This is a genomic window from Mesorhizobium sp. WSM4821, assembly GCF_055901555.1.
Map to the genome: position 1 here is coordinate 1,364,385 of NZ_CM148371.1, position 447,112 is coordinate 1,811,496.

The window sequence follows — 447,112 nt, forward strand, 5'->3', positions numbered from 1 at the left end:
GATGGCTCCCTACGGGCCGGCCGAGAAACAGGCGCTCCTCGAAGCGGCGGACCTGAAGACACGCGCCGAAACGCTGATTGCCATCACCGAAATGGCGCTGGCGCGCGAAAACGAGGATTTTGGTTCGAGTCTGCAATAGGTTGGGCCTGCAAGGCCGAGGGGAATCCGATGGCGGATGGGCGTGACGGAAAGAATGCCAATGTCGACCCAAGGCTGCTGGAATTACTAGCCTGCCCGCTGACCAAGGGCCCGCTTGCCTGGGATCCGGAGCGCGGCGAGCTCATCTCGAGGGTCGCACGGCTTGCCTATCCGGTGCGCGACGGCATCCCGATCATGCTGCCTTCGGAGGCGCGCGCCATCCCCTTCGAAGAAGGATTACCGCCGCCGCGCCTGAGCGGACCGTCCTGAACACGTTGGGGTCGGCGCTGTTCCGCGGCCTCGTTAGGCGGTTGGCTTTCGTTCCGCCCGCACCGTGCCTATTGAAAATTACGCCCCTTCGGCATGACCTTTTCTGCCTTCCCCGATAGCGTCGCGATATCCTGCCGATCGTTTTGCACGACATGTGCGTCCAGCAGCACGGACAACCAAGGTGTCAAATCCTCGATCTTTTCGGCGACGATATGGATGACGTCGGATTCCGACTGCAGTTTGCCGGTGACGCGGACGAACCGCGCGCCCATGACAATGGGCCGGTAGCGGTTGAAGGTTCTTTCCCAGAAAATGACGTTGGCGACAGCCTGCTCGTCCTCCAGCGTCAGGAAAATCGCCTTGCCACTGCCCGGGCGCTGCCGCACGAGCACCAGGCCGGCGACCGAAACGCGCCTGCCATCCCGAACCTGGCCGAGCCGCGCATTCGGCGTGACACCGGAACGATCCAGACGCTGGCGCAGAAAGGCAAGCGGATGCGCCTTTAGCGACAGGCCGAGCGAACGATAGTCGTGGATGACATGCTCGCCGAGCGGCATTGTGGGCAGCTTGGTTTCGGGCTCGAGGTCGCGTAAGCGGATCGCCGGCTGATCGAACAACGGCAGGGTCTCGGCGGCGCTCCTGCCGTCGAGCGCGCGAACCGCCCACAATGCGTCGCGGCGGTCGAGGCCTAGCGAACGGAACGCGTCGGCTTGCGCCAGCTTTTCGATCTCATCGACGTTGAGGCCAGAGCGCAGCCAGACATCGCGAACGGATTCGTAGCCGTCGCCGCGTCTGGCGACAAACGCCTCCATGCGCTCCTTCGACAGACCCTTGACCTGGCGGAAACCCAGCCGGACGGAATGTTTGGTCTCAATGATGCCGCGCATCTGGGAATGTCGTTCGAGGATTCGGGCCGGATCGAAAGGCGTGGCCTCCAGCGCGCAATCCCAACCGGAAAAATTGACGTCGACCTCGCGAATTTCGACGCCATGGTCACGCGCGTCGCGGACAAGCTGAGCCGGCTGATAAAACCCCATCGGCTGTGAATTCAGGATCGCGGCGCAGAACACGTCGGGATAGAAGGTCTTGAACCAGCAGGAGGCATAGACCAGCAGGGCGAAGGAGGCGGCATGGCTTTCGGGAAAGCCGTATTCGCCGAACCCCTCGATCTGCTTGAAACAGCGCTCGGCGAAGTCCTTTTCGTAACCCCGCAAAACCATGCCGTCGACCATCCTCTTGCGATAATTGCCTATCGTGCCGGTGCGCTTGAAAGTGGCCATGGCGCGGCGCAGTTCATCGGCCTCGCCCGGCCTGAAGCCGCCGGCGACGATGGCGATCTTCATCGCCTGTTCCTGGAACAGCGGCACGCCCAGCGTCTTGCCGAGAATTTCTTCCAGTTCCGGCTTGGGGTATTCTGCCTTCTCCTTGCCCTGCCGGCGGCGCAGATAGGGGTGGACCATGTCGCCCTGGATCGGGCCTGGCCGCACGATCGCCACCTCGATGACGAGATCATAGAAGGTGCGCGGCCTGAGCCTGGGCAGCATGGACATCTGGGCGCGGGATTCGATCTGGAAGACGCCGAGCGTGTCGGCGCGGCAGATCATGTCGTAGACATCCTTGTCCTCCGGCGGGAGGGTGGCCAGCACATAGGGCCGGCCATAGTCATCGCGCGCATCAGGATAATGATCTTCGAGGAGGGTGAAGGCGCGCTGCAGGCATGTCAGCATGCCGAGCGCCAACACATCGACCTTGAGGATTTTCACCGCGTCGAGATCGTCCTTGTCCCACTCGACCATCTTGCGCTCGTCCATCGCCGTCTTGACGATGGGCACGATCTCATCGAGCCGATCCCTGGTGATGACGAAGCCGCCGACATGCTGCGACAGATGGCGGGGAAAGCCCATGATCTCGTTGGCGCGTTCGATCACCTGCCTTGCCAGCGGGTCGGTGCGGTCGATGCCGCCCGCGCTTGCCTCCTTTTCGCCGAGCTCGGAGGTCGACCAGCCCCAGATCGAGCTGGACAATGCGCTGCGGACATCATCGGACAGGCCCATCGCCTTGGCCACCTCGCGCAGCGCCGAGCGGCCGCGATAGCTGATGACGGCAGCGGCAAGCGCGGTGCGCTTGGCGCTGTATTTGTCGTAGATATACTGGATGACCACTTCGCGCTTTTCATGCTCGAAATCGACATCGATGTCGGGCGGCTCGTTTCTTTCCTCGGAAATGAAGCGCTCGAAAAGCGCGTCGATCCTGTCGGGTCCGACTTCGGTGATGCAGATGCAGAAGCAAACGATCGAGTTGGCGGCGGAGCCGCGTCCCTGGCAGAGTATGTCCTGGCTGCGGGCGAATTTGACGATATCGTAGACAGTCAGAAAATAGCGTGCGTAGTTCAGGCGCTCGATCAAAGCGAGCTCTTCCTGAATGCGCTTCGCCACATCGGCGGGAACGCCTGAGGGGTACCGTATCGCCGCTCCCTCTCGAGTCAGCCTTTCCAGTTCGGCTTGTGGTCCGAGACCCGATTCGGTCGGTTCGTCGGGATAGTTGTATTGGAGGTCACTGAGAGAGAAGGTCAATTCCCCGGCAAAGCGCAGCGTTTCCGCCAGCGCTTGCGGATGCCTGCGGAAAAGCCGTGCCATTTCCATTGGCGGCTTCAAATGGCGCTCGGCATTGGCCGCCAGTTCCAGCCCTACCTCGGCGACGGGCACGTTGAGGCGGATCGCCGTCAGCACGTCCTGCAGCGGACGCCGCTCGGCTGTGTGATAGAGAACGTCGTTGGTCGCCATCAGCGGAATGCCTGATGCCTCGGCCATGGCGGCTGCCTGCTCGATGCGGAAGCGGTCGTTGCCGTGATAGTCCGGCGAAACGGCAAGCCGAAGGCTCTTACCAAAGCGATCCTTAAGCCGGCTAATCAGCGCAAGATCACCTTCCGCCGGCGCTGACAGATCCGGCAGGACCGCCAGCGACATGAGATCGCCCCATTCGAAAAGGTCGTCGCGATAGAGAAGCGGTGCGCCCTTTTCGCTTTCATCGCGCATATTGGCTTGCGTCAGCATGCGGCACAGATGGCCCCAGCCCTTGCGGTTCTGCGGGTAGGCGAGAATATCCGGTGTGCCGTCGGCAAACACCAGGCGGCAGCCGGGATGATAGGAAAGGCCTTCCACCCTGGCCTGCTGCCAGGCGCGCACGACGCCCGCCACCGTGTTGCGGTCGGCAAGCCCGAGCGACGAAAATCCCAGGAACTTTGCCGCAACCACCAGTTCCTCCGGTTTCGAGGCGCCGCGCAGGAACGAGAAATTCGACTGGATGCCGAATTCGGCATAGGGAACGACCGTCAGCGCGTTCATGCGAAGACCCCATGCATGAACCAGCGCGGCGGGACTTGAGAGGCGCCGTAGAGACCCTGGCGGTAGAGCCAGTAACGGCGGCCGTCGCTATCCTCGATGCGGAAATAATCCCGGGTCGGCGCCTCTTCCTGTCCCGGTGCCTCCCGCCACCATTCCGGGGCGATGCGTTCCGGCCCTTCGGCACGCGCTACCCGGTAGAGCGCGCGCCGCCAGCGGAAGTTCATGGGCGGTCCCTCAGGCATTTCGGTGGCCGGCACCTCGATCGGTTCGGGCGAACGGAACAGCCGGATCGGCCGTTCCGGCCGAAAGACAGGCTTGGCGTCTTGTATCTTGTCCGGCTTCTTCGGCGGAGAGATCCTTTGCGGCGTTTCCGGGAAGGGAAGCATGGCGACTGCGCGCTCGGGCAGATGGCTCTCGACGGCAACCGGCTTCAAAACCGCGCTTTCGCCGAGCCGGGCGCGGATGCGATCGGCGAAAAGGGCGATGTCGGCGCCGTCATCGCTCGTCTCGCCGGCGAGATCCGCCTGCTGCATGTCGAAGGCCGCTGCCGACAGCACCGAGAGGCGCACGAGATCGAAGCCATAGCCGGCATCGATGTCCTGTTCGAGCGCGGCAAGTCTTTCGTGGAACAATTTCTGGATCAGCAACGGCTCGCGAAGGGGTCGCGACGTGCCGACGGCGATGCGGCTGACAGCGCCGTCGACGCGGAAAAGCAGCAGCGCCAGCATCCTTGCGCCCTCGCCGCGGCGCTCGAGGTCCGCCTTCAGCGTCGTCGCCAGCAATCGCACCAGCCGCTCTATGTCGTCGGTCAGCATGATGGGTTCGGAAAGGTGGCGTTCGACCGAAAGCGGCGCAACCGGCAGACGCGGCGACACGGCCTCGTCGAGGCGGCCCAGCGCCTGGTCGAGACGCAGAAGCAGCGATGCGCCGAAGCGGCGGGCGAGCGGCGCGCGGGGTGCCGCCATGACGGCGCCCGCCGTGCGCAGGCCAACGCTTTCCAGGCTGGCGCGGACATCAGGCTCGATGCGCAGCGCCGCCAGCGGCAAGGGTGCGAGAAGCGCCTCCTCCTGGCCACCGGGGACGATGCGGTCACCGGCAAACCGCGCCGCCGCCCAGGCAGCACCCGGTGTGGCGGCAAGGCCGGCGCGGACATCGAAACCCTGATGGAAAAAGCGCGACAGGATGTCGTCCAGCATCGACCGTTCACCGCCGAAAAGATGGGTGCAGCCGGTGACATCGAGGAACAGACCGTCGGTTGCGTCGAGCGCCACCAGCGGGGTGTAACGGTCGCACCAGTCGGCAAGGCTTTCGAGCAGGCGGCGGTCGGCCTCGGGATCGGCTTCCAGTACGTCGATCGAGGAATGCATGGCGCGCGCGTCGGCTATGCCCATGCCGCGCTTCAGGTGAAGCGCCTCAGCCCGCTCGTCGAGGGCGGCGATGCGCTGCGCGTTCCCTTGGCGATGGCTGATCACCAGGGGCAGGTGATGCGAAGGCCGGGAACGCCAGGACCGCCCCAGACGCTGCCGCAGGATCCTTTCCGCGGCGAGGTGCGGAAACCACAGGGACAGGATTCTTTGCCCGTTCTTTCCCGATGCGTCTTTCCTCGAAAACGTGTTCATGGGGATTCCACTCCAGTGTGAATTGTCCTGGCAAGGCCGTGCGGCTCTTGCCGATGTTGACGGTGAAGGCAGGGCGGCCGATCGAGCCGGCGAGCGGCCCGGCGATCGTCTCGCGGGATGCCGACGGCGCCGCCGACAGAACGAGGCGGACGGGTGCCGCCGTTGGCTCGGGCTCGCCGGCATGGCGCAACAGGAACACCGGCCGGCCGGCATTCTGCGCCCGGGCGTGCAGCCGCCGCGTCGCGGTGAGGTCGAGCCGCTGCGGACTGCCGCGGATTTCGAGGATGACGGCGGCGAGCGCCGTCATCCGGGCGGCCTCCTCGGCGGTCCACAGCGCATCGAGAAGCCTTGGCGCCTCGGAAAACAGCAATTGCTCCGGTTCGATGCCGAAAAGGGCGTGAAGCCCTCCGGCATAGGGAAAGCCCGCCTCCTGGAAGACCTCCGTGGTGCCGATCCACAGGACCGGCAGTCGCGGTCCCCGTTTGAGGATCAAGCTGACGAGCGACAGGGCGAAGCCGGCGACGGCCCCGGCATCGCGGGTCGCGGCGCCGTGGATCTCGCTCAGCGCCGCCTTCGGCAGGCCGCCGCTGAGCGCAGTATCTAAACCTTCGGCACCGGTACGCAGAAACGCGTCGGGCGTCGCCACGGCGAGGCCGCGGCGAACGATTGTTAGATTGTGGGGCGTGACATCCGCATCAACGGAGGCTGCGCCGGCCGGCGCCTCCAGGCGCTCGGGCAGTGTCCCTTCGATCTTCGCGATCTGGCGGCGCAGGGCGAAAACAGTCTCCCGCGCCACGGCGCTTGTCGCCATGACGGTCAGCTTCCACTCACAATTGTTCCTGTTATGTTCTAATAGATTCCAGAGGGCGTCCGAAGAGTCAAGCGGGGTCATAGGGAATTTATTCCTCCCCACGCCTGGGCGACAATCCAGCCATTTGCCGACTCCGGCTCGAAAGCCTATATGCCGGGATCAAAGGACAAAGCATGGCCCGCATCTACAAGACCCGCACCTGGCACGACCAGCTTTCGCCGTCGATGGAGGAAATGGAGTTCCTGGCGTTGGAGGCTTACGCCCATCTGCCGGAGGATTTTCGCAAGCTGACCGGCGAGATCGTCATCCAGATCGCCGAATTCCCGACCGACGAGATCATGGATGATCTATCGCTGGAAACGCCCTTCGACCTGCTCGGCCTGTTCGAGGGGCGCGGCATCGCCGAGCGCTGGAATCCGCAGACCGGTGAGGGGCCGAACCGCGTCACGCTCTACCGCCGCGCCATCCTCGACTACTGGGCCGAGAACGAAGAGACGCTGGGCGACATCGTCACCCATGTGCTGATTCACGAAATCGGTCACCATTTCGGCCTGTCGGACGACGATATGGAGCGGATCGAAGAAGCGGCGGAGTAGGCTGTGCTGATATCAGCACACCCTGCGTCGGGAGCTATGCAAGCCCCTACCAATCACTGAGATTAGTGTCGGGTCCGTAGTCCTGGCCCTCGACATCCTTTACCACGGCCTGACCGCAGCGCATGCTCTTGGTCTGCTTGTCGTAGGCATAGGTCGGCGAGCCGAACAGGTGCCAGCCCTTGTTCAACGCCGCCGTCACCTTGTGGCAGAAGCTGGAATCGTCGGGACCGGACAGAAAGCGGTAGAGTTTCATTTTTCATTCCTGTAGTGAGTTTGCCGATCTTGCCCCGATGGCGGCCGCCTTCGCCAGCAGTTTTTCGGCCTGCGCCAGATGCAGCCGCTCGACCATTTTTCCGTTCAGCGCAATGACGCCCTTACCGGCATTTTCGGCAAGCGCGAAAGCATCCTTCACCGAGCGCGCCTCGGCCACCGCTTCGGCAGATGGCGCAAAGGCCCGGTTTGCGGTATCGATCTGAGCCGGGTGGATAAGCGACTTGCCGTCGAACCCCATGGCGGCCGCTTCCAAACATTCGCGCGCAAAGCCATCCAGGTCTCGAAAATCATTGAAGACACCATCGAGCAGGTCGAGGCCGCCGGCGCGCGCGGCGAGCACCATCTGCATCAGCCACGGTGTGAGATAGCGCCTGTCGGGCGTGGCGAGAATGCCGGTCTCCTTGACCAGATCGTTCGTTCCGGCAACGAAACAGATCAGCCGCGAGGCCGGGTCGCGGCCAAGCTCGGCAATCGGTCCGATGTTGAGCAAGGCCTTGGGCGTCTCGATCATCGCCCATAGTTTCACCGCGTCGGGTGCAGAATTGTCGTCGAGGACGTCGCCGGCTTCCAGAATATCGCGCGGACTGACGACCTTAGGCAGCAGGATGGCGTCGGGCTCGCAGCTTGCCGCGGTCAGCAGATCGTCGGCGCCCCATTCGCTGGAAAGCGCGTTGATACGCACGACCATCTCGCGGCACCGGTCGGGGCGATTGGCGAAAACATCAGTCAGCCGTTCCCGCGCGGAAAGCTTGTCGGCCGGAGCGACGGCATCTTCGAGATCGATGATGACAGCGTCGCAGGCCAGCGACGAGATCTTGGCCAGCGCCTTGTGGTTCGAGGCCGGGACGTAGAGCACCGAGCGGCGCGGGCAGCAGGTTTCGGTCATGCCCGATCTATGCCGCCTGGAGGCGGCTGAGGCAAGCCGTCTCGCCCTGCACGAAAACTGCACGGGATTGCGGAAAATCTCCTCGAATCCGCCCTGCCGACGGCATTCCGATCCGCGAAAAGGGCAGTATGCCTGAGCAAACAAGTTCCCGTTTGTCCCTTCCGTACCGGCTCCGTAGCGAAGATTGGTGGCTCGCCGATCCGCCCCGGACGCATCCGTCGGCGACCCTCCTCCCCTTCATCCGCAAGTCTCCACCCCGGTATGCCGGCCGGATCAAAGCCGCTGAGAAAATCCGATCATGACATCGTTCCTTACGGCGGCGCCGAGCTATTGCATGCGATTTGGCGTGGCGGCCCTCCTTGCCGCGCTGGCCGATTTCTTCTTCTACGGCCAGCCCGTCGGCATAACGCTTTTCCTGTTCGGCATAACGCTTGCCGCCGCAGCCGCGGGCATCCAGCCCTTGGCGCTCAGCGCCCGCGGTCTATGGCTCGCACTCGGCGGCTTGCTTGTCGCGCTGTTGCCGCTCATTGAAAATGTCAGTGCGCTGTCCGTCGCGATCGGGTTTGCGGCGATAGCCGCCTTCGCGCTTTTGCTGGCCGGCCGGCTGCAGCACGGACTTCCCCGCATTGTCGGTCAGGTCGCTCTCTTCCTGCTCGCAGCGCCATTTCGGTTCATCCGCGACTTCTTTCGCTGGCGCAAGGCGGCGCGGCGGCTTGGCCGGCGGCGCGTCCGCCTCGCGGCGATCGCCGTCTGGATCATGCCACTGACCCTGGGCGCGGTATTCCTCACGCTGTTCGGCGCCGCCAATCCAGTCATAGAACACTGGTTATCGCTGATCGATCTCTTTGCGTTGCTCGACTTCATCCAGCTGCCGCGGCTGGCCTTCTGGCTGTTCGTGCTGGACGGCGTCTGGGCCTTCCTGCGTCCGCGCCTGCCGCGCTCTTTCCGCACCGCGCGTCGGCCGTCCCCTGTCCCTGTCGCCGGCGACGTGCCAACCACAAAATCCGCCACGGCGATCGAGGACGTCATCTTCGGCAAGGCGGCGATCCTTCGCGCGCTGGTCGTCTTCAACATCCTGTTTGCAGTGCAGACCGCGCTCGACGCCACCTATCTGTGGGGCGGCATCGCCCTTCCCGACGGGCTGACTTACGCCGCCTACGCGCATCGCGGCGCCTACCCATTGATCGTCACGGCGCTGCTCGCGGCCGGCTTCGTCCTGGCGGCGCTGCGGCCGGAAAGTGCTCCCTCCAGCGATCCGCTTATTCGCCGGCTGGTCTATGTCTGGGTGGCGCAGAACATCGTGCTGGTCATCTCGTCGATCCTGCGGCTCGACCTCTATATCGGCGTCTATGCGCTGACCTACTGGCGCGTCGCCGCTTTCGTCTGGATGGGGCTGGTGGCGGCGGGCCTCGCCCTGATCATCACCCGTATCGCGCTTGAAAAGTCCAACGAATGGCTGCTTTCCGCCAATCTTCTGACGTTATCGGTGACCCTCTATGCCTGCTCCTTCATCAACTTCGCCGCGCTGATCGCCAACTACAATGTCGAGCACTCATTCGAAATGACCGGCCAGGGCACCCGCCTCGATTTCTGGTACCTTCGTTCGCTCGGGCCAGATGCCTTCCCGGCTCTGGACCGTTTCCTCGAGCTCCAGAGAAGGACGATTGCCGCCAACGATCCCCCTTGGCGCGAGCTCGCCGGCCTGCACGGGCGGGACAAGGCCGGTTACCATGACGGCCAAGAAAACTGGCGCGCCTGGAGCTTTCGCGATTGGCGGCTCCTTCGCACTCTCGACACACATATCCCGTTCGTGGTTCCTCAGAGCTCCGAACCCTTCGTGCCGGGCCGCTGATCCATGCCGCATAATATCCTGATCGCCGACGATGATCCGCACATCCGCGAAATCATCTGCTTTGCGCTCGAAAAGGCAGGGATGAAGACGGTTGCCGTATCCGATGGTGCCGCCGCATTGCAGGCGGTCGAGCGTCGCGCGCCCGATCTCGTCGTGCTCGATATCGGCATGCCGGAGATGGACGGGCTGGAGGTCTGCCGGCGGCTGCGGCACATATCGGACGTGCCGGTGCTGTTCCTGTCCGCGCGGGATGAAGAGATCGACCGCATCCTAGGGCTCGAAATGGGTGGCGACGACTATGTCACCAAGCCTTTCAGCCCGCGTGAGCTGGTCGCCCGGGTCAATGTCATCCTGCGCCGCGCCCGCCCGACAAAGGCGGAACAGGCCGACGACAGGCAATTCTCGCGTGGCAGACTGGCCTTGGTGCCGGCCAGCCACGCCGCCAGTTTCGACGGCAAGCGGCTGGTGCTGACCTCGATCGAATTCGCGATCCTGAAAGGATTTCTGGCGCGCCCGGCACATGTGCTCGGCCGCGACATGGTGATGGCCAATGCATATGCCGGCAACATCCATGTCGCCGACCGCACTGTCGACAGCCATATCCGCAACATCCGCGCCAAGCTGGCGGCAGCCGGCTGCACGGACGCGATCGAGACCGTGCATGGCGTCGGCTTCAGGCTGGGCCGGTGCGGCGCGTGACTGCGCAGAAATGGCGGCCGCGCCTCGCCACGATCGTTGTTGCCATCCTGATCATGGTGATGGCGCTGCCGCTGGTCGGCCTGTTCTTCTTCCGGCTCTATGAGAACCAGCTGATCCGTCAGACCGAGGCCGAGCTGATCGCGCAAGGCGCCGCCCTTGCCGTGATCTACGCACAAGAGGTCCGCGACGCCGGCATCGCCACCGAAAAGCTCGGGGCGCCCGTGCCTGCCGACAGCGACAATCCGGACTCTCCCTACCGGCCGATCGAGCCGCGCCTCGATCTCGCCTCCGATACCGTTCTCCCGACCCGGCCTGCGCCGACGGCCGCCGCCATCGATCCCGCCTTCGCGGCGATCGGCGCGCGGCTGTCGGGCATTCTTGCCGAGACCCAGAAAACCACGCTTGCCGGCTTCCGGCTCCTCGACCCCAGGGGTGTCGTCATCGCCGGACGTGAAGAGGTCGGGCTGTCGCTCGGCGCTGTAGCAGAGGTTCGCGCAGCACTGGCCGGTCGCTATGCCAGCGCGCTCAGGCTGAGGATCTCGGACGAGCCGCCGCCGTCGCTCTATTCGGTCAGCCGCGGCACAAAAGTCCGCGTCTTCGTCGCCATGCCGGTTGCCGTCGACAGCAAGGTCGCCGGCGCGGTCTATCTGTCGCGGACGCCGAACAACATCGTCAAGCACCTCTATGGCGAGCGCGGCAAGGTGGTGCTGGCGGCGATCGCCATCCTTGGCGGCACGATGCTCATCGCCCTTGTCTTCCTGCGCACCGTCAGCCGGCCGATCTACGCTCTGATGGAACGCACGAAACGCATCGCCGCGGGCGACCGCGAAGCGATCAGGCCGCTCGACCATCACGGCACGCGCGAGATGGCGGCACTTTCCGACGCTTTTCTCGACATGGCCGAAAAGCTGCATGCGCGCTCGGACAGCATCCAGACATTCGCCACCCATGTCTCGCACGAGCTCAAATCGCCGCTGACGGCAATCCAGGGGGCGGCCGAACTGCTGCGCGATTCGGGTAGTGCAATGGACGAGGCCGAGCGGCGGCGCTTTTCGGACAACATCGTCACCGACGCCGGGCGGCTCAATTTGCTGGTGCGCCGCCTGCTCGATCTGGCGCGCGCCGAAAATCTCGCGCCCAGCGGCCAAAGCGCGTCGATCAGCACTGCACTGGCGCTGCTGCCGACCGAGAGCAGGCTGGCGGGGCGCGTCGAGGCCAGCGGCGATATTGGTCTGCCGATGTCGGCCGAAAACGCGGCAATAGTTCTTGCCAATCTCATCGACAATTCGGTGCGGCATGGTGCGACGCTCGTTTCGATCGCGGCGGCGAGCGCGGACGGCAAGGCGACGATCCTGGTGAGCGACAACGGCGCCGGCATTTCGCCCAGCAACCGCGGGCGGGTCTTCGAGCCGTTTTTCACCACGCGCCGAGATTCGGGCGGCACCGGCATGGGCCTCGGCATCGTGCTGGCCCTCCTGAAAGCGCATGATGGCACGATCAGACTGGTTGACTCCGACAGCGGCACGCGCTTCGAGATCATCCTGCCGGCTGCGTGATCGACACGGGCGGTTTGAACCGGAAAGGCGACAGAAAGTGCGCTACGACGTCGTTATCATCGGGGGAGCCATCGTCGGCTCCTCGATTGCCTATTATCTGCGCGAGGAAGGGTTTTCTGGCTCGATCGCGCTGGTCGAGCGCGACCCGCAATTCGCCCATGCGGCAACGACGCTGTCCTGCGCTTCCATCCGCCAGCAGTTTTCTATCCCCGAGAACATCCGCCTGTCGCAGTTCACGCTGAAGCTGTTCCGGCGACTGAAGGAAGAGTTCGGCGCCGACGCCGACCTCGGCTTTCGCGAAGGCGGCTATCTCATCCTGGCCGGTGAGAACGGCCTGCCAATCCTCAAAGCCAATCACGAGGCGCAGATGGCCGAGGGCGCCGACATCGTGCTGGAAGACGCTGACCAGCTTACGCGGCGCTTTCCCTGGCTGTCGGCAGAAGGCATTACCGCCGGCGCATATGGCCGCAGCGGCGAGGGCTGGTTCGACGCGCATGCGATGCTGATGCTGTTTCGCAAGGCCTTGCGCGAGAAGACGATCGATTTCATCACGGCCGATGTCACCGGCATCGTGCGGCAGGGCGACCGGGTCACCAGCGTGAGCCTCGACAATGGCGAGCAGCTCGAAGCCGGCATCGTCGTCAACGCCGCCGGGCCGAATGCCGGCACGGTCTCCGCCATGGCCGGCCTGGCGCTGCCGGTGGAACCGCGCAAGCGAAACGTCTTCATTTTCGAGGCGCGTGAGAAATATGACGACATGCCGCTGCTGGTCGATCCCTCAGGCATCTATGTCCGTCCGGAAGGCTCGGTCTACATCACCGGCGGTGCCGAGCCGGAAGAGGGAGACGGTCCCGCCGACCCCGGCGATTTCGAGCCCGACTGGCCGCTGTTCGAAGAGGTGATCTGGCCGGTGCTGGCGACCCGCATTCCCGCCTTCGAGGCGATCAAGCCGACACGCGCCTGGGCCGGGCATTATGACTACAACACGCTCGACCAGAACGCAGTGATCGGCCCGCATCCGCAGGTCAAGAATTTCGTCTTCGCCAACGGTTTTTCCGGCCACGGCCTGCAGCAGGCGCCGGCGGTAGGCAAGGCGCTTGCCGAGCTGATCGTCCATGGCGGCTACCGCACGGTGGATTGCTCGGCGTTTGGGTACAGCCGCGTTGCCGAAGGGCGGGCGTTCAGGGAATTGAATGTGATTTGAGGCGGGAGGCCGTTCAGAATGAGCCGTTCTGTCGAGTTCCCCCCCACCCCTCTGGCCTGCCGGCCATCTTCCCCGTACGGGGGAGATTGGCAGCTTCACGGGCAGCCGTCAGCGCTCGCGGCCGAACCAGAAGGCGTCGGCCATGCGCGTCATGCCGATCCGTTCGTAGAAGCCGACGGCGTCGGGCACGGAAATCAGTGAGATTGCGACGGACGGCCCGAGCTGCCGCCGCACTTCGTCGAGCAGGCCCTTGCCGATGCCGAGCCCTTGCGCCGATTTGCAAACGGCGAGCTCGGAAATGTAACACACCCACGAAAAGTCGGTGATGCCGCGGGCGAGGCCAATCAGCGGCTTGCCAGGCGCATCGAGGCGCGCCGTCAACATCATATCCGCGCTGGCAAGCATCGTCTTCAAACGGGCTTCGTCATCGATGGGCCGGGTGGCGCCGAGGCCGGATTCCACCAGCACGCGGCGGAACTCGGCCACCTCGAGGGTTGGCTCGCTGGCGTAGAGGATTTTGGATCGCGTGGTCATGCCGGTGAAAGTGCACCATCGGGCGGCGGTTTTGAAGCTGTGTGGTGCCGATCTCGTGTTCCGCGATCACGAGCGAAGACAACCGCCTTTTATTTGCTCGCCTGTTTGTGTAAACCGGGCGCCAGCACATCTCCCGCAGCGAAAAGAAGACGGGCAAGACCATGGAAAAATTCACCAAGCTCACCGGCGTCGCCGCGCCGATGCCGATCGTCAATGTCGACACCGACATGATCATCCCCAAGGACTATCTCAAGACGATCAAGCGCACCGGGCTCGGCAGCGGGCTGTTCGCCGAGATGCGCTACAAGGATGACGGTTCGGAAAACCCGGACTTCGTGCTCAACAAGCCGGCCTATCGCAAGGCGCAGATCCTGGTGGCCGGCGACAATTTCGGCTGCGGCTCCTCGCGCGAACACGCTCCGTGGGCGCTGCTCGATTTCGGCATACGCTGCGTCATCTCGACCTCGTTCGCCGACATTTTCTACAACAATTGCTTCAAGAACGGCATCTTGCCGATCACCGTCAGCCCCGAGGATCTGGAGAAGCTGATGGACGATGCCTCGCGCGGTTCCAACGCGACGCTGTCGATCGATCTCGAAGCCAAGGAGATCCGTGGGCCGGATGGCGGCGTGGTCAAATTCGACCTCGATGACTTCAAGCGGCACTGCCTGCTCAACGGCCTCGACGACATCGGCCTGACCATGGAGAAGGCCGGCGCCATCGCCTCGTTCGAGAAGCGGAACGCCGAGCTGCGCCCCTGGGCCTGAGCGATGCGATGAAACCCGGCCGCGGCAGGCCGGGTTCGTGGCGGAGGACAGCCATGTCTTCCCGGCGTCTGCGCGCTGGCGTCGATGCTGATGCCGGTGGCTGGCGCGCATGCACAGACCGACAGGGTGCTCGTGCCGGCTGACGATCCGTCCGGCGGGGCCGCCGACCAGAGCGCGTCGAGCAATGCGGCCCTGGCCGACAATGACAGCCAGGCGCCGATCCCGTTCGAGGGTGGGCAGCTGACCATCACCCAGCAGGAAGAGTATGGCGAGAAGGTGCTGGCCTTCGACGGCAAGCAGCTGGCGAGCAATTACGACGTGTTCTTCGACAAGGTCGTCAAGGTCGGCGGCGTCGATGTGGCTCTGGTCGATGTCGGCGACGGCGGCAACCAGTGCGGGCCGGCCAAGCTGATCGTGTGGAAGCCGGAAGGCGGCACGATCCAGTCGACGACGGTCGAGCAAGACGAATGCGGCGCCCCGCCCGCGGCGGTGTCCGACTACGCCATCTATTTCGTGCCTTATCTCCTGCCGGGCGATTCGAAGCCGGCGTTGCAATGGTCGCCGACCGGCGGCCTGTCGACCTCTGGCAACCTGACCTACACGCCGGAACCCGGCACCGACTGGAAGGACGTCGACCCGGCGAAATACGACAGCATCGTCGATGCGCATTCCACAATGAGGCCGTCTACGAGGCGGCCGAAAAACTGCTCGGCGATACCATGCCCGAAATGGCGACCAGCCTGCTGGTCGGCGGCGGCACCGAGAAAACGGCGTCCGGCGCCTTCTACGCCACCGGCTGCGTGCCGCATGCTTGCGGCGGCAGCAACGGCTTCATGGCGGTCGACCCGGCCAAGCACACGCTCTATTTCGCCCGGCAAGGTGACAAACCCGAGCCGGATGCGTGGCCGGCGGTCAAGAGCTGGCCGGTCGATGTGAAGGAGGCGCTGGACAAGGCGCTGGCGAATTAACTTGGCGACGGAGCAATCGCACACCTTCGCCACCCTCGGGCTTGACCCAAGATCCAGGTCGCGACCTCGGCCCAAATTAGCGGCACGGCTGCTGGAAAAGCAGTTTGTCGTGATTCTTTCCACCGCCTCTGTCCTGCCGGCCTCAGCCCTTCGCTGCCGCTCCGGGTGTTCGTCGTTCGAAAAGCCAGGCCTTACTTCGCTCCGAGGCTCAATGCCTTCTTGCGGTCGGCGTCGGCACGCTTGTGATTGTCGTTGGCGTCCCACGCTCTGCTTCGCACTTTATAGGCGGCGGCAAAATCCGGTTTGAGCTTTATCGTCTGGGTTAAATCGGCGATGGCACCATTATAGTCCGCCTTGCTGATCCGAATCACGCCCCGGCCCAAATAGGCAAAGGGGTTTTTGCGATCGAGGCTGAGCGCTTTTTCGAAATCGCGCAGTGCTGCGGCGTCCTCATGTCTGCCCATCCTATCCATCTGTTTTGGCCTATGGCGGGATCGGCGTCTTCCCTGCAAAATAGTCACAACCGTCGCGAGGACACCATGCGCAAACTCATCTCCACCGGTTCGCCGTTCGAAAAGACCGCTGGCTATTCACGCGCGGTGGTGCAGGGCGACTGGTGCTTCGTCTCCGGAACGACGGGCTACGACTATGCCACGATGACCATGCCGGAGACGGTCGAGGCGCAGACGCGCAATTGCCTGGCGACGATCGCCAAGGCGCTCGGGGACGGCGGCTTCGAGATGGCCGATGTGGTGCGGGCGCATTACTACATTACCGACGAGGCCTTCGTGGACGTCGTCTTCCCGATCCTTGGCGAGGCATTTGGCGAGATCAGGCCGGCGGCGACGATGATCGTCTGCCAGCTCAACAAGCCCGAGATGAAGATAGAGATCGAAGTCACGGCCCTGCGGCGCACGGTCTGAGCACGGTCATGGAAGTAAAGCGCATCGTAGCCAACATCGAAACGCAGGACATCGCGGCGGCAAGGCGCTTCTACCAGGATGTGCTCGGCCTTGATCTCAAGATGGACCTGGGCTGGATCGCCACCTATGGCTCGCAGGAGACGATGACCGTGCAGGTCAGCTTCATGGCCCAGGGCGGCTCCGGCACGCCGGTGCCGGACCTGTCGATCGAGGTCGATGATGTCGATGTGGCGCTCGAGGCCATGAAGACCGCCGGCTTTGCCGTCGAATACGGACCGGCTGATGAGCCCTGGGGCGTGCGGCGCTTCTATGTGCGCGATCCGTTCGGCCGGCTGGTCAACATTCTCGCGCATCGATGATCACGCTTCCCATACGTAGGCTTGCGCGCCGGGCGCTTGGCGTTTAGCAAGGCCGCGGTTTCTCCAAACAATATTGGGACGGTTCTCCATGGCTTCGAAAAATCTTCTCCTGCTTGCCGGCGACGGCATTGGCCCCGAGGCGATGGCCGAAGTGAAGAAGCTGATATCCGCCATGAACGACAAGCTCGGCAGCGGCTTTGTCACCGACGAGGGCCTGGTCGGCGGCTGCGCCTATGACGCGCATGGCGCGGCGATCTCCGATGCCGACATGGAAAAGGCGATGGCCGCCGATGCGGTGCTGTTCGGTGCCGTCGGCGGGCCGAAATGGGACAAGGTGCCTTACGAGGTGCGCCCGGAAGCCGGGCTGCTGCGGCTGCGCAAGGACATGGAGCTGTTCGCCAATCTCAGGCCGGCGATCTGCTATCCGGCGCTGGCGGCATCCTCCTCGCTGAAGCAGGAGGTGGTCGAGGGGCTCGACATTCTGATCGTGCGCGAGCTCACCGGCGGCGTCTATTTCGGCGAGCCGAAGCAGATCATCGATCTCGGCAATGGCCAGAAGCGCGGCATCGACACGCAGGTCTACGATACGTTCGAGATCGAGCGCATTTCCGGTGTTGCTTTCGAGCTGGCCCGGACCCGCAAGAACCATGTCACCTCGATGGAAAAGCGCAACGTGATGAAGTCGGGCGTGTTGTGGAACGAGGTTGTCAGCCAGACCCACAAGGCGCGCTATTCCGACGTCAAGCTCGACCATATGCTTGCCGATGCCGGCGGCATGCAGCTGGTGCGCTGGCCCAAGCAGTTCGACGTCATCGTCACCGACAATCTGTTCGGCGACATGCTCTCAGACATCGCCGCCATGCTGACCGGCTCGATCGGCATGCTGCCTTCGGCCTCGCTCGGTGCGCCGGATGTGAAGACCAAGAAGCGCAAGGCGCTCTACGAGCCGGTGCATGGCTCGGCGCCCGACATATCAGGCAAAGGCATCGCCAACCCGATCGCCATGATCGCTTCTTTCGCCATGTGCCTGCGCTATTCCTTCGGCATGGTGGCCGAGGCCGACTGGCTCGAAGGCGCGATCGCCGCCGTGCTCGACGATGGGCTGCGGTCCAAGGACATCATGTCCGAAGGGATGACCGAGGTCGGCACGGTCCAGATGGGCGACGCGATCATCGCCAAGTTCCTGGGCTAAACCCATGGCGGTCGACGTCCGCTGGGCGACGACCGGCGATGCGGCGGCACTTGCCGTCATGCTGTGCGAGTTGGCGGTGCATTACCGGCAGCCGCCCCTTGATCATGACCGGGCACTGTCTGCGGCGAGCAAATGGCTTGGCGAGGAAAGCCCGGCCCATCCGCATTTCGCGCTTGCCTTCGTCGGGGACGCGGTGTCGGGCCTGGCCTCGGTGGCCATCGCGCACCCTGGCATCGATCTCGAGCGGCTGCTGTTTTTGAAAGATCTGTTCGTGCGCGACAGCGCCCGCGATGCAGGCGTCGGCCGGGCGCTGATTGGCTTTCTCGCCGGCCATTGCCTCAGCCAAGGTATCGGCCGCATCGACCTGACCACGGAGGACTGGAACGAAGGCGCGCTACGTTTCTACGCCCGGCTCGGCGCCGGGCGTCACGACCAGAAGGTCTTTCTCAGGCTGTCCGGCGAGGCGCTGAAGGCGATCGCTAAATCCTGACGCCGGCCGGCATCGCGCCCCATTGGTTTTGGCCCGTTTCGGATGGGATCAAACCGGAGGCCAGCAACGCCAGGCCGCCGAAAGCCGGAACGTAGCAGAGCGGGGCAAGCCAGCCGGTCAGCCCGACGTCGCGCAGGCGCCGCACAATGAGCGCAAAAGACGGAATGATCGTTACCAGCATGAATACGACGGGAAGAATGTGACCTAGCGCCGAGATATTCAGGTTGCCACTGAAAGTGCCGAGCGCAGTGTCGATGATCAAGGCTAAACCGAAAGTCACCATCAATGCGATAGTCCAGTAAAGGTAACAGCCCCAGAATTCCTTGCGGCGCGCGCGGCCGGCAAAGTTGACATGGTTCTCTCGCAGGGAGCGCCAGAAATAGCTCCACAACCCCGTGGGTCCGACAGGCCCGGCCTCGGCGAGACGGCCAAAGTGCCGCGGCTGACCGGCTCCCGACGCCGTCGTGCCGCCGGCCGGTGAGGCCGCAGCGACAATGTCGTGCGCCGTTCCATCATCCGGCCGGAATTCGACGGGCGTGCCCCCGGATCGGCGCCACGTGCTGGCTTAGGTCCTCACGCGCGAAGATAATAGCGCTTGCCGTCCGCTCCGTTGATGTAACCGAAGTCCTGATCCTCGTCGTAGTGAAACACTGTGCCGCGCATTGCCTTCCCCTAATTGTGTTCGCTGATACTATTCAAAGTTGCATGTAATGGCAGGAACACGCTTTAAGATAAATGACTGATGCCCGCCGGCACCGGGCCCCACTGATTTTCACGGGCCTGCGTCGGGATCAGCGCGAAGACCAGGATAATCAGCCAGCCGATTGTCGGGATGAACACCACCAGAAAAAGCCAGCCGGTCAAACCGATGTCGTGCAGGCGACGCACGTTCAATCCGATCCATGGCGGGATTGTCGCCAGCACAAACACGCCGCAAAGACCGACCGCCACTGCCGGAAATTCGTCAAGATTGCCCATGGCGTCGTCGACGAAGAGGCCGATGCCGACGACCACGATCAGCGCGATCGTCCAGAACAAGCAATAGCCCCAATATTCCTTGCGGCGGGCACGGCCGGCGAAATTGAAGTAATTTTCAGTCAGGCCCTGCCAGAAGTAGCTCCACAGGTCGGTAGCCGCGACGGGACCACTTTCAGCGGACCGACCGAAATGTTGCGGCTGACGTGCTCCGGTCGCATTGCTGGCTTGGGATGGGGCGACGGGTGGACTGGCGGTTTGGGCGCGGATCGGAAAAACGTCGCGTGCCCGTCCGCCAGCCGGCTGGAACTCGACGGTCGCGCCCTTGGTTATCGATGCTTCCCGGCGCAGATTTTCGCGCGCGAACGTATAGCGGTTGCCGTCGGCCCCGGTGATGAAACCGAAGCCCTGGTCCTCGTCGTAGTGAAGCACTTCGCCGCGCATGTCCCACCCCTCTCGCCACGTCCCGGCCAAGGTGTGGCACAGGGGCGAACCCGTGGGCAAGACCGAGCAACGCGGCTACCGTCTTCGCAGCAAATGAAGGATAAGGCATAAGGAGCAACCACGTTCGCCAAACGCAGACAATGACAATCGAGCGATCTGATGCAAGGACCAACGATGGCGAAGTCACAAGGCCCCAGACACTGGCCTCCTCGACACTGGCCTCCCCGATACTGGCCATCGACGCCACCGGTCTTGCGTACTGGCCACCCGGCAGGGGTCTGGCAGGCGTTCCGCGGGTAGAGAGCTTTCTCATCAACGCGGCGTTGGCGGATACCGATCCTTGCGTGGAGGTGGTGGCGTTCAGGTCCGGCCGCTTTCGACCGCTTGCTCCGTTTGAACAGGAGCATGTGGCGATCGATCAAGTTCCACCTCATCGCGCCAAACGATGGCCGGGAAGAAGCATGGCGCTGGCTCAGGCTTTCGAGGCGGTGAGGCAACACCCGTGGGGCAAGCGCGACGCCGACAGCCACCTTGCCAGGACGGTGACCAACGGCAGAGGCGGGTTCAATTTTCATGCGGTCAGGCTGCTGATCCGCGCCTATCGTCTGTCCCAGCGGGTACGGGCTTGGTTGGGCTTGCGCCAGTCTGTTCCGAGCCAAGCCGCTGAGGCTGAACGGAGCCTTGTGCTGATCAGCCAGCGCATCCTCACGCAGAAAGACCGGTCCGCGGTCTCGGGAGTCGCGGGTGATCTCGCCTTCCTCTGCCACGATCTTATCCCGGTATTGCGTCCTGATCTCCTCGGCGCGAACACCGGCGAGGGCCGCTACGGGTCCTATCTCGAGCAGTTCGTGCGCTTGCGCGCGCCAGCGTTTTGCGCCTCCGACGCAGTTGGTGCCACGCTCACCGATCATATGCGTAAGGCCGGCATCGCCCCGCCGGTGGTGTATCGGTTTCCGATGCCCTCCATCCTGCACGAGACCGCTTCCCGTATGGGCACGACCTCTCGCATCGAGGCTGGCGAGCCGTTCGTGCTCTATTGCTCGACTATTGAAGTGCGCAAGAACCATATCCTGCTGGCGCGGATCTGGCAGCAGGCACTCGAAGAAGGCGTCAAGCTGCCGAAACTTGTCTGCGCCGGGCGCTGGGGCTGGATGATCGAGCCGTTGCTCGCTTATTTCAAGGCTCATCCGGGTCTGCTCCAGTCGATCACGTTCACCGGGCTGGTCAGCGATGAGGAGCTCGTCCAATACTATCGCAGCGCTTCCTTCGGCCTCTTCCCGTCGCATATCGAGGGATGGGGATACGGAGCCTCGGAATGTCTCGATTTCGGCATTCCGGTCATCATCTCGACAACGCCATCCCTGATCGAAGCGACCGGAGGTCTGATGCCGGCGATCGATTCCAATGATCAGGCAGGTTGGTACGCCGCCATCCGCAGGATGGCGGAAGATGAGGCGTGGCGTTCCTCGCTGGTGGACCGCATCGCGAAGCAACATCGGCCGACGCCGGCTTCGGCGAGCTGGGCCGCTATCAAGGCCGGCCTGCAGGCCAGCGCGGCGCGCCGCCGCTCCGAAAGTCGAGCGCCTTGATCTCAAGGCTGCGGTGACAGCCCTCGTCCAGATTCTACGAAGGCCGTTTCTTCGACTTCTTGTTCTTGGCGGGGCCGGCCTTGTCGAATTTCGGTTTGCCTGCCTTCCCGGCCCAGGGTTTTGCCTCAGAACGCTGATCGGCTGACGGAGGGCGCTTTTCGAATTTCGGCTTGGGCGCGTTCTGGTCGAACGTCCGCTTGCCACGGTGCGGCTTCTTGTCGGACCGCGCTTCCTGATAGCCGGCCCGCGACAGGTCGGGGGTGCCGTCCAGCCGCTTCACCGCGATGTTGTTCTGTAGCTTGCGGTCCGGCCCGATCGCGGCAAGGAAGCGGTCGGCCCAGTCCGCCGCGATCTGCACGAAGGTTTCCTCCGGCTGCATCTTGATGGCGCCGATCTCGCGCTTGGTGATACCGCCTGTCCGGCACAGCATCGGGATCAGCCAGCGCGGCTCGGCATTCTGCCGGCGTCCGACTGATAGCGAGAACCAGACGCTGTCGCCGAAATCGTCGCGGCGGCCTGGCGCCTCGTCGCGACGGATGGATCTATCGCCAGAGGGCCTGTCGCCTGAGGGCGTGAACGGAGCGGCCTCGAGAAGATCCTCGGGCGCCGAGCGGCTAGAGCGGCAGAGACGCACGAAGGCGGCCGCCACCAGTTCGGCGCCACGTTGATCGAGAAGCGTGCTTACGAAGCCGCGCTCATCGTCCGTTACCGGTTCGCTGAAGACCGGGTCGGCGAGAATACGCTCGTCGTCGCGCCGCAGGACGTCGTCGGCCGAAGGCGGGCTTGCCCATGTCGCCGAAAGACCAGCACTTTGCAGCAGCCGTTCGGTGCGCCTGCCGGCATTGTTGGGCACGATCAACGCGCTGACGCCTTTGCGTCCTGCGCGTCCGGTCCGACCGCTCCGGTGCAGCAGTGTCTCCGGATTGGTCGGCAGGTCGGCATGGATCACCAGTTCGAGGTTGGGCAGGTCGATGCCGCGCGCCGCCACGTCAGTGGCGATGCAGACTTTTGCGCGGCCGTCGCGCATCGCCTGCAGCGCGTGGCTGCGTTCATTCTGGCTGAGCTCGCCGGACAGCGCCACGACGGAAAAGTTGCGGTTGTTGAAGCGCGCGGTCAGGTGATTGACGGCGGCGCGCGTGTTGCAGAACACCAGTGCGTTCTTGGCCTCGTAATAGCGCAGCACGTTGATGATGGCGTTTTCCCGGTCGGCCTGGGCTACGCTCAGCGCCCGGTATTGGATGTCGAGATGCTGCTTCTCCTCGCCGGAGGCCGAGATGCGCACCGCATCGCGCTGGTAGCCTTTGGCCAGCGTGGCGATGGAGCGCGGCACGGTGGCGGAAAACATCAGCGTGCGGCGTTCGGCGGGGGCGGCGTCGAGGATGAATTCCAGATCCTCGCGAAAGCCGAGATCGAGCATCTCGTCGGCTTCGTCGAGTACCACTGCCTTCAATTCAGACATGTCGAGCGAATTGCGGGTGATGTGGTCGCGCAGCCGGCCGGGCGTGCCGACGACGATATGGGCGCCGCGTTCCAGCGCGCGCCGCTCGGTGCGCATGTCCATGCCGCCGACGCAGGACGCTACCGTGGCGCCGGTCAGCTCGTAGAGCCATTCCAGCTCACGCGTCACCTGCAGGGCAAGTTCCCGCGTCGGCGCCACGGCCAGCGCCAGGGGTGCCGCGGCGTGAGAAAAGCGCTCGGAGCCGTCAAGAAGGGTCGGCGCCATGGCAAGGCCGAAGGCGACGGTCTTGCCGGAACCGGTCTGGGCAGAAACCAGCGCATCGGCTTGGCCGAGCTCGGGGGCCAGAACCGCCTTCTGCACCGGCGTCAGATCGACATAGCCGCGTTTTTCCAGCGCCTTTGCCAGCGCAGGAACGATACGTTCGAAGTTGGACATATTACTCTTTCGGAATTCGCAGTCCGCGCTCGTCTTGGAGCACGCGCCAGGGCCGTACAGCGCCGGGCCAAACAATGTTGGGCCGTTCGTACTTCGTGCGGCCGTCGTTGTACAGGGTGCGCGAGGAAGCTTCGCCACGATTGACTCTTCACGCAAAGCGCGTAAAAGCCGGCACCGAACAGGACAGCTTCGATGCGCGGCCTTCCAATGGCGCTTTATGCATTCGACTTCCCCGGCCATGGCAGCATGGTTCCCGGGCGGGCGAAGCGCGCATTCCTGCGTTCGACCAAAATCACGGCCAAAACGACCACTAAAATGGTCTGATCTCCCTTGGCCTGCTCGCCCTCTCCTCGGGTCCGGCCCGGGGCGAGACCCGCACCGGCCGGCGGGTTCTCCAAAACGAGCGGAGAGGGAAGAGGAGATTTTTCGATGAGTTACAAGGTTGCGATCATCGGCGCCACGGGCAATGTGGGCCGGGAAATGCTTAACATATTGGAAGAGCGCGGCTTTCCGGTGAGCGAGGTGGTGGCGCTGGCCTCGCGGCGCAGCCAGGGCACGGAAGTGTCGTTCGGCGACCGCACACTGAAGGTCAGGGCGCTCGACCAATATGATTTTTCCGACACCGACATCTGCATAATGTCGGCCGGCGGCAATGTCTCGAAGGAGTGGTCGCCGAAGATCGGCAAGCAAGGCTGCGTCGTCATCGATAATTCCTCGGCCTTCCGCTACGACCAGGACGTGCCGCTGATCGTGCCGGAGGTGAATCCGGACGCGATTTCGCTGTTCACGCGCAAGAACATCATCGCCAATCCGAACTGCTCGACGGCGCAGCTGGTCGTGGCGCTGAAGCCGCTGCACGACTTCGCCACCATCAAGCGTGTCGTCGTCGCCACCTACCAGTCGGTGTCCGGCGCCGGCAAGGAAGGCATGGACGAGCTGTTCACGCAGACGCGGGCCGTGTTCGTCGCCGACCAGGTCGACGTTAAGAAGTTCACCAAGCGCATCGCCTTCAACGTCATCCCGCATATCGACGTCTTCCTCGACGACGGCTTCACCAAGGAAGAGTGGAAGATGGTGGCCGAGACTAAGAAGATGCTCGACCCCAAGATCAAGCTGACGGCGACCTGCGTGCGCGTGCCTGTGTTCATCGGCCATTCGGAAGCGGTCAATATCGAGTTCGAAAAGCCGATCACCGCCGATGAAGCGCGCGAGATCCTGCGCGAAGCGCCGGGCTGCCAGGTGCTCGACAAGCGCGAGGACGGCGGCTACATCACGCCGCTGGAATCGGCCGGCGAGGACGCCACCTTCATCTCGCGCATCCGCGAGGATTCGACCATCGACAACGGCCTGTCGATGTGGATCGTCTCGGACAATCTGCGCAAGGGCGCGGCGCTCAACGCCATCCAGATCGCGGAACTGCTGATCGAGCGCGGGCTGATCCAGCCGAAGAAGAAGGCGGCTTAGTTTTCGCTCAGCTTACTGTTCGCTCACGGGCCGCACCGCCGCTGTCGCGGCTAGCCCTCTGCGGGGGCGCCGGACGACCGGCGGCCCGCAGTCGCGGGCTTAGAGTATGAGCATTGCCGCCAAAGTCGTGCTGCGTCCGGCCATGAGTTCGGATGCAGGCGCCATTGCGAAGATCATGCGGGCGGCGCTTGCATCGCTCGACTGGGTGCCGGTCATGCACACGCCGCCTGAGGACCTGGCTTTCATCAACGGTGTGGTGTTACTGCGGCACCATGTTACGGTCGCCGAGGCTGGCGGGACCATTGCCGGCTTCATCGCCGTCAGCGGCGAGTGGGTGGAACAGCTCTATCTCGGCCCTGGCTGGACCGGCCGAGGCATCGGCAGCCGGCTGCTGATGGAGGCGACCGTCGGTTTGCCGGTCGTGAAACTGTACTGTTTTCAGTCCAACACCGGCGCCCGGCGCTTCTATGAGCGCCATGGCTTTCGCGTGGAGGCTCTCCGCAGCGGCGTGAACAATGAGGAGGGCCTGCCGGACGTTTTTTATGTCCGAAGGCGCTGACCTTCAGCCTGTGCTCTCCGCCGCGAGTTTCCGCAGCATATCCATCGCCTCCTCCGCCCGGTCGGCGGGGACGAACAGATGGTCGTGATAAAAGGCCGAGACCGGATTGACGCCCATGCCGGCGGCGGCCAGACGCGTGGTGATGGCGGCGAGGAAGCCCACCGCTTCCAGCGACGAATGGATGTTCAGCGTCACCATGCGGCAGCGGAAGACGGTTTCCAGACCAGCGGCCCTGACTTCCTCTTCAAGCGCGATGAGCGTCGTGCCTTCGCGCTCGCGAAACAGCATCACCGGATCGAGAGAGGCAGGCACTGGCGCGTCGGGCGGCAGCGTGACGAAGACATGGACACCGGGACGCATTTCCGGCCTCATCATTGCCAGAAGTTTCTTCAGATCGGTCTCGCCGGCCATTGCTTGCTCCCCGAACGTCTTGCGGATTTGTCGATAGCGCGCCCTGCCCCAGGACGGCAAGACGACATCGCCATGTCGCTGGCAGCTGAGCTTGTGTGTGTATTGCATCGCACAACGGAACCGATCAGGATCATTGCCGGTCCGTGAAAAGGGGTTTCGATGATCGTTCGCCCGCGCCCGGGATTCTTGCATCTGTTCTTCATCATGCGCGGCTCGGTGGTGCCGCGCATCCTGCCGCAGATCTTCGGCTTCGGCGTCTATGGCGCACTGGTGGTGCTGGCGGTCAGGGCGCTGAAGCTCGACTTCGGCAATGCCGGCCCCGCGCCGTTCGCCTTGCTCGGTGTGGCGCTGTCGATCTATCTCGGCTTCCGCAACAATGCCGCCTATGACCGCTGGTGGGAGGCGCGCAAGCTATGGGGCCAGCTTGTCTTCGACATCCGCAATCTGGCGCGCGCCAGCACCGGTCTGATCGAAAACCGGGTCGAATTGCGCGGCCTGTTGATGGAGGCGATCGCCTTCTGCCACTTCTTGCGCGGTCTGCTCAGGCGGGTGGACGCAACATCGGACGCACGCGCGTTCATCGGCGACGAAGCCGAAAGTGCCGTCAAGCTAGCCAACCCACCCGACGCCATGGTGCGACGGATGGGCGAGCGAGCCGCAGCGCTGTACAAGGCCGGCGCGATCGATGTCATGGGCTACCGCATCCTCGATGAGCGCCTGTCGGAAATCGCCGCGGCGCAAGCCGGTTGCGAGCGCATCATGGGAACACCGCTTCCGTTCGCCTACACGCTGCTCCTGCAGCGCACTGCCTACATCTTCTGCCTGCTGCTGCCGTTTGGACTCGCCTCGACCGCCGGCTGGGCGACGCCGCTGTTCACGGCGCTGATCGCCTACACCTTCTTCGGCCTCGACGCGCTTTCGGAAGAACTCGAGGACCCGTTCGGCACCGAGGCCAACGATCTCGCCCTCGACGGCCTGTGCCGCGTCTGCGAAATCTCGGTGTTCGAGGCGCTCGGCGAGGCGCCGCCCAAAATGATTCCTGCCGAAAAGTTCTATTTTTCTTAAGGCGCGTCGCACTTTTCGGCGATATCCACCAGGATGTGCCGCTGTGCGACACTCACCGCAGCACCGTGCATCCAAAAAAATGCAGGCGTGTCGGATCGCCTTCAGGCGCCGCGTCCTTGTTTCAGGTCCTGGCGAAGAGAGCCAGTGCTCGAAACAACCGGAGGCAACACCAATGACCATTTCTCAAGCATCCGTGACGCCGGGCGCGCTGTGGGCAGGCCGCGGGCTGAGCGCCCTCATCGTGCTGTTCATGATCTTCGACGGCGTCATCAAGTTGCCGCCGTTCGATATCGTCACCCAGACCATGGTGCAGCTCGGCTGGCCGGCCGATCCCAACGTCTCACGCATGCTCGGTATCATCGGCGTGGTTTCGACCGCGCTCTATGCTGTGCCGCGCACCTCGGCGCTCGGCGCCATCCTGCTCACCTTCTATCTCGGTGGTGCCATCGCGACCCATGCGCGCCTCGGCAGTCCGCTGTTCTCGCACACACTGTTCGGCGTCTATCTCGGCGTCATTCTGTGGGGTGGCCTTTTCCTGCGCGATCCCAGGGTGCGCGCGCTGATCCCCTTCATCCGATAGGCGATCCGTGCAAGCGGAAAATGGTTGACGGCCGCCATTATTCCTCAAAACGGATCAAATTCCGCATCCGCGCGTTATCGACGCAGCGGGTAGGAGGCGTTTCCCGGTCGGGAGGAACGACAAATGAGAAAGACGATGCTTTTGATGGCCCTGTTGGTGCCGCTCGGTGCTTGCTCGCAGACGGAAAAGGGCGCGGCGGTCGGAGGCCTGGGCGGCGCGGCGGTCGGCGCTGCCGTGGCGGGCGATCCGGTGGAAGGCGCTGTCATTGGCGGCGCTGTCGGCGCCGTGGCTGGCGCGCTGATCGGCCGTGCCAGCGAAAGCGGCCAGTGCCGCTATCGCGATCGCTATGGGCGCGTCTACGTCGCCCGCTGCCCGCAAGGTTACTGATCGGGCCGCGTCATAGGCCGGACGGAACTGCGAAACGGCGGGCAAGGGCGCCCGCCGTTTCGCGTGGGTGATCCAATCAAACAAGAGAGCCGAATTATTCGGCGGTCGCGGCTTCCGCCTCGGCCGGCGCGGCTGCTGCGGCCGCAACAGCGGCGGCTGCATCTTCCTGCGCCTTCTTCAGAAGAGCGGCACGCTCCTGCGCCTTCTTGCCGGGCTCGGCCTTCTTCGGGTTGGAGCGAGCCTCGCGCTTGGCGATGCCGGCCTCGTCGAGGAAGCGCAGCACGCGGTCGGTCGGCTGGGCGCCGTGCGAGAGCCAATGCTTGACGCGGTCGGCGTCGACCTTGACGCGCTCACCGTCCTTGGGCAGCAGCGGGTTCCACGAGCCGAGCGACTCGATGAAACGGCCGTCGCGCGGCGAACGGGCGTCGGCGACCACGACGTGGTAATAGGGACGCTTCTTCGAGCCCGCACGGGCCAGTCGGATTTTCAATGGCATTTCTTTTCTCCTAAAAGCTCTGATTTTCGTTGATCGGGGTTATGGCTGTTGTCTTTGTGCATGTCGTTGTCCCAAAACCGCTCCGCACTTTTGGGCGACATGCACCGGTCCTCAGCCGGTTTTCGTTGCGCCGTTGGATGCGGCGATCTGCTCGTGATGCCGGATCACTTCACGGACGACGAAATTCAGGAATTTCTCCGCGAAATCCGGGTCGAGATGCGCATCCCTCGCCAGTTGGCGAAGGCGGGCGATCTGCTGCTGCTCGCGCGCCGGATCCGCCGGCGGCAGGCCATGCGTCGCCTTCAGCACGCCGACCGCCTTGGTGCAGCGGAAACGTTCGGCCAGCATATGGATGAGCGCTGCGTCGATATTGTCGATCGAGGCGCGGTAGTCGACCAGCGCCGCATAGGCGTCGGCCATGTCCTTTTCTTCGTTCATCGCGCCCTCACTTCTTCTTGCCGAGTCCGGGCAAACTACCGCCAGATCCCGGCAAACCAGGAAGCTTCATGCCGCCGGGCAGCCCAGGCAGGCCGCCACCTCCGGGTAGGCCACCGGGAAGGCCCTTCATGGCGCCGAGACCGGCGGCCTGCGCCTGCTTCTGCAAGGCTTCGAGCTGCTTGGGGTCCATCTTGGACAGGTCCGGCATGCCGCCGCCCATCATGCCGCCCGGACCGCCCATGCCGGGCATCATGCCGCCCAGCCCCATCTTCTGGGCCAGGCCGCCCATCATGCCGCGCATCAGGCCACCGCCTTTGCCCTTGCCGCCCATCGCCTTCATCATGTCAGCCATGCCGCGATGCATCTTCAGGAGCTTGTTGATCTCGGCCGCATCGGTGCCGGAGCCGGCGGCGATACGTTTCTTGCGCGAGTGCTTCAGAATATCGGGGTTGGCGCGCTCGGCCTTGGTCATCGACGAGATGATGGCGAGCTGGCGACCGAACATCTGGTCGTCGAGACCGGCGGCGGCCATCTGGTCCTTCATCTTGCCCATGCCCGGCATCATGCCCATGATGCCGCCCATGCCGCCCATCTTCGACATCTGCTGGAGCTGGCCGGCAAGGTCGTTGAGGTCGAACTTGCCCGACTGCATCTTCTTGGCCATCGCCGCCGCCTGTTCGGCGTCGATGTTTTCGGCGGCTTTTTCGACGAGGCTGATGATGTCGCCCATGCCGAGGATGCGGTCGGCGATGCGCTTGGGATGGAATTCCTCCAGCCCGTCCATCTTCTCGCCCGTACCGATCAGCTTGATCGGTTTGCCGGTGACGGCGCGCATGGAGAGTGCCGCACCGCCACGGCCGTCGCCATCCATGCGGGTCAGCACCAGGCCCGTGATGCCAACGCGCTCATCGAAGCTTTTCGCCAGGTTGACGGCGTCCTGGCCGGTCAGCGAATCGGCGACCAAAAGGATTTCGTGTGGCGACGACACCTTCTTGATGTCGGCCATTTCGACCATTAGCGGCTCGTCGATGTGAGTGCGGCCAGCGGTGTCGAGGATGACAACGTCATGGCCGCCGAGCTTTGCCGCCTGCACGGCACGGCGGGCGATGTCGACCGGCGTCTGGCCGGCGACGATTGGCAGCGTGGCGACCTTGACCTGCTCGCCGAGTTGCCGGAGCTGCTCCTGCGCGGCGGGACGCCGCGTGTCGAGCGAGGCCATCAAGACCTTCTTGTTCTGACGCTCGGTGAGGCGCTTGGCGATCTTGGCGGATGTCGTCGTCTTGCCCGAGCCCTGCAGGCCGACCATCATGACGACCACCGGGGCCGGTGCATTGAGGTCGACGGCGACGCCCTCGGCGCCCAGCATCTCGACCAGTTCGTCATGGACGATCTTGACGACCATCTGGCCGGGCTTGATCGACTTCAGCACGGCGGCGCCAACGGCCTTCTCGCGCACCTTGTCGGTGAAGGAACGCACCACTTCCAGCGCCACGTCTGCCTCTAGCAGCGCACGCCGCACCTCGCGCAGCGCCGCCGAGACATCGGCCTCGGACAGAGCGCCGCGGCCGGTCAGGCCATTCAGGATCGAGCCAAGACGTTCCTGTAGCGATTCAAACATTCTTTTTCCTTTTCCCTGGCACCCGGATGGTGCCCGAGAGGTAATGCGTCCGCGCCCAGTGTCCAAGCAAGAGCCAAAGCCAAAAAGCACCCGGGGGCGCACAGCGCTGCCGGATGTTGGCCTCCAGGATCGATTTACAGCACGTCACCTCAAAGAGGCTTCGGCGTCCTGGTCGGCTTGCTCGGAGGAATACTCGTCGCGGAATTCGCGGCGTGTAGACAGGAAATCGGCCGTGAAGTCAAGGTGCGGGTGGAATACGGTCGCTGAAACACGGCTCAATCGGCCGGCAAGCTCGATCCGTTGGGGTGCGAAGTATCCGGCTCGACCTTCAGCGGCGAGCGCGGATGAAGCAGCAGCAGGATCGTCAACAAGCTGCAGACGATGCCGATCGCCGCGATGAGAACGGCGTCAAGCGTCGTCCAGCCGGGGCCTTCGAGCGGCTTGGCGTTAAACAGGGCGAACGAATTATAGCTTTGCTGATGCGAAATCAGCAGGAAACCGGTCAGGTTGTTTCCGAGATGGACGCCGAAGGCAGCACCCAGATTGCCCGTGGCGTAGACCACAAGCGTCAGCAGCAGCGCAAAGGCGGCGATCGAGGCCAGCACGCAGGCGTTGATGGCAGCCGTCGAGCCGGGGGTCCAATGCATCGAAGTGAACAGAAGCCCTGGCAGCAGCGCCCAGATGAGGGGATTTTGAAACCGATTGGCCAGGCCCCTCAAGAGATAGCCGCGAAACAGCACTTCCTCGGACGAGGTCTGCAGCAGGGTCAGCACAAGGATCGGGATAAGAAACAGCAGCCAGGACGACAGGCTGATCGCACCGCGGGCAATGTCGGGTTGCAAGAAATAGAGCAAGACCTCGGAGAGCAGCGATGTAAGCAGCACCGCAGCCAGTCCCCTAAGGAATCCCGAGCGCGAAACCCGGCGGCTGGTGCCGATCAGCGCCATCAGCGACTCGCGATGGACCCAGCGCATGGCAGCCCACAGGCCGATCCAGATGCCGGCAAAGGAGGCGAGCGCGGCAAGAATCCCGGCGGGCGACGCCATGAAATCCTGCACCGTACCCGATGATGCCTGCCAAAGCGCGAAAAGATGGGAGCCGCCGATCAGCACGACCATGGTCGTCGCGACCCAGAACAGGGTGACGATCGTCGCTCCGAGCAACAGGCGCGGCAAGGTCGTCTTGGCGTTGGGAGAGCGCCGGTAACGCTCGAAGGCATCTGAATCGATCGTCACGCGGGTTCACAGGCTGGTGCTTCGGTATGGATGGTCTATGTGATCGGCATCTTCCGCGCAATCTCCCCTGTCCGAGCAACGATGGCGGACCACTCAGGTTATGACAGACCGCCGGTGGCGCCCGGCGGTCGCCCTGTCGGTTGGCGGTGTCAGCGCTCGACGTACATGATACGTCGGGTGCCCGGATCGACCAGCGCCGGTTGGTCGTTCACATAGACATAGCGGTAGTCGTAGTCCGGAATCTCCCGCAGCTCGACGGTATCGGGCAAGATCGCGCCGGGAACCACTTCGCCCTCGAGATAGACCGGGTCGAGCCGGTTCGTGTCGATGTAGGTGCGGACTTCTGCCGGCGGACGCCTGATGGGCTCGATCGGCTCGGCGGAAACGATCGTTCCGGTATAGGTGTCGGAATACTCGCTGTCGGCGGGCGCTTCAACGATGGAAATGTCGGCGTCGGCCGGGCGCCGGGTCAGGACAACTTCGTTGCCGCCGAAATCGGCCGTCACGTAGTCGGAATAGATCCAGCCCTGGCCATTGGCCTCGGCTATGGTGCACCATTTGCTGTTTTCGATGCAGCCCTCGAGCGTTGCCGACTGGCCGGCGGCGAGCACGCCGATGACCGGGTATTGCGGGCCGGGACCGGCGCGCACGTTGAGATCGGCGACGGCCGAGACGGCGGTTTCGGCCAAGGCTGCACCCGACATGGCGACTAACGCTCCAGCGACGGCAGGAAGCAGTATGCGGTTCATGATTTCGCTCCGTTTTCGTAATCCCTCGCGAACGAAAACGAAACAAGGCATCATGCGTTCCGGCTAAAATGCCTCGGCCGGCTCACGTTTTATTCCAGTTTCTTTCGCTACGCCGTTCAGGAGTTCGTGGACGAAAGCCAGCTTTTGCGCGGTCACCTCCGAGATGACGAAAGGATAGAGGTCGGGCAGGCCCATGCAGCGGTTGATCGAGTTGGAGGCTTCCGACAGCACCAGCCAGCGGGCGAGGATCCTTTCGAACGGCTCCGGAACGGCGACAGTTTCCGACGGCGCCGGCTGCAGCTCGCCGCCGGTGTCGCTGCGCGGCAGGTCGTTGGCCTCCACGGTTTCCAGTCGGCCGAGCGGGAAATTCAGCGCATGGACCATCTCCAGCGTGTCGGTGATGTGCAGATGGTGCGCCCATGTCTCGGCCCAGTCCTCCCAGGGATGGGACGTGGCATAGGCCGAAATGTGGCCCTGCTGCCAGTCGGGTCGTGCCCCATTGGCATGGTAGATCTTGAGCGCCTGCTCGTAATCGGCGCGCTCGTCGCCGAACAATGCGCGGAAAGCGACAAGCCTTTGCGGGTCGTCGCGGATCAGGCGGTCCCAATAGTAGTGTCCGAGCTCGTGGCGGAAATGGCCGAGCAAAGTGCGGTAGTTCTCGCCCATCTCGACGCGCCGCTTTTCGCGCTCTGCCGAGTCCGCCTCGGCGACATTGAGTGTGATCAGGCCGTTGTCATGGCCGGTCAGGATACGCTCGCCGCCTGGGCCGCCGCCGATCGGATCGGCGAGGAAGTCGAAGGCGAGGCCGGCCTCGTCACCGGCGTTCTGTTTGCGTACGACCGGCAATCCAGCGGCGAGCAGCGAATAGATGGCCCGCTTCTTTGCCGCTTCGACGCGGATCCAGCGGCGGCGGTTGCCATCGACCGAAAGGTCCGGGATCAACTGGTTCAGCATGCAGGCGCGGCAGAAGGCATGACCCGGTTCCGCCATCCAGTTGCAGGCGCACTCGTCGGCGTTGGTGCATTGGAAAACGCCGTCGGCGCCGGATAACGCGAAGCGCCCATGCCGGGGATCGTAGAGCACGGAGCTGGCACAGTTCAGGCACTGGGCGTTCTCGAAATAGAGGCGGTGGCCGCAATGCGGGCAATCGAAAAGCTTCATGTCAGTCTCAAATCATCAGGCCCGGATATGGTGCGGAGCGGCACATCGTCCAAACGCCTGTGAGCAATCAGCGTTCCCGCCGATGCTATTTTGCCGCAAGCTGGGCGGCGACGGTTCTCGCCACCGCCTCGCCCGACAGCCTGGCGCCGCCGCAGGTCTGCATCAGCGGACCGGCCAGATGCTCCCCGGCGAAGAAGATCTTTTCCGCCACCGGCTGCATCAGCGCGGCGCGCGCCTCCGAACGGCCGGGGCGGGCCGCCGCATAGGCGCCGCGCACGAACCGCTCGCCGCCCCAATTGGTCATCATGGCGCGTCCGACATGTTTTCGAATGTCGCCGCCGAAGATGCTGCACAGGCGGTCGGCGACGAAGTCGATGCCCGCCGCCTCGCCCGCCGCCGACATCTCCCAAGCGAAATCGCCGCCGACGAAACCGACCATCAGGTCTAGATCGAAGGGAAAGCAAAGGAAGTAGATGTCGTGCCTGGCCAGCCGCTCGATCAGCAGATCGTCGAACGGCTCAAGCCCGAGCCTCGTGCCTCTGATTTCGACCGGCAGCTTGGTCAGCATGCCCATCGGCAGGTCGAAGAAGGCCGAGAAATGCGCGTCGGGCAGCACCGGCGAGAATTCGATCTCCTCGAAGGCGAGAACCGCCGGCGAGGCGGTGACGATGGCTGCCTTGGCGCGAATGGTGCCACGATCGGTTACGCAGGCGACGCCAGGCCCGTCCCAGAGGATTTTCCGCACCGGTGTCGACAGCTCGACTGGCACGTCGGCACCGAAACGGGCGACCAACGCCCCAAATCCCTCCTTGGTGAAATAGTTCGGATCGAGATCGGCGGCGGCCTGAAAATCGCGGATCGATATCTCGTCCTCGTCGGCGCCGAAATCCATCGGCCCGGCGAAGGTGGCGGCGGCGCGCGGTGCATGGCCCCTGGCAAGCAACGCCGAAAGACGGTCGTCGTCGCCGTCCTTCACCTCATGCGCGGCCAGCATTTCGAACAGCCTGATATCAGCCACCTTCATCGCGGCCTCTTCGTCCTCGCTCGCCTTTCGGTTGCGATAATAGAGATGGTCGACATTCATGTCGTGATGGTGGAGCGTCCAGCGGGCGGCTTGCGCCTCGGGAAAGTAGGGATTGCGATCGGCCGCGTGCAGCCAGGCGCAGCCGATGTCGAAAGGAACGTCGAAATGCTGATCGCTGGTCCAGGCGCGGCCGCCGATGCGGTTCATCGCTTCGATCAGCTTGAAGGAAAGGCCGGCTTCGCGGAGGGTCTTGGCGGCGGAAAGTCCCGCCGAGCCGGCGCCAATCACCACGACATCAACGTCTTCCATGAATATTCTGCCCCCGCCACAATAATTACTTGATCGTAAGCAAGTTCTCCGGCATTCGCCAGCGCTGCTGTGGGAACGCGTAAACGACTTCTTAGCGCATCGGCTCGAAAATCGGTTCCGATTTTCGGAAAGCACGATGCAGGTTCTAAACCGTTGGAGCGACGTGCGTCCAAGCGGACGCACGTTGCTCCAACGGTGACAAGCGGGCGTTTCGCTGGCAAATTCGTATTTGGGAACGTGATTGAGGCAACCAGGAGAGCAACATGGCATTTCTTGCCAAGGGAAAGATTTTCGCGGCGGCGGCATCGATGACGCTTGCGGCGGCGACAGGCGCACAGGCCGCCCAGTGCGGCAACACCGGCGCAGGGTTCGAAGAGTGGAAGGCTGAGTTTGCCGCGGAGGCCAAGGCCAACGGTGTGGGCTCGAAGGGTCTGGCCGCTCTGGCTAACGCACGCTACGCAACAAAGACGATCTCCGCCGACCGCGCCATCCATAAGGCTTTCAGCGGCTCGGTGGACGCTTTCATGAAGCGCCGTGGCGCTTCCACGATCATTTCCAAGGGCCGTTCGCTGAAGAAGTCGAACGCGGCGCTGTTCGACAAGATCGAACGGACCTACGGTGTGCCGCCGGGCGTGTTGCTCGCTATCTGGGGTATGGAGACTGGCTTCGGTTCCTACCTGGGCAAACAGAACACGGTCTCTGCCATTTTAACGCTTGCCTATGATTGCCGCCGCCCGGAGTTCTTTTATCCGCATGGCGTTGCGGCCCTGAAACTGGTCGATCATGGAGCGTTGAGCGCCTCGTCGGTCGGCGCCATGCATGGCGAGATTGGCCACACGCAGTTCCTGCCGGGAAATGTTCTGAAGTATGGTGTCGGCAACAGAAATCTGCGCGACAAGAGCACGGCATTGGCTTCCACTGCCAACTTCCTCAAGGGCCACGGTTGGCGGGCCGGCGCGAGTTACGAGGCGAATATGGGCGCAATTGCCGGCTGGAATTCCGCGAGCGTCTATCAACAGGCCATCGCCCGCATGGCCACGGCGATTGATGCCGATTGATGTAAACTCTAGAGCGGTTCACCGTTTCGCGGAAATGCAAAACGCTCTATCTCTTTGTTTTGACGCAATTCCCCCAGGGAAAGCGCAATGCGCTTTTCCTGGGAATGCCGTTCACACTTTTCCTGGAATTGTTCCATTCGACAGAAAGCCCGGCAAAAGCCGGGTTTTAATTGTATACGTCTTACGTTGACTAGCGTTTTCGATTGCGCGCCGCCAACGTCCTCAGCCTGAGCGCATTGAGGCGGATGAAGCCTTCGGCATCCTTCTGGTCGTAGGCGCCGCGGTCGTCCTCGAAGGTGACCAGCGCGTCGGAATAGAGCGTCTTCCTCGACTTCCGGCCGGTGACGATGACGTTACCCTTGTAGAGCTTGAGGCGCACTGTGCCTTCGACATCTTCCTGGCTCTTGTCGATCATCGCCTGCAGCATCAGGCGTTCGGGCGCGAACCAAAAGCCGTTGTAGATCAACTCGGCATAGCGTGGCATGAACTCATCCTTGAGGTGGGCAGCACCTCGGTCGAGGGTGATCGACTCGATCGCCCGATGGGCAGCGATCAGGATGGTGCCGCCGGGGGTTTCATAGACGCCGCGCGACTTCATGCCGACGAAACGGTTCTCGACCAGGTCGAGCCGTCCGATGCCGTTGTCGCGGCCGAGATCGTTGAGCGCGGCCAGCATCGTGGCCGGCGACAGCTTCTTGCCATCGAGCGCGATCGGATCGCCCTTCAGGAACTCGATTTCGATCTCGGTGACCTTGTCCGGTGCGTCCATCGGCGAAATGGTGCGCTGGTGGACGAATTCCGGCGGCTCGCTCCATGGGTCTTCCAGCACTTTGCCCTCGGAAGACGAGTGAAGAAGGTTGGCGTCGACGGAAAACGGCGCGTCGCCCTTCTTGTCCTTTGGCACCGGAATCTGGTGCTGCTCGGCGAAGTTGATCAGATCGGTGCGCGACTTGAAGGACCAATCGCGCCATGGCGCGATGACCTTGATGTCGGGGTTCAGCGCATAGGCCGAAAGCTCGTAACGGACCTGGTCGTTGCCTTTACCGGTGGAGCCATGGGCAACCGCGTCGGCGCCGGTTTCTTTTGCGATATCGACAAGATGCTTCGCGATCAACGGCCGGGCGATCGATGTGCCGAGCAGATAGGTGCCCTCATAGACGGCATTGGCGCGAAACATCGGGAAGACGAAGTCGGAAACGAACTCCTCGCGCACATCGACGATGCGGATGTCCTTGATACCCATCATCTCGGCTTTGCGCCGCGCCGACTCCAGCTCGTCGCCCTGGCCGAGGTCGGCGGTGAAGGTCACAACTTCGGCGCCGAGCTCGGTCTGCAGCCATTTCAGGATGATGGAGGTGTCGAGGCCGCCGGAATAGGCGAGCACGACTTTCTTGACGTCTTTTGGTTTCGACATGCTGGGGGACATCTTGGCGGTTCCGCGACAGGGGTTCTCGCCGGGCGAGGTATCACAGCGTTTCCGGACTGCGCAAGAGACGAAGGGTACGACAGGCACGCTGGATCAGTTATTGCGTGGGGCCAGTCGCTGGCATAGGCACCGTGCCTGCGCTATAGGCTGCGCTATCTTACGCCTCCTTGGGGCCGCCCATGTCCTTCATTCCCGACACCACCACGCTGATCCAGTTCGCCATTGCCACCGTGATCCTGGCGATCACGCCGGGGCCTGACATGACGCTGTTCGTGTCGCGCACGCTGAGCCATGGCCGTGCCACCGGCTTTGCCTCGATGGCGGGCGCGCTGTGCGGCACGCTGATCCACACCACGCTGGTGGTGGTCGGCATCTCGGCGCTGATTGTCGCCTCGCCGGCGGCCTTTTTTGTCCTGAAGATTTTCGGCGCCGCCTACCTCGTCTTCCTGGCGTGGCAAGCGATCACCAGGGGATCGGCCTTTTCACCGGAGAAGAAGACCGGGCCGCGGGAGATCTCGCTGTTTCGCAGCTGGGCGGCGGGACTCGGCGTCAACCTGCTCAATCCGAAGATCGTTCTGTTCTTCATGACCTTCCTGCCGCAGTTCGTCTCGGCGCACGACCCGAGCGCGCCCGGAAAGCTGTTCTTTCTCGGCGCGATGTTCGTCGTGCTTTCGATCCCGGTAACGGCGCCGATGGTGCTGGCGGCGGAAAAATTCTCGGCGGCGATGAAGGCCAGCCCGCGCGCGACGCGCGTCGTCGACTATCTGTTCGCTGGCGTGTTTTCGGCCTTCGCGCTCAAGATCCTGACGGCCCAGGCGAAGTAGGGCTTAGCCGATCTGCCGCCAGGTTCCGGCCCAGCGTCCGGCGCTCAGCCAATAAAAAATTCCGCCGGTCATGCCGCAGCCGACTACGGCGGCAACGGCGCGGGGGTCAGTGACCTCGAAATTGGCATCGGTCGTCTGATAGGCGAAGCTGAGGAAAACCACCGCGACCACCGCGCCCGCCAGCGCGTAGAACAGCCAGTCGCGCCGGCCGAGGATTTCGGAGACGAGGATGACGATGGCTGCCGGCATGAAGGCGAAATAGGCGACGAACAGCGCAACGAATGGAACCGAAAAATACAGGGAAGCAGTCGCCGTAGGATGCGCGTGATCCGGCGTGTAGCCTAGCGACGCCAGGAACATAATGTTGAGGAAGGCGCTGGCCGCCAGCGAGGCGACGCCATAGCCGATCAGGATGACGGCGAAGCGGATGAGATAGGCAACGAGGCGGTTCACGCCTCGCCATGCCCCGCGATCATCATCGCTTCCAGCGCCAGCCGGTCGACCTTGCGCATGCGCTCGGACTCCGACTTGAGCTGGCCGCAGGCGGCCAGGATATCACGGCCGCGCGGCGTGCGGATCGGCGAGGCATAGCCGGCATTGTTGATATAGTCGGCGAATTTCTCGATCGTCTCCCAGTCCGAGCACTGGTAGTTGGTCCCCGGCCACGGGTTGAACGGGATCAGATTGATCTTGGCCGGAATGCCCTTGAGCAGCTTGATCAGGCCCTTGGCGTCCTCGATCGAATCGTTGACGTCCTTCAGCATCACATATTCGAAGGTGATGCGCTTGGCGTTCGACAGGCCGGGATAGGCGCGGCAGGCGGCGATCAACTCCTTCAATGGGTATTTCTTGTTGATCGGCACCAACAGGTCACGCAGATCGTCATTGGTTGCGTGCAGCGAGATCGCCAGCATGACGCCGATCTCCTCGCCGGTGCGGAAGATCTCCGGCACGACGCCGGAGGTCGACAGCGTGATGCGGCGCTTGGACAGGGAAAGCCCGTCGCCGTCGGAAGCGATCAGCAGCGCCTTCTTTACAGCCTCGAAATTGTAGAGCGGCTCGCCCATGCCCATCATGACGATGTTGGACACTTTCCGGCCCTCGGCCGGCACGATGGCACCGTCGGGCGTGTCGCGGTCGGGGAAATCGCCGAGCCGGTCGCGGGCGGTGAGCAATTGCGCCAGGATTTCTTCCGCCGTCAGATTGCGCACCAGTTTCTGCGTGCCGGTGTGGCAGAAGGAACAGGTCAGCGTGCAGCCGACCTGCGACGAGATGCAGAGCGTGCCGCGTCCTTCTTCGGGAATATAGACGGTCTCGATCTCGACCGGCCGGCCGGCGCCGCGCGGCGGAAAGCGGAACAGCCACTTGCGCGTGCCGTCGGAGGAGATCTGCTCCTCGACGATCTCGGGCCTGGCGACGGTGAAATGCTTGTCCAGCTCGGTGCGCAAATCCTTGGAGATGTTGAGCATGCCGGCAAAGTCGGAGATACCGCGCACATACATCCAGTGCCAGAGCTGCTGGGCGCGCATTCGGGCCTGGCGCTCCGGCACGATGCCTGATGCAACGAGGGCAGCGCCAAGTTCGGCGCGCGTCAGACCGATCAGCGACGGTTTTTCGGCCGGCGTGACGCGGGCGCGCAACGCGTCACGGGCGGCCTCAGTGGTGAGATCGAATGAAAGGGTCATTACTGCGCCAATATAAGCGATTTGCGGCCGATTACAGCCTCGTGCCCGAAATGAAGCGCGGCGCATAGCACAGGTTGATGGCGGAGTCATGGGCGGCGGCGGTGCAAGGCTCGCTGCAATGTTCCGGCCGGCGGCGTTTTGAAAAGCAAAAAGCCGGGCTTGCGGCCCGGCCCTCACTCAAACTCCGCTTCGCCTATTTGCACTTGGCGATGGACGACAGCGCCGCTGAGATGCCCTTCAGCGAAAAGACATAGGTGGTGGTGTTGCCGCGGCCGGATTTCGCCTGCACCTTCATGTCGCTGCCGGATTTCATCGCGGCGATCAGCACCGGCTCCTCGGCGGCGTTCTCGACCCAGGCCGACTTGCCACGGGTGAACATTGAAAAGCTTTTGCCGTCGATGGTGACGGTGGCCTTGGAGTTTTCCTGAAAATTATAGCCGGCGATGAATTGCGGCTCATAGGACACCTGCTGTCCCGGCCGCTGGCTGACGAAGAAGAACATGTCGCCGTGGTCAAGCGTTGGCGGCTGCTTGTCGGTCGGCACGGTCAGCACATAGCAAACCTTGCCGCCCGACGCCTGGTAGCTGTAGGTGCCCCAGGCATTATGCTGGCCGATCTTGGTCGCCGACTGCGCCAGTGCCGGCGCCGCCATGGCCACCAGGACCAGGCTCGAAATTGTAGCAATCAATCCGCGCATCGCTTTTCCTGTATTCCAAATGGTGCGGAGGCAGGCCGGCTCGGCGTCCTGCCCGTCGTTTCATTTTGATTTAATCTGGGTTACCAAACGGTGAATTTCCCTTGGGAAAAGGACATCCACCCCAGGAAACCGCCGCCAGCCTTGCGCCCGTCGCTCGAAAGCGGCAGTTGCAAGCGTCCCTCTCGCGACTTGGAGGCCACGAAAGCGGCGAGAGTTTGACTTTTGCGCTTCAGCTCCTATCGGCGAGCGCCTGCTTGGCGGCGAGCCGATGCGCGGGCGTGATATGGGCTTTGACGGCGGTGATCGCGGCGGTCAGCACGGCGATGTCGTCGGTAAAGCCCAGTCCGAAGACGAAGTCTGGAATGACGTCCGTCGGCAGCACAAAATAGCCGAGCGCCGCCACCAAGATGCCCTTGGCGCGCAGCGGCGTATTCTTGTCCATGGCGCAGTAGTAAGAGGCGACCAACTCTTCCATGAACGGAATCTGCCGGGCAGCCTTCTTGGCGGTGCTCCAGAATTTCTCGCGCACGCCGCTCTCGTCGCCCAGCTTGCCGCCAAAGCCGAAGAAATCAAAACCGGATTTTTGCGCCATCAGTCTCTCCTAACGAGGCTGTGTGTATCGTTCCACACGCACCTGCCAGCGGAAAATGTGGTGAAAGCGCCAGTCCACTACAAGAGCTTGGCCATTCTCCGGCTTTGAAAATCGGAATCGGCCTTTGCCGCTCGTCATCCTGGGGTCCCCGCGAGGTCGCTTCGCTCCTGCACCCGCCCCTGGATGAGGAAGCAAGCGGCTGCGGCGGCGACAGACCTTCAACGACCTAGCCGAAATAGCGGTCCATCTCCGTGGCCAGTTCGAAATCGAGCTTGGTCAGGCCACCGGCATCATGGGTGTTGAGCGTCACGTTCACCGTCTTGTAGACATTCGACCAGTCGGGGTGATGGTCTATCTTCTCCGCCGCCAGGGCGACGCGGGTCATGAAGGCGAAGGCTTCGGAGAAGTTCCTGAAGGTGAAGGTGCGCGCGATCGAGCCGCCATCCTTAGCCAGCGACCAGCCGTCGAGGCCGGCCAGCGCTTCAGCAACCGCCTCCTTGTTCAGTTTCTCTCTCGCCATGTTCGTTTCCCGTGCTATCTGGATTCGCAGTCTTCAGCATAGTGCCGGATCGATGAGTGCAAAGCCGATAGAATCCATTCTTTTCGTCTGTCTCGGCAATATCTGCCGCTCGCCGTTGGCAGAGGGCGTGTTGCGCGCCGTCCTGGCAGAGTGCGGCCTCGACCGAGACATCCTGCTCGATTCGGCCGGAACCAGCGACTGGGAAGCCGGCTCGGCACCTGACCCGCGCTCGATGTCGATAGCAGAGCGGCACGGCATCGACATTTCCGGACAGAGGGCGCGCAAGCTGACGACGGACGATTTTTCGCGTTTCGACCTCATTCTCGCCATGGACCGATCGAATCTCCGGGATCTCAGGGCGCTGGCGCCCGCCGCCATGCGCGACCGTGTCCATCTGTTTCTGGAGTTCGCGGTCGGAAGGGTAAGCGACGTGCCGGACCCCTATCACGACGGGCCAGACGCGTTTGCCTCGGTCTACCGCATGATCCGCGAAGCGTCGGAGGCGCTGGCGACGCGGATCGGGGCACGGGCATCTACGCCCGAAAGCGGCCAGGCCTCCTCGACGATGTAGGGTCCGCCACCCACCGAATCGCGCGACGACATCAGGACGAAGCGACCGACACGGAAGGGCAGCGTCGAGAAGTTGCCGCGTGCCGACAGGTATTGGGCGACGTCGGGCGGGCTCGAATTGCGTAAGCGGGCCAGCGTCACATGCGGCATGAACTTGCGCGGGTCGGCAGGGATGCCGAGGCGCTGGCAGATGCGCTCGATCTCGCTTTGCAACGCCGAAAGGTCAGGCGAGGCGGAAACGCCGGCCCATACCGCATGCGGTTTTTTCTGACCGAAGGCACCGACGCCGGATAGCGTCAACGAGAAGGATGGGCGATGGACGCGGTCGAGTGCGTTGGCGATCTCGTCTGCGACATGGCCCTCGACATCGCCGATGAACCGCAGCGTCAGATGGTAGTTCTCGACGTCTATCCAGCGGGCTCCGGGCAGGCCGCCCCGGAGCAGGGACAGCGAAAGGGCGGCATCACGCGGTATTTCGAGGGCGGTAAAAAGACGCGGCATGGCAAGCCTCCTGTCCTCGAATCGAACTCTTGTCCCTAGCGAATCATCGATAATCGAACGGGGCAAGTGGTTTGTTGGTCGCAGCCCCACCTAAATCTTCTCCCAACCCATCAGCCGAAAGAAACCGATTTGCCTGCGCGGATCTTCGGTTTGGGAAGCACGATGCGTCTCCAACGGAACGCTGCTCCAAGTCACCGAACTCTTCCTCCTCAAGAATTGTCTTGCACTGCTGCGATGGCCTTTTCGACGGCCGGCAGGATGCGCTCGACCATAAGGTCGACGCCCCGAGCATTCGGGTGCAGGCCGTCGAGCTGCAAGGCGGGCTCGCCGGCGACGCCGTCGAGAAAAAACGGATAGAGCGGGACTCCGTATTTTTCAGCCAGTTCCGGGAAGATCGCGTCAAAGCCATTCTGGTAGTCGGCGCCCAGATTGGGCGCGGCGCGCATACCGGCCAGCAGCACGGCGATCTTGCGCTGCTTCAGCTTCGCCAGCATGGCGTCCAGATTGTTTCGCGTGATGTCGGGAGAAACGCCACGCAGCATGTCGTTGGCGCCGAGCTCGAGGATGACGAGATGCGTGCCGTCCGGCACCGACCAGTCGAGCCGCGACAGGCCGCCACTCGACGTATCGCCGGAGACGCCTGCGTTGGCGACCGTTGCATCATGGCCCTTGGCGCGAAGCGCCGCCTCAAGTTTCTGGGTGAAGCCCTCGTCCGGTCCGAGGCCAAAGCCCGCCATCAGGCTGTCGCCGAAGCCAACGACCTTGAAGGGTTCGGCGCGCGCCGACGAAATGGCGCCGCAAATTCCGAGACAAAGGATGAAGGCTGCGGCAAGAGTGTGTTTGAAAGCCATGCGGCAGGCCCCATATGAACCAAGGACATTTTGTTGGCGGCAGGCCGAATTCCAGCCTCTCCTCATCCCAATATAGGACGATCTCATTTTGACAGAAGCCGTCATCGCGCTGAAAAACGTATCGCTGACGCTCGGCGAAGGGGCGTCTTCCGTCCATGTGCTGAAAGGCGTCAGCCTTGACGTGGCGAGCGGCGAGGCAACCGGTATCGTCGGGCCCTCGGGCTCGGGAAAGTCGACGCTGCTGATGGTTCTTGCCGGCCTGGAAAGGGTCGATTCGGGTACGGTACGAATTGCCGGCGAATGGCTGAACGCCAAGAGCGAAGACCAGGTCGCATCGTTTCGAGGTCGAAACATCGGCATCGTCTTCCAGTCTTTCCATCTCATCCCCAACATGACGGCGCTTGAAAATGTCGCAGTGCCGCTGGAACTTGCCGGTCATGCCGATCCGTTCGGAGTGGCGGCGCGGGAGCTGGAGGCGGTGGGCTTGAGCGACCGCGTCACCCATTATCCCGGCGAACTGTCCGGCGGCGAACAGCAGCGTGTGGCGATCGCCCGGGCGTTGGCGCCTTCACCGCGTATCCTGATCGCCGACGAGCCGACCGGCAATCTTGATCAGGCGACCGGGGCGCAGGTCGCCGATCTTTTGTTCGCCAAGGCGGCCGAGCGCGGCATGACGCTGGTGCTCGTCACCCACGACCCGGCGCTCGCCGCACGCTGCTCAAGGCAGGTGTCGATGCGGTCGGGCCGGATCGAGGATGCACCAACGCCGGCTCGGAAAGTCGGTAAGGTGCCGGCCTGATGCCGCTGTCGCGCACGTTGAAGCTCGCTTTCCGCTTCTCGCTGCGCGAAATGCGCGGCGGGCTATCCGGCTTCCTGATCTTCCTTGCCTGCATCGCGCTTGGCGTCGCGGCGATCGGCGGCGTCAACTCGGTGGCCCGGGCGATTACCGCCGGTGTAGCCAACGAAGGCCAGTCGCTGCTCGGCGGCGATCTTCGTTTCCAGCTCAATCAGCGCGCCGCGACGGAAGCCGAGTACATCTTTCTCGACCGGTTGGGCAAGGTTTCGCACAGCGCCAATATGCGCTCGATGGCGCGGCTCGAGGACGGATCCGACCAGGCGCTGGTCGAGGCCAAGGCGGTCGACGGTGCTTATCCGCTCTATGGCGCGCTGGAGACCGAGCCAGCGCTGTCGAAGCAGGAATTGTTCGGCGAAGAATCTGGTGTTTTCGGTGCCGTCGCACCTGACCTCTTGTTCGAGCGGCTGAACCTTGGGATTGGCGACCGGCTGAAGCTCGGCAGCGCCACGTTCGAACTGCGTGCCAGGCTCGTCAACGAGCCGGACGCGGTGTCCGACGGTTTCGGCTTTGCGCCGCGGCTGATGATCTCGACGGAAGGGCTTGCCGCTTCCGGCCTGATCCAGCCCGGCAGCCTGGTCGAAAATGCCTACAAGATCGGCCTGCCCAGCGGCGCCAGCGAAGCTGATATCAAGGCGATCCAGGATCAGGCCACAGAGGATTTCCCCGAGGCCGGCTGGTCGATTCGCACGCGCAGCAACGCAGCACCTGCGTTGTCCTCCAACATCGAGCGGTTCTCGCAATTCCTGACGCTGGTCGGGCTGACGGCGCTGGTGGTCGGCGGCGTTGGCGTGGCCAATGCGGTGCGCGCCTATCTCGACGGCAAGCGCGGCGTCATCGCCACCTTCAAGAGTCTGGGCGCTTCGGGCGGTTTCGTCTTTGCCGTCTATCTCGTGCAGATCCTGATGATCGCCGCGCTCGGCATCGCGCTTGGGCTCGTGCTTGGCGCATTGATGCCGTTCGCGGCCAGCGCCGCACTGCAGTCGGTCATTCCGGTGCCGGCGGAAGGTGGTTTCTATCCCGGCGCGCTGGGCATGGCGGCGCTGTTCGGGCTGCTGGTGACGCTGGCTTTCGCCTTGCTGCCGCTCGGCCGGGCGCGCGACGTGCCGGCGACGGCGCTGTTTCGCGAAATGGGTTTTGAGGGCCGCGGTTTTCCGCGTCCGCTCTACATGGCGGCGGCGCTCGGCATCGCGCTGCTCCTGGCGGCGCTGGCCATTCTGTTTTCCGGCGACCGCCGTATCGCCTCGATCTTCGTCGGCGCCACCATTCTTGCCTTCCTGGTGCTGCGGGTCGTCGGTACTCTGGTGCAGTGGGCTGCCAAAAGGGCCCCACGCGTTCGCTCGACGGTGCTCAGGCTGGCCATCGGCAACATCCATCGGCCGGGCGCCTTGACGCCGTCGGTGGTGCTGTCGCTGGGACTGGGGCTGACGCTCCTGGTGACGCTGGCGCTGATCGACGGCAATCTCAGGCGGCAGATTTCCGGCAGCCTGCCGGAGCGGGCGCCGAACTTCTTCTTCGTCGACATCCAGAGCAGCGATGTCGACGCGTTTTCCGCGCTGGTCGGCAAGGAGGCGCCCGCGGGCACGCTGGTCAAGGTGCCGATGCTGCGCGGCCGGGTGATGGCGCTGAACGGCGTCGACGTCGACAAGGTCAAGGTTCCGGCGGAAGGGGCCTGGGTGCTGCGCGGCGATCGCGGGCTGACCTACGAGGCCAGGCTGCCGCAGAATGCGACGCTGACCGAAGGCACATGGTGGCCGGAAGATTATACCGGCGAGCCGCTGGTGTCGTTTTCGGCCGAGGAAGGCGCGGAGATCGGGCTGAAGCTCGGCGACACCGTCACCGTCAACGTGCTTGGCCGCAACGTGACCGCGAAAATCGCCAATTTCCGCCAGGTCGAGTGGGAGACGATGGGCATCAACTTCGTCATGGTGTTCTCGCCCAATACATTTGCTGGCGCGCCGCATAGCTGGCTGGCGACGCTGACCGAAAAGGGCGCGTCGGGGGCGGACGATGCCCGTGTTCTCAATGCCGTCACTCGTGCCTTTCCCGCGGTGACAACGGTCAGGGTCAAGGACGCCCTCGACATCGTCAACCGGCTGGTGGCGCAACTCGGCACCGCGATCAGGGCCGCGGCTGGCGTGGCGCTGATCGCCTCGGTGCTGGTGCTGGCGGGCGCGCTGGCCGCCGGCAACCGCGCCCGCATCCACGACGCGGTGGTGCTGAAGACGCTGGGCGCCACCCGGAAGACGCTGATCGCGGCCTTTTCGCTGGAATATTTGCTGATCGGCCTCGCCACGGCGATCTTCGCGCTGGCGGCAGGCGGCGTCGCGGCATGGTTCGTTGTTGCACGAATCATGACGCTGCCCTCGCATTTCATGCCTGATGTGGCGGTGGCAACAATTGTGTTTGCCTTGGTGGTCACGGTCGGCATTGGCCTCGCCGGCACCTGGCGGGTGCTGGGCCACAAGGCGGCGCCGGTGCTGCGCAACCTCTGATCCGCTGGATTTACGGGGTCCAACGCGACCGCGGCGCCAAGTGTTTCTGGACGTGCAAAGAACGCTAGCGCTTTGATTTCGCGCATGATGACTGCCGAAAATCGGTCGATTCTCGCGCTCATCCGACCGGGGCTTGATTAAATCTGGTTAATGTTGCGGCCTGAAGGGCCAATAAAACCGGATTTCCGGTACTTCACGAAGCATTACGTCCGGTTACGGTCTTGTTCTCGGCGTCAAGAACCATCATATTTCGCCGCAGGCATGCTGGAGCCCCGCCAGCGGCGCCTGGGTTCGAATGGACCTGACACCGGACGGGGCAGAAGCAAGATGAGGATTTCCATGGCTGAACCCCTTCGCAACTACCAGACGCGCGCCGTGCCCGGCGCCGGCGTCGATGCTGCCATCGACCAGGGCCTGCGCGCCTACATGATCAAGGTCTACAATCTGATGGGGCTTGGCCTCCTCATCACCGGCCTTGCGGCTGTCGGCACGGTCATGCTGGGCACCACCACAGATCCGGCTTCGGCGGTCGCCACGCTGCCGAACGGCGATATGCTGACCTCCTTCGGCTACGCGATCTTCGGCTCGCCGCTGAAATGGCTGGTGATCTTTGCCCCGCTGGCAGCGGTGATGTTCCTGTCGTTCCGCGTCCAGTCGATGAGCGTTTCGGCCGCGCAGACGACATTCTGGGTCTATGCCGGCCTCGTCGGCCTGTCGCTGTCGTCGATCTTCCTAGTCTACACCACTGCCAGCATTTCGCAGACCTTCTTCGCCACCGCAGCTGCCTTTGGCGGGCTGTCGCTCTACGGCTACACGACCAAGCGCGACCTTTCTGCATTCGGTTCGTTCCTGGTCATGGGCCTGATCGGTCTGATCATCGCGATGGTGATCAACATCTTCCTGCAGTCGTCGGCGCTTTCCTTCGCCGTTTCGGCGATCGGCGTGCTGATTTTCGCAGGTCTCACTGCCTACGACACGCAGAACATCAAGGAGATGTATTTCGAGGGTGACGAGACTGACGTCGCCGGCCGCAAGGCGATCATGGGTGCTCTGAGGCTCTATCTCGACTTCATCAACCTGTTCATGTTCCTGCTGCAGTTCATGGGCGATCGCCGTTAGGCAATCTCTGAGCCGCTGGACCAGCGATTTTTGAAAGGGCGGCCCAACGGTCGCCCTTTCCTTTTGCACCGGCCTTTGCTGTGATGGAAGGCAGGTGGACGATTTGCATAAATTATGAGCAGCATCACGATACGGGCCGCGAATTCGGCCGATCTCGACCGGATCACGGAGATCTATGCCGACGCGGTGACCCATGGCACGGCGAGCTACGAACTGGAGCCGCCGAGCCGTGCAGAGATGGGCGAGCGCTTCGACAGTTTGATAGCGGGCGGCTTTCCCTATCTGGTGGCGGAAAAGGACGGCATCGTGCTCGGCTATGCCTATGCTGGCGCCTTCCGGCCACGCCCTGCCTACCGCTTTGTCGTCGAAGATTCCGTCTATGTCGCACCCGAGGCCAAGGGCCAGGGCGTTGGGCTCAAGCTGATGCAAGAGTTGATCGAGGCGGCCGAGGCGGCGGGCTTCCGCCAGATCATCGCGGTGATCGGCGACGGCCGGTCGGACAGTGCCTCGGTGCGGCTGCACGAGAAGCTCGGCTTTCGTCATTCGGGCCGGCTGGAAGGCTCCGGCTACAAGCATGGACGCTGGCTGGACACGGTGTTCATGCAACTTTCGATCAATGACGGGTCTCTGGCTCCGCCCGATCCCCGCTCTTTGCCGGAGCGGAAATTCCGTCAATGAGTTTAAAGAATTAGGCTTCGACCAGTTTCAGTTTGCGGTCGAAGACGCCAAGCACGCGGCCAAGTTCCTGGCCGCGCTTGAGAATGCGGCCGCCGGCGGCAATGACGGTGAATACGCCTTGCCGGCGCGCCAGTTTCGGATCCTTGACGATCTGGAACAGCGGCACCTCGCTGGTGCGGCGGAACACGGAAAAGACGGCGCGGTCGGTAAGGTGGTCGATAGCGTAGTCGCGCCATTCATTGGCGGCGACCATGCGTCCGTAAAGCCTCAATATCTGGTCCAGTTCGCGCCGGTCGAACCGCACCGGCTGGTCGAGGCGTTCGCGTCTTGCCTCGTGCAGCGGGATCAGTATTGCGGATGCGTCTCCATCCTCCGTCCCACTGCCGTGATCAGTCATGCCTCGATCCCTTCGAATGAATCTTACGCCGACCAAAATTGGCGCTTTCGCCGGGGAATTGCAAGCCCAAGCGGGCAAAGGCAGCGCTCCATAGTTTCCGCGGTGTCCAGTCACGTTTATGAAACGTCCGTTGAAATTGGTGATCCTTCGCCACAATCCTGCCATCTTTTATCCGCGCTCCTGCCCCAATGTCCGACGATTTTACGGGCGTTGCCTGAGACGGTTCGGTCCGGCACTGGCTCGTAAACCCCAAGCCCCCCGCCCACGGGTCTGCGTCGGATCGAACCAACCTCGGTTTTTCCTTGAAAAATCGGGTGCGACGATCCCAAAAAACCTGAATAACCGGCGTCAGAAGCAAGCTGACGCCGGTTTTTTATGTCTGGATGGAAGTGGACGCCTAAAGCGCGACGTGTCTGAAGGATAAGTTCTTGTTTTCATGCATGTCGGTATCCCAAAACCGCTGCGCACTTTGGGCGACATGCATTAGAGCGAAATGCGCAGCCGGTTATCGCCGGTGGATGAAGGCGGCGCCCAGAATCGGCCCCGGCAAGCCGTCTTCGCCAACCGATTGCAACAGCACGGCGCAGCCGCCCTTCTTGGATTTCTTTGAAATTTCGCTCATCGGCAATTCGTAACGCTGAGCCTTGCCGTGCCACATGCCGGCTGTCTGGATGCCGGTGACGGCGTTCCAGTAGGTCATGCTGCGGCCGGAGTTTTCGCCCTTGGCGATCTTGATCGTCTGCGGCGAGTCGAAATAGACGATGACGAGATGGGCATCGCTAGGCCCGGCCCCGGCATCGCCGGCGTCGATCATGACGCGATCGCTGGTCCGGCTGACCTTGATGCTGACCTGCATGCCCTCGCCTGATCTCTTCATGCGGGCGAGCGAGCCGTCGACTTCCTTGCGGCTGGCGCCGTTGACATGGCTGCGGCCATTGATGACGGCCTGCGGCGTATAGACCGAGCGGCTGCCGAAGGCGCGCATATACTCGTATTGCCGTTCGGTGTTCTCCTTGCGGCTCAGCGTGTCCTTCCAACCGAGATAGTCCCAGTAGTCGACATGATAGGCGAGCGCGACGATGTTCTCCTTGGTGGCAAGCTCGGCGAAGAGTTCATCGGCCGGCACGCAGGAATTGCAGCCCTGGCTGGTGAAGAGTTCGACCACGCCCAAGGGTTGGTCGGATTTGCCAGTCTGGGATTTGTCAGCCTGGAGGCTGTCATCGGCAAGTGCATTGCCGCCAAGTCCAGCGCCGGCAAACACCGAGAGGGCCAGCGCAAATGCCGCAAGCCGCAATGGTCTTGGAGATGTCATAGCCGTTTCGACTCCCGCCGGTGACGCCGGCCTTATTCTGATTGGCGAAATATTTGGCAGAAGCGGCAGTCAACGGGAAGTCACGTTGCGGTGAAACTTTGCCGTTGCAACCAACCGCAAGGGCGCAATAGGAAGGGCTACACTTCACGGTAGAAGCCGATTCGGGCAACAATCACAATGTGGCAAACCCTCCTGACGCCGGTCGACCTTTATTGCGAGCGGCTCGGGCCGGAACTCTGGGCCGAGCCGGTCAACGCACTGACCAATCTGGCTTTTCTTGCCGCGGGCCTGTGGGGTGTCCGGGAGGTGCGTCGGCGCCGCACCGGCATTTTCGCCGAAGTGCTAGCCTGGTGGGTGGTGGCGATCGGCATAGGCTCGACGCTGTTCCACACCTTTGCCACGTGGGGGACGATCTGGGCCGACGTCCTGCCGATCGCCGGGTTCACGCTGGCCTACACGCTGTTCAACCTCCGCCGCTTCCTGGGCATGAAATGGGGCGCGGCGATAGCCATCTTCGTCGCCTTCTATGCCGTTGCCGGGTTGTTGACCTGGGCCGTGCCGGACTGGCTGCGTCAGGCGTCGAACGGCACGACCGGCTATCTGCCACCATTCTTGGCGCTCGCCTTCTTCGGGGCCTGGGCGGCGGCCAGCGGTAATCGCGCCGGCTGGTACAATCTAGCGGGCTCGGCGATCTTCGTCGTGTCGGTCATCTGCCGGGTAATCGATCCGCTGGTCTGCAGCAGCTTTCCGCTCGGCACGCATTTCCTGTGGCACATCCTAAACGGGCTGATGCTCGGCGTGCTGCTGGCGGCGACGGCGCGGTTTGGGAAGGCAGTAGGGCAGTAGGGGAGTTGTACTTGCCTACTGCCGTACTCCCTTACTGCCCTATTTCCCCTAAGCCGCCAGATCGCGCAGCACATACTGCAGGATGCCGCCGTTCTTGAAGTAGTCGAGCTCGTCCAGCGTATCGATGCGGCAGATGATCGGAACGTTCTTCACCGTGCCGTCGCCATAGGTGATCTTCGCGACCATCTTCTGGCGCGGCTTGATGGCGCTCAATCCGTCGATCTCGACCAGTTCGTCGCCCTTGAGGTTGAGCGAGGCCCATGAGGTGCCCTCCTCGAAGACGAAGGGAATGACGCCCATGCCGACCAGGTTCGAGCGGTGGATGCGCTCGAAGGACTGAGCGATGACGGCGCGGACGCCCAGAAGGTTGGTGCCCTTGGCCGCCCAGTCGCGCGACGAGCCGTTGCCGTATTCGACACCGGCGAAGATGACCAGCGGCACGCCTTCCTTCTTGTACTCCATGGCGGCGTCGTAGATCGATGTCTCTTCCTTCGACGGATAGTGGATGGTGTAGCCGCCCTCGCGGCCGTTCTCGCCCAGCATGTGGTTGCGTATGCGGATATTGGCGAAGGTGCCGCGCATCATCACCTCATGGTTGCCGCGCCGCGTGCCGTACTGATTGAAGTCGGCGACGCCGACGCCATGGTCGGTGAGGTATTTGCCGGCCGGCGAGGCCGCCTTGATCGAGCCGGCCGGCGAGATGTGGTCGGTGGTGATCTTGTCGCCGAACAGGCCGAGCACGCGGGCGCCCTTGATGTCGCCGATTGTGCCGAAGCCCGATGTCATGCCGGCAAAATAGGGCGGGTTCTGCACATAGGTCGAATTGTCGTCCCAGGCGTAGGTCTGGCCTTTCGGAGCCTTGACCTTCTGCCAGTATTCGTCGCCCTTAAAGACGTCGGCATATTTGCGGGCGAACAGTTCGCGCGTCACGTTCTTCTCGATGAACTCCTGGATCTCGACCGAGCTCGGCCAGATCTCCCTGAGATAGACCGGGTTGCCGTGACGGTCCTCGCCGAGCGGCTCGGTGGTCAGATCCTTGGTCACGGTCCCCGCCAGCGCGTGGGCGACGACCAGCGGCGGCGAAGCGAGGTAGTTCGCCTGCACGTCGGGCGAGACGCGGCCTTCGAAATTGCGGTTGCCGGAGAGCACCGCGGCAGCAATCAAACCTTTGTCGTTGATGGTCTTGGAAATCGGCGTCGGCAGCGGGCCGGAATTGCCGATGCAGGTGGTGCAGCCGAAGCCGACCAGGTTGAAGCCGATCTGGTCGAGTTCCTTCTGCAGGCCGGATTTCTCCAGATATTCGGCGACGACCTGGCTGCCCGGCGCCAGCGAGGTCTTGACCCATGGCTTCTGCTTGAGCCCGAGCCGGTTGGCGTTGCGTGCCAGCAGCCCGGCGCCGATCAGCACGCTCGGGTTCGAGGTGTTGGTGCAGGAGGTAATGGCGGCGATGACGACGTCGCCATGGCCGAGATCATGATCGGTGCCCTCGACGGCGTAGCGCTTGTCGATTTCGGCGGCCTTCCGGTATTCGGTCTCCATGGCCTTGGCAAAGCCTTCTGGGATGCCTTCGAGGGCTACGCGGCCTTCCGGACGCTTGGGGCCGGCCATCGACGGGACGACATCGCCGAGATCGAGCTCGAGCAGATCGGTAAAGACCGGGTCGGCCGAGCCGGCATCACGCCACATGCCCTGCGCCTTCGCGTATGCCTCGACCAGGGCGATACGGTTTTCCTCGCGGCCGGACATGGTGAGGTAGCGGATGGTTTCACCGTCGACCGGGAAGAAGCCGCAGGTGGCGCCGTATTCGGGCGCCATATTGCCGATGGTGGCACGGTCAGCCAGCGTCAGATTGGACAGACCCGGACCGAAGAATTCGACGAATTTGCCGACGACGCCTTTCTTGCGCAGCATCTGGGTGACGGTGAGCACGAGGTCGGTCGCGGTGACGCCTTCCTTCAGCCGGCCGGTGAGGCGGAAGCCGATGACTTCGGGCAACAGCATGGAGACGGGCTGGCCGAGCATGGCGGCCTCGGCCTCGATGCCGCCGACGCCCCAGCCGAGCACGCCGAGGCCGTTGATCATGGTGGTGTGCGAATCGGTGCCGACACAGGTATCGGGATAGGCGGTGGTTTCGCCGTCCTCGGTGTTGGTCCACACGACCTGGCCGAGATATTCGAGATTGACCTGATGGCAAATGCCGGTGCCGGGCGGCACGACGCGGAAATTGCGGAAGGCCTGCTGGCCCCATTTCAGGAACTTGTAGCGCTCCTCGTTGCGCTCGTACTCGAGCTCGACATTGCGGGCGAAAGCCAGCGGCGTGCCGAACTCATCGACGATGACCGAGTGGTCGATGACCAGATCGACCGGCACCAGCGGATTGATCTTTTGCGGGTCGCCGCCGAGCGAGGCCATGGCGTCGCGCATGGCGGCCAGGTCGACCACGGCCGGAACGCCAGTGAAATCCTGCATCAGAACGCGGGCCGGACGATAGGCAATCTCGACGCCGGCGGTGCCCCTGTCAGTCAGCCAGCCGGCGACCGCCTGGATGCTCTCCCTGGTGACGGAACGACCGTCCTCGTTGCGCAGCAAATTCTCCAGCAACACCTTCATCGAATACGGCAACTGGGCGATGCCGGTGAGGCCGTTCTTCTCGGCTTCGACAAGATCGTAATAGACATAGTCGGCGCCGCCTGCGGTGAGTGTGCGGCTGCAATTGAAACTGTCGAGGGATTTTGACACGTGCGGTCCGTCCTTGTCTGTTCAGCCTGAAAGGGAACGGACGCCGATGGCATGCAATCACGCGCAAAGGTGCGGGTACGGCCATTTCCGCTGTCCGTTCCCAGCCAACCCGAGCCGTTCAAGGCGGCGCGTGCGCTGGTTCGGCGCTAATTTTGTTCCCGTGCCGACCGCTGGCACGGATGACCCGCATATAGAGAATTTCCTGGAATAGTTCTAGACACGGAATCGCCATTTTTGTTGCGGCGCACCGAAGCCGCGCTTGGACTTTCGGCGAAGGGGAACGAATGAGGCTGATCGCCGAAAATCTGGGCGGTGAACGCGGTGGCGAGACGGTTTTTTCCGCCATCGGCTTTGCCCTCGAAAAAGGCCAGGCGCTGATCGTCACCGGGCCGAACGGCGTGGGGAAATCGACGTTGCTCAGGGTCGTCGCCGGGCTGCTGCCCGTGGCGGCAGGCCGTTTGCTTATCGAAGGCGGGCTCGCGGATTTTCCGTCGGTTGCCTCAGCCTGCCATTATCTCGGCCACCAGAACGCGATGAAGACGGCACTGAGCGTGGTGGAAAATCTGCGCTTCTGGCGCGGTTTTGCGGGCGCGGATTTCTTGAGCGCCGAAGAGGCGCTGGAAACGGTTGGGTTGGATGGTATCGGTCATCTGCCGTTCGGTTATCTCTCCACCGGGCAACGCCGCCGCGCGGCGATTGCAAAACTGCTGGTCAGCCGGCGCCCGCTGTGGCTGCTCGACGAGCCGACGGCCGGCCTGGACAAGGCTTCGGAAGGGCGATTCGCCGCCTTGATGGCGCAGCATTGCGGGGAAGGCGGGATCATCATTGCGGCAACGCATTTGCCGCTGGGGATCGAGGGCGCTCAAGAATTGAGGATGACTGGGTAATGTCGGCATCATGCTAGCCCTCTTCCTGCGCGACATCCGCCTTTCCATCCGTGCCGGCGGCGGGGCGCTGACCGGTGTGATCTTCTTTCTCGCGGTGATCGCCACGATCCCCTTCGGCGTCGGGCCGGACCTCAATCTGCTCGCCCGCATCGGCCCGGCAATCCTGTGGATCGGCGCCTTGCTCGCTTGCCTGCTCGGTCTCGACCGATTGTTCCAGGCCGACCGGGAAGACGGCTCGCTCGACCTGCTGGTGCTCGGCGACGACCGGCACATGCTGGCGCTGACCGTGCTGACGAAATGCCTGGCGCACTGGGCGGGAAGCGTGCTGCCGCTGGTGATCGCGGCGCCCTTGCTCGGCCTGTTCATGAACATGGAGCCGATCGGCATCGGCGCCACGGCGCTGACCCTTTTGGTCGGCACGCCGGCGATCACCTTCATCGGCGCTGCCGGTGCGGCAGTGGCAGTCGCGCTGCCGCGCGGCGGGCTGCTGATCTCGGTGCTGGTGCTGCCGCTGACTATTCCCGTGCTGATCTTCGGGGTCTCCGCAAGTTATGGCGCGGTAGCGGACCCCGATCCGTTCCTGCAGCCCTTCCTCATTCTTGCCGCGCTGACCTTGTTTCTTGCCGTGCTGGGGCCGGTCGCCGCGGCGCTGGCGCTGCGCCATGGGGCGGACTAAATTAGACAGCCACTGACGTCAAAGGCTGCGGCGCTGCTGTCGATTGCGAAGCCGATGGCGCAAGGGTAAGGGGAAGGCATGTTCGAACGAAGCGGAACGGTCCGGTTGAAAGGTTTTGCGCCGGCGGAGCGACCCATATGAGCGTACACGCTCTTTATGTCGCCGCTGCCTATGCCATCACGGCCGTAGCTCTGGCCGGGCTGATCGGCTGGATCCTGTTCGACCAACGGGCGCGCAGACGAGATCTTGCCGAGTTGGAAGCGTCCGGCGTGCGACGTCGCTCTGACAAGGCAGGAAAGCCATGAGCATGGAAACGGAAACGCCGGTGCGCGGGCGGCGCCTGATCGTGCTTTTGCCGCTGCTGATTTTCCTCGGGCTGGCGGGACTGTTCCTGACGCAGCTATTGTCCGGTCGCGACACTTCGGAAGTGCCATCGGCGCTGATCGGCCTGCCGGCACCGCAGACCAATCTGCCGGCGCTCGAGGGCATGAATTTGCCGGGGCTCGATTCCAGGCAGTTCGCCGGCAAGGTCACGCTGGTCAACGTCTTCGCGTCGTGGTGCGGGCCATGCCGCGACGAACATCCGGTGCTGCTGGCGCTGTCGCAGGACAAGCGCTTCGTCATCGCCGCGCTCAACTACAAGGACCAGCCGGAAAACGCCCGCCGGTTCCTCGGCGATCTCGGCAATCCGTTCCAGGCGATCGGTGTCGACGCGGCGGGCCGGGCGGCGATCGACTGGGGCGTCTACGGCGTGCCGGAAACCTTCGTCATCGGCAAGGACAGCAAGATCGCCTACAAGCATGTCGGTCCGCTGACGCCAGGTTCCGCACAGACGCTGCTTTTGCCGGAGATCGAGAAAGCACTGGCCGTGCCCGGCTGAGGCTCCGGAAACGCGATGGACGAACGCGACATCCGCGATCATTTTCTGGCGCAGGCGAAAGCCTGCGATGGACTTGGTTCGCCTTTCACCGCGAATTTATGCCGTGCGCTGGCCAAGGTTCTCGACGCCAGCACCAGGACCGGGCAGGCGGTGCTCGGCTGGTCGGGCGACGCGCGCGCCGACGCGCTGGCATTGCGGCTCTGCGGTGCGCTGCATGCGTTGGTCCTGACGGGCGCCGGTGAGCGACTGGCGCGACTCTATCCGCCCAACCAGACTAGCGAATCCGAGATCGCGGCGGAGCTGCCGGAGGCAATTGCGCGATCCGACGAGCGGATCGTCGCTGGCCTCGCCGGCGCACCGCAGACCAATGAAATCGCCCGGTCGGCGATGCTGCTGCCTGGATTTCTGACGGTCGCGCGGGAAACTGGTCTGCCGCTGGACCTGTGCGAGATCGGCGCCAGCGCCGGGCTCAATCTGCTGTTGGACCGCTTTCACTTCCGCTACGGCGATGCCGAGTGGGGCGACCCGGCCTCCCCCGTCCGGTTGGCGCCGGAGGCGCGCGGCCTCGCCGTTCCACTCGATGGAGCGATCGACGTGCGCTATCGCGCCGGCTGCGACATCGCGCCGATCGATCTCGCCGACACCGCCGCGCGGCTACGGCTTCGGTCTTACGTCTGGGCCGATCAGGCGGCGCGGCTGGCTCGGCTCGACGCCGCGCTGTCACTTGCCGAAAAATTTCCACCGCCGCTTGTCAAAGCGGATGCAGCGGAATTTGTTGGGGAGGCACTGGCCGCACGGCAGCCGGGCGGCGCCTTCGTGCTCTATCATTCTATCATGTGGCAATATCTGTCGCGGGCGACCAAGGATACCATCACCGCCATGCTGGAGCAGGCGGGCAGACAGGCCACGGCCGCTGCGCCCATCGCCAGGTTGACGATGGAGCCGGGCGATCCCGCAAACAACTGGGCGGTACTCAGCCTCACGCTATGGCCGGGCGGCGAGACGCGCCGCCTGGCCCATTGCGATTACCACGGCCGCTGGATCGAGTGGATCGGCTAAGCCCGATCGAGCGTACTATTTTACGCATGATCTTGTCCGAAAAGTCTGCAGCCTTTTGCTGCGCTCACCTTCGATTCGGTATCATGCGCCGAACTCAGCCGTAGATCTGCTTGTGGACCTGATAGAGCATTTCGCTGCGGTCGGCGCGCATATCGGCCAGATCGCGGCTGGAGAAACTGTCGATTTCGGCGACGAGGCGGTTGTATTGCCGGCGCTTGTCGATGCTGGCGCGAGCGCGGCTCATGAGGCTGTCGAGGATCATGGCGAGGTTCCTTGTGCGCCGCATTGTTGCGGCAGGTTGTTCCTCCCTTGATCGATACGCAGCATGACATAGTTATGGTGCGTTGCAAAAAGAAGATGTTGCAACGCACCATTGCGCTGGGCGCATAGCCGGTTAACGCGCATGACTTGGTCATTCTTGGCAAGGCGGCGTTTGCCGCGGGGTCGCCTCGATGCCTCAAGATGCGGTGAGAGTGATATCAACGATCTTGCCATATCGTCCGTCGGCTGGCTTGATCGCGTCGGCACCAGCGATTTGCATGACCGGGAGGAAACCATGGCCGCCGAAGACTACTACGAGATTCTCGATCCGCGTTTTGCGCGGCTGTTCAACAGCAACGCGCAGGTGGAAATGCTGTTCACCGGATGCCGGTGGGCGGAAGGGCCGGCCTGGTTCGCGGCCGGCCGCTATGTGATCTGGTCCGACATCCCCAACAACCGCATGCTACGCTACGACGAGACCGACGGCAGCGTCAGCGTGTTCCGGCAGCCGTCCGGCAATTCCAACGGCAACACCGTCGATCGGCAGGGCCGGCTGGTCAGCTGCGAGCATTCGGGCCGCCGCGTCAGCCGCACCGAGCACGACGGCTCGATCACCACCATCGCCGACAGATGGCGCGGCAAGCGGCTGAACTCGCCCAACGACGCGGTGGTGAAGTCCGACGGGTCGATCTGGTTCACCGACCCGACCTACGGCATCGATACGGATTACGAGGGCGACAAGGCCGAAAGCGAGATCGGCGCCTGCCATGTCTACCGGGTCGACCCCGGCACCGGCGAGATCGAAGCGGTGATCACCGACATGGTCAGGCCCAATGGGCTCGCCTTCTCGCTAGACGAGAGCAAGCTCTACGTCGTCGACACCGGCCGCACGCATGGCGCTGAGAATCCGGCGCATATGCGGGTGTTCAATGTCGACGGGGGCGGCAAGGTCTCCGGCGAAAAAGTCTTCGCCGATTGCACGGCCGGCCTGTTCGACGGTTTCAGGCTCGACGACCAGGGGCGCATCTGGACCAGTGCAGCCGACGGCATCCATTGCTACGATCCGGACGGAACGCTGATCGGCAAGATCAAGGTGCCGGAAGTCGTCGCCAATTGCGTGTTCGGCGGCGATAAGCTGAACTGCCTCTACATCGCCGGCACGACCTCGCTCTACATGGTCCGGCTGATGGTCAACGGCGCAAAGACCTACTGAGCGATTGCCAGGCAACATCCTAGGGAGGACGCCATGCCATTCGTTAACATCCGCATCGTCAAGGAGGTGATCGCCGACGACCCAGCCGCCAAGAAAGCCGCCATCGCTGCCCAGGTGACGGCGGCCATTACCGGCGCCACCGGCCTGACCAGCAACGACGTCTGGGTGGTTTTCGAGGAGGTCAATGCGCGCGATTGGTTCGTCGGCGAGACCGATGTCGAGACGCGGCGCGGAAAGAGCTGAAAGAGGCTTCCGTCGCGTCCCTAAAATGGTTGCGGCGCGGCCGCTCGGCGGACACCGATGAACTCGGCGAAAGCCGAGGGATTTCGACGTGCCATGTCCCAAAAAGCTACCACATGGTGTGTTTGTATTCTTCGTCCAGCCAGCGGTCGGTCGCTTCGGCCGAATCGGCGAGCGCCAGCTGGTCGCGCAGGATCTGGCCGAGTGTCGGCAGCGTCGCGCGGTCGTACCAGGTTTCGGGCTTCCACAAATCGGAGCGCATGAAGGCCTTGGCGCAATGCATGTAGGCCGCCTTGACCGTCACCAGGACGACGCTTTGCGGTTCCTTACCGTCGACGGCGAGCCGCTCGCGCAAAGCCGCATCGACGGTGATGCGGGCGTCGCCGTTGACGCGCAGCGTCTCGTTCATGCCTGGAATGAGGAAGAGCAGCCCGATCGATGGGTTGAGGAGGATGTTCTCCAGCGTGTCCAGCCGGTTGTTGCCGGGGCGGTCGGGGATGGCGATGGTCCTTTCGTCGAGCACGACGGCGAAGCCCGGTCTGTCGCCCTTCGGCGTCACATCGGCATTGCCGGCGCCGTCGGAGGAGCCGATCAGCACGAAGGGGCTCTTGCCGATGAAAGAGCGGCAGTGACCGTCCAGCGCCCTTAGCTCCTTGCGGATCGAGCCGTCGGTCGGCCGGGGCGTCTTGTAGATCGTTCTCAGCTCTTCGCGCGTGGTGACGAATTCCATGCCCTCTCCCTCACGGTTACTTGCCGGCCTTCTCTTCTTTTCCGGTCTTGCCTTCCAGCGAATGGCGCATGATCAGCGGCATCTGGCTGAAGGTGAAAAGAAGCGTGATCGGCATGATGCCCCAGACCTTGAAGGTAACCCAAGCGTCGGTGGAAAAATTCCGCCAGACCACCTCGTTGACAAGGGCTAGAAATAGGAAAAACAGACCCCAGCGGAGGGTGAGTTTCTTCCAGCCCTCGGCATCGAGGCTGAACGCCGAATCGAAGACGTAGCCGAGCAGCGACTTGCCGAAGAACAGGCCGCCGAGCAGCACGCCGCCGAACAGCGTGTTGACGATGGTCGGCTTCATCTTGATGAAGATGTCGTCCTGCAGGTAGAGCGTCAGCGCGCCGAAGACGAAGACGACGACGCCCGATACCATCGGCATAATCGGCAAGGTGCGGGTGAGCAGCCAGGAAGCCACCAGCGCGATCGCCGTCGCGGCCATGAACAGGCCGGTGGCGACGAAGATCGGCCCGCCGAATTCGGCCAGCGCCGGAAATTTCTGCGCCAGCCATTCGCCGCGCGCGTTGGCAAAGAAGAACACCAGCAGTGGGCCGAGCTCCAGCATCAGCTTGAGCAGCGGATTGACGCCTTCCCTTTTCTGCTTCTGTGGATCGGACGGGTCGCGTTCGAGGATGGGCGGGTTCATAGGCTTCCTTCTTGCACATGATCCTATTCAAATGAGTTGCAACTCTTGGGGACCACGCTTGTTACGCCACTCCAGCGATTGCCTTGGCGAATTCGCTTGCGGAGAATGGTTCGAGGTCGTCGACCTGCTCGCCGACGCCGATGAAATAGACCGGCAGTTTGTGCTTTGCCGCAATCGCCACCAGAATACCGCCGCGCGCCGTGCCGTCCAGCTTGGTCATCACCAGGCCGTTGACGCCGGCGACGTTGCGGAAGATCTCGACCTGGTTGAGCGCGTTCTGGCCGGTGGTGGCGTCGACCGTCTGCAGCACGGTGTGCGGCGCCTCCGGGTCGAGCTTGCCCAGAACCCGCACGATCTTTTCCAGTTCCGCCATCAGTTCGGTCTTGTTCTGCAGTCGCCCGGCTGTGTCGACGATCAGCACGTCGGAACCGGCCTGTTTGGCCTGTTCGAAGGCGTCGTAGGCGAGGCCTGCCGCATCGGCGCCAAGCTTCGAGGCGACGACTGGCGACTTGGTGCGCTCGCCCCAGATCTTCAACTGCTCTATTGCCGCGGCGCGGAACGTGTCGCCGGCGGCGAGCATCACCGACAGCCCGCCGTCGGTGAGCTTTGCCGCCAGCTTGCCGATGGTCGTGGTCTTGCCGGTGCCGTTGACGCCGACGACCAGGATGACATGCGGCTTGTGGCTGAGGTCGAGCTCCAGCGGCATCGCGACATGGGTCAGCACCTTCTCCACTTCGGTCGCCATGATGGCGCGAACTTCCGTCTCGGAGACATCCTTGCCGTAGCGGCTGGCGGCCAGCGAATCGGTGATGCGCAATGCCGTCTCCATGCCAAGATCGGCACGGATCAGCACGTCCTCCAGATCCTGCAGCGTGTCCTCGTCGAGCTTGCGCTTGGTGAAGACGCCGGCGATGTTGCCGGACAGTTCCCGGGAAGAGCGGGCGAGCCCCTCCTTCATGCGCTGGAACCAGGAGCGTTTCGGTGCCGGTTCCGGCGCCTTCTGCGGCTCGGCTTTCTGCTCGACTTTCTTGGTGACCGTCACCTTGCCGGGGGCGGGAGCAGGTTTTGGCTCCGGTTGCGGTACGGCGTGAGGTTCGGGCGCGATCTCGTCGAGGATCGGCTGCGTTTCGACCGGCGCGGGCTGGCGAATGGGGGGCGCTATTTCGGCCGGCGGCGCTGCAGGCTCCGGTGCTGTCGAGGGAGCCTCGGCGGGCGCGGCGGTATCTCGCAGAGGTTCGCGCTGCTCCTCACCCCGTGGAGAGGGGGGCGCCATTGATGACGGAAGCTCGGCCTGGACGATCTCTGGCTGCGTCGGCTCTGGCTCTGGAGTTTCCGGTTCTGGTGCAGGAACTGGCTCAGGGCTGACGGCAGCGGCGGCCGGGATCTCTTCGATTTCCGGCTCCGGCGGCTGCAGCTCCTCGACCGGAGCAGGCTCTGTCTGGATTTCAGGCTCGGGCTTCGGCTCCTCGACTGGAGCAGGCTCCGGCTGTACCTCCGGCTCGGGCGCAATGGTCGGCGCAGGCTCCTTGACGGGCGCCGGTCGCGGCGCGGCCTCCGGCTCGACAGCCGGTGCGGCTTCCGCCTCCGGCTCCTCGTGCTTCAGCAATTCCGGAACGGCCCGCTCGGCGGCTGGCTTCAGCGCCTCCAGCGCATCCCATTTGATCGGCGGCAGCGGTGCTGACTCGTCGATCCGCTCCTCGACTTCCTTCTTGCCGAACGAAAATATCTTCTTGAAAAAACCAGCCATGTTCTTGCGTCTCAGGCGGCGCGGGCGGCAAGCGGCGCCGCGATCAGGCGGGCGCCGTCATGGCCGGCGATATCAGCCTCGACGATTTCGCCCGGCGCGCCCGCGGAGACCTGGGCAAGCGTGAAGCCTTCGGTGCGGCCGAGCCCTTCGCGCTCGACCAGGATCGACTGGCGCGACCCGGTGAGCGAGGAAAGGTGGCTATGATAGGCGGCGTCGCCGACCGCGCGCAGCCGTGCCGCGCGCTGCTTGACCACCTCGCGGCGAAGCTGCGGCATGCGCGCGGCGGGCGTGCCTTCGCGCGGCGAAAAAGGGAAGACGTGGAGATGCGTCAACCCGCATTCCTCGACGATCTTCAGCGAATTCTCGAACATGGCGTCCGTCTCGGTCGGGAAGCCGGCGATGATGTCGGCGCCGAAGACGATGCCGGAGCGTAATTTGCGCACATCCTTGCAAAAACGGATCGACTGATCCCGGTTGTGCCGGCGCTTCATCCGCTTCAGGATCATGTCGTCGCCCGCCTGCAACGACAGATGCAGATGCGGCATCAGCCTGGGCTCGGTGGCGATGGCCTCGAGCAAGTCGTCATCGGCTTCGATCGAATCGATGGAGGAGAGGCGCAGGCGTTTTACGTCGGGCACCTGCTTCAGGATTGCCTTGACCAATTTGCCTAGTTTCGGGCTGCCAGGCAGGTCGGCGCCGAAACTGGTCATGTCGACGCCGGTCAGCACGATCTCGGCATAGCCATTGCCGCTCAGCCGCTTGACCTGCTCGACCACGGCGCCCATCGGCACCGAGCGCGAATTGCCGCGGCCGTAGGGGATGATGCAGAAGGTGCAGCGATGGTCGCAGCCGTTCTGCACCTGGACGAAGGCCCGCGCCCGGCCCTCGATGGCGTCGACCATATGGCCGGCCGTCTCGCGTACCGAAAAGATATCGTTGACGCGGGCCTTTTCGGTGTCGTTGACGCCGAAATCCGGCAGCGCGCGATAGGAATGTGCTCTCAGCTTCTCCTCATTGCCGAGCACGAGATCGACTTCGTCCATGGCGACGAAATTCTCTGGCTCGATCTGCGCGGCGCAGCCGGTGACGATGATACGGGCAGTCGGGTTCTCGCGGCGAGCCTTCCTGATCGACTGTTTTGCCTGGCGAACCGCCTCGCCGGTGACGGCGCAGGTGTTGAAGATGATGGCGCCGCCTTCCAGCGCGCCAAGGCCGGCGCTTTCCGCCTCGCTGCGCATCACCTCGGATTCGTAGGTGTTCAGCCGGCAGCCGAAGGTGACGACGTCAACCCCCATCTTGGGCGAAGCGGGCATCAGGCGGCGCTTTCGCTGTCGCGGGCCCACATGCCGGTCGACGGATCGAAGCTGCCGGAAAATTCCCATTCCGCGGCACCGGTTAGGATGACGTGGTCGTCGCCGCGCCATTCGACATGCAAGGAGCCGCCGCCGGGCGTCACCAGAGAGACGCTGCGTCCGGTCCGCCTAGTGCGAGCGGCAGCAACGACGGCGGCACAAGCGGCCGAGCCGCAGGCCTTGGTCAGGCCGGCGCCGCGCTCCCAGGTGCGGATGACCATCGTCTCGGGCGAGGTCACCCGCGCAATGGTGATATTGGCGCGTTCGGGGAAGATCGGGTGGTTTTCGAGCAGGGGGCCGAAACGGTCGAGCTCGTAGGACCAGACGTCGCGGTCGACCCAGAAGATGGCATGCGGATTGCCCATCGAGACGGCCGACGGCGAATGCAGCTCCGGCGCGTCGATCGGGCCGACCTGCAGCTCGATCATGCGGGTATCGCGGAATTCCTCGGCCAGCGGAATGTCCTGCCAGCCGAAACGCGGCTTGCCCATGTCGACCGAGATCAGCCCGTCGGCATGTTCTTCGGCGTTTAGGATGCCGGCGACGGTCTCAAAGGCGAACGCCTTCTGGCCGGTCTCGGCGGCAAGCGCCTGCACCACGCAGCGCATGCCGTTGCCGCAGGCCTGCGCGCCGGTTCCGTCGGAATTCAGGATGTCGATGAAAAAGGCCGTGCCCGGCGTCCTGGCGTCGTGGATCGCCATGATCTGATCGAATTTCGTGGCAGCATCGCCATTGAGCGCAATGGCGGCAGCTGGCGTCACTCGATCGGCGCGACCGCGCATGTCGGCAACGATGATCTCGTTGCCGATGCCGTTCATCTTGGCGAAGGGGGCAGTACTTGCCATCGATCGAAAGGTCTCATGCCGGTTTGCCGCCTATATGGCGGATAGCGGCTGAAATTACCAGTGCGGCCGCGTCTACGTCACCGCGAATACACCAAGCACGATTAGCAGGAAGATGATCAGTACGATGCCGATGAGAATACGGGCGCCGGTGGCGGCGGCTCCGGCCAATGCCGGCATGCCGAGCAGGCTGGCCGCGGCCGCGATGATCAGAAGAATGATGATCCATTTGATCATTAGAAAAACCTCGCAGCCGACAAGTTTGGATGCCCCACCAACGCATCCACGATGCCCTGGGTTCCGCCTATGCGTTCCGCTTCCCGGACGTTGGTCGCTTAGACCGCCGGCACGTCCCATACCTCGCCGGGACGCAAGGCGCGAAAGCGTTCGCGCGGAACACCTTGCTCGTCGAGAGCCTCGCCAAGCTTTCTGGCCGGCTCGTCGATCGGCTCATTGGTGAGCCGGAACGTGCCCCAATGGCAGCCGGCGGCGTGGGCGGCGTTGCACAAAAGCATACCCTGCACCGCCTCCTCCGGGTTCTGGTGGTGTGGCGCCATGAACCAGCGCGGCTCGTACGCGCCGATCGGGAGGACGGCGAGACGGAAGCCGCCGTGCCTTTCGGCCATCAGCCGGTAGTTAATGCCGTCGTGGAAGCCGGTGTCGCCGGCGAAGTAGACCTTTCCGCCCGGCGTCTCGACCACAAAACCCGCCCACAGCGCCATGCGCCGGTCGCGGGTGCCGCGCGCCGACCAGTGATGCACCGGCTCGACATGGACGGCGACGCCGCCGCCGAAATCGACCCGGTCGCCCCAGTCATGTACGGAGAGCCGCATGCCGGGAAGGACATCGTCGATGATGGCGTCGTTGCCGAGCGGCGTCAGCACCACCGGGTCGTGCTTGGTCTTCAGCCGCTTCAGCGTGGCGAGATCGAGATGGTCGTAGTGGTTGTGGCTGACCAATACAAGGTCGATCGGCGGCAGGTTGGAAAAGGCGATTCCCGGCGGATTGACCCGTTTCGGCCCGGCAAAGGAGAGCGGAGAAACGCGCCGCGACCAGACCGGGTCGGTGAGGATGCTCAGGCCGGCTGTCTGGATGAGCAGCGAGGAATGGCCGACCATGGTGGGCCTCAATCCCGAGCCGTCGATCCGCTCAGCCGGTTTCGCCTGCGGAAACGGACTTGGATTCGCCGCCGGCCATTTCGCGCGTTCGCCGCCCAACTGCCACTTCAAGAGATCGGAAAAACGGCCAGGCGGCTTGCCGTCGGGATTGAAGAACAAGGTGCCGTCGAAATGATCGCTGGGCGGGCCGCTGTAGTAGCGATTGGCGGCTCTTTTTCTCGCAGCCAAAGTTTCGCCTCCGGCAGGGTTCCGTTTCATCAGAGATAGGGCTTGCGCCGGCCGGCGCAAGCGTTTGGCGACCGGAATGCCAAGGGCACCTGTCCAGGCAAACCGCTGCGCAGGCTCGGGGTCAAGCCCGACTGGCAGGCTTTGGGCGGCATGCAGTTTGTGATAAAGTTGCAACAGATGCTGCTGCAAATAGTATTTTAACCATATCGGGTTGAAATTTCGCCACCTTCTCCATCTTGGTGGGGGAGAGATTGTGTGGCCGCAGCCCCAGCCGGATCCCACGGAGGTTTGAAATGAATTTTTCGAAGACCGGTCTGCTGGCCGTATCGCTTGCCGCGCTCGTTGCGAGCGGCTGCTCAACCTCACGGTTCTCGTCGATGGACCAGGACCAGCCGGCGCCGCTGCAAGCTGCGCCCTCCGGCAAGGTGACGGGAAATCAGTTGCCGCCGCCGGCAGCGCCTGGCACAGCCGACCCGTCGAAATTCCCGACGGCGCCACAAGGCACGCTCGATCCTCAGGTCGCCTCGCTGCCGCCGGACGGGACGGCTCCGGCCGGAGCCCCGGATCTTACCGCAGGCAGCGTCGCCGGCGTGTGGAAGGCCAGCGTGTCCGGCCAGAGCTGCCAGGTGGCGACGCCGCAGACCAAATTCGGTGCCGGCTATAGGGCTGGACCGCTGCATTGCCCGGCGCCGATCGACGGCATCAAATCCTGGAACGTCGCCGGCAAGCAGTTGACCCTGTACGACGAGAATGGCGGTACGCTGGCACGGCTCTATTCCTCGGGCGGAGAGAAATTCGACGGCCAGACTTCCAATGGCCTGCCAATCTCGCTTACAAGGTAGGCTGACCGCCCCTTATTTGTTTTTACGCAATTCCGGACGGAAAACCGCTACACACTTTTCCCGGAATTGCTCTAGAACGACGTGACCGATGCATCTGCGTGACGGCCTTCAGACCCATGCGACCGTCCGGCAGCGCTACGACCATTTGGTCGATACGGGCCTGATTGGCCGCGATCCGGCGCAGGAGCGGATCACTGCTGACCTCGACCGGCTGATCGATGAGATTTCGGCAAAGCGGTTGGCGCACAAATCGAGCGCGCTAGGGTGGCTGTTCGCGCGCAAGCGCGAGGTCAAGGGCCTCTACATCCACGGCGGCGTCGGCCGCGGCAAGACCATGCTGATGGACATGTTCTTCGAGCTGGTGCCGGTCAGGCGCAAGCGCCGTGTGCATTTCAACGACTTCATGGCCGATGTGCAGGATCGCATCCAGAAGCACCGGCAGGCGCGTAAAGAGGGCACCGTCAGGGAAGACGACCCGATCGCGCCAGTGGCGCGCGCGCTGGCTGAGGAAGCCTGGGTACTGTGTTTCGACGAGTTTTCCGTCACCGACATCGCCGACGCGATGATCCTGTCGCGGCTGTTTTCGGCGCTGTTTGCCAACGGCGTCGTGCTGGTCGCCACCTCCAATGTCGCGCCGGAAGATCTCTACCGCGACGGGTTGAACCGCAAGCTTTTCCTACCCTTCATCGGCATCCTGGAGCGGCATGCGCAGGTGCTGGCGCTGGACGCCGACAAGGACTACCGGCTGGACAAGCTCAGCCGCATGCCGGTCTATGTTACCCCCGCAGATGGCGCGGCCGATGCCGCCCTCGACGAGGCGTGGAACGTGATGACGCATGGCAGGCCGACGGCCGAGGCAGCGCTGACGGTAAAGGGTCGACAGGTCGTCGTGCCGCGTGCCGCCGGCGAAGCGGCGCGGTTTTCCTTTGCCGATCTCTGCGAAAAACCGCTCGGCGCCCGCGATTTCCTGGCGATTGCCAACCGCTTCTCGACCATCTTCATCGACCGTGTGCCGGTGCTCGGCGAAGGCAGCCGCAACGAGGCAAAGCGCTTCATCCTGCTGATCGACACGCTCTACGACCATTATGTGCGGCTGGTGATGAGCGCCGCTGCACCGCCGCCGCAGCTTTATACGGCCAGGCGCGGCAACGAGGTCTTCGAGTTCGAGCGCACGGCGTCACGGCTGATCGAGATGCAGAGCCACGAATGGCTGGAGGACTGGGCGGAACGGCAGAGGGCGAGGGCGACGCCGGCGGAAGCGCAGCAGGTTCGGGCTTAGCCACCATGCGTTCGTCATGCTAGGGTCTTCGCGACGTCGCTTCGCTCCTGCTCCGCCCTAGGATGACGAAGGTGGAGTGGTTTCGGCTAACCTCTGAGCTCATAAACATAAATCACAAACTCCTCCGCTTCGCCATGCGGCTCCTTGCCCGCCTCGTAAAGCGCGCGCGCCGCAACATTGCCCGGCTCGGTGCCGACCCAGGCCTCCTTGCAGCCATGCTCGCGGCCGAGCTCAAATATGGCGTCGAGCATTCTCGTCGCGATGCCCTGGCGCCGAAAGGCCGACGCCACGCCGACTTCATCGATGTAGAGTTCGCTCACCTTGTCCGGATGGCGGTGGATGACGGCCGCGCACTGCCCGACGACCATGTCACTGAAAAGCGCCGCGATCGTGAAATGACCTGGCGAGCGAGATAGGCGGAAAGGCGGTCTGGCCTCACCGGTTCGTCGACGCCGCTCGGCGACCGGTCACAAAGGCGTCATCGCCAGGAAATAGCCTTCTTGTTTCCATCTTCATTATGTAACGTCTCTCAAGTGGCGTAATTATTTTGACGTTTACGTAATTCCCTTTGTTTCTAACCGATTGAAATTATTCACTCTAAAATAACCGTTTGAATTTCTTTTGCGCCGGGGCTATTGGGTGCGGCGAAATCTCGCGGCTTTCCCGCAGCATCCGGCTCCTTCCTCGACGCCGTTATCCAAGTCGTTCAAGATTTGGGGCGTCACAGTCTAAAGGGAAAACATCCTGACATGGCACGCAACAAGATAGCGCTCATCGGCTCGGGGATGATCGGCGGCACGCTCGCCCACATGATCGGCCTCAAGGATCTCGGCGACGTCGTGCTGTTCGACATCGCCGAGGGTATCCCGCAAGGCAAGGGGCTTGATATCGCGCAGTCGTCGCCGGTCGACGGGTTCGACTCCAGGCTGACGGGCGTCAACGACTATGCCGGCATCGAGGGGGCCGACGTCTGCATCGTCACCGCCGGCGTGCCGCGCAAGCCCGGCATGAGCCGCGACGACCTTCTCGGCATCAACCTGAAGGTCATGGAGCAGGTTGGCGCGGGTCTCAAGAAATACGCGCCGAAAGCCTTCGTTATCTGCATCACCAACCCGCTCGACGCCATGGTCTGGGCGCTGCAGAAGTTCTCCGGGCTGCCGAAGAGCCATGTCGTCGGCATGGCCGGCGTGCTGGACAGCTCGCGCTTCCGCTATTTCCTGGCCGAGGAATTCAAGGTGTCGGTCGAGGATGTCACCGCCTTCGTGCTCGGCGGCCATGGCGATTCCATGGTGCCGATGATCCGCTATTCGACGGTCGCCGGCATTCCGCTGCCCGACCTCATCAAGATGGGCTGGACCTCGAAGGAAAAGCTCGACCAGATCGTGCAGCGCACCCGCGACGGCGGCGCCGAGATCGTCGGCCTGCTCAAGACCGGCTCGGCCTTCTACGCGCCGGCCGCCTCGGCGATCTCGATGGCCGAGGCCTACCTCAAGGACAAGAAGCGCGTGCTGCCCTGTGCCGCGCATCTCTCCGGCCAGTACGGCGTCAAGAACACCTATGTCGGCGTGCCGGTGGTGATCGGCGCCGGTGGCGTCGAGCGCGTCATCGAGATAGACCTCAGCAAGGCCGAGCAGAAGATGTTCGACAATTCGGTGGCGGCGGTGCAGGGCCTGTGCGAGGCCTGCGTCAACATCGCTCCGCATCTCGCCGCCAAGTGATCCCCCAGCAATTGATCTGGAGACAACGCACATGAACATCCATGAATATCAGGGCAAGGCGCTGCTGAAGGGCTTTGGCGCGCCGGTGGCCGAAGGCGTGCCGGTGTTCGCGGCAAGCGAGGCGGAAGCCGCCGCCAAGGCGCTGCCCGGCCCGCTCTATGTGGTGAAGAGCCAGATCCATGCCGGCGGCCGCGGCAAGGGCAAATTCAAGGAGCTCGGCCCCGACGCCAAGGGCGGCGTGCGGCTGGCGAAGTCGGTGGCCGACGTCGTTGCCAACGCCAACGAGATGCTCGGCCACACGCTGGTCACCAAGCAGACCGGCCCGGCGGGCAAGCAGGTCAACCGCCTCTATATCGAGGACGGCGCCGACATCGAGCGCGAGCTCTATCTGTCGCTGCTGGTCGACCGCTCGGTCGGCCGCATCGCCTTCGTCGTTTCGACGGAGGGCGGCATGGACATCGAGGCGGTCGCCCATGACACGCCGGAAAAGATCATCACCGTCGCCATCGACCCGGAAAAAGGCGTGTCGGCGGATGATCTGAAAGAACTCAACGGCGCGCTGAAGCTCGACGGCGACGCCGCCAAGGACGGCGAGACGCTGTTCCCGATCCTCTACAAGGCCTTCGTCGACAAGGACATGAGCCTGCTCGAGGTCAACCCGCTGATCGTCATGAGAAACGGCCGGCTGCGCGTGCTCGACGCCAAGGTGTCGTTCGACAACAACGCGCTGTTTCGCCATCCCGACGTGATGGAGCTGCGCGACATCACCGAAGAGGACGAGAAGGAGATCGAGGCGTCGAAATACGACCTCGCCTATGTCGCGCTCGACGGCAATATCGGCTGCATGGTCAACGGCGCCGGCCTCGCCATGGCGACTATGGACATCATCAAGCTCTATGGCGCCGAACCCGCCAACTTCCTCGATGTCGGCGGCGGCGCGTCGAAGGAGAAGGTGACGGCGGCGTTCAAGATCATCACCAAGGATCCGGCGGTCAAGGGCATCCTGATCAACATCTTCGGCGGCATCATGAAATGCGACATCATCGCCGAGGGCGTGATCGCGGCGGTGAAGGAAGTCGGCCTGCAAGTGCCGCTGGTGGTGCGACTCGAAGGCACCAATGCCGAACTCGGCAAGAAGATCATCAACGACAGCGGGCTCAACGTCGTCTCGGCCGACGATCTCGACGACGCGGCCAAGAAAATCGTGGCGGCGGTGAAGGGCTGATCTGGTGCCTCCGCACAAGATAAATCTGGTCGAGGCGGCGGATGCGAAGATCAGGAAAGTCTTCGACCCGCATATCGCCGGCGACGTCAACGATTCCCAGGTCAAGATCGCCAAGTTCGGCGACGTCTTCGACTGGCACGCGCATGAAAACGAGGACGAGGCGTTCCTCGTGCTGCGCGGCCGCATCGCCATTGATTTCCGCGACGGCTCGGTGGAGCTAGGCAGCGGCGAGTTCATCGTCGTGCCGCGCGCCGTCGAGCACCGGCCGCGCTCGCTGAGCAAGGAGCCGGTGGTGCTGATGTTCGAGCCGGCGACGACGCTCAACACCGGCAACGCCAAAAGCGACCTCACCGTCGCCGATCTGAAGCGGTTGTAGGAACTTGCGAATGCCACACAGTTACACATATACTGTGTAGAATTTGCAGGAGAAGGAGAAATGAAGAACATCACTCTGGCGGTCGAGGACGAGGTTCTGGAGCAGGTCAAGCTAACCGCCGCCGAGCAACGAACGACCGTCAACGCCATGGTGCGAGAGTTTTTCGCGACAGTGGCCGCGAAGCGTCGTGCCAAGGACGAGGCACGGCAAGCCCTTCTGCAGCTCGCCCGCGAGGCGGCAGGCGACATGGGCGACAAGAAGTGGAACCGGGAAGCTCTCTATGATCGCTGAGTGTTTCCTTGACACCAACGTGCTCGTCTATGCCGCCATCGGACACAAATCCGAGCGTGCGAAGTACGAGCGCGCCGTGGAGTTGATTGCCAAGGAAGACTACTCGACCTCCGCGCAGGTGCTGCAGGAGTTCTATGTGAACGTGACCAAACGAGCCGATGTCACACTGGCGCCAGCGAAGGCGGCTGAGTGGATCGCCGCGATCTCCATGAAGCCCTGCCAGGATTTGGACAGCGCGGTCGTCATGCGGGGCATCGAAAACTCGCAGCGATATCAGATTTCATATTGGGATGGCGCGATCATCGCCGCCGCCGAGCGCCTTGGCGTCAAGACACTTTACACCGAAGACCTCAACCACGGGCAGGCTTACGGCTCCGTGGTCGCCATCAACCCCTTCCGCACTCACTGATCAGGTCGCAAAAAATGTCCATTCTCGTCGACAAGAACACCAAGGTGCTCGTGCAGGGCCTGACCGGCAAGACCGGCACGTTCCATACGGAGCAGGCGCTGGCCTATCACGGGACAAGAATGGTTGGCGGCATCCATCCCAAGAAGGGTGGCGAGACGTGGACCGGCGCCAAGGGCGAGAGCCTGCCGATCTTCGCCACCGTTGCCGAAGGCAAGGCAACGACCGGTGCCAACGCGTCCGTCGTCTATGTGCCGCCGGCGGGCGCTGCCGAGGCGATCCTGGAGGCGATCGAAGCCGAGATCCCGCTGATCATCTGCATCACCGAGGGCATCCCGGTGATCGACATGATCAGGGTCAAGGCGAGGCTCGACCGCTCGACATCGCGGCTCATCGGCCCCAACTGCCCCGGCGTCCTGACCCCCAACGAATGCAAGATCGGCATCATGCCCGGCAACATCTTCCGCAAGGGCTCGGTCGGCGTTGTTTCCCGCTCGGGAACGCTTACCTATGAGGCAGTGTTCCAGACCACCAATGTCGGCCTCGGCCAGACCACCGCCGTCGGCATCGGCGGCGACCCGGTCAAAGGCACTGAGTTCATCGACGTGCTGGAGATGTTCCTCGCCGACGACGAGACCAAGTCGATCATCATGATCGGCGAGATCGGCGGCTCGGCCGAGGAAGACGCCGCGCAGTTCCTCAAGGACGAAGCCAAGCGTGGCCGCAAGAAGCCGATGGCCGGGTTCATCGCCGGGCGCACGGCGCCGGCCGGTCGTACCATGGGCCATGCGGGCGCGGTCATCTCCGGCGGCAAGGGCGGCGCTGAGGACAAGATCGCGGCAATGGAATCGGCCGGGATCAAGGTTTCGCCGTCGCCGGCCCGGCTCGGCACGACACTGGTCGAGGCGATCAAAGGTTAGTGAATAGTGAATTTAGTGAATAGTGAATGGCAAGAACGGGTGAGTAGCGATGCGAAGCGAAGGGAGTTCCCAAACTTCGGCTGACTATTCACCATTCACTATTCACCATTCACCCTGAAAGGAGACGGAGCCAGGCTCCGCGGAAAAAATGGCAAGACAAGATCAGGCCAACGACCAATTTTCGCTTACTTCTTTCCTCTATGGCGGCAATGCCGATTACATCGACGCGCTCTATGCCGCCTATGAGGGGGATCCCTCTTCGGTCGACCCCGAATGGCAGGATTTTTTCGCCGCGCTGAAGGACGATGCCGGCGATGTCCGCAAGAATGCCAAGGGCGCCTCATGGGCCAAGCCGTCCTGGCCGCTGCAGGCCAATGGCGAACTAGTGTCGGCGCTCGACGGCGATTGGGGCATCGTCGAAAAGCACATCGAGAAGAAGGTTCAGGACAAGGCGGTCGTCAACGGCGTCGCCCTTTCCGACGCCGACGTGCATCAGGCCACGCGCGATTCCGTTCGCGCCATCATGATGATCCGCGCCTACCGCATGCGTGGCCACCTGCACGCCAATCTCGACCCGCTCGGCATCGCCAAGCCGCTCGAGGACTATAACGAGCTGTCGCCGGAAAACTACGGCTTCACATCAGCCGATTACGATCGTCCGATCTTCCTCGACAATGTGCTCGGGCTCGAATTCGGCACTATCCGGCAGATGCTGGACATATTGACCCGCACCTATTGCTCGACGCTCGGCGTCGAGTTCATGCATATTTCCGATCCCGAGGAGAAGGCCTGGATCCAGGCGCGCATCGAGGGCACCGACAAGGAGATCTCCTTCACCGCCACCGGCAAGAAGGCAATCCTGCAGAAGCTGATCGAGGCCGAAGGCTTCGAGCAGTTCATCGACGTCAAGTACAAGGGCACCAAGCGCTTCGGCCTCGATGGCGCAGAGGCGCTGATCCCGGCATTGGAGCAGATCGTCAAGCGCGGCGGGCAGCTCGGCATGAAGGAGATCGTGCTCGGTATGGCGCATCGCGGCCGGCTGAACGTTCTCTCCCAGGTGATGGCCAAGCCGCACCGCGCCATCTTCCACGAGTTCAAGGGCGGCTCGGCCGCACCCGACGAGGTCGAGGGCTCGGGCGACGTGAAGTACCATCTCGGTGCTTCCTCGGACCGCGAGTTCGACGGCAACAAGGTGCACCTGTCACTGACGGCCAATCCCTCGCATCTGGAAATCGTCGATCCGGTGGTGATGGGCAAGGCGCGGGCCAAGCAGGACTCGCTGTTCGGCCGCAGCCGTGAGGAGATCGTGCCGCTGGAAGAGCGCGCCAAGGTGCTGCCATTGCTCCTGCATGGCGACGCCGCCTTTGCCGGCCAGGGCGTAATTGCCGAGATCCTCGGCCTCTCGGGCCTGCGCGGCCACCGCGTCGCCGGCACGCTGCATTTCATCATCAACAACCAGATCGGCTTCACCACCAATCCGCGCTTCTCGCGCTCGTCGCCCTATCCGTCGGACGTGGCCAAGATGATCGAGGCGCCGATCTTCCACGTCAATGGCGACGATCCGGAAGCCGTTGTCCATGCCGCCAAGGTGGCGATCGAATTCCGCATGAGGTTCCACAAGCCTGTCGTGGTGGACATGTTCTGCTACCGCCGCTTCGGCCACAATGAGGGCGACGAGCCGGCCTTCACCCAGCCGATCATGTACAGCAGCATCCGCCGCCACAAGACGACGGTGCAGATCTATGCCGAGCGGCTGATCGCCGAGGGCCACATCACCCCAGCCGAATTCGACAAGCTCAAGGCCGACTGGCGGGCGCATCTCGAGCAGGAATTCGAGGTCGGCCAGCATTACAAGCCCAACAAGGCCGACTGGCTGGACGGCGCCTGGTCGGGACTGCGCACGGCCGACAACCAGGACGAACAGCGCCGCGGCAAGACCGCCGTGCCGGTCAAGACGCTGAAGGAGATCGGCAAGAAGCTGACCGAAGTGCCGAAGGATTTCGCGGCGCACAAGACGATCCTGCGGTTTCTCGAGAACCGCCGCCAGGCGATCGAGTCGGGCGAAGGCATCGACTGGTCGACGGCCGAGGCGCTGGCCTTCGGCGCCATTCTGCTCGACGGCAATCCGGTCCGGCTGTCCGGGCAGGATTCGGAGCGCGGCACGTTCTCGCAACGCCACTCCGTGCTCTACGACCAGCGCGACGAGACGCGCTACATCCCGCTCAACAATCTGTCGGCGGCGCAGGCCGGTTTCGAGGTCATCAACTCGATGCTGTCGGAAGAGGCCGTGCTCGGCTTCGAATATGGCTACAGCCTGGCCGAGCCGAAAGCACTGACGCTCTGGGAGGCTCAGTTCGGCGATTTCGCCAACGGCGCCCAGGTGGTATTCGATCAGTTCATCTCGTCGGGCGAGCGCAAGTGGCTCAGGATGTCGGGCCTCGTCTGCCTGTTGCCGCATGGCTATGAAGGCCAGGGGCCGGAGCACTCGTCGGCGAGGCTGGAGCGCTTCCTGCAGCTATGCGCCGAAGACAACATGCAGGTGGCCTATTGCACGACGCCGGCGAACTACTTCCACATCCTGCGCCGGCAGCTGAAGCGGGATTTCCGCAAGCCGCTGATCCTGATGACGCCGAAGTCGCTGCTGCGTCACAAGCGGGCGGTGTCGACGCTGCCGGAAATGTCGGGCGAAAGCGCGTTCCACCGGCTGTTGTGGGACGATGCCCAGCAGCTTCCCGGCCAGGCGATCAAGCTCACCAAGGATTCGAAGATCCGCCGCGTCGTGCTCTGCTCGGGCAAGGTCTATTACGACCTCTACGAGGAGCGCGAAAAGCGCGGCATCAACGACATCTATCTGCTGCGCGTCGAACAGCTCTATCCTTTCCCGGCGAAGGCGCTGATCACCGAGCTGTCACGCTTCCGCAATGCGGAGATGGTGTGGTGCCAGGAGGAGCCCAAGAACATGGGCGCCTGGTCGTTCATCGACCCGTATCTGGAATGGGTGCTGGCGCATATCGACGCCAAGCATCAGCGGGTGCGCTATACCGGCCGGCCGGCAGCCGCCTCGCCGGCGACCGGATTGATGTCGAAGCATCTCGCCCAGCTTGCCGCCTTGCTTGAAGACGCGCTCGGTGAATAGAACAGAGTGCGGCGAATAGAACAGAACCGACAGAAAAAACGGACAGGCACAATGGCTACCGAAATCCGCGTCCCCACCCTTGGCGAATCCGTCACCGAGGCGACCATCGGCAAATGGTTCAAGAAGGTGGGCGACGCGATCGCCACCGACGAGCCGCTGGTCGAGCTCGAAACCGACAAGGTGACTGTGGAAGTGCCGGCCGCGGCCGCAGGAACGCTCAGCGAGATCGCCGTCAAGGAAGGCGAAACGGTCGAGGTCGGCGCTTTGCTCGGCGTGATTTCGGCGGGCGACGGGGCAAAGGCGGCGGCACCTGAACCTGCGAAGCCGTCGCCTTCCGAACCAAAGCAGGACGCGGTGTCGCAGGCCTCTGCGCCGACCGCAGCATCGACCGTCAGGCAAGCCGCGGCCGAGACTGCCAAGATCGCCGGCGACGCCGGCCCCATCGAGGCGCGGGCGATGCCGCCGGCACCGGCGGCGGCGAAGCTGCTGGCCGAAAGTAATCTCGCGGTCGACCAGATCTCGGGGTCAGGCAAGCGCGGCCAGGTGCTGAAGGGAGACGTGCTCGACGCGATTGCCAGGGGCGCGCCGTCGCAGCCGGCCGAGACGCCGAAGGCAGCCCCAGTCGCTGCCCGCGCGCCGTCCTCGGCCGATGACGCATCGCGCGAAGAGCGCGTGCGCATGACCAAGCTGCGACAGACCATCGCGCGCCGCCTCAAGGAAGCGCAGTCGACCGCCGCCATGCTGACCACCTTCAACGAGGTGGACATGAGCGCGGTGATGGCGCTCAGGACCAAATACAAGGATGTGTTCGAGAAGAAGCACGGTGTGAAGCTGGGCTTCATGGGCTTCTTCACCAAGGCCGTCACCCATGCACTGAAGGAGATACCTTCCGTCAACGCCGAGATCGACGGCACCGACATCATCTTCAAGAACTACGCCCATATCGGCGTCGCCGTCGGCACCGAAAAGGGACTCGTCGTGCCGGTGGTGCGCGACGCCGACCAGATGTCGATCGCCGAGATCGAGAAGGATATCGGCCGTCTGGGACTTGCCGCGCGCGACGGCAAGCTTTCCGTGGCGGATATGCAAGGAGGCACGTTTACGATTTCCAACGGCGGCGTTTACGGGTCGCTGATGTCGACGCCGATCCTCAACGCGCCGCAGTCGGGCATTCTGGGCATGCACAAGATTCAGGAGCGGCCGGTGGTGGTCGGCGGCCAGATCGTGATCCGGCCGATGATGTACCTGGCGCTCTCCTACGATCATCGCATCGTCGACGGCAAGGAAGCGGTGACCTTCCTGGTCCGCGTCAAGGAAAGCCTGGAGGATCCGGAGCGGCTGGTGCTCGATCTGTGAGCCGGGCCGGTCGCACCATGGCTGGCTGGCCGGATTCCGTACGCCGATTGTTTCGACGTGGAGTCGTCTGGCTTGGCGTTTTTTCCACTTTGCCATCCATGGCGCTGGCAGCCGACTGGGACGTCTCCAAGGTAAGCAGTAATCTCGGCGTCTTCGTTCTCAGCGACGCCGAGATGGCGGAGCGACGGATCACGGTCCCCCCGATCGGTGATCTTGATTTGCCGACGGGCGCGATCATCGCCTGTGATCCTCTTGTGAGCGACCCAACCTTGAGCCGCAAGGTCGAGCCGGGGCGTTATCCGGTTTCGCTGTTGGAAGCACGAGGCCGTGTAGCGACCGCGGTCCTGCGTTTCAGCCCCGGCGCGCCGGTTCGCTGGGAACTGGCCACTGTGCCTGGCGAGGATGTCGCGGCATTGAAAGGTGACGAGGTATACGGGTATCCCGTCGACGCCGGCCTAGCCTCGTTCATGGACAAGACGGCTATCGTGCTGATGTCCGATGAGCAGGACAAGCTGAAATATGGCGACTATTATGGTGAGGTCCTGGCTGCCGAATTTGCACCGAACCAAGACAGGTTCGTGCTCCATAACGCGGTTGCCGGCAACCCCCTCAACATTGCCATGTTCGGAAGCGGCTGGGGCGATGGATCCTATTCGTCTTTCTGGGGGCTGGATGCGGCTGGCGAACCGCCGCTGCTCATGACCGACTTCGGCGTGCTGGAAAACGCCGATGGGCGCGAGACCAGGTAGACCCGCTGTCATGCAAAGCGCCACGTCGCCCACCATCGGATATGTAGCTGGGTCGCTGGCCGTTTTGTTTACGAGTTCCGCCGCGCTCGCTGCCTGTCCGCTCGAGCTCGCGGTCTATGGCGATGCCGAAAGCGCGGCTGAGATCGATTTCAGGCCGACCATGGAATCGGCCGTTGTCACCAACACATTCAAGATGGTGCTCGACAATAGCGTAGTGCTCGACGGCATCGTCATGTGGACGGAAGGGGTGGCGCGGCCGCACGGCTCGCTGATGTACAAATGCCCGACCGGCGACGTCACCGGCGACGAGCTCACCGCCTGCACCGTGTGGGAGGGCGTCGTCTACAGTTCCGACGACCAGGGCAACATCGCCTTGCTGCCGGCCGAAGGTGTCGATGCGCCGAAGAAACTGATCTTTCCCGACCTCGGACCGTCCCTGCAGATGTCGGCCGCCTATGGCGCCAACGGGTTTTCGAAAGTGCCTTGGGATGTTTTTTCGTTGAAAGGTTGTCAGGAATGAGTGTGCCCAAAAAGGTGCTGCTGGTGACCGGCGGCAGCCGCGGCATCGGCGCCGCGACATCCAGGCTTGCCGCCAAGGCTGGATACCGTGTTGCGCTCAACTATGCCTCGAATGAAGTTGCCGCCACGGCGGTTGTCGAGGCGATCGAGCAGGATGGCGGCGACGCGCTCGCCGTCAGGGGCGACGTCGGCAACGAAGCCGACATTCTGTCGATGTTCGAGAAAGTCGATCGAACCTTCGGGCCGCTCGATGCGCTCGTCAACAATGCCGGCGTGGTCGACCAGAAGGCGCGTGTCGATGAAATGAGCGGGGCAAGGCTGGAGCGCATGATGCGCATCAACGTCATTGGCTCCATGCTTTGTGCCCGCGAAGCGGTGAAGCGCATGTCGACCAGCCATGGCGGCAAGGGCGGCGCCATTGTGAATATTTCCTCGATTGCTGCAAGAATTGGCGGACCGGGCGAGTATGTCGACTACGCCGCTTCGAAGGGCGCGATCGATTCCTTCACTATTGGCCTGGCGCGCGAAGTGGCCGGCGAAGGCATTCGCGTCAATGCGGTCAGTCCAGGCATCATCGACACCGAAATTCACGCCTCCGGCGGACAGCCGGATCGCATCGAGAGGATGCGCCACTTCGTGCCCATGCAAAGGGCGGGGGCCGCCGAAGAGGTCGCCGCGGCAATTCTCTGGCTCCTGTCGGACGAGGCGTCCTATACGACAGGCGCGAATTTGGAAATGGGCGGCGGCCGCTAAATGCCAGCCAAGTGCCAGACCAGAAGGACAGTATCATGGCTTATGACGTGGTTATCATCGGATCGGGACCAGGCGGCTATGTCTGCGCCATCAAGGCGGCACAGCTCGGCCTGAAGACGGCGGTGATCGAGAAGAACCCGACCTTCGGCGGCACCTGCCTCAATATCGGCTGCATCCCGTCCAAGGCGCTGTTGCATGCCTCCGAAATGTTCGCCGAGGCCGGCCATTCCTTCGACACGCTCGGCGTCGAGATCGGCGCGCCGAAGCTCAATCTGAAGAAGATGATGGCGCACAAGGATGCGACCGTGGCGTCCAACGTCAACGGTGTTGCTTTCCTGTTCAAGAAGAACAAGATCGACGCGTTTCGCGGCACCGGCAAGGTCTTGTCCGCCGGCAAGGTCTCGGTGACCGGCGAGGACGGCAAGGTCGAGGAGATCGAGACCAAGAACATCGTCATCGCCACCGGCTCCGATGTGTCAGGCATTCCGGGCGTCATGGTCGACGTGGACGAGAAGGTGATCATGTCCTCGACCGGCGCGTTGTCGCTGGACAAGGTGCCGGGCCATCTGGTGGTGGTCGGCGGCGGCGTCATCGGGCTGGAGCTCGGCTCGGTGTGGGCGCGGCTCGGCGCCAAGGTGACCGTCGTCGAGTTCCTCGATACCATCCTGGGCGGCATGGACGGCGAGGTCGCCAAACAGTTCCAGCGCATGCTGTCCAAGCAGGGGTTCGAATTCAGGCTCGGCGCCAAGGTGACCGGCGTCGCCAAGGCCAAGAAGGGGGCCACCGTCACCTTCGAGCCGGTCAAGGGCGGCGCGGCCGAGACGATCGAGGCGGACGCCGTGCTGATCGCGACCGGCCGTCGTCCCTATGCGGACAGTCTAGGGCTGAAGGAGGCCGGCGTCGAGGTCGACGAGCGCGGTCGGGTCAAGACGGGTGGCCATCTCAAGACCAATGTGCCCGGCATCTACGCCATCGGCGACGTGATCGCCGGGCCGATGCTCGCCCACAAGGCCGAGGACGAGGGCGTGGCGGTGGCCGAGATCATTGCCGCCCAGGCCGGGCATGTGAACTACGAGGTGATCCCGAGCGTCGTCTACACCAGTCCGGAAATCGCCTCGGTCGGCAAGACCGAGGAAGAGCTGAAGAAGGCCGGCGTCAACTACAAGGCCGGCAAGTTTCCGTTCAGCGCCAATGGCCGGGCGCGCGCCATGCTGCATACCGACGGCTTTGTGAAGATCCTGGCGGACAAGCAGAGCGACCGGGTGCTCGGCGTCCACATCGTCGGCTTCGGTGCCGGCGAGATGATCCACGAGGCGGCGGTGCTGATGGAGTTCGGCGGCTCGTCGGAAGATCTTGCCCGCACCTGCCACGCCCACCCGACGATGTCGGAAGCGGTGAAGGAAGCGGCACTGGCGACCTTCTTCAAGCCGATCCATATGTAATTCAGCGGCATATCGGAAATCTTAAAGCAAACGGCCCGCTCTTCAGCGGGCCGTTCGTATCTTTGAAATCAGAAACCGATCACTGCGCCGGGGCTGGTGCGGGCGCTGGTTCTGCGGGCGCTGGAGCAGGCGCAGGCTCTGCAGGCGCCGGCGCGGGCTCGGCAGGTGCCGGAGCAGGTGCAGGCTCTGCCGGTGCCGGGGCTGGCGCAGGCTCCGCCGGTGCAGGCGCCGGTTCAGCGGGCGCTGGCGCCGGGGCCGGAGTGCTGGCGGCCGGCGGTTCGGCAGGCGCTGGCGTTTCACCGCTTCTGCCAAAAATATAGTAAGCGACAATAGCCAGGATAACGACAACCAGGGCAATCAGCCAGCCGCTGCCGCCGCCACTAGACTTGGGAGGGGGGGTCGGAGTGGTATACGGGTCGTTTGGGTTCGCCATAAAAGTGTCCTCCGTGGATGAAAAGTATCAATCAACACAAATCAACGCGCAATCGTTGAACAGGTTTCACGCTAGGAATCGAAAACGCCGAAAACAGGGCAGTTTGCACCGGGAATCGCTTGCCTGCCTGCATTTCCCCCGCAAACTTGTTGGCGATTGGGCCAAAACGAACCTTTTCGACCTTCCTGCACTGAGACGAGGCTGCCGCTGTCGCGTCGTGATTCGGGAAAGAGGCGATCAGAATCGTGTCTTTCATGGGCCGCAACTCAACCGTGCAACTCAGTCGACGCCAGTGACGGTATAGCCGGCCCTGCGAAAATCCTCGACCAGGCCTTCCGCGCCCGGAAGGTGCAGGGCGCCGACCGCCATGAAGGTGTTGCCTTTGGCGAGGATCGGCCCGGCATGATCGATCATCACCTTGTTGCGGCTGGTGATCATGGTTTCCTCGAAGGCGGCATAGTCCGCCAGATCATCCTCGCCGCCGGGAAGGACGGCACGGAACAGCGGCCAGAACATGCCAGTGTCGCCGCGCTTATAAAGCACGATCATGGTTTCGTTGACGTCGTTCATTCTGTCGCCGAGCTTCAGTGTGTCGACGAGGCCTTTCATGTGAAAGGCGAGTGGCAGCGAGGCCATGGCGCGAAGCTGGTCGGCGATGGTCTCCAACCCCTCGACAACCTTGCCGGAGGCCTTGGCATCCTCCGCGAGCTTGATATCGAGCACTGGCGCGCCGCCGGCCCTCCGGGCCAGTTCGCAAGCCGGGAGCGCCACCATGGCCGACAGTATCCACGGCTTCATCTTGGCAACGCTCGCCAGCGGGATGCCACGCGCGTCGAGCGCTTTGTTCACCGCCGCCGCGTCGTCGGACGACAGCAACGAGGACAGCGTCGTGCTGTCGGTGAACATCATCAGCTCCGGCTCTTTGAAAAGCGCCGCCATCATCTTCTGCTGATCGAGCACTTCCGTGGTCTCGATGACGAGGGTGTCGGCAGCGTCAAACGCCTTTTGCGCGGCAGGCGGCAGCGTGGTCACGCGCGGGTCGGTCATGTGCATGGTGCCGAACAGGAAGGATGGTCTTTCGCCGGCCTTTTCCAGTCTCCACAACAGGCCCTTGCCGTTCGGTGTCGCAGCCGCTTCGGTCTCGATCTTGCGATAAGCCGCCAGGTCGTTCTTCTGCAAGGCTGACAGCATGTCGGCGCCAGCGCAGTCCGGGATTTCGGCCCGCGCCTTGCCGGCGGCGAGCAGCGCGATGATGAGGAAAGAGAGGAAAAACAGGACGTTGAGTGCCACGAGCAGCTTCAGCGACACAAGGGTCGCGCGGTCGGCGATGGCAATGACGCGTTTCATGGCTCGCTTTCTAGATACAAAGAACGGTAAAATGGTTAATCGGCGCGGCAAAATTGTCTCAGATGAGGCTTCACTGCGCAGGATACAGTCCGAACGTCCGTTGCCCTCCGGGATCATGCGGCCGGTCATGCTCTCGGGTGCGCCGACTGATAAATTTCAAGCAGCCTTGCAGTGTCGACGCCGGTGTAGATCTGCGTCGTCGACAGGCTGGCGTGGCCCAGCAATTCCTGGATGGTGCGCAGGTCGCCGCCTCGTCCAAGCAGATGCGTGGCGAAGGAATGGCGCAAGGCATGCGGCGTGGCGGTATCGGGCAGGTTGAGCGCCGAACGCAGCTTGGCCATATCGCGCTGGACGATGGCCGGGTTGAGCGGGCCGCCGCGGGCGCCGCGAAACAGCAGGCCTTTCGGATCGAGATGATAGGGGCAGAGCCGGCGGTACTCGGCAATCGCCCGCAGCGCCACTGGCAGTACCGGCACCAGCCGGGTCTTGCCGCCCTTGCCGGCGACGCGCAGCACCGTGTCGGCGGGCGACGACAGGTCGGCGCCAGACAGATCGCCGCAAGACAGGCCGAGCGCCTCGGAAATGCGCAGGCCCGAGCCATAGAGCAGCGTCAGAACGGCGGCGTTGCGGGCGGCGATCCATGGCTCCTCCGCCAGCTGGCCCTCCATGGAGACGACATGTTTGGCATCGCTTGCCGTCAGCGGCTTGGGCAGCGACTTCGGCTGGCGTGGCGCGCGCAGCGCCGCGGCACCCGCCGCATTGACGAGGCCGCGCCGCTCCAGAAAACGCAGCAGCGAGCGGATGCCGGCCAGCCCGCGTCCGAGCGTGCGGGCGCCGGCGCCCCCGGCGCGGCGGGCGGCGAGAAAGCCGCGCAGGTCGGCCGGGCGCAGGTCGGCGATGTCCGAAATGCCGGGCGAACCGCCACGATGGCCGGTCAGGAAGTGCAGGAACTGGCGCGTGTCGCGCTCATAGGCCTCCACGGTTTCAGGCGACAGCCGGCGCTCGCGCGCCAGCATCTTCAGCCAGCTTTCGCGGGCAGCCTGAAGGTCCAGTTTGGCCGGAATGAGGAATTCCTGCATTGGGCTCTTCCGATATTCCGTTTTTCCAACTCTGGGCCATCTTCCGGCAGCCGGGTTAGGAAGCGGTGAAGAGCCGCGTCATTGAAATGACAAGAGGGTGGAGCTAGAGCAAGGCCAAAGGATTTTTCTACCGATGACCAAACCGCAAAACCCCGTCCAGATGGCCGTGATCGGCGCCGCCCACGGCATCAAGGGCGAATTGCGCGTGAAAACCTTCACCGGCGATCCGTTGGCGCTGGCCGACTACGGGCCGCTCTATGCCAGGGATGGCCGCGCTTTCCAGATCGTCGACATCAGGCCGGCCAATACGGTCGTTGTGGTGCGCTTCAAGGGCATCAGCGACCGCAATGCCGCCGAGGCGCTTGCCGGCACGGAATTGTTCGTCGACCGCTCGATGCTGCCCGACGATGGCGAAGAGGACGAATTCTACCATGCCGACCTCGTCGGACTGGCGGTCCGGGACGACACAGGCGCCGAGATCGGCAAGGTCGTCGCCGTCCATAATTTCGGCGGCGGCGACATTCTCGACGTGACGCTTGGCGAGCGTAAAGGCGTGCTGATCCCGTTCACGCAGGCCGCCGTGCCTGACGTATCGATTGCCGAAGGCTTCCTCCGCATTGATCCGGCGGCAGCGGGCTTGATCGACGACGAGGACAGCGAGGCTCCTGGCGGCGACGGTTTCGACCCGAAGGGCAGGCCGCGCGGGCCGAAGGACGCTGGGGGCAACCGGTGAGTTTTTGCGCCTCGGTGCTGACGCTCTATCCGGAGATGTTTCCCGGCGCACTCGGCCTGTCGCTGGCCGGCCGGGCGCTGGTATCAGGCACGTGGTCTCTGGAAGCTATCCAGATCCGCGATTTCGCCACCGATCGCCATCGCACCGTCGACGACACGCCGGCCGGCGGCGGCGCCGGCATGGTGATGCGCGCCGACGTGCTGGCGAGCGCCATCGACCATGCTTCGCCGGCAGGTGATCCGCGCCCGCGCCTGCTTATGAGCCCGCGCGGCAAGCCGCTGACGCAGCGCCGTGTGCGCGAACTGGCCGCTGGTCCTGGCGCGGTGATCGTCTGCGGCCGCTTCGAGGGCATCGACCAGCGGGTCATCGAGGCACGCGGGCTTGAGGAGGTCTCGGTCGGCGACTTCATCCTCTCCGGCGGCGAGCCGGCAGCGCTCGTGCTGCTCGACGCCGTGGTGCGGCTGTTGCCCGGCGTGATGGGCAATGCCGTGTCGGGCGACGAAGAGAGCTTTGAAAACGGCCTGCTCGAACATCCGCACTACACGCGGCCGCAGGAATTCGAGGGCCGGCAAATCCCCGAGGTTCTCACCTCGGGCAATCACAAGAAGATCGCCGCATGGCGGCGCGGCGAAGCTGAAAGGCTGACCAGGGAAAGACGGCCGGAGTTGTTGGCCGCTCAACCCCTGGTGAAATAGTAGAAGGCCAGGAACACGCCGACCCCGACGACGAAGCCGCGCACGGCAATTTGCGGCACGCGCTTGGCGATCCAGACGCCGGCATAGCCGCCCAGCGCGCCGCCCGGTATCATGATGATCGCCTGCGGCCAGGCGATGACGCCGCCGGAAACGAAGACCAGGATGGCGATCGCCGCGATGACCACCGCCAGCATGTTCTTCAGCGCGTTCAGGCGGTGGTAGTCACCGGCCTGGGTGAGGCCGAGCGTCGCCAGCATCATGACGCCCATGCCGGCGCCGAAGAAGCCGCCATAGACAGCGGTGGCAAACTGCGCCAGGGAACCGGCCAGAGAACCCACCGCGGCCTGATGCCCCGGCTTGGGCGCCGGCCTCAACCACGGTCCGGCGGCGAACAGCGCGGTTGCTCCCAGCAGCAGCCATGGCACCAGGACCCGGAACGACGGATTGTCGAGCGCCAAAAGGATGAGCGCACCAGCCAGTGCGCCGAAAGCCGATATGAGGCCGAGCAGCAATGCGCTGCGCCAGAAATGCTTGATGTCGGCCCAGTAGGCGAGCGTCGAGGTGATGTAGCCGGGAAACTGTGTCACCGACGATGTGGCGTTGGCGACGATCGGCGGCAAGCCGACCAGCGACATGGCGCCGAAGGTTATGAATGTCCCGCCGCCGGCTATCGCGTTGACGGCACCTGAAAGAAAGCCCGCGACAAAGAGCAGGGCCGCGTCGAGAACTGACATGTGGATATTTGCCGCCGGACAGAGAACGCTTGTGTCACCCGCCTTAAAAAGCTTGAGCCTTGGGCGCAACCCCTGCGTTGGAAGATTGCAATGAGGCGGCGATGAAAAAAGAGCACGGCAGGCGTGACAAAGCGCCGAAATAGCTGTATGTGCGCGCCGTACTGGCAAGAACAATCTGCCGGACCCGTCAACAATGACGGTGTAGTCGCCCCTGCCCGGTGTTCTCGAACCCAGGTGTTCTCGAACAAAAGGCATAGCCGAGCGGTCAATGGAACTGCAAGGCGAGTGTCGGACGCTCTGACTGTCGGAAGAACAAGAAGTGGATTTTAGGATGGATATCCTCCGTCAGCTCGAGGCCGAACAGGCCGCCAAGATCGAAGCCAAGCGCAAGCTTCCCGAATTCCAGCCCGGCGATACCGTGCGCGTCCAGGTCCGCGTGACCGAAGGCACGCGCACACGTGTCCAGGCCTATGAGGGCGTCGTCATTGCCCGCGCCGGCGCCGGCTTCCAGGAGAATTTCACGGTCCGTAAGATTTCTTACGGCGAAGGCGTGGAGCGCGTGTTCCCGGTCTTTTCGCCGATGGTCGAGGGCGTAGAGATCGTGCGCCGCGGCAAGGTGCGCCGCGCCAAGCTCTACTACCTGCGCGATCGCCGCGGCAAGTCGGCCCGTATTTCGGAAAACACTGGTGTGCGCGCCCGCAAGCTGAACGATGAGGAGCGCAATGCGCTGAACGCCGAGAAGGCCCGCATCGAGGCCGAGAAGGTGGCCGCCGCCCAGGCGCTCGCTGCCGAGAAGGCCGCGCAGGACGCCGCCGAGAAAAAGGCCGCCGACGAGGCCGCCAAGGCCGCGGAAGCGGCGGTCGCCGAATAAGATTTTCCAAAAACCATGCTTCGGAAAGGCGGCTTCGGCCGCCTTTTTCGTTCCCTCGGAAATCTTCCGGGCTTCGATTTGCCGGACCGTGGCTGATCCGCGATAGGCACGGATCGTTCCGTAGTCGCTCGGTTGAGGCATGGGAATTTGTTTTCGGGCGATGCGACGCATGGGATCGGCTTGCAAGGCGCTTGCGGACGGCTAAAGTCGGTGCCGAATTCCGATAGCCTCGGCCGATCGAGGCGGTTCAAATCCTGGGAGCATGTCATGACCAAATCGAAACTGCTGTTGGCCGGCCTGTTCGCGCTTATTCTTGCGCCAGCCGCTGCCCCGGCGCAGACGCTGCCCGATCTCGGCGGCAAGAAGGTGGTGGTGGTGACGGAAAACGCCTATCCGCCGCTGCAGTTCATCGACGCCAAGACCGGCAAGCAGATCGGCTGGGAATATGACGCGATGAACGAGATCGCCAAGCGGCTGAATTTCCAGGTCGAGTACCAGAACACCTCCTGGGACGCGATGATCCAGGCGGTTTCCGACGACCAGTACAACATCGGCATGACCGGCATCACCATCAAGGACGACCGAAAGCAGAAAGTCGATTTCTCCGACCCCTATATGCGTTCGGAACAGTTCATGCTGGTGCGCGGCGACGAAAGCCGCTTTACCGACGCCAAGACCTTCGGCGCCTTCAAGGACGGGTTGGTCGGGGCGCAGGCCGGCACCACGCCCTTCTACACCGCCGTCTACAGCGTGCTCGACGGCAACGAGCAGAACCCGCGCATCAAACTGTTCGAGACGTTCGGCGCGACGGTGCAGGCGCTGAAGGCGGGCGACGTCGATGTCGTGCTGACCGACGGCACCGCCGGCAAAGGCTATGTCGACGCTTCCAATGGCGGGCTGAAGCTGATCGGCGGGCCGCTCGGCACCGAGGATTTCGGCTTCATCTTCCCCAAGGGCTCGGATCTGGTGAAGCCGGTCAACGCGGCGATCGCCGCGCTCAAGGCCGACGGCACGCTGGATGCACTCAACAAGAAGTGGTTCCTTGATTACAAGATGGGGCAGTAGGTCGTTTTGGCGCGAGGGATGCGTGAGGACCGTGTGCTAAACATCGCACGGACGGAGTTTCTTCCCACCCCCCTCTGTCCTGCCGGACATCTCCCCCGCAAGGGGGGAGATTGGAAGCTCCTGCGAAGGCGGACATTCACCAACGTTGGGAATTGGCGAAAGCGGTCACGGCATCTGATCTCCCCCCTTGCGGGGGAGATGTCCGGCAGGACAGAGGGGGGTGGGACGGAACGCTGCCTTCGCGACTTTCTTCCCGCTGGCACCGCCTGATGCCCCCCGCATCTCCCACCTCCAAACCCGACTTCCCCTGGTGGCTTGCGGTGGCGGCGGCGCTCGCCCTAGCAGCCGCCATCTTCATCGTCGCAAGCGACCTCTATGCCCAGGTCTTCGCCACTGTCGCCAACGGTATCGGCATCACCATCTTCGTCACAATGGTCGCCTTCGCGCTGGCCTCGGCGATCGGGCTCGGAATTGCACTGATGGGGCTGTCGGGGTCGCGCTGGCTGCGTCAGATTGCCCGCTTCTATGTCGAGATCATCCGCGGCGTGCCGATCCTGGTGCTGTTGTTCTGGATCGCGTTTGCCGGCGCCCCGGCCTTCGTCGCGGCGTGGAACGCGCTGACCGCGCCGCTGCAAAATGCCGGCCTGTTCGGTGAACTGCTGGTGCGCGACGTATCGTTGCTGTGGCGCGCCATCATGGCGCTGACCATCGGCTACTCGGCCTTCATCTCGGAGGTTTTTCGCGCCGGCATCCAGGCGGTCGAGAAGGGTCAGATCGAGGCGGCGAAGGCGCTGGGGCTGACGCGCACGCAGCGTTTCCGGCTGATCGTGTTTCCGCAGGCGATCCGCACCATCCTGCCGCCGCTCGGCAATGATTTCGTCGCCATGGTCAAGGATTCCTCGCTGGTGTCGGTGCTCGGCGTCGCCGACATCACCCAGATGGGCAAGATCTATGCCGCCGGCTCGTTCCGCTTCTTCGAGACCTACTCAATCGTCGCCTATATCTATCTTATCCTGACAGTCGGCCTGTCGCTGGCCTTGCGGGGGCTGGAGAAGCGGCTGCGCCGCCAGCATGAGGAATAGAAGCTACGATTGGAGGATCTGACCGATGATCAGCGACAAGGCCAATGCGGCGCTGGAGTCCGTCTATACCGCCGATACGCCGGAAGCGCTGGCGCAAGCCTATGCAGCATGGGCTGCGACCTATGACAGCGAGACCGCGTCGCTCGGGTATCTCCTGCCGTTCCTGATCGCCGCCTGGGTGGCGCGCCATGTGCCGGCGGGCGAAGGGCCGCTGCTCGACGCCGGCTGCGGCACTGGCCTGTCGGGGCCTTCGCTGCAAGCACTTGGCTATCCCGACATTGCCGGCCTCGATCTGTCGGACGACATGCTGAAGATCGCCGGCAGCCGGCAGGCGTATAGCGAGCTGAAACAGGCCATGCTCGGCAGCACGCTGCCTTGGCCGGACGGGCATTTCCGCGCCTTCTTCTCGACCGGCGTGTTCACCATCAGCCATGCGCCGGCCTCCGGCCTGCATGAGTTGGTGCGCATCACGAAAAAGGGCGGCCACGCCATCTTCACCGTTCGCGACCAGGTGTTCGAAAGCGGTGGCTTTCGGGATGTCTTTGCCGGAATGGAGCAGGACAAAAAATGGCGGCCGGTCGAGGAAAGCCCGTGGTTCCGCTGCTATGCGATCGCCGAGCCCGAGGCGCTGGTGAAAACCTTCGTGTTCGAGGTGCTTTGAACCCAGGACCTGCGAAGGCAGCCGCCAATTGCCGAAAAGCCAAAACATTGATATGAGCCAGGCCATGGAAGAGCTTTTTGGCGATCCGGCCTACAAGGGTTTCGTGCTGCAGGACAAAAAGCGCCTGCCGTCGCGATTTTCCGCGCGCATTTCCGGCGCTCTGACCAACCGACTTCGTTAGGTCGTTTTCGCCGGGCGATCTGGCGTCTACCTCTTCCCATTTTCATATCGACGGATTTACGCACATGAGCGCACCGCGCACCCTCTACGACAAGATCTTCGACGACCATGTCGTCGACCGCCAGGACGACGGCACCTGCCTGCTCTACATCGACCGCCACCTCGTCCATGAGGTGACCAGTCCGCAAGCCTTCGAAGGCCTGCGCATGAGCGGCCGGAAAGTCCGGCATCCGGAAAAGACGCTGGCCGTAGTCGACCACAATGTGTCGACCTCGCCCGAGCGCAAGTTCGGCATCAAGAACGAGGAAAGCCGCATCCAGGTCGAGGCGCTGGCCAAGAACGCCAAGGATTTCGGCGTCGAATACTATTCCGAGAACGATATCCGCCAGGGCATCGTCCATATCATCGGTCCGGAGCAGGGTTTTACGTTGCCCGGCATGACCATCGTCTGCGGCGACAGTCACACCTCGACGCATGGCGCTTTCGGCGCACTGGCGCACGGCATCGGCACCTCGGAGGTCGAGCATGTGCTGGCCACGCAGACGCTGATCCAGCGCAAGGCCAAGAACATGCTGGTGCGTGTCGACGGCGCGCTGCCGGAAGGCGTCACCGCCAAGGACATCATTCTGGCGATCATCGGCGAGATCGGCACCGCCGGCGGCACCGGCTACGTCATCGAATATGCCGGCGAAGCGATCCGCGCGCTGTCCATGGAAGGCCGCATGACCATCTGCAACATGTCGATCGAGGGCGGCGCCCGGGCCGGCCTGATCGCGCCTGACGAGACGACCTTCGCCTATGTCAAGGACAAGCCGCGCGCCCCGAAGGGCGAGGCGTGGAATGCCGCGCTCGCCTATTGGAAGACGCTGCAGTCCGACGAGGGCGCGCATTTCGACAAGGTGGTCGTGCTCGACGCGGCCAAGCTGCCGCCGATCGTCTCCTGGGGTTCATCGCCCGAGGACGTCGTCTCCGTCCAGGGCATCGTGCCGAACCCGGACGATATCGCCGATGAGAACAAGCGCACGTCCAAGCAGCGCGCGCTGGATTATATGGGATTGAAGCCGGGCACCAAGATCACCGATATAACGCTCGACCGCGTCTTCATCGGCTCCTGCACCAACGGCCGCATCGAGGATCTGCGAGCCGTCGCCAAGGTGGTCGAGGGCAGACGAGTCAGTCCGCATGTCGACGCGATGATCGTACCGGGCTCCGGCCTGGTCAAGGAGCAGGCGGAGGCCGAAGGTCTCGACAAGATCTTTGTCGCGGCCGGCTTCGATTGGCGCGAGCCGGGCTGCTCGATGTGCCTTGCCATGAATGACGATCGGCTGAAGCCGCACGAACGCTGCGCCTCGACCTCGAACCGCAATTTCGAGGGCCGTCAGGGCTTCAAGGGCCGTACCCATCTGGTGTCGCCGGCCATGGCGGCGGCGGCGGCGATCGCCGGTCACTTCGTCGACATTCGTGAGTGGAAATAGGTCAGGCGCGAGTGGAAATAACGCAGGGCTGCCATAGTCCATATCTCAATGCATGCCAAAGCCCGAATCGCGATGCGGTTCGGGCTTTTTCTCACGCCGGGCGCCTTACGAGCTCATGGAATTGCTCACGCCGGCCGGGCTGCTCCGCAGCGACCACCAGCGCCAGCTGACGTTCGTCGAAGAGCTTGAACCACTCGTCCCATTCGACGAGTTCGTAGCCGCCGGCGTTGGCCGGGCGTTCGGCCTGGTCCTGGTCCTGATAGGCGTGCTGGCCGAAGACCAGCCTCAGCAAGGCTTGCGTTCCCGTTTCAGGCGACACGTCGACGATTGCCGGAAATCCAGCACGCGCCGCGGCCCATGAGCGAATTGCCTCGTGATCGGTCAGCATGATCGTATCGGCCATGAAAGCGTCTCCCATCGATTGCTGCTGGAAAACGCCGGTCGCGGTTTCGAGTTCCTTACAGCAGTTTCATATGCGATCTTCCGCTCTTGCTTAACCGCTTGTTTGGTCTTCCGCTCTAAGGTCTTCCCTAAGCGAGGGGAAGTCACAGTCCTTTGGACACTGGTCTGCTGATAGGGTTGCTCAATCCGACGATCGCACTTGCGCTCGGCGCGGTGTTTCTCGTGCTGTGGTTCTATCAACGTCATCGCCCCTATCTGTCCGTGCTGGCCGCCAGCTACTGGCTATCGGCGGCCGGTTTCCTGCTGCAGCACTTCACCCTGCCCGTCGGCATGGCGCCAACAAAACTGATCTCCAACATATGCTTCACCATTGCCGCCTGTGGTCTCGCGAGCGCGATCGTGACGCGCTATGGGCGGCGCGTGCCCTTTGTCGCGATCGGCGTTCTGGCGGCCGGCGGTCTGGCCGCTTTCGGTTGGTTCATGTTCGTCCAGCCCGATCTCACCTGGCGCGTCCTGGTAATGAACTTTGCTTTCGGCGGCATAAGCCTGGTCGTCGCCGCCGAACTGCGCGTCGTGCGCGACAGAGGCCCGACGGAAATGATCCTGTTCGTGCTGTCGCTGCTTTCCGGGCTGAACTTCTTCGTGCGTACGCTCGCCGTCGTCATCGCGCACGGACCTTACCAAGGCTATGATGGGTTCTATGCCTCGTCCTACTGGACGACGGCGCTGCTGTCGCATGCGCTGCTGTCGCTGCTCATCGCGCTTTGCCTGTTCTGCGCGGCTGCGCTCGACGTGATGAAAGCGCTGAAGGCCGAGGCATACACCGACCCTCTGTCGGGCCTGCTCAACCGCCGCGGCTTCGAGGAGCGCGCGACGCTTCTCCTGCAGCACTGCGCTACCGCCAAGCTGCCGGTCGCGCTGGTGCTCGCCGACCTCGATCACTTCAAGGCGCTCAACGATCTGCACGGGCATGCGGCGGGCGATCGCGTGATCGCCGACTTCGCCGCCAAGCTTCGATCGGCTGTCGGCAGCAGCGGCGTCGCAGGGCGCATCGGCGGCGAGGAGTTCGCCGTGCTTTTGCCGCTGAGCGACCTTGGGGCGGCAAGGCTGTTCGCCGAAACCATCCGCATGCTCTATTCGGCGGGCAGCGTCGACGGGCTTCCACACGATGCAAGAGTGACAGCGAGCTTCGGCGTGGCGGCCCGCACCGGCGAGGAGGGGCTGGAGCCGCTGATGCGCCGCGCCGACGAGGCGCTTTACAAGGCCAAGAGAAACGGTCGCGACAGCGTTCACCTGTCCTACGAACGGTCGGAAACGGTGTTCGTTCTGGAACCGCTCAAAGCCGGCTGATCTTCCATGCCTGGGTCACGTTAACGTCTTTTTCGCCCGTCCGTGATTTGCTGTCGCAGGGATTGCGAAAACCACATGGGCGGCGCAGAATTCATCCTGGCAATCAACCTGCTCGTAGCCGGCCTGCTGGCGGCAGCCTTCATGACTGTCTCGTTCTACGATGTGGGACGCGCGTCGGCTCGCTGGCTGGTCTTCGGTTATCTGCTCGGGATGGCCTATTTCGCCATCGAGTTCGCCGTTCCGGTCTTCGACAATCCGCGACCCGCGGTCGTCACGGGCTTCGCCGTTTTCCTCGGCGCCACAATCGCCTTCAATGGCGGGCTTGCGCGTAAATACGGTGTGGCGCCACCCTGGGGGCCGATGCTCGTCTTCCTGTTTGCGGCCACCGCGGCCGTGTATTTCGTGCAGGATCTGCCACGCGAAGCGCTTGCCCGCATGATGGCTTACCAGCTTCCCTATGCCGCCATGCAGTTCGTCGGCGTCGCCATCGTCGGGTCGTCCAGGCAAAGACGCGACCGGCTCGACCATCTGCTGATGGCCGTTCTGGCGGCCAGCGCCCTGCAATTCGTGAGCAAGCCGTTCATCGCCCATGCGTTGGGTGGCTGGGGCGTCAATCCGCAGGCCTACCTGCAGAGCAACTACGCTTTGGTGTCGCAATCGCTCGGCACTGTCTTCGGCATGGCAATCGCGCTTCTTATACTGGTCATTCTGGTCCGTGACGTGCTCGCCGAGGTGACGTTGAAGTCGGAGACGGACACGCTTTCAAGGCTGCTCAACCGAGGCGGCTTCGAGCGTCACGCCGAGATCGCGATGCGTGACGCCGTGCGCAAGGGTATTCCGGTCGCCCTGGTCATCGCCGACCTCGATCATTTCAAGAGCATCAACGACAGTTTCGGACATGCATCCGGCGACCGGGTCATCGAGGCCTTTGCCGGCTTCCTGCGTGATGCGGCCGCCGACCATCACGTCGCCGGCCGCATCGGTGGCGAGGAATTCGCCATCATCCTGCCGGGAACCAACCTCGCCGCCGCGCGACTCTTTGCCGAAGGCGCGCGCAGCGCTTTCGGGGCCTTGCCGATAGACAGTCTGCCGGCGGAGCATCGTTGCACCGCCAGCTTCGGCGTTGCCGAGCTTCACCCGGCCGAAGGTTTCGCCGATCTGATGCGGCGTGCGGACGAGGCGCTGTACCAAGCGAAGGGCAGCGGACGCGATCGCGTGCGCATCTCCATGGGGTCGATCACCGTGCGGCAGGCGGGAGTGGCAATGCCGGGCAGAATCAGCGGCACGGGCTGAGTTCGGGCATCTCGCCGTCGGAAAGGCCGTACATATAGCTGCGGCCCTTTACGAAAACCGGCGGCCTGTAGCAGTCGCGGCTGCCGACATCGTCCGTCCCGTCTTCATAGATGATTTTGGGTTGGTCGGCGCCGACGTAGGCGGACAATTCCTTGGCCAATTTGCCCTCGCCGACGAGGATGCGCTTGTAGCCGGCGGTGCTTTCTATGACGAGATTGCCGAAGGAATCGGCGTAGACACGGTCGCGCGTCGCGGCGCGTACCGGTGCCGCCAAGCCGATGACCGCTGCCACCAGGACGAGCGCCGGGAGGCGCGGTCTGCTTGAATTCGAACGCATGGCGTCCTCCATTGTCGGAGGCGAACCTCCTCGAATCAGAAATTAACCTTTTATTAACCTTTGTTAAGAGGCTAGCCTCGCTGGCTGCTGGATCTCGACAAACATGGTTAATATCCGGCGGCTCGGACGGCCACGGCCATCTTTCGGCCATGCTTGCCCGCACCATCGCGGCCGGGGGCGAGCGCGACGTCGGGTGATCTCGGCCAAGCACCGCAGCCGGGTTGATGCGTAGGGAGACTGAATATGGCGTTACGCCGGACGTTTCGGGTGACGCTTGCCCTTTTGCCATTGCTGACCACTGCAGCCTGTGTGTCGCAGACCAAGGGCGGAAATCCGGCCGCTGCCGCCACCACCGATTCGACGGCACCGCAGCCGCGCACCGCGACCTACAATTGCGCCGATGGCGGCACGATGACCATCGAAAATCTCGGTACGTCGGTACGGGTGCTTGGTCCTGACGGCGTCAGCCAGGATCTGCCGGCTTCGCCCGCAAATCAAAATAGCCGCTTCGGCGAGGCGCATGACGCAATCGTGATCGACGGCCGCGACGCGCTGGTGATGAAGGGTGGCGCCACGCCGCTGACCTGCACCCGCTGATTCGGTCAGCGGACAGGACCCCGTATACCGCACTGCAGCGACGATGTGCCTGGCTAATCGATTGAAGCCGAAATTCCCTTCTTTCTTCAGACTAAATTACGTTTCCAAAACGATTTTCCGGCTTTGACGCGGTGCAAAAAGAGCATTAAAAACCGGCTGTCCGAAGTCGCATCCGGAAGCGGTCATGCCGCATTTCCACCTGGGGCTCCAGAGACGCCGAACTGGGGGAGCCATGAGCAAATCACCAGCAACCCGCGAATTTGCCAGACGCGAACGGCCGCTCTCGCCGCATCTGACCGTTTATCGACCGCAGATCACGATGACGATGTCGATCATCCATCGCATCACCGGCGGGGCGCTCTATTTCGGCACCCTGTTGGTCGCCCTGTGGTTGATGGCGGCGGCGAGCTCGCAATCCGTTTTCGATGCCGTCAACTGGGCCTTCGGCTCGTGGCTGGGGCGGCTGGTGCTGTTCGGCTACACCTGGGCGCTGATGCACCACATGCTGGGCGGTGTGCGCCATCTGATCTGGGACACCGGGACAGGTCTTGAAAAGCAGACTGCCTCGAGGATCGCCTGGGCGACGCTGGCCGGTTCGGTTGTGCTGACGCTGCTGATCTGGATCGCCGGATACATGGCGCGGGGAGCCTGAGATGAGCGCCAACAACACCGACATGCGCACGCCGCTGGCGAAGGTCCGCGGCCTCGGCTCCGCCCGCGAGGGCACGGAGCATTTCTGGCGCCAGCGCCTGACGGCGATCGCCAACATCCCGCTGATCCTGTTCTTCGTCGGCTTTCTGATTGCGCTCAACGGCGCCGGCTATGCGGAGGTGCGCGCCGCACTTGCCAATCCGTTCGTGGCCCTGGTGCTGGCTCTGGTGCTCCTGTCCGGGCTTTATCACATGCGGCTCGGCATGCAGGCGATCATCGAGGACTATGTGCATGGTGAGGGCACGAGGCTGGCATTGCTCGCCCTCAATACATTCTTTCCCATAGTGGTCGGCGTCGCCTCGATCTTCGCCCTGCTCAAACTGGCATTTGGAGGCTGACGTTTTGGCCAAGGACGCGAAAAACGCCGACACGGCTTCCGCCTACACCTATGTCGACCACAAATTCGACGTGGTCGCCATCGGCGCCGGCGGCGCCGGCCTGCGCGCCACGCTCGGCATGGCCGAGCAGGGCCTGCGCACCGCCTGCATCACCAAGGTTTTCCCGACGCGGTCGCACACGGTGGCGGCGCAGGGCGGCATCGCCGCTTCGCTCGCCAACATGGGCCCCGACAACTGGCAGTGGCACCTCTTCGACACGGTCAAGGGTTCGGATTGGCTCGGTGACACCGACGCGCAAGAATACATGGTGCGAGAGGCGCCGGCGGCGGTCTACGAGCTTGAACATTACGGCGTTCCCTTCAGCCGCACCGAGGACGGGAAAATCTATCAACGTCCGTTCGGCGGCATGATGATGAATTTCGGCGAGGGGCCACCGGTGCAGCGCACCTGCGCCGCCGCCGACCGCACCGGCCACGCCATGCTGCACACGCTCTACGGCCAGTCGCTGAAGCACAATGCGCAGTTCTTCATCGAGTATTTCGCGCTCGACCTGATCATGGAGCCGGACGGCACCTGCACCGGCGTCGTCGCCTGGAACCTCGACGACGGCACCATCCACCGTTTTTCGGCCAAGATGGTGGTGCTGGCGACCGGGGGCTATGGTCGCGCCTATTTCTCGGCCACCTCGGCGCACACCTGCACCGGCGACGGCGGCGGCATGGCGGCGCGTGCCGGGCTGGCGCTGCAGGACATGGAATTCGTGCAGTTCCATCCGACCGGCATCTACGGCGCCGGCTGCCTGATCACCGAGGGCGCGCGCGGCGAAGGCGGCTATCTCGTCAATTCCGAGGGCGAACGCTTCATGGAGCGCTACGCGCCGTCGGCCAAGGACCTTGCCTCGCGCGATGTGGTCTCGCGCTGCATGACGCTGGAAATCCGCGAAGGGCGTGGCGTCGGACCGAAGAAGGACCATATTTTTCTCCACCTCGACCACCTTGATCCGGCGGTGCTGCATGAGAGGCTGCCGGGCATTTCGGAATCGGCAAAAATCTTTGCCGGCGTCGACCTGACCAAGGAGCCGATCCCGGTGCTGCCGACGGTCCATTACAATATGGGCGGCGTGCCGACCAATTACTGGGGCGAGGTGCTCAACCCGACCGCCTTGAACCCGGACCAGGTGTCGCCCGGACTTATGGCGGTCGGCGAAGCCGGCTGCGCCTCCGTCCATGGCGCCAACCGGCTGGGCTCGAACTCGCTGATCGATCTGGTGGTGTTCGGTCGCGCGGCGGCGATCAGGGCCGGCCAGGTGATCGACCGCAACGCCGCGATCCCGTCGCCCAACAAAGCCTCGGTCGAAAAGATCATGGATCGCTTCGACCGGCTGCGCCACGCCAACGGCTCAACGCCGACAGCCGTGCTGCGTGAGAAGATGCAGAAGGCGATGCAGGAGGATGCGGCGGTGTTCCGCACGCAGGAATCGCTGGAAAGCGGCTGCAAGCGCGTTTCGCAGATCTGGGGCGAACTCAAGGACGTTAAAGTGTTCGACCGCTCGATGATCTGGAACTCAGACCTGGTCGAGACGCTGGAACTGGAAAACCTGATGGCCAACGCCATCACCACCGTCCATGGCGCCGAGGCGCGCAAGGAGAGCCGTGGCGCGCACGCGCGGGAGGATTTCTCGGCGCGCGACGACGCGAACTGGCGCAAGCATACGCTGGCCCGGCTCAGCGAGGCCGGCGAGGTGACGCTGACCTACCGGCCGGTGCACACCGAAACGCTGATCAAGGAAGCAGACGGCGGCATCAACCCGGCCAAGATCGCGCCGAAGGCCAGGGTGTACTAGCGATGGCGGCTATCATCCGCGCGCAAGCACTGAAGCTCGACCTTGTCGACGCGAGGATCGCGGCCGTGAACGGGATCTGGTCAGGGCTGAAGCTCGTCATCCGAAAGGACCTGAGGTAATGGTCGAACTCACGCTTCCCAAAAATTCGAAGATCATGCAGGGCAAAACCTGGCCGAAGCCGGAGGGTGCGACGAATCTGCGGGAATATCGCATCTACCGCTGGTCGCCGGACGATGACGAGAACCCGCGCATGGACACCTATTTCGTCGACATGGACGATTGCGGGCCGATGGTGCTCGACGCGCTGCTCTGGATCAAGAACAAGATCGACCCGACGCTGACCTTGCGCCGCTCCTGCCGCGAGGGCATTTGCGGCTCCTGCGCCATGAATATCGACGGGTCCAACACGCTCGCCTGCACCAAGGGCTGCGACGACATTTCCGGCGCGATCAAGGTCTATCCGCTGCCGCACATGCCGGTGGTCAAGGACCTGGTTCCCGATCTCACCAATTTCTACGCCCAGCACGCCTCGATCGAGCCGTGGCTGAAGACGGTATCGCCAGAGCCGGCCAAGGAATGGCTGCAGAGCCACGAGGACCGCGAAAAACTCGACGGGCTTTATGAATGCATCTTGTGCGCCTGCTGCTCAACCTCCTGCCCGAGCTACTGGTGGAACGGCGACCGTTATCTCGGCCCGGCGACGCTTCTGCAGGCCTATCGCTGGCTGATCGACTCCAGGGACGAGACCAAGGGCGAACGGCTCGACAATCTCGAAGACCCGTTCCGGCTCTATCGCTGCCACACCATCATGAACTGCGCCCAAACCTGCCCCAAGGGGCTCAACCCGGCCAAGGCGATCGCCGAGATCAAGAAGATGATGGTGGAGCGGCGGGTATAGCGGGAACGGCGAGAATGCCTCGTCTGTTGCGATCCTTCCCACCCCCCTCTGTCCTGCCGGACAGAGGGGGTGCTGTCCCTCCGGCCCCAGAAGGATAGCCAATCAAATGACTGACACCGAATTGCCGTTCCTCTCCGCCATCGAAGCCCGCGTGCTCGGCTGCCTGATCGAGAAGAAGGAGTTGACGCCGGACGTCTATCCTCTGACGCTCAATGGCGCGCATCAAGCCGCGAACCAGAAGACGGCGCGCGAGCCGGTGATGTCGGTCGAGCTTGCCGAGGTAAGACGAGCGCTTGGCCAGCTCGAGCACAAGGGCCTGGTCAGGCAGGTCTTTGCCTCGCGCGTCGAACGGTACGAGCATATCGTCGCGCAGCGCTTTTCGCTGACCTCGGCGCAATTCGTGCTACTTGGCCTGCTGTTGCTGCGCGGCCCGCAGACGGCTCATGAATTGCTGGCGCGAAGCGAACGCATGGCGCGCTTCCCGTCCATCGATGAGCTTCGCGGCAATCTCGACCTGTTGATCGGCCGCAAGCCGCCGCTCGTTCAGCAGATCGATCGCGGTCCCGGCCAGCGTGAGGACCGCTATGCGCATCTGCTGTGCGGGCCTGTGGAGCTGTCCGCGTCCCCGGCGCCATGGCAACCGTCCCAGCCGGCGTCGGGTCTCGAAGAGCGTGTGCGGGCGCTTGAGGAAGAGGTCGCGGCACTGCGTGCCCGCATCGACGCGCTCGCTGGCCAAGGTCGATAACGGGGCGCGGCGGCCAAGTTGCCAATCCCCACTCATGGGGGAGATGCCCGGCAGGGCAGAGGGCGCGAAGGATCGCCCCCTCTCCGACGACCGGCTCTCAGCCGAGCCTGGCGTCGAGCGATACATTTATGGCGCCGAGCGCCTTCGACACCGGGCAGCCGGCCTTGGCCTTTTCGGCCAATTCCTTGAACTTGGCGGCGTCGATGCCCGGCACCTTGCCGACCACCGTCAGAGCGCTGCCGGTGATCCCCGTGCCGGGAACCAGCGTCACCACCGCCTTGACGTCGAGTTCGTCGGCGGGCGTGCCGTTCTCTGCCAGGAAGTGAGAGAATTGCATGGCAAAGCAGCCGGCATGCGCCGCCGCGATCAGTTCCTCGGGGTTGGTGCCGGACTTGCCGCTCTCATCCTCGAAGCGCGCCTTGAACGAATAGGGCGTGCCGTTCAGGGTCCCGCTCTGGGTGTCGAGCGTGCCCTTGCCCCCCTTCAGATCGCCTTTCCAGACGGCGTTTGCGGTGCGGTCCATGAATTCCTCCTTGATTGTCGAGCCGTGATCGGCGTCCGGTTGACTATAGCGCGCGCGAGTCCGAAGGCCACCCGTGCTTTCGCGTTGCCAACATCGCATCGGAATAAATGCGTGTGCAAAAATGTCGACTTCCATCTGCCTCGGCCGTCCTGCGGGCGGCCACGGATTTGTGGCCGGATGGAGGATCATATGAACGATCTGTTTTCTGCTCACTGGGGATACACCGGCAAGAAGGCCGGCGAACAAGAAGCCGACTGGTGGCATCGGCCATCCTCTGGGTTTGGCCGACTGCTTGCGGCCGTCGCCATCATCGGGGTGACGGTGTGCCTTCTCGATCTTGCGGTGGGCAAAGGACCGGCTGATACCACCGTCGCCGCGTCCTACGATTCAACCCAGGAATGGAGATAAAGATGAAATATGTTTGCCTGGTCTATGGCGAAGAAAAAGACCTTTACGCAATGACTTCCGAAAGATTGGCCAAGCTCGATGCGGATTCGTTGGCCTATGACAGGTCGGTGGAGCAAAGCGGCCGGCTGATCATCGCGCAGGCGCTGCAATCTGTGAAGACATCGAAAACCGTGCGCCGGCGCAAGGCAAGCGGCTGATCACCGATGGCCCTTTCGCCGAGACCAAGGAGCAATTGCTCGGCTTCGTGATGATCGAGGCCGGGGATCTCGACGAGGCGCTGGAGATCGCCGGCGGCATTCCACTGGCCGAAATCGGTACGATCGAGGTCAGGGCGATCTATGACGTGCCGGGATCCTAGAGATTGTTCCGTTTTGCGTCCGGCGGAATCAAATTTTCTTCGGCGGGCGCAGCTCTTGCGTGTTGAAGCAAGGCAATTCTTCTCCTATCGTCGCTGCGCGGTTGGGGGATTTTCGGGCGTGCATATACTGATTGCTGCGATTGGCCTGGTGGGAGCGGCGGCGTTCTGGTGGTACCGGCTGAAGATCATGAACGACGCGGCGCGTGAGGTTGCGGACGTCGTTGGCCGTGTCCAGGGCAATGTCCGCCGCAAGAGGCTGCGCAAGCAGGCGGCGCTCTCACCGCTGACGGCGATCGACGATCCGGTCGTGGCGGCCGCGACGCTGATCGTCGCCATTGTTTCCGAGAACGGTCCTGTCCTGCCGCAGCGCGAAGCCGCGATTCGGTTGGTGATTTCAGAGATTGCGGACGAAAAGAAGACCGATGAGGCGGTGGTTTATGCCAAATGGGCGGCGTCACAGATCGACGATGCCGCGATCGTCGTCGACAAGCTGGCGCCGTTCCTGCGCGAACGTCTCGATGTTGCTGAAAGAAACGATTTGCTGCAGATGGTGAACCGCGCAGCGCAGGCTGGTGAGCAACCCCTGAAAATATCCGACCAGCGCATGCTCAGGCTGCGGCAAAAACTCGGCTTCGAGGTCAACTAGGGTGCGCTGACATTCAGGTGATGCCGGCCTGCGAACGGCGACTTCCTGCGCTTCCGGCGCTCACGTCCCCTACAGCATTGGCTCGCCAGCTCAAGGGGTTAGATCGCCTCGCCCTTGAGCAGTTTCGGCGTGTCGCGGGACAGGCCGGAGGCCTGGCGGATGAAGAAATCCTTCAGCCGCGGCATGCGCTCGACAAGGCCGAGACCGACGTCGCGGACGGCGCGCAACGGGCCGATGTCGTTGGAAAACAGCCGGTTCAGGACATCGGTGGTTACGCCCATCTGCAGCGTGTCGAAGCGCCGCCACTGCTGATAGCGCTCGAGCACGTCGAGCGCGCCGACATCCTGGCCAAGCCGGTCGGCTTCGACAACCACTTCGGCCAATGCCGCCACATCCCTGAAGCCGAGATTGAGGCCCTGGCCGGCGATCGGGTGGATGCCGTGGGCGGCGTCACCGGCGAGCGCGATGCGCGGCGCCACAAAGGCGCGGGCCAGCGTCAGGCCGAGCGGCCATGCGCGCGGCCTGTCGACGACACGGATCTCGCCGAGCTTCAGACCAAAGCGCTGTTCCAGCTCATGCTCGAAGACGAGGTCGTCGCCGCCCACCAGTTTTTCGGCGTCGGCCGTCCGCTCTGTCCAGACGATCGAGGAGCGATTGGTCCCGTCCTTGTCCGGTTTGAGCGGCAGCGTGGCGAACGGACCGGCAGGGAGGAAATGTTCTTCGGCGCGGCCATTGTGCGGCCGTTCATGCGCCACGGTGCAGACGATGCCGGACTGGCCATATTCCCATTTCACCGTCTTGATGCCGGCCATGTCGCGCAGCTTCGAGTTGACGCCGTCGGCTGCGACCAGCAGCCGTGCCTTCAGGGCCGCGCCGTCGGTAAGATGCACGGTGATGCCGGCGCCGTTCACGTCGAAGGCGCTGACCGCGACGCCTTCGATGATGTCGATGCCGAGTTTTTCAGCGCGCCGGCGCAAGGCACCGCTCATATCCCTGTTGGCGACCATATGCGCAAAGGCTTCGCCGGGCGCGACCTCGCCATCGAAGGTGAGAAACACCGGGCGCACCGGGTCGGACGTGCGCGAATCGGTGACGATCATCTCGGTGATCGCCTGCGCCTCGGGCGCGATTTCGATCCAGACGCCGAGCTGGTCGAGCATGCGGCAAGCGGCAGCGGCAATGGCCGAGGCGCGGCCGTCCTTTTGCCAGACGCCGGCGGGCGCGGCGTCGACGACAGCGACCGCCAGGCTTGGCCGCGCCTGTTTCAGCGATACCGCGGCGGCAAGCCCGACATAGCCGGCGCCGGCGACCAGAACATCGAGCGAGGTTCGGTTTTTTGCATCCGCCTTACGGTCCACCATGGCAAATTCCTTTCCGGCCTTGACTGCCCGTCTTTCCTGTCGGAAACCGCCATAACATTTCTTCGGTGAGGGCGCGAAACATGACGGCGGCCATGGACGAGCTTCTCGGCATTCTCGACCTCGAGCAGCTGGAACACAACCTGTACCGTGGTCGCAGCCCAAAGCTCGACTGGCAGCGTATCTTCGGCGGCCAGACCATCGCCCAGGCGCTGGTCGCGGCCCAGCGAACGGTCGAGCCCGAACGCCACGTGCATTCGTTGCATGGCTATTTCATGCGGCCCGGCGACACCAAGGTGCCGATCATCTATGAGGTCGACCGCATCCGCGACGGCGGCTCCTTCACCACGCGCCGTGTCGTCGCGATCCAGCACGGCCATGCGATCTTTTCGCTGGAAGCCTCGTTCCAGCAGGATGAAGTCGGTCTCGAACATCAGGTGCCGATGCCGCAGGACGTGCCGGCGCCCGACACGCTGCTGTCGCAGCGCGAATTGATAGGCAAGTTCGGCGAGGCCGTGCCCGAAGGCATCAGGCGCTACTGGGAGCGTGACCGGCCGATCGAGATGAAACCGGTGATGCTGGAACATTATACCAGCCGGGAAAAGCTGGAGCCGAAGCAGAACATCTGGATCCGCACGACCGGCCCGGTTCCGGCCGATCGTGCCACGCAGGCGGCGGTGCTTGCCTATCTTTCCGACATGACGCTGCTCGATACGTCGACCTTTGCGCATGGCCGCGCCATTTTCGATAGCGACATCCAGGCGGCAAGCCTCGATCACGCCATGTGGTTCCACCGCAGCCATCCGCTCGACGATTGGATGCTCTACACGCAAGACAGCCCGTCGACGCAAGGATCGCGGGGGTTCACCCGCGGGTCGCTGTTTGCTCGCGACGGCACGCTGATCGCCTCGGTTGCCCAGGAAGGGCTGATCCGCCTGAAGCGGCTGCCTGCCGAGTAGGCAATTTTTAAAAAATGCCTATTTTTTAATCAAGAGCACTGCCGCGACAGTGAACAGCCGGCTGCTGAACAGCCCTCAACCTCTTTGTTTACAACAGGTTAATGAGCTGCTTCGGCAACTGGCACGGAGCTTGAATCCTAGCTGGCACTCTCCGGCTCTCATGGGGATCGGCGAAGTCGTGCAAACGCGGGGGACCCGCAACAGCAAAGGGTGAAACCTTATGAAAATCGTGATGGCAATCATCAAGCCGTTCAAGCTTGACGAGGTGCGCGAAGCGCTCACCGCAGTCGGCATCCAGGGCCTGACCGTCACCGAAGTCAAAGGCTACGGGCGTCAGAAGGGACACACGGAAATCTATCGCGGGGCGGAATACGCGGTCAGCTTCCTGCCGAAGATCAAGATCGAAGTCGCGGTCGGCCTGGACATGGTCGACAAGGCCGTCGAAGCCATCACTGCGGCGGCCAAGACAGGTCAGATCGGCGATGGCAAGATCTTCGTTTTCGGCATCGACCAGGCGGTGCGCATCCGCACCGGCGAAACAGACACCGACGCGCTTTGAGCTGCGGACACGTATTCCAATGGAGAGTTCAATGAATATTCCTTCTACTTTGAAGTCGGCGGCGCGCACCGCGCTGCTGGGCGCGTTTACGCTTGGAGCCCTGGGCACGATTGCCGCTTTCGCACAGGAAGCGGCGCCGGTCGCCGAAGCGGCAGCGCCAGCGGCGCCGACCTTTACCGTCGACAAGGGCGACACGACGTGGATGATGCTTTCCACCATTCTGGTGCTGTTGATGACCATTCCCGGCCTTGCCCTTTTCTACGGCGGCCTGGTTCGCGCCAAGAATATGCTGTCGGTGCTGATGCAGGTCTTCACCATCACCAGCGTGGTCATGATCGTCTGGGTTTTCTACGGCTACAGCCTTGCCTTCACCCCCGGCAATGCATTCATCGGTGGCCTTTCCAAGATGTTTCTCGCCGGCGTCGACGTGACGACGCTGTCGGAAACCTTCACCAAGGGCGTCGCCATTCCTGAACTGGTGTTCGTCATCTTCCAGATGACCTTCGCCTGCATCACGCCTGCCCTGATCGTCGGCGCCTTCGCCGAACGCATCAAGTTCTCCGCCGTGATCCTTTTCACCATCCTCTGGGTGACGTTCGTCTACTTCCCGATCGCGCACATGGTCTGGTTCTGGGGAGGCCCGAGTGCTTATGGCGACCCGTCCGGGCTCATCTTCGGCTTCGGTGCCGTCGACTTCGCCGGCGGCACGGTCGTTCACATCAATGCGGGCATCGCCGGCATCGTCGGCGCGCTCATGATCGGCAAGCGCATCGGCTACAACAAGGACATCATGGCGCCGCATTCGATGACGCTGACCATGGTCGGCGCTTCGCTGCTGTGGGTCGGCTGGTTCGGCTTCAACGCCGGTTCGAACCTCGAAGCCAATGCCTATGCGGTGCTGGCGATGATCAACACCTTCGTCGCCACAGCGGCGGCGGCAGTGACCTGGATCGTGCTTGAAACGCTGCTGCGCGGCAAAGCGTCCATGCTTGGCGCGGTTTCGGGCGCTGTTACCGGCCTTGTCGCCGTCACGCCCGCTGCCGGCTTTGCCGGACCGATGGGCGCCATCGTGCTCGGCATCGTCGCTACCTGTGGCTGCTACTTCTTCGTCTCAGTCGTGAAGAACAAGTTCGGCTATGACGACAGCCTCGATGTTTTCGGCATTCACTGCATCGGCGGCATCATCGGCGCGCTCGGCACCGGCATCCTGGTCAATCCCGCTCTTGGCGGCGCTGGCATCGTCGATTATTCGACGGCCGACTTCGCCGCCGGCTATGCCGGCACGGCTACCCAGTTGTGGTCGCAGTTCAAGGGTGTCCTGGTAACCGTCCTGTGGTCGGGTATCGGCAGCGCCATCCTCTACAAGATCGTCGATATGATCGTAGGCCTGCGTCCGACAGCCGATGCAGAGCGTGAAGGGCTCGACCTCACCTCGCATGGCGAAGCGGCCTATCATCCGTAGTCGTGTGCGGGGCGGCCTTGGCTGCCCCGCATCGTCCCATCCCGTCGCGACGCTCCCGAAAGGGGCTCGCGCCCTGAGGCCCGGACATGCACCGGGCCTCTTTTTTGTTGTGCGCCGCCGCGCCGCCGGAGGCCGAGTTCCGCGCGAACGTGCAGGCGCTCGGCGGCGCCAACTAGTGCGAAAATGCGTCAATTAAAGTGTTGGAGCGGCTTTGGGCGTCCAAAAGGACGCGCGCTCAAAGGATCTGGCGATCAGCCTGAGGCTTGATCGACCAGCTGACCCAAACGATGGCGGGTCAGCGTGCCCGCCATTTTTGTGGCCGCTTTTCACCCAGACGTGCCGGCATGCACCCATGGTTAATGCGGCCTTAACCTTCCCGCCGATAGTCTGGTGCCCGAATCCGCCGCGTTGCGCGCACGCGTCCGGCCGGGCAACGACAGACGGGGAAGAGCATGCGTTCAGGGGCTTCAGCACCGCTCGCGCTGGCCGATACGGGGCACGGCATCCAGGCGTTCGCGCGGCGTCAGGTCGGCCGACTGGTTGGCGCCGGGCTGTTTGCGCTGGTCGCCTTCGGTGTCGCCAGCCTGGCTACCTGGAACGTCGCCGACCCGAGCTTCTCGCACGCCACCGGCAACATCGTCACCAACGCCATGGGCTATGCGGGCGCTGTCTTTTCCGACCTTGCCATGCAGTTCTTCGGCCTCGCCGCCGTCGCGGCGCTGGTGCCGGCGGTGATCTGGGGATTTCTGCTGTTTTCGGCGCGCGGCGTGGACAGGCTGCCGAAGCGCGGGCTCGCCTGGTTCGGCTACGCGGTGCTTGCCGCGGCCATCGCCGGCTGCGTGGTGCCGCCTCCGACCTGGCCGCTGCCGACCGGACTCGGCGGCGTGTTCGGCGACATGGTGCTCAAGATTCCCGGTCTCGTCGTCGGCGGCTATCCGACCGGTCTCATCGCCAGCGTGCTTGCCGTGCTTCTGGCGGCGCCGGCGCTGTGGCTGTTTGCCCATGGCTCGGCGCTGATTGCACGCAAGAACGGCTTCGCCGTCGCGGAGCAGCCGGCCGAACCCGATCCCCGGGACCAGGACGACCTGCTTTTCGACAATGACGAGGACGAAGGCGACGAGGGCATTCTGGCGCTCGGAGCGATCACGCATTGGTGGCTGTCGTTGCGCGCCTATTTGCGCCGTCGTGCCGCGCGCCGCCAGGAGCGCGACGATTTCGAACCGGAGATGGAACCGCGCGCCAGCGCCTGGCGGCGCGCAGCCGAACGGGTCGAATCGGCCGAATACGCCGAAGCGCGGATGAGTGCCGATGGGCGCGCCCGCGTCGAGCCGGAATTCTTCGCCGCCATGGTCAACGACCGCAGTGCCTCGCTCGATCCCGACGACGCCGATGTCTTCGACGATGACGACGTGGATTTTGCGCCGGAGCCCGCAGGGCAGCATCGCGCCACGCCCAATGCCGCGACGCGCGTCGCGGCGCCGGCGCCCCGGCCCGTTCCGGGCGCCCGCGTCCAGCGCGAGGCGCAGACATCGCTGATCGGCTCCGAAAAATTCGAAATGCCGTCGCTGCATTTCCTGTCCGAACCGAAGAACGTCGTGCGCGACGCCAGCCTGTCCAAGGACGCGCTGGAGCAGAATGCCCGCCTGCTCGAAGGCGTGCTGGAGGATTTCGGCGTCAAGGGCGAGATCATCCATGTGCGCCCCGGCCCGGTCGTCACCCTCTACGAGCTGGAACCGGCGCCCGGCATCAAATCGTCGCGGGTCATCGGCCTGTCCGACGACATCGCGCGCTCGATGAGCGCGATCGCTTGCCGCGTCGCCGTGGTGCCTGGCCGCAACGCGATCGGCATCGAGCTGCCGAACGCCAAGCGCGAGACCGTCTATCTCAGGGAGATCATGGCCAGTCGCGATTTCGAGACCACCAAGGCCAAGCTGGCGCTGGCGCTGGGCAAGACCATCAACGGCGAGGCGGTTATCGTCGACATCGCCAAGATGCCGCACGTGCTGGTCGCCGGCACCACCGGTTCGGGCAAATCGGTCGCCATCAACACCATGATCCTGTCGCTGCTCTACAGGCTGACGCCGCAGGATTGCCGGCTGATCATGATCGACCCGAAAATGCTGGAGCTCTCGGTCTATGACGGCATCCCGCATCTGCTGACGCCTGTCGTCACCGATCCGAAGAAGGCGGTGGTGGCGCTGAAATGGACCGTGCGCGAGATGGAGGATCGCTATCGCAAGATGTCGAAGGTCGGCGTCCGCAACATCGACGGTTTCAACGCGCGCGTGCAGCAGGCGGAGAAGAAAGGCGAGAAAATCTCGCGCACCGTGCAGACCGGTTTCGACCGCCAGACCGGCGAGGCGATCTACGAGACCGAAAACCTCGATCTCGAGCCGATGCCCTACATTGTCGTCATCATCGACGAGATGGCCGACCTGATGATGGTCGCCGGCAAGGACATCGAAGGCGCCGTGCAGCGCCTGGCGCAAATGGCGCGCGCCGCCGGCATCCATGTCATCATGGCGACGCAGCGGCCGTCGGTCGATGTCATCACCGGTACGATCAAAGCCAATTTCCCGACCCGCATCTCCTTCCAGGTGACGTCGAAGATCGACAGCCGCACCATCCTGGGCGAGCAGGGCGCCGAACAGCTGCTCGGCATGGGCGACATGCTCTACATGGCCGGCGGCGGCCGCATCCAGCGCGTGCACGGTCCCTTCGTTTCCGACGACGAGGTCGAGAGGATCGTCGCGCATCTGAAGCTGCAGGGCGTGCCGGAATATCTCGACGCGATCACCGAGGATGAAGGCGAGGACGACGACGAGCCGTCGGGCAAGGGCGGTTCAGGCGGTGGCGGCGGTGGGAATTTCGAGGATTCCGACGATCCCTACGACCAGGCGGTTGCCGTGGTGCTGCGCGACGGCAAGGCCTCGACCAGCTACATCCAGCGCCGGCTCGGCATCGGTTACAACCGCGCCGCTTCGATCATCGAGAAGATGGAGAAGGAAGGCATTGTCGGTCCGGCAAACCACGCCGGAAAACGCGAGATCCTGGTGCCGACGGAGGAGGACAAATTCTGACCCGGCCGGGAAGCACCGCCAGGCCTGCCCGGGGCTGCAACGTCGGTGGGCAACTTTGAACCTTTTGGCGCGTTGCTGCGACTGAGCGCTGTCCGGGCCGCCAAACTTAAGCCCAACTGGGGGGCCAAGGGACTGCGACACTATATGAACCAGATGAGAGTGACCGGTATGAAAAACTCTTCCTTTGACCCGATCAGCGATTTTGCCCCGACCCGCCGCCAGATGCTTGGCCTCGGCGTGGTCCTTGCCGGCGCGGCAGCCATCAATGTCGTTCCCGGCGTCCAGTTGCTGGCGTCGGCGCAAGCAGCGGTGCCGCCAGCGGCGCAGAAGATCGCCGACCATTTCTCCTCGGTCAAATCGATGACCGGCGAGTTCGTGCAGTTTGGACCCAAGGGCGAGCAGACCGGCGGCAAGTTCTTTCTGGAACGGCCGGGCAAGATCCGCTTCAACTATGACGGGGCGTCGAATTTCAGGGTGATTTCCGACGGCAAGTCGGTGGTGATCCTCAACAAGAGGCTGAAAACGTCCGATCTGTATCCGTTGTCGAAGACGCCGCTGAAGCTGCTGCTCGACAACAGGATCGACCTCTCCGGCGGCCGCGTCAGAAGCGTCAAGGAAGAGAACGACCTGACCACCATCCAGCTTGCCGACAAGTCGGTGTTCGGCAATTCGAGGATCACGATGATGTTCGATCCGAAATCCTACGAATTGCGCCAGTGGACCATCACCGACGCGCAAGGCAAGGACACCACGGTGATGATCTTCAACGTCAGGGAAGGCGTGCGTTTCTCCCCCGACACCTTTGCCATCGACTATACGGCCAATCGCGAGCTGAACACCAAATCGCGCTAGTGTCCGCTGTTTTCAGGTGAGGCCAGCCCGCGAATGGCTGATACCTGCGCTTCCGGCCTTCGCCGGCCGAAGCACTCATGAGCGGTCGTGGCAGTTAAGGCTACGGCCGGCGTAGGCCGGTGCTCACATACTTTAAGTTCGTTCCGCTCCGGTTCTCGGAATTCGCCATCCTCGACTCGGCCTGACCTGAACCTCGGCGAACCCTGGTGGCAGCCTGGACAGCGCTTCGAGCGCGGGCCGGCTTGTTTTTGCGGTGCGCGGCTGGCAGTTTCCGGGCCGACTCTTTCAAAAGGCGTCATCACCCGTCAGAGCCAGTCGGCTGTGCGGGTCTGCGCTGCTCTGGACCCGCTGCATGCCCTTTTCCGTCGCCACCTGGAACATCAATTCCGTCCGCCTGCGCATGCCGATCGTCGAACGTCTGCTAGTCGAACAGGCACCGGACGTGCTGTGCCTGCAGGAAACCAAAGTCCCGGACGAGCTGTTTCCGGAAAAGGCCTTCCGCAAGCTCGGTTACGAGCACATCGCCTTCCATGGTCAGAAGGGCTATCACGGCGTGGCGACGGTGGCACGTCGGCCGATCGAGATCGTCGAAAAGCGCCGCTTCTGCGAGATCGAGGACTGCCGGCATCTGTCGGTCACCATCCGCGCCGGCGGCAAGGCGATTCTGCTGCATAATTTCTACGTTCCGGCCGGCGGCGACGAGCCCGACCCCCTCATCAACCGCAAGTTCAAGCACAAGCTGGATTTCGTCGCAGAGATGAACGCCATTCGCGCAGAGCACGACGACGTGTCCGGTTCGATCCTGGTCGGCGACCTCAACATCGCGCCGCTCGAACATGATGTCTGGTCGCACAAGCAGCTCTTGAAGGTGGTCAGCCATACGCCGGTCGAGACGGAGAGTTTCGAGGCGATGCGGCTCGCCGGCGACTGGGTCGACCTGATGCGGCTCAACGTGCCTTATGAGCAGAAGCTCTATACTTGGTGGAGCTACCGCGCACAGGATTGGCAAGCGTCGGATCGCGGCCGGCGGCTCGACCATGTCTGGTCGTCGCCGAACCTGGTGCCGAGCTTTGCCGGCTATGAAATCCTGCAGCCGGCGCGCGGCTGGGAACGTCCGTCGGACCATGTGCCGGTGATCGCGCGGTTCGACCTGGCGTAGGTCGGACTGCAGTCTGTAGCGATCCTTCGCGCCTCCTCTGTCCGGCCGGACATCTCCCCCACTTGTGGGGAGATCGGCCGTCACCTTGGCTTTCGCCAATCTCGAACGCTGCAGAAGTGGGCGGAGCGTCCGAACTGCTAATCTCCCTCCTTGTGGGGGAGATGTCCGGCAGGACAGAGGGGGGCGCTGTCCCTCCGGCGCTTCAGAAGGTTCTGTACCACCTTTGCCCGCTCAGCCGTCGAAACGCGGCGCCAGCTTCTCGATGCGGCGGATCATCGCCTGGAAATCCTCGGAGATGCGCTGGTGCAGATGGACCGCGATATCGGGATATTCCTCCAGGATGCGGCGGAACATCTTGCGGCTGAGCCGCAGCACTTCCGAATCGACCGCGGCTGACGCGCTGGTCAGCCGGTTGGTGTCGGCGATCAGCGCCAGTTCGCTCAACATGGTACCGGGGCCGGCCGTGCCTAGCGGGACGCGGTCGCCATCCTGCTCGCGATAGAGCACGATGCGCCCGCTGACCACGATATAGGCGCAATCGGCCTCGTCGTCCTCGCGGTAAAGCTTGTGGTCGGCCTGCAGTTTGGTGGTTTCCGCGCCGAAGGCCAGCAAACGCAGCTGTTCCTGCGTGAAGCCCTCAAAGAGCCTCACGGTGGACAGGATGCGGATGTCGTCATCCAGCGCCATCTAGCTATGTCCCCGAACGGTCAGTCCAATCCCTCCCTTAGAGCGCCGCGCGTCTGGATGCGCAAAGGACACTCTAGAGCGGCGGACTTTCAAGTTAGCGTACCGCCGCTCTATCTTCTTGTTTGAGCATCGGATTTTCCCAAAACCGGTACCCACTTTCGGGCCCGATGCTCCAACACTTTGCATCGACGCATCGTGCTTTCCAAAAATCGAGTCCGATCTCTGGGCCGATGCGTCAGTTCGATCCAGAACCACCTCCAGTCTCAGGACCGCACCCGGAAGCGGTCCCGCCCCGACCGCTCATTGGATAATGAAAAGTTTAAGGAACCAGCTTGTAGCCGCCGCTTTCTGTCACAAGAATTTCCGCATTGGAAGGATCGCGCTCGATCTTCTGGCGCAGCCGGTAGACGTGGGTTTCCAGCGTGTGCGTGGTGACGCCGGAATTGTAGCCCCACACTTCCTCGAGCAGCACGTCGCGCGTCACTACCTTCTGGTCGGCGCGGTAGAGATATTTGATGATCGAGGCCTCCTTTTCGGTCAGCCGCACCTTGGCGCCGCGCTGGTCGATCAGAAGCTTCTGGCTGGGCTTGAAAGTGTAGGGGCCGACCGAAAAGGTGGCGTCTTCGCTCTGCTCATGCTGGCGAAGCTGCGCACGGATGCGGGCCAAGAGAACCGCGAAGCGGAACGGCTTGGTCACATAGTCGTTGGCGCCGGCTTCGAGGCCGAGAATCGTGTCCGAATCGGTGTCGTGTCCAGTCAGCATGATGATGGGCGACTTGTAGCCGCCCTTGCGCAGTATCTTCACCGCCTCCCGGCCGTCCATGTCGGGCAGGCCGACATCCATAATGAGCAGATCGACGAGGCCGCCGCGTGCCGCGGCGACGCCTTTGGCGGCGTTCGATTCCTGCAAGACGTCGAATTCGTCGTAGAGAGACAATTGTTCGACGAGCGTGCCGCGCAGGTCGTCATCGTCATCGACGATCAGAATGGTGCGTGAAGTCATGGATCAATCCGTTGTTTTGAAAAGAAAATTCAGTTGACCGCTACCTGTTTATGCGGAAGCTGACCGGCACAACAGCCGATCACAGTGATTTGTTCCGTGGCACGATCATACAAGAAAAAACGCGCGCGCAATGAGGCGAGCGCATTTTTGCGAAAAGGGCTTCGTGTGCTCACGGTGCGCGCCAGGCCCGGCCACGCCAGCCAGGGGCTCCTGCAGGTCGGCGGACTGGTGTTTTCATGTGCACTGGGACGCGGCGGCATATCGGCCGGCAAACGCGAAGGCGACGGTGCCACGCCGCTAGGTTCGATGCGGATCCTGTCGGGATATTTCCGGAACGATCATTTTTCCGGCGGCCGCAAAACCCGACTGGCGATGGCGCCGATCAGTCGCGATCTCGGCTGGTGCGAAGTGCCTGACGATCGCAACTACAACCGTCCGGTCAGGATTCCCTATGGCGCCAGCCACGAGCGGATGCGGCGCGCCGACCGGCTCTATGATGCCTGCCTGGTGCTCGACTGGAACATTTCGCCGCGCCGCCGCGGGCGCGGCAGCGCCATCTTCTTTCATCTCGCGCGTCCCGGCTTCACACCGACGCAAGGCTGCGTCGCGGTGACGGCACGCACGATGGCCCGGCTGTTGCCGCTGCTGTCGGATCGGACGGTGGTGAGGGTGGTGAGGTAGGGGAATAGGGGAGTAGGAAAAGCTAAGCGGCGCGTTCGCCCAATCCTACTGATACTTCTTACTTCCTTACCACCCTATTCCCCTACTGCCCTACTGCCTTACTGCCTTACTTTACTCCCCTAACCCGCTGCCAGCCGATGTCGAGCAGACCCAGCCGGCCGAGTTCCCGGTCCGTCGCACGCGCGACATCCTTCCGTTCGGCGCCGATGTCGCGCAATTGGCGATCCGACAGATCCTCGATATTTTTACACGGGAGCTCATGCGGGAGATTGAGCGCGATTTTCGCGTGGCGGAACCACTCGATTGCCTCCTGCAGCCAGACTGGCCCGGTGGTTCGAGACTTCAATACGATCTGAGACATGACGTGACCCCTTCTATCCAGACATCAAATCGGGTTTGATGGTTTGTCGATGATCCCATTATGCCGGATTGAAATTTAAGGGGGAAACGAGTAGTTTTTTCTCGATCATAAAGTTTTATTTGTGGATCGAAAGCGATGATCCTGCCAAGAATCATTCGGCGCTGATGGCCCGCCTGCTGCCCGGAACCCGTGCCTTGAGGACGCTGGAAGCAGCCGCCCGGCACCTCAATTTCACCCGCGCCGCCGATGAGCTCGGCCTGACGCCGGCCGCGGTCAGCCACCAGATCAAGGAAATCGAGGATCAGCTCGGGATCGTGCTGTTCACGCGCACCAGCCGCACCATTCGGCTGACGGAGGCGGGCGCGGTGCTGTTCGAGGCCGCGACCGACGCGCTGGACCTGCTCGGCCGTGCCGTTTCACGGGCGCACAAGACGGCGCGCGGAACGGCGCTGCTGAAAGTGACCCTCGATGCCCAGTTCGCGACAAAATGGCTGATGCGGCGCGTCGACGACTTTCGCAAGCATCAACCCGGTGTCGAGCTCCGCTTCGATATAACCTCCGAATTGCGCGATTTCGACCTGGACGACGTCGATGTCGGTATCCGCTTCGGCGCCGGAAAATATCCGGGCCTTTGCGCCGACCGGCTGTTCGACAACGTCATCATTCCTGTCTGCAGTCCAGCGTTACTGCGAGCGGGGCCGCCGCTGAAGGAGCCGCGCGACCTGTTCCATCACACGCTCGCCCATATCGAGTGGGCGCGACAGGGCGTGACGTGGCCGAACTGGCGGATGTGGATGGCGGCGGCCGGCATCGACGATTTCGACGACAGCCGAACGCTCGTCTTCAGCACATCTTCGGATGTCGTTCAGGCTGCGCTCGACGGCCATGCCGTCGCGCTCGCCGATTTCGCCATGGTGGCAAACGATCTTTCCGAGGGCCGGCTGATACGGCCCTTCGAGCTTGGCATCAAGGTCGCTCCGGAATTCGCCTACTTTCTGGTCTATCCCAAGAACGTCGCCGACGAGCCTCGCATCGTCGCCTTTCGCGAATGGCTTCTCGACGAAGTGGCAAAGACGCCGACGTGACCGCTGTGTCGGAAACTTAAGCCGCCACCGCTCCGAACCAGCCGATCACAGCGCCGATGAGGAGCAGCACGCCAAGCCAGTGGCCGCCGTCTATGACGGTCAGGTCCCAACCGAAACCTTCGTAGCGATGATTGACGGAAAGCGTGGTGGCGACGAATCCGAGCCAGAGTACGAAGCCGAGGACAAGCCCGGCAAGGAGGCTCGGTTCGCCACCGGTCATCGCGCCGATGACCAGCGACATGACGAGCGCCATGACGAGTTCCGCGATGAAGCTGATGACAAAGGGAAGCGGCGATTTATTCATGGTCGCGGGATCAAGCTTGACGGCCTTGAGCCACGGCTTGCTCAAGGTCATGTACCAGGCGGCGCCGAACAACCACGCCACCACGGCGGCGACGATAACCGCCAGCCAGTTCACTGCTGAAAAATCCATGATTTCCCTCCCTCCCCGGAAGCATGTCGCCCAAAAAGTGCCAAGCGATTTTGGGACTACGACATGCGTGTTCTCAAAATCGAACCGTGATGGAACGCCGGTTCGGCGGTGCCGTCAAGCAAAGCGCCAGACGGTGGTGCGCTTGACCTCGGCGTCCTCCAATGCCCGCGTCACCGCCACCTCGTAGACGGCAAGCGGTTCCAGCCCGGTCTTCGGCAGATAGGCGCGGCCGGGATCGCCGACGAGGATCTCGGCGCCGCGCGCTCTCAACATCGCGAACCACGGGATCAGACGATCGGCGAAAGGCTTGTCGTAAAAGACGTCGCCGGCCAGGATCACATCCCAGCCGGCATCGGTGCCGATGCTGTCGGTGTCCAGCAATTCTATCCCGACGCCATTGGCCTCTGCATTGAGGCGGATTGCTGTCGCGCAGAACGGGTCGATGTCGGCGGCAATCACCTTAGTCGCGCCTGCCTTCACTGCTGCGATGGCGACAAGGCCGGACCCGGAGGCGAAGTCGAGCACGCGCTTGCCGCGCACGTCGGACGGGTTGTCGAGGATATAGCGGGCAAGACCCTGACCGCCGGCCCAGGCGAACGCCCAGAAGGGCGGCGGCAGGCCGATTTCGGTCAGCTCGTCCTCGGTCCGCTGCCACAATTCATGCGCCTCGTCGGCGAGATGCAGCAGGATCTCCGGCACATGCGGCGGCGCCATCAGCGCCGTGTTGTCGAGGATGAAGTTTTTCGCGCTGTTTGGCGTCAGCGTCGTCACGGAGCTGGCGTCAGGCCGCCCATGCGGCAGACCTCTTTCCATTCGGCCGGCGTCACCGGCTGCACGGAAAGCCGTCCGAGCCGCACCAGCGCCATCTCGGCAAGCTTGGGATTGGCCTTGACCTGTTCCAGCGTCACCGGCTTCGGCACATCCTTGACGGCGCGGATATCGACGCATTCCCAGCGTGGATCGTCAGTGGTGGTGTCCTGATGGGCCAGCGCGCAGACCTCGGCGATGCCGACCACGTCGAGCCCGTCATTGGAATGGTAGAAGAAGCCGAGATCGCCGATCTGCATCGCCTTCATGTTGTTGCGCGCCGCATAGTTGCGCACGCCGTCCCACTGCGTGCCGGCCTTCCCCTTCGCCTTCAGCGCCTCGAAGGAGAAGACCGAGGGTTCCGATTTGAACAGCCAGTAGTTCATTGTTTTGCTCCTTCTGGCGACTGGAAATCAGGTAGCCGCCGGCTTGTTGAAGGTCCAGTTCCATTGCCGGATTTCGACGCTTTCGAACAGCCCGGCCTTGGCGTAGGGGTCCGCCGCTGACAGGGCTTCTGCCGCGGCCGGATCGGGCGCCTCGACCACGACGAGGCTGCCGTTCGGCTTGCCGTCGGCGTCGAGGAACGGGCCGGCGAAGGCCAGCTTCTGCTCGCCGTTCAGTCCTTCCAGGAAGGCAATATGCTCGGGCCGCGTGTCGAGCCGCACCTGCAGGCTTCCAGGCTTGTCCTTGCAAATCAGTGCAAACAGCATCTTTCCATCTCCGGGTTGGTCGAAATTACACGTCGGCTTCGGTCTTCAGCGGCCTTGTCATCAATGCCGACACAGCCTGGCGGATGGTGATCGTGCCGTCCAGTATGGCGGCGACGGCGGTGATGATTGGCGCGTCGATCCGGCGTTCGGTGACAATGCGGGCGGCGATCGCCGCCGTCGGCACGCCTTCGGCCAGCGGCAGGCCGGCAAGCGGCTTGCCTTGGCCCAGCGCCAGCCCGTAGGCGAAATTGCGCGACTGGGCGGATGAGCAGGTGAGCAGCAGGTCGCCGAGGCCGGAAAGCCCCATCAGTGTGTCCGGCTTTGCGCCAAATGCAGCGCCGACGCGGCGCAATTCGACGAAGCCGCGCGTCACCATCGCGGCCTGGGCACTGGCGCCGAGCCCAGCGCCGGTGATGGCGCCGCCGGCGATGGCGAAGACGTTCTTCAGCGCGCCGCCGATCTCGACGCCGATCAGGTCATCGCTCGAATAGCAGCGCAGATTCTCGGCCGAAAAGCGGGCGGCAAGGTCCGCCGCCAGGCCTTCGCCGCGGGCGGCGACCACCACGGCCGTCGGCAGGCCCCTTGCGACGTCCGTTGCGAAACTCGGGCCGGACAGGGCGGCGACCGGATTTTTGGGCAGGATCTCCCTGGCGATCGCCGACAGCAAAGCCCCGGTGTCGCGCTCGATGCCCTTGGCGCAGAGAACCAGCGGGACGCCCTTCGGCATATGGGTTTTTGCCGCCGTCAGCATGGCGCGAAGCGACTGTGCCGGAACCACCGCCAGCACGCAGTCGGCATCGGCAAGAGCCACTTTGATATCGCTTGTCGCCTCGATGCCAGGCTCGAGCGCGATGCCGGGCAGATAACGCGGATTTTCGCCGCGACCGATCGCCTCAACAGTCTCCCGATCGCGCGCGAACAGCCGGACCGAATGGCCAGCGCGCAGCATGGCCAGCGCCAGCGCCGTGCCCCAGGCGCCGCCGCCAAGAACCGCGACGCGCCAGCCGCTCGTGGCCTTGATTGCTGCGCCGCCGGTCATGCCTTGGCCCCACGCCGACCCGAGCCGACCACCGGGGCGGAGATGCTGTCCAGCGGCCAGCGCGAGCGCGGCACGAAATCGGCGGCATTTTCATCCGCGATGCCGGCGCGCAGTCGTTCGATGCCTGCCCACGCGATCATCGCCGCATTGTCGGTGCAGAGTTTGAGCGGCGGCGCGACGAAGGCAAAGCCGGCCTTCTCGCACAGGGCTTCCAGTGTCGTCTTGATCGTGCGGTTGGCGGCGACACCGCCCGCGACGACCAAGGCCGGATTTTGCGTGTCGGGAAACGTTTCGCGAAAACGCACCAGCGCTCTCGAAACGCGGTCACCCAGAGCATCCGCCACTGCCGCCTGGAACGAGGCGCAGATGTCGGCGACGTCCTGGTCGCTCAACGGGGCGATGGCCGTCGCTGCCTGGCGCACGGCGGTCTTCAGCCCTGAAAACGAGAAATCGGGTTGCGCCGAGCCTTTCATCGGGCGCGGGAAGGCAAAGCGCGCGGCATCGCCGTCTGCTGCCGTCTTCTCGACATTCGGCCCACCGGGATAGGGCAGGCCGAGCATCTTGGCCGTCTTGTCGAAGGCTTCGCCGAGCGCATCGTCGATCGTCGTCGCCCAGCGCTGGTAGTCGCCGACGCCGCGCACCGCGACGATCTGCGTGTGGCCGCCGGAAACCAGCAGCAAGAGGTAGGGAAAGTCGAGCCCATCGGTCAGCCGCGCGGTCAGCGCATGGCCTTCGAGATGGTTGATGGCGATCAGCGGCTTGTTCGCAGCCGCGGCAATGGCTTTCGCCGTCATCAGCCCGACGATCAGCCCACCGACCAGGCCGGGCCCGGCGGTCGCGGCAATCGCGTCGATGTCGGCGAGATCGACGCCCGAATCGACGAGCGCGGCCTCGATGATGCCGTCCAGCGCCTCGACATGGGCGCGCGCCGCGATCTCCGGCACGACGCCGCCGAAGGCGGCATGCTCCTCGATCTGGCTGAGCACGATATCGGACAGGATCCTGGGTGTTGAATCACCGTCCAGCGCCACCACGCTGGCGGCCGTCTCGTCGCAACTCGTCTCAATGCCCAGAACGCGGATCAATTCGGCGCTGCCTCTAGAGATTGTATGTCAGGCCTTTCCCCGCTAGGAGAAAGCCCGGAAAACGGCCTCAATCTGCCGGGGGTTATCACGGACTGCGCGCCATGCAAACAACCTTGAAAATCGGAACACGCGGCAGCCCGCTGGCACTGGCGCAGGCGCATGAAACGCAGGCGCGGCTGATGGCCGCGCACGGCATGCCGGTTGACGCATTCGAAGTGGTCGTCATCTCGACCAGCGGCGACCGCATCCAGGACCGGCCGCTGTCGGAAGCCGGCGGCAAGGGGCTGTTCACCAAGGAGATCGAGGAAGCGCTGCTGGCGCGCCGTATCGACATCGCCGTGCATTCGTCGAAAGACATGCCGACGGTGTTGCCCGACGGGCTGGAACTGTCCGCCTTCCTGCCGCGCGAGGACGCGCGCGACGCTTTCGTCGGCAAGGCGGCGAAAGCAATCGCCGAACTGCCGCAGGGCGCGAAGGTCGGCTCGTCGTCGCTCAGGCGCCAGGCGCTGATCCGGCGCATGCGGCCGGACCTCGATGTGGTGATGTTCCGCGGCAATGTGCAGACGCGGCTGCGCAAGCTGGCCGAGGGCGTCGCCGACTGCACCATCCTCGCTTATGCCGGGCTGAAGCGGCTCGGGCTCGAAGATATCATCACCGACCTGATGCCGCTGGACATCTTTCCGCCGGCGCCGGGGCAAGGCGCGATCTGCATCGAAAGCCGCATCGGCGATCGCGACGTGGGAAGTATGCTGACGGCGATCCACGACGTGCCGACCGGGCAGGCGCTGGCCTGCGAACGCGCCTTCCTGGCGGCGCTCGACGGGTCGTGCCGCACGCCGATCGCTGGGCATGCGACGATATCGGGCGGAACGGTCTTCTTCGCCGGGCTGATCATCTCGCCGGACGGCACGCAATCCCATGAGGTCAAGGCGCAAGGCCCGGCACAGGAGGCCGCCTGCATCGGCGAGGATGCCGCCAGGACCGTGCGAGCCAAGGCCGGCGAAAAATTCTTCGACGGCTGGGCCTGACATGGTTCGCATCCTGGTGACGAGGCCGGAACCGGGCGCCTCGCGCACGGCACAGCGGCTGGAGGACCAAGGTTTTCGGCCGGTCCTGTTGCCGTTGACCGAAACGGTGGCCCTGCCGGTCGATGCCGATGCAGCCGCCGACAATGCCGTGGCCGTCGCGGTCACCAGCGCCAATGCCGTGCGCCATGCGCCGAAGGAGATCATCGCGGCGCTCGCCGCCTTGCCCTGCCATGCCGTCGGCAAAAGGACGGCGGAAGCAGCCCGCGCGGCGGGATTCCTGTCCGTCAGCGAGGGCCCGGGCGATGCCGAGGCGCTAGCGGATGCGCTTGCCGGCAGCTTCGCGGCTGGTACGGTCGTCTATCTATGCGGACGCGTGCGGTTTCCGGCGTTCGAGGAGCGGCTGAAGGCCGCTTGTCTCCACGTCCGCGCCATCGAGACCTACGATACCGTTGCGCCTGGCTATTCGGACGCCGCAATCCTCGCGCGCCTGTCCGGCCAGCCGGTTGAAGCGGTGCTGCTCTATTCGGTCAAGGCGGCGGCAACGATGCAGGCGTTGACCGGGCGGCCGGCGCTGCATGCGCTTTTTGAAAACACATGTTTCTTCGCCCTGTCCGGACGTATCGCCGCAGCCCTGGGCGACGCCCTCGGCAAAAAGATCCACATTGCGCCGGAACCCAGCGAAGACGCGCTGCTGGAACTTTTGCGGGCATGGCGCTGACCAGCATCCGCCGCTGCTCTATCCGGGCAGAAGGTGCCGGCAGGGCTATGAGGGGCTGGGCGATTGCCCTGAGGTATAGCGTATTTGTTCTTGCTTTGTGCCGGCAATTATGTTAGTAATTTCTGTGTGGTGCTGATTGCGCCAACGACCCGCCCGTCGAGGCGGGTTTTTTATTTTCCGGTGTCGACGCTATCCTTCGATAGTCCCCGTGTCATCACGCCGCCCCTTTTCACCGCTTGGTGATGTGCTAGACCCTTTCTGAACCATCCCGAAGCAAATTTGCGGAGCCAAAGCATGGTCAAGACGCCGAAGATGCGGCATTCGAAAAGCCGTCGCGAGCCGGTGACCATCGAGCTCGAACCCGGCGCCGTCTCGCGCGTTGCCGACGAGGATGCCGCCAAGGCATCGACAGAGAAGGCACAGACCGGAGAGACGCGGACTGACGAGGCGAAGGCTGAGGAAGCAGCGAACGCATCGCTGCCGGAGCCTCCGGAAGAGCCTGTGCATGCCGACCAGACCGATCTCGAGCCATGGGAACATGCCGATGCGGCGCCGCAGGCCGGCTCGGAACAGCCGGCAGAGGCCGGTACCAAGCGTCCAGAAGAATCAGAATCCACTTATCCGACAGGCTCGGAGGCATCGGCGAACCGGGGCATCGATTACAGCTTCGACGACGCATCGGCTAAAGCCAGTTGGACGGAGGCCCGTGGGACGGGGGCCAGCGGGACCGAAGAAGCGCCGAAAGCAACCCAGGCGAGGAACGAAGCCATGGCAGCGCAGCCAAGGCGTGGCGGCATCCACGGCATCGCTGCCGGCATCGTTGGCGGCGTCATTGCGCTCGCCGCCGCGGGAGGGCTGCAGTTCGCCGGCCTGCTCGGCGCGCCAGGGTCCAGTGCGGGCGGTGTGTCGCTCGACGGCGTCAGTGGTGAAATCGCCGCGCTGAAGACCGAGATCGCCGGGCTCAAGGACGCGGCCGGAGACGGCGATTCGTCGGCCAGGGTCGATGGGCTGTCGTCGGCGCTGGATCAGGTCAAGACGGATGTCGCGGCGCTGAAATCGGCGGCGGAGCAGGCCGGCGACACCGCCGGGCTTGCGGCACTTGGCGACAAGGTCAGGCAGATCGAGACGGCGGTTGCGGCCCTCGACAAGGCCGGCAATGCAGCGCCGGCCGACCTCGGCCCGCTCAACGAGAAGCTGGCCGAGCTCGACGCGGCGGTGAAATCCGCCGGCGAGGCGACGAAGGCGCAGGAAAGCCGGCTTGCGGCGCTGGAACAGTCGGTGTCGCAGCTTTCCGGCAAGGTCGAGGCACAGGCGGGGCAGCCGAAGATCGCGCTCGCCATCGCCGCGTCGGCGCTGAAGGCGGCACTCGACCGCGGTGCGCCATTCGCGGCCGAACTCGAAACCTTCGCGGCGATTTCGCCGGACGCGCCGGAGATCGCGATCTTGCGTCCCCACGCCGAAAAGGGTGTTGCGACACGCGCGGACATCGCCGCCGAGATGGCTGCCGCGGCCAATGCCATGGTCGCCGCCTCCGAGCCCGTCGACGAGAATGCCGGCTTCCTGCAGAACCTTTTGTCGAGCGCCGAATCGCTGGTCAAAGTCAGGCCGATCGGTGCCGTCGAAGGCGCCGGCGCGCCGGAAACCGTCGCGCGCATGGAAGTGGCGGTCAACCAGGGCGACTACGCCAAGGCGCTCAGCGAATACGATACGCTGCCCGAGGCTGTGAAGGCTGCTGGAGCCGACTTTGCCGGCAAATTGAAGGCACGGATCGAGGTCGAGAAGCAGGTCGACGCACTGATATCAGGCGCGATGAAGGCGTGATGAGGAAAACCCGATGATTCGCATTCTCCTCTTCCTCGCCGTCGTATTCACGCTCGGGCTGGGTTTCGCCTGGCTGGCCGACCGGCCGGGCGAGATGGTCGTCACCTTCAGCGGCTATCAATACCAGGTCAGCCTAATGGTGGCGGCGGTGGCGGTCGTCGCCGTCGTAGCCGCGGTGATGATCGTCTGGTGGCTGATCAAGTCGCTGTGGAACAGCCCCTACACCATCTCGCGCTATTTCCGCGTGCGCCGTCGCGATCGTGGCTATCAGGCGCTGTCGACCGGCATGATCGCCGCCGGCGCCGGTGACGGGGCGCTTGCCCGCAAGAAGACCAAGGAAGCGGCAAAGCTAATCCGCTCCGACCAGGAGCCGCTGATCCAGCTGCTCGAGGCGCAGGCCTCGCTGCTCGAAGGCGATCATGAGGGTGCGCGCGAGAAGTTCGAGGCCATGCTCGACGATTCGGAAATGCGGCTGCTCGGCCTGCGTGGGCTCTATCTCGAGGCCGAGCGCCTCGGCGACCGCAACGCGGCGCGGCACTATGCCGGGCGCGCCGCGGCTATGGCGCCGCAACTGGCCTGGGCCGCCGAATCGACGCTGGAAGATCTGACCGGGCGCGGCGACTGGGACGGGGCGCTGAAACTGGTCGAGGCGCAGAAATCGACGCGGCAGATCGAGCGCGACGCCGCCAACCGGCGCCGCGCCGTGCTGCTCACCGCCAAGGCGCAGGCGCTGGTCGACAGCGATCCCAATGCCGCCAAGACCGCCGCCATCGAGGCCAACCGGCTGCGGCCGGATTTCGCGCCGGCGGCGGTCGCCGCCGCAAAAATGCTGTTTCGGGAGAACGATGTCCGCAAGGGCTCGAAGATCCTGGAAGCGGCGTGGAAGGCCGAGCCGCACCCGGAGATCGCCGAGCTTTACACCCACGCCCGACCTGCGGACGCCGTGCTCGACCGGCTGAACCGGGCCAGGAAACTGCAGGAGATGAAGAAAAACCACGCCGAATCCTCACTGGCGGTGGCGCGCGCCGCGCTTGATGCGCAGGATTTTTCAACCGCCCGCCGGGAAGCCGAGGCAGCCGTTCGCATGGACCGCCGCGAGGGCGCCTATCTGCTGCTGGCCGATATCGAGGAGGCCGAGACCGGCGATCAGGGCACGGTGCGACAACTTTTATCCAAGGCAGTGCGTGCACCGCGCGATCCGGCCTGGGTTGCCGACGGCGTCGTCTCGGAACGCTGGGCGCCGGCGTCGCCGATCACCGGCAAGCTCGACGCCTTCGAATGGCGGGCGCCGATGGAGCGGCTCGGCCAGCTCATCGACAGTGACGAGGATGCGCCGGACGCCGCAGTGGCGACCATTGCGGCGCCGACCAAGCCGGCACAGGAAAATGTGATCGAGCTGAACCCCACCGTTTCGGGCGAAACCGCGGCTGCGGAAGGTGGCGAAGATCATGTCACGCCGGTCACCGCCTCGGCCTTTGCCGCGGTGCCGCCGGATGCCGAAGCTGTCGAACCGGCGGAGGAACTGGCCCGGCTGCCCGACGACCCCGGCGTCGACCCGGACGACGAGAACGAAAAATCACCACGCAGGTTTCGCTTGTTCTGATTTGGCTGAGCTTGGTAGTTTTGGCCCCATGGGAAGTAATCGCATGTTCGAACGCGTTCTGTCGTTTCTAAAGGAGCTGCCGGCAGGTGGCGGCGCCCGCAACGACGCCGATGATCCGCGCGTCGCAGCATCCGCCCTTCTCTACCATGTGATGAGCGCCGACGGCGTGCGTCAGGATGCCGAATGGGAGCGGTTCAAGGTGGTGCTGGCGGAAAGCTATTCGATCAGCGGCGACGAGCTCGACGCGCTGGCCGCCGCTGGCGAGCGGGCTGACAATGAGGCTGTCGACCTCTATGCCTTCACCAGCGTGTTGAAGCGCCAGCTCGACGCGGACGCGCGAAAAGCCTTCATCGGCCTGATGTGGGAGATCGTCTATGCCGATGGCGAGTTGCACGAACTCGAGGATAATATCGTCTGGCGAGTCGCCGAACTGATCGGCGTCGAACGCCGCGACCGGGTAGAGGCGCGCCGCAAGGCGGCGGCCGAGGCGCCGGGCGCCACCGGAACGTCGAGCGACGAATAGACAGGATCCCCATGCCATCCACGCCGAGGCCGAGGCCAAAAATCCTGATCGTGCTGCATCAGGAAAGTTCGAGCCCCGGGCGCGTTGGCCACATGCTCATCGAAGAAGGCTTCGACCTCGATCTCCGCTGCCCGCCGCTAGGCGACGCCTTGCCGGAAACACTGGACGGTCATGCCGGAACCGTGGTGTTCGGCGGTCCGATGAGCGCCAATGACGAGGACGACTTCGTCCGCCGCGAGACCGACTGGCTGAAGGTTCCGCTGAGGGAGAACCGGCCGTTGCTCGGCATCTGCCTCGGCGCGCAGATGCTGGTCAATCATCTTGGCGGCAAGGTCGAGGGTCACGGCGAGGGGCTGGTCGAGATCGGCTGGTATCCGTTGAAGGCGACCGAGGATGGCCGGAAGCTGATGCACTGGCCTGAGATGGTCTACCAGTTTCACCGCGAGGGCTTTTCGCTGCCGAGGGACGCGACGCTGCTGGCGACGGCCGAGACCTATCCCAACCAGGCCTTTCGTTATGGCGACAATGCCTGGGGCATTCAGTTCCATGGCGAATTGACCCGGGTGATGATGCAGCGCTGGGTCGTTCGCGGCGCGCATCGCTTCGAGTTGCCCGGCGCGCAGCCAGGCCGCGATCACCTCGGCGGCCGGCTGATCTGGGACATGCACCTCAAGCGCTGGCTCGGCGAATTCCTGCAGACGATCTTCGGCAAACCGGCGGTGTGAAACACTTTGCATGAGCATGATCTTTTCCGAAAACAGGTTCCCACTTTCGGGATCATGCTCTAGTTTCGCCCATCGAGGTGGCGCACCTTGCGCAGCTGCGGAAACAGCACCGCCCATAGCCCGGCGACAACGACTGCGCCGACGCCGCCAATCACCACGGCGGGAACGGTGCCGATCAACGCCGCCATGGTGCCCGCGCGGAATTCGCCCAGCTCGTTGGAAGCGCCGACGAAGACCTGGTTGACGGCGTTGACGCGGCCGCGCACCTGATCCGGCGTCCATAGCTGGATCAGCGTCTCACGGATGTAAACGCTGAACATGTCGGTGGCGCCGAGCAAGGCGAGTGCCGCGATCGACAGCCAGGTGATGGTCGAGAGGCCGAACAGCACGGTGAAGGCGCCGAACAGCGCGACGAAGCCGACCATGACCACGCCGGCATGGTTGCGGATCGGATGTCCGGCCAGCCAGATGGCAACGCAGATGGCGCCGATGCCCGGCGCCGAGCGCAACAGTCCGAGACCCCATGGGCCGAGTTCGAGGATGTCGCGCGCGTAGACCGGCAGCAGTGCCGTGGCGCCGGACAAAAGCACGGCGAACAGATCGAGCGAAATGGCGCCGAGTACGATCTTCTCGCCCCAGATATAGCCGAAGCCGGCAAACAGGGTCTGCATGGTCGGCTTGTCGGTCTCGTTGCGCTGGGCAGGCTTGGGGATGGTAAAGACCAGCACTGCGGCGACAAACATCAAAACGGCGGCGGTGCCGTATGCCGTTTCCGCCGAAGGCCCGTAGAGCAGGCCGCCGGCGGCCGGCCCGATGATGGTAGCCGTCTGCCAGGCCGACGAATTCCAGGCGATCGCGTTGCCGAAATCCTCTGGTGGCACGAGGTTGGCGAACAGCGATGCCGCGGCCGGCCCGAAGAAGGCGCGCGCGATGCCGAACATGGCGAGCACGAGGAAGATCAACCCCGGCCCGCCAAGGCCACGCAGCGTCAGCAGCAAAAGGGCCAGCGCGCAGATCGCCTCCAACAGCACCGATAGCGCCATGATCAGCCGGCGTCCGAAACGGTCGGCGACCACCCCGGTGACCAGCACCAGCAACAGCGATGGCAGGAACTGGACAATGCCGACAAGGCCAAGGTCGAACGGATCGCGGGTCAGGTCGTACACCTGCCAGCCGACGGCGACGGATACGATCTGGGTGGCGAATGTGGAGAGGAAGCGCGCCGCCCAATAGCTCAGGAAGGGTTTATGCCGGAAGGCGGCATAGCGCTGGTCGGGCAATGTTCGTTCCGCTGTCATGTGTGAATGGCCCCGGCGGCATCGTGTATCGGCCGGCGGGGCTCTACCACGGTGGGCGCTGGTCCGACCACAGCGCTTTTAGCCCAGTTCTGTGCAAGGCGCGCGCAAAAATCGGCTTTGGATCAAGAATTCCCAGGTTGCCATGCTAATTGCAGGCGGCACCACGCATATGGGGGGCCTCATCCGACCGCTTCGCGGCCCTCTTCTCCTCAGGGGAGAAGAGGCTAGCATCAAATACTGATTACCTCCTCTCCCCTCGGTGAGGGGGCACTTGGCATACGCGATAGCCCTGGGGTGCTGTCCGCCAATCTTCGAGGCTTGCGTTTGCCGGGCTTCGAACGACGTGTCAGACCTTGGCTTTGGGCTTCCTCGCCTTCTTGGCGGGCGCCGGCGGGGCGGCCTTGCGGCCAAGGCCAATTGCCTTCGCCAGTTGCGAGCGCGAGGCCGCATAGTTGGGAGCAACCATCGGATAGTCGGCCGGCAAACCCCATTTGGCGCGATAGGCGTCCGGCGTCAGCCCGAAATGAACGCCGATATGGCGCTTCAGGGACTTGAACTTCTTGCCGTCTTCGAGGCAGATGATGAAATCAGGCGTCACTGATTTCTTTGGGTTGACCGCGGGGACCAACGGCGCTGCCGGTGGGACGGCCGGTTGTCCGAGCCCGCTTATCGAAGCGCTGACGCTTGCGATGAGATCGCCGAGGCCGGAAACCGGCAGGCGGTTCTTCTCCACGTAGGCGGACACGATGTGAGCGGTCAGCTCAAGCAGATCGATGTCCTTGCGAGCGTTGTTGCTATCGTCAGTCAATCTATTTTCTCCATCCTGGGGGTAGCAGGATTCCTAGTCGGCAAACCTGCGTAACGCAATGACACCGCACATTATTTTGAACACAATACTAACGGCGGCACCCAGATCAACAGGTCTGACCCCAAACCATCAGAATATCAGACGATCAGTGATTTGTCGCGCCACAGTGGAAATCCGCCTTCTAAGGCACGGGTGTTGTCGCCGCGCCTGCAACCGGTAGGCGGTTCGTCGAGTTTGTCGACATTGCCGCCGGCTCTGGAGGTCATTTCGCCGGATTGATCCAGCCGTTCGGCGGCCCGAACCCGGCCATCGCGTCGGCAGGACCCCATGTGCGTGGCTGATAAAGCGGAGGCGGCGTGGTGTCGCCAAGCACCGGGCCGACAATCCGCCAGGCAAGCTCGCTGGCGTCCTGGCGGGTGAACAGCTGGCGGTTGCCGTTCATGGCATCGCCGATCAACCGCTCATAGGGCGGCATGTCGCCCTTGGAGTCGTCCAGGGCCGTCAGTTCGACCTGCTCGCCGATCATGTCGTCGCCGGGGGCCTTGCGCTGGGCGCCGATCGAGATCGCCACCTGCGGATTGATGCGGAAGCGCACATGGTTGGCGTCATCGGGCTTGATCGGATCGAAGACGTCGAGCGGTGGCCGCTTCAGCCGCACGATCACCTCGGTGGCATGCACGGGCAGGGATTTGCCGGCGCGGATGAAGAAGGGCACATCCTGCCATCGCCAGGTGTCGACGAAAAACCGCACCGCGGCGAAGGTCTCGACCGGCGAGTTCGGCGCTACGCCGGGCTCAGCGAGATAGCCGTCGAATTGGCCGCGCACGACATCGTCCTTGGTCAGCGTCCGGATCGCCCTCAGCACCTGCACCTTCTCGTCGATCAGGTCGTCGGCCGAGCGGCCGACAGGCGGTTCCATGGCGAGCAGCAAGAGGATGTTGAGCAGGTGGTTCTCGATGACGTCGCGAATGCAGCCGACCTCGTCGTAAAAGCGGCCGCGGCCCTCGACGCCGAAGTCCTCGGCCATGGTGATCTGCACGCTCTCGACGAAATTGCGGTTCCAGATCGGCTCGAGAAAGGAATTGGCGAAACGGAAATAGAGCAGGTTCTGGATCGCTTCCTTGCCAAGATAATGGTCGATGCGAAAGATCGACTGCTCGTCGAACACTAGGTGCAAGACCCGGTTCAACCAGCGCGCCGATTGCAGATCGTGACCGAAGGGCTTTTCCACCATCAGGCGCGCGCCCTGGGCCGCGCCCGACTGCTCCAGCCCCTGGATGACCGTCTCGAACATGGTCGGCGGAACCGCCAGATAGTGCAGCGGGTGCTGCGCGGTACCCAGCACGCTCTTCAGCTTCTCAAATGTCGCGGCACTGCGGTAATCGCCGCTGACATAGCGAAGCAGAGAGGCAAGTTTCGCGAAGATCTTTTCGTCGACCTTGCCGATGGTCTTGCCAATGCCGTCGCGGGCGCGTGCCTGCAATTGCTTCAGGTCCCAGGCGTCGAAAGCGACGCCGATCACCGGCTCGGTCAGGGTCCCCTTGGCGACCATGGTATAAAGCGCCGGGAAGATCTTCTTATGGGCGAGATCGCCGGTCGCCCCGAAAAGCACCAGCGTGTCGGACCGTTCCTGGCTCATAAGTGTCTCTCCCCAGTCACGAGCCGGCCTTCGGCTTTTCGACATGGCCGCCGAAAGCATAGCGCATGGCGGACAGGAGCTTGTCGGCGAATTCGGACTCGCCTTGCGAGGAGAACCGGTCGAACAGGGCCGAGGACAAAACCGGCGCCGGCACGCCGGTGTCGATCGCCGCCTTCAGCGTCCAGCGGCCTTCGCCGGAATCCGAAACCCGTCCGCCGAATTGGATCAGCGCCGAGTCGGTCTTCAACACGCCCGCCGTCAGGTCGAGCAGCCAGGAGCCGATGACGCTGCCATGCCGCCAGACTTCGGCTACTTGGGCGATATCGACGTCGAACTGGTAGTATTGCGGGTTTTCCAACGGGCTGGTTTCGGCATCCGCCATCCGCTGCTTCTTGCCCGCATTCGCCGACTTCAGGATGTTCATGCCCTCGGCATAGGCGGCCATGACGCCGTATTCGATGCCGTTGTGGACCATCTTGACGAAATGGCCAGCACCGCTCGGTCCGCAATGGAGGTAGCCGAAAGGAGCCGTTCCTGCATCCTTGCCCGGGGCAGGCGCGCCGGCATCGGCGCCCGGCGCCAGGGTCGCAAAGACCGGGTCGAGATGGCGGACCGCGCCGTCCGGGCCGCCGATCATCAGGCAATAGCCGCGCTCGAGGCCCCAGACACCGCCGCTGGTGCCGACATCGACATAGTTCAGGCCCCTGGAGGCGAGGCGCGCCGCCTGGTCGACGGCGTCGTGGTAGTAGGAATTGCCGCCGTCGACGATGATGTCGCCCGGCTCCATCAGCGCGGCCACTTGCTCGACGACCTTGCCGGTGATCGCCGCCGGCAGCATCAGCCAGGCGCTGCGCGGCTTGATCAGCTTGCCGACGAATTCCTCCATCGAAGCCGCGCCGATCGCGCCGCCGTTGACCAATGCAGCAACGCTAGCCGGGTTGATATCGTAGACGACGCATTCGTGGCCGTCGCGCAGCAGGCGCCGCACCATGTTGGCGCCCATCCGGCCCAGTCCCATCATTCCAATCTGCATGTTCTCGTCCTGGTTCTTGAGGGATCGAAGCGTCAGCCGACGCTCGGCGTCACTGCCACGTAATGTCGGTCTCGCGGTTCAGAGGTAGACCAGGAGCCGAACCCTTTTCAATCATTGCACCGCAAGTTGATCGTCAAACCGTCACTGATCGCTGTTGACAAGTGCGCCCATCTAAATTTGTCTGACAATATTGAAACGAAGGTCATCATAACAGCCATTAGCAGCCAACAATGACCAGCAATCCATGGGAGGATTATGACATGAAGAAGCTACTCGTCCTGAGCGCCCTTGCGACGATGCTCGCCTCAGGCACCGCGCTTGCCGACACCAGTGACAAGAAGATCGCCTTTTCCAACAATTATGCCGGCAATTCGTGGCGGCAGGCGATGCTCGACAGCTACGCCATCGTCACCAAGAAGGCGGTCGCCGACGGGGTGGTCGCGGCCGCGGATATCTTCACGACGGCTGACAAGGAAGTGCCGACCCAGGCGGCCCAGGTGCAGAACCTGATCCTGCAAGGCTATGACGCGATCGTCATCAACGCCGCTTCGCCGGACGCGCTTAACGGCGCCATCAAGCAGGCTTGCGACGCCGGCATCGTCGTCGTCTCCTTCGACGGCATCGTCACCGAACCCTGCGCCTATCGCGTGGTCGTCGACTTCAAGGACATGGGCAAGCAGGAAGTCGAGCAGATGGCCAAGTTCCAGCCCAAGGGCGGCAATCTGCTGGAAATCCGCGGCCTCGCCGGCACGTCGATAGATGACGCCATCCATGCCGGCATCCTGGAGGGTGTCGCCGCCCATCCCGAATTCAAGATCGTCGGTTCGGTGACCGGCGACTGGGATCAGACGACGGCGCAGAAGGCGGTCGCGACGATCCTGCCGTCGCTGCCGGAAATCGTCGGCGTCGTCGATCAGGGCGGCGACGGCTATGGCGCGGCACAGGCCTTCGCCGCCGCCGGCAAGCCGCGTCCGACCATCATCATGGGCAACCGCCAGGACGAATTGCAGTGGTGGAAGGAACAGAAGGACAAGGACGGCTACCAGACGTGGTCGGCGTCGATCGCGCCGGGCGTGTCGTCGCTGGCCTTCTGGGTGGCACAGCAGGTGCTCGATGGCCGCACCGACATCCCACATGATCTGCTGGTGCCATACCTCGCCTTCACCCAGGATGATTTCGAGGCCGCGCTGCCGAAAATCCCCAAAGGTGGCGTGGCCAGCCACGAATACACGCAGGAAGATGCCATCGCGGCCATCAAAGCCAACATCAAGTGAGCGTGACACAATCGTTGCTTCCGGCATTGCTCCCGGCAGCGCCGAACGGATATTGCTGAGGAATGCCGGAAGCTAACGCAGACACCGTCAGGCTGGACGGCGCCGAAAAGCATTTCGGCGCCGCCAATATGGACATTGTCAGACTGGACGGAGCCGAAAAACATTTCGGCGCCGTCAGGGCGCTCGCCGGCGTCGATTTCCACGTCCGCGCCGGCGAATGCGTCGGCCTCGTCGGCCACAATGGCGCGGGAAAGTCGACGCTCATGCACATGGTGGCGGGCACGCTTGTGCCGGACAGCGGGCGGATCGCGGTGCGTGGCGGCATCGAGGACAATTATTCGGTGCCGCGCGCCCAGCAGCTCGGCATACGCTGCGTGTTCCAGGAACTGTCGCTGTGCCCGAACCTCAGCGTTGCCGAGAACACGCGCATCAACCATGCGGCGCTCAGCGGCTTCGGCTGGCGGCGCAAGGCGGCCGATCTCATCGCCGCCAAGCTCGACGAGATTTTCCCGGGTCACAGCATCTCCGCCTCCGATATCGCCAACGACCTTTCCATCGGTAGACGGCAAATGGTCGAGGTGGCGCGTGCCTTCACGGTGACGCAGGATCCCCTTGCATTGGTCATCCTCGACGAGCCGACATCCTCGCTCGACGCGCATACGGCCGGGCAGTTGCTGGCCTTCGTCCGGCGCTTTGTCGCCGCTGGCGGGAGCTGCATCCTGATCTCGCATCTTCTGGGCGAGGTGCTCGGGAATGCAGATCGCATCGTGGTGATGCGCGACGGCAAGGTCGTAGCGTCGGATGTAGCCAAGGCTTTCGATCGCGACAGGCTGGTGACGACAATGGGTGGAGCGGAAGCGCGTGAGAAGATCGCGGCCGAAATCGCGACCCAAAAGCCGGAGACTGGCCCGTTGCGAGTTCGGGCCCGCCCGGCACGGCAAGAGGACGGCAACGAACTTGTGGCGCATGCCGGCGAGATCATCGGCCTTGCCGGGCTTGCCGGCCATGGACAAACCGACCTGTTGCTGGCGATCTTCGCCGCTGCTGCGCGCAGCAAAACCGGCATCGAGGTCACCGCGCCGGTGGCATTGGTGGCCGGCGACCGCCAGTCGGACGGGATTTTCCCGCAATGGTCGATTGCGCAAAACATCGGCATCCGCTCGCTGAAGCGATTGCGCAACGGCCTCTTGATCTCGCCGCAACGCGAAGCCGAACTCGCAGACTTCTGGCAAAAGAAGATCGGCATCCGCACCCCCGATATGAACAACAACATCTTCTCGCTGTCCGGCGGCAACCAGCAGAAGGCCCTGTTCGCCCGGGCGCTCGGTTCCGACGCGAAGATCGTGCTGATGGACGATCCGATGCGCGGCGTCGATATCGGGACCAAGCTCGAGGTTTACGATCTCGTGCGCGAAGAGGCCGGCCGCGGCCGCACCTTCCTCTGGTACACCACGGAAACCGAAGAGCTCGACAATTGCCACCACATCTATGTCTTCAAGAACGGCCGGATCGTCGCCAATCTTCGTCGCGACGAATTGACGGAGCAAAGAATAATCCAGTCCTCGTTCGGCGACGCGGCCTGAGATGACGGCAGCACCCGTCGAGACCGGCCCCAGCGGCTCTTCCGAGCGCGGCAAGCTGGCGCGGGCGCGGCTGTTGCGTGGCTTGCTGCCGGCGCTGTCGCTGGCTCTGGTGCTGCTGGCGATCGCCTGGCTCAACCCGCGCGCCATCAGCTATTTCGGCTTCAGCCTGATGCTGAACCTTGCGATCCCGATCGCGCTGGCGACGATCGCGCAGATGTTCGTCATCGCCGGCAACGAGCTGGACCTGTCGATCGGCACCTTCGTCGGTTTCGTCGGCTGCGTCACGGCGACGTGGCTGAAGGACGCGCCGCTGGTCGGCGTCGTGATCCTGCTCGGGTCGATCGGTGTCTATGCGCTGCTCGGCGCGCTGATTTATCTGCGCAATTTGCCTTCGATCGTGGTGACGCTCGGCATGAGCTTCGTCTGGCAGGGGCTGGCCATCCTCACCCTACCGAAGCCCGGCGGCAAGGCGCCGGACTGGCTGCTGTCGCTGATGGCCTTCAAGCCACCTTTGATTCCTTTCCCGATCATCGCGGCGCTGCTGATCGCGGCGGTCGTCTATTTCGGAGTGATGCGCACCTCCTATGGCGTGATCCTGCGCGGATCGGGCGGCAATGCCGTCGCGCTCGAACGAGCCGGCTGGTCGCTGCTCAGGACCAAGATCGTGCTGTTTGCGTTGGCCGGTCTGTTCGGCGTGCTGTCCGGCATGGCCTTGATCGGCATCACCACCTCGGCCGATGCCAATATCGGCAATGGCTACACGCTGCTGTCGATCGCCGGCGTCATCCTCGGCGGCGGCGAATTCGTCGGCGGCCGGGTGTCGCCGATCGGCGCGGTGATCGGCGCGCTGACGCTGGCGCTCGCCGCGTCGCCGCTTTTGACCTTTATGCACATTCCGCCCGACTGGCAGGTCGCCGCCAATGGCGCGATCCTGATCATCGTGCTGGCGGCCCGGGTGCTGATCAGCCGCAGGGAGAGGTGAGCGATGGCATCGTTGCGCACGCTGCTCGCAAAGCCCTGGATCTGGTCCTTCATCGGCGCGGCTCTGGTGTGGCTGGCGACGGTCGCCTTCACAGGCGGGTATGGCGGAGGCGGCATGATCACCGCGGCGCTTTCGCTCGCCGTCTTCACCGTCATCGTCGGTGTCGGCCAGATGTTCGTGATCACGCTCGGGCCGGGCAATGTCGACCTGTCGCTGCCGGCCAATATCGGCCTCGCCAGCGCCGTCGCCATGAAAGTGATGGACGGCAATGATCAGATGATCGCCGTCGGGCTGCTGGCGGCGCTGGCCTGTGGCATGGCGATCGGCGCCGCCAACTATCTCTTGATCTGGGCGCTGCGCATTCCGCCGATCATCGCCACATTGTCGGCCAGCTTCATCATCCAGTCGATCGACATCAGCTATGGGCGCGGCTTGCAGATCAAGCCGCCGCCGGGCTTCGCCGATTTCACCAATTGGCAGATTCTGGGCATTCCAGTGCTGGCGTTGCTGACGGTGCTGTTCACCATCGGCGCTGCGATCGCGCTGCAGCGCATGATCTATGGCCGTTCCGTGCTGGCGATCGGCCAGAACATCCGCGCGGCGTGGCTGGCCGGCGTCAATGTCGGCCGCATCCGCTTCCTCACCTACACGCTGTCGGGCGCGCTCGGCGGTCTCGACGGGGCGCTGCTCGCCGGCTATTTCCGCGGCGCCAACGTTGACATCGGCAATGAGTACCTGCTGGCCTCGATCGCCGTCGTCGTCATCGGCGGCACGTCGGTGGCGGGGGGCAAGGCCAATGTGCCGGGTGTCTGGGGAGCGGCCCTGTTCCTGGTGCTGCTCCTGACCATGCTCAACACGTTCGGCGTCAGCGCCGGCGTCCGACTGCTGCTGACCGGACTGATCATCGTCGGCGTCATCACCGCCGCCGGCGGCCAGAAAGCGCTGCGCTGACCAAACCTCGCTGCTGCTGCTGCAAGGTCTTCCGAAAAAGCACCCGGTTCCCATCCGGATGCTCGCCCTGTAAATCTCGTCGGCGTTGCCGGCCGTCATCGTTGCGAGAGGTTTTCGTGTCCAATTTCGTGAGCCTTACAAGGGATGGCGGCGTCGCCGTCGTGACCATCGACAATCCGCCGGTCAACGCTTTGAGCTTCCATGTCCGCGAGCCGCTGATGCAGGCGTTCGTTTCCTTGCGGGACGAGTCTGATGTCGCGGCCATCGTCATCGCTTGCGCCGGGCGGACCTTCGTCGCCGGCGCCGACATCACCGAGTTCGGCAAGCCGGTGCAGCAGCCGGATCTGCGCGCCATCATTGCCGTGCTGGAAACCATCGCAAAGCCGACGGTTGCCGCCATCCACGGCACCGCGCTCGGTGGCGGGCTGGAACTGGCGCTCGGCTGCCATTTCCGCGTTGCCGACGCGGCGGCCAGGCTCGGCCTGCCGGAGGTCAAGCTCGGTCTGCTGCCCGGCGGAGGCGGCACGATTCGGCTGCCGCGCCTCGTCGGCGCGGTCAAGGCGCTGACGATGGTCGTTTCGGGAGCGCCGATCGGCGCGGCCGAGGCGCTAGCCGTCGGCCTGGTCGACGCCGTCTTCGATGGCGACCTGACCGCGCAGGCGGTTCGTTTCGCCAGCGAAATGGCTGGCAAGGGTGGGCCGTTCACGCCGGTGCGTGAGCGCAGCGATCGTCTCGACCAGGCTGAATTGCCTGAATTCGACAAGGCGGCGGCGGAGCTTGCCAAAAAGGCGCGCGGCCTCGAAGCGCCGATCGCCTGCGCGCAATCGGTCCGCAATGCCATCACGCTGCCGTTCGACGAGGCGCTGGCGGAGGAGCGCGAACTGTTCGTGAAACTGGTCGGAGGCGACCAATCGCGCGCGCAGCGTCATTTGTTTTTCGCCGAACGTGAGGCGGCAAAGATTCCCGGCAAGGATATCGTCAGGCGCAGGATCGCACGGGTCGGCGTCATCGGCGCCGGCACCATGGGCGGCGGCATTGCCATGGCGTTCGCCAATGGCGGTTTTCCTGTGACCCTGCTGGAAACCAGCCGCGAGGCGCTGGAGCGCGGGCTGGCGACAATCGACAAGAACTATGCCGTTTCCGTCGCGCGCGGTTCCCTGAGCGAAGACGCCAAGCGCCAGCGGCTCAGCCTGTTCAAGGGTGCGACGGATTATGGTGATCTCGGCGATTGCGACCTGATCGTCGAGGCGGTGTTCGAGGAGATGGCGGTCAAGAAGGAGGTGTTCGGCAGGCTCGACGCGGTGGCCAAGCCAGGCGCGATCCTCGCCACCAACACCTCCTATCTCGACGTCAATGAAATCGCCGCCTCGATCTCGCGTCCGCAGGATGTGCTTGGCCTGCATTTCTTTTCGCCGGCAAATGTCATGAAGCTGCTGGAGATTGTCAGCGCCGAGAAGACCGCGCCGGATGCGCTGGCGACGGTCGTCGAGCTGGCGCGGCGGATCGGCAAGGTGCCGGTCGTCGTTGGTGTCTGCCATGGCTTCGTTGGCAACCGCATGCTGGCCGCGCGCGGCGCCGAGTCCGAAGCGCTTTTGCTGGAAGGGGCAACTCCACAGCAGATCGACCGGGTGTTCACCGATTTCGGCTGGCCAATGGGGCCGTTCCAGATGGGCGATCTCGCCGGCCTCGACATAGGCTGGCGCAACCGCAAGGCGCGCGGCCAGACGGCGGCGATTGCCGACACGCTGTGCGAACAGGGGCATTTCGGCCAGAAAACCGGCAGCGGCTTCTACCGCTATGAGAACGGCTCACGCACACCGGCTCCCAATCCCGAGGTCGAAGCGCTGATCCGCGACAAGGCTGCCGAGAAGGGCATCGCGCCGCGGGCGATCGGCACCGAGGAGATCATCGAGCGGACGCTCTATCCCCTGATCAACGAGGGGGCGAAAATCCTCGAGGAGAAGATCGCCGCCCGCGCCTCGGACATCGATGTCGTCTGGGTCAACGGCTACGGCTTTCCGGTCGGCAAGGGGGGGCCGATGTTCTGGGCCGGCCTCGAAAGGGTCGACAAGATCATCGGACGGCTGGACCACTGGCACGAGCGGACCGGCAGGCAAATCTTTCGAGTGGCGCCCCTGCTCAGGCAAATGGCAGCATCCGGCTCATGGGAGGGCGTCGCCAGCTAACCGCCCGAGCGAGTCATTCCGAAATCGTGGACTACCGAATTCGCGCGTCGATGATCTCGACGAAACGCGCGAAGAGACCAGCCTGGGACTTGATCTTGAGCTTGCGGTAGATGTTGCGGCGATGAACCTTCACGGTTCCCGGCACGATGCGCATCGCCCTGGCTATCGATTCCGTGGAATGCCCCTGAAGCACCAGATCGACGACCTGCTTTTCGCGCGGCGTCAGCGAAAGGCTCTCCCAGATATGGGCACGTTCGAACTCGGCAACCGGAGCAATCGCCTCGTCCTGCTTCGTCTCGGCCGGTTCGTCAGCCGGAAGGCCGGGCCAGCGCAGCCTGACGAAGCCGATCACCGCCGGCGCCATGTCGCGCAGCAGTCTGGCATCGGCGGTTCCGAATGGCCCCGAAGCGTGGAGTCGCATCAGCGAGACCACCAGCGCATCCTTGCCCGGCAACGGCACGAAGAAACCGACCTCCTCGGCCAGTCTGGTCTGGCTGTAGTAGGAGCGGTAATATTCGCTGGCATAGAAGCGGTCCGGCGCCAGTTCACGCATGCGCCAGAAACCTTCCTTGCGCTCGACCGCAGCATGGTGGAACGGGTCGAGCAGATAGGGGCCTTCCTGATAAAGCGCGACGAAGACGTGGCTTTCGGCCGGCGAGAACGTCTCGAACAGCAGCGGCGGGCGCGAGGCGCCGCGATAGCCGAAGATCACGCAGTGGTCGAAACTGACATGCTGCCGAAGCCAGCCGACCATCGCCTTGCCGAAAAGTTCGCCGCTCGTCTCCCGTGTCGCGGCGATGAGCGTGGCGAGCTGATTGTATTCGTCGGCGCGCGACACGCTCAACTTATACCCCTCTAAACGATAAAATCGACTGAATATACCACCTGCGAGGTATATACTAGTCGCCGTTGGCTCTGATAGCGTTTCAACATTGCCTTATCGTTGGAGTCCGCACTTTGACCGCAGTGCCAGACATCGAGTTTCGCGGGGTTACCAAACGCTACGGCAGCGTGACCGCGGTCAGCGGCATCGATCTTGCCGTCCCGCCGTCTGCCTTTGTCGCCTTGCTCGGGCCGTCCGGCTGCGGCAAGACGACCTGCCTGCGCATGATCGGGGGCTTCGAACAGCCGAGCGAAGGCGCGGTGTTCATCCGTGGCCGCGACATGGCCGGCACGCCGCCTTATCGGCGGCCGGTCAACATGGTGTTCCAGCAATACGCGCTGTTTCCGCATCTAGACGTCGAGGACAACATCGCCTACGGACTGCGCCAGGCGCGGCCGCGGCTGTCGTCGCGGGAGATCAGCCTGAGGGCAGGCCAGGCGCTCGCCATGGTGCGGCTTGCCGGCTACGGCCGCCGCAAGATCCACGAGCTTTCCGGCGGCCAGCAGCAACGTGTCGCCCTGGCGCGCGCGCTGGTCAACAAGCCGGCGGTGCTGCTGCTAGACGAGCCGCTGGCTGCGCTCGACAAGAAGCTGCGCACCGACATGCAGATAGAGTTGCAGAACCTGCAGCGCGAGATCGGCATCACCTTCGTCCTTGTCACGCACGACCAGGAAGAGGCGCTGTCGATGAGCGATTTCGTCTGCGTCATGAATGGCGGGCGCATCGTCCAGCTCGGGCAGCCGAGCGAAATCTATGACGAACCCGCCGATCTCTTCGTCGCGGACTTCGTCGGCAAGACCAATCTCTTGAGCGGCAAGGTCGCCGGGCACTCGGGCAACCTTGTCGAGGTGGCGCTTGCCGACGGTACCGTCATTGCCGCGCGCAAGCGGACTTCGCTGCAAAAGGGTGAGACCGTTTCGGTCAGCCTGCGCCCTGAATCGCTAAGTCTCGGCGCGCCGGGAAGCGGCCGGCTGAACGGCCTTGTCCGCAACCGGATCTTTCTGGGCTCGACCGCGGAATACGCGATCGAGGTCGGAGGTATCGGAACGCTGCTCGCCAAGGCCGATCACCTGATCGGCCGTGGAAATCTCTTCAAGCCGGGTGAACCCGTCGCCATCGGCTTTACAGCCGGAACTCCGCTTGCGTTTCCGGACTCCAAGAACAACGGGACCAACCAGAGGGAAATCAAAAATGTCGAAATCGTATCGTGACGGACTGCCGATAAACCCGGAGAAGTTTGTTGATCAATTGATGCGGCTCAAGCGCGGTTCCATCGGCCGCCGCGAGTTTCTAGGCCTCACCGGCCTTGGCGTCGCAACGGCGGTGATGGCCCGCGAACTTGGCATCATGCCGTCGCCGGCCTTCGCCCAGGAGGGCCTTGGCGACCGCATGTCGATCGCCACCTGGCCCAACTATCACGACCCGGCGACGTTCGAGAATTTCAAGGCCGAGACGGGCGTCGCCGTCGAGGTCAACGTGTTCGGGTCAAACGAGGAGATGCTGGCCAAGCTGCAGGCTGGCGCCTCGGGCTGGAGCCTTTTCGTTCCGACCAACTACACGATTTCAACCTACAAGAAGCTCGACATCATCGAAGCGCTCGATATGGCCAAACTTGCGAATTTCGACGGCTCGCAGCAGGACCCGCGCTTTACCTCGGAAGGCACGATCGACGGCGTGACCTACGCGGTGCCGAAGAACTGGGGCACCACCGGCTTTGCCGTCAACACCAAGAAGCTCACCAAGCCGATGACGAGCTGGAAGGAATTCTGGGACACGGCCATGGCCGAGGGCGACGGCCGGACCATGGTTCATGACTACCAGCTCACCACGATCGGCAATGCGCTGAAATATTTCGGGTTTTCGTTCAACTCGCTGAAGCCGGACGAACTCGCCAAGGCGGAGGAATTGCTACTGAAGGTCAAGCCGCACCTGTTTGCGGTTTCCAGCGACTATCAGCCGTCGATGCGTGCCGGCGACGCCTGGATGACGATGTGCTGGACCAATGATGGGGCGCAGCTCCACCGTGACATCCCCGAGATCGCCTATGTGCTTGGCAAGGAGGGCGGCGAGATCTGGACCGACTTCTACGCCATCCCGAAGGATGCGCCCAACAAGCCCGCCGGTTATGCCCTGCTCAACTACCTGATGGACCCGAAAGTCGCGGTCAAGGAGCACTTGGCCAACGGTGCGCCTTCCACCGATGCGCGGGTCAACGCGCTGCTGCCCAAGGAGGTGATGAACAATCCGATCCTCTATCCGGCGGCGGATCTGTTGACTCCGCTGGAATTCGGCGCGGCGGCGACGCTGACCGATCCCGGACGCGCCGAACTGATGGCACGTTTCAAGTCGGCTTGATCCGGCCGGGCCGCAGGTCCGATGCAGGGAACTACCGGCGGGCAGATGTCCGCCGGCACCGGGGCGGTTTTCAATGCGCAGCAATGTTCTTCGTCATAATCTCCTGACCGCCTTGCTGCTCGGTCCAGCAACCGCGTGGCTGGTGGTCTTTCTGGTGTTGCCGTTCGTCGCGATCGCTGTCTTCAGCGTCGGCGAGCGGGCGCCGGAAGGGGGCTACCAGGCCGCTTTCACCTTGGCGCAATATGCCAATCTTCCGGCGCGGGCGACTGCCTTCTGGAACACGATGGTGCTGGCGCCGGCGGGCGCCTTGGCCTGTCTCTTCGTCGCCTATCCGGTTGCCTATTACCTTGCCTTGCGCGCGCCGGAGCGGCGGCGGCTGATCCTGCTCGCACTCGTCGTCATCCCGTTCTGGACCAGCCTTCTGATGCGAACCTACGCCTGGATGTACGTCCTTGGCGGGCGCGGCATCCCGACATTGCTGGGCCATGTCGGGTTCGAGGATGTCAGGCTGATCAACACGCCGGGCGCGGTCCTGCTCGGCATCGTCTATGGCTATCTTCCGCTGACGATCCTGCCGATCTATGTCAGCCTCGAGCGGATCGATCGCCGGTTGCTGGAAGCCTCCGCCGATCTCGGTGCGACGCCGATCTCGACATTCCTGGGGGTGACGCTGCGGCTGTCGCTGCCGGGTGTGATGACCGGCTTCTCGCTGGTCATGATCCTGCTGCTTGGCGAATATCTGATCCCGACGCTGCTCGGTGGCGGCAAGGTCTTCTTCATCGGCAACGCGTTGGTCGATCTGTTCCTGCAATCACGCAACTGGCCGTTCGGATCGGCAATCGCGATCACGCTGGTTCTGGTTTCGGTGGTGGTGCTGATCGCCGCCAACCGCATTTCGACCCGGCTTTCGGGCGCCCGCCGGGTGGATCTGATCTGATGCGCGCCTTCGTCGTAGCGGTCTTTGCCTTCCTGTACCTGCCGATCGCGCTGGTGGTGCTGTTTTCCTTCAATGCGGGTCGCCACGCCAGCGAGTTCACCGGCTTCTCGGTGCAGTGGTACGGCAAGGCGCTGTCGAACCCGTTCCTGGTCGAAGCGCTGAAGAACAGCCTGTTCATCGCCACCACCAGCGCCTTGCTCGCGGCGCTGTGCGGCACGGCGGCAGCGCTTGGCCTGGCGCGCGTCGGCGTGCGCACGCGAGCCGTTTTCGATGTGCTTCTCGGTGCTGCGATCGTCGTTCCGGGCGTCGTCATCGGTATCTCGACGCTGGTCGCGCTCGTCCAGTTGTTTGGCGTCGTCAATCCGTTTCTAGCTTCACTGTGGCCGAACGACCAGCCGCCTCGCCTGACGCTCGGGTACGGGTCGATCATCGCCGCGCACGGCCTGTTTTCGATGGCGCTGGTGGCGATGATCGTCGGCACACGCCTCGGCAGCCTCGACCGCAATCTGGTCGAGGCGTCGAGCGATCTTTACGCCACTCCCCTGACGACGTTCCGCTCGATCGTCTTGCCGCAGATCATGCCGGCGGTGATCGCCGGCTTCCTGCTCGCATTCACCTTCTCCTTCGACGATTTCATCGTTGCCTTCTTCGTCGCCGGCGCACAGACGACATTGCCGATCTATGTCTTTGCCTCGATTCGGCGCGGCGTCACGCCGGAAATCAACGCCGTCGCGACGATCGTCCTCGTCGCCTCGGTGCTGCTCGTCGTGCTTGCCCAATGGCAGTTGCGCCAACGCAAACCATCAAGCTGAAAGTCGACACATGATCCTCAGAGACCGCATCGCGGTGGTGACTGGCGCCGGTTCCGGCATCGGGCGTGCCGGCGCAATGATCATGGCCAGGGAAGGGGCGGTGGTGGTGATCGCCGACAGGGATCAGGCTGCCGGCGAAGCAACGGCTTTTGACATCCGTGCCGGCGGCGGCCGCGCCGAGGCGATCGCCACCGATGTCGGCGTCGACGCGGCGGTCGAGCAACTCATTATGGGCACACTGGGCGAACATGGCCGGATCGATATCCTGCACAACCATGCCGGGGTTCAGGTCGGCGGCACGCTGACCGAAGTCGGCGTCGACGGCATGGATGCCTCCTGGCGGATCAATGTGCGGGCGCAGTTCCTCGCGGCCAGGCTCGTCATGCCGTCGATGATCGAACAGGGCGGCGGTGTCATCTTGAACACCGCCTCGAATTCGGGCGTGTTCTACGACCGCGAGATGATCGCCTACGCAACTTCAAAACATGCCGTGGTGGCGATGACCCGGCAGATGTCGCTCGACTATGCCAAGCACAATGTCCGCGTCAACGCGCTCTGCCCGGGCTGGGTCGACACGCCATTCAACGAGCCGTTCATCGCCCAGATGGGCGGGCGGGACGCGATCGAACGCTACGTCCGCACCAAGGTTCCCATGCAGCGCTGGGCCAGCGCGGAAGAAATCGCCGAAGCAATCCTGTTTCTCGTCTCCGATCGCTCGTCCTTCATGACCGGCCAGGCGCTGGTGATCGACGGCGGTGAAAGCATCGGCTGAGCAGCCTATACGTGCTTGCGGCCGCCGGCCTCACGGAACCAGCTGTCGGGATAGGGATACCACCAGACCTGGATCTCCGGTTTGTGGTCGATGATCACCATCTTCGAGCGGCGGAAGGCATCGAGGCCCTGCCGCCCGAGTTCGCGGCCAAGGCCCGACGACTTCCAGCCGCCGAACGGCAGCGCGTCATTGTCGATCAGCGGATTGTTGACCCAGACCATGCCGGCCTCGAGCCGCTCGGCCGCCTCATGCGCCTCGGCAAGATCGGTGGTGAAGACCGAGGCGCCAAGCCCGAATGGGCTGTCATTGGCGAGCCTGATCGCCTCGTCGAAATTTTTCACTCGGCAGATAGCGGCGACCGGACCGAAGCATTCCTCGCGCACGATCGCCATGTCGGGCGTGATGCCGGTCAGGATCGTCGGCTCGAAGAACCAGCCAACATTATGCGCTGGCGGAATGCGCCCGCCAGTGACCGCCTTGGCGCCGCTGCGGATCGCATCGTCGACCAGCCGCATGACCTTCGCCCGTGCCGCCTCGCTGACCAACGGCCCGATCTCGGTCTTGTCGAGGCCGTTGCCGATGCGCAGCGCGCGGGTCTTCTCGGCAAACAGCTCGACGAAGCGGTCGTGAACGGCATCGACCACAAAAAACCGCTCGGCCGAGGTGCAGACCTGGCCGGTGAGGTGGAACGCGGCGGTGACGCTGCCGGCGGCCGCTACGTCCAGCGGGGCGTGTTGGCTGATGATTAGTGGGTCGCTGCCGCCGGCCTCGATGATGCAGGGCTTCATGCGCTCGGCGCAGGCGACGGCGACGGCCTTCCCGGCGGCGACCGAGCCGGTGAAGGCGACCGCGTGGGTGCGCTCCGAAGTGATCAATGCCTGGGCGGTGGCCGCCCCGCCCGGCAGGCAGGAAACCAGGCCCTGCGGCAGAGAGCGGAACACCGCCATGCAATCCAGCGTCGACAGTGTCGTGGCCTCGGCGGGCTTGATTACGCAGGCATTGCCGGCGGCGAGCGACGCGGCGACGGTCCAGCACATCAGCAGGATCGGGAAATTGTAGGGCAAGATGTGCACCGACGTGCCGTACGGCTCGTAGCGCGCATATTGGAACGAACCGGCCTGCGTCGTGCCGGCGATCTTGCCGGCATCGTCGCGCGCCATCTCGGCATAGTAGCGGAAGATCGGCGCGCAATTGGCGATCTCGCCGATCGCTTCCGGATAGGGCTTGCCCATCTCGCGCACCATCAGCTCGGCGCAGCGCGTGAAGTCGGCCGCCTCGATGGCGTTGGCAACTGTGTGCAGATGTCTGGCGCGGCTCTTGGCCTCGAGTTTTTTCCAAGCCGCTTGCGCCTTTGCCGCCGCGGTCAGCACGGCGTCGATCTCGCCATCGGCTGCGGCAGCGATGGCGCCGACGGTTTCGAGCGTCGCCGGATCGATGACCGGCTTCGCCGCGCCGGCCATCGGCCGGTAGTCCGGATTGATGAAGAGCGTCGGCCGGTCTGGTGAAAAATCCATGGAAAAATCCTTCCGGTCCGCTCAACGGATCATGTAGACCTTCTTGATCGTCTCGTGGACAGTGCAGACACCTTTCCAGTCCTGCGGAAAGAACGCCGCGGTGTCCGGCTCGATCTCGATCACCTCGCCGGATTCATGGACATAGGTGCAGCGGCCTTCGAGGAAATGGCAGAACTCGTCGCGGGTAACATGGCAGTGCCACTTGCCCGGCGTGCAGACCCACAGCCCACATTCGGAGCGGCCCTCCAGCCCCTTGTACAACAGCTTGCCCGAGGTGCGGGATTCGCCCTCGATCATGGTGGGGATGACACCCCAGTCGACCAGATCGGTGATGGTGAGCGGCGATTTCATGATGGGTGTCGGCATTTCGTGAGACTCCGGTAGCTCGGCTTCAAGCCAGCATGTAGGTGTTGCGAATGGTTTCGTGGACGGTGCATTCGCCCGCCCAGCCGGCCGGGAACATCACCACGGTGGCGGCGGAAACCTCGATGACCTCGCCGTCGTCCGATCGGTAGGTCGCGTGGCCGGCAACGAAATGGCACAATTCGTCGCGCGGGATCGCCAGCCGCCAGCGACCCGGCGTGCAGACCCAGATGCCGGATTCCGGTTGGTTGTTCGACCCCTTGTGGACGAGCCTGCCGGTGGAGTGCGAAGCGCCTTCCAGCGGAGCCGGCTGGACGCCCCAGTCGACGAGGTCGGTGCGAGACGAAGCCTGATGGAGGTGTGGGGCGGAGGAGGTCACAACAGCTTCTCCAGCAGCCCCGCCGCTTTCTCGGGGCCGTTCTGCGACTGCATCTGCGCTGACGTCTTCGCCAGCTTGGCCTTGATTGCCGGGTCGGTCAGGCAGGCTTCGATCTTGGCGATCAGCTCGGCATCGGTCCAGTCGTAGCGCGGCATGCCGAAGCCATAGCCGGTTTCCTCGACCCGGGTGGCATTGTCGTGGCCGTCCCAGACATAGGGCATGATGATCGCCGGCTTGCCGAAATAGAGGCACTCGGTGAACGAGTTGTTGCCGCCATGGTGGATCACCGCATCGACCTGCGGGATGACCGAGGGCTGCGGAAACCAGCTCTCGACGATGATGTTTTCAGGCACATCCGTGTACTGGTCCTTGTAGCCGCCGACATTGACCAGCGCCCGATAGCGCGTCTTGCCGAGCGTCGCGATGATGCGTTTCAGCAGGTCGACATCGCCGGCGCCGAGGCTGCCGAAGGAGACGTAGAGCAGCGGCCCGTCATTGTTCTTCGCGAAGGTCGGCACGGTGTAGGGCTTCTCCTGCCGCACGCAGCCTTCCAGATACTGGAACTTTGCCGGGTCGAGCGGATGGCGGCGCTTGAACTTTGCCGCCTCGGGATAGAGCAGCAGGTTGAGGTAGGGCGAGGCCTCGAAGAACTGGCCGATCGGATAAGGCGCTTCGCCATAGGCGCTCAAGAATGCGTTGAAGTCGTCATGGATCGGCTTGATCACCGCGTTGAAATGATCGCGATAGCGCTGGTGGCAGGCGTGGTCGTTCTCGCCGCAACCGGAGAGATGCGGCGGGATGTCCTCGTCCTCGATCTCGTTTTCCGAGCAGGAGATGACGCGCACCCACGGCTTGCCATACTGCTTGATCGCCGGAAACAGGATGACGTTGTCGACGCAGATGACATCGGGCTTGATCGCGGCGAGAACGCCGGGCAGGTCCTTCTCAGCCCATTTGGCGCTGTCGACGATCGCCGTCCAGCAATCCTTCACGTAATTGTCGACCTGGTCGTAGGGCGATTTGCGGAAGTTCGGGATGTGGCCGTTGATGAAGTCCTCCCAGAACTTGGCCATCTGTTCCGGCGGCATCGGCTCGGACAGGTTCACCGGATGAGCCTCGAAGCCGTAGCCCCTGTAGACCTCGACGAAGCCTGGGTCCGACAGGAACACCGCCCTGTGGCCGCGCGCCTCTACCGCCTGGGCGATGCCGACCGAATTGAGCGCCGGGCCGTAGGCTGCTTCCGGAAAAAACGCGATCGTCTTCTGCGCCATCAAGCTTCTCCTTCCAATCAATCCGCGAAAATTCTGACGTCGGCGGCGTCCCAGCCGAGCTCGACCGCATCGCCTGACGCGACCGGCCGCCGGTCGGCGGCGTCGGCGGTGACGCGCACCAGGAACGGCTTTGGCGACAGTGCGGTGCGGACGTGCAGTTGCAGGTCGAGGCCCTGATAGGCCAGCGCCTCGACCGTGCCGGCAATGCGGTTGCCCGTCTCTGGCGAGGGGAACAGCCGGATACGTTCGGGCCGCACTGATGCGACCGCCGCAGCGCCGGGCGAAAGCGTTGCGGGAACCGTGCCTGATATCCGCGCACCATTGGCCGCGAGCACGCCGTCAGTAGTCGCCTTGCCCGGGACGAAATTCATGACGCCGATGAAGTCGGCGACGAAGCGGTCCGCCGGATACTCGTATACCGCGTGCGGCGTGTCGCATTGCAGCAGCTTGCCGTCCCTGAGCACCGCCATGCGGTCGGCCATGACCAGCGATTCCTCCTGGTCGTGGGTGACGATGACGAAGGTGATGCCGACCTCGTGCTGCAGGCGCTTCAGCTCCAGCTGCATGGCGCCGCGCAGCTTCTTGTCGAGCGCGCCAAGCGGTTCGTCGAGCAACAGCAGGCGGGGGCGCTTGACCAGCGCCCGGGCAAGCGCGACGCGCTGCTTTTGGCCGCCCGACAATTGCTCCGGCTTGCGGTCGGCGAAGGTGACGAGTTCGGTGGTCGCCAGGATGGCGTCGACGCGGGAGCGGATTTCGTTTGCCGGCAAGCGTTCCATTTCGAGGCCGTAGGAAACATTGGCCCTGACGCTCATATGCGGAAACAGCGCATAGGACTGGAACATCAGATTGACCGGTCGCTTGTTGGGCGGAGTCCTGGCGATGTCGCGGCCGTCGAGCAGGATGCGCCCGTCATTGGGTGTCTCGAAGCCGGCTAGCATGCGCAGCAGCGTGGTCTTGCCGCAGCCCGAAGGTCCGAGCAAGGCGAAGAACTCGTTCTCGCGGATGTCGAGCGAGATGCCGTCGACGGCCGTCACCCGGCCGAAGCACTTCGACACTTTGTCGATCGCCAGCAGCGTGCGCGGTGCGCTCATTGGCCGATGACCCCTCGGTTGAGCCGCTGCGACAGGGTCAGCGCGGTGATTGAGACCGCCATTACGATGGTTGCCAATGCATTGATCTCCGGCGTGATGCCGAATCGGATCATCGCATAGATCTGCATCGGCAGCGTGGTCGAGGCGCGTCCGGCGCCGGCGGTGAAGAAGGCGATGATGAACTCGTCGACCGAAAGGGTGAAGGCGAGCAGCGCGCCGGCCACGACCGCCGGCAGGATGACCGGCAATGTCACCCGCCTGAAGGTGGTGAGCGCGGAGCCACCGAGATCGGCGGAGGCCTCGACGATCGACCAATCAAAACTCTTCAGCCGCGCGCGCACCACCGAACAGACGAAGGCGAGGTTGAAAACGACATGGGCGAGGATGATGGTATGCAGGCCGAGAGTGAAATCGAGCAACGAAAAGAAGCTGAGCAGTGCGATCGCCAGCACGATGTCGGGAATGATCATCGGCGCAAAGATCAGCGCCTCGAGGCCTCTCCCGTACTGCCGGCGCATTTCGACGCCGATCGCCAGCAGCGTGCCGAGCAGCGTGGCGATGGCGGTCGAGACCAGAGCCACGATCAGCGTGTTGAGGGCGGCGGAAAGGATCGCGGCGTTACCGGCGAGCGAGGCATACCATTTCAGCGAAAAGCCCGACCAGACGGTCGGCAGCCCACCCTGGTTGAAGGAAAGCGCCACCAGCACGGCGATCGGAATGTAGAGAAAGGCGAAGACCAGCGAAAGCACAAGCCAGAGCGTGCGCCGCGTGACGGGAGAACGCTCAGCCATCGGCGCCTCCTCTCGCTTCGGCGATACGGCCCGAGGCGCGATCGGCGGCTAGCGCCTGCGCCGTCAGCACCAGCAGCATGATGGTGATCAGCATCATCGCCAGTGCCGCGCCGAAGGGCCAGTCATTGGCGGTCAGGAACTGGTCGTAGACGACATTGCCGATCATCTGGAAGCGGCCGCCGCCAAGCAGCGCCGGCGTGACGAAATTGCCGATCGACAGCACGAAGACGAAGACCGCCCCGGCGGCTATGCCCGGAACGGTCAACGGCAGGATGACCCGGCGAAATGTGGTCAGGGCCGAGGCGCCGAGGTCGCGCGAGGCCTCGGCGAGCTCTGGATTGAGCCGCGACAGCGGCGCGTAGCAGGCCAGGATGACGAAGGGCAGGTAGTTGTAGACCAGACCGGCGATGACGGCGCCTTCGGTGTAGAGCATCGACGGTGGCTCGCCGGTGTAGCCGAACCAGCGCAAGAGCTGGGTGATCAGGCCTTCGCGGTTGAGCAGCACGATCCAGGCATAAGTGCGGATCAGGTAGTTGGACCAGAACGGCAGCACGGCGAAGAACAGGAACACCGACTGCCACCGGCGGGGTGCTGCCGCGATCGCATAGGCTGCGGCATAGCCGATGATGACGGCGATCAGCGTCGCGGTGCCGGCGATGCGCGCCGAATTGAGGAGAATACCGGCATAGAGCGGGTCGAAGACCAGCCCGAAATTCTCCAGCGTGAAAGTGTATTCGACGCCGCCATAGGTGCCGCGCCGGAAGAAGGCGAGCGTCAGCACCAGCGCGCATGGCACCACCATCAGGGCGGTAAGCCAGGCCAGCGCCGGCGCCATCAGCAAAGTGGAGCGAAGTCTGGTTTGGGACACGATTGCAGTACCGCATTCAACAATCGACGGCGGAAGCCCGCCGTCGATTGTGATCTCTGGACTTTGAACCCGCCTACTGCGCGGCCTTGATCTCGCTGACGATCTTCGAATAGTCGCGCTGGGCGTCGCCGACGTCGCGCAACTGCTCGAATTTGACCAACTCGGCCACCGGCATATCCATATTGGGGAACTTGGCGAGGAAATCGGCCGGCAGGCTCTCCATCGCCGGCTTGTTCGGCACCTTGTAGTCGATGTTCTGGGCTGCCCAGGCGTGGTTCTTGGCGTCCAGCATGAAGTTAATGAACTGGAAGGCGGCATCCTTGTTGGCCGATGCCTTCATCACCACCATCGTGTCGACCCACAGGTCCGAGCCTTCCTTGGGGATGACATATTTGATCTGCGGGTTCTCGGCGATGCCGTAGTTGCACCAGCCGTCCCATGCCTGCACCATCAGCGCCTCGCCGGATACCAGCTTGGAGTAGAAGGTGGTGTCGTCATAGGCGAGCAAGGTCTTCTTGGCCAAGATCAGCAGGTCCTTGACCTCGGCGAGCTTGGCCGGATCGGTCTCGTTGACCGAATAGCCCTTGGCGAGCTGGCCTGCGACAAGCAGCCAGCGATCGGTCGCCAGCATGGTGGTCTTGCCCTTGAGTGCATCGGATGGGGCCAGGAGATCGTTCCAGCTCGCCGGCTCTGCCTTTACCAGGTCGGAACGGTAGCAGAGGCCGGTGGTGCCCCAGGTATAAGGCACGGAAAAATTGTTACCGACATCATGCGGCAGCTTCGCCGCTTCTGGATAGAGATTGGCGAGGTTGGGGATCTTGGCGTGGTCGATCGCCTCGATCAGGCCAAGCTTGTTCAGCACCTCGGCGAAGGGCGAGGAGACGAAGACCACGTCATAGCCCTTGCCGCCCGAAGCGACGAGCTTGCCCATGATCTCCTCATTGGTGGCGTGAACCACGAGCTCGCCGGAAACAGCGGTCGCGGCCTTGAAGCCGTCCATGGCATCCGGCGCCATGTAGCCGTCCCAATTGGAGATGACGAGGTCGGCGGCGGCTCCCGGCGCCGACAACGCCAGGGCGAGGCCAAGCGCGATCGAAGATATCTTCAGCGGACGGCGCAGGCAGGTTGAGGCGGTCATGACAGACTCCCATTCTGGTTGATCGTCGAATTCATTCGTCGGACCAGCGTTTGCGAGCATGCCGCCGCTTCGATCCCGTTCCCCGGTCTTTTTTGTTGCCGATTGACCTGACAGTACTATTGTAGAAAAAAGTACGTCAATCCATAATTTGCCAGAAGCCTAAGGAACCTGGCCGATTGCGTCCGCAAGAACGATCGGCCAAACCATATCGGTCAAGTCCGTTCATGATAATCGCCATGCAAGCCGTTGCCAGACGACCGCGCACCAATCATCTCGATCTTGCGCAGCGCATTCTCGACGTGGCCCGGCAGCGCGGCTTCGAAGCCGGCGCCCACCTGCCCGAACAGCAGATCGCTTCGCTCTGCAACGTCTCGCGAACACCGGTGCGCGCCGCGCTGCGCCTGCTCACCGAAAAAGGCGTAGTGCGCTGGGAAGCTGAATCTGGTTATCGGCTGGCCGTGGACCTGGCCAACCAGGCGACTCTTGCGACGGAGTTGCCGAGCGCCGAGGAGGACGAACTTGCAGAGTTGATTCTGCGCGATCGGTCGGCGCGCCGGCTGGACCAGACGGTGACGATCGGCGCGCTGATGCGTCGCTATGGTTCCGAGCGAAAGACGGTACTAAAAGCACTAAAGAAACTGACTGATGAGAATCTTCTGGACCGCGCACCGGGGCAATCCTGGCTTTTCCGCCGGGCGCCGGACGATCCGGAGGCGCAAGGGGAAAGCTACGAGTTCCGCCTGCTGTTGGAGCCCGCCGCCATCCTGGCGCCTGGCTTTCGGCTGGACGGCACGCGCGCGGCAGCCTTGCGCCAGGGCATGGAAACGCTGCTGGCGTTGCCCGACTCGGCATTCGATACCAGAGAGTTCCAGCGGCTGGACATCGAGTTTCACGGCATGATCGCCGATGGCGCCGCCAACCGCTTCGTCACCGATGCGCTGTCCGATCATCTCAGGCTGCGCCGGTTGCCGGGAACCTATGCCGGCGTCAACGTCTTCCGGCTGAAGCAATCGCTGCGCGAACACCTGACCATACTCGACCAACTGGAAAGCCGGCAGTATGACGTTGCAGCCGATCTGCTTCGCGTCCATCTGCGATTGTCCCGCAGCCAGCGACCGCAGGCGGCCAGCCGCGGGGCCCCCGCATTGTTCGGCACCATCAGCCGGCCGGATTGACGAGGACCTCGAGGATTGCAGCGTAAAACCAGCCCCACCATCGCGCTGTTTCCCGAAGCGAGCTTCGGTGCCGCGCTCAATTGCGTCGGCATCGCGCAGGCGTTGCGCGCCCGTGGCGCACGGCCGGTGTTCATCTGCCATGCCGGCTTCTCCGGTGTCTTTGCCGACTATGGTTTCCAAGAATATCAGCTGCCGACGGACGATCCGCTGAGCGACAGCGAACGCCAGAGCTACTGGCAGGCTTTCGTGCGCCGCCATCTGCCGCATTTCAGGTTGAGCCCAATCGACCAGCTCGAAACCTACGTGGCCCCGACCTGGGAGGCGATCGTCGATACGGCGGTCAACGCCGAGGCGCCGCTGCGTCAATTGCTGGCGCGGCTGAAGCCGGATGCCGTCGTGCTCGACAATGTCATCATGTTTCCCGCACTGGCTGCCGCCGGCTGCCCATGGGTGCGCGTCGTCTCCTGCGCCGAGACCGAGCTTCCCGACGCCAATGTGCCACCCTATCTTTCGGGCCTGGCTGCCGACGACCCGACCCGCGCGATCTTCGAGGCGCGTTATCTGGCAGCCGTCTCTCCGGCCCACGACCGGTTCAACCGGCTTCGGGCGGATGCCGGTCTTGCGTCCTTGCCGAAGGGGCTGTTCCTGGAAGCCTCGCCCGACCTCAATTTGCTGCTGACCCCGACGATCGTGCGCAGGGAGCGCGCCGAGCCGCTCGATCCGGCCCGCTTCGTCTATCTCCAAGGTTGCGTCCGCTCCGAAGGGCCATTCGACGTGCCGGTCTTTCCGCGTAATGAGGGGCCGCTGGTCTATCTCAGCTTCGGCAGCCTCGGCGCCATGGATGTCGGCCTGATCGAGCGCATGCTCGCCGTTTTCGACAGACTGCCGGCCCGCTTCGTCGTCAATGCCGGCGGTCTGCGCGACAGCTACCGCGCGGTTCCGGACAATGTCTATCTCGACGCCTGGTTTCCGCAGCCGTCGGTCGTCGCGAAATCCGACCTCTTCATCCATCACGGCGGCAACAACAGCTTTTGCGAAGCGCTGCGTTTCGGCGTGCCGTCCCTGATCATGCCCTATTGTTGGGACGGGCACGACAATGCGCAACGTGCCGAGGAAACCGGCGTCGGCCGCCAGCTCATCCGCGACGGCTGGAGTGACGATGAACTGGAAAACGCCATCCATGGCCTAATGGCCGATGGCGAGATGCGCTTTCGCCTCAAGGAGAATGCGGCCACCATGGCACGGGCACCAGGAACGGACGCCGCCGCCGAAGCCATTCTTGCCCTCGTGACGTGACCTGATGCTCAACACCGCAACAACGGATGCACCGCAGATGACCCCGACGGACGATCCGAAGCAATGGCTGGAGCAGCAGGGGATCAGGGAAGTCGAGTGCCTGGTGCCGGACGTGAATGGCGTGTTGCGCGGCAAGACCTTGCCGACGGCGAAGTTCCTGAAGTCGCTCGAGGATCGCGCGCTTTATCTGCCGAGCAGCGCCTTCCTGGTCTGCATCGACGGCCGCTATTCCGGTTCCAACGACGAGGGCTTCGGCTATCAGGACCCCGACATGCGAATGGTGCCTGAAGTCGCGACGCTCTGCCTGGCGCCTGGCGCCAGAGCGGGCAGAGCCTATGTCTTTGCCGATGCGTTTCATATGGACGACAGGCCGTGGATGGCCTCGCCGCGTCATGTCCTGCGGGCCGTGCTCGATCTCTATCGCCAGCGCGGCTGGCGGGCGGTAGTGGCGCCAGAGCTCGAATTCTACCTGACCGCGCCCAATCCCGATCCCGATCGGCCGTTGACCGCGCCGGTCGGGCGCAATGGCCGCTCCGAAACAGTGCAGCATCCCTACGACATGGCAGCGCTCGAGGAATTCGAGCCGGTGATCCAGCGGCTCTACGACTACGCGGCAAAGGCCGGGCTGCCGCTCGATACGCTGATCCACGAATCAGGCACGGCGCAGCTCGAGATCAATTTCCTGCATGGCGACGCGCTTGCGCTGGCCGACAAGGTGCTGCTGTTCAAGAGGATGACGCGCCAGGCGGCGCAAGAGGGCGGCATGCACGCGACCTTCATGGCCAAGCCGATCGCCGCACAAGCCGGCAGTTCCATGCATCTTCATATGTCTGTCGTCGACGAGACCGGCAACACGCTGTTTGCCGGGCGCGACGATGCCGACACCGAGATGTTCGGGCATTTCATCGGCGGCCTGCAGAAGTACATTCCCGAAATCATGCCGCTGTTTGCGCCGAACGTGAATTCGTTTCGCCGCATCCGGCCGAACCACAGCGCGCCGGCCAACATCGAGTGGTCGCACGACAACCGCTCCTGTGGCTTGCGCGTACCGGCCGGCGGGCGCGCCGCACGGCGGGTGGAAAACCGGCTGCCCGGCGCCGACGCCAATCCCTATCTGGCGATGGCGGGCTCGCTGCTCTGCGGCTATCTCGGCGTCGAGGGAAAGCTCTCGCGTTCGCTCGAGGCATCGGGCAACGCCTATCGCAGCAAGAGCACGCTGCCGAAAACCATGGAGGAGGCGCTCGACCGGTTCGCCGCGTGCAGCCCGGTTCGGGCGCTGCTCGGCGAGGATTTCTTCCAGACGTATCTGCGCGTCAAGAGCGTCGAGCTCGACCTGTTCCAGAGCGTCGTCACTTCCTGGGAACGCGACCATCTGCTGCTCAAGGTGTGACTTATGAGTGTCAATTCTGAGGGCTTCAACTCCGGCCTGGATATAGGCAGATCCTATTATGTCGCGACGGCCAATCCGGCTCCGGATCACCCGGCGCTGCGGGGCGAAGTCGACGCCGATCTGGTGGTGGTCGGCGGCGGCTGCACCGGCCTCTCCGCAGCCCTTCATGCCGCAGAGCGCGGGCTGAAAGTGGTGCTCTTGGAAGGCGGCAAGATCGCCTGGGGGGCGTCCGGGCGCAATGGCGGCCAGATGATCCCCGGCCTGCGCAAGGGCGCCAAGGGTCTGGTAAAGCTCTATGGGCCCGAACGGGCGCGGGCGCTTTTCGATCTCGCCTTCGAAGCGCGAGGACTGGTGCTCGACCTGATCGAGCGCCACGCCATCGATTGCGACCTCAGGCTGACCGGCCACCTCGCCGGTGCGGACAACAGTTCCGACCTGCGCGACTTCGAGGAAGAGGCCGAATGCCTCGCCAGCGTGATGAATTTTCATGATGTCGAGATGCTGTCGGCGGCGCAGGCGCGTGGAATGGTGAACACGCCCTATCACGGCGCGATGTACGAGAAGCTCGGCGGCCATATGCATCCGCTGAACTACACGCTTGGCCTCGCCCGCGCGGCGGCGGCGGCGGGTGTCACCATCCACGAAAACTCGGTGGCGCTGCGGCTGGAGCGCGAGCCTTCCATCCGGGTCTCGACGGCCAAGGGCTCGGTTCGCGCCACGCAAGTCGTGCTGGCCGGCGACGCCCTGCTCCAAGGGCTCGAGCCGCGCGTCAACAGCCGCATCATGCCGGTCGGCAACTACATCATCGCCACCGAGCCGCTGGACGACACGAGCGACGTCATTCCAAGCAACGTGGCCGTCTCCGACACGCGGTTCGTCGTCAACTACTACCGGCTGTCGGCCGACGGACGCCTGCTGTTCGGCGGCGGCGAGCGCTACACGCCGTCACCGCCCGCCGACATCGCCGGCTTCGTGCGGCCGCATATGGAAAAAACCTTTCCGCAATTGCGCGACCGTCGCATCGATCATGCCTGGGGTGGGCTGGTTTCGGTGACGACATCGCGCCTGCCGCATGTCGGACATTATGGCGAGGTGTATTTCGCACATGGCTATTCCGGCAAGGGCGTGATCCTGTCGACGCTGTCGGGAAAGCTGCTCGCCGAGGCGCTCACGGGCGATGCTTCGCGGTTGGATCTGTTTTCGACGCTGAGCCCACTGCCGTTTCCCGGCGGCACGGCGTTGCGCGGGCCGCTTTATGTGCTCGGCATGCTTTGGTACGCCATGCGCGACCGCATCAAGCATTGAGCGCGAGCAAGCGGCGCATGTAGCCGGCGCATGGCCCGCTCGGGTGCACGCATATCAGGCACCGCGGCGCTGGAACTTCGCGAACGCGGCGGCCGCTATGCGCTCGCCACCATGTGCATCGGTGTCGGCCAGGCCATCGCCATGGCGCCGGAAAGGCCGTAAGCAGCATTATCGCGCCGGGATGCATCTGCTTAAGCGGCGCGTTTGCACGAGCTTTCGGCAGCAAGCTCTGCGCCGAAAAATTTGACCATGTGGACAAAGGTCGGACGCCGTTCCATAGTCCCTAAGCTGACATTCCAGAGAACAAAGCCGGCTCGACACGGCGTCAATCAGAGGGGCATGCAATGGAAAATGGGAAGAGCAGAATCCAATCGAAACGCGAACGGCTTTCGCGACGCGATGTGCTGGAACTAGGCGCGCTCGGTCTGGCGGCAGCCATGCTGCCGGGTCGTGCCTTGGCGCAGGACAAGAAGCTGAAGGTGGCGGCGATCTTCGCCACGCCGATCGAGGAGCCATGGGACCACCAGATCCATGTCGCCCTGCAGAGGGCCGAGAAGGAACTCGGCATCGAATACAAATGGTCGGAGAAGGTGCAGACGGCCGATTTCAGCCGTGTCATGCGCGAATATGCGCAAGGCGGCTACGAACTGGTGCTGGGCGATGCTTTCGCCGCCGAACGGGAATCCCGCCGCACGGCCAAGCAGTTTCCGAAGGTCGCCTTCCTGTTCGGCTCCGGCGCCGGGCCGGCCGAGCCGAATTTCGGCGTCTTCGACAACTGGATCCACGAGCCGGCCTATCTCTCCGGCCTGATCGCCGGAAAGATGTCGAAATCAGGCACGATCGGCGCCGTCGCGGCGATGGGCATTCCCGAGGTCAACCGGCTGGTCAACGCCTTCTTCGCGGGTGCCAGGGAGGTCAATCCGGACATCAAGAGGAAGGTCGCCTTCATCGGCTCCTTCTTCGACCCGCCGAAGGCCAAGGAAGCTGCGATCGCCCAGATCGACGCCGGCGTCGACGTGATCTATGCCGAACGCTTCGGCGTCATCGAAGCGGCGGCGGAGAGGAAGATCCTCGCCATCTCCAACATGTCCGACCAGTCGAGCCTCGCCCCCGACACGGTGATCACCGGGCCGGTATGGGACATGTACCCGACGGTCCAGCAGGCGATCAAACTGGTCAAGGCGGGTGTCTTCACCGCTCAGGACTACGGCGATTTCTCGCGCATGGCCAAGGGCGGTTCCTCGCTGGCGCCCTACCACAAATTCGAAGAGACGCTGCCCGCCGACGTCAAGGAGTTGGTCGAGAAGAAAAAGGCCGAGATCCTCGACGGCAATTTCCGCGTCGATGTGGATGAGAACACGCCGGTTTCGGATTAGAGCGACCTACCCCTCCGCCTTGAGGGGAGGGTGGTCCGCAGGGCCGGGTGGGGTCCGCTGCGACGCGCTCCATCTTTCTCAGTCAAACGTCGAGGCGGCTGAGGCGACCCCTCCCGCCTCGCTTCGCTCGGCACCCTCCCCTCGAGGGGAGGGTGTCCGCGCTATCCCCCTCAGGAGTGCCCTTGTCAACGCCCGCCCCTCTCATCGAAATGCGCGGCATCTCCAAGAGCTTCGGCGCCGTCAAGGCGAACGAAGCCGTCGATCTCAGCGTGGCGCCCGGCGAAATCCTCGGGCTGCTCGGCGAGAACGGCGCCGGCAAGACGACGCTGATGAACGTGTTGTTCGGCGCCTATGCACCGGACGCCGGTGATATCCTGATCCAGGGCCGGCCGGTGACGATCAACAGTTCGGCCGATGCGCTCGCCGCCGGCATCGGCATGGTGCACCAGCATTTCCATCTCGCTCCTCGGCTGTCGGTGCTGGAAAACCTGCTGATCGGCATTCCCGGCAAATCGGGCCGCATCGAACGCGCCGGCGGGCTGGCGCGGTTGGGCGAGATCGGCCGGCAGCACGGGCTCACGCTCGATCCGGACCTTCCCGTCTCGGCATTGTCGGTCGGTGAGCAGCAGCGACTCGAAATCGTCAAGGCGCTGTTTCGCGGCGCAAGGCTGCTGATCCTCGACGAGCCAACGGCGGTGCTGGCGCCGACAGAGGTCGACGGGCTGTTTTCGGCGCTGCGGTCGATGGCGGCCCAGGGCCTCGGCATCATCTTCATCTCGCACAAGCTCAACGAGGTGCGGGCGCTGACCCATCGCTGTGTGGTGTTGCGGCATGGCCGCGTGACCGGGCGTGTCGATGCCCCCGCCAGCACCACTTCCGCGGAGATGGCGCGGCTGATGTGCGGCCACGAGATCGTTCCGCCGGCCAGGGGACCATCGACGCCAGGTGCCGCGGTGCTGACCCTGGACGGCATTTCGACGTTGCGCCATTCCGGCATGCCGCTCGCCGATGTCTCGCTCTTCGTCCGCGCGGGCGAGATCCTCGGTATTGCCGGCGTCTCGGGCAATGGCCAGCGGGCGCTGGCCGAGGTGATCTCCGGCGTGCTTTCGCCCGATGCCGGCCAGATGACGATAGCCGGCAAAATTGTCTCGCGATTCTCGCCGCGCGAGGTGCAGGCGCTCGGTCTCGGGCGCATCCCGGAAGACCGGATGACGACCGGGCTCGTCACCAATCTGGCGCTCGCCGATTCTATGGTGCTGCCGCGCATCGGCACGGTGGCGTTCAGTCGCAACGGCCTGCTCAAGCCGGATGCGATCCGTGCCTTCGCTGAAGCGCAGATCAAGGCCTACGACATACGCTGCCCCGGGCCGATGACGCGGGCAGGCGCCCTGTCCGGCGGCAATCTGCAGAAGGCGCTCTTGGCGCGCGAACTCGCCTTCGATCCGAAGGTGCTGATCGTATCGCAGCCGACGCGCGGCCTCGACATCGGCGCTGCGCGCTTCATCCACGAAAAGTTCCTTGCCATGCGGGCCAAGGGCTGCGGCATCATCGTCATCGGTGAGGATCTCGAAGAGCTGCTTATGCTCTGCGACCGCATTGCGGTGATGTATGAGGGGCGCATCGCCGGCACGCTCGACAGCGCCGAGGCTACGATCGCGCGGCTCGGCCTGATGATGACCGGGGCGGAGGGCCACAGCTGATGTTCCGCCTGGAGGCCCGCACCTCAACGCCCGCCTGGTTCAATCTCGCTCTGCCGCTGTTGGCGATCGGTGCGACGCTGGTGCTGTGCAGCGGTCTGATCGCACTGGCCGGCGCCGGCGTGATCGAGGCCTATGCCGTGATGTTTTCGGCATCGCTCGGCGACAGCTACGCGATCACCGAAACGCTGGTGCGCGCAACACCGATGATTTTCACCGGGCTTGCCATCGCCGTCGCCTTCCGCGCCAAGTTCTGGAACATCGGCGCGGAGGGTCAGTTGCTGGCCGGGGCGGTGGCGAGCTGCGCGGTCGGCGCCATCCCGATGCCGGGGCCGCTCGCCATGCTGCTCATGGCGGTGGCTGGCGCTGGCGCCGGCGCGGTGGTCGCCTTGGTGCCGGCGACGCTGCGGGTAAAATTCAGGGTTGATGACGTGGTCAGCTCGCTGTTGCTCAACTCGGTCATCTTCTACGCCCTGATGGCGCTGATCGAGGGCCCGTGGAAGGACAGTTTCAGCGGCTACCCGATCTCGCCGCCGATCGAGGATTCAGCGAATTTCCCGGTGCTGCTCGAGGGCACGCGGCTGCATCTCGGCGTCGTGGCGGCGTTCATTGCCGCGCCGCTGATCTGGTTCCTGATCGTGCGTACAACGCTCGGTTTCCGGATCAGGGTCATCGGCGAGAATCCCGAAGCCGCGCGCTATGGCGGCATCCATGTCGAGCGCGTGCTGATCTCGACCGCGCTGCTGTCCGGCGCGCTGGCCGGACTTGCCGGCGTCGGCGAGGTCGGCGGCGTGCATTTCCAGGTAATGAGCGACATCTCGCCGGGCTATGGCTATTCCGGCATCGTCGTCGCCATGCTGGCGAGGCTCAACCCGCTCGGCGTGGTGCCGGCGGCGCTCTTCCTCGCCGCCGTCATGACCGGCGCCGAGGCGATGTCGCGAGCCACTGGCGTTCCGGCCTTCCTTAGCGACGTCATCCAGGGAACCGCGCTGCTCGCCATGCTGGTGGCGCTGCTGTTCACGGCCTACCGCATCCGCCGCGTGGGGACAGCAAAATGAGCGTGGTGCTCGAACAGATCTTCCAGGTCGGCTTCCTGGCCGCGATCATCCGCATCGCCACGCCTTTGGCCTTTGCGACGCTGGGCGAAATGTTCTCCGAGCGGGCCGGCGTGCTCAATCTCGGCATCGAAGGCATCATGCTGTTGTCGGCGATGACCGGCTTCACGGCGACCAGCCTCAGCGGCAGCCTGTGGCTCGGCGTGCTTGCGGCGGTGCTGACCGGGGCGGTGATGGGTGGCCTGCATGCGCTGTTCACGGTGGCGCTCGGCCTCAGCCAGCATGTCTGCGGCATCGGCGTCACGTTGTTCTCCTCGGGGCTAGCCTATTTCCTCTACCGGCTGATCTTCGGCCAGCAATCGGTGCCGCCGAGCATCAAGAGTTTCGAAACGCTGCCGATCCCTGTTCTCTCCGATATCCCGGTGCTTGGACCGGCGGTGTTCAACCAGTTTTCGCTGGTCTACATGGCGATGCTGGCCGTTCCTCTGGCCGCCTTCGTGCTCTACCGGACGCCGTGGGGCCTGTCCGTGCGCATGGTCGGCGAAAATCCGCGCGCCGCCGATTCGGCGGGCGTCAGCGTGATCGCCACACGCTTCCAGGCGGTGATCCTCGGCGGCGCGCTGATGGGGCTGGCCGGCGCCTTCCTGTCGATGGTGCAGTTCAACGCCTTTACCTTCGGCCTCGTCTCGGGGCGCGGCTGGGTGGCGATCGCGCTCGTCGTCTTCGGCCGCTGGGATCCCTGGCGTTCGGCGGGGGCCGCTTTGCTGTTTGCCTTCGTCGACGCCTTGCAGTTGCGCATGCAGGCGAGCGGGCTCGGCCATATCCCTTACGAGGCGTTCCTGATGCTGCCCTTCATCTTCACCATCGTCGCCATGGCGGTGATGTCGCGCAATGCCGTCGCACCCTCGGCGCTACTCAAGCCGTTCCGACGGGAAGAACGCTGACAGACCGGGCGAAATGTCGATCGCCGCCGCGATGAGCGGCGTCGAGCACCTCCAAATTCAGGCGTTGAGCGCCTCCAGCACCCGCTCCGGCAGGAACGGATAGTGCCGGAGCCGCACGCCACCGGTGAGCCGCGCCACCGCGTTGGCGATCGCGGGACCGATCGGCGGCAGGCCGACCTGGCCGATGCCCCCAATCGGATTTCCGGGCGTTGGAATCACGGTGACCTTGATATCGGGCGCCTCGGACATGCGTATCACTCGATAGGTGTCGAAATTCGATTCCTGCACCTCACCATTGACGATGTTGATCTGCTCGAACAACGCATGGCTGGCACCGCCTGTGATCCCGGTAATCATCAGTGCCTCGATGTTGCGCGGCTGTACCGCTGTTCCCGGATCGACAGCGCACCACACGGTGTGGACGCGGATCTCGCCGGTCTCCCGGTCAAGCGACACCTCGGCGATCTCAGCGCAATGGGAGCCAAAGGCATCGGAATAGGCGACGCCCAGCGCCCGCCCGTCACGTTGGCGGTTCCATTCCGCCATCTGGGCGACGGTCTCGACGACCTTGCGGGCCCGCGGCTGGTCCTTCAGGAGCTCCAGCCGAAGCGCCACGGGGTCGACGCTCTTGGCGGTGGCGATTTCGTCGATGACACATTCGATGCCGAACCTGGTATAGCCAACCCCGACCCCGAACCAGAAGCCTAGGTCCAGGCCGTTGTCCTGGCGGATATACTCGATCTGATGCGCAGGGACGGCATAGTTGAAATGCGCGCCCTCGGTCACTACGCTGTCGTGGCCGCCTTCGCTCTCGAACAGCTGAGGCATCGTGCGGGCAAAAATGGAATCCGCCACGATGCGGTGCCGCCAGCCGACGATGTTGCCGGCGGCATCGAGCCCGACCTGCACATGTTGCGCCTCGAGCGGCCGGTACTTGCCATGCTGGACGTCGTCCTCGCGGCTCCAGATGACCTTGACCGGGCGGCCTTGCACCGCCTTGGCGAGCGACACCGCATCGATGATGAAGTCGGCCTCGGCTTTGCGACCAAAGCCGCCGCCGAGCAAGGTGGTGTTCACCTTGACCTTGTCAGGGCTGGTGCCGGCCACCTCCGCGGCAAAGCCCTGGGTGCCCGTCGGGCCTTGCGTCGGCGCCCAGACTTCAACCCTGTCGGCCGTCACGAGCGCCGTGGCGTTCATCGGCTCCATGGTCGCGTGGTGAACATGGTCGCTCATGTAATCGACCTCGATGACCGTAGCGGCCTTCGAGATCGCGGTCTGTGCATCGCCTTCCGTGGCAGCGCTGACGCCGGTGTGGGCGAGGTCGCGGCCAACGCTGCGATACGTCTCCAACAGACGGTCACTGTTATAATTGCGGATCCGCGATGACGTACTCCACGTAACGTCGAGCAGATCCTTGGCCTGCCTCGTCGCCTCGACCGTTTCGCCGATGATGCCGACGCCGTAGGGCAGCGGGACGATGTGCATGATGCCCGGCACGGCCCTGGCTTCGGCATCGTCGATGTTTTCCGGCTGCTCGCCCTGAACCGGCGCCCGCAGCACCGCTCCGTAGAGCATGTCCGGAAGCTGCACGTCGATGCCGAAGATCGCGGTGCCGTCGACCTTCGAGGGCACGTCGACACGCGGTACCGTCAGATTTCCGATATAGCGCCATTGATCGCTCGGCTTCAGATCGGCATCGGTCGCCTGCGGCAACGGATCGGGAAGCGCGCCGGCCGCGGCGACCTCGCCGTAGTCGAGCGAGCGGCCCGACCGCGCGTGCACGACCCGGTTCGGCTCCGTGGTGAGTTCGCCCACCGAAACGTTGAGCATGGCGGCGGCACTTGCCAGGATCACCTTGCGGGTCTGGGCGCCGACCAGGCGCAGCATAGTGTAGTAACCCCGCGTGGATTCGCTGCCGCCGGTAAGCTGTACGCCGTAAAAGCCTGGGTTGCCGTACTTCTCCGCGTCGGACGGAGCCTGGACGACGCGAACCTTGTCCCAATCGGCGTCCATATCCTCGGCGATCAGCAGCGGTAGCGTCGTCATGATGCCTTGCCCCATCTCGGAGGCGGGTGACATGATCGTTACCGTGCCGTCGGCCGCGATGGTCAGCCAGGCGTTCGGCCGGTAGCTGCCCTCGACCGCCGGCGCCACGCTGGCGCCCGAGGCATCCTGACCGCCGAACGCAACCGCGATGCCGCTGGCGCCGACCGTGATGAGGAAACTACGCCGCGAGAGCGCTCTGGTGTGAAGCTGCAACGTTCCGGTCATGGCTCAGGCCTCCCGTGCGGCGCGCTGAATGGCGCTGATGATTCGCACATAGGTCCCGCAGCGGCAGATGTTGCCGTCCATGTGTTCGACGATCTGGTTGCGGTTGGGGTTGGGGTTGCTGTTGAGGAGCGCCGCCGCCTGCATGATCTGACCGGATTGGCAATAGCCGCATTGCGGAACCTGCTCGGCGATCCAGGCCTGCTGCAGCGGATGGCTGGCATCCGGCGACAGACCTTCGATCGTCGTCACCTCCCTGCCGGCCACGTCCTCAAGCAGGGTTATGCAGGAGCGCGTCGGCTCGCCGTCGACGTGAACGGTGCAGGCTCCACATTGGGCGATGCCGCAGCCGAATTTGGTGCCGGTTAGTTTCAGATGCTCTCGTATCACCCACAAGAGCGGCGTATCCGGCTCGGCGGCGAGATCCACCGCCCGTCCATTGATCCTGAACGCTGTCATGACTCCTGTTCCTTATCTGGCGCAATAACCTGGTATGTCATCCCAGTGGCGGTGACTATTTCTACGTTACCCATAGAGATTTACTCAATTACTCATAGCGATAGCGTCTTAATGTTTAAAATATTCCGATTATTACTTCGCAATTTTCCACATGACGGAGACGTTGTTATTAAATATCCAATTGAGGGAATGCGGTCTATGCTGTAAAGTCCGCAATATCATCGCAATCGTCCGGAACGCCCATGGATCCGCTCTCAGATGTTCTGTCGCTGCTGAAGCCACGCAGTCATGTGTCCGCTGGCTTCGACGCGGGTGGAAACTGGTCGATCCAGTTCTCGGACCAGCACGAACGCATCAAATGCTACGCCGTGGTTTCCGGCGGGTGCTGGCTCTCCGTGGAGGGCGTTCCCGACACGGTGCGCCTGGAGAAAGGGGACTGTTTCGTGCTGCCGAGCGGGCGACCTTTCCGGCTGGCAAGCGACATGGCTTTGACGCCTGTTGACGCCGGCACGATTTTTCCCCCGGCGCGCGCTGGCGGCGTGGTGACGTATAATGGCGGCGGTGATTTCTTTCTTGTCGGCAGCCGCTTCGCCGTCAGCGGCAATCATGCCGGCATCCTGTTGGGAATGCTGCCGCCCATCGTGCATATCCGGAAAGAAACGGATCAGGCGGCGCTGCGCTGGTCGGTGGAGCGGATGATGCAGGAGCTGCGCGAGCCGCAGCCGGGCGGTTTTCTGGTAGCGCAGCACCTCGCCCACATGATGTTGGTTCAGGCCCTGCGCCTGCATCTGGCGGAAGGGCTGGGAGATGGCGTCGGATGGTTTTTCGCCCTCGCGGACAAGCAGATGAGCGCTGCGATCAACGCCATGCACGACGATCCGGCGCATCGCTGGACATTACAGGAACTGGCGGAGCGTGCCGGCATGTCGCGCTCGACCTTTGCCCTGAAATTCAAAGAGATGGTTGGGACGTCACCGATGGAGTACCTGACGAACTGGCGAATGCTGCTGGCGGGCGACAGGCTGGCGAATTCCAGCGATCCAATCTCCGTCATTGCCCTGTCGCTCGGCTACGAATCCGAAAGCGCTTTCCGCACGGCCTTCAAGAGGGTCATGGACTGTACGCCACGGCAATATGGCCGTGGCCGGTATTCCGCTTCCCCTTCAAATGGCGAGGGGAAAGCCGCTCGCCCCGGTCGGCTCGAATCCATCGCAGGCTGATATGCGCGGGTTGCGGCTGTGAAGTCGATCCAGCCCGGTTCAAAGGGAATTCAGCCGCCGCTAAGCGCCCGCATCACATTCGGCAGCGCCGGCAGCGTCAATAAAACCGTGCCGGCAAGCCAGATAGACGAGACGACGATACTCCTGGGCTGCGCCGACCAGCGCTCATAAAGCGCCGCCGGCACGCCGGCGAGCATAATGGTCACCGTCGACAGGATCAGCGCACTTGCCATGTAAACGATCTGACTTAGGGGAGGCGCCCAGCCCGGATACCAGACCGGATAGAGCAGGACCACCATCAGCACCCACGGCGAAAAAATACCGTTGACGATGGCGACCGCCATGACAGGCACAAGAGCGTTTTTGCCCATTGCCTCAACCACCTTGTGAAGCCATCGGCGCAATGCCGAAATTGATCAGCAAGGCAAGATAGCCCACCCGCAAGGCCATAAGCCAGAGCACGCTGAAGACGATCACCACCGGCTGGGTCAGGATCGACGGCGTGATGGTTCGCACGATACGCAGGAACGGATCCGTGACTGCCTTGAAGAAGCGCCAGATGTAGTTGTCCCAGCTTTCGGGCACGAAGAGGCCGAGCAGGAGACGCCCCATCAGCGTGTACATCACGGCGGCAAGGATGAAATTCGGTATGTGGAAATACCAGTAGGACCAGAAATTGTTCATATGGAATTGTCCAAGGGAGCGGCGCCGCCGCGTTATGACAGCGGCGTCCCCGAAATGAAAGCGGGGTCCGTCGCCGGACCCCGCTTCGAGCGCCGGTCCCTATGCGGGATCAGGCGGTCTTTTCTTCCATCATCTGCTTGCCGCGAGGTATGCGCAGTTCCTCGATGAACTCCTGCATTGCCAAAGATGGTTCCCTGGTCAGCCTGGAGACAACGATCATGACCAGGAAGCCGACGGGCAGGCCGAACGCGGCTGCCGACAGGTTCTTGACACCCCACCAGTTGGCGATGGTCTGGGCGTGCTTGTCGAGCGCCACCCATGCAGCGGCTTGCGCGTCCGGAGCCGCAGAAGCCCAAGCCGTCTTCAGCTCGGCATATTTCGCAACGGCGTCAGCCGGTGCCGCGGACAGCCCACTCCACATTTCGTAGAATCCTACCGCGCCGTAGCGGGTACCGAGCAAATAATAGAGGCAGATGCCGAAACCGGCGATCATGCCCGCGACGGCGCCGGCAGAGTTCGTGCGCTTCCACCAAACGCCGAGCACCAGCGCGGGGAACAAGCCCGCGGCGGCGAGCGAGAATGCCCACGACACCATAGCGAGGATGTCGCCCGGCTTGGTCGACGCCACGTAGGCGGCGGCGATGGCCACGAGCACGAGCAATACACGCGATACCACCAGACGGCGGGCGGTCGGGGCATTCTGGTCGATCATCTTGTAGTAGATGTCGTGGCTGAGCGCGTTGGCGATGGCTAGCAGCAGGCCATCCGCCGTCGACAGCGCGGCGGCAAGACCGCCGGCGGCAACGAGGCCCGAGATGACGTAAGGCATGCCGGCCATTTCGGGCGTGGCCAGCACGATCATGTCTGCGTTGAGGTTGATGTCGGCAAAGGAAAGTGCCGTCACACCCTTTTCGGCGCAGGCAGCTGCAATCGCTGCGGCGTCAGTGGCAGCCTTGCCGCAGATCTGTACGAGCGTGCCGTCGGCTGCCGCCCAGCGCATCATCCATCCGGCTTTCTCGCTGATGTTTTCGGGCGTCAGGCCCGATGCCACCAGGTCAAGCATCGTCCATTTGGCGAACGCCGCATAGGCCGGCGCCGTGAAGTAGAGGATGAAAATGAACAGCAGCGACCAGGCGACGGAGACACGCGCTTCACGCACCGACGGAGTGGTGAAATACCGCATGAGGACGTGCGGCAGGGATGCCGTACCGACCATCAGGCAGAGAATAAGCAAGAAGTAGTTGAGCGCATTGTAGCCGCCATGCACGAACGGCGTGATATGATGCGTCGCGATGTTCTGCGCCGTTTCAAGCGCGGTGATGCTCGCGAGTGCCTGGCCCTGCATCAATTGCGGGATCGGCACGCCGGTTTTCACGGTGGACATCCATATGGCGGGGATCAGGTAGGCGATGATGAGCACGATGTACTGTGCGACCTGCGTCCAGGTGACGGCGCGCATGCCGCCCAGCATTGAGCAGACCAGGATGCCCGCAAGGCCGACATAGACTGCGACGTTGAAGTCGAGGCCGAGGAAGCGTGCCGAGATGATGCCGGTCGCATAGATCTGCGCCACCACATAAGTGAAAGAGCAAGAGAAGAGCACGATCACGCCGATGAAGCGCGCCAGATTGCCGCCATAGCGCGCCGACAGGAAGTCTGGAACCGTGTAGGCGCCGAATTTGCGCAGATAGGGCGCAACGAGGATGGCCACGAGCACGTAGCCGCCGGTCCAGCCCAGCACGAAGGCGAGGCCGTCATAGCCGAGCAGATAAAGCGTGCCGGCCATGCCGACGAAGGACGCGCCTGACATCCAGTCGGCGCCGGTCGCCATGCCATTGTAGATCGCCGGGACCCTACGCCCCGCCACGTAGTACTCGCCGACCTGCATGGTGCGGCTGAGAATGCCGATGACGGCATAGATTGTGATCGTGAACGCCACAAACAGATAGCCGATGATTCTGTTGGGGACGCCCATGGCGCTCAAGATAGCCATCAGGATGATGAAGGCTATGAAGCCGCCGGTGTAGATGCCGTAGATGCGACCGAGATTGGAGGTGAAGTCGCCTCCGCCTGCCGTGGTAGCTGTCGTGTTAGCCATTGAAGTTCCCCCCTCAATCTTCAGCGACGTTATGCTCTTCGTCGATGCTGTTTTGCTTACGGGCGAACCAGAACAGCATGACGACGAAGGCGATGAGCGAACCCTGAGCGGCCATGTAGAAGCCGAGCGGAAAGCCAAAAATGACGATGTTGTTGAGTTGCACCGCGAACAGGTGGATGAAGTAACCGAAGAACACCCACAGGCCCAGCATGACGAACATGAGGCCTCTGGTCTTGTTCCAATAGTTTACGCGGTCTGGCGTCGCCATAGCGTTGAACCCTCCCTTGGTTAAGCAGCTTGCGAACCGTCTCGACCGCAAGGCGCCGTTTAAAGCTTGCCTCTTCCGCTAGCGCGGAAGCCCTCCGGCATATGTTGCGACCAGGTATAGAATCAGCCGACCGTAACTTTGTAGAGGTAACACTTCTTATCGCTGCTGTTCATACGACTTTAGAATCGGTGAGAGTTGACTGGCGGCGCGGGGCTGCGACGGCTAAACGGTCGATATCGGTTGAAAACAAAACCGAAGGGAGAGCGCCATGGGCCTGCTAGACGATCTGTTGCCCGAGTTCCTGCGCAAGCCGCAGCCGATCCGCAACGTCGGCGAACTGGCTGACTTCATGGATTCGCGCGCTGCCTTCCTGGCGCAGAAAAGCATCGTCGAGTTCTGCCGCGTCAGGGCAGGGGTCTATTGGCAGAAGCTGTTCAGCGAGAAGGAATTCCAGGCGGCGCTAAACCATTCGCGCTGGCGCGCCTACCCTGCCTGCTACGCCATCGTGGCGGAAATGGTGGAGGGTGCTCTGCGCGAACCCGCCGGCTTGCGCCAGCGAGGCCTGCCAGCGGCGCTGGAAAAGGTGGCCCTGGCGAGCTTCTCCAAATATGCCGTTCCGGAGGGTTCGCCTCCCACCTTCTGGGAGGGCGCCGCCGAGCTGACACGACAGCGCCTCGCCGCCACGCAGGCCGGTCCGTCCCGGCCGGTGCGTGAAATCCCCGAGCCGCTGGCGCGAACGGTTTTCGAGGCGGTCCCGATCCACCCCAATCTCCTGACCAACGACTACGACTACATTTTCAACTTCCTGAGAATGAATCTGCTGCGCGCGCATGAGGATTTTCTTGCGCAGGCTGACCGCAGCGCCCTGGTCGACGAACTGCTTGCCGCCGCGCGCATCTGAGCTTTGTTCCTGCGCGTCGATACCTCTCTCGGCTTTGTTCCCGGTCGAGTGTCGCCGGTTACGCGAACATCAGGTCCCGCACCAGATCGGGTGCTGACTGGAGGCGCTTGATGAGACGCTTGAGCTCTGCCTGCTGCTCGCGCGTAAGGGCATCGATCGCGATGCGGTTGGAGGCAGGAATGCCGGCGTAGATGTCATGCGTCTGCTGACCGAGCAGAAATCCGATCAGCATGGCATGGCCAGCCAGCATTGCCTTCATGTCGCGCTCGCCGCCAATGTCCAACGCGACGAGTTTCTCGAACCGGGCACGTGTGCTCCGCTCGCGGATGCCGTGGCGGATTGCAAGACTACGTGCGGTCGCAACGATCGGAAAAAGGCCATGCTTCTTGATGTCCAGCCGGCCATTTTCAAGTTGAAAGCCACCAAAAAGAGTGAAGGGATTGCCGGCTGTTATCTGCTCGCCGAGAAGCTTGGCGAACACCGGCTCGGCGTGGCCGCGGTCATATGCATGTTCGATGAACTGGTCGGCCAGCGTCATGTCGCCGTGAACCGGCCTCAGGTCGTAGACGATATCGACATTGAGGAGGTCCTCCGGCCGTAGGCGGCGAACCCAATCTTCGACGCGCCCCTTCCAAGTGTCGAGACTTCCGCGGAATGCCGCATTCGCGGCCATTACCCCGCCTTTGCAATACGGCACGCCTGATACGTCGAGCATGTCGGCGAGCTTGGCGCCGAGATTCTTGAACCAGCTGTCTTCCGGCCCGTCCGGCTCGCCATGTGCGAAGACGATTGCGTTGTCCTGGTCTGGTGCCATCAGGCTCTCGCCACGGCCGCCGGAGCCGAGCACGAGCACGGCGTAGGCACAGGGCGGCGGGCCGTGGCCTTCGGTCCGCATGTGTTGTTCCGCAAGTACAGCGGCGCGGCGCGTAAGCGAACAGAGTTCCTCGCTGATGATTTCCGCCACGACGCGCGGGTCGATCTCCTCGCCAACGAGCGAACGCGCGACGCCCGGCAGCATCGACCAGGCGGCCGCCAATTCGGCGACGTCCTTGGCATGCTCGATCGTGTCATCGAGATTGATGGCCGCGGTGGCGCGGAGCCTCAGCAGGTCGCGTGCCGAAAGCATGCCGACCAGCAGGCCCCCATTGTCGCGGACGGCGAGGTGGCGAATTTTCAGCCGATCCATGCGCCCGATCGCTCGATAAGCGAATGCGGCGGCGCGGATGCTTATCAGCGGCCGTGTTGCGATGCTTCCGATCGGCAGGTCAAAAACGCGCTCGGCGTCGGATGATATGCGGCGCATCAGATCACGCTCGGTAACGATGCCATACTCCTCGATCGGTCGATCTGGCGTTCCTCGGTCGGACACGAGGACCGAGCTGATCTTGTGCTTCACCATAAGGTCGATGACCTGCCTTGTCGGCTTGGTCGATTTCACTACGACTGGCGGGTCGCTCATAAGTCCGCCGACACGATGGCGATAGGCATAGGGATCTACCGGCTGAAACGCGGGAACCTGGGGTCGCGACACCGGTTCAACCCAGCCGGCGCGATGGCCGGCTTCGAGAGTGTGCGAAAGGGCGAGGCAGGCGACCTCGGCCTCTCCGAGTGTTCGGATGTTGCGCTTGCGCAATTCCGGAATCAACGCAGCAAAGATGGCTCCCGCGGCGATCGCATCGCCCAGGGCCGAATGGCGGCCAGCTATCTCCAGGCGAAGCCAGGCGGCGATCATTTCCAGCGAATGGTCTGCCAGATCGGGATTTGCTATGGTTGCAAGAAGCCGGACGCAGAGCGACCGAGGCTTTTTCCATGGCAAGTTGGCGCGTCGGCATTCGCGTTTCAACACGGCAAGGTCGAAGCCGATCGAGTGGCCGACGAGGATGCGGTCTCCAGCGAACTCCTGGAATTTCGTCCATGCATCCAAGAAGCTCCCGGCTCCGTCAACATCGGCATCGGTGATGCCGTGGATGAGCGAGGCCTCAGCCGGGATCGCTTCACCAGGATCGATGAGGAGATTGAACTGAGGTTCCCGGACGACCTTGCCATGCGCGATGCCGATCGCGCCAATCTGGACCACGCGTGCCTTTGTGGTGTCGAGCCCAGTTGTTTCGGTGTCGACAGCCGCAGCCGCTATGGCTATCAGTGGTGTCGCGCCGGTCGCCCGCTTCATTCCCGTCCCCTTCGACATTGCCGAAAGCCTCCCTGCCGGATGTCTTGCAGCATAAGGCGCGCCGGCCGGCCGCGTCGACGGCTGAATTTCAGGCTATGGCGTTCGCAACGATGCGCCGGGGTCGGCCGGAACTGCGCCGGCGTGTCCATTCGCCTTAAAGTGACTTGATATGGTCGAAGCATTTACACATTCTTGGCCAGTTTGTTGCCGAGGCAGCCGATGAACGAGATCAGGCGGGTAGCTGTGGAGTGCATCGGGCGCGCCGTAATGTTCGGATCGCTTGCCATCGGCTGTGTCATGATCGGCTTCTCCTTCAACCCGGTATCTGCCTTTAGGTCCGGCGCGTTCCTTACGCTGACCATGGCATTGGCACTGGTGTGGAAAGCAATGACCGCCGGCATCAAGAATCCCAAGCACACCGAAGTCTGGCTCTATCTCGACGAGAAATCGCGCCCGGCCGATGGCTCGGCGCGACGGGTTTTCGGCACCGTCTTGAGCGACGTTTACAAACTATACGCCCGGATTGCGCTCGGCGCGGCTGTTGGCTTCTTCATGGTGTCGCTCGCCCTGATGCTGTTCGGTCTGGAAGCTTACGTGCCGCCCAGCAGATAGGAGATCGCTTCGCCAGCCCGTGACGTCGACGGCGGCGACAGGTCGTGTTGGCAAGGCGGATTCGCGCCGGCTGGTTCAGCGCAGCGAAATTCAGTAGGAAAAACCAATTTATGGCAGGTTCTGGGCAATTCATTCTAAGAATCGCAGAAAAATAGAACTCGACAAAGTCTACTAATTTTATAGATTAAATACCCAGACGGAGGTCGACATGTCCTATATCCAGAACGCCCAGATGGCCAAAGGCCAGAAGCTGGGTTCCGACCAGACTTGGCGGCCTGCCTACGCAGGCGCCTTTGCCTATCTCGTCTTTGCCCTTGCGTTCGTGTTCACCGGGGCAGTCGTTTTGGGCCTGATTCCCTGATTCTTGGGGACCCCAGCCATCGGGTCTCGACTTACGGGATAGCGACCTGCCGCTTTCAGAATTCCGGAGTTGAATGAAGCGAATCCCGGTGCGCTTTTGCGCGCCCGAAGCACGCGCCGCAGGGTGAGCTACCCTGCGGAATGAAAGCCATTCCGTCCCGCGGAGCGGGATGGCTTGGTAGGATCAATGCGATGCAGGGTGCTGGGCGTCATGCAGCCTCCGATAGACGCCGCCAGCGCGGATCAGCTCGCCGTGCGAACCCTGCTCGACAATGCCCCTATCGGACACGACGACGATGCGGTCGGCGCCGCGGATCGTCGCCAGCCGGTGGGCGATGACCAGCGTGGTGCGGCCGTCGGCAAGCTCGGACAGCGCCTTCTGGATCTCTCGCTCGGTCTCGGTGTCGAGCGCCGACGTCGCCTCGTCGAGGATGAGGATCGGCGGGTTCTTCAGGAACATGCGCGCGATTGCCAGCCGCTGCTTCTGGCCGCCGGAAAGTTTGACGCCGCGCTCGCCGATGATGGTGTCGTAGCCGGCCGGCAGTCCTGATATCATGCCGTCGAGCTGGGCCCGCCGGGCAGCGTCGGCGATGGCTTCGTCGGTCGCATCGAGCCGGCCGTAGGCGATGTTCTCGCGGGCCGTGCCGCCAAACAGGAACACGTCCTGCTGGACGATGCCGATCTGGCCGCGCAGCGAGGCAAGCGTCATGTCTCTGATGTCGATGCCGTCGATGCTGATCGCGCCGGAATCGACCTCGTAGAAGCGCGGCAGCAGCGAGCAGATGGTGGTCTTGCCGGCGCCGGACGGGCCGACGAAGGCGATGGTCTCGCCGGCCCGGATCGACAGGTCGATGCCTTTCAGCACCGGCTTGCCACCGCCATAGCCGAAGCTGACATCGCGGTAGTCTAAGTCGCCGACGAGGCCGCTGACGGCCTTGGCGCCGGGGCGGTCGGCGATGTCGGGTTCGGTGTCGAGAAGTTCCGTGTACCGGCGGAAGCCGGCAATGCCTTTCGGATAGGTCTCGATGACCGAGTTGATCTTCTCGATCGGCCGCACGAAGACGCCGACGAGCAGCAGGAACCCGACGAAGCCGCCATTGCTGAGGCTGCCTGATATGACGAGATAGCTGCCGGCGATCATGACCACGAGCTGGATCAGCCGGATGCCCATATAGCTCAGCGAATTGCTGGCCGCCATATGCGATAGGCGTCGAGCTTGGTCTGGCGGTAGCGCCGGTTGTCATGCGCGAACAGCGTCCGCTCATGCTCCTCGTTGGCGAAGGCCTGGACCACGCGCATGCCGCCGACATTCTCCTCGATGCGCACGTTGAAGTCGCCGACGCGGCCATAGAGCGCCTGCCAGCTGCGCTCCATGCGGTCGCCATAGCGGATGGTCACCCAGGCGATGACAGGCACGATCGCCGCCGTGACCAGCGCCAGGGGAACATTGACCACGAACATCAGCGCGAAGGCGCCGACGAAGGTCATGCCGGCGATGAACAGGTCCTCCGGGCCGTGATGCGCAACCTCGCCGATTTCCTCGAGATCCTTGGTGACGCGGCCGACGAGATGACCGGTCTTATGGTTGTCGTAAAAGCGGAAGGACAGTTTCTGGAGGTGGTCGAAGCTCTTTCGCCGCATCTCGGTCTCGATGTTGATGCCGAGCATATGACCCCAATAAGTGACCACCGCCATCAGCACCGTATTGAGCAGATAGATGAGCAGCAGGCCGGCCGCCGCCGCAATGATCAGCGTCCAGTCCTGGCGCGGCAGAAGGTCGTCGACGAAGGAGCGCACCGCCATCGGAAAGCCGAGCTCGAGCAGGCCAGCGAGCACCGCAGAGGAGAAATCGAGCGCGAACAGCCCCTTCCAGGGCGCATAGTAGGAAAGGAAGCGTCTGATCATTCTGCCGAAACGAAATCTGTCATGATTGCGCGACGCGCACATTTAAGCCGCTCGCCGCCTGCGTCGGTTGCTTACAGCCGCAACGGCTCAAGCGGCAATATACCAAGGCCCCGCTCATTGTCGGCCCTTCCGCATCAGCGCAATGAAATAGGGACCGCCGACCAGTGCAGCCAGCAAACCCGCCGGAATCTGCCACGGGAAGATGAGCGTCCGGCCGGCCCAGTCGGCCGAAACAAGGATTATGCCGCCGAGGATCGCGGATGCGAAAAGCGCCGGCAAGGCGCGTTGGAACCCGAGCATGCGGGCCAGGTGGGGCGCCATCAATCCGACGAAGCTCAGCGGTCCGATGACAAGCGTCGCTATCGTCGTTGGCACTGAAACAAGCACCAGGAGAATGAGCCGCACACGAAGGAGGCCAAGCCCGAGCCCACGCGAAGCGGCCTCTCCAAGCGGCAGGATTTCCAGCCAGCGGATTATGAGGGGCGCGATGGCCAGCGGCGCGGTCGCCGTCCCAGCTGCGATTACGGCGTCGGCGGCGGTGGCCCGGTAGGTGGAACCGGACAGCCAGGCGATAAGCGTGTCGAGCCGAGGATCGCCACTGGCGAGCATCACCGCCGAGAATGCCGACGCCATCGTCGCCACGGCGACACCGGAAAGCAGCAACCGATCATTCGCGACGGGCTGCCGGCGGCCGGTCTGCGAAATCATCGCCAGGCTGGCCAGGGCTCCGACGAGACCGGCAGCGATCATTGCCGGGCGACTGACTGTCGAAGTCGTGACGAAGAGCAGCAGGATGCCTAGCGAGGCGCCGCCGGAAACCCCCAGCACCTCTGGCGCCGCCATCGGATTGCCGGTCATCCTCTGCATCAGCGTGCCGACCACGCCCAGCATCATACCAGCGGAAACCGCGACGGCGATGCGAGGCGCCCTGAGCGGCAGGAGGTCGGCAAGTTCGGCGGCCGAGGCCACGTGCCAGCCGGCCGCGCCTCGCCCGACAGCAAGCGCGGCGCAGAGAAGAAGCGCCGTCGCGAGGAGCCCGAGCAGGAGATAGACCCACCCGCTTCGCCTGCGCACGCAAGACAGCGTGGCGCCGTCCCGATCCGGGTTGGCGCGCAATTTCGGCAGAAGAAGAAACAGCAGCGGCGCACCGAGAAAAGCAGTCGCCACACCTGCCGGGATCTCGGAGGCAAACGGCAGGACCTGCACCAGCCGGTCGGTCAGCCACAATAGGGTGGCGCCTGCGAGGGGCGCCCAGACCATGCGCTGGCGCAAGGTCCGTGCGCCGGCGAGCCTGACGAGCGCCGGCGCCGCAAGCGCCACGAAGCTGATGACGCCGACGGCGGCGACCACCATGCTGCTCAGCGCGACGGCGACAGTCGCCCCCGCCAGCCGCGTCACCGCGGGGTTCGTCCCGAGACTTTCCGCTCCCTCGTCGCTGAGGTCCAGAAGCCGCAGCGGCCGGAGTAGGAGGAACGCGGCAATGCCGGTCACCGCGAGCCATGGCGCGAACCCGAACACCACGGCGTTGCCGTTCTGGATCAGCGAACCGCTCTGCCAAATGAAAAGTTCCTCGGAATACTCGCGATTGGCCGCCATCAGCAGGGCGCTCGCCGAACTGCATGTGAGGCTGACCACCAAGCCGGAAATGATGAGCGCGACCGGCGAAAAACTCCGGCCCTGGGCCAAAGCCAGAACCGCCAGCGTCGACAGGGCGCCGCCGGCCAGCGCCACCCATTCGCGACCTTGCTCCAGCATCCACGGCGCGTAGAGCGTGGCGATCGTCAGGGCGACGGTCGCGCCTGCATTGGTGCCTATGGTCGTCGGCTCGGCGAGCGGATTGCGCAGCACCTGCTGGAGCAGCGTGCCGGTCAGGGCGAGCGCCGCGCCGGCCAGCAGACTAATCGCCAGACGCGGCAGAAAGGCATGGCGGTAAAGCAGCTGCCGCGGATCGGCAACGTCCGTCGCCCCGAGCGACTGCCACCACATGTCGGCGGGCAACAGGCGCAAAAGCCCAGCAGCGGTGAGATACGCCGCGAGCACCGCCGACACGCCCACGAGGGCGACGAGCATCCAGCCGCCTCTCATGAAATGAACACGATGGCCGGCCATGGACCGCGCGGCGGTCATGCTCGGGTTACAAGCGTTGCAAAACGGGCAGCGGCGGCAAGTCCGCCGAACGGCCATATCGGCGGGATTGTCCTGGCGTTGCCGGCTTTGACGCAAGGAAGATTCGCCCAGAGGCTGCTCTGGTCAATCCTAATCTTCACATGCGGAGGGATCGGATCGAGACAAATCAGCCGGGCTTCGCCGATCGCGACCAACTGTTCGATGCCCACCGTGGAAAAGCCCCAGCTATCGGTCGGCGCCGTCCAGGCATTGGCGAGGCTCAACCTGTCGAACACGCCCTGGAACAGACTGCCCTTGCCGTAGACGCGGACGTGACGGTCGTCGAACATGCTGACCACCGCGAGCGGTTGCTTTGCCCGTTCCGAAAATTGTGCCCTGATCTGGGCGATTGCCGCTGCCGTCTCCTGGATAAGCCGTTGCGCCTCAGCCTCCCGGCCGAGCCGCGCGCCAAGTTTCAGCGTTTCAGTCTCGGCTTGGCGATAAGGCGCTTCGGTACCGTCGTAGAAAGGTATGGTGTGCAATGGTGCGATCCGCTTGAACGGAGCTTCGTCCAAGCCGTAGCCATAGGCGCCGACGATGAGGTCGGGCCGCAATTCGGTCAGCAGTTCGAGATTGGGCTCGCCGCGCGAGCCGAGATCGAGGCAGCCGGCGGGGAGATCCGGATCCACGACCCAGTCGCGGTAACCTTTGGTGTCGGCGACCGCGACCGGCCCGATTCCGAGCGAGATAACCATCTCGGCCGAGGTCCATTCGAGGCAGGCGATCCGCGGCGGCCGTGCCGCACGCGCCGGCAATGCCATTCCACACCATGCCGCGGCAAATACCCCGATTGCCCCGATGCACTCACGCCTGGTGAGCGCGCCGGGGGCGGCGGTCCCTGTGCGGTGCCGCGATTTGCTCACCAGCGATATTTCATCGAGCCGGTGGTCTTGCGGCCCTCTCCATAGAAGCAGCCAAAGTTGGCATCGAAGCAGGTGGAGACATATTGTTTGTCGAACAGGTTGCTGGCGTTGAGCTGGAACTTCATGTTCTTCCAGTCGTAGTGGATAGCAGCGTCGATCAGCGTCACTGCTGGAACTTCGAAGGAATTCGCGTCGTCGCCGTAACTCGAACCGATATAGCGGACGCCGGCGCCGAAGCCCAAACCCTCCAGTTTGCCGCTATGGAACGTGTAGTCGCCCCACAGGGACAGGCGATGATGCGGCACGCCATAGGGCATGTTGCCGCCATTGCGTTCGGAATCGTCTAGGATTTCCATGTCGATATAGGCGTAGGCGAGTTTGATGTCCCAGCCGGAGTCCAGGCTTGCCACGCCTTCCATTTCGATGCCGCGCGAGCGGATCATGCCGGTCTGAAACCGATTGTTGTTGCCGAGATCACGGACGACGTTCTCGCGCGTCAGGTCGAAGGCGGCGACCGTGACGAAACTGTTCCAGCCTTCGGGCTGATACTTCACGCCGATCTCGTACTGCTCGCCGGTTTCCGGCTTGAAGGTTTCGCCGTCGGTGCCCGTCCCGAGCGTCGGATAGAATGATGTCGAGTAGCTGAGATAAGGCGCCAGCCCGATGTCGGAGAGGTAGATAAGGCCGACCCGCCCGGTGAAAGCGCTGTCCGACTGCTCGCTCGTGCTGTCCGAAAGCTTGTCCAGCGTTTCGCTTCTCGACCAATCCTGGCGGCCGCCGATCGTCAGCGCCCAGTTTTCGTATTTGATCTGGTCTTGCGCGTAGAGGCCAACCTGCGTCTGCTGCGTTTCGGAGTCCTGATAGGGCGTCAGGTCCGTGACCGGCGCGCCATAGACAGGATCGAAAATGTCACCGATCGGATCGACCGTTCCTTCAGCACCCCAGTCGCTGTAGTCGGTGTATTGATAGTCGAGGCCCATCAGCAGCGTGTGGGCGAGCGGCCCGGTGTCGAACGTCGCCTGGGTCTGGTTGTCGACCGAAAAGTTGCCGAGGCTCGAGCGGCCGGCATCGGCATAACGATTGTAGGTGTGGCCGTCGGGATCGAGGCCGCTGCCAAACACGCCAAACTGCTCGTCATTGTCGAGATAAGAATAGCGGGCGTTCTGCCGTACCATCCAGGTGTCGTTGAACCGATGCTCGAATTCGTAGCCGATCATGGCAAGTGTCGGGTTGAATTCGTCGAACGCCGGCTCGCCGACGAAACGGCTGTTTGGCAGGCGCTTGCCGTCCAAGCCTGGGAACACCGTTCCGGTGGCCGGCAGGAACTGGATGCCCCAGCCGGTTCTGTCGCGTTGGTAGGTGGCGAGCAACGTCAGGCTGGTGTCGGCGTCGGGCTGCCATTTGAGCGACGGCGCAAGAAAAATGCGGTCGTCGTCGACGTGGTCGACGTCGATCTCGCCGTCGCGGAAAAGCCCGGCCAGCCGGTAGCTCAGCACGCCGGCCTCATCGATCTTGCCGCCCATGTCGAATTGGGCCTGATAACGGTCGAAGCTGCCGGCACTGACTTCGATCTCCTGAAACGTCTCGTCGGTCGGGCGCTTGCTGACGTAGTTGATGATGCCGCCCGGGCTATTCTGCCCGTAGAGCACCGAGGCGGGACCATGCAGGACTTCAATGCGTTCCGCGCCATAAGGATCGAGCGACAGGAAGGTCGCGAAATCCGTTCCCTTGAGGCGTAAACCGTCCTTGTAGAAGGATTCGTCCCAGACATCGAAACCGCGGATCTGCAGGCCGTAGCCACGGGTGTCGTTGCCCCACATCTCACCGGCGACGCCGGCCGTGTAGCGCACAGCATTGCCGATATTTTCCGCGCCTTGCGCCGAGATCTGGTCGGCGGTGACGACCGATATTGCCTGCGGCGTCTCGATCAGCGGCGTGTCGGTCTTGGTGCCGGTGGCGCTGCGACCGGCGACATAACCTTCGACCGGCCCCCAAGCGTCTTCGATGCGTTCCTGAACGTTGATAGGGTCGAGAGTGGTGGTCCCTTCCTGCGCGACGGCGTGGCCGCCGCCAAGCAGTGCCGGCAGCGACATTGCCGCGAACAGCAAAGTTCGGCGCGCAGTCATTTCGTCCCGAATTGTTCCGCGATCAGGACCAACCACCATCTCGGCATCCCACTTTTTCGAATTTCGACGCAAATCCGGCGCGTCACGACATTTTGTTGACTCAAATAGTCATCTTCATTGTTGACTAGTAAAGTCATGTTTCATAGTCAACCGGGCATCGGCGCCGAAACCGGATTGCCCAAACCGGATTTCGAAATGCGCGCGCGAAACTGGAGAGAGGCCGAGACCGTGGCAGGAATTCATGCCCAGACTGCCTTCCACGTCGAAGCGGTGCGGTTCGCCGTCGGCGAGCGGACGCTGCTCGGTCCTGTCACGCTCAAGCTGCAGCGCTCGCGCGTCTACGGTCTGATCGGGCACAACGGCTCGGGCAAGTCGACGCTGATCAAGCTCTTGGCGCGTCAGCAGCCGGCAAGCTCGGGCGGCATCACCTTCGCGGAGCGTCCGCTGGTGCAGTGGGGCGCCCGAGAACTCGCCCGCGCGCTGGCCTATCTGCCGCAGACGACGCCGGCGGCGACCGGCCTGACCGTGCGCGAACTGGCGACGCTCGGCCGCTATCCCTGGCACGGCGCGCTTGGCCGTTTCGGGCATGAGGACAGGCGCCATGTCGACGAGGCGCTTGTCCTGACCGACATGGCGGATTTCACCGACCGGCTGGTGGACGAATTGTCCGGTGGCGAGCGGCAGCGCGCATGGCTGGCCATGCTGGTTGCGCAGAATGCCGGCGTCATGCTGCTCGACGAGCCGATCTCGGCGCTCGACATCGCCCATCAGGTCGAGGTGCTGGGACTGGTCAGGGACCTCAGCCGCAAACGCGACCTGTGTGTCGTCGTCGTGCTGCACGATCCCAACATGGCGGCGCGTTACTGCGACGAGCTGATCGCGCTGAAAGACGGCAGGCTGCTGACGCGCGGCACGCCGGACCAGATCATGCAGGGCGACGTGCTCAGAGGAATTTTTGGCGTGGAGATGGGCGTGTTCGCGCATCCCGTCACCGGCCAGCCCATCGGCTATGTGCAATGAGGCCACCCGTGAGAATAAGGAAGAAACCCTTGTCCAGACATGGTTTTTTTGCCGCGTTGATCGCATCGGTCATCCTGTCGGCTGGCGGCGCTGCCGCCCAGGAGCAACCGGGCACGGCGCCGGCGATCGGGGCGCCCGCTCGCGCGCCTGGAGAGGCTGCGCCGGGCGCAGTCGTGCCACCGGCGACGCAGACCGGCGTGACCACGCCCACCGAGACCACGCCTGTCGAGACCACGCCTACCGGGACCGGTTCTGCGACGGCGACGTCTCAGACCCTGCCGCATGACCTGTCGCCATGGGGCATGTTCATGGCGGCCGACATCGTCGTGAAAGCAGTGATGATCGGGCTGGCCTTTGCGTCCTTCGTCACCTGGACGATATGGCTGGCCAAGTCGCTGGAGATCCTTGGCGGCAAGCTGCGCGCCCGCCGCGCGGCACAAGCGATCGGCAATGCCGCGACGCTGAACCAGGCCGGGCGCGCGCTTGGTCACAATAGCTGCCCAGGCACCCTGCTGGTGCGGGCGGCGGAGGAAGAAACCGCGCTTTCGGCCGGCTCGCTCGATCATGTGTCCGGCGACGGGCTGAAGGAACGCGTGACCTCGCGCTTGTCGCGCATCGAGGCGGCGGCGGCGCGGCGCATGTCGCGCGGCACCGGCGTGCTGGCGACGATCGGCTCGACCGCGCCCTTCGTCGGCCTATTCGGCACGGTCTGGGGAATCATGAACGCCTTCATCGGCATCTCGCAGGCGCAGACCACCAATCTCGCCGTCGTTGCCCCGGGCATCGCGGAGGCTTTGCTGGCCACCGCGATGGGCCTTGTCGCGGCGATCCCGGCGGTGGTCATCTACAACGTCTTCGCGCGATCGATAGCCGGTTACAGGCAGATCCTCGCCGACGCTTCGGCGGGGGTCGAACGGCTGGTCAGCCGGGATCTGGATTTCCGCACTGTCGCTCCGGCAAAGCCAATGGCCGCGGAATGAGCACGGAGCGACGCCATGGCGGCTAGAATTCGAGAAAACATTGACGGCGATCTCGAGGAAAACCATGAGATCAACGTCACGCCGTTCATCGACGTCATCCTGGTCCTGCTGATCATCTTCATGGTCGCGGCACCGTTGGCGACCGTGGACGTCAATGTCGATCTGCCGGGCTCGACCGCGACGCCCGCGCCGCGGCCGGAGACGCCGCTGTTCCTGACGCTGAAAGACGATCTCAGCCTGGCGATCGGCAACGACACCGTGCCGCGCGAAGCTTTCGCCGCCACGCTTGTCGGCAGGACAAAAGGCGACAAGCAGACGCGCATCTTCCTGCGCGCCGACAAGGCGGTGGGCTATGGTGAGCTGATGGAGGTGATGAACCTGCTACGCGGCGCAGGCTATCTGAAGATCGCACTGGTCGGCCTGGAGACCTTGCCCGCGGCCGACGCCGCGACACCGGCGCCGCAAGACGGAACAGGCCAATGACACCGCTGGCCACCGCTTCACCCACGGTTGGCCTGCCGCGCTTCGGCGGGCGCCAGATTGTCTTGTGGGCGGCAGCGGCGGCAGTGGTCCTCGCGGCGCATGTCGTGATTGCCTATGCGGTGCAAGACTTGAGACCGGCCGAGATGGATGGCGGGCCGCCACCGGCACAAGTGATCGAGCTGTCGCCAATGGTGATCATGCCGCCGGCGGAGGCTGACGTGTCGGATGTGGTGACGCCAGATCCGGCGGAGCCGGTGACGGAGCCCGAACCTCCCGTCGAGACGGCGGAGCCGGTGGCCGAGTCGCCCGTCGAGCAGGCGGAGCCGCCGGCCGAGCCGTCGCAAATGGCTGCGACCGATGCGATCGAGCCCACACCGCCGGCCACGGCGGAGCGGGTCGACCAGCCGCCGCTGGAGGAGGTCGTGCCTGATATTGTCGAGACCGTCGCACCGGACGTGGTCATTCCGCTACCGCAACCGAAGCCAGTCGAAACCCCCGTCGAGACCGAGGTGAAGAAACGCGTCGAACCCAAGGCGAAGACGCCGGTCAAGGTGAAGAAGCAGGCCGAAGCCAAGGTCAAAAAGCCCGTCGAAAAGACCAAGCAGCCTTCGAAAAAGGACAAGGCCGCATCGCCCCGGACGAAGACGGCCAGCGTCGCCGCGAAGTCCGCGCCCAGGGCGGCCGCCCCGAAATCGGCCAAGGCGACCTCGGCATCTCGGGGAGACTCATCGAGGTGGAATTCGCAGCTGAGTGCGTGGATAAGACGGCATACTCGCTATCCGAGCGCCGCGAAGGCCCGAGGCGCGCAAGGCAGCCCGAAAGTGACGTTTACGGTCGATGCATCGGGTCGGGTGCTATCGGCCCGGTTGGCCGGTTCCTCCGGTGATCCGGACCTAGATCGTGCCGCGCTCCGCGCATTGCAGGGAGCCAAGGTGCCGACGCCGCCGTCGGGACTCGGTTCCCGCATAACCCGTACCGCGCCCTTCCTGTTCAACCTGCGGTAATTGGTCAAGGCGACTGGGTGCGGCATTGCTGCTCGCACCCAGCGACGTCTTCGCTACGGCTGGCGCCCCTGTTGCGAGCGCGCCTCCCTTTTCTTGCGCCACGGCGCGTTGGCTTCCCAGTCGCCGGCCATGATGCAGCCATAGGGCATGACCTCGTCGACGATCTCCGCCAGGCCAAAATGCTCTATCTGGCGGCGCATCGAAGCGGCGTTCTTGTAGGCGCTCGGCAGCTCGGAAATATCCGTCACGCCGGAGAAAAAGCGGGCATCGATGTCCTTCGTCTCTTCCGCGAAGATATCGAACGCGACGAGGCGACGTCCTTCCTGAAGTCGGGCATTGCCACGCGCAATCCCGCCTTCAACCAGATGATCGACCAGATCGAGAAGGTGGCGGTCAAGTCGCGTGCGCCGGTGCTGCTCACCGGCCCAACGGGCGCCGGCAAGTCGCAACTGGCCCGGCGCATTTACGAACTCAAGAAGGCGCAGCGGCAGGTGTCCGGCGCCTTCATCGAGGTCAATTGCGCGACGTTGCGCGGCGACCAGGCGATGTCGACGCTGTTCGGCCACGTCAAGGGCGCCTTCACCGGCGCCCAGAACGAGCGCGCCGGCTGATGAAATCGGCCAACAAGGGCGTGTTGTTTCTCGATGAGATCGGCGAACTCGGTCTCGACGAGCAAGCCATGTGCCTGCGCGCCATCGAGGAAAAACGTTTCCTGCCGGTCGGCGCCGATCAGGATGTCATGTCGGATTTCCAGCTTCTCGCCGGCACCAATCGCGATCTGTCGATCGGCGTGAAGGAAGGCAAGTTCCGCGAGGATCTTTTTGCACGCCTGAACCTGTGGACCTTCCAGCTTCCGGCCCTGCGCGACCGCAAGGAGGACATAGAGCCGAACCTCGAATTCGAGTTCCGCCGGTTCAGCGAGCGCCGGGGACAGAATGCCACCTTCAACAAGGAAGCACGCGAGCTCTATTTGAAATTCGCCATGGCGCCCGATGCCATGTGGCGAGCGAATTTCCGCGACCTCTCGGCCTCAGTCACGCGCATGGCTACCCCGGCGCCGCTTGGCCGCATCAACGAAGAAGCCGTACGCGACGAGATCGAGCGCCTGACGGCGCTGTGGCGAGCCGGTGACGCCAGCGATCGGGAAGCGATCCTGCTGGACGTTCTCGGTCCCGACCGCCAAAGCCGGATCGACATATTCGATCAGGCGCAGCTTGCCGCTGTGCTGGAGATTTGCCGCGGCAGCAAGTCCATCAGCGCGGCCGGACGGAAATTGTTCGCGGTCTCGCGGCAGCAAAAGACCAGCGGCAACGATGCCGACCGGCTGCGCAAATATCTCTCGCGGTTCAATCTGAGCTTTGAGGATGTTGCTCGAGACTGATCAGGATAGCTCGCGCACGCGTCCAGAATCAGGAGACTGCGTCGAAAACCACCCTCTGGGAAAGGCCGCCGCCGGCGCGGTTCTCTAGCGTGATGGCGCCGCCGTGGCGTTCTATGATTTCCTTGGCGATGGCGAGGCCGAGGCCGGCGCCCGGAATGGACTGCCGGCGGCCGGGATCGACGCGAAAGAAGGGCTCGAACGCCTTGCCGAGCAGCTCCGGCGGAATGCCCCGTCCGCGATCGGCGATGGTGAGGTGGCGCGGGTGTCGGCTGCGGACAGGGAGACGCCGCAGCCCTTGCCATGCGTGGCGGCATTGACGATCAGGTTGCGCAGCGCGCGGCGCAGGCCGAGCGCGCCGGCCCTGACCGAGACCTTGTCGAGATGGCCGATCGAGACGGCATGGCCGAGCGAAACCATCTCGGCCTCGATGTCGCGGACGAGCCGGTCCAACTCGACCGGCTCGACGGCATTTTCCTCGGCGAACTCCTATGGCGACGCCGCGCGCATCGCGCGTACTCTTTACAAGTCCGGGGAAACGAGCCTTCTCGATGTGCTAGACACCGAACGGTCGCTTTATTCGGCCGAGGACGATCTGCTGCAAAGCCGCGTGGCGATCGCGACCGACTACATCGCCCTCAACAAGGCCCTCGGTGGCGGCTGGGACGCACGATCGATACCGCGAAGCCCGAGATCGTCGACGTCAAGACCGGTCCCCGGCTGGCGTCGAAGCCTATGACGCAGTGAAGAAGGTGCGCCATATTTTCCGCGCGCTGAACGATTGCGGGGTGAAGGTGATGAGCTGCTTGCCCATGTCATCCATCTGTCATACGTTGGCCATATACATCGATAATTCGAGATTCTAGGATACATGGATAAGAACACCGCTCTTCTCGCATTAGCAGCTCTTGGCCAGGACACCAGGCTCGAGGCGTTTCGCCTACTGGTGCGGGCGGGCGCGGACGGTGTTCCCGCCGGCGAGATCGCCTCGCGCCTCGATACGGTGCAGAACACCATGTCGGCGCATCTGAAGGTCCTCGGCCATGCCGGCCTCGTACGGGCCGAGCGCGACGGCCGGACGATCCGCTACGTCGCCGACATGACCGGCTTCCGCGACCTGCTTGCCTATCTCATGGAGGATTGCTGCAACGGCGCGCCGGAGCTGTGCCGGCCCGTCATTCAAGCTGTCACTTGTGAATGTTGAAGGAGGATGCGCGATGAGTGAACCATACAACGTTCTTTTTCTCTCCACCGGCAATTCGGCACGGTCGATCCTTGCCGAAGCCATCCTCAATCGGGTCGGAGCCGGCAAGTTCAAGGCTTATTCGGCCGGTTCGCACCCAAAAGGAGAGGTCCATCCTTTCGCGCTCCAGCTCTTGAAGACTCTCAACCACGACACGTCGTTCGCCCGTTCGAAGGACTGGGAGGAATTTGCGGCTCCCTGCGCTCCTGAAATGAATTTCGTTTTCACCGTCTGCGACAACGCGGCCAATGAATCCTGCCCGATCTGGCCGGGACAGCCGATGACGGCGCATTGGGGCGTGCCCGATCCTGCGGCCGTGGAAGGCACCGACGCCGAGAAGCATCTGGCCTTCGCCGAAACCTACCGCATGCTCAACAATCGGATCTCGATCTTCATCAGCCTGCCGATGAACACGATCGACAAGCTCGCCTTGCAGAAACGGCTGGATGAAATCGGCCGCGATCTACCGAAGGCCGGTTGAGGAGGGACGCATCGTGACAGATCACGTTCTGAACGCGGGCGAGGCGCCGCGACCCGGTATAGGTTTCGTCGAAAAGTATCTGACGGTCTGGGTGGCTTTGTGTATCGTCGCGGGTGTCGCGCTCGGCCACCTGCTGCCGGGCGCGTTCTCCGCGATCGCGGCGGCGGAGGTCGCGAAGGTCAACCTTCCCGTAGCCGTACTGATCTGGCTGATGATCGTTCCGATGCTTCTGCGGGTCGATTTCGGTTCGCTTGCCAAGGTCGGCACCTATTGGCGCGGTATCGGCGTGACGCTGTTCATCAATTGGGCCGTGAAACCGTTCTCCATGGCGCTTCTCGGCTGGCTCTTCATAGGCTGGCTGTTCCGGCCGTTGCTGCCCGAGGCGCAGGTCGATTCCTATATTGCCGGGCTGATCATTCTCGCCGCCGCCCCATGCACGGCCATGGTGTTCGTATGGTCGAACCTGACGCGTGGCGAGCCGAATTTCACGCTCTCGCAGGTCGCGCTGAACGATGCGATCATGATCGTCGCGTTCGCGCCCATCGTCGGGTTGCTGCTCGGTCTTTCGGCGATCACAGTGCCCTGGGGCACGCTCGTGTTGTCCGTCGCACTTTACATCGTGCTGCCGGTCATCGTCGCGCAGCTCGTTCGAGGCCGGCTGCTGGCGACGAAGGGACAGGCCGCGCTCGATGCGCTTCTCGCCAGGATGCAGCCCTTGTCGCTCTTTGCCCTGCTGGCGACGCTGGTGCTGCTGTTCGGCTTTCAGGGCGAGCAGATTATCGGCCAGCCGCTGGTGATCGCACTGCTGGCGGTGCCGATCCTGATCCAGGTCTATTTCAACTCCGGACTTGCCTACCTCCTCAATCGCATGTCGGGCGAGCGGCACTGCGTGGCCGGACCATCCGCCCTTATCGGAGCGTCGAACTTCTTTGAACTGGCCGTTGCCGCCGCGATCGCACTGTTCGGGCTGAACTCGGGCGCCGCGCTCGCAACGGTTGTCGGCGTGCTTATCGAGGTGCCCGTCATGCTGTCGGTCGTATGGATCGTGAACCGCAGCAGGGGCTGGTACGAGCAGGGCGCTGCGGTCAGGAGCACGATGTCGACGGAAAAGGCCGCGCAATGACCATCACCATCTACCACAACCCCGGCTGCGGCACCTCGCGCAACACGCTCGCCATCATCCGGCGGTCCGGCGAAGAGCCTGATGTGATCGAGTATCTGAAAAACCCGCCATCGCGAGAGCGGCTGGTCGAGTTGATCAAGGCGATGGGGATGACGCCACGCAAATTGCTGCGCGAGAAGGGTACGCCTTACGCCGAGCTCAATCTCGGCGATCCCAAATGGACCGATGATGAGATCGTCGATTTCATGCTGGCGCATCCGATCCTGATCAACCGGCCGATCGTGGTGACGCCGCTCGGCACTATTCTGGCGAGGCCTTCGGAAGCCGTTCTCGACATCCTGCCCAACCCAAATATCGGCCCCTTCGCCAAGGAGGACGGCGAGGTGGTCATCGACGCCGAGGGTAAGCGCGCAGGCTAGATATTTCGACATTTTTCGAATTTGTTTTGACACCGTGATGAGCGGTATCTATCTATTTCGATGAGATTCGAAATATGAAGGAAGCCTTGGATCATGACATTAGCCGACCAGGCGGAGTCCCTTCCGAACATCCAGATGGAGCAGTTCCCGGCGATCGATCAATCGGCGCTGTTCAATGTGCCCGTCGCCGCTCACAAACCTCGAATTCTGATGGTCTACGGCTCCTTGCGGGAGCGTTCTTATTCCCGGCTGGCCACTGAGGAAGCTGCACGTATCTTGACCTGGCTCGGTGCCGAAGTCCGTATCTTCAATCCTGCCGGTCTGCCGTTGCCGGATTCGGCGCCTGCCGATCATCCTAAGGTGAAGGAGTTGCGTGAGCTGTCGCTGTGGTCCGAAGGTCACGTCTGGTGTTCGCCCGAACGCCACGGTTCGATGACCGGTATCATGAAGGCGCAGATCGATTGGCTGCCATTATCGCTGGGCGGAATGCGGCCCACTCAGGGCCGGACGCTTGCTGTCATGCAGGTTTCCGGCGGCTCACAGAGTTTCAACGCCGTCAACCAGCTCCGCATCCTCGGCCGCTGGATGCGGATGGTCACCATCCCCAACCAGTCGTCGGTGGCCAAGGCCTTCAACGAGTTCGACGAGGCTGGCCGCATGAAGCCGTCTGCGTACTATAACAGGATCGTCGACGTGATGGAGGAACTGATGAAGTTCACGCTGCTCCTGCGGGATCGGACCGGATATCTCACGGACCGGTATTCCGAGCGCGTCGAAAGCGCCGAAGAGGTCGCCAAGCGGGTTAATCAGCGGTCGATTTGAGGGGTGGTTGCTCCTCTTCGGAGTCGTAGCTGGATACACGATCATCCTGGTCGGTCTCACAAGCGGCTGCGATCGGATACCAGTATACGGATAATTCGATAATGTTCGAAATAGTATTGACTCGGCGCTGCTTCGGGGCTAGCTTACTTCCATGAAACTCGAACAAGCAGCAAAACAGCTTGAGGCGCTCGGCAATCCGACGCGACTCAAGCTTTATCGTACGCTGGTGAGGGCAGGTGAAACCGGGCGACCGGTCGGATACCTGCAAGAGACACTTGGCATTGCCGCGTCGACCTTGTCGCATCACCTCCACCGGCTGATCCTGACCGGCCTGGTCACCCAGGAACGCCAGGCAACGACGCTGATCTGCCGTGCCAATTATCCTGTCATGGACGATCTCCTCGGTTTTCTTGCCGATGAATGTTGCGCCGATGCCGCATGCAGCCCGGCTGTCGGCGAGGCGGCTGCGTAGCTCTTTTTTTGGCGAATATTTCTATAATCCCAGAAGTATAGAAGGTGTGTCATGATTTCTCACAGCAATCTCCCGGTCGCGATCATCGGCGGCGGACCTGTCGGCCTGGCGGCCGCCGCCCAGCTTGTCAGCCGCGGTCTTGCGGTCAGGGTTTACGAGGCCGGTCCCGGGGTCGGCTCGAACCTTCTAGATTGGGGCCATGTGCGGGTTTTCACGCCGTGGCGCTATTGTGTCGACACCGTCACCCGAAGGCTTCTCGAGAGTCACGGCTGGCAAATGCCCGAGTTGGAGGCGTTCCCCACGGCCGGAGAGATCGTCGACCAGTACCTCGCGCCGCTCGCAAGGCTTGCCGAACTGGCGCCGTCGATCGAGACCAATGCCCGTGTCGTCGCCATTTCCAGATGGGGCGCCGACAAGGTCTTGAGCAAGGCGCGGGAGACGCGGCCGTTCATGCTTCTGGTCGAAACCGCCGAGGGCACGCGCCGGGACAGCGCCCGTGCCGTCATCGACGCTTCCGGCACCTGGCAAACGCCGAATCCGCTCGGCGCGGGCGGCTTGCCGGCCGAAGGTGAGAGGGAATTAGGAGACCGCATCGCCTACGGCATACCGGATGTTCTCGGCCGCGACCGTCATCTCTATGCAGGGCGCACGACATTGGTGGTGGGTGCCGGCCATTCCGCCGCCAATGCCTTGCTGGAACTGGCTGGGCTCGCGGAAACCGAACCGGACACCTCGGCACTATGGGTGACGCGCGGCACCGACCTCGTTCGCATCTATGGCGGCGGCGATGCCGACGCCCTGCCGGCGCGGGGCGAGCTCGGTTCCGATGTCCGGGAGCTCGCCGAGAGCGGACGCGTGCGGCTGGTGACGGGCTTTGCCACAATTGCCATCCGCGAGGTCGACGGCCGCGTGGTTGTCGAAGGCCAGACAAAGGACGGATTGCGCACACTCGGGCCCGTCGACCGGATCATCGCCGCGACGGGCCAACGCCCCGACCTCGCCTTGACCCGAGAGCTCCGGCTGGATCTCGATCCGTGGCTGGAAGGCGTCAAGGCGCTGGGGCCGCTGATCGATCCCAATGAGCATTCCTGCGGCGACGTCCCGCCGCATGGTCACCGCGAGCTCAGCCACCCCGAGCCCGATTTTTACACGGTCGGCGTCAAAAGCTATGGCCGCGCCCCGACGTTCCTGCTGCTGACAGGCTATGAGCAGGTCCGCTCGGTCGCCGCAGCGCTCGCCGGCGACATGGCTGCCGCCGATGCCGTGCAGCTGGTGTTGCCCGAGACCGGCGTCTGCACTGTGCCGGTGTCTGTTTCGGGCGCGTTGTCCCAGGGTTGCTGCGGCGGACAGGCGCCGGCGGCGGTCGATGCCTGCTGCGTTGCGGACGCCGAGGCAAAGGCGGGCGGCAAGGCAGGATGCGGTTGCGGCGTCGCGGCATGAGCCTTGTGCCGACTGCCACGGCCGTCATGCGCCGCCGCCGCACGATCGTCGCGGCATTGGGCGTAACGCAGATCATAGCATGGGGATCGTCCTACTATCTCCCGGCCGTCATTGCGCCGACGGTCGCGGCCGAGACAGGCTGGCCGCTGGCATGGGTTGTTGGAGGGCTGTCCCTCGGATTGCTGATTGCCGGGTTGATCTCGCCCTATGTGGGGATTGCCATCGAGAAGCGTGGCGGACGAAATGTCCTGGCGATCAGCGCCCTTTTCATCGGGATCGGACAGATTGGGTTGGCTGCCGCTCCCAACCTGATCATTTACATAGCGGCGTGGCTGGTGATTGGACTTGGGATGGGAGCCGGTCTTTATGACGCCGCCTTTGCGACCCTGGGTCGCCTCTATGGCCATGGAGCAAGATCGGCCATCACCAGCCTTACGCTCTTCGGCGGCTTTGCAAGCACCATCTGCTGGCCGCTCTCGGCCTTTCTGATGGGGGAGATCGGGTGGCGCGGGGCATGCCTGACCTATGCCGCCGTGCAATTGCTGATCGCGCTGCCGCTGTATCTCCTCATCCTGCCGCGCGGCGTTGCCGGTTCCGCTGGCCAAGCCGACCAGAACATGGTCATGGCTTCCACACCAAGGACGAGATCGACGCCGGTCATGGTCATCCTGGCGATAACCATAACGCTCGCTGCGGTCATATCCTCGACCCTCTCGGTCCACCTTCTGACTGTCCTCCAGTCGAGCGGCATGGCGCTGGCCGCCGCGGTAGGGCTGGGCGCGCTTGTCGGTCCGTCTCAGGTCGGCGCGCGCGCAGTCGAGATGGTCATTTCCCGCTATCACCACCCGATATGGACAAAGGTCGTGTCGGTCGGATGCGTCGCGATCGGGGTGTCGGCTCTCTGGATGGGAATGCCGATCGTCCCGTTGGCCCTGGCGTTTTACGGTGCCGGCATCGGCCTGGAATCAATTGCCAGGGGAACGTTGCCACTGGCCCTGTTCGGCGCCTCCGGCTATGCCAGGCTTATGGGTCGTCTGGCCATGCCAAGCCTGATTGCTCAAGCCGCCGCCCCTTCCATGGGCGCGCTGCTTATCGAACAAGCCGGTGCGCATGGCATGCTTGCGGTGCTGTCAGCACTTGCATTGGTCAATGTGGTGCTGGTCGGCGGACTCGCGCTGCTGCTTTTCCGGCCCGGAGCCACGGGAATCGAGTCCGTTTCATAATCGCCGAGCGCTATGAAGTCGCGACGTCACAATGGCCAGCAGCGTACAGCCTGTGCGCAACACCGGGCGCCCGGCCATGCGCGCTCGACGGGCTGCGGTCGGGTTGATAAGCCCTCTCCCCAAGGAGAGTCGAGACATGACCGTTGCGATCGAGATGGGCCACACGAGCGCGGGCGCCCCGGCGGCCCTGGATCTTGAGGAGTTGCTGGCGACCCGCCTGCTGGTGCAGGGCAATTCGGGCTCCGGCAAATCGCATCTGCTACGCCGGCTGCTGGAGCAGAGCGCCCCCTGGGTGCAGCAGACCATCATCGACCCCGAAGGCGACTTCGTGTCGCTGGGCGACCGGTTCGGCCATCTGGTGATCGATGCCGAGGAGCATACCGAGCGCGGCCTGCAGAGCGCCGGCGAGCGGGCGCGCATCCACCGCGTCTCCACGGTGCTCAATCTCGAAGGGCTCGACGCCGAGAACCAGATGCGGCGCGCCGCCGCCTTCCTTGGCGGGCTTTTCGAGGTCGCCCGCGACCACTGGTACCCGATGCTGGTGGTGGTCGACGAGGCGCAGCTGTTCGCGCCGGCCGTGGCCGGCGAGGTCCCGGACGAGGCGCGCAAACTCTCGCTCGGTGCCATGACCAATTTGATGTGCCGTGGCCGCAAACGCGGGCTGGCCGGCATCATCGCCACCCAGCGGCTGGCCAAGCTCGCCAAGAACGTCGCGGCCGAGGCTTCCAATTTCCTCATGGGCCGGACCTTTCTCGACATCGACATGGCGCGCGCCGCCGATCTTCTCGGCATGGAGCGGCGCCAGGCCGAGGCTTTCCGCGACCTGGAGCGCGGGCATTTCATGGCGCTGGGCCCGGCGCTGTCGCGCCGTCCGCTGGGCTTGCGCATCGGCCCGACGGAGACAAGTCCGCGCAACGGCAGCCCGCGCCTGATGCCGCTGCCGGAAGCGGCTTTGGAGGATGCCCGCGCGATCATCCTGGCAGCCCCGCCGCCCGAGACCGTCCGGCCGCAGCGCCGGGCGTCGCCGGACCTGCTCGATCAACTGATGGCGGCGAAGTCGGCGGCGCTGGAAATCCGCCCGGAAGCGGTGGAGCCGCCGATCAGCGCCGAGGATTTGGCGGAGCGGCGCGAGCGGGTCGACCGCGTCCTTCGCGCCGTGCTGGCGCAACCCGACGCGGGTTTTCGCGTCATCGGCGTGCTCTATCAGGAATTCGTGGTCCGCTGCCGCATCGAAGGCCTCGCCTCGGTCGTGCCGGATCTGCCCGAGTTCCGCCGCATGCTGACGCGGGCGCGGGCCGGCCTCGGTTCCGACATGGCAGGCGATGACGCCTGGCAGGATGTCTCGGTGCGCGCCTCGCTGCTGCCCGAGGATATGCAGGGCGTGTTCATGATGATCGCCCGCGCGGCCAAGGAGGGCCGGCCCTGCCCGAGCGACGCGACGATCGCCCGCGCCTATGGCTCGCACTCGCTACGCCGCGCCCGGCGCCTGCTGACCTATATCGAGGAGCAGGGGCTGATCGTCTGCCAGCTCGATGGGGTCGGAAGGCGGACAGTGACGCTGGTGGAACTGGCCTGGGCGACGGCGCCGGGCGATCCCAATGCGGAGGAGGTGGAGCAGGGGAGGTTGGCTGTGTGAGGGGGGCCGTCAGGGAAGCCGCCGCCCAAGATGCACGCGCCACCGGATGTAGGGAGCCGATACCAAAGCGCCGATCACCAAATGGTAGACGATCAGAGCCGCTACGCCGGGTTCGTCCGGGAAGTTGAGGCCGGCGATCGCCATCGCGATCCCGGGATGACGAGTGCCGCTGGCAAGCGCGAGGACCGTGCGGTTGCCCGGGTCCGGTCCACCGAGAAGATGGCCGACCAAGAGTCCGATTGCCGTGAACAGGATGAGGCAAAGCACCACTCCATCGCCGACCAGTCTCCAGAGATCCGGCCACGCGCTGATGCAGGTTGGAATGAGTGCCACCAGGAGCAGAACGCCCGCCATGGATGACAAGGGCGGGCCGATGCGCTCGGCAAAGTCCGGGGCCAGTCGGGCGATAATCATCCCGAGGATCAACGGTGCGAATATCGACAGCACGATCACGGAAAGCACTTTGCTCGGGCTAATGTGAAGCTGGAAAGGAAAGGCGTACTCCATGGCCTCGATGCTGATCGGCACGAGGAAAATCGCGACAATTGCGGCGGCGACTAGCAGTCCCACGGCGTAGTGCGCTGCTCCGCCTGCCGAAATCTGCTTTCCCGGGAGGAGCGGTGGCACCGGCGAGACCGCGAGCGCAACCAGCGCAATCTTGATGGCTGGATCGAGGTCGAACATCACGCTAGCCAAAACCACGAGAGCAAAGAGGATGACGTTCATCGCCAAAATGGAGCGAATGAGAAGACCAGGATTGCGAAAAAGGAAGGTCATGTCGTCGAGCGTCGTCTTCAATCCAAGTGCGAGCACGAGGACGAACAGACTGACCGCGAAGGCGAGCGAGATAATACCGGGGAGCGTCATGGCATAGCGCTCCTTTGCAGGCCTAGCGTTTGGTCCAAACAAAACCAGCGGCTGGCGTTCATGTCGGTCTTGTGGAACTGGTCCTGCCGCCGTCGACGGATGACCGCATGCGAGACATCCCTGCTAACGGTAACGGTAAAGAGGACGTCGATGACCGCGCGACTCCGATCTCCGATCATCTCGAGCACGCTGGTGATTGGAAGGCTGCTCAACCGCTGCATCAAGAGTGCGAAGATCAGCATGCTCACGATGAGCAGTGCGAGGACGACCAGGATGGAGAAGAGCGGCACAGTCGCCGATCCGTCCCGGTCCACCCAAGCCAATGTCGCGAGAGAGATCCGCGGCAGCGCAAAGCCGAGAACGATACCGGTAACCACGTAGGTCATGGGGATTAGCCAAAGTGGCATGTTGATCGGCCTGGTATTGTCGGGAAGCGAAGCGCGGCCCACTTGCTCTAACCTTCGCCGTTCCACTTGAAAGGAGCCGCCCCATCACCTTTACCCACGTGAGCGCCTGAGCCGATCAGCAAACCAAGCCCGATGCCCGCCGCGTGAAGGACCGCGGCGGCGGCTGCAAGGCCGACACCGAAAGGGAGCGATTCTGCAGTACCCAGCTCGGCTCCGTGGGCCGAGCCGTGACACAAGGCAAAAATGCCGGCCAGCGACGCGCCGAGCACGGTTGGAAGTCGGATCGGGGCGGCAATGGCAACGCCGGCTGCGAGGACGGAGACCAGGATCATTGATTCGACGGACGGAACGTCGATTCCGGCGATTGACAGCATGTAGCCCGCGGTCATCGACCCGATGAAGGTAGTCGGGATGAGCCACTGAGCTCGCCCACCGACCGAGACCGCCCACATGCCCACGGCGACCATGACGACGATGTGATCGAGGCCGAAAAACGGGTGTGAGAAGCCAGACAGGAAGGACCCATGGTACCCTGAAGCGACATGCGCGAAGGCTGGTGCGGCATTTGCGAATACACCGAGCAGGAGACAGGCGAGACGCTTAAGCATTGGGCTTCCTCCTGTTTCGATTACGTGGCATCGCCGAGTTCATTAACGCTGTCGGTTGGACGCACCGTGGACCCGCCTACGCGTGAGTCGCTGGGGCACGCGGCGAGTGCGGTGGAGAACAGCTGGCGTGCCTTTGGCGTGTCACGAATCTCAAGATTGAGGCGTGCGAGATCCAAGGCTTTTCCCGGATTGTTCCCCATTGAGAGCCAGAAGTGTGCGCCGTGATCGGCGAATGCAGCCGGGTGCCGTGCGATCAATTCTTCGTACCGCACCTCGGCGCGCGCCTGCCATGCATTGGATTCATCGATGCGACCGATTTCTCGCAGAATGCCCGCAAGTTCAGCGGCGTAGTCCGGATCGTCGGCGTCGGCAGCCAGGCGCTTGAGCCTCGATATCGCGGCAGCCCGATGGCCCAGCACAAACTCGACTTCGGCCAAATGGCCTTCAGCTCGAGCGTAAAATGGCAGGCGCCGCCAAGCCGTGAGAAACCAATGGAGAGCACGTTCTCGATCCTTCGCCATCCACATGTGCCCCCGCTGAAACTCCAGCTGGGCCAGTTCAAACGGAGAGACGCTTCGGTAACGGCGGTAACTTTCGTCGAACCAATGTTCTGCGGCGTCGGTCTCGCCGAGATCGGCGTGCAGAGAAGCCAGGCCGGCAGCGCTGTCGAAATCCGGGAAAACATCCGCGATGCACTGGCGAATTGTCATTGCGTCCCCGTAGCGTCCAACCGCCTGCAGGATTGCAGCCTTCTCGGCGTCGACTTCACGTCCCGACAAACCGAGCTGCATGGCGCGTTCGAGGTCCTGCATCGCTTCCGCAAAGCGATGCAGGCTCGCGCGCGTCCGGGCTCGCGTCAGGAATGCCAGTCCGTCCTCGGAAAACGCTTCGGCGAGTCGCTCGGCAAGATCCGAGGCCCGCTCATAGTCGGCGATGCGACCAAGAATCTGCGCTTTGAGCGTGACAAGGTCGATGAGCTTCGCCCATGCGACGCTCGTCTTCTCTCCGCTCGCAGCCCGACGCTCGTAGCCATCGATTTGGGCTGTGAGATGCGACAGCGCGATCGCGCCATGGGTGGTGCGGATCGTGCCGACCGAAGGCGCCGCGCCGTTCATGTAGGAATACCCACAAGCGGCGCGAGCTTCGGCGGCATCGGATTCGGAGGCGACAAGTACGGGAAAACCTTGGGCGCCGGCATCGCCGTCTGGTCGACGCCATCTGAAATGCGCGGACCATTGCGTTTGTTGATGAGGATGGTGAAGAGAGAATCGACGACGTCGTGGTTGACCCAGCGGCCGCCGCAGGTCTTGTGTTCCGTACCGTCGAGCATGGCGAGTTCGATCTCGAGATAGCCGTCCTCGTCGAACGACTTGGACATGTCCACCACCAGGAAGTCCGCGAGGAGCATTTCCGTCAACGGGTGCGTGCCGTTCTTGTCGAGCGGCCAGTCGGTCTTTCCGTCAAGGCTGTCATAGGTCGACATGCTGCCGTTGAGGCGCGCCCGATAGGCACCGAGGTAATCCGGGCGAAGCTTGAACCCGTCCTCTTCGCTATAGAGGTCCCGAACATCCAAATCGCGGTTTACGGTGTCGGCCGCCTTGTCCATCATGATGAAGTTCTTGATTTCGGGGCGGCCAACACGGTCGAGGCGTGCCCGAAACGAACCATTGGTCGCGGTTTCGGCAACGATGGCGACAAGCGAGCTCGCGTTCGCACCAAACAGCTTCCCATGCTCGACTTCGACGACAATGCTGAGGACATTTTGACCCTCAACAGAATTCACCGCAGTTATCGGGGGAATCTTGCGCGTCATGCGTATCCCCCCCGAAAACAACTGATCGACGAAGAACGGATCCAGCCGGCAACCGCCAAAGATGTGGACGCCGTTACTTTGCGCGCCCCCTTCATCGCCGACGCGGACTGTAATGTCGCCCAACGGGCTGCGGCACACTCCTGTCTGCACCATCCGATCGCCGCTCATCTTCGGTACGTCGAAGGCGAAGCTGAAGTGGCACTCCTGGTCTCCGACTGCGAAGGCGGCCGCCGGCCCGCTTGCCGCTATACGGATGGGGCGCACCCGGAGCCGATAGTCGAGTGCATCCGAAAAGAAGAGCCTGGTCGCCTCGATCTCCTTGAACGGGAAGACGCACATCATGAGGACAAGGTTGCCGGGACGCTCGGGACTGGGAAACGCAAACACGTCTGTAATGTCGATCTCGGGATTGGCGATCGACCTAGGGCCAGCTCCATGATCGGACATTTTCTTTGCTCCTTCGATTGCGTGAGAAACGGGCCAGAGCTTCCGTCCCTCTCGCCCGGCCTCCTCTTAAAGGCCGCGTTCGGAGATCCACCGGAGCGCTCTTAGCCCTGGCAGGAAGAAGTAGGCGCCGCCCCTGACTGTGGTGAATGCCGGCAACCCCGTGATCTTCCTGCGGATCGGACGCTTCGGGATCTTGAACTCAAACGTCCCGTCCTGGGTGCCGATGATCGGATCGTGCTCATTGCCGAGCTCGTGAAAGTCCTTGTCGTTGATCCAGACGTTCTGCGCGAATTCGAACTGGCGGACGAGGCTTGCGCAGAGCACGAAGGCGGCAACACCGCGCTCGCGGCCGTCTTCCGGTGAGGCGTCCGCAAGCGGCGGTCCATAGGTTCCGCCGCGCCGAAGCATCCGTCGCCGGTTCATGTTGGCGGCCGTGTCGCGCGGGTTCATCCGCCGGATATGGGCGCCGAGCGGTACCGCGTAGCCGAGCGGATCCATCTTTCCGTAGTCGAAATTGTTGTTGCGCTGGCGATCTGCGGCGAGCGCGGGGTCATCCTTATCGGGCGACAGCACCAGCGGCGCTCCGCTTCGCCAGCGTCCCATCAGCTTAGCGGCGAGCAGCTCCTGCTCGTCGGGCGTTGCGGCGTTCTGGCGAAGGAAGTCGCGGAATGCGCCGACATGCTCCTGCAGCCGGCGGTAGGCCATGAAGCTGCCGTTGCGCGACAGGACATCTGGCTCCGGCAAACCGTGAACCGGGCCAAGCTCGTCGTCGTAGCCAAGGATGAACTCGCCGGCCTTTAGCGGCGCCCCCGATCCCGGCGACGGTTCAACACCGGTGCCCTCGATCTCCGGCGTCGTGAGCCGGTCGCGATAGCCGAAGTGATCGTGAGCATGGTCGAAGGGTGGCGTCGCCTCGAGATCGAGCGAAGACAGGACCTTGACACCGTGGGTCTCGGCGAGGAAGGCGTCGTGCTCTTTTATGCAGCGACCGCGTTCCTCCTCCGAGCGGGCGAAGAGGATCGCGATCGCATGCAGGTCCGGGCTGGCAAGTCCTCCCACCCAGTGGTCGGGATGGTTGGCGCCGGTGTCACCGAGCATCCTGGCGCGCGCAACCATGCCCTCCCGAAACTCTGCCGGAAAGCTTGCGAGTGACCCCTCGTCCACTCCGACCGCTCGCAATCCGTTCCATGTGAACGCGACGGAAACCCACCGCTTCTCGGAATCGACCGAAGCAGTGGCCGCCGCTGTGGATTCAACGGTGGGAAGCACACGCCGGAGCCAGGCTCGTCCCTGTGCGGGCGTTCCGAACGAGAGGAACTCATACCGGCCCGTTACAGCCGGCACGCGCGTCAGCAGCATGTGTTGGATATCGTCGAATTCGAGCATGAGCGCCTCCGAGTCTGCAACGTTGCAGCATGAATCGATCGCCGAACTGAGCGTCGATGTGGCGCCGCGATATTGGGGATGCCGACTCCTATTGCATGTTGTCGAGCATCTCCGACAAGGACTGCTTGATCCTCAAGGCCTTCTTGACCTCATCCGCAGAGACGAATGGATACTCGCCGTATTCGAGGAAGCTCGGGCAATGGTGCTCGCGCACGAACCTAATGAAGGCGTCGGGATTCGTCTTCCAGTCCTCAGGGAAACCTTCGAGGTTCGTGAAGACGGTGGTGAGGCCAAGCGAGGTGAAGAGCATCACGGCGTCTTCCGTGTACTTGTCGAAGTCGGTATCGAAGTAGCCTTGGTACATGAAGTAGGTGGCGCCTTCGATTGGGAACAGGAGCCAGCGCAGGTAGTGCAGCTTCAGCACGGCGAGCGCGTCGGGTGTGCCGGCGATGGCTGACTCGATGGTCTGGCCGTGAGCGCGAACAGCCTCTTCTCGGCCTGGCTTGACCTTGGCGATGATCGTGAAGCCGTAATTCGCCGGGGTCTTCGGGAAGAGTGGTCCGTAGCGCCCGTTCTCCTTCTCAAAATACCCTCCCTTCGGGATCGCCATTGCCCATGGGCGGGTCCAATCTCCTTCTTTTGCAGCCGCCTTGACTCTGGCTGCAGCCTCGTTCTGATTGTCTGCCATTCTCGCCTCCATAGCGCTAACAGGCGCGTCCCAGCCGTTGCCATTCTGCTTTGGAGGCTTCCAAGGTCCCCCTGGCACGACGAGAAAGCGAATGGGTTTCAGAGGATAGAGATAACGCGCGGTGGAACTACTGTCCCCAAGGCCATGTACCTAGGGACAATACGCCGTACATCACTTCCATTTGTCCGGCGGGACGCCCCGATGCAACCTCGGTATTTTTTGCCGATTGCGGTAAAGTCTGATAGCGTGGGCTGCGGCTCCAAAGATGACGCGACCCACGAGAGCGCAAGGGGTCGAGCGATGCGCGTGTCCCACGGATTCGTCCTTTCGATTGCCGCTCTATTGATCTTGACCGTTTACGCCGGCGCGAGGGCGGTCACGCTGTACGTCGAGAACCTGGATTTGGGCCGGTTCCATGGCGCCGGCTACGAACAGAGCCTCAGCGAACGCTTCGCCATCAAATACCAGGACAGTCCGGTCGGAGTGATCTTGACGGTCGGTTCGGCCGCCCTCGACCACGCGATTCGGTGGCGTCCCGAGCTTTGGCCGGGCGTTCCGATTGTTCTCGCCTTCGTTGATGAGAAGTCATCTGCCGATGTCGAACTTCCCACCGACGTGACCGGGCGCCTCGCGCGGCTTCGCCAAGCGGACACGGTAACTGCCGCGGAAGAAGTTGATGGCGAGGTTCGGAATCGCGTCCCAAGTCTTTGGCAAGATTATGGTTGGGAACTCGCAGCGATCACGGTCGCGCTTGTCTTGCAGACCGTCCTAATCATAGCCCTATTATACGAGCACGGCTGGCGCCGAATAGCCGAATTCGAGGCAAGTCAACGCATGGCCGAGCTTGCGCACATGAACCGTTGTGCGACAGCCGGGGAGCTGTCGTCAACGATGGCGCATGAACTCAACCAACCGCTTGGGGCCATCCAGTGCAATGCGGCGGCGGGGCAACGGCTTCTCGCAACCGGCAGTCCTGATCTGGAGGAGATCGGGCTGATTCTTAGAGACATCAAGCGCGACACCGTGCGGGCGAGCAGTGTGATCGAGCACATGCATCGCCTGTTGAGTAAGATGCCCTCCGAAACACGGGACGTGAACCTCGACGAAGTCATCCGTGAAGTCTTCGAATTCATGTCGCCACAGGCTTTGGCGGCAGGGGCACGGCTTGACCGGGTTCCAACGAGGGGGACGTTGGTCGTAAGGGGTGATCCCGTGCAACTGCAACAAGTCGTCCTGAACCTCGTATTGAACGCCCTTGATTCCGTATGCTCCAGGCCTTTGGGTGAGCGCCGGATCGCGGGCTTGACCCATCCATCGGGCACCTCGCTGGTTGAGGTCGCCATTTCCGATTCAGGGCCTGGAGTGCAGGAGGATCGGCTCGCAAATATCTTCGAGCCTTTCGTTACGACAAAGAGCAAGGGACTAGGAATGGGGCTGCCCATCGCCCGCTCCATTGTCGAAGCTCACGGTGGGCAAATTTGGGCTGAAAAACGCGACAGTGGCGGCGCCGTGTTCCGTTTCAAACTGCCCCGCGCAACCGCGCGAAGGCAGTGATCGCAATGACGAAGATCGTTCACATCGTCGACGACGACGCATCCTTCCGCGAAGCAATCGCCAGACTCCTGCGGACCGCCGGCTACATCGTCTCCGAACATCAAACTGCGGACGATCTGCTGGAACGCTTGCCCGACGGAGCCGATCCCGTCTGCCTGCTTGTGGATGTGCGAATGCCAAACCTGAGCGGCCCGGAATTGCAAGAGAGACTTAGTGGCTTGGGACTTGCGTTGCCAATTATCTTCCTGACGGGTTATGGCGACATTCCCACGACCGTCCGTGCCATGAAGCATGGAGCAGAGGACTTCCTCACCAAGCCGGTCAACGAGGACGAGCTGTTCGACGCCATCGAGAGGGCGATGGCTCGTCAGCGTCGTGCACTATCCCGGCGGGACCGACTGGGAACGCTCCAACAGCTTGTTGAGAAACTCACTCCCCGTGAGAGGCAGGTGTTTGAGGAGGTCGCGCACGGCCGCCAAAACAAGCAGATCGCTTTCGACCTTGGCACGACGGTTAGAACGATCAAGGCCCACCGTCAGCGCGTCATGGAGAAGCTCAACGCCAAGTCTGTGATCGAGCTTGTCTCGATTGCACGATCGCTCGCAATCCTGCGCGATGATGCCTTATCGGAGGATGACTCACTGCACTGAATGTTCGTACCAAGGATACGCATCGGGCGAGTGCCCGAGTTGGCCCGCGGAGCAATATGAATCTCCAACTCCATTTACTAAACTCGCCTACGGGCGCTGGGGGCGGGAGCAGCACTATCGCCCTCGGACTCGGAGACGCTGTCAATGGTTTCATGGCGTTGCAGAAGCTGACCTTGGCGCTTATCTCCGCAAGCCGTTCGGCGAAGCAATTTGATTGATGCGATCATGCGGGCAAACCGCGCGGTCAGCCCAAACAGAATCCGCCGTGCCTCCGGGTATCTGCAGGATGGTGGAAGGGCGGGATCCTGGTGCCCGAAGCGATGACGATGCGCTGCTAGACCTGCACGCAGCTGGTGCCGAGCGTCATGATCAGCGGGTGCACGCGAAAGACGCCGACGCCGATGACCAGGATGAGCACCGCGGCACCATCGCAAGCCGGCACCTGCCCAATCTCCTTTGGGAAATTCCGCTGGTGGAGCTGAGGAGGATCGAACTCCTGACCTCGTCATTGCGAACGACGCGCTCTCCCAGCTGAGCTACAGCCCCGTCCAGCGGATGGGCGCATTTATCGGGCGCGGCGGTTTCCTGTCAAGACGCCGTTTGGCCCAAAAGCCGCGCGGCCTGCCATCGAGCCGGCGTGCCGCGGCAGCTGGCTCTTGCCGCCTTCGCCCGCAATGGCTACATGTCGGCAACAATTGGAGACCGGCATGATAGCCCTCATTCAGACCATTGTCCTGGCGCTTGACATTTATTGGTGGATCATCATCGCTTCGGCGATTTTCTCCTGGCTCTACGCCTTCAACGTCGTCAACTCGCGCAACCAGTTCGTCGATAGCGTCAGCAACATGCTCTTCCGGCTGACCGAGCCGGCGCTGCGGCCGATCCGCCGCTTCTTGCCCGACCTCGGCGGCATCGACATTTCGCCGATCATCCTGCTTCTGATCCTGTTCTTCCTCCGGCAGTTCCTGCTCACCACCGTGGCGCCGCTGGTCGTCTGAGCCATTCCATGAGCGCGCCGTTCCGCTTGCGTGACGACGGCGTCGATCTGTTCGTCCGGCTGACGCCGAAAGCGGCGATTGACAGGCTCGAAGGCATCGAAACGTCTGCCGACGGGCGAAGCCATCTCAAAGCCCGCGTCCGCGCCGTGCCGGAAAACGGCGCCGCCAATCAAGCGCTCGAACGGCTGATCGCCAAGGCGCTGGGGGTGCCGCGATCGGCCGTCTCGGTCGCCGCCGGCGGCACGGCCCGGCTGAAGACGCTGCGCGTGCTCGGCGATCCGGCGGCGCTGTTGAAAGGCGTCGAGCTGCTCAGCATCGCTTGAACCGTCTCATTCCTTCGCGCCCCCTCTGTCCTGCCGGCGTCCAGAAGGTTCTACACCTCAACGACGCACACAGATGGCGCAATGGGTGCGGCGTGACGCCTCTTTAGCCCTGCTCCGCCGTTCAGACCAGCCCGCGTTTGACCATCATCGCCTCGGGCGAAGGCATCTTGCCGCGGAAGGCGGTGTAGAGCTCTTCCGGGTCCTTCGAGCCGCCGGCGGCATAGATGTTCTTGCGCAGCCGCTCGGCCAGCGCCGGATTGAACGGGTCGCCCGTCTCCTCGAAGGCGGCGAAGGCGTCGGCATCGAGCACCTCCGACCACATGTAGGAATAGTAGCCGGCCGAATAGCCGTCGCCGGAAAATATGTGGCCGAACTGCGGGGTGCGATGGCGCATGGCGATGGTGTCGGGCATGTCGAGCTTTTCGAGCGTTTCGGCTTCGAAACGAAGCGTCTCTTCCGGCGCATCCGGCCGCGCGTGGTAAGCCATATCGATCAGCGCCGACGCTGTGAACTCGACCGTGGCGAAGCCGGCGCCGAAGGTGCGCGCCGCCAGCATCTTGTCGACCAGCGCCTTCGGCATCGGCTTGCCGGTTTTGACATGCAGCGCATGCTTTTCCAGAACCGCCGGCACGGTCAGCCAATGCTCGTAGAGCTGCGAAGGCAGTTCGACGAAATCGCGGCTGACCGAGGTGCCCGCGACCGACGGCCAGGTGACGTCGGTCAGCGTGCCATGCAGGGCATGGCCGAATTCGTGGAACAGGGTCTTGGCCTCGTCGACCGACAAAAGTGCTGCCTCGCCCTCCGGCTGCTTGGCGAAATTCATGATGTTGTAGATGACCGGCCTGGAGCCATGGCCGAGCTTATAGCCGGATTTCAGCGCGCTCATCCAGGCGCCGGAGCGCTTCGATGGCCGCGCGAAATAGTCGGCCAGGAACAGCCCGCGCTCGCTGCCGTCGGCATTTTTCACGACGAACACGCGCGTGTCCGGATGCCAGGCGGCAATGCCCTTCTTTTCCTCGAAGGTGATGCCGAACAGCCGTGTCGCCACGTCGAAGCAGGCATCGATGACGCGGTCGAGCTGCAGGTAGGGCTTCAGTTCGGCCTCGTCGAAGGCGAATTTCTCGGCGCGCAGCTTCTCCTGGTAGAAGCGCCAGTCCCAGGCCGCGAATTTTTCGTTGCTGCCGGCCTCGGTCGCCAACCGCTGCAACTCGGTCTGGTCGCTTGCGGCCTTTTCCAAGGCTTTCTCCCAGACCGGGTCGAGCAGCGCATGCACCGCTTCCGGCGTCTTCGCCATTGTGTCGTCGAGCTTCAGGGCGGCGAAGGAAGCGTAGCCGAGCAGCTTCGCTTTTTCGGCGCGCAGGCGCAGCATGTTGCGCACCACTTCCGTGTTGTCGGTGGCGCCGCCATTCTGGCCGCGCATGGTGAAGGCGCGGAAGGCGGTCTCGCGCAGGTCGCGGCGCTCGGAGAAGGTCGAGAACGGCTCGTAGATCGAGCGTGACAGGGTGACGGCATAGCGGCCCTTCTGGCCGCGCATCTCGGCGGCTTCGGCCATCGCGCTTTTCAGGAACTCCGGCAGGCCGGCAAGGTCGGCTTCGTCGAGGAACAGCGCCCAGTCTCGCTCGTCGGCAAGCAGGTTCTGGCTGAACGTGGTGCCGAGCGACGACAGTTTCTCGTTGATCGTCGCCAGCCGTTTCTTGCCTTCGGCGTCGAGCTTGGCGCCGGAGCGGACAAAGCCCTTCCAGGTCTTTTCCAGCACCCGCAGCGTCTCGGCATCGAGCTTCAGGGCTTCGCGGCGTTGGTAGAGATCGTCGATGCGGGCAAACAGCCTCTCGTTCATCGATATCGCCGAGAAATGCCGCGACATTTTTGGCGAGATGTCGCGCTCCAGCGCCTGGATCGCCTCGTTGGTATGGGCGCCGGCCCGGCACCAGAAGATCGACGAGACACGGTCGAGCGCCTCGCCGCTGAGTTCCAGTGCCGCTAGCGTATTCTCGATGGTCGGCGTCTCGGCATTGCCTGATATTGCTTCGATCTCGGCCTCGTGCGCCTTCAATGCCGCATCGAAAACCCCGGAAAAATCGCCGTCGCCGATGCGGGTGAAATCGGGCAGGCCGAGCGGCCCTTGCCAGGTGGTCAGCGGATGGGCGGCGAGGTCGACGGCTTTCGTGGACGGCATGGGCATCTTTCGCTGAGTAAGGGGCTTTTCGCTGAATGGCTGAAGAGGCGGGACCGTCACCGATGTAGGGCGCTGGCGCGCCGCACGCAATATCGCGGCTGGTCAAGTTCCGCTCAGTAGGCGTCGCAGGTTTCCGCGATCGCCGCCTGCGAACTGGCGGTGATGCGGTTGTCGGCGATCGCGAAGGTTTCTTGCATCAGCATGTCGTTGTTGGGAAAATCATAGCAGGCGACCACCGTGGTGACGCCGCCCTCGGTCTTCTCGATCCGATGCCGGATTTCAGCCCCGGCAACGGCGCCTTGCCATTCGTCGATCGAGTCGATGAACTCCTGCTTGGTCTGCACGACGCCGAGGTCGTCGAGTTTTATGCGGACGTCGTCGGCAAGCAAATCCGACAGTTCCGTGCGATCGGCGACCAGCAGCGCCGCATACCAGCGGCCGATGAGCGCGCCATCGTCGGCGCGCGCGAAGATGACTGAAAGCAGCAGCGTTGCCACGGCGAAAGCGATCGAGCGCCAATTCTGCATCATGCGACGCCTCCTGGAGCTTGTTCCATCCCGAGGGAACCGGGACGGTCTCTGTCTTCTCGCCTGATCATGATCTCATCTGAACCCCAGGGTTCGAGATCAGGGTCTATACCATTTCCGGCCGCTCGAAGTCACCGGTGTCCTTGTTCATCACCCAAAGCTCGCCGCTTGAGATGTCGAACCAGGCGCCATGCAGCGACAGCCGTCCCTTGCCCTCCAGGATCGAGACGCAGGGAAAAGTCCGGAGATTGGCGATCGAATAGCGGATCGAGATGCGTTCCAATGCGGTCTGGCGCTCCGTCGCCGTCATTAAGGTGCTGGAGGACACGGTCTCGGCCGCCGGCGCGATCAGGCTCATCCATTTGCCGATGAAGTCGCCGGACGAAAGGGGCGCGGCCGTGGTGTCAAGTGCTGCGCGGATGCCGCCGCAGCGTCCATGGCCCATCACCACTATGTTTTTCACCTTGAGGCTCTGCACGGCGAATTCGAGCGCCGCCGAGGTCGAGTGGAATTCGCCGTCGGGCGCATAGGGCGGCACCAGATTGCCGACATTGCGCAGCACGAAGAGTTCGCCCGGTCCGGCGTCGAAGATCGCTTCCGGAGCCGCCCGCGAATCGCAGCAGGCGACGATCATCGTTTCCGGCGCCTGGCCATCCTGGGCAAGCGCGCGGTAGCGCCCGCTTTCCGCGAGATAGCGGCCGCTCATGAAATTGCGGTAGCCGGCGAGAAGGTGATCGGGGAGATGGGGCATAGGCGGTGTCTGGAGCCTTTCCGGATTGGAGGCGGCAGCTCGTTTCAGTTTGGAAAGGCTCTAACGGCAAAAGCCGGTCGCGAGCAATGCCGAATCGCATGATCGCAAGGGACTGCGATTGCCTCGCCGATAGATGGGGCGAGGAAATTCACGCCCAGATCGCCACGGGGATGCCGAAACGATCGGTGAGCGGCGGATCCGGAAACGGCCTTGCCTCGCCGCTGGCGATGCGTGCGGCGATCAGCATCATCGCTGCGGCGTCGAGGAAGTCGTCGGTGGCCGCACCGCGCGGCGGCGTCTGGTCGAGAAAGCCCCTGACATAACCGTGCCGGCCAAGCAGCGCCTTGCGTTCCGCCATGCCGGCCGGGTTGATGGCGCCCTTGATCTTCTTCGGGAAGCGCATCGCCTGGTCGCCGTTCAGCCGGCAGAAGGCGACTTCCGGGTGCGATTCGAACACACGGCGGCGCAACTCCGGCCGGGCGATCAGCATGGCATCGATCTCGCGGATCTTGGCAAAGATGCCGAAGGCCTGGATTGAAATGCCGCGTGGCGGATCGGAGGTCGCTTTCGCCACTTCGCTTGCCCGGCGATGCGCGGCATACCAGGCCGCGGTCGTCGTGAAGTCATCTGTGTGCGCATAAAGTGCTGCACGCGAGGGGATGGCGAAGACGCTGGATTGCCTGTTACCGAGCAGTCGCCGCACCAGCGCCTCCGGCCCGCGGCCGCCTTTTTGCGAAATATCGGGCAGGCCGATCGGCATGTCGACGGCCACCGTCGCATTGGCCGGCAATGCGTCGAGCAGCGAAACAAAGCTTGGAAAAACGGCTACCGAGGGTGCTGCGCCGGGGTTACGAGTTGTCGAACCGGGATAGCGGCGAACGGCGATCCAGCCGGCCTTGCAGCCGTCGACGCCGACAAAAGTCACGCTCTTTTGTCCCGCCCCGGATGCAGGAGATGGCGAAGCTGCACCATCGCCATCGGGTGCGACAGGCTCTGTGCATCGGTTTCGAGCTGCAATTCGTCGCCGCCGCGCTTGGCGGTGCGCGCCAGGATCTCATAAACTGCCGCCGTGGTCGATTGCAGTGCCTTGATCGCCGGCTGGCCGGACAGGATGCGTGCCAGATAGACGGCCGCCGTCAGGTCGCCGAGCCCGTTGGGCGGCTTGTCGATGAGGCGATGTTCGGCCAGCAGCGCCTGGTTGCCGTTGAGCAGCAGATTGCCGGTGCCGCCGGCCATCATCGCCGGCGCCGAGGTGACCAGCATGGTCGGTGGCCCGGCTTGAAGGGCGGCCGCCACAACCGTTTTCAGGTCGGGCAATGGCGCTCCCGCCATCCATTCCAGCTCGTAGCGGTTGGGCGTGGCAATATCGGCGATCGGCATCAGCCGGTCGCGCATGGCGGTGGCGGTCGCCTCCGGCACATAAAGGCCGCCCGAATCGCCCATCACCGGATCGCAGATATAGACGGCATCCGGCGTCTTCGCCTTGACCGCGCCGACCAGCGAGGCGACGGAGTCCGCCTGGCCGCCTTCGCCGAGATAGCCCGACAGCACCGCCCCGACCTCGCCCAGCCACGGCGCGCGCTCGAGATCGGCCAACAGCGCCTGGAATTGGTCGAGCGGCGGCACGATGCGCGTCGCCCGTCCATGGCCCGGATGCCAAGGCAGGATGACGGTCGGCACCGCCCATACCGGAAAGCCCAGCGTCTCCAGCGCAAAGACCGCGGCGCGGTTGCCGACCGAGCCGCGCGCGACATGGCTGGAAATGACGATGACCGCGCGCGGCGCGTCGTGTTCTTCGGTGCTCACGGGATTCCTAACTCTGGATGACGAAAAGCACGAGCCAGATCAACAGGCCGATGGCGACAATGAGCCCTAGCGCCCGGCCGATGCGAGTGCCCCAATATTCGATCGGATCCGACTGGTCGGCATCCGCGGCAGTGACGTGATCGCGAGCGCCCTTCGCGGTCCGCGCCATGAACGACGTGCCGCCCGGATCAGTCTCACGTGCCACGCGCTCGATGATGCGGCGCGATTCGCTGTCGTTGTTTTGGCGTTCCGCCATGGCGATGTCCTGTTTTCGCGGCGACTTTAACCCGTTCGCCGCCTGGTGGTGAATGATGAAGAACCGGTGACGCTCCCAGCCGGAGGTCATGTTCTTGCATGCGGATTATGGTAATGCTTCGCCTGCCAGTCATACCGAGGGACCTTACCATGCTTGCCCAGCGCCTTGCCTCTCCTTTCTCCTTCCGCAACCTGCCGGCCTTGCTGATGATGGCCATACTGTTGCCGCTGCTTGCCGGCTGCGGCTACAACACCATCCCGACGGCGGAAGAAAACGCCAAGGCCGCATGGAGCCAGGTGCTGAACCAGTACCAGCGCCGCGCCGATCTCATCCCCAATCTTGTCGAGACGGTCAAGGGCTATGCCGCGCACGAGAAGGATACGCTGGACGCCGTGGTCGAGGCACGCGCCAAGGCGACGCAGGTCACGGTGACACCGGAAACGTTGAGCGATCCGGAAGCCCTCAAGAAATTCCAGGACAGCCAGGCCGGCCTGACCAGCGCGCTGTCGCGGCTGCTGGCCGTGGTGGAGAATTACCCCGACCTCAAGGCCAACCAGAATTTTCTGGCGCTGCAGGCGCAGCTCGAAGGCACCGAAAACCGCATCGCGGTCGCCCGCCGCGACTATATCGAGGCGGTGAGGGAGTACAATTTGACGCTGAGGACCTTCCCGTCGGTGATTTGGGCGACCTTGTGGTTCCGCAGCAATCAGCCGTTCGCGAACTTCACCATCGAGGAAGACAAGATGCAGACGCCGAAGGTCGATTTCGGCGCCAAGCAGGGTGGGTGAAGAACAGCTGGTGAGCGTGGTCCCTATTGGCCTTGCACTCCGTCGCGCCCCCCTTTGTCCGGCAGGACAGAGGGGGGCGCGACGGAACGCCAGCCTGGCATTCCTGTACGGCATTTTATGCCTCCTCTCCCTCTCCCTCTCCCTCACCGCTCTTGCCGCCGAATTGCCTGTCCTGACCGGGCGGGTCGTCGACAATGCCGGTATCCTCGATGCTTCGACCAAGGCGGCGCTGACCCGGAAGCTCGCCGACTTCGAGGCCAAGAGCTCCGACCAGATCGTCGTCGCGACGGTTGATAGCCTCGACGGCGAGGAGATCGAACCTTACGCCAACCGTCTGTTCCGCGCCTGGAAGCTCGGCCAGGCCGGCGAGGACAATGGCGTGCTTTTGCTGGTCGCCAAGAACGACCGCAAGATGCGCATCGAGGTCGGCTACGGGCTGGAAGGCACGCTGACCGACCTGCACACCAAGCTGATCATCGAAAACGACATGGTGCCGGCCTTCCGCGCCGGCGATTTCTCCGGCGGCATAACCAAGGCCGTCGACGACATGGTCATGGTGCTGGAGGGCAATCCGGAAGAGCTGGAAGCGCGCGGCGAACGCAACCAGCAGCCGCCGTTCAACACCGACGATCTGTTCTTCGCGATCTTCATAAGCATCTGGGCAATCATCTTCTTCGGCAGCATCGCCGCCTCCATCCTGCCGCCGATCTTCGGCAAGAAGATCGGTCCTGGCCGCTATCGCTGGCTGGGCATGACCTTCGAGCCGAGCCGGCGCTCGTCCGGTGGCGGAGGCTGGTCTTCGGGCGGGGGAGGCTGGTCCTCGGGCGGTGGCGGCTTTTCCGGCGGCGGCGGCTCGTCCGGCGGCGGCGGCTCATCGGGAAGCTGGTGACGAGATGGCAAGACGCGCCATTCGTCCCATAGCTTCCGGCCGCTCCACCACCACGATCGGCGCTGCCTTGGTGGCCATGGCGGCGCTGCTGCTTGTCGGCTTCACCGCTCTCGCCGCCGAATTGCCTGTCCTGACCGGGCGGGTCGTCGACAATGCCGGCATCATCGATGCTTCGACCGAGGTGGCGCTGACCCGGAAGCTCGCCGCCTTCGAGGCCAAGAGCTCCGACCAGATCGTCGTCGCGACGGTCGATAGCCTCGACGGCGAGGAGGTCGAACCCTACGCCAACCGTCTGTTCCGCGCCTGGAAGCTCGGCCAGGCCGGCGAGGACAATGGCGTGCTTTTGCTGGTCGCCAAGAACGACCGCAAGATACGCATCGAGGTCGGCTACGGGCTGGAAGGCACGCTGACCGACCTGCACACCAAGCTGATCATCGAAAACGACATGGTGCCGGCCTTCCGCGCCGGCGATTTCTCCGGCGGCATAGCCAAGGCCGTCGACGACATGGTCATGGTGCTGGAAGGCAATCCGGAAGAGCTGGAAGCGCGCGGCGAACGCAATCCGGCCGACGACAATTCCCTCGACACCATCGTCGTGCTGTTCATGATCGTGTGGGCGACGCTGTTTTTTGGTGGCCTGGCGATGGCGTTCCTGCCGCCGATCTTCGGCACAAAGCTGTCGCCGGGCGTGTATAAATGGCTGGGCATGACATTCCGTTATGGCCAAAGGCGTTCCTCGTCCTCGGGCGGCGCCTGGACAACCGGTACCGGCAGCGGCTGGTCATCGGGCCGTTCCGGCGGCGGCTGGTCGTCGGGCGGTGGCGGCGGCGGGTTTTCGGGCGGCGGCGGCTCGTCCGGTGGCGGCGGTTCTTCAGGAAGCTGGTGAGACACGACATGGCAACACGACCGATCGGCCCGGAGGATCATGACCGCATCGCCGAAGCGATCCGCGCCGCCGAATCAAGAACCGACGGCGAGATCTACTGCGTGGTGGCGCATGCCAGCGACGGCTATTTCTTCCCGGCCGCCTTCATGGCGACGTTGGCCATGCTGTTCGTCAGCCTTGCCGTCGCTTATGGGCTGGAAGCCTGGTGGCTATCGATCCGCGTGCCGCATTTCGTCATCGCCCAGGTTCTGGCGCTGGTCAGCGTGCTTGTCCTGTTGTGGACACTGCCCGGCTTGCGCATCCATCTGGTGCCGAGGCGGCTGCGCTACCAGGCCGCGCATGCCAATGCGATAAAGCAGTTCCTCGCCCGCAACGTCCATCGCACCACGGCACGTACCGGCGTCCTGATCTTCGTCTCGATCGCCGAGCGCTACGCCGAGGTGGTCGCCGACAGCGGCATCGACGCCCAGGTCCGCCAGGATGTTTGGGACGGCGTCGTCCGCGACCTGACCGCCCATGCCCATAACGACCGCCTCGCCGACGGCTTCGTCAAGGCGATCGAAGCGACGGGCGCGGTGCTGGCCGAACATTTTCCGGTCTCGTCCGGCGGCAGCAATGAGCTCGACGATCATCTGGTCGAGATTTGAGTCGATCCTGAACGTGTCCTGACGGCACCTCTGCGGACCTGTCGATGGCCTGTGCGAAAGCATCGCGCCGGCTGACCGGACTCTTGCATTCGGTCGATGCCGGTTTATGGTTAACCAATCATGAACACGCTGAGCATCGACATCAGGAAAGCCGAGCCGCGCGACGCGGATGCCATCGCCGACGTGCACCAGCAGGCTTGGCTCGGCGCCTATGCCGGCATCATTCCGCATCGCACGCTGACGTCTATGATCAACCGTCGCGGCGCGGCCTGGTGGGCGAATGCCATCCGTCGCGCCGCCACCGTGCTGGTCGTCGAGATCGGCGGCAAGATCGCCGGCTACGCCACGATCGGCAAGAACCGCGCCCGGGAACTAAGGCAGCAGGGCGAGATCTACGAACTTTACCTGCGTCCGGAATATCAGGGCATCGGGCTCGGCAGCCGGCTATTCTCGGCGGCACGGGCGCGACTGGCGGATCATGGCCTGAAAGGCATGGTAGTGTGGGCGCTGGAGGACAACCAGAACGCGCTCGCCTTCTATGCCGGCGCCGGTGGCCGCGACGTCGCCGAGGGCGTCGAGGTCTTCGAGCAGAAGGCGCTGAAGAAGGTCGCCTTCGTCTGGGAATGACGGCCCGGCATTCCTCTCCATAGGCTCTCAGTCTGCCTCAGCACCATTCGCCGCATTGCACCATGCGCCGCCGCCCGCTATCGGTCTCCAATCGAAAGAGGGACAAAGCCATGCGTATCCAAGCCATAGCCACCGGAAAGAACCCCCCGGAAGACGTCAACGTCATCATCGAGGTGCCGATCGGCGGCGAGCCGATCAAGTACGAGATGGACAAGGAGGCCGGCACGCTGTTCGTCGACCGCTTCCTGCACACCTCGATGCGCTATCCCGGCAATTACGGCTTCGTGCCGCACACGCTGTCTGGTGACGGCGACCCGATCGACGTGCTGGTCTGCAACACGCGCGCGCTGGTGCCGGGCTGCGTCATCAATGTGCGACCGATCGGCGTGCTGGTCATGGAAGACAATGCCGGCCTGGACGAGAAGATCATCGCGGTGCCTTCACCCAAGCTGACGCTACGCTACGAGAACATCACCGAGTACACGCAGCTGCCTGACATCACGCGCGACCAGGTGCAGCATTTCTTCGAACACTACAAGGATCTCGAACCCGGCAAATGGGTCAAGATCGAGGGCTGGCACGGTGCCGCCTACGCCAAGAAGATGATCGTCGAGGCGATCGAGCGGGCCAAGGCGAGCAATTAATCCGACGTTTTTCCAAGCATTGCATTAAGGTGGTGCGGAAACTGCGAGACGTCGGCGGGACAGCGCCCCCCATCTCCCGGGGGAGATTGGCAGTTTGGCCGTCCCGTCTCTCTTTCAGCGTTGGAGATTGGCGAAAGCGAAAGTTGGCAGCCGATCTCCCTCCTTTTGTGGGGAGATGTCCGGCAGGGCAGAGGGGGGCGTGAAGGATCGCCGAAGGGCGGCGGTTGCCACTAATTGTCGACGCGGCCGAAGTCCGGCGCCTTGCCGATGACGACGCGCTTGTCCTTGCCGCAGGCAAAGGTCCTCGCCTTCTCGTCGGCGAGCTTGCGCGCCTGGTCGTTGGCACTGGGGTCGCCCGTGGCCAGCACCAGGCCGACGGTGCAGCCCACATAGGTTTCCGGCTGGGCAACCTTGGCGACGATCAGCACTTCGGTCGGTTTGTTCTCGTCCTCGGGATTGCTGATCGAGCGACGGTGGATGACAGCGAAAGGAACGGCGCGATCGCCGTTTGTCTCGATGCGCCACTCGATCCTGGGGCCGGCCGAATTGAAGCCGATAAAGCTTTCCCAGACCGCGGTCATGTCGCTTGACGGAAATCCGTAGAACAGCGATTCCCGGGCATCGTCGTAAGCGACCAGCACCGGGTAGCCGCGGTAGCCGGAGCAGGCAAGACTAGCCCAGTCGCCGTCACCTTCCTCGGCTTGCGCGTAGGTCACGCAGTTCTTCTTCCAGTCGAGATCGGTGTAGACACTGGAAATGTCGCCGGCCTGGGCCGCTTGACAGAGGCCGGCGAGGGCAAGCGGGATCAACAGGGTTCGCATGGCGGACATCTCCGTTTCGGGCGGCCCAGCGTATCGTCTAACGCTATTTCTTCAAGCTCGCCCCGATCAGCAGATCGGCATTCCTGGCCACCGATTGCGCCGGTCCGCCGTGCCCGAACAACTGGCCGCTGATATAGGCGCCCTCGATCAGCAGCAGCAGCCCGTCGCCCAGCGTATCGGCGTCGGCGGCGCCCATCGCGGCCGCCATGGCGCGCAGGCGGCGGCGCAATTCCTGTTTGTTGGCCTCGCTCACGATGCGGGCCGGGTGGCCGTGCTCGGGATATTCGACCGCCGCATTGGTCATGCCGCAGCCGCGATAGTCAGCTTTTTGCGTGCGCTTGCCGACGCGGGTCAGGAAGGCGGCAATCTGCGCGCGCGGATCGCCGGGATGGGCAGCCACCGCCTCATCGAAGCGGCCCCAGAACTCGAGGTCGTATTGCCGGAGATAGGAGGCGGCCAGCTCGTCCTTGGACGGAAAACTGCGGTAGAGGCTGGGCTTGGTGACGCCTGCGCGCTTGACGATCTCGTCGACGCCGATCGCCCTGATGCCTTGCCGATAGAACAGGTCACGCGCCACGCCAAGGATCTTCTGAGCGGCCCGGAGTGGTGGCGCCACATCATCCGAGTTGATCGTCGGTTCAATGCTTTTCATTCTCGACATGGTGTTGCCCGGTTGACAATGTTACCGATCGGTACGTATACCTTTCACCCATCAGCAACGTACCGGTCAGTAACATGATAGTCCACTCCCGTCCGTTTGGCCAGCGCTACGCCTTCGTCGTGGTCGCCGTCATTTTCCTTTGTCTGCTGATCGCGGCAGGCCTCCGGTCGGCGCCGGCGGTCATGATGCTGCCGCTGGAGGAGAGCTTCGGCTGGCGGCGCGACGTCGTCTCGCTCGCCGCGGCCATAGGCATCTTCCTCTACGGTCTGACCGGACCGTTTGCCGCAGCCTTGATGGAACGGGTCGGGCTGCGCCGCACGCTGCTGGCAGCGCTGCTGCTGATGTCGGGTTCGACGGCGCTCAGCCTGTTGATGACCGAGCCATGGCATCTGCTTCTCACCTGGGGCGTGTTTTCCGGCGTCGGTTCCGGCGCGGTCGCCACGGTACTTGGCGCCACCATCGTCAACCGCTGGTTCAAGACCAATCGCGGCCTGGTGATGGGGCTGATGTCGGCCTCCGCCGCTACCGGCCTGCTGGTGTTCCTGCCGCTGCTCGCCGCACTCGCCCAGTCAGGCGGCTGGAAGCCGGTCGTCATTACCATTGCGGTCGCCACCGCCTGCCTGGTGCCGCTGGTCTGGCTGCTGGTGCCGGAGCGTCCGGCCTCGATCGGCATGGTACGCTACGGCGCCGAGGCCGACGACGTGCCGCCGGTTCCGCCGGCCTCGCAGGGCAATTTCCTGATGCACACGCTCAACACGCTGCGCCGCGCCGCTGGCACCCGCGTGTTCTGGTATCTGTTCGCCACCTTCTTCATCTGCGGCTTCACCACCAATGGACTGGTTGGCACGCACCTGATCGCGTTCTGCGGCGACATGGGCATCGGTGAGGTGCAAGCCGCCGGCCTGCTGTCGCTGATGGGCATCTTCGACCTGATCGGCACGACGCTGTCGGGCTGGCTCACCGACCGCTTCGATCCGCGCAAGCTGCTTGGCGTCTATTATGCGATCCGCGGCCTGTCGCTGATCTATCTGCCCTACTCCGGCTTCTCGTCGACCAGCCTGATTATCTTCGCCGTGCTCTACGGATTGGACTGGATCGCCACCGTGCCGCCGACGCTCAGGCTGTCGAACGAGGCGTTCGGCGACCGCAGCGGGCCGATCGTCTTCGGTTGGATCGTCGCCGGCCATCAGGTGGGCGCTGCGACCGCAGCCCTCTTCGGCGGCACCATGCGCGAACTGCAGGGCAATTACGAACTTGCCTTCCTCATAGCCGGCATGACGGCAATAGCCGCAGCCTGCATCTCGCTGTTGATCAACACCAGCCGGCCGGCCTTCGAGCCGGAACCGCAGGCGGCTTAAGGCGCGACGGTCAAGCTGCAATCTCCCCCACGTAGGGGAGATGGCCGCGAAGCGGCCAGAGGGGGGCGGTCCGACCGGGCTCGGCCCCTTACCGCGACGCAGGAGGTCGGCGCTCCACGCGAGACGACCCCTTCTGTCGCCTTCGGCGACATCTCCCCTCAAGGAGGGAGATTCGCTAGCCTGTCGATTGTTATCAAACCTTCATGATTTTGAGATGCGGCTGAAACATTGACGCTGGAGCTTGGCGGCGACGTTCAACGCCATCCAGGAGACAGCCATGAACAAAATTTCGATGACGCGGCGCGCTTTCGTCGCGTCGGCGAGCGCCTTTGGCCTCGTCGGCGCCTCGGGCCTCGCGCTTCCCTATTATTCCCGCGCCAATCAGCGGCCGGCCTTCACCCATGGCGTCCAGTCCGGCGACGTCGACGCCACCAGCGGCATGGTCTGGACGCGCACCGATCGCCCGTCGCGCGTCATGTTCGAAGTGTCGTCGACGGAGAATTTCGCCAACGCCATTCGCCTTGCGCCGCTCGCTACGTCGCCTGCCAGCGATTACACAGCGAAGCGGCTGCTCACCGACCTCGCCTCCGACCAGGACATCTTCTACCGCATGATTGCGGCCGATCTCGCCGACATCAACGCCGTCTCCGAGCCGGTCGTCGGCCGTTTCCGCACGGCGCCGGCTTCGAAGCGCGACATTCGTTTCGCCTGGTCGGGCGACACAGCAGGCCAGGGCTGGGGCATCGACGACACCGGCATGAAGACCTACGCCACGATCGGCAAGCATACGCCCGACTTCTTCCTGCATTCGGGCGACACCATCTATGCCGACGGCGCGATGAAGGACGAGGTCGACCTGCCCGGCGGCGGCAAATGGAAGAACACCGTCCTCATCGACGAAAAGCGCAAGGTTGCCGAGACGCTGGATGAGTACCGGGGTCAGTGGAAGTACAACATGATGGATAGGAATGTGCAGGGGCTCAACGCCATCTGCCCGACCTTCTATCAGTGGGACGACCACGAGGTGGTGAACAACTGGTCGGATTCGAAGGACCTGAGCGCCGACGACCGCTATTCGGAAAAGTCCATCCATGTTCTGGCGGCACGCGCGGCGCGCGCCTTTCAGGAAATGACGACGATCCGCTACGAGCCATCGGAACCCGGCCGCGTCTATCGCAAGATCGCCTACGGGCCGCTGCTCGACGTGTTCTTCCTCGACATGCGTTCCTATCGCGGCCGCAATGGTCCTGGCATGCAGGATACGATGACGCCGCAATCGCGCGTTCTCGGCGAACAGCAGACGAGGTGGCTGAAGCGCGAACTGGCAAACTCCAACGCGACGTGGAAAATCATCGCCGCCGACATGCCGCTGGGTCTCGTCGTCTGGAACGATGGTGCCAAGAAGGTCGGCGCCGAGGCCGTCAGCAATGGCGACAACGGCCCGGCCAAGGGCCGCGAGCTGGAAATTGCCGACCTCCTTCGCTACATAAAGAATGCCGGCATCGACAACACCGTCTGGCTGACCGCCGATGTGCACTACACGGCGGCACACTACTACAATCCTGACAAGGCGCAGTTCCAGGACTTCAATCCATTCTGGGAATTCGTCTCGGGTCCGCTTCACGCCGGCACGTTCGGTCCCAACGATTTCGACATGACCTTCGGTCCGGAGCTGAAATTCATCAAAGCGCCGACCGCCGAGCAGGGGCAGAACCTACCGCCCTCGGCCGGGCTGCAGTTCTTCGGCCTCGTCGACATCGACGGCGCCACCGAGCAGATGACGGTGCGGCTGATGGATCGCGACGACAACGAACTCTACAAGGTCACGCTCGATCCGGTCCAGTCGGCGTGAGTGACTGGCGCCTATTCACCCTCCCCCTTGTGGGTCCCTTGTGGGAGAGTCGGCGAGGTTGGCTTTGCAAATGAGACGGGGTGGGGGTAAAGCGCCGACACAGGTAGGGAAGCCCCACCCCGCTCCGCTTCGCGGATCGACCCTCCCCTTGGGGGGTAAAGCGCGGTCGTCAGTCCGGATAGCAGACGGTTGGAATGTTGGGCCAGACCGCGCTGTCGCAGCCGGCGTTTTTCTGCCTTTGCTTGAAGGCGGCGCTGACCGGCCCGGTCACCACCGGGTCGACGCCATCGGGAGCATCGGCAAAAAGCTGCTCCGCCGGACGCGTATCGGACGGCAGGGCAGGGCGTGCCTCGTTGAAGATCGCAGCCGATTGCGCGGCGCCTGCCGCAAGGAGCACGCCCAGGGCAGCCCATGCGAGGATTGGCCGGTATCTGATGCCCATATTGGTCATGAAATTCGAACTGCCCCGACCGTGAAAGGTTCCGCATTGGTTAATAATTTCATTTCATACCAAGACGCTTAAGATTTGGTGACCATGTATTTGGTGACACGCCTCCTCTTTCGCAATTGCGAAAAACCCTGTATGAGCCGCGCAACCGAAAGAGGCAGCGCCCTTTGGCCTGCTGCCTGCAACGCTCCCGAGACCACAACATGAAACTCCGCAATATCGCGATCATCGCGCACGTCGACCATGGAAAAACCACCCTCGTCGACCAGCTCCTGAAGCAGTCCGGCTCGTTCCGCGACAACCAGCGCGTCGCCGAGCGCGCCATGGATTCGAACGACCTCGAAAAGGAACGCGGCATAACCATCCTGGCCAAGGCGACCTCGGTCGACTGGAAGGACTTCCGCATCAACATCGTCGACACGCCAGGCCACGCCGATTTCGGCGGTGAAGTCGAGCGCATCCTGTCGATGGTGGATTCGGCCATCGTGCTGGTCGACGCCGCCGAAGGGCCGATGCCGCAGACCAAATTCGTCGTCGGCAAGGCGCTCAAGGTCGGGCTGAAGCCGATCGTCGTCATCAACAAGATCGACCGGCCGGACGCCCGCCATGTCGAGGTAGTCAACGAGGTGTTCGACCTGTTTGCGGCACTCGACGCCACCGACGAGCAGCTCGACTTCCCAATCCTCTACGGTTCCGGCCGCGACGGTTGGGTCTCGGAAAATCCGGAAGGTCCGAAGGACGAGGGCCTGGCGCCGCTGTTCGACCTCGTCATCAAGCATGTGCCGGCGCCGACCGTGCATCCCGGTCCGTTCCGCATGATCGGCACCATCCTGGAGGCCAATCCGTTCCTCGGCCGCATCATCACCGGCCGCATCGAATCCGGCACGCTGAAATCCAACCAGGCCGTCAAGGTGCTGCACCATGACGGCACCCAGGTCGAAACCGGCCGCATCTCGAAGATCCTCGCTTTCCGCGGGCTCGAGCGGCAGCCGATCGACGAAGCACAGGCAGGCGACATCGTCGCCATTGCCGGCCTGTCGAAGGGCACCGTCGCCGACACGTTCTGCGACCTGTCGGTGACCGAACCGCTGCATGCGCAGCCGATCGATCCGCCGACCGTGACGATGTCGTTCCTCGTCAACGATTCGCCGCTGGCCGGCACCGAGGGCGACAAGGTGACCAGCCGCGTCATCCGCGACCGCCTGCTGCGCGAGGCCGAAGGCAATGTCGCGCTGAAGATTGAGGAATCGCCGGACAAGGATTCGTTCTTCGTCTCCGGCCGCGGCGAATTGCAGCTTGCCGTACTGATCGAGACGATGCGCCGTGAAGGCTTCGAAATCGCCGTGTCGCGACCGCGCGTCGTCATGCAGCAGGGCGAGAACGGCGAATTGCTGGAGCCGGTCGAGGAAGTCGTTATCGACGTCGACGAGGAGCATGCCGGCGTCGTCGTGCAGAAGATGTCGGAGCGCAAGGCCGAGATGGTCGAGCTGCGCCCATCGGGCGGCAACCGCCAGCGCATCGTCTTCCACGCGCCGACGCGCGGCCTGATCGGCTACCAGTCGGAACTGTTGACCGACACGCGCGGCACCGCCGTCATGAACCGGCTGTTCCACGCCTATCAGCCCTACAAGGGCGAGCTGCCGGGCCGCACCAACGGCGTGCTGATCTCCAACGAACAGGGTGAATCGGTGGCCTACGCCATGTGGAACCTGGAAGACCGTGGACCGATGGTCATCGACCCGGGCGTCAAGGTCTATCAGGGCATGATCATCGGCATTCATTCACGCGACAACGACCTTGAAGTGAACGTGCTGAAGGGCAAGAAGCTGACCAACATCCGCGCCGCCGGCAAGGATGAGGCGGTGAAGCTGACGCCGCCGATCCGCATGACGCTGGAACGCGCGCTGGCCTGGATCCAGGACGACGAGCTGGTCGAGGTGACGCCGAAGACCATCCGCCTGCGCAAGCTCTATCTCGACCCGAACGAGCGCAAGCGTTTCGAAAAGTCGGCGAAAGTGGTCGGCGCGGCGTAAGCTTTTTTCTCCGGAAATAATTATCGAGTGAGGGAGCAATGCTCCCTCCCTTTTGCTTCATCCGCCGGCAGCCGAGATGATGGCTTCCCGGGCGGGCTCGCCGGCCAGACCGATGCGGATCGCCGTTCCCGTTCGGGCCGCCTTGCGCAAGGCTTTGGCATCGTGCGGATCGACGACCAGCCGCCGCTTCTCTCCCCAAGCGTGAAGCCGCGATCGTGAGATGCCGAGTTCGCTGGCGAGCAGTCGGTCGAGCCGTAGCGCTGTCGGCATTTCCAGCCCGAGCTGGAGTTCGACAGCGGTGGTGTTTTCCGGCCTGTCCCCGAGCATTTCCTCATGAACGGTGGCTTCATGAAACTCCTCGACGCGCCCGATCGCGCTGCGCAGTGCGACAACATCGAAGGCATGCCGACGCGCCAGCGTCGGGTCGTTGCTTTCGAGCGCCCGCAGCAGCTCCGGCTCGATATCGCAGCGGTTGCGCCGCTCCAGAATGCCGAAATTCCATGAATTGTCGCAATCGATGCAGCGGTAGATCAGCCAAGCATCGATGCGTTTGCCGTTGGCGTTGACGCGAAATTTTCCGCTGCTGTGGTAAGCTTTCAAGCCACCGCAGCGATTGCAGTTGATCAGAGGTCGAGGCGCGGTTTTGGGCACGATCGCCCAGCGGATACGCAGTATCGAAGACATGCCGAAAAGCCCTTCCCGTCGGGAAGTTCGTCAGATCGGCGATGTCGAGATGCCCATGCGGGCATGGCGTGGCGAGAGGCTGCGATGGTCGGAAAATCAGGTGTCGCGGGTGATTGTGCGCGACAGCGGTTCAGCAGTGCCAAACCGGTCTCGAACCGCCACCCTGAGGAACACGTGAGGTGAAGCAGACGTCGCGACAGCGGCGCCATGCATTGTGTCGGGGGAGTTGACGAGACCGGCGGTTACGTAGGCAAAGTGAAGCTCGAAATTGTGTCGGGGCGAAACTTCTAGCCGCGAGGCGGCGGGCCGACAAGCCCCTTCTATTGTCGATGCTACCGCTGCGGGGACAGTTGGGCTAATATTGAGCGGTCAACCTCGCAACCAAAAGATCCCGGTCATGCACTTCACGTCGCTTCTGATCTTCGCCGCCGCCCTTTTCGTCGCCGCTGGCTCGCCCGGCCCCTCGATTGCCGCTCTGGTGGCGCGGGTCATCGCAAAGGGCTTTCGCGACGTGTTCCCGTTCCTGCTCGCCATGTGGATCGGCGAGGGCATCTGGCTGTCGCTGGCGGTGTTCGGGCTGGCGATGGTGGCGCAGACCTTTCATCTCGCCTTCGTCGTGTTGAAATGGGTCGGCGTCGCCTATCTTGCCTATCTCGCCTGGAAGATGTGGACGGCGCCGGTCGAGGCGCGCGAGGGCGAGATGCCGCGCGAAGAGTCGGCCGTCAAACTGTTCTTTGCAGGCATGGCGGTGACGCTCGGCAATCCCAAGATCATGATGTTCTATCTGGCGCTGCTGCCGACCATCATCGATCTCGCTTCGGTGACGGTCGTCGGTTGGGTCGAGCTGACGCTGACCATGGCTGTGGTTCTGGTCGCCATCGATCTGGCCTGGGTCCTCGCTGCTGCGCAGGCGCGAAAACTGCTCAGGAGCAAGCGGGCGATGCAGATCGCCAACCGCGTCAGCGCCACAACCATGGCCGGCGCCGCCGCGGCGATCGCGGCGCGGTCCTGAGCATTCACATCATCTCTACGATCGGCGCGATCTCGACGCTGAAACCCGGGTCCGTCAGGATAGGACAATCCTTGGCCTTGGCGACGGCATCGTCGATGTCTTTCGCTTCGATGATCGTATAGCCGGCGGTCGGATTGCTGCCGCCATTGTTCTCGACTTTGCCGCCGGGCAGCACGGTCTTCGACATGCCGACCGGATTGCCACCGTCGACCACGGCCGAGCCAAGCTTGCCGTACCAGCCGTTCCAGGCATCCATCGCTGCTTTCCGTTCGGCCTCCTCGGTCGGCATCTTGCCGGAGCCGTGATAGACATAGAGAAACTTCGCCATGTTCTCCTCCCTTGATCCGCGGCATCGAACCGGCATGCGGCCACGCCGCGCACCGATGATCGGACCAAACCGGCAAACAAGCAACGAGAATTGCAGCTAATATACGGTTCGGTTGACTCGCACCTCACCTTGCCATCGCGTGGTATTCATCGTTCGGCAGCGTGTCGACTGCCGCCGCTACTCGATTCGACATGTTGAAGAAGGCGGCGGTCGAGGCGATGTCCCAGATGTCGCGGGCGGAAAAGCCGGCCTCACGCAGCGCTGCCCGGTCGGCCTCGACGATCTTTGCCGGCTCTGCGGTCAGCTTCACCGCGATCGAGCATCGCCTTCTGTCTCGCGGAAAGGTTGGCGGCCCGGAAATTCATCACCATCATCTCGCCGAAGGCCGGGTCGCCGGAAGTGGCGCACCGCCGCGCCATGCGCTCAGCTCAGCGGGTCCGAGATCGAGTGCGGTGATCTTTCCGGCCATGGGGTGTTTTTCCTCGTTCGTCGGTGATTTGCTGCCGAATTCCGACATTTCGTCGCTACCGTCAAACCTTTGTCGCCAAATACCGGTCATCTGCTACCATAGTTGCAAAAGCATGTGACGGGAGGGAATTAGCGCCATGGCCAGCCTGAAATCCGCAAGCCAGTTGAAAAAGATGATTGCCACCAAGGGCAGCGAAAAGCCCGGCAGGCTTGCCGATTACCTGCTGGCCCGAGCGCCGGCCGAAGATGTCGCCGCCTATGATGTCGCCGATCTCGAACGCGCCGCCGATCTCGCCGGACGCGCCGTCGCCAAGCACAAGAAGGGCGATTGCGTGGTCGCCATAGACGTCGATTCCGGTGTCGTCCGCCAAGGCAGAGCGATTACCGTGATCACCGTCGTCAACGACAACATGCCGTTCCTGTTCGATTCCATCCTCGGCGAGATCACCGAGAGCGCCGGCGAGCCGCTGCTCGTCACCCATCCGGTCATCGTCGTCAGGCACGGCAAAAGCGGCGTCGACGAAATCCTCGGTGATGGCGGCTTTGCCAAGGGCGATCACACCCATGAACGGCTGAGCGTCATCCACGTCCACATCGGCCGCCTTTCGGCCGAGCAGGCCGAGGCCCTGGCAGGGCGGCTGAAGAAAATATCGGGCCAGGTGCGCGCGGCCGTCACCGACTGGAAGCCGATGCTGGCCCGTCTCGACCAGGCGATCTCGGAGTTCCGCTACGCTCCGGTGCCGCTCGACAAGGCCCACGTCACCGAGGCGATCGCCTTCCTCGAATGGCTGCGCGACGACAATTTCACCTTCCTCGGCATGCGCGAGTTCAAATACACCGGCGGCGAGAAGAGCGGCACCCTGGAGCGCACCGAAAAACCCGGCCTCGGCATTCTCTCCGATCCCGATGTGCTGGTGCTGCGGCGCGGCACCGAAGCCGTGACGACGACACCGGAGATTCGCGCTTTCCTGTACGGCCCGGAGCCGCTGATCGTCACCAAGGCCAACGCCAAGTCGGCGGTGCACCGCCGCATCTATCTCGATTACATCGGCGTCAAGACCTACACAGCCAAGGGCGCGCTTGCGGGCGAGCTGCGCATCGTCGGCCTGTTCACCTCGACCGCCTACACGCGTTCGGTGATGAAGATCCCCTATCTGCGCTCGAAGGCCGAAACCATCATCGCCAAGTCCGGTTTCAACCCTGAAGATCATTCCGGCAAGGCGCTGATCAACGTGCTGGAGAGCTATCCGCGCGACGAGCTGTTCCAGGTTCCGGTGCCAATCCTGCGCAAGCATGCCGAAGCTATTCTGGGGCTTGTCGAACGGCCGCGCGTCAGGGCGCTGGTGCGTGCCGATCAGTTCGACCGCTTCGTCTCGATCCTCGTCTTCGTCCCGCGCGACCGTTACGACAGCGTGGTGCGCGAGAAGATCGGCGCCTATTTGAAAACCGTGTTCGAAGGCCGGCTGTCGGCCTACTACCCGGCCTTTCCGGAAGGCGGGCTGGCTCGTGTCCACTTCATCATCGGCCGTTCCGGCGGCAAGACGCCGAAGATCGACCAGGCGACGATCGAGGCAGCGATCCGCGCCATCGTGCGGACCTGGGACGATGCGCTGCGCGAGACTGCGGCGGAGACCGGCGCCGATGCAGCGCTCACGGCAATCGCCGCGCGCTTCTCGGAAAGCTATCGCGACAGCTTCGCGCCGGCCATTGCGCTGGCCGATGCCGGGCGTATCGCTAGGATCGATGCGGCCAATCCGATCGCCATCGACTACTACCGTCATGCCGACCAGGAAGCGCATCAAGCGGCGCTGAAGGTCTACCACCATGGCAGCCCGGTGGCGCTGTCGCGGCGGGTGCCGGTGCTGGAGAACATCGGTTTCCGCGTTATCAGCGAGCGCACCTTCGAGGTCGGGAACGACGCCTCCAGCATGATCAATAGTGATCAGCCGGGCATGGTCTTCATCCACGACATGGAGCTCGAAAACAGCTACGGCAAGCCGATCGACCTTGGCAATGGCGGCGCGCTGTTCGAGGACGCGTTCCTTTCCGTCTGGCGTGGCGACATCGACAATGACGGCTATAACTGCCTTGCCCAGACCGCCGGCCTGTGGTCGGACGAGGTTGCCATCCTGCGCGCCTATGGCCGCTATCTGCAGCAGGCCGGCATCCCCCAGAGCCAGGATTTCATTGCCGCCGCGCTCAACCGCTATCCGGAGATCGCGCGCGGCCTGCATGCGCTGTTCGTTGCCCGCCTCGGACCGACGGCCGAGACGGAGGGCGTGGTCGCGGCCAAGCATCTCAAGGCCAAGATCAAGGATGCCTTGGAAGAGGTTCCCAATATCGACGACGACACCATCATCCGCCGCTACCTCAACCTGATCGAAGCCACGCTACGCACCAATCATTTCGTTGCCGATATGAAGCAGAAGGGCCAGTCGCTGGCGATCAAGCTCGATTCGCAGGCGGTCGACGGCCTGCCGGCGCCGCGGCCGTGGCGGGAAATATTCGTCTACGGCTCCGAGGTCGAGGGCGTGCACCTGCGCTTCGGCCCGGTCGCACGGGGGGGCCTGCGTTGGACGGACCGCGCCCAGGACTACCGCACCGAGGTGCTCGGCCTGGTCAAGGCGCAGCAGGTCAAGAATGCGGTGATCGTGCCGGTCGGCGCCAAGGGCGGCTTCTATCCGAAGAAGCTGCCGACGGGCGCCGGCCGCGACGCCATCTTCGAAGCCGGCGCGTCCGCCTACAAGAACTACGTCTCCAGCCTGTTGTCGATCACCGACAATATCGGCCTGGACGGCGTCATTCCGCCGGCCGGCGTGACCCGGCGCGACCACGACGATCCCTATTTCGTCGTCGCCGCCGACAAGGGCACGGCTACCTTTTCCGACACCGCCAACGCCATCAGCGAGAAACATGGCTTCTGGCTCGACGACGCCTTCGCCAGCGGCGGCTCGGCCGGCTACGATCACAAGAAGATGGGCATCACCGCCAAAGGTGCCTGGGAAGCGGTCAAGCGGCATTTCCGCGAGATGAATCGCGACATCCGGACCACACCTTTCACCGTGGTCGGCGTTGGCGACATGTCGGGCGACGTGTTCGGCAACGGTATGCTGTTGTCCGAGCAGACCCGACTGATCGCCGCCTTCGACCATCGCGACATCTTTATCGATCCCGATCCCGACATGGCCGCCTCGATGGCCGAGCGCCGGCGCATGTTCGCCTTGCCGCGTTCGAGCTGGCAGGACTACGACAAGACAAAACTGTCCGAAGGCGGCGTCATCGTCTCGCGTGGCCAGAAGTCGATCACGCTGCCGGCGGCAGCGGCTGCGGCAATCGGCCTTGGCAAGACAACCGCCTCGCCGGTCGAGATCATGAATGCCATCCTCAAGGCGCCGGTCGACCTTTTGTGGTTCGGCGGCATCGGCACGTATCTGAGGGCATCGACAGAAACCAACCAGGATGTCGGCGATCGCGCCAACGATGCCATTCGGGTGACCGCGCTCGACGTGCGCGCCAAGGTCATCGGCGAGGGCGCCAATCTCGGGGTCACGCAGCGGGCGCGCATCGAGTTCGGGCTGAATGGCGGGCGCTGCAATTCCGACGCCATCGACAATTCGGGCGGCGTCAACTGCTCCGACGTCGAGGTCAACATTAAGATCGCGCTGGCTTCCGCCATGCGCAAGGGGGCGCTGACCCGTCCGGTGCGCAACAAGCTTCTTGCCGAGATGACGGACGAGGTGAGCGCGCTGGTGCTGTCCAACAATTACGAGCAGACGCTGGCCCTGTCACTTGCCCGCAAGCGCGGCCTCGCCGATATCGCCCATCAGAGCCGCTTCATGACGGCGCTCGAAGCGCGCGGGCTGCTCGACCGCTCGGTGGAGACGCTGCCGTCTCCCGCAGCCCTTGCCGAGCGTGAGGCGCGCGGCGAGCCTTTGACCAGGGCCGAGCTCGGCGTGCTGCTCGCCTATGCCAAGATCGTGCTGTTTTCCGACATCGTCGCCAGCGACGTGCCGGACGATCCGCACTTCGACCGTGACCTGATCGGATATTTTCCAGACCGTATGGCGAAGAAATACGCGGCCGAGATCCATGGCCATCGCCTGCGCCGCGAGATCATAGCCCGTGTTCTCGCCAACGATCTGGTCAATCGCGGCGGCCCAACCTTCGTCGACCGGCTGCAGGAAACGACCGGCCGCAGTGTCGCCGACGTGGTTCGGACCTTTGCATTGGTGCGGGACGGCTTCGGGTTACCGGGACTCTATCGCGAGGTCGATGCGCTCGACAACCAGATCGACGGACAGATACAGCTCGACCTTTATCAGTCGGTTAGCCGGCTTATCTACGTGGCCAGCGGCTGGTATCTCAAGAACGATGCCAGCACCGCACTGCTCGGCCAACGGATCGCCGAACTGCAGGACGCGCGCAAGGCACTGGAGCCGAAGCTCGTTTCGCTGCTGCCGACCTTCTCTCGAGAACGGACCGAGGAGCGGCGGCACGGCCTGTCCAAGGACGGTGCGCCCGAAAGGCTGGCCGAACAGCTGGCGCTGACCGACGTGGCAGGCCTCGTCCCCGACATCGCTCTGACCGCCCGGACGGCGAATGCAGACATCGTCGTCGCCGCGAAGGCGTTTTTCGCTGTCAGCGATGCCTTCCGCATTCCGCGCGTCGAGGACGCTGCGCGCTCGATCATGCCGTCCGACTATTACGATCAGTTGGCTCTTTCCCGCGCTACCGACACGATCGGCACCGCCAGGCGCGGCATCGCGGTGGCGGCGCTGACCGGCCATGCCAAGGCGCCGGATCCGGTGGCGGCATGGCTGGATGCCGGCGGCGACCGGGTCGGGCGTATCCGCGAGCAGCTGCAGGCGCTGACCGAGGGCGGCGACATCACTGTGTCGCGGCTGGCGGTGGCATCGGGGCTGATGAGCGACCTGACGGCGCTGTGAGACGTCTTCCACATCGCGCGGGATTGCCGGCAAGAACTGCGCTATAGAGCAATCCGACGGCGCCCCGCTTTAGGGCGTCGGATCTGGGAGGGACTATGGCCGAAATAGCAGTGCAGCGAGCGCCCGAACGCGGCATCTGGGGGTGGATGCTGTTCGACTGGGCAGCGCAGCCGTTCTTCACCGTCATCACCACCTTCATCTTCGGTCCCTATTTCGTCTCGCGCATGGCAGGCGATCCGGAGACGGGCCAGGCGGCATGGGGTTACGGCATCGCCGCGGCGGGGCTGGCCATCGCCGTGCTGTCGCCGATCCTCGGCTCGATCGCCGACCAGACCGGCCCGCGAAAACCGTGGATCGCGTTCTTCGCTGCGATCAAGATCGCCAGTCTTTGCCTGCTGTGGTTCGCTGCCCCCGGTTCGAACCTTTTCCTGGTCGTGCTGTTCTTCTCGCTGGCCTCGGTCGCGGCGGAATTCTCGACCGTATTCAACGATTCGATGATGCCGCGCCTGGTGCCCAAGAGCGAGATCGGCCGAATCTCGAACATCGCCTGGGGGCTTGGCTATCTCGGCGGCATGATCGCGCTGATCTTTGTCGTCGGCTTCATGGCGGGCTCACTGGAGACCGGCAAGACGATCGTCGGCCTCGACCCTATCCTCGGGCTCGACCCGAAACTCGGCGAGGACGCACGGGCGACCGGGCCCCTGTCGGCGGCATGGTATTTCCTGTTCATCCTGCCAATGTTCTTTTTCACACCGGATGCCGTGAAGGGCATTCCTCTCGGCCCGGCGGTGCGCGAGGGGCTGTCGGAACTGAAATCGACGCTGACCGAAATACGCCAGCGCAGCGGCATCTTCCGCTTTCTCGTCGCCCGCATGATCTATCAGGATGGCGTCAATGCGCTGCTCGCGCTCGGTGGTGCGTTTGCGGCGGCGATGTTCCACTGGTCGATCACCGAGATCGGCCTGTTCGGCATCATCCTGAACGTCGTTGCCATCGTCGGCTGCCTGGTTGCCGCACGCCTCGACACGGCGCTCGGTTCCAAAACCATAGTGATGATTTCGCTTGTTCTGCTCAGCGTCGCAACGATCGGTATCGTCTCGACAGGGCCGGGCTATACGCTGTTCGGCGCCTGGATGATGCCCGGAACGGACAGCGGCGGCTTGTTCGGTACACCGGCCGAAAAAGCCTACATCTTCTTCGGTCTGCTGATCGGGCTTGCTTTTGGGCCGGTGCAGGCATCCTCGCGCTCCTACATGGCACGCAGCGTCACCGCCGCCGAATCGGGCCGTTATTTCGGCATCTATGCGCTGGCCGGACGCGCGACCAGTTTTGCTGCACCATTCATGGTGGCGACGATCACCTTGGCCAGCGGCTCGTCGCGGCTCGGCATGGCGGCAATCGTGCTGTTCCTCGGCGTCGGCTTGGCGATCCTGGTCAAGACGCCGTATCCGGCGGACAACCGGCCGGAGGGATGACCTTACCCTCCCCTTGTGGGGAGGGTCGATCCGTGAAGCGGAGCGGGGTGGGGGGCGCGGCGCTGCCCCTCCGTCTCACTTGCTTCGCAAAGATCGTTCGCCGACCCTCCCGACAAGGGAGGGTAAGGCGCTCAATGCCGGAAGTGCCTCACGCCTGTAAACACCATGGCGATGCCGTGGGCGTCGGCAGCGGCAATGACCTCTTCGTCGCGCATCGAGCCACCCGGCTGGATGACAGCGGTGGCGCCGGCTTCAATGGCCGACTGCAGTCCGTCGGCGAACGGGAAAAAGGCATCCGAGGCGACTACGGAGCCCGCGGTCAGCGACTCTGCCAGGCCGGCAGCCTCGGCCGCGTCGAGTGCCTTGCGCGCGGCGATGCGCGAGGAATCGACCCGGCTCATCTGGCCGGCGCCGATGCCGACGGTGGCGCCATCCTTGACATAGACGATGGCGTTCGACTTGACGTGCTTTGCGATGCGGAAGGCGAATTTGAGATCGGCCATTTCGGCCGGCGTCGGTGCGCGCCTGGTCACCACTTTCAGGTCGAGGTCGTCGACCACCGCATTGTCGCGGCCCTGGACGAGCAACCCGCCGGAAACGGATTTCACGGTGGTTCCGGCCGCGCGCGGATCGGGCAGGCCGCCGGTGACAAGCAGGCGCAGGTTCTTCTTGGCGGCGACGATGCGGATAGCTTCTTCCGAGGCGTCCGGCGCGATGATGACCTCGGTGAAGGTTTTGACGATCTCTTCGGCGGCTTCGGCATCGAGGACCTGGTTGATCGCGACAATGCCGCCAAAGGCCGAGACCGGATCGCAGGCCAGCGCCTTGGCGTAGGCCGCCTTCAGCGAAGCGCCTTCGGCGACGCCGCACGGGTTGGCGTGCTTGATGATGGCGACGGCGGCGGAGCGGGCCGGATCGAACTCACCGACCAGCTCGAAAGCGGCATCGGTGTCGTTGATGTTGTTGTAGGAAAGCTGCTTGCCCTGAAGCTGGCGCGCGGTCGCGACGCCCGGCCGCTTGTCGCCATCGACGTAGAAGCCGGCGCTCTGATGCGGGTTCTCGCCGTAGCGCATCACCTGGTCCAGCCTGCCGCCGAAGGCGCGCCAGGTGGGATGCTCGATCTCCAGCGCTTCGGCAAACCAGCCGGAGATCGCCGCATCGTAGGCGGCGGTGCGGGCGAAGGCCTTGGCCGCCAGCCTCTTGCGGAAATCCAGCGAGAGCGAGCCGAAATTCATCTCCAGTGCGTTGAGCACCGAGGCATAGTCCTCGGGGTCGGTGACGATCGCGACATAGGCATGATTCTTGGCCGAGGCGCGGATCATCGCCGGGCCGCCTATGTCAATGTTCTCGACGATTGAGGCATAAGCGGCGCCGGAGTGGCGGACATCTTCGAAAGGGTAGAGACTGGAAACGACGAGATCGATCGGCTCAATGCCGTGATCGCGCATCGCCGCGGCGTGTTCGGGATCGTCGCGCACGCCAAGCAGCGCGCCATGCACGGACGGATGCAGCGTTTTGACGCGGCCGTCCATGATCTCGGGAAAGCCGGTGAGGTCGGAAACGTCGCGCACGGCCATGCCTGCCTCGGCGATCGCCTTTGCCGTGCCGCCGGTGGAGACCAGCTCGATGCCTGCCGCGGCGAGCGCCCTGGCGAAATCAATGAGACCGGTCTTGTCGAAAACGGAAAGCAGCGCGCGGCGGACGGGAACGAGGTCGGGCGCGGGTATGTTCTTGGCGGCGACGGCCATGGGCTGGCGGCCTTTCGGTTTGGAAAGTGTCCGCGCGCCGTAGCACATGACATCAGGAAATCAAGCACCGCAGGCCAGGTTCACAGGGCAATCGCTCCGCCGACGCTGATAATTGAGAGCCCCATACGAGTGGACTCCACTTTGCGCGAAGCGATTGCCCCTGGACAGTCTCAGCTTCTTTCCGGATGGCCGGCGATGACCGTTCGCGTCAGTTGCCAATGGACTTCGGAAACCTCCGATGCCTTGAAGGCCAGCACGATCTGCCGGCTGCGGCGAGGGCCGCCAAGACCGGCGAAATAGATTGATTCTTCGACCTCGGGCACCACCTCGGCGCAGGTGAACACCCAGGTGTCGGCCTGGTCGGCGGTCAGCAGCAGGCGATCATGCTCGTCCTGGAGCAGGCCTATGTCGGGATGGATGTGGAAGCGGACCGCGACGAAATCGCGGCCGTTGTTGCGGATCGCAGCATTGCCGGGCCGCTGGAAACGGTCCCTGCCGGCGAGCACGTTGCCATTCGTCGACAATTTCAATTCGCGCTCATGCAGGAAGCCGAAGCGCGCGACATAGCCGTCGTGACGGGCCAGGAAACCCTGGCTGCCCTGCTGGTCGGTGCGCTTGCAGGGCACATGCTGCGGGCCGCCGATCAACGGCCTGCCGAGGAGATCGTTGACGCGCAGCGAATGGCTGAAGCGCGCCGACGAGGTGTCGTTGATGGTGGCGGTCGAGTGGGCGGCCGTGGCGCGGGCAAGTGGCCGGAATTCAGCGGCCCCATAGGTGTCGACGCCGGCGTTGACGATATAGTGGTGGCGGCCGGAGGACAGTTCGAAGGCCAGGCATCCGGCGTGCGCCGCGTTGGAAACATCGATGGGGGGCGGCGGGCCGGCATCGGCGATCACGGTGACGCCGCCCATGGAGAGGCGCTCATAGCCCGAATGCGGCGCGTGCAGCAACGGCGCGCCGGCGGTGTCGTCATGGCGCAGAATGGTGGCGATGCGGTCGTGGATGGTCGCGCCCATGCCGTTGAAGCGGGCCAGGCTGCCGTCCTGATGGCGAAAGAAGCGCAGCGCCGGCAGCATGCGGTCGATGGCGCCCATCAGCGCCGCTGGTGGTGTTTCCGCTTGATTGGCATAGGTCTGGCGCAGCGGCAGAAGGTCGGCGAGGATTTCGAGAACGGTCATCGGATTGCGGGAAATATGGCCGCCGTCCGGCAGAATCTGGCGTTCGAGCTCCTCGGCCAGATTGCGGGTCGCACCGCGCAGCGCCGACGCCGGCGCCGGCAGCGACAAGGCGGCGAAGGCGAGCGCGATGCGGGCGCGCAGCCTGTCCTTGCCGTTCGGCATTTCGCGTGCCATCGCCCTGAGATAGCGGATCTGCACGGCGAGCGATTTCAGGAAAGCCCGGTAGAAGGGAAATTCAGCGCCCTGCAGCACCACCGATGAATGCTGCAGCCAGGCAATGACGCGCTTGGCCGTCGTGCCGGGTTCCCAGGCGACGCCGGAAATCTGGTTGCCATGCATGGCGATCCAGTCGGAGACCAGCGCGCGGGCATTGGCGGCGGCGAGCTCGGTGCCGGCGGCGCGCATATGTCGCAGCCAGCGAAAGCCGTGCAGGGTCTTCTGCCAGCCGGAATTGGGCACGGCGACCTGAAAGGGCGACTTGCCGCCGGTCTCGACCAGATGTCCCGACAGCGGATAGCGGCCATAATAGATTTCAAGCGCGATCTGCGGGTCGGCCAGGCGCAGGTCCGGCGGTGCGATCAAAACGCGTTCCGGCGTGCGCCCGGAGTAGCGCCAGCGATAGATCGGGCCGGCACGCAGGCGCCGGCGCGTCTTGCGCCAGAATTCCTTCGCGACAAGCGCCCACAGACGCGTCGTGCTGCCCGCCGCGATCGCCAAAAGCCCTCCTCATCGCCCTCAACTCAAGTGACAAGTTTATGTGATTCAAGAACTTATGCGAAGGCGAATTCAACGGAAGCCCTGGAGTTCAGCCTGTTTTCCGCAGGATTCTCCCTAAAATAGTCGTCAAATTTTCAGCGTCAGCCGGCTCTGCGCATGCGGGCGGCGAAGAAGCCGTCCTGGCCGGACCGTTCCGGCGAGCCAAGTTCGAGATCGGCGGGCGTGGTGCGCAACGTGCCTTGCGGCGTCAGGAAGGAGTCGATGCCGGCGATCTCGCCTGGACGGAGCGGATCGTCGACGATATCAGCCGTCCCGGCGAGGAAGGCGCGGTGAAGAGCCTCGCCCTCGAGCGGATCAAGCGAACAGTTGGAAAAGACGATGCGCCCGCCGGGCCTGACCAGGGTGACGGCGCGGGCGAGCAGCCTTGCCTGCAGATCGGCGAGCTTTTCGACGTCGGCAGCCGTCTTTGTCCAGGGCACGTCGGGATGCCGCCGCACCGTGCCGGTCGAAGAGCAGGGCGCATCGAGGAGAACGGCATCGAACAGCTCCTCCGGCTCGTATTTGAGCACATCGGCCTGGACGATCTCCGCGGCCAGACCGAGGCGTTCGAGATTCTGCGAGAGCCGCGCCAACCGGGTCTTCGAGGTGTCGACGGCGGTGACCTCGGCACCGCCAAGAATTAGCTGGGCGGTCTTGCCGCCGGGAGCGGCACAGAGATCGGCGATGCGCAAACCCTTTATGTCGCCGAAGAGCCGGGCCGGAAGGCTGGCGGCGGCATCCTGAACCCACCAGGCACCGTCCTCGAAGCCGGGCAGTTCGGTGACGGGGGCGCTGAGCTTCTCCACGCGCACGGTGCCGGTCGGCAGCACGATTCCGCCGAGGCGCTCGGCCCACAGCGCCGGATCGGACTTGACCGTGAAGTCGACCGGCGCCTCGTGCCGATGAGCGGCGAGAATTTGCCTGGCCTTGTCGACGCCATAGGCGGCTTTCAGCCGGTCGGAAAACCATTTTGGCGCTTCGTCGGTAGCAGCAAGCGCTGCGGTTAGCTCGACCTCTTTGGACCGCGCCAGCGTGCGCAGCACGCCGTTGACGAGACCGGAAAAACGCAGCGTGCGCGGGTCGGACTTGGCGTGGGTGACGGCAAGGTCGACGGCGGCGCTGTCGGGAATGTCGAGGAACAGGATCTGCGCCGCCGCCACATGCAGAACATGCGAAAGCGCGGTGGCGTTTGGTGGCAGCGGCTTTTCCAGGCGGCGGGCCAGCAGCCCTGATATGGTCATGCGGAAACGCAGCGCAGTGACCAGTATGGCGCGCACCAGCGCCCGGTCGCGCAAATCGAGCGCCTTGTATTGCGGATGGCCGTTCTCATGGTCGGTCAGCCCGTCAAGCGGCGTTCTCGCGTCGATGACGGCGGCAAGCAGCCGTGCCGCCGCCCTGCGCGCGGCAAGCCCGGCAACGGGCTCGCCGGCGCTCACGGCATTGTTTTCATGATCGCCTGAAATTCGGTGCCGGCGTTTCGATCCGCTCACGACCATGGACCCTTGGGTCCGGTCGGATTGCGGCCCCAGGGATTGGATTTCGGCCGGGTGGGTTCAGCCGGCGGCTGCTCAGGCTGCTGGGCTGCCTTTTCCCACGGGCCCGAAGGCCGCTGCTCGTTCGCCGCCGGCCGCGGCATCGGCAAATGCCGCTGAGCAGGGGCAGATGCGCCACCGGCCATGTCCCGCGCCATTGCCTGCAAGGCGGCTATGCGGTTGTCGGTGTTCGGGTGGGTGGAAAACAGACTGTCCATGCGCTCGCCGGAAAGTGGATTGATGATGAAGAGGTGGGCAGTCGCCGGATTGCGTTCCGCATCCGGGTTGCGGATGCGTTCGGCGCCGCGGGCGATCTTGTCAAGGGCCGAAGCGAGCCAAAGCGGGTTTCCGGCTATTTCGGCGCCGCGCCGGTCGGCCTCATATTCACGGGTACGGCTGACCGCCATCTGCACGATCATCGCGGCGAAGGGCGCCACGATCATCGCCACCAGCACGCCGACAAAGCCGAACGGATTGTTGCTGTCGCGGTTACCGCCGAAAAAGAAGGCGAAATTGCCTAGCATCGAGATCGCCCCGGCAAGCGTGGCGACGATCGTCATGGTCAGCGTGTCGCGGTGCTGCACATGGGCGAGCTCGTGCGCCATGACCGCCGCAACTTCTTCATGCGACAGCCGTTGCAGCAGGCCGGTGGTGGCGGCGACAGCGGCGTTTTGCGGGTTGCGGCCGGTGGCGAAAGCGTTGGGCTGCGGGTTGTCGATCAGGTAGGTTTTCGGCATCGGCAAGCCGGCCCGATTGGCTAGGCTCTGCACGATGGCGTAGTATTCCGGCGCGTTCCTTTCGTCGACCTCGACGGCGCGGTTCATCGACAGCACCATCTTGTCGGCGTTCCAGTAGCTGAACAGGTTCATGCCAGCGGCAATCAGCAAGGCGATCACCATGCCGCCCGATCCGCCGATCAGATAGCCGACGCCCATGAACAGCGCGGTCATCGCGGCCAAAAGCATGGCGGTGCGAAGTGTGTTCATTGTCTGCTCCGTTTCTGCCGGCTCTGCGTAAAAAGGGTCGATCCTTGTCGGCTCATCGCTATATGATGGGAAAGGCTATGCCCTGTTTCAATCGGCCGGGAATATCGCATGATCGACGAAACCAGTAAAACAGGCGAAACCAGCAGAACAAGTGCCGGTCCCGATCACGGCGCGCCGCACAAAACGCTGACGCCGGCGGCCCGCCGCGCTTTGGCGGAAGCGGAAGCACGGCGCCAACACTATAGCCAGCAGGAAGCCGCGATGCCCCGGGAGATCGGCGGCCGTGGCGGCAAGGAACCCGGCCGCTATGGCGACTGGGAGGTCAAGGGCCTGGCCAGCGATTTCTAGGGCGTTGATATTCAGGTGATGCCGGCCTGCGAATAGCGGGTTCCTGCGTTTCCGGCCTTCGCCGGCCGAAGCACTAATGGGCGGTCGTGGCAGTTAAGGCTACGGCCGGCGTAGGCCGGTACTGACGGATCCGAAAGTCCGCTCCGTTCCGGTTCTCGCAACCCACTATTCTCGGCTCGGCCTGACCTGAATCTCAACATGGCCTGAGCCCAGCCGCTCCGGCGCGAGCGCGATCCAGCCGCGGTCGTCAAGGGCGATGCCGATCGCGTCATAACCGGCGATCGCGGCGTGCGGCGTTTGCAGCGGATGCCGGTGCGTGGCGCTGATCACCACGACCGCAGCCCCTGCCGCCTCGGCCGCCGATATGCCGGCGGGCGCATCTTCGAAAACGAGGCAGTCGCGCGCATCGACGCCGAGCCGCTCGGCCGCCAGCCGGAAGCAATCGGGCGCCGGCTTGCCGCGGGAAACGTCCTCCGCCGCGACAAGAATGGCGGGAAGCGGGATGCCGGCGGCCGCGATGCGCAGGAGAGCGAGTTCGCGTGGTGCGGAGGTGACGATGGCCCAGCGCTCGGGCGGCAGCGACGCCAGAAACGCCGTGGCGCCGGCGATCGGGTGGATGCCGTCGACGTCGGCCGCCTCGGCCTGCAAAAGCGCATCGGCCTCGCGCATCGGATCGACGCCTGGAAGCGCCAGCCGAGCGATGGTCTCGATCGCCCGCACGCCGTGGATCGTCGGCAGGAATGCAGCAACGTCGAGACCTTGCCGATGTGCCCAATCCGCCCAGACCCTTTCTGCCGCGGCAATCGAATTGACCACCGTGCCGTCCATGTCGAACAGGAAGGCCGCGAATTTCTTGCCTGCGAACATGTGCTATCCTGAGGATCATTTCGGAGGGATCAAAGCATGTCGACAGACCGTAGCGTCGCGTCGGCTGCATGGGAAGGCGCGAGATCGCCTTTTCGACTATCCTAGGGAACCACGGTCTGCCTTCTCGCGTTGCTTACATTGTCTTCCACGACGCCTAAAAGGGGGGAGTTGCGATGCTGATTCGGCTCGGCTACGAAATTGCCATCGACTGTGTTGAAGCCACCCCGGTGATTTCGCTGCTCGAGATCCACAAGGATCGGCAGGCCGACATCAAGCGGCAGACGCGCGTGCTGACCTCGCCTTCGGTCCCGACCAGGCTCTATCACGACCTTTATGGCAATGCCTGCCGCCGCTTCACGGCGCCGGGCGGCGGCTTTCGCATTCTTTACGACGCCGTCGTCGAGGACAGCGGCGAGCCCGACGAGGTCAACACGCTGGCCAGGGAAGTGCCGGTGGCGGAGTTGCCGGACGACGTGCTCGGCTATCTGCTCGGCAGCCGCTATTGCGAGACCGATCATCTCGGCGATCTGGCTTGGCAGGTTTTCGGCCCTGTTCCACCCGGCTGGGCACGGGTGCAGGCGATCGTCGACTATGTCCACAACCGTCTGTCCTTCGGCTACGGCTATGCGCGCCCGACGCGCACGGCGGCGCAGGCGCATGAGGAGCGTGTCGGCGTCTGCCGCGACTTCGCTCATCTGGCGATCACGCTCTGCCGCTGCATGAACATCCCCGCTCGCTACGTGAACGGCTATCTCGGCGATATCGGCGTGCCGGTAGACCCGGCGCCGATGGATTTTTCGGCGTGGCTGGAAGTGTTCCTCGACGGCAAATGGTACACATTCGACCCCCGCCACAACATGCCAAGGATCGGTCGGGTCGTCATCGCGCGCGGCCGCGACGCCACCGACGTGCCGCTGCTGCACAGTTTCGGCCAGCACCGGCTTGGCCTGTTCAAGGTCTGGACCTACGAGCAGGAAAGCAATCTGTTCAACCCGCCCCATCGCGGCATCGACAAGACCGTCAGCGCGCAGATGCTGGCATAGGGCGCCAAGCGCGAACAGCGGGCGTCCCGTTGTGATGGTCGCCCCGCTTCGGCACAACGCGCCTGTGCCGGATCAGGACTGGGTTCTCGTACTCCACGGCAGACAGCGTGATCATGGTAAGCGCTTCGTAAACGAAATTGCCGCAGCGGCTTCTCGTTTACCGGTTGTTCACCTTGCCGCATTTCGAAACCAAGCAGAAACAACGGTTTGACGATGTGCCACCGGCTTTCGGCCCCTTAGCGGCGTCATCCGGCCGGAATCCTGCACTGCGCCTTCGCACGGCCTCGAGGTCGTGGCGAATGGAGGCAGAAGCATGCGGCATTTTGGGGGTCTTGTTCACGCGGTCAGCGGCTTTGCCGGGGATCGAAGCGGAAACTTCGCGGTTCTGCTCGGCATGGTCGCGTCGGTGCTGGCGCTGGGCGTCGGCTTTGGCGTCAACGTTTCCCAACTCTACAACGCCAAGTCGAGCCTGCAAGGCGTTGTCGACGCGGCGGTGACCTCGACGGCGCGCGACCTGACGACAGGCGTCATCAAGGAGGCCGATGCCAATAGGTCGGTGCAGGCGTTCCTCAACGCCAACAGCCAAGCCGGCATCCTGAGCGCCGGCCAGATCGTCCTCGACAAATTGACCGTCGACCGGACCGCCAACACGGTTCAGGCGGACGCCCATGTCGATGTCGGGTTTTACTTCCCGCTTTTCAGCATGGGCGATATGCAGCGCGTCAGGGCATCGACGACGGCGGTCTATTCGGACAAGACGATCGAAGTGGCGATGATGCTCGATGTGACCGGATCGATGGCCGCCAACTGGTGGGCCAAGACCGACAAAATTGGCGACCTGCAGGACGCGGCTTCGGGGGCTGTGGAGGATCTGCTGGACGAAAATCTTGATCCGAAAAATCCGCGCGTGCGCGTAGCGATCATTCCCTACGCCGAAGCGGTGAACACCGGCGGTCTCGCGGGCAGCGTCTTCGTTGAGCAAGCGGGTGGATCGGATGTGCCGCCGGCGGAGGGCACACCGATTTTGGTATCGTCGGGGACGCCACCTCGCGACAAATGCGCCACCGAGCGCAAGGACAAGGATGGCTATGCCGATTATTTGTCCGACGGGCCGTCCGAGCCACGCCTGAACAAGCAAGGCAAAACCTATCTGGCTAAAGTCAACCGCGACGATCACATGAAGACCTGCCCGAAACCGGAACTCATTCCGCTGACGGCCGACAAGCAAAAATTGCTCGACACGATTGCGGACTTCAAGGCGGATGGCGTGACCGCCGGCGGTATCGCGGCTCAATGGGGATACTATATGCTTTCACCCTCGTGGCGCTCGACCATTGTCAACGCCAGGCTGGGTGCCGGGCCTGCCAATTTCGACAAGAAAAAAGTTGCCAAGGTCGCCATCCTGATGACGGACGGCCAGTTCAATACGGCATTCGCCGGCGGGCGCGGTGCGCCAAAATCACAGAATGCGGGCCAGATGTCGCGAGGCAATGCCGAAAGCATCTGCAGCAACATGAAGCGCGATGGCATCGAGATATTCACGATCGGCTTTGATCTGAACAATCCGACAATGACGGTGACCGAGCGGGACCAGGCAAAGAGCGTGCTCAAGAACTGCTCTACAGCGGACACGTCTTTGCTGAAGCACTACTACGAGGCGGCCACGGGCACGGAATTGGCCGCCGCCTTCGACGAGATCACCCAGAACATCGAGAAACTTACCATCAAACGCTGACCTTCCCCGTTGGGCTGATACGCCAAACCAAAAGGAAAAGGCCGCCGCTTCTTTCGAAGCCGGCGGCCTTCCGTGTTTCCGTCCATGGCGCGGCCCATGGCGGCGACCTTCAGGTCACCTGCCGCGCATCTCGCGCCTTAACGGGAAGACTGCTTCCCGAAAGTGCAATCCGCTGAGGCCACGTTCTGGAAAACGAAATCACTCGACATCGGATCACCTCCTTTCGATCTGTTGAAAACAGCCCTCATGATGGGGTGCCGATCCGTAAATGGCAAGGCGGTGCGCCGAAAAATGTCGCGCGGCGCCTGCTCGCGGATCGGAATGGGTTGCGACCGGCCAATCGGACGGGCAAACTCCTGTCGGACCGCGCCAGCATTCGGAGCATGGGAGGAGGGCCCGGGAGGAGAGTCATGGGAGGAGCGGCATGGAGGCAGCGCACAGAGCCGCACGGATCGTCCGAACGGTCATCGAAACGCTGAAGCCGGGTTTCGCGGTGAAGCTCTGGACCGGCGAGCGGATCGGGCCTGCCACCGGCCCGGTGCTCACTATCAACGACCAGGACATCGTCTGGCAGGTGATACGCCGGCCCTCCTTCTCGACGCTGATCGAGATGTGGATTTCCAAGATCATCGACGTGGAAGACGGATCGCTGTTCGATGTCTACGCCCTGCCTTCGAGTGGCAAGCTCAGGACGAAGCTCAAGTCGCTGCCGAAAGCTGGCAGTCCTGCGCGACTTGCCAACCGTGCTGTTTTCGAGAAAACAGATGACGGACCGACCTTTCCGGGCACAACCCCTTCGTCAGTGGGTCGAACAGGCAAGCGATCCAGCATCACTACGATATTTCGAACGCCTTCTACGGGCTCTTCCTTGATGAACCATGGTCTATAGCTGCGGCTATTTCACCGATTTCGCCAACAGCATCGACCAGGCGCAGAAAGACAAGCTCGATCATATCTGCCGTAAGCTCCGGCTGAAGCCCGGCGAAAGGCTGCTCGATATCGGCTGCGGCTGGGGAGCCATGCTCATCCATGCCGCGAAATATTACGGTGTCGTCGGGCACGGCGTTTCGCTGTCGGAAGCCCAGACCCAGCTCGCCCGCGAGCGCATCCGCGCCGAGGGGCTGGAGGATCGCGTCACCATCGAGATAAAGTCCTATGCCGAGCTGTCCGGCTCCTTCGACAAAATATCGTCGATCGGCATGTTCGAGCATCTGGGGCTCGCCAACCACGCCGCCTATTTCTCGGCCAGCCACCGCCTGCTCGAACCGGGCGGAATCTATCTGCACCACGCCATCACCCGGCGCGACAACGGCAACATGAAGAAGACCTTGCGCAAGGGTCCGGAATTCAAGGCGCTGATCAAATACATCTTTCCCGGCGGCGAGCTGGACACGATCGGCATGACGCTCGGCAATCTCGAGGCGCACGGCTTTCTCGTCTACGACGTCGAGAATTTGCGCGAGCACTACGCCCGGACCTGCCGTCTCTGGGCCGAGCGCCTCCACGCACGCTTCGACGAAGCGATCGCCGAGGTCGACGAAGCCAGGGCGCGCCTCTGGCTGCTTTATCTCACCGGCTGTTCGATCACGTTCGAACGCGCCTCGGCACAGATATTCCAGACCGTCGTCACCAAGCGTGCGCGTGGGCCCAGCGGCCTGCCACCGACGCGGGCGGACCTTTACCGGTAGTTGGTTCAGGTCGTGAACTCATAAGCGCAACGGCCCAGCGGCCAGTGTTTGACGCCTTGGTTGCTGCGAGAATCGCTGCGAAGCCTGCTGGGGTCATTTTGGAGAGAATGTCGCCAGCGGCGTCTCTAGCGTTCGAGGATATCGAACTCCGCATTGGCCCGCTGCTTTTCGAACAGGCATCTCGGCCGACGACAGCCGACTGCAGCCCCAGGCCAAAAGCGTGCCGCGGGGCTGCGTGCCAGACACGGTGACCTGTCTGTGACGGCAACGCTTGCGACTAGTGGGCTCTGATCTGATCGAGGGTGTTTTGGCACATCACAAGCCCACCCGCTGGTGTTATGCTGCCTTTTGCCTCCGAGGCTTGGTCAATGCTGACGTGCAACGAGGCTGAGGAGGAGGACATGGCAGCGACGGGACTTCAAAACCGCAGTGGCGTGCGGATTGGCACCGATCTTATCGATGAGTTCGCCGTCGGGTTGGCTGGACGCTTAGTCCGGCCTGCTGATGCCGACTACGACGAGGCGCGCCGGATTTGGAACGCGGCAATCGACCGGCATCCGGGATTGGTTTCACGCTGCCTCGGTGTCGCCGATGTAATCCAAGCGGTGAAATTTGCGGCTAGGAACGACCTTCTCGTTGCGGTGCGTGGGGGCGGTCACAATGTCGCCGGGCGGGCACTATGCGACAACGGCATTGTTGTCGACCTCTCTGCCATGCGTGGCGTGCTGGTTGAGCCCAAGACGCGCACCGTGCGGGTGCAGGGCGGCGCGACCCTTGGCGACCTCGACCGCGAGACACATCTGCATGGGCTGGCGGTGCCGGTCGGCGTCGTGTCGAAGACCGGCGTTGCCGGGCTCACACTCGGCGGCGGCGTAGGCTGGCTGGTGCGCAAGCACGGGCTGAGTTGCGACAACGTGATCTCGTTTGAGCTGGTGACGGCGGAGGGACGCCTGCTGACGGCCAGCGCAGAAGAACACCCCGACCTCTTCTGGGCCTTACGCGGCGGAGGCGGCAATTTCGGCATCGTCACCTGCTTCACCTTCCGCGCGCAGCAAATATCCTCGGTGTTCGGCGGCCTGATTGTTCACGGCCGCGACAAGACCCGCGAACTGCTGCGCTTCTATCGCGACTTCATGGCCACGACACCGGAGGAACTGACTGCCTACGCGGCCATGTTGACGACGCCGGACGGCACGCCGGCGGTCGGCATAGTCGCTTGCTGGTGCGGAGACATGGAAGAAGGCGCACGCGTGCTGGCGCCGCTGCGAGCCTTCGGTCCGCCGCTGCTCGACGCCATACAGCCAATGCCCTACCCGTCGATGCAGAAGCTGCTGGACGGGGCATTCCCGGACGGCACCCACAATTACTGGAAGGCGAGCTTTGTTCCGCAACTTACCGATACGGTCATCGACCTGCTTGTTGAGCATGGAAACCGCATGGAGTCGCCTCTCTCGGCCTGTCTCGTGGAGTTCTACGGCGGCGCGCCAGGCCGGGTCAGTCGCGCGGACTCCGCCTTCGCCCAGCGGAACGCGGAATACAACATCGGGATGACTGCGCAGTGGACGGATCCGGCCGAAAGCGAAAGGCATATAGCCTGGGTGCGGGCCATGTACGATGCGTTCGAGCAGCATTCGAGTGGCATGCACCTCCTCAACTTTCAGAGCGAACCCGCGGACGACGTGATCCGTGCCTCTTTCGGTGACAATTACAGTCGGCTTGCCGAGGTAAAGCGGAAATATGATCCCATGAATTTTTTCAGCCTCAACCAAAACATCTCGGCCGCGGCACACTAGCTGCCCCTCATTAAAAAACCGAGGGAAGTTATCGACGCGTTCGTCCGGATGTCAGTGTGAATGGCAGCATATGGATACGCCGACGAATTGCCTCGTCGACGGCGGATAGTCCGGTGCGGTGTTTAGCGCTGCGAGGTCCGGTTCGGGGCACCCCTCGATACGCTGGCGAGCGAAAAAGCATCGAATCGAGCGGCATTGTTCAACGCCTTCTTGGGGTCTAATGCGCAGCGGTTTTGGGATAACGACATGCATAAAAACAAGAACTTAAAGCGCATCGCATGAATCCGTTCAAACGTGACGCGCTTTAGACCAACCGCATCGTCTCGCCGATTTCGACGCGGGCTGGCCGGTCGACGGTGCAGTAGACGCCGAGATTGTGCGCGTTGTGGCGGACCAGGCTGCGCAGGATCGCCGGATCGTCGTCGAAACCATCCTGGGCGATGATGGTGAAGCCGCAGCGGCGGCACGGCTCGGAGATTGTCAACAGCAGGTCGCCGATCGCCAGCTTGCGACCGATCCATTCCGTTTCCGGGAACGATCCCTCGACAGCCGCCATGTCGACGACGATGTTTGGGCGGAAGCGGCGCGGGTCGGCGGCACCGTCGGGATGCAGCGCCTTCAGGCGCGCCAACGAAGCGGTGGTCAGGAGGTGGACCGGAGCCTTGCGGTAGCGCTCCGCGGTAAGGGGACCGGCGTAGTCCGGCGCAGCATCTTGGCGAAACGGACGGATCGAGGCCTCGAAGCCGAGAAAGGCGGAAACAGCGCGGTCGCTTTCGGCCCCAGGCGCTGGCAGCCAATCGCTCTGTGGCGTCGCGATCTCCAGTTCGCGGGCTTGCGATAACCGGGTCCGGATGCGTGGCACCTTGTGCCATTTCGCCTCGCGATCGGGCCGTGCGATCTCATTGTTCGAGGCATCGACAAGGCCGAACAGGCGGTCGCCATCGATGGTTTCCAGACCGACCGAGATCACCTCCAGGCATTCGCCGGCGAGCGAACTCGCCGGATAGCGCCAAAGCCCGGTGACGGCGCCCATTGCATCAGGCCCTCTTGTTCTGCCGGTTGGCGACGAGGTCGTCGACCACCGCCGGATCGGCCAGCGTCGAGGTATCGCCGAGCGAGGCAAAATCGTCCTCGGCGATCTTGCGCAGGATGCGCCGCATAATCTTGCCCGAACGGGTTTTCGGCAGGCCCGGCGCGAACTGGATCTTGTCGGGTGTGGCGATGGCGCCGATGTCCTTTCGGACATGAGCGACGAGTTCCTTGCGCAACTCCTCGCCCGGCTGCTCGCCGGCCATCAGCGTGACGTAGCAATAGATGCCTTGGCCCTTGATGTCGTGCGGGTAGCCGACGACGGCGGCCTCGGAGACCTTGTCATGGCTGACCAGCGCGGATTCGACCTCGGCCGTACCCATGCGGTGGCCAGAGACGTTGATCACGTCGTCGACGCGGCCGGTTATCCAGTAATAGCCGTCGGCGTCGCGGCGGCAGCCGTCGCCGGTGAAGTATTTGCCCTTGTAGCTGGAAAAATAGGTCTGCACGAAGCGTTCGTGGTCGCCGTAGACGGTGCGCATCTGGCCCGGCCAGGAGTCGGTGATGCAAAGGTTGCCGTCAACGGCGCCTTCCAGCACCTTGCCGTCGCCGTCGACGAGCTGCGGCTGGACACCGAAGAAGGGCCGCGTCGCGGAGCCTGCCTTCAGGTCGGTGGCTCCGGGCAGCGGCGTAATCAGAATGCCGCCGGTTTCGGTCTGCCACCAGGTGTCGACGATCGGCACCTTGCCGTTGCCGACGACGTTGAAGTACCACTCCCAGGCTTCCGGATTGATCGGCTCGCCGACCGTGCCGAGCACGCGCAGCGATTTGCGCGACGTTTTGGCGACATGGGCGTCGCCGGCGCCCATCAGGGCGCGCAACGCCGTCGGCGCGGTGTAGAAGATGTTGACCTTGTGCTTGTCGATGACGTCCCAGAAGCGGGACTGCGACGGATAGTTCGGTACGCCTTCGAACATCAGCGTGGTGGCGCCGTTGGCGAGCGGCCCGTAAACGATATAGCTGTGGCCGGTGACCCAGCCGACATCGGCGGTGCACCAGTAGATATCGCCGTCATGGTAGTCGAAGACATACTGATGCGTCATCGAGACATAGACGAGATAGCCGGCAGTGGTGTGCAGCACGCCCTTCGGCTTGCCGGTCGAGCCCGACGTGTAGAGGATGAACAGCGGATCCTCGGCCTTCATCTTCTCCGGCCTGCATTCCGCCTTCACCGAAGCGATCTCGTCATGGTACCAGACGTCGCGCCCGGGAGCCCAGCCGACCTTGCCGCCGGTGCGGCGCACGACCACGACTTTGTTGACCATCACGAAATTCTTCGCAGCGATGTCGATCGCCTTGTCGGTGTTTTCCTTCAAGGGGATGGACTTGCCGCCGCGCAGGCCTTCGTCGGCGGTGATGACGAAAGTCGATTCGCAGTCGACGATGCGGCCGGCCAATGCATCCGGCGAAAAGCCGCCAAAGACCACCGAATGGATGGCGCCGATGCGCGTGCAGGCAAGCATCGCGTAGGCCGCTTCAGGGATCATCGGCATGTAGATGGTGACGCGGTCGCCCTTCTTGACGCCGTGCTTCTTCATGACATTGGCGAGCCGGCAGACATGCCCGTGGAGCTCGTTGTAGGTGATCTTCTTGTCGTCATAGGGATTGTCACCTTCCCAGATGATGGCGGTCTGGTCGCCACGCTTCTTGAGGTGCCGGTCGATGCAGTTCCAGGAAACGTTGGTCTGGCCGTCCTCGAACCATTTGATCGTGACCTTGCCGTTGAAGGAGGTGTTCTTGACCTTGCTGTAGGGCTTGAACCAGTCGATGCGCTTGCCGTGCTTGCCCCAGAACTTGTCCGGGTTCTTCACGCTGTCGGCATACCACTTCAAATAGGTGTCATTGTCGATCAGCGCGTTCTTCTTCCACGCCGGCTGGACGCGATGGACATGAACCTCGGACATTTTTTCACTTCCTCCCCGAAAACCAGGCCGCCCGGCTTGACCGCCGGCGGCATCGCGGCGAAGCGGCCGCGAATTCGCGCGCATTATTAACAGTTCCGCGGTGACGGCAACATTAGACGTTGGATTCGCGCGGCGGGATGCCGCAGAGGCTCTCTTCGGCGCTGTCAGCACTCAGGCTGTATCGCTGCTAACTACATGTTTTTGCGTGTTAAACCCAGCCTGAACCATAAAAAATCAATAGACGATTAAGCAAATAGCGCGCACTATTTCGCATTGGGAGGAAAGGAGAATCAACCCAGAGGACCGCAATGCGCGACCAATCCGAGATGGACCTGATGCTCAAGGGCTATGGCTTGACCACGGCCAAGATACTCTATCATTTTCCCGATCATCCGCATCTGCTGCAGAGCTTCATCTGGCAGGATTACGACATCGCTCCGAAATTTCCGGTGCTGATCCGGTTCATCGAGTTCTGGCAGACCAGGCTCGACGGTCCGCTGCATTCGGTGAGCTATACGCACCAGAAGCTGATCGCGCCCAATGAATGGCACAAGGTCGACGGCGAGTTCGTGCTGCATTAGGGCGTGCCGATATTCAAATGAGGCCGGCCTGCGAATGGCGGTTTCCTGCGCTTCCGGCCTTCGCCGGCCGAAGCACTCAATGAGCGGTCGTGGTAGTCAAGGCTACGGCCGGCGTAGGCCGGTGCTCACATACTTTAAGTACGCTCCGTTCCGGTTCTCGGAAACCACCATTCTCGACTCGGCCTCACCTGGATCTCAACACGCCCTATCCCGGACGTTTGATGTATCGAGCGGGGTCAAACCGCCGGCGGGCTGAGCCGGGCAAAGCCTTCCTGCCGGCGATACGGAAAGTACGGGTAGGGCGCGGTGACTTCGCTTGCCGTGTCGAGCTTCTTCATCTGATCCGATGTCAATGACCAGCCGACGGCGCCGAGGTTCTGGCGCAGCTGTTCCTCGTTGCGCGCGCCGATGATGACGGAGGCGACTGTCGGCCGCTGCAGCAGCCAGTTGATGGCGATCTGCGGCACGGTCTTGCCGGTTTCCTTGGCCAAGGCGTCGAGCGCATTGACAACCCGGTAGAGCTGCTCGTCCTCGACCGGGGGTCCGAAGCTTGCGGTGTCGTGCAGCCGGCTTTTTTCCGGCAGCGGCTCGCCGCGGCGGATCTTGCCGGTCAGGCGACCCCAGCCGAGCGGACTCCACACGAGCGCGCCGACACCCTGGTCGAGGCCGAGCGGCATCAACTCCCATTCATAGTCGCGCCCGACCAGCGAGTAGTAGACCTGATGGGCGACGTAGCGCGGATAGCCGTGCCTGTCGGCCAGGCCGAGCGATTTCATCACTTGCCAGCCGGAGAAGTTGGAGACGCCGACATAGCGCAGCTTGCCGGCGCGCACGAGACTATCCAGCGTCGACAGCACCTCCTCGATCGGGGTTGCGGCGTCGAAGGCGTGCAGTTGCAGCAGGTCGATGTAATCGGTGCCGAGACGGTTCAGCGCGTCCTCGACGGCCTTGATGAGGCGCGAACGGGACGAGCCGGCATCGTTGGGTCCATCGCCCATCGGCAGCGAGGTCTTGGTCGAGATCAGCACGGCATCGCGGCGGCCCTTGATGGCCGCGCCGAGCACCTCTTCGGAGGCGCCGTTCGAATAGACGTCGGCGGTGTCGAACAGGTTGACGCCGGCCTCCAGGCAGATGTCGACCAGTCGCCGCGCCTCCGTCGCATCGCTGTTGCCCCAGGCGCCGAACAGCGGCCCCGAACCGCCGAAGGTTCCAGCGCCGAACGAGAGAGCCGGGACCTTCAGGCCCGATGCGCCAAGACGTCGATAATCCATGGTTTTGCTCCTTGATGATGTCGGAAGATTTTTTGAAGAGCGGTTGAGGTTTGCCGACCTACGACCGCGCGATTTCTGGTGCTGTGAGGACGGGATTTCGGTCGAGGCGTAGCGCCAGCGCAGCCACGACCAGCGCCGAGAGCGGCAGCAGCGCCGCGACCCAGGTGACTGCGCCAAGGCCGGGACCATGGGCGATGACGACGCCGCCGAGCCAGGCGCCGGCGGCGTTGCCGAGATTGAAGGCGGCGATGTTGAAGGACGAGGCGAGGCTCTGGCCGGCTCCTTCAGCCTCTTCCAGCACCCACATCTGCAGCGGCGCCACGGTTGCGAAGGCGGCGGCGCCGAGCAGGCCGACATAGATGACGGCCATCGCCCGGCTATGCAGGGCGAAGGTCATCGTGCCGAGCACCAGCACCAGCACGACGAGGGTGCCGAGAACCGAAGGCACCAGCCAGCGGTCGGCGAAACTGCCGCCGAGCAGATTGCCGGCAATGAGGCCGCCGCCGAAGACAAGCAGGATCGGCGACACGGCTGCTTCCCCAAAACCGGTGATCTCTGTCAGCAAGGGGGCGATATAGGTGAAGACTGCAAAGACGCCGGCATAGCCAAGCACTGTGGTGGCGAAACCAAGCAGGACCGGCGCACGGCCGAGCACGGCGAGATCGCCGCGCAGGTCGCTCTTTTCCGGCGCCGCCTTGCCGCGCGGCACCAAGAGCAGAATGATGGCGAAGGCCGCTATCCCGACCAGGGTCACCGCCCAGAACGTTGCGCGCCAGCCGAAGGCCTCGCCGAGCCAGGTGCCGAAGGGCACGCCGAGAATGTTGGCGATGGTCAGGCCGGTGAACATCAGGGCAATCGCCGAGGCCTTCTTGTTGGGCGGCACCAGTCCCGTCGCCACCACCGAGCCGACGCCGAAGAAGGTGCCGTGGGCGAAGGCGGTGAGCACGCGGGCACCCATCAGCGTCCAGTAGCCGGGAGCGAGCGCACAGGCGAGGTTGCCCAGCGTGAAGATCGCCATCAGCGCCAGGAGCACGGCCTTGCGCGGCCAGCGGCCGGTGGCGATCGTCAGCAACGGCGCGCCAATGACGACGCCCAGCGCATAGCCGGTGATCAACTGACCGGCGGCCGAGATCGAGACGCCGAGATCGGTGCTGACGTCGAGCAGCAGGCCCATGATGACGAATTCGGTGACGCCGATGCCGAAGGCGCCGGCGGCGAGGGCATAAAGGGCAAGAGGCATGGTAATCTTCCGGTTCGGTTGATGGCCCGTTTTGCGACGGGGCGTCCGTGTCCCGCCACGCCCCGACCCGGAAAATCGGGTCGCGATGGGCTGTGAACCAGCCTTGCGCCGGGCACATCGTTTGTGAAATAGATTCACGAATGGCGAGACCAGACATCAACCGCTCCGGCGAGATCGAAGTGTTCGTCCGCGTTGTCGAGGCGGGCAGCTTTTCGGCCGCCGCTCGCGCCTTGCGGATGACGCCGTCGGCGGTAAGCAAATTGATCGCACGGCTGGAAGCACGCCTTGGCGCGCGGCTCGTCAGCCGTTCGACGCGAAAGCTGCAACTGACACCGGAAGGGGCGGCCTTCTTCGACAGCGGCGTGCGCATCCTGGCCGAGATGGCGGCAGCCGAGCGCGAGGCGGCGGCGGGCGCCGCACCCCGCGGGCGGCTGCGGGTCAACAGCTACGTACCTTTCGGGCAGCACCGGCTGATCCCCCTTCTGCCGCGCTTCCTCGAACGCTATCCGGAAATTGCCGTTGATCTGGTTTTGACCGACAGCGTCATCGACCTGATGGAGGAGCGCGCCGATGTCGCCATCCGCGCCGGGCCGCTTGGCGAATCACGCCTGGTGGCGCGCAAGCTCGGGCAAAGCCCGGCGATTGTCGTCGCCGCGCCATCCTATCTCGGCACACATGGCACGCCGCGGACGCCGGCCGATCTCGAACGCCACAATCGGATGGGTTTCTGCTTCGTGCGGCATATCGACGGCTGGCTTTTCAATGACGGAACCGGCGGAAACGTCGTTGTTCCGACGATTGGGAATGCGCTAGTCAGCGACGGCGAGGCGATGCGGCTGATGGCGCTCTCCGGGACAGGAATCGCCCGGCTGACGCGCTGGCACGTGGAGCCCGACATCGCCGCCGGCCGGCTGGTGCCGCTTCTGGAGGACTTCAACCCCGGCGACGAGGAGCTCACCCACGCCGTCTATGTCGGGCAGGGGAAGCATTTGCCGGCTCGGGTGCGGGCCTTTCTCGACTTTTTGGTCGAGACTGTCCGGCTGGGCTGAACGGGAATCAACAGGCCTGTGGTCGGGCCTGTCCGCTAACGGCTGCCGAAAATCGCCGAGCCGACCCTGACGCTGGTTGCGCCGAAGGCGATCGCCGTCTCGTAATCGCCCGACATGCCCATGGAGAGCTTTTCGAGACCGGCCTCACGCGCAAGTTTCTCCAGCAGCGCAAAATGCGGGCCGGGATTCTCGTCGGCCGGCGGAATGCACATCAGGCCCTTGATGACGAGGCCGTGGACCGCGCGGCAGCGGGCGACGAAGGCGACGGCCTCGCGCGGTTGGATGCCGGCCTTTTGCGGCTCCGAGCCGGTGTTGACCTGGACGTAGAGGCTTGGCGACCGGCCTTGCCTGGCGATTTCCTTGGCGAGTTCGGCCGCGATCTTCTCGCGATCGACCGTCTCGATGACGTCGAACAGCGCGACCGCTTCCTTCGCCTTGTTCGATTGCAGCGGACCGATCAGATGCAGCTCGATATCGGGGAAGGCTTCCTTGAGCGCCGGCCATTTGGCCTGCGCTTCCTGCACACGGTTCTCGCCGAAGACACGCTGGCCGGCCTCGATGACCGGGCGGACATCTTCCGCCCCGAAGGTCTTCGACACCGCGACCAGCGTGACCGCTCCAGCCCCGCGGTCGGCCGCCTGCTCGGCGGCGGCGATCTTCGTTCTGACCGCAAAAAGCTGTTCGACGGCGCTCGTCATGCCCATACCCAGTATCTGTTTGTGCTCTCCGCCGGGTCGCCGCAGTTGACGGGTCCGGCAATCCATGGTGAACACCGCGACGACATTTCCCTCGGCCGCCGGGCATGTCCGGCGGCTAGCGCATGCTTTTAAGTGAAAAACATCCGATGGCAACCGAACGATACAATCCGCGCGCGTCAGAGCCCAAATGGCAGAAGGCCTGGGACGCCAAGAAGCTGTTTGAAGCGCACAACGACGACTCGCGCCCGAAATACTACATGCTGGAGATGTTCCCCTATCCGTCGGGGCGCATCCATATCGGCCATGTGCGCAACTATACGATGGGCGACGTGGTGGCGCGCTACAAGCGGGCCAAGGGCTTCAACGTGCTGCACCCGATAGGCTGGGATGCCTTCGGGCTGCCGGCCGAAAACGCGGCGCGCGACAACAATGTTAATCCACGCGACTGGACCTACGCCAATATCAAAACGATGAAAGGCCAGTTGAAGTCGATGGGTCTGTCTTGGGACTGGGCCCGCGAATTCGCCACCTGCGATGCGAGCTACTACAAGCACCAGCAGAAGATGTTCCTGGATTTCTGGAAGGCCGGGCTGGCCGAGCGCAAATCGGCGAAGGTCAACTGGGACCCAGTCGATATGACGGTGCTCGCCAACGAACAGGTCATCGACGGGCGCGGCTGGCGATCCGGCGCACTGGTCGAGCAGCGCGACCTGACGCAATGGTTCTTCAAGATTACCTCGATGGCGCAGGAATTGCTGGACGGCCTGTCGACGCTGGAGCGCTGGCCGGACAAGGTCAAGCTGATGCAGGCCAACTGGATCGGCCGCTCAGAAGGCCTGCTGATACGCTGGCCGCTGGCTGCCGCTACGGCGCCCGCCGGCGAGCCCGAACTTGAGGTCTACACGACCCGGCCCGACACTATTTTCGGCGCCTCGTTCATGGCAATTGCGGCAGACCATCCGCTGGCGAGAAGGGCTGCGGAAGACAACGCCGAGCTGGCCGCCTTCATCAAGGATATCAAGCGCGGCGGTACGGCGACTGCCGAGATCGAGACAGCCGAGAAGAAGGGATTTGATACCGGCATCCGAGTCGTTCATCCGTTTGACGAGAGCTGGACGCTGCCCGTTTATGTCGCGAACTTCGTGCTGATGGACTATGGCACGGGTGCCATCTTCGGCTGCCCGTCTGGCGATCAGCGCGATCTCGACTTCGCCAATAAATACGGGCTGCCGGTCATTCCGGTGGTGATGCCGGAAGGCGCCGACGCCAGGACCTTCCAGATCACTGAGGAGGCCTATACCGACGACGGCGTGATGATCAATTCGCGCTTCCTTGATGGTATGAAGCCACAGGCCGCATTCGATGAGGTCGCGACCAGGCTGTCAGGCATCGCTATCGGCAATCGGCCGCAGGCTGAGCGCAAGGTGCAGTTCCGGCTGCGCGATTGGCTGGTCTCGCGCCAACGTTGTTGGGGCGCGCCAATCCCGGTGATCTATTGCGACGATTGCGGCGCCGTGCCCGTGCGCGCCGAGAATTTGCCGGTTGAGTTGCCGGATCACCTGTCCTTCGACAAGCCAGGCAATCCGCTAGACAATCACCCGACGTGGAAGCATGTCGACTGTCCGCAATGTGGCAAGCCGGCGCGACGCGACACCGATACGATGGACACGTTTGTTGATTCATCCTGGTATTTCGCACGCTTCACAGACCCGTGGAACGAGGCTGCGCCAACGACGATGACCGCGGTCGACGGCAAGAACGGCTGGCTGCCGGTCAACCAATATATCGGCGGTGTCGAGCATGCGATCCTGCACCTGCTCTATTCGCGCTTCTTCACCCGCGCCATGAAGGCGACCGGCCATCTCAATGTGGTCGAAGAGCCGTTCGATGGCCTGTTTACCCAAGGCATGGTTGTGCACGAGACCTACCGTATCGGCAGCGGCGCCAGCGGCCAGTATGTCACTCCGGCGGAGGTCAGGGTTGACATGGTCGAAGGGGAGCGAAAGGCGGCTTTGATCAGCGACGGCACGCCGGTAGAGATCGGCGCGATCGAGAAAATGTCGAAGTCGAAGAAGAATGTCGTCGATCCCGATGATATCTTGGCAAACTACGGCGCTGATACCGCACGCTGGTTCGTGCTGTCCGACTCGCCGCCCGACCGCGACGTGATTTGGACGGAAGCTGGCGTCGAGGGCGCACACCGCTTCGTGCAGCGCGTCTGGCGTCAGGTATCGGAGGCAGCGCCCGCGCTGGCAGGGGTATCACCTGCACAAGGCGTTTCCGGTCCTGCGCTTGAACTGTCGCGTATGGCCCATCGTGCCGCCAAGCAGGTGGCGGAGGATATTGAGAGGATCGCCTTCAACAAAGGCATCGCGCGGCTCTATGAATTGGTCAATGCTATCCAGGCGCTTGCGCCCGCCGGCGCCTTCACGGCCAGCAAAAGTGAGCTCAGCGGGGCCAATGTCTTGGGTGGCAGAAGTCTGAACCCGGAAAATGCTCCAGCGTTGCGTCAGGCACTGGAAATGCTGGTCATCATGATCGCACCCATGATGCCGCATCTGGCTGACGAATGCTGGTCAACCTTGGGCGGGACAGGATTTGTCGCCGAACGGCCCTGGCCGGCCTATGACCCGTCGCTTGTCGTCGACAGCGAGATCGTGCTGCCGGTCCAGGTCAACGGCAAGAAGCGCGGGGATTTGACAATCGCCCGCGACGCAGACCAAGGTGCGGTCGAAAAAGCGGTTCTGGCCCTCGACTTCGTGCAGAAGGCGCTCGAAGGTAAGGCGCCGCGCAAGGTGATCATCGTTCCGCAGAGGATCGTCAATGTCGTTGCCTGATCCGAGGAAGACAGAAGTGACGCGTTTGCTGCGCCGTGCCTCGCTTTGCGGCCTGATCGCTTTCGTTACGCTGGTTTCGGCCTGCACGGTGCGCCCGCTCTATTCGAGCGCGCCGCTGTCCGCCGGCTCGCAAGCCGGGGCTGCCGCCGAGCTCCGATCCATCTCGATCAAGCCGGTCGAGACCCGCTACGCCCAGCAGGTCCGCAACAATCTGATCTTCGCACTCGGTCAAGGAGCGGGCGAGCCGGCTTCGCCGGCCTATTCGCTCGATCTCGGCGTCGCCGAACTTGTCGAGTCCGAGGCATTCGTGCGAACCCAGACCGATGAAAATGAGGCGACGGCGGGCACGGTGACACTGACCGCGTCCTATGCGCTGACCGACGCCAAGACCGGCACGACCATCGCGACCGGCAAGCGCTCGATAACGTCGTCGTTCGACAAGCCGCGTCAGGAGTTCGCCTCCTACAGGGCGCAGATCGACGCCGAGAACCGCGCAGCGCGCGAACTGGCGGACCTGCTGCGCCTGTCGATCGCCCAGGATCTGGTCAAGCACGGCAAGACAGTGGCGGGTTAAAACGTTTCCGACCTGGATCGAGACGTTCTAAATGTCGCCGAGATCTGGTTGCAGGACGCAAAAAGGCCGATTGCTCGGCCTTTTTCGGGAACGCGGTGCCTTGATTTCAGCGATCTTGTGGGGTTTCAACCAATCTTCTGGCCGGTCTTGGCCCAGTCGGCAAGGAACTGCTCCAGGCCCTTGTCGGTCAGCGGATGCTTGACCAGCGCCTTCAGCGTCGCCGGCGGCGCGGTGATGACGTCGGCGCCGATGAGGGCGGCCTGCTTGACATGGTTCACGGTGCGCACCGAAGCCGTCAGGATCTCGGTCTGGAAATCATAATTGTCGTAGATGGTGCGGATGTCCGCGATCAGCTCCATGCCGTCCCAGCCGGTGTCGTCGATGCGGCCGACGAAGGGCGAGATGAACGAGGCGCCGGCCTTGGCGGCGAGCAGCGCCTGGGTCGCCGAGAAGCAGAGCGTGACGTTGACCATGCGGCCTTCCGACCGGATATCCTTGCAGGCTCTGAGGCCGTCCAGCGTCAGCGGCACCTTGATACAGACATTGTCGGCGATCCTGGCCAGGGTCTTGGCCTCCGCCATCATGTCCTTGTATTCGGTGGCGACGACTTCGGCCGAGACCGGACCCTTGACGATGTCGCAGATCTCTCTGGTGACGTCGGCGATCTTGCCGCCGGACTTGAGGATCAGCGAAGGGTTGGTGGTGACGCCGTCGAGCAGCCCCAGATCGTTCAGCTCACGGATTTCCTTGACATCGGCGGTGTCGACAAAAAATTTCATGGGGGTCTCCTGAAGATTTTCATGTGCATGTCATGCACATTCGGGGTCGGCCTTTGCTCTAGACGAAAGTCGGGGCAAGGTCACGCCTCATGATCGAAGATTCGCCCTTTGTCGCAGCCGCGCCGGTGCTGGTGCCGATGCCCGCCGAACGCCCTTACACCTATGCCGTGCCAGCCGGCATGTGTGTGGTGCCGGGCTTGATCGTGCGTGTGCCGCTCGGTCCGCGGCAGGTCGCCGGCATCGTCTGGGACGGTGCCGTCGAAAAGGTCGATGCCAAAAAACTGCGTCCGATCGAGCAGGTCTTCGACTGCCCGCCGATCGACCGCACGATGCGCCGTTTCGTCGACTGGATCGCGCAATACACTCTGTCACCGCCCGGCATGGTGGCGCGCATGCTGCTGCGGGCGCCGGAGGCCTTCGACCCCGAACCGTGGATCGAAGGGCTGCAACGTACTTTCGCCAAACCCGACCGGATGACGGGTGCGAGGATGCGCGTGCTGGAAACAGCCGAAGGCGGGCTCGCCTGGACGCGATCCGGGCTGGCGCATGCGGCCGGCGTGTCGTCGACCGTCATCGACGGGCTGAAAGCGCAAGGCGTGTTCGAGACCGTCATGATCCCGCCGCGACCGGTGGTCGCAGCACCCGATCCGGGCTACGCCCAGCCTTCGCTGATGCCGGACCAGAACGATGCCGCCGAGATGCTGCGCACCAATGTCGCGGCCGGCGCATTCGGCGTCACTCTCCTCGACGGGGTGACCGGATCGGGCAAGACGGAGGTCTATTTCGAGGCGGTGGCGGCGGCGCTCGAGCGGGGCAAGCAGGTGCTGATCCTGCTGCCGGAGATCGCGCTGACCCACGCCTTCCTCGAGCGCTTCCAGGAACGGTTCGGCGCCAAGCCGGCGGAATGGCACTCGGACCTGCCGCCAAGGATGCGCGAGCGTGTCTGGCGGCAAGTGGCGGAAGGCGGAGTGCGGGTCGTCGCCGGGGCGCGCTCGGCGCTGTTCCTGCCGTTCAGGGAGCTCGGGCTGATCGTCGTCGACGAGGAGCACGACCCCGCCTACAAGCAGGAGGATCGCGTCTTCTACAATGCGCGCGACATGGCGGTGGTGCGGGGCCATATCGGCGGCTTTCCAGTCGTCCTCGCCTCGGCCACGCCGTCGGTCGAAAGCCGGGTCAACGCCCAGCAGGGGCGCTACAGCAGGGCAGTGCTTTCGGCACGCTTCGCCGAGGCGGCTCTTCCCGATCTGAAGACGATCGACATGCGTCGCGCCCCGCCTGCGCGCGGCGGTTTCCTGTCGCCGGTGCTGCTTGGCTATATGCGGCAGACGCTGGAGAGACACGAGCAGTCGCTGCTGTTCCTCAACCGGCGCGGCTATGCGCCGCTGACATTGTGCCGGGTCTGCGGCCACCGCTTCGGCTGCCCGGTCTGCTCGGCCTGGCTGGTCGAGCACCGCTTTCGCGGCCAGCTCGTCTGCCACCATTGCGGGCATAATGAGCGCCGCCCCGAGGCCTGCCCGGAATGCGGCACGCTCGACCATCTGGTCGCCTGCGGGCCGGGTGTCGAGCGCATCGCCGAGGAGGTCGTCGCGCATTTTCCCGACGCCCGCACCATCGTGCTGTCGTCCGACCTGATGGGCGGCGTGCGGCGGCTGAGGCTCGAGCTTGAAGCCATCGCCAATGGCGAGGCCGACATCGTCATCGGCACGCAGCTCGTCGCCAAGGGCCACAATTTCCCCAACATGACACTGGTTGGCGTGGTCGACGCCGATCTCGGCCTTGCCAACGGCGATCCGCGCGCCGCCGAGCGCACCTTCCAGCTGCTCAGCCAGGTGACCGGCCGCGCCGGCCGCACCGGCAAGAAGAGCCTCGGGCTGCTGCAGACCTTTCAGCCCGACCACCCGGTGATGCGTGCGATCGTCTCCGGCGACGCCGAGGCTTTTTATGAGCGTGAGATCGCCGAACGCGAGCGGGCGGCGCTGCCGCCTTTCGGCCGCCTCGCCGGCGTCATCGTCAGCGCCGCGACGCGAGCGGAAGCCGAAGCGCACGCCCGCGGCCTGCGGCGTGCAGCACCCCAAGGCGCCGACCTGTTCGTGCTCGGCCCGGCCGAGGCGCCGCTATCGCTGATCGGCGGACGCCACCGTTTTCGCCTGCTGATCCAGGGCGAGCGGCGCGCCGACATGCAAGGGTTCATCCGCGCCATGCTGGCCGAGGGACCGAAGCTACGGGGCTCGGTCCGTGTGCAGGTCGACATCGACCCGCAGAGCTTCTTGTGAGCTTGGAGCTAGCCTTCGGGTTCTGTACCAAATGGGTTGAGGTTTGCGACCTTGAGGACGTCGAAATGACGGTTGTTGGCAGTCAAGATTGTCAGGTCGTGCTCAAGAGCGGTTGCGGCGATCAAAATGTCCGGTAGGCCAAGGCTACGCCCACGAGCGATCGCCGCGTCTTCCATTTCTCCTGCTCGTCGGGCGATCGCGGAGCCTATTGACAAGACTTGCTCATCGAATTCAGCCAGTAGGCCGTCAAGCCATCGCTCAAGGCGCTCGGCTCGCTGGGCGCCGCCGGCGCGCCTCAACTTGGCAACGCCTTTCTGGACTTCAGCAGCGGCTATAGCCGGAATATACCAAGTTTGGCGTCTGCCGGTCCGTGACAGCCAAGCCTGAAAGGTAGGCGAAAGCCCTGCACGATCAGGCGCGAGTACCGAGAGCACGGAAGTGTCGAGCAGGTACCCGTTCAAAAGTCATATTCCCGGAGCGTCGATTGATTTCGTTCAAGCTCGATGCCGCCTGGGTAAGTGAGAAGGAAGTCAATAAAATCGTCGTTACGATCTGGGTAAAGCTTTCGCGCCTCTGCGATCGGCACGACCGCCGCGGCAGGTTTGCCATGCTTGGTAATAATCGTAGGCTGGCCATTCTCCGCCGCCTCCACGAGCGCAGAAAAGCTCGCCTTTGCCTCTCGTAGCTGCATTGTCTTCATGCGCGAACTCCTTGTGGTCTCATGTGGTCATAATATAGGAATTATACCGGAAAGGAACAGCCCGTCATGAAAACCCTCGGCCTTCTTGGCGGCATGAGCTGGGAATCGACCGCCATCTACTATCGTCTGCTCAACGAGATCGTGCGCGGGCGGCTTGGCGGCCTGCATTCGGCCAAGCTGCTCCTGTGGTCGTTCGATTTTGCCGAGATTGCCGGACGGCAGCATGAAGGCGACTGGCAAGGCGCCGGCGCGCTTCTTACCGAGGCTGCATGCAAGCTTGAGGCAGCCGGTGCGGAGGGGCTGGTGATCTGCACCAACACCATGCACAAGCTGGCCGACGCGGTGCAGGCGGCGGTGTCGATCCCGCTCATCCACATCGCCGATGCAACGGCCGCCGCGGTCAGGCAGGCCGGCGTCAACCGCCCGGTGCTGTTAGCGACGCGCTTCACCATGGAACAGGACTTCTACAAGGGCAGGCTTATCGAAAAGTATGGACTTCAGCCCGTGGTTCCGGATCAGGCCGGGCGGGATATGGTTCATCGCGTGATCTATGACGAACTCTGCCAAGGCATCGTCAGCACCGAATCGAAGGCGGCCTACATCGATGAAATCGTTCGCATGCGGCGCGATCAAAAGATCGACAGCGTCATCATGGGTTGCACCGAGATCACCATGCTCATCGGCCATCCGGATTTCGACATTCCGGTGTTCGACACGACGCTCATTCATGCCGAAGCGGCGGTCGACTTCGCGCTCTCTTGAAACGCGTTTTCCTAAAGTGCCGGCCGCCATCTGGCGCGAGGGCTTTCCTTCGCTAGAATGTCCGAAATTTCGAAACAGCCGTTTACGAGGGGACAAGATGGAGTTTGCGTTTCCATGGCCGATGAGCCAGGGCGAGTGGCTGGCATGGTCGAGCGCCGTCGTGACCTTGCTGTTCGGCCTGCTGCTGTTCCTGGCGCCGGTGCTGGCCTTCCGGATCCTGCGGCTGCAGGTCAAGCCCGAGAAGACCGCGGCGATCGCAGAAGGTCGCGGCAGGATGTCGGGCTTCTATCTCGGTGTCGGCCTGTGCTGCATCCTGCTGGCGCAACCGCTTCTCTACATGGCGCTTGGCTTTTCCTGGCTGTTCACCGCCTTCGGCCGGCTGCTGTCTATGATGTCGGATAGCGCCAACACGCCTTTCAACTGGGCTTTCTTCGTGATGGAACTGGTGCTGGCCGCCTTGCCGCTCGCCTTCGTCTTCGGCTTTGTGGCTTGAATCGAAGGCTAATTCGCATCCGGCGGTCGAGCCGCACCGCCGGATGCGACAATAGTGCCTAAAACCATGCAGGACGACGCATTGCGGTCTTAAAATGCCTGTGCTAGACGGCAATCGACTTTCGGCCGGGGATAGCGGAAGCCGCGCCTCCGTGCTTGGAAAAATGCAGTAAGGTCAAAGATTTAGCCAGAGTTTTCGCTCGCGCCAACAATCTGCGGCCTGTCAGACAAGAGAAAAGACGGTCCGTGGCCCAATCGTCATCGCCAATCTCAGGTGTCGCAGAACGCTATGCGGGTTCGCTGTTCGAGCTCGCGCTGCAGGCAAATTCGGTCGCCAAGGTCGAGGCCGACCTCAACAGTTTCGCGGCGATGCTCGAAGGCAGTGCCGACCTTACCCGTCTGATCAATAGCCCGGTGTTTTCCAGCGAGGACCAGGCCAAGGCTATCGCGGCGATCGCCGACAAGGCAGGGATTACCGGCCTTACCGGCAATTTCCTGCGCGTCGTCGCCCAGAACCGCCGGCTGTTCGCAGTGCCAGGCATGATCAAGGCGTTTCGCCAGATCGCCGCCGAGCATCGTGGCGAGACCGCCGCCGAGGTAACCTCGGCGCATGCGCTGACGGCGACTCAGCAGACCGAGCTGAAGGCGGCGCTGAAAAGCGTCGCCGGCAAGGATGTCGCGATCACCGTTACCGTCGATCCGTCGTTGCTCGGCGGGCTGGTGGTCAAGATGGGCTCGCGCCAGATCGATACGTCGCTCAAAACCAAACTCAATTCGCTCAAGCTTGCACTGAAAGAGGTCGGCTGATGGACATCCGCGCCGCGGAAATTTCCGCAATTCTGAAAGACCAGATCAAGAATTTCGGCAAGGAGGCCGAGGTCTCCGAAGTCGGCCAGGTTCTGTCCGTCGGTGACGGCATCGCCCGCGTCTATGGCCTCGACAATGTTCAGGCCGGCGAGATGGTCGAGTTCCCCGGCGGCATCCGCGGCATGGCGCTCAACCTCGAAGCCGACAATGTCGGCGTCGTCATCTTCGGCGCCGACCGCGACATCAAGGAAGGCGACGTCGTCAAGCGCACCGGCGCCATCGTCGATACGCCCGTCGGCATGGGTCTGCTCGGCCGCGTCGTCGACGCGCTCGGTAATCCGATCGACGGCAAAGGGCCGATCCAGGCAACCGAGCGCAAGCGCGTCGACGTCAAGGCGCCCGGCATCATTCCGCGCAAATCGGTGAACGAACCGATGTCGACCGGCCTCAAGGCCATCGATGCGCTGATCCCGGTCGGCCGCGGCCAGCGCGAGCTGGTCATCGGCGACCGCCAGACCGGCAAGACCGCGATCATCCTCGACACGATGCTCAACCAGAAATCGGTGCACGACAACGGCCCGGAGAAGGAAAAGCTCTACTGCGTCTACGTCGCCGTCGGTCAGAAGCGCTCGACCGTCGCGCAGTTCGTGAAGGTCCTCGAAGAGCGCGGCGCGCTCGACTATTCGATCATCATCGCCGCCACGGCTTCCGATCCGGCGCCGATGCAGTTCCTGGCGCCGTTCACCGCCTGCACGATGGGCGAATATTTCCGCGATAACGGCATGCACGCGCTGATCAGCTACGACGATCTGTCGAAGCAGGCCGTCGCTTACCGCCAGATGTCGCTGCTGCTGCGCCGCCCGCCCGGTCGCGAAGCTTATCCGGGCGACGTCTTCTACCTGCATTCGCGCCTTCTGGAGCGGGCCGCCAAGCTCAATGACGACAATGGCGGCGGTTCGCTGACGGCGCTGCCGATCATCGAAACCCAGGCCAACGACGTGTCGGCCTACATCCCGACCAACGTCATCTCCATCACCGATGGCCAGATCTTCCTGGAAACCAATCTGTTCTTCCAGGGCGTCCGCCCGGCGGTCAATGTCGGCCTGTCGGTATCGCGCGTCGGCTCCTCGGCGCAGATCAAGGCGATGAAGCAGGTCGCCGGCTCGATCAAGGGCGAGCTCGCGCAGTACCGTGAAATGGCGGCCTTCGCCCAGTTCGGCTCCGACCTCGACGCCGCCACGCAGCGCTTGCTCAACCGCGGCGCGCGCCTGACCGAGCTCCTGAAGCAGCCGCAGTTCTCGCCGCTCAAGGTCGAGGAGCAGGTCGCGGTGATCTTCGCCGGCGTCAACGGCTATCTCGACAAGCTGGCAATCGACCAGGTCGGCAAGTTCGAGCATGGCTTGCTCAGCCACATGCGTTCGGCCGGCAAGGACGTGCTCGACGGCATCCGCAAGGAGAAGGCACTGTCGGACGATCTGCGCGCCAAGCTGAAGGCGGAGATCGACACCTTCGCCAAGACCTTCGCTTGAACGAAGCCAGACGGGATCAGGTTTGAAGCATGGCTTCGTTAAAAGACCTTCGTAACCGTATCGCCTCGGTCAAGGCGACGCAGAAGATCACCAAGGCGATGCAGATGGTCGCCGCGGCGAAGCTGCGCCGTGCGCAGGAGGCGGCGGAAGCCGCGCGCCCCTATTCGGAGCGCATGGGTGCGGTGCTGGCCAACATCACCCAGGCGATCGGCGACGGCGGCGATGCCCCGGCGCTGATGACCGGTACCGGCAAGGACGACGTGCATCTGCTCGTCGTCTGCACCGCGGAACGTGGCCTGTGCGGCGGCTTCAACTCGCAGATCGCACGCCTTGCCCGCGACCACATCCGCAAGCTTTTGGCCGCCGGCAAGAAGGTCAAGATCATCTGCGTCGGCAAGAAGGGGTTCGACATCCTGCGCCGCGACTATGCGGAGCTGATCATCGACCGCGTCGACTTGCGCGAGGTGAAGACGCTGGGCTTCGTCAATGCCGATGCCATTGCCAAGAAGGTCATCCAGCTCTTCGACGAGGGCGGCTTCGACATCTGCACGCTGTTTTACTCTCAGTTCAAGTCGGTGATCAGCCAGATCCCGACGACACAGCAGATCATTCCTGCAGGCGTGGCTTCCGCTCCCGTTGCAGTGACGGACGGTGGCAATGCCGTCTATGAATACGAGCCGGAGCCGGGCGAAATCCTCTCCGACCTCATTCCGCGCAACATCTCCGTACAGGTCTTCCGTGCGCTGCTCGAAAACGCGGCCGGCGAGATGGGCGCCAAGATGAGCGCCATGGACAATGCGACGCGCAACGCCGGCGACATGATCAACAAATTGTCGATCACCTACAACCGCCAGCGGCAGGCGCAGATCACCAAGGAATTGATCGAAATCATTTCGGGCGCCGAGGCGCTCTAGCGTTTCCCACGAAGGTCGCCGACCTTCAGCGGATCGCGTGAGAAACAAAGAGACGAAAAGGGCAAAGACGATGGCGAAAGCAGCGACCCCCCAGAAGGCGGCCCCGAAGACCGCCGCGAAGGCGGCAGCACCGGCAAAGGCTCCGGCAGCGGCAGCAAAGGCCGCTCCGGCTAAGAAGGCGGCCGCGCCCGCCAAGGCCGCCGCGGCGAAGGCGCCGCCCGTTGCCATCAAGAAGACTGGCTTGGCCGGCAAGGTTCGCCAGGTCATCGGCGCCGTTGTCGACGTGCAGTTCGGCGAACATCTGCCGGCGATCCTGAACGCGCTGGAAACGTCGAACGTCGGCAATCGCCTCGTGCTCGAGGTGGCCCAGCATCTCGGCGAGAATACCGTGCGCTGCATCGCCATGGACTCGACCGAAGGTCTGGTTCGCGGCCAGGAGGTTTATGACACCGGCGCGCCGATCACCGTGCCGGTCGGCCCGGGCATGCTCGGCCGCATCATCAACGTCATCGGCGAGCCGGTCGACGAGGCAGGCCCGGTCGACGGCATCGAGATGCGCTCCATCCACCAGCCGGCTCCTACCTATGTCGAGCAGTCGACGGAAGCGCAGATCCTCGTCACCGGCATCAAGGTTCTCGACCTGCTTGCGCCCTATGCCCGCGGCGGCAAGATCGGCCTGTTCGGCGGCGCCGGCGTCGGCAAGACGGTGCTGATCCAGGAACTGATCAACAACGTCGCCAAGGCGCATGGCGGCTTCTCGGTGTTTGCCGGCGTCGGCGAGCGCACCCGCGAAGGCAACGACCTCTATCATGAGTTCATCGAGTCCGGCGTCAACAAGAAGGGCGGCGGCGAAGGATCCAAGGCGGCGCTCGTCTATGGCCAGATGAACGAGCCGCCGGGCGCGCGCGCCCGCGTCGGCCTGACCGGCCTGACGGTTGCCGAATATTTCCGCGATCAGGGCCAGGACGTGCTGTTCTTCGTCGACAACATCTTCCGCTTCACGCAGGCGGGCTCCGAAGTGTCGGCGCTGCTCGGACGTATTCCCTCGGCCGTGGGCTACCAGCCCACGCTGGCCACCGACATGGGCGCTCTGCAGGAGCGCATCACGACGACGACCAAGGGTTCGATCACCTCGGTGCAGGCGATCTACGTACCGGCCGACGATTTGACCGACCCGGCGCCGGCGACCTCCTTCGCCCACCTCGATGCGACGACCGTGCTTAACCGGGCGATCTCGGAAAAGGGCATCTACCCGGCCGTCGACCCGCTCGATTCGACCTCGCGCATGCTCGACCCGATGGTCGTCGGCGAAGAGCACTACCAGGTCGCTCGCCAGGTGCAGTCGATCCTCCAGCGCTACAAGTCGCTGCAGGACATCATCGCCATCCTGGGCATGGACGAGCTCAGCGAGGAAGACAAACAGACTGTCGCCCGCGCGCGCAAGATCGAGCGCTTCCTGTCGCAGCCGTTCTTCGTCGCCGAAGTGTTCACCGGCTCGCCGGGCAAGCTGGTCGACCTCGCCGACACCATCAAGGGCTTCAAGGGCCTCTGCAACGGCGACTACGATCATCTGCCGGAAGCAGCCTTCTACATGGTCGGCGGCATCGAAGAAGCGGTCGAGAAGGCACAGCGCCTGGCGGCCGAAGCGGCTTAATTTAGGGAATAGGGAGTAGTCAGTAGTGGGTAGGGAATAGCAGCTGCGTGATGTGGGCCGGTTAGGGCCGCTTGCTACTGCCTAGTTCCTATTCCCTACTCACTAAATTGACATGGCTGAAGCTTTCAAATTCGAACTGGTCTCGCCGGAGCGCCTGCTGGTTTCCGAGCAGGTCGAATCCGTCGTCATTCCGGGCGCCGAAGGCGAAATGACCGTCATGGCCTATCATGCGCCGGTCATGACCACGATCAAGCCGGGGGTCGTCACGGTAAAGACCGCCGCCGGCAAGGAAGAACGCTATGTCGTATTCGGCGGCTTCGCGGACATCGTCCCGGCCGGGTGCACGCTGCTCGCCGAATCGGCGGTGGCCGTCGGCGACATTGACCGCGCCGACCTTGCCCGCCGCATCCAGGAGGCCAGGGAAGACGTCGCCGACGCAAAGGACGACCAGACCCGCAGCAAGGCCGAGCAGTTCCTTAGCCAGCTCACCACGCTGGAAGGCGCGATATTGCCGGCCTGAAGTGAAGCTCAATTCGGTCGTTTAAAAAAGCGAGGCTTGCCTCGCTTCTTTTGTTTGAAGGACAGTCCGACTTTGCTTGCTTTCGGGGCGGTGGCGAATGGTAAGTGAAACGAAATCGCGATGCTGTGGTCGACAGCCCTGGTGTCGCTTCTTTGGTGGCCCGTTCGGCGGATTTCTCTGGATCTGAAGCGGCAAACTGGCTGTCATAAGTCTGGGGGCGATCAGCGCCGCAAGCATTGCCCTTGCTACATCGGGGTTCCCGGTTTTGCCGGGCATCGATCTTTCCGGATTGGCCAATCTTTCAAGTATCGGCATAGCGATCTTGTCGGCGGTGCTCGTTGTTCCCTTCGCGCATCGATTCAAGCCGGACAAGTGGAACTCACATGGGCTTTCGGTTCTGGTGCTGGCATTTCTGGCCTCATCTCTGGCTGCGTTTGCGATCCGGTCGTTCCTGTTTCAGCCATTCTCAATACCGGCCAGCAGCATGGTGCCAACGCTTGAGGTCGGCGACTATCTCTCGCCTCCAAATTTGCTTACGGCTACAGCCGCTACAGCGTCCCCTTTGGCTTGCTGCCGATCGAAGGGCGGACGTTCGGCACGGCGCCGGCGCTGGGCGATGTTGCAGTTTTCAGGCGGCCGTCTGATCCCGCACCGACTACATCAAGCGCATTGTCGGCCTTCCTGGCGACAAGATCCAGATGATCGACGGTGTCCTTCCCCGCAACGATCAGGCGGTGAAGCTTGAAGAAACCGGTTCTTACGCCTCCGATGAGATCCGATCGGCCAAAGTGCAGCGCGAAACATTGCCGAACGGCCTCTCTTACTCGGTCCTCGACATGATCGACGGATCGATGGGCGACAACACGCAGCCTGTTGTCGTCCCGGCCGGCCGCTACTTCATGCTTGGCGACAATCGCGGCAGTTCCGCCGACAGCCGTTTTGATATGGGTACTATTCCGTATGAGAATCTAATCGGCAAGGGCGCTCGCCTGTTCTGGAACTCCAGAGGTATCGACTATTCCTCACGGCAAACGCTGGATGGTCAGAGCAAATAGGCTCACGCCGTCAGCGCTTCCATCGCACACATGACGCCGAGCAGTTCTGCCTCATGGCTTTTCATTCCCAATGCCGAGCGCTGCGAGAGCGGCAGCCACTCCGCTCTGTCGCAGCCGTTCGAGATGAGCGGCCACGAGCTCGATCAGCGCCTGGCGCTCGGCTTGGCGCTTGGCAAAGCCGGTCAGATCGAACGCCGCCGTCGCCGTTTCACCAGCCGACAGCTGCCGAGTGTCGAGCGTAGCCAGCGCCGCGTCGAGCGGATCGGTGAAATGATTTTCCGGCAATGTTTTGCCGCGCGCCTCGCAAGCGGCGATCCAGGCGGCCACCACCAGCATTAGATGCGCGGGCGGAGCGCCGGCACTCAGCCGCTCCATGGCGGAAGCAACGATGCGCTGCGGCAGTTTCTGGCTGCCGTCATTGGCGATCTGCGCCGTGCGGTGGGCAAGTGCGGTGTTCGAATAACGCTTGGCGAGCTGGGCCGTGTAGTCGCCCGTGTCGAGCCCGGCGTCCTTCGGCAACGTCGGGATGGCCTCGGCCCATAATCCGTCGACGAATTGCCGGATCGCCGGATCGGCGAAGGCGCGGTCGACCGTCTCGTAACCGCTGAGCAGGCCGAGATAGGCGATGGCCGAATGCGAGCCGTTGAGCAGGCGCAGCTTCATGTCCTCGAACGGCCCGACATCGCCGACCATGGTGACGCCGGACTTTTCCCAGGCCGGCCTGCCCGCCGGGAAATTATTTTCGACCACCCATTGGCAGAACGGTTCGGTCATCACCGGCCAGGCATCCTCGACGCCGAGCTGGCCTGATATCCGTTCCCGGTCGGCATCGGTGGTCGCCGGCACGATGCGATCGACCATGCTCGACGGAAACGCCACCTCGTCGGCGATATGGCGAGCGAGATCGGAATTGCGCAACGCGGCGAATTCGACCAGCAGCCGGCGCAGCGTGGCGCCATTGGCCGGGAGATTGTCGCAGCAGAGCACCGTGAAGGGCTGACTGCCGGCGGCGCGGCGGCGCGCAAGCGATTCCGCCAAAAAACCATGTGCCGTTTTGGGCAGGTGTGGGTTCGCCAAATCGTGGACGATGTCAGCATGAACTGCGTCCAGCCCGCCACCCGCCGCGCGGAGATAGGCTTTTTCGGTGATCGTCAACGTAACGATACGGGTGCGAGGATCGGTCAGCGCGGCCAGCACCGCGCCCGGATTGTCCGGGGCCACCAGCATCGACTGGATCGAGCCGACGACGCGCAGGCTTTCGCCGTCGCTACTCCTGACCGCCAGCGTGTAGAGCCCGTCCTGTGGCGCCAGCGCGTCGCGCGTGTCGGCGCTGCGCAGCGAGACGCCGACGATGCCCCAATCCGGTTCTCCCGCCGCCAGACAGTCGTCGACATAGGCTGCTTGATGAGCGCGGTGGAACGCGCCGACGCCGAGATGGACGATGCCGGGCACGACGCGGTCGCGGTCGTATCCGGGGACCGCGACCGAAGCCGGCAGTGCCTGCCGCGTGCTGTTGGAAAGGCGTCGGTCTGTCATTGATCAAAAGTGTCTTGCCGGGGTGCAACGTGGTCTGATCGGGATCGTGCCGAGACATGGCCGCATGCGGCGTAACATCCGTTTCATTCCCGCACAATGCCCTGACGTTGCGTAAAAGTCATCATACAAAAATCCAATTTTTGTATGTTGACATTATTTCTTGCCGACCCTACCGATGGCCGGGTTGGGAGGAACGACGTGGCCGCATTGACCGATCCGGATCTGCTGTTTCCGTCCGAGGCGCGTCCGCTCTCGCTCGCCCGCGATCTCTACGCAGCTGTCAAGGATCTGCCGATCGTCAGCCCGCACGGGCACACCGATCCGCGCTGGTATGCGCTCAACGAAGCCTTTCCCGATCCGGCGCAATTACTTGTTGTGCCGGACCATTACATCTTCCGCATGCTGTTCAGCCAGGGTGTCCGCCTCGAGGATCTTGGCGTGCCAACGCTCGACGGCTCGCCGGTGGAGACCGACGGCAGGACGATCTGGCGGCGCTTCGCCGAGCATTATTATCTGTTCCGCGGCACGCCGACCCGGCTGTGGTTCGACTATGTGCTTGCCCATCTGTTCGGCATCGACGAACCGCTGAGCGCCACGACGGCGGACCGGCACTACGATACGATCGCGGCGCTGCTGCAGCGTGACGATTACCGTCCACGCGCCCTGTTCGAACGCTTCAACATCGAGGTCATCGCAACGACGGAAGGCGCGCTCGACGATCTCAGCTGGCACAAGGCGATCCGCGACAGCGGCTGGCAGGGCCGTGTCGTCACCGCCTACCGTCCGGATGCGGTCGTCGATCCCGACGTCGAGGGCTTTTCGGCCAATGTCGATCGGCTCGGCGACATCACCGGATGCGACACCGGCACCTGGGCCGGCTATCTCGATGCGCATCGCCAGCGGCGCGCCTTCTTCAAGAGTTTCGGCGCGACCGCGTCGGACCACGGCCATCCGACGGCCGAAACCGCCAATCTGTCGGATGCCGCCGCGCAGGAGCTGTTCAACCGCATCCGCCGGGGCTCGGATGACGAGCGCGAGCGAAGACTGTTTCGCGCCCAGATGCTGACCGAAATGGCCAAGATGAGCCGCAACGATGGCCTGGTCCTGCAAATCCATCCCGGCTCCTGGCGCAATCATTCGCCTTTCGTCTTCCAGAGGTTCGGCAGAGACAAGGGTTTCGACATCCCGACCCGAACCGATTATGTGGCGGCGCTCAAGCCGCTGCTCGACTGCGTCGGGCTGGAGCGCGAACTTACAATCATCCTCTTCACGCTCGACGAAACCAGCTATGCGCGCGAACTGGCGCCGCTCGCCGGCATCTATCCGGCGCTGAAAATCGGGCCGGCCTGGTGGTTCCACGACAGCCCGGAGGGCATGCGCCGGTTCCGCGAGATGACCACAGAAACGGCCGGCTTCTACAACACCGTCGGCTTCAACGACGACACCCGCGCCTTTCCATCCATCCCGGCTCGGCACGATGTGGCGCGCCGGGTCGATTGCGCCTTTCTTGCGCGTCTCGTCGCCGAGCACCGGCTCCGCGAAGACGAGGCGCATGAGCTGGTGCAGGAACTTGCCTATACGTTTGCGAAAGAGGCGTACCGGCTCTGAGCCGGGCGTCAGGTCTAAAAAGGGAGGAAGTCATGCTGCATTTTTCCAGACTGGCGGGAGCTACGCTGCTTGCCGCCGCACTGATGGCCGGAACGGCGAGCGCCCAGACGGTCCTGCGCTCATCCGACACACACCCGGACGGCTATCCCACGGTCGAGGCGGTCAAATATTTCGGCGAGCTTGTCAAGGAACGCACGGCCGGCCGCTATGCGGTCGACCTCTATCATTCCGCGCAGCTCGGCGAGGAAAAGGACACGATCGAGCAGGTGCGCTCCGGCGTGATCGACCTCAACCGCATCTCGATGGCCCCGTTCAACGGGCTCATCCCCGAAACCACAGTGCCCTCGCTGCCCTACATCTTCCGCTCGGAAGACCATATGCACAAGGTCATGGACGGAGCGGTCGGCGACCAGATCGCGGCGGCTTTCGAACAGGTCGGGCTGGTGTTGCTCGCCTTTTATGACGGCGGCGCGCGCTCCTTCTACAATTCGAAGAAGCCGATCAACTCCGTGGCCGATCTGGCCGGCATGAAATTCCGCGTCATCCAGTCCGATATCTTCGTCGACATGGTGGCGGCACTCGGCGCCAATGCGACGCCGATGCCGTATGGCGAGGTGTATTCGGCGATCGAGACCGGGGTCATCGACGGCGCGGAGAACAATTTTCCTAGCTACGACACCGCCAAGCATGCGGAAGTCGCCAAGTTCTACTCGCTCGACGAGCACACGATGGTGCCGGAAGCCTTCGTCATGGCGAAGTCGAGCTGGGACAAGCTGACGCCGGAAGACCAGGCGATCTTCAAGGCGGCCGCCAAGGAAAGCGTCGCCAAGCAGCGTGATCTGTGGGCCGCCAAGGTCAAGGAATCGCGCGCCAAGGTCGAAGCGGCCGGTTCGCAGATCACGACGCCGGACAAGCAGCCCTTCATCGACGCTATGGGTCCGGTCTACGAGAAACACGTCAAGGACGACAAGCTGAAGGCCATGGTCGAGGCCATCAAGGCAGTGCAGTGATCAAGCGGGCGGCGCGGGCACTCCGCGTCGCCTTCCTCTTGCGGAGAGAACCCGTGCCCTCCAGCCCAGAACGGAGACCGCCCCTGTCCGGCGTCGCGGGCGTGATGTCGCGTGTCAGCACCGCGGCGCTGTGGATCGCCGGCATCGGACTGGTGCTGATGACCGCCTTCGTCGCCTGGCAGGTGTTCGGCCGCTATGTTCTGAACCGCTCGCCGAGCTGGACCGAGCAGGGTTCGGTGATGCTGATGAGCTGGTTCATTTTCCTCGGCGCTGCCGTCGGGGTGCGCGAGAACTATCACCTCGGCTTCGACGTCCTGCTTTACGTGCTGCCGAAAGGCGGCAAGCGTTGGCTGAGGATGATCTCGGACCTCGTCGCGCTCGCCTTCGGCATCGGCATGATCTGGTATGGCGGCCAGCTGGTCGCATTGACCTGGGGCACCACCTTGCCGTCGCTCGGCATATCGGGGGGCTGGGACTACGTCCCGCTTGTCGCGGGAGGCGTGCTCATCGTGCTCTTCACGCTGGAGCGTATCGTGCTTCGCCTCTCCGGCGCGCCGGTTGACGATGCGCTCGATGAACTGCCGCCGGCGGAAGTCGCAGCCGAACTCGACACGGCGAACGTGAAGGTCTGACCATGGAACTCTGGATACTCTTCGGCGTCTTCACCCTTCTGATGCTCATCGGCACGCCGATCGCCTTCTGCCTCGGCGTCGCAAGCTTTGCCACCGTCCTCTATATGGGCCTGCCGCCGCTCATCGTCTTCCAGCGCCTGAATTCCGGCATGAGCGTCTTTTCGCTGCTGGCCATTCCCTTTTTCATCTACGCCGGCGACTTGATGGTGCGCGGCGGCATCGCCAGCAAGATCGTTGCCTTTGCCGGCTCGCTTGTCGGCCACATGCGTGGCGGCCTCGGTCAGGTCAACATCGCGACCGCTACGCTGTTCGGCGGCATTTCGGGCTCCGCGGTGGCGGAAGCCGCGGCGGTAGGCGGCCTGATGATCCCGCAGATGAAGGCGCGTGGATATGGAGCGGATTACGCGGTCAACGTAACGTCAATGGCGGCGCTGATCGCGCTGCTCCTGCCGCCGTCGCACAACATGATCATCTACTCGATTTCGGCAGGCGGAAAGATCTCCATCGCAGACCTGTTCACGGCCGGCGTCATCCCGGGCCTGTTATTGGCTCTGGCACTGATGATCACCGCCTATTTCGTGGCGCGCTCCCGCGGCTATCCGACCGAGCCGTTTCCGGGCTTCACCGCCGTCGCGCATCTCTTCGCCGTCGCGGTGCCCGGCCTGCTGCTGATCGCGATCATCTTCGGCGGCGTGCGATCGGGCATTTTCACGGCCACCGAGAGTTCCTGCATCGCCGTCATCTATGCGTTGCTCGTTACCGTCTTGGTTTACCGGCAGATGACTTGGGAAGGTTTCGTTCATGCCACCCATGGTGCCGTGCGCACCACGGCCATGGTGCTGCTCATCATCGGCATGGCGGCGGCGTTCTCGTGGTTGATGGCCTTCCTGAAAGTGCCGGCGGCGCTCATAGCCTCGATGAACGCGGTCTCGGAAGATCCGCTGGTCGTGCTTCTCCTGCTCAACATCCTGATGCTGTTCCTCGGCACCTTCATGGACATGGGACCGACGATCATCATCTGCACGCCTATCTTCCTGCCCGTGGCACAGGCCTACGGCGTCGATCCGGTGCACTTCGGCGTCATCATGATCCTCAATTTCGGTATCGGGCTGAACACGCCGCCGGTGGGCGCAGTGCAGTTCGTGGCGTGCGCAGTGGGCAAGATATCCGTCTGGGAAGCGATGCGCTCGATCTGGCCATTCTATGGGGCAGGCCTCGTGGTGCTGGGGCTCGTCACCTACATTCCGGCCATCTCGCTGTGGCTGCCGAGCGTCTTCAAATAGGGGTTGGCAATGGCATCGGATACGGCGACCAGCCTGAAGGTGGAACGCAAGCCCAAGCTGTCGGAGACCGTGGTCGCGGCGATCCGCAAACAGCTGCAGGCGGGCGAGATCCAGCCGGGTCAAAAGCTGCCGACCGAGGGCCAGCTGACTGAAACCTTCGGGGTCAGCCGCACCGTCATCCGCGAGGCGCTGGCCAAGCTTGCCGCCGACGGTCTGGTCGAGCCGCGCCAGGGCGCCGGCGTCTTCGTCACCGAGCATATCTCGACGATGTTCGGCGTGCTGGCCGCGGACATGGGAGCCAAGGATTCGATCGCGCTCAACGTGCTCGAGGTGCGCCTGGCGATCGAGATCGAATCCGCCGGGCTCGCCGCCATCCGTCGCAACGCCGCGCAGGAAGCAGGGATCCAGGAAGCCTTCTTCGAGTTCGAGCGGCTTCTGCTGAACAGCGAGCCGACGGGCCCAGCCGACCTTGCCTTCCACCGCGCCATCGCCAGCGCCACCAACAACCCGTTCTATGTCGAGATGCTCGACGTGCTCGGTCGGCGCGCCATTCCTTGCGACGTGACGTCGCCGTGGTCCACCGAACTCGCCCAATCCGACGTCTATCAGCGCGGGCTGCAACGCGAGCATCTGGTGATCCTGAACGCAATTACGGCAGGCGATGCCGAGGCCGCTCGCGAGGCCATGCGCGCGCATCTCACCGCCAGCCAGCAGCGCTATCGCGAGCGCTTGCACGCACGCCAGGTTTTTTATGCCGACTCGGTCAAGGCCGCGGCAACCGAATGATCAATGAGGCAGTAATGAATCAGACCGACAATCACACGGACTTCACCTCGCGCTTCGCCGTCGACCCTGTTACCGCCGCGGCGATGGGGACGGACGAGCTCCGTCATAATTTCCTGATAGGAGGCCTGTTCCAGTCAGGCCGCATCGACCTGACCTATACCCACTACGACCGCATGATCGTCGGCGGCGCCATGCCGGCCGGGACACCGCTTCCGCTGCAGGCGATCAAGCCGACCGGGACGAAGAATTTTCTCGATCGCCGCGAAATGATCGCCGTCAACATCGGCGGCGCCGGCACCGTGAAGGCCGGCGGCCAGTCCTACGATCTGCGGGCGCGCGACATGCTGTATCTCGGCATGGGCGCCAATGAGGTGTCGTTCGCCTCAGTCGATCCGGCCGAGCCGGCCAAGTTCTATCTGCTCAGCGCGCCGGCGCACCAGAGTCATCCCAGCAGACTGATCCGCATCGGCGACGCCAAGCGGCTCGACCTTGGTAGCCAGGCGACCTGCAACGAGCGCTCGATCTTCCAGTTCATCCACGCCGAGGGCGTGAAAACCTGCCAGCTCGTCGTCGGCATGACCCAGCTTGCCTCAGGCTCGGTCTGGAACACCATGCCGTGCCATGTGCATGACCGGCGCATGGAAGCTTATCTCTATTTCGACTTGCCGGAGGCGGCGCGTGTCTTTCATTTCATGGGCGAGCCGGACGAGACCCGCCATCTGGTCATGCGCAACGAGGAAGCGGTGCTGTCGCCGGGATGGTCGATCCATTCAGGCGCCGGCACTTCCAACTACGCCTTCATCTGGGCGATGGCCGGCGACAATGTCGACTACACCGATGTCGATCCGGTAGCGATGGAAGACCTGCGGTGAGCAACCTCTCGGCTTTCAGCCTGGTCGGCAAGCGCATCCTCGTCACCGGCGCCAACACCGGCATCGGCCAAGGTATCGCCCTGTCGATCGCCCGCGCCGGTGGTGCTGTGGTCGGCGTCGGCCGCTCTGCAATGGACGAGACCGCGGAAAGGATCGCGGCGGCGGGCGGCCACTTCGAGGCGGTGCGCTGCGACCTCGCCGACCATGCCGCCGCCCAGGCGATGCTCGATCGCGTCTGGGACGAAACCGGGCCGCTCGACGGGCTGGTCAACAATGCCGGCATCATCCGGCGCGCCGACGCCGTCGATCTGACGCAAGCGGATTGGGACGACGTCATGGACGTCAATCTGAAGACGGTTTTCTTTCTCAGTCAGGGCTTCGCCAGACATGTGCTTGCCAATCCCGGACGGCGCGGCAAGATCGTCAACATCGCCTCCGTATTGAGCTTCCAGGGCGGCATCCGCGTCGCCTCCTATACCGCCTCGAAGCACGGCGCGCTCGGGATCACGCGGTTGCTCGCCTGCGAATGGGCGTCGAAAGGCATCAACGTCAACAGCATCGCGCCCGGTTACATCGAAACAAACAACACGCAGGCGCTGCGCGCCGATCCAGACCGCAGCGCCGCCATTCTGGCGCGCATTCCGGCCGGGCGTTGGGGCGAGCCGGAAGACATCGGCGACGCAGCGGTCTTCCTGCTGGCGCCGGCGTCCAACTACATGCACGGCGCAGTGGTGCCGGTGGACGGTGGCTGGCTGGCGCGATGAGGAGCATGCCATGGTGAGGATTTGGCGATGACCGGAACGAAAATCTTCTCGCATGCCGGCGAGGGCGCATGGACGCCGACCCCGGATGGCAATCGCAGGCGCGTGCTACTGCACACGGATGAGCTGATGATGGTCGAGTTCGGTTTCGAAAGGGGCGGTGTCGGTGCGCTGCATTCGCACCCGCATGTTCAGGCGAGCTACGTCGCCGAAGGCCGCTTCGAGGTCACTATCGACGGCAGGACCGAAATCCTGGAAACCGGAAGCAGCTTCATTGTCCCTTCCAATCTGGTCCATGGCGTCAAGGCGCTCGAAGCGGGCCGCCTGGTCGACAGTTTTGCGCCGCACCGGGCCGATTTTATCGGCTGACAGCATTTGCAGGAACGAAATCCCGCGCCTCCGGAGCGGCGCGGGTTGTTGCCTGGCGCCTTGCTGCGCCGCGGTACTCGAAACATCACCGCAGGGCCCGAAGCTGACGAATCTTGGTGAAGATAGGATTAACCGTCCAGAGCGGTGCGTTCTTTGTACGAAAGCGAACAGGGCTGGAATCACGATCCAATATCAGCCAATGAAGGGGATGCTTCTTCAGCCCCTCTCCACGCCGCCTTTCCGGGCGGTGCCGATTGTAGAAATTCCCTGATGCAGATATCGCCAATGAGTGTCCCGGCAGAGGATCCCAAGCGGCGCGTCCTGAAGGACGTGTTCGGCTTCGACGATTTTCGCCCCGGCCAGGCCGCTGTGATAGAGGCGCTGCTGGCCGGGCGTCATGTGCTGACCGTCATGCCGACAGGGGCCGGCAAATCGCTTTGCTACCAGGTTCCGGCGCTGGTTCTGGGCGGGCTCACCATCGTCGTTTCGCCGCTGGTTGCCCTGATGCAGGATCAGGTCGCAGCATTGCGGCTTGCCGGCGTGGAGGCCGATACGATCAATTCCTCGCTCGACCGCGAAGCCAATGTCACGGCATGGCGCCGCGTCGCGGCGGGCCAGTCGCGCCTGCTCTATCTCGCGCCGGAGCGGCTGATGACCGAACGGATGCTCGAGGCGCTCGCCAAGCTCAATATCCGGCTGATCGCTATCGACGAGGCGCATTGCATCTCGCAATGGGGGCCGGCGTTTCGGCGCGACTATGAAGACCTGTCGCGGCTCAGCGGCATTTTCCCTGACGTGCCGATCATCGCGCTGACGGCAACTGCGGACGAGGCGACGCGCACCGACATCGCCGCGCGCCTGTTCGCCGGGCGCGTCGAGAGCCTGGTGCTGGGTTTCGACCGGCCGAACATCAAGCTTGGCATCGAGGCCAAACAGAACAGCAAGCGCCAGTTGCTGGATTTCGTACAGCGTCATGCGGGCCGCAGCGGCATCGTCTACTGCCTGTCGCGCAAGAAGACGGAAGAGACGGCAGCGTTCCTCGAACAGAACGGCGTGCGAGCGTTGGCCTATCATGCCGGCATGAGCAAGGACGCGCGTGAAGCGAATCAAAACGCTTTCATGACCTTGTCCGGCGTCGTGATGGTGGCGACCATCGCCTTCGGCATGGGCATCGACAAGCCTGACGTCGCCTATGTCTTCCACACCGATCTGCCGGGCAGCCTAGAAGCCTACTATCAGGAAATCGGACGCGCGGGTCGCGACGGACGGGCTGCCGAGGCACATATGCTGTTCGGCCTCGGCGATATCCGCATGCGCCGGCTCTTCATCGAGGACGAAGATGCATCGGCCGAGCACAAGCGGCGCTCGCATGGCCGGCTCGATACGCTGATCGGTTATTGCGAGACCGCTCAGTGCCGCCGCCAGATCCTGCTTGGCTACTTCGGTGAACATGCGGCGCCTTGCGGCAATTGCGACAACTGCCTTGACCAGACGCCGCGTGCAAATGGCGAGGCGGAGGCAGGGATCATCCTCACGGTCATCGCGCAGACCGGCGAGCGCTTCGGTGCTGCCCACGTCGTCGATGTATTGCTCGGCCATGAAACCGAGAAGGTCCTGGCCCGGAACCACCACCGGCTTGTCAGCTTCCGGAGCGGTCTAGCGCACAAGAAGGACATGTGGCTGTCGCTGATCCGCCAGCTCGTCACTGGAGGGTTTCTGGTGCCGGTTCCAGGTGGCCATGGCGGCCTCGCCATCGCCGAAAAGGGTCATGCGCTCAGCCGTGGCGAGATCCCGTTCCAGTATCGTGTCGAGACGCGGAGCCGCGCCTCGCGCGCCAAGTTGCATCCTGCTCAGGATGCCGCCGCGGGCACGGAAGACCTGGATACCGCGCTGTTGGCCACGCTCAAAGCGGCACGGCTGCGCCTCGCCCGGGAGCGCCAAGTGCCGGCCTTCGTGATCTTCTCCGATCGCACGCTGATCGATATGGCCGCACGCTGCCCGCGCGACCTCGACGCATTCGCCGCCGTCAATGGCGTCGGCGCCGCGAAGCTTGGGGAATTCGGCGAGATCTTCCTCGGCGCAATCGCTGCGCATCAATCCGGAGTGTCAGTCTGAGGTCTCCATTACGCTGTCGCAGCCTCGGCGGGGTTTTCCGACGAAGGGACTGGCCAAAGCTCGCCCTCCGCGACAGGTTACATGTAACCATTTAGGAGAACCGTCATGGCCTGGGCATCGAAGCCTAAGCCCTCAGGCACGAAGGTGCGGGAACATCGTGAGCGTTTGCGACGGCAAGGTCTGCGCCCCATACAGATTTGGGTGCCGGACGTGCGTGCGCCGGCCTTCCGTTCGGAAGCGCATCGCCAGTCACTGGCGGTCGCGGCAAGCGCCCATGCAAGCGAGGATCAGGCGTTCATCGATGCGGTATCGGATTGGGTCGATGAATGAGACGTGGCGATATCTGGACGGTCGCCTGCGGCAAGGATTACGCCGGCAAGCCGCGCCCCGTCGTCATCATCCAGGATGACAGTTTCGATGCGACGGATTCGATTACCATCTGCGGCTTCACGACCGACGAGACGGACGCGCCATTATTCCGTCTGGCCGTCGAACCAAATGAGCGCAATGGGCTGCTCCCGTCTGCCGACTGATGGTGGACAAAATCACCACTGTCCCGAAATCCAAGGTCGGCGCGCATATCGGGCGGTTGGACGACGCGGACATCCTGCGCGTCAATCAGGCCGTCATCGTTTTCCTCGGCTTGGCCGTGTCGCCGAGAAAGCCGGGACGGCGATAACCGGGTCCATCGAGCGGACATAATTCCGCAATCAGCACTTGCTTCTCCTCACCGCCGCGATCGCAGCCTCCTGCTGCCGCAACTGCTCGATTTTCGCGCTCTGGCGGGCGGTGACGGTGGACGCGACACGGCGGGCTCCCCATAGCCAGCCCGGAATGTTGGCCTTGGTGACTTTGCCCCGGGTGATCGCGGTCGCCGACATCTCCTTGGCGACTTCCCCCATGGCCACGTTGAGTTCAACGCAACTCATCCTGTCGTATTTCGCGGTATCAAGAGATGCGTGAAGGGGCGACGCGCAACCGCCAACAAACACGAGGCTGCATAGCAGAGGCCTGGCCGTAGAGATCGTCTTCATTTCTTACCGAGCATGTTTGACCCCGGACGGGCGACTACCAGAGATATCCCGGCCGCGGATCGCCGCGCGTTCCCGAGATCCCGTGTAACTTGCGCCTCCACACTATCCCCACTCCGTCTCGCGCGTCATTCCCCTATTTGTCCTCCTCTTTGCTTTCCCCCTGTTTCGCCCTCGAAGAATTTTGAGAGAGCCGCCGCGGTCTGGCGAGGGTACTCTTCCGGAAAGAAATGCCCGCCTCTGACAGGACCTCCTTCAACTCTGTCGGCCCATTTTCTCCAGATAGCCAGCGGCCCGCCTTCCTCCGCGTACCAGCTCTCCAGGCCGCCTTCGCCACTCCATAGCGTCAGCAGCGGACACCCGATGCGGCGTCCGTTTGACTGGTCCAGCGCGTCATGTTCACGATCGACCGTGGCGGCGGCGCGGTACTCTTCGCAAATCGCATGAACATGTGCGGGATCGCGAAGCGCATCGACGTAGGCGTCCCTGATGTCCGCAGAAAACACATCTGCGGACGATCCCCAATGCGCAATCGAATTGTCGACGACGGCATCGGGCGCCGCGCCTATCAGTCGCTCCGGCAGAGGCTCCGGTTGCGCAAGAAGGCTCCACGGCCAGAAGCCGAGAGCCAGTCTGGCGTCCGCCCTATCCCACGCAGCGGCGGTCGGGATGACGTCGAGGACCGCGACTTTGGAGACTTCAGAGGGATGGTCGAGTGCCAGACGATAAGCGACCCGTCCGCCACGATCATGCCCGGCAATCATGAACCGCTCAAACCCCAACCGCTTCATGACTTGAACCATGTCGCTGGCCATGGCGCGTTTGGCGTATGGGCTATGATCGGCAGATGAGACCGGGCACCCGCTTTGCCCGTAGCCTCGCAGGTCGGCGGCAACCACCGTAAAGCGTGGTGCCAATGCCACGGCGGTATCCCTCCACATCAGATGCGTTTCGGGAAAACCATGAAGCAGCAGCAGCGGCGGACCCGTCCCGCCGACTCTTGCGAAAATGGTCGTTTCGTCCAGTTGCAAGCTGGTGGCTCTAAAACCTGCAAACACTGTTCGTCTCCCTCGGCGTGCCTCGGGCAACAACGCACAACGTTGCGGAAGGATCACGGTCAGCTGCCGTGCCTGGTGGAGAGGTGGTCCTGAATTTTCCTCAATGGCTGGACGCGGAAGGTGCGTGCCACTGATATTTCGATCGGCGCACCCCATATGACCGGGAACAGTGTCGCTTAAGGGTTGCTATGATGATTTCGCGGTCGAGCCGGTTTGCAGTTTTGTTTGCAGGACTGTTCCTGGCATTTTCCATGGTCGCGGCTGATCACGCCGAGGCGCGCCGTGGCGGCAGCTTTGGCAGCCGCGGCACGCGTACGTTCCAGTCGGTCCCGCCGACCAGAACGGCGCCGCAGCCGGCGGCGCCGGTCGAGCGCTCGATGACGCCCAATACCGCAACGAACAACGCGGCCCGCCAGACGCAGACATCCCAACGACCGGGGCTATTCAACGGTCTCGGCGGTTCGATGATGCGCGGCCTGCTGCTCGGCGGCCTGATCGGCCTTCTTTTGGGCCGGGGGTTCGGCGGCTTGGCTGGCATGTTGGGTCTGCTGCTTCAAGGACTGCTGATCGGCGGCGCTATCATGCTGATCATCCGCTTTTTCCGGTCGCAATCAGCACGCAATCCCGCCATGGCCGGTGTTCCGCGGGGCATGGGGAACTTCGGGCGAAGCGCAGCAACCCAGCCCAACGCGGCCAACGTCTCATCCTTCCCCTTTCCAGGCATCGGGTCTGGATCTAGCGGATCTGGGCTTGGCGGGTCTGGGTTTGGCCGGGCGGCTCCAGCCTCCGATGAAATCACAATGACGCCGGCCGACCTCGACACCTTCCAGCAACGGTTGACGGAAGTTCAGGAAGCCTTCGGGCGCGAAGATCATGCCGGCTTGCGCCGGCTGGCGACCCCCGAGATGGTGTCCTACCTGTCCGAGGAACTTGCCGACAATGCGAAAAAGGGCATCAGGAACGACGTGTCTGATATCAGCCTGCTGGAGGCCGATATTGCTGAGAGCTGGCGGGAAGATGATCGCGACTACGCCACGACCGCCTTGCGCTACGAGTCTCACGACGTGATGCGCGATCGCGCCAGCGGCGAGATCGTCGCGGGCCAAGCCGATCGACCGACGGAAACAACCGAACTATGGACCTTCACGCGCCAAAACGGTGGTGACTGGAAGCTCGCGGCAATACAGCAACCCTGACCGATACACTGCAGCCTCGGCCGCTCACGTCCTCTTGCGAGCCACGATGTAAGGACGGTTCTCGTTGCCCTTCGTTGCGTGGCTTTCAGTGGCAAGAACGTCGAAGCCCGCGGCAGATATCTGCTGGCTCACGCCTGCCGCGCGAAAGACGCCTGCATGGGGTGCTTTGCCGATCGCGCGCATCGCGGGCAACAGGCAAGCCGGAAGAGTGGGTTCATATCGCCGACGCAAGGTATCTTGGAGATAAACAGGCCCTCCGCTGCAAGCAAGGCGTGGATGGGCCGCAGCGTGCCAGGCAGGTCGCGGACCAGATGGAGGTAGTTGAATCCCAGAACCGCGTTGAACCGCGCCGCGTCAGGCGTGAGCGCCTCCACGGTCGCGGTGCGGAAGACGAGGCCCGGTATGCGGCCGGCGGCGTGTTTCTCGTTGACGATCGCGATCATTTCAGTGGAAATATCCGTCGCAAGATAGTCTTGAACATCGCCCGCGAGCCGGAGCGCTTTTGTTCCCGTTCCGCAGCCCAGTTCCAACACGCTGTCGCCTGGTTCCAACAGGGCGCGGGTCCGGTCCAGCGTGCGCTCATCTCCGGCCCGATCCGCAATCGCGCTCATGGCGTATTTCCGCGAACTCCGGTCCCAGAAACGGGCGTCGCTCGCTATGCTCAGGATGGTTGCTCAGTTCGCGACCTTGCCCTATTCGGCATTAAGTTCAGCAATTAAGAATGGTCGGAAGCGGGTCGTGCCCGCTCAATTCAAGCCCGCAGCTCTCTCTGTTTGTCGATCGAGTTGCAGGGGCTTGACGGTCAACCTACCAGAAGGTAGGCAAGGGCATGAGCAACCTATCTTCCACCTCTGACGACATACTGGCTTGCGCGCGTTCTCTGATCGTCTCTGGCGGCTACAACGGTTTCAGTTATGCCGACATCGCTGAGGTGGTTGGGATTCGCAAGGCGAGCATCCATCACCATTTCCCAAGCAAAGTCGATCTGGTCCGGACGCTGGTTGCGCGGTATCGGGAAGAAGCTGAAGCCGGGATGTCGAATCTCGAACTTCAGGTTTCCGATCCGCTCGAACAGCTTCGGCTCTACGTTGGGTATTGGGAAGCCTGCATCGCGGCCGCCAGCGCTCAGTTTTGTGTCTGCGCGGTGTTGGCAAGCCAGCTTCCCGATCTACCCGAGGAAGTTGGCCTCGAGGTTCGGGCGCATTTCCGCTCCCTGTCAGCGTGGCTGACATCCGTGCTGGAGCGCGGCGCGCGGCGCGGCCAAGTTCAACTGATGAGCACCCCTCGTGCCGAGGCTGAAACGTTCATGGCAACGGTTCACGGCGCGATGCTTTCGGCGCGGGCCTATGGCGATCCGAAGATATTCGGCGTGGTGACAGGCCCGCTCTTGGAGCGACTCGCTCCGCACCCCCCGATACGGTCCTAGATCAAATAATCATAGCCGTGATCGCTCTGCGACGTTCGTCGAGAGCCTCTACCTACTAGTTGAAAGGACGACCCAATGACGCTTCACAGTGGTGTTTCCGGCACCAGCCAGGAACAATGGCTGAAGCTCTATTATTTCGCTCGGACAGCGTTCTCGGTCGTCTGGGTGACAGCTGCCTTTACGGTGGGACGGAATTCCTGGGTGATCGCGGCAGTTTTACTCGTGGCTTATCCTGCATGGGATGCCCTCGCCAATTTTGCCGACGCATCGCGCAGCGGAGGATTGGGACAGAATCGCACGCAGGCTGTCAACGTCGTGGTCAGCGTGGTGACAACGCTTGCGATCGTTCTCGCGCTGAAGATGAGCATGAGTTGGGTGCTCGGGGTATTTGGCGTATGGGCGATCCTGTCTGGCCTGCTTCAACTCGGCACCGCGGTCCGCCGTTGGAAGAGTAATGGCGCGCAGTGGGCGATGATCCTGAGCGGAGGACAATCGGCGCTGGCAGGCGCGTTCTTCATCGTGCAGGCGCGGATGCCGATGCCGCCATCCATCACCAGCGTGGCCGGCTACGCCGCGGTAGGCGCCTTCTACTTCCTGGTTTCGGCGGTGTGGCTGAGCGTGGGCCAATTGCGGCGGAAGGCTGCATAGACTGCCACCCCAAGCGGTCACCCAGTTATTTCGCCAAACCGACAAGCGGCGCGCAGTTTGCCGTGACTTCACTTTCAGCGCCACACCGCGGCATACTGTCGTGAGGACCTTGGGATGGAGATCTTGCAGCATGGCGAGGATCGTCTTCGGAATGAACCAGTCCCTGGACGGCTATGTCGACCACCAGGAATTTGCGCCAAGTCCCGCGCTCTTTCGTCACTGGATAGGGCACGTGCGCGACCTGACGGGCAGTGTGTACGGCCGCCGCATGTACGAAGTCATGCGCTATTGGGACGAAGACCGTCCCGAGTGGAGTGCGGAGCAACACGAGTTCGCGGCGGTATGGAAGCGACAACCGAAGTGGGTCGTGTCGCGCTCGTTGAAGTCGGTCGGTCCCAACGCCACGCTTGTGGATCACGACGTCGAGGCGGTGGTACGTGGCCTGAAAGCCCGGCTCGCGGGAGAGATCGCAGTTTCCGGACCAGACCTGGCACGAAGCCTAACCGAGCTTGGCCTTATCGATGAGTATCGGTTCTACTTTCACCCCATCGTGCTCGGTCACGGCAAGCCATTCTTTGCCGGCCCACGGCAGCCGCTCCGGCTCGTTTCCACCGATATCGTGGGCGAGGATACGGTTAGGCTGACGTACGTTCCTGCCTGATCAGGCGGCAATCCGGCGTGCTGAAAATGGCGGAGAGGGAGGGATTCGAACCCCCGATGGGCTTGCACCCATGCCGCATTTCGAGTGCGGTGCATTCGACCACTCTGCCACCTCTCCGCGGTCATGGTCCGCCGTTGCCGACGCGGCGCACTAGATAACGGCTGGACAGGCAGGTTACAAGGGCCAATCTGCCCGGCGATCCGGCTTCTTGTCAGGCTTGCCGTCGAGGTCTCGATGTTGTCGCGCGCCTGGCCTAATTACGCCGTTCGCCTTGACTTGCGCCCGACCTTCGGTTAGGGACAGCGCGCAATCGGCGTGGAGGGTTCTTCCGCGCCGCTTGTTTTTTGAACCCGCAGACTGACAAAAAGACGGCCGAACCGCCAGATGCGGTTCATCGAGGCCGACCGAACAGCGAAAGGCAAAAAATGTTCGCAGTCATCAAAACGGGCGGCAAGCAGTATCGCGTCGCCGCCAACGATCTCCTGAAGATCGAAAAAGTCGAAGGCCAGGTCGGCGATATCGTCGAGATCGGCCATGTGCTCGCGCATGGCGAGGGCGAGAATGTGACGTTCGGCGCGCCGTTCGTCGACGGCGCGATGGTCACCGCCGAAGTCGTCGAGCAGGGCAAGAACCGCACGGTCATCGCCTTCAAGAAGCGCCGCCGGCAGAATTCGCGCCGCAAGATCGGCCATCGCCAGCTTTTGACCACCGTGCGGATCGCCGAGATCCTGCTGGGTGGCGCCAAGCCGGCGAAGAAGGCCGCCGCCAAGACCGAAGCGAAAGCCGAGGCTGCTGCAACGACCGAGGCGAAGGCCGAGGCCGCTCCGAAGAAGGAAGCCAAGGCCGAGGCCGCGCCGAAGAAGGAAGCCGAGGCAACCGAAACCGCCGCTCCGCTGTTCAAGGCACCGAAGGGCGAGCCGGACGATCTGACCGTGATCAAGGGCATCGGCCCGGTCGCGGCCGGCCAGTTGAACGAACAGGGCATCACGACCTTCGCCCAGATCGCCAAGCTGTCCGACAAGGATATCGCCAAGATCGACGAGCATATGCCGTTCAGCGCCGACCAGATCAGGGACTGGCGCGAGCAGGCTAAGGAACTGGCGAAGAAGTAAAGCGAACCGGCGCGATCGTCGCCGGATCGGACTTGAAACGGAACGCGAACGCGTTCATAAGACCCTTTAGGCGCCCCTGCGGCGCATCGGAGTTAGTTAGATGGCACACAAGAAAGCTGGCGGTTCGTCGCGCAATGGTCGCGACTCCCGTTCCAAGCGGCTCGGCGTGAAGAAGTTCGGCGGCGAAGCCGTGATTCCGGGCAACATCATCATTCGTCAACGCGGTACCTCGTGGCATCCGGGCGTCAATGTCGGCATGGGCACGGATCACACCCTGTTTGCGCTCGAAGCTGGCGCAGTCACCTTCAACAAAAAAGCCAATGGCCGAACCTACGTATCGGTGAACCCGATGACGAAGGCAGCGGAGTAGCCGGTTCCGCACGAGAACACCGGCACCCATCTCGGGACCGGTGTCTGGCCAAGCCAGGAAAAGGATCAGGGGAGATGGGTTTCCATCTCCCCTTTTCTTTTTGCCTGGAGGACTGACATGGTTGCCGAAGCGGACGACACAGACGGTGAAAGTTACGCGATAGATTGCCCGGTGCTCGCGACCGAGCGGCTGGTCATGCGGGCGCCGCGCGAAAGCGACATCGAGCAACTGGTGGCGCTCGCCGACAACCGCCATGTCGCCGAAATGCTGGCCCGCATGCCGCACCCCTATGGCGAGGCCGAGGCACGCGCCTTCCTCGCCATGGCGGCATCGCGCCGGGCCGGGATCGCCTATGCCTTGACGCTGGCCGGCACCGAAATCTTCGTCGGTTGCGCCGGCCTCAACACCACCGACCGCGGGCTGGAACTCGGCTACTGGATCGGCGAGCCCTACTGGAAGCGCGGCTATGCGACGGAGGCCGCACACGTGCTGGTCGACCTCGCCTTCCAGAAGACGGCGATCCAGGTGCTGCATGCCTCGACGCGGGTCATCAATCCGGCCTCGCGCCGGGTCATCCACAAATGCGGTTTCCAATATGCCGGCCAGGGTATGCTGAACTCGATCGTTGCCGGCCAGGTGCCGGTCGAGCGCTACCGTCTCGATCGCAAGACCTGGACCAGCCTTCGGAACTGGGTGCATTTCTAGGCGCGTCGATATTCAGGTGAGGCCGGCCTGCAAATGGCGGTTTTCTGCGCTTCCGGTGCTCACGTAGTACGCTCCGCTCCGGTTCTCGGAAACCGTCATTTTCGACTCGGCTTGACCTGAATCTCAACACACCTCGGCGCATGGCCTCGAACCAAAGATTCCGAAAGGATCATTGTGAATTCAAAAGTCGGTTGCGAACCAAACTGGGGGTCAGGCCATCTCGACCCAGACCGGCAGGTGGTCCGAGCCGACCGCCTGCCGGTCGACCCACAGCCGCTTCAGCGATTTGGCGAGCGAGGCGCTGGTGAAGACATAGTCGATGCGCTTGTGGCGGCTGGCGTCGTCGGGCCGCTTGGGATCGACCCAGGTGACGAGATCGGCATCTGTGGCGGCGAGGCGCGCGGCGGCATCGACGGCAAGATCCGCGGTCACAGGCATGCCGAATTCATGATCCGGGCTGCCGGCGAGTTCGACATATTCGGGCGATGCGGCGAGCATATTAAGATCGCCCATGACGACGAAGGCTTCGGGACAAGGCAGGTCCGGCAGGCCGACCTCGGCGACGCCCGACAGCGCGCCGCCCTCGATCGCATAGTTCAGCAGGCGCCGGCGCAGAAACCGGATCTGGCTTAAGCGTTCGACCGGGCTGCGATGGTCGAGATGGGTGGAATAGAAGCGGATGAAACCAAGCGGCATTTCGATCAGCGCCTCCAGCGCGCCGCGCTGGAAATTCATCACGTCGAAACTGCGGCTGCGCGGCAAGAGGAGATTGCGCGACAGATGAACGGGCGTTTTCGACAGCACCATGTTGCCGAGCTGGAAAGTGGTCGTGATGGCGCGGCCGTTTTCCAGACGCGAGCCGAGATTGGCCTCGAAATTGCTGCCGTAGACGGCGAAGTATTCCGGCAGCGCCTCGCCGAGCTCGGCCACCATGTCTCGGCCGCCATTGTTGGGGTTGTTGCGCGAGACCTCCTGCAGCGCGATCACATCGGCGCCGCGCACGGAATCGGCGATGCGGCCGACATCGTAGCGGCCGTCGAGGCCGACGCCGTAGTGGATGTTGTAGGTTACGAGCTTCATTCCGACATGTCTCCGGGCCTGGTGCGGCGAATCCGAAATTCGAACCTTGGCCCGTCCAAAAGGGACGCACGGCGCCGCAGTCGCAAAACGGCCTCGCCCTTTGCCCCACCTTGGTTTAGAGCAATCCCCCAAAGCCATAGCAGAAACTCGACAATCCGATGAAATTTCTCGATCAAGCCAAGGTCTACATCCGCTCCGGCGATGGCGGCGCCGGTTCGGTGTCGTTCCGGCGCGAAAAGTTCATCGAGTTCGGCGGTCCCGACGGCGGCGATGGCGGTCGCGGCGGCGATGTCTGGGTGGAGGCGGTCGATGGGCTGAACACGCTGATCGACTATCGATATCAGCAGCATTTCAAGGCCAAGACCGGCACGCATGGCATGGGCCGCAACATGACTGGCGCCAAGGGCGCCGACGTGACGCTGAAAGTGCCGGTAGGAACGCAGGTCTTCGCCGAAGACAACGAGGCGCTTATCTGCGACCTGACCGTGGTCGGCCAACGCTTCCTTTTGGCCAAGGGCGGCAATGGCGGCTTCGGCAACCAGCATTTCAAGACCTCGACCAACCAGGCGCCGCGCCGCGCCAATCCGGGCTTGCCGGGCGAAGAGCTCAACATCTGGCTCAGGCTCAAGCTGATCGCCGATGCCGGCCTGGTCGGCCTGCCCAATGCCGGCAAGTCGACTTTTCTGGCCGCCGTGACCGCGGCCAGGCCGAAGATCGCCGACTATCCCTTCACCACACTGCATCCGGGCCTCGGCGTGGCCCGCGTCGACGGGCGCGAGTTCGTCATCGCCGACATTCCCGGCCTGATCGAAGGCGCGCATGAAGGCGTCGGCATCGGCGACCGTTTCCTCGGCCATGTCGAACGCACGCGTGTCCTACTGCACCTCGTCTCCGCGCAAGAGGAAAATCCGGGGAAGGCTTACAAGACCGTGCGCGCCGAACTCGACGCCTATGGCCATGGGCTGATCGAGAAGGTCGAGATCGTAGCGCTTTGCCAGATCGACACGCTCGACGCCGACGCGCGTAAGAAGAAGGTCGCTTCGCTGAAACGTGCCGCCGGCCGCCCGCCAATGCTTTTGTCCGCTGTCACTGGCGAAGGCGTTGAGGCCGTTCTGCGCGCGCTGATGGCTGTCGTGGCCGAGGCACGTGAAGCTGTCGCTGCTCCAGTCGAGACGCGTTGGAACACATAGCGATGACCGCGCAGTCGCTGAGAAAATACCGGCGCATCACCGTCAAGATCGGCTCGGCGCTGCTTGTCGACCGCACGACGGGCCTGAAGCGCGACTGGCTGGCCTCGCTTGCCGACGACATCGTCGTGCTGGCCGACGGCGGCGCCGAAATCCTTGTCGTGTCTTCCGGCGCCATTGCACTCGGTCGCACCATTCTCGGCCTTGGCAAACGGGCGCTGAAGCTCGAGGACAGCCAGGCGGCGGCCGCCGTCGGGCAGATCGCGCTGGCCGGCGCCTGGTCGGATGCGCTCGGCAAGGGCGGCTTGAAATCGGGCCAGATCCTGTTGACGCTCGGCGACACCGAGGAGCGCCGCCGCTATCTCAATGCACGTGCGACGATCTCGACGCTGCTGAAGATGAAGGCGGTGCCGGTCATCAACGAGAACGACACGGTGGCGACCTCCGAAATCCGCTATGGCGACAACGACCGGCTGGCGGCACGCGTCGCCACCATGATGGGCGCTGACTTGCTGGTGCTGCTCTCCGACATTGACGGGCTCTACACGGCGCCTCCGGCGCGCGACCGGCAAGCGCGGTTCATTCCGGTCGTCGATCGCATCACCCCCGACATCGAGGCGATGGCGGGCGCGGCCGCTTCGGAGCTTTCACGCGGCGGCATGCGCACCAAGCTCGACGCCGGCAAGATCGCCACCGCCGCCGGCACCGCCATGATCATAACCGCCGGCACGCGGCTGTCGCCGCTGATGGCGATCGAGCGTGGCGAGCGGGCGACGTTCTTCCGGCCGAGCGCCAATCCGGTCAAAGGCTACAAGACGTGGATTGCCGGGCAGCTCGAACCAGCCGGCCGGCTGACCGTCGACGCCGGCGCCATCACTGCGCTGCTGTCGGGCAAGTCGCTGCTGCCGGCCGGCGTCAAGCTGGTCAGCGGCAATTTCTCGCGCGGCGACACGGTGGCGATCCTGTCGCCCGAGGGGCGCGAGGTCGCGCGCGGACTGGTTGCCTATGATGCCGCCGATGCCGTAAGGATCGCTGGCTTGAAGACTACCGAGATCGAATCGGTGCTTGGCTACGAAGCGCGATCGGCAATGATCCACCGCGACGACCTTGTGGTGAGCCATGCCGGTGACCAAGTACGGACGGGTGACCAAGTAACGAGCGGAGGATGAGCCATGCTGAAGCTGCATGAAAAATCCCGGGGCGACACCGCAGCAACGATGGCCGATATCGGCCGCCGCGCGCGGGCCGCCGCCCGACCGCTGGCCATCGCCACGACCGCCGCCAAGAACGCGGCGCTTGTCGCCATGGCGGAGGCAATTGTCGCCCGGGAACGGGACATTCTCGATGCCAATGCCATCGACACCAGGAATGGCGAGGAGTCAGGCCTGTCGGCGGCGCTTATGGATCGGCTGAAGCTCGATCCCGCTCGTATCCGGGCCATGGCCGATGGCATCAAAGAGATCGCCGAATTGCGCGATCCGGTCGGCGACGTGATTGCCGCATGGGACCGGCCGAACGGGCTGCATATCGAGCGGGTGCGCACGCCGCTCGGTGTCGTCGGCGTTATCTATGAGAGCCGGCCGAACGTGACGGCCGATGCAGGGGCACTCTGCCTCAAGGCCGGCAATCCGGTGATCCTGCGCGGCGGCTCGGATTCGCTCAATTCGTCGGCCGCGATCCATGCTTGCCTGGTCGAGGGGCTGAAGGCGGCCAAGCTGCCTGAGGAGGCTGTCCAGTTGGTGCCGACCACCGACCGCGCCGCCGTCGGCGAGATGCTGAAAGGGCTTTCCGGCAATATCGACGTGATCATTCCGCGCGGCGGCAAGAACCTGGTCGAGCGCGTCCAGAACGAGGCGCGGGTGCCGGTCTTCGCTCATCTCGAGGGCATCTGCCATCTCTACATCGACCGCTCGGCCAAGCTCGATATGGCGGTCAGTATTGCGGTCAACGCCAAGATGCGGCGCACCGGAGTCTGTGGCGCGGCCGAGACGCTGCTGGTCGACCGCGCTATTGCCTCCACCCATCTCGTGCCGATCCTCGAGGCGTTGCGCGCGGCAGGGTGCGCAATCCACGCCGATACCGAGGTGCTGAAGGTTTTTGCCGACGCCAAGCCTGCGACCGATGCCGACTGGGTGAGGGAATATCTAGATGCCATCATCGCGGTGAAGCTCGTCGATGGCGTTGCCGATGCGATCGAGCATATCGAGAATTTTTCCTCGCATCACACCGAGGCGATCGTTGCCGAGGATGCGAATGCCGTCGAACGGTTCTTCAACGAGATCGATTCGGCGATCCTTCTGCACAATGCCTCGACCCAATTCGCCGATGGCGGCGAATTCGGGATGGGCGCCGAGATCGGCATCGCCACCGGCAAAATGCATGCACGCGGCCCGGTCGGCGTCGAGCAACTGACCTCGTTCAAGTACCGCGTGCGCGGGACGGGACAGGTGAGGCCTTGACGCTATTTGCTCAAAGAACCTGAAGTTTTGCGCCCAGCCACCCCCCTCTGTCCTGCCGGACATCTCCCCCGCAAGGGGGGAGATTGGCTGCTTCTCCCTTGGCGCCCTTATTGCGACGCCGGCGATTGGCAAAGGTCTATGCGACATCCGATCTCACCCCATGCGGGGGAGATGTCCGGCAGGACAGAGGGGGGTGCCTAGCGCGATGCTGTCCCCTTCCGAGTCCGCCGTTCCCTCCCGCTATCTCAAGATGCCGCATGCCGGAAAAGGCCTGGCCGTCGGCCTGTTCGGCGGCTCGTTCAATCCCGCCCATGCCGGTCATTCGCTGGTCGCGGAGATTGCGCTCAGACGCCTGGCGCTCGATCAGTTGTGGTGGATGGTGACACCGGGCAATCCGCTCAAGAGCGCGCGGGAGCTGGGGCCGCTGGCCGAGCGGCTGCGCCTGTCCGAGCGGATCGCCAGGAACCCGAAGGTCAAGGTCACCGCCTTCGAGGCGGCCCATCATGTCCGCTTCACCGCCGACACGCTGGCTCTGGTCAAGGCGCGCAATCCTGGTGTCGACTTCGTCTGGATCATGGGCGCCGATTCCTTGCGCGATTTCCACCGCTGGCAGCGCTGGCGCCAGATCGTGATGACGTTCCCGATCGCAGTGATCGATCGCCCGGGTGCTACGCTGTCGTTCCTGTCGTCGGTCGTTGCCAAGACCTTCGACTACGCGCGCGTCGACGAGGGCGACGCGCCACGGCTCGCCCGCATGAAAGCGCCGGCCTGGACCTTCATCCACGGTCCGCGCTCGTCGCTGTCGTCGAGCGCGATCCGCGAGATGGCGAAGGGCTGAGCCTGCACGGACTTGCCGTCTCCGCAAGGAGAGAAGGCTTACCCGGCCATGTCGCATTTGCGGCGGCCTTTCTCCGATCCGTGGGCGATCCTGTGCGATCATGACGATTCTCGAGCGAAACCAGACAAGACGCGACCCGGAGCAGCGCAGCCCGACGCCGGCGATCGCGATCGCCAGCGTCGTGCTGTCGATGGCGCTGGTCGCCGTCGGCAACGGACTGATGTTCGCCTACATTCCGGTCCGGCTCGGCGCCGAGGGTTTCGATCCGACCTGGGCCGGGCTGATCGTCACAGGCCTTTCGGCCGGCGGCCTGGCAGGCTGCATCCTGACCGGGCCGTTGGTGCGCAGAGTGGGGCATGCTCGCGCGTTCATGGTGCTGTCGGCGCTGATCGTGCTGTCGAACGCCGCCGTCGGGGCCGGGCCGCACCCGCTGTCGTGGATCGCGGCACGCGCACTCTATGGCTTTGCCATATGCGGCCTGTTCATCGTCGCGCAAAGCTGGCTGAACGATGTCGTCGCCAACGCCATACGCGGCAGGGTCATGGCCTTCTTCTACGTCGCCTATGTCGCCGGGCTGGGCGTCGGCTACTCCACACTGGCGCTGATCGATATAAGGGCCGCGGACGCGCCGCTGATCGGCATCGCCTTCACCGCGCTGTCGATCCTGCCCGTGGGACTGACGCGGCTCGCCCAGCCGCCGCCACCGCAGGCGGCGTCGGTCGCACTTGGCCGGGCCTGGCGGATTTCGCCGGTGGGCGTCGCCGGCATGGTTGCCGTTGGCGGCCTGTCGATGACGATTTCGGGTTTCGCGCCGATCCATGCCACGGCCAAGGGCTACAGCCAGGCGGATGTGGCGCTGCTGCTGTCGGCGATGCCGGTCGGCACATTGATCCTGCAGATCCCGCTCGGCTGGATTTCCGACCGCACCGACCGGCGCTTCGTGCTGGTCGCTGCTTCGGCGCTTGCCCTGGTGGCGGGCCTGTTCGCCCTCGGCTTCGACGGTGGTGCGCTGGCGGCGCTGGTCGTCATCTATGTGGTCTGGGACGGCGCGTCGGAATCGATCTATTCGCTCGCCAGCGCACATGCGGCCGACCGCTCCGGCAAGGATGATATGGTGGCGTTGTCCAGTTCGCTTCTGTTTGCGTGGTCGTTGTCCGGCTTCATCGTTCCCGGCATCGTGACCGGGCTTTCCGCTGTCTATGGAACGCAGGCCTTCATCTATGTGGCCATCGTCATTGCCACCCTTTTTTGCCTGTTCGTGCTGTGGCGTGTGGTGGCGATGTCGCCTGTTCCTGCCGCCGAGACCGGCAATTTCGCGCCGATGACGGCGCAGGCGCCGCTGCCGGTCGATCTTGCCTTTCCGTCGGAAGAGCAGCGTCGCGCGGACAAATAGACCTACGCTGGGGATTGATCATCTCACTGTCTGGTGCCAGCTTCCGGCCGTGGCGCCTCCGGCGGCGGCGCGGGAATCGAAATGCCTTCGCTGTCGAAAGCCTGCTTGGCGCGTTTGGTGAGATCGATCTGGGTGGCGAAGAAATCCGCAGCCGAGGTCCAGTAGCGCAATGTGATGGCGACGTTGCTGTCGCCGACGGTCGCCACGAATGCAATCGGCGCCGGCTCCCGCCTGACGCGCCGCTCGCTGGCGGCGACGCCAAGCATGGTCTTTTGCGCGAGATCGATATCGTTCCACGAGCCGATGGTCAGCGTGATGTCGCCGCGGCGGGCACCATTGCGCGTGAAGTTGCGGACAGGCTGGTTCCACAGTGTCGAGTTGGGGGCGAGGATGTAGACGCCGTCAACCGTTCTCAGCGTGGTGGCGAACAGCCCGACTTCCTCGATGGTCCCGGCGATGGCGCCGACCTCGACATGTTCGCCGATGCGAAATGGCCGCAGCGCCAAGAGCATGATGCCGGCGGCGATGTTCTGCAGCGTACCCTGCAATGCAAGACCGATGGCCAGGCCGATGGCGCCGATGGCGGCGATGATCGAGGCCGTCTGCACGCCGAACTGGCCGAGCACCATGATGACGACGAGGATCAGGATGGCGTAGCGGGCGATCCTCGAGAAGAAGTGGCGCAGCGTCACGTCGAAGCCATGGATATGGCCAAGGCCGGCAAAGATCGAGCGCTGGGCGAGCCCGGCGACGACGTAGCCGACGACCAGCAGGATGACGGCACCGACGGCCGAGAACAAGTAGGAGACGATCAGGGAACTGAGCTGCGCAAGGCCGGACTGCACGGTGAGAAGAGCGTTTTGAGGGTCGCTGGGCATGGGGGAGTTCCGATGGGGTTCTGAGCCGATAACCATGCGAAGTGCGAAGAGTTCCGATTTTTCTCGGGCGGCGGAACCGGGTGATCGGCCGGTCATTCGGCGATAGCAAGGGCTGCCGTCTTGAAACTGCAACGCAACTCTGCCTATCTAAGGGTGTCGCCTGCTTTAAAGGGTGATTTGGTTGTTCTTGCTGCGAAAGGAAATACACTGAGAACAGCACTGCGGAAGAAGGCCGATATCGTGCCTTCGCCGGCCGGGATCAGCGTAAATGACGCCGTGTCCCGCGCCATCAAGACAGTCCTTGCCAGTCTGGAAGACTCCAAGGCCGAAAACATCGTCTCAATCGACATTCAGGGAAAATCGAGCCTCGGTGACTATATGGTCATCGCGTCCGGCCGATCGCACCGTCATGTCTCGGCTGTCGCCGATCATCTCCTCAAGGCGCTCAAGGATGCCGGACTCGGCACGGCGCGTGTCGAGGGACTGGCTGGCGCCGACTGGGTCCTGATCGATTCAGGCGATGTTATCGTCCACGTCTTCCGTCCCGAAGTCCGCGACTTTTACAATCTCGAAAAGATGTGGCAGGCGCCGGACCTCGAGGAAGAGACCCTTCACTGAGCCGAATTGTTTTGATGCATGTCGTCGTCTCAAAACCGTGACCTCTCCGGGCGTTAGGTTCGAGGGCAGGCTTCTTGGGCGACATGCATAGCGGCTCTTTGAGGTAGGGATGAAGATTATCGTTCATGCCGTGGGCCGAATGAAAACCGGCCCCGAGAAGCAGCTCGCGGACCGTTACTTCGAGCGCTTCGCCAAGAGCGGCCCGGCAATCGGGCTCGAATTCGCCGGCATTGCCGAGACTGCGGAAGGTCGCGCCCAGAGCGCCAGCGAGCGCCGGCGCGAGGAAGGCCAGAAACTGCAGACGCATTTGCAGCCGGGCACCGCGCTGATGCTGCTCGACGAGCGCGGCAAGAACCTTTCCTCCGAGGAATTCGCCGGCCGCATCGGTCTTTGGCGCGACGGCGGGCGCAAGGCGCTGGTCATCGCCATCGGCGGCGCCGACGGTCACGACCAGCCGCTGCGCGATCAGGCCGATCTAATGGTGTCGTTCGGCGCGCTGACATGGCCGCACCAATTAGCCCGTGTCATGTTGGGCGAGCAGCTTTACCGGACGGCCACGATCCTGTCCGGCCATCCCTATCATCGCTCGTGAGTCTTTGCAGCTCCAACCGAAACCGGTGGATTGGCGCGAGCCGCCCGGATTTTAGCCTCAATGCGTCACGAAATTGCTTGCGGTCGGCGGGCTCTCGAACATGGTTGATTGTTCGTTAACGAAGCCACGCATAGAGTCGGGCTTCAATGTCTGAAGGTTGGAAATCGCAAACGGGTTTTTGGCGCGCACGCTGCGGCTTGGCAGCGGCGGCGCTCGTGCTGTCGCTCGGTGCTGCGCGGGCGCAGGACAGGCTCGACATGGCGCCTGACCCGGACCAGAGCCGTGCCGAATACGAACGGGTATCGAAAGAGATCACGCTGTCGTCGGAGCGGCTGGCCAAGCTCGCCGCCGATATGGCGACGGTCAAGAAGGACCATGCCTCGATCACCGCGGCGCTGATCCAATCGGCGATGACCGAGCAGAAGCTCGGCCAGGACATCGAGGATATTGGCGCCAGGCTGGAAGGGCTGAAGGGCGAGGAGCAGAAGATCCGCGCCTCGCTGGCCGCAAGACGCGACGTTCTGGCAGAGGTGCTGGCCGCGCTGCAGCGCATGGGGCTCAATCCGCCGCCGGCCATCCTGGTCAAGCCGGAGGACGCACTGTCATCGGTGCGCAGCGCCATCCTGCTCGGCGCCGTGGTGCCGGAACTGCGCCAGCAGACCGGCATACTGCTGGCGGATCTCAAGGAGCAGTCGCGGGTGACAGGCTCGATCGAGGCGGAGCGGGCGCGGCTGACGGAGGCGGTCGGCGAGCAGACGGCGGAAAAGAAGCGGCTCAGCATGTTGCTTGAAGCCAAGCAGCAGCTCGAGGCCGAGACGGAAGCGGCGCTGGCCGCGGAAAAGCAGCGATCCGCAGCACTTGCGGCCAAGGCCGGCAGCCTGAAGGAACTGATCGCCTCGCTCGAGGCCGACAAGGCCCGCAAGGCAGCCGACGCGGCGAAGGCGGCAAAGCAGAAGACCGCGGACGCCGACAAGGTCCCGGCACAGGATAAGGCCCCGGCACAGACGGAACTGGCGGCCCTGCCGGTGCCGGAAGCCAACCGTCTCACCGCCGCCGCGCCGTTTTCGGCACTTCAGGGGCAGATCGCGCTGCCGGTCACCGGCAAGATCAAGCGGCGGTTCGGGGCCGACAACGGTAACGGCGCAGTGATGCTCGGCGACATGGTTGCGACACAATCGGGAGCCATCGTCACGGCGCCAGCGGACGGAAATGTGCTTTATGCCGGACCTTTTCGCTCCTATGGTCAACTCTTGATCCTGAACGCGGGTGACGGCTATCATGTCGTTCTGGCGGGGATGAGCAGAATCAGCGTCGCGTCTGGTCAGTCGGTGCTCGCAGGAGAGCCGATCGGCGCGATGGGAGAGGCCCGGGTGGCGAGCACCTCGGCATCGAAGAATGGAAATGCCACGCCGGAGCTCTATGTTGAGTTCCGCAAGGATGGAAAACCCGTCGATCCGGCCCCATGGTGGGCGGACCGTTTCTCTGGAAGGACGTGAGATGATGCGGAAATTGTCGCTTCTGTTTGCCGGTGCGCTGATGGGCGCATCCGCGATGAGCCTGGTCTATGGTGCGCCCGGCTCGACGGCGAACGCTGCGGGCTCCGAGACCTACAAGCAACTGGCGATCTTCGGTGACATCTTCGAGCGGGTGCGGGCGCAATATGTAACGCCGCCCGACGACAAGTCGCTGGTCGAAAACGCCATCAACGGCATGCTTACCTCGCTGGACCCGCACTCCTCCTACATGAACGCCGAAGAGGCGCAGGACATGCGCGTGCAAACCAAGGGCGAGTTCGGCGGCCTTGGCATCGAGGTCACCATGGAGAACGACCTGGTCAAGGTGATCACGCCAATCGACGATACGCCGGCCGCCAAGGCGGGCGTGCTTGCCGGCGACTATATTGCCAAGATCGACGGCGAGGAGGTTCGCGGCCTGAGCCTCAACGATGCGGTCGAGAAGATGCGCGGGCTGGTCAACACGCCGATCAAACTCACTATCCTGCGTGAGGGCGCCGACAAGCCGATCGAGCTGACGGTGGTGCGCGCCATCATCAAGGTCAAGGCGGTCAAGGTCCGGGTCGATGACGACATCGGCTACATGAAGATCACCTCGTTCACCGAAAAGACACTTGACGACCTCGAGAGCGCAGTCGACACCATCAAGAAGCAGGTGCCGAACGACAAGCTCAAGGGCTACGTGCTCGATCTGCGCCTCAATCCGGGCGGGCTGCTCGACCAGGCGGTGAGCGTGTCCGACGCCTTCCTCAACCGTGGCGAGATCGTCTCGACCCGCGGCCGCGATCCGAAGGACGTTACCCGCTTCGACGCACGGCCCGGCGACGACATCGACGGCAAGCCGTTGGTCGTGCTCGTCAATGGCGGCTCGGCCAGTGCGTCCGAAATCGTTGCCGGCGCGCTGCAGGATCTGCGCCGCGCCACGGTGGTCGGCACGCAGTCCTTCGGCAAGGGTTCGGTGCAGACCATCGTCCCGCTCGGCGAGAACGGTGCGCTGCGCCTGACGACGGCGCTCTATTACACGCCCTCCGGCAAGTCGATCCAGGGCAAGGGCATCACGCCCGACATCAAGGTCGACCAGCCGTTGCCGCCGGAACTGCAGGGCAGGGATCTGACGCGCGGTGAGTCGGACCTCAAGGGCCACATCAAGGGCACTGACGAGGGCGATACCGGTTCGGGCTCGGCTGCCTATGTGCCGCCGGAGCCGAAGGACGACCTGCAGCTCATCTTTGCCGAGCAGTTGCTGCGCGGCGAGAAGACCGATCCAGCGTTCCCGCCGAATCCGGACAAAGCTGTCTTGAACCAGTAAGGGCTGTCTTGAACCAGTAAGGTCGATCTGCTGGGCAAACAGGTCTGGCCGCCTGATCGAAGCGATGCAATGCTGCCGGGGCCGCGAGGTTCCGGCAGTTTGATTCGGGGGACCCGCGGCCGGGTGCCGTGCGTCCTCAGGGACGTGCCAACAGTTTTGGATCGCGCATGAATCTTTGCGAAAAGTGGTCGCACTTTTCGGCGGTGATGCGCCCGGGGATGCGGCTTGGCTGATATCGGCAAGGACATCGAACGCCCGCTCGGACAGGCCGTCCGGCCGCCCCGCGCGGCCCGTGGATTCAGCGCCGGCGCGGTCGCGGCCATTCTCCTGGTGCTGGCCGTGATCGGTGTCTCCGGCGCGATCGCGCTACGCGAAAGGCCGTTTCGAAAACCGCAAGAAGCCGCGGTTTCGACTCCGAAGGCGACGGCGGTGGCCGAATCCGCAGCAGCGCCGACCACTGAGCCAGCGCCTATTCCTAAGGCCGAAGCGGTGCCCAAGACAAGTGGACCGCAGATCATCCATATGCCGACCGAAGAGAGCGGTGGTCAGCCCAGGGCGGCCATCGTCATCCACGACCCTTCGACGATCGGCCAGAACCTGAGGGTCGCGCACATTCCCGACAGGGCGCTGGTCGAGGCCAGCGAGACCGGTCCGCTGCCGGTTCGCGCCGCCGACGGCCGACGGCCGTTCGATGTCTATGCGCGGCCGTGGTCCGGCGCGCGCGGCGCGCGCGTGGCGATCGTCATCGGCGGGCTTGCCGTGTCGCAGACCGGCACGCAGGCGGCCATCGCCAAACTGCCCGCCGAAGTGACGCTGGGCTTCGCGTCGCAGGGCAACAGCATCGGCCGCTGGATGCAGGCGGCGCGGCAGGAAGGCCATGAGATCGTCATGCAGGTGCCGCTCGAACCGTTCGACTATCCGAACGTCAATCCCGGCCGCAACACATTGACGGTCGCGGCGACGCCGGACGAGAATTTGAAGAATTTGCGCTGGGCGCTATCGCGGACGACCAATTACACCGGCATCATGAACTATATGGGCGCACGTTTTTCGGCGGACGCGGCGGCGATGGGGCCGCTGATGGCCGAGCTCGGCAGGCGTGGCCTGGCCTATGTCGACGACGGTTCGTCGGCGCGCAGCCTCGCGTCCGACCTGGCGCTCAAGGATGGCGTGCCCTTCGTTGCCGGCGACACGTCGATCGACGCCGTACGGGACCGCGGCGCGATATTGAAGAAGCTGGACGAGTTGGAGGCTACCGCGCGGGCGAAGGGCTTTGCTGTCGGCATTGGCTCGGCCTTCGACCTGACGGTCGACACCGTGTCGTCCTGGGTGATCGAGGCCAAGAAGCGCGGTGTCGAGATCGTGCCGATCTCGGCGGTGGCGACGGATCCGGAAAAAGGTTGAGCATGGCGAAGAAAAAGCCGGTCGATCCCGAAACGCTGCCTTACCGCCCCTGTGTCGGGCTGATGATCCTCAACGCAGACGGGCTGGTTTGGGTCGGGCATCGCATTGCCGAGCCGGACAGCGAATTCGCCGGTGCGACCCAGCTTTGGCAGATGCCGCAGGGCGGCATCGACAAGGGCGAGGAGCCGCTGCGGGCGGCGCAGCGGGAGCTGTACGAAGAGACCGGCATGCGCTCGGTCTCGCTTTTGGCTGAAGCGCCGCACTGGATCAATTACGACCTGCCGGCCGACCTGGTTGGCGTCGCCTTCAAGGGCAGGTATCGCGGCCAGACGCAAAAATGGTTTGCCTTCCGCTTTCACGGCGACACGAGCGAGATCGAGATCAATCCGCCGCCAGGTGGCCACACCGCCGAGTTCGACAAATGGGCGTGGCGGCCAATGCGGGAACTGCCCGATCTGATCGTGCCGTTCAAACGTCGGGTCTATGAAGAGGTGGTGACGGCTTTCCGGCATCTGGTTGCTTAAGGCATGTCGATATTCAGATGGATGCGGGCCTAACGAACGGCGGTTTCCCGCGCTTCCGGTGCTCACCTACTTTAAGTACGCTCCGCTCCGGTTCTCGGAATCTCCATTCTCGGCGCGGCCTGACCTGAATCTCAACATACGTTAAGGTGGCCGCGACAGTTGCCGCCTGGGTGTGGTGGCCTTATTGATGGCCAATCCGCTGCAGACGGGGTTGGCATGAACGACGCCTCCAAAAAATCTGAAAGGGTCGCCGTCAAAGTCGCGCCGATCAGCGAAGCGGCGGCCGGCGCCATATTGACCGTCGATCTCGGCGCCATCCGTGAAAATTACCGGCGGCTCAAGGCGCGGCTGGGCGGCGTCAACTGCGCGGGTGTCGTCAAGGCCGACGGCTATGGGCTCGGCGGGGCCCAGGTGGCGGCGGCGCTGGCGGCCGAGGGCTGCGCTATCTTTTTCGTCGCGCATCTGGCCGAGGGCATCTTGCTGCGCCAGGCGCTCGGCTCACTGCCGGCTATCTATGTGCTGAACGGTTTTCATCCGGGCGCCGAAGGCGAAGCCGTCGAAGCGCAGGTGGGCGCGGTCATCAACAGCGTCGGCCAACTCGCCGCCTGGCGCGCAGCCGCGCAGCGGGTCGGCCGCAAGCTCAAGGCTGCAATCCAGGTCGACAGCGGCATGTCGCGGCTCGGCATGGCGGCGGCGGAGGTGGAAGCCGTCACTGTCGATCCGCGGGCGTTCGACGGTATCGACGTCACCTTGGTGATGAGCCATCTGGCTCGCGCCGACGAGCCCGAGCATCCGGCCAACGAGCAGCAGCGGCTGGAATTCGACCGGCTGCGCAAGATGCTGCCAAAGGCGCCGGCCACGCTTGCCAATTCTTCCGGCATCTTTCTTGGGAAACCCTTTCATTACAACCTCGCCCGTCCCGGTGCGGCGCTCTACGGCATCAATCCAACGCCGGCCGAACCCAACCCGATGCTGCCGGTGGTACGGCTTCAAGCAAAGGTCATCCAGACGCGCAACCTCGATACGGGAGCCGGTGTCGGCTATGGCCATGTTTTTCACGTGACCGATCCGCTGGTCGCTGCAACGATCTCGCTTGGCTATGCCGATGGCTGGCATCGACGCGCTGCCTCGGCCGCCTGGTTCGAAAACGTGCGGTTGCCCTTCCTCGGACGTGTGTCGATGGACTCGATCGTTCTCGACATTTCGGCGCTGCCGCCAGACAGGCTGAAGGCAGGCGATCTCGTCGAACTGATCGGGCCGTCGCAGACGGTGGACCAGGCGGCTGGCCATGCCGGCACCATTGGCTACGAGATCCTGACCAGCCTCGGATACCGCTTTCACCGTTGCTATGTGAATGGATAGCTCGCGGGCTTAGTCTTACGCATATCGTCATGCCAGAACCGCTGCGCACCCCGGATCAAGTCCGAGGGCATGCTTTGGGTGACATGCTCGGCACTTGGCGGACGCCGCAAAATCCGGCAAGACAGATGGCGATGGTGACCCTGGCTCAGCACATGAACACGAAAATCGAATCCGATTTTCGATCGAGGATCATGCGCGACATGAAAATGCTACAGCGTCCTTTGCGCGTCTGAAAAGACGCGGCGCTGTAGAGCCTGACAAGACGTTGTTGTGGAGAGTTGTGCGATGAAGATCTTCGTGCTGGGCGGCGGCGTCATCGGGGTCACCACCGCTTATTATCTTGCCGAGGCCGGCCATGAAGTGACGGTGATCGACCGCCAGAAGGGCCCGGCGCTGGAAACCAGCTTTGCCAATGCGGGCGAGATCTCGCCCGGTTACGCGTCGCCCTGGGCCGGTCCCGGCGTTCCGCTGAAGGCGATCAAATGGCTGTTGATGAAGCATGGCCCGCTGGCGCTGCGGCCGACTCTCGATCCCTATATGTGGATATGGCTGGTCAAGATGCTGCGCAACTGCACGGCCGAGCGCTATGCGGTGAACAAGGCGCGCATGGTGCCGTTGGCCGAATACAGCCGCGAGATGCTGAAGGCGCTGCGCGAGGCGACCGGCATCGCCTATGACGAGCGTACCAAGGGGACGCTGCAGCTTTTTCGCACGCAACAGCAGCTCGACGGCACAGCCGGCGATGTCGAGGTGCTGAAGACATATGGCGTTCCCTACGAGATCCTCGATCCCGACGGCTGCATCGCGACCGAGCCGGGGCTGTCGGAGGTGCGCGAGAAAATCGTCGGCGGCCTGCGGCTGCCGGGCGACGAAACCGGCGACTGCAAGATGTTCACCGACCGTCTGGCCGAGCTCTGCGTGGCGCGCGGCGTCACCTTCGAATACGACGTGTCGATCAGGCGCATCATGCGCAAGCGCAACAGTATCGCGAGCATCGATACGAACAAGGGCTGGAAGGCTGCCGACGCCTATGTGATGGCGATGGGCAGCTATTCGGCCAAGTTCATGCGTATGCTGAAACGGTCCATACCGGTCTACCCGGTCAAGGGCTATTCGATCACCGTGCCGATCAAGGATGCTGCCGCAGCACCGGTGTCGACGGTGATGGACGAGACCTACAAGGTGGCGATCACCAGGCTCGGCGACCGCATTCGGGTCGGTGGCACGGCGGAGATCTCCGGCTTCGACCTGAGGCTGCATGAATCGCGGCGCGACACGCTCGAACATTCGGTCGGCGACCTTTTTCCAGGCAGCGGCGACATGCAGTCGGCGACCTTCTGGTGCGGGTTGCGGCCGATGACGCCGGACGGGCCGCCGTTGATCGGCCGCACCGAGTACTCCAACCTCTACCTCAACACCGGCCATGGCACGCTCGGCTGGACCATGGCCTGCGGCTCGGCCAAGGTCCTGGCTGACATCATCTCCAGCCGGGTGCCGGACATCGATGTCCGCGACCTCGGGCCGGAGCGATATGCCAGGTAGGATCAGAAGACCTTCCTTCACCCAGCCCTCTCCCTCGAGCGCGGTGAGAAACTTGCCAACTGCGCAGCGGTTTCGAGGACGACTACAACTCAAGCGCGTCGGATGAATCTCGTCAGACGAACAATCCCCGTTCCCGTTCAACCGCCTTGGTGATGAAACTCGCGACGATCTGGACGCGGCGTAGTGGCCTGACCGATTCGTGATAGACCAGCCAGTAGGCGCGGCGAATAGGCGCGACGATGTCGACAGCCACCAATTCCGGTATCGAACGGGCGACGAAGGTGTGCAGGATGCCGATGCCGGCGCCCGAGCGCACCGCTTCGGCCTGGCCGAGTGCCGAAGAGATGGCAAAGCTGGTGCGCCAGTCGGCGCTGAATTCGGCCGCATAGTCGAGAGAGGGGCTGACGATCAGGTCCGGCACGTAGCCGATGAGCGTATGCCGGCCAAGCTCCGCGGCCGTCTCGGGCAGGCCGTTCGCCTCGGCATAGGCGCGGGAAGCGAACAGGCCGAGCGTGTAGTCGACAAGCTTTCCTGCAACCAGCCTGCCTTCGGTCGGCCGCTCCACCGTGATGGCGATGTCGGCTTCGCGCCTGGACAGCGAGAAGGAACGCGGCACCGGCACCAGCTGGATGGTGAGTTCGCGGTGAAGCGCCGTCAGTGCGCCGAGGCGCTTGGCCAGGAAGGCGACGCCGAAACCATCAGGCGCGCCGATACGCACGGTGCCGGACACATCGTCGCCTTCGCCCGCCACGGTCGAGCGCGCGGCGATCATGTCGCCTTCCATGCGCTCGGCGATGTCGAGGAACCGCTCGCCTGCCGGCGTCAGCTCGCTGCCGGTGGTCAATCGGCGAAAGAGCTTTGTGCGCAGCGCATCCTCGAGTGCGGCGACGCGACGCGAGACGGTAGCGTGGTTAAGCTCCAGCCGCTTGGCCGCGCCGAGAATCTGGCCGGCACGCGCCACCGCCAGAAAGATGCGGACGTCATCCCAGTTCATGGGAACGGTCCGTTTTAGTAACGAGCGCCGCGTTCGCGCCCGCCCTCCTCTGTCCTGCCGGACATATCCCCCGCAAGGGGGGAGATTGTATGTCACCGCCGCTTTCGCAAATCTTCAGCGCAGAAAAGGGTGCGCCGGCAGCGACGCTGTCGATCTCACCCCCTGCGGGGGAGGTCTCCGGCAGGACAGAGGGGGGTGTGAAGGAACTCAATCTCTCAATCCTTGTAACTATCCGTCCGCAGCCTATCATTTGCGGGAATTGATGCACAGGCGCCGATCGCTGTCTATTTTGTGCACAATGGTTGCGTTTTCGCTCGCGTTGCCATCGGCCGCGCAAAGGCGGACAATGCCCCATCACAAACCCAGGGAGAGAAACCATGATCGAATACGGTCATTTCATCGGCGGCAAGCGTGTCGCTGGAACCAGCGGCCGCAAGCAGGACGTTCTGCAGCCGATGGACGGCACCGTGCGCGGCACGGTGGCGCTGGCTTCGCAGGCGGAATTGCGTGCGGCGGTGGAAAACGCCAAGGCGGCGCAGCCCGGCTGGGCGGCGACCAATCCGCAGCGGCGCGTGCGCGTGCTGATGAAGTTCCTCGAGCTGGTCGCCAGGGACTATGACGCGCTGGCCGACATTCTGGCGCGCGAACACGGCAAGACCATCGCCGACGCCAAGGGCGACATCCAGCGCGGCCTGGAAGTGGTCGAGGTCTGCATCGGCGCGCCGCATATGATGAAGGGCGAGTTCACCGACGGCGCCGGCCCCGGTATCGACGTCTATTCGATGCGCCAGCCGCTCGGCGTCGTCGCCGGCATCACGCCGTTCAATTTTCCGGCGATGATCCCGCTGTGGAAAATCGCGCCGGCCATCGCCTGCGGCAACGCCTTCATCCTCAAGCCGTCCGAACGCGACCCCGGCGTGCCGATGCGCATCGCCGAGTTGTTCATCGAAGCCGGCCTGCCGGCAGGCATCCTCAACGTCGTCAATGGCGACAAGGACGTGGTCGATGCCATCCTCGACGATCCTGACATCAAGGCCATCGGCTTCGTCGGCTCGACGCCGATCGCCCAGTACATCTATTCGCGCGGCTGCGCAGCCGGCAAGCGCGTGCAGTGCTTCGGCGGCGCCAAGAACCACATGATCATCATGCCCGACGCGGATATGGACCAGACCGTCGACGCGCTGATCGGCGCCGGCTACGGCTCGGCCGGCGAGCGCTGCATGGCGATCTCGGTGGCTGTCCCGGTCGGCAACGATACCGCCAACCGGCTGATGGAAAAGCTGGTGCCGCGTGTCGAAAGCCTGAAGGTCGGCCCGTCGACGGATTCGTCCGCCGATTTCGGCCCGCTGGTGACGGCGCAGGCGCTGGAGCGGGTCAAGGGCTATGTCGACACCGGCGTTAAGGAAGGCGCCAAGCTGGTCGTCGACGGGCGCGGCTTTTCCATGCAGGGCTACGAGAACGGCTATTATATGGGCGGCTGCCTGTTCGATAACGTGACCGCCGACATGCGCATCTACAAGGAAGAGATCTTTGGGCCGGTGCTCTCGGTGGTGCGTGCGCCGACTTACGAGAACGCGATCAAGCTCGCCAACGACCACGAAATGGGCAACGGCGTCGCCATCTTCACCCGCGACGGCGATGCAGCCCGTGATTTCGCCTCAAGGGTTCAGGTTGGCATGGTCGGCGTCAACGTGCCGATCCCGGTGCCGATCGCCTACTACACGTTCGGCGGCTGGAAAGCCTCCTCCTTCGGCGACCTCAACCAGCACGGGCCGGACGCGTTCCGCTTCTATACCAAGACCAAGACGGTGACCTCGCGCTGGCCGTCCGGTGTCAAGGACGGCGCCGAATTCGTCATCCCGACGATGAATTAGCCGGGCGATTTAAGAAGCCCGATTTAAGAGTAAAGGCGAAAACGGCCCGGCTGGAAACCGGGCTTTTTTTGTTGGCCGGTCTCGCCCCGTATCTGCATGAACGCTAATGTGATGGAACCAGGCAGGCAGCAGAAGCCTTAATTTGCAATCTTCTGCCGCGAACCAAGCACGGTAGATCAAACAGCGGCGCTGGCGACAGTTTCGGGGGCATCGGCCGGCGCAAGGAGGTGTCAGATGACACGTCTTATCATGTCGATATGTTGCGCGGCGATTGTCGCGTTCTCAGCCGCCTCGGCAACAGCGACCGAACAATGCGCGGCACGCGCAGACATGATCAAGGCGCTCGGCGAGAAGTTTCGGGAAAATCCGGCCGCGCTCGGCGTCGTCAATCCGAATGTGATTGTTGAAGTCTTCGTTTCCGATCAAGGCACCTGGACCATCCTCGCCAGCGACACACGCGGCCAAAGCTGCGTGGTTTCGGTTGGTGAAGGCTGGGAGAGCGCGGTGACGACAGCAGCGCTGCCAGGCACCTGAGCCGCCTGGCGGGTGGCAGTCGCCTCGGCAGGGCCGCGCGCGGGCCGCGATTCTCGGTGACGACCTTGAAACGGATCGAGAGGCGCCCCCAGCGGGCGCCTGCTTGCGTTCTATCGTTGCCGACACCATATTCGGAACATAGTGGGAACATATGGCATCGTTCCCCCCCTTATGACAGACCGGAACGCAGAAAGGACGACGCGATGATGATGACGTCGGAACCGGCCTGGATCGTTCCGGCAAAATGAGGCGTCTCCCTTTGCCGGACGTGATGGCAAAGGAGGTGCCCTATGGCACGCAAATCGCTGTTGGATTGGGTGAAAACCCTGGTTTTTGCTGGCGCATTGGTGCTGGCTACGAACGCCGCAAGCGCCCAATATCAATATTGCGTTGAACATAGGCTGATCGGCCATATGGCGATCATGGAAGTTTTTGTTGCCGAGACCGGAACTTGGACGATCATCGTCACCGATGTCGCCGGCAGAAGCTGCATCGTCGCGGCCGGCGAACATTGGGAAAACGTGGTGATCCCATCCGACCAGGACGCATGACGGTCAGGACGCATTGATCGGATGAGCGGTCTCAGCGCGTGGCGGCCGCCTCGGCATGGCCTCGCAGCAGCGTCATCAGGCGCTTGGCGTCCTTGCCGGCAGCGTCTTCGTCGCCCGCAAGAATCGAGCGGATCAGCGCGACGTGGTGCTCGGCCGATTCGGCGAGCCCGGTATCGGCCTTGTAGCGGAACCAGAAGCGGCGGCTATGGGTCTGCAAGGGAGCCGCCAGCCGCGCGGCGAAGGGGTTGTCGGCAGCCAGCGCCAGCGCTTCGTCGAGCGCCTTGTCGGCCTGAATGAAGGCCAGCACATTGCCTGATATCACCGCCTTCTGCATGGCCAGTGCCGCATCGTGGAATAGGTCGGCGGCCTCACGGGTGACGAAGCGGGCGGCCGAGCGGGCCAGAACCACCTCGATGCCGCGCCGCGCGTCGAGGACGCGCAGCCAGTCGCCGGGATGAAGCGGGGCAATGGCGATGCCGGCGCGGGGCCGGACATCGAGTAGTCCCTCCCACGCCAGCCGCTGGATCGCCTCGCGCACCGGCGTCCGACCGAGCCCGAGCCTGTCGATCAGCGCGCCCTCGGTCACGAAGCTCGCGGGCGCCAGTTCGAGCGTCACGATCATGTGCTCGAGCACGCGGTAGGCTCTCGCCGCGACCGGCTGGGGTTCGATGGTATCTTTGGTGGATATCAATGGAGGTGCTCCTGATATATTTTTGATATATCATAGTGGAATCTGCATTGACAGCGCGTTTCTCAACAAATATACCACTGATATATCAGATGGAGCGACCATTATGTGGACCGGAGTTTTTCCCGCCGTCACGACCAAATTCACCGAGAACGACCATCTCGACCACGCCGAGATGGAGCGCTGTTTTGCGCTGCAGATGGAGGCCGGCTGCGATGGCATCATCGTCTGCGGCTCGCTCGGCGAAGGGCCGATGCTCTCGCATGACGAGAAGATCGACGTGCTGAAGACCGCGCAGAAGATCGCCGGCAACAAGCCGGTTCTGCTGACGGTCAATGAGCCCGGCACACGCGAGGCGGCGGCGATCGCGCGCCGCGCCGCCAAGGAGGGCGCCAACGGGCTGATGGTGGTGCCGAGCCCGATCTACCACACCAATGCGGAGGAGACGGTCGCCGCGCTGCGGGCCGTCGCCGAGGCAGGCGACCTGCCCGTCATGATCTATTCCAACCGGCTTGCCTACCGCGTCGACGTCACCGTCGACCAGATGGAGGAGCTGGCCTCGGACAAGCGCTTCGTCGCCATCAAGGAATCCTCCGACGACATCCGCCGCTCGACCGAGATCATCAACCGCTTCGGCGACCGCTACGACCTGTTCACCGGCGTCGACAATCTGGCGTTCGAGGCATTGTCGGTCGGCGCCATCGGCTGGGTGGCCGGCTTGGTCACCGCATTCCCCCGCGAGACCGTCGCCATCTACCAGCTGATGAAGCAGGGCCGCCGCGAGGAAGCGCTGAGCATCTACCGCTGGTTCCGGCCGCTGCTCGACCTCGACGTGTCGACCTATCTGGTGCAGAACATCAAGCTCGCCGAGGTTCTTGCCATCGACACCAACGACCGCGTGCGCATGCCGCGCCAGCCGCTGTCGGGCGAGCGCCGCAAGGCGGTCGAGAAGATCGTGAGGGATGCGCTGGCGGTGAGGCCGAAGCTGCCGCAGTTCTGAGGAACGTCATATGCCGTCTCGGATCCATCTCAAGCGCGTCGAAAGCGATGGAGACTGGGCGGCATATCACGGTATTCGCAAGCGCGTTCTTTGGGACGGCCGGGGCTTGGATGGTTATGACGAGCGGCATCCTGATGACCGTCTTGCGGGCAATCATCCGCTGCTCCTCATGCACGATGGCGCGCCGGTAGGGACTGCCAGACTGGACATTGCCGGTCCACGCCTCGGCATTGTCAGGCTTGTCACCATCGAACCGAATTTGCAGCGGCGCGGCCTGGGCCGGATTCTTATGCAGCAAGTCGAGAGCTATGCGCGCCGCTTTGGTTTGGAGAAGCTTGAAGTCAACGCCGCCAAGGAGGCAGAGGGGTTCTATCAATGCCTCGGCTGGGTGGCCGTCCGGCCCGACCGAAAAAACCCGTTGATGACAAAGTCCCTCAACACCGGAGAAATGCGGTCGTGACGGCGCCAGACCAAATGTTGGACATCGCCATTGTCGGCGGCGGTATCATCGGCATCTGTGTCGCCGCCTATCTGGCCGAGGCGGGGCGCGACGTCACCGTCTTCGATCGGACGGGCATTTGCGAGGAAACAAGTTCCGGCAATGCCGCGGCCCTGGCCTTTTCCGATGTGCTGCCGCTGGCCCACAAGGGCATGATCAGGCATCTGCCGAAATGGCTTGCCGACCCGCTCGGCCCGCTCAGCATCCCGCCTGCCTACCTGCCGAAGCTGTTGCCCTGGCTCGTCCGCTTCTGGCGAGCCGGTCGAAGCGACCGTTACGAGGCCAGCCTCGTGGCGCAGGCCGGGATGATGCGGCTTGCCGAAGTCGAATGGGCCGGGCTGATGGCGCGCTCGGGCACCGGAAACATGCTGCGCGAGGATGGCTCGCTTGAACTTTACGAAAGCGAGGCCGAGTTCAAGGCGTCGTTGCCCGGCTGGGCGGCCAGGCAGCGGTTCGGCATCGGCTTCAGCCATGTCGAAGGCGATGATGCTGTCGCCGCCTTGCAGCCGGGCCTGTCACCGCGCTTCGTCAGGGGCACTTTCGTGCCGGGATGGAAGACCGTTACGGACCCGAAATTATTGGGCAAGGAGATCTGGGCCTTTGCCGAGAAGAACGGCGCGCGTTTCGAACAGGCCAACATCGACCGTGTCGAAGCGGGGCAGGATGGCGCGACGCTGATGCTGGCCGACGGCATGGTGCGGCAGGCAAAACGCCTCGTAATCGCCGCCGGCGCGTGGTCGCATCTGCTGGCGAGACATCTCGGCGACCGCATCCCGCTCGAAACCGAGCGCGGCTACAACACGACCCTGCCGAAGACCGCCTTCGACGTGAAGCGGCAACTGATCTTTTCCGGGCATGGCTTCGTCATCACTCCGCTTGAAACCGGCGTGCGCGTCGGCGGCGCGGTCGAACTCGGCGGCATTGAGCGACCGCCCAACTATAACAGATCGAAAGCGCTGCTCGACAAGGCACAAAGATTCCTGCCGGGGCTTGATCCGGCCGGCGGCCACGAATGGATGGGGTTCCGGCCGTCGCTGCCGGATTCGCTGCCGGTGATCGGTGGCGCCAGGCAGGCCGGCAGCATAGCCTATGCCTTCGGCCACGGCCATCTCGGCCTGACCCAGGCAGCCGCCACCGGATGCTTGATCCGCGATCTCATTCTCGGGCAAAATCCCGCGCTTGATCTTTCCGCCTTTTCTCCGAACCGTTTCCGATAAGGTCCAAACATGGCGCGCCATTCCTTCTTCTGTATCGACGGCCACACCTGCGGCAATCCGGTGCGGCTCGTCGCCGGCGGCGAACCGCTGCTCCAGGGGGCGACGATGATGGAGCGGCGGGCGCATTTCCTGGCCGACTATGACTGGATCCGCACCGGGCTGATGTTCGAGCCGCGCGGCCATGACGTGATGTCGGGCTCGATCCTCTATCCGCCGACAAGGCCCGATTGCGACATCGCCATTCTGTTCATCGAAACCTCGGGCTGCCTGCCGATGTGCGGCCACGGCACCATCGGCACGGTGACGATGGCCGTCGAGCACGGGCTGATCAAGCCGAAGACGCCGGGTTCGCTCAAGCTGGACACGCCGGCCGGCCTCGTCATCGCCGAGTACAAGCAGGTCGGCGACCATGTCGAGGAGGTGCGCATCACCAACGTGCCGTCCTTCCTCCATGCCGAGGGTCTGACGGTCGAATGTCCGCAGCTCGGCGAGATCAGCGTCGATGTCGCCTATGGCGGCAATTTCTACGCCATCGTCGAGCCGCAGAAGAACTATCGCGACATGGCCGACCATTCCGCCGGAGATCTGATCGCCTGGAGCCCGGTGGTGCGGCAGCGGCTCAACGAGAAGTACTCCTTCGTGCATCCCGAGAATCCCGGCATCGACCGGCTGTCGCATATGCTTTGGACGGGCGCGCCGACCGACAGCCGAGCGCACGCCCGCAACGCCGTCTTCTATGGCGACAAGGCGATCGACCGCTCGCCTTGCGGCACGGGCACCTCGGCGCGGATGGCGCAGCTTCACGCCAAGGGCAGGCTCAGCGCCGGCGACGACTTCATTCATGAATCGATCATCGGCTCGCTGTTCAAGGGCAGGGTCGAAAAGGAAGTCACGGTAGCGGGCAATCCAGCGATCATTCCCTCGATCGGCGGCTGGGCGCGCATGACCGGCTTGAACACGATCTTCATCGACGACCGCGATCCGTTCGCGCACGGATTCGTCGTCAAATAGCGGGGATCCTGACCCTAGGGAAACAAAGGGAACGCTAAGATCGATCGCTTTGGCGACGCAACGATCCTGCTCATCAACTTATTTTGACGGCGATTCCTTCGAAAGGAGGTGCACCTTGACGCCGAATCGTCAAAGACATTGCGTTATGCCAATGATAGGGTCCGCGATAGTCCAGGGGCTGGAAGGGAAAAGAACGGGCAATCCGATAACGTGCTTCAAAATCACGCATGACGATTGAAAAATCACGTTGCAATCCGGGCTCGAAACTTTACGACTAGGGGAAATACGAAAAGGAATGCGTCTGCATGGGCGACATTCCAGGGGAGCCACGACAGCATGCAGTATTTTGTCCAGCAGCTTATCAACGGGCTGACGCTGGGATCGATCTATGGGCTGATAGCGATCGGCTACACGATGGTCTACGGCATCATCGGCATGATCAATTTCGCCCATGGCGACATCTTCATGATCGGCGCCTTCACCGCCCTCATCGTGTTTCTCATCCTAGGTGCGCTGTTCTATTCGGTCCCGGTGGTGATCGCGCTCCTGGTCATGATGATCGTCGCGATGCTGCTGACCAGTCTGTATAATTGGACGATCGAAAAGGTGGCCTACCGGCCCTTGCGCGGTTCGTTCCGGCTGGCGCCGCTGATCACCGCGATCGGCATGTCGATCGCACTGTCCAACTTCGTCCAAGTGACGCAAGGGCCGCGCAACAAGCCGATCCCGCCGATGGTGTCCAAGGTCTACAATATCGAGGGCATCAGCGTGTCGCTGAAGCAGATCATCATCGTCGTGGTCACCGCGCTGCTGCTGGCGCTGTTCTGGTACCTGGTCAACAGGACGTCGCTTGGTCGAGCACAAAGAGCCTGCGAGCAGGACCGCAAGATGGCTGCGCTGCTCGGCATCGACGTCGACCGCACCATCTCGATTACCTTCGTCATGGGCGCAGCCCTTGCCGCCGTCGCCGGGACGCTGTTCCTGATGTATTACGGCGTCATCGCCTTCTCCGACGGTTTCACACCTGGCGTGAAGGCGTTCACGGCGGCAGTGCTCGGCGGCATCGGCTCGCTGCCCGGCGCCGTGCTCGGCGGGCTGATGATCGGCTTCATCGAGAGCATGTGGTCGGCCTATTTCTCGATCGACTACAAGGACGTCGCCGCCTTCTCGATCTTGGCGATCGTGCTGATCTTCCTGCCTTCCGGCATTCTGGGCCGGCCAGAAGTCGAAAAGGTCTGAGATCATGGCCGTCACCGCATCTCCGGAGCGCGACATCGTCGCCACCCCTGTGCAGCGCGCCACGCGCGAGGCGCTTTATGCCGGCGCCATCGTGCTCGGCCTGTTCGTGCTGTTCATCGGCCTGAAGACCGATCAGAACATCTCGAACGAACTGATCCTCGTACAGCGCTGGTGGCTTCTCCTTGCCGTGGTTGTGCTGACCATGGTCGGACGGTTTGTCTATATCGCCTATGGCCAGCCCTTCCTGGCCAAGCAGAAGATCGCCGACATCGCCACCGGCCTGTTGCCGGACACCGTGGCGACGCGGTTCTTCCGGTTGCCGTATTTCATCGCGGCCGTCTTGATTATTGCCGTACTGGCTCTTCTGGCCGGCTTCCTCGATAGTTTGCTGGGGCCGAGCCTTGCCGGTTATGCTCGGTTTGCGCGAGCGCTGGCGATCATCTACGCCCTCGCCTCGGTGCTGTTCTATTTCCGCAGCTTCATCCATGCCCACTTCTCGGTATTGGGCATCGCCGCACTGGCGATCTATCCTGTCATCGTCGTGCTGGTGCTTGCGCTGTACAGCGGATCGGTGGTGGGCGGCTTTCAGGGCTCGCTGAAATGGGTCGACAATTTCGGCATCCAGATCTTGATCTATGTGATGCTGGCGTGGGGGCTGAATATCGTCGTTGGCCTCGCCGGTCTGCTCGACCTCGGCTATGTCGCCTTCTACGCCGTCGGCGCCTATGCCTATGCGCTGCTCGGTACGCATTTTGGTCTGTCGTTCTGGATCCTGCTGCCGGCCGCCGGCGCCATGGCCGCCTTCTGGGGCGTGCTTTTGGGCTTTCCGGTGCTGCGCCTGCGCGGCGACTATCTGGCGATCGTGACGCTGGCCTTCGGCGAGATCATTCGTCTCGTGCTGATCAACTGGCGCGAGGTGACCAACGGCTCGGCCGGCATTTCCGGTATCCCGAAAGTTTCGTTCTTCGGGCTGATGTCGTTCAACGTCTCGGATCCGAACTATATTGCCAAGGTGCTCGACATCGCCCAGTCGGGCGCCTACTACAAAATCTTCCTCTACTACCTGATCCTCGGTCTCTGCCTGCTCACCGCCTTCGTCACCATCAGGCTGAGGCGCATGCCCGTCGGCCGCGCCTGGGAGGCGCTGCGCGAGGACGAGATCGCCTGCCGCTCGCTCGGCATCAACACCACCACCACCAAGCTCACCGCCTTTGCCACCGGCGCCATGTTCGGCGGATTTGCCGGCTCGTTCTTCGCCGCGCGGCAAGGCTTCGTCAGCCCCGAATCCTTCATCTTCCTGGAATCAGCGATCATCCTGGCCATCGTCGTGCTTGGCGGCATGGGCTCGCTGGTCGGCATTGCCGTCGCCGCCATGGTGATGATCGGCGGCACCGAGGCGCTGCGCGAACTCGATTTCCTGAAGCAGGTCTTCGGTCCAGATTTCACTCCGGAACTCTACCGCATGCTGCTGTTCGGCATGGCCATGGTCATTGTCATGGTTTGGAAGCCGCGCGGCTTCGTCGGCAGTCGTGAACCGACAGCCTTCCTCAAGGAGCGCAGGGCCGTGTCCGGCTCCTTCACCAAGGAAGGCCACGGCTGATGACTGATGCGAGCCTTTCCATGAACGATGCCATCCTGCAGGTCGAGCATCTGTCGATGAAGTTCGGCGGCCTCGTTGCCATCGGCGACCTGTCCTTCCAGGCCAGGCGCGGCGAGATCACCGCGCTGATCGGACCGAACGGCGCCGGCAAGACCACCGTGTTCAACTGTATTACCGGTTTCTACAAACCGTCGGAAGGCATGCTCACGCTCAATCGGCGCGACGGCTCGAGCTATCTGCTCGAACGCTTGCCCAATCATGAGATCCCGGCGCGCGCCAAGGTGGCGCGCACCTTCCAGAACATCCGTCTGTTCTCGGGCATGACGCTGCTGGAGAACCTGCTGGTGGCGCAGCACAACAAGCTGATGAAGGCGTCCGGCTATACCGTCCTCGGCCTGTTCGGCTTCAGCGGCTACCGGACAGCGTCGGCCGAGTCGATCGATTTGGCCCGGCACTGGCTGGAGAAGGCCAATCTCGTCGATCGAGCCGACGATCCGGCCGGCGATCTGCCCTACGGCGCACAACGGCGCCTGGAGATCGCGCGGGCCATGTGCACGGGGCCGGAACTGCTCTGCCTCGACGAACCGGCCGCCGGCCTCAATCCGAAAGAATCAATGGCGCTCAACGAGCTCCTGATGGACATCAAGGACAATACCGGCACCTCGATCCTGCTGATCGAGCACGATATGGCGGTGGTCATGCAGATTTCCGACCATGTCGTGGTGCTCGAATACGGGCGCAAGATCTCGGACGGCAGCCCGCAGGCGGTACGCACCGACCCGCGTGTCATCGCCGCCTATCTCGGCGTCGAGGACGAGGAGGTCGAGACGGTGCTGACCGAGGTCGGCGACGAAGACGTCATCGAGCAGCTGGATACGGGTCCGGATTCGGCGCATGGCCCGGGCACGTCATCTTCTTTTCTCGCCGGACCGGTGACCGATACGGTTGGCCATAGCGAGGGCGAACGTGTCACGGTGTCGAGGGGCGCCTCGAAGGCCGGGCAGGTCGATTCAAGGTCGGGTGCCGCAGCTAAGCCCGCATCGCCGACCAAAACCAAACCGAAGGCGAAACCTGCTGGCGCGAAATCCTCCACGGCAAAGCCGACCACCAAGGCTGCGGTGAAGTCGAAGACACCGGGCGTCACCAACCGGCGCGGAGGGCGCAAATAATGGCCGGCACAACGCTGCTCGATATCAAGGGCGTTCAGACCTACTACGGTAACATCAGGGCGCTGAACGGCGTCGATGTCACCGTCAAGCAGGGCGAGATCGTGGCGCTGATCGGCGCCAATGGCGCTGGCAAGTCGACGCTGATGATGACCATTTTTGGTGCTCCACGGGCGCGGGCGGGCACAATCACCTTCGCCGGCACCGACATCACCCAGTTGCCGACCCATGAGATCGCGCGCATGCGCATCGCCCAGTCGCCGGAGGGCCGGCGCATCTTCCCGCGCATGACGGTGATGGAAAACCTGCAGATGGGCGCCAGCCTCGACAACCTCAAGCATTACGACGAGGACGTCGAGAAGGTGTTCACGCTGTTTCCGCGCCTGAAGGAACGCATTGCCCAGCGCGGCGGCACGCTGTCGGGCGGCGAACAGCAGATGCTGTCGATCGGACGGGCGCTGATGGCGCGGCCAAAGCTGCTCCTGCTCGACGAGCCGTCGCTGGGCCTGGCGCCGCTGATCGTCAAGCAGATATTCGACGCCATCCGCGAGTTGAACCGCACGCAGGGGCTGACCGTGTTCCTGGTCGAGCAGAACGCCTTCGGTGCGCTGAAGCTCGCCACGCGCGGCTATGTCATGGTCAACGGCAATGTGACGATGAGCGGCACCGGCAAGGAGCTGCTCGCCGATCCGGACGTGCGCGCCGCCTATCTCGAAGGCGGCCATCACTGAGTTCAGGAGTCTTCATCATGCAGGGCATTCTCTACGAGGAACCCTCGGTCTGGCAGTTCTTCTTCGTCACCTGCCTGCTTGGCGGCTGGGCGGCATGGATGACGGGCAAGGCCTGCGCCCAGACATGGCGCAGTTTCCTCCAGCTGTTCGCCTATATGCTCGGCCTCGGCATCGCCGTAAGGTTCATCCATCACGCGCTGTTCGGCGGCACGATGTTCTCGCTGCAGTACTACGTCGTCGACACCATAGTACTGATGATATTGGGCTTCATCGGCTATCAATACACGCGCACCAACCAGATGGTGACACAGTATAACTGGCTCTACGAAAGAGCATCGCTTTTGAGCTGGAAACCAAAAGGTTGACGTTCACCAATAACGCCGTTTCAAGAATGAATCGGCGTGACAAGCGCCTGAAAATCGGCAAAGTACGCTTTCTGCGAGTAAAAGTGGGCATCGCATGAAAGCATCATCACGCCCACTCCGTAAATGGGAGCGTTTTACATGAGAAAATCACTTTTGTCCGCCGTCGCCCTGACCGCGCTCGTCGCGTTCAGCGGAAGCGCATGGGCTGACATCCTGGTCGGCGTTGCCGGTCCGATCACCGGTCCGAACGCCGCCTTCGGCGCGCAGCTGCAGAAGGGCGCCGAGGCGGCCGTCGCCGACATCAATGCGGCCGGCGGCATCAACGGCGAGCAGATCAAGCTCACGGTCGGCGACGACGTCTCCGATCCGAAGCAGGGCATTTCGGTGGCCAACAAGTTCGTCGGCGACGGCGTCAAGTTCGTGGTCGGCCACTTCAACTCGGGCGTTTCGATTCCGGCGTCGGAAGTCTATGCGGAAAACGGTATCCTCGAGATCACGCCGGCCGCGACCAATCCGAAGTTCACCGAACGCGGCATGTGGAACACGTTCCGTACCTGCGGACGCGACGACCAGCAGGGAAGCATCGCCGGCGCCTATCTCGCGTCGAACTTCAAGGATGCCAAGATCGCGGTGATCCACGACAAGACGACCTATGGTCAGGGCCTTGCCGACGAGACCAAGAAGGCGATGAACGCTGCCGGCGTGACGGAAGTCATGTACGAAGGCGTCAATGTCGGCGACAAGGACTTCTCGGCGTTGATCGCCAAGATGAAGGAAGCCGGCGTTTCGATCATCTATTGGGGTGGTCTGCATACCGAAGCCGGCCTCATCATCCGCCAGGTGGCTGACCAGGGCCTCAAGGCCACGCTGGTTTCCGGTGACGGCATCGTGTCGAACGAGTTGGCTTCGATCGCGGGCGACGCGGTCGCGGGCACGCTGAACACGTTCGGTCCGGATCCGCGTCTGATCCCGGCGAACAAGGAACTCGTCGAGAAGTTCCGCGCGCAGGGTTTCGAGCCGGAGGCCTACACGCTCTACTCCTACGCCGCCATGCAGGCCATCGCGGGAGCAGCGACGGCCGCCAAGTCGAACGATCCGCAGGAAGTCGCCAAGGCTCTCAAGGCCAACGGCCCGTTCAAGACCGTGCTGGGCGACCTTTCCTATGACGAGAAGGGCGATCCGACGCTGCCTGGTTACGTCATGTACGAATGGAAGAAGGGCGACGACGGCAAGTACACCTACGTCCAGAAGATGTAAGCCTGTCGACGACGACAATTCCGGATGCCCGGCGCGCCCTGCGCCGGGCATTTTTCGTTTGATGTATGGCCTGTTGTCAGAGCGTGCCTTGCGCATTCGAGGGAACGCGGCTCGCTGTAGCGCAAAGAATCGATTTAAATCGGTTTAACGTCCGCCCGATTTTGTTTGCGCTGCAGCATTTTCGCGTTAATCATGGCGCCAGTTCCCTTCCCGTCAGCGTCCGGAGCCTTGTCCTTGGCAATCACGAAGATCCTTGTCGCCAACCGGTCCGAAATCGCTATCCGCGTCTTCCGCGCGGCTAACGAACTCGGCCTCAAAACCGTTGCGATCTGGGCCGAGGAGGACAAATACTCGCTGCACCGCTTCAAGGCCGACGAAAGCTACCAGGTCGGGCGCGGGCCGCATCTGGCCAGGGACATGGGGCCGATCGAAAGCTATCTGTCGATCGAGGATGTGATCCGCGTTGCCAGGCTTTCGGGCGCCGATGCCATCCATCCGGGCTACGGACTGTTGTCGGAAAGCCCTGAATTCGCCGATGCCTGCGCTGAAGCCGGCATCATTTTCATCGGCCCCAAACCGGAAACGATGCGCAGGCTCGGTAACAAGGTCGCGGCGCGCAACCTCGCCATCGAGGTCGGCGTGCCGGTGATCCCCGCCACCGAGCCGTTGCCGGATGACATGGAGGCGGTCAAGAAACTGGCCAAGGAGGTCGGCTATCCGGTGATGCTGAAGGCATCCTGGGGTGGCGGCGGGCGCGGCATGCGCTCCATTCGCTCCGAAGCCGACCTTGCGCGGGAAGTCACGGAAGGCAAGCGCGAGGCCAAGGCTGCCTTCGGCAAGGACGAGGTCTATCTCGAAAAGCTGATCGAGCGCGCCCGCCATGTCGAGGTCCAGGTGCTAGGCGACACACATGGCAATGCCGTGCATCTGTTCGAGCGCGACTGTTCCATCCAGCGCCGCAACCAGAAGGTCGTCGAGCGCGCGCCGGCGCCGTATCTCGAGATGTCGCTGCGCGAGGAACTCTGCGGTTATGCGCTGAAGATCGCCCGCGAGACGAGCTATATCGGAGCCGGCACGGTCGAGTTCCTGCAGGATGCCGACACCGGCAAATTCTATTTCATCGAGGTCAACCCGCGCATCCAGGTCGAGCACACCGTCACCGAGCAGGTGACCGGCATCGACATCGTCAAGGCGCAGATCCACATTCTCGACGGTTTCGCCATCGGCACGCCGGAATCGGGCGTGCCGGCGCAGAAGGACATCCGGCTCAACGGCCACGCGCTGCAGTGCCGCATCACAACCGAGGATCCCGAGCAGAACTTCATTCCCGACTATGGCCGCATCACGGCCTATCGCGGTGCCACCGGTTTCGGCATCCGCCTCGACGGCGGCACCGCCTATTCGGGCGCGGTCATCACCCGCTTCTACGACCCCCTGCTGGAGAAGATTACCGCCTGGGCGCCGACGCCGCTCGAGGCGATCCAGCGCATGAACCGGGCGCTGCGCGAGTTCCGCATCCGCGGCGTGGCGACCAACCTCACCTTCCTCGAGGCGATCATCAATCACCCGAGTTTCGCCGACAATTCCTACACGACCAGGTTCATCGACACGACGCCGGAACTGTTCGCGAGCGTGAAGCGGCAGGACCGGGCGACCAAGCTGCTCAACTATCTGGCCGATGTTAGCGTCAACGGCCATCCCGAGACCCGCGGCCGGCCGCAGCCGAAGTCCGATGCGGCGGCACCCATGGTTCCCTATCTCAACGGCAATATGCCCGATGGCAGCAAGCAGAAGCTCGACGCGCTCGGGCCGGAGAAATTCGCAGCCTGGATGCGCGCGCAGAAGGAGGTGCTGGTCACCGACACGACGATGCGCGACGGGCATCAATCCCTGCTCGCGACGCGCGTGCGCACATATGACATAGCCGGCATCGCCGGCACCTATGCGCGTGCGCTGCCGCAGCTTTTGTCGCTCGAATGCTGGGGGGGTGCTACCTTCGACGTCGCCATGCGCTTCCTCACCGAAGATCCGTGGGAGCGGCTGGTGCTGGTGCGCGAAGCGGCGCCCAATTTGTTGCTGCAAATGCTTTTGCGCGGCGCCAACGGCGTCGGCTACACCAACTATCCCGACAATGTCGTCCAGCACTTCGTCAAACAGGCAGCAAACGGCGGCATCGACCTGTTCCGCGTCTTCGACTGTTTGAACTGGGTTGAAAACATGCGCGTCGCGATGGATGCGGTCGGCGCCGAGGGCAAGCTGATCGAGGCGGCGATCTGCTACACCGGCGACATACTCGACCCGGCCCGAGCCAAGTACGACCTCAAATACTACGTCGCGCTGGCCAAGGAGCTGCAGGCGGCCGGCGCCCATATCATCGCGGTAAAGGACATGGCCGGGCTCTTGAAGCCGAATGCTGCCCGCGTACTGTTCAAGGCGCTGCGCGAGGCGACCGACCTGCCGATCCATTTCCACACGCACGACACGTCAGGCCTGTCGGCAGCGACGGTGCTGGCGGCGGTGGACAGCGGCGTCGACGCCATCGACGCGGCAATGGACTCCTTGTCGGGCAACACCTCGCAGCCTTGCCTGGGCTCGATCGTCGAGGCGCTGAAAGGCACCGAACGGGATCCGGGCCTCGACCCGCAATGGATCAGGAACATCTCGTTCTACTGGGAGGCGGTGCGCAACCAGTACGCCGCCTTCGAGAGCGACCTGAAGGGGCCAGCCTCGGAAGTCTATCTGCACGAAATGCCGGGTGGGCAGTTCACCAACCTCAAGGAACAGGCGCGCTCGCTCGGGCTGGAGACGCGCTGGCACGAAGTGGCGCAGACCTATCACGACGTCAACCTGATGTTTGGCGACATCGTCAAGGTTACGCCGTCGTCCAAGGTTGTCGGCGACATGGCCTTGATGATGGTGAGCCAGGACCTGACCGTTGCCGATGTCGAAAACCCGGCCAAGGATATCGCCTTCCCGGACTCGGTCGTGTCGATGCTGCGCGGCGATCTCGGCCAGTCGCCCGGCGGCTGGCCGGAGGCATTGCAGAAGAAGGTGCTTAAGGGCGACAAGCCAATCACGGATCGGCCTGGCTCTCTGCTGAAAGCGGCCAATCTCAAGGCTAGCCGCAAGGAGATCGAGGACAAGCTGGAGCGCAAGCTCAGCGAATTCGAATTCGCCTCGTGGCTGATGTACCCGAAGGTGTTTTCCGACTTTACCGCAGCGCAGGAAACCTACGGGCCGGTCAGCGTGCTGCCGACGCCGACCTATTTCTACGGCATGAAGCCGGAAGACGAGATCTTTGTCGACATCGAGAAGGGTAAGACACTGGTGGTGCGGTGCCTGGCCATCGGCGACGTCGACGAGAAGGGCATGGTCACGGTGTTCTTCGAGCTCAACGGCCAGCCGCGCCGGGTCAAGGTGCCGGACCGCGCGCATGGCGCTTCCGCTGCCAAGGCGCGGCGCAAGGCCGAACCGGGCAACGAGGCGCATGTCGGCGCGCCGATGCCGGGCGTGGTCTCGGCGCTTGCCGTTGCCGCCGGCCAGGCGGTCAAGGCCGGCGACGTGCTTTTGTCGATCGAAGCGATGAAGATGGAGACGGCATTGCATGCCGAGCGTGACGGCACAATCGCCGAGGTGCTGGTCAAGGCCGGCGACCAGATCGACGCCAAGGATCTGCTGATCGCATTCGGGTGAGACTGCGTCTGGCGGCAACCCTTCATGCCGCATCGATAACAGCTTGACCCGCCGCCCCTGGTCGGGCATCGAACCGCTGCAAATTCGCCGCGACGGATCGCCTGAGTCGCGGCGCGAAAATGACGCGGAGAAAAAAATGGCCGACGACATCACCGAGACCAGCCAGACCGTTGCCGCCGGCCAGCTGCGAGCCTTCATCGAGCGCATCGAGCGGCTCGAGGAAGAGAAGAAGACGATCGCCGACGACATCAAGGAAGTGTTCGCCGAGGCCAAGGGCACCGGCTTCGACACCAAGGCAATGCGGTCGATCATCCGGCTGCGCAAGAAGGATCAGGCCGAACGGCAGGAGGAGGAATCGATTCTCGACCTCTACAAAGCCGCTCTCGGCATGGTGTAACCGCCTTCGGCCCTGATCACGGTTGCCGGAGTCGAGGTTCGAATCATGAGTGAGTTCGACTTCGGTGCCCGCCGTGCCTCGGAATTCCGCCAACGCGGCTTCTGGACGCTGTTCGCGGAACGGCATCCGGAAGAAAGAGCTCTGATGGCGCGGCGCGGGCCCTGGTTCTGGCAGCGCGGGCTGTCCGACTTCGCGTTGGTCCTTTCCATGTATGTCGCGCCGGCGCAGAACCATGTCGGCGTCTTCTTCGGCCGCAACGAGAAGTTCGGTGCCACGGAAGCCTGGTCACGGTTGAAGCCGTTCCAGCCGGCGATCGAAGACAGGTTGAAGCTCAGGCCGGAACAGAGTTGTGAGGGCCTCGGCATCAATTCGATGTGGCGGGTGAACTGTTTTGCCGAGGACAATTGGCCGGCCATGGCCGACTGGCTGGTGACGGAAGCATCGCGTTTCGAACGCGCCGTTGCAGAGGTTCTTGCAGACAGTGGCGAAGCCGGTTCATGATTTCGCGTGCCTGTCGTCCGCTTTGGCTAGTTCGGCTTCGGCGTGTCGCGGCCGATCTCGTCGAGATGGTGCTGCAGCGCCAGATGGTCGAGTGCATCCATCCGTAGATTGACGAGCAGCGAGATGCGGTTGTTGAGCATGCGATAGGCATCGGCAAAGGCAAGGTGCAGTTCGGCTTCGGTGCCGTCCGCCTTGGATGGATCGGGTATCGACCAAAGAGCGGTCATCGGATGACCCGGCCAGATCGGACAGGATTCATTCGCGGTGCTGTCGCAAAGCGTGAAGACGAAGTTCATTTCCGGCGCATCGGGCTCGGCGAACTCGTCCCAGCCCTTCGAACGGGCAAAGCTCGTTTCGTAGCCGAGACTTTCAAGCAGTTGCAGTACGTAGGGGTTGACCTCGCCCTTCGGCTGCGAACCGGCGGAAAAGGCCTTGAACCTGCCGGCGCCGATCCGATTGAGAATTGCTTCCCCCATGATGGATCGCGCCGAATTTGCGTTGCAAAGAAACAGCACGTTGTAGACATTATCGCTCACTCAAGATCTCCCTGGCAGGCGACTGGATGATGGGGCGGCAGATTCCGGCAAGGTATCTTCGCCGAGATGCCGACAATAGGTCGACGTAGAAAGGTTTCACGACCGTTTGATGACAATCTGTCAGATCATACGATTGCGTGCCGATGATCGACTTGTGTTGACAGGCTTGCGGCGTTGGACATTTCTGCGGCAGTCGAATGAGAGAAGGCTGCATAGATGAGTGCGCCAAAAACCTTCGAAGGCGAAGACGGCAAGGCAGGCCGTGCGACGGGTTTCTTCCGCTCGCGCTGGCGAGGCACGGCCCCGCTCGACCGGCTGTTCTGGCGCGATCTGGTCCTCGTCGGCACGGCGATCAACGTCGCGTTGTCGGTGCTGGCGCTCATCCTGCTCGGGCTGAAGCTGCCGCTCGCTCTCGTTCTGGCGGTGCATTTCGCGCCGGTGCCGTACAATTTCTTTCTGACTTTTGCGGTGTGGCGGACCGCCGAGAACTCCGGCGGCGTCAAGGCTTCGCTGATGACGCTGGGGGCTGTGCTGTGGCTGATACTGGTGGTGGTGGTCTGACAGGACAGTGCTGTCGGCAAAGGGCGGCCGAAGCGGTCCGTTGCCAACGCCGAACTCCAGTCAGGCAGCCGGCTCGAATTTCAGCGCGACGCCGTTGATGCAATAGCGAAGGCCGGTCGGCGGCGGGCCGTCCTCGAAGACATGGCCGAGATGGCTGCCGCAGCGGGCGCAGTGGCATTCGGTGCGGACCATGCCGTAGCTGCGGTCGACCGTGGTCTCGACCGAACCGGGCACCGGGTCGTTGAAGCTCGGCCAGCCGGTGCCGCTCTCGAATTTCAGCTTCGATTCGAACAAGGGCTGGTCGCACCCGACGCACGAAAAGGTACCGGCGCGCTTCTCGTGGAGCAGGGCGCAGCTGCCTGGTCGCTCGGTGCCCTGGTTGCGCATCACCGCATATTGCTCTGGCGTCAGCCGGGCGCGCCATTCGGCATCGGTGCGGGTGACGGGGTAGGTATGGCTATCCATCTTTTTTGCCTCTTAGCTCAAGCCGCTGTTGGGTTGCTTTCCCAAGTTCGCCTAAAATAGGCATTCGTTACGGCGTTTGCCCGTATTCCGTTCCTGCCGTGAAAAATCCTCAGGCGATCGCCGCGAGATAGCGCGCAACAGACGCCGCAAATGCCGTCTTTGCTTCTCCGATGACATTCTGGTTCCACCATGCGCCATAGATATGGTCGAACTCGAAAGACTCCAGCGCAGCCTTGATGCCGAGCACTTTCGCCGCATTGAGCGGAATGTAGTTCGGGTAGCTGTACATGAAGCTGACATGGCGACGCGTAGGCGTGACCTGCAAGATGTCGCCGGCCAGGATGGCGCCGCCGCCGTCGCGTTTCCAGTGCAGCACCTGGCCGCCGGCAAAGTGGCCGCCGCAACGGATAAGTGTCAGCGAGGGGTTCAGGGCGCGCGTCTCGCCCTCCCAACTGATAACAGCCGGATGCGGACGCATAATCCACTGACGATCGTCGGCATGCAGATAGATCGGCACGCCGCCAAACGCCTCGCTCCACTCGACCATTGCCGAATAATAATGGCAGTGCGAAATGGCGATCGCGGCCAAGCCGCCACGTCGGTTTATTTCGGCCACCGCCTCGCCGCTGACCATCGAGATACAGTCCCACAGCACGTTGCCGTGCGGCGTTTGCGCCATCAACGCCCGCTGACCGATGGCGAAGCGCGGCTCGATGCCGAAGGCGAGCACGCCGGCGTCGTCTTTCATCACGATCCGATGCCCGGCGGCGAGTTCTTCCGGCGTGATCCAGGCCTGGCCCTCCCAGCGCACATATTGCCGCTCGTCCTCGCAGATCGGACAATGGTCAGGCGGCATCGCTGCCGCCGCGAACTGGACGCCACACTGCAGGCAGAGGAAACAGGTCATCGGCCTTCCTGTCTTGCTTGTCGTAAAGCCATTCAGTGCTTCCTTGAAAGCTGCTTTGTCGCGGCTTCGAGCCCGGCGAGCGTCAGCGGAAACATGCGGCCGCCGAAGATATCGCGGATCATGGCGATCGAATGGGTGTAGCCCCAATGCTTTTCGTTTTCCGGGTTGAGCCACACCGCGTTCGGCCATTGCTGCAGCAGCCGGCCGAGCCAGACGGCGCCGGCCTCCGCGTTCCAGTGCTCGACCGAGCCGCCGGGATGCGCTATCTCATAAGGGCTCATCGAGGCGTCGCCGACGACGATCACCTTGTAGTCCGGGCCGTATTTGTGGAGGAGGTCGAAGGTCGAAATCACCTCCGCATGGCGGCGGCGGTTGTCCTTCCACACGCCTTCGTAGAGGCAGTTGTGGAAGTAGAAATATTCGAGCTGGCGGAACTCGGCGCGGGCGGCCGAAAACAGCTCCTCGACGCTTCTGATGTGGTCGTCCATCGAACCGCCGACGTCGAAGAAAATCAGCAGCTTCACGGCATTGCGCCGCTCAGGTTGTGTCCGCACGTCGAGGTAGCCGTGCTCAGCGGTGGCGTGGATGGTGCCGGGCAGGTCAAACTCCTCCTCGGCGCCTTCGCGCACCCAGCGGCGCAGGCGCTTCAGCGCGATCTTGATGTTGCGGGTGCCGAGCTCGACGGCATCGTCGAAATTCCTGAATTCGCGCTTGTCCCAGACTTTCACCGCACGGCGGTTGCGGCCTTGGTGCTGTCCGATGCGTACCCCTTCGGGATTGTAGCCATAGGCGCCGAAGGGCGAGGTGCCACCGGTGCCGATCCATTTCGAACCACCCTGGTGACGGCCCTTCTGTTCCTCCAGCCGCTTTTTCAGCGTTTCCATCAGCTTTTCGAAACCGCCCAGGGCTTCGACCAGTGTTTTCTCCTCATCGGTCAGGTGCTTTTCGGCAAGCCGGCGCAGCCATTCCTCAGGAATGTTTTCGACGTCGACCGCGTTTTCGCCAGCCAGCGCTTCGACGCCTTTGAAGATGTGCGAAAAGACCTGGTCGAAGCGGTCGATGTGGCGCTCGTCCTTCACCAGTGCTGAGCGGGCGAGATAGTAAAAACCCTCGACGTCATAGTCGACCAATCCTGCCTCCAGCCCCTCCAGCAGCGACAGATATTCCCGCAGCGAGACCGGAACCCGCGCGGCTTTCAATTCGAGGAAGAAGGGGATGAACATCGCACCGTCTATAGCAGATCATACTCGATGAAGCCGGTCCGCCGCGCCACATAGTCGTAGAGCTTGCGTGCGATGGTGTTGGTCTCGTGGGTCATCCAGTAGACGTTCTTGACGCCGATCTTGCCGGCTTCCTGCTTTACCGCTTCGATCAGCGCGGCGCCGACGCCCTTGCCGCGCACATCCGCGTCGGCGAACAGATCCTGCAGATAGCAGTTGTTTGCCTGCGACCAGCAGGAGCGGTGATAGAGATAGTGGGTGAGGCCGACCGCCTTGCCGTCGAGGGTGGCGATGAAGCCTTTCGGTTCGAACTCACCCGCCGTGAACAGGCGCTTCCAGGTGACGGCGTAGATCTCCTCCGGCAGCTTGGTTTCGTAGAAGGTGAGGTAGGCGGTCCACAGTCGCTGCCAATCGGCGTGGTCGGACTGTGCCAGCGGGCGGATGGTGATCTCGGTCATTTCGCTTCCCTTCGAAGTTTCTGGCCCGAAGCTGCCTCGGTGTCCGACTGGCGGCAACGGTCCAGCGACGGGAAAGCGCTGTCCGATCCCGTTCGCCCGCTGAGCGGGCCGCTCCTCACCCCTGCCGTCTCGCCATGAAGGCCAGCCGCTCGAACAGATGCACGTCCTGCTCGTTCTTCAGCAATGCGCCGTGCAGCTTGGGCAACGCGTTCTTCGAGTCGACGCGCAGATCCTCCGGCGCGATGTCGTCGGCGACGAGCAGGCGGATCCAGTCCAGTGCCTCGGAGGTCGATGGCTTCTTCTTCAGGCCCGGCACATCGCGGATTTCGTAGAATTGGGTCAGTGCGGCGCGCACCAGGTTCTGCTTGATGCCGGGATAATGCACGTCGACGATCCTGTGCAGGGTCTCGGCGTCGGGAAAGCGGATGTAGTGGAAGAAGCAGCGGCGCAGGAAAGCGTCCGGCAGTTCCTTCTCGTTGTTGGAGGTGATGACGACGATCGGCCGCACAGCGGCGCGGACCGTCTCGCCGGTCTCGTAGACGAAGAATTCCATCCGATCGAGCTCCTGCAACAGATCGTTGGGGAATTCGATGTCGGCCTTGTCGATCTCGTCTATCAGAAGCACGACCTTCTTGGCCGTCGCGAAAGCGTCCCACAACTTGCCGCGCTTGATGTAGTTCCTGATATCGTTGAAGCGCTCGTCGCCGAGCTGGCTGTCGCGCAGCCGCGACACGGCGTCGTACTCGTAGAGACCCTGCTGCGCCCTCGTCGTCGACTTGATGTGCCATTCGATCAGTTCAAGGCCGAGCGCTGCCGACACTTGCCTCGCCAGTTCGGTCTTGCCGGTGCCGGGCTCACCCTTGACCAGCAATGGCCGCTCCAGGGCGATCGCCGCATTGACCGCGACCATCAGATCCTTGTCGGCGACATAGGCGGCCGTGCCTTCGAAACGCATTTTTTCTCCTCGGTTCATCCGGAAAACCCTAAGGAGGCGGCTTGGCCTGCGCAAGGGCGGGTGAAGCACGAATAAAGCCGCCGAACATGACCGTCTCTCTGGCGCTTGGTCGGCCATCCGACTATATTGGGAGGTGACGGTCTGCGCTTCCCGGCAGGAGAACATTTTCCCCGGGGCCTTAATGATCCCTAGGGAGCTGTCCCTGGGAAGACCCGTGGGTTTTCTCATACGGCGCCCACCTACTTTGTAGGTTCCCGGGATCGCTCTCTCCACCGGTTGTGTGGATCGTCACTTATGGGCCTGCCCACAGTTCGGTGGATCATGCGGTGGAAAACGTCGCGCCTAAAACTCCATCCAGATCTGACCTTTTCTACCCTGGCTACATGACCTCTCCCAAAGACCTGAAAAAAAATTTGCGACGCGAAGCACTCGGGCGCCGCGACGCGCTCGACGAATTCTGGCGGGTGGAAGCGGCGCTTGAAATGGCCGAGACGGCGCGGGGTAGCATTGCCGTCGAGCCGGGCCAGATCGTTTCCGGCTTCTGGCCGATGCGCTCGGAGGTCGACGTCCGGCCGCTGATGTTCGCCTTGCGCGAAAATGGAGCAAGGCTTTGCCTGCCGGCCATACTCGACAAGACCACTATCGTCTTTCGCGAACTGGTGCGCGGCGCCCCGATGGTCGACATGGGGTTCGGCACCGTCGGGCCGCATGATGAGGCGGATGTGCTCGATCCCCAGGTGATGCTGGTGCCGCTTGCCGCTTTCGACCCGCGCGGCCACCGCATCGGCTACGGCGCCGGCTACTACGACCGTGCGATCGCGCGGCTGGTCGACAAGGGGCAGCCGCCCCGGCTGATCGGCATAGCTTTCGACTGCCAGGAGGTGGCGCTGGTGCCGGACGAGCCGCATGACGTGATCATACCGGAAATACTCACCGAGAGCGGGTTGCGCCGCTTCGCGCCACAATTGTAGATAGTTTCCTGGACGCATGATCTTTTCCGAAAGTCATGCAGCTTCTTGCTTCGCTGACCTTCGGTTCGGAATTATGCTCAGATGAGACTCCTCTTCCTCGGCGACATGGTCGGCAAAACGGGCCGCACGGCGGTGTGGGAACAACTGCCCGGCCTGATCTCGGATTTCAAACTCGACTTCGTCATCGTCAATGGCGAAAACGCCGCCGGAGGCTTCGGCATCACCGAAGAAATCTTTCGCGAGACGATCTCGGCGGGCGCCGACGTCGTCACCACCGGCAACCATGTCTGGGACCAGCGCGACGCGCTGGTTTTCGCGCCACGCGAGGAGCGGTTCCTGCGTCCGTCCAATTTCCCCAAGGGCACGCCGGGGCGCGGCTCCGGTGTCTACATCGCCAGGAACGGCGCGCGCGTCCTGGTCGCCAATATCATGGGCCGGGTTTTCATGCATCCCGAGCTCGACGATCCCTTCCAGGCCGGCGAGCGCGAGCTTGCCGCCTGTCCGCTCGGCGAGCAGGCCGATGCGGTGGTCATCGATTTCCATGCCGAGGCGACTTCTGAAAAAATGTGCTTTGCCCATTTCGTCGACGGCCGCGCCAGCCTGGTCGTCGGCACCCACACGCACCAGCCGACCGGCGACCACCAGATTCTCAATGGCGGCACCGGCTATATTTCCGACGCCGGCATGTGCGGCGACTATGATTCCTCGCTCGGCATGGACAAGGAGGAGCCGCTCAACCGGTTCCTGTCGAAGGTGCCGAAAGGCCGCTTCGAGGCGTCGACCGGCCCGGCGACTTTGTGCGGCGTGGGCGTCGACATTTCGGACCGCAGCGGTCTGACCGAGAAGATTGCGCCGTTTCGCCGCGGACCGCGGCTCGAGGAAACGGCGCCGTCCTTCTGGTCATAGTATTGATGTAAGCGGTTGTAGTACCTAACTGCCGGCTACACCTGCTTCAGATCGTTAAAGAGGGGACGACCTCCATGCAGCTAATCGAGTTCCTGGCGCCGCATTTTGCCTTCGTCTACGACCCGACCGCCTGGGTCGCGCTGCTGACACTGATTGTGCTGGAGGTCGTGCTTGGCATCGACAATCTGATCTTCATCTCGATTCTGACCAACAAACTGCCGGAGGCGCAAAGGGCCCGCGCCCGTCGGCTCGGCATCTCTGCCGCGCTGATCATGCGGCTGGTGCTGCTTGCGACCATCTCGATCATCGTCCAACTGACGACGCCGGTGTTCACGGCTTTCGGCCACGGCTTCTCGTGGCGCGACCTGATCCTGATCGCCGGCGGCCTGTTCCTCGTCTGGAAGGCGACCAAGGAGATCCATCACACGGTCGATCTCGAGGATCACCAGGACACGATGATGGGCGACACGCTGCAGCTTTCGCTGGCCGGCGCCATTTTCCAGATCCTGCTGCTCGACCTCGTCTTCTCGATCGATTCGATCATCACCGCGGTCGGCATGACCGACGAGATCGCCATCATGTACATCGCCGTGATCGTGGCGGTCAGCGTGATGATGCTGGCGGCCGGACCGCTCGCCGAATTCATCGCGAAGAACCCCAGCATCGTCATGCTGGCGCTGAGCTTCCTGCTGATGATCGGCATGACGCTGATCGCCGACGGCATGGGCTTCCATGTGCCCAAGGGCTACATCTACGCCGCCATGGGTTTTTCCGCTCTCGTCGAGGGTCTCAACATGCTGGCAAGGCGCCGGAGGAAGGCAAAGGCTGGCATGCGCTGAGCGGGCGCGCCGGTCTGCGGAAGCCGATGCGTTCTAAGTCGTCGGCACACCCTTCGGATGGCGGTCGCCGATCAGGCCAAGTGTCAGGCCTTGCTCCAGCCACGCCTTGGCGCCGGCGAGCACGAGGGTGAAGCCGCCGGTTGAACCGATGGCCTCCTTCACCTGCTCGTCGCCATTGCCGGCAAAGCCGAAATTTCGGACCTCGATAAAGGTGGCACTCCCAGGCATTTCGTTGAAGGTCCAGACCACGGTGGTCGGCGGCTCGCTCCACCGCATGACGATCTTTCTGTCCTTGACGATCTCGCTGACATCGACCGTCGTCGAGACGTCGTACATGCGCCATTCCCAGCGGACTTGCTTGCCGCTGTCCAGCCGGCCGCTGCCGCGCGTGAACCAGAATTTCGTGGTGATGGCCGGATCGACGATGGCTTCGAACACTTCGGCGACCGGCCGCCGGATCAGCATGCCGGCTTCGGCTGTCGGGTTTTCGCGGATCTCCATGGGATGCTCCTTTTCAGCATTGGCGCTCACCAGGCGTCGGGCTCGCGCACCATGTGAACGATGTTGGCCGGATTGGTGATCCAGCCACCGCGGAATCCCTCACCCAGCGCTTCGATGGCGTCGCAGCGCACGACGCCGGCCTTGGCGAAATGATCGGCGGCGGCTGGGAAATCGTCGGTGAATAGTTCCAGCCAAACCTCGGCCTGGCTCAGCATCGGCGCTTCGTCGATCCACAGGCGATTTGGGCCGAGTTCGAAGCCGGTTGCTGGCGCCTTGGCCGTGAACGGCTTCAGGCCGACGACATCGCGGTAGAAGGCGACCGTCTCCTGATATTGGTGTGGCGGCACTTTCATGGCGATGTTGATGCCGCCGGTGATTTTCGCAGACATTCCTTCCTCCGCCTTCTCAGATATTGTCTTCACTGGCCGGCTCGCCCTTCATCTCGCTGCGGTAATAGCCGTCGCGCAGGTTGATGCCGTATTCGACATAGGCCTTCATGCAGGCCAGCATCTGCGACCAGCCCTCGCAATTGAGGTAGGACTTCTTCAGGCCGACCGCGTCCTCGTGCCAGCCGGTCTCGGCGATGGTGACGAAGGTACCGCCGTCGTCGAGCGGCTCGAAATTCATCTCGATGCGCGTCTTGTAGGCCGGCTTGCCGTTGGCGTCGGCAGTGTCCCAGCGCAGCACGATGCGGCTGTCTTTCTCCACTTCGTCGACCTCGACCGGGACCTTGCCCCACCAGACGACGCCGGTGCCCGCGACCAACGGCGCGCTGGCGCCACCGATCGTGGTGAAATAGCCGCTGAGCTTGCTGGGATTGACGACTGCGTCGAAGACTTCGGCAACAGGTTTGCCTATGCGGCCCGAAACTCTGAATCCAAGAGACATATCCACAGCTCCTTCCTTGATTGGGTCGAGAATATGTTATAAAAACATAACATGTCAAGCCGATCGCAAGACGACAATGTTTTCAAGGCGCTGGCGCATCCGCGCCGGCGCGCTTTGCTGGACGAGCTGAAGGATGCACCGAAGACCACCGGCATGTTGTGCGATGCCTTCACCGACATGGACCGCTGCACCGTCATGCTGCATCTGAAAGTGCTGGAAGAGGCCGACCTGGTTATCGCGCGGCGCGAGGGGCGCGAACGCTGGAACCATCTCAATGCCCTGCCGATCAAGCAGATCCACGACCGCTGGATCAGCGAATACGCCACGCATGCGATCAGTATTCTCGACCGGCTGAGATCCGATCTTGAGGGGTGATCGGCCGCAGGAATGCAGCAGGCGGGCTTGTTGCGCACCACCCTTACCGCACGGCTGGACGAATTGAGCCGATTTATCTATAAGCCGGCCATTCCGATAGAGAGCGCCGTGCGTCCATCCGGAGGCACCAGGGACGTTCTGAAATTTTGAATTTGAGCATTTTGGCGAGAAGCGAGGTGACCACCTCGCTGCAGGATGCTCTAGCCGAGAAGACGACAGGGGTGCCATGGCTGGCCATTCACAGTTCAAGAACATCATGCATCGCAAGGGCCGCCAGGACGCGGTGCGGTCGAAAATGTTTTCCAAGCTGGCGCGCGAGATAACCGTCGCCGCCAAGAGCGGCACGCCGGATCCGTCGATGAACCCGCGCCTGCGCTTGGCCGTGCAGAACGCCAAGGCGGTGTCGATGCCGAAGGACAACATCCAGCGCGCCATCAACAAGGCATCGATGGGCGACGCCGAGACCTACGAAGCCGTGCGCTACGAAGGCTACGGGCCCGGCGGCGTTGCGCTGATCGTCGAGGCGCTGACCGACAACCGCAACCGCTCGGCGTCGAATGTACGCGCCGCCTTCACCAAGGCTGGCGGGGCGATGGGAGAAACCGGCTCGGTGTCGTTCATGTGGGACCGTGTCGGCGAAATCTTCTATCCGGCATCGGTCGGCAGCGCCGAGAAAGTCATGGACGCTGCGATCGAAGCCGGCGCCGACGATGTCCAGTCGGACGAGGACGGCCATACGATCTACTGCGCCTTCGAGAACCTGGGCGAGGTGTCGAAGGCGCTGGAAGACGCGCTCGGCGAGGCAGAGTCGGTGAAGCCGATCTGGAAGCCGCAGACCAACATCGCGGTCGACGAGGAGCGGGCACAGTCGCTGATCAAGCTGGTCGCCACCCTCGAGGACGACGACGACGTGCAGAGCGTCTACGCCAATTTCGAGGTCGACGACGAGACCATGGCAAAGCTCAGCGCGGCATGAGCGGAGCTCAGCCAGAGATATGAGCGGAGCGCAATCTGACATGACTGAAAAGCCGCTACCCACCATCCGCATCACCTATTGCACGCAATGCCTGTGGCTGCTGCGGGCCGGCTGGATGGCTCAGGAGCTGCTGTCCACCTTCGGAACGGATCTGGGCGAGGTCACGCTGGTGCCCGGCACCGGCGGCATTTTCACCATTTCCTGCAACGACACACTCATCTGGGACCGCAAACGCGACGGCGGCTTTCCGGATGCGGCGAAGCTCAAGCAACTGGCCCGCGATGTGATCGATCCGGACCGCGATCTCGGCCATGCCGACCGTAAGGCGAAGAGCTGAGCTCTACGCGCAACGCAAAAGATCACTTTCCACTCCGCTGTCCGAAAAGCGCACCAATACCGGCACCGATGGCAATGCCCATGCCGATGCCGGCCGGTATATCGTCCATTGCAACACCAAAGGCGGCCCCGAGACCGACCCCGATCGCCATGCCGACGGCCATGTTCGAATACGGATCCTTCAAGGTTCTTCTCCGCACGATGCTGTAAATGCCTCCAAGCGGGCCGGACGCACCGGCCCGAGACATTTCAACGTGCGGCGAACCAGAAGGATGCCAGCGCGGCGATAGCGGCAATGGTGCGGACGTGGTTCCACATCACCCAGTCCCCGAGATAGCTGGTCCAGACAGTGGCGCCGCTGGCGCTGACAGGGTCGACGGCGGCAAGTGCGTTGTTGAGCGGCACGTTGAAGACCATCGTCACGATCGGGTTGCCGATGACATAGGTCAGTGCGCCGGCGAGAAGCCAGAACGAACCCGGTTGGTTCCAGCCGATGATAGCGCCGCCGGCAAGCACAAGGCAGACCAGCCCGGTGCCGAAAAGCGCGGTCATGAACATGGGCGTCACCGCAGTGACGTTGATCGAATTCATGGCGGCGATGCCGCCCGCGGCAGGCATGCGGGCGAGGCCCGGCATGACGAAACTGGAAAAGGCGAAGAAGACACCGGCGACGACGCCCGAGCCGAGCGCGGCGATTAAGGTGAGGGTGGGAAGCAGCTTCATGATCACGTCAGTCACTCCAGATGCCCGTAGCGGCGGTTTCGGTTGCATAGGCGGAAAAGTCCTTAGGGGCGCGGCCGAGCACGCGTTCGACGCCGTCGGTCAGCGACTCGTTGCGGCCGTCGAGCACCTCGGTGAACAGCTCGTTGAGTAGCCAGGCGAACTCGGCCGGCAGCTCGTACCCGGCTACAGCGGCGGTAAATTCCGCGTGCGAGATCCGGATAAAGCGGATGTCGCGGCCGGCGGCCTTGCCGATCTCAGCGACCGCCTCGGCGAAACTCAGCAGCCGTGGCCCGGTCAGCTCGTAAAGCTGGCCGACATGGCCTTGCCGGGTAAGCACCGTCACGGCGGCGTCGGCGATGTCGTCGGCGTCGACGAATGGTTCTCCGACAGTGCCGACCGGCAAGGCCACCTCACCGGCGAGCAGCGGATCGAGCAAAAAACTCTCGCTGAAGTTCTGGGCAAACCAGGCGCAGCGCAGGATCGTCCAGTCGGCGCCTGAGGCTTTCAGCATCTCTTCGGCGCGTTGCGCTTCGGTTTCGCCGCGCCCCGACAGCAGCACCAGCCGACGCACACCACGTTCCACGGCAAGGTTGGCGAAGGCGCCGACCGCTTCGGCCGCGCCGGGCACGGCGAGATCGGGATAGTAGCTGATGTAGACGGCGCCGACGCCATCGAGCGCCGGTGCCCAGGTCGTGTTGTTTTCCCAATCGAGGGGCGGCGTGCCCGAGCGCGAGCCGATCCGCACCGGCAGGCCTTGCGCCGTCAGTCGGTCCGCGAGACGACGACCGGTCTTGCCGGTGCCGCCGAGGATCAAGGTCGGTTTCATTGTAGTGCCGTTCATGGCTGTTCTCCTTTGCTTATAAACATGAGGTATCCTCATATTTGCAAAACGTGATAAACCCTCGTATTCTGTGGGTCAAGCCAATTGTTGATCGTTCGCCTGGAGACAGCGATGGAAGGCTCGACCGTATCGAATTCACAGGATGGCCGGATCGCATCGCCGCGCCGGGCACCGAGCCAGCAACGCAGCCGCGAGCGGTTCGAGCGGATGCTGGCCGCAGCCTCCGCGCTGATCGCCGAGCAAGGCAGCGACGCCATGCGCATGGGCGAAGTGGCAGAACGGGCAGGGGTGTCGATCGGATCGCTCTACCAGTTCTTTCCGGACAAGCGGGCGATCATCTGGGCGCTGGCCGAGCGCTACACCGCCGAAAGCCAGGCCTGCATCTCAGCCGCACTGGCAGATGTCACTGATGCCAAAGGCCTGGGGCGGGCGTTTTCGGAGCTGGTGGATATCTATTACGGACTGTTCCTGGCGGAGCCGGTGATGCGCGACATCTGGTCGGGTACGCAGGCCGACAAGGCGCTGCGCGAACTCGAACTCGCCGACAGCCGGGCCAATGCCGAATTCCTCACCGCAGTGCTGAAACGGCTGCGGCCTGCCGCCGATCCGGCGGCGCTGGAAACGACGGCGTTTCTCGTCTGGCAGATGGGCGAGGCCACCATGCGGCTGGCGATCTCGGTCGGGCGGCAAGAAGGCGACGACCTGGTCGCCGCCTACAAGCGCATGGCGCTGCGGGAGCTGGTCGGCGAATAGGCCGCATTTCGGCAACAAAAAACCCGCCACGAGGGCGGGTACTTGATCTGCGAAAGCCCTGCGGCTTAGAGGCCGAAGCCTTCGAAACGCTTCTTGAACTTCGACAGGCGGCCGCCGCGGTCGAGCAGGGTCTGCTGGCCGCCGGTCCAGGCCGGGTGGGTGGTCGGGTCGATGTCGAGGTTCATCGTGTCGCCTTCCTTGCCCCAGGTCGAACGGGTCATGTATTCGGTGCCGTCGGTCATGACGACCTTGATCGTGTGGTAGTCGGGATGGATGTCGGTCTTCATTGTGCTATTCCTGGTTCGCTGGCGCTGCTGACGGGCACAAAGCCTGCGTCGATGCGCCCCTTTTTAAAACTCGAAGCCGCAGCTATTGAGGAGCCACGGCTTCTAAAACGGTCGGCGAGCCTATACATCAGCCGGAATTGAATCACAAGGCCGCGGCAGGCGCATATTGGGGCGCATGCCAAAAGAGCCAGAGGAAACGGTCATGGCGCACACCAGTGGCGATGCAGACGCGCGCAGGCGCTCGCTCAAGCCGCTGCGGCGCCTGTTCCCCTACATCACCCGCTACCGGAAGATGGTCATTGGTGCGGTCGTCTCGCTGACCGTCGCGGCGACGACGACGCTGGCGCTGCCGCTCGCCGTGCGGCGGATGATCGACCACGGCTTTTCCGCTTCCGATTCCAGTTTCATCGCCGAGTATTTCGCCATGCTGGTGGTGATGGCTGCCTTGTTGGCCGCAGCGTCGGCCAGCCGCTACTATTTCGTCATCACGCTGGGCGAGCGCGTCGTCGCCGACATCCGCAGCGACGTGTTCCGCCATGTCACGACGCTGTCGCCGTCCTTCTTTGACACCGCCCAGTCGGGCGAGATCGTCTCGCGGCTCGCCGCCGACACGACGCAGGTGAAGTCGGCGGTCGGTGCCACCGCATCGGTGGCGCTGCGCAACGTCATCCTGGGTCTCGGCGCCGTGGCGATGATGGTTTTCACCAGCCCGAAACTGTCCGGCCTCGTCATCGCCGCCATCCCGGTGATCGTGCTGCCGCTGGTTGCTTTCGGCCGCTCGGTGCGGCGCAAATCGCGGTTGGCGCAGGACACGCTGGCCGGCGCCACGGCCTACGCCAGCGAGCAGATCGGCGCGGTGCGTACGCTGCAGGCCTTCACCAATGAAAAGCTGGTCACCGGACATTTTTCATCTGCCGTGGAAGCCGCGTTCGAGGCGGCGCGATCCTCGATCTTTGCCCGATCCTTCCTCACCTTCTTCGCCATCTTCATGATCTTTTCCTCGGTGGTGGCGGTGCTGTGGTTCGGTTCGCGCGACGTGCTCGACGGCACGCTGTCGCCGGGCACGCTCGGCCAGTTCCTGCTCTATTCGGTGTTCGCCGCCGGCGCGCTCGGTGCGCTGTCGGAAGTGTGGGGCGAGCTTTCCCAGGCGGCCGGTGCCGCCGAACGGCTGACTGAGATCCTGGCCGAGAAACCCGCGATCCAAGCCCCCGCGCATCCGAAACTGCTGCCGGCTACGGTCAGAGGCGCAATCAGTTTCGACGATGTGTCCTTCTCCTATCCGGCTGGGCCCGACCGTGCCGCCGTCCACGGCCTGAGTTTCCAGGTCAAGCCCGGCGAGACGGTGGCAATCGTCGGCCCGTCGGGCGCGGGCAAGAGCACCGTCTTTTCGCTGCTCCTGCGCTTCTACGATCCCGAGACAGGCAAGATCATGATCGACGGCGTCGATGTGCGCGAGGCCGACCCTGCCGCCATACGAGAACGCATCGCCATCGTGCCGCAGGACGTCACCATCTTCGCGGCCAGCGCACGCAACAATATCGGCTTCGGCCGTCCGGACGCCAGCGACGCCGAGATCGAGGCAGCGGCGAAAGATGCGCTTGCCGACGAATTCATCCTGAAGCTTGAGAAAGGCTATGACAGCCAGGTCGGCGAGCGCGGCGTGACGCTGTCCGGCGGCCAGCGCCAGCGCGTGGCGATTGCCCGCGCGATTCTGCGCGATGCGCCGATCCTGCTGCTCGACGAGGCGACCTCGGCGCTCGACGCCGAAAGCGAGACGCTGGTGCAGACGGCGCTGGAACGGCTGATGCAGGACCGCACCACGATCGTCATCGCCCACCGGCTGGCGACGGTGCTGAAGGCCGACCGGATCCTCGTCATGGACGGCGGCTGCATCGTCGAGGAAGGCACGCACCAGAGCCTCGTCACCAAGGGCGGCATCTATGCGCGGCTGGCCAAGCTGCAATTCGAAACCGGGGCGAATGCTTTCAGGGGCGCCGCGGAGTAGCTTTCCGGTTTTTTGAGAGCAGCGCTACAGGAAGGTCGCAATGTCGATGAGCTGCCTCTTTTCGAGTGCATGCGCCGGGATTGTCGCACCTTCCTTCGGGTAACCAACGACCATCAGGATATATGGCTTGTCGTGAGGGTCGCGACCGCAGATATCGTTGAGGAAACTCATTGGGTTGGGTGTGTGGGTGAGCATTGCGAGGCCTGCCCGGTGCAGCGCCGCAATCAGGAAGCCGGCGGCGATGCTGACCGATTCAGGAACATAGTAGTTCTTGCGCAACACGCCGTCGGCCGACCGGCTTTTGCGCTCGCCGAATATGCAGATGAGCCATGGCGCCTCTTCCAGAAACGGCTTGTTCTCGTCCGTTCCTAGCGGGGCCAGTGCCGCCAGCCATTCTTCTCCAGCCCGGCCGGCATAGAATGCGCGCTCCTCGGCTTCGGCAGCTTCCCGGATTTTCTTCTTGGTCATCGGATCGCCGATCACCGCGAAATGCCATGGCTGATGATTGGCGCCGTTCGGCGCGGTGCCCGCCGCAAGGATGCAGGTTTCAATGATGTCTCGCGGCACCGGCCTGGAAGAGAATTCGCGCACGGTATGGCGGGTGCGCAGTTCTGCATAAAAAGCCTTGGCGTTCTCGCGCATCCTCTCGACCGGAATTTCATGATAGTCGGGCAGCGGAACAGGGATGTAGGTGTGAGTACGGTTCATGGTCGACCCTCGAATAGAAATTTTCTGACCATTGTCCCACCCTGCCACCTGACGCCGATGAAGACCACTTACTGGCTCCCATACCGCTTCTTCAAATGCTCGGTGAAATGAGCGGCGTTGAGTTTTTCGCCGGTGGCGCGTTCGAGCAGATCGGGCGTCGACCAGCGCGAGCCTTGCGACCAGATCTTTTGCCGGCGCCAGTCGTTGATCGCCGCGAAATCTCCCCGGGCGAGGTCTGCGTCGGCGGCAGGATGGTCTCTGGTCAGCGCCGCCCATTGCTGTGCCGCCATCATGGCGCCCAGCGTATAGGATGGGAAATAGCCGAAGGCGGCACCCGGCCAGTGCACGTCCTGCATCGGTCCATCGGCCGGGTTGTCGATGGTCGACAGGCCGAGATAATCGCGCATCTTGGCGTCCCAGGCCTCGGGCAGGTCGGCAGCCTCCAGCCGCCCCGATACGAGCTCCTGCTCCAACTCGTAGCGCAGGATGACGTGCAGCGGATAGGTCACCTCGTCGGCGTCGACGCGGATCAGGCCGCGCTCGACCCGGTGCACGTGCGGCAGGATGTCGTCGATCGACCAAGTCTCGCCGAGGTGCCTTTCGACCACCGGCAGCGCCCAGCGCCAGAATTCGGGGTTGCGGCCGATCTGCTTCTCGACGAACAGGCTCTGGCTTTCATGCACGGCCATGCCGCGCGCGTTGCCGAGTGGCCAGTGCGCCCACGCCTTCGGCAGGTTCTGTTCGTAAAGCGCGTGGCCGGTCTCGTGCAGCACGCCCATCAGCGCCGACAGGAAGTCGGAGGTCTTGTAGCGGGTGGTGATGCGCACGTCGCTCGGCACGCCGCCGCAGAACGGATGATGCGATACCGAAAGTGAGCCGTGGGTGAGGTCGAAGCCGACCGCCGCCATCATGGCGAGGCCAAGCTCGCGCTGCTTGTCGATCGCATAGCTGCCCGAAAGCGGCTTTAGCGGGTGTTTTGCCAGCTGCTCTTCCTGCACGGCCAGCGCCTCCGGCACGAATCCCCTGAGGAAGGTCTTCAGCTCGGCGAAGACCGGCGTGATGTCGGCGGCGCGGTTGCCGGGATCATATTGCTCCATCAGTGCGTCGTAGGGGGCGAGGCCGAGCACCTCGGCGCGAAGAGCTGCCTCCTCGCGCACCAGCGCTACCACCCCTTCGAGCGCCGGCAAAAAACCGGCCCAGTCGTTTTTCGCGCGCAGATCGCGCCAGAGCTGCTCGGAGCGCATGCGCGCGGTCGTTTGGCGTTCGACGAACTCGACCGGCAGGCAGGTCAGGTTGGTGTATTGGCGCCGGAATTCCTTGAGCGCTGCCTGTTGTTCTTCGTTCAGTGTTTCCTGTTCGGCGGCCGCGATCCAGTCGGCGATCTCCGGCGCGGTCGCTCGGGCGTGATGCATGCCGGCAAGCGCCGACATCGCCTCGGCGCGCTTCTCGCCGCCGCCGACGGCCATATGTGTCGCCTCGTCGGCGCCGAGAATGGCGAGCGCATGTTCCAGCGCTTCGAGCTTATGGCCGAGGTCGTCGAGTTTTTGAAAGGACATGGCGGTTCCGCTGATTTTGGACGGCGCGAAAAGATACCAATGCGCCGGCATTGGCAACCCTGAGGGCCGCCGGTGATGGGTACTTTGGTCGCTGGCCAGGGGTTCCCGACGCAATGCGTCTTGCGGGAGCGATGGCGTGCGTGGTCAATATCGCCTGGCGGCGCAAGGCCGTGACGGGGAGACGAAGCATGATCGCCAATGTGCTGGTTGGATTGGTGGCCCTGATCCACCTCTACATCGTCTATCTGGAGATGGTGCTGTGGGACACGCCGCGCGGCCACAAGGCGTTCAAGCTGACGCCGGAATTCGCCAGCGCAACCAAGGTGCTTGCCGCCAACCAGGGGCTCTACAACGGCTTTCTCGCCGCCGGGCTGATCTGGGGGCTCTACCTCGGCGAGGCCGGTTTCCAGGTCAAGATCTTCTTCCTGCTCTGCGTCGCCATCGCCGGCCTCTACGGCGCAGCGACGGTCGGCAGAAGGATCCTGTTCATCCAGACCGTGCCGGCGGTGGTGGCGCTAATCGCGCTCGCGTTGAACTAGCTTCTTTTTTAGCATCGCTTTTTCCTGGGCGCATGACCCCCAACCGAAGGTCCGGAAGGGGCCATGCCAAAAGTGCTGCAGCGGCCTTGCGTGCCGACAGGACGCACGCGCCGTTATGAATGATTTTCAGCGGTGTGGATGATTTGGGCCGTAACCGTTTGGGTGCCCGCCATCGCCGCCGCTGCCGATGAGGAAGGTGCTGCCAGTGGTGACCCGCGGCTTTTGGCTCACATCGTCGAGCTGCTGCAGCAACTGCCGATATTGCGTGGCCGGCATCATTCCGTTTCGCGCGGCCCTGTGGGCGGCCTGGTCGAGTTGAACGACCTGCGTATGCAAATCACGCGCCTCGTCGGGCTGGATCACGTTTGCCTGCGTCGCGGCTCGTATACCCGTATCCAGGCTTTCTATCTGATTGATCAAGCCTGTCTCACGCGGGCCGTATACGGAGGTCGATGCGGCGTAGGCGCCAGCAAACGGAACGGTGACGAGAAGTGCGGCGAGCGTTGCAGTCCTGAAAGCCTTGGGCCCGATTGGGCCTGGGGGCTTTGGGCTTGAGGGCCTTGAGCTTGAGGGTCTTGCGCTTGAGGGTCTTGCGCCTGAGGGTCTTGAAAGAGCGCATGGATGCGTCTCCTTTTACTGGGGAAGGCAGCGATTGGGACGCCCGCCTTCCTGCCGTGGGCCGTCCGGTTCCGTCGCGTCGCGATGGACGATTCCACCGCCGGCGGTTCTCGGCCCGGTGACAGAACTAGGGGCGCTTCTCGGCAAAGTGTAATCAAAAAAGGTAATCTTTTCAGGCCTTGCCAGCCTGTACTGGCGCCCTACATGCGGCCGCTTCGAGCCGGCCGATCAGCGCTCGGTCAGTTTCAGCTCGATACGGCGGTTCTTGTTGCGCGCGTCTTCGGTGTCGGCGGGGTCGAGCGGCTGGAATTCGCCGAAGCCGGCCGCAACCAGCCGGTTGGCCGGCACGCCGTTCTCGATCAGGAACTTCACCACCGAGGTCGAGCGCGCCGTCGACAATTCCCAATTGTCGCGGTAGCGGCCGGTGCCCGACAGCGGCTTGTCGTCGGTGTGACCGTCGACGCGCAGCACCCAGTTGATCTCCGGCGGGATCTCCTTCTGCAGGTCGATGATGGCGTCGGCGAGCTTCTTCATCTCGACCTTGCCGGCGTCGTTGATCACTTCGGAGCCGGTCGGGAAAAGCACTTCCGACTGGAAGACGAAGCGGTCGCCGACGATGCGGATGTTCTCGCGGTCGGCGAGGATTTCGCGTAAGCGCCCGAAGAAGTCGGACCGATAGCGGTTCAGTTCCTGCACGCGTTGCGCCAGCGCGACGTTCAGGCGGCGGCCCAGATCGGCGATCTTGGTGTTGGATTCGCGATCGCGCGCTTCAGACACGTTGAGCGCTTCTTCGAGCGCTCCGATCTGCCTGCGCAGCGCCGAGATCTGCTGGTTGAGGATTTCGACCTGGCTCAGCGCCTGCTGGCTGATCTGGCGCTGGTTGTCGAGTTCGCCGGAAAGTGCCGTGGCGCGCTGGTTGGCCGCGTCGCCGGCGCCGGCGCCTTGCGCCAGCAATTGCTCGAGCCGGCTCTTTTCCGCCTCCGATGCCGACAGCGACGCCTGCAAATTGGCGAGCGAATCTTCCTTGTCCTGCGTCGTCGAGCGTTCCAGTGCCAGAAGCTGGGTCAGTTCGTTGATCTGCGAATTGAGGCGGTTGAGCACCGTGTCCTTGCCGGAGATTTCGCGGCCGAGCAGGAACTGCGCCAGCACGAAGACCGTCAGCAGGAACATGATTGCGAGCAGCAGCGTCGACAGCGCGTCGACGAAGCCCGGCCAGTAATCGATGCGGCGATCTGCACGCCGGCTCCTGGCGAGAGCCATGCTAATGAACTCCAGGCTTCTTCAGGGCGTCGGCGATCTTCTCCAGCGTGCTGCGCATCGCCTTCTGCTCGTCCGACTGGGCCTCGACCCAGTCGCGCATGATCTGCTGCTCCGAGCGCATGTTCTTGACCAGGCCCGAAATGCCGTCGGCAAGATTGGCCATGGCCGTGGCGACGCGTGGATTGGCGCCGCCGCCATTCTCCTGCATGCTGCGCAGTTTTTCCGACAGGACGCGGATCTCGTCGGAGGATTCGGCCTTGACCGGTTCGGCAACGACGATGTCGGACGACAGGTCGGTGACCGAGGACAGCCAGTTTTCGAGCTCGGTATAAAAACGTGTCTGGGCGCGGCCAGCCTGCAGGTCGAGGAACCCGAGCACCAGGGACCCGGACAGGCCGAACAGCGAGGACGAGAAGGCGGTGCCCATGCCGGCCAGCGGCGCGGAAAGTCCCTGCTTCAGCGATTCGAGCACGGCGGCGGCATCGCCTGTGCCGGGATCGAGCGACTCGATGGTTTCGCGGATCGAGCCGATCGTGTTGAGCAGGCCCCAGAAAGTGCCGAGCAGGCCAAGGAAGACCAGCAGCCCGACAAGATAGCGCGAGGTATCGCGGCTTTCGTCGAGGCGGGTGGCGATCGAATCGAGCATGGTGCGCATCGAGCTGGTCGAGAAGGCGATCGTCGACGAGCGGCCGATCATCGCCTTCATCGGCGCCAGCAGCACCGGCTCGGTGGTTTCGGAGCCGGCCCGAAAGGAGTTGACCCAGCGCACTTCGCGAAACAGCCGGCCGACCTGCACGAAGGCCAGCAGGATACCGACCACAAGCACGCCGATGATCAGGCCGTTGAGACCGGGATTGGTGGCGAAGGCGGTCGAGATCTGACGGGTCAGGATGGCGGCGATGAAGGCGACGATCATCAGGAAGATGACCATGGTCAGGAGAAAGACCTGCGGGCTCGACAATTTGTGCGGATCATACATCAGAACGTCGGAGCGCCTGCCCATGCCGAAGGATTTGAAAAAAGCCATTCGTGCCCCGTTTCCGATGCCGCTGCCGCCAAATCACGTTTGACGGCGACTCTAAACGCAATTGTGACGAAATTGAATGGCGCTTGGCAATATTGCCAGGGCAATCGGGTGAACCGATTGCCCTACTTTCCTTGCTGCCTCAAACGCCGGCGGTCGCATCCGCGCCCTTGGCTTCACGCGCCAAAAGGCGCGACGGCCGGTCGGCCTTGCCATTTTCGCTTTGCGAAAATGGTTGCCGCCGCCGGTGCGCGGGCAGGAAGCAGGACTTTTTTCCTTCGCCCGATTGCCTTGGTAGTATTGCCAACTGTATCACTGGCGTCAGAGCCGGTTGATGACCAGGCAGTCGACCATGGCGGCCAGATGCAGGCTGGCGCCGGTGACGACAAAGCCGTGCCACAGCGCATTGTGGAAGCGCAGGCCCTTCCAGGCAAAGAAGATGACGCCGCAGGAGTAGACGATGCCGCCGGCAACGATCAGCGCGATCGATGTCGTCGGCAGCGTCTGGACGAGCGGCTCGACCAGGACGATGCCGCTCCAGCCGATGGCGAGATAGAAAACGATTGCCAGCCGGTCGAAGCGGCCGGGAAGCAGCACCTTGATGGCGATGCCGATCGCTGCGGCAACCCAGACCAGGATGATCATCGAGACGGCCAGCGGCGAGCCGTCGAGCTGGGCCAGGAAGGGCGTGTAGGTCGCGGCCATCAGCAGATAGATAGCGGCATGGTCGAAGCGCCGCAAAATCCACTTGGCCGGCGATACCGGCCACAGATTGTAGGCCAGCGACACCGACAGCACGCTGAGCAGCGAAACCACGTAGAAAGCGGCGGCGACATATTCGCCCGGACCGGTATGGAAGGCGGCCAGCGCCAGCAGAGCCGAGCCGGCGGCGATGGCGAGCACGATGCCCACCGCATGGACGATACCGTCGGCAATCATTTCGGCGCGCGAATAGTGCCAGCGCCCCATGAAGGGGATTTCGATCTGGGATTCGGGCCTGTTGTTCGTCATGAATGATCCTGCACCCCCTATCTGGGCGGATGCCGGACAGTATTTCAAGCTTTGGTTGCGGTTTTGCGACTGCGGCGGTTCAGCGCGCCAAGTTGATCAGCGTGGGGGCACCGGCTTTTTCACCGTCTTCAGCAGCGCACGCTGGATAATCTCGTTGCCGGCGACGACCGAGCCGCCATCCAACATGTTCTGTCCGCCGGCGAAGTCGGAGACGAAGCCGCCCGCCTCGCGGATCAGCAGGAGGCCGGCGGCGATGTCCCAGGCCGACAGATCGGTTTCCCAGAACCCGTCCATGCGGCCGGCAGCGACATAGGCGAGATCGAGCGAAGCAGAGCCGAGGCGGCGCACGCCCGAGACCTCGGCCATCACATTGCGCAGCTCGACAAGAAAGTTGCCGTGCTGGCCACGCCCGAGATGCGGCACGCCGCAGCCGATCACCGCATCGATCAGCTTGGTACGGCCGGCGACGCGCAGCCGGCGGTCGTTCATGAAGGCGCCGCCACCACGCTCGGCGGTGTAGAGCTCGTCCATTGCCGGATTGTAGATGACGCCGGCGACGATCTGGCCCTGGCGCTCCAGCGCGATCGAGATGGCGAAGAGCGGAATGCCGTGCAGGAAATTGGTGGTGCCGTCGAGCGGATCGACGATCCAGCGGTGCTGGCCGTCGTCGCCTTCGACCACGCCGCGCTCCTCCATCAGGAAGGCGTATCCCGGGCGCGCCTTCGACAGTTCGGTGAAGAGGATGTCCTCGGCCTTGCGGTCTGCCTGGCTGACATAGTCGCCCGGCCCCTTCATCGAGACCTGCAGGTTCTGCACTTCGCCGAAATCGCGCGATAGCGAGCGGCCGGCCTTCATGGCGGCCTGGACCATGACGTTGAGGATCGCGGAACGCGCCATTGTGTTCTTCCTGCTGCGCTTCTTCCTGCTGCCGGGCGCCTTAGTCGGCGCGGCGCACGTAAGTGATTTCGTTGGTATCGACGATGATGCGCTCGCCCGAACCGATGAAGGGCGGCACCAGCACGCGGATGCCGTTCTCCAGTATCGCCGGCTTGTAGGACGAGGCCGCGGTCTGGCCCTTGACCACCGGGTCGGCCTCGGTGATGGTCAGCGTCACCTGGTCGGGCAACGAAATGCCGATCGGCCTTTCGTCATAAAGCTGGACCGTCACCATCATGCCGTCCTGCAGGAAGGCGGCGCGGTCGCCGACGAAGTCCTTTTGCAATTCAAGCTGCTCGTAGCTTTCGGTATCCATGAACACCAGCGCTTGGTCCTGCTCGTAGAGGAAGGAGAAATCCTTCATCTCCAGCCGGATCTGTTCGACGGTTTCGGCGGAACGGAAACGTTCGTTGAGCTTGGTGCCGTTGATCAGGTTCTTCAGCTCGACCTGGTTGTAGGCGCCGCCCTTGCCGGGCTTGACGGTGTTGGTCCTGACCGCCACCCAGAGGCCGCCATCATGCTCGATAACGTTGCCGGGACGGATTTCGTTGCCATTGATCTTGGCCATGATGATGCAATCCGGAATGAGATTTTCGCGATGAAAGCGATTTGGCGCCTCCAAGACCACAAATCGCCAGGAGAGGCAAGGGAGCGAGCCGCGGTGCGTTACGGCAGGCGGTTGGCCCGCTGCAGCGCCTGTTTGATCTGGTCCTCGGTCAGACCCTGCAGAAAATCGTCCATTTGCGGATCGATAAGCCCGGCGCGGCGGGCGACGGTGTACCAGGCGCCGGCAAGGATCGGGTCCGGATCGGTGCCGATGCCGCCCATGTAAAGCTTGGCGAGGCGGTTCTGGGCGGCGACATTGCCACCCTCGGCGGCCTGCTTCATCCAGCCGAAGCCAGACTTCAGGTCGCGGGCGCCGCCGCGTCCTTCGATCATCCAGGCGGCGAGATCGATCTGTGCCGTGTCGTAATTCTGCCGTGCTGCCTGCGCCAGCAAGCCTCGGGCCTGGGCATCGTCCCGCGGCGTGCCGCCGACGCCATTGGCATAGATCTGCGCCATTGCGTATTGCGCGTCGGCAAGGCCGGTCGCGGCGGCGCGCTGATAGTAAGACACGGCCTTTGCGATGCCGGCATCGCCCGCATCCTGCTTGACCAGCAGCTGCGCGAAGTTGAAAAGCGCCAGGCGGTTGCCGGCCTCGGCGGCGGCCTGCATCAGAGCGTAGGCCGCCTTTTCATCCTTCTTGACGTAGCGGCCGTCGAGCAGCATCAGCGCATATTGGAACTGCGATTCCGGTATGCCCTGCTCGGCGGCGAGCGCGTACCATTTCGCCGCCTCCGCCGCATTGACCGGCATGCCAAGGCCGCGCGACAAGATCTCGGCGACCAGTGTCTGCGCCGCTGGATCGCCGTTCTGGGCGCGGATCAAAGCGAGGTTGTAGGCCGTCTTGTAAAGGCCGCGCTGGAAGGCGCCATAGGCAGAATCCGACGGCTTTGCACCGAAGCGGTCGGGATTGATGGCATCGGCCGACGGCAACGGCGCAGTGGTGGCGGGCTGCGGCAGCGGCGTGGCGATCGGCTTGTCCGTCTGCGTGTCGGTGCCGGGCTTGGGTTGCGGCAACGGGACGGTTTCCGCGACGGCGGCATTCACCGTGAGTACCGCAAGGAAGACACTGAAAAGGATTGTCCGCGCCGGCACGTCAATCCTCGAAACGCGGCGCGGTTTCGTCGAGCATCGCATTGGCGCTGGCGACTGCCATCTTTGGGTCGACGCCGTCGGCGAAGACGGCGCTGGACAGCGCCACGAATTCGGCGCCGGTGGCTGCCACCGCTTCCACCGAGGCGAGGTCGGATCCGGCCATCACGATGCAAGGGATCTGGATCACATCCGCCCACCATTGTCCCAGCGCCAGGTTGCGTGGGTGAGGTTCCGGCTTGTTGTCGTAGCCGAAGCGGCCGAAGAAGATGTAGTCGGGCCTGACCTCGCCGAGTTCCAGCGTGTCGTCGCGGGTCTTGGCGCCACCGGCGCCGACCATGATCTTTCCCTGGAAGCGCTCGATCGTCTCGGCGAGTTCGGCCTTGCCGGCCTCGACATGGATGCCGTCGGACTGGACGCGGCCGGCGATGCGGGTGTCGCCGGCAATGACGACAGCGACGCCCGCCGCTTGCGCCGCCGGCACGATCTGCTCGGCGAAGGTCTGGAAGGAGGCTTCGTCCATGCCGTTCTCAGGCAAGATGAGCGAGGCGACGTCGCCGCCCTCGAATGCCGCGCCGATGCGCTCAGCCGACACGCCGGGCGGCGCGATCAGCACGATGCGGCAGCGATTTGGAGGCGTAGCGTCGTTCATTGGCTTTCGATCCCGGTTTCCGCCTATGCCGAGCGAAGATGGTTGCATTGCGGCATAGAGCAAAGTGCCTGCCTTGAACAGGCGGGCGGGATCATTGTGACGGGCCTTGGCGCCTGGTCGCTTCGATCGGCCGATCGTGCGCATATTTGCAGTCGCGGGCGCGAAGGTTTATCGGCTGTTCCAGTCAACACGGGTTCCCTCCAATTGCTTCCTCCGATGTCAGGCCTCCTCCTCGATCCGTGGTTCTATGCCGCGGCCATTCCAGCCGTCATCCTGGTCGGTCTGTCCAAGGGCGGCTTTGGCGGTGCGGTCGGCTTCGTCGGCGTGCCGCTGATGGCGCTTGCCATGCCGCCGGTGCAGGCCGCCGCCATCCTGCTGCCGATACTGTGCCTGATGGACATCGTCTCGGTGTGGACATGGCGGGGTGTCTACGATCGCAAGATGCTTACGGACATGATGCCGGGGGCGGTGATCGGCATCGGCCTCGGCTGGCTGACCGCGGCGCTGGTGACAGCGGAAATGGTGCGGCTGATCGTCGGCGCCGTGGCCATTATCTTCGTGCTTCGCTGGGTCTACCTACAGATGCGGCACGGTGCGAACCACTCAGCCGAGCCCAACCGCGCGGCTGCCGCTTTCTGGGGGACGGTCGCCGGATTCACCAGCTTCGTCGCCCATGTCGGAGGCCCACCCTTTCAGGTCTATGCGCTGCCGATCCGGCTCGATCCGAAAGTGCTGTCGGGCACCGCCGCAATCTTCTTTGCCGCCACCAACGCATTGAAGCTCATCCCCTATTTTGCGCTGGGACAGTTCGACACCACCAACCTGACCGCGTCGGCGGTTCTGCTGCCGCTGGCGCCGCTCTCGACCATTGCCGGCGCCTGGCTGGTGCGACGGATGCGGCCGGAACTGTTCTATCCATTCACCTACGCGACCGTGGCGGTCGTTGCGGTCAAGCTTCTGTGGGACGGGATCGCCGGCCTCCTGTAGATCGTCGCCCATTGAAGCTGCCGGCGGCCGAGCGGCTAGAGCATTTTGTAGCCAAGTGGAATCGTTTGGCGTCGCAGAAATGCGGCTAAAACAAATAGATAGAGCGGATGCCCCAGTTCAGTTTGAACGCACTCCGCTCTATCAGCTTCGCCGCGGACTTCAGGCGGCACTCGGCACCAACCGGCGCGCCCCGCCAAGGGCGAGAGCAATTCCAGTGGCCAGGACCAGCGCCATGCAGGCCAGGGTAGTGACATCGTTCAGCGTCGGCTTCAGCACCATGTCGGCGATGATCACCAGCATCACCGAATAGTCGAGGCGTGCGGCGCCGAGGATGCGCTGGCCCTGGGCGAGGGCCGCCGGCGTCACGCCGTCCTTGGCGATCATGCCCGCCATGCGGTCGGCTGTCGGCTTGAAGATGAACATGCCGATGCAGAAGGTCGTCGCATAGCCGACAAGGCCGATCAGGATCCACAAGTCGGAGAGGCCGACCCAGAACCAGCACATGATCAGCCCGAAGGCGAGCGTCAGCATCGACATCGGCGCGAAGAACCTGTTGCCCAGCTCGCCGGTGGCGCGCATGGCCTGCAGCATGCCTTCGATATTTCCGGCGCGGTCGGCGCGTACGGCAAGCACCATAAGTATGAACCCGCCGCCGACCCAGAGGGTCGCCGAGACGATATGCAGAAATTTGATGATCGAGTACCAGTCCATAGTTCCCCATCCCTTGGAGTCTTGACGATTTATGAGCGGCGCAGATTTGCTCCGCCTCGCTGCGAGGAGTGGGCGTTTAGCGCGGCGCCTGTTTCGGAACGATGTCGCGTGGGAGGCAGGTTTGTTTCGGCGTCCTGCGAATGCGGCCGGAAGGCATCATAGAGCGACTGAACGAGTACGCCGCGCTGATGTCGGGGACCGGCGGCGGATCGACCGCGTGAACTCAACCCATCACGCTGCGGGGAGTGGAAGAACATCTGTGCTGTTACGGCACAGGCAGGCGGCGCTCGATCAAAAAATATCCGCACCGTTAAGACTCCATTAAGCTTTACGGGCGTTTACTATGCGCATCCAGTGATCTGGATTCTTACCGAGTGGTTGGAGCCACTTTGTTTGACGCCTCCCTGTTAAACTCCTGAGAGCCGCCTTATCCGCGGCTCTTTTTTTGTCCGCGATTCCGAGTTGCCCGGCGTCGGCGCCGCCGTTAACCGTTTGTTAAACATGTGCTTGCCTTCACCGGCTCCGAAGCGCATTTTCAAGCTCCAGTCATATAGGCTACAGGCGTGACGGCGATGCCGCCGAATCGGCCGGCTGTAAGGCAAGTCCAGGGGCGTATCGATGAACGAGTCTTCGAAGGGAAGCGCGAAAACCGTCAAGCTGGCGGAGCGCCGGGTTTTCTCCCAATCCTTCAAGCCACTCTACCAGGAAGGCATGGGCCTGGTCGAGCAGGCGGCCGAATATCTGGACGGCAAGGGCCGGGTCGAGGCAAAGAAACTGTCCAGGCTGGCGGCGACACTTTACGCGGCTGAGTCGATGCGGCTGACCACGAGGCTGATGCAAGTCGCTTCCTGGCTGCTTTTGCAGCGCGCGGCGAACTCCGGCGAGATGACCCGCGATCAGGTGGCTTCCGAAAAATCCAAGGTGCGTCTCGACACCGCTTCCGCCAACAACGATGCCGCAGGCTGGGTCGAACTGCCCAAGGATTTTCTCGACCTCGTCGACCGCTCGCTGCGTCTGCAGGCGCTGGTGCGCCGCATGGACGAGGAAATCTATGGCAACGCCGTGGCGGACGTGCCCTCATCCGGCCGCCGCGTCAATCCGGTTTCCGACCAGATCACGCTGCTCAATACGGCTTTCGCCCGCGGTTGACAGCGTGCCCGGGACGTAGCGGGGTATCCGTTTCTGGTTTGTTCACATTTCGCTGGCATCGCTCTCCGCCAAGGGTAGACTTGGCGAATGGGGGAAGCGATTCGCATCATCGGCATCGATCCGGGACTGAGGCGCACCGGCTGGGGCATCGTCGAGAGCCTCGGCAATTCGCTGCACTTCGTGGCCTCCGGCACTGTGCGCTCCGACGACAAGGCGGCGCTGGCGACGCGCCTCTGCCAGTTGCATGATGGGCTCAGGGATATCCTGCATGCCGCCATGCCGCACGAGGCGGCGGTCGAGCAGACTTTCGTCAACAAGGATGCGGCAGCGACGCTGAAGCTTGGCCAGGCGCGCGGCATCGCCATGCTGGTGCCGGCGCGGGCAGGTCTGGTCGTTGCCGAATATGCGCCCAACGCCGTCAAGAAGGCGGTGATCGGCGTTGGCCACGGCGACAAGAAGCAGATCCACATGATGGTCAAGGTGCTGATGCCGAAGGCGACTTTCGACACCGACGATGCCGCCGACGCGCTGGCCATAGCCATCTGCCACGCGCATCACCGGCAGAGCGTTGCCTATAGGATCGCGGCGCTGGCATGAGGGATCACGCATGATCGGCAAGCTCAAAGGCACACTCGATGAGATCGACGAGGATTTCTGCATCATCGACGTGCACGGCGTCGGCTATGTCGCTCACTGCTCGGCGCGCACGCTTGCCGCTCTGCCGGCACCCGGCGAGGCGGTGGTGCTGTTCATCGAGACCTATGTGCGCGAGGACATGCTGCGGCTATACGGTTTTCAGTCGGTGCTGGAGCGCGAGTGGTTCCGGCTGCTGATGAACAACGTGCAGGGCGTCGGCGCCAAGGTGGCGCTGGCCATCCTGTCGACGCTGGCGCCCGCCGATCTCGCCAATGCCATCGCGCTGCGTGATATCGCCATGGTCAGCCGCGCGCCGGGCGTCGGCAAGAAGGTGGCCGAGCGCATCGTCACCGAACTGAAGAACAAGGCGCCGGCCTATGCAGGCACTGCCTCGGGCACCATCAGCCTGAAGCAGGAACTCGGCGAGGGCGTCGCGCCGGCGCCGATCACCGACGCCGTCTCGGCGCTGGTCAATCTCGGCTATTCGCGCGACATCGCCGCCAATGCGGTCGCCGCGGCGATGAAGACGGCGGGCGAGGGCGCGGACGCGTCGAAACTGATCCGCTTCGGGCTGAAGGAGCTGGCGCGGTGAGACCTCGCTTGTCCGGTTCCCTGCCATATGCAAGGAAGGCGGGATGAGCCTTTCCCCCCGCCTCATTGCTCCCGACAAGCGCGGCGAGGACGCCGAGCAGACCTTGCGGCCGCAGACGCTTGGCGATTTCGTCGGCCAGGCGGCGGTGCGGGCCAATCTCAAAGTGTTCATCGAAGCCGCCAAGGGTCGCAGCGAGGCGCTCGACCATGTGCTGTTCGTTGGCCCGCCCGGCCTCGGCAAGACGACGCTGGCGCAGATCATGGCCCGCGAGCTCGGCGTCAATTTCCGTTCGACCTCAGGTCCGGTCATCGCCAAGGCCGGCGATCTCGCGGCACTGCTCACCAATCTCGAGGACCGCGACGTGCTGTTCATCGACGAGATCCACCGGCTCAACCCGGCTGTCGAGGAAATCCTCTATCCGGCGATGGAGGATTTCCAGCTCGACCTGATCATCGGCGAAGGGCCGGCGGCACGCTCGGTCAAGATCGACCTTGCCCGTTTTACCCTCGTCGCGGCCACAACCCGGCTCGGTCTCTTGACCAATCCGCTACGCGACCGTTTCGGCATTCCGGTCCGTCTTAATTTCTATTCCGTCGAGGAACTGGAGCAGATCGTTCGACGCGGCGCCCGCATTCTTGCCATGCCGCTCGGCGACGACGGCGCGCTGGAGATCGCGCGGCGCGCGCGCGGCACGCCGCGCATCGCCGGCCGGCTGTTGCGCCGCGTGCGCGACTTCGCCTCCGTCGCCGGCGACGGTCATGTCGATCGGCTGATCGCTGACGAGGCGTTGACGCGGCTCGAAGTCGACGCGCTCGGCCTCGATGCGCTCGACCGCCGCTATCTGTCGATGATCGCGCGGAATTTTGGCGGCGGGCCGGTCGGCATCGAGACGATCGCGGCGGGGCTTTCCGAGCCGCGCGACGCCATCGAGGACATTATCGAGCCCTATCTGATCCAGCAGGGTTTCATCCAGCGCACGCCGCGCGGCCGCGCGCTGACCGCCAATGCCTGGCGGCATCTCGGCCTCGACGCGCCGAAGGACCTGGCACAGCAGCAGATCAGCCTGTTCCAGGAAGAATAGCGTCGCGCGACGCTTCGTTCCTGCGCAAAATCTCCTAATCGTGGTCAGCTTGCCGGCGCATTTGCGGTCTCTAACGCTTCGCGCTGTGGGGCCGTCGATCCCACGAACGACGGAGCTGAGCTTGATCACCAGACGTGGCTTTCTGCGCCTCATCGGCGGTTCGTTCTTGTCGGCCGTGTCGCTCGGCGCTTATGCGGTCGGCATCGAGCCGATGCTGCTGACCCACGTGAAGCGCTATTCATTGACTCCGGCAAACTGGCCTGCAGGATTGCGGCTTCGCGTTGTCGCTCTCGCCGACATTCATGCTTGCCGGCCATGGATGACGCCGGAGCGGATTAGGTCGCTTGCCGAACGGGCGAACACCTTGCAGCCGGATCTGGTTGTCCTGCTTGGAGACTATGCAGCCGGCACGCGCCTGGTTACGGACTGGGTGGGTTCCTCCGAATGGGCGCCTGCCTTATCCGGCCTGAAGGCGCCGCTCGGCGTGTGGTCGATCCTTGGCAATCACGACTGGTGGGAGGATCTTTCCGCGCAAAGGGCCGGGGCTGGGCCAACGCTGGCGCGCAGGGCGCTCGAGCGTGCCGGCATCCCGGTGCTGGAAAACGATGTCGTCCGCCTGGACAAGGACGGGCACGGCTTCTGGGTCGCCGGACTTGCGGACCAACTTGCGCTGCGGCCGGGCAGAGCCTGGGGGCGCAGCGGATTCAAGGGATTGGATGATCTGCATGGCACGCTGGCAAAGGTGAGCGACCAAGCCCCCGTAATTCTGCTCGCACATGAGCCGGACATATTCCCGAAGGTCCCATCACGGGTGTCGCTGACCCTTTCGGGCCACACCCATGGCGGACAGGTGCGGCTGCTCGGCTATTCTCCGGTCGTGCCATCCGGCTTCGGCAACCGTTTTGCCTATGGCCACGTCGTCGAGCGCAACCGCAACCTGATCGTTTCCGGAGGGCTCGGCTTCAGCATTCTGCCGGTGCGTTTTGGCATGCGCCCAGAAATTCTCTCGATTGAACTGGGTTCAGCCTGAACCGCTTCAATGAAGTGACTTGATTGCGTCCATCACTTCCGGCTCGGCCTTTTCGCCGTTAAAGGCGTCGACGACGCCGAAGGCGCCGCCATGGCTCCAGACCGACCATGAGAAGCCGTGCGCTTCGGCGCGCGCGATCATGTCGCTCACATAGGCGGCGCGGTATTCGGCCGGCATCACATAGGCATTGCCGTATTCCTGGCGGATCATGCCGAACTCGCCCAGTGTGATGTTTTCGGGCTTTATCCCATTGGCCTTCGCCCAGGTTGCGACAGTCTTGAACGGCGCGTCCATGACAGCGAGCAGCTTTCCGTCCGTGTCCATGCTGGCGACCTGTTCGTCAAGGTAGGCGAGCAGGCCGTTCCGCCGCGCCCATGGCGCCTCGGCCTTGATCCGGGCGCGGATCGTGTCGAGCGTCACGTCGAGCTCTGCACGCGGTACGGCGGTGAGCGGATAGGGCAGGCCGGTGACATAGGGGATGAAATCGCCGGCCCAGGTCGCGCCCTGATGGGTGAGCAGGAACGGATCATAGGAGTGAAAGGTCCAGATGATGTTGTCGTCCGGGATCGCCTTCGGATCGATCTTTGCCAGCGATGCCGCATTGGAGTAGCAGGCGCCGGTCAGGATCAGGGTGAGCTTGGTGGCCGATGCACGCGCCGCCGCGAACAGTCTCTGCTGGCGCTCCGGCCAGAGGCCGGCGCCGTCGGTGTCGCAGTCGACGATCGGCTCGTTCATCGGCTCGAAGGCGACTTGACGCGGATCCTCATCGGCCAGCGTGCGCGCCATCTTGCGCACCACCTCGACATAGGCCTCGAAGGTTTGCGGGTCATCCATCACCTCGCCCATGCCGATCTTGCGGCTGCCGCCGCTGGGGATCAGATGCATGTCGACGACCGCTTTCAGTCCGGCGCGGTTGATCATGCGCACCGAGTCCAGCACGCTGGCATAGAGTTCGTCGCGCAGCGTCAGCGCCTGCTCCGACAGGAAAGGCGACGGGTCGACCGGCATGCGCAGGAAATCGAAGCCGGCGCTCCTAAGCGCCTTGAGGTCGTCGTCGTTGAGGAACTTGCGCCATTCCGGATAGGGCAATATCGCGTGCGGGTCGCCCCATTTGTCCTCGCCTGGCCATGTCGTCCATTGGTCAAGATTGAGGCCCCGCTTCATCGAAAAACTCGCTGCCTGGCCCTGCAGCGCCAGCGCGGCCAGCACAAGCAGCGCCGCCATCAAGGTCTTGATCATCGCCGTCAACAGTGCCATCGGGTTCGTGCGCCAAGCTGATGCGTGCCGCCCAAAAGCGTGTAGCGGCTCTGGGACAACGACACGCACGGAAACGACTGCCTCAAGCGCGTCGCGCTTTAGGTGCCCGGTCAGGCCGAAAAAGGAAAGCGCAATGGACGATCATGGTGAATCGGCGACGCTCCGCGCCGGGCTTTCCGGCGCGCTGACGGAATTCGGCCATCGGCTGATGGCGCGGGTCTATTATGCCGACACCGACTTCTCCGGCGTCGTCTATCACGCGCGCTATCTCGAATTCTTCGAACGCGGCCGTTCCGACTATCTCAGGCTTGCCGGCGTCCATCACACCGAACTTGCCGAGGGCAAGCATGGCGAAAGAATTGTCTGGGTGGTGCGGCGCATGGAGATCGACTTCCGCGGATCCGCCCGCATGGACGACATCTTGACCATCGAGACGCGAACCGAGGACATTTCCGGCGCGCGCATTTTCATGGCGCAGCAGTTGAAGCGCGGCAGCGAGGTGCTGGTCGAGGCGCGGGTCGAGGCGGCCATCATCGGCGAGAACGGCCGGCCAAGACGTTTTCCGAAGGAATGGGTTGCGGCCTTCATGCCGAAGGCAAATGGGTAACGTCTCCCAGCGTCGCTGACCCGGCGCTGTCCGCTTCGATAGCGGGTGACGATTCGCCGGGCGGCTCGCCCGGGGCGCGGCAATGCGTCGCGCCGTACGTCCTAACTCATCCTTAACCATAACAGTTCATGAAGAGATCGGTGAAGATTGGCGGAATCCAGCGCCTTCCTTTCACCAATATTTGCTCCGAAAAGGCCGCCAACGGTGCATTTTGGGGTTATTCTGCAAGCCTTGCGCGAACGGACCACAAGGGACGCCCATGGGCCAACCGTCAGCCATGCCCCGGAAAATCTTAAGGACGTAACCATGGAAAACATCGCACTCGCCGAACCGGGCGCGCATTTGTCAGTTTGGGCACTGTTCATGCAGGCCGGCTGGGTCGTCAAGCTGGTCATGATCGGGTTGCTTTGCGCCTCGATCTGGACCTGGGCGATCATCGTCGACAAGCTCGTCGCCTATGGCCGCATGCGGCTTGCGCTCAATCGCTTCGAACAGGTGTTCTGGTCGGGGCAGTCGCTCGAGGAGCTCTACCGCACGCTGGCCGACCGCAAGACGTCAGGCATGGGCGCCATCTTCGTCGCCGCCATGCGCGAATGGAAGAAGAGCTTCGAGAAGGGTGCGAAATCGCCGCTCGGCTTGCAGACCCGCATCGACAAGGCAATGGACCTGGCGCTGACCCGCGAGATGGAACGGCTGGAAGGACGGCTTGGTTTTCTCGCCACCACCGGCTCCGCGGCGCCCTTCATCGGCCTGTTCGGCACCGTGATCGGCATCATGACCTCGTTCCAGGCGATCGCCGCATCCAAGAACACCAGCCTGTCGGTGGTCGCACCCGGCATCGCCGAAGCGCTGCTGGCCACGGCAATAGGCCTGCTCGCGGCCATCCCCGCCGTCATCGCCTACAACAAGCTGTCATCGGACGCGAACAAGATCGCCATGCGCATGGAGGGCTTTGCCGACGAGTTCTCCGCCATACTCTCGCGCCAAATCGATGAAAAAGTAGCGCCTAAGGCCTGAGGAGCAACGAGATGGGTATGTCCGTAGGCATGGCGGGGCGCGGCGGGCGCGGCCACAGGCGGCGTGGCCGCCATCATGCGCTGATATCGGAAATCAACGTCACGCCGATGGTCGACGTGATGCTGGTGCTGTTGATCATCTTCATGGTCGCGGCACCCCTGCTGACGGTCGGCGTGCCGATCGACCTGCCGGACACGCAGGCCAAGGCGATGAATGTCGACACGCAGCCGATCACCGTTTCGATCAACTCCACCGGCCAGATCTATCTCCAGGAAACCGAGATCCCGATCGAGGAGCTGGTGGCGAAGCTGCAGGCGATTTCGAAGACCGGCTACGATGAGCGCATCTTCATCCGCGGCGACAGATCGACGGACTACGGCACGGCGATGAAGGTGATGGCCCGCATCTCGGCCGCTGGCTACAAGAACATCGGCCTCGTTTCACTGCAGGAACAGGATCAATAGACGCAAGATGAGGACCGGCCTCACCACATCGGTGATCTTGCATACGGTGGCGATTGCCTTCGGGCTGTTCACGCTGTCCTCGCCGCCTGCCATGCCCGCGTCCGACGCTGAATCGGTGTCGGTCGATATCGTGCCCATGGAGGCGATGGCGCAGGTTCTGCAGGGCGACAAGAAAGCCGTGGTGCATGAAAAGCCGGCGCCGACGCCGACCAAGCGACCGGATATCGTTCCCGATGCCCAGAAGGTCGGCGAGAACAGCGTCGATACGGAAAAGCCGATAACGCCGGAAGCCAAGCCGAAGCCGGTCGATCTGGCTGAGGCGCCGCCACCTGCGCCAACCCCGGTCGAAAAGCCGAAGCACGAGGACGTGCCGAAGCCGAAAGAGCAGCCCAAGCCTGTTCCGGCGACCGAGGTCGCGCCGGTCCCGCAGCCGAAGGAAGAGGTGAAGCCCGAGCCGGTCAAGCAGGCGGAGCCAAAACCGACACCGGCCAAGGAGCCGGAGCCGGCCCCGCCGCAGGACAAGACCGCCGCCATCGACCCGCAGCCGGAGGTCAAGCCCGACGCCGTGGCCGAGGCCATTGCCCAGGAGCCGCCAACCGAGGAGACGCAGCTTCCGGATTCGGCGCCGGCGCCGCAGGCGCGACCGAAGCCGCAACCGGCTCAGGCCGAAAGCGCCAAGGCGCCGGAGCGCAAGAACGCCGACAAGCCGGTCAAGGAAGCCTCGTCCAGGCCCAAGTCGGATGACAAGCAATTCAACGCCGACGAGATTTCCGCGCTGCTCGACAAGCAGAAACCATCCGGCGGCGGCGCCAAGCGCTCGACCCAGCAGGCATCGCTCGGCGGCGACAAGGATCAGGGCCAGAAGCTTTCGAGATCGGAGCAGGGGGCATTGGAGGCCCAGCTTGGCGGTTGCTGGACACTGCCGGCAGGACTCGAGGGTTCCGAGAATTTCATAGTCGTAGTCCGGTTCAACCTGGACGCCTCAGGCAAGCTCGACGGACGGCCATCCGTAGAAAAGTCCAGCGGGAATCGTCCGTTTGACGAAAGTGCAGTTCGCGCGGTTCAGAAATGCGATGTCGCCGGCCTGCAGGTTCCCGCAGGCAAACAAGACATCTGGGCCGATGTTCGGGTCACTTTCGATCCGAGGGAGATGCTCGGCCTGTAGGCCTGGCGCACGTAGTATCATTGAAGAGAAGCGAGAAGACATGAAATCCATCCTCAAGCCGCTCCTGATGATCGCAGCGATGGCGCTGGGCATGACTGCCGCCGCCACCTTGCCGGCGCGGGCGCTCGTTGAGCTCAACGTCAACAAAGGCAATGTCGAGCCGCTGCCGATCGCCATCACCGATTTCCAGGGCGGCGATGCGCTGGGCGCGGAGATTTCCGGCATCGTCAGCGCAGACCTGAAGCGCTCCGGCCTGTTCGCACCGATCGACAAGAGCGCCTTCATCGAGAAGATCTCGAACCCGGATGCGACGCCGCGCTTCGAAGACTGGAAGGTGATCAATGCGCAAGCGCTGGTGACCGGCAGCGTCAGCAAGGAGGCCGACGGCCGCGTCCGCGCCCAGTACAGGCTGTGGGACACCTTTGCCGGCCAGCAGATGTCCGGCGAGCAGTTCTTCGCCAACGACGCCAATACGAGGCGCGTCGCCCATATCATCGCCGACGCCATCTATGAACGGCTGACCGGCGAGAAGGGCTATTTCGACACGCGCGTCGTCTTCATCGACGAATCGGGCGCCAAGAATGCGCGCAAGAAGCGCCTTGCCATCATGGACCAGGATGGCGCTAACGTCCGCTATCTGTCGGATGGAAGGTCGATCGTGCTGACCCCGCGTTTCTCGCCAAACCGGCAGGAAATCACCTACATGTCCTACGAAAGCGGCCAGCCGCGGGTCTATCTCTTGCAGATCGAGACCGGGCAGCGCGAATTGGTCGGCAACTTCCCCGGCATGACCTTTGCGCCGCGCTTTTCGCCCGACGGTCAGAAGGTGATCATGAGCCTGCTGCGCGAGGACGGCAATTCCAACATCTTCGCCATGGACCTGAGAAGCCGCTCGACGACCAGGCTCACCAATTCGACGGCGATCGACACCTCGCCGTCCTATTCGCCGGATGGCAGCAAGGTGGTGTTCACCTCCGACCGCGGCGGCCGCGCGCAGATCTACGTGATGGGCGCCGACGGTTCGGGCCAGACCCGTATCTCCTTCGGCGACGGTGTCTATTCGACGCCGGTGTGGTCGCCGCGCGGCGATCTCATCGCCTTCACCAAGCAGACCGCCGGCGAATTCCAGATCGGCGTCATGCGCATCGACGGTTCGGGTGAGCGCATCCTTTCGACAGGCTTCCAGCAGGAGGGGCCGACCTGGGCTCCCAACGGCCGGGTGCTGATGTTCTTCCGCGATTCAGCCGGCGGGCCGAAGCTCGTTTCGGTCGATCTCACCGGCCGCAACGAACAACCGATCCCGACCGCGAATTTCGCGTCGGACCCGGCATGGTCCCCGTTGCTGGAATAGCGCGAGTATAGGATGTTCTAATTGAGTATCCTTTGCTTTAGTTGCAGGCTTGCAACGGTGGCGGATAAGCCGCGCTTTCGGCCTGTTTTCATGCCTTAGTCGCGTTTTAGCCGCATTTCCGCCTACGGTCCGCGCGCATTGTGGCCCCTTGGGTGGCCCTCTGGCAAAACGGCTGCGGACGGCAGCCGGAACCAAATCTTAACCGTGTTTCTTGAATGCCGGTTAACCCAAACGTGGTTACTGGAGGATCAATGAAATCACTCGAATTGCGAAGGAGAGGCGGCATGGGCCGTATCGCAGCACTTACCAGAAGCCCGGTGATGATTGCACTGGTGGCGTTGCTCGCCATCGCCGGTTGCGCTTCGAAGAAGACCCCGAACAGCGCCGCCGATCTCGGCCTTAGCGGCGCCGGGGCGGCAACGCCCGGATCGGCCCAGGACTTCACCGTCAACATCGGCGACCGCATCTTCTTCGACACGGATTCGTCCTCGATCCGCGCCGACGCGCAGACGACGCTTTCGCGCCAGGCGCAGTGGCTGAACCAGTACGGGCAGTATGCCATCGTCATCGAAGGCCATGCCGACGAGCGCGGCACACGCGAATACAACCTGGCGCTCGGCGCCCGCCGTGCGGCCGCCACCCGCGACTTCCTCGTCGCCAGGGGTGTTGCCGCCCAGCGCCTGAAGACCATTTCCTACGGCAAGGAGCGTCCGGTCGCGGTCTGCGACGACATCTCCTGCTGGTCGCAGAACCGTCGCGCCGTCACCACGCTCAGCGGCGCCGGTTCTTGATCGGCAGAAATGCAACACATATGTGCGAAAGGCGGCTGCGGCCGCCTTTTTCATGTCCGGAGCCCGGATATGAGCCTTGAAACAAAATTTGGCCGAAGTCCTGCGTCCTGCTAAGAGCCGAGTAGCCTGACGGTCCATCCTGATCGGAAGGCGCGCAACAGGCCAACAATTTCACGGCGAGAGGCACATGCATTTCAGATCGGTCTTGAGCGGCACGCTTGCGCTGCTGCTCCTAACAAGCATCGTCGCCCCGGCAAGCGGCACCGAGCAACCGTCGAAAGGCGGTCTTTCCTTCCATTTGCCCAAGATCAACCTGCCCGGCGTTTTCGGTGAAAAGTCCAGCGAGAAGCCGGATCAGGTTCAATTCGCGCAGGACGGCACCAGCGCTACGGCTCTTCAGGAGCAGCTCCGGCAGATGAACGGCAGGATCGAAGAGCTCAATTTCCAGGTTTTGCAGATGCAGGAGCAGATCCGCAAACAGCAGGAAGACAACGAGTTCCGCTTCCAGCAATTGGAGGGCGGTTCGCAAGGCGCGCAGCAACCTGGCGAGCAGAAGAAGTCGGACGCCACCACCGAGACCGAGAGCAGCGTCGCCGAGGCCCCGGCGACGCACGCGCCGGCCGATGCGGGCATACCGCCTGACGCCGGCCAGGAGGTCATCGTCGAATCGCCGACAGGCGAGCCCGGCACGGTCATCCAGGGCGCGCCGCCAAAGACGTTCGGTACCATCACCGTCGACAAGAACGGCAACGTTGTCGACTCCGACGGCAACACGCAAGCGCATGCACCGGCGAACAGCACCGACCCCATCCCCGGCGACCAAGCCACCGACGGCCAAGCCACTGGGACGCAGACCGGCAAGCCCGACGACACGGTGGTCGCGGCGCTGCCCGCCACCGACGACCCGGAGGAGCTTTACCGCAACTCCTACCAGTTCATCCTGTCGGGCGACTACAACATCGCCGAACAGGGCTTTCGCGACCACATCGCCCGCTACCCCAGGGACGCCAAGGCGGCGGACGCGCATTACTGGCTGGGTGAGTCGCTGCTGGGCCAGCAGAAATACCGCGACGCGGCCGAGACTTTCCTGGCGGCCAGCAAGGACTATCCGAAGGCCAAGAAGGCCCCCGACATGCTGCTGAAGCTCGGTGTGTCGCTGGTCGGACTGAACCAGCGCGACGTGGCCTGCGCCACTTTCGGCGAGATCGGCAAGCGCTATCCCAACGTTTCGGGCGCGCTCAAGGAACGCGTCAAGCAGGAAAGGGCGCTCGCGGCGTGCTAGTTTTGCTCTTGCATGTCATTGCCCCAAAACCGAGCCCACTTTTGGGCGACATGCATTGATGCTCGAGACCGAGCCTAAGGTTTCGGATTTTTCGCAGATCGACTTTACCAACGGCGCTGTTGCGGCCGTATCCGGCGGAAGCGACTCGACCGCCCTTCTCCTTCTCCTCAAAGACCATCTCGACTGTACCGCGCCGGCAACGAAATTGCTGGCTGTGACGATCGATCATGGTTTGCGTCCGGGCGCGGCAGCGGAAGCGCAAGACGTGGCTAGGCTTTGCGCCGGGCACGGCATTGCCCATCGCATCCTGGTCTGGTCCGGACGCAAGCCGTTGACCGGCCTGCCGGCCGCCGCGCGAGAGGCACGCTACCGGCTGCTGGCCGAGGCAGCGCGGGCGGAAGGCATTGGCCTGATCCTGACCGGCCACACTGCCGACGACCAGGCCGAGACCGTGCTGATGCGGCAAGTCCGCGACGATGGCGCCCGCGACGGGGGGCGAGGCCTTGCCGGCATGGCGCCCGCAACCCTTTACGACTGGCGGATCTGGATCGCACGGCCGCTTCTCGGCACACGGCGTGCGGCGCTGCGCGACGTCCTGCGGCGCGCAAATGTCGGCTGGGCCGAAGACCCGACCAACGAAGACGAGGCTTTCGAGCGGCCGCGCATGCGCGCAGCACTGGCCGATGGCAATGGTGCGCAGCGCATGGAGGACGCGCTGGCGCTGGCCGCGCGGGCCGCGGTCGAGCGCGAACAGCTTGGCCATCGCGCGGCGGCGCTGATCCGCGGCTTCGCCAGTAAGCCGGCCGACGGCCTTGTCCGCCTCGATCCGGGCATTGCGGCGGCCGGCTACGAGCCGGCGGCCGTCTATGCGCTGCGCATCCTGCTGGCGACTGTCGGCGGCGTTGCCTTTCTGCCCGACCAGGCTCGCGGCGAGGCGCTTTTCGAACGGCTGAGGGCGGGGCTGTCTTCCGCCCCCCATCTGGCGCCCCCCCCATCTGGAGCCCCCCCATCTGGCGCCACCCCATTTTGCGCGAGCCCGTTTTGCGCCACATTGTCGCGGACGGTGGTCGATGCGCGGCGTGCCGGCATCTTCCTGCGCCGCGAAACCCGCAACCTGCCGCCCGCGGCTCCGGCCGTGGACAATGCCCTCTGGGACGGTCGCTGGAGGATCACATTGGGCGACAAGCCCGGTGCATTTTTGATCGCGCCGCTCGGCACGGCTCGTGCCGCAAAACGGGCAATTGCTGAAGACGGCACGCCGCCAAGCCTTGTGCGAGCCGCCCTGGCGGCCGAGCCGGCGTTGTGGCGCTCAAGCGAATACCCTGGCGAATACCCTGGCGAATACCCTGGCGAATACCTTGGCGAATGCCTTGGTCTGGTGCAGGACAGTCCGGTCTCGACACGAACATGTGCGGTTGTTGCGCCCTTCGCCCGCTTCCTGCCGTCCTTCGATCTGGCGCCGGCCAGGACTGTCGCCGCGCTGATCGGCGCGCCGCTCGTTCCAGCCGTGCCTTTCGGCGGCCACACTGCCGGTTGATCATGGGCGAAAGCTTAACCGCGACATGCTGTTCTGCTTGGCAAGGGAGGGCGCCATCCCTATGTTAGACCCAAGTTTCCTCTCACGACGCGTGTCCGCCAGCGGGCGCCAACGGGACAATTGATGAATCCGAATTATCGTAATCTCGCGCTCTGGGCGATCATAGCGGTTCTGCTCATCGCTCTCTTCAACCTGTTCCAGACGCCGCAGACGCGCGGAGCAGCGAGCGATGTCCCCTATTCGCAGTTCCTGCAGGACGTTGCGGCCGGCCGAGTCAAGACGGTCACTATCGCGGGTTCCCGCATCTCCGGTACCTATACCGACAGCGCAACCGGCTTCCAAACCTATTCGCCGGGAGATCCCTCGCTGGTTTCGAGGCTGCAGGACAAGAACGTCACCATTAACGCTCGTCCCGAATCCGATGGGTCCAATTCGCTGTTCGGCTATCTTATCTCCTGGCTTCCGATGATCCTGATCCTCGGCGTCTGGATATTCTTCATGCGCCAGATGCAGTCCGGTTCCGGGCGCGCCATGGGCTTCGGCAAGTCGAAGGCCAAGCTGCTCACCGAGGCGCATGGCCGCGTCACCTTCCAGGATGTGGCCGGTGTCGACGAAGCCAAGCAGGATCTGGAAGAGATCGTCGAGTTCCTGCGCGATCCGCAGAAATTCCAGCGGCTCGGCGGCAAGATCCCACGCGGCGTGCTGCTCGTCGGCCCTCCCGGAACCGGCAAGACGCTACTTGCCCGTTCGGTCGCCGGTGAGGCCAACGTGCCGTTCTTCACCATTTCCGGCTCGGACTTCGTCGAGATGTTCGTCGGCGTCGGCGCCAGCCGCGTCCGCGACATGTTTGACCAGGCCAAGAAGAATGCGCCCTGCATCATCTTCATCGACGAAATCGACGCGGTCGGCCGCCATCGTGGCGCCGGTCTCGGCGGCGGCAACGACGAGCGCGAGCAGACGCTAAACCAGTTGCTGGTCGAAATGGACGGTTTCGAATCCAACGAAAGCATCATCCTGATCGCCGCCACCAACCGGCCGGACGTGCTCGATCCGGCGCTGCTCAGGCCGGGCCGGTTCGACCGCCAGGTGGTGGTGCCGAACCCCGACATCGTCGGCCGCGAGAAGATCCTGAAGGTGCATGTGCGCAACGTGCCGCTGGCGCCCAATGTCGACCTCAAGGTCATCGCCCGCGGCACGCCGGGCTTTTCCGGCGCCGACCTGATGAACCTCGTCAACGAATCCGCCCTGATGGCGGCGCGGCGTAACAAGCGCCTTGTCACCATGGCTGAGTTCGAGGACGCCAAGGACAAGATCATGATGGGCGCCGAGCGCCGCTCGTCGGCCATGACCCAGGCCGAGAAGGAACTGACCGCCTACCACGAGGCCGGCCACGCCATCCTGGCGCTGAACGTGCCGTCGGCCGATCCGCTGCACAAGGCGACCATCATCCCGCGTGGCCGGGCGCTTGGCATGGTCATGCAGTTGCCGGAAGGCGACCGCTATTCGATGAGCTACAAATACATGATCTCGCGGCTCGCCATCATGATGGGCGGCCGCGTCGCCGAGGAGTTCAAGTTCGGCAAGGAGAACATCACCTCGGGCGCCTCCTCGGACATCGAGCAGGCGACCAAGCTGGCGCGGGCCATGGTCACGCGCTGGGGCTTCTCCGACAAGCTCGGCCACGTCGCCTATGGCGAAAATCAGGAGGAAGTGTTTCTCGGCCATTCGGTGGCACGCACCCAGAACGTCTCGGAAGAGACGGCGCAAATCATCGACGCTGAAGTGCGCCGGCTGATCGACGAGGCCTATTCGACGGCGAAATCCATCCTGACGAAGAAGAAGAAGGAATGGATCGCGCTGGCGCAGGGGCTTTTGGAATATGAGACGCTGTCCGGCGAGGAGATCAAGCAACTGATCGCCGGCCATAAGCCCGCCCGCGATCTCGGCGACGACACGCCGCCGAGCCGCGGCTCGGCCGTGCCGAAGTCCGGCAGCCGCCGCAAGAAGGGTCCGGAGCCCGAAGGCGGCATGGAGCCTCAGCCGTCAAGCTGAGCTCGGCCAGGAGATTGATTGCGAAACGCCGCGGCTTTCGACCGCGGCGTTTTCGTTTGGAAGGTGCCCGACAGTCGGTCGCGGCCTGAAATCTTGCCGCAAGGGTGAAGTGCTTTTCGCTTGGATTTGACATCAAGACGACCAGAGCCGGCACCGCACCTCATCGCATAGCAGACGCCGGGTTGCAGATTTTGGGTCCCTCTCCCACTTACTTCGTGTGGCGAGGAAATCCCGAGTTCTGCAAAAGCAGCCGGCAGGCAGGTGAGAGCAGCGCCAGCGCTCGCAAATGTCATGGCCAACTGCACCTCGACCCAACTAACATGCCCGTGCGGCAACAAAAGGCCCGCGAACCTAGCGGTTCGCGGGCTTCGGTTCGTTCAGATCACGTTGCCGCGAATCAGCTCTTCAGCCTGGCGTTGCAAAGGCTGTAGAAGCCGCCGCCCTTCTGGATCCACTTGAGGCCACCCAGCGTATTGGCGTCCTTGTTGGCATAGTAGGCTTCGAGGCAGGTGTGCATGCGGCCCTTGGCGGGAGTCTCGTCGGCAAACTTCTTCGAGATCGCCGTCGGGAACTTGACGCCCCTGGGCGCCGTCCTGATATTTGGCGCTGCATTCCTTCGCCGTCAGGCCGGGCGCCGCATCGTCGGCGGTGGCAGCGCGTGGTACTTTGGCTGGCGTGGTGTCGGTTGCGGTGGCGTCGGTGCCGCATTGTGCCTTGCGGAACTGGTTCCAGTTCTGTCCGCCAAGTGTTCCGGCATCCTTGGCCGCGTTATACTTGGTGCTGCATTCGGCCTTGGTCAGCGCATTGGCTGGCGCGGCCAGGAACCCGTCAAAGTGGCAATTCGATGGATGAGCATGCGTTTCTCCCTTACAGGGTTCATGATATGTCCCTCAGGAAGCAATAGCGCTCAACGACTGGTTGCGCCAGATGCCGAGTAGCCTAAAAGACCGTTTGGAAAGCGAATTTTTTCCAGTAAGGTGACAAAATCGTTGCGGGCTTGGGGTCTCCAGGTGAATCTTTCCGATCTCAATTGCACGGAGAGCGCGTATATGGCGGCCCGCGTCCAAGGAATGCTTTGCACGACAGATCAGTCGAGTCGGCCAGCGCGGCGGACCTGAATACGGCTCGGCGCGGAGCAGCACGGCGCGCGAATTTTGGGTTGAAGCCACGTTGACACATCGTCCGGACTCCAGTTCGGTTTGAGTTGAAGTTCCTGAACCCGCTGCCGCATACAAGCAGGAACTTGAAAACCAGTACATCAGCGTGACACAAATCACACAAACCAACGATTTTCTAAGGAATGGTGACATATAATCATGCATTGTGATGATAGGGCGCGGGCCAATTTGTGGCATGACGTGCCGGGAAAGAACCATCGGGAAGCTGACTAGCATGGCAGGACGTTATTTCGGTACGGACGGCATTCGCGGGCGCGCCAACAGGTTTCCAATGACGGCGGAGGTCGCCATGAGGGTCGGCATGGCCGCCGGTCTCTCATTCCAGCGCGGCAATCATCGCCACCGCGTCGTGCTCGGCAAGGACACCAGACTTTCCGGCTACATGATCGAGAATGCGATGGTGTCGGGTCTTTGCGCCGCCGGCATGGACGTGTTCCTGCTCGGCCCGATTCCGACGCCTGCCGTCGCCATGCTGGTGCGCTCGTTGCGCGCCGACATCGGCGTGATGATCTCGGCCTCGCACAATCCCTACTACGACAACGGCATCAAGCTGTTCGGCCCCGATGGCTACAAGCTCTCCGACGAGATCGAGGAGCGCATCGAGGGTATGCTCGACAAGGATATCGACCTTGCGCTCGCCGATTCGGACGGGCTTGGCCGCGCCAAGCGCGTCGACGGCGTCCATGACCGCTATATCGAATTCGCCAAGCGCACGCTGCCGCGGTCGATGTCGCTTTCGGGGCTTCGCATCGTCGTCGATTGCGCCAACGGCGCCGCCTACAAGGTGGCGCCCGAGGCGCTGTGGGAACTCGGCGCCGAGGTCGTCGCCATCAATGTCGAGCCCAATGGCTTCAACATCAACAAGGAGTGCGGCTCGACCCATCCGGCCGGCCTGCAGAAGAAGGTGCACGAAGTGCGCGCCGACATCGGCATCGCGCTCGACGGCGACGCCGACCGCGTCGTCATCGTCGACGAGAATGGCGCGATCGTCGATGGCGACCAGATCATGGCGCTGATCGCCGAGTCCTGGCATCAGAACGGACGGCTGGCCGGGGGCGGCGTCGTCTCGACGGTGATGTCCAATCTCGGCCTCGAACGCTTCCTCGGCGACATGAACCTGCAGTTGCATCGCACCAAGGTCGGCGACCGCTATGTCGTCGAGCACATGCGCGCGCATGGCCTGAATGTCGGCGGCGAACAGTCGGGTCACATTGTGCTGTCCGATTTTTCCACGACCGGCGACGGCCTCGTCTCGGCGCTCCAGGTGCTCGCATGCATCAAGCGGCAAAACCGGCCGGTCAGCGAACTGTCGAAGAAGTTCGCGCCGGTGCCGCAGCTTCTGAAGAATGTCCATACTTCCGGCGGCAAGCCGCTTGAGGAAGCCCTGGTCAAGGCGGCGATCGAGGATGCGCGCCACCGCCTGGGCAAGTCCGGGCGCCTGGTCATCCGGCCATCCGGCACGGAGCCGCTCATCCGCGTCATGGCGGAAGGCGACGACCAGCAATTGGTCGAAGCCGTCGTCAACGATATCGTCGAGGTCATTTCGGAAACGCGCAGCGCCGCCTGATCCCGCGCTTTGGCAGTTTGAAAGCCCGCCTTCCCGGCGGGCTTTTTTCATTGGCTGCACGTATCCTGCCCGTCGATATGGCCGCGAGTTCGCCCGAATTCTTCGGATTTATGGTTAAGCAATACGGTTAAACGCCTTTTAACTTTTCCAATTCATTATCCACGACTGAAGCCAATCATATTCGGACGCGTTCGCTGTGCCGAGGGTTCTCAGGGGTGACAAGCATGTTCAATACAGCAAGAATGGCCGTCTTTGCCGCGCTGTTCGCGGGCGCGGCCGGACCCGTGTTCGCCGCCGACTTCGTCGAGCCGCCCGTGATCGAGCCGGCCCCGCCGCCCGTCTACGAGCAGCCGGTCGAGTATGGCGGCTGGTACATTCGCGGCGACATCGACTATCACTGGTCGGAGTTTCGCGGCGCCGACTATATCACCTATGGCGACATCCCCGGCACCGGCCGCTTTGACAGCGGCGAGCTGGAGAGCGCCTTCTCGGCCGGTGCCGGCGTCGGCTACCAGATCAACCAGCATTTCCGCACCGATCTCACCGCGGACTGGATGAGCAAATCCGAATTCCGGGGCTCGACCAGCGGCCTCTGTGGCGATGGGGAGCCCTGCACTTCGGTCGATACCTCTTCTTATACGGCGCTGCTGCTGCTCGCCAACGCCTATGTTGATATCGGCACTTGGCACGGCATCACGCCCTATGTCGGCGCCGGCATCGGCGGTGCCTGGGTCAAGTGGGATACGCTTCACAACACCACTGAAGACGGCGAATTCCTCCACGGCGGCGGCAAGGACTGGCGCTTCGCCTATGCCGCCATGGCCGGCGCGTCCTACTGCCTGAGCGACCGGGTCAAGCTCGACGTCGGCTACCGCTTCAGCCACATCGATGGCGGGAAAATGTTCAACTACGCTTCAGACAGCAATGTCGGTCCGGGGTATGACAAGGGCATCAACACGCACGAAGTGCGCGGCGGCCTGCGCTACCAGTTCGGCAAATCGGACTGCGCCCAGCCGGAGCCGATCGCCTACGAACCCGAACCGATCTACACCAAGTAATCGCTTCGAGAGCAGGTTTGCGGACCGCCCGGTCAAAGCCGGGCGGTCTTCGTTTGCGGTCTAAAGCGCATCGGGATCAATTCGCTAACCACCTGTTATCCTTAACCGCCACTTAACCACTATGGTTAACAATGCCTCTTGAAACGGCGCTCGCGATCGCGAATGGCGCCAACTTCGGGGAGCCAGGGACCATGACAGTCAAATCGCGCATAGCGCTGACGCTTGCAGCAATCGCCCTGATGCCGCTGCCGCAGGCGCTTGGCGCCGACTACGATCCGCCGATCTATGTCGACCAGGCGCCGGACTATGTGCCGGTCGAGGTCGGTTCGGGATGGTATCTGCGCGGCGATGTTTCCTATCTGCCGCAGAAGAGTTACGAAAACGAAGATTTCGCCTTCACCCCGGCGAGCTTCAGCAACCAGGAAGACCCCATCTTTGCCAGCATCGGCTTCGGCTACCATTTCAACGATTATCTGCGCGCCGATCTTAATTTCGGCTATCTGCCGGGCAACAAGATCGGCGTCGCCTATGATGATTCAGCGACCGCGGATCCGGCGACCGTGGCGTCCGGATCTCTGGAAAACTACGCGTTCTCAGGCATGCTCAATGGCTATGTCGATCTTGGCACTTATGTGGGGATCACGCCCTATCTCGGCGCGGGTATCGGCGTCGTCCAGAGCAAGCGCAAGCTGTCGGCGAGTTATTTCACCGACAACGATGACCCCACCGACGATTTCGATCTGCAGGACAACAAGACCCAGTACTCCTTTGCCTATACGCTGAATGCGGGCCTGGCCTATCAAGTTTCCAAGAATGTTTCCGTCGATCTGGGCTATCAGTATTTTTCCGCGCCCGATGCTGAATATGCCACCGCGGAGGATCTGGATTCGTATCTGATCCGCAAAGGGATCAGCAATCACCAGGTCAAGGTCGGGTTGCGTTACGACCTCTGGTAGCAAAGCCTAGGAATGGCAGCGGCGGGCCTCGGCCCGCCTTCTCGGTTTCAGCTGGTGCGCCGTAGTGTCCCGGCAGCGACAAAAACTTTCCCCTTGACGCCTGAACCCCGAAAGCATATCGCCGTCCGTGGGCCACCCCTCCCCAACGAGGGGCCACTATCTGGAAGGATAGACCACGATGACGACGCATACGAAGCCCGGACTCCGTCCGGCAAATCCCAATTTTTCCTCAGGTCCCTGCGCAAAACGTCCCGGCTGGTCGGTCAAGGCGCTGACCAATGCCGCGCTTGGACGTTCGCACCGCGCCAAGATCGGCAAGACCAAGCTCGAACAGGCGATCGAGCTGACGCGGGAGATCCTCCAGGTTCCGGCAGACTATCGCATTGGCATCGTGCCGGCGTCGGACACCGGCGCGGTCGAGATGGCGCTGTGGTCGCTGCTCGGCGAACGCGGCGTCGACATGGTCGCCTGGGAGAGTTTCGGCTCCGGCTGGGTCACCGACGTGGTCAACCAGCTGAAGCTCGCCGACGTGCGCAGGATCGAAGCCGGTTACGGCGCGCTGCCGGATCTGACAAAGATCGACTTCGACCGCGACGTGGTTTTTACCTGGAACGGCACGACTTCGGGCGTGCGTGTGCCGAACGGCGATTTCATCCCGGCGGCTCGCCGGGGCCTGACCATCTGCGACGCTACGTCGGCAGCCTTTGCGCAAAGGCTTGATTTCCAGAAGCTCGATGTCGTCACCTTTTCCTGGCAGAAGGTGCTGGGCGGCGAAGGTGCGCACGGCATGCTGATCCTCAGCCCGCGCGCCGTCGAGCGGCTGGAAAGCTACAAGCCGGCCTGGCCGCTGCCGAAAATCTTCCGCCTGACGTCGGGCGGCAAGCTCATCGAAGGCATCTTCAAGGGCGAGACCATCAACACGCCGTCGATGCTGTGCGTCGAGGACTATCTCGACGCGCTGCGTTGGGCGAAGTCGATCGGCGGGATCGAGGCCTTGATCGCCCGCGCCGACGCCAATGCCGCCGTTCTCGACGGTTTCGTTCGAGGATCCTCGTGGCTCGGCCATCTGGCCATCGATCCGGCGACGCGGTCGAACACGTCGGTCTGTCTTTCTTTCACCGACCCGGATGTCACGGCACTCGATGCCGACGGACAAGCGGCTTTCGCCAAGGGCATCGTCTCGGCGCTCGACAAGGAAGGCGTCGCCTATGACATCGGCGCCTATCGCGATGCGCCGCCCGGCCTGCGCATCTGGTGCGGGGCGACGGTCGAGACCTCCGACCTCGAAGCGCTGCTGCCCTGGCTCGACTGGGCCTTTGCCGCACAAAAGGCGTCGCTCAAGGCGGCCGCCTGAGTGTCCCGCGGTGGCCCTCGGGCCGCCCTTTTCCCAAACGGATCAATTCCCATTTAAGGAGGCCGCCATGGCGCCCCGCGTTCTCGTCTCAGACAAACTCTCCACCACTGCCGTGCAGATATTCAAAGACCGCGGCATCGAGGTCGATTACTTGCCCGATCTTGGCAAGGACAAGGAAAAGCTCCTTGAGGTGATCGGGCAGTATGACGGCCTCGCCATCCGTTCGGCGACGAAGGTCACCGAAAAGCTGATTAACGCCGCCACCAGATTGAAGGTGGTCGGCCGCGCCGGCATCGGCGTCGACAATGTCGACATCCCGGCGGCGAGCCGAAAGGGCATCATCGTGATGAACACGCCCTTCGGCAATTCGATCACCACCGCCGAGCATGCCGTCGCGATGATCTTCGCGCTTGCCCGCCAGATACCTGAGGCCAATGCCTCGACCCATGCCGGCAAATGGGAAAAGAACCGCTTCATGGGCATCGAGATCACCGGCAAGACGCTGGGCATCATCGGCTGCGGCAATATCGGCTCGATCGTGGCTACACGCGGCGTCGGCCTGAAGACGCACGTCATCGCGTTTGATCCGTTCCTGTCGGACAGCCGCGCCGAGGAGCTCGGTGTCGAGAAGGTCGAACTCGACGAACTGTTCGCCCGCGCCGATTTCATCACCCTGCACACGCCGCTGACCGACAAGACGCGCAACATCATCGACGCCGCGGCGATCGCCAAAATGAAGACCGGCGTGCGTATCATCAACTGCGCCCGTGGTGGGCTGATCGTCGAGGCCGACCTGATTGGGGCGCTGAAAAGCGGCAAGGTGGCAGGTGCCGGCATCGATGTGTTCGAGGTCGAGCCGGCGGAGAAGAGCGAACTGTTCGGCATGGAGAATGTGGTGGCGACGCCGCATCTCGGCGCGTCGACCACCGAAGCGCAGGAGAATGTCGCCCTGCAGGTCGCCGAGCAGATGGCCGACTATCTGATCAAGGGCGCCGTTTCCAACGCCATCAACATGCCGTCGATCACCGCCGAGGAGGCGCCGCGCCTGAAGCCTTTCGTCAAACTTGCCGAAGTGCTCGGCGCCTTTGTCGGGCAGGTCACCGAGGATCCGATCAAGGAGGTCGAGATCCTATTCGACGGCTCGACCGCGACGATGAACACGCGCGCGCTGATCAGCGCCACTCTTGCCGGGCTGATCCGGCCACAGGTCTCCGACGTCAACATGGTGTCGGCGCCGATCATGGTTAAAGAGCGCGGCATCATCGTCGCCGAGGTCAAGCGCGACAAATCCGGCGTGTTCGACGGCTATATCAAGCTGACGGTCAAGACCGAGCATAGGACGCGTTCGATCGCCGGCACCTGCTTCTCGGACGGCAAGCCGCGCTTCATCCAAATCAAGGGCATCAACCTCGACGCCGAAGTCGGGCAGCACATGCTCTACACGACCAACGCCGACGCTCCTGGCATCATCGGCCTGCTCGGCACGGTCTGCGGCGAGAACGGCGTCAACATCGCCAACTTCCAGCTCGGCCGCAACCGGCCTGGCGGCGATGCCATCGCGCTGCTCTATCTCGATGCACCGTTCCCGGACAACGTGCTGGAACAGGTGCGGGCGCACAAGTCGATCGACTCCGCCAAGAGGCTGCATTTCGATGTAGGCGGTGCCTGATTCGAGATTCCTGGGAAGGCATATGAAAGGCGCGGGCCTGGCCCGCGCCTTTTGACATCGGCTATATCGCCATCTTCCTTCCGCTGTATTCGGCGAGGGCGATGCCACCAAGCACCAGCACGAGGGCAAGGCATTGATAGAGCTGGAATGTCTCCCCGACGATCAGCACCGAAAGCAGCGTTCCGAAGATCGGTACCAGGTTGATGAACAGGCCGGCCCGGTTGGCGCCGATCAGCTCGTTGCCTCTGATGTAGAAGAGCTGCGAGATGACCGAGGCGCCGATGGCGGTGTAGAACGCGATCGCCCAGCCACGTGCATCGGGGACGATGACCTTGCCGGCGGCCACTTCCCACAGGAAGAAAGGCACAGAGGTGCCAAGCGCTGCAATCGACAGCACCAGCATCAGGCTCTGCCAGCGCATGGCCGGCTTCAGCCGCAGCCCGACCGAGTAAAGGCTGTAGCAAAGCACTGCGATCAGCATGATGGCGTCGCCGAAGTTGAGATCCAGCTTGAGAAGCTGGTACAGATCGCCATGGCTGGCGGTCAGGGCGACGCCGATGATCGTCAGCACGACGCCGGCGATCTGCACCCGGTTCACACGCAGGCGAAACAACACGAAATTGGCGAGGATGATCACGATCGGTATCGCCGACTGCTCGATCGAGACATTGATCGCCGTCGTGTAGTTGAGTGCCGTGTAGAAGATCGCGTTGAAGAAGGTGAAGCCGCAGGTGCCGAGCCCGCCAAGCAGCAGCCAATGCCTGCGCACCACCGGCCAGTCCTCACGCAGCGTTCGCCAGCCGATCGGCAGCATGATCAGAACGGCCAGAAGCCAGCGCAGGAATACCAGCGTCATCGGCGAAATGTGATCGACTGCCAGCTTGCCCGCCACGGAGTTGCCGCCCCACAGCAAGGTGGTGAACAGCAGGAACAGATAGGCGGTTCGATGCATGGCGAAATTTTCCGGCCAGGGGATGGCGGGCGAAAGGTATTTGTCGCCCTATTGTGGCAGCTTGCCCAAGTAAATGATGTCAAAGGCGAAAATTGTTGTGCCTCAGGGCGCTTTCGGCGGCAAAGAATGGTCGCGCTCGCCGGGTCTTGAGGTTATAGAAGCCTGTCGTTTCGAACCATTTCAAGCCGCCCCGAGCGGCGCCTCAAGGGAAAAGAAACATGGCCAATGTGGTGGTCGTCGGCTCGCAATGGGGCGACGAGGGCAAAGGCAAGATCGTCGACTGGCTGTCGGAACGCGCCGATGTCGTCGTCCGTTTCCAGGGCGGCCACAATGCCGGTCATACGCTGGTCGTCGACGGCAAGGTCTACAAGCTGTCGCTGCTGCCTTCCGGCGTGGTGCGGCAAGGCAAGCTGTCCATCATCGGCAATGGCGTCGTCTTCGATCCGCACGCCTTCGTCGCCGAAGTGACGAAGTTGAAGGCGCAGGGCGTCGAGGTCACGCCGGAGCGCCTGAAAATAGCCGAAAACACCGCGCTTATCCTGTCGCTGCACCGGGAATTGGACGGATTCCGCGAGGATGCCGCATCCAATTCCGGAACGAAGATTGGCACGACCCGTCGCGGCATCGGCCCTGCTTACGAGGACAAGGTGGGCCGGCGCGCGGTCAGGGTGATGGATTTGGCGGATTTGGAGACGCTGCCCCTGAAGATCGACAGGCTGCTCACGCATCATAATGCGCTGCGCCGCGGACTCGGCCACGCCGAAGTCACGCATGAAGCGATCATGAATGAGCTGATTTCGGTCGCCGACGAGATCCTGCCCTATATGGACCGCGTCTGGAAGATACTCGACGACAAGCGCCGCGCCGGCGAGCGCATCCTGTTCGAGGGCGCGCAAGGCACGCTGCTCGACATCGACCACGGTACCTATCCGTTCGTCACCTCGTCCAATACGGTCGCTGGCCAGGCTTCCGCCGGTTCTGGCGTCGGCCCAGGCGGCATCGGCTATGTGCTCGGCATCACCAAGGCCTACACGACGCGTGTCGGCGAAGGTCCGTTCCCAACTGAACAGAAGAACGAGATCGGCGAGTTCCTGGGCACGCGGGGCCACGAGTTTGGCGTCGTCACCGGCCGCAAGCGCCGCTGCGGCTGGTTCGATGCCGTGCTGGTTCGCCAGGCCGTCGCCGTCAACGGCATCAAGGGCATCGCGCTGACCAAGCTCGACGTGCTCGACGGGCTGGACGAGATCAAGGTCTGCACCGGCTATCGGCTCGACGGCGAGGCGATCGACTATCTGCCGGCCAGCCAGGGTGCACAGGCGCGCGTCGAACCGGTTTACGAGACGCTGGAGGGTTGGAAAGGCACTACCGCCGGCGCCAGAAGCTGGAACGCCCTGCCGGCTCAGGCCGTCAAATATGTCCGTCACATCGAGGAGCTGATCGGCGCGCCGGTCGCACTCCTTTCCACCAGCCCGGAACGGGACGACACAATACTTGTGACCGATCCGTTTCAAGACTAGATTCTCAGCCGTTCCGGGCATCGCGGCCGATTTGCGGAGGCCGGCCCAGAAACGAAATGCAGGTCGACTGAAGCATGGTAGATTTCGTTAGTCCTCTGAAAAAGACGCTCGGCGGGCTCAGCAACCCGACCCCGGAGGTGCGCACGAGAGTCTATGACAAGGCTCGCTCCACCATTGCAGACCAACTGGCCAAGAAGACACCGCCGCTGGCGCCGTCGGTCATTGCCGAGCATAAGCGTACCCTGGAAGACGCCATTGCCACCGTCGAGGGGGAGTATGCAAGGCCAGCGCCGGCATCCGATCCGCTGGCGGAGCTGGAGGATATCTTCTCCTCCATCGACCGCAACAAGAACCAATCCAGCCATGTCCGCCAGCCGGTGAAGACCGAGCCGGCATGGCAGCCGGCGCCAGCCGCCAAGGCGACGCTGAATTGGCAAAAACCGCCGCCCGCTGCTCCTCCAGAGCGCGCCGATCCCGTACCTTCGGAAGCGGATATTCCAGCGGCGGACGATAAGGGCGATGTCCTCAGGGGCGATGCTTTCAGCGACGATGTCTTTTCCAACGACGGGCCGGCGCCGTCCGGTACCTTTCAGCGTCCGCGTCCGGCCGAGCGCAAGCGCAGCTACGGCGGACTGATCGCCGCTGCGGTCGCTTTGCTCGTTGTTGCCGGCGGCGGCTACGGCGTCTGGCTGAACAAGGACGCGTTCAGCAGTATGCTGGGTCTCAATAGCACCGAGGTCGCAACGACCAAACCACTGGTGAAGTCGGCTGCCCCCGCCGACCCGACTGCCCCCGCCGACCCGGCTGCAGATGCGGCGGCCAGGCCCCCGGCCGAACCGGCTGCGCCGGACGCCGATGGCACAAAGTTCACCCAGCGCCTGACGCCCGAGGGCGGTGAGGTCGATCCCGGCCCCGCTTCAGGACAAAGCGGCATCGGAGAGGGCGAATCCGTCGCAGCGCTGACCACGCCGCCGCCGGCCGCTCCCGCGCCTGAAGCGCCAGCCGGCGATGCGCAAGCCACGGACGCGCCCGCCACGCCCGGTGCGGCCCCGGCGGCGGCGCCGCCGGCCGGCGAAGCCGCGCCGGATACCGCGGCCCCGGCAGCGCCGAGCCCGGGTGCCACACCGGCCGCGCCTGCGGAAACCGCGCTGGCGGTCGGCCAGAAGGCGATCTTCTATGAGGAGCGCACCAGCACCGCTCAGGGCTCGGCCGAGCCCGGCAGCATCGTCTGGTCGCTTGTGCAGGAATCGCCCGGCGGCAATCTGCCGCCCGAGCCTGCGATCCGCGCCGAGGCGAGCATCCCCGGCAAGGACGTGCAATTGCGCATGACCATCCGCCGCAACACCGACCAGACGCTGCCGGCCAGCCACATCATCGAGATGATCTTTCTGACGCCCGACGGCTTCGACGGTGGTGGCGTCGACAACATCCTGCGCGTCGCCATGAAGGGCTCTGAACAGGATGCCGGCAGTCCGCTGATCGGCATCCCGGCCAAGATCGCCGACGGCTTCTTCCTGGTCGCGCTCAACGACACCAAGGCGGACGAAAACGCCAACCTGACCCTGCTCCGGGGCCAGAACTGGATCGACGTGCCGGTCGTCTACAAGACCGGACGGCGGGCGCTGCTCACCATGGAAAAGGGCATTCCCGGCGACAAGGTGTTCGATGAGGCGCTGAAAGCCTGGCAAGCGAAAACGGCGGGCTGAGGCTCGGCCTGAGCCTCCGCCGGTTCAGAATCCCTGGGACAGCATGTCGAGCGCTGCCATGATGTCGTCCTGATGCCTGGCGATATTCACTCGACTTTCGCCCAATTCCTCGGCGGGAACCGTGGCGATCAGGTGGGTGGCCATAACCAATTTTCGCCCGTTGATCTCGAGAATGGGATGAAGCTTTCGCATTGGCGGCGGCGTCATCGTGATCGGCAAAAGCGGGATCACCACCCGTGTCTTAAAATCGTCAAGCAGCCCGGATTGAACGTCCAGCAAATAGCTGCCTTCGACGCGCCCCGCGAAGACATCATAGCGAGCCATCAGAACTGCCGATGTTCTTCCAACGGAATACCGTGCTTTTCGACGTATTCGTTCCACGCTTCTATCGTGGCGCGATTCTCAAGCTTCCATAGCCGCGTTTTTTCGGTAGCCACCGCCTCCGCGATGCCGGCTTCCGCGGCGCGCGAGACATTCACGTCGAGCCCCTTGGCTTCCTTCAAGAGTTTTGAATCGATCGACAGGTTTGCCGGCTGGCGGATCGCGTTCAAGGCTAGCTTACGCATTTTTGCCTCCACAAATATGCGCATAATGTATGCGCATTCCCTCGCCGTAGCAACCACGAGGCGTTCTACCCCAGGGCCTCGAACTCGGGTTAACGGACTTTCGCGATGAAGATTGGCTGATTCCATGTGCGCTCCTCGTGATTCGGAGCGCTGCGATGACGATTGCCACCCTCGAAGGCTTCGAGAAGTCGCGCTTGAAGGCGCTTCTGGACCATTTCTCTGCCATTGAAGACCCGCGTGAGCCCTGGCGGGTGGCGCACCCTTTTCCCGAAGTGCTGCTGCTCGTCGTCTGCGGCACGATCTGCGATTGCGAGGATTACGATCTGATCGCCGACTGGGGCGAGGCTCATCTCGACTTCCTGCGCCGCTACCTTCCCTATCATCATGGCGTGCCGGGCGGGCGCTGGCTGACCATCCTGATGAACCGCATCGATCCGGCCCTGTTTTCGGATTGCTTCACCGCATGGGTGCGCGAGACCTGGCCCGACAAGCCGGAGTTCATCGCCATCGACGGCAAGACCTCGCGCTGCAGCCATGACCGCAGCGAGGGCCGCGCGCCGCTGCATCTGGTCTCGGCCTTCGCCACCACGTCGCGTCTGGTGCTCGGCCAGGAGGCGGTCGCCGACAAGAGCAACGAGACCACTGCCATTCCCGTGCTGCTGGAGCGACTGGGTGCAAATGACGGTCTCAAGGGTGCGCTGGTCTCGATCGACGCCATCGCCACCAATGCGACGATCGCCACGGCGATCCGCAATGCCGGGGCCGACTATCTGCTCGCCGTCAAGGCCCAACCAGCCAACGCTCAGGGCCGAGATCGAGCGCTACTTCGACGATGCTCCCGCGACAAGCCTCGGTCTTTAGCGACATCGACAAGGCTCATGGCCGCATCGAGGAGCGCACCGTCACCGTCTCCCGCGAAACCGACTGGCTGGCCGGCGGCCGGCGCTTTCCCGGAGAGCTGCGCCTTCCCGACGCGACAACCATCATCCGCGTCCGCTCGCGAACCAACCTCAAGGACAGGAGCCGCTTCGACACGCGCTACTACATCGCTTCCGCCAATCTCACTGCCGAGCGAGCCGCCCACGCCGTGCGCGGCCACTGGCTGGTCGAGAACGCCCTGCACTGGACGCTCGACGTCATCTTCAAGGATGACCAGTGAGATTGAGAAAGGGCCACGGCGCAGTCAACATGGCGATCGTGCGCCACTTCGCAATCAATCTCGTCAGGGCCGTCAACGACAAGCGACCCATCAAGCGCAGACGCAAAATGGCAGCATGGAGCACAAATTACCTGGCATCTGTGCTCGGACAGCCATCGCATTAACCCGGATTCGCGGCCCTGCGTTCTACCCCTCCTCCATCTCCTCGCGCAGCATCTCCAGTTCCAGCCACTCCTCCTCGAGCGCAGCCAGGGTGGCGCGTTCCTTGTCGAGGGCGGCGATAGTCTTCTGGAACGAGGCCGGGTCTCGCTCGTAAAAGGCCGGGTCGGCGATGTTGTTCTCCAGCCGCGAGATCGAGGCTGCCACGGCCTCGATCTTCTTCGGCAGCGATTCCAGCGCGAATTTCTGCTTGAACGACAGTTTCTTCGCCGGTCCTTTCGGCGCAGCCGCTTCTGTCCTGCCCGCCGCTGTCGCCTCGCCGGTTTCGGCTTTCGGCCGCGCCTTGCGATCATCGAGCCTGGTGCCGCCGCGCTGCGCCAGCATGTCGGAATAGCCGCCGGCATATTCGATCCAGCGGCCGCCGCCGTCCGGCGCGATCAGGCTGGTCACCGTGCGATCGAGGAAATCGCGGTCGTGGCTGACCAGGATGACCGTGCCGGCAAAACCGGCGACCAGTTCCTGCAGCAGTTCCAGCGTCTCCATGTCGAGGTCGTTGGTCGGCTCGTCGAGCACCAGCAGGTTTGCCGGCCGCGCCAGCACGCGGGCCAGCAGCAGCCGCGCGAGCTCGCCGCCCGAAAGCTCGCGCACCGGCGTGCGCGCCTGTTCCGGCTTGAATAGGAAGTCCTTCATGTAGGAGACGACGTGGCGCTGCTCGCCGTTGATAACAAGGTTCTCGCCGCGCCCGTCGGTGAGATATTGCGCCAGCGTCTCTTGCGGATCGACCGCCTCGCGCTTCTGATCGAGTGTGGCGATCTCCAGATTGGTGCCGAGCCGCACCGAGCCCGAGTCCGGCTTCAATTCGCCGGTCAGCATCTTCAGTAGCGTCGTCTTACCGGCGCCGTTCGGCCCGACCAAGCCGACGCGGTCGCCGCGCTGGATGCGGGTCGAGAAGCCTCTGACCACCGTGAGGTCGCCAAAGCTCTTCTCGATGTTCTTGGCCTCGATCACCAGTTTGCCGGATTCGGCCGCGTCGCTGGCCACCATGGTCGCAGCGCCCTCGGCGCCGCGATGGCCGCGAAAACGCTGGCGCATGGTCTGCAATTCGCCGAGCCGGCGCATGTTGCGCTTGCGCCGCGCTGTCACGCCATAGCGCAGCCAGTGCTCCTCGCGGACGATCTGGCGGCCGAGCTTGTGCTGCTCGCGCTCTTCCTCTTCCAGTACGGTGTCGCGCCATTCCTCGAAATGGCCAAAGCCCTTGTCGAGCCTGCGGGTCTGGCCGCGATCGAGCCAGACGGTGGCGCGCGACAGGCGTTCGAGGAAACGGCGGTCGTGCGAGATGACGATCAGCGCCGAAGAGGTGCGGGCAAGCTCCTCCTCCAGCCATTCGATGACCGACAAGTCGAGATGGTTGGTCGGCTCATCGAGGAGGAGAATGTCGGGCTCCGGCGCCATGACGCGGGCAAGTGCGGCGCGGCGCGCCTCGCCGCCGGACAGGTCGTTCGGCCGTTCCTCGCCGGACAGGCCGAGATGCTCCATCAGATAGGTGGCGCGGTAGGGATCGTCGGCGGGTCCGAGTCCCGCCTCGACATAGGCGCGGACGCTGGCGAAACCGTCCATGTCCGGCATTTGCGGCAGGTAGCGCACTGTCGCCGAAGGCTGGCGAAACACCTCGCCGTCCTGCGGCTCGATCAATCCCGCTGCGATCTTGAGCAATGTCGACTTGCCCGAGCCGTTGCGGCCGACCAGGGCGATCTTGTCGCCGGCCGACGCTGTCAGTTCCGCCCCGTCGAGCAACGGCGTGCCACCGAAGGTCAGTTTTATCCCGTCGAGATTGAGAAGCGGCGGCGCCATGTCAGCTTTCAGGTAAGGGAAAAGGATGGGCGAGCAACAGCGCGCGGCCGCTGTCCAGCGCGATTTCGAGCCGGCCCTTGACCTCGTTGGAGAGGGTCAGCGACGAGCCGAACGCCACCTCGACATGGTTCAGCGGCCATTTGGCGCCGGTGACGGTCAGGCCGGAAAGATCGGAGAAGTCGAGGATCGAAAACAGCGTACCGTCGGCGTAGTCGAAGCCGGCCTTGCCGGGAAGCAAGGGGATGCCTTCCTGCGCCCCGCTGGTCAAAAGCACGTCCGTCCCGCGTTCCGCCAGTCGCAGGCTGAGCGCCAGATGCAGGAATGCGTGGTCGATGCGCCTGCCGCCGAACGCGCCTGCGAGCACGAGGCTGGTCGCGCCGCGTTCGAGCGCGGCGGCGATGGCCAATTCGCCGTCGGTATTGTCCTTTTCGGCCGGAAACACCTGGCGGGGAACGGCAGCCAGATCGTCCGGCAAATCCGCCGGGACGGAATCGAAGTCGCCGACCCAGAGTTCCGGCGTGAGGCCCAAAGTCCGGGCATGGCCGATGCCGGCATCGGCGGCGATGACGCGTGTGCCGGCGACCTGGCGGTCGAGCAGCGGCGTGCGGATGAGATCGCCGCCAAGCAGGATGGTGAATGTGCTCATATATCGTGGCCCTTACCAGCCCTGTCCAGGAAACGAAAGGTGAAACGGAAGGCCGCGCTCCGGATGCCCGGCAAACTTCCGCTTGCGCCGCACCTGGGCCGGGCCTATGTGTCGAAACGCTCTAACGGGGTGCTGGACGCGATCTACGCGGACCGGCTGAGAGGCAGCCATGCCAACCCGCTGAACCTGATCCGGTTTGTACCGGCGGAGGGATTAGACGTTTCGGACAACCCGACGCCTCAATTCCTTTCAATGCGAACGAAGGAGGCGCCGATGCGCACGCTTTTTTACTCTCATGTCTCAGCAGTGCTCCTGGCGGCGTCCGTTCTCGCTGGCACCGGGCCGGCGTCCGCGCAGGAGAAACTCACCGTCTATACCTATGAGAGCTTCACCGCCGATTGGGGTCCAGGTCCTGCGGTGAAGAAGGCCTTCGAGGTGGAATGCGGCTGTACTCTCGATTTCGTCGCGGTCGCCGATGGCGTCGCGCTGCTCAACCGCGTCAAGCTGGAAGGGGTCGCTACCAAGGCCGATATCGTGCTCGGCCTCGACACCAATCTGACCGCGGAAGCCAAGGCAACCGGCCTGTTTTCGCCGCATAACGCCGTTGCGGACGTCAATGTGCCGGGCGGCTGGAGCGACGATGTTTTCGTGCCGTTCGACTATGGTTATTTCGCCGTCGTCTACGACACCGAAAAGCTGAAGACCCCGCCGAAGAGCCTGAAGGAACTGGTCGAGGGCAATGCCGACGAGAAGATCGTCATTCAGGATCCGCGCACCTCGACGCCCGGTCTCGGCCTGCTGTTGTGGGTGAGGTCGGTCTATGGCGACCAGGCGCCGGAAGCCTGGGCCAAGCTCAAGGCGAAGGTGCTCACAGTGACGCCGGGCTGGAGCGAGGCCTATGGCCTGTTCACCAAGGGCGAGGCGCCGATGGTGCTGTCCTACACCACGTCGCCGGCCTATCACATGGTCGCCGAGAACACCGAACGTTATCAGGCGGCTTCCTTCGAGGAGGGCGAGTATCTGCAGATCGAGGTCGCCGGCATCACCACCACGGGTGCCAAAAACCCGCTGGCGGAACAATTCCTGACTTTCATGACGGGACCGAAATTCCAGGATGTGATCCCGGAGACCAACTGGATGTTCCCGGCCGGCAAGACCGAGAAACCGCTCAATCCGGCTTTCGACAAGCTCGTCAAGCCGACCAGGACCTTGATGTTCAGCCCTGAAGAGGTCGCCGCCAACCGCAAGGCCTGGGTCGACGAATGGCTGTCGGTGATGAGCAAGTAATCGTGGCGAGCTGATCAAAGATGTTTGCTCTACGGCGCCCCCCTCTGTCCTGCCGGACATCTCCCCCACATGGAGGGAGATCGGCCGTCACGCCGGCTTTCGCCAATCTCCAAAGTTGCTGGGACGAGCGGAATGCTGAAGCTGCCAATCTCCCCCCTTGTTGTGGGGGAGATGTCCGGCAGGACAGAGGGGGGCGCGAAGGAACGCAATCCTCGCTAAGAATCTCGAGTCAGGTGGTCGAACGTGCTGCACGCACCCCCTTCTGACTCCCGTGTCACCATTGGCACTCTCGCGCTTGCCGCTGTGGCGCTGCTGATCGGCGGAGCGTTCGCGGGGCTTATCCTTGAAGGCGCACGCGACCCTTCCGGCACCGTGTCGGCCTTCGATCCCTATCTCTTCCGCGTCGCGCGCTTCACGCTTTGGCAGGCTTTGCTGTCGACGCTACTTTCCGTCGTGCCGGCGCTGTTCGTCGCTCGGGCGCTGTCGCGGCATCCGCGTTTCTTTGGCCGCGACCTGATCCTGCAGCTCTTCGCCGTGCCGCTGGCACTGCCGGCCATCGTCGCGGCGCTCGGCATTCTGGCGCTCTATGGCCGGGCCGGCTATTTCGCCGGCTTGCTCACAGCGACTGGCGGTCAGGGTTGGCCTGGCATATACGGCCTGTCCGGCATCCTCGTCGCCCATGTCTTCTTCAATTTGCCGCTGGCTACGCGACTGTTCCTTGAAGCTTTGGGGACAGTGCCGGCCGACCAGTGGCGGTTGGCGAGCCAGCTCGGCATGGGCGCCAGGCCTGCCTTCCGGCTGATCGAATGGCCGACGCTGCGCGCGGCACTGCCGGGGGTCGCCGGGCTTGTCTTCATGCTCTGCATGACATCCTTTACCATCGTGCTGACGCTGGGCGGCGGGCCGCGCGCGACGACATTGGAGGTCGCCATCTACCAGGCGCTGCGTTTCGATTTCGATCCTGCCCGCGCGGTGACGCTGACGCTGTTGCAGATCGTGCTGACCTTCGTCGTGGTGCTGGCATTGATGCGGCTCGGTGCCAACACTGTCGGCGACGCCAACCTGCCGGTGGCGCCGCGCCGGTATATATTGCCAGGCACCGCCGAGACCACGCTGAACGGCGCGTTGATCGTTCTGGCACTGCTGTTCGTAGCCGGGCCAATGGCGGCCATCGTGACGTCAGGCCTTGGCGCCGATCTCAGCCGGCTGACGGGCGAGAGCGCGGTGCGGCAAGCGACGCTGACCAGCGTCGTGCTCGCCTTGCTGGCGGCGCTGCTTTCGGTGGCGTTGTCGCTGTCACTCGTCATGGCACGGCGGGCGCTGGCCTTGAACCGTCGCGTCGGCGCCAAGACGCTGCTCGAGCACGCCACCGATACCGGCGCTGGTTTCGCCCTCGTCGTGCCACCCATCGTCATCGGCACCGGTTGGTTCCTGCTCCTGCGCACCGTCAGCAACGTCTTTGCCGTCGCCCCTGTCATGGTCGTCACCGTCAATGCGGTGATGGCGATGCCGTTTGCCATCCGCGCCATCCGCCCCGGCTATGATGCGGCGAGCGAACGCCACGAACGGATCTGTCTGCTGCTTAGCATTACCGGCTGGAACCGGTTCCGTCTGGTCGACTGGCCGTCGCTGCGGCGGCCGCTCGCCACCGGTTTCGCCTTTGCCATGGCGTTGTCGCTCGGCGATCTCGGCGTCATTGCCCTGTTCGGCAGCGATTCCCTGCAGACACTTCCTTATCTCCTGCTGGCGCGCATGGGCAGCTATCGCACGCTGGACGCCGCAGGCCTGGCGTTGCTGCTCGGTCTGGTCTGTCTCGCGCTTGTCCTGACCGCTCACTGGCTGGGACGGGGAGAAAAATCATGATGCTCACCGGCGCGGAAAACGGTACGGCCGTGCGGCTGGAAAAGGTCTCGTTCAGCTATGGCGAAGCGCCGTTCCTGTTCGACGTCGAGTTCGCCGCTTCGAGGATCACGGCCATCATGGGGCCGAGCGGCTCGGGAAAATCGACGCTGCTCAATCTGGTGGCCGGCTTCGAGATGCCGCGATCGGGCCGCGTGCTGATCGGCGGCGCCGATGTCGGCGCCAAACCACCTTCGGCGCGGCCGGTGTCGATGGTGTTCCAGGAAAACAATCTCTTTGCCCATCTTTCGGTCGAACGAAATGTCGGGCTCGGCCGCTCGCCGTCGCTCAGCCTTACCGAGGCCGACCACATTGCAATCACCGGGGCGCTCGAGCGCGTCGGCCTTGCCGGCAAGGAACAGCGCCTGCCGCGCGAATTGTCCGGCGGCGAGCGGCAGCGTGTCGCGCTCGCCCGCGTCCTTGTGCGCGCCCGGCCGGTGCTCTTGCTCGATGAGCCGTTCGCCTCGCTCGGACCGGCCCTGCGCGACGACATGCTTGACCTGGTGGCCAGCGTCCATGCTGAGCGGCGCATGACGGTGCTGTTCGTCACGCACCAACCGGAAGATGCGCGCCGTATCGGCCAGGACATGGTGTTCCTGGACAATGGCACGGTTGCCGCGACGGGTGCCGCGGCCGGCTTTTTCACCAAGGCTGGACCGGAAGCCTTCCGGCGCTATATCGGTGCAGGCCCGTTTGGCGGCGTATCACGAGATATTGCCCGGAAGCGGACATAATTTACGGTCAAACCGGGTTCAGGCGATGCGGCGTTTGCTTGCCATGGTCAAAGTAGTGTGGCTAGGTCCTCCGATATTGGTCCGGCATAAGCCATGATTTGCCACTACAGTGCCGTGCATGCTGATGGCGCAAAGGACGCTGTGGCAGTTTGATTTTTGCGCATGATCCTTTCTGAAGATCGTTACCCGATTTTCAGGTCATGTGCTGAGACCTGAAAGGAAGCTGTTCTGCCGACCGGTACCGACAGAGTGGGAAGGAATTCGCTGGCGCGCTTCCTTGCGCTGGCCGGCATTGCCGTGGCGCTGGCAAGCTGCCAGATGTTCACGCCTCCGGATGTTCAGGAATCCGGCTTCCAGCCTTCCAGCAAGCCGATCACGGTCGACAATGTCACCGCCAACAGCAGGCTCGCCGAAATGGCGAAGGCGCAGCATCCGCGCATTCTTGCCACCTATGGCGGCGAATATTCCGACTCGAAGCTCGAGCGGATGGTCGCCAAGGTCGTCGGCCGCCTGACCGTGGTGTCGGCCAATCCGACCCAGACCTACCGGATCACGATCCTCAATTCGCCCAACGTCAACGCTTTCGCATTGCCAGGCGGCTATCTCTACATCACGCGCGGCCTGTTGGCGCTTGCCAACGATTCGGCCGAACTCGCCGCTGTCATCGCGCATGAGATGGGACACGTCACTGCAAACCACGGCCTGCAGCGCCAGCAATTGGAGGCCGAGGAAGGGCTGGCGACCAAGGTCGTTTCCGACGTCCTCGGCGACAACCCCACCGCCAAGGCGGCATTGATCCGCGGCAAGCTGCGGCTTGCCCAGTTCTCGCGCAACCAGGAACTGGAGGCGGACGGCGTCGGCATCAAGTCGATCGGCGAGGCGGGCTTCGATCCCTTTGCCGCCGGCCGCTTCCTGCAGTCAATGTCGGCCTACACCGACTTCCGCTCGATCAGCGGCGCCACCGACGCCAGTCTCGACTTCCTGGCGACTCATCCCAACACGCCGCAGCGCATCGAACTGGCGCAGCGCCACGCCCGTCAGTTCGGCGCGCCTGGCGTCGGCACGCGCGACCGTGACCCCTTTCTTGCCGGCATAGACGGCCTGCTTTACGGCGACACGCCGGAAGAAGGCTATGTGCGCGGCGAAACCTTCCTGCATCCGGGCCTCGGCGTGTCGTTCTCGGTGCCCGACGGTTTCATCATCGACAACTCGGCCGCGGCGGTGACGGCGACCGGGCCGGGCGATATGGCAATCCGCTTCGACGGTGTTTCGATCGACAAGCGCCGCCCGCTGACCGACTATATCCGCAGCGGCTGGGTGGCCGGTCTCGACGAGAGCAGCGTCCGTCAGGAGACGATCAACGGCAACGAGGCGGCGACGGCGCATGCCAGCGCCGAAGGCTGGCAGTTCGACATCGCGGTGATCCGCGCCGGCGGCCAGGTCTACCGGCTGTTGACGGCGGCCCCTTCCGCCGCCACCTCGCTGGACGCGGTGGCGCGCTCGGTCAGCGGCTCCTTCCGCATCTTGAGCGCAGCCGAGAAAGCCGCACTGAAGCCGCTGCATATCCGCGTCGTCACGGTTCAGCCCGGCCAGACCATGGGTTCGCTCGCCGCGCAGATGGTGGGCGTGGACCGCAAGCTCGACCTGTTCCGGGTGCTCAATGCGCTGTCGCCCGGCGCTGCCGTTTCGGCCGGCGACAAGGTCAAAATCATCACCGACAGATAGTTAGGCGGCTGTCGCCAGGAACTCGGGGTTCTGCTTCACCAGTGCTATCTTGAGCTTTTCCATGGCGCGTGCCTCGATTTGGCGGACGCGCTCCTTGGAGATGCCGAGCGCCTCGCCGAGCGCTTCGAGCGTCGCGCCCTCGTCGCTCAGCCGGCGCTCCTCGATGATCCTGAGCTCGCGGGCATTGAGCGCGCCTAGCGCCGCTTTCAGCCAGAGAGAGCGGCGTTCGACATCGATCGTGTCACCCACGACTTCGTCCGGCAACGGATCGTCTGAAATGAGGAAATCCATCCGCTCGGTGGCGCCCGCGTCGTCGGCGAGCGGCTGGTTGAGGGAGCTGTCTGGAGCTGAGAGGCGGGAATCCATCATCGCCACGTCGGCCTCGGAGACGCCGAGCGCCATCGACACCTCGCGGTAGAGGGAGGTATTCGAGATCGGCTCGGCGCCGTTGGCCAGGCGGGCGCGCAGGCGCCGCAAATTGAAGAACAGCGCCTTTTGCGCCGAGCTGGTGCCGCCGCGGACGATCGACCAGTTGCGCAGGATGTAGTCCTGCATCGAGGCGCGAATCCACCACGTCGCATAGGTCGAAAACCGCACCTCGCGCTCCGGTTCGAAACGGGCCGCCGCCTCCAGCAGGCCGACATGGCCTTCCTGTACCAGGTCGCCCAGAGGCAGCCCGTAGTGGCGGAACTTCGAGGCCATGGAAATGACCAGCCGCATATGCGCCATGGCGATTTGGTGCAACGCCTGCTGGTCGTTGTCTTCCTTCCAGCGCAGCGCGAGAAGATGCTCCTCGTCGCGCTCGAGATAGGGGGCTCTCATCGCCGCACGGATCATGGTTCGCCCTGCCGTGTCTTCCATCATGCCGCTCCTGTTTCGGGCGTTGTGGTGCGATCGCTCGACCCTGAGCTGGCATCGTGGTTGAATTGGCGACGCCGCGCCCTACAACAGCCAAGAACGTGCCACGCGGGCGAATGGTTCCGCCGCCGATGTCGCGTGGATTGCGCCGTTGAACGCTTGCCGCAGCGGTCGCGACGTGGCCGGGTGGCGTAAATCGATGTGGTTTTGAGATTTAGATTTCAAAAATGTCTCTTTTTTGAAATCCGATTTCTTATTTTGCTGACCTGCATCTGTCAGTTTCCGGCGCTCACAAATGCGCCGGAGACCGGCCAAGGACGGGATCACAGAAAAATGAAATGGCTCAAATCGCTTATCGTCGCTGGAACACTGCAGGTTCTGGCCGTCACATCAGGCCATGCCGGCGCCAATCTAGATCAGATCAAGCAGGCCGGTGTCTTTAAGATCGGCACGGAAGGCACCTATGCTCCCTTTACTTACCATGATGCCTCGGGCGCCTTGGTCGGCTTCGATGTCGAGATCGCCCAGGCGATCGCCAAGCGCCTCGGCGTCAAGGCCGAATTCCTCGAAGGCAAATGGGATGGGCTGATCGCCGGCCTCGATGCCGAGCGCTATGACGCCGTCATCAACCAGGTCGGCATCACCGAGGCGCGCAAGGCCAAATATGATTTCTCCGATCCCTACATCGCTTCCAAGGCGGTGCTGATCGTGCGCGGCGACAACACCGACATCAAGAGCTTTGCCGACCTCAAGGGCAAGAAGGCGGCGCAGTCGCTGACCTCGAATTTCGGCAAGCTCGCCGAGACGAACGGCGCCGAGCTCGTCGGCACCGATGGTTTCGATCAGTCGATCCAGCTGCTTCTTACCGGCCGCGCCGACGCCACCATCAACGATAGCCTGTCCTTCCTCGACTTCAAGAAGCACAAGCCCGACGCCAATGTGAAGATCGCCGCGCAGGAAGAAAACGCCGACTATTCCGGCGTCATCGTGCGCAAGGGCGATCCGGAACTGGTCGCCGCCATCAACCAGGCGCTGGCCGCCATCAAGGCCGACGGCACCTACCAGAAGATCGCCGACACCTATTTCGGCCAAGACGTCTCGAAATAGGCGATTTCACGGGCCGGGCCGGTTGCCGGCCTGCGTGGCAAGTATAGCGGCGAGCCGCCTTTGACGGCCGCCGCTATTCGCGTGATATGACGATCCTATGGTCGCGCCCCGATGCCGCCGGGCCAGTTGGGGCGGCAATCTCGCAAGGAGGGGTTTCGTGCCGCACTGGCTGCAATTGATGCTGGATTCGTTGCCCACGCTGCTATGGGCGGCGCTGATCTTCACCGTGCCGCTGACGCTGCTGTCGTTCGCATTCGGCCTCTTCTTAGGGTTGGTCGCCGCGCTTGCCCGGCTGTTCGGCCCGAAGCCGCTGGTCGCCGTGGTCCGCTTCTATGTTTGGATCTTCCGCGGCACGCCGCTTCTGGTGCAGCTCTTCCTGATCTTCTACGGGCTGCCTTCGGTCGGCATCCTGCTCGACGCTTTTTCAGCCGCGTTGATCGGCTTCACGCTCAACATCGGCGCCTATACGTCGGAAATCATCCGCGCTGTCATAGGTTCGGTGCCGAAGGGGCAATGGGAGGCGGCCTATTCGATCGGCATGACCTGGAGCCAGGCGATGCGGCGCACCATCCTGCCGCAGGCCGGCCGCGTCGCTGTGCCGCCGCTGTCCAACACCTTCATCTCGCTGGTCAAGGACACGTCGCTGGCCGCCGCCATCACAGTGCCCGAAATGTTCCAGGCGGCGCAGCGCATCGTTGCCACCACCTATGAGCCGTTGATCCTCTATATCGAGGCTGCGGCTCTCTATCTGGCGCTGAGCTCAGTGCTGTCGGCATTGCAAACGCGGCTCGAAAAGCGGCTCAACCGTTATGGCGGCTTCCTGGAGGCGCGCTCATGATCGGTCTCACCGACATCGAGAAGCGATTCGGCGACAATCTCGTGCTGAAGGGCGTGACGGTCACCATCGAGGAGGGCAGCGTCACCGCCCTTGTCGGGCCCTCGGGCGGTGGGAAAAGCACGCTTCTGCGCTGCATCAACCTGCTCGAGCTCCCGACTTCGGGCACAGTGCGCATCGGCGACGACGCGCTCGAATTCCACCCTGGCGGCAAGGTTCCCGCCAAGGCCATCCAGCGGCTGCGGCTGCAGACCGGCATGGTGTTCCAGAATTTCCAGCTGTTTCCGCATCGCACCGCGATCGAGAATGTCATGGAAGGGCTGGTGACGGTGCTGAAATGGCCGGCCTGGAGGGCGCGCGAGCGGGCGCTCGCTCTGCTCGAAAAGGTCGGCATGGCGCACAAGGCCGATGCCTGGCCGGCGACGCTGTCAGGCGGTCAGCAGCAACGCGTGGCGATCGCCCGGGCGCTGGCGCCGTCGCCGAAAGTGCTGCTGTGCGACGAGCCGACCTCGGCGCTCGATCCGGAACTGGCGCAGGAGGTGGTCGACGTGCTGGGCCAGCTCGCCACGGAGGGCACCACCATGGTGATGGCGACGCATGACCTGCGCCTCGCCTCCAAGATCGCGCAGGAAGTGGTGTTCCTCGACGCCGGCAGCATCGTCGAGAAAGGCCCGGCACCGGTTCTATTCAGCAATCCGGAGCGTCAGCGGACCAGGCGGTTCATCGCGACGCTAAAGCAGGAGACGGAGAAGGAGGGCGGCGGCGATGGGTAGGATATTCGCCTGTTTTGCCCGCCATGCCTTCATCAGACGATCGGCCTAAAAACGAAAAACCCGGCGCAAGGCCGGGTTTTGTTTTTCCAAATCCGGAGGCGAGAGGCGCTCAGGCAGCTTCTTCCTGCTCGGCTTCCTCGTTGTCGGCCTTGGCGCCGCGCTTCGGACCCTTGTTGAGGTTCACCTCGATGAGGCGCACTGCTTCGGTTTCCGACATGCGGTTGACAGCCGCGATCTCGCGCGCCATGCGGTCGAGTGCCGCTTCGTAAAGCTGGCGTTCGGAATAGGACTGCTCCGGCTGGTTGTCGGCGCGGTAGAGATCGCGCACAACTTCCGAGATCGAGATCAGGTCACCGGAATTGATCTTCGCATCATATTCCTGGGCGCGGCGCGACCACATGGTACGCTTGACGCGGGCGCGGCCCTGCACGACCTTCAGCGCGCGCTCCACATAATCCTCTTCCGACAGCTTGCGCATGCCGATGGAGGTCGCCTTGGCGACCGGGACCTTCAGGCGCATCTTGTCTTTCTGGAAGTCGATAACGAACAGTTCCAGCTTGTGGCCCGCAACTTCCTGCTCGTCGATCGAGACGATCTGACCAACGCCATGCGCCGGATAGACGATGTACTCGCCGGTCTTGAAACCGTGACGCGCTGCGCTGGACTTCTTCTGCGGGGTGATAGTTGCCATTACGCCCTGAACTCCTTGTTGTTGCGCCGGCATGGCGGCGCCGGCTGAACTCGTGCGGTCGGGCTACCGACCGTTAGCCGCACAACAGACGAATCCATCCGAAAAAATCAGGACCGGCAAACCGCGTAACAGCGACCGCCTGCCCCAGATCACTCTGGTCCGGATGAGAAATTCACCTTTCAGTGATTTGGGGCGTTTGCGCCATAAATCGACGTTGTGTCACCGGCATGTTTGGTTGATGTAGCACAAAAAGTCGGAAGAATCAAGGTTTTGCTGCATACGCGAAGGCCGTGCACCGTTGCTGCCCGTCAAGGCAGCTAATGTGTCATGCTTGTCACGCTGCGTCAGGTCGGCCGAACCGGCCCTGCGATTACAGCGCCACGCGGCCTTTTTGGGCGCGCAAGGGACGCTGTAACACTTTTGATTTTGCGCATGATCCCCAGAGAAAATCGATTCCGATTTTCGGGGTCATGCGCTAGTCGCCTTCGCCTGGCTCGGCGGAGAAGTACTTCTCGAACTTGCCGGCTTCGCCATCGAAGGATTTGGCGTCGGCAGGAGGCTCCTTCTTGGCGGTGATGTTGGGCCATTTGTCGGCATATTCGGTGTTGATCTGCAGCCATTTTTCGAGACCCGGCTCGGTGTCCGGCTTGATCGCGTCGGCCGGGCATTCCGGTTCGCAGACGCCGCAGTCGATGCATTCGTCCGGATGAATGACGAGCATGTTCTCGCCTTCGTAGAAACAGTCGACCGGACAGACCTCGATGCAGTCCATGTATTTGCATTTTATGCAATTGTCGGTCACGACATAGGTCATCAGTCGGCTCCGGGACGTCCCGTTTTACTAGAGCGACGTGCGTCCACTTGCACGCACAAAGTACGCTCTAACACTTTGAATCTACGCATCGTACCTTCCGAAAATCGGTTCCGATTTTCGCGGCAGGCTTTTTTGGTGAGGTAACGTCTTTGCCCGCTGCTTGCAAGGGCAGCCATTGCGCGCGATACCGATGTTCTGGAATGGAATTCCAGAGGGGCGATGAAGCGAAAGCCGGTTACGCGTCAGTCCTCGCCGAACAGCCGGTCCGTCTCCCGGCGCTCCTTCTTGGTCGGGCGGCCACTGCCGGCATCGCGCAGCGCCGGAATCGCATCGGGAACGGCCTCGCCCTTTGGCACAGGCGGCGGCGACATATCCTCGTAGAGCATGCGCGCTTCCTCGGCGGGGCCTCGCCGGCTTCCTGTGCCGCACACCTTCCAGACGAAGATGCGCCGCTCAAGAGTGATGGTCAGGATGTCGCCGGCCCGGACTATATCGGAGGCCTGCGCTGCTTTGTCGCGATTGATGCGGACGCGTCCGGCCACCACCAGCTTCGCCGCCAGCGAGCGCGATTTAACCGCACGCGAAAAGAACAGCCATTTATCGATGCGCTGGCGGGCATCAGTGACCATCGGAGCGAGCGCACCTACTTCTTCAATTGGTCGCGCAGCGCGGCGAGCTTGGCGAAAGGCGAATCCGGGTCGAAGCGCGCCGGGCGATCCTCGCGCGGTTTTGGCTGGAAGGCGGGCTTCCCGCCCTGCGCGCCGCCCTTGCCGTCCTGCCGGCTGTCCTTCCAGTCGGGCCGCTTGTCGCGCCGCTCCCCCGTCTCGCCCTGGGGCTTGGGTTTGAATTTACTGCGGTCGAAACGCGGCTTGCCGGCGCCACGTCCCTCGCGTGGCGGCCGGCTGCCCGGAGCGCCGGCCGGTTGCCCGGCGTCCGCCGGCGTGTCGCCATGGCCATCGCGCGCGGCCTGCCCGTGGCGCGGGCGATTGTCGCGATTGTTGTCACGGGGCCGATTGTCATGGTGGCGATGGCGCGGGCGCTGGTCGAAGCGGCCCTGCCGCCACAACAGGATGGGTTTCGGTTCCTCGGCTTCCACGGCGGGCTCGCTGGCCTCACCCTCCTCCTCGCTGGGACGGTCGGCGCGCAGCGCCGGGCTAGGGGGAGCGTCGACATTGTCAACCTTACCTGCAGTCTCGGCGCCATCACCCTCACCTGCGTCGCTTCGTGCCGCGACCTCCCCCATCGAGGGGGAGGTGAGCACGTCGGCGCCTTCGGCAGCAGCGATGTCAGCGGCCGCTTCCGCTGTAGACGGAACCTCTTGTGTGATGTCGGGTGCAACTTCGGGCTGCTCTCCCGCGGCAGGCCCGGCTGCCGCTTCGGCGGCACCTTCCGCCGAGCCGTCGGGGTTTGCCCCAACCGCATCCGACTCCGAACTCTCGGCCGGCGCCTCGGCGGCTGCGTCCGCAATCGCGGCTGCCGCCGCCTTGGCCTGCTCGGCTTGCTCTTCCGCCGCCTGCTTGGCCGCGGCGACTTCACGCGCGGCATTGTCCTGTGCCTCGAGCCGTGCCTTCACTTCGACCGCTGGCTTCGGCTCGGCCCGGTAGCCGAGGCCTTTCAAAATTTCTTCCATGTCGTCGGCCGTGGCGCCGAGGATCGACATCATCGGCGGCGTCACCATGAAGGACTGACCGTCATAGGCGCCGTCGGGACGCTGGCCGAGACCGGGCTTCCAGTTGGTCGCCGGACGGATCAGGTCGGCCAGCCGCTCGAGGATGTCGACGCGCACCGCGCGGCGGCCGAGGTTGCGGTAGCCGGCGAGCTTGTAGAAGGTCTTGTCGAAAGCGGGATCGACGACTACCGAGGTGCGGCCGGAGGCCAGCGCATGGACCACGTCGCCGAAGCCCGGTTTGTCCTTGCCGTCGTTCTTCAGTGCCCACAGCAGCGTCACCAGACCGGCCGGCGCCGGCTTGATCAGTGCCGGCACGAAGATGTGGTAGGCGCCGAAGCGCACGCCGAGCCGGCGAAGCGCGGCGCGGCCTTCCTGGTCGAGCGACTTCATCTCCTCGGCGATGTCGCGGCGGTTGATGAGGCCGAAATGCTCGACGAGCTGGAAGGCGATACCGCGGCCGATGCCGGTGATCTGCTCTGCGTTCTTGAGGTCGACCAGCGGCTTCAGCAAGGACTCGATCTGAAAATTGACGAAGCGCTCGGCGCGCGCCGCGACCTTGTCGCGGGCGGGACCGGTGAGCTGCTCGTCAGCCAGCAGCACAAGGCGCGGCTTCAACGCCTCGTCGCCTGCCACCAGCGTGCCGATCGGCGCGCCGATCCAGCGCAGTGTGCCGTCGGAGCCGAGCGCAATGTCGCCGTTGGCCGAGGCTCCGAAGCGTTCGGCCCTCGCTTCGAATTCGGCCGCAAGCGCCTTCTGGGCTGCCGTGCGCACTGCCTTGGCGTCCTCGCCGCCGGCGCTCTGATCGGCGGTGAAGCGGAATCCCTGCAACTCGCCGACATGGTGGCCTTCGACGAGGACGGTTCCGGTTGGGCTGATTTCGGCTTCAGGCATGGTATTTTCTCTAAGGCGCCGCATGAGGACGGAAGTCCTGCGGTCTACGAAGCGTTTCGTCAACCGCTCATGCAGCGCATCCGACAATCTGTCTTCGATTTCGCGCGTCTTTTCCTGCCAGTGTGCCTGATCGGCCAGCCAGCCGGGCCGGTTGGAAACGAAAGTCCAGGTGCGGATCTGGGCGATCCGGTGCGACAGCGTGTCGATGTCGCCTTCGGTGGTGTCGGCACGGCGCACCTGCTCGGCCATGTAATTCTCGTCGACATGGCCATGCCTGGCAAGGTCCATATAGATCGAGGCGATCAGGTCGGCATGCTGGGCCGGCGCGATCTTTCTGTAGTCGGGCAAGGCGCAGACCTCCCACAACAGCGCCACGTGCCCGGCGTCGGTGGCAAGCGCCCGGATGTCCTCGTCTCGGGACAAATGCTCGAGCGCCTGTGCATCCACCGCCGGCAGCGCACGCGTCAAGCCTTCGACCGGCGCGTTGGCCTCGATGGAGCGCTTCAGCGCATCGAGGCTGGCGAAATCGAAATGCGCGGTGCGCCATTGCAGCACCTTGACCGGGTCGAACTCATGCCCTTCGATCTTCTTGACCAGATCTTCGTCCAGCGGATCAACCTGGCCGGTGACGCCGAAGGTGCCGTCACGCAAGTGCCGGCCGGCGCGGCCGGCGATCTGGCCGAGTTCGGCCGCCGTCAGGTTGCGGTACTGGTAGCCGTCGAATTTACGGTTCTGGGCGAAGGCGACATGGTCGAGGTCGAGGTTCAGGCCCATGCCGATTGCATCGGTGGCGACCAGATAGTCGACATCACCCGATTGAAATAGCTCCACCTGGGCATTGCGGGTGCGGGGCGATAGCGCGCCGAGCACGACGGCCGCACCGCCTTGCTGGCGGCGGATCAGTTCGGCGATGGCATAGACCTCTTCGGCGGAAAAGGCGACGATCGCCGTGCGTCGCGGCAGGCGGGTCAGCTTCTTCGAGCCGGCATAGGCGAGATGCGACAGCCGTGGCCGCGTCACCACCGATACGCCTTTCAGCAGACGCTGGAGGATGCCGTGCATGGTGGCGGCGCCGAGCAGCAGCGTCTCCTGGCGGCCGCGCAGATGCAGGATGCGGTCGGTGAAGATGTGGCCACGCTCGAGATCGCCGGCCAGTTGAACCTCGTCGATGGCGACGAAGGCGGCGCTGGTCTCGCGCGGCATGGCTTCCACCGTGCAGACCGAATATCTGGCGCCCTCGGGCTGGATCTTCTCCTCGCCGGTGATGAGCGCCACCTTGTGAGCGCCGACCTTCTCGCAGACGCGTGAATAAACTTCGCGGGCCAGCAGCCTGAGCGGCAGGCCGATAATGCCGCTCTCATGCGCCACCATGCGCTCGATGGCGAGATGGGTCTTGCCGGTGTTGGTCGGCCCGAGCACGGCAGTCACGTCACGGCCCGACAGGATCAGCGGCTCAGTGTGTTTCGGCTGGATGTTCATCGACCTGGAAATAAGGCTCTCTGCCTCGCATTTGTCGGGAGCGCGCCCATGGAGGCGCGTGTGACAGGCGACACATAGGGATTTAGCGCGCGAAGCGAAAGCGGAATGTTCGCTGGCGGGTCGAAGGCCCTCGCTCGGTGCTGTCAACAGGCTCCTATTAACAGTTGGAACGAGTCTGGAACGAATCGGCTACGAATCACTGACTCGCGCAGATTCAGGCTTTGTTCACGGCTACATCTGGTTTTTTTGCCGGTGAGTTTCACCACATGCTGAATCCCCGAACTGGCCCGATTCATGCAGGGCGAGCATCGCCGTTAACCTTTGCCGGCGAACGATCGGTGCAGACCGAAGGGCGTCGTCCAACATTATGAAACTATTGATCTTTCTTAACGCGCCTTAACGGTGGGACGGCTGTTTTCAGTCATTGTCATTAACCTTCCGGTCAAAGCCGGAACGAAACGGCGACGAATCAGCGTTGCCGGATGTTTCCCGGTTTGTTCACCCCAACATGTTGTGTTTCGAACAGGTTTTCCACCGAGAATCCACAGGCTGGACACAGGGTTTTGCACAGGCTGCGCGGTAGGCGTTAACCTTTGCGTGCCGGATTGGGGCAGGGTTTGCATCAAGACCTCGCGACCAAGGAGCCGCTGATGGAAACGGCCCGATTTCCCGGCCCGTTTCTATCGTGGCTTTGTCTCGGCGTACCTGTCCGGGCTTCAGGTAATATACTGGCCGCCATTGGCGGTGATGGTCGATCCGGTGATGAAACCGGCATCGTCGGAAGCGAGAAAAACGACACAGCGTGCGATTTCTTCCGGCTCGCCGAGACGGCCGACCGGAATCTGCGGGATGACGCGCTCGTTGAGCACCTTCTCGTCCATCGCCCTGACCATTTCGGTGGCGATATAGCCGGGGCAGATGACGTTGACGGTGATGCCGGCCCGCGCTCCTTCCTGGGCGAGCGCCTTGGTGAAGCCGATGTCGCCGGCCTTCGAGGCCGAATAGTTGACTTGGCCGGTCTGCCCCTTCTGGCCGTTGATCGACGAGATAGTGATGACGCGGCCAAATTTACGGTCGCGCATGCCGCCCCACAGCGGATGCGTCATGTTGAAGACGCCTGACAGGTTGGTGTCGAGGACCTCTTTCCACTGCTCGCGCGTCATCTTGTGGAACATGGCGTCGCGGGTGATGCCGGCATTGTTGACCAGCACGGAGACCGGGCCGAGGTCGGCCTCGATCTGTCTGATGCCGGCGGCGCAGGCGTCGTAGTCGGCGACCGACCATTTGTAGACCGGAATGCCGGTCTCCGCCTTGAATTTCTGCGCGGCTTCATCATTGCCGGCGTAATTGGCGGCGACCTTGTAGCCGGCGTTTTTCAGGCCGATCGAAATCGCAGCGCCAATACCGCGCGAGCCACCGGTGACCAGTGCTACCTTCGTCATTTCATACCTCCCCTTTGGTTTTCATGAGCGGCGGGCGGGGAACGCTCTAACGGCGATTGAGCCCCGTTCGTCATCGACTATTCCATGTCTTGCTCATCCTGTCTTGGCTGTCTTCACAGCGCTTCCACGCACATGGCGACGCCCATGCCGCCGCCGATGCACAGCGTGGCGAGGCCCTTCCTGGCACCTCTGCGGCGCAGCTCGTAGACCAGCGTGTTGAAGATGCGGGCACCGGATGCGCCGATCGGATGGCCAATGGCGATAGCGCCGCCATTGACATTGACGATGGACGGATCCCAGCCCATGTCCTTGTTGACGGCACAGGCCTGGGCGGCGAAGGCCTCGTTGGCCTCGACCAGGTCGAGATCGCCGACCGACCAGCCGGCCTTGGCCAGAGCCTTGCGCGAGGCGGGAATAGGCCCGGTTCCCATGATCTGCGGATCGACGCCCGCGGTCGCCCAGGACACGATGCGCGCCAGCGGCGTGATGCCGCGCCTCGAGGCTTCCGCTTCGGTCATCAGCACCGCGACAGCGGCGCCATCATTGATGCCGGAGGCGTTGGCGGCGGTCACCGTGCCGTCCTTGTCAAAGGCCGGTCTCAGCTTGGTCATGGCGTCGATGGTGGCGCCGTGGCGGATGTATTCGTCCTGGTCGACAATGGTGTCACCCTTCTTGCCCTTGACGGTGAAGGCCACGATCTCGTCCTTGAACTTGCCGGCCTTCTGCGCCGCCTCGGCCTTGTTCTGGGAAGCCAATGCGAGCCGGTCCTGGTCCTCGCGGGTAATCTGGAACTGGCGGGCGACGTTTTCGGCTGTGTTGCCCATGTGGTAGCCATTGAAGGCGTCCCACAGCCCGTCCTTGATCATGGTGTCGATCATCTTGTAGTCGCCCATCTTGACGCCGGCACGCAGGTGCTGGGCATGCGGGGCCAGCGACATCGATTCCTGTCCGCCGGAGACGATCACCTTGGCATCGCCAGTGGCGATCTGTTGCATGCCAAGCGCGATAGCGCGCAGGCCTGAGCCGCAAACCTGATTGAGGCCCCAAGCGGTGGTTTCCTTTGGCAGGCCGGCATTGATGGATGCCTGGCGGGCGGGATTCTGGCCCTGAGCCGCCGTCAGCACCTGGCCGAGGATCACCTCGTCGACCTCGGTTCCGTCAACACCGGCGCGGGCGAGCGCTTCCTTGACGGCGACCGCGCCCAACTCGTGGGCCGGTGTGTTGGCGAAAGCGCCGTTGAAAGAACCGACAGGCGTGCGCGCCGCACTGGCGACGACAATGGCATTGGAAGCGGGCATGTTCTTCTCCAGACTTCTAAGGGGTCGAATTTCGGCAATGGTTAGTGACTTTTCTTGCCCTTTCCATGACCCAAGTCAAACCGGAAATGGGCATGCCGGCCAGGCGTGGCAAGCAGGTTCATCATCGTCACCGAGACAGGCTGCCCGTTGCTGCGCAGCATATTCAGACCGCTCCGCAGCATTAAATGATCCCGCACTGCACAAACCACTTGGAATTGTGACGCTTTTGCGCATATCCTTGAAAAGGCGCAATCGTTACCGGCTGCTTACTCAAGTGCGCCGGTGTCCCGGGAGGATACTGATGGCCGCGAAAGACGAACCGATTATCATCAAGAAATATGCCAATCGCCGCCTCTATAATACCGGCACCAGCACCTATGTGACGCTCGAGGATCTTGCCGAAATGGTCAAGAAGGGCGACGACTTCACCGTCCAGGATGCCAAGACCGGTGACGATATCACGCATCCGGTGCTGACCCAGATCATCTTCGAACTTGAGAACAAGGATGGGCAGAACATGCTGCCAATCCCGTTCCTGCGCCAGTTGATCGCCTTTTACGGCGATCAGATGCAGATGATCGTGCCGAGCTTCCTCGAACAGTCGATGATCGCCTTCTCGAAGGAGCAGGAACGCTTTCGCGAGCAGATGAAGGGCGCCTTGGGCAAGTCTCCCCTGGACATGATGAAGATGGCCACGCCGATCAAGGCGCTGGAAGAGCAGACGCGCCGCAACATGGAGATGTTCCAGAATGCCATGCGGCTGTTCACGCCTTTTCCACCCGCAGGCCTGAACGGCGCTTCCGCGGCGCCGGCAGAGCCGGCCAGGAAAGAGACACCGGAAAAGCCCGACGACCTTCAGGAGTTGAAGGAACAGATCGCCGCCATGCAGCGCAAGCTCGACACCATGTCGTGATCGTCGGCTGGACGGAGTCCGGCAAAAACCTCTCAGCAGGCGGCGTCAAACATCTCTGCCTCGAATGAGGCGGAGATGCATCCGGGCCACGCTATTTCGTCGTCACCGTCACCAGAGCAGTAACGGGTTTGCCGTCCACTAGGATAGGCTTGTGGTGGTCATCGGCAAGGAGGACGCCGATCGCGTGCTCGCCGACGCCAACCGGACAATGGCCGAAGCGAGCCCTTATGAGTTCGCCGCCAAAGTCGCTGTTCATGCTGTTGTACGGCTTGCCGGGGATGTTGCAGGTGTCAGCGTCGGGATCGATCTTCATATGCACGTGGCCGCATTGGCTGTTGTCGCCGCACTCACCCGCAGAGCGCAACGTAAAGTTGCTCCTGACGACGACGCCGATCGCCTTCTCGGGATCGTTGCCGAGTTCGATGACCGAACCGGCCGCCGGCCAGGCGATTTCCAGGGTGGGCCGATCCTCGGCCTGTGCAGAACCGAGCGACAATAAGGAGAAAGCGAGGGCAGTCGTTGCGATGATGCGAAGCATGGTAATCTCCATTGATGTGTAAGCACTGATTACATACAAACTGCTTGGGCGCAAGGAAAATAATCGGTGATTACATTTTGGCTGCATGCTATTGGAAGGCATGACCAAGACTCCTGATCCCGGCGAAGCCGGCCGCCCAAAGCGTTATCATCACGGCAATCTGGTCGAGGCCTTGATCAATGCAACCGTGGAGATCATCGAGGAACGCGGAGCAGAGCATGTGTCTGTGCGCGAGGCCGCAAAGCGCGCCGGCGTTTCGCCTGGCGCGCCATTCCGGCATTTTCAGTCGAAAACAGCACTGCTGACCGCAGTCGCCGAACAGGCCATGAACCGGCTGACCGAGGCCGTCGTCAATGCACAGGCAAAAGCCGACAGCGCAGATCCCATTGAGGCCTTCGAAGCAATCGGACAAGGCTATCTGGAATGGGCGATCGGCAATCCCACGCATTTCCAGATCATCAGTTCCCGGACGCTGATCGATTTCGACGCGTCCGACAGTCTTCGTGACCAGAACGAGGCGATTCGCCGGAGGATGATCGACCTGCTGACCCAGGCGCAGCAACAAGGTCGGCTTGCTCCGCACACCGACTTCGATCATCTGGTGCTTGCCGCGCGTGCGCTTGTCTACGGGTTGGCACGCATGGCCATCGATGGTCATTTCCCGGAGTGGCATCCGTCCGAGCCGCCATCCATCGCCGTGCAGAGGGCTCTGCGTCTTTTCATGAGCCAGATGACCATCCCACCCAAAATGCAATCTCACGCGCACCCCGAAGCGACTCCCCAGGATCGCTGACAAAACTTGGTTCTCAGACGGCCTGTCAGGCGCACAGCTTCGAGTGAGAACGGCATCTTCATGACAAAAATTTCATGTCGTCGCGAGTTCGTGCCGCTTTTCTTGCGCCGCAGGAGACATATATGCTGCACTGCAATATATTCCCGCTAGCGCCACACTGAAGGATTTCGCCTTGCCCACAAGAAAAACCGCCATCGTCACTGGTTCAACCTCAGGCATCGGCCTGGCCATCGCCCATGCGCTCGCGGCGGAAGACTGCAACATCGTCGTCAATTCCTTTTCCGACACAGCCGACGACCAGGCCATTGCCGATGCGATCGCCAAGCATCACAAGGTGAAGACCGCCTATATCAAGGCAGACATGTCGAAGCCGGCCGAATGCCGGGCTTTGGTCGCGAAGGCAGCCGATGCATTCGGCTCGGTCGAGATACTGGTCAACAATGCCGGCATCCAGCATGTCGCGCCGGTGGAAGAATTTCCGATCGAGAAGTGGGATGCGATCATCGCCATCAATTTGTCGTCGGCCTTCCACACCATTGCCGCCGCCATTCCGCTGATGAGGGAAGGCGGCGGCAGGATCGTCAACATCGCCTCGGCCCACGGGCTGGTCGCCTCGCCGTTCAAGTCGGCCTACGTCTCGGCCAAGCACGGAATCATGGGGCTGACCAAGACAGTCGCTCTGGAGTTGGCGCGCGACAAGATCACCTGCAACGCCATCTGCCCCGGTTATGTGCTGACGCCGCTGGTCGAGGCCCAGATCCCCGACCAGATGAAGGCCAACAAGATGGATCGCGAGACGGTCATCCGCGAGGTTATGCTGGAAAAACAGCCGACCAAGGAATTCGTCACGGTCGAGCAAATTGCCGCCGCCGCGGTGTTTTTGTGTTCGGATGCGGCGGCGCGGATCAACGGCACGCACATCTCGGTCGATGGCGGCTGGACCGCGCAGTGAATTCGGGCGCGCGAAACAAATTTCTCGACAAAACAAGGGCAACGCCATGACGACAAACGGCAAGGCGGAGGAGCCAAAGAAGATCAACGTCGCGCTGCAGGGCGGCGGCTCGCACGGCGCCTTTTCCTGGGGCGTGCTCGACCAGTTGCTGGAGGACGGACGGCTCGACATCGCTGCGGTCTCGGGCACCAGCGCCGGCGCCATGAACGCGGTGGCGCTGGCCGACGGCTTCGTCCGCGGCGGGGTCGAGGGCGCGCGGCGGAAGCTCGACGATTTCTGGCGCGCAGTGGCGCGGAAGGGCCGGTTCAGCCCGGTGCAGCGCATGCCCTGGGATGTGGCCTGGGGCAACTGGTCGATCGAGAACACGCCTGGATATCTGTTTTTCGACACCATGTCTCGTGTGTTTTCGCCCTACGTCGCCAACCCGCTCGGCCTCAACCCACTGCGCGATGTGATCGAGCAGGAGATCGATTTCGGCAATGTGCGCGCCTGCAAGTCGATGGAGCTGTTCATCTCCGCGACCAATGTCGAGACGGGGCAATTGCGTGTCTTTTCCGATGGCGAGATCGACCTCGACACGGTAATGGCGTCGGCTTGCCTGCCGCAGCTGTTCCGTGCCGTCGAGATCAAGGGCGTGCCCTACTGGGACGGTGGCTATGGCGGCAATCCGGCACTGTTCCCGTTCTTCAAGTCGACTGCCACCGAGGATGTGCTTCTGGTGCAGATCAATCCGGTAGTCCGCGAGGGGACGCCGAAGAGTGCCAACGAAATCCAGAACCGCATCGACGAGATCGCCTTCAACGCCGGGCTGCTCCGTGAATTCCGCTCGATCGCCTTCGTCAAGGAACTGATCGCCGCCGGCCGGTTGCCGCATGGCGAATACCGCGACATCCGCATGCACCGCATCGATGCCGACGAGGCGTTCAAGGATCTGTCTGCGTCGTCCAAGGTCAATGCCGAATGGGCGTTCCTGACCTATCTGCGCGACCTTGGCCGTACCGCTGCCAGCGACTGGCTGGAAGAGAATTACGACGCCGTCGGCAAACGGCCGACGCTCGATCTCTCCGGCGAGCTCGACGACGGATTCAAGCCGATGCGTGGTCCGGCGCCGGGCCGGCGGGTCAAGGAATTCCTTGCAGCGCGCAAGCAGCCCGAGGCCACGCGCCGTCAGATCTGACCCCACCCAGCTTTCAGCGCGAGGTCGATCACCTTGATCAGTGCGGCCGCCGCCTGCCGCTGCTCGTCCGGGTCGCTGATGCGCGTCTTCATGCCTTCCAGACCGTCGAGCAGCATGTCGGCGAGCAGTCGCGCCGACAATCCCTTGGCCGCCAGATCGACGCCATTGCGGCCGGCCTCGCTCTGAACAGCCTTGGCGATGTGCTCGACAAGGCGGCCGCGCCAGCAGCCGACCAGGTCGGCGAGGCTCGATTTCATATCGAGGAGTTCGGCGCCGTGCGGCGAGGCGTGGACGGCACGCATCATCGAGATCAGCGCCTCGTCGATGGCCCGCATCATGCGCTCGGCAAAGGGCCCTTCGCCGGCGAGCGCCGTTTTCGCCTGCTCGAGCGAGCGGGAAAGCAGCATCAGCGCGATGGCTCGATAGATGTCGGTCTTGTTCTTGAACTGGAGATAGAGCGCCGGCCGCGACATGTCGGCGGCACGCGCAATGTCGTCCATGGTGGTGCGAGCGTAGCCGTAAGCCAGAAACACCTTCATCGCGCCGTCCAGAATGCGGACGCGCTTGGGGTCGGTGGCGATGTCCTCGATCTCGATCATGGCGCGACTTTATCCTGTAAAAAGCTCTGTTGACAAAATAACGAAATTTGTCAAGATGTATGATGACGAAATGGCCAACCGGTCATTCGTCTCGGGCTGTGGACGACAACGAAGGGTATCCCATGCGCCTCACCGTCGATGGGCAGTCATTCGACATCGATGCCGATCCCGAAATGCCGTTGTTGTGGGCGCTGCGCGATCTCATGGGCAAGACCGGGCCGAAGTTCGGCTGCGGCATCGCCGCCTGCGGTGCCTGCACTGTGCATGTCGACGGCCAGCCCATACGTTCCTGCTCGCTGCCGGTCGGCCAGGTTACCGGCGTCGTCACCACGATCGAAAGCATCGGCAGCGACGGCAAATTGCATCCGGTGCAGCAGGCATGGCTGGAAGAGCAGGTTGCGCAATGCGGCTACTGCCAGGCCGGCCAGATCATGAGCGCGGTGGCGCTGCTCGACGAGATTGCCGACCCGACCGATGCCGACATCGACAACGCCATGGGCGGCAATCTCTGCCGCTGTGGCACCTATCCGAAGATCCGCGCGGCGATCAAACGAGCGGCCGTCCTCAAGACAGCGGGGATCTGACCTTGGCAAGCGTCGGAAAGATCGCCCGCCGCACGTTTCTCATCGGCGCGGCTGCCCTCGCGGGCGGCGTCGCCGTCGGCTATTATCACTACCGCAAACCCTATCCGAATCCGTTGGAAGGCGATCTCGCCGCTGATGAGGCGACCTTCAACCCCTATGTGAAGATCGGCGCCGACGACACCATCACCATCGTAGCGCCGCGCGCCGAGATGGGACAAGGCATCTCGACGACGCTCGCCGCCATGGTCGCCGAAGAGCTCGATGTCGGCCTCGACCGGATCAAGGTCGAGCATGGCCCGGCCTCATACGCCTATTACAATGCGACGATCCTGGAAGAGGGCGGTCCGTTCGCCTTCTTCGACGAGAGCGTAACCGCTCGAGCGATGCGCGCCGGCATGGGGGTGGTCGGAAAATTCCTCGCCATCCAGGCCACCGGCGGCTCGACCTCGACGCGCGACGCTTTCCTCAAGATGCGGCAAGCAGGCGCCGCCGCGCGTCAAATGCTGGTTGCCGCGGCAGCGCAAAGGCTCGGCATAGCAGCCGCCGAGCTGGAAACGGCCAATGGGATGGTCCTGCACAAGGCTTCGGGCAAGTCGGTGACCTATGGCGCGGTCGCCGCCGCTGCTGCGGCGATGGCGCCGCCCGCGGATGTCAGGCTCAAGGACAAAGCCGACTGGAAACTGCTCGGCAAGCCACAAAAGCGCATCGACATGCTGGCCAAGGTCACCGGGGCGCCGATCTTCGGCATCGACGTGACACTGCCTGACATGCTGTACGGCACGGTCAAAATGAGCCCGCGCTTCTGGGCCAAGCCGGTCAAGGCAGACGTCTCCAAGGCCGAGAAAATGCCCGGCGTGGTCAGGATCGTGCCGATCGAAACGAATTACGGCCACGGCTTCGGGATCATCGCGGAAAACACCTGGGCGGGGTTCAAGGCAGCGGAGGCGATCGACGCCGAATGGGCCGATCCCGAGTATCCGCTGGACAGCGCCGCCATTTCCGACGTGCTGAAGCGGGCGCTTGGCACCAAGGGGTCGGAAATGCGCGACGATGGCGACGTCGACACCGCCTTTGCCGATGCGCCGCGCGAAAGAATAGTCGAGGCCGACTATGCGGTGCCTTATCTGGCGCATGCGACGATGGAGCCGATGAACGCCACGGCGCGGCTGAAGGACGGCGTCCTCGACATCTGGTGCGGCAACCAGGCGCCGACCCTGGTGCGGCAGCTTTGCGCCAATGCTGTCGGCATCGAGCAGGACAACGTCAGCGTCCACACCACCTTGATGGGCGGGGGCTTCGGCCGGCGCGTCGAGGTGGACTATGCGCTCTGTGCCGCGCTGATGGCGAAAGAAACGGCCGGCCGGCCGATCAAGGTGATCTGGACGCGCGAGGAGGACATGCGCCACGACGCCTACCGGCCGGCTTCCGCCGGCAAATTCCAGGCGCGGCTTGGCGACGACGGCATGCCCGTCGCCGTCGACATGAAAATCGCCTCTCCATCGATGATAGCCAGCACCTTGCGCCGGCTGTTCCCGTCGATCTCGCCGCTCGGCCCCGACAAATCCATCGTCGACGGAGCCCACAACCAGCCCTATACGATCCCGAACTACCGGGTGACCGGCATCGCCGCACCCGTCTCCATCCCGGTCGGCTCCTGGCGGTCGGTCGGCAGTTCGATCAACGGTTTCTTTCATGAAGGATTTCTGGACGAGATCGCCGTCGCCGGAAAAACCGACCCGGTCGAATTGCGCAAGAAATTGATGGCTGCCTATCCCGCAGCGGTGAAGGTGGTCGAAAAGGTCGCCGAAATGGCGAAATGGGGCGAGGCGCTGCCCGCCGGCAAGGCCAAGGGCATGGCGTTCACTCTGTCCTTCGGCAGTTGGGTCGGCGAGGTCGTTCAGGTCGCCGACACGCCAGCCGGAGTTCTTATCGAGAAGGTGTGGATCGCCGCCGATGTCGGCACCGCGCTCGATCCCGGCATCATCGAGGCACAGCTCATTTCCGCGGCCATTTACGGCCTGTCGGCGGCGATGGGCCAGGAGATTACTTTCGCCGACGGCATGGTCGAACAGTCCAACTTTCACGACTATGATGCGATGCGCATCTTCCAGTGTCCGGCGTTCGAAGTCGCTATCCTGGAGAATTTTCACAAGATGGGCGGTGTCGGCGAGGTGGGCACACCGCCGGCGGCACCGGCACTCGCCAATGCCGTCTTCGCACTGACCGGCAAGCGCATCCGGACGCTGCCCTTGTCGAAAGAGGTGGCCTTCGCATGAACTATTTCCCATCATGCTGACGCCTGCTGCCATGCCGTTTGCGGCTATGCCTTTCGCAACCGCACAAAGCCAGACAACGGCGCCGATGACGGTCGATGCAGCCAAGGGCCTGCCCGGGGGCGCGCCGCGTGGCGGCGGGCGCGTCCAGCCCAGCGAAGTAATAACCCATCAACTTTTCTGACTATATTGCGGTGCAACTTTGATGTAGAAGCTCGGTCGCCGATCACGGCAAGTTGAACACGGCCTTGCGCGCACCCATATCGGCGACGCGCCCGAGTTAGAAGATGCGGCCTGGCCGAACCCCGCACTGGAAAAATGACGATGCCGAAGTACAGGTTTCACAAGCTTGCAGCCATTGTCGTGCTTGTCGGGTTCGCTGCCTGGATGGCGACGGGGGAGTTCTCTTCCGTCGGCAGCGCGGCCGCCGACAACGAACCCAAGGCGGGAGAGGTCGGGCAGCCAGAGGCGGCTGACGCCGGCAAGGCCAAGCCCACTGAGGCAGAGCAGTCCAAGCCGCCCGCGCGCACCGTCGCGGTCATAACCCCGCCCAGGCGTACCTATGCGCGCGCCATCCGGATTTCCGGACTGACCGAAGCCGATAAGCGCGCGGTCCTGGCGACCCGCGTCGCCGGCATCATCGACAAGCTGCCGGTCAGCCAAGGCCAGCACGTCAAGACCGGCGACTTGGTGCTGATGCTCGCCGCCGAGGAAAAAATCTCAGCGGTCGACAATGCCAGACAGCTTGTCGTGCAGCGTGAGGCCGAGCTGGCTGCAGCCCTTCGGCTGATGAAAACCGGCAATTTGCCCAAGCTGCAGCTTGACACCGCGCGCTCGAATTTGACCTCGGCGCAGGCCCTGTTGGAGACGGCCCAAGCCGAACTTGACCGCAACGAAGTGAAGGCGCCCTTCGACGGCGTCATCGACCGGGTGCCGGTGGAGCTTGGTAGTTCCGTGATGCAGGGCGGCGAGGTGGCGACCATTATCAAGCTCGATCCCGTGATCGCCCGCGGCGAGGTCAGCGAACGCGATCTCGGCTATCTGAAGATCGGCGACAAGGCGAATGTACGGCTGGTCAGCGGCCAGACCGTCGAGGGCACCGTGCGCTACATCAGCCGCGACGCGTCGTCCGCCACCCGCACCTTCCGCGTCGAGATAGCCGTCCCCAATCCCGAGGGCGCCATTCCCGCCGGGATGACGGCCGAGATCGCGCTCAGCGCGCAGCCTACCGACGCCGTCATGCTGCCGCGCTCGGTGGTGACGCTCGGCGACAAGGGCGACCTCGGCATTCGCGCCGTCGACAAGGATAGCAAGGTCGTGTTCTTCCCGATCGACCTGGTCGACGATACGCCGACCGGCCTGGTGCTCGGCGGCATCCCGGCCGACGCGCGCATCATCGTCGCCGGCCAGGAACTGGTGACGGAAGGTGAAGTGGTCAAGCCGGTCGAGGCCGACCAGGCGACCATCCGAAAGCTCTTGGGCGAAGCGACGGCCGGGACGCAGTAATCATGGATATCGTCAAACTTGCCATCAACAATGCCCGGCTGACCATTTCGATCCTGATCTTCCTCATCCTTGCGGGTGCGGTCGCCTATCAGTCGACGCCGAAGGAAGCGGAACCCGATGTTCCGATTCCGATGATGTATGTCAGCCTGATCTATCAGGGCATCTCGCCGGAGGACTCGGAACGCCTTCTGCTGCGGCCGATGGAAGCCAAGCTGAAAAGCCTCAAGGGCCTCAAGGAGATGCGCTCGGCTGCCTTCCAGGGCGGCGGTTACGTGCTGGTCGAATTCCACCCGCAGACGGATCTGGCGACGGCGTTGCAGGACACGCGCAGCAAGGTTCAGGATGGCAAGGCCGACCTGCCGCAGGCAGCCGAGGAGCCTGTCGTTACCGAAGTCAACGTCTCCGAGTTTCCCGTTCTGGTCGTGACGCTGTCGGGCGAGGTGCCGGAGCGCCTGCTGACCGCGGCGGCGCGCGAACTGCGCGACCGCATCGAGGAAGTGCCCGGCGTGCTGGAAGGTGCGCTGCAAGGCGCGCGCGACGATCTCGTCGAAGTCGTCATAGATCCGATGAAACTGTCTTCCTACGGGCTGCAGCTCGAGCAGCTGATCGGTGCGGTTGGTGATTCCAACAGCCTCGTCGCCGCCGGCAACATCGAAGGGTCCGAGGGCAAATATGCGGTCAAGGTGCCGTCGCTGATCGAAACGCCGGAGGACGTGGCGGAACTGCCCATCGTCGCCGGCCCCAATGCCGTGGTGCAGGCCAAGGATATCGCCACCGTCCGCTCCACCTTCAAGGACGCCGAGACGGTGACCCGCCTCGACGGCAAGCCGGCGATCGCCATCGAGGTGAAGAAGCGGATCGGCTCCAACCTGATCGATACGATCGCCCAGGTGATGAAAGTGTCCGATGCCTACCTCGAGTCGATGCCGGAAGGCATGCACGTAACCTACACCCAGGACAAATCGGTCTTCGTCAACCAGTTGCTCGGCGATCTGCAGAACCACGTCATGATCGCCGTGATCCTGGTGTTCATCGTCATTCTCTACGCGCTGTCGGGCCGTGCGTCGGTGCTGATCGGCCTTGCCATTCCATCGTCCTTCTTGATCGGCATCCTGCTGTTGGCCATGATGGGCTACACGATCAACATGATCGTGCTGTTCAGCCTCATCCTGGCGGTCGGCATGCTGGTCGACGACGCCATCATCGTCACCGAATTCGCCGAGCGGCGCATGAGCGAAGGCATGCCGAAGGAAGAAGCCTTCGCGCTCGCCGCCAAGCGCATGGCCGGCCCGGTCATCGCGGCGACGATGACGCGCATCGCCGCCTTTTCGCCCCTACTGTTCTGGCCGGGCATCATCGGCGACTTCATGAAATACATGCCGATCACGCTGATCGTCACGCTTTCGGCCTCGATGCTCTATGCGCTGGTCTTTGCGCCGACGCTTGGCGCCTTGTTCGCCAAGGCGCCGCCCCATCACGAGGACGATAACCGCGATGGCTGGTATATGGCCGTGGTCAAGCAGGCGGTGCGCTTTCCCATCACCGTGCTTCTGCTGACCGTCGCCCTTTTGTTCGGTGTCGGCTTCGCCTATTCGAAATACGGCGCCGGCGTCGAGTTCTTCCCGAATGTCGAGCCCGACTACGGCCTGCTCTATGTGCACGCCCGCGGCAATCTTTCGCTCGCCGAAATGGATGCCGCCACGAAGACCGCGGAAAACCGGCTTCTCGGCTGGCCAGGCGTGAAGTCGGTCTATACCCGTGTCGGCAAGACGCAAGGCGGCGGCCAGGACATTCCCGAAGACGTGGTCGGCGTGATCCAATACGAGTTCGTCGACTGGCGCGAGCGCAAATCGGCGAACTCGATCCTGGACGAATTGCGCGGCGTCATGGCCGGCATTCCCGGCGTCGACGTCGAGGTTCGCGTGCCCGAGGCCGGTCCGCCCACCGGCAAGCCGATCCAGATCAGGCTTTCGGCCGTCGATCCGGAAGGTCTCGACGACACAGCCCGCGCCGTCGCCGCGCGCATCGCCAAGGTGCCCGGCGTCATCGACATTTCCGACGGCCTGCCGCCGCCCGGCGTCGACTGGGCGCTCGAGGTCGATCGCGCCAAGGCGGCGCAATACGGCATCAGCCCGACCTCGGTCGGAACGGTGGTGCAACTTGTGACGAACGGGCTGAAGCTCAGCGAATACCGGCCTGCCGGATCGGATGACGCCGTCGACATCAGGCTGCGTCTGCCGGAGGACCGGCGCACGCTGTCGATGCTTGACGAGCTCAGGGTGCAAACTTCACAAGGGTCGGTGCCGATCTCGAATTTCGTCGCGCGCAAGCCCGAGCCGACCGTCGGCATCCTCAACCGCATCGATGGCGCGCGCACGGTGGTCGTTCAGGCCAACGTTGCCGCTGGTGCTCAGGTCGCGGCCGTCCAGCAAGAGGTCACCCAGGCTGTCGCCGATATGGATCTCGGCAGCGGCATTCGCTGGAAACTCGCCGGCTCGAACGAGGACAGCGCCGAGGCCAGCGCCTTCCTCAGCAAGGCGTTCGGCGCCGCGATTTTCCTGATCTTCCTCGTGCTTCTTGCGCAGTTCAACAAGTTCACTAGCGTCTGGCTGGTGCTGTCCTGCGTGGTCATGGCGACGATCGGCGTGTTCCTCGGCCTTCTTCTAACAGGCGAGGCATTCGGCATCGTCATGTCGGGCATCGGCGTCATCGCGCTGGCCGGTGTGGTGGTGAACAACAACATCGTGCTGATCGACACCTATGATCGGCTGCGCGAAGAGGGCTGGGACAAAGTCGAAGCGGTGCTGCAGACCTGCCGCGAACGTGCCCGCCCGGTTGTGCTGACGGCGGTGTCGGCGATCCTCGGCGTGCTGCCGATCGCTTTCGGCCTCGGTCTCGAAATCTTCCATCACGAGACGACGATCAACGCGCCGTCGACGCAATGGTGGATATCGTTATCCTCGGCGATCGTCTTCGGCCTGTCCTTCGCCACCGTGCTGACGCTGGTGGTGACACCGTCGATGCTGATGGTGTTCACCCGGGCCAAGGTCAAGCCCGGGGCCCGGCGCGGCTGGTTCAGCCGGTTGTTCAGGCGCGGCAAGGGCGAGATTTCATCGCCGGAGGCGAAGCCAGAGTTGGGTCCAGAACCCGAGATAGCCTTTCCGAAGGCCGCCGAATAGACTGATACCGCTTGGCGCGCCGCGCGTATTTTGAACCGTGCGAAGAAAAAGGCCTCCGGAACCGGGCGGCCTTTTTGCCTGCCTCGATGAATTCGATTTCGCTCAAGCGGCCATCCGGCTGTGTGGTGCGCCAATGGTCGCAATGCCTATATCGGCAAGAGCGTCCGCCACCGCCTTGTCCAGCGGCGTATGCGGGATCGTGCCGATAATGCCTTCGAGCCTCACCGAGGTCAGCTGGTGTTGCTCGAAACGAAGATAGGACATCGAGACGATCTCGCGCCACATCGCCACGAACGGGCTGCCGGCGCGCAGCACCCACCACGCCATCGACGTCAGTTTCAGCGTGCGCCCGAGCGCTTTCTCCGCAGCCGCCTTGATCGCCAGATCGGTGACCGCGTGACCGGGGAAGTTCAGCGCCTCGTAGGTACCGAGCTTGTCGAGATTTTGCGCCAGTCCGACGAATGCCCTGGCCAGGTCCGGCAAGTAGGCCCATTCATGCACAAGATCAACTGGTCCGGGGGCGGTATAGAAACCCTTGTTGATCTTGGCGGCGACGACAAGGTCGAACCATGAGCCGGTGCCGGTGCCGCCGAAGAAATCACCGGCTCGCAGCAGAATGGTGCGCACTCGACCCGATTCAGCCTCACGGCGAAAGAGGTCTTCCAGGGCGACGCGGATGCGGCCCTTTTCGGTCGTCGGCAGAAATGGCGTGTCTTCTGTGATCACCGCCGGCATCGGCGAGCCATAATTGTAAACGTTGCCTGGAGCGAGGTGCAATGCGTCGTTCGCCCGGCAGGCGGCCATCACATTCTCGGCCATCGGCAGGCACTTGTCCCAGTCGGTGTAGAGCGGGTTGAGGCCGTTGAAGATGATGTCGGCGCCTTCGGTGGCGCGGATAAGCGCTTCGCGATCGAGGCCGTCGCCGGCGACAGCTGTGGCGCCCGCGAGTTCCGCCGGTATCTTGCCGCTGCGGGCGACAGCCCGGACGTCGTAGCCGGCGTCGCGGAAGGCCTTGGCCGCTACCCGGCCGAGCCGGCCGTTGGCGCCTAGAATTGCGATCTTGGTCATTTTTCGTGTCCGGGTTTGCGTTACGCTCCGAATATGGTTGGCCCTCAAACGAATGGAAATTGACTTAATCTGTCGATCTGTTATTCAATTTTGAATGACTGATATCGATTGGAACCTGATCAAGAGCTTCGTCACGGTAGCGGAAACCGGCAGCCTGTCCGCCGCCGCGCGCAAGCTGGCCGCAAGCCAGCCGACGCTCGGCCGCCATATCGCCGAGTTGGAGCAGGCGCTCGGCGTCACGCTGTTCCGGCGCGGGCGGCGTGGTTATGCGCTGACCGAAGCCGGCAGCACGCTTTATGAGCGCGGCCAGGCGGTGAGCGAGCAGGCGAGCGCCTTTTCGCTATTGGCGCTGGGGTCGGCCGAGGCGATCGAGGGCACGGTCCGCATTGCCGCCAGCGAAGTGGTGGCGGCCTATGTCCTGCCCGGGATGATGGCGCGGCTGGGCGTCGAGGAACCCGGCATCGAGGTCGAGATCTCCGCGTCGAACCAGGTCGAAAACCTGTTACGCCGCGATGCCGACATCGCCATCCGGATGGTCAAGCCGGCGCAGAACGAACTGGTGGCGCGCAAGGTGGCCGACATTCCGCTTCGCGCCTGCGCGGCAAAATCCTATCTCGACCGGCGCGGCCGTCCGCGCGAACCCGGTGATCTTGCCGGCCACGACCTGATCGGCTTCGACCGCAGCGACGAGATCATTCGCGGCTTTGCCCAATTCGGCGTCTCGCTCACCCGCAATGCCTTCCGCTTCAGGACCGACAACCAGATCGTACTGTGGGAGGCGGTGCGGACGGGCAACGGCATCGGCTTTGGCCAGGAACCGCTGGCCAACCGCGATCCGCTGGTGGAGACAGTGCTGCCGGACCTCGCGTTGCCGACGCTGCCGGTATGGCTGGCCATGCACCGCGATGTGCGCACCAGCGTGCGCATACGCCGCGTCGCGGATTTTCTTCACGAGGCGTTGAAGCGCTATTCGGCTGGTGCGGCGTCGGGGGCGAATTCGGCGCGATGAGCGAGCCCGGCCATCAATAGAACGACGACCAGCAGCCCCGACAAAGCGACGAAGATCGGGCCGAAGCTCGAGTGCTCGGCGATGAAGCCGATTGCCGACGGCGCCACCAGAATGCCGGAATAGCCCATTGTGGTGACGACGCTCATGCCAGTGCCGGACGACATGCCTTCCTGGTTGCCGCCGGCGGAAAACAGGATCGGCACCATGTTGGCGATGCCGAAGCCGCAAAAGGCAAAAGCCGCTATGGCAAGCCAGGATGAGGGTGCCAGCCCGGCCACCAGCATGCCGGCGGCGGCGACAAGGGCCGACACGCGCAGCGTCGTCACCGCGCCGAAGCGGTTGCGGACCTCGTCGCCAAGGAAGCGCATGACGGCCATGACGCCCGAAAAGGCAGCGTAGGCAAGGCCCGCTATGGCAAGATCGGCGCCGAGTTCCTGCCGCAGATACAGCGCCGCCCAGTCGAGCACCGCGCCTTCGGAGATCATTGTGAGCAGCGCCATCAGCCCGACCAGATAGACCAGCGGATTTCCCGGCAGCGTGAATTTGCGATGCCCGTTGCCGCCTGTTGACCCTCGGAGCGGCTTGTCTTCGGCTACCAGGTGGCGGACCGCCACTGCGATCACGGCAAAGGCCAGTGCCGTCACGACCGCCGCGTGGGCGAGATGGCCATAGTTCTGGATGGCGAAGCCGCCGAGAGCGCCGCCGGCGAAACCGCCGAGGCTCCAGAAGCCGTGCGAGGACGACATGATTGCGCGGGACAACCGCCGTTCCACCACGACCGCATTGGCGTTCATGGCGACATCCATGCCGCCGATCGAACCGCCGAAGATGAACAAGGCGATCGCCGCCAGCGGCACGTTGGGGGCCAGCGCCACGACCAGCAGGCCGAAGCTGCCGACGAGACCGAACCAGCGCAGCACGGTGCGCGACCCATGCCTGGAGATCAGGTGACCGCACCACGTCATCGCCGTGACCGCGCCGGCGCCGAACAGAAGGATCAGCAGGCCGAGCGTGAACTTCGAGATGTCGAGCCGGGTCAGGAACACCGGGATCTGCGGCGCCCAGGCGCCGGTCAGGAAGCCATTGGCGAGGAAGATGGCCGCCACCGCCCATCGTCCATGAATGGCGGCCTGCATGACGTTTTGCGCGTGCATCGCGTAGAATCCGGTCCGAAAATGGCATCGGGCGGCAAATTAGATCGATTCAATCGTCAGTCAAGCGCTCTCGGCCGAAAGTGCTTGGGCCAAGCGGTACCTGGGACCGATCTAATCGAATGGGTTAACTACGATCTTATCCGAAGCGCAGGTCAGCGCAGCAAAACCGGATCTCCGCTTTTCGCTTACGCGGCCCTTCAGTCCGGGATCACGGCCCTAATGATCCTTTGGGCGTCTTGCCTCGAATTCCGCCTTCTTGGCGTCGGAGGCCTCGGTCTGGTTGAGCGCCTGCCATTCGGCATAGGGCATGCCGTAGATGATCTCGCGCGACTGGTCCTTGCCGAGATCGACGCCCTCGGCCTGCGCGGCATCGCGATACCAGTTGGACAGGCAGTTGCGGCAGAAGCCGGCAAGGTTCATCAGGTCGATGTTCTGCACGTCCGTGCGCTCACGCAGATGCGCGACCAGCCGGCGGAAGGCGGCGGCTTCGAAATCGCGTTTTTGCTCGTCGCTGAGATCGGTCATTGCTTCCTGGCCTCCTTGGGCCTCCGTCATAGTGGCCCGGTGCGCGAGCCGAACATCTTCACAGCATGTATATCGGGGCGGCGATTGATCGCGTCAACGATCGGTGCCAGCCGTTCGGCCCATGCAACCGCATTCTTCCGATCGGCGATCAGGTCCTGGCGGATCTCGATCAGCGCATGGGCAAAGCCGTTGACGATGGCATGCCTGAACATGGTGTCGCCGCGCAATGCGCCATCATAAGGCTCGTTGTCACCGACGACGAGGTCTTTGTCGGCGGCCAGCATATCGATCAACGGCCGCGCCACCCGGTCGTCGCGATCCCACAAGATACCGACATGCCACGCGCGCTCGAGCCCCTGCATCGCCGGCGTGAAGGAATGCACCGAGAAGATGAAGGGCGCGCTTGCGGAGGCCTGCGCGACCGACGCGATCATGGCGCCGACCGCGTCGTGATAGGGCCGGTAGAATCGATCCAGCCGCCTTTCGTGCTCTTCCGCTGATATGGGGTAGTTTCCCGGTACGACCGTGCCGTCGTAGAGTTGGCGGATCAGCGTCGGATCGTCTTCGCCGCGATTGGGATCGATTAGAAGTCGCGAAAAAGTGGCGAATACCGCCGGCACGCCGAGCAAAGCGGCCAGTTCTCGTGTCACCGTCTCGACGCCGATGTCGTAGGCGATATGGCGGTCGAATTCCGCCGCTGGCAGGCCGAGACTGCCATAGTCCTCCGGCAGGTCGCGGCGGGCGTGATCGGCCAGGAGCACGATGCCTCGCTTGCGGTCGCCTTCGACGATGTCGAAAGGCGCAAAAACTGTGGATCGGGTCATTGGTGGGAAATGGTCTGTTCGCTGGCTTCCGGGGAGGGTGGTATCGTCATTCCACGAAGAGGACGCTTGCGCAATGCCGTTGTTTGGCCATGGTTTCTGCGGAAATCTGGCACAGGGCGGCAGACCGTGCGCCAGAGCCTTCCTAAATCGATTGGAATTGGGCAAATGGGCGCGTTGACATGCGCCCGGACTTTTCCGAAAAGGGGCGTTGAGAGATGCAAATGTGGTTCTTGAGGGGTTTCAGGATGGATTCCGCCGGCAGGCCGCGCGTGCGCTATGCCTTCGCCATGCCGCTCCTGAGCCTTGCCGTGGGCTTCGCCGCGATGGTTGCTGCCTCGCCCGCGCGCGCCGATTTCCGTGTCTGCAACGCCACGCAGAACCTGGTCGGCGTCGGCATCGGCTATCGCGCCAAGGCCGGCTGGATCACCGAAGGTTGGTGGCACATCGAAGGATCGAGCTGCAAGACGTTGATCGAAGGGCCGCTGTCATCAAGGTTTTACTATCTCTATGCAGAAGACGCGGAGCGCGGCGGGCGCTGGGATGGCCCGATCAACATGTGCGTGGCCGAAAAAGAGTTCAAGATCGCCGGCGTTGCGGATTGCGTCGCCCGGGGCTTCCAGCGCGCCGGATTCCAGGAATATGACACGGGCGAGCAGTCAAGCTGGATGGTCCAGCTGACCGACGACCCCGCAACGGGGGGCGCTCCAGCCGCCCCGGGAACAAACAGTCAATGAGACGTAGCCGCAAGGTCAAGATACTCGCCACCATCGGTCCTGCCTCCTCCTCCGAGGATATGCTGAAGAAGCTCTTCGAAGCCGGCGCCGACGTGTTCCGCATCAATATGAGCCACACCGATCATGAATTGATGCGCACGCTTGTCGGTCGTATCCGCACCGTCGAGAAAGCGGTCGGCCGGCCGATCGGCATTCTCGCCGACCTTCAGGGGCCAAAGCTGCGGGTCGGCAAATTCGCCAACGGCAAGGAGGCGCTGACACTCGGCCAGACGTTTACGCTCGACGACAATCCCGAGCCTGGCAATTCGACCAGGGTCTATCTGCCCCATCCCGAAATCCTGAGATCGGTCGAGGTCGGAGACCGCCTTCTGATCGACGATGGCAAGCTCGAGCTGAAGGCGGTGAAGAGCGACGGCAAGGCGATCGTCTGTACCGTGATCGCCGGCACCACGATCTCCGACAAGAAAGGCGTCAGCCTGCCCGACACCGACCTGCCGGTAGGCGCGCTTACCGAAAAGGACCGCAGGGACCTCGATGAGGTGCTGGCCACCGGTGTCGACTGGGTGGCGCTGTCGTTCGTGCAGCGGCCGGAGGATCTGGCGGAAGCGCGCAAGATCGCGCGCGGCCGTGCGCTCATCATGGCCAAGATCGAAAAGCCGCAAGCCGTCGCGCGGCTGGCCGAGATCATCGAACTTTCGGATGCCTTGATGGTCGCCCGCGGCGATCTCGGCGTCGAAATGCCGCTCGAAGCCGTGCCCGGCATCCAGAAGCAGATCACTCGCGCCGCGCGGCGCGCCGGCAAGCCGGTGGTGATCGCCACGCAGATGCTGGAATCGATGATCGCAGCACCCGTGCCGACCCGCGCCGAGGTGTCGGACGTCTCGATCGCCGTGTTCGAAGGCGCCGACGCCATCATGCTCTCGGCGGAGTCCGCGGCCGGCGCCTACCCGGTCGAGGCGGTGGCGATGATGGACCGCATCGCCACCAAGGTTGAAACCGACCCGACCTATGCCGGCATCATCAATGCGCAGCGCTCGCAGCCGGAAGCGACCGGCGCCGACGCGATTTCGCTGGCCGCCCGCGAAATCGCCGAGACGCTGAAACTGTCGGCGATCATCAGCTATACGGCGTCCGGCACGACCGGCCTGCGCGCCGCGCGCGAGCGGCCGCAGGTGCCGATCGTCGCGCTGTCGCCGATCGTCAACACGGCGCGGCGGCTGTCGCTTTTGTGGGGCACGCATTGCGTCGTCTCGCCCGATGCCATCGACCTCGACGATATGGTCGACCGCGCCTGCCGCATTGCTTTGGACGAGGGATTCGGCAAGCCGGGCGACCGGGTTATCATCACGGCCGGCGTGCCGCTGAGGACGCCGGGCTCCACCAACATGCTGCGCATCGCTTATATCGGATCGGAGATGCAGGCCAGCCGCTAGAGCGAGTCGCTCAAAGTGCGCGGCGATTTTAGGCCGCCCACAGGCGAATTCACCAAGCTGAAGCCAAGCCTCGCCCCGGTGCGGAGCGCGCGGCACCCTGCTGCCTGCAACCGGATCAAGAAGGTGAGGCGACGGCGAGTACGATCGAGATTATCAGCAAGAGCGGCCCCATCCATTTGAAATGGCTGGGAAGGCGTGCCAACCAGGTCTGTTGTCCGGCTTGGGATTGGTTTGGCATCTGGAGGAACCCGTAGCCGACGCCCGACATCCATAGACCGGCGCAAAACATTATGAACTCGTCGATGTAAGCTGCAATCATGATTGCCCAACCACTCCAGCCCCTTACAGAAACCACACATCGCGCTCACCGACAAGCAGTGCCGAGATAAGTAAAAGCGATGAGATTGGTCGTTTCACTGACCGGAGGGTGGCCATGGCTATGGCTACAGCAAGAACGACAGCAACGTTGAAATTGCCGTGGGGCGATCACAGCCCAGGGGCACTAATGACCCTCCGGTATCAAATCCCTTCGCCGGCGAGCTCTTCCGAAAGCGTTCCGACCTGATCCTGGGCGCTGCGCAACATCGGATAGATGCCGAGCACGCGCTGCCATGCTTCCAGCGCCGACTCCTTGTGGCCGGTTACGGTCATGATCTGCGCCAGGCCGGAAAGCGCGCCGAAATGGCGTGGTTCGAGCTGCAGCGTGCGGTCGATGTCCGACATCGATTTCCCGAAGTTCTTCATCATGAAATGCGCGGTGGCGCGCCGGTTCCATCCCTCCGCAAAGGCCGGTTGCAAGGTCACCACCTGATCGAGGAAATCGAGCGCCACGTCGAACTTCTGGTCTTCGATCGCCTTTTGCGACCATTGCATCATGAGGTCGATAGAGGCGCTGCCGGACTGCGCCCACTCGTTCGAGATGCGCGCGGCGATGCGCTCGGCGGCTTTTTCGTTGCGCTCGCGCTTCAGGTCGGCGAACAACTGGTCGAGCCTTGCCTCTCTGGTCGTGGCGACCGGAGGTGCGACCGGATCGTCCGCTTGAGCCGGAAGGGAGGCGGAACCGAAAAGAAAAAGCGCCGCGAGAAATGCAAAAAGAATCCGCATAGTCGGAATCTAGCCCCGGACAGCGGGTCGTCAAACTGAATTTAGCGTGAGAAGGCCGGCAGGCCGGTATTGGAGCCACGCGTCCTTTCGACGCGCAAAGGACGTCGATGCGGTAATATCATGCAAGCGCGGAGGCAGGCCCCACGCGCAAGGCTCAACCCTGGCGCGCCTTGTAGCGCGGAGCGGTCTTGTTGATGATGTAGATGCGGCCCTTGCGGCGAACCAGCTGGTTGTCGCGGTGACGCGCCTTCAGCGCCTTGAGCGAATTCTTGATCTTCATGGTCTTGCCCGTCGGTCTGGGCCCGGTCCCGGGCCGAATTATTAAGGCGCGCTCGGAAAGCGCGCCTTTCAACTTGTGCGTGGCTCATAAACGAGGAGCCTTGTCCCTGTCAACCGCAAGCATGCTTCCTAGATGAGCCGGTGACGGCTCATTCGCGTAAAATGGCCCATCTTGCGGCCGGGCCGCGCCTCGGCCTTGCCGTAGAGATGCAGCATCAGATCGGGCTCGGCGAGCAGGGCTGGGACGCGCAGGATGTCGTCGCCGATCAAATTCTCCATGACGCAATCGAAATGGCGGCCGGGATTTCCCAGCCGCAGGCCGGCGACGGCGCGAATGTGCTGCTCGAATTGCGAGACGACGCAGGCGGCTTCCGTCCAGTGGCCGGAATTGTGGACACGCGGCGCGATTTCATTGGCCAGCAGCGAGCCGTCGGCCAGGACAAAGAACTCGATGCCGATGACGCCGACATAGTCGAGGGCCGCAAGTATCTCCGCTGCTGCCGCCCGCGCCGAAACCGCTGTTTCGGAGCTTATTCCAGCCGGCAGGGTCGAACTGTGCAGGATGCCGTCGCCGTGGACGTTTTCTGCCGGATCGTAGGCGGCGAGCGAACCATCCATTCCACGCGCGGCGATCACCGAAATCTCGCGTTCGAAGTCGACAAAGGATTCGAGGATCAGCGGCACGTTGCCCATCGTCTCGCAGGTGCCGGCAAAGCCGCCGGTTTCCATGTTGCGGAAGACACGCTGGCCCTTGCCGTCATAGCCCATGCGCCGCGTTTTCAGTATGCCGCTGCCACCGAACTTCTTCAGCGCCGCCGTAAGTTCGTCGTCATTGTCGACGGGACAGAAATCCGCAGTGGAGACGCCGATACCGTTGAGGAATTTCTTCTCCGCCACCCGGTCCTGAGCCACTTCCAGCGCGCGCGCCGGCGGGTAGACCGGGACCGTGACGGCAAGCGCGCTGGCGGCTGCGACCGGCACGTTCTCGAACTCGTAGGTGACGACAGCGCTGACTGCCGCCAGTTCGGCGAGCGCGGCCGTATCGTCATAGGCAGCGGCGATCTGCCGGTTGGCGACCTGTGCGGCCGGGCAATCCGGCTGCGGTTCCAGCACGACCGTGCGGTAGCCGAGGCGGGCCGCGGCCATGGCCAGCATGCGACCGAGCTGGCCGCCGCCGATGATGCCGATGGTCGAGCCGGCCGGCAGGCTCATGGCATGTCCGTTGGTTCGGCGGCGACCTTGGCGGTCTGGGCGGCGCGCCAGGCATCGAGCCGGGCAGCGAGCTTTTCGTCGGTCAGCGCCAGCACGGCGGCAGCCAGAAGGGCGGCATTGATGGCGCCGGCCTTGCCGATGGCCAGCGTGCCGACCGGAATGCCGGCCGGCATCTGGACGATGGAGAGCAGCGAGTCCTGTCCGGAAAGTGCCTTCGATTCCACCGGCACGCCAAAAACGGGGAGCGGGGTCATCGCCGCCGTCATGCCGGGCAGGTGCGCCGCACCGCCGGCGCCGGCGATGATCACCCGAAAACCAGCCGCCTTGGCGCCATTGGCGAAGTCATAGAGCCGGTCGGGAGTGCGGTGGGCCGAAACGATCAGCCGCCTGTGCGGGACGCCCAATGCCTCCAGCGTTTCGGCGGCGTGGCGCATCGTCGCCCAGTCGGACTGGCTGCCCATGATGATGGCGACGTCGGCGCGTTGATCGTCCAAGCTTCTGCTCCCGGCGGCAAAGGCGCGCATTAGCGGAATTCGGGGAGAGCCGCAAGGATGCGTTGCCTCTGCGCAGCATTCGGGCGCACAGCGCCATCGTTGCCTAATCCGGCCAGCGCAAGACGCCGGCGGTGTCCTTGCGGGCCGACTTCATGGCGTCGGCGGGACGCTCGGCGCTCAGCACAGCGCGAAGCTGCTCGGCGACGATCTCCGCCTCGCCGGGATGAAGGTTGCAGGGATCGAGGAAGAAGTGGCCGCGCTCGACCTCGTGGTTGCGAACGACAATGGGGGGCGAGCCCGCCGCCAGCGCCGAGGCGAGGCCGGCGGCGCTGAAGCCGCTTTCCGGCCGGACGAAGACCTGCAGGCGGTCGAGCGGGTTGGCGGTAGGATCAGGGATGATCTCGGCGCCAATTCCGGCAATGCCTTGCAGTGCGTCCGTCCACAGATTGAGCGCTGCTTCCTCCCGCTGCCGGATCCCGGCATGGTCACGCTTTTCCCAGGCTTCGAGTGCCGCCATGGTGCCGGCGATGCTTTCCTTGCCGACTTTCATGGCGCGCGCGACGCCGCGATTCTGGAGATAGGCGGCTCGCACCAGATCCTTGCGCCCGGTCACGATGCCGCTGGTTGGCCCCGAGAGAAATTTGTGGCCGCTATAGACGACGATGTCGGCGCCGCGTGCGAGAAAGCCGCGCAGGTCGTATTCGGAGGCGGCGTCGACGATCACCGGGACGCCCCTGGCGTGGCAGATGTCGCAGAACTCCTCGAGCGAAAGCATGCCGTATTGCACCGTGTGATGCGCAACGACATAGAGGCCTGCCGCGGTGCGGTCGCGGATTGCGTCGCGGACGTGATAGTCCTGCGTCACGCTGACCGTGCCGGCCGGCACGGTCCTGGCCCCGGCAAGCCGGATCGACTGGTCGATCGGCGCGCCGTAGTTGACGATATGGCCGAGCTGGACGATGACCTCCGACTTGAGGCCCTCGGTGTCGTCCGGCAGCCGCTCGATCGCGAGAAGGTTGGTGCCGGTCATCGCACTGGCAATCGCCATGGTGATGCCGCTGGCGCAGCAAGCCGTGACGAAGCCGGCCTCGCCGCCAGTGAGGCGCGCGACGATCGTGCTTGCGGCGCGTTGCAGATCGTCCATCTCCACCCATTGCGAAGCGATCTCCGACATCGCGGCGATCGCTTCCGGGACGATGATCGAGGCGCCGAGCGCCGTCATCGTGCCGGAAACATTGATGATCGGGCGAAGGCCGAGCCGTTCGCGAATTGTCGTGTTGGAGCCGTTAGCGGAATAGATCGTCATCTCTAGAGATCCCAATGGTAAGACGTCAGGCGGCGATCTCGACGACCGCCTCGATTTCGACTGTGATGTTCCCCGGCAAGGAGCCGACACCGATCGCCGAACGGGCGTGGCCGCCGATCCTATCAAAGACAGCGGCAAAAAGATCGGAACAGCCATTCACCACCTTCGGGTGATCGCTGAAGGTCGGGATCGCATTGACGAAGCCAAGCAGCTTGACGACGCGGACGATGCGGCCGAGGTCGCCTGCCGCGGCGTGCATGACTGCCAACAGGTTCAAACCGGTGAGACGGGCATGCTCATAGGCTTCCTCCACCGTGATGTCCTCACCCACCTTGCCGGTGCAAAGCGTGCCATCGGCGCGCAACGGCCCCTGTCCGGAGAGGAAGATCAGCCGTCCGCTCTCGGCGTGGGTGACGAAATTGGCGATGGGCGTCGGCGGATCGGGCAGCGTCAGGCCCAATTCGGCGAGCCGGATGTAAGGCGTCATGAAAAAGCTCCTTGCGACGGCTTTCGCCGTCTGATGTCAGAAATGCGAGGCGCGAAACCGCGCCAGGAAGCTGCGAAGACGCTCGTTGTCGATCTCCGCGCCCAGAATCTCGGCGGGCGGACCCGCGGCGCTGACGCCGCCATCCGCCATGAAGACAATGCGGCTCGAGGCGTCACGGGCAAAGGCCATCTCATGCGTGACCATCACCATCGTCATGCCGTCCTCGGCCAGGTTGCGCACGACCTCGAGCACCTCGCCGACGAGTTCAGGATCGAGCGCGGAGGTTATCTCGTCGAGAAGCAGGATTTTCGGCTCCATCGCCACCGCGCGGGCGATGCCGACGCGCTGCTGCTGGCCACCGGAAAGCTCGGCCGGCAGGCTGTCCGCCTTATGGGCGAGGCCGACCCGGCCGAGCCAGTGCTCGGCAATCTGGCGAGCGTCGGCACTGCTCTTGCCGCGCACCTTGCGCAGGCCAAGCATGATGTTGCCGGCCGCCGTCAGATGCGGGAACAGGTTGAAGCTCTGGAACACCATACCGGTCTCGGCCCGCATCGCCGCCAGGTCGCGCTCGCTGCGACGCTGGCGTGTTCCGGTCTCGCGGAAGCCGACCTCCTTGCCGTCGATGCGGATGGAGCCGCTGTCGTAGCTCTCCAGGAAGTTGACGCAGCGCAGCAGCGTGGTCTTGCCGCTGCCGGAGGGCCCGATGACCGTCACCACCTCGCCGCGTGTCACCTGCAGGCTGACGGAGCGCAGAACCTCGACGGCGCCGAAGGCCTTGGAGACATCGCGTACATCGAGCAGCGCGACATTGGCGTTTGCGGACATATTGCTATTCCCGGATAAAGGAGAAACGCCGTTCCAGCCGCCGGCTGGCGAGCGAAAGGGCATAATTGACCGCGAAGTAGACGACAGCGCCGAGGATATAGAGCGGCATTGCCTCGTAGGTGCGGCCGATGACCTGGTTGATGGCCTGCATCAGGTCGGTGATGCCGAGCAGCGAGACCAGCGCGCTGCCCTTTACCGCATCGGTGACACCATTGATCCATGGCGGCAGGAAGCGCCTGAACGCCTGGGGGAAGACGACGTAGGCCAGACGCTGGCGAAAGGTCAGGCCGATCGCCATCGCCGCTTCGGACTGCCCTTTCGGGATGGAGGCGACCGCGCCCCGGAGATACTCGACGACCTGTGCCGTCTTGAATAATGTCAGCGCCAGCACGGCCGCCCAGAAGGACTGCAAATGCACGCCGACGGCCGGCAGGCCGTAATAGACAAAGAAGATGAGCACCAGGATCGGAATGCCGCGGATGGTGTCGCTGAAAATGCGCACCGCCCAGCGCAGCGGAGCCGGACCGTAGACGAGCCCTACGCCCATCAATACGCCGGCGATGAGCGACAGCACCACGACCAGCAGCGACACCCAGAGCGTTAGAGCGAAACCCTGAGCCAGGAAGGGCAAGGCGTAGAGGATCTGGCCGAGCATCTAGTGTGCCGCCCTGAACTGACGCTCGACAAGCCGCAGCGCGAATAGCAGCACATAGCCGGTCAGCAGATACATCGCCGTCGTCACCAGATAGACCTCGACGATGCGGAAGGTGTTGAAGTTGATCCACTGGGCGCCGTAAGTGAGTTCGGGCACAGAGATGACCGAGGCGACCGAGGTGTCCTTGAAGAGCGATAGGAAGGTGTTGGAGAGCGCCGGCAGTGTGATGCGCAGCATCGTCGGCAGCCGCACATGGACAAGCCTTTGCCAAGGCGTCAGGCCGATCGCCTTGCCGGCGTCGATCTGGCCGCGCGGAACGGCCTCGAGCCCCGAGCGAAACACCTCGACGAGATAAGCGCCGCTATAAAGGGACAGTGTGGCAACGAACGAAGTCTGCGCCGAGTAGGCGATGTCGACCACGGTCGGCAGGCCGTAGAAGACCAGATAGACAAGCAGGATCAGGGGCACGTTGCGGATGAACTCGACATAGGCCGCGATCGCGGTGCGTACCACGCGCCCGGCCGAAACGTACCAGACCGCCAGAACGAGCCCGATGACGATGCCGATGGCGATCGAGATCACGGCGAGTTCGAGACTGAGCAGCAGGCCACCCCACAGCTTGTCGAAATGCCGCCAGATCAGGTTGAAATTGAGGGCATAGCCCATGCGTCCGCCTCAGTACCAAGGTCAACGAGGAGAAAGAGGCGGAAGGGCCATGATTGCTGCCCTTCCGCCGGCTATATCAGATGACCGGAAAACCGGGATGGCGCGCCGGCGGCTCCAACCCAAAATAATCCTTGAACGCCGCATCGTAGAGCGCCGTTTCATGACCGAACATTGCAGTCGCGAAGCTTGTGTTGACGAAGGCCAGCCAGTCAGGATCGCCTTGTCGCAGCGCCGCACCGTAAAGCATCGAGAACCAGCTCTTGCCGGCATCGAAATATTTGTCCGGATTGCGCGAGGCAAGCCAGCGCACCGTCGACAGATCGACGGCCGCGGCGTCGACGCGCTTCGATTCCAGCGCCTGCAGGACGTTGGCCTGGGTGTCTATCTGCATAACCTGCGACTCCGGCAGGACGAGATGCACATTTGCCTCGGCATCGACATTCTGCAGGATGGAAATACGCGTTGCCGAGCCGCCGGCTAGCAGCTTGTCGAAGGTCTTGTTTTCGGCGGTCGGAAGGGTCAGCAGAGCGACGCCTTCGACGTAATACGGCCTGGAGAAGTTGATCAGCTGCGAGCGCTGGGCGGTCATGGTCATGAACTGGATGGTGATGTCGACCTTGTTGGTGGTCACGTTCGGAATGCGCTGCGCCGGATCCTGCATGACGAATTCGACCGAGGTCGGATCGTCAAAAAGTCCCTTGGCAAGAATTCGCCCCATGGTGATGTCCATACCAACCAGTTCGCCGGCATCATTCTCGAAGTGCCAGGGCGCGTTGGTGCTGCCGGTGCCGACGATCAGCTTGCCGCGATCGAGAACAGTGCGCAGCAGGCTGTCCGGCGCCGCCTGCGCCGCCGCCTTCTGGACATCGACCGCTGTGGCCGCGCTCATCACGCCAGCCGTTGCCAGCCCGGCCATTCCCAGTTTCAGAAAATCACGTCTCTTGGATGTGTCGTTCACGGCGACCTCCTTTTCGTGTTGTGTTCCCCTTTGGCGGCACATGCGTCAGTGGCAATTTGTCTCTTACAAAAGACACATGTATCCTGTACAAGACAGATACTAACATCGGGAATCAACAATGCAAGATGACAATGCCTTGGCGGCTCAGCTGGATATCGGTCCGGACGAAGACAAGATTTCGGCCTCTCGCGAGAAGGGTCTCAACCGTGTGCTCCATATTCTGGAGTTTCTGCACACGACCCAGCGCGCGGTCGGCATCGGCGATCTTGCCAAGGGCGTGAATGCGCCCCGTTCGACGACCTATACGCTGGTGCGCGAACTCGTGGATGCGGGCCTGCTGGAAATGGCCGGCGACGGCAATCGGGTCTATTTCGGCAAGAAGCTCTATCTCTACGGAATGGACTATGTGCGCGGCAACGACCTGCTCAGGAGAGGCCGCCAGGAGGTCGACAATCTGTCGCGCGAGACAGGCGAAACCTCTGAATTGTGCATGCTGCAAAGCGGCCGCTATACAATTGTCCATTCAAGTCCGGGCACCAGGCCATTCCGGATCAGTTCGGCCACAGGTCTGCAGATCCCGCTTCCCTGGACCGCTTCCGGGCGGCTGCTTCTCGCCGGATTCGAAAGGGCCGTGATCGAGGACATGGTGTCCGAGGAAGATCTCGTCCTGCCGGACGGCCGCAGATTGCTGCTCGACGACTTCATACGCGATATCGCCGTGGCCGGAGCCGCCGGCTATTGCGTGACCTCAGGTCTTGTCGACGCCTATACGAAATGCCTTGCAGCGCCGGTCTTCTCAGCACCGGGCAAGGTCGAGGCGACGATGTGCCTAGTGGTTCCCATCGATACCTCCGAGGAGAAGACCGGCGATCTCATCGCCCTGCTGCGCGAACGCGCCGCAAGGCTTTCGATCGCGGGATGAGCGGTTCTTGCCGAGACGGCAAGCGAGATTTGCTCACGCGATGATGTCTGGAATGATCCGGTCTTCCAGCGCCATCAGCCGGTCTTTCAGGAAAAGCTTCTTCTTCTTCATGCGCTGGATCTGCAGAGGGTCGCAGTTCACGGCGATCATCGCATTGATGGCCGCGTCGAAATCGGCGTGCTCTTGCTTCAGCCGTGAATATTCGAGGCGGATATCAGCCTGTTCCTGTTCGGACATTATCTACCGTCTGCACGTCTGCGGCGCCCAAAAAATGGGCCTGATTGGGCGAGGCCGGAGGTATCTTGCACCGGCGCGCAGCCAATATCACATTTCGTATTGTCGTGGAATGCTACCACGCAGCATTCGACATCGATGTCCGATGGTGGCACACTGTCATTATGCCGTCACAGAAGCGAACCTGCGGTGGAAGCGCCTTGACGGCTGCAATCGAGGAAACCATGAAAGGGAGAACCAATCATGTCTCTTGCATCCCATCTTGATGAGCTGCAGCGGAAACACGGCGACATCGAACGCGAAATCGATGATGCGATGAATCATCCATCGGTCGACGACCTCGAAATCGTGAATCTCAAGCGGCGCAAGCTGGCACTCAAGGACGAGATTGAAAAACTGAAGGCGAAACCGACCACGCACTGACGCTCTATTTACAGCGCCGCGTCCTTTTGGACGCGCAAAGGGTGCTGTAGTGCTTCTGATTTGGCGCATGATCCCCAGCGAAAATCGATTCCGATTTTCGGAGTCTTGCACGGGTTAGCTGCGCCGCTTTCGGCGCGCAATCATCTTTCCGGTGGCAACCATGCCGCCGGAAGTTCTGTTTATTTTGTTCCGGAGACACGGACAGGATAGATGGTTTGCCGCCGTCTTTTCGTTATTGATTTGACAGGCCTGCCTGCCTGTCGCCATTGACAAGCCATCTTTGCTCCTCCACCTCATGCCCGGACGGCTACAGCGCCCTTTCGGACGCGCAAAAGACGCTGTAGCATTTTGATTTTGCGCATGATCCCTTGCGAAGACCGATTCCGGCGGCCTTCGGGCCCATGCGCTAACAAAAGGCAGCCGGCATGACCGGATATTTTTCCTCTCCCTTCCCGCGCCGCACGTCGGTCGGCGTCGATGTCGGCGGCGTGACGGTCGGCGGGGGTGCCCCGGTCGTCGTCCAGTCGATGACCAACACCGACACCGCCGATGTCGACCAGACGGTCGCTCAGGTTGCGGCGCTGCATCGCGCGGGCTCTGAGGTCGTGCGCATCACCGTCGACCGCGACGAGAGTGCTGCCGCCGTGCCCGCCATCCGCGAGCGGCTCGAACGGCTCGGCGTCAACGTGCCGCTGGTCGGCGATTTCCACTATATCGGCCACAAGCTGCTCGCCGACCATCCGGCCTGCGCCGAGGCGCTGGCCAAATACCGCATCAATCCCGGCAATGTCGGCTTCAAGGACAAGAAGGACCGGCAGTTCGCGGCGATCATCGAGACGGCGATCCGGTACGACAGGCCGGTGCGCATCGGCGTCAACTGGGGGTCGCTCGACCAGGAGCTTCTGACCCGGCTGATGGACGACAACCAGCGCCAGGGCTTTCCGCTGACCGCGCAGGAAGTGACGCGCGAGGCGATCGTGCAATCGGCGATCCTTTCGGCCGAACTGGCCGAGGAGATCGGCCTTGGCCGCGAGAAGATCATCCTGTCGGCCAAGGTCAGCGGCGTGCAGGACCTGATCGCGGTCTATACCGAGCTTGCCACCCGCTCCAACCACGCGCTGCATCTTGGTCTCACCGAGGCCGGCATGGGTTCCAAGGGCATCGTCGCCTCGTCCGCGGCGATGGGCATCCTGCTCCAGCAAGGCATTGGCGACACGATTCGCATCTCGCTGACGCCGGAGCCGAATGGCGACCGCACCCGTGAGGTGCAAGTGTCGCAAGAACTCCTGCAGACAATGGGGTTCCGGCAGTTCGTGCCGATCGTCGCCGCCTGCCCCGGCTGCGGCCGCACGACTTCGACGGTGTTCCAGGAACTCGCCCAGAACATCCAGGCGGATCTGCGCAAGAACATGCCGGTGTGGCGTGAAAAATATCCCGGCGTCGAGAACCTCAAGGTCGCGGTGATGGGTTGCATCGTCAATGGCCCGGGCGAATCCAAGCACGCCGATATCGGCATTTCGCTGCCCGGCACCGGGGAGATGCCGACGGCGCCAGTGTTTGTCGACGGCAAGAAGGCGGCGACGCTGCGCGGCCCATCGATCGCCGCCGACTTCGAGAAGATGGTCGCCGACTATATCGAGCAGCGGTTTGGGCAACACGGCAGGGCTGCGGCGGAGTAGGTCAATGCGGCGCTTCCTCCGGGCGACGCTGGTTCTGTTTTGTGGGCTGGGCTGGGCGACGACCGTCCAGGCCGATCCGCCGCGCCCCGCCAAGCAGAGGCTGCTCGACCGGGTTTGCAACCTGATCGAGGCCCATGCAGACCAAAACGGCCTGTCCAAGGATTTTTTTGCCAGGCTGATCTGGAAGGAAAGCCGCTTCGATCCCAATGCGGTCAGTCCGGTCGGCGCCGAAGGCATAGCCCAGTTCATGCCGGGCACAGCGAAGATGCGCGGTCTCGCCAATTCCTTCGATATCCAGCAGGCCATCCCGGCCTCGGCAAAATACCTCGCTGAAATGAAAACCGGCTTCGGCAATCTCGGCCTGGCCGCCGCCGCCTACAATGCCGGCGAAAGCCGGGTGTCGCGCTGGCTGAGTTCCGGTGGCTTCCTGCCGATGGAGACCGAAAACTACGTCCTGGACATCATGGGCGAGCCGGCCGACAGGTTTACAGACGCCGCCTATGCCGGCATCATCCAGCCGCTCGACAAGAACGCGAGCTTCGCGGTCTCCTGCCGCAAGCTGCCGACGATCATGTCCAGAACCGTGGCCATGGCGTCGATCAACGTCAAGCCGTGGGGCGTGCAGGTGGCCGGCAATTTCCGCCGCGCTGCCGCGCTCAATCAATGGAACGGTGTAAAGCGCCGGTTTACGGCCTTGCTCGGCGGCAGCAATCCGGTGGTCAGCCGGGTGCGGACCCCGATCGGCCGGCGCGGCATCTATGCGGTGCGGATCGGCGCCGATAGCAAAGCCAAGGCCGACAATATCTGCCGGAAACTGCAAAGCGTCGGCGGTGCATGCATTGTGGTGCGGAATCGGTGATGGATACCGACCGATTTGCCCGACAAACCGTCAAAACTGCGCTTTGACTCCACGAATCTGCTCCACGGCTCCAGTTATAGGCCTGCCATGACCGACCGTCTCTACAGCGATCCCGACCTCGTCCAGTTCTACGATATCGAGAACGAGGCCGGCATGGACTTCGACTATTGCGTCGGCTTCGCCAGGGATGTCGGCTCGGTTCTCGATCTCGGCTGCGGCACAGGGCAACTGGCCGTCGCTCTCGCCGACCGGCGCAGCGTGACCGGCGTAGATCCGGCGCCGGCGATGCTCGATATCGCGCGCCACAGACCCGGCGGGCAGAGGATCGACTGGGTCGAGGCCGATGCGCGAACCGTCCGGCTCGGACGACGTTTCGATCTGGTGCTTTTGACGGGCCACGCCTTCCAGGTGTTTCTGACGCGAGAGGATCGAGAGGCGGTGCTTGCCACGAACGCTGCTCATCTGGCTCCCGGCGGGCGCTTCATCTTCGACACGCGAAATCCCGCCACGGAGGAATGGCTCGAGTGGACGCCGGAACGGTCGCAACGGGAACTGAGTCATCCCGGATTGGGCACTGTGAGAGCATGGAACGATTTCCGGCGCGATCCCGCCACCGGTGTCGTCATCTACTCGACCCATTACGAAATCCGCGACAGCGGGCGGGTGCTCAGCGCCGAATCGAAAATTGCCTTCCCGGCAAAGGAAAGCCTTGCGCGGATGCTGGACGAGACCGGGCTGGTCGTCGAAGTATGGCTCGGCAGTTGGCAGGGCGAGCCATATATCGAGACATCGCCGGAAATCATCCCGGTTGGCCGGTTGCGCTAGCTACTAGTGACGCAGTGACTACCCGTCGCGGCCATCCGTCAGCTGGTGCGGGCCGCCACGAATTTCGCCGCTTGCTTCAGAAGTACGGCGGCTTCGCCATAGGGATCGAGCAGCGCGTGGGCCTGGCCGACGAGGCCTTGAAGCTGGTCCCGCGCCCAGGTCGCGCCGTGCAGCGCAACCAGCGTCGCCTTGCCGGCGGCTGCATCCTTGCCCGTCGCCTTGCCCATCTGATGCGCGTCCGCCGTCAGGTCGAGCAGATCGTCGGCAAGTTGGAAGGCAAGCCCGATCGCCGAACCGAACTCGGCCAGCCTTTCACGATCGTCCGCCGGCGCGCCGGCAAGGATCGCGCCCGCCTCGCAGGCGAAGCGGATCAGCGCGCCGGTCTTCATCGCCTGAAGCCGGATGATGCCGGCCTCGTCCGGCCTGATGCGCTCGGCTTCGAGGTCGAGCGTCTGGCCGCCGACCATGCCGCCGGCTCCTGCGGCGCGGGCCAGCGCCAGTACCAGCGCCGCCCGTCGCTCGCCCGGCAGCATCGTGGCATCGTCGGCTATGATGTCGAAGGCGAGCGCCAGCAAGGCGTCGCCGGCCAGGATGGCGGTCGCCTCGTCGAAGGCCTTGTGCACGGTCGGCTGGCCACGGCGCAAATCATCGTCGTCCATGGCCGGCAGATCGTCATGGATCAGCGAATAGCAATGCACGCATTCGAGCGCCGCCGCCACCCGCAGCGCCGCCTCGCCGTCGGCGGAAAACAGCGCGGCACTTTCCATGACCAGGAAGGGGCGCAGGCGCTTGCCGCCGTTCAGCACGCCATGGCGCATCGCCGCCATCAGGCGTTGCGGCCGCGCGATCTCGCCTGAAAGCGGACGCTCGTCGAGGAGCCGCCTGAGCAGCGCCTCAAGCGGACCCGCGCGCTCGACAAGTGCTGCCTCGAACGGCATTTGATCGTCTTTCATCATGCCGGGGACGGGTAGCCGACACTCAGACGTTGCGCAAGAAGCCAAGCGCCATTATGCCGGGGCAGGGAGCAGCATGGATTGGGCGGCTTGGCGGAACCGATCGTCGATCACGAAACCGAAGGGCTGGATATGGTGAGGCCGAAACGCGGCAACCGCATCGGTCTCAAACGCCGGCCCCGGCGCTGGGTCCGGCGCGGCATCTCCGTCGCCATCGTGCTGGCGCTGATACCGGCGGTGCTGACCTTCCTGTATCTGCCGCCATTCGTGCATCCGGTATCGACACTGATGCTGAAGGATCTGGCGACGTTTTCCGGCTACGACCGGCGCTGGGTTTCGATCGACGATGTGGCGCCGGCGCTGGCGCATTCGGTCATCATGTCGGAGGATGGGCAGTTCTGTTTCCATCGCGGCATCGATCTTGGCGAGCTGAAGGGCGTCGTCGACGACGCATTGGCCGGCGAGATGACGCGCGGCGCCTCGACCATCACCATGCAGACAGTGAAGAACCTCTACCTCTGGTCGCGGCCGCTGGGCTCGGTCCGGAAAGTCGTCGAGCTGCCGCTGGCCGTCTATTTCGACGTGGTTATGTCGAAACGGCGCATCATGGAGATCTATCTCAACATTGCCGAATGGGGCCCGGGCATCTATGGCATCGAGGCCGCCGCCCAGCACCATTTCGGGGTTTCGGCAAAACGGCTGTCGCGACGCCAGGCGGCGCTGCTTGCCGTCACCTTGCCGAACCCGATCGTCCGCAACCCGGCGAAGCCCGGACCGGGGCTGAGACGTCTGGCCGCGTTGATCGAGCGGCGCGCAGGCCGGTCCGGCGCCTATGTCGGCTGTCTGCGGTAGCTTAAAAAAATTCGCGGCGGCGCTGGCCAAAACGGCGCAGGGCGTGTATAGGCACCCGACTTTCTCAGATTCCGGCCCCTGACGCGGCCCTTTCACGAGGGCAGCCGGGGCATTTTGACCATGTAGTGGAGCATATCCATGGCCGTACCGAAACGAAAAACCTCCCCGTCGAAGCGCGGTATGCGCCGCTCGGCCGACGCGCTGAAGGCCCCGACCTATGTCGAGGACAAGAATTCCGGCGAGATGCGCCGCCCGCACCATATCGACCTGAAGACCGGCATGTATCGCGGTCGCCAGGTTCTGGAGCCGAAGGAAAGCTGAGAAAACGCTTTCGACGGTTTTGCGACTCCCGAAGGACTGGCCATTGCGCCGGTCCTTTTGCATTTGGCGCGGGCGATCGCATCCCGAAGAACCAGTTTCAGACATCCCGGCAGCCGTATCGGATGGCAGCCGGGGCGCGGCTGACATGGTTATTTCGCACGGTCTTTGTCCGTGTTCGCGGTCACGTACGAAAATTCTTGACGGCGAACGCCGGGCGCATACTAGAGAAGGCTGTCCAACCGGAGACGTCAGATGTTCGGTGCCATTCCGCTGCTGATCGTGCCTTTCGTCCTCTACAATCTCGGGCTTCTGGGAATATTCGGCAGTGGGGACGATCCCTGGGCAAACCAGATGTTATCGATCCGCATGATGTCGGGCGGGGTGTTCTCGATGACACTCGGTGACTTGATCGTGCTGATCGGGCTGCTCCTCTTCTTCGTCGAAATCGTGAAATCGACACGCACGTCGAGCGCTTCGATCATGGACCACCTGTTGTCGACCTTCGTCTTCGTGGCGTTCCTGGTCGAGTTTCTGCTGGTGAAGGGCGCGGCGCACTCGGTCTTTTTCACGCTGATGGTCATCGCACTGGTCGACGTCCTGGCCGGCTTCTCGGTTTCGATGCGAGCGGCCACCCGTGACATAAACATGAACTAGAGGCTTGATGACTTAAGGGCTTGGCCTCAGCCTGGATCGGCGGTGAAACCAGCCGCTTCGATGCCGGCAATGGCGGCTGCCTCATCATTGTCCGATGTATCGCCGGAAATGCCGACGGCGCCGATGATGGTGCCTGATTTGTCGCGGATCAGCACGCCGCCAACGACGGGCAGGATGCGTCCGCCCGACACGTCGGAGACTCCGGCGATCAGATGCGGCCGTTCCTTGGCGAAGGCTTCGACGCGGCGCGAGCCCATGCCGATGGCAAGCGCGCCATAGGCTTTGCCGGCCGACATTTGCGGGCGCAGGAACGAGGCGCCATCCTGGCGCTGGAACGCGACCAGATGGGCGCCCGCGTCGAGGACCGAGACACCAAGCGGCCTGAGCTCGAGTTCGACGCCTTTGGCGAAAGCGGCGCCGATGATCTCAACGGCTTTGTCGAGCGTCAGTGCGGTCATGGCAGTCTCCTGTTGAAATGGGTGATTCATCGATCCGGGACGACAGATACAAATCCCGATTTCGGTCGAAACTGCTTCGCGTGAAATGGCGAAATCGAAGCGCCGCTGACCGGCACGTCCAATATGGCGCTCGTCCGGACGCGTCCAGATCCGTTGTCGAGGATCAGAGCGCCGCGCGTCCCGTTGGACGCGCAAAGAACGCTCTACAGTCTGAGGCAGCCCATGATGCTTTCCGGACACCGATTCCGGTTTCCAGCGTCATGCGCAACGAACCGGCCCTATTTTTTCTCGCCCTATTTTTTCTTGGCCCGCGCCGGCTTCTTGGCCGGAGCAGCCGGCGCATTGGCGAGGTCTTCCGCTTCCTTGGCAAGGCGCAGCGCCCTCAGCTTGTTGGTCTTTATCTGGCGGGCGTCGCTCTCCGCGACATATTCCGCCATCGCCTTCTGACGAACCGTGGCTGCTTCTTCCTGCTTCTTGAAACGCAAATCGGCCCGCGCGCGGGCAGTATCCTTAGAGTTCTCGACCAAGGGTTTTTCCAATCCCGTAAATTATAGTTTTCAATCCCTTTAATAGCAGAGCCGGCCTGCCATGGGGAAAATAAGTTGGTCAGGCGCCCGGATCGCACCCGGCTCCCGGCGCCTTTCGGGCGACAACCGCCTCGTATCCGGCCTGCAAGGTCGCGCGGACGGTGGCATCCGGCGGCGTATCGGAAGGCGTGCCCAGATGTTCGTGGCGCAGCTCGTCCATGAACTTTTCCCACATCGGCGGCCCCCCCTTTTCCAGAAGCTCGGCGCGGATCGACAGTTCCTCGCTGACCGGCAGCCAGACGCGACCCCATGCGCCAAGATGCGCCAGGATCGGCACCAGCGTTATGGCCATTTCGGTCAGGCTGTAGATCGCCTTCTGCTTGTGAGAAGGATCGTCGGCCTTGGTCAGCATGCCCAATTCCATCAGCCGCTTCAGCCGGTCGGCAAGGATGTTGGAAGCGATGCCCTCGATCGAACCGTTGAGCAATTCGCGAAAATGGCGTTTGCCGCCGAAAATCATGTCGCGAAGGATGATCAGGCTCCACCGGTCGCCAAACACCTCAAGCGACAGATTGATCGGGCACCCAGACCGGCGATCGATGCTCATGCGATTCTCCGAAAAAAACTGGTTGCATTATCATATCAGTTCTATCATAGTGCAACTGATTGCAAAATGCAATTGGTTACAGAGATGAGACCACGATCATGATGAATGCTGAGAGACCCGAAATCGCGTCCCAGACGTTTGGCGACCCCGCGCATCCACCGATGCTGCTGATCATGGGCGCCATGGCTTCGATGCTCTGGTGGCCGGAGGCGTTCTGCCGGAAACTGGCCGGCAAGGGTCTGTTCGTGATCCGCTACGACAATCGCGATACCGGTCGTTCAACCAAATATGCGCCGGGCGAACCGCCTTACACATTCGACGACATGGCGGACGACGCCATCCGCGTGCTCGACGACCACGGCATCGCGAAAGCGCATGTGGTCGGCATGTCGATGGGTGGCATGATCGCGCAGCTTGTGGCGCTGAAACACCCGTCGCGGGTCATCTCGCTTACGGCGATCAGCACCTCGCCGATGGGAACCGAAACGTCGCATCTGCCAAGGATGACCGATGCCTATATGAAGCATTCGGCCGAAGGCGCCAAGGTCGACTGGTCTGATCGTGACCAGGTGGTCGACTTCATCGTCAAGGACGCGCACGCAATCGCCGGCACCGCGCATGCCTTCGACGAGAGGCGGACGAGGGCGTTCGTCGAACAGGATTACGACCGATCCGGTGGCTTCTTGAGCGCGACCAATCATTTCCTGCTCAAGGGCGGCGAAAACTGGAAGAACCGCCTGCACGAATTGGAGGTTCCGCTCCTCGTCATTCATGGCACCGAGGACCCGATCTTTCCGGTCGAGCATGGCGCCGCTCTTGCCGAAGCGGTTGCCGGGGCGCGGCTTGTCCGTATCGAAGGCGGCGGCCACGAATTGCATCCCGACGATTGGGCCACCATCGTCCACGCCATCGTGGGACATAGCCAATCCGGCAAGTAACGGGCCGAACCTCGGCACCGAATGTCTGCGAGGCGAACCATCAAAGGGACGAACAAAACAATGTCCCTGACTATGCTCTTGGCGCTGCTGGCCGAGGCATGACGGCGCCTCTCAGCTTGCGGGGTCAACCAGGCTGCTCTGCGTCCCAGAACTGGTCGAGCCAGATGTTGAGCTTCAGGAAGCCGGCATTGCTGACCGTATAGACGCGCCTTGTCCCTTCCGGCTTGGCATTGACCAGCCCGGCTTCGAGCAGCACCTTCAGATGTTGCGAAACAGCCGGGCGCGAGACCGGCAACCCTGCTGCCAGTTCGTTGACGGTCTTCGGGCCGCGCCGGAGCTCTTCCAAGAGATAGCGCCGGTTGGGATCGGCAATCGCCATGAAGGCGTCGGAAAACATCATGCCTTATTTGTGAGGCAAAGTTTTCGAAATCTCAACCGTTGGTTTCAGGCTTTCTGCGCGGATCGAGCCGCAATGCTTCCGGCGTGATAGAACGTTCGGCCGGTTGCGTCTTGAAGGCGTCGCGGTCTTCGATCGGCACCGGTGCTCGACGGTTGATGCGCAGCAACGTGTAACCCGCCAGGCAAAGATGCGCCAAGGCAGTCGCAAGGAACAGGCCTTCCGGCCGCATCCAGCCCATCAGGGCGGCGCCCAGCAACGGCCCGATCATCGTGCCGAAACCATAGAGCAGCAGCAGGCCGCCCGACACTTTGACGAAGTCCTCCGCCCGGGCGTGGTCGTTGGCATGGGCCACGGCGATCGAATACAGCGTGTAGGCAAAGGCGCCGTAAGCGGCGGTGCAGACAATGACGAAGACGCCGGAGCGCGGCTCGAACAGGAAGACGGCGACGGCGAACAGCGCCGCGCCGAAGGCCAGGCCCGCCAGCACAAAGCGGCGGTCGGTCTTGTCGGAGAGACGCCCGGCCGGAAGCTGCATGGCCGCGCCGGCGACGACCACAAGGCTCATCATCAGCGCGATCTCGGCCGTGGAAATGCCGATGCGGGCGCCATAGACGGCGCCGAGCGTGCCCCAGGCGCCGTTGGCGATACCGATCAAAACGCAGGCGATCGCCGACACCGGCGAATTGACATAGAGCCCCTTGACGTCCAGCGAGACATCCTGCAGCGGCTTGGGATGCGAAGCCGTCGAGACCGCGGTCGGAATGAGCGACAGGCAGAACAGGATGCCGGTGATCATGAACAGCGACGCCGACTTCACGTCGCCGCCGGCTACGATCATCTGGCCGCCCATGATCGAGGCATAGGTGACCATCATGTAAAGGCCGAATACGGCACCGCGGTTCTCGTTGGTGGACTTCTCGTTCAACCAGCTCTCGATGACCATGAAGGCGCCAGCCATGGTGAAGCCGGTGAAGGCGCGCAGCAGGATCCAGAAATATTCGTCGATGATCAGGCCGGTGAGCAGTGCGACGATGGCTCCCGATGCCGCAAAGGCGCCGAAAGCGCGGACGTGACCGGCACGGCGCACGATGCGCGGCGCGAAGAAGCAGCCGGTGACGAAGCCGCCTGCCCAGGCCGTGCCCATCAGGCCGAGCGATGCGGTCGAGAAACCTTCCACCTGGCCGCGCAGCGGCAACAGCAGTCCATGCAGTCCGGTCGCCGCCAGCAGGAAAGCGGTGCCGCGAAGCAGCGAGAGGATCGGTCGGTAGCTTGCAAACATTTAGCTGATCCGGCTGGAATTTAGGGAGGATCTGAAGATAGTCGCATTCGGGCTTTTCGGCGGCGGGTGCTTCGGCCCTGGAACTATCCGCGGCGGAACAGCGCCTCGGCCGCCGATTTGGTGGTGCCCTTGGCCTTGAGCTCGGCTTCCAGCCGGGCGATCTCGTCGCGCAAGATGCCGATCCGCTCGGACAGTTCATCGACGGAAAGCAGCGACAAATCCTGCCCGATCTCATGCGGGCGCGCTTTCTTTTTGGGTTCGTCGTCGAAGATCGCCATCGTCGCTCCTCGCTCGCGCAAAAATTAGATTGTTGCAGCGTCCTTTGGGCGTCCAATCGGATGCCCGGCGCTGTCATGGCCATTTGCCTGATTTGGCAATCAGCATACATAGGGCAGGGGCATGGATGCAAATAGTCGGCAAGAAACCGGCAGCTGGCAAGAAACTGGCGAAGCGAGACGGGAAAATTCATGGCGAATGGACAGGATAAAATTCCGGCGACGATGACGGCCATTGCGATCTCGGAACCCGGCGGACCGCGGGTGCTGAAACCTGAAACGCGCGACGTGCCCATGCCCGGTCCCGGCGAAATCCTGATCCGGGTGCGCGCCGCCGGTATCAACCGGCCGGACGTGCAGCAGCGCAAGGGCGCCTATCCGCCGCCGCCGGGTGCGTCGGACCTGCCCGGCCTCGAAGCCGCCGGCGAAGTCGCAGCCCTTGGCGACGAGATATCACGCTGGCGCGTCGGCGACCGGGTGTGCGCGCTGACGCCCGGCGGCGGCTATGCCGAATATGTCAGGGTTCATGCCGGCAGCGTGCTGCCGCTGCCCGCCGGCTTTACCCACACCGAAGCGGCGGCGGTGCCGGAAAACTACTTCACCGTCTGGCACAACGTCTTCGAGCGCGGGGCCTTGAAGAGCGGCGAGACGCTGCTCGTGCATGGCGGTTCGTCCGGGATCGGCACCACGGCGATCCAGCTCGCCTCCGCCTTCGGCGCTTACGTCATCACCACTGCCGGCAGCCGGGAGAAATGCGACGCCTGTCTGAAGCTCGGGGCCGATCGGGCGATCAACTACCGCGAGGAGGATTTCGTTGCGGCGGTCAAGGAGGCGACCGACGGCCGCGGCGCCAACGTCATCCTCGACATGGTCGGCGGCAACTATGTGGCGCGAAACTACGAAGCCGCGGCTGTGGAAGGCCGCATCGTCCAGATCGCCACGCAGGGCGGGGCGGTGGCAAACGCCGATTTTTCGAAACTCATGGTCAAGCGGCTCGTCCATACCGGCTCGACGCTCAGACCGCGCACGGTCGAGTTCAAGGCGGCAATCGCCGCGGCACTGGAGGCGCAGGTGTGGCCGCTGCTCGGCACCCGCAAGGTGGCACCCGTCATGGACATGATCTTCCCGCTCAAGGAAGCGTGGCGGGCGCATGAGCGGATGGAGGACGGTGACCACATCGGCAAGATCGTGCTCGATGTCGGCTGACGCATCGGCCAAGACACACGCCCCAACAAGCTGAACAAAAGCTTAATGGTGCAATGCAACAAATGCATTGCGGCCATGCAAAAGCGTCTGTTCAATTCCTGGGCAGCGATGCCTATTTACGCGTCATCGAAACGAATGATCCAACAAATGGAGGACCACCATGAACCCGATCCGTGCTTTCCGCAACTGGCGCATGTACAACGAGACCGTGCGCGAACTGAACAAGCTCAACGCCCGTCAGCTCAATGATCTGGGCATCAACCGCGCCGACATCGAGAGCATCGCCCGCAAGGCGCTTTGATCTCGAGCGTGATCCCGCCAGAAAGTATCAAGCCGCTTCTCGCGGCGCCTGGGTCCGGGATCATGCTTTAGAAGCCAGAGCCGCAGCAGACGGATTTCCGTCGTCGGTTCCGAACCCGCTGGACCCTGTCCGGCGGGTTTTGTCTTTTTTGGGGTCCGGGCAACAACGGCGGTTATGGAGCCTCGATGCCGGGCCCTTCTAGGCCGAGCTTCAGCTATTGATCGCGATTTGAAGCCACACGCTCGGTCAGCGAAAGCCGACTTGCGAAAACGCGAGTGACATGCCCCGGTGCCCAACGGCTCTTTGACGGGTCTGGCCATCATCGCCCTCGCGACCTCCCAAAAACATTGCGAAATGGCGAGAGAGCGGTTATACAGACCGCGAATTTCCCATTTTGGTGGCTCTAAAACCACCGCCCGCGCGGGAACGCGGGCGAACGAGAAGGATTTTTCATAATGGCCAATACCCTGCTGATGCCCAAGGCGACCGCCGTCTGGCTGGTCGACAATACCGCGCTCTCCTTCGAGCAGATCGCGCAGTTCTGCTCGCTGCATCCGCTCGAGGTCAAGGCGATCGCCGACGGCGAGTCGGCGCAAGGCATCAAGGGCATGGACCCGATCATGACCGGCCAGCTGACCCGCGACGAGATCGCGCGCGCCGAGAAGGATCCGAACCATCGGCTGAAGCTGTCCGACCCCAAGGTGCGGGTGCCGGAATCCAAGCGCAAGGGTCCGCGCTACACGCCGCTGTCGAAGCGCCAGGACCGGCCCAACGCCATCCTCTGGCTGGTGCGCAACCATCCCGAGCTGAAGGACGCGCAGATCGCGCGCCTGGTCGGCACCACCAAGTCGACGATCGACCAGATCCGCGACAGAAAGCACTGGAACTCGGCCAATCTGCAGCCGATGGATCCGGTGACCCTGGGGCTGGCCTCGCAGATCGACCTCGACATGGAAGTCAACCGCGCCTCGCGTGGCCGCGAACAGGCGCAGCCGGCCGGCGACACACTGCTGCCGGCGGCATTGACCGAGCGGCTGGTGCCGGCGCCGGAGAAGCCAAAGGACGAGGATGCGGAACTCGACGCCAACGCCGTCTTCGCCAAGCTTTCGGCGCTGAAGTCGAAGGACAAGGATACGGACGACGAGGAGTAGGTCATCCCGCGGGCACCAAGCCGGCGCCCCACCACGCCTTCGGCAACTGCCTCATTCACCGCTGTGTGTCCTGGCGTTCATTGACCGCACCCCTGCGCCGGTCCCGCCATTTTTCGAACTCCATGCCCAACAGCAAGGTGGCGGCGAGGAAAAGCAACATCCCCCATTCGCGCAGCGAAACCGGCGTGATCCTTAGCGTGTCGCTCAGTCCTGGAATGTACATCGCGCCAATGTGCAAGGCCTGCGCGCCGAGAACGCCGAGAACCAGGAGGGGATTGGCGAACAGTCTCTGACGGAAGACCGAGAGGTGCTCGGAACGGCTGTTGAAGACCTGGAAATTCTCGAAGAGGACGAAGAGAAGCAGCAGAAGGTTGCGCGCCTGCTCCTCGGGATAGCCCTGCCGGAGCAGCCAGTAGAAGACGGCGAAGCCTCCAACGCCCATGACCAGAACGGAATGCCAGATGCGGCGGATCATCACGCGATCCAGGATCGGCTCGTTCGGACGGCGGGGCGGGTGGCGAAGTTCGTCGCCCTCGGCCGCCTCGGCGGCAAGCGCCACGTCCTGTATGCCATTGGTGACCAGGTTGAGCCAAAGGAGCTGGACGGCCAGCAGAGGCATGGGCAGTCCCATCGGCATTGCCAGCAGGAACAGCACCACCTCCGCCGCGCCGGTCGATACCAGCATGAAGACCACCTTGCGGATGTTGGCGTAGGCGACGCGCCCCTCCAGGATACCGTTGACGATCGAAGCGAAATTGTCATCGGTGACGACGATATCGGCGCTTTCCTTGGCCACATCCGTGCCGGCTCGTCCCATCGCCACACCGACATGGGCATGTTTCAGCGCCGGCGCGTCGTTCACGCCGTCGCCGGTGACGGCGACGAAATGTCCGTTGCGTGAGAGCGACAAAACGATCGAGAGCTTCTGTGCCGGATCGACGCGGGCGAAAATACGGGCGTTACGCGTCAACTTGTCGAGTGCCGCTTCCCCATCCTGTTCAGCGCGGCGCACCGTCTCGCCCGTCACCACCTGGTCGGGTTTGAACACAAAGCCGGCCTGCCCGGCGATCACGCTTGCCGTTCGCGGATCATCGCCCGTCACCATCGCCACTTCTATGCCGGCACGATAGCAGTCGCGGATGGCGTTCGGCACTTCGGGGCGCACCGGATCCTGCATTCCCGCCATGCCGAGAAAGGTGAGATCCACAAGGTGGTGATGCGCGTACCCGTCGTCCGGTGTCGTGTCGATTTCCGCCTGAGCGAATGCCAGAACGCGCAGCCCCATTCCGGCAAGCTCCTCCTTCTGGCGCAGCAGAAACTCACCATCGATCGGCGCCGGTCGGCCATCGGCATCCATCCGGCTGGCCATCGCTATCAGCGTTTCGGGCGCGCCCTTGACGAAGATGCGGACACGGCCCCTGCGGCGGTGAAAGGAGGCGGCGTATTTGAGATCCGGCTCGTAGGGGATGCGCGTGATGAGTGGATAATGCGCGGCGATTTCCTCCTGCGCGATGCCTCCCTTGCGGGCTGCCGCCAGCAGGGCGACATCGACAGGGTCGCCGTGCCGGCTCCAGCTTTCCCGCTCCTTGAACAGACGCCCCTCATTGGGCAAGGAAGCCGCTTTCAGAAGGGCGGATGCGCGCAGCGAGGCCTGCACATTGCCGCCGTGTGGCGACACGATTGAACACGCGTCCAGGTCCTGGCCCGCCTCGCATTTCAGTCGCGTTCCGTCCGGCAGCAGGATATCCGTGACGGTGAGTTCGTTCATCGTCAGCGTGCCCGTCTTGTCTGTCGCGATCATGGTGCAGGAGCCGAGCGATTCCACTGCCGGCATCTTGCGCACGATGACGTTTACCCTAGCCATCCGCCGCATGCCGATGGCCAAAGCGACGGAGATCGCGACGGGCAGCCCCTCGGGAATAGCGCTGACCGCAAGACCGACCGCAAGCATGAACAGGTCGCGATAGGGGATGTCGCGCAGAAGCCCGACCGCGACCAGCAGAAGTATTGCCAGGCAGACAGCGATCGCGATCATCCGCGAAAAGCGCTCCAGGCGTATGAGGAGTGGCGGCTTGGATATCGAGCGCTTGCCGATCTCCTCCGCGATCTTGCCGATTTCGGTCGCGCCGCCGGTCGAAACGACGACGCCTCGTCCGCGTCCCCGCGTGATCATGGAGCCGGCATAGACAACGTCCAGCCCCGTTTCCGCACGCGACGATGAGGCTCTTTTCTTCACCGGCCTCGATTCGCCGGTCAGCAGCGACTCGTCGCATTGAAGGTCCTTGCTGAGCAGAAGCTGAATATCGGCCGGAACCCTTGAACCGGCTTCCAGGAGCACCAGGTCGCCGGGAACGAGTTCGCGTGCGTTGATCCTGCACTGCGCTCCATCGCGGATCACCGACGCATGCGGCTCTTCCAGATTTCGGAGCGCTGCCGCGGCCCGCCCAGCCGAATATTCCTGTGCGGCTCCTATGATGCCGTTGATCACCAGGACAACGCCGATGAACAGCGCATCCTTCGCGTCTCCCAATGCCAGCGAGACCACGGCTGCGAAGAGAAGTATATAGATCAGCGGGCTTAGGAACTGCCGCAAGAATACGGCGGCGAGAGATGGCGCATACGGTTGGGGGAGTGCATTCGGGCCGTATTGTTCGAGCCTGGAGCGCGCTTCGGCATTGGTCAGCCCAAAAACAGGAGGACCATCCGGTATTGGCGCGCCGTTCGTCTGCGAGAGGACCAGATCGTTCATCTCTTCCGGTTGGCACGGCCCAGACAACAGTGGGCGGCTTCGCCTGGTCCGTTGCCCCTTCGGGTTATCGTTGCCGTCGCCAATCTGTGTGGCACATGGCCAAGTTAAATTGTTTGTCTTGAATCAAGCCAGCGTGCGTTCCTCATCCCACTGTGGGCAGAGACAGGGCCTGGCAAGGACGCCATCACGGGAGGTGGGAAGGGGAGCAACCTTGTCGGCCCTGGGCTGTTGCCGGCCGTGATGCCATCGACGCTGCCAGGCAGTGCCATGCCGTAGCGGCCTTTCACACAGCCCGCGTTTCACACAGCCCGCGCCAGGCGGGCTTTGCGCTCTTGCGGCGTCAGGGTCGCGCTGCCCGGTCCGGTCTCATGCCGTAGTCCTCGCTGCGCTCCACCGCGCGATAGAAATCCGCGAGCTGCTTGCCGCGCTCCGGCTTGAAGACGCGGCCGGCGATAACCACCGAAGCGATGCGGTCGATACGGAAAGCCCGGAAATCGTCGCGCATCTCGCACCAGGCGACCAGCGTCCATACCTTGCCCCAGAACCACAGGCCCAAGGGCCGGATGTCGCGCGCGGTGCCGCGGCCTGCTTCGTCGGAGTAGTCGATGGTCAGCACCTGGCGTTTCTCCACCGCGCGCTCGATCAGGTCGATCGCCTCGCGGGCGGCATCGCTCACCACCCACATCGGCGTGTGGATCTCGGTGCGGGCGATACGGTCCTTTTCTGCGTCGGGCAGCACGGCGCCGATCTTGACCAGCGCCTCGTCGGCGGCCCGCGCCATGGCTGCACCGCCAAAGGCGCGCACCATGCGGGCGCCAGCGACCAGCGCGACGATCTCGTCACGCGTGAACATCAGCGGCGGAAGGTCGAAACCCTCCCTCATCATGTAGCCAACGCCGGCCTCGCCGTCGATCGGCACCCCGGTCGATTGCAGGTCGGCGATGTCGCGGTAGATGGTTCGCTCGGAAACCTCGAGCCATGTGCCCAGCTTCTGGGCGGTGACCAGACGGCCACCGCGCAGATGCTGCACGATCTGGAAGAGCCTGTCGGCGCGGCGCATCGTACGGTCCCTCGATTTCTATGTTTCGAGCCCTTCGCGCTTGCGCTGCGCGGCGACGAATGCCGCGCCGAAGGACAAATTCCCTGTGGTCGGCGTCTTTGCGTCCAGCACGCGCCAGAACGGCGCAATATCGCTCAGCGTCATGCCGCGCTCCAAATCCTCGTTGGCGACCTCGGCAACGGTGCGCAGATGATAGCCGTTGGTGACCGGGCATGTCACTTCGGCACCGTGCTCGACGGCGAGCAAATCGCGGACGTCCATGTCCACGCCCTTTGGGATAGAGCGGATGAAATCATCGACCTGCCTGGCCGTCGGCACCAGCATCGACTGGCCCTCGATGACGTCGCCAACAGTGCGCGGCGACGGCTTGATGCCGTTGGTGCCCGATGTGTTCAGCCTGTCGCTCCAGCTTTTTACCATGCGGCACCTAGACGAAGAGTCCAAAGCTGTTGCCGTCCGGGTCGAGGCAGTAGGCGAATGTGCCGGCCGGAATGGAGATCGCTGGCGAGACGACCTGGCCGCCGCTCTGCCTCACCCGTTCCATGGCGTCCTCGATCGGTGCGGCAACCGACAGATGGATTGTCGGGCCGGTTCCCGGTGCTGCGGGTTTTCCGGGATAGACGTGCCCGGAGGCCGTGCGGTCCTGCGCGGCGAAAATGGCGATCGGGTTCGGGCCGCTCTCCTCCAGCACGAGATCGTTCTGAAGCACCGATGCATAAAAGGCGCGCGCCCGATCCATGTCGGCGACAGGGATTTCAAACCATGCCGAGGCTTTCGCGGGGATAAAGGCCATGTGTTTCTCCTGACGCTGCCGTAGTATTGCACTTCGCTCCTGACACCATACTGTCAGGAGGCTTCAGCATATTCCCCTTCAGCATACTCCTTGGCGAACAGCGTACGCATCTGTGCCAGGTCGCTGCTTCTCTGGGGATAGAGTGTCTTCAAAAAGGCAAGAGCGAATGTGCCGGGAGCCGAACCCGGCGCTGACGCGATGCGACCGTCGGCGACGGCATGGGGCACATCCTGGTAGTTCTGGGCGCCGGCGTAACCCGGTTCCTTTTCATTGATCCAGTCGCGACCATTGCTGGTGTGCTTGGCCTTGTCGAAGAGGCCGGCGCGCGCGAGCGCCAACGTGCCGGCGCAGATGCCCCCAACCACGCCGCCGCGCATCGCAATTGCTGTCAGCAGTCCGGAGATATCAGGCGGGTCATCGACCCACTGGTCGGAGCCGATGACCGCGATGGCGTCGAGATCGGTGTTTTCATCGACCTTGGCAGAGCGATCTGGCGTCAGCAGAAATCCGCTGGCCGAGGTCACAGGCTTGCCGTCCGGCGTAAGCGACAGCGCGCGTGCGCCGAACCATTCGACCGCCGAAGCCGCCAGCAAGCCGTACTCCCAGTCCGCGAAGCGATCGATGAAAAGGATGCCGATGGTCTTCTGTTCGGACATTTCCTGCTCCGTCTTTCGGCTCGCCGGACCTATTATCTGGGCGCTGTGGCGTCCGCGTCCAACCGTTGCCGCGAAAAAATCATCCGCAATTGTGGCGGCCTTTGTAATTATCCGGCCAACCGATGTCCTTGCGGATGCTCTGCGGCAACGCATTCATGAAACGCTGAGTGCGAATCTCGTTGCGCATAGTCCGGATCTTGCCGACATAGTGCTGCACACTGCTCAGAATGGTAAAACCGTTCATGACTGGTCTCCTCTCTTTCGATGGAGACACTATCGCACACCCCTCCTGACAGCAGTCTGTCAGGAGGCTGGGTGGGCGTTGGCGAACGCGCCAGGTTTGCCGGTTTTGCAGTCCAGCATAGCGCCTGTCCGCTTTGATCCCGTCGTGAGTAGCGACCAGGGGAGAGCGCAAGGAGCGCTTTGACAGTTGGCCGCGATGCTGGTCAAAGGCAGCATGTCGAAATTCCTCGCGCTCGTCATCGTCGCCATGATGGTCATTCAGATGATCAAGCCGCTCGGCTGGCCGGGGCTGAAGCGGCGCAGCGATTTCTGGAAGCTGGCGGTGCTGGCCATGGCGGCGATCTCCCTGACGGCAGCGCTGGGACATTGGACGTAGATCGGAGGCCCGGCCTTCGCCGGCCCCGGGACGTTCAATCTAATCGGAACGGTACGTTTCGTTTCGCCTGAAGGCGGACCGGACTTTCATCGTTCACAACTCGAGCAGGCCAAAATCGCCGGCTTTTCGCTCGCTACGCCGGACGATGCTCATCCAGCACCAAGCCGACGAGATGTTCCGCCCAGGCCCGGTAACCGGCTTCCGAGGCGTGAAATCCGTCGGACGCAAAGCCCGCATCGGCATCGGTGATCGGCAGGCGCGGCGCCGGCACCGCGCCGCGTTCGAGGCAAAGCCGCTCGCCCATCCGGTTCATCTCGGCGGCGCGGATTTCCAGAATCTTTCCGAGCAGCGGCGGCATTGCCGGCGCCCGGGTGAATTCCAGCACCGGCGACCACACCACGCGCGCCTCCGGCCATTTAGCGCGCAGCGCGTAGAGCAGGCCGCCAAACTCTTTCCTGAAGCGTGACACCGAGTGGAAGTTCTTGGTGTCGTTGGTGCCGATGGCGAGCACGATATGCGTCCACGGATCGGCCGACAGATTGGGCAGCACATGGTCGCGGATCTGGCCTGAGGTTGCCGAGTTGAAGCCGGCTGCCCGCCAGCGCACCGCACGGCCAGTGCGTTTCGAGATCAGATCGGCCAGTTGCGCGGCCAACCCGTACTCGGAATTGCCGATGCCGACCGAGGCGGCGGAAGAATCGCCAAGCATCAGAAGCGAGATCGCTGGCGCCTGGCCAGATATCTCGTGCATGACCGGACCTTGCGCAGGGAGCATGCGGGTGGTGCGGCGGCGCACGCCGAGCCCTTGCCAGACATAGACAGGAAAGGCGAGCCAGGTGAGGAGGGTCAGAAAGCGCTGCATCGCAAACCGTTAATGGGCAAGTCCGTCAAAGGGGATAGCGAGCAGCACTTAGCGCATGTCGGGCCGAAGGCGAAAGACCTTGCGTCCGCCGTCAATGGCAACAGGCGTCCTGCATCTCGGGCCTGTCCGCATATTCATCATGCAGCCGTACCCAGTCCATCAGGCTGTGGTAGGGGCCGGTCTCGTTGCGGCCATTCGGCGTCAGGTCGAGATAGTGATAGGCGCCGATCAGCGGATCGCCGCCCCTGGAACGCGATATGAAGGTCAGGAAGATGTCGCCTTTCTCGTCCCTGTAGAACACGCTGGTGCCCGGAAGGTCCTTCGATTTCCGCGCGCGCTGCTCGAAATTGTAGGTCGTTTCGCCGTCCGCGATCTGCTTGTCGGTGAAGGAAACCTGCATGTCGAAGTTGAAGTCCGAGGCGTAGGACGACACCCAGTCGAATTTCCAGCCCATGCGCTCTTTGTAGGGCAGAAATTCAGCCAACGGCGCCCGAGAGATCACGACCAGCGACACATCGTGGTGCTTGAGGTGCTGGTTGGCGCCGTCAATGTGGTCGGCAAGGAAGGAACAGCCTTCGCAACGATAGTCGGCGCCCGGCCCGAACATGAAGTGGTAGACGATCAGCTGGCTTGCGTCTCCGAACAGGTCGGCCAGTTTCTTAGGGCCCTGTTCGGTCTCGAAGACATAGTCCTTCCGGATCTTCAGCCATGGCAATTCGCGTCGTTCGGCGGCTATGCGGTCGCGAAAGCGCGTCAATTCCTTTTCGCGGGCCAGATGCGCCTTGTGCGCCTGGAACCAGTCTTCCCGTGAAACGATCCTGTTGTTTGGCATGAGCCTGCTCCTCTTTTGAACCCCAAGGACGTTTGGGCTCGACGCAAGCCGACACGGCCATCGCGTTTTCTTGGAGCAATTTTGGAGCAGATGGAACCTGGGCCATATAGCCCAGGTTCTGCCGAAGAAAAAACCGGTCAGGCGGCCTGTTCCAGTTCCGGCTGCCATTTTCCAAGCGCGGCCAGATGGTTCATCTGGGCGCGATGGGCGAAGGCGGCCTGGGCAGCGGCGACGTTGGCCGCCTTGCCGCTCCAGGCCTTCTGTGGCGCTGCCTGCAAGGCGCGGCCATAGGAGAAGGTCAATTTCCACGGATGGGGGCCAATGGCGTTGATGGCGTTGAGGTTGGCGGTCGCTTCCTCGTCCGATTGTCCGCCGGAGAGGAAGGCGATGCCCCCGACCGCTGCCGGCACCGTCTCGCGGAACAGTTTTATGGTCTTTTCGGCGACC

At 63.4% G+C, this 447,112-nt stretch carries 446 protein-coding genes, 2 tRNA genes, 1 other RNA gene, 16 pseudogenes and 1 riboswitch (2 of these 466 only partly in view); of the genes and pseudogenes, 268 read left to right on the forward strand and 197 right to left on the reverse strand.

Going from position 1 to position 447,112, the window contains the following annotated elements:
- Positions 1–139, forward strand: the final stretch of a protein-coding gene (locus AC0NID_RS06370; RefSeq protein ID WP_473451922.1) for an LON peptidase substrate-binding domain-containing protein. Its footprint begins 533 nt before the window's first position; the window shows 139 of its 672 coding nt (coding positions 534–672); the start codon falls outside the window, past its left edge; the stop codon is at positions 137–139.
- A gap of 29 nt (positions 140–168) precedes the next feature.
- Positions 169–408, forward strand: coding sequence for a Trm112 family protein (locus AC0NID_RS06375; RefSeq protein ID WP_473451924.1), 240 nt, complete (start codon positions 169–171; stop codon positions 406–408).
- Between the two features lie 68 nt (positions 409–476).
- Here the strand turns inward: AC0NID_RS06375 and AC0NID_RS06380 are convergent, their stop codons facing one another.
- The 3 genes from AC0NID_RS06380 to AC0NID_RS06390 are packed head-to-tail and all read right to left on the reverse strand — an operon-like array spanning position 477 to position 6,182.
- Positions 477–3,752, reverse strand: coding sequence for an error-prone DNA polymerase (locus AC0NID_RS06380; RefSeq protein ID WP_473451926.1), 3,276 nt, complete (start codon positions 3,750–3,752; stop codon positions 477–479).
- A complete protein-coding gene (locus AC0NID_RS06385; RefSeq protein WP_473451928.1) occupies positions 3,749–5,224 on the reverse strand; it encodes a DUF6504 family protein in 1,476 nt (491 codons plus the stop codon). Before AC0NID_RS06385 ends, AC0NID_RS06380 begins: the two co-directional genes overlap by 4 nt.
- Positions 5,166–6,182 carry an ImuA family protein gene (locus AC0NID_RS06390; RefSeq protein ID WP_473451930.1) on the reverse strand — a complete coding sequence of 339 codons (1,017 nt, stop codon included), beginning with the start codon at positions 6,180–6,182 and terminating at the stop codon, positions 5,166–5,168. The genes AC0NID_RS06385 and AC0NID_RS06390 overlap by 59 nt, the downstream gene beginning before the upstream one ends.
- Positions 6,183–6,355: 173 nt before the next feature.
- On the opposite strand from AC0NID_RS06390, the gene AC0NID_RS06395 reads away from it, so the two are divergent.
- Positions 6,356–6,778, forward strand: coding sequence for a metallopeptidase family protein (locus AC0NID_RS06395; RefSeq protein WP_126036142.1), 423 nt, complete (start codon positions 6,356–6,358; stop codon positions 6,776–6,778).
- 46 nt (positions 6,779–6,824) lie between these two features.
- Here AC0NID_RS06395 and AC0NID_RS06400 read toward each other — a convergent pair whose 3' ends face one another.
- Both AC0NID_RS06400 and AC0NID_RS06405 read right to left on the reverse strand, forming a co-directional pair.
- On the reverse strand, positions 6,825–7,031 hold the full coding sequence (locus AC0NID_RS06400) for a DUF1737 domain-containing protein (RefSeq protein WP_473451933.1): 207 nt from the start codon (positions 7,029–7,031) through the stop codon (positions 6,825–6,827).
- A 3-nt stretch (positions 7,032–7,034) separates the two neighbouring features.
- Positions 7,035–7,937, reverse strand: a complete 903-nt coding sequence (locus AC0NID_RS06405) for an HpcH/HpaI aldolase/citrate lyase family protein (RefSeq protein WP_473451935.1) — start codon at positions 7,935–7,937, stop codon at positions 7,035–7,037.
- Positions 7,938–8,235: 298 nt separating this feature from the next.
- Between AC0NID_RS06405 and AC0NID_RS06410 the strand changes: the two genes are divergently transcribed.
- Genes AC0NID_RS06410 through AC0NID_RS06425 form a run of 4 tightly spaced genes read left to right on the forward strand, consistent with a single transcriptional unit; the run spans position 8,236 to position 13,248 of the window.
- Positions 8,236–9,789, forward strand: a complete 1,554-nt coding sequence (locus tag AC0NID_RS06410; protein ID WP_473451937.1) for a DUF4153 domain-containing protein — start codon at positions 8,236–8,238, stop codon at positions 9,787–9,789.
- A gap of 3 nt (positions 9,790–9,792) precedes the next feature.
- Positions 9,793–10,488 carry a response regulator gene (locus AC0NID_RS06415; RefSeq protein WP_473451939.1) on the forward strand — a complete coding sequence of 232 codons (696 nt, stop codon included), beginning with the start codon at positions 9,793–9,795 and terminating at the stop codon, positions 10,486–10,488.
- Positions 10,489–10,547: 59 nt separating this feature from the next.
- Positions 10,548–12,044 carry a sensor histidine kinase gene (locus AC0NID_RS06420; protein WP_473452637.1) on the forward strand — a complete coding sequence of 499 codons (1,497 nt, stop codon included), beginning with the start codon at positions 10,548–10,550 and terminating at the stop codon, positions 12,042–12,044.
- A gap of 37 nt (positions 12,045–12,081) precedes the next feature.
- Positions 12,082–13,248, forward strand: a complete 1,167-nt coding sequence (locus tag AC0NID_RS06425; RefSeq protein WP_473451941.1) for an NAD(P)/FAD-dependent oxidoreductase — start codon at positions 12,082–12,084, stop codon at positions 13,246–13,248.
- A gap of 108 nt (positions 13,249–13,356) precedes the next feature.
- Here the strand turns inward: AC0NID_RS06425 and AC0NID_RS06430 are convergent, their stop codons facing one another.
- On the reverse strand, positions 13,357–13,782 hold the full coding sequence (locus AC0NID_RS06430; RefSeq protein WP_473451943.1) for a GNAT family N-acetyltransferase: 426 nt from the start codon (positions 13,780–13,782) through the stop codon (positions 13,357–13,359).
- Between the two features lie 161 nt (positions 13,783–13,943).
- Here AC0NID_RS06430 and leuD point away from each other — a divergent pair, with 161 nt between their 5' ends.
- The gene (leuD, locus tag AC0NID_RS06435) at positions 13,944–14,549 is read left to right on the forward strand and encodes a 3-isopropylmalate dehydratase small subunit (protein ID WP_473451945.1); all 606 of its coding nucleotides are present in this window, start codon (positions 13,944–13,946) and stop codon (positions 14,547–14,549) included.
- Between the two features lie 84 nt (positions 14,550–14,633).
- Positions 14,634–15,517 (forward strand): annotated as a pseudogene (locus AC0NID_RS06440) (hypothetical protein).
- Positions 15,518–15,708: 191 nt separating this feature from the next.
- Here AC0NID_RS06440 and AC0NID_RS06445 read toward each other — a convergent pair.
- A complete protein-coding gene (locus tag AC0NID_RS06445) occupies positions 15,709–15,981 on the reverse strand; it encodes a tetratricopeptide repeat protein (RefSeq protein WP_473451947.1) in 273 nt (90 codons plus the stop codon).
- A 75-nt stretch (positions 15,982–16,056) separates the two neighbouring features.
- On the opposite strand from AC0NID_RS06445, the gene AC0NID_RS06450 reads away from it, so the two are divergent.
- The 4 genes from AC0NID_RS06450 (at position 16,057) to AC0NID_RS06465 (ending at position 18,481) form a co-directional block, all read left to right on the forward strand.
- Positions 16,057–16,440 (forward strand): RidA family protein, encoded by a 384-nt coding sequence (locus tag AC0NID_RS06450; protein WP_473451949.1) that lies wholly within the window; start codon positions 16,057–16,059, stop codon positions 16,438–16,440.
- Between the two features lie 8 nt (positions 16,441–16,448).
- A complete protein-coding gene (locus AC0NID_RS06455) occupies positions 16,449–16,799 on the forward strand; it encodes a VOC family protein (protein WP_473451951.1) in 351 nt (116 codons plus the stop codon).
- Positions 16,800–16,887: 88 nt separating this feature from the next.
- On the forward strand, positions 16,888–17,991 hold the full coding sequence (leuB, locus tag AC0NID_RS06460) for a 3-isopropylmalate dehydrogenase (RefSeq protein ID WP_473451953.1): 1,104 nt from the start codon (positions 16,888–16,890) through the stop codon (positions 17,989–17,991).
- 4 nt (positions 17,992–17,995) lie between these two features.
- Positions 17,996–18,481: a GNAT family N-acetyltransferase gene (locus AC0NID_RS06465; RefSeq protein ID WP_473451955.1), complete on the forward strand. Its 486-nt coding sequence runs from the start codon at positions 17,996–17,998 to the stop codon at positions 18,479–18,481.
- On the opposite strand, the gene AC0NID_RS06470 is transcribed toward AC0NID_RS06465, so the two are convergent.
- A complete protein-coding gene (locus AC0NID_RS06470; protein WP_473451957.1) occupies positions 18,471–18,872 on the reverse strand; it encodes a DUF805 domain-containing protein in 402 nt (133 codons plus the stop codon). The two genes, AC0NID_RS06465 and AC0NID_RS06470, sit on opposite strands and share 11 nt — an antisense overlap.
- Before the next feature lie 335 nt (positions 18,873–19,207).
- Entirely contained in the window at positions 19,208–19,900 is a 693-nt protein-coding gene (locus tag AC0NID_RS06475) for a DUF805 domain-containing protein (RefSeq protein ID WP_473451959.1), read from the reverse strand.
- Positions 19,901–20,361: 461 nt separating this feature from the next.
- Here AC0NID_RS06475 and AC0NID_RS06480 point away from each other — a divergent pair, with 461 nt between their 5' ends.
- Positions 20,362–21,489, forward strand: coding sequence for a glycosyltransferase (locus tag AC0NID_RS06480; protein WP_473451961.1), 1,128 nt, complete (start codon positions 20,362–20,364; stop codon positions 21,487–21,489).
- 34 nt (positions 21,490–21,523) lie between these two features.
- Here AC0NID_RS06480 and AC0NID_RS06485 read toward each other — a convergent pair whose 3' ends face one another.
- The gene (locus AC0NID_RS06485) at positions 21,524–23,383 is read right to left on the reverse strand and encodes a DEAD/DEAH box helicase (RefSeq protein ID WP_473451963.1); all 1,860 of its coding nucleotides are present in this window, start codon (positions 23,381–23,383) and stop codon (positions 21,524–21,526) included.
- Positions 23,384–23,575: 192 nt separating this feature from the next.
- On the opposite strand from AC0NID_RS06485, the gene AC0NID_RS06490 reads away from it, so the two are divergent.
- The 3 genes from AC0NID_RS06490 to AC0NID_RS06500 all read left to right on the forward strand — a co-directional run bounded on the left by AC0NID_RS06490 (position 23,576) and on the right by AC0NID_RS06500 (position 25,406).
- Positions 23,576–23,707 carry a hypothetical protein gene (locus tag AC0NID_RS06490; protein ID WP_276316434.1) on the forward strand — a complete coding sequence of 44 codons (132 nt, stop codon included), beginning with the start codon at positions 23,576–23,578 and terminating at the stop codon, positions 23,705–23,707.
- A gap of 105 nt (positions 23,708–23,812) precedes the next feature.
- The gene (locus AC0NID_RS06495; protein WP_473451965.1) at positions 23,813–24,847 is read left to right on the forward strand and encodes an aspartate-semialdehyde dehydrogenase; all 1,035 of its coding nucleotides are present in this window, start codon (positions 23,813–23,815) and stop codon (positions 24,845–24,847) included.
- Positions 24,848–24,953: 106 nt separating this feature from the next.
- Complete coding sequence (locus AC0NID_RS06500) at positions 24,954–25,406, forward strand: GNAT family N-acetyltransferase (RefSeq protein ID WP_473451967.1); 453 nt, start codon at positions 24,954–24,956, stop codon at positions 25,404–25,406.
- Between the two features lie 3 nt (positions 25,407–25,409).
- Here the strand turns inward: AC0NID_RS06500 and AC0NID_RS06505 are convergent, their stop codons facing one another.
- Positions 25,410–25,817, reverse strand: a complete 408-nt coding sequence (locus AC0NID_RS06505; protein ID WP_473451969.1) for an ACT domain-containing protein — start codon at positions 25,815–25,817, stop codon at positions 25,410–25,412.
- A gap of 159 nt (positions 25,818–25,976) precedes the next feature.
- On the opposite strand from AC0NID_RS06505, the gene AC0NID_RS06510 reads away from it, so the two are divergent.
- The 3 genes from AC0NID_RS06510 to AC0NID_RS06520 all read left to right on the forward strand — a co-directional run bounded on the left by AC0NID_RS06510 (position 25,977) and on the right by AC0NID_RS06520 (position 27,849).
- Positions 25,977–26,882: a bestrophin family protein gene (locus AC0NID_RS06510; RefSeq protein WP_473451971.1), complete on the forward strand. Its 906-nt coding sequence runs from the start codon at positions 25,977–25,979 to the stop codon at positions 26,880–26,882.
- Between the two features lie 172 nt (positions 26,883–27,054).
- Positions 27,055–27,462: a DoxX family protein gene (locus AC0NID_RS06515; RefSeq protein ID WP_473451973.1), complete on the forward strand. Its 408-nt coding sequence runs from the start codon at positions 27,055–27,057 to the stop codon at positions 27,460–27,462.
- Between the two features lie 123 nt (positions 27,463–27,585).
- Positions 27,586–27,849, forward strand: coding sequence for a YMGG-like glycine zipper-containing protein (locus AC0NID_RS06520; protein WP_126036096.1), 264 nt, complete (start codon positions 27,586–27,588; stop codon positions 27,847–27,849).
- 94 nt (positions 27,850–27,943) lie between these two features.
- Here AC0NID_RS06520 and rpsP read toward each other — a convergent pair whose 3' ends face one another.
- From rpsP to AC0NID_RS06555, 7 genes are all read right to left on the reverse strand, one after another.
- The gene (rpsP, locus tag AC0NID_RS06525; protein ID WP_126036094.1) at positions 27,944–28,345 is read right to left on the reverse strand and encodes a 30S ribosomal protein S16; all 402 of its coding nucleotides are present in this window, start codon (positions 28,343–28,345) and stop codon (positions 27,944–27,946) included.
- 111 nt (positions 28,346–28,456) lie between these two features.
- Positions 28,457–28,783, reverse strand: coding sequence for a chorismate mutase (locus AC0NID_RS06530; RefSeq protein ID WP_145719753.1), 327 nt, complete (start codon positions 28,781–28,783; stop codon positions 28,457–28,459).
- A 7-nt stretch (positions 28,784–28,790) separates the two neighbouring features.
- Positions 28,791–30,401: a signal recognition particle protein gene (gene ffh / locus AC0NID_RS06535; RefSeq protein WP_473451976.1), complete on the reverse strand. Its 1,611-nt coding sequence runs from the start codon at positions 30,399–30,401 to the stop codon at positions 28,791–28,793.
- Between the two features lie 275 nt (positions 30,402–30,676).
- Positions 30,677–31,636, reverse strand: coding sequence for a lysostaphin resistance A-like protein (locus AC0NID_RS06540; protein ID WP_473451977.1), 960 nt, complete (start codon positions 31,634–31,636; stop codon positions 30,677–30,679).
- A gap of 149 nt (positions 31,637–31,785) precedes the next feature.
- The gene (locus AC0NID_RS06545) at positions 31,786–32,385 is read right to left on the reverse strand and encodes a DUF1236 domain-containing protein (protein ID WP_473451979.1); all 600 of its coding nucleotides are present in this window, start codon (positions 32,383–32,385) and stop codon (positions 31,786–31,788) included.
- Positions 32,386–32,448: 63 nt separating this feature from the next.
- Positions 32,449–33,546, reverse strand: a complete 1,098-nt coding sequence (locus AC0NID_RS06550; RefSeq protein WP_473451981.1) for a zinc-binding metallopeptidase family protein — start codon at positions 33,544–33,546, stop codon at positions 32,449–32,451.
- Between the two features lie 85 nt (positions 33,547–33,631).
- Complete coding sequence (locus tag AC0NID_RS06555; RefSeq protein ID WP_473451983.1) at positions 33,632–34,879, reverse strand: flavin monoamine oxidase family protein; 1,248 nt, start codon at positions 34,877–34,879, stop codon at positions 33,632–33,634.
- Between the two features lie 263 nt (positions 34,880–35,142).
- Here AC0NID_RS06555 and AC0NID_RS06560 point away from each other — a divergent pair, with 263 nt between their 5' ends.
- Positions 35,143–35,937 carry a lytic murein transglycosylase gene (locus AC0NID_RS06560; protein ID WP_473451985.1) on the forward strand — a complete coding sequence of 265 codons (795 nt, stop codon included), beginning with the start codon at positions 35,143–35,145 and terminating at the stop codon, positions 35,935–35,937.
- A gap of 190 nt (positions 35,938–36,127) precedes the next feature.
- Here AC0NID_RS06560 and AC0NID_RS06565 read toward each other — a convergent pair whose 3' ends face one another.
- Positions 36,128–37,351 carry an argininosuccinate synthase gene (locus AC0NID_RS06565; protein ID WP_473451987.1) on the reverse strand — a complete coding sequence of 408 codons (1,224 nt, stop codon included), beginning with the start codon at positions 37,349–37,351 and terminating at the stop codon, positions 36,128–36,130.
- A gap of 191 nt (positions 37,352–37,542) precedes the next feature.
- Here AC0NID_RS06565 and AC0NID_RS06570 point away from each other — a divergent pair, with 191 nt between their 5' ends.
- Positions 37,543–38,187 (forward strand): LysE family translocator, encoded by a 645-nt coding sequence (locus tag AC0NID_RS06570; protein WP_473451989.1) that lies wholly within the window; start codon positions 37,543–37,545, stop codon positions 38,185–38,187.
- On the opposite strand, the pseudogene AC0NID_RS06575 reads toward AC0NID_RS06570, so the two are convergent.
- From AC0NID_RS06575 to AC0NID_RS06595, 5 genes and pseudogenes are all read right to left on the reverse strand, one after another.
- A pseudogene (locus AC0NID_RS06575) lies at positions 38,159–38,640 on the reverse strand (hypothetical protein). The gene AC0NID_RS06570 and the pseudogene AC0NID_RS06575 sit on opposite strands and share 29 nt — an antisense overlap.
- Positions 38,637–39,872: a dual-specificity RNA methyltransferase RlmN gene (gene rlmN, locus AC0NID_RS06580; protein ID WP_473451991.1), complete on the reverse strand. Its 1,236-nt coding sequence runs from the start codon at positions 39,870–39,872 to the stop codon at positions 38,637–38,639. The pseudogene AC0NID_RS06575 and the gene rlmN overlap by 4 nt, the downstream one beginning before the upstream one ends.
- 193 nt (positions 39,873–40,065) lie before the next feature.
- Complete coding sequence (locus AC0NID_RS06585) at positions 40,066–40,569, reverse strand: invasion associated locus B family protein (RefSeq protein ID WP_473451993.1); 504 nt, start codon at positions 40,567–40,569, stop codon at positions 40,066–40,068.
- A gap of 229 nt (positions 40,570–40,798) precedes the next feature.
- On the reverse strand, positions 40,799–41,161 hold the full coding sequence (locus AC0NID_RS06590; protein WP_473451995.1) for a YkvA family protein: 363 nt from the start codon (positions 41,159–41,161) through the stop codon (positions 40,799–40,801).
- Positions 41,162–41,387: 226 nt separating this feature from the next.
- Positions 41,388–41,681, reverse strand: a complete 294-nt coding sequence (locus tag AC0NID_RS06595; RefSeq protein ID WP_473451997.1) for a 4a-hydroxytetrahydrobiopterin dehydratase — start codon at positions 41,679–41,681, stop codon at positions 41,388–41,390.
- Positions 41,682–41,733: 52 nt separating this feature from the next.
- Here AC0NID_RS06595 and AC0NID_RS06600 point away from each other — a divergent pair, with 52 nt between their 5' ends.
- Positions 41,734–42,252, forward strand: coding sequence for a low molecular weight protein-tyrosine-phosphatase (locus AC0NID_RS06600; protein ID WP_473451998.1), 519 nt, complete (start codon positions 41,734–41,736; stop codon positions 42,250–42,252).
- Here the strand turns inward: AC0NID_RS06600 and thpR are convergent.
- Together thpR and AC0NID_RS06610 are read right to left on the reverse strand one after the other, a co-directional pair.
- A complete protein-coding gene (thpR, locus tag AC0NID_RS06605; protein WP_473452000.1) occupies positions 42,156–42,752 on the reverse strand; it encodes an RNA 2',3'-cyclic phosphodiesterase in 597 nt (198 codons plus the stop codon). The genes AC0NID_RS06600 and thpR overlap by 97 nt on opposite strands.
- Positions 42,753–42,961: 209 nt before the next feature.
- Positions 42,962–43,603, reverse strand: coding sequence for an arylesterase (locus AC0NID_RS06610; protein WP_473452002.1), 642 nt, complete (start codon positions 43,601–43,603; stop codon positions 42,962–42,964).
- Positions 43,604–43,691: 88 nt separating this feature from the next.
- Here AC0NID_RS06610 and AC0NID_RS06615 point away from each other — a divergent pair, with 88 nt between their 5' ends.
- The 4 genes from AC0NID_RS06615 (at position 43,692) to AC0NID_RS06630 (ending at position 48,748) form a co-directional block, all read left to right on the forward strand.
- Entirely contained in the window at positions 43,692–44,402 is a 711-nt protein-coding gene (locus tag AC0NID_RS06615) for an ABC transporter ATP-binding protein (RefSeq protein ID WP_473452003.1), read from the forward strand.
- Positions 44,402–46,951, forward strand: a complete 2,550-nt coding sequence (locus AC0NID_RS06620) for an ABC transporter permease (protein ID WP_473452005.1) — start codon at positions 44,402–44,404, stop codon at positions 46,949–46,951. The genes AC0NID_RS06615 and AC0NID_RS06620 overlap by 1 nt, the downstream gene beginning before the upstream one ends.
- Before the next feature lie 339 nt (positions 46,952–47,290).
- Positions 47,291–48,070, forward strand: coding sequence for a Bax inhibitor-1/YccA family protein (locus AC0NID_RS06625; protein ID WP_473452007.1), 780 nt, complete (start codon positions 47,291–47,293; stop codon positions 48,068–48,070).
- Positions 48,071–48,184: 114 nt separating this feature from the next.
- The gene (locus tag AC0NID_RS06630) at positions 48,185–48,748 is read left to right on the forward strand and encodes a GNAT family N-acetyltransferase (protein ID WP_473452009.1); all 564 of its coding nucleotides are present in this window, start codon (positions 48,185–48,187) and stop codon (positions 48,746–48,748) included.
- Between the two features lie 10 nt (positions 48,749–48,758).
- Here AC0NID_RS06630 and AC0NID_RS06635 read toward each other — a convergent pair whose 3' ends face one another.
- Both AC0NID_RS06635 and AC0NID_RS06640 read right to left on the reverse strand, forming a co-directional pair.
- Positions 48,759–49,145 carry a DUF2794 domain-containing protein gene (locus AC0NID_RS06635; protein ID WP_473452011.1) on the reverse strand — a complete coding sequence of 129 codons (387 nt, stop codon included), beginning with the start codon at positions 49,143–49,145 and terminating at the stop codon, positions 48,759–48,761.
- 505 nt (positions 49,146–49,650) lie between these two features.
- Positions 49,651–50,457 carry a DUF1223 domain-containing protein gene (locus tag AC0NID_RS06640; RefSeq protein WP_473452013.1) on the reverse strand — a complete coding sequence of 269 codons (807 nt, stop codon included), beginning with the start codon at positions 50,455–50,457 and terminating at the stop codon, positions 49,651–49,653.
- A gap of 177 nt (positions 50,458–50,634) precedes the next feature.
- Between AC0NID_RS06640 and AC0NID_RS06645 the strand changes: the two genes are divergently transcribed.
- Positions 50,635–51,303, forward strand: coding sequence for a ceramidase domain-containing protein (locus AC0NID_RS06645; protein WP_473452015.1), 669 nt, complete (start codon positions 50,635–50,637; stop codon positions 51,301–51,303).
- Positions 51,304–51,351: 48 nt separating this feature from the next.
- Here AC0NID_RS06645 and acnA read toward each other — a convergent pair whose 3' ends face one another.
- Positions 51,352–54,042, reverse strand: coding sequence for an aconitate hydratase AcnA (gene acnA, locus AC0NID_RS06650; RefSeq protein ID WP_473452017.1), 2,691 nt, complete (start codon positions 54,040–54,042; stop codon positions 51,352–51,354).
- A gap of 284 nt (positions 54,043–54,326) precedes the next feature.
- Here acnA and ccmA point away from each other — a divergent pair, with 284 nt between their 5' ends.
- The 5 genes from ccmA (at position 54,327) to AC0NID_RS06675 (ending at position 57,544) form a co-directional block, all read left to right on the forward strand.
- On the forward strand, positions 54,327–54,929 hold the full coding sequence (ccmA, locus tag AC0NID_RS06655) for a heme ABC exporter ATP-binding protein CcmA (RefSeq protein ID WP_473452019.1): 603 nt from the start codon (positions 54,327–54,329) through the stop codon (positions 54,927–54,929).
- A gap of 10 nt (positions 54,930–54,939) precedes the next feature.
- Entirely contained in the window at positions 54,940–55,605 is a 666-nt protein-coding gene (gene ccmB, locus AC0NID_RS06660; protein ID WP_473452021.1) for a heme exporter protein CcmB, read from the forward strand.
- Between the two features lie 137 nt (positions 55,606–55,742).
- Positions 55,743–55,910 carry a heme exporter protein CcmD gene (ccmD, locus tag AC0NID_RS06665; protein ID WP_473452023.1) on the forward strand — a complete coding sequence of 56 codons (168 nt, stop codon included), beginning with the start codon at positions 55,743–55,745 and terminating at the stop codon, positions 55,908–55,910.
- Positions 55,907–56,485 (forward strand): DsbE family thiol:disulfide interchange protein, encoded by a 579-nt coding sequence (locus tag AC0NID_RS06670; protein ID WP_473452025.1) that lies wholly within the window; start codon positions 55,907–55,909, stop codon positions 56,483–56,485. The genes ccmD and AC0NID_RS06670 overlap by 4 nt, the downstream gene beginning before the upstream one ends.
- 15 nt (positions 56,486–56,500) lie before the next feature.
- Positions 56,501–57,544, forward strand: a complete 1,044-nt coding sequence (locus tag AC0NID_RS06675) for a DUF2332 domain-containing protein (protein ID WP_473452026.1) — start codon at positions 56,501–56,503, stop codon at positions 57,542–57,544.
- 94 nt (positions 57,545–57,638) lie between these two features.
- Here the strand turns inward: AC0NID_RS06675 and AC0NID_RS06680 are convergent, their stop codons facing one another.
- Entirely contained in the window at positions 57,639–57,806 is a 168-nt protein-coding gene (locus AC0NID_RS06680; RefSeq protein ID WP_473452028.1) for a hypothetical protein, read from the reverse strand.
- Between the two features lie 294 nt (positions 57,807–58,100).
- On the opposite strand from AC0NID_RS06680, the gene AC0NID_RS06685 reads away from it, so the two are divergent.
- On the forward strand, positions 58,101–59,018 hold the full coding sequence (locus tag AC0NID_RS06685; protein ID WP_473452029.1) for an SMP-30/gluconolactonase/LRE family protein: 918 nt from the start codon (positions 58,101–58,103) through the stop codon (positions 59,016–59,018).
- 33 nt (positions 59,019–59,051) lie between these two features.
- Positions 59,052–59,261, forward strand: a complete 210-nt coding sequence (locus AC0NID_RS06690) for a tautomerase family protein (protein ID WP_473452031.1) — start codon at positions 59,052–59,054, stop codon at positions 59,259–59,261.
- 106 nt (positions 59,262–59,367) lie between these two features.
- On the opposite strand, the gene AC0NID_RS06695 is transcribed toward AC0NID_RS06690, so the two are convergent.
- From AC0NID_RS06695 to AC0NID_RS06725, 7 genes are all read right to left on the reverse strand, one after another.
- Positions 59,368–59,988, reverse strand: coding sequence for a pyridoxamine 5'-phosphate oxidase family protein (locus AC0NID_RS06695; protein WP_473452033.1), 621 nt, complete (start codon positions 59,986–59,988; stop codon positions 59,368–59,370).
- 16 nt (positions 59,989–60,004) lie between these two features.
- Positions 60,005–60,679 (reverse strand): septation protein A, encoded by a 675-nt coding sequence (locus AC0NID_RS06700; protein ID WP_473452034.1) that lies wholly within the window; start codon positions 60,677–60,679, stop codon positions 60,005–60,007.
- Between the two features lie 61 nt (positions 60,680–60,740).
- Positions 60,741–62,426 carry a signal recognition particle-docking protein FtsY gene (gene ftsY / locus AC0NID_RS06705; protein ID WP_473452036.1) on the reverse strand — a complete coding sequence of 562 codons (1,686 nt, stop codon included), beginning with the start codon at positions 62,424–62,426 and terminating at the stop codon, positions 60,741–60,743.
- An 11-nt stretch (positions 62,427–62,437) separates the two neighbouring features.
- Entirely contained in the window at positions 62,438–63,721 is a 1,284-nt protein-coding gene (mtaB, locus tag AC0NID_RS06710) for a tRNA (N(6)-L-threonylcarbamoyladenosine(37)-C(2))-methylthiotransferase MtaB (RefSeq protein WP_473452639.1), read from the reverse strand.
- A 17-nt stretch (positions 63,722–63,738) separates the two neighbouring features.
- On the reverse strand, positions 63,739–64,623 hold the full coding sequence (gene dapF / locus AC0NID_RS06715; RefSeq protein WP_473452038.1) for a diaminopimelate epimerase: 885 nt from the start codon (positions 64,621–64,623) through the stop codon (positions 63,739–63,741).
- Positions 64,624–64,695: 72 nt separating this feature from the next.
- Positions 64,696–64,857: a DUF1328 family protein gene (locus AC0NID_RS06720; RefSeq protein ID WP_040987840.1), complete on the reverse strand. Its 162-nt coding sequence runs from the start codon at positions 64,855–64,857 to the stop codon at positions 64,696–64,698.
- A 98-nt stretch (positions 64,858–64,955) separates the two neighbouring features.
- Positions 64,956–65,996, reverse strand: a complete 1,041-nt coding sequence (locus tag AC0NID_RS06725) for an MBL fold metallo-hydrolase (protein WP_473452040.1) — start codon at positions 65,994–65,996, stop codon at positions 64,956–64,958.
- Between the two features lie 263 nt (positions 65,997–66,259).
- Between AC0NID_RS06725 and AC0NID_RS06730 the strand changes: the two genes are divergently transcribed.
- Both AC0NID_RS06730 and zapE read left to right on the forward strand, forming a co-directional pair.
- Positions 66,260–66,808 (forward strand): AprI/Inh family metalloprotease inhibitor, encoded by a 549-nt coding sequence (locus tag AC0NID_RS06730; RefSeq protein ID WP_473452042.1) that lies wholly within the window; start codon positions 66,260–66,262, stop codon positions 66,806–66,808.
- Positions 66,809–66,896: 88 nt separating this feature from the next.
- A complete protein-coding gene (gene zapE, locus AC0NID_RS06735; RefSeq protein ID WP_473452043.1) occupies positions 66,897–68,087 on the forward strand; it encodes a cell division protein ZapE in 1,191 nt (396 codons plus the stop codon).
- Between the two features lie 86 nt (positions 68,088–68,173).
- Here zapE and AC0NID_RS06740 read toward each other — a convergent pair whose 3' ends face one another.
- Entirely contained in the window at positions 68,174–68,455 is a 282-nt protein-coding gene (locus AC0NID_RS06740; RefSeq protein WP_473452044.1) for a GNAT family N-acetyltransferase, read from the reverse strand.
- A 381-nt stretch (positions 68,456–68,836) separates the two neighbouring features.
- Here AC0NID_RS06740 and mdh point away from each other — a divergent pair, with 381 nt between their 5' ends.
- From mdh to lpdA, 12 genes are all read left to right on the forward strand, one after another.
- Entirely contained in the window at positions 68,837–69,805 is a 969-nt protein-coding gene (mdh, locus tag AC0NID_RS06745) for a malate dehydrogenase (protein ID WP_145718729.1), read from the forward strand.
- Positions 69,806–69,836: 31 nt separating this feature from the next.
- Entirely contained in the window at positions 69,837–71,030 is a 1,194-nt protein-coding gene (sucC, locus tag AC0NID_RS06750) for an ADP-forming succinate--CoA ligase subunit beta (protein WP_473452046.1), read from the forward strand.
- A 4-nt stretch (positions 71,031–71,034) separates the two neighbouring features.
- The gene (locus AC0NID_RS06755) at positions 71,035–71,406 is read left to right on the forward strand and encodes a cupin domain-containing protein (protein WP_473452048.1); all 372 of its coding nucleotides are present in this window, start codon (positions 71,035–71,037) and stop codon (positions 71,404–71,406) included.
- Between the two features lie 60 nt (positions 71,407–71,466).
- Complete coding sequence (locus tag AC0NID_RS06760; protein ID WP_473452049.1) at positions 71,467–71,697, forward strand: hypothetical protein; 231 nt, start codon at positions 71,467–71,469, stop codon at positions 71,695–71,697.
- Between the two features lie 19 nt (positions 71,698–71,716).
- Complete coding sequence (locus tag AC0NID_RS06765; protein WP_474033420.1) at positions 71,717–72,106, forward strand: PIN domain-containing protein; 390 nt, start codon at positions 71,717–71,719, stop codon at positions 72,104–72,106.
- 14 nt (positions 72,107–72,120) lie between these two features.
- Positions 72,121–73,023, forward strand: coding sequence for a succinate--CoA ligase subunit alpha (sucD, locus tag AC0NID_RS06770; RefSeq protein ID WP_473452053.1), 903 nt, complete (start codon positions 72,121–72,123; stop codon positions 73,021–73,023).
- A gap of 148 nt (positions 73,024–73,171) precedes the next feature.
- Complete coding sequence (locus tag AC0NID_RS06775) at positions 73,172–76,159, forward strand: 2-oxoglutarate dehydrogenase E1 component (RefSeq protein ID WP_473452055.1); 2,988 nt, start codon at positions 73,172–73,174, stop codon at positions 76,157–76,159.
- 51 nt (positions 76,160–76,210) lie between these two features.
- Positions 76,211–77,515, forward strand: coding sequence for a 2-oxoglutarate dehydrogenase complex dihydrolipoyllysine-residue succinyltransferase (gene odhB, locus AC0NID_RS06780; protein ID WP_473452057.1), 1,305 nt, complete (start codon positions 76,211–76,213; stop codon positions 77,513–77,515).
- A 17-nt stretch (positions 77,516–77,532) separates the two neighbouring features.
- A complete protein-coding gene (locus AC0NID_RS06785) occupies positions 77,533–78,264 on the forward strand; it encodes a DUF4241 domain-containing protein (RefSeq protein WP_473452059.1) in 732 nt (243 codons plus the stop codon).
- A gap of 10 nt (positions 78,265–78,274) precedes the next feature.
- Entirely contained in the window at positions 78,275–78,784 is a 510-nt protein-coding gene (locus tag AC0NID_RS06790; RefSeq protein ID WP_473452641.1) for a hypothetical protein, read from the forward strand.
- The gene (locus AC0NID_RS06795) at positions 78,781–79,536 is read left to right on the forward strand and encodes an SDR family oxidoreductase (RefSeq protein WP_473452061.1); all 756 of its coding nucleotides are present in this window, start codon (positions 78,781–78,783) and stop codon (positions 79,534–79,536) included. Before AC0NID_RS06790 ends, AC0NID_RS06795 begins: the two co-directional genes overlap by 4 nt.
- A 35-nt stretch (positions 79,537–79,571) precedes the next feature.
- A complete protein-coding gene (gene lpdA, locus AC0NID_RS06800) occupies positions 79,572–80,978 on the forward strand; it encodes a dihydrolipoyl dehydrogenase (RefSeq protein WP_473452062.1) in 1,407 nt (468 codons plus the stop codon).
- A 464-nt stretch (positions 80,979–81,442) separates the two neighbouring features.
- On the opposite strand, the gene AC0NID_RS06805 is transcribed toward lpdA, so the two are convergent.
- From AC0NID_RS06805 to AC0NID_RS06815, 3 genes are all read right to left on the reverse strand, one after another.
- Entirely contained in the window at positions 81,443–81,667 is a 225-nt protein-coding gene (locus tag AC0NID_RS06805) for a hypothetical protein (RefSeq protein ID WP_473452064.1), read from the reverse strand.
- A 23-nt stretch (positions 81,668–81,690) separates the two neighbouring features.
- A complete protein-coding gene (locus AC0NID_RS06810; protein ID WP_473452066.1) occupies positions 81,691–82,758 on the reverse strand; it encodes a TraB/GumN family protein in 1,068 nt (355 codons plus the stop codon).
- 125 nt (positions 82,759–82,883) lie between these two features.
- The gene (locus tag AC0NID_RS06815; RefSeq protein ID WP_473452067.1) at positions 82,884–83,837 is read right to left on the reverse strand and encodes a tyrosine recombinase XerC; all 954 of its coding nucleotides are present in this window, start codon (positions 83,835–83,837) and stop codon (positions 82,884–82,886) included.
- A 133-nt stretch (positions 83,838–83,970) separates the two neighbouring features.
- On the opposite strand from AC0NID_RS06815, the gene rimM reads away from it, so the two are divergent.
- Complete coding sequence (gene rimM / locus AC0NID_RS06820) at positions 83,971–84,570, forward strand: ribosome maturation factor RimM (protein ID WP_473452069.1); 600 nt, start codon at positions 83,971–83,973, stop codon at positions 84,568–84,570.
- Positions 84,567–85,265, forward strand: coding sequence for a tRNA (guanosine(37)-N1)-methyltransferase TrmD (gene trmD, locus AC0NID_RS06825; RefSeq protein ID WP_473452071.1), 699 nt, complete (start codon positions 84,567–84,569; stop codon positions 85,263–85,265). The genes rimM and trmD overlap by 4 nt, the downstream gene beginning before the upstream one ends.
- Here trmD and AC0NID_RS06830 read toward each other — a convergent pair.
- Complete coding sequence (locus tag AC0NID_RS06830; RefSeq protein ID WP_473452073.1) at positions 85,247–85,999, reverse strand: sulfite exporter TauE/SafE family protein; 753 nt, start codon at positions 85,997–85,999, stop codon at positions 85,247–85,249. The two genes, trmD and AC0NID_RS06830, sit on opposite strands and share 19 nt — an antisense overlap.
- Before the next feature lie 331 nt (positions 86,000–86,330).
- Between AC0NID_RS06830 and rplS the strand changes: the two genes are divergently transcribed.
- The 5 genes from rplS (at position 86,331) to leuC (ending at position 91,333) form a co-directional block, all read left to right on the forward strand.
- Complete coding sequence (gene rplS / locus AC0NID_RS06835) at positions 86,331–86,870, forward strand: 50S ribosomal protein L19 (RefSeq protein WP_473452075.1); 540 nt, start codon at positions 86,331–86,333, stop codon at positions 86,868–86,870.
- Between the two features lie 267 nt (positions 86,871–87,137).
- Positions 87,138–87,935, forward strand: coding sequence for a transporter substrate-binding domain-containing protein (locus AC0NID_RS06840; RefSeq protein WP_473452077.1), 798 nt, complete (start codon positions 87,138–87,140; stop codon positions 87,933–87,935).
- 269 nt (positions 87,936–88,204) lie between these two features.
- Positions 88,205–89,017, forward strand: a complete 813-nt coding sequence (locus AC0NID_RS06845; protein ID WP_473452079.1) for an amino acid ABC transporter permease — start codon at positions 88,205–88,207, stop codon at positions 89,015–89,017.
- Positions 89,018–89,042: 25 nt separating this feature from the next.
- The gene (locus AC0NID_RS06850; protein ID WP_473452081.1) at positions 89,043–89,678 is read left to right on the forward strand and encodes a class I SAM-dependent DNA methyltransferase; all 636 of its coding nucleotides are present in this window, start codon (positions 89,043–89,045) and stop codon (positions 89,676–89,678) included.
- 245 nt (positions 89,679–89,923) lie between these two features.
- Positions 89,924–91,333, forward strand: a complete 1,410-nt coding sequence (gene leuC / locus AC0NID_RS06855; protein WP_473452083.1) for a 3-isopropylmalate dehydratase large subunit — start codon at positions 89,924–89,926, stop codon at positions 91,331–91,333.
- Positions 91,334–91,424: 91 nt separating this feature from the next.
- On the opposite strand, the gene AC0NID_RS06860 is transcribed toward leuC, so the two are convergent.
- Entirely contained in the window at positions 91,425–91,736 is a 312-nt protein-coding gene (locus tag AC0NID_RS06860; protein ID WP_292165063.1) for a hypothetical protein, read from the reverse strand.
- Positions 91,737–91,888: 152 nt separating this feature from the next.
- Between AC0NID_RS06860 and AC0NID_RS06865 the strand changes: the two genes are divergently transcribed.
- Positions 91,889–93,085, forward strand: coding sequence for a GGDEF domain-containing protein (locus tag AC0NID_RS06865; protein WP_473452085.1), 1,197 nt, complete (start codon positions 91,889–91,891; stop codon positions 93,083–93,085).
- Positions 93,086–93,160: 75 nt separating this feature from the next.
- Positions 93,161–94,378: a GGDEF domain-containing protein gene (locus AC0NID_RS06870; RefSeq protein ID WP_473452087.1), complete on the forward strand. Its 1,218-nt coding sequence runs from the start codon at positions 93,161–93,163 to the stop codon at positions 94,376–94,378.
- Here the strand turns inward: AC0NID_RS06870 and AC0NID_RS06875 are convergent.
- Complete coding sequence (locus tag AC0NID_RS06875; protein WP_473452089.1) at positions 94,362–94,715, reverse strand: hypothetical protein; 354 nt, start codon at positions 94,713–94,715, stop codon at positions 94,362–94,364. The two genes, AC0NID_RS06870 and AC0NID_RS06875, sit on opposite strands and share 17 nt — an antisense overlap.
- Positions 94,716–94,958: 243 nt before the next feature.
- On the opposite strand from AC0NID_RS06875, the gene AC0NID_RS06880 reads away from it, so the two are divergent.
- The 6 genes from AC0NID_RS06880 to AC0NID_RS06905 all read left to right on the forward strand — a co-directional run bounded on the left by AC0NID_RS06880 (position 94,959) and on the right by AC0NID_RS06905 (position 99,847).
- On the forward strand, positions 94,959–95,312 hold the full coding sequence (locus tag AC0NID_RS06880; protein WP_473452091.1) for a hypothetical protein: 354 nt from the start codon (positions 94,959–94,961) through the stop codon (positions 95,310–95,312).
- Positions 95,313–95,544: 232 nt separating this feature from the next.
- Complete coding sequence (sdhC, locus tag AC0NID_RS06885; protein ID WP_473452093.1) at positions 95,545–95,964, forward strand: succinate dehydrogenase, cytochrome b556 subunit; 420 nt, start codon at positions 95,545–95,547, stop codon at positions 95,962–95,964.
- A 1-nt stretch (position 95,965) separates the two neighbouring features.
- Positions 95,966–96,361, forward strand: a complete 396-nt coding sequence (gene sdhD / locus AC0NID_RS06890) for a succinate dehydrogenase, hydrophobic membrane anchor protein (RefSeq protein ID WP_473452094.1) — start codon at positions 95,966–95,968, stop codon at positions 96,359–96,361.
- Positions 96,362–96,365: 4 nt separating this feature from the next.
- On the forward strand, positions 96,366–98,204 hold the full coding sequence (sdhA, locus tag AC0NID_RS06895; RefSeq protein ID WP_473452096.1) for a succinate dehydrogenase flavoprotein subunit: 1,839 nt from the start codon (positions 96,366–96,368) through the stop codon (positions 98,202–98,204).
- Between the two features lie 118 nt (positions 98,205–98,322).
- Positions 98,323–99,102 carry a succinate dehydrogenase iron-sulfur subunit gene (locus tag AC0NID_RS06900; RefSeq protein WP_473452098.1) on the forward strand — a complete coding sequence of 260 codons (780 nt, stop codon included), beginning with the start codon at positions 98,323–98,325 and terminating at the stop codon, positions 99,100–99,102.
- A gap of 106 nt (positions 99,103–99,208) precedes the next feature.
- Positions 99,209–99,847, forward strand: a complete 639-nt coding sequence (locus AC0NID_RS06905) for a YceH family protein (protein ID WP_473452100.1) — start codon at positions 99,209–99,211, stop codon at positions 99,845–99,847.
- 97 nt (positions 99,848–99,944) lie between these two features.
- Here AC0NID_RS06905 and AC0NID_RS06910 read toward each other — a convergent pair whose 3' ends face one another.
- Positions 99,945–100,370 carry an OsmC family protein gene (locus tag AC0NID_RS06910; protein WP_473452102.1) on the reverse strand — a complete coding sequence of 142 codons (426 nt, stop codon included), beginning with the start codon at positions 100,368–100,370 and terminating at the stop codon, positions 99,945–99,947.
- A gap of 189 nt (positions 100,371–100,559) precedes the next feature.
- Between AC0NID_RS06910 and AC0NID_RS06915 the strand changes: the two genes are divergently transcribed.
- The 3 genes and pseudogenes from AC0NID_RS06915 to AC0NID_RS06925 all read left to right on the forward strand — a co-directional run bounded on the left by AC0NID_RS06915 (position 100,560) and on the right by AC0NID_RS06925 (position 101,782).
- Positions 100,560–100,778: a hypothetical protein gene (locus tag AC0NID_RS06915; RefSeq protein WP_473452103.1), complete on the forward strand. Its 219-nt coding sequence runs from the start codon at positions 100,560–100,562 to the stop codon at positions 100,776–100,778.
- A 2-nt stretch (positions 100,779–100,780) separates the two neighbouring features.
- Positions 100,781–101,136 (forward strand): annotated as a pseudogene (locus AC0NID_RS06920) (YciI family protein).
- 118 nt (positions 101,137–101,254) lie between these two features.
- Positions 101,255–101,782, forward strand: coding sequence for a hypothetical protein (locus tag AC0NID_RS06925; RefSeq protein WP_473452105.1), 528 nt, complete (start codon positions 101,255–101,257; stop codon positions 101,780–101,782).
- A 98-nt stretch (positions 101,783–101,880) separates the two neighbouring features.
- Here the strand turns inward: AC0NID_RS06925 and AC0NID_RS06930 are convergent, their stop codons facing one another.
- On the reverse strand, positions 101,881–103,143 hold the full coding sequence (locus tag AC0NID_RS06930; protein WP_473452106.1) for a ubiquinone biosynthesis hydroxylase: 1,263 nt from the start codon (positions 103,141–103,143) through the stop codon (positions 101,881–101,883).
- Positions 103,144–103,223: 80 nt separating this feature from the next.
- Between AC0NID_RS06930 and tesB the strand changes: the two genes are divergently transcribed.
- From tesB to AC0NID_RS06960, 6 genes are all read left to right on the forward strand, one after another.
- Positions 103,224–104,099, forward strand: a complete 876-nt coding sequence (gene tesB / locus AC0NID_RS06935; RefSeq protein ID WP_473452108.1) for an acyl-CoA thioesterase II — start codon at positions 103,224–103,226, stop codon at positions 104,097–104,099.
- A gap of 220 nt (positions 104,100–104,319) precedes the next feature.
- Positions 104,320–104,658, forward strand: coding sequence for a P-II family nitrogen regulator (locus AC0NID_RS06940; protein WP_023800571.1), 339 nt, complete (start codon positions 104,320–104,322; stop codon positions 104,656–104,658).
- 31 nt (positions 104,659–104,689) lie between these two features.
- A complete protein-coding gene (locus AC0NID_RS06945) occupies positions 104,690–106,120 on the forward strand; it encodes an ammonium transporter (protein WP_473452112.1) in 1,431 nt (476 codons plus the stop codon).
- Between the two features lie 452 nt (positions 106,121–106,572).
- The gene (locus AC0NID_RS06950; protein ID WP_473452114.1) at positions 106,573–109,200 is read left to right on the forward strand and encodes an FtsK/SpoIIIE family DNA translocase; all 2,628 of its coding nucleotides are present in this window, start codon (positions 106,573–106,575) and stop codon (positions 109,198–109,200) included.
- Between the two features lie 168 nt (positions 109,201–109,368).
- Entirely contained in the window at positions 109,369–110,052 is a 684-nt protein-coding gene (locus tag AC0NID_RS06955; protein ID WP_473452116.1) for an outer membrane lipoprotein carrier protein LolA, read from the forward strand.
- A gap of 352 nt (positions 110,053–110,404) precedes the next feature.
- Positions 110,405–111,211: an exodeoxyribonuclease III gene (locus AC0NID_RS06960; protein WP_473452118.1), complete on the forward strand. Its 807-nt coding sequence runs from the start codon at positions 110,405–110,407 to the stop codon at positions 111,209–111,211.
- A 231-nt stretch (positions 111,212–111,442) separates the two neighbouring features.
- On the opposite strand, the gene AC0NID_RS06965 is transcribed toward AC0NID_RS06960, so the two are convergent.
- Positions 111,443–111,898: a cyclic nucleotide-binding domain-containing protein gene (locus AC0NID_RS06965; protein WP_473452120.1), complete on the reverse strand. Its 456-nt coding sequence runs from the start codon at positions 111,896–111,898 to the stop codon at positions 111,443–111,445.
- 319 nt (positions 111,899–112,217) lie between these two features.
- Positions 112,218–112,901 carry a response regulator transcription factor gene (locus AC0NID_RS06970; RefSeq protein ID WP_473452122.1) on the reverse strand — a complete coding sequence of 228 codons (684 nt, stop codon included), beginning with the start codon at positions 112,899–112,901 and terminating at the stop codon, positions 112,218–112,220.
- A gap of 147 nt (positions 112,902–113,048) precedes the next feature.
- Between AC0NID_RS06970 and AC0NID_RS06975 the strand changes: the two genes are divergently transcribed.
- Positions 113,049–113,582 (forward strand): L,D-transpeptidase family protein, encoded by a 534-nt coding sequence (locus AC0NID_RS06975; RefSeq protein WP_473452124.1) that lies wholly within the window; start codon positions 113,049–113,051, stop codon positions 113,580–113,582.
- A 106-nt stretch (positions 113,583–113,688) separates the two neighbouring features.
- Here the strand turns inward: AC0NID_RS06975 and AC0NID_RS06980 are convergent, their stop codons facing one another.
- Positions 113,689–113,943 (reverse strand): hypothetical protein, encoded by a 255-nt coding sequence (locus AC0NID_RS06980; protein ID WP_473452125.1) that lies wholly within the window; start codon positions 113,941–113,943, stop codon positions 113,689–113,691.
- A 164-nt stretch (positions 113,944–114,107) separates the two neighbouring features.
- Between AC0NID_RS06980 and gcvA the strand changes: the two genes are divergently transcribed.
- Positions 114,108–115,028, forward strand: coding sequence for a transcriptional regulator GcvA (gcvA, locus tag AC0NID_RS06985; protein ID WP_473452127.1), 921 nt, complete (start codon positions 114,108–114,110; stop codon positions 115,026–115,028).
- 16 nt (positions 115,029–115,044) lie between these two features.
- Here gcvA and AC0NID_RS06990 read toward each other — a convergent pair whose 3' ends face one another.
- The 6 genes from AC0NID_RS06990 to tsaD all read right to left on the reverse strand — a co-directional run bounded on the left by AC0NID_RS06990 (position 115,045) and on the right by tsaD (position 119,099).
- Entirely contained in the window at positions 115,045–115,461 is a 417-nt protein-coding gene (locus AC0NID_RS06990; RefSeq protein WP_473452129.1) for a DUF1761 domain-containing protein, read from the reverse strand.
- 114 nt (positions 115,462–115,575) lie between these two features.
- Positions 115,576–116,175 (reverse strand): class I SAM-dependent methyltransferase, encoded by a 600-nt coding sequence (locus AC0NID_RS06995; protein WP_473452643.1) that lies wholly within the window; start codon positions 116,173–116,175, stop codon positions 115,576–115,578.
- A gap of 53 nt (positions 116,176–116,228) precedes the next feature.
- Positions 116,229–116,654, reverse strand: a complete 426-nt coding sequence (locus AC0NID_RS07000; RefSeq protein ID WP_127288235.1) for an EVE domain-containing protein — start codon at positions 116,652–116,654, stop codon at positions 116,229–116,231.
- A gap of 27 nt (positions 116,655–116,681) precedes the next feature.
- Positions 116,682–116,978: a YciI-like protein gene (locus tag AC0NID_RS07005; protein WP_473452131.1), complete on the reverse strand. Its 297-nt coding sequence runs from the start codon at positions 116,976–116,978 to the stop codon at positions 116,682–116,684.
- Between the two features lie 25 nt (positions 116,979–117,003).
- Positions 117,004–118,017 carry an NAD(P)H-dependent glycerol-3-phosphate dehydrogenase gene (locus AC0NID_RS07010; RefSeq protein WP_473452133.1) on the reverse strand — a complete coding sequence of 338 codons (1,014 nt, stop codon included), beginning with the start codon at positions 118,015–118,017 and terminating at the stop codon, positions 117,004–117,006.
- On the reverse strand, positions 118,014–119,099 hold the full coding sequence (gene tsaD / locus AC0NID_RS07015) for a tRNA (adenosine(37)-N6)-threonylcarbamoyltransferase complex transferase subunit TsaD (RefSeq protein ID WP_473452645.1): 1,086 nt from the start codon (positions 119,097–119,099) through the stop codon (positions 118,014–118,016). Before tsaD ends, AC0NID_RS07010 begins: the two co-directional genes overlap by 4 nt.
- 104 nt (positions 119,100–119,203) lie before the next feature.
- Between tsaD and hemC the strand changes: the two genes are divergently transcribed.
- The 6 genes from hemC (at position 119,204) to AC0NID_RS07045 (ending at position 125,520) form a co-directional block, all read left to right on the forward strand.
- Positions 119,204–120,130, forward strand: a complete 927-nt coding sequence (hemC, locus tag AC0NID_RS07020) for a hydroxymethylbilane synthase (RefSeq protein ID WP_473452136.1) — start codon at positions 119,204–119,206, stop codon at positions 120,128–120,130.
- A gap of 1 nt (position 120,131) precedes the next feature.
- Positions 120,132–120,848 carry a uroporphyrinogen-III synthase gene (locus tag AC0NID_RS07025; RefSeq protein ID WP_473452138.1) on the forward strand — a complete coding sequence of 239 codons (717 nt, stop codon included), beginning with the start codon at positions 120,132–120,134 and terminating at the stop codon, positions 120,846–120,848.
- A 294-nt stretch (positions 120,849–121,142) separates the two neighbouring features.
- The gene (locus AC0NID_RS07030) at positions 121,143–122,669 is read left to right on the forward strand and encodes a COG4223 family protein (RefSeq protein ID WP_473452140.1); all 1,527 of its coding nucleotides are present in this window, start codon (positions 121,143–121,145) and stop codon (positions 122,667–122,669) included.
- A gap of 13 nt (positions 122,670–122,682) precedes the next feature.
- The gene (locus AC0NID_RS07035) at positions 122,683–124,272 is read left to right on the forward strand and encodes a heme biosynthesis HemY N-terminal domain-containing protein (protein WP_473452142.1); all 1,590 of its coding nucleotides are present in this window, start codon (positions 122,683–122,685) and stop codon (positions 124,270–124,272) included.
- A 43-nt stretch (positions 124,273–124,315) separates the two neighbouring features.
- Entirely contained in the window at positions 124,316–124,795 is a 480-nt protein-coding gene (locus AC0NID_RS07040; RefSeq protein ID WP_473452144.1) for a tellurite resistance TerB family protein, read from the forward strand.
- Between the two features lie 11 nt (positions 124,796–124,806).
- A complete protein-coding gene (locus tag AC0NID_RS07045; protein ID WP_473452146.1) occupies positions 124,807–125,520 on the forward strand; it encodes a glutamine amidotransferase in 714 nt (237 codons plus the stop codon).
- 59 nt (positions 125,521–125,579) lie between these two features.
- On the opposite strand, the gene AC0NID_RS07050 is transcribed toward AC0NID_RS07045, so the two are convergent.
- From AC0NID_RS07050 to gnd, 5 genes and pseudogenes are all read right to left on the reverse strand, one after another.
- The gene (locus AC0NID_RS07050; protein ID WP_473452148.1) at positions 125,580–126,818 is read right to left on the reverse strand and encodes an MFS transporter; all 1,239 of its coding nucleotides are present in this window, start codon (positions 126,816–126,818) and stop codon (positions 125,580–125,582) included.
- Between the two features lie 346 nt (positions 126,819–127,164).
- The gene (locus AC0NID_RS07055) at positions 127,165–127,626 is read right to left on the reverse strand and encodes a Ros/MucR family transcriptional regulator (protein ID WP_473452149.1); all 462 of its coding nucleotides are present in this window, start codon (positions 127,624–127,626) and stop codon (positions 127,165–127,167) included.
- 137 nt (positions 127,627–127,763) lie between these two features.
- Positions 127,764–127,877: pseudogene (locus AC0NID_RS07060) on the reverse strand (ROK family protein); the annotation flags it as partial.
- Positions 127,878–127,888: 11 nt separating this feature from the next.
- Complete coding sequence (zwf, locus tag AC0NID_RS07065; protein ID WP_473452151.1) at positions 127,889–129,265, reverse strand: glucose-6-phosphate dehydrogenase; 1,377 nt, start codon at positions 129,263–129,265, stop codon at positions 127,889–127,891.
- Between the two features lie 16 nt (positions 129,266–129,281).
- Positions 129,282–130,298, reverse strand: a complete 1,017-nt coding sequence (gene gnd / locus AC0NID_RS07070) for a phosphogluconate dehydrogenase (NAD(+)-dependent, decarboxylating) (protein WP_473452153.1) — start codon at positions 130,296–130,298, stop codon at positions 129,282–129,284.
- Between the two features lie 260 nt (positions 130,299–130,558).
- On the opposite strand from gnd, the gene AC0NID_RS07075 reads away from it, so the two are divergent.
- From AC0NID_RS07075 to AC0NID_RS07095, 5 genes are all read left to right on the forward strand, one after another.
- Positions 130,559–131,572, forward strand: coding sequence for a substrate-binding domain-containing protein (locus tag AC0NID_RS07075; RefSeq protein WP_473452647.1), 1,014 nt, complete (start codon positions 130,559–130,561; stop codon positions 131,570–131,572).
- A gap of 62 nt (positions 131,573–131,634) precedes the next feature.
- Positions 131,635–133,155 carry an ATP-binding cassette domain-containing protein gene (locus AC0NID_RS07080; RefSeq protein ID WP_473452154.1) on the forward strand — a complete coding sequence of 507 codons (1,521 nt, stop codon included), beginning with the start codon at positions 131,635–131,637 and terminating at the stop codon, positions 133,153–133,155.
- Position 133,156: 1 nt separating this feature from the next.
- Positions 133,157–134,137, forward strand: a complete 981-nt coding sequence (locus AC0NID_RS07085; protein WP_473452156.1) for an ABC transporter permease — start codon at positions 133,157–133,159, stop codon at positions 134,135–134,137.
- A 3-nt stretch (positions 134,138–134,140) separates the two neighbouring features.
- Positions 134,141–135,088, forward strand: coding sequence for an ABC transporter permease (locus AC0NID_RS07090; protein WP_473452158.1), 948 nt, complete (start codon positions 134,141–134,143; stop codon positions 135,086–135,088).
- Between the two features lie 116 nt (positions 135,089–135,204).
- Entirely contained in the window at positions 135,205–137,274 is a 2,070-nt protein-coding gene (locus tag AC0NID_RS07095) for a 3-hydroxyacyl-CoA dehydrogenase NAD-binding domain-containing protein (protein ID WP_473452160.1), read from the forward strand.
- Positions 137,275–137,305: 31 nt separating this feature from the next.
- On the opposite strand, the gene AC0NID_RS07100 is transcribed toward AC0NID_RS07095, so the two are convergent.
- Positions 137,306–138,112 (reverse strand): response regulator transcription factor, encoded by an 807-nt coding sequence (locus AC0NID_RS07100; RefSeq protein WP_473452649.1) that lies wholly within the window; start codon positions 138,110–138,112, stop codon positions 137,306–137,308.
- Between the two features lie 119 nt (positions 138,113–138,231).
- Between AC0NID_RS07100 and AC0NID_RS07105 the strand changes: the two genes are divergently transcribed.
- From AC0NID_RS07105 to AC0NID_RS07125, 5 genes are all read left to right on the forward strand, one after another.
- Positions 138,232–139,368 (forward strand): ABC transporter ATP-binding protein, encoded by a 1,137-nt coding sequence (locus AC0NID_RS07105; RefSeq protein ID WP_473452162.1) that lies wholly within the window; start codon positions 138,232–138,234, stop codon positions 139,366–139,368.
- On the forward strand, positions 139,349–140,512 hold the full coding sequence (locus tag AC0NID_RS07110; protein ID WP_473452164.1) for an ABC transporter substrate-binding protein: 1,164 nt from the start codon (positions 139,349–139,351) through the stop codon (positions 140,510–140,512). The genes AC0NID_RS07105 and AC0NID_RS07110 overlap by 20 nt, the downstream gene beginning before the upstream one ends.
- Positions 140,513–140,585: 73 nt before the next feature.
- Positions 140,586–141,449, forward strand: a complete 864-nt coding sequence (locus tag AC0NID_RS07115) for an ABC transporter permease (protein ID WP_473452166.1) — start codon at positions 140,586–140,588, stop codon at positions 141,447–141,449.
- Positions 141,449–142,261 carry an ABC transporter permease gene (locus AC0NID_RS07120; RefSeq protein WP_473452168.1) on the forward strand — a complete coding sequence of 271 codons (813 nt, stop codon included), beginning with the start codon at positions 141,449–141,451 and terminating at the stop codon, positions 142,259–142,261. The genes AC0NID_RS07115 and AC0NID_RS07120 overlap by 1 nt, the downstream gene beginning before the upstream one ends.
- A 10-nt stretch (positions 142,262–142,271) precedes the next feature.
- Complete coding sequence (locus AC0NID_RS07125; protein ID WP_473452170.1) at positions 142,272–143,033, forward strand: SDR family NAD(P)-dependent oxidoreductase; 762 nt, start codon at positions 142,272–142,274, stop codon at positions 143,031–143,033.
- Between the two features lie 5 nt (positions 143,034–143,038).
- Here AC0NID_RS07125 and AC0NID_RS07130 read toward each other — a convergent pair whose 3' ends face one another.
- The 8 genes from AC0NID_RS07130 to AC0NID_RS07165 form a co-directional block, all read right to left on the reverse strand.
- Complete coding sequence (locus tag AC0NID_RS07130) at positions 143,039–144,547, reverse strand: aldehyde dehydrogenase family protein (RefSeq protein ID WP_473452172.1); 1,509 nt, start codon at positions 144,545–144,547, stop codon at positions 143,039–143,041.
- A 21-nt stretch (positions 144,548–144,568) separates the two neighbouring features.
- Entirely contained in the window at positions 144,569–144,913 is a 345-nt protein-coding gene (locus AC0NID_RS07135; RefSeq protein WP_473452174.1) for a cupin domain-containing protein, read from the reverse strand.
- 25 nt (positions 144,914–144,938) lie between these two features.
- Entirely contained in the window at positions 144,939–145,289 is a 351-nt protein-coding gene (locus tag AC0NID_RS07140; RefSeq protein ID WP_473452176.1) for a cupin domain-containing protein, read from the reverse strand.
- Complete coding sequence (locus tag AC0NID_RS07145; protein ID WP_473452178.1) at positions 145,286–146,560, reverse strand: glycosyltransferase; 1,275 nt, start codon at positions 146,558–146,560, stop codon at positions 145,286–145,288. Before AC0NID_RS07145 ends, AC0NID_RS07140 begins: the two co-directional genes overlap by 4 nt.
- A gap of 17 nt (positions 146,561–146,577) precedes the next feature.
- The gene (locus AC0NID_RS07150) at positions 146,578–147,651 is read right to left on the reverse strand and encodes an ABC transporter ATP-binding protein (protein WP_473452180.1); all 1,074 of its coding nucleotides are present in this window, start codon (positions 147,649–147,651) and stop codon (positions 146,578–146,580) included.
- Positions 147,648–148,442 carry an ABC transporter permease gene (locus tag AC0NID_RS07155; RefSeq protein ID WP_473452182.1) on the reverse strand — a complete coding sequence of 265 codons (795 nt, stop codon included), beginning with the start codon at positions 148,440–148,442 and terminating at the stop codon, positions 147,648–147,650. Before AC0NID_RS07155 ends, AC0NID_RS07150 begins: the two co-directional genes overlap by 4 nt.
- Positions 148,435–149,277 (reverse strand): ABC transporter permease, encoded by an 843-nt coding sequence (locus AC0NID_RS07160; protein ID WP_473452651.1) that lies wholly within the window; start codon positions 149,275–149,277, stop codon positions 148,435–148,437. The genes AC0NID_RS07155 and AC0NID_RS07160 overlap by 8 nt, the downstream gene beginning before the upstream one ends.
- A gap of 106 nt (positions 149,278–149,383) precedes the next feature.
- Positions 149,384–150,448 carry a polyamine ABC transporter substrate-binding protein gene (locus tag AC0NID_RS07165; RefSeq protein WP_473452184.1) on the reverse strand — a complete coding sequence of 355 codons (1,065 nt, stop codon included), beginning with the start codon at positions 150,446–150,448 and terminating at the stop codon, positions 149,384–149,386.
- A 299-nt stretch (positions 150,449–150,747) separates the two neighbouring features.
- On the opposite strand from AC0NID_RS07165, the gene AC0NID_RS07170 reads away from it, so the two are divergent.
- The 9 genes and pseudogenes from AC0NID_RS07170 (at position 150,748) to AC0NID_RS07210 (ending at position 160,686) form a co-directional block, all read left to right on the forward strand.
- On the forward strand, positions 150,748–151,623 hold the full coding sequence (locus tag AC0NID_RS07170; RefSeq protein ID WP_474033421.1) for a GntR family transcriptional regulator: 876 nt from the start codon (positions 150,748–150,750) through the stop codon (positions 151,621–151,623).
- 15 nt (positions 151,624–151,638) lie between these two features.
- Positions 151,639–152,919, forward strand: a complete 1,281-nt coding sequence (locus AC0NID_RS07175; RefSeq protein WP_473452188.1) for a glycosyltransferase — start codon at positions 151,639–151,641, stop codon at positions 152,917–152,919.
- Positions 152,920–152,956: 37 nt separating this feature from the next.
- Positions 152,957–154,309 (forward strand): glutamine synthetase family protein, encoded by a 1,353-nt coding sequence (locus AC0NID_RS07180; RefSeq protein WP_473452190.1) that lies wholly within the window; start codon positions 152,957–152,959, stop codon positions 154,307–154,309.
- A 3-nt stretch (positions 154,310–154,312) separates the two neighbouring features.
- Entirely contained in the window at positions 154,313–155,614 is a 1,302-nt protein-coding gene (locus AC0NID_RS07185) for an NAD(P)/FAD-dependent oxidoreductase (RefSeq protein WP_473452193.1), read from the forward strand.
- Positions 155,615–155,650: 36 nt separating this feature from the next.
- Positions 155,651–155,776: pseudogene (locus AC0NID_RS07190) on the forward strand (hypothetical protein); the annotation flags it as partial.
- Between the two features lie 182 nt (positions 155,777–155,958).
- A complete protein-coding gene (locus tag AC0NID_RS07195; RefSeq protein ID WP_473452195.1) occupies positions 155,959–156,990 on the forward strand; it encodes a BMP family protein in 1,032 nt (343 codons plus the stop codon).
- A gap of 209 nt (positions 156,991–157,199) precedes the next feature.
- The gene (locus AC0NID_RS07200) at positions 157,200–158,690 is read left to right on the forward strand and encodes an ABC transporter ATP-binding protein (protein ID WP_473452653.1); all 1,491 of its coding nucleotides are present in this window, start codon (positions 157,200–157,202) and stop codon (positions 158,688–158,690) included.
- A complete protein-coding gene (locus AC0NID_RS07205; RefSeq protein WP_473452197.1) occupies positions 158,690–159,745 on the forward strand; it encodes an ABC transporter permease in 1,056 nt (351 codons plus the stop codon). The genes AC0NID_RS07200 and AC0NID_RS07205 overlap by 1 nt, the downstream gene beginning before the upstream one ends.
- Positions 159,742–160,686: an ABC transporter permease gene (locus tag AC0NID_RS07210; RefSeq protein WP_473452198.1), complete on the forward strand. Its 945-nt coding sequence runs from the start codon at positions 159,742–159,744 to the stop codon at positions 160,684–160,686. The genes AC0NID_RS07205 and AC0NID_RS07210 overlap by 4 nt, the downstream gene beginning before the upstream one ends.
- Positions 160,687–160,743: 57 nt before the next feature.
- Here AC0NID_RS07210 and AC0NID_RS07215 read toward each other — a convergent pair whose 3' ends face one another.
- Positions 160,744–162,957 (reverse strand): xanthine dehydrogenase family protein molybdopterin-binding subunit, encoded by a 2,214-nt coding sequence (locus AC0NID_RS07215; protein WP_473452200.1) that lies wholly within the window; start codon positions 162,955–162,957, stop codon positions 160,744–160,746.
- A gap of 3 nt (positions 162,958–162,960) precedes the next feature.
- Positions 162,961–163,413 carry a (2Fe-2S)-binding protein gene (locus AC0NID_RS07220; protein ID WP_473452201.1) on the reverse strand — a complete coding sequence of 151 codons (453 nt, stop codon included), beginning with the start codon at positions 163,411–163,413 and terminating at the stop codon, positions 162,961–162,963.
- Between the two features lie 242 nt (positions 163,414–163,655).
- On the opposite strand from AC0NID_RS07220, the gene AC0NID_RS07225 reads away from it, so the two are divergent.
- Positions 163,656–164,633: an AraC family transcriptional regulator gene (locus AC0NID_RS07225; protein ID WP_473452203.1), complete on the forward strand. Its 978-nt coding sequence runs from the start codon at positions 163,656–163,658 to the stop codon at positions 164,631–164,633.
- Between the two features lie 50 nt (positions 164,634–164,683).
- Here the strand turns inward: AC0NID_RS07225 and AC0NID_RS07230 are convergent, their stop codons facing one another.
- The 4 genes from AC0NID_RS07230 to AC0NID_RS07245 all read right to left on the reverse strand — a co-directional run bounded on the left by AC0NID_RS07230 (position 164,684) and on the right by AC0NID_RS07245 (position 167,683).
- On the reverse strand, positions 164,684–165,004 hold the full coding sequence (locus AC0NID_RS07230) for a hypothetical protein (RefSeq protein ID WP_473452205.1): 321 nt from the start codon (positions 165,002–165,004) through the stop codon (positions 164,684–164,686).
- Between the two features lie 4 nt (positions 165,005–165,008).
- On the reverse strand, positions 165,009–165,317 hold the full coding sequence (locus tag AC0NID_RS07235; protein ID WP_145718536.1) for a YggT family protein: 309 nt from the start codon (positions 165,315–165,317) through the stop codon (positions 165,009–165,011).
- Between the two features lie 109 nt (positions 165,318–165,426).
- A complete protein-coding gene (locus AC0NID_RS07240; protein ID WP_473452207.1) occupies positions 165,427–167,415 on the reverse strand; it encodes a sodium:solute symporter family protein in 1,989 nt (662 codons plus the stop codon).
- A 13-nt stretch (positions 167,416–167,428) separates the two neighbouring features.
- On the reverse strand, positions 167,429–167,683 hold the full coding sequence (locus tag AC0NID_RS07245) for a DUF4212 domain-containing protein (RefSeq protein ID WP_473452210.1): 255 nt from the start codon (positions 167,681–167,683) through the stop codon (positions 167,429–167,431).
- Between the two features lie 268 nt (positions 167,684–167,951).
- On the opposite strand from AC0NID_RS07245, the gene AC0NID_RS07250 reads away from it, so the two are divergent.
- Positions 167,952–168,584, forward strand: a complete 633-nt coding sequence (locus AC0NID_RS07250) for a hypothetical protein (RefSeq protein ID WP_473452212.1) — start codon at positions 167,952–167,954, stop codon at positions 168,582–168,584.
- 58 nt (positions 168,585–168,642) lie between these two features.
- Here the strand turns inward: AC0NID_RS07250 and AC0NID_RS07255 are convergent, their stop codons facing one another.
- Positions 168,643–170,754: a DUF294 nucleotidyltransferase-like domain-containing protein gene (locus AC0NID_RS07255; protein WP_473452214.1), complete on the reverse strand. Its 2,112-nt coding sequence runs from the start codon at positions 170,752–170,754 to the stop codon at positions 168,643–168,645.
- A 219-nt stretch (positions 170,755–170,973) separates the two neighbouring features.
- On the opposite strand from AC0NID_RS07255, the gene AC0NID_RS07260 reads away from it, so the two are divergent.
- Both AC0NID_RS07260 and AC0NID_RS07265 read left to right on the forward strand, forming a co-directional pair.
- Positions 170,974–171,366, forward strand: coding sequence for a hypothetical protein (locus tag AC0NID_RS07260; protein ID WP_473452215.1), 393 nt, complete (start codon positions 170,974–170,976; stop codon positions 171,364–171,366).
- 208 nt (positions 171,367–171,574) lie between these two features.
- On the forward strand, positions 171,575–171,727 hold the full coding sequence (locus AC0NID_RS07265) for a hypothetical protein (RefSeq protein WP_473452217.1): 153 nt from the start codon (positions 171,575–171,577) through the stop codon (positions 171,725–171,727).
- Positions 171,728–171,910: 183 nt separating this feature from the next.
- On the opposite strand, the pseudogene AC0NID_RS07270 reads toward AC0NID_RS07265, so the two are convergent.
- The 4 genes and pseudogenes from AC0NID_RS07270 to AC0NID_RS07285 all read right to left on the reverse strand — a co-directional run bounded on the left by AC0NID_RS07270 (position 171,911) and on the right by AC0NID_RS07285 (position 178,786).
- A pseudogene (locus AC0NID_RS07270) lies at positions 171,911–173,631 on the reverse strand (ABC transporter ATP-binding protein).
- A gap of 114 nt (positions 173,632–173,745) precedes the next feature.
- Positions 173,746–175,701 carry a Fe(3+)-hydroxamate ABC transporter permease FhuB gene (fhuB, locus tag AC0NID_RS07275; protein ID WP_473452219.1) on the reverse strand — a complete coding sequence of 652 codons (1,956 nt, stop codon included), beginning with the start codon at positions 175,699–175,701 and terminating at the stop codon, positions 173,746–173,748.
- A gap of 53 nt (positions 175,702–175,754) precedes the next feature.
- On the reverse strand, positions 175,755–176,660 hold the full coding sequence (locus AC0NID_RS07280) for an ABC transporter substrate-binding protein (protein ID WP_473452220.1): 906 nt from the start codon (positions 176,658–176,660) through the stop codon (positions 175,755–175,757).
- Positions 176,657–178,786 (reverse strand): TonB-dependent siderophore receptor, encoded by a 2,130-nt coding sequence (locus AC0NID_RS07285; RefSeq protein WP_473452222.1) that lies wholly within the window; start codon positions 178,784–178,786, stop codon positions 176,657–176,659. The genes AC0NID_RS07280 and AC0NID_RS07285 overlap by 4 nt, the downstream gene beginning before the upstream one ends.
- Positions 178,787–178,981: 195 nt before the next feature.
- Here AC0NID_RS07285 and AC0NID_RS07290 point away from each other — a divergent pair, with 195 nt between their 5' ends.
- From AC0NID_RS07290 to AC0NID_RS07305, 4 genes are read left to right on the forward strand one after another with little or no spacing between them, the layout of a single operon-like run.
- Positions 178,982–179,806: an ATP-binding cassette domain-containing protein gene (locus AC0NID_RS07290; protein WP_473452224.1), complete on the forward strand. Its 825-nt coding sequence runs from the start codon at positions 178,982–178,984 to the stop codon at positions 179,804–179,806.
- A 29-nt stretch (positions 179,807–179,835) separates the two neighbouring features.
- Complete coding sequence (gene exbB / locus AC0NID_RS07295) at positions 179,836–180,786, forward strand: tonB-system energizer ExbB (protein WP_473452226.1); 951 nt, start codon at positions 179,836–179,838, stop codon at positions 180,784–180,786.
- Between the two features lie 15 nt (positions 180,787–180,801).
- Complete coding sequence (gene exbD, locus AC0NID_RS07300) at positions 180,802–181,269, forward strand: TonB system transport protein ExbD (RefSeq protein ID WP_473452228.1); 468 nt, start codon at positions 180,802–180,804, stop codon at positions 181,267–181,269.
- Positions 181,266–182,273: a TonB family protein gene (locus AC0NID_RS07305; protein WP_473452229.1), complete on the forward strand. Its 1,008-nt coding sequence runs from the start codon at positions 181,266–181,268 to the stop codon at positions 182,271–182,273. Before exbD ends, AC0NID_RS07305 begins: the two co-directional genes overlap by 4 nt.
- 53 nt (positions 182,274–182,326) lie before the next feature.
- Here AC0NID_RS07305 and AC0NID_RS07310 read toward each other — a convergent pair.
- Positions 182,327–182,557: pseudogene (locus AC0NID_RS07310) on the reverse strand (RtcB family protein); the annotation flags it as partial.
- A 15-nt stretch (positions 182,558–182,572) separates the two neighbouring features.
- On the opposite strand from AC0NID_RS07310, the pseudogene AC0NID_RS07315 reads away from it, so the two are divergent.
- Positions 182,573–183,654 (forward strand): annotated as a pseudogene (locus AC0NID_RS07315) (sigma 54-interacting transcriptional regulator); the annotation flags it as partial.
- A gap of 28 nt (positions 183,655–183,682) precedes the next feature.
- Here the strand turns inward: AC0NID_RS07315 and AC0NID_RS07320 are convergent.
- The gene (locus AC0NID_RS07320) at positions 183,683–184,204 is read right to left on the reverse strand and encodes an ATP-binding protein (RefSeq protein WP_473452655.1); all 522 of its coding nucleotides are present in this window, start codon (positions 184,202–184,204) and stop codon (positions 183,683–183,685) included.
- Between AC0NID_RS07320 and AC0NID_RS07325 the strand changes: the two are divergent.
- From AC0NID_RS07325 to AC0NID_RS07370, 10 genes and pseudogenes are all read left to right on the forward strand, one after another.
- Positions 184,127–184,398, forward strand: a pseudogene (locus AC0NID_RS07325) (TolC family protein); the annotation flags it as partial. The gene AC0NID_RS07320 and the pseudogene AC0NID_RS07325 sit on opposite strands and share 78 nt — an antisense overlap.
- A gap of 124 nt (positions 184,399–184,522) precedes the next feature.
- On the forward strand, positions 184,523–184,855 hold the full coding sequence (locus tag AC0NID_RS07330) for an ArsR/SmtB family transcription factor (protein ID WP_473452231.1): 333 nt from the start codon (positions 184,523–184,525) through the stop codon (positions 184,853–184,855).
- Between the two features lie 13 nt (positions 184,856–184,868).
- Positions 184,869–185,375 carry an arsenate reductase ArsC gene (locus tag AC0NID_RS07335; protein ID WP_473452233.1) on the forward strand — a complete coding sequence of 169 codons (507 nt, stop codon included), beginning with the start codon at positions 184,869–184,871 and terminating at the stop codon, positions 185,373–185,375.
- 13 nt (positions 185,376–185,388) lie between these two features.
- Entirely contained in the window at positions 185,389–186,498 is a 1,110-nt protein-coding gene (arsB, locus tag AC0NID_RS07340) for an ACR3 family arsenite efflux transporter (protein WP_473452234.1), read from the forward strand.
- Positions 186,495–186,917, forward strand: coding sequence for an arsenate reductase (glutaredoxin) (gene arsC / locus AC0NID_RS07345; RefSeq protein WP_473452236.1), 423 nt, complete (start codon positions 186,495–186,497; stop codon positions 186,915–186,917). The genes arsB and arsC overlap by 4 nt, the downstream gene beginning before the upstream one ends.
- Before the next feature lie 93 nt (positions 186,918–187,010).
- A complete protein-coding gene (gene arsH, locus AC0NID_RS07350) occupies positions 187,011–187,739 on the forward strand; it encodes an arsenical resistance protein ArsH (RefSeq protein WP_473452238.1) in 729 nt (242 codons plus the stop codon).
- Between the two features lie 151 nt (positions 187,740–187,890).
- The gene (locus AC0NID_RS07355; RefSeq protein WP_473452240.1) at positions 187,891–188,211 is read left to right on the forward strand and encodes an ArsR/SmtB family transcription factor; all 321 of its coding nucleotides are present in this window, start codon (positions 187,891–187,893) and stop codon (positions 188,209–188,211) included.
- A 51-nt stretch (positions 188,212–188,262) separates the two neighbouring features.
- On the forward strand, positions 188,263–189,651 hold the full coding sequence (locus tag AC0NID_RS07360) for an NAD(P)-binding domain-containing protein (protein ID WP_473452242.1): 1,389 nt from the start codon (positions 188,263–188,265) through the stop codon (positions 189,649–189,651).
- Positions 189,648–190,874, forward strand: a complete 1,227-nt coding sequence (locus AC0NID_RS07365; protein WP_473452244.1) for an MFS transporter — start codon at positions 189,648–189,650, stop codon at positions 190,872–190,874. Before AC0NID_RS07360 ends, AC0NID_RS07365 begins: the two co-directional genes overlap by 4 nt.
- A 136-nt stretch (positions 190,875–191,010) precedes the next feature.
- Entirely contained in the window at positions 191,011–192,510 is a 1,500-nt protein-coding gene (locus AC0NID_RS07370; protein ID WP_473452246.1) for a helicase HerA domain-containing protein, read from the forward strand.
- Positions 192,511–192,519: 9 nt separating this feature from the next.
- Here the strand turns inward: AC0NID_RS07370 and AC0NID_RS07375 are convergent, their stop codons facing one another.
- The 8 genes and pseudogenes from AC0NID_RS07375 to AC0NID_RS07410 all read right to left on the reverse strand — a co-directional run bounded on the left by AC0NID_RS07375 (position 192,520) and on the right by AC0NID_RS07410 (position 198,726).
- Complete coding sequence (locus AC0NID_RS07375; protein ID WP_473452248.1) at positions 192,520–193,377, reverse strand: bile acid:sodium symporter family protein; 858 nt, start codon at positions 193,375–193,377, stop codon at positions 192,520–192,522.
- Positions 193,374–193,763, reverse strand: a complete 390-nt coding sequence (locus AC0NID_RS07380) for a hypothetical protein (protein WP_473452249.1) — start codon at positions 193,761–193,763, stop codon at positions 193,374–193,376. Before AC0NID_RS07380 ends, AC0NID_RS07375 begins: the two co-directional genes overlap by 4 nt.
- Positions 193,764–193,831: 68 nt before the next feature.
- The gene (locus AC0NID_RS07385) at positions 193,832–194,392 is read right to left on the reverse strand and encodes a HupE/UreJ family protein (RefSeq protein WP_473452251.1); all 561 of its coding nucleotides are present in this window, start codon (positions 194,390–194,392) and stop codon (positions 193,832–193,834) included.
- A gap of 20 nt (positions 194,393–194,412) precedes the next feature.
- The gene (locus AC0NID_RS07390; protein WP_473452252.1) at positions 194,413–195,507 is read right to left on the reverse strand and encodes a tetratricopeptide repeat protein; all 1,095 of its coding nucleotides are present in this window, start codon (positions 195,505–195,507) and stop codon (positions 194,413–194,415) included.
- Positions 195,504–196,328, reverse strand: a complete 825-nt coding sequence (locus tag AC0NID_RS07395) for a DUF4331 family protein (protein ID WP_473452657.1) — start codon at positions 196,326–196,328, stop codon at positions 195,504–195,506. Before AC0NID_RS07395 ends, AC0NID_RS07390 begins: the two co-directional genes overlap by 4 nt.
- Before the next feature lie 84 nt (positions 196,329–196,412).
- Positions 196,413–196,652: pseudogene (locus AC0NID_RS07400) on the reverse strand (DUF4331 family protein); the annotation flags it as partial.
- Positions 196,653–196,718: 66 nt separating this feature from the next.
- Entirely contained in the window at positions 196,719–198,038 is a 1,320-nt protein-coding gene (locus AC0NID_RS07405; protein WP_473452254.1) for a Dyp-type peroxidase, read from the reverse strand.
- Between the two features lie 88 nt (positions 198,039–198,126).
- On the reverse strand, positions 198,127–198,726 hold the full coding sequence (locus AC0NID_RS07410; RefSeq protein WP_473452256.1) for a hypothetical protein: 600 nt from the start codon (positions 198,724–198,726) through the stop codon (positions 198,127–198,129).
- A gap of 300 nt (positions 198,727–199,026) precedes the next feature.
- Here AC0NID_RS07410 and AC0NID_RS07415 point away from each other — a divergent pair, with 300 nt between their 5' ends.
- Positions 199,027–200,280: a sensor histidine kinase gene (locus AC0NID_RS07415; protein WP_473452258.1), complete on the forward strand. Its 1,254-nt coding sequence runs from the start codon at positions 199,027–199,029 to the stop codon at positions 200,278–200,280.
- Positions 200,281–200,285: 5 nt separating this feature from the next.
- On the forward strand, positions 200,286–200,930 hold the full coding sequence (locus tag AC0NID_RS07420) for a response regulator transcription factor (protein ID WP_473452259.1): 645 nt from the start codon (positions 200,286–200,288) through the stop codon (positions 200,928–200,930).
- A 470-nt stretch (positions 200,931–201,400) separates the two neighbouring features.
- Here AC0NID_RS07420 and AC0NID_RS07425 read toward each other — a convergent pair.
- A tRNA-Ala gene (locus AC0NID_RS07425) sits at positions 201,401–201,476 on the reverse strand.
- A gap of 161 nt (positions 201,477–201,637) precedes the next feature.
- Here AC0NID_RS07425 and AC0NID_RS07430 point away from each other — a divergent pair.
- Both AC0NID_RS07430 and AC0NID_RS07435 read left to right on the forward strand, forming a co-directional pair.
- The gene (locus AC0NID_RS07430) at positions 201,638–201,928 is read left to right on the forward strand and encodes a YggT family protein (protein WP_023800489.1); all 291 of its coding nucleotides are present in this window, start codon (positions 201,638–201,640) and stop codon (positions 201,926–201,928) included.
- Between the two features lie 8 nt (positions 201,929–201,936).
- The gene (locus AC0NID_RS07435) at positions 201,937–202,251 is read left to right on the forward strand and encodes a DUF167 family protein (RefSeq protein ID WP_473452263.1); all 315 of its coding nucleotides are present in this window, start codon (positions 201,937–201,939) and stop codon (positions 202,249–202,251) included.
- Positions 202,252–202,372: 121 nt separating this feature from the next.
- Here AC0NID_RS07435 and AC0NID_RS07440 read toward each other — a convergent pair whose 3' ends face one another.
- The 6 genes from AC0NID_RS07440 to AC0NID_RS07465 form a co-directional block, all read right to left on the reverse strand.
- A complete protein-coding gene (locus AC0NID_RS07440; RefSeq protein WP_473452265.1) occupies positions 202,373–204,427 on the reverse strand; it encodes a M3 family metallopeptidase in 2,055 nt (684 codons plus the stop codon).
- A gap of 113 nt (positions 204,428–204,540) precedes the next feature.
- Positions 204,541–204,957, reverse strand: a complete 417-nt coding sequence (locus AC0NID_RS07445; RefSeq protein ID WP_473452267.1) for a nuclear transport factor 2 family protein — start codon at positions 204,955–204,957, stop codon at positions 204,541–204,543.
- Positions 204,958–205,060: 103 nt separating this feature from the next.
- Entirely contained in the window at positions 205,061–205,705 is a 645-nt protein-coding gene (locus AC0NID_RS07450; RefSeq protein WP_473452269.1) for a carbonic anhydrase, read from the reverse strand.
- Positions 205,706–205,853: 148 nt separating this feature from the next.
- Positions 205,854–206,630: a DUF429 domain-containing protein gene (locus AC0NID_RS07455; protein ID WP_473452271.1), complete on the reverse strand. Its 777-nt coding sequence runs from the start codon at positions 206,628–206,630 to the stop codon at positions 205,854–205,856.
- Positions 206,627–207,511 (reverse strand): pyridoxal kinase PdxY, encoded by an 885-nt coding sequence (gene pdxY, locus AC0NID_RS07460; RefSeq protein WP_473452273.1) that lies wholly within the window; start codon positions 207,509–207,511, stop codon positions 206,627–206,629. The genes AC0NID_RS07455 and pdxY overlap by 4 nt, the downstream gene beginning before the upstream one ends.
- A gap of 7 nt (positions 207,512–207,518) precedes the next feature.
- Positions 207,519–207,767: a hypothetical protein gene (locus AC0NID_RS07465; RefSeq protein WP_473452275.1), complete on the reverse strand. Its 249-nt coding sequence runs from the start codon at positions 207,765–207,767 to the stop codon at positions 207,519–207,521.
- Positions 207,768–207,916: 149 nt separating this feature from the next.
- Between AC0NID_RS07465 and AC0NID_RS07470 the strand changes: the two genes are divergently transcribed.
- The 6 genes from AC0NID_RS07470 to ppa all read left to right on the forward strand — a co-directional run bounded on the left by AC0NID_RS07470 (position 207,917) and on the right by ppa (position 212,248).
- Positions 207,917–208,555 (forward strand): LemA family protein, encoded by a 639-nt coding sequence (locus tag AC0NID_RS07470; protein ID WP_473452659.1) that lies wholly within the window; start codon positions 207,917–207,919, stop codon positions 208,553–208,555.
- A 94-nt stretch (positions 208,556–208,649) separates the two neighbouring features.
- Positions 208,650–209,444 (forward strand): TPM domain-containing protein, encoded by a 795-nt coding sequence (locus AC0NID_RS07475; RefSeq protein ID WP_473522240.1) that lies wholly within the window; start codon positions 208,650–208,652, stop codon positions 209,442–209,444.
- Positions 209,445–209,448: 4 nt separating this feature from the next.
- Positions 209,449–210,330 (forward strand): TPM domain-containing protein, encoded by an 882-nt coding sequence (locus tag AC0NID_RS07480; RefSeq protein WP_473452277.1) that lies wholly within the window; start codon positions 209,449–209,451, stop codon positions 210,328–210,330.
- An 8-nt stretch (positions 210,331–210,338) separates the two neighbouring features.
- Positions 210,339–210,977 carry a TPM domain-containing protein gene (locus AC0NID_RS07485; protein WP_473452279.1) on the forward strand — a complete coding sequence of 213 codons (639 nt, stop codon included), beginning with the start codon at positions 210,339–210,341 and terminating at the stop codon, positions 210,975–210,977.
- 120 nt (positions 210,978–211,097) lie between these two features.
- Complete coding sequence (locus AC0NID_RS07490) at positions 211,098–211,604, forward strand: GNAT family N-acetyltransferase (RefSeq protein ID WP_473452281.1); 507 nt, start codon at positions 211,098–211,100, stop codon at positions 211,602–211,604.
- A 110-nt stretch (positions 211,605–211,714) separates the two neighbouring features.
- Complete coding sequence (gene ppa / locus AC0NID_RS07495) at positions 211,715–212,248, forward strand: inorganic diphosphatase (RefSeq protein ID WP_473452283.1); 534 nt, start codon at positions 211,715–211,717, stop codon at positions 212,246–212,248.
- A gap of 230 nt (positions 212,249–212,478) precedes the next feature.
- Here ppa and AC0NID_RS07500 read toward each other — a convergent pair whose 3' ends face one another.
- On the reverse strand, positions 212,479–213,069 hold the full coding sequence (locus tag AC0NID_RS07500; RefSeq protein WP_473452285.1) for a hypothetical protein: 591 nt from the start codon (positions 213,067–213,069) through the stop codon (positions 212,479–212,481).
- Between the two features lie 43 nt (positions 213,070–213,112).
- On the reverse strand, positions 213,113–213,730 hold the full coding sequence (locus tag AC0NID_RS07505) for a TetR/AcrR family transcriptional regulator (RefSeq protein WP_473452287.1): 618 nt from the start codon (positions 213,728–213,730) through the stop codon (positions 213,113–213,115).
- Between the two features lie 74 nt (positions 213,731–213,804).
- Here AC0NID_RS07505 and AC0NID_RS07510 point away from each other — a divergent pair, with 74 nt between their 5' ends.
- On the forward strand, positions 213,805–215,088 hold the full coding sequence (locus AC0NID_RS07510) for an MFS transporter (protein WP_473452289.1): 1,284 nt from the start codon (positions 213,805–213,807) through the stop codon (positions 215,086–215,088).
- Positions 215,089–215,365: 277 nt separating this feature from the next.
- Complete coding sequence (locus AC0NID_RS07515) at positions 215,366–216,940, forward strand: alkaline phosphatase D family protein (RefSeq protein ID WP_473452291.1); 1,575 nt, start codon at positions 215,366–215,368, stop codon at positions 216,938–216,940.
- Positions 216,941–217,109: 169 nt separating this feature from the next.
- On the opposite strand, the gene AC0NID_RS07520 is transcribed toward AC0NID_RS07515, so the two are convergent.
- Positions 217,110–217,391, reverse strand: a complete 282-nt coding sequence (locus AC0NID_RS07520; protein ID WP_473452293.1) for a hypothetical protein — start codon at positions 217,389–217,391, stop codon at positions 217,110–217,112.
- A gap of 200 nt (positions 217,392–217,591) precedes the next feature.
- Between AC0NID_RS07520 and typA the strand changes: the two genes are divergently transcribed.
- Entirely contained in the window at positions 217,592–219,421 is a 1,830-nt protein-coding gene (gene typA / locus AC0NID_RS07525) for a translational GTPase TypA (RefSeq protein WP_473452295.1), read from the forward strand.
- 57 nt (positions 219,422–219,478) lie between these two features.
- Here the strand turns inward: typA and AC0NID_RS07530 are convergent, their stop codons facing one another.
- A complete protein-coding gene (locus tag AC0NID_RS07530) occupies positions 219,479–220,105 on the reverse strand; it encodes a DUF1062 domain-containing protein (protein ID WP_473452297.1) in 627 nt (208 codons plus the stop codon).
- 397 nt (positions 220,106–220,502) lie between these two features.
- Between AC0NID_RS07530 and AC0NID_RS07535 the strand changes: the two genes are divergently transcribed.
- A complete protein-coding gene (locus tag AC0NID_RS07535) occupies positions 220,503–221,117 on the forward strand; it encodes a LysE family translocator (RefSeq protein ID WP_473452299.1) in 615 nt (204 codons plus the stop codon).
- Positions 221,118–221,121: 4 nt separating this feature from the next.
- Here AC0NID_RS07535 and AC0NID_RS07540 read toward each other — a convergent pair whose 3' ends face one another.
- Positions 221,122–221,445: a YciI family protein gene (locus AC0NID_RS07540; protein WP_473452301.1), complete on the reverse strand. Its 324-nt coding sequence runs from the start codon at positions 221,443–221,445 to the stop codon at positions 221,122–221,124.
- 124 nt (positions 221,446–221,569) lie between these two features.
- A pseudogene (locus tag AC0NID_RS07545) lies at positions 221,570–221,868 on the reverse strand (peroxidase-related enzyme); the annotation flags it as partial.
- 182 nt (positions 221,869–222,050) lie between these two features.
- Between AC0NID_RS07545 and AC0NID_RS07550 the strand changes: the two are divergent.
- Positions 222,051–226,859: an NAD-glutamate dehydrogenase gene (locus AC0NID_RS07550; protein ID WP_473452303.1), complete on the forward strand. Its 4,809-nt coding sequence runs from the start codon at positions 222,051–222,053 to the stop codon at positions 226,857–226,859.
- A gap of 95 nt (positions 226,860–226,954) precedes the next feature.
- Positions 226,955–228,334, forward strand: coding sequence for an MFS transporter (locus AC0NID_RS07555; RefSeq protein WP_473452305.1), 1,380 nt, complete (start codon positions 226,955–226,957; stop codon positions 228,332–228,334).
- A gap of 131 nt (positions 228,335–228,465) precedes the next feature.
- On the opposite strand, the gene purH is transcribed toward AC0NID_RS07555, so the two are convergent.
- The 4 genes from purH to htpX form a co-directional block, all read right to left on the reverse strand.
- A complete protein-coding gene (gene purH, locus AC0NID_RS07560; protein ID WP_473452307.1) occupies positions 228,466–230,082 on the reverse strand; it encodes a bifunctional phosphoribosylaminoimidazolecarboxamide formyltransferase/IMP cyclohydrolase in 1,617 nt (538 codons plus the stop codon).
- Between the two features lie 170 nt (positions 230,083–230,252).
- Positions 230,253–231,977: a heparinase II/III family protein gene (locus tag AC0NID_RS07565; protein ID WP_473452309.1), complete on the reverse strand. Its 1,725-nt coding sequence runs from the start codon at positions 231,975–231,977 to the stop codon at positions 230,253–230,255.
- 140 nt (positions 231,978–232,117) lie between these two features.
- On the reverse strand, positions 232,118–233,512 hold the full coding sequence (locus AC0NID_RS07570; RefSeq protein WP_473452311.1) for an RsmB/NOP family class I SAM-dependent RNA methyltransferase: 1,395 nt from the start codon (positions 233,510–233,512) through the stop codon (positions 232,118–232,120).
- A complete protein-coding gene (htpX, locus tag AC0NID_RS07575) occupies positions 233,503–234,534 on the reverse strand; it encodes a zinc metalloprotease HtpX (protein WP_473452313.1) in 1,032 nt (343 codons plus the stop codon). Before htpX ends, AC0NID_RS07570 begins: the two co-directional genes overlap by 10 nt.
- Before the next feature lie 108 nt (positions 234,535–234,642).
- On the opposite strand from htpX, the gene AC0NID_RS07580 reads away from it, so the two are divergent.
- On the forward strand, positions 234,643–234,882 hold the full coding sequence (locus tag AC0NID_RS07580) for a DUF1674 domain-containing protein (protein WP_473452316.1): 240 nt from the start codon (positions 234,643–234,645) through the stop codon (positions 234,880–234,882).
- A 165-nt stretch (positions 234,883–235,047) separates the two neighbouring features.
- Here the strand turns inward: AC0NID_RS07580 and AC0NID_RS07585 are convergent, their stop codons facing one another.
- Positions 235,048–235,749: an HAD-IA family hydrolase gene (locus tag AC0NID_RS07585; protein WP_473452318.1), complete on the reverse strand. Its 702-nt coding sequence runs from the start codon at positions 235,747–235,749 to the stop codon at positions 235,048–235,050.
- Positions 235,750–235,922: 173 nt separating this feature from the next.
- On the opposite strand from AC0NID_RS07585, the gene AC0NID_RS07590 reads away from it, so the two are divergent.
- The 4 genes and pseudogenes from AC0NID_RS07590 to AC0NID_RS07605 all read left to right on the forward strand — a co-directional run bounded on the left by AC0NID_RS07590 (position 235,923) and on the right by AC0NID_RS07605 (position 242,008).
- Positions 235,923–236,792: a transglutaminase-like domain-containing protein gene (locus tag AC0NID_RS07590; RefSeq protein WP_473452320.1), complete on the forward strand. Its 870-nt coding sequence runs from the start codon at positions 235,923–235,925 to the stop codon at positions 236,790–236,792.
- Positions 236,793–237,105: 313 nt separating this feature from the next.
- Entirely contained in the window at positions 237,106–238,527 is a 1,422-nt protein-coding gene (locus AC0NID_RS07595) for a pilus assembly protein TadG-related protein (protein ID WP_473452322.1), read from the forward strand.
- 424 nt (positions 238,528–238,951) lie between these two features.
- A pseudogene (locus tag AC0NID_RS07600) lies at positions 238,952–240,215 on the forward strand (class I SAM-dependent methyltransferase).
- Between the two features lie 401 nt (positions 240,216–240,616).
- On the forward strand, positions 240,617–242,008 hold the full coding sequence (locus tag AC0NID_RS07605) for an FAD-binding oxidoreductase (RefSeq protein WP_473452325.1): 1,392 nt from the start codon (positions 240,617–240,619) through the stop codon (positions 242,006–242,008).
- A 304-nt stretch (positions 242,009–242,312) separates the two neighbouring features.
- On the opposite strand, the gene AC0NID_RS07610 is transcribed toward AC0NID_RS07605, so the two are convergent.
- Both AC0NID_RS07610 and acs read right to left on the reverse strand, forming a co-directional pair.
- Complete coding sequence (locus AC0NID_RS07610; protein ID WP_473452327.1) at positions 242,313–243,041, reverse strand: MOSC domain-containing protein; 729 nt, start codon at positions 243,039–243,041, stop codon at positions 242,313–242,315.
- 4 nt (positions 243,042–243,045) lie between these two features.
- A complete protein-coding gene (gene acs / locus AC0NID_RS07615) occupies positions 243,046–245,001 on the reverse strand; it encodes an acetate--CoA ligase (RefSeq protein ID WP_473452329.1) in 1,956 nt (651 codons plus the stop codon).
- A 308-nt stretch (positions 245,002–245,309) separates the two neighbouring features.
- On the opposite strand from acs, the gene AC0NID_RS07620 reads away from it, so the two are divergent.
- Complete coding sequence (locus tag AC0NID_RS07620) at positions 245,310–245,582, forward strand: usg protein (protein WP_126035692.1); 273 nt, start codon at positions 245,310–245,312, stop codon at positions 245,580–245,582.
- 236 nt (positions 245,583–245,818) lie between these two features.
- On the opposite strand, the gene AC0NID_RS07625 is transcribed toward AC0NID_RS07620, so the two are convergent.
- The gene (locus tag AC0NID_RS07625) at positions 245,819–246,853 is read right to left on the reverse strand and encodes an aldo/keto reductase (protein WP_473452331.1); all 1,035 of its coding nucleotides are present in this window, start codon (positions 246,851–246,853) and stop codon (positions 245,819–245,821) included.
- A 58-nt stretch (positions 246,854–246,911) separates the two neighbouring features.
- Entirely contained in the window at positions 246,912–248,093 is a 1,182-nt protein-coding gene (locus tag AC0NID_RS07630; protein WP_473452333.1) for an MFS transporter, read from the reverse strand.
- 140 nt (positions 248,094–248,233) lie between these two features.
- On the opposite strand from AC0NID_RS07630, the gene AC0NID_RS07635 reads away from it, so the two are divergent.
- Positions 248,234–249,142 (forward strand): LysR family transcriptional regulator, encoded by a 909-nt coding sequence (locus AC0NID_RS07635; protein WP_473452335.1) that lies wholly within the window; start codon positions 248,234–248,236, stop codon positions 249,140–249,142.
- 35 nt (positions 249,143–249,177) lie between these two features.
- On the opposite strand, the gene AC0NID_RS07640 is transcribed toward AC0NID_RS07635, so the two are convergent.
- A complete protein-coding gene (locus AC0NID_RS07640; protein ID WP_473452338.1) occupies positions 249,178–249,840 on the reverse strand; it encodes a YggS family pyridoxal phosphate-dependent enzyme in 663 nt (220 codons plus the stop codon).
- A gap of 146 nt (positions 249,841–249,986) precedes the next feature.
- On the opposite strand from AC0NID_RS07640, the gene leuS reads away from it, so the two are divergent.
- Positions 249,987–252,677 carry a leucine--tRNA ligase gene (gene leuS, locus AC0NID_RS07645; protein WP_473452340.1) on the forward strand — a complete coding sequence of 897 codons (2,691 nt, stop codon included), beginning with the start codon at positions 249,987–249,989 and terminating at the stop codon, positions 252,675–252,677.
- Positions 252,664–253,251 (forward strand): LPS assembly lipoprotein LptE, encoded by a 588-nt coding sequence (locus AC0NID_RS07650; protein WP_473452342.1) that lies wholly within the window; start codon positions 252,664–252,666, stop codon positions 253,249–253,251. The genes leuS and AC0NID_RS07650 overlap by 14 nt, the downstream gene beginning before the upstream one ends.
- A 125-nt stretch (positions 253,252–253,376) precedes the next feature.
- Here the strand turns inward: AC0NID_RS07650 and fsa are convergent, their stop codons facing one another.
- Complete coding sequence (fsa, locus tag AC0NID_RS07655; protein WP_473452344.1) at positions 253,377–254,030, reverse strand: fructose-6-phosphate aldolase; 654 nt, start codon at positions 254,028–254,030, stop codon at positions 253,377–253,379.
- A gap of 89 nt (positions 254,031–254,119) precedes the next feature.
- Between fsa and AC0NID_RS07660 the strand changes: the two genes are divergently transcribed.
- Complete coding sequence (locus tag AC0NID_RS07660; protein WP_473452346.1) at positions 254,120–256,303, forward strand: primosomal protein N'; 2,184 nt, start codon at positions 254,120–254,122, stop codon at positions 256,301–256,303.
- An 8-nt stretch (positions 256,304–256,311) separates the two neighbouring features.
- Here AC0NID_RS07660 and AC0NID_RS07665 read toward each other — a convergent pair whose 3' ends face one another.
- Together AC0NID_RS07665 and AC0NID_RS07670 are read right to left on the reverse strand one after the other, a co-directional pair.
- On the reverse strand, positions 256,312–256,764 hold the full coding sequence (locus AC0NID_RS07665) for a PIN domain-containing protein (protein ID WP_473452348.1): 453 nt from the start codon (positions 256,762–256,764) through the stop codon (positions 256,312–256,314).
- Positions 256,761–257,003 carry a type II toxin-antitoxin system Phd/YefM family antitoxin gene (locus AC0NID_RS07670; RefSeq protein ID WP_473452350.1) on the reverse strand — a complete coding sequence of 81 codons (243 nt, stop codon included), beginning with the start codon at positions 257,001–257,003 and terminating at the stop codon, positions 256,761–256,763. The genes AC0NID_RS07665 and AC0NID_RS07670 overlap by 4 nt, the downstream gene beginning before the upstream one ends.
- A gap of 66 nt (positions 257,004–257,069) precedes the next feature.
- On the opposite strand from AC0NID_RS07670, the gene AC0NID_RS07675 reads away from it, so the two are divergent.
- The 10 genes from AC0NID_RS07675 to lepB all read left to right on the forward strand — a co-directional run bounded on the left by AC0NID_RS07675 (position 257,070) and on the right by lepB (position 264,736).
- The gene (locus AC0NID_RS07675; RefSeq protein ID WP_473452353.1) at positions 257,070–257,765 is read left to right on the forward strand and encodes an aspartate/glutamate racemase family protein; all 696 of its coding nucleotides are present in this window, start codon (positions 257,070–257,072) and stop codon (positions 257,763–257,765) included.
- Positions 257,766–257,862: 97 nt separating this feature from the next.
- Positions 257,863–258,258: an AGROH133_08824 family phage infection protein gene (locus tag AC0NID_RS07680; RefSeq protein ID WP_473452355.1), complete on the forward strand. Its 396-nt coding sequence runs from the start codon at positions 257,863–257,865 to the stop codon at positions 258,256–258,258.
- A gap of 245 nt (positions 258,259–258,503) precedes the next feature.
- Positions 258,504–259,064: a F0F1 ATP synthase subunit delta gene (locus AC0NID_RS07685; protein WP_473452357.1), complete on the forward strand. Its 561-nt coding sequence runs from the start codon at positions 258,504–258,506 to the stop codon at positions 259,062–259,064.
- The gene (gene atpA / locus AC0NID_RS07690; protein ID WP_473452359.1) at positions 259,064–260,593 is read left to right on the forward strand and encodes a F0F1 ATP synthase subunit alpha; all 1,530 of its coding nucleotides are present in this window, start codon (positions 259,064–259,066) and stop codon (positions 260,591–260,593) included. Before AC0NID_RS07685 ends, atpA begins: the two co-directional genes overlap by 1 nt.
- A 29-nt stretch (positions 260,594–260,622) precedes the next feature.
- A complete protein-coding gene (locus AC0NID_RS07695; RefSeq protein WP_473452361.1) occupies positions 260,623–261,507 on the forward strand; it encodes a F0F1 ATP synthase subunit gamma in 885 nt (294 codons plus the stop codon).
- 70 nt (positions 261,508–261,577) lie between these two features.
- Positions 261,578–263,161, forward strand: coding sequence for a F0F1 ATP synthase subunit beta (gene atpD, locus AC0NID_RS07700; RefSeq protein WP_473452363.1), 1,584 nt, complete (start codon positions 261,578–261,580; stop codon positions 263,159–263,161).
- Between the two features lie 112 nt (positions 263,162–263,273).
- Positions 263,274–263,681, forward strand: a complete 408-nt coding sequence (locus AC0NID_RS07705; RefSeq protein WP_473452365.1) for a F0F1 ATP synthase subunit epsilon — start codon at positions 263,274–263,276, stop codon at positions 263,679–263,681.
- Positions 263,682–263,801: 120 nt separating this feature from the next.
- Entirely contained in the window at positions 263,802–264,182 is a 381-nt protein-coding gene (locus tag AC0NID_RS07710; RefSeq protein WP_473452683.1) for a hypothetical protein, read from the forward strand.
- The gene (locus tag AC0NID_RS07715) at positions 264,082–264,426 is read left to right on the forward strand and encodes a S26 family signal peptidase (protein ID WP_473452663.1); all 345 of its coding nucleotides are present in this window, start codon (positions 264,082–264,084) and stop codon (positions 264,424–264,426) included. Before AC0NID_RS07710 ends, AC0NID_RS07715 begins: the two co-directional genes overlap by 101 nt.
- Positions 264,380–264,736: a signal peptidase I gene (gene lepB / locus AC0NID_RS07720; protein WP_473452367.1), complete on the forward strand. Its 357-nt coding sequence runs from the start codon at positions 264,380–264,382 to the stop codon at positions 264,734–264,736. Before AC0NID_RS07715 ends, lepB begins: the two co-directional genes overlap by 47 nt.
- Before the next feature lie 51 nt (positions 264,737–264,787).
- Here lepB and AC0NID_RS07725 read toward each other — a convergent pair whose 3' ends face one another.
- A complete protein-coding gene (locus AC0NID_RS07725) occupies positions 264,788–266,272 on the reverse strand; it encodes a mannitol dehydrogenase family protein (RefSeq protein WP_473452369.1) in 1,485 nt (494 codons plus the stop codon).
- 198 nt (positions 266,273–266,470) lie between these two features.
- Here AC0NID_RS07725 and uxaC point away from each other — a divergent pair, with 198 nt between their 5' ends.
- The 11 genes and pseudogenes from uxaC to AC0NID_RS07780 all read left to right on the forward strand — a co-directional run bounded on the left by uxaC (position 266,471) and on the right by AC0NID_RS07780 (position 276,387).
- Positions 266,471–267,880, forward strand: coding sequence for a glucuronate isomerase (gene uxaC / locus AC0NID_RS07730; RefSeq protein ID WP_473452371.1), 1,410 nt, complete (start codon positions 266,471–266,473; stop codon positions 267,878–267,880).
- A gap of 32 nt (positions 267,881–267,912) precedes the next feature.
- The gene (locus tag AC0NID_RS07735; RefSeq protein WP_473452373.1) at positions 267,913–268,890 is read left to right on the forward strand and encodes a TRAP transporter substrate-binding protein; all 978 of its coding nucleotides are present in this window, start codon (positions 267,913–267,915) and stop codon (positions 268,888–268,890) included.
- A gap of 104 nt (positions 268,891–268,994) precedes the next feature.
- Positions 268,995–269,522, forward strand: coding sequence for a TRAP transporter small permease (locus AC0NID_RS07740; protein WP_473452665.1), 528 nt, complete (start codon positions 268,995–268,997; stop codon positions 269,520–269,522).
- Positions 269,523–269,524: 2 nt separating this feature from the next.
- Positions 269,525–270,805 carry a TRAP transporter large permease gene (locus tag AC0NID_RS07745; RefSeq protein ID WP_473452375.1) on the forward strand — a complete coding sequence of 427 codons (1,281 nt, stop codon included), beginning with the start codon at positions 269,525–269,527 and terminating at the stop codon, positions 270,803–270,805.
- 9 nt (positions 270,806–270,814) lie between these two features.
- Positions 270,815–271,591, forward strand: coding sequence for a FadR/GntR family transcriptional regulator (locus AC0NID_RS07750; protein ID WP_473452377.1), 777 nt, complete (start codon positions 270,815–270,817; stop codon positions 271,589–271,591).
- A gap of 14 nt (positions 271,592–271,605) precedes the next feature.
- Positions 271,606–272,463: a 5-dehydro-4-deoxy-D-glucuronate isomerase gene (gene kduI / locus AC0NID_RS07755; protein ID WP_473452379.1), complete on the forward strand. Its 858-nt coding sequence runs from the start codon at positions 271,606–271,608 to the stop codon at positions 272,461–272,463.
- On the forward strand, positions 272,460–273,227 hold the full coding sequence (gene kduD, locus AC0NID_RS07760; RefSeq protein ID WP_473452381.1) for a 2-dehydro-3-deoxy-D-gluconate 5-dehydrogenase KduD: 768 nt from the start codon (positions 272,460–272,462) through the stop codon (positions 273,225–273,227). Before kduI ends, kduD begins: the two co-directional genes overlap by 4 nt.
- A 27-nt stretch (positions 273,228–273,254) precedes the next feature.
- A complete protein-coding gene (locus tag AC0NID_RS07765) occupies positions 273,255–273,593 on the forward strand; it encodes a cupin domain-containing protein (RefSeq protein ID WP_473452383.1) in 339 nt (112 codons plus the stop codon).
- 285 nt (positions 273,594–273,878) lie between these two features.
- The gene (recQ, locus tag AC0NID_RS07770; RefSeq protein ID WP_473452385.1) at positions 273,879–275,708 is read left to right on the forward strand and encodes a DNA helicase RecQ; all 1,830 of its coding nucleotides are present in this window, start codon (positions 273,879–273,881) and stop codon (positions 275,706–275,708) included.
- A 105-nt stretch (positions 275,709–275,813) separates the two neighbouring features.
- Positions 275,814–276,038, forward strand: coding sequence for an antitoxin MazE family protein (locus tag AC0NID_RS07775; protein ID WP_473452387.1), 225 nt, complete (start codon positions 275,814–275,816; stop codon positions 276,036–276,038).
- A pseudogene (locus tag AC0NID_RS07780) lies at positions 276,035–276,387 on the forward strand (type II toxin-antitoxin system PemK/MazF family toxin). Before AC0NID_RS07775 ends, AC0NID_RS07780 begins: the two are co-directional and overlap by 4 nt.
- 31 nt (positions 276,388–276,418) lie before the next feature.
- Here AC0NID_RS07780 and AC0NID_RS07785 read toward each other — a convergent pair.
- Together AC0NID_RS07785 and AC0NID_RS07790 are read right to left on the reverse strand one after the other, a co-directional pair.
- Complete coding sequence (locus tag AC0NID_RS07785) at positions 276,419–276,742, reverse strand: hypothetical protein (RefSeq protein ID WP_473452389.1); 324 nt, start codon at positions 276,740–276,742, stop codon at positions 276,419–276,421.
- Positions 276,743–276,867: 125 nt separating this feature from the next.
- Positions 276,868–277,797 (reverse strand): alpha/beta fold hydrolase, encoded by a 930-nt coding sequence (locus tag AC0NID_RS07790; protein ID WP_473452391.1) that lies wholly within the window; start codon positions 277,795–277,797, stop codon positions 276,868–276,870.
- Positions 277,798–277,988: 191 nt separating this feature from the next.
- Here AC0NID_RS07790 and AC0NID_RS07795 point away from each other — a divergent pair, with 191 nt between their 5' ends.
- Entirely contained in the window at positions 277,989–278,993 is a 1,005-nt protein-coding gene (locus tag AC0NID_RS07795) for a Tim44 domain-containing protein (RefSeq protein WP_473452393.1), read from the forward strand.
- Between the two features lie 24 nt (positions 278,994–279,017).
- On the opposite strand, the pseudogene AC0NID_RS07800 reads toward AC0NID_RS07795, so the two are convergent.
- Positions 279,018–279,658, reverse strand: a pseudogene (locus tag AC0NID_RS07800) (class I SAM-dependent methyltransferase).
- A 164-nt stretch (positions 279,659–279,822) separates the two neighbouring features.
- Between AC0NID_RS07800 and AC0NID_RS07805 the strand changes: the two are divergent.
- The 3 genes from AC0NID_RS07805 (at position 279,823) to AC0NID_RS07815 (ending at position 281,728) form a co-directional block, all read left to right on the forward strand.
- Entirely contained in the window at positions 279,823–280,419 is a 597-nt protein-coding gene (locus tag AC0NID_RS07805) for a TetR/AcrR family transcriptional regulator (protein WP_473452395.1), read from the forward strand.
- A gap of 75 nt (positions 280,420–280,494) precedes the next feature.
- Positions 280,495–281,067 carry a DUF308 domain-containing protein gene (locus AC0NID_RS07810; protein ID WP_473452397.1) on the forward strand — a complete coding sequence of 191 codons (573 nt, stop codon included), beginning with the start codon at positions 280,495–280,497 and terminating at the stop codon, positions 281,065–281,067.
- Between the two features lie 130 nt (positions 281,068–281,197).
- Positions 281,198–281,728: a dihydrofolate reductase family protein gene (locus tag AC0NID_RS07815; RefSeq protein WP_473452399.1), complete on the forward strand. Its 531-nt coding sequence runs from the start codon at positions 281,198–281,200 to the stop codon at positions 281,726–281,728.
- 27 nt (positions 281,729–281,755) lie between these two features.
- On the opposite strand, the gene AC0NID_RS07820 is transcribed toward AC0NID_RS07815, so the two are convergent.
- Positions 281,756–281,845, reverse strand: a tRNA-Ser gene (locus AC0NID_RS07820).
- A 308-nt stretch (positions 281,846–282,153) separates the two neighbouring features.
- On the opposite strand from AC0NID_RS07820, the gene AC0NID_RS07825 reads away from it, so the two are divergent.
- From AC0NID_RS07825 to AC0NID_RS07835, 3 genes are all read left to right on the forward strand, one after another.
- Entirely contained in the window at positions 282,154–282,840 is a 687-nt protein-coding gene (locus AC0NID_RS07825; protein WP_473452401.1) for a 50S ribosomal protein L21, read from the forward strand.
- Positions 282,841–282,940: 100 nt separating this feature from the next.
- The gene (gene rpmA / locus AC0NID_RS07830; RefSeq protein WP_473452403.1) at positions 282,941–283,210 is read left to right on the forward strand and encodes a 50S ribosomal protein L27; all 270 of its coding nucleotides are present in this window, start codon (positions 282,941–282,943) and stop codon (positions 283,208–283,210) included.
- Positions 283,211–283,327: 117 nt separating this feature from the next.
- Positions 283,328–283,915: a GNAT family N-acetyltransferase gene (locus AC0NID_RS07835; RefSeq protein WP_473452405.1), complete on the forward strand. Its 588-nt coding sequence runs from the start codon at positions 283,328–283,330 to the stop codon at positions 283,913–283,915.
- Between the two features lie 210 nt (positions 283,916–284,125).
- Here the strand turns inward: AC0NID_RS07835 and AC0NID_RS07840 are convergent, their stop codons facing one another.
- Complete coding sequence (locus tag AC0NID_RS07840) at positions 284,126–284,995, reverse strand: endonuclease/exonuclease/phosphatase family protein (RefSeq protein WP_473452407.1); 870 nt, start codon at positions 284,993–284,995, stop codon at positions 284,126–284,128.
- A 158-nt stretch (positions 284,996–285,153) separates the two neighbouring features.
- On the opposite strand from AC0NID_RS07840, the gene obgE reads away from it, so the two are divergent.
- The 5 genes from obgE to AC0NID_RS07865 all read left to right on the forward strand — a co-directional run bounded on the left by obgE (position 285,154) and on the right by AC0NID_RS07865 (position 290,872).
- Positions 285,154–286,185 carry a GTPase ObgE gene (gene obgE, locus AC0NID_RS07845; protein WP_473452409.1) on the forward strand — a complete coding sequence of 344 codons (1,032 nt, stop codon included), beginning with the start codon at positions 285,154–285,156 and terminating at the stop codon, positions 286,183–286,185.
- Positions 286,186–286,187: 2 nt separating this feature from the next.
- Entirely contained in the window at positions 286,188–287,351 is a 1,164-nt protein-coding gene (gene proB / locus AC0NID_RS07850; protein ID WP_473452411.1) for a glutamate 5-kinase, read from the forward strand.
- Positions 287,352–287,354: 3 nt separating this feature from the next.
- Positions 287,355–288,641 (forward strand): glutamate-5-semialdehyde dehydrogenase, encoded by a 1,287-nt coding sequence (locus AC0NID_RS07855; RefSeq protein ID WP_473452413.1) that lies wholly within the window; start codon positions 287,355–287,357, stop codon positions 288,639–288,641.
- 205 nt (positions 288,642–288,846) lie between these two features.
- Entirely contained in the window at positions 288,847–289,479 is a 633-nt protein-coding gene (locus AC0NID_RS07860) for a nicotinate-nucleotide adenylyltransferase (RefSeq protein WP_473452415.1), read from the forward strand.
- 100 nt (positions 289,480–289,579) lie between these two features.
- The gene (locus tag AC0NID_RS07865) at positions 289,580–290,872 is read left to right on the forward strand and encodes an MFS transporter (protein ID WP_473452417.1); all 1,293 of its coding nucleotides are present in this window, start codon (positions 289,580–289,582) and stop codon (positions 290,870–290,872) included.
- Positions 290,873–290,895: 23 nt separating this feature from the next.
- Here the strand turns inward: AC0NID_RS07865 and AC0NID_RS07870 are convergent, their stop codons facing one another.
- Positions 290,896–291,750, reverse strand: a complete 855-nt coding sequence (locus AC0NID_RS07870) for a mechanosensitive ion channel family protein (protein WP_473452419.1) — start codon at positions 291,748–291,750, stop codon at positions 290,896–290,898.
- Between the two features lie 240 nt (positions 291,751–291,990).
- On the opposite strand from AC0NID_RS07870, the gene rsfS reads away from it, so the two are divergent.
- The 9 genes from rsfS to AC0NID_RS07915 all read left to right on the forward strand — a co-directional run bounded on the left by rsfS (position 291,991) and on the right by AC0NID_RS07915 (position 300,615).
- Entirely contained in the window at positions 291,991–292,368 is a 378-nt protein-coding gene (rsfS, locus tag AC0NID_RS07875) for a ribosome silencing factor (protein WP_292168005.1), read from the forward strand.
- 109 nt (positions 292,369–292,477) lie between these two features.
- Positions 292,478–292,960, forward strand: a complete 483-nt coding sequence (rlmH, locus tag AC0NID_RS07880; protein ID WP_473452421.1) for a 23S rRNA (pseudouridine(1915)-N(3))-methyltransferase RlmH — start codon at positions 292,478–292,480, stop codon at positions 292,958–292,960.
- Positions 292,961–293,106: 146 nt separating this feature from the next.
- Positions 293,107–294,456 (forward strand): murein hydrolase activator EnvC family protein, encoded by a 1,350-nt coding sequence (locus tag AC0NID_RS07885; protein WP_473452423.1) that lies wholly within the window; start codon positions 293,107–293,109, stop codon positions 294,454–294,456.
- Between the two features lies 1 nt (position 294,457).
- On the forward strand, positions 294,458–295,783 hold the full coding sequence (locus AC0NID_RS07890) for a S41 family peptidase (RefSeq protein WP_473452425.1): 1,326 nt from the start codon (positions 294,458–294,460) through the stop codon (positions 295,781–295,783).
- A gap of 225 nt (positions 295,784–296,008) precedes the next feature.
- A complete protein-coding gene (locus tag AC0NID_RS07895; RefSeq protein ID WP_473452427.1) occupies positions 296,009–297,187 on the forward strand; it encodes a divergent polysaccharide deacetylase family protein in 1,179 nt (392 codons plus the stop codon).
- Between the two features lie 2 nt (positions 297,188–297,189).
- Positions 297,190–297,711, forward strand: coding sequence for an RNA pyrophosphohydrolase (locus tag AC0NID_RS07900; RefSeq protein ID WP_473452429.1), 522 nt, complete (start codon positions 297,190–297,192; stop codon positions 297,709–297,711).
- Between the two features lie 216 nt (positions 297,712–297,927).
- A complete protein-coding gene (gene alr / locus AC0NID_RS07905; protein ID WP_473452431.1) occupies positions 297,928–299,073 on the forward strand; it encodes an alanine racemase in 1,146 nt (381 codons plus the stop codon).
- A 29-nt stretch (positions 299,074–299,102) separates the two neighbouring features.
- Positions 299,103–299,306, forward strand: coding sequence for a hypothetical protein (locus AC0NID_RS07910; RefSeq protein WP_473452433.1), 204 nt, complete (start codon positions 299,103–299,105; stop codon positions 299,304–299,306).
- A gap of 52 nt (positions 299,307–299,358) precedes the next feature.
- Positions 299,359–300,615 carry a D-amino acid dehydrogenase gene (locus tag AC0NID_RS07915; protein WP_473452435.1) on the forward strand — a complete coding sequence of 419 codons (1,257 nt, stop codon included), beginning with the start codon at positions 299,359–299,361 and terminating at the stop codon, positions 300,613–300,615.
- 112 nt (positions 300,616–300,727) lie between these two features.
- Here AC0NID_RS07915 and AC0NID_RS07920 read toward each other — a convergent pair whose 3' ends face one another.
- A complete protein-coding gene (locus AC0NID_RS07920) occupies positions 300,728–301,609 on the reverse strand; it encodes a LysR family transcriptional regulator (protein ID WP_473452437.1) in 882 nt (293 codons plus the stop codon).
- 377 nt (positions 301,610–301,986) lie between these two features.
- On the opposite strand from AC0NID_RS07920, the gene AC0NID_RS07925 reads away from it, so the two are divergent.
- From AC0NID_RS07925 to AC0NID_RS07935, 3 genes are all read left to right on the forward strand, one after another.
- Positions 301,987–303,483, forward strand: coding sequence for a CoA-acylating methylmalonate-semialdehyde dehydrogenase (locus AC0NID_RS07925; RefSeq protein WP_473452439.1), 1,497 nt, complete (start codon positions 301,987–301,989; stop codon positions 303,481–303,483).
- A gap of 234 nt (positions 303,484–303,717) precedes the next feature.
- Positions 303,718–304,017 carry a hypothetical protein gene (locus tag AC0NID_RS07930; protein WP_473452441.1) on the forward strand — a complete coding sequence of 100 codons (300 nt, stop codon included), beginning with the start codon at positions 303,718–303,720 and terminating at the stop codon, positions 304,015–304,017.
- A gap of 290 nt (positions 304,018–304,307) precedes the next feature.
- On the forward strand, positions 304,308–304,568 hold the full coding sequence (locus AC0NID_RS07935; protein ID WP_473452443.1) for a hypothetical protein: 261 nt from the start codon (positions 304,308–304,310) through the stop codon (positions 304,566–304,568).
- 31 nt (positions 304,569–304,599) lie between these two features.
- Here AC0NID_RS07935 and AC0NID_RS07940 read toward each other — a convergent pair whose 3' ends face one another.
- Positions 304,600–305,190 (reverse strand): GntR family transcriptional regulator, encoded by a 591-nt coding sequence (locus AC0NID_RS07940; RefSeq protein ID WP_473452668.1) that lies wholly within the window; start codon positions 305,188–305,190, stop codon positions 304,600–304,602.
- 172 nt (positions 305,191–305,362) lie between these two features.
- On the opposite strand from AC0NID_RS07940, the gene AC0NID_RS07945 reads away from it, so the two are divergent.
- The 13 genes from AC0NID_RS07945 (at position 305,363) to AC0NID_RS08005 (ending at position 319,932) form a co-directional block, all read left to right on the forward strand.
- Positions 305,363–306,256: a dihydrodipicolinate synthase family protein gene (locus tag AC0NID_RS07945; RefSeq protein WP_473452445.1), complete on the forward strand. Its 894-nt coding sequence runs from the start codon at positions 305,363–305,365 to the stop codon at positions 306,254–306,256.
- Between the two features lie 10 nt (positions 306,257–306,266).
- Entirely contained in the window at positions 306,267–306,716 is a 450-nt protein-coding gene (locus tag AC0NID_RS07950; RefSeq protein WP_473452447.1) for a GNAT family N-acetyltransferase, read from the forward strand.
- Positions 306,717–306,730: 14 nt separating this feature from the next.
- Positions 306,731–307,972 (forward strand): NAD(P)/FAD-dependent oxidoreductase, encoded by a 1,242-nt coding sequence (locus tag AC0NID_RS07955; protein WP_473452672.1) that lies wholly within the window; start codon positions 306,731–306,733, stop codon positions 307,970–307,972.
- A 9-nt stretch (positions 307,973–307,981) separates the two neighbouring features.
- Entirely contained in the window at positions 307,982–308,983 is a 1,002-nt protein-coding gene (locus AC0NID_RS07960; RefSeq protein ID WP_473452449.1) for a 4-hydroxyproline epimerase, read from the forward strand.
- 336 nt (positions 308,984–309,319) lie between these two features.
- Complete coding sequence (locus tag AC0NID_RS07965; RefSeq protein WP_126035574.1) at positions 309,320–310,222, forward strand: branched-chain amino acid ABC transporter permease; 903 nt, start codon at positions 309,320–309,322, stop codon at positions 310,220–310,222.
- A gap of 4 nt (positions 310,223–310,226) precedes the next feature.
- Positions 310,227–311,822: a high-affinity branched-chain amino acid ABC transporter permease LivM gene (livM, locus tag AC0NID_RS07970; RefSeq protein WP_473452451.1), complete on the forward strand. Its 1,596-nt coding sequence runs from the start codon at positions 310,227–310,229 to the stop codon at positions 311,820–311,822.
- Positions 311,822–312,991 (forward strand): ABC transporter ATP-binding protein, encoded by a 1,170-nt coding sequence (locus tag AC0NID_RS07975; protein ID WP_473452453.1) that lies wholly within the window; start codon positions 311,822–311,824, stop codon positions 312,989–312,991. The genes livM and AC0NID_RS07975 overlap by 1 nt, the downstream gene beginning before the upstream one ends.
- Positions 312,991–313,719, forward strand: coding sequence for an ABC transporter ATP-binding protein (locus tag AC0NID_RS07980; protein ID WP_029348958.1), 729 nt, complete (start codon positions 312,991–312,993; stop codon positions 313,717–313,719). The genes AC0NID_RS07975 and AC0NID_RS07980 overlap by 1 nt, the downstream gene beginning before the upstream one ends.
- Before the next feature lie 17 nt (positions 313,720–313,736).
- Complete coding sequence (locus AC0NID_RS07985; RefSeq protein ID WP_145723369.1) at positions 313,737–314,084, forward strand: DUF6867 family protein; 348 nt, start codon at positions 313,737–313,739, stop codon at positions 314,082–314,084.
- A 138-nt stretch (positions 314,085–314,222) separates the two neighbouring features.
- Positions 314,223–315,341, forward strand: coding sequence for a branched-chain amino acid ABC transporter substrate-binding protein (locus AC0NID_RS07990; RefSeq protein WP_473452456.1), 1,119 nt, complete (start codon positions 314,223–314,225; stop codon positions 315,339–315,341).
- A 234-nt stretch (positions 315,342–315,575) separates the two neighbouring features.
- A complete protein-coding gene (gene pyc, locus AC0NID_RS07995; protein ID WP_473452457.1) occupies positions 315,576–319,034 on the forward strand; it encodes a pyruvate carboxylase in 3,459 nt (1,152 codons plus the stop codon).
- 136 nt (positions 319,035–319,170) lie between these two features.
- Entirely contained in the window at positions 319,171–319,431 is a 261-nt protein-coding gene (locus AC0NID_RS08000) for a DUF2312 domain-containing protein (protein ID WP_023719653.1), read from the forward strand.
- A 45-nt stretch (positions 319,432–319,476) separates the two neighbouring features.
- Positions 319,477–319,932 (forward strand): hypothetical protein, encoded by a 456-nt coding sequence (locus AC0NID_RS08005; RefSeq protein WP_473452460.1) that lies wholly within the window; start codon positions 319,477–319,479, stop codon positions 319,930–319,932.
- Between the two features lie 26 nt (positions 319,933–319,958).
- Here AC0NID_RS08005 and AC0NID_RS08010 read toward each other — a convergent pair whose 3' ends face one another.
- The gene (locus AC0NID_RS08010) at positions 319,959–320,468 is read right to left on the reverse strand and encodes an arsenate reductase ArsC (RefSeq protein ID WP_473452462.1); all 510 of its coding nucleotides are present in this window, start codon (positions 320,466–320,468) and stop codon (positions 319,959–319,961) included.
- Between the two features lie 216 nt (positions 320,469–320,684).
- Here AC0NID_RS08010 and AC0NID_RS08015 point away from each other — a divergent pair, with 216 nt between their 5' ends.
- Positions 320,685–321,029 (forward strand): hypothetical protein, encoded by a 345-nt coding sequence (locus AC0NID_RS08015; protein WP_473452464.1) that lies wholly within the window; start codon positions 320,685–320,687, stop codon positions 321,027–321,029.
- Positions 321,030–321,089: 60 nt separating this feature from the next.
- On the opposite strand, the gene msrB is transcribed toward AC0NID_RS08015, so the two are convergent.
- From msrB to AC0NID_RS08040, 5 genes are all read right to left on the reverse strand, one after another.
- On the reverse strand, positions 321,090–321,494 hold the full coding sequence (gene msrB, locus AC0NID_RS08020) for a peptide-methionine (R)-S-oxide reductase MsrB (RefSeq protein WP_473452466.1): 405 nt from the start codon (positions 321,492–321,494) through the stop codon (positions 321,090–321,092).
- Positions 321,495–321,603: 109 nt separating this feature from the next.
- A complete protein-coding gene (locus tag AC0NID_RS08025; RefSeq protein WP_473452469.1) occupies positions 321,604–322,401 on the reverse strand; it encodes an MBL fold metallo-hydrolase in 798 nt (265 codons plus the stop codon).
- A 32-nt stretch (positions 322,402–322,433) separates the two neighbouring features.
- Positions 322,434–323,624 (reverse strand): vWA domain-containing protein, encoded by a 1,191-nt coding sequence (locus AC0NID_RS08030; protein WP_473452471.1) that lies wholly within the window; start codon positions 323,622–323,624, stop codon positions 322,434–322,436.
- An 8-nt stretch (positions 323,625–323,632) separates the two neighbouring features.
- The gene (locus AC0NID_RS08035; protein WP_473452473.1) at positions 323,633–324,079 is read right to left on the reverse strand and encodes a GNAT family N-acetyltransferase; all 447 of its coding nucleotides are present in this window, start codon (positions 324,077–324,079) and stop codon (positions 323,633–323,635) included.
- Positions 324,080–324,194: 115 nt separating this feature from the next.
- Positions 324,195–325,034: an AAA family ATPase gene (locus AC0NID_RS08040; RefSeq protein ID WP_473452476.1), complete on the reverse strand. Its 840-nt coding sequence runs from the start codon at positions 325,032–325,034 to the stop codon at positions 324,195–324,197.
- A 135-nt stretch (positions 325,035–325,169) separates the two neighbouring features.
- Here AC0NID_RS08040 and ssrS point away from each other — a divergent pair.
- The 4 genes from ssrS to AC0NID_RS08060 all read left to right on the forward strand — a co-directional run bounded on the left by ssrS (position 325,170) and on the right by AC0NID_RS08060 (position 327,750).
- Positions 325,170–325,325: non-coding RNA, 6S RNA (gene ssrS, locus AC0NID_RS08045), on the forward strand.
- Between the two features lie 92 nt (positions 325,326–325,417).
- Positions 325,418–326,005, forward strand: coding sequence for a 5-formyltetrahydrofolate cyclo-ligase (locus tag AC0NID_RS08050; RefSeq protein ID WP_473452478.1), 588 nt, complete (start codon positions 325,418–325,420; stop codon positions 326,003–326,005).
- An 81-nt stretch (positions 326,006–326,086) separates the two neighbouring features.
- A complete protein-coding gene (locus tag AC0NID_RS08055) occupies positions 326,087–326,911 on the forward strand; it encodes a TIGR00282 family metallophosphoesterase (protein WP_473452480.1) in 825 nt (274 codons plus the stop codon).
- A 74-nt stretch (positions 326,912–326,985) separates the two neighbouring features.
- Entirely contained in the window at positions 326,986–327,750 is a 765-nt protein-coding gene (locus AC0NID_RS08060; protein WP_473452482.1) for a TerC family protein, read from the forward strand.
- 33 nt (positions 327,751–327,783) lie between these two features.
- Here AC0NID_RS08060 and AC0NID_RS08065 read toward each other — a convergent pair whose 3' ends face one another.
- The 3 genes from AC0NID_RS08065 to AC0NID_RS08075 are packed head-to-tail and all read right to left on the reverse strand — an operon-like array spanning position 327,784 to position 329,139.
- Positions 327,784–328,251, reverse strand: a complete 468-nt coding sequence (locus tag AC0NID_RS08065) for an SRPBCC family protein (protein WP_473452484.1) — start codon at positions 328,249–328,251, stop codon at positions 327,784–327,786.
- A 26-nt stretch (positions 328,252–328,277) separates the two neighbouring features.
- The gene (locus AC0NID_RS08070; RefSeq protein ID WP_473452486.1) at positions 328,278–328,640 is read right to left on the reverse strand and encodes a hypothetical protein; all 363 of its coding nucleotides are present in this window, start codon (positions 328,638–328,640) and stop codon (positions 328,278–328,280) included.
- A 16-nt stretch (positions 328,641–328,656) separates the two neighbouring features.
- Positions 328,657–329,139 (reverse strand): SRPBCC domain-containing protein, encoded by a 483-nt coding sequence (locus tag AC0NID_RS08075; protein ID WP_473452488.1) that lies wholly within the window; start codon positions 329,137–329,139, stop codon positions 328,657–328,659.
- Between the two features lie 51 nt (positions 329,140–329,190).
- On the opposite strand from AC0NID_RS08075, the gene AC0NID_RS08080 reads away from it, so the two are divergent.
- The 3 genes from AC0NID_RS08080 to AC0NID_RS08090 all read left to right on the forward strand — a co-directional run bounded on the left by AC0NID_RS08080 (position 329,191) and on the right by AC0NID_RS08090 (position 330,827).
- A complete protein-coding gene (locus AC0NID_RS08080; RefSeq protein ID WP_473452490.1) occupies positions 329,191–329,514 on the forward strand; it encodes an ArsR/SmtB family transcription factor in 324 nt (107 codons plus the stop codon).
- A 226-nt stretch (positions 329,515–329,740) separates the two neighbouring features.
- Positions 329,741–330,490, forward strand: coding sequence for a YebC/PmpR family DNA-binding transcriptional regulator (locus AC0NID_RS08085; RefSeq protein ID WP_473452492.1), 750 nt, complete (start codon positions 329,741–329,743; stop codon positions 330,488–330,490).
- Positions 330,491–330,530: 40 nt separating this feature from the next.
- On the forward strand, positions 330,531–330,827 hold the full coding sequence (locus tag AC0NID_RS08090) for an Rdx family protein (protein ID WP_473452494.1): 297 nt from the start codon (positions 330,531–330,533) through the stop codon (positions 330,825–330,827).
- A 22-nt stretch (positions 330,828–330,849) separates the two neighbouring features.
- Here AC0NID_RS08090 and AC0NID_RS08095 read toward each other — a convergent pair whose 3' ends face one another.
- The 3 genes from AC0NID_RS08095 to AC0NID_RS08105 all read right to left on the reverse strand — a co-directional run bounded on the left by AC0NID_RS08095 (position 330,850) and on the right by AC0NID_RS08105 (position 332,390).
- Positions 330,850–331,011 (reverse strand): glycine zipper domain-containing protein, encoded by a 162-nt coding sequence (locus tag AC0NID_RS08095; protein ID WP_473452496.1) that lies wholly within the window; start codon positions 331,009–331,011, stop codon positions 330,850–330,852.
- A 64-nt stretch (positions 331,012–331,075) separates the two neighbouring features.
- Positions 331,076–331,555, reverse strand: a complete 480-nt coding sequence (locus AC0NID_RS08100; protein ID WP_473452675.1) for an anthrone oxygenase family protein — start codon at positions 331,553–331,555, stop codon at positions 331,076–331,078.
- 1 nt (position 331,556) lies between these two features.
- Positions 331,557–332,390, reverse strand: coding sequence for an NAD(P)H-binding protein (locus AC0NID_RS08105; RefSeq protein ID WP_473452498.1), 834 nt, complete (start codon positions 332,388–332,390; stop codon positions 331,557–331,559).
- A 111-nt stretch (positions 332,391–332,501) separates the two neighbouring features.
- On the opposite strand from AC0NID_RS08105, the gene AC0NID_RS08110 reads away from it, so the two are divergent.
- Positions 332,502–333,143, forward strand: coding sequence for a TetR/AcrR family transcriptional regulator (locus tag AC0NID_RS08110; protein WP_473452500.1), 642 nt, complete (start codon positions 332,502–332,504; stop codon positions 333,141–333,143).
- A 65-nt stretch (positions 333,144–333,208) separates the two neighbouring features.
- Here AC0NID_RS08110 and rpmE read toward each other — a convergent pair whose 3' ends face one another.
- Positions 333,209–333,430, reverse strand: coding sequence for a 50S ribosomal protein L31 (gene rpmE / locus AC0NID_RS08115; protein WP_006327661.1), 222 nt, complete (start codon positions 333,428–333,430; stop codon positions 333,209–333,211).
- A 202-nt stretch (positions 333,431–333,632) separates the two neighbouring features.
- Here rpmE and AC0NID_RS08120 point away from each other — a divergent pair, with 202 nt between their 5' ends.
- Complete coding sequence (locus AC0NID_RS08120) at positions 333,633–335,435, forward strand: ABC transporter transmembrane domain-containing protein (protein ID WP_473452505.1); 1,803 nt, start codon at positions 333,633–333,635, stop codon at positions 335,433–335,435.
- Between the two features lie 24 nt (positions 335,436–335,459).
- Here the strand turns inward: AC0NID_RS08120 and AC0NID_RS08125 are convergent, their stop codons facing one another.
- A complete protein-coding gene (locus AC0NID_RS08125; protein WP_473452507.1) occupies positions 335,460–336,143 on the reverse strand; it encodes a nitroreductase family protein in 684 nt (227 codons plus the stop codon).
- A gap of 68 nt (positions 336,144–336,211) precedes the next feature.
- Positions 336,212–337,699, reverse strand: coding sequence for a carboxypeptidase M32 (locus tag AC0NID_RS08130; protein WP_473452509.1), 1,488 nt, complete (start codon positions 337,697–337,699; stop codon positions 336,212–336,214).
- A 188-nt stretch (positions 337,700–337,887) separates the two neighbouring features.
- Between AC0NID_RS08130 and AC0NID_RS08135 the strand changes: the two genes are divergently transcribed.
- Positions 337,888–338,238, forward strand: coding sequence for a DUF1304 domain-containing protein (locus tag AC0NID_RS08135; RefSeq protein ID WP_473452511.1), 351 nt, complete (start codon positions 337,888–337,890; stop codon positions 338,236–338,238).
- Between the two features lie 126 nt (positions 338,239–338,364).
- Here the strand turns inward: AC0NID_RS08135 and AC0NID_RS08140 are convergent, their stop codons facing one another.
- The 8 genes from AC0NID_RS08140 to AC0NID_RS08175 form a co-directional block, all read right to left on the reverse strand.
- The gene (locus tag AC0NID_RS08140) at positions 338,365–338,601 is read right to left on the reverse strand and encodes a hypothetical protein (protein WP_473452513.1); all 237 of its coding nucleotides are present in this window, start codon (positions 338,599–338,601) and stop codon (positions 338,365–338,367) included.
- Positions 338,602–339,084: 483 nt separating this feature from the next.
- Entirely contained in the window at positions 339,085–340,116 is a 1,032-nt protein-coding gene (locus AC0NID_RS08145; protein WP_473452515.1) for a peptidoglycan -binding protein, read from the reverse strand.
- A gap of 1 nt (position 340,117) precedes the next feature.
- A complete protein-coding gene (locus tag AC0NID_RS08150) occupies positions 340,118–341,143 on the reverse strand; it encodes a MotA/TolQ/ExbB proton channel family protein (RefSeq protein WP_473452517.1) in 1,026 nt (341 codons plus the stop codon).
- 318 nt (positions 341,144–341,461) lie between these two features.
- Complete coding sequence (gene trhA / locus AC0NID_RS08155; RefSeq protein ID WP_473452519.1) at positions 341,462–342,151, reverse strand: PAQR family membrane homeostasis protein TrhA; 690 nt, start codon at positions 342,149–342,151, stop codon at positions 341,462–341,464.
- Between the two features lie 96 nt (positions 342,152–342,247).
- The gene (locus tag AC0NID_RS08160; protein ID WP_473452521.1) at positions 342,248–343,048 is read right to left on the reverse strand and encodes an inositol monophosphatase family protein; all 801 of its coding nucleotides are present in this window, start codon (positions 343,046–343,048) and stop codon (positions 342,248–342,250) included.
- Positions 343,049–343,088: 40 nt separating this feature from the next.
- Positions 343,089–343,655, reverse strand: coding sequence for an elongation factor P (efp, locus tag AC0NID_RS08165; RefSeq protein WP_473452523.1), 567 nt, complete (start codon positions 343,653–343,655; stop codon positions 343,089–343,091).
- A gap of 98 nt (positions 343,656–343,753) precedes the next feature.
- Complete coding sequence (locus tag AC0NID_RS08170) at positions 343,754–344,785, reverse strand: tetratricopeptide repeat protein (protein ID WP_473452525.1); 1,032 nt, start codon at positions 344,783–344,785, stop codon at positions 343,754–343,756.
- Position 344,786: 1 nt separating this feature from the next.
- The gene (locus AC0NID_RS08175) at positions 344,787–345,434 is read right to left on the reverse strand and encodes a thiamine phosphate synthase (protein ID WP_473452527.1); all 648 of its coding nucleotides are present in this window, start codon (positions 345,432–345,434) and stop codon (positions 344,787–344,789) included.
- A gap of 216 nt (positions 345,435–345,650) precedes the next feature.
- Between AC0NID_RS08175 and AC0NID_RS08180 the strand changes: the two genes are divergently transcribed.
- On the forward strand, positions 345,651–346,421 hold the full coding sequence (locus AC0NID_RS08180; RefSeq protein WP_473452529.1) for a sulfite exporter TauE/SafE family protein: 771 nt from the start codon (positions 345,651–345,653) through the stop codon (positions 346,419–346,421).
- A gap of 159 nt (positions 346,422–346,580) precedes the next feature.
- Here the strand turns inward: AC0NID_RS08180 and AC0NID_RS08185 are convergent, their stop codons facing one another.
- Complete coding sequence (locus AC0NID_RS08185) at positions 346,581–347,132, reverse strand: DUF2269 family protein (protein ID WP_473452531.1); 552 nt, start codon at positions 347,130–347,132, stop codon at positions 346,581–346,583.
- 618 nt (positions 347,133–347,750) lie between these two features.
- On the opposite strand from AC0NID_RS08185, the gene rcdA reads away from it, so the two are divergent.
- From rcdA to AC0NID_RS08210, 5 genes are all read left to right on the forward strand, one after another.
- Positions 347,751–348,281, forward strand: a complete 531-nt coding sequence (rcdA, locus tag AC0NID_RS08190) for a protease adaptor protein RcdA (protein WP_473452533.1) — start codon at positions 347,751–347,753, stop codon at positions 348,279–348,281.
- 87 nt (positions 348,282–348,368) lie between these two features.
- Positions 348,369–348,878 (forward strand): crossover junction endodeoxyribonuclease RuvC, encoded by a 510-nt coding sequence (gene ruvC / locus AC0NID_RS08195; protein WP_473452535.1) that lies wholly within the window; start codon positions 348,369–348,371, stop codon positions 348,876–348,878.
- A gap of 10 nt (positions 348,879–348,888) precedes the next feature.
- Positions 348,889–349,509: a Holliday junction branch migration protein RuvA gene (ruvA, locus tag AC0NID_RS08200; RefSeq protein WP_473452537.1), complete on the forward strand. Its 621-nt coding sequence runs from the start codon at positions 348,889–348,891 to the stop codon at positions 349,507–349,509.
- Positions 349,510–349,552: 43 nt separating this feature from the next.
- On the forward strand, positions 349,553–350,590 hold the full coding sequence (gene ruvB / locus AC0NID_RS08205; protein WP_473452539.1) for a Holliday junction branch migration DNA helicase RuvB: 1,038 nt from the start codon (positions 349,553–349,555) through the stop codon (positions 350,588–350,590).
- 121 nt (positions 350,591–350,711) lie between these two features.
- Positions 350,712–351,620: a metallophosphoesterase gene (locus AC0NID_RS08210; RefSeq protein WP_473452541.1), complete on the forward strand. Its 909-nt coding sequence runs from the start codon at positions 350,712–350,714 to the stop codon at positions 351,618–351,620.
- 6 nt (positions 351,621–351,626) lie between these two features.
- Here AC0NID_RS08210 and AC0NID_RS08215 read toward each other — a convergent pair whose 3' ends face one another.
- Positions 351,627–352,877: a glycoside hydrolase family 5 protein gene (locus AC0NID_RS08215; RefSeq protein WP_473452543.1), complete on the reverse strand. Its 1,251-nt coding sequence runs from the start codon at positions 352,875–352,877 to the stop codon at positions 351,627–351,629.
- Between the two features lie 133 nt (positions 352,878–353,010).
- Here AC0NID_RS08215 and ybgC point away from each other — a divergent pair, with 133 nt between their 5' ends.
- From ybgC to ftsH, 9 genes are all read left to right on the forward strand, one after another.
- Entirely contained in the window at positions 353,011–353,484 is a 474-nt protein-coding gene (gene ybgC / locus AC0NID_RS08220) for a tol-pal system-associated acyl-CoA thioesterase (protein ID WP_473452545.1), read from the forward strand.
- A gap of 306 nt (positions 353,485–353,790) precedes the next feature.
- Positions 353,791–354,501, forward strand: coding sequence for a protein TolQ (gene tolQ, locus AC0NID_RS08225; RefSeq protein ID WP_473452546.1), 711 nt, complete (start codon positions 353,791–353,793; stop codon positions 354,499–354,501).
- Between the two features lie 11 nt (positions 354,502–354,512).
- Positions 354,513–354,965 carry a protein TolR gene (tolR, locus tag AC0NID_RS08230; RefSeq protein ID WP_473452548.1) on the forward strand — a complete coding sequence of 151 codons (453 nt, stop codon included), beginning with the start codon at positions 354,513–354,515 and terminating at the stop codon, positions 354,963–354,965.
- 7 nt (positions 354,966–354,972) lie between these two features.
- On the forward strand, positions 354,973–356,130 hold the full coding sequence (locus tag AC0NID_RS08235; RefSeq protein ID WP_473452550.1) for an energy transducer TonB family protein: 1,158 nt from the start codon (positions 354,973–354,975) through the stop codon (positions 356,128–356,130).
- A 67-nt stretch (positions 356,131–356,197) separates the two neighbouring features.
- Positions 356,198–357,481, forward strand: a complete 1,284-nt coding sequence (gene tolB / locus AC0NID_RS08240; protein WP_473452677.1) for a Tol-Pal system beta propeller repeat protein TolB — start codon at positions 356,198–356,200, stop codon at positions 357,479–357,481.
- Positions 357,482–357,765: 284 nt separating this feature from the next.
- Positions 357,766–358,272 (forward strand): peptidoglycan-associated lipoprotein Pal, encoded by a 507-nt coding sequence (pal, locus tag AC0NID_RS08245; RefSeq protein WP_473452552.1) that lies wholly within the window; start codon positions 357,766–357,768, stop codon positions 358,270–358,272.
- Between the two features lie 187 nt (positions 358,273–358,459).
- On the forward strand, positions 358,460–359,554 hold the full coding sequence (gene ybgF / locus AC0NID_RS08250) for a tol-pal system protein YbgF (RefSeq protein WP_473452554.1): 1,095 nt from the start codon (positions 358,460–358,462) through the stop codon (positions 359,552–359,554).
- Between the two features lie 58 nt (positions 359,555–359,612).
- On the forward strand, positions 359,613–361,091 hold the full coding sequence (tilS, locus tag AC0NID_RS08255; RefSeq protein ID WP_473522231.1) for a tRNA lysidine(34) synthetase TilS: 1,479 nt from the start codon (positions 359,613–359,615) through the stop codon (positions 361,089–361,091).
- Positions 361,092–361,214: 123 nt separating this feature from the next.
- Positions 361,215–363,143, forward strand: a complete 1,929-nt coding sequence (gene ftsH, locus AC0NID_RS08260; protein WP_473452556.1) for an ATP-dependent zinc metalloprotease FtsH — start codon at positions 361,215–361,217, stop codon at positions 363,141–363,143.
- 397 nt (positions 363,144–363,540) lie between these two features.
- Here ftsH and AC0NID_RS08265 read toward each other — a convergent pair.
- A pseudogene (locus AC0NID_RS08265) lies at positions 363,541–363,999 on the reverse strand (hypothetical protein).
- A 536-nt stretch (positions 364,000–364,535) separates the two neighbouring features.
- Between AC0NID_RS08265 and glmM the strand changes: the two are divergent.
- The 5 genes from glmM (at position 364,536) to serA (ending at position 370,925) form a co-directional block, all read left to right on the forward strand.
- A complete protein-coding gene (glmM, locus tag AC0NID_RS08270) occupies positions 364,536–365,888 on the forward strand; it encodes a phosphoglucosamine mutase (RefSeq protein WP_473452558.1) in 1,353 nt (450 codons plus the stop codon).
- A gap of 224 nt (positions 365,889–366,112) precedes the next feature.
- The gene (locus AC0NID_RS08275) at positions 366,113–366,946 is read left to right on the forward strand and encodes an outer membrane protein (protein ID WP_473452560.1); all 834 of its coding nucleotides are present in this window, start codon (positions 366,113–366,115) and stop codon (positions 366,944–366,946) included.
- Between the two features lie 191 nt (positions 366,947–367,137).
- The gene (locus AC0NID_RS08280; protein ID WP_473452562.1) at positions 367,138–367,902 is read left to right on the forward strand and encodes an outer membrane protein; all 765 of its coding nucleotides are present in this window, start codon (positions 367,138–367,140) and stop codon (positions 367,900–367,902) included.
- A 178-nt stretch (positions 367,903–368,080) separates the two neighbouring features.
- Positions 368,081–369,256 carry a phosphoserine transaminase gene (locus tag AC0NID_RS08285; protein ID WP_473452564.1) on the forward strand — a complete coding sequence of 392 codons (1,176 nt, stop codon included), beginning with the start codon at positions 368,081–368,083 and terminating at the stop codon, positions 369,254–369,256.
- A gap of 67 nt (positions 369,257–369,323) precedes the next feature.
- Positions 369,324–370,925: a phosphoglycerate dehydrogenase gene (serA, locus tag AC0NID_RS08290; RefSeq protein ID WP_473452566.1), complete on the forward strand. Its 1,602-nt coding sequence runs from the start codon at positions 369,324–369,326 to the stop codon at positions 370,923–370,925.
- A 61-nt stretch (positions 370,926–370,986) separates the two neighbouring features.
- Here the strand turns inward: serA and AC0NID_RS08295 are convergent, their stop codons facing one another.
- On the reverse strand, positions 370,987–371,877 hold the full coding sequence (locus AC0NID_RS08295; protein WP_473452567.1) for a DMT family transporter: 891 nt from the start codon (positions 371,875–371,877) through the stop codon (positions 370,987–370,989).
- Positions 371,878–372,095: 218 nt separating this feature from the next.
- Between AC0NID_RS08295 and AC0NID_RS08300 the strand changes: the two genes are divergently transcribed.
- The gene (locus AC0NID_RS08300; RefSeq protein WP_473452569.1) at positions 372,096–373,394 is read left to right on the forward strand and encodes an adenylosuccinate synthase; all 1,299 of its coding nucleotides are present in this window, start codon (positions 372,096–372,098) and stop codon (positions 373,392–373,394) included.
- Between the two features lie 74 nt (positions 373,395–373,468).
- A complete protein-coding gene (locus tag AC0NID_RS08305) occupies positions 373,469–375,100 on the forward strand; it encodes a hypothetical protein (protein WP_473452571.1) in 1,632 nt (543 codons plus the stop codon).
- A gap of 24 nt (positions 375,101–375,124) precedes the next feature.
- On the opposite strand, the gene AC0NID_RS08310 is transcribed toward AC0NID_RS08305, so the two are convergent.
- Together AC0NID_RS08310 and AC0NID_RS08315 are read right to left on the reverse strand one after the other, a co-directional pair.
- A complete protein-coding gene (locus AC0NID_RS08310) occupies positions 375,125–375,424 on the reverse strand; it encodes a CcdB family protein (protein ID WP_473452573.1) in 300 nt (99 codons plus the stop codon).
- Positions 375,424–375,666, reverse strand: coding sequence for a type II toxin-antitoxin system CcdA family antitoxin (locus AC0NID_RS08315; RefSeq protein ID WP_473452575.1), 243 nt, complete (start codon positions 375,664–375,666; stop codon positions 375,424–375,426). Before AC0NID_RS08315 ends, AC0NID_RS08310 begins: the two co-directional genes overlap by 1 nt.
- A gap of 155 nt (positions 375,667–375,821) precedes the next feature.
- Here AC0NID_RS08315 and AC0NID_RS08320 point away from each other — a divergent pair.
- Positions 375,822–376,989 (forward strand): annotated as a pseudogene (locus AC0NID_RS08320) (ISAs1 family transposase).
- A 22-nt stretch (positions 376,990–377,011) separates the two neighbouring features.
- Here the strand turns inward: AC0NID_RS08320 and AC0NID_RS08325 are convergent.
- Positions 377,012–378,835 carry an ABC-F family ATP-binding cassette domain-containing protein gene (locus AC0NID_RS08325; RefSeq protein ID WP_473452577.1) on the reverse strand — a complete coding sequence of 608 codons (1,824 nt, stop codon included), beginning with the start codon at positions 378,833–378,835 and terminating at the stop codon, positions 377,012–377,014.
- Position 378,836: 1 nt separating this feature from the next.
- Complete coding sequence (locus AC0NID_RS08330; RefSeq protein WP_473452579.1) at positions 378,837–379,481, reverse strand: thiamine diphosphokinase; 645 nt, start codon at positions 379,479–379,481, stop codon at positions 378,837–378,839.
- Between the two features lie 115 nt (positions 379,482–379,596).
- A riboswitch (TPP riboswitch) is annotated at positions 379,597–379,711 on the forward strand.
- 43 nt (positions 379,712–379,754) lie between these two features.
- Between AC0NID_RS08330 and thiB the strand changes: the two genes are divergently transcribed.
- The 4 genes from thiB (at position 379,755) to AC0NID_RS08350 (ending at position 385,126) form a co-directional block, all read left to right on the forward strand.
- Positions 379,755–380,768 (forward strand): thiamine ABC transporter substrate binding subunit, encoded by a 1,014-nt coding sequence (gene thiB, locus AC0NID_RS08335; RefSeq protein ID WP_473452581.1) that lies wholly within the window; start codon positions 379,755–379,757, stop codon positions 380,766–380,768.
- A 243-nt stretch (positions 380,769–381,011) separates the two neighbouring features.
- On the forward strand, positions 381,012–382,631 hold the full coding sequence (gene thiP, locus AC0NID_RS08340) for a thiamine/thiamine pyrophosphate ABC transporter permease (protein ID WP_473452583.1): 1,620 nt from the start codon (positions 381,012–381,014) through the stop codon (positions 382,629–382,631).
- Positions 382,628–383,401, forward strand: coding sequence for a thiamine ABC transporter ATP-binding protein (gene thiQ, locus AC0NID_RS08345; protein WP_473452585.1), 774 nt, complete (start codon positions 382,628–382,630; stop codon positions 383,399–383,401). Before thiP ends, thiQ begins: the two co-directional genes overlap by 4 nt.
- Before the next feature lie 318 nt (positions 383,402–383,719).
- The gene (locus AC0NID_RS08350; RefSeq protein WP_473452680.1) at positions 383,720–385,126 is read left to right on the forward strand and encodes a M48 family metalloprotease; all 1,407 of its coding nucleotides are present in this window, start codon (positions 383,720–383,722) and stop codon (positions 385,124–385,126) included.
- Here AC0NID_RS08350 and AC0NID_RS08355 read toward each other — a convergent pair whose 3' ends face one another.
- Positions 385,127–385,990: an RNA polymerase factor sigma-32 gene (locus tag AC0NID_RS08355; RefSeq protein WP_473452587.1), complete on the reverse strand. Its 864-nt coding sequence runs from the start codon at positions 385,988–385,990 to the stop codon at positions 385,127–385,129.
- A gap of 327 nt (positions 385,991–386,317) precedes the next feature.
- Between AC0NID_RS08355 and AC0NID_RS08360 the strand changes: the two genes are divergently transcribed.
- The 3 genes from AC0NID_RS08360 to AC0NID_RS08370 all read left to right on the forward strand — a co-directional run bounded on the left by AC0NID_RS08360 (position 386,318) and on the right by AC0NID_RS08370 (position 388,699).
- The gene (locus AC0NID_RS08360; RefSeq protein ID WP_473452590.1) at positions 386,318–387,091 is read left to right on the forward strand and encodes an amino acid ABC transporter substrate-binding protein; all 774 of its coding nucleotides are present in this window, start codon (positions 386,318–386,320) and stop codon (positions 387,089–387,091) included.
- 157 nt (positions 387,092–387,248) lie between these two features.
- Positions 387,249–387,929 carry an amino acid ABC transporter permease gene (locus tag AC0NID_RS08365; RefSeq protein WP_473452592.1) on the forward strand — a complete coding sequence of 227 codons (681 nt, stop codon included), beginning with the start codon at positions 387,249–387,251 and terminating at the stop codon, positions 387,927–387,929.
- Positions 387,926–388,699, forward strand: a complete 774-nt coding sequence (locus tag AC0NID_RS08370; protein WP_473452594.1) for an amino acid ABC transporter ATP-binding protein — start codon at positions 387,926–387,928, stop codon at positions 388,697–388,699. The genes AC0NID_RS08365 and AC0NID_RS08370 overlap by 4 nt, the downstream gene beginning before the upstream one ends.
- A 109-nt stretch (positions 388,700–388,808) precedes the next feature.
- On the opposite strand, the gene AC0NID_RS08375 is transcribed toward AC0NID_RS08370, so the two are convergent.
- From AC0NID_RS08375 to AC0NID_RS08400, 6 genes are all read right to left on the reverse strand, one after another.
- On the reverse strand, positions 388,809–389,390 hold the full coding sequence (locus AC0NID_RS08375) for a CarD family transcriptional regulator (protein ID WP_111544498.1): 582 nt from the start codon (positions 389,388–389,390) through the stop codon (positions 388,809–388,811).
- 475 nt (positions 389,391–389,865) lie between these two features.
- A complete protein-coding gene (gene fdxA, locus AC0NID_RS08380) occupies positions 389,866–390,204 on the reverse strand; it encodes a ferredoxin FdxA (RefSeq protein WP_473452596.1) in 339 nt (112 codons plus the stop codon).
- Positions 390,205–390,446: 242 nt separating this feature from the next.
- Positions 390,447–390,833: an RNA-binding S4 domain-containing protein gene (locus AC0NID_RS08385; RefSeq protein ID WP_473452598.1), complete on the reverse strand. Its 387-nt coding sequence runs from the start codon at positions 390,831–390,833 to the stop codon at positions 390,447–390,449.
- Positions 390,834–390,847: 14 nt separating this feature from the next.
- Complete coding sequence (locus AC0NID_RS08390; RefSeq protein WP_473452600.1) at positions 390,848–394,243, reverse strand: helicase-related protein; 3,396 nt, start codon at positions 394,241–394,243, stop codon at positions 390,848–390,850.
- A 716-nt stretch (positions 394,244–394,959) separates the two neighbouring features.
- Positions 394,960–395,685, reverse strand: a complete 726-nt coding sequence (gene phbB, locus AC0NID_RS08395; protein ID WP_473452602.1) for an acetoacetyl-CoA reductase — start codon at positions 395,683–395,685, stop codon at positions 394,960–394,962.
- Between the two features lie 113 nt (positions 395,686–395,798).
- Positions 395,799–396,983 (reverse strand): acetyl-CoA C-acetyltransferase, encoded by a 1,185-nt coding sequence (locus AC0NID_RS08400; protein WP_473452604.1) that lies wholly within the window; start codon positions 396,981–396,983, stop codon positions 395,799–395,801.
- A gap of 301 nt (positions 396,984–397,284) precedes the next feature.
- Between AC0NID_RS08400 and phaR the strand changes: the two genes are divergently transcribed.
- Positions 397,285–397,896: a polyhydroxyalkanoate synthesis repressor PhaR gene (phaR, locus tag AC0NID_RS08405; protein ID WP_473452606.1), complete on the forward strand. Its 612-nt coding sequence runs from the start codon at positions 397,285–397,287 to the stop codon at positions 397,894–397,896.
- 91 nt (positions 397,897–397,987) lie between these two features.
- Here phaR and AC0NID_RS08410 read toward each other — a convergent pair whose 3' ends face one another.
- Positions 397,988–398,434, reverse strand: coding sequence for a hypothetical protein (locus tag AC0NID_RS08410; protein ID WP_473452608.1), 447 nt, complete (start codon positions 398,432–398,434; stop codon positions 397,988–397,990).
- A 187-nt stretch (positions 398,435–398,621) separates the two neighbouring features.
- Here AC0NID_RS08410 and AC0NID_RS08415 point away from each other — a divergent pair, with 187 nt between their 5' ends.
- The 3 genes from AC0NID_RS08415 to AC0NID_RS08425 all read left to right on the forward strand — a co-directional run bounded on the left by AC0NID_RS08415 (position 398,622) and on the right by AC0NID_RS08425 (position 401,356).
- Positions 398,622–399,227 carry a TetR/AcrR family transcriptional regulator gene (locus AC0NID_RS08415; RefSeq protein ID WP_474033425.1) on the forward strand — a complete coding sequence of 202 codons (606 nt, stop codon included), beginning with the start codon at positions 398,622–398,624 and terminating at the stop codon, positions 399,225–399,227.
- Positions 399,228–399,399: 172 nt separating this feature from the next.
- Positions 399,400–400,179, forward strand: coding sequence for a 3-hydroxybutyrate dehydrogenase (locus AC0NID_RS08420; RefSeq protein ID WP_473452612.1), 780 nt, complete (start codon positions 399,400–399,402; stop codon positions 400,177–400,179).
- A 46-nt stretch (positions 400,180–400,225) separates the two neighbouring features.
- Complete coding sequence (locus tag AC0NID_RS08425; protein WP_473452614.1) at positions 400,226–401,356, forward strand: patatin-like phospholipase family protein; 1,131 nt, start codon at positions 400,226–400,228, stop codon at positions 401,354–401,356.
- On the opposite strand, the gene AC0NID_RS08430 is transcribed toward AC0NID_RS08425, so the two are convergent.
- Positions 401,347–401,955: a TetR/AcrR family transcriptional regulator gene (locus AC0NID_RS08430; RefSeq protein WP_473452616.1), complete on the reverse strand. Its 609-nt coding sequence runs from the start codon at positions 401,953–401,955 to the stop codon at positions 401,347–401,349. The genes AC0NID_RS08425 and AC0NID_RS08430 overlap by 10 nt on opposite strands.
- Before the next feature lie 122 nt (positions 401,956–402,077).
- On the opposite strand from AC0NID_RS08430, the gene AC0NID_RS08435 reads away from it, so the two are divergent.
- The 4 genes from AC0NID_RS08435 (at position 402,078) to AC0NID_RS08450 (ending at position 409,497) form a co-directional block, all read left to right on the forward strand.
- Positions 402,078–402,539, forward strand: a complete 462-nt coding sequence (locus AC0NID_RS08435; protein ID WP_473452618.1) for a (2Fe-2S)-binding protein — start codon at positions 402,078–402,080, stop codon at positions 402,537–402,539.
- A gap of 2 nt (positions 402,540–402,541) precedes the next feature.
- Positions 402,542–404,815 carry a xanthine dehydrogenase family protein molybdopterin-binding subunit gene (locus tag AC0NID_RS08440; protein WP_473452619.1) on the forward strand — a complete coding sequence of 758 codons (2,274 nt, stop codon included), beginning with the start codon at positions 402,542–402,544 and terminating at the stop codon, positions 404,813–404,815.
- A 321-nt stretch (positions 404,816–405,136) separates the two neighbouring features.
- Positions 405,137–406,318: an efflux RND transporter periplasmic adaptor subunit gene (locus AC0NID_RS08445; RefSeq protein ID WP_474033426.1), complete on the forward strand. Its 1,182-nt coding sequence runs from the start codon at positions 405,137–405,139 to the stop codon at positions 406,316–406,318.
- A 2-nt stretch (positions 406,319–406,320) separates the two neighbouring features.
- Complete coding sequence (locus AC0NID_RS08450; RefSeq protein WP_474033427.1) at positions 406,321–409,497, forward strand: efflux RND transporter permease subunit; 3,177 nt, start codon at positions 406,321–406,323, stop codon at positions 409,495–409,497.
- Between the two features lie 102 nt (positions 409,498–409,599).
- Here the strand turns inward: AC0NID_RS08450 and AC0NID_RS08455 are convergent, their stop codons facing one another.
- On the reverse strand, positions 409,600–410,565 hold the full coding sequence (locus AC0NID_RS08455) for an NAD-dependent epimerase/dehydratase family protein (RefSeq protein ID WP_473456055.1): 966 nt from the start codon (positions 410,563–410,565) through the stop codon (positions 409,600–409,602).
- A gap of 94 nt (positions 410,566–410,659) precedes the next feature.
- Here AC0NID_RS08455 and AC0NID_RS08460 point away from each other — a divergent pair, with 94 nt between their 5' ends.
- Positions 410,660–411,574: a LysR family transcriptional regulator gene (locus AC0NID_RS08460; protein ID WP_473456056.1), complete on the forward strand. Its 915-nt coding sequence runs from the start codon at positions 410,660–410,662 to the stop codon at positions 411,572–411,574.
- On the opposite strand, the gene AC0NID_RS08465 is transcribed toward AC0NID_RS08460, so the two are convergent.
- The 3 genes from AC0NID_RS08465 to AC0NID_RS08475 form a co-directional block, all read right to left on the reverse strand.
- On the reverse strand, positions 411,532–412,728 hold the full coding sequence (locus AC0NID_RS08465) for an MFS transporter (protein WP_473456057.1): 1,197 nt from the start codon (positions 412,726–412,728) through the stop codon (positions 411,532–411,534). The genes AC0NID_RS08460 and AC0NID_RS08465 overlap by 43 nt on opposite strands.
- A 216-nt stretch (positions 412,729–412,944) precedes the next feature.
- Positions 412,945–413,253: a DUF1244 domain-containing protein gene (locus tag AC0NID_RS08470; RefSeq protein WP_473456058.1), complete on the reverse strand. Its 309-nt coding sequence runs from the start codon at positions 413,251–413,253 to the stop codon at positions 412,945–412,947.
- Between the two features lie 26 nt (positions 413,254–413,279).
- Positions 413,280–414,077, reverse strand: coding sequence for an N-formylglutamate amidohydrolase (locus tag AC0NID_RS08475; RefSeq protein WP_473456059.1), 798 nt, complete (start codon positions 414,075–414,077; stop codon positions 413,280–413,282).
- A gap of 287 nt (positions 414,078–414,364) precedes the next feature.
- Between AC0NID_RS08475 and AC0NID_RS08480 the strand changes: the two genes are divergently transcribed.
- Both AC0NID_RS08480 and pyk read left to right on the forward strand, forming a co-directional pair.
- Positions 414,365–414,811, forward strand: a complete 447-nt coding sequence (locus AC0NID_RS08480; protein ID WP_473456208.1) for a DUF1036 domain-containing protein — start codon at positions 414,365–414,367, stop codon at positions 414,809–414,811.
- Entirely contained in the window at positions 414,808–416,244 is a 1,437-nt protein-coding gene (pyk, locus tag AC0NID_RS08485; RefSeq protein ID WP_473456061.1) for a pyruvate kinase, read from the forward strand. The genes AC0NID_RS08480 and pyk overlap by 4 nt, the downstream gene beginning before the upstream one ends.
- A gap of 115 nt (positions 416,245–416,359) precedes the next feature.
- On the opposite strand, the gene AC0NID_RS08490 is transcribed toward pyk, so the two are convergent.
- The 11 genes from AC0NID_RS08490 to AC0NID_RS08540 form a co-directional block, all read right to left on the reverse strand.
- Positions 416,360–416,563: a hypothetical protein gene (locus AC0NID_RS08490; protein WP_473456063.1), complete on the reverse strand. Its 204-nt coding sequence runs from the start codon at positions 416,561–416,563 to the stop codon at positions 416,360–416,362.
- Between the two features lie 200 nt (positions 416,564–416,763).
- Positions 416,764–417,348: a tetratricopeptide repeat protein gene (locus AC0NID_RS08495; RefSeq protein WP_473456065.1), complete on the reverse strand. Its 585-nt coding sequence runs from the start codon at positions 417,346–417,348 to the stop codon at positions 416,764–416,766.
- 154 nt (positions 417,349–417,502) lie between these two features.
- A complete protein-coding gene (ykgO, locus tag AC0NID_RS08500) occupies positions 417,503–417,628 on the reverse strand; it encodes a type B 50S ribosomal protein L36 (RefSeq protein WP_006203764.1) in 126 nt (41 codons plus the stop codon).
- A 128-nt stretch (positions 417,629–417,756) separates the two neighbouring features.
- The gene (locus AC0NID_RS08505; protein ID WP_473456066.1) at positions 417,757–418,839 is read right to left on the reverse strand and encodes a 5-(carboxyamino)imidazole ribonucleotide synthase; all 1,083 of its coding nucleotides are present in this window, start codon (positions 418,837–418,839) and stop codon (positions 417,757–417,759) included.
- A complete protein-coding gene (gene purE, locus AC0NID_RS08510) occupies positions 418,836–419,333 on the reverse strand; it encodes a 5-(carboxyamino)imidazole ribonucleotide mutase (RefSeq protein ID WP_473456067.1) in 498 nt (165 codons plus the stop codon). The genes AC0NID_RS08505 and purE overlap by 4 nt, the downstream gene beginning before the upstream one ends.
- A gap of 103 nt (positions 419,334–419,436) precedes the next feature.
- Positions 419,437–420,639 (reverse strand): aminotransferase class V-fold PLP-dependent enzyme, encoded by a 1,203-nt coding sequence (locus AC0NID_RS08515; RefSeq protein ID WP_473456068.1) that lies wholly within the window; start codon positions 420,637–420,639, stop codon positions 419,437–419,439.
- A 25-nt stretch (positions 420,640–420,664) separates the two neighbouring features.
- Positions 420,665–421,126 (reverse strand): RidA family protein, encoded by a 462-nt coding sequence (locus AC0NID_RS08520; RefSeq protein ID WP_473456069.1) that lies wholly within the window; start codon positions 421,124–421,126, stop codon positions 420,665–420,667.
- 36 nt (positions 421,127–421,162) lie between these two features.
- Complete coding sequence (locus AC0NID_RS08525) at positions 421,163–421,951, reverse strand: amino acid ABC transporter ATP-binding protein (RefSeq protein WP_473456070.1); 789 nt, start codon at positions 421,949–421,951, stop codon at positions 421,163–421,165.
- A gap of 4 nt (positions 421,952–421,955) precedes the next feature.
- Positions 421,956–422,606 (reverse strand): amino acid ABC transporter permease, encoded by a 651-nt coding sequence (locus AC0NID_RS08530; protein ID WP_473456071.1) that lies wholly within the window; start codon positions 422,604–422,606, stop codon positions 421,956–421,958.
- Entirely contained in the window at positions 422,607–423,272 is a 666-nt protein-coding gene (locus AC0NID_RS08535; RefSeq protein WP_473456073.1) for an amino acid ABC transporter permease, read from the reverse strand.
- Positions 423,273–423,348: 76 nt separating this feature from the next.
- Positions 423,349–424,230, reverse strand: a complete 882-nt coding sequence (locus AC0NID_RS08540; protein WP_473456074.1) for a transporter substrate-binding domain-containing protein — start codon at positions 424,228–424,230, stop codon at positions 423,349–423,351.
- 118 nt (positions 424,231–424,348) lie between these two features.
- Here AC0NID_RS08540 and AC0NID_RS08545 point away from each other — a divergent pair, with 118 nt between their 5' ends.
- The gene (locus AC0NID_RS08545) at positions 424,349–425,152 is read left to right on the forward strand and encodes an IclR family transcriptional regulator (RefSeq protein WP_473456076.1); all 804 of its coding nucleotides are present in this window, start codon (positions 424,349–424,351) and stop codon (positions 425,150–425,152) included.
- Between the two features lie 33 nt (positions 425,153–425,185).
- Here AC0NID_RS08545 and AC0NID_RS08550 read toward each other — a convergent pair whose 3' ends face one another.
- Positions 425,186–425,389, reverse strand: a complete 204-nt coding sequence (locus AC0NID_RS08550) for a YdcH family protein (RefSeq protein WP_145711604.1) — start codon at positions 425,387–425,389, stop codon at positions 425,186–425,188.
- Between the two features lie 240 nt (positions 425,390–425,629).
- On the opposite strand from AC0NID_RS08550, the gene AC0NID_RS08555 reads away from it, so the two are divergent.
- The 4 genes from AC0NID_RS08555 (at position 425,630) to AC0NID_RS08570 (ending at position 429,172) form a co-directional block, all read left to right on the forward strand.
- Positions 425,630–425,809 carry a YdcH family protein gene (locus AC0NID_RS08555; RefSeq protein ID WP_095487303.1) on the forward strand — a complete coding sequence of 60 codons (180 nt, stop codon included), beginning with the start codon at positions 425,630–425,632 and terminating at the stop codon, positions 425,807–425,809.
- A gap of 425 nt (positions 425,810–426,234) precedes the next feature.
- A complete protein-coding gene (gene ispG / locus AC0NID_RS08560) occupies positions 426,235–427,488 on the forward strand; it encodes a flavodoxin-dependent (E)-4-hydroxy-3-methylbut-2-enyl-diphosphate synthase (protein WP_473456077.1) in 1,254 nt (417 codons plus the stop codon).
- A gap of 4 nt (positions 427,489–427,492) precedes the next feature.
- Entirely contained in the window at positions 427,493–428,347 is an 855-nt protein-coding gene (locus AC0NID_RS08565) for a lytic transglycosylase domain-containing protein (RefSeq protein WP_473456078.1), read from the forward strand.
- An 87-nt stretch (positions 428,348–428,434) separates the two neighbouring features.
- Positions 428,435–429,172: a class I SAM-dependent methyltransferase gene (locus tag AC0NID_RS08570; RefSeq protein ID WP_473456079.1), complete on the forward strand. Its 738-nt coding sequence runs from the start codon at positions 428,435–428,437 to the stop codon at positions 429,170–429,172.
- 38 nt (positions 429,173–429,210) lie between these two features.
- On the opposite strand, the gene AC0NID_RS08575 is transcribed toward AC0NID_RS08570, so the two are convergent.
- Positions 429,211–430,128, reverse strand: a complete 918-nt coding sequence (locus AC0NID_RS08575) for a polyprenyl synthetase family protein (protein ID WP_473456080.1) — start codon at positions 430,126–430,128, stop codon at positions 429,211–429,213.
- 78 nt (positions 430,129–430,206) lie between these two features.
- Here AC0NID_RS08575 and AC0NID_RS08580 point away from each other — a divergent pair, with 78 nt between their 5' ends.
- From AC0NID_RS08580 to AC0NID_RS08590, 3 genes are all read left to right on the forward strand, one after another.
- A complete protein-coding gene (locus AC0NID_RS08580) occupies positions 430,207–430,977 on the forward strand; it encodes a transglycosylase domain-containing protein (RefSeq protein WP_473456082.1) in 771 nt (256 codons plus the stop codon).
- Between the two features lie 138 nt (positions 430,978–431,115).
- Positions 431,116–431,298 carry a 50S ribosomal protein L32 gene (gene rpmF, locus AC0NID_RS08585; RefSeq protein WP_006203806.1) on the forward strand — a complete coding sequence of 61 codons (183 nt, stop codon included), beginning with the start codon at positions 431,116–431,118 and terminating at the stop codon, positions 431,296–431,298.
- 252 nt (positions 431,299–431,550) lie between these two features.
- Positions 431,551–431,952: a hypothetical protein gene (locus AC0NID_RS08590; protein WP_473456084.1), complete on the forward strand. Its 402-nt coding sequence runs from the start codon at positions 431,551–431,553 to the stop codon at positions 431,950–431,952.
- A gap of 26 nt (positions 431,953–431,978) precedes the next feature.
- Here the strand turns inward: AC0NID_RS08590 and AC0NID_RS08595 are convergent, their stop codons facing one another.
- The 3 genes from AC0NID_RS08595 to AC0NID_RS08605 all read right to left on the reverse strand — a co-directional run bounded on the left by AC0NID_RS08595 (position 431,979) and on the right by AC0NID_RS08605 (position 433,544).
- The gene (locus AC0NID_RS08595) at positions 431,979–432,410 is read right to left on the reverse strand and encodes a GlcG/HbpS family heme-binding protein (RefSeq protein ID WP_473456085.1); all 432 of its coding nucleotides are present in this window, start codon (positions 432,408–432,410) and stop codon (positions 431,979–431,981) included.
- Between the two features lie 293 nt (positions 432,411–432,703).
- Positions 432,704–432,937 carry a hypothetical protein gene (locus AC0NID_RS08600; protein WP_473456086.1) on the reverse strand — a complete coding sequence of 78 codons (234 nt, stop codon included), beginning with the start codon at positions 432,935–432,937 and terminating at the stop codon, positions 432,704–432,706.
- Between the two features lie 79 nt (positions 432,938–433,016).
- Positions 433,017–433,544, reverse strand: coding sequence for a winged helix-turn-helix transcriptional regulator (locus AC0NID_RS08605; protein ID WP_473456088.1), 528 nt, complete (start codon positions 433,542–433,544; stop codon positions 433,017–433,019).
- Between the two features lie 98 nt (positions 433,545–433,642).
- On the opposite strand from AC0NID_RS08605, the gene AC0NID_RS08610 reads away from it, so the two are divergent.
- Positions 433,643–434,482, forward strand: coding sequence for an alpha/beta fold hydrolase (locus AC0NID_RS08610; protein WP_473456090.1), 840 nt, complete (start codon positions 433,643–433,645; stop codon positions 434,480–434,482).
- Positions 434,483–434,606: 124 nt separating this feature from the next.
- Here the strand turns inward: AC0NID_RS08610 and AC0NID_RS08615 are convergent, their stop codons facing one another.
- The 3 genes from AC0NID_RS08615 to AC0NID_RS08625 all read right to left on the reverse strand — a co-directional run bounded on the left by AC0NID_RS08615 (position 434,607) and on the right by AC0NID_RS08625 (position 436,439).
- Positions 434,607–434,882, reverse strand: a complete 276-nt coding sequence (locus AC0NID_RS08615; protein WP_145711294.1) for an ArsR/SmtB family transcription factor — start codon at positions 434,880–434,882, stop codon at positions 434,607–434,609.
- A gap of 31 nt (positions 434,883–434,913) precedes the next feature.
- Complete coding sequence (locus AC0NID_RS08620; protein ID WP_145711296.1) at positions 434,914–436,161, reverse strand: MFS transporter; 1,248 nt, start codon at positions 436,159–436,161, stop codon at positions 434,914–434,916.
- A gap of 83 nt (positions 436,162–436,244) precedes the next feature.
- Positions 436,245–436,439 carry a DUF1192 domain-containing protein gene (locus AC0NID_RS08625; RefSeq protein WP_145711298.1) on the reverse strand — a complete coding sequence of 65 codons (195 nt, stop codon included), beginning with the start codon at positions 436,437–436,439 and terminating at the stop codon, positions 436,245–436,247.
- Positions 436,440–436,628: 189 nt separating this feature from the next.
- Here AC0NID_RS08625 and AC0NID_RS08630 point away from each other — a divergent pair, with 189 nt between their 5' ends.
- The 3 genes from AC0NID_RS08630 to AC0NID_RS08640 all read left to right on the forward strand — a co-directional run bounded on the left by AC0NID_RS08630 (position 436,629) and on the right by AC0NID_RS08640 (position 439,094).
- The gene (locus tag AC0NID_RS08630; RefSeq protein WP_473456091.1) at positions 436,629–437,642 is read left to right on the forward strand and encodes an NAD(P)H-quinone oxidoreductase; all 1,014 of its coding nucleotides are present in this window, start codon (positions 436,629–436,631) and stop codon (positions 437,640–437,642) included.
- A gap of 160 nt (positions 437,643–437,802) precedes the next feature.
- Positions 437,803–437,943, forward strand: coding sequence for a DUF1127 domain-containing protein (locus tag AC0NID_RS08635; protein ID WP_473456092.1), 141 nt, complete (start codon positions 437,803–437,805; stop codon positions 437,941–437,943).
- A gap of 455 nt (positions 437,944–438,398) precedes the next feature.
- Positions 438,399–439,094, forward strand: coding sequence for a DUF1013 domain-containing protein (locus tag AC0NID_RS08640; RefSeq protein ID WP_473456093.1), 696 nt, complete (start codon positions 438,399–438,401; stop codon positions 439,092–439,094).
- A 55-nt stretch (positions 439,095–439,149) separates the two neighbouring features.
- Here the strand turns inward: AC0NID_RS08640 and AC0NID_RS08645 are convergent, their stop codons facing one another.
- The 6 genes from AC0NID_RS08645 to AC0NID_RS08670 all read right to left on the reverse strand — a co-directional run bounded on the left by AC0NID_RS08645 (position 439,150) and on the right by AC0NID_RS08670 (position 444,596).
- Entirely contained in the window at positions 439,150–441,843 is a 2,694-nt protein-coding gene (locus AC0NID_RS08645) for a cation-translocating P-type ATPase (RefSeq protein ID WP_473456094.1), read from the reverse strand.
- Between the two features lie 340 nt (positions 441,844–442,183).
- The gene (locus AC0NID_RS08650; RefSeq protein ID WP_126035317.1) at positions 442,184–442,903 is read right to left on the reverse strand and encodes a helix-turn-helix transcriptional regulator; all 720 of its coding nucleotides are present in this window, start codon (positions 442,901–442,903) and stop codon (positions 442,184–442,186) included.
- An 18-nt stretch (positions 442,904–442,921) separates the two neighbouring features.
- Entirely contained in the window at positions 442,922–443,323 is a 402-nt protein-coding gene (locus AC0NID_RS08655; RefSeq protein ID WP_473456095.1) for a hypothetical protein, read from the reverse strand.
- Between the two features lie 7 nt (positions 443,324–443,330).
- Positions 443,331–443,696, reverse strand: a complete 366-nt coding sequence (locus tag AC0NID_RS08660; protein WP_473456096.1) for a VOC family protein — start codon at positions 443,694–443,696, stop codon at positions 443,331–443,333.
- Between the two features lie 53 nt (positions 443,697–443,749).
- Entirely contained in the window at positions 443,750–444,352 is a 603-nt protein-coding gene (locus AC0NID_RS08665; RefSeq protein ID WP_473456097.1) for a DJ-1/PfpI family protein, read from the reverse strand.
- A 79-nt stretch (positions 444,353–444,431) separates the two neighbouring features.
- Positions 444,432–444,596, reverse strand: coding sequence for a hypothetical protein (locus AC0NID_RS08670; RefSeq protein ID WP_473456098.1), 165 nt, complete (start codon positions 444,594–444,596; stop codon positions 444,432–444,434).
- A gap of 186 nt (positions 444,597–444,782) precedes the next feature.
- Between AC0NID_RS08670 and AC0NID_RS08675 the strand changes: the two genes are divergently transcribed.
- Positions 444,783–444,971: a hypothetical protein gene (locus tag AC0NID_RS08675; protein WP_473456215.1), complete on the forward strand. Its 189-nt coding sequence runs from the start codon at positions 444,783–444,785 to the stop codon at positions 444,969–444,971.
- Positions 444,972–445,104: 133 nt separating this feature from the next.
- Here the strand turns inward: AC0NID_RS08675 and AC0NID_RS08680 are convergent, their stop codons facing one another.
- The 3 genes from AC0NID_RS08680 to AC0NID_RS08690 form a co-directional block, all read right to left on the reverse strand.
- Positions 445,105–445,833 (reverse strand): SGNH/GDSL hydrolase family protein, encoded by a 729-nt coding sequence (locus tag AC0NID_RS08680; protein ID WP_473456099.1) that lies wholly within the window; start codon positions 445,831–445,833, stop codon positions 445,105–445,107.
- A 91-nt stretch (positions 445,834–445,924) separates the two neighbouring features.
- Positions 445,925–446,665 carry a DUF899 domain-containing protein gene (locus AC0NID_RS08685; RefSeq protein ID WP_473456100.1) on the reverse strand — a complete coding sequence of 247 codons (741 nt, stop codon included), beginning with the start codon at positions 446,663–446,665 and terminating at the stop codon, positions 445,925–445,927.
- Between the two features lie 137 nt (positions 446,666–446,802).
- Positions 446,803–447,112, reverse strand: partial view of a class I fructose-bisphosphate aldolase gene (locus AC0NID_RS08690; protein ID WP_473456101.1) — the 3' portion only. Its footprint extends 716 nt past the window's final position; the window shows 310 of its 1,026 coding nt (coding positions 717–1,026); its start codon lies beyond the right edge, outside the window; the stop codon is at positions 446,803–446,805.

Bases quoted from the DNA above. Each gene is read 5' to 3' on its own strand.
- AC0NID_RS07000 (WP_127288235.1), bottom strand. From the start codon at position 116,654: ATGAACTACTGGCTGTTCAAATCGGAACCCTCGGTCTTCTCCTTCGAG.
- AC0NID_RS07200 (WP_473452653.1), top strand. From the start codon at position 157,200: ATGCGCGGCATCTCCAAGAGCTTCGGCGCCGTCAAGGCGAACGAAGCC.
- sucD (WP_473452053.1), top strand. From the start codon at position 72,121: ATGTCCATTCTCGTCGACAAGAACACCAAGGTGCTCGTGCAGGGCCTG.
- zapE (WP_473452043.1), top strand. From the start codon at position 66,897: ATGCATCTGCGTGACGGCCTTCAGACCCATGCGACCGTCCGGCAGCGC.
- AC0NID_RS06400 (WP_473451933.1), bottom strand. From the start codon at position 7,031: ATGAAACTCTACCGCTTTCTGTCCGGTCCCGACGATTCCAGCTTCTGC.
- AC0NID_RS07430 (WP_023800489.1), top strand. From the start codon at position 201,638: ATGATAGCCCTCATTCAGACCATTGTCCTGGCGCTTGACATTTATTGG.
- AC0NID_RS07420 (WP_473452259.1), top strand. From the start codon at position 200,286: ATGACGAAGATCGTTCACATCGTCGACGACGACGCATCCTTCCGCGAA.
- mtaB (WP_473452639.1), bottom strand. From the start codon at position 63,721: ATGGGGGTTGACGTCGTCACCTTCGGCTGCCGGCTGAACACCTACGAA.
- AC0NID_RS07580 (WP_473452316.1), top strand. From the start codon at position 234,643: ATGATCGACGAAACCAGTAAAACAGGCGAAACCAGCAGAACAAGTGCC.
- AC0NID_RS06480 (WP_473451961.1), top strand. From the start codon at position 20,362: ATGGCGCTGGCTCAGGCTTTCGAGGCGGTGAGGCAACACCCGTGGGGC.
- trhA (WP_473452519.1), bottom strand. From the start codon at position 342,151: ATGACGAACAACAGGCCCGAATCCCAGATCGAAATCCCCTTCATGGGG.
- AC0NID_RS07550 (WP_473452303.1), top strand. From the start codon at position 222,051: ATGGCCAGCCTGAAATCCGCAAGCCAGTTGAAAAAGATGATTGCCACC.
- AC0NID_RS07840 (WP_473452407.1), bottom strand. From the start codon at position 284,995: ATGAAGCTCGTAACCTACAACATCCACTACGGCGTCGGCCTCGACGGC.
- AC0NID_RS06730 (WP_473452042.1), top strand. From the start codon at position 66,260: ATGAATTTTTCGAAGACCGGTCTGCTGGCCGTATCGCTTGCCGCGCTC.
- AC0NID_RS07640 (WP_473452338.1), bottom strand. From the start codon at position 249,840: ATGACGAGCGCCGTCGAACAGCTTTTTGCGGTCAGAACGAAGATCGCC.
- AC0NID_RS08575 (WP_473456080.1), bottom strand. From the start codon at position 430,128: ATGATGAAAGACGATCAAATGCCGTTCGAGGCAGCACTTGTCGAGCGC.
- AC0NID_RS08545 (WP_473456076.1), top strand. From the start codon at position 424,349: ATGCAAGATGACAATGCCTTGGCGGCTCAGCTGGATATCGGTCCGGAC.
- AC0NID_RS07375 (WP_473452248.1), bottom strand. From the start codon at position 193,377: ATGACGCTCCCCGGTATTATCTCGCTCGCCTTCGCGGTCAGTCTGTTC.
- AC0NID_RS08525 (WP_473456070.1), bottom strand. From the start codon at position 421,951: ATGTCCGCAAACGCCAATGTCGCGCTGCTCGATGTACGCGATGTCTCC.
- AC0NID_RS08005 (WP_473452460.1), top strand. From the start codon at position 319,477: ATGAGTGAGTTCGACTTCGGTGCCCGCCGTGCCTCGGAATTCCGCCAA.
- AC0NID_RS07810 (WP_473452397.1), top strand. From the start codon at position 280,495: ATGACGCTTCACAGTGGTGTTTCCGGCACCAGCCAGGAACAATGGCTG.
- AC0NID_RS08085 (WP_473452492.1), top strand. From the start codon at position 329,741: ATGGCTGGCCATTCACAGTTCAAGAACATCATGCATCGCAAGGGCCGC.
- tesB (WP_473452108.1), top strand. From the start codon at position 103,224: ATGACGGCGGCCATGGACGAGCTTCTCGGCATTCTCGACCTCGAGCAG.
- AC0NID_RS06505 (WP_473451969.1), bottom strand. From the start codon at position 25,817: ATGGCCGGCGAGACCGATCTGAAGAAACTTCTGGCAATGATGAGGCCG.
- AC0NID_RS08445 (WP_474033426.1), top strand. From the start codon at position 405,137: ATGCCGAAGTACAGGTTTCACAAGCTTGCAGCCATTGTCGTGCTTGTC.
- leuB (WP_473451953.1), top strand. From the start codon at position 16,888: ATGGCTTCGAAAAATCTTCTCCTGCTTGCCGGCGACGGCATTGGCCCC.
- odhB (WP_473452057.1), top strand. From the start codon at position 76,211: ATGGCTACCGAAATCCGCGTCCCCACCCTTGGCGAATCCGTCACCGAG.
- htpX (WP_473452313.1), bottom strand. From the start codon at position 234,534: ATGAACACACTTCGCACCGCCATGCTTTTGGCCGCGATGACCGCGCTG.
- AC0NID_RS07250 (WP_473452212.1), top strand. From the start codon at position 167,952: ATGGGCCTGCTAGACGATCTGTTGCCCGAGTTCCTGCGCAAGCCGCAG.
- AC0NID_RS06695 (WP_473452033.1), bottom strand. From the start codon at position 59,988: ATGGAATTCGTCACCACGCGCGAAGAGCTGAGAACGATCTACAAGACG.
- AC0NID_RS07605 (WP_473452325.1), top strand. From the start codon at position 240,617: ATGGCAGCGACGGGACTTCAAAACCGCAGTGGCGTGCGGATTGGCACC.
- AC0NID_RS07960 (WP_473452449.1), top strand. From the start codon at position 307,982: ATGGCGCGCCATTCCTTCTTCTGTATCGACGGCCACACCTGCGGCAAT.
- AC0NID_RS08050 (WP_473452478.1), top strand. From the start codon at position 325,418: ATGACCTCTCCCAAAGACCTGAAAAAAAATTTGCGACGCGAAGCACTC.
- AC0NID_RS06795 (WP_473452061.1), top strand. From the start codon at position 78,781: ATGAGTGTGCCCAAAAAGGTGCTGCTGGTGACCGGCGGCAGCCGCGGC.
- AC0NID_RS07935 (WP_473452443.1), top strand. From the start codon at position 304,308: ATGGCACGCAAATCGCTGTTGGATTGGGTGAAAACCCTGGTTTTTGCT.
- AC0NID_RS08280 (WP_473452562.1), top strand. From the start codon at position 367,138: ATGACAGTCAAATCGCGCATAGCGCTGACGCTTGCAGCAATCGCCCTG.
- AC0NID_RS08110 (WP_473452500.1), top strand. From the start codon at position 332,502: ATGGAAGGCTCGACCGTATCGAATTCACAGGATGGCCGGATCGCATCG.
- livM (WP_473452451.1), top strand. From the start codon at position 310,227: ATGGCCGTCACCGCATCTCCGGAGCGCGACATCGTCGCCACCCCTGTG.
- AC0NID_RS06760 (WP_473452049.1), top strand. From the start codon at position 71,467: ATGAAGAACATCACTCTGGCGGTCGAGGACGAGGTTCTGGAGCAGGTC.
- AC0NID_RS06790 (WP_473452641.1), top strand. From the start codon at position 78,275: ATGCAAAGCGCCACGTCGCCCACCATCGGATATGTAGCTGGGTCGCTG.
- hemC (WP_473452136.1), top strand. From the start codon at position 119,204: ATGCAAACAACCTTGAAAATCGGAACACGCGGCAGCCCGCTGGCACTG.
- AC0NID_RS07870 (WP_473452419.1), bottom strand. From the start codon at position 291,750: ATGCCCAGCGACCCTCAAAACGCTCTTCTCACCGTGCAGTCCGGCCTT.
- AC0NID_RS08670 (WP_473456098.1), bottom strand. From the start codon at position 444,596: ATGAACGGTTTTACCATTCTGAGCAGTGTGCAGCACTATGTCGGCAAG.
- AC0NID_RS08375 (WP_111544498.1), bottom strand. From the start codon at position 389,390: ATGGCAACTATCACCCCGCAGAAGAAGTCCAGCGCAGCGCGTCACGGT.
- mdh (WP_145718729.1), top strand. From the start codon at position 68,837: ATGGCACGCAACAAGATAGCGCTCATCGGCTCGGGGATGATCGGCGGC.
- AC0NID_RS06375 (WP_473451924.1), top strand. From the start codon at position 169: ATGGCGGATGGGCGTGACGGAAAGAATGCCAATGTCGACCCAAGGCTG.
- rpmA (WP_473452403.1), top strand. From the start codon at position 282,941: ATGGCACACAAGAAAGCTGGCGGTTCGTCGCGCAATGGTCGCGACTCC.
- AC0NID_RS07180 (WP_473452190.1), top strand. From the start codon at position 152,957: ATGACCCCGACGGACGATCCGAAGCAATGGCTGGAGCAGCAGGGGATC.
- rpsP (WP_126036094.1), bottom strand. From the start codon at position 28,345: ATGCCATTGAAAATCCGACTGGCCCGTGCGGGCTCGAAGAAGCGTCCC.
- AC0NID_RS06490 (WP_276316434.1), top strand. From the start codon at position 23,576: ATGCGCGGCCTTCCAATGGCGCTTTATGCATTCGACTTCCCCGGCCAT.
- AC0NID_RS07985 (WP_145723369.1), top strand. From the start codon at position 313,737: ATGCAGGGCATTCTCTACGAGGAACCCTCGGTCTGGCAGTTCTTCTTC.
- dapF (WP_473452038.1), bottom strand. From the start codon at position 64,623: ATGGCAAGTACTGCCCCCTTCGCCAAGATGAACGGCATCGGCAACGAG.
- AC0NID_RS07450 (WP_473452269.1), bottom strand. From the start codon at position 205,705: ATGCCCCATCTCCCCGATCACCTTCTCGCCGGCTACCGCAATTTCATG.
- AC0NID_RS07355 (WP_473452240.1), top strand. From the start codon at position 187,891: ATGAAACTCGAACAAGCAGCAAAACAGCTTGAGGCGCTCGGCAATCCG.
- ruvA (WP_473452537.1), top strand. From the start codon at position 348,889: ATGATCGGCAAGCTCAAAGGCACACTCGATGAGATCGACGAGGATTTC.
- AC0NID_RS07975 (WP_473452453.1), top strand. From the start codon at position 311,822: ATGACTGATGCGAGCCTTTCCATGAACGATGCCATCCTGCAGGTCGAG.
- AC0NID_RS07785 (WP_473452389.1), bottom strand. From the start codon at position 276,742: ATGAAGACGATCTCTACGGCCAGGCCTCTGCTATGCAGCCTCGTGTTT.
- AC0NID_RS08180 (WP_473452529.1), top strand. From the start codon at position 345,651: ATGTCAGGCCTCCTCCTCGATCCGTGGTTCTATGCCGCGGCCATTCCA.
- AC0NID_RS07860 (WP_473452415.1), top strand. From the start codon at position 288,847: ATGCTGTCCCCTTCCGAGTCCGCCGTTCCCTCCCGCTATCTCAAGATG.
- AC0NID_RS06500 (WP_473451967.1), top strand. From the start codon at position 24,954: ATGAGCATTGCCGCCAAAGTCGTGCTGCGTCCGGCCATGAGTTCGGAT.
- AC0NID_RS08635 (WP_473456092.1), top strand. From the start codon at position 437,803: ATGAACCCGATCCGTGCTTTCCGCAACTGGCGCATGTACAACGAGACC.
- AC0NID_RS07680 (WP_473452355.1), top strand. From the start codon at position 257,863: ATGGAGTTTGCGTTTCCATGGCCGATGAGCCAGGGCGAGTGGCTGGCA.
- AC0NID_RS07290 (WP_473452224.1), top strand. From the start codon at position 178,982: ATGCGCGCGCGAAACTGGAGAGAGGCCGAGACCGTGGCAGGAATTCAT.
- AC0NID_RS08590 (WP_473456084.1), top strand. From the start codon at position 431,551: ATGTTCGGTGCCATTCCGCTGCTGATCGTGCCTTTCGTCCTCTACAAT.
- rcdA (WP_473452533.1), top strand. From the start codon at position 347,751: ATGAACGAGTCTTCGAAGGGAAGCGCGAAAACCGTCAAGCTGGCGGAG.
- AC0NID_RS07220 (WP_473452201.1), bottom strand. From the start codon at position 163,413: ATGACAGCGTTCAGGATCAATGGACGGGCGGTGGATCTCGCCGCCGAG.
- AC0NID_RS06625 (WP_473452007.1), top strand. From the start codon at position 47,291: ATGGCTGAACCCCTTCGCAACTACCAGACGCGCGCCGTGCCCGGCGCC.
- glmM (WP_473452558.1), top strand. From the start codon at position 364,536: ATGGCAGGACGTTATTTCGGTACGGACGGCATTCGCGGGCGCGCCAAC.
- AC0NID_RS08615 (WP_145711294.1), bottom strand. From the start codon at position 434,882: ATGATGTTTTCCGACGCCTTCATGGCGATTGCCGATCCCAACCGGCGC.
- AC0NID_RS07610 (WP_473452327.1), bottom strand. From the start codon at position 243,041: ATGGGCGCCGTCACCGGGCTTTGGCGCTATCCGGCGAGTTCGCTCGCC.
- AC0NID_RS07130 (WP_473452172.1), bottom strand. From the start codon at position 144,547: ATGGATTTTTCACCAGACCGGCCGACGCTCTTCATCAATCCGGACTAC.
- AC0NID_RS08390 (WP_473452600.1), bottom strand. From the start codon at position 394,243: ATGAACATCCAGCCGAAACACACTGAGCCGCTGATCCTGTCGGGCCGT.
- AC0NID_RS06980 (WP_473452125.1), bottom strand. From the start codon at position 113,943: ATGTCTCAGATCGTATTGAAGTCTCGAACCACCGGGCCAGTCTGGCTG.
- AC0NID_RS07530 (WP_473452297.1), bottom strand. From the start codon at position 220,105: ATGTCTTCGATACTGCGTATCCGCTGGGCGATCGTGCCCAAAACCGCG.
- AC0NID_RS06620 (WP_473452005.1), top strand. From the start codon at position 44,402: ATGCCGCTGTCGCGCACGTTGAAGCTCGCTTTCCGCTTCTCGCTGCGC.
- proB (WP_473452411.1), top strand. From the start codon at position 286,188: ATGACCGCGCAGTCGCTGAGAAAATACCGGCGCATCACCGTCAAGATC.
- AC0NID_RS07750 (WP_473452377.1), top strand. From the start codon at position 270,815: ATGGCATCGGATACGGCGACCAGCCTGAAGGTGGAACGCAAGCCCAAG.
- AC0NID_RS06485 (WP_473451963.1), bottom strand. From the start codon at position 23,383: ATGTCCAACTTCGAACGTATCGTTCCTGCGCTGGCAAAGGCGCTGGAA.
- rimM (WP_473452069.1), top strand. From the start codon at position 83,971: ATGACCAAACCGCAAAACCCCGTCCAGATGGCCGTGATCGGCGCCGCC.
- AC0NID_RS06900 (WP_473452098.1), top strand. From the start codon at position 98,323: ATGGTCGAACTCACGCTTCCCAAAAATTCGAAGATCATGCAGGGCAAA.
- AC0NID_RS08495 (WP_473456065.1), bottom strand. From the start codon at position 417,348: ATGCGGATTCTTTTTGCATTTCTCGCGGCGCTTTTTCTTTTCGGTTCC.
- phaR (WP_473452606.1), top strand. From the start codon at position 397,285: ATGGCCGCGAAAGACGAACCGATTATCATCAAGAAATATGCCAATCGC.
- AC0NID_RS06690 (WP_473452031.1), top strand. From the start codon at position 59,052: ATGCCATTCGTTAACATCCGCATCGTCAAGGAGGTGATCGCCGACGAC.
- AC0NID_RS06830 (WP_473452073.1), bottom strand. From the start codon at position 85,999: ATGTCAGTTCTCGACGCGGCCCTGCTCTTTGTCGCGGGCTTTCTTTCA.
- AC0NID_RS06645 (WP_473452015.1), top strand. From the start codon at position 50,635: ATGTGGCAAACCCTCCTGACGCCGGTCGACCTTTATTGCGAGCGGCTC.
- AC0NID_RS06875 (WP_473452089.1), bottom strand. From the start codon at position 94,715: ATGCGTTCGAATTCAAGCAGACCGCGCCTCCCGGCGCTCGTCCTGGTG.
- AC0NID_RS08315 (WP_473452575.1), bottom strand. From the start codon at position 375,666: ATGCGTAAGCTAGCCTTGAACGCGATCCGCCAGCCGGCAAACCTGTCG.
- AC0NID_RS08430 (WP_473452616.1), bottom strand. From the start codon at position 401,955: ATGATCGAGATCGAGGACATCGCCACCGACCCCAAGCGCGTCCGCATT.
- AC0NID_RS07410 (WP_473452256.1), bottom strand. From the start codon at position 198,726: ATGGCAGACAATCAGAACGAGGCTGCAGCCAGAGTCAAGGCGGCTGCA.
- AC0NID_RS07285 (WP_473452222.1), bottom strand. From the start codon at position 178,786: ATGACTGCGCGCCGAACTTTGCTGTTCGCGGCAATGTCGCTGCCGGCA.
- leuC (WP_473452083.1), top strand. From the start codon at position 89,924: ATGAGCGCACCGCGCACCCTCTACGACAAGATCTTCGACGACCATGTC.
- AC0NID_RS08355 (WP_473452587.1), bottom strand. From the start codon at position 385,990: ATGATGGAAGACACGGCAGGGCGAACCATGATCCGTGCGGCGATGAGA.
- AC0NID_RS07370 (WP_473452246.1), top strand. From the start codon at position 191,011: ATGACCGTTGCGATCGAGATGGGCCACACGAGCGCGGGCGCCCCGGCG.
- AC0NID_RS06805 (WP_473452064.1), bottom strand. From the start codon at position 81,667: ATGAAAGACACGATTCTGATCGCCTCTTTCCCGAATCACGACGCGACA.
- AC0NID_RS08130 (WP_473452509.1), bottom strand. From the start codon at position 337,699: ATGTCCTTTCAAAAACTCGACGACCTCGGCCATAAGCTCGAAGCGCTG.
- AC0NID_RS07010 (WP_473452133.1), bottom strand. From the start codon at position 118,017: ATGACCGGCGGCGCAGCAATCAAGGCCACGAGCGGCTGGCGCGTCGCG.
- AC0NID_RS08565 (WP_473456078.1), top strand. From the start codon at position 427,493: ATGCGGCGCTTCCTCCGGGCGACGCTGGTTCTGTTTTGTGGGCTGGGC.
- AC0NID_RS07570 (WP_473452311.1), bottom strand. From the start codon at position 233,512: ATGGTCGTGAGCGGATCGAAACGCCGGCACCGAATTTCAGGCGATCAT.
- ffh (WP_473451976.1), bottom strand. From the start codon at position 30,401: ATGTTTGAATCGCTACAGGAACGTCTTGGCTCGATCCTGAATGGCCTG.
- AC0NID_RS06965 (WP_473452120.1), bottom strand. From the start codon at position 111,898: ATGGCGCTGGATGACGACATCCGCATCCTGTCCACCGTGAGGCTCTTT.
- AC0NID_RS08660 (WP_473456096.1), bottom strand. From the start codon at position 443,696: ATGGCCTTTATCCCCGCGAAAGCCTCGGCATGGTTTGAAATCCCTGTC.
- AC0NID_RS08515 (WP_473456068.1), bottom strand. From the start codon at position 420,639: ATGACGATCTATTCCGCTAACGGCTCCAACACGACAATTCGCGAACGG.
- AC0NID_RS06495 (WP_473451965.1), top strand. From the start codon at position 23,813: ATGAGTTACAAGGTTGCGATCATCGGCGCCACGGGCAATGTGGGCCGG.
- AC0NID_RS08135 (WP_473452511.1), top strand. From the start codon at position 337,888: ATGATCGCCAATGTGCTGGTTGGATTGGTGGCCCTGATCCACCTCTAC.
- AC0NID_RS06725 (WP_473452040.1), bottom strand. From the start codon at position 65,996: ATGAAACGGAACCCTGCCGGAGGCGAAACTTTGGCTGCGAGAAAAAGA.
- AC0NID_RS07910 (WP_473452433.1), top strand. From the start codon at position 299,103: ATGCCAGAACCGCTGCGCACCCCGGATCAAGTCCGAGGGCATGCTTTG.
- AC0NID_RS06950 (WP_473452114.1), top strand. From the start codon at position 106,573: ATGCGTTCAGGGGCTTCAGCACCGCTCGCGCTGGCCGATACGGGGCAC.
- AC0NID_RS07260 (WP_473452215.1), top strand. From the start codon at position 170,974: ATGAACGAGATCAGGCGGGTAGCTGTGGAGTGCATCGGGCGCGCCGTA.
- AC0NID_RS06395 (WP_126036142.1), top strand. From the start codon at position 6,356: ATGGCCCGCATCTACAAGACCCGCACCTGGCACGACCAGCTTTCGCCG.
- AC0NID_RS08605 (WP_473456088.1), bottom strand. From the start codon at position 433,544: ATGAGCATCGATCGCCGGTCTGGGTGCCCGATCAATCTGTCGCTTGAG.
- AC0NID_RS08550 (WP_145711604.1), bottom strand. From the start codon at position 425,389: ATGTCCGAACAGGAACAGGCTGATATCCGCCTCGAATATTCACGGCTG.
- AC0NID_RS06510 (WP_473451971.1), top strand. From the start codon at position 25,977: ATGATCGTTCGCCCGCGCCCGGGATTCTTGCATCTGTTCTTCATCATG.
- recQ (WP_473452385.1), top strand. From the start codon at position 273,879: ATGAGTGTCCCGGCAGAGGATCCCAAGCGGCGCGTCCTGAAGGACGTG.
- AC0NID_RS08370 (WP_473452594.1), top strand. From the start codon at position 387,926: ATGATCGGTCTCACCGACATCGAGAAGCGATTCGGCGACAATCTCGTG.
- AC0NID_RS07150 (WP_473452180.1), bottom strand. From the start codon at position 147,651: ATGAGCGCACCGCGCACGCTGCTGGCGATCGACAAAGTGTCGAAGTGC.
- atpD (WP_473452363.1), top strand. From the start codon at position 261,578: ATGGCGAAAGCAGCGACCCCCCAGAAGGCGGCCCCGAAGACCGCCGCG.
- AC0NID_RS07635 (WP_473452335.1), top strand. From the start codon at position 248,234: ATGGCGAGACCAGACATCAACCGCTCCGGCGAGATCGAAGTGTTCGTC.
- AC0NID_RS06905 (WP_473452100.1), top strand. From the start codon at position 99,209: ATGACTGACACCGAATTGCCGTTCCTCTCCGCCATCGAAGCCCGCGTG.
- AC0NID_RS07035 (WP_473452142.1), top strand. From the start codon at position 122,683: ATGATTCGCATTCTCCTCTTCCTCGCCGTCGTATTCACGCTCGGGCTG.
- AC0NID_RS07620 (WP_126035692.1), top strand. From the start codon at position 245,310: ATGCGCGACCAATCCGAGATGGACCTGATGCTCAAGGGCTATGGCTTG.
- zwf (WP_473452151.1), bottom strand. From the start codon at position 129,265: ATGAGCCAGGAACGGTCCGACACGCTGGTGCTTTTCGGGGCGACCGGC.
- AC0NID_RS08450 (WP_474033427.1), top strand. From the start codon at position 406,321: ATGGATATCGTCAAACTTGCCATCAACAATGCCCGGCTGACCATTTCG.
- pal (WP_473452552.1), top strand. From the start codon at position 357,766: ATGGGCCGTATCGCAGCACTTACCAGAAGCCCGGTGATGATTGCACTG.
- AC0NID_RS08090 (WP_473452494.1), top strand. From the start codon at position 330,531: ATGACTGAAAAGCCGCTACCCACCATCCGCATCACCTATTGCACGCAA.
- acs (WP_473452329.1), bottom strand. From the start codon at position 245,001: ATGTCCGAGGTTCATGTCCATCGCGTCCAGCCGGCGTGGAAGAAGAAC.
- AC0NID_RS08125 (WP_473452507.1), bottom strand. From the start codon at position 336,143: ATGAACCGTACTCACACCTACATCCCTGTTCCGCTGCCCGACTATCAT.
- typA (WP_473452295.1), top strand. From the start codon at position 217,592: ATGAAACTCCGCAATATCGCGATCATCGCGCACGTCGACCATGGAAAA.
- tolQ (WP_473452546.1), top strand. From the start codon at position 353,791: ATGGAAAACATCGCACTCGCCGAACCGGGCGCGCATTTGTCAGTTTGG.
- obgE (WP_473452409.1), top strand. From the start codon at position 285,154: ATGAAATTTCTCGATCAAGCCAAGGTCTACATCCGCTCCGGCGATGGC.
- AC0NID_RS07920 (WP_473452437.1), bottom strand. From the start codon at position 301,609: ATGAACTGGGATGACGTCCGCATCTTTCTGGCGGTGGCGCGTGCCGGC.
- AC0NID_RS08060 (WP_473452482.1), top strand. From the start codon at position 326,986: ATGCAGCTAATCGAGTTCCTGGCGCCGCATTTTGCCTTCGTCTACGAC.
- AC0NID_RS07465 (WP_473452275.1), bottom strand. From the start codon at position 207,767: ATGGCGGAACGCCAAAACAACGACAGCGAATCGCGCCGCATCATCGAG.
- AC0NID_RS06560 (WP_473451985.1), top strand. From the start codon at position 35,143: ATGGCATTTCTTGCCAAGGGAAAGATTTTCGCGGCGGCGGCATCGATG.
- AC0NID_RS06450 (WP_473451949.1), top strand. From the start codon at position 16,057: ATGCGCAAACTCATCTCCACCGGTTCGCCGTTCGAAAAGACCGCTGGC.
- AC0NID_RS07650 (WP_473452342.1), top strand. From the start codon at position 252,664: ATGTCGTTGCCTGATCCGAGGAAGACAGAAGTGACGCGTTTGCTGCGC.
- AC0NID_RS08305 (WP_473452571.1), top strand. From the start codon at position 373,469: ATGGTAGATTTCGTTAGTCCTCTGAAAAAGACGCTCGGCGGGCTCAGC.
- AC0NID_RS07025 (WP_473452138.1), top strand. From the start codon at position 120,132: ATGGTTCGCATCCTGGTGACGAGGCCGGAACCGGGCGCCTCGCGCACG.
- gnd (WP_473452153.1), bottom strand. From the start codon at position 130,298: ATGCAGATTGGAATGATGGGACTGGGCCGGATGGGCGCCAACATGGTG.
- AC0NID_RS07710 (WP_473452683.1), top strand. From the start codon at position 263,802: ATGCTGTGGTCGACAGCCCTGGTGTCGCTTCTTTGGTGGCCCGTTCGG.
- AC0NID_RS08185 (WP_473452531.1), bottom strand. From the start codon at position 347,132: ATGGACTGGTACTCGATCATCAAATTTCTGCATATCGTCTCGGCGACC.
- AC0NID_RS07440 (WP_473452265.1), bottom strand. From the start codon at position 204,427: ATGCCGTCCACGAAAGCCGTCGACCTCGCCGCCCATCCGCTGACCACC.
- ybgC (WP_473452545.1), top strand. From the start codon at position 353,011: ATGGACGATCATGGTGAATCGGCGACGCTCCGCGCCGGGCTTTCCGGC.
- tolR (WP_473452548.1), top strand. From the start codon at position 354,513: ATGGGTATGTCCGTAGGCATGGCGGGGCGCGGCGGGCGCGGCCACAGG.
- AC0NID_RS08435 (WP_473452618.1), top strand. From the start codon at position 402,078: ATGCGCCTCACCGTCGATGGGCAGTCATTCGACATCGATGCCGATCCC.
- msrB (WP_473452466.1), bottom strand. From the start codon at position 321,494: ATGGATAGCCATACCTACCCCGTCACCCGCACCGATGCCGAATGGCGC.
- AC0NID_RS07135 (WP_473452174.1), bottom strand. From the start codon at position 144,913: ATGCCGACACCCATCATGAAATCGCCGCTCACCATCACCGATCTGGTC.
- AC0NID_RS06640 (WP_473452013.1), bottom strand. From the start codon at position 50,457: ATGACATCTCCAAGACCATTGCGGCTTGCGGCATTTGCGCTGGCCCTC.
- AC0NID_RS06680 (WP_473452028.1), bottom strand. From the start codon at position 57,806: ATGATCCTCGACAGCCTCATGAGCCGCGCTCGCGCCAGCATCGACAAG.
- fsa (WP_473452344.1), bottom strand. From the start codon at position 254,030: ATGAAATTTTTTGTCGACACCGCCGATGTCAAGGAAATCCGTGAGCTG.
- AC0NID_RS07210 (WP_473452198.1), top strand. From the start codon at position 159,742: ATGAGCGTGGTGCTCGAACAGATCTTCCAGGTCGGCTTCCTGGCCGCG.
- AC0NID_RS08105 (WP_473452498.1), bottom strand. From the start codon at position 332,390: ATGAACGGCACTACAATGAAACCGACCTTGATCCTCGGCGGCACCGGC.
- AC0NID_RS08505 (WP_473456066.1), bottom strand. From the start codon at position 418,839: ATGAGCCTGCCGGCCGGCTCGACCATCGGCATCATCGGCGGCGGCCAG.
- AC0NID_RS06530 (WP_145719753.1), bottom strand. From the start codon at position 28,783: ATGAACGAAGAAAAGGACATGGCCGACGCCTATGCGGCGCTGGTCGAC.
- AC0NID_RS06420 (WP_473452637.1), top strand. From the start codon at position 10,548: ATGGCGCTGCCGCTGGTCGGCCTGTTCTTCTTCCGGCTCTATGAGAAC.
- AC0NID_RS06740 (WP_473452044.1), bottom strand. From the start codon at position 68,455: ATGGTCGTCGGGCAGTGCGCGGCCGTCATCCACCGCCATCCGGACAAG.
- AC0NID_RS07890 (WP_473452425.1), top strand. From the start codon at position 294,458: ATGATGCGGAAATTGTCGCTTCTGTTTGCCGGTGCGCTGATGGGCGCA.
- AC0NID_RS06995 (WP_473452643.1), bottom strand. From the start codon at position 116,175: ATGGCGCCGCCGCATGTGCCGGAGATCCTGCTGCATCTCGCCGACGAG.
- AC0NID_RS06410 (WP_473451937.1), top strand. From the start codon at position 8,236: ATGACATCGTTCCTTACGGCGGCGCCGAGCTATTGCATGCGATTTGGC.
- fhuB (WP_473452219.1), bottom strand. From the start codon at position 175,701: ATGCTCGTCGCCCTCGTGGGCGTGTCGGCGGTGCTCGCGGCGTATCTC.
- AC0NID_RS08080 (WP_473452490.1), top strand. From the start codon at position 329,191: ATGTCAAGCCGATCGCAAGACGACAATGTTTTCAAGGCGCTGGCGCAT.
- AC0NID_RS06555 (WP_473451983.1), bottom strand. From the start codon at position 34,879: ATGGAAGACGTTGATGTCGTGGTGATTGGCGCCGGCTCGGCGGGACTT.
- AC0NID_RS07885 (WP_473452423.1), top strand. From the start codon at position 293,107: ATGTCTGAAGGTTGGAAATCGCAAACGGGTTTTTGGCGCGCACGCTGC.
- AC0NID_RS07240 (WP_473452207.1), bottom strand. From the start codon at position 167,415: ATGGCTAACACGACAGCTACCACGGCAGGCGGAGGCGACTTCACCTCC.
- AC0NID_RS06595 (WP_473451997.1), bottom strand. From the start codon at position 41,681: ATGGCGAGAGAGAAACTGAACAAGGAGGCGGTTGCTGAAGCGCTGGCC.
- alr (WP_473452431.1), top strand. From the start codon at position 297,928: ATGAACGACGCCTCCAAAAAATCTGAAAGGGTCGCCGTCAAAGTCGCG.
- arsH (WP_473452238.1), top strand. From the start codon at position 187,011: ATGACATTAGCCGACCAGGCGGAGTCCCTTCCGAACATCCAGATGGAG.
- AC0NID_RS08630 (WP_473456091.1), top strand. From the start codon at position 436,629: ATGGCGAATGGACAGGATAAAATTCCGGCGACGATGACGGCCATTGCG.
- AC0NID_RS07590 (WP_473452320.1), top strand. From the start codon at position 235,923: ATGCTGATTCGGCTCGGCTACGAAATTGCCATCGACTGTGTTGAAGCC.
- AC0NID_RS07305 (WP_473452229.1), top strand. From the start codon at position 181,266: ATGACACCGCTGGCCACCGCTTCACCCACGGTTGGCCTGCCGCGCTTC.
- AC0NID_RS08520 (WP_473456069.1), bottom strand. From the start codon at position 421,126: ATGACGCCTTACATCCGGCTCGCCGAATTGGGCCTGACGCTGCCCGAT.
- AC0NID_RS07435 (WP_473452263.1), top strand. From the start codon at position 201,937: ATGAGCGCGCCGTTCCGCTTGCGTGACGACGGCGTCGATCTGTTCGTC.
- AC0NID_RS08480 (WP_473456208.1), top strand. From the start codon at position 414,365: ATGCCGCTCCTGAGCCTTGCCGTGGGCTTCGCCGCGATGGTTGCTGCC.
- sucC (WP_473452046.1), top strand. From the start codon at position 69,837: ATGAACATCCATGAATATCAGGGCAAGGCGCTGCTGAAGGGCTTTGGC.
- AC0NID_RS08620 (WP_145711296.1), bottom strand. From the start codon at position 436,161: ATGTTTGCAAGCTACCGACCGATCCTCTCGCTGCTTCGCGGCACCGCT.
- AC0NID_RS07050 (WP_473452148.1), bottom strand. From the start codon at position 126,818: ATGACAGCGGAACGAACATTGCCCGACCAGCGCTATGCCGCCTTCCGG.
- AC0NID_RS06545 (WP_473451979.1), bottom strand. From the start codon at position 32,385: ATGAACCGCATACTGCTTCCTGCCGTCGCTGGAGCGTTAGTCGCCATG.
- AC0NID_RS07075 (WP_473452647.1), top strand. From the start codon at position 130,559: ATGAAGAAGCTACTCGTCCTGAGCGCCCTTGCGACGATGCTCGCCTCA.
- AC0NID_RS07835 (WP_473452405.1), top strand. From the start codon at position 283,328: ATGGTTGCCGAAGCGGACGACACAGACGGTGAAAGTTACGCGATAGAT.
- AC0NID_RS07445 (WP_473452267.1), bottom strand. From the start codon at position 204,957: ATGATGCAGAATTGGCGCTCGATCGCTTTCGCCGTGGCAACGCTGCTG.
- rlmN (WP_473451991.1), bottom strand. From the start codon at position 39,872: ATGACCCTTTCATTCGATCTCACCACTGAGGCCGCCCGTGACGCGTTG.
- AC0NID_RS07500 (WP_473452285.1), bottom strand. From the start codon at position 213,069: ATGCGAACCCTGTTGATCCCGCTTGCCCTCGCCGGCCTCTGTCAAGCG.
- fdxA (WP_473452596.1), bottom strand. From the start codon at position 390,204: ATGACCTATGTCGTGACCGACAATTGCATAAAATGCAAATACATGGAC.
- AC0NID_RS07415 (WP_473452258.1), top strand. From the start codon at position 199,027: ATGCGCGTGTCCCACGGATTCGTCCTTTCGATTGCCGCTCTATTGATC.
- AC0NID_RS06930 (WP_473452106.1), bottom strand. From the start codon at position 103,143: ATGGTGGACCGTAAGGCGGATGCAAAAAACCGAACCTCGCTCGATGTT.
- ppa (WP_473452283.1), top strand. From the start codon at position 211,715: ATGCGTATCCAAGCCATAGCCACCGGAAAGAACCCCCCGGAAGACGTC.
- AC0NID_RS07185 (WP_473452193.1), top strand. From the start codon at position 154,313: ATGAGTGTCAATTCTGAGGGCTTCAACTCCGGCCTGGATATAGGCAGA.
- AC0NID_RS07080 (WP_473452154.1), top strand. From the start codon at position 131,635: ATGCCGGAAGCTAACGCAGACACCGTCAGGCTGGACGGCGCCGAAAAG.
- AC0NID_RS07235 (WP_145718536.1), bottom strand. From the start codon at position 165,317: ATGAACAATTTCTGGTCCTACTGGTATTTCCACATACCGAATTTCATC.
- AC0NID_RS08015 (WP_473452464.1), top strand. From the start codon at position 320,685: ATGAGTGCGCCAAAAACCTTCGAAGGCGAAGACGGCAAGGCAGGCCGT.
- AC0NID_RS08680 (WP_473456099.1), bottom strand. From the start codon at position 445,833: ATGCAGCGCTTTCTGACCCTCCTCACCTGGCTCGCCTTTCCTGTCTAT.
- AC0NID_RS07520 (WP_473452293.1), bottom strand. From the start codon at position 217,391: ATGACCAATATGGGCATCAGATACCGGCCAATCCTCGCATGGGCTGCC.
- AC0NID_RS08120 (WP_473452505.1), top strand. From the start codon at position 333,633: ATGGCGCACACCAGTGGCGATGCAGACGCGCGCAGGCGCTCGCTCAAG.
- AC0NID_RS08300 (WP_473452569.1), top strand. From the start codon at position 372,096: ATGGCCAATGTGGTGGTCGTCGGCTCGCAATGGGGCGACGAGGGCAAA.
- AC0NID_RS08275 (WP_473452560.1), top strand. From the start codon at position 366,113: ATGTTCAATACAGCAAGAATGGCCGTCTTTGCCGCGCTGTTCGCGGGC.
- AC0NID_RS06915 (WP_473452103.1), top strand. From the start codon at position 100,560: ATGAACGATCTGTTTTCTGCTCACTGGGGATACACCGGCAAGAAGGCC.
- AC0NID_RS06550 (WP_473451981.1), bottom strand. From the start codon at position 33,546: ATGAAGCTTTTCGATTGCCCGCATTGCGGCCACCGCCTCTATTTCGAG.
- AC0NID_RS07330 (WP_473452231.1), top strand. From the start codon at position 184,523: ATGGATAAGAACACCGCTCTTCTCGCATTAGCAGCTCTTGGCCAGGAC.
- AC0NID_RS07215 (WP_473452200.1), bottom strand. From the start codon at position 162,957: ATGACCGGAACGTTGCAGCTTCACACCAGAGCGCTCTCGCGGCGTAGT.
- AC0NID_RS07005 (WP_473452131.1), bottom strand. From the start codon at position 116,978: ATGCTGTTTGCACTGATTTGCAAGGACAAGCCTGGAAGCCTGCAGGTG.
- AC0NID_RS07145 (WP_473452178.1), bottom strand. From the start codon at position 146,560: ATGGCGCAGAAGACGATCGCGTTTTTTCCGGAAGCAGCCTACGGCCCG.
- AC0NID_RS08150 (WP_473452517.1), bottom strand. From the start codon at position 341,143: ATGGCTTTTTTCAAATCCTTCGGCATGGGCAGGCGCTCCGACGTTCTG.
- AC0NID_RS06465 (WP_473451955.1), top strand. From the start codon at position 17,996: ATGGCGGTCGACGTCCGCTGGGCGACGACCGGCGATGCGGCGGCACTT.
- kduI (WP_473452379.1), top strand. From the start codon at position 271,606: ATGAATCAGACCGACAATCACACGGACTTCACCTCGCGCTTCGCCGTC.
- AC0NID_RS07740 (WP_473452665.1), top strand. From the start codon at position 268,995: ATGTCGCGTGTCAGCACCGCGGCGCTGTGGATCGCCGGCATCGGACTG.
- AC0NID_RS07670 (WP_473452350.1), bottom strand. From the start codon at position 257,003: ATGAAGACAATGCAGCTACGAGAGGCAAAGGCGAGCTTTTCTGCGCTC.
- AC0NID_RS06840 (WP_473452077.1), top strand. From the start codon at position 87,138: ATGACCAAATCGAAACTGCTGTTGGCCGGCCTGTTCGCGCTTATTCTT.
- AC0NID_RS07775 (WP_473452387.1), top strand. From the start codon at position 275,814: ATGGCCTGGGCATCGAAGCCTAAGCCCTCAGGCACGAAGGTGCGGGAA.
- AC0NID_RS07705 (WP_473452365.1), top strand. From the start codon at position 263,274: ATGGCTGAAGCTTTCAAATTCGAACTGGTCTCGCCGGAGCGCCTGCTG.
- AC0NID_RS06670 (WP_473452025.1), top strand. From the start codon at position 55,907: ATGAGCATGGAAACGGAAACGCCGGTGCGCGGGCGGCGCCTGATCGTG.
- AC0NID_RS08625 (WP_145711298.1), bottom strand. From the start codon at position 436,439: ATGGCGATCTTCGACGACGAACCCAAAAAGAAAGCGCGCCCGCATGAG.
- AC0NID_RS06630 (WP_473452009.1), top strand. From the start codon at position 48,185: ATGAGCAGCATCACGATACGGGCCGCGAATTCGGCCGATCTCGACCGG.
- ybgF (WP_473452554.1), top strand. From the start codon at position 358,460: ATGCATTTCAGATCGGTCTTGAGCGGCACGCTTGCGCTGCTGCTCCTA.
- AC0NID_RS07925 (WP_473452439.1), top strand. From the start codon at position 301,987: ATGATCGAATACGGTCATTTCATCGGCGGCAAGCGTGTCGCTGGAACC.
- AC0NID_RS08040 (WP_473452476.1), bottom strand. From the start codon at position 325,034: ATGCGTTTCGAAGGCACGGCCGCCTATGTCGCCGACAAGGATCTGATG.
- sdhC (WP_473452093.1), top strand. From the start codon at position 95,545: ATGAGCAAATCACCAGCAACCCGCGAATTTGCCAGACGCGAACGGCCG.
- AC0NID_RS08490 (WP_473456063.1), bottom strand. From the start codon at position 416,563: ATGATTGCAGCTTACATCGACGAGTTCATAATGTTTTGCGCCGGTCTA.
- ccmA (WP_473452019.1), top strand. From the start codon at position 54,327: ATGAGGCTGATCGCCGAAAATCTGGGCGGTGAACGCGGTGGCGAGACG.
- AC0NID_RS06565 (WP_473451987.1), bottom strand. From the start codon at position 37,351: ATGTCGAAACCAAAAGACGTCAAGAAAGTCGTGCTCGCCTATTCCGGC.
- AC0NID_RS06775 (WP_473452055.1), top strand. From the start codon at position 73,172: ATGGCAAGACAAGATCAGGCCAACGACCAATTTTCGCTTACTTCTTTC.
- AC0NID_RS07405 (WP_473452254.1), bottom strand. From the start codon at position 198,038: ATGCTCGAATTCGACGATATCCAACACATGCTGCTGACGCGCGTGCCG.
- efp (WP_473452523.1), bottom strand. From the start codon at position 343,655: ATGGCCAAGATCAATGGCAACGAAATCCGTCCCGGCAACGTTATCGAG.
- AC0NID_RS07115 (WP_473452166.1), top strand. From the start codon at position 140,586: ATGCGCAGCAATGTTCTTCGTCATAATCTCCTGACCGCCTTGCTGCTC.
- AC0NID_RS06810 (WP_473452066.1), bottom strand. From the start codon at position 82,758: ATGAAACGCGTCATTGCCATCGCCGACCGCGCGACCCTTGTGTCGCTG.
- AC0NID_RS07470 (WP_473452659.1), top strand. From the start codon at position 207,917: ATGCTTGCCCAGCGCCTTGCCTCTCCTTTCTCCTTCCGCAACCTGCCG.
- AC0NID_RS07045 (WP_473452146.1), top strand. From the start codon at position 124,807: ATGCCATCCACGCCGAGGCCGAGGCCAAAAATCCTGATCGTGCTGCAT.
- AC0NID_RS08410 (WP_473452608.1), bottom strand. From the start codon at position 398,434: ATGCTTCGCATCATCGCAACGACTGCCCTCGCTTTCTCCTTATTGTCG.
- AC0NID_RS08530 (WP_473456071.1), bottom strand. From the start codon at position 422,606: ATGCTCGGCCAGATCCTCTACGCCTTGCCCTTCCTGGCTCAGGGTTTC.
- AC0NID_RS07205 (WP_473452197.1), top strand. From the start codon at position 158,690: ATGTTCCGCCTGGAGGCCCGCACCTCAACGCCCGCCTGGTTCAATCTC.
- AC0NID_RS07265 (WP_473452217.1), top strand. From the start codon at position 171,575: ATGTCCTATATCCAGAACGCCCAGATGGCCAAAGGCCAGAAGCTGGGT.
- ccmD (WP_473452023.1), top strand. From the start codon at position 55,743: ATGAGCGTACACGCTCTTTATGTCGCCGCTGCCTATGCCATCACGGCC.
- AC0NID_RS08645 (WP_473456094.1), bottom strand. From the start codon at position 441,843: ATGAACGATCTGGTCCTCTCGCAGACGAACGGCGCGCCAATACCGGAT.
- AC0NID_RS07585 (WP_473452318.1), bottom strand. From the start codon at position 235,749: ATGTTCGCAGGCAAGAAATTCGCGGCCTTCCTGTTCGACATGGACGGC.
- AC0NID_RS06600 (WP_473451998.1), top strand. From the start codon at position 41,734: ATGAGTGCAAAGCCGATAGAATCCATTCTTTTCGTCTGTCTCGGCAAT.
- AC0NID_RS08685 (WP_473456100.1), bottom strand. From the start codon at position 446,665: ATGCCAAACAACAGGATCGTTTCACGGGAAGACTGGTTCCAGGCGCAC.
- serA (WP_473452566.1), top strand. From the start codon at position 369,324: ATGGCGCCCCGCGTTCTCGTCTCAGACAAACTCTCCACCACTGCCGTG.
- AC0NID_RS07695 (WP_473452361.1), top strand. From the start codon at position 260,623: ATGGCTTCGTTAAAAGACCTTCGTAACCGTATCGCCTCGGTCAAGGCG.
- thpR (WP_473452000.1), bottom strand. From the start codon at position 42,752: ATGCCGCGTCTTTTTACCGCCCTCGAAATACCGCGTGATGCCGCCCTT.
- AC0NID_RS08330 (WP_473452579.1), bottom strand. From the start codon at position 379,481: ATGAGCACATTCACCATCCTGCTTGGCGGCGATCTCATCCGCACGCCG.
- AC0NID_RS07515 (WP_473452291.1), top strand. From the start codon at position 215,366: ATGAACAAAATTTCGATGACGCGGCGCGCTTTCGTCGCGTCGGCGAGC.
- AC0NID_RS07930 (WP_473452441.1), top strand. From the start codon at position 303,718: ATGACACGTCTTATCATGTCGATATGTTGCGCGGCGATTGTCGCGTTC.
- AC0NID_RS08650 (WP_126035317.1), bottom strand. From the start codon at position 442,903: ATGCGCCGCGCCGACAGGCTCTTCCAGATCGTGCAGCATCTGCGCGGT.
- tilS (WP_473522231.1), top strand. From the start codon at position 359,613: ATGCTCGAGACCGAGCCTAAGGTTTCGGATTTTTCGCAGATCGACTTT.
- AC0NID_RS08035 (WP_473452473.1), bottom strand. From the start codon at position 324,079: ATGACCGAGATCACCATCCGCCCGCTGGCACAGTCCGACCACGCCGAT.
- AC0NID_RS06475 (WP_473451959.1), bottom strand. From the start codon at position 19,900: ATGCGCGGCGAAGTGCTTCACTACGACGAGGACCAGGGCTTCGGTTTC.
- AC0NID_RS08595 (WP_473456085.1), bottom strand. From the start codon at position 432,410: ATGACCGCACTGACGCTCGACAAAGCCGTTGAGATCATCGGCGCCGCT.
- AC0NID_RS08030 (WP_473452471.1), bottom strand. From the start codon at position 323,624: ATGTTCATCCCCTTCTTCCTCGAATTGAAAGCCGCGCGGGTTCCGGTC.
- AC0NID_RS07225 (WP_473452203.1), top strand. From the start codon at position 163,656: ATGGATCCGCTCTCAGATGTTCTGTCGCTGCTGAAGCCACGCAGTCAT.
- arsC (WP_473452236.1), top strand. From the start codon at position 186,495: ATGACCATCACCATCTACCACAACCCCGGCTGCGGCACCTCGCGCAAC.
- AC0NID_RS07765 (WP_473452383.1), top strand. From the start codon at position 273,255: ATGACCGGAACGAAAATCTTCTCGCATGCCGGCGAGGGCGCATGGACG.
- AC0NID_RS08465 (WP_473456057.1), bottom strand. From the start codon at position 412,728: ATGCACGCGCAAAACGTCATGCAGGCCGCCATTCATGGACGATGGGCG.
- AC0NID_RS08310 (WP_473452573.1), bottom strand. From the start codon at position 375,424: ATGGCTCGCTATGATGTCTTCGCGGGGCGCGTCGAAGGCAGCTATTTG.
- AC0NID_RS08145 (WP_473452515.1), bottom strand. From the start codon at position 340,116: ATGGCTCTCGCCAGGAGCCGGCGTGCAGATCGCCGCATCGATTACTGG.
- AC0NID_RS06515 (WP_473451973.1), top strand. From the start codon at position 27,055: ATGACCATTTCTCAAGCATCCGTGACGCCGGGCGCGCTGTGGGCAGGC.
- AC0NID_RS07625 (WP_473452331.1), bottom strand. From the start codon at position 246,853: ATGGATTATCGACGTCTTGGCGCATCGGGCCTGAAGGTCCCGGCTCTC.
- AC0NID_RS07030 (WP_473452140.1), top strand. From the start codon at position 121,143: ATGGTCAAGACGCCGAAGATGCGGCATTCGAAAAGCCGTCGCGAGCCG.
- AC0NID_RS06610 (WP_473452002.1), bottom strand. From the start codon at position 43,603: ATGGCTTTCAAACACACTCTTGCCGCAGCCTTCATCCTTTGTCTCGGA.
- AC0NID_RS08175 (WP_473452527.1), bottom strand. From the start codon at position 345,434: ATGAACGACGCTACGCCTCCAAATCGCTGCCGCATCGTGCTGATCGCG.
- AC0NID_RS06390 (WP_473451930.1), bottom strand. From the start codon at position 6,182: ATGGCGACAAGCGCCGTGGCGCGGGAGACTGTTTTCGCCCTGCGCCGC.
- AC0NID_RS07855 (WP_473452413.1), top strand. From the start codon at position 287,355: ATGCTGAAGCTGCATGAAAAATCCCGGGGCGACACCGCAGCAACGATG.
- AC0NID_RS07165 (WP_473452184.1), bottom strand. From the start codon at position 150,448: ATGACCGCCTCAACCTGCCTGCGCCGTCCGCTGAAGATATCTTCGATC.
- AC0NID_RS07950 (WP_473452447.1), top strand. From the start codon at position 306,267: ATGCCGTCTCGGATCCATCTCAAGCGCGTCGAAAGCGATGGAGACTGG.
- rplS (WP_473452075.1), top strand. From the start codon at position 86,331: ATGGATATCCTCCGTCAGCTCGAGGCCGAACAGGCCGCCAAGATCGAA.
- AC0NID_RS07155 (WP_473452182.1), bottom strand. From the start codon at position 148,442: ATGGCTGAGCGTTCTCCCGTCACGCGGCGCACGCTCTGGCTTGTGCTT.
- AC0NID_RS06685 (WP_473452029.1), top strand. From the start codon at position 58,101: ATGGCCGCCGAAGACTACTACGAGATTCTCGATCCGCGTTTTGCGCGG.
- ykgO (WP_006203764.1), bottom strand. From the start codon at position 417,628: ATGAAGATCAAGAATTCGCTCAAGGCGCTGAAGGCGCGTCACCGCGAC.
- AC0NID_RS07230 (WP_473452205.1), bottom strand. From the start codon at position 165,004: ATGGGCAAAAACGCTCTTGTGCCTGTCATGGCGGTCGCCATCGTCAAC.
- AC0NID_RS07825 (WP_473452401.1), top strand. From the start codon at position 282,154: ATGTTCGCAGTCATCAAAACGGGCGGCAAGCAGTATCGCGTCGCCGCC.
- AC0NID_RS06590 (WP_473451995.1), bottom strand. From the start codon at position 41,161: ATGGCGCAAAAATCCGGTTTTGATTTCTTCGGCTTTGGCGGCAAGCTG.
- AC0NID_RS08400 (WP_473452604.1), bottom strand. From the start codon at position 396,983: ATGCCCGCTTCCAATGCCATTGTCGTCGCCAGTGCGGCGCGCACGCCT.
- AC0NID_RS08475 (WP_473456059.1), bottom strand. From the start codon at position 414,077: ATGACCCGATCCACAGTTTTTGCGCCTTTCGACATCGTCGAAGGCGAC.
- AC0NID_RS06870 (WP_473452087.1), top strand. From the start codon at position 93,161: ATGGGCGGCGCAGAATTCATCCTGGCAATCAACCTGCTCGTAGCCGGC.
- AC0NID_RS07945 (WP_473452445.1), top strand. From the start codon at position 305,363: ATGTGGACCGGAGTTTTTCCCGCCGTCACGACCAAATTCACCGAGAAC.
- AC0NID_RS07040 (WP_473452144.1), top strand. From the start codon at position 124,316: ATGTTCGAACGCGTTCTGTCGTTTCTAAAGGAGCTGCCGGCAGGTGGC.
- ruvB (WP_473452539.1), top strand. From the start codon at position 349,553: ATGAGCCTTTCCCCCCGCCTCATTGCTCCCGACAAGCGCGGCGAGGAC.
- AC0NID_RS07090 (WP_473452158.1), top strand. From the start codon at position 134,141: ATGGCATCGTTGCGCACGCTGCTCGCAAAGCCCTGGATCTGGTCCTTC.
- AC0NID_RS06845 (WP_473452079.1), top strand. From the start codon at position 88,205: ATGCCCCCCGCATCTCCCACCTCCAAACCCGACTTCCCCTGGTGGCTT.
- ftsY (WP_473452036.1), bottom strand. From the start codon at position 62,426: ATGGCTGGTTTTTTCAAGAAGATATTTTCGTTCGGCAAGAAGGAAGTC.
- AC0NID_RS07955 (WP_473452672.1), top strand. From the start codon at position 306,731: ATGTTGGACATCGCCATTGTCGGCGGCGGTATCATCGGCATCTGTGTC.
- AC0NID_RS07255 (WP_473452214.1), bottom strand. From the start codon at position 170,754: ATGAAGCGGGCGACCGGCGCGACACCACTGATAGCCATAGCGGCTGCG.
- rlmH (WP_473452421.1), top strand. From the start codon at position 292,478: ATGAAGATTATCGTTCATGCCGTGGGCCGAATGAAAACCGGCCCCGAG.
- AC0NID_RS08350 (WP_473452680.1), top strand. From the start codon at position 383,720: ATGTTCACGCCTCCGGATGTTCAGGAATCCGGCTTCCAGCCTTCCAGC.
- AC0NID_RS07540 (WP_473452301.1), bottom strand. From the start codon at position 221,445: ATGGCGAAGTTTCTCTATGTCTATCACGGCTCCGGCAAGATGCCGACC.
- AC0NID_RS06990 (WP_473452129.1), bottom strand. From the start codon at position 115,461: ATGGATTTTTCAGCAGTGAACTGGCTGGCGGTTATCGTCGCCGCCGTG.
- AC0NID_RS08470 (WP_473456058.1), bottom strand. From the start codon at position 413,253: ATGACCGATCTCAGCGACGAGCAAAAACGCGATTTCGAAGCCGCCGCC.
- AC0NID_RS08385 (WP_473452598.1), bottom strand. From the start codon at position 390,833: ATGGTCACTGATGCCCGCCAGCGCATCGATAAATGGCTGTTCTTTTCG.
- AC0NID_RS08325 (WP_473452577.1), bottom strand. From the start codon at position 378,835: ATGGCGCCGCCGCTTCTCAATCTCGACGGGATAAAACTGACCTTCGGT.
- AC0NID_RS07725 (WP_473452369.1), bottom strand. From the start codon at position 266,272: ATGACAGACCGACGCCTTTCCAACAGCACGCGGCAGGCACTGCCGGCT.
- AC0NID_RS08295 (WP_473452567.1), bottom strand. From the start codon at position 371,877: ATGCATCGAACCGCCTATCTGTTCCTGCTGTTCACCACCTTGCTGTGG.
- AC0NID_RS07490 (WP_473452281.1), top strand. From the start codon at position 211,098: ATGAACACGCTGAGCATCGACATCAGGAAAGCCGAGCCGCGCGACGCG.
- ftsH (WP_473452556.1), top strand. From the start codon at position 361,215: ATGAATCCGAATTATCGTAATCTCGCGCTCTGGGCGATCATAGCGGTT.
- thiQ (WP_473452585.1), top strand. From the start codon at position 382,628: ATGATGCTCACCGGCGCGGAAAACGGTACGGCCGTGCGGCTGGAAAAG.
- AC0NID_RS07805 (WP_473452395.1), top strand. From the start codon at position 279,823: ATGAGCAACCTATCTTCCACCTCTGACGACATACTGGCTTGCGCGCGT.
- AC0NID_RS07365 (WP_473452244.1), top strand. From the start codon at position 189,648: ATGAGCCTTGTGCCGACTGCCACGGCCGTCATGCGCCGCCGCCGCACG.
- AC0NID_RS08055 (WP_473452480.1), top strand. From the start codon at position 326,087: ATGAGACTCCTCTTCCTCGGCGACATGGTCGGCAAAACGGGCCGCACG.
- AC0NID_RS07815 (WP_473452399.1), top strand. From the start codon at position 281,198: ATGGCGAGGATCGTCTTCGGAATGAACCAGTCCCTGGACGGCTATGTC.
- AC0NID_RS08455 (WP_473456055.1), bottom strand. From the start codon at position 410,565: ATGACCAAGATCGCAATTCTAGGCGCCAACGGCCGGCTCGGCCGGGTA.
- AC0NID_RS06940 (WP_023800571.1), top strand. From the start codon at position 104,320: ATGAAAATCGTGATGGCAATCATCAAGCCGTTCAAGCTTGACGAGGTG.
- AC0NID_RS07480 (WP_473452277.1), top strand. From the start codon at position 209,449: ATGGCAAGACGCGCCATTCGTCCCATAGCTTCCGGCCGCTCCACCACC.
- AC0NID_RS08640 (WP_473456093.1), top strand. From the start codon at position 438,399: ATGGCCAATACCCTGCTGATGCCCAAGGCGACCGCCGTCTGGCTGGTC.
- AC0NID_RS07390 (WP_473452252.1), bottom strand. From the start codon at position 195,507: ATGAACGGCGCGGCGCCTTCGGTCGGCACGATCCGCACCACCCATGGC.
- purH (WP_473452307.1), bottom strand. From the start codon at position 230,082: ATGGCCGTCGCCGCCAAGAACATACCCGCGCCCGACCTCGTTCCCGTC.
- AC0NID_RS06415 (WP_473451939.1), top strand. From the start codon at position 9,793: ATGCCGCATAATATCCTGATCGCCGACGATGATCCGCACATCCGCGAA.
- AC0NID_RS06860 (WP_292165063.1), bottom strand. From the start codon at position 91,736: ATGGCCGATACGATCATGCTGACCGATCACGAGGCAATTCGCTCATGG.
- AC0NID_RS07915 (WP_473452435.1), top strand. From the start codon at position 299,359: ATGAAGATCTTCGTGCTGGGCGGCGGCGTCATCGGGGTCACCACCGCT.
- AC0NID_RS08535 (WP_473456073.1), bottom strand. From the start codon at position 423,272: ATGGGCTATGCCCTCAATTTCAACCTGATCTGGCGGCATTTCGACAAG.
- AC0NID_RS07485 (WP_473452279.1), top strand. From the start codon at position 210,339: ATGGCAACACGACCGATCGGCCCGGAGGATCATGACCGCATCGCCGAA.
- AC0NID_RS08160 (WP_473452521.1), bottom strand. From the start codon at position 343,048: ATGGCGCGTTCCGCGATCCTCAACGTCATGGTCCAGGCCGCCATGAAG.
- AC0NID_RS07510 (WP_473452289.1), top strand. From the start codon at position 213,805: ATGATAGTCCACTCCCGTCCGTTTGGCCAGCGCTACGCCTTCGTCGTG.
- AC0NID_RS06700 (WP_473452034.1), bottom strand. From the start codon at position 60,679: ATGAACCCGCCCATCCTCGAACGCGACCCGTCCGATCCACAGAAGCAG.
- AC0NID_RS07865 (WP_473452417.1), top strand. From the start codon at position 289,580: ATGACGATTCTCGAGCGAAACCAGACAAGACGCGACCCGGAGCAGCGC.
- AC0NID_RS08075 (WP_473452488.1), bottom strand. From the start codon at position 329,139: ATGTCTCTTGGATTCAGAGTTTCGGGCCGCATAGGCAAACCTGTTGCC.
- AC0NID_RS06955 (WP_473452116.1), top strand. From the start codon at position 109,369: ATGAAAAACTCTTCCTTTGACCCGATCAGCGATTTTGCCCCGACCCGC.
- AC0NID_RS06910 (WP_473452102.1), bottom strand. From the start codon at position 100,370: ATGGACCGCACCGCAAACGCCGTCTGGAAAGGCGATCTGAAGGGGGGC.
- AC0NID_RS06945 (WP_473452112.1), top strand. From the start codon at position 104,690: ATGAATATTCCTTCTACTTTGAAGTCGGCGGCGCGCACCGCGCTGCTG.
- rpmF (WP_006203806.1), top strand. From the start codon at position 431,116: ATGGCCGTACCGAAACGAAAAACCTCCCCGTCGAAGCGCGGTATGCGC.
- AC0NID_RS08025 (WP_473452469.1), bottom strand. From the start codon at position 322,401: ATGACCTGTTTCCTCTGCCTGCAGTGTGGCGTCCAGTTCGCGGCGGCA.
- rpmE (WP_006327661.1), bottom strand. From the start codon at position 333,430: ATGAAGACCGACATCCATCCCGACTACCACACGATCAAGGTCGTCATG.
- AC0NID_RS07795 (WP_473452393.1), top strand. From the start codon at position 277,989: ATGATTTCGCGGTCGAGCCGGTTTGCAGTTTTGTTTGCAGGACTGTTC.
- AC0NID_RS06585 (WP_473451993.1), bottom strand. From the start codon at position 40,569: ATGCGCGGATTGATTGCTACAATTTCGAGCCTGGTCCTGGTGGCCATG.
- AC0NID_RS07360 (WP_473452242.1), top strand. From the start codon at position 188,263: ATGATTTCTCACAGCAATCTCCCGGTCGCGATCATCGGCGGCGGACCT.
- AC0NID_RS07630 (WP_473452333.1), bottom strand. From the start codon at position 248,093: ATGCCTCTTGCCCTTTATGCCCTCGCCGCCGGCGCCTTCGGCATCGGC.
- AC0NID_RS08215 (WP_473452543.1), bottom strand. From the start codon at position 352,877: ATGGCACTGTTGACGGCGATGATCAAGACCTTGATGGCGGCGCTGCTT.
- AC0NID_RS08425 (WP_473452614.1), top strand. From the start codon at position 400,226: ATGACGACAAACGGCAAGGCGGAGGAGCCAAAGAAGATCAACGTCGCG.
- AC0NID_RS06455 (WP_473451951.1), top strand. From the start codon at position 16,449: ATGGAAGTAAAGCGCATCGTAGCCAACATCGAAACGCAGGACATCGCG.
- ispG (WP_473456077.1), top strand. From the start codon at position 426,235: ATGACCGGATATTTTTCCTCTCCCTTCCCGCGCCGCACGTCGGTCGGC.
- AC0NID_RS06970 (WP_473452122.1), bottom strand. From the start codon at position 112,901: ATGACTTCACGCACCATTCTGATCGTCGATGACGATGACGACCTGCGC.
- AC0NID_RS06430 (WP_473451943.1), bottom strand. From the start codon at position 13,782: ATGACCACGCGATCCAAAATCCTCTACGCCAGCGAGCCAACCCTCGAG.
- AC0NID_RS08555 (WP_095487303.1), top strand. From the start codon at position 425,630: ATGTCTCTTGCATCCCATCTTGATGAGCTGCAGCGGAAACACGGCGAC.
- AC0NID_RS07120 (WP_473452168.1), top strand. From the start codon at position 141,449: ATGCGCGCCTTCGTCGTAGCGGTCTTTGCCTTCCTGTACCTGCCGATC.
- AC0NID_RS08000 (WP_023719653.1), top strand. From the start codon at position 319,171: ATGGCCGACGACATCACCGAGACCAGCCAGACCGTTGCCGCCGGCCAG.
- ccmB (WP_473452021.1), top strand. From the start codon at position 54,940: ATGCTAGCCCTCTTCCTGCGCGACATCCGCCTTTCCATCCGTGCCGGC.
- leuS (WP_473452340.1), top strand. From the start codon at position 249,987: ATGGCAACCGAACGATACAATCCGCGCGCGTCAGAGCCCAAATGGCAG.
- AC0NID_RS06675 (WP_473452026.1), top strand. From the start codon at position 56,501: ATGGACGAACGCGACATCCGCGATCATTTTCTGGCGCAGGCGAAAGCC.
- AC0NID_RS08610 (WP_473456090.1), top strand. From the start codon at position 433,643: ATGATGAATGCTGAGAGACCCGAAATCGCGTCCCAGACGTTTGGCGAC.
- AC0NID_RS07735 (WP_473452373.1), top strand. From the start codon at position 267,913: ATGCTGCATTTTTCCAGACTGGCGGGAGCTACGCTGCTTGCCGCCGCA.
- AC0NID_RS07555 (WP_473452305.1), top strand. From the start codon at position 226,955: ATGGCCGAAATAGCAGTGCAGCGAGCGCCCGAACGCGGCATCTGGGGG.
- gcvA (WP_473452127.1), top strand. From the start codon at position 114,108: ATGGCCCGCCTGCTGCCCGGAACCCGTGCCTTGAGGACGCTGGAAGCA.
- AC0NID_RS06720 (WP_040987840.1), bottom strand. From the start codon at position 64,857: ATGATCAAATGGATCATCATTCTTCTGATCATCGCGGCCGCGGCCAGC.
- lepB (WP_473452367.1), top strand. From the start codon at position 264,380: ATGATCGACGGTGTCCTTCCCCGCAACGATCAGGCGGTGAAGCTTGAA.
- AC0NID_RS07245 (WP_473452210.1), bottom strand. From the start codon at position 167,683: ATGGCGACGCCAGACCGCGTAAACTATTGGAACAAGACCAGAGGCCTC.
- AC0NID_RS06570 (WP_473451989.1), top strand. From the start codon at position 37,543: ATGTCCTTCATTCCCGACACCACCACGCTGATCCAGTTCGCCATTGCC.
- AC0NID_RS08360 (WP_473452590.1), top strand. From the start codon at position 386,318: ATGAAATGGCTCAAATCGCTTATCGTCGCTGGAACACTGCAGGTTCTG.
- AC0NID_RS08070 (WP_473452486.1), bottom strand. From the start codon at position 328,640: ATGTCTGCGAAAATCACCGGCGGCATCAACATCGCCATGAAAGTGCCG.
- AC0NID_RS07385 (WP_473452251.1), bottom strand. From the start codon at position 194,392: ATGCTTAAGCGTCTCGCCTGTCTCCTGCTCGGTGTATTCGCAAATGCC.
- AC0NID_RS06380 (WP_473451926.1), bottom strand. From the start codon at position 3,752: ATGAACGCGCTGACGGTCGTTCCCTATGCCGAATTCGGCATCCAGTCG.
- exbD (WP_473452228.1), top strand. From the start codon at position 180,802: ATGGCGGCTAGAATTCGAGAAAACATTGACGGCGATCTCGAGGAAAAC.
- AC0NID_RS06785 (WP_473452059.1), top strand. From the start codon at position 77,533: ATGGCTGGCTGGCCGGATTCCGTACGCCGATTGTTTCGACGTGGAGTC.
- AC0NID_RS07505 (WP_473452287.1), bottom strand. From the start codon at position 213,730: ATGTCGAGAATGAAAAGCATTGAACCGACGATCAACTCGGATGATGTG.
- AC0NID_RS07085 (WP_473452156.1), top strand. From the start codon at position 133,157: ATGACGGCAGCACCCGTCGAGACCGGCCCCAGCGGCTCTTCCGAGCGC.
- AC0NID_RS07745 (WP_473452375.1), top strand. From the start codon at position 269,525: ATGGAACTCTGGATACTCTTCGGCGTCTTCACCCTTCTGATGCTCATC.
- AC0NID_RS07380 (WP_473452249.1), bottom strand. From the start codon at position 193,763: ATGACCTACGTGGTTACCGGTATCGTTCTCGGCTTTGCGCTGCCGCGG.
- AC0NID_RS07940 (WP_473452668.1), bottom strand. From the start codon at position 305,190: ATGATCGTGACGCTCGAACTGGCGCCCGCGAGCTTCGTGACCGAGGGC.
- AC0NID_RS08235 (WP_473452550.1), top strand. From the start codon at position 354,973: ATGAGGACCGGCCTCACCACATCGGTGATCTTGCATACGGTGGCGATT.
- lpdA (WP_473452062.1), top strand. From the start codon at position 79,572: ATGGCTTATGACGTGGTTATCATCGGATCGGGACCAGGCGGCTATGTC.
- AC0NID_RS07965 (WP_126035574.1), top strand. From the start codon at position 309,320: ATGCAGTATTTTGTCCAGCAGCTTATCAACGGGCTGACGCTGGGATCG.
- ruvC (WP_473452535.1), top strand. From the start codon at position 348,369: ATGGGGGAAGCGATTCGCATCATCGGCATCGATCCGGGACTGAGGCGC.
- AC0NID_RS08460 (WP_473456056.1), top strand. From the start codon at position 410,660: ATGACTGATATCGATTGGAACCTGATCAAGAGCTTCGTCACGGTAGCG.
- AC0NID_RS08655 (WP_473456095.1), bottom strand. From the start codon at position 443,323: ATGGTAAAAAGCTGGAGCGACAGGCTGAACACATCGGGCACCAACGGC.
- AC0NID_RS07595 (WP_473452322.1), top strand. From the start codon at position 237,106: ATGCGGCATTTTGGGGGTCTTGTTCACGCGGTCAGCGGCTTTGCCGGG.
- AC0NID_RS07110 (WP_473452164.1), top strand. From the start codon at position 139,349: ATGTCGAAATCGTATCGTGACGGACTGCCGATAAACCCGGAGAAGTTT.
- AC0NID_RS08665 (WP_473456097.1), bottom strand. From the start codon at position 444,352: ATGTCCGAACAGAAGACCATCGGCATCCTTTTCATCGATCGCTTCGCG.
- thiB (WP_473452581.1), top strand. From the start codon at position 379,755: ATGCGCACGCTTTTTTACTCTCATGTCTCAGCAGTGCTCCTGGCGGCG.
- AC0NID_RS06850 (WP_473452081.1), top strand. From the start codon at position 89,043: ATGATCAGCGACAAGGCCAATGCGGCGCTGGAGTCCGTCTATACCGCC.
- AC0NID_RS08570 (WP_473456079.1), top strand. From the start codon at position 428,435: ATGACCGACCGTCTCTACAGCGATCCCGACCTCGTCCAGTTCTACGAT.
- phbB (WP_473452602.1), bottom strand. From the start codon at position 395,685: ATGACGAAGGTAGCACTGGTCACCGGTGGCTCGCGCGGTATTGGCGCT.
- AC0NID_RS06880 (WP_473452091.1), top strand. From the start codon at position 94,959: ATGGCGTTACGCCGGACGTTTCGGGTGACGCTTGCCCTTTTGCCATTG.
- tolB (WP_473452677.1), top strand. From the start codon at position 356,198: ATGATCGCAGCGATGGCGCTGGGCATGACTGCCGCCGCCACCTTGCCG.
- AC0NID_RS07900 (WP_473452429.1), top strand. From the start codon at position 297,190: ATGGCGAAGAAAAAGCCGGTCGATCCCGAAACGCTGCCTTACCGCCCC.
- AC0NID_RS07660 (WP_473452346.1), top strand. From the start codon at position 254,120: ATGATCGAAGATTCGCCCTTTGTCGCAGCCGCGCCGGTGCTGGTGCCG.
- AC0NID_RS08065 (WP_473452484.1), bottom strand. From the start codon at position 328,251: ATGGAGATCCGCGAAAACCCGACAGCCGAAGCCGGCATGCTGATCCGG.
- AC0NID_RS06520 (WP_126036096.1), top strand. From the start codon at position 27,586: ATGAGAAAGACGATGCTTTTGATGGCCCTGTTGGTGCCGCTCGGTGCT.
- AC0NID_RS07195 (WP_473452195.1), top strand. From the start codon at position 155,959: ATGGAAAATGGGAAGAGCAGAATCCAATCGAAACGCGAACGGCTTTCG.
- pyk (WP_473456061.1), top strand. From the start codon at position 414,808: ATGAGACGTAGCCGCAAGGTCAAGATACTCGCCACCATCGGTCCTGCC.
- AC0NID_RS07335 (WP_473452233.1), top strand. From the start codon at position 184,869: ATGAGTGAACCATACAACGTTCTTTTTCTCTCCACCGGCAATTCGGCA.
- AC0NID_RS07990 (WP_473452456.1), top strand. From the start codon at position 314,223: ATGAGAAAATCACTTTTGTCCGCCGTCGCCCTGACCGCGCTCGTCGCG.
- AC0NID_RS06815 (WP_473452067.1), bottom strand. From the start codon at position 83,837: ATGCAGGAATTCCTCATTCCGGCCAAACTGGACCTTCAGGCTGCCCGC.
- AC0NID_RS06960 (WP_473452118.1), top strand. From the start codon at position 110,405: ATGCCCTTTTCCGTCGCCACCTGGAACATCAATTCCGTCCGCCTGCGC.
- atpA (WP_473452359.1), top strand. From the start codon at position 259,064: ATGGACATCCGCGCCGCGGAAATTTCCGCAATTCTGAAAGACCAGATC.
- leuD (WP_473451945.1), top strand. From the start codon at position 13,944: ATGGAAAAATTCACCAAGCTCACCGGCGTCGCCGCGCCGATGCCGATC.
- AC0NID_RS07160 (WP_473452651.1), bottom strand. From the start codon at position 149,277: ATGGCGCCGGCGCTGGCCTGGCTTACCGCCCTGATGGTGGTGCCATGC.
- AC0NID_RS06445 (WP_473451947.1), bottom strand. From the start codon at position 15,981: ATGGGCAGACATGAGGACGCCGCAGCACTGCGCGATTTCGAAAAAGCG.
- AC0NID_RS07675 (WP_473452353.1), top strand. From the start codon at position 257,070: ATGAAAACCCTCGGCCTTCTTGGCGGCATGAGCTGGGAATCGACCGCC.
- AC0NID_RS06405 (WP_473451935.1), bottom strand. From the start codon at position 7,937: ATGACCGAAACCTGCTGCCCGCGCCGCTCGGTGCTCTACGTCCCGGCC.
- AC0NID_RS08285 (WP_473452564.1), top strand. From the start codon at position 368,081: ATGACGACGCATACGAAGCCCGGACTCCGTCCGGCAAATCCCAATTTT.
- sdhD (WP_473452094.1), top strand. From the start codon at position 95,966: ATGAGCGCCAACAACACCGACATGCGCACGCCGCTGGCGAAGGTCCGC.
- AC0NID_RS07125 (WP_473452170.1), top strand. From the start codon at position 142,272: ATGATCCTCAGAGACCGCATCGCGGTGGTGACTGGCGCCGGTTCCGGC.
- AC0NID_RS07980 (WP_029348958.1), top strand. From the start codon at position 312,991: ATGGCCGGCACAACGCTGCTCGATATCAAGGGCGTTCAGACCTACTAC.
- AC0NID_RS06635 (WP_473452011.1), bottom strand. From the start codon at position 49,145: ATGACTGATCACGGCAGTGGGACGGAGGATGGAGACGCATCCGCAATA.
- AC0NID_RS07535 (WP_473452299.1), top strand. From the start codon at position 220,503: ATGCACTTCACGTCGCTTCTGATCTTCGCCGCCGCCCTTTTCGTCGCC.